Source organism: Lysinimonas soli (assembly GCF_042655435.1).
In the GTDB taxonomy this organism is placed as follows: Bacteria; Actinomycetota; Actinomycetes; order Actinomycetales; family Microbacteriaceae; genus Lysinimonas; species Lysinimonas soli.
Map to the genome: position 1 here is coordinate 1069092 of NZ_JBHSMG010000001.1, position 449971 is coordinate 1519062.

A 449971-nucleotide genomic window follows, 5' to 3' on the forward strand; every position below is an offset into this window, starting at 1 on the left:
CGTTCGCCGTCGGACCGACGGCTCAACCGGATCGCCGGACCGAGCGGTCTCGTCATCTTCGGCGTCACCGGCGACCTGTCGCGCAAGAAGCTGATGCCGGCGGTCTACGACCTCGCCAACCGCGGTCTGCTGCCCCCCGGCTTCGCCCTCGTCGGGTTCGCCCGGCGCGACTGGGTCGACCAGGACTTCGAGAAGGTCGTCTACGAGGCGGTCAAGACCTATGCCCGCACCCCCTTCGATGAGGACGTCTGGGCCCAGCTGAAGCAGGGCATCCGTTTCGTCCAGGGCGAGTTCGACGACGACGCGGCCTTCGATCGGCTCACGACCACCATCCGGGAGCTCGACGAGAACCGCGGAACGATGGGCAACCACGCGTTCTACCTCTCGATCCCGCCGAAGTCGTTCCCGCAGGTGACCGAGCAGCTGCGGCGCTCCGGCCTGGCGGAACCGGCCGACGGGCAGTGGCGTCGCGTGGTCATCGAGAAGCCGTTCGGCTCCGACCTGACGACCGCGCGCGAGCTCAATGACGTCGTGGAGTCGGTTTTCCCGCCCGACGCGGTGTTCCGCATCGACCACTACCTGGGCAAGGAGACGGTTCAGAACATCCTCGCCCTGCGGTTCGCGAACCAGCTCTACGAACCGATCTGGAACGCCAACTACGTCGACCACGTGCAGATCACGATGGCCGAGGACATCGGGGTCGGCGGCCGGGCCGGGTACTACGACGGCATCGGCGCGGCACGCGACGTCATCCAGAACCACCTCCTGCAGCTGCTCGCCCTGACCGCGATGGAGGAGCCGGTGTCGTTCGACGCCGCCGACCTGCGTGCCGAGAAGGAGAAGGTGCTCTCGGCCGTGCACCTTCCGGATGACCTGAGCACCGCGACCGCGCGCGGCCAGTACTCGGCGGGGTGGCAGGGTGGCGAGAAGGTGCTCGGCTTCCTCGACGAGGACGGCATGAGCCCGGTCTCGACGACCGAGACCTATGCCGCGCTCAAGCTCGGTATCAACACGCGGCGCTGGGCGGGTGTGCCGTTCTACCTGCGCGCCGGCAAGCGCCTCGGCCGACGGGTGACCGAGATCGCCGTCGTCTTCAAGCGCGCCCCGCAGTACCTGTTCGCCGAGAGCCAGACCTCGGCCCTCGGCCAGAACGCGCTCGTCATCCGGGTGCAGCCCGATGAGGGCGTGACGATCCGCTTCGGGTCGAAGGTTCCGGGTGCCGGCATGCAGGTGCGCGACGTCACGATGGACTTCGGGTACGGGCACGCCTTCACCGAAGCCAGCCCGGAGGCCTACGAGCGGTTGATCCTCGACGTGCTGCTCGGGGATCCGCCGCTGTTCCCCCGCCACCAGGAGGTGGAGCTGAGCTGGAAGATCCTCGACCCGATCGAGGAGTACTGGACGACCCTCGGGCAGCCCGAGCAGTACAAGCCGGGCACCTGGGGACCCTCGTCGGCCGATGAGCTCCTGGCGCGCGATGGACGCGTCTGGAGACGGCCGTGAACTGGAGGACGCTGTGATCGTCGATCTGCCCGACACCACCACGAGTGCCGTGTCGAAGGCTCTCGTCAAGATCCGCGAGGAGGGTGGCGCCGTCGCACTCGGCCGCGTGCTCACTCTCGTGATCGCGACGCCGCTCGGCGAGGAAGAGGAGGCCATCGAGGCCGCCAACGACGCCTCTCGCGAGCATCCGATGCGCGTCATCGTGCTGTCGAAGAGCATCGACGGCACCGCGAAGGACGACTCCCGCCTCGACGCCCAGATCCGCGTCGGCGGTGATGCGGGCGCCAGCGAGGTCATCGTGCTGCGCGCCTACGGCGACACCGCATCCGACGAGGAGGGGCTCGTCACGAGCCTCCTGCTGCCGGACGCGCCGGTCGTGGTCTGGTGGCCGAGCCACGCCCCCGCCCGCCCCAGCGCGTCGCCGCTCGGCAAGATCGCTCAGCGCCGGATCACGGATGCGGCCGAAGCCGCCAACCCCGTCCAGGCTCTCAAGGACCTGGGCTCGCACTACGCCCCCGGCGATACCGACTTCGCCTGGACCCGCCTCACCCTGTGGCGCGCGCAGCTCGCAGCGGTGCTCGACCAGCCGCCGTTCGAGCCCGTGACCGCTGTGACGGTGAGCGGTTCGTCCGACTCCCCCTCGACCGAGCTGCTGGCCGCATGGCTGCAGCTGGCACTCGAGGTGAAGGTCTCGATGGAGATCACGAGTCCCGGCCACGGCTCCAGCGGCATCCACGGGGTGCGCCTCGAGCGGGCATCGGGACCGATCGACCTGGAGCGTATCCTTCCCAACGTGGCCACCCTCATCCAGCCCAACCAGCCGACGCACGACATCTCGCTGCCGCGGCGCAATCTGCGCGACTGCCTCGCGGAGGAGCTGCGGCGTCTCGACCCGGACGATCTTTTCGGTGACGTGGTGCAGCGCGGCGTCTCGGAGCTGGGAGCGCCGGCCCGTCACCCGGCGAAGCCTCGTGAGACGGCCACGCCGCTCGGCGACGCCTCCGCCGGGAGGGCGAAGTGAGCAACGAACGGCGGGTGCTGGTCCACCCCGACAAGGAGGCCCTGGCGGGGAGCGTCGCCGCACGGTTCATCACGAAGATCATCGACGTGCTCGACGACCTCGGTGAGGCGAATGTCTGTCTGACCGGCGGGACCATGGGCTCGGCCGTGCTCGCGGCGATCAACAGTTCGCCCGCGCGGGACAGCGTCGACTGGAGCCGCATCACCTTCTGGTGGGGCGATGAGCGCTACCTGCCGCTCGGCGACCCCGACCGCAACGACACCCAGTCGCGCGCGGCCCTTCTCGACCACTTACAGCTGGATGCCGCCCAGATCAAGTCGTTCCCGGCGCCCGGCGACCAGCCGGACATCGAACAGGCGGCCCGCTACTTCGAGCAGGTGCTCGCGGATGCCGCGATCGACGGCGCCCGCTACCCGCGCTTCGACGTGACCTTCCTCGGTGTCGGGCCGGACGGTCACATCGCCTCCCTGTTCCCCGACCACCCCGCCGTGCGTGAGACCGAACGGGTCGTGGTCGCCGAGACGGCCTCTCCCAAGCCTCCCGCGGAGCGTCTGAGCCTGACGCTGCCGGTGATCAACTCCTCCGACCGGGTCTGGCTCGTGCTGGCGGGTGCGGACAAGGCGTCGGCGCTCGGTCTCGCCCTCGCCGGCGCGAACGTCAACGACGTGCCGGCGGCCGGCGCCGAGGGGCGCAAGCGCACGGTCTTCTTCGTCGACAAGGAAGCCGCCGCCGAGGTGCCCGAGAACCTGATCGCGCCGTCGTACTACTGGACGTCGGCGGACGACAACTCGGAGCGCTAGTCCGGGAGCACTTCGCGACCGCCGAAGAGATCGGCGATCGCGCGCGGCTACTTGGCGGCCGTGCCCCGACGGGCGCGCAACTGCTCGAGCGCCTCGTCGAGAAGCTGCTCCGCTTCCTTCTCGGAACGGCGCTCCTTGACGTAGGCCAGGTGGGTCTTGTACGGCTCCATCTTGGCCAACTGAGGCGGATTGTCCTTGTCGCGACCGGCCGGCAGGCCCGAGTTGGGGCTGTCGATGGTCTCGGGGATCTCTTCGTCGGGCAGGTTCGCGGCGAAGTACCGGACCGTCTCGTTGCCGAGCGCATCCCAGTACGAGATCGCCACGCGGTCCGCGTGGTACCCGCGGTCCTGCTCACCCATCGGACCGGATCCGACGCGCGATCCTCGGATCGCGCTGCCACCTGATGCCACGTTGCTCCCTAGCCTGCGAATTCGATGATGGTCGCCGATCGAATCGGCGAAGCGGAACGCCGCCGGGTCAACCGGCGAAGCGGACGATCAGACCGAGAACCACGATGCTGGAAAGCCAGACGAGACCGAGGATGACCGTGATGCGGTTGAGGTTGCGCTCCGCGACGCCCGACGCGCCCAGGTTGGAGGTCACCCCGCCGCCGAACATGTCCGAGAGGCCGCCACCACGACCGCGGTGCAGCAGGATCAGCAGCGTCAGCAGCAAGCTGGTGATGCCGAGGATCACCTGCACGATGACCTGGAGAATTTCCACGGGAAGCCTTTCGATCCAGTCTGACGACCGGCGTTCAGTATACGTCAGGGGGCGTGACGCCTCAGGTACCGACGTGCTGCCGGAAGCGGACGATGCTCGAGAACTCGTCCAGCAGCAGGCTCGCACCGCCGACGAGGGCTCCGTCGACGTCGGCCTCGCGCATGAAACCGGCGATGTTGGAGGCCTTGACCGAGCCGCCGTAGAGGATGCGGGTGGCGGCTGCCGCCTCGTCGCCGAGCACCTCGGCGACGACGGCGCGCAGGGCCGCGGCCACCTGCTGGGCCTGCTCGCTCGTGGCGGCCTGACCGGAGCCGATCGCCCAGACCGGCTCGTAGGCCACGACGACCTCCTGGCCCTTGCTCGCGCCGCCCAGGGCGATGCGCAGCTGCGCGACCGGAACGGCACTGGGACCGTGGGTCTCGAGGTCCTCAGCCGTCTCCCCCACGCACACGATCGGCACGAGACCGTGCCGATGGGCGGCGGTGAGCTTCGCCGCGATCTGCTCATCGGTCTCGCCGTGGTACTGACGGCGCTCCGAGTGTCCGATGATGACGTACCGCGCGTCGAGCGCCTTCAGGAAGGCGCCCGAGATCTCGCCCGTGTACGCGCCGCTGTCGTGCTCCGACAGGTCCTGGCCGCCGAAGGCGATGGGGAGGTCGTCGGAGTTCACCAGGGTCTGCACCGAGCGCAGGTCGGTGAACGGCGGGAAGACCGCGACCTCGACGTCGCCCGTGTCGTGACGCGCGTCCTTGAGGGTCCACGCGAGCTTCTGCACGAAGGCGATCGACTGCAGATGGTCGAGGTTCATCTTCCAGTTGCCCGCAATCAGCGGGGTTCTGCCGTTCACTGCCATCCGAGTACCTCCAGGCCGGGGAGTTCTTTGCCCTCGAGGAATTCGAGGCTGGCGCCGCCGCCGGTCGAGACGTGACCGAACTGGTCGTCGTGGAATCCGAGCTGCCGCACGGCGGCCGCGGAATCGCCGCCGCCGACCACACCGAGACCCGTCACCTTGGTGAGCGCCTCGGCGACCGCCTTCGTGCCCGCCGCGAACGGCTCGAGTTCGAAGACGCCCATCGGTCCGTTCCAGAACACCGTCGCCGAGCTCTCGATGAGCTCCGCGAAGTGAGTCGCGGTCTCGGGGCCGATGTCGAGGCCGAGTCCATCGGCGCCGAACGGCGTGCTCTCGATGGCGTCGGCGGCGGCGACCACATGGTCGGCGTCGGCAGCGAAGCGCGACGCCACGACGACGTCGGTCGGCAGCACGAGCTCGACGCCGCGTTCGGCGGCCTCGCTCAGGTACCCGCGCACCGTGTCGAGTTGTTCGGCATCGAGAAGGCTCTTGCCGATCGCGTGCCCCTGCGCGGCGAGGAAGGTGAACAGCATCCCCCCGCCGATCAGCAGCTGGTCGACCTTGGGAAGCAGGGCGTCGATGACACCGAGCTTGTCGCTGACCTTCGAGCCGCCGAGCACCACGGTGTAGGGCTTCGCCGGATCGCGCGTGAGTCGCTCGAGCACACCCAGTTCGGTCTGCACGAGGCGGCCCGCCGCCGAGGGCAGCAGCTGCGCGAGCTCGTAGACGCTGGCCTGCTTGCGATGCACGACCCCGAATCCGTCGGAGACGAAGGCGTCGCCGAATGCCGCGAGGGCCTTGGCGAAGGCCTCGCGGCGCTCGGGGTCTTTCGAGGTCTCGTCGGCGTTGAAGCGCAGGTTCTCGAGAAGGGCCACCTGGCCCGGCTCGAGCCCCTGCGCGACGTCGCGCGCCACGTCACCGATGGTGTCCCCCGCGAAGGCCACCTGCGCGCCGAGCAGTTCGCCCAGTCGGCTCGCGACCGGGGCGAGGCTGTACTTCGGGTCGGGCGTGCCGTCGGGTCGCCCCAGGTGCGAGATCGCGATGACCTTCGCGCCGGCGCGAGTCAGCTCCTGGATCGTGCCGACCGACGCACGGATACGTCCGTCATCGGTGATCGTGCCCGCCTCGAGCGGAACGTTCAGGTCGCATCGGACGATGACCCGTTTGCCGGACAGATCGCCCAGCGACTCGATGGTGCGCAGAGCCATTGCGGCGGCTACAGCTTGGCGGCGACGAGTTCGGCCAACTCCACGAGGCGGTTCGAGAAGCCCCACTCGTTGTCGTACCAGGCCGAGATCTTGACCTGGTCTCCCAGCACCCGCACGAGACCCGCGTCGAAGATCGACGAGTGCGGGTTGCCGACGATGTCGTGCGAGACGATCTCGTCCTCGGTGTACTCGAGGATGCCCTTGAGGGGGCCCTCCGCAGCCTCCTTGTAGGCGGCCTTGATCTCGTCGACGGTCACGGCCGACTTGGTCGTGAGCGTGAGGTCCGTGATCGAGCCGGTGGGCACCGGCACGCGCAGGGCGTAGCCGTCGAGCTTGCCGTTGAGCTCGGGCAGCACGAGGCCGATGGCCTTGGCGGCACCACTCGAGGTGGGGATGATGCTGAGCGCGGCGGCGCGGGCACGACGCAGGTCGCTGTGCGGACCGTCCTGCAGGTTCTGGTCGGCGGTGTAAGCGTGAACCGTGGTCATGAGGCCGCGCTCGATACCGAACTTGTCGTTGAACACCTTGGCGAGCGGCGCGAGGCTGTTCGTCGTGCAGGACGCGTTCGAGATGATGTGGTGCGTCGCGGGGTCGTAGTTCTTCTCGTTGACGCCGATGACGAAGGTCGCGTCCTCGTTCGTGGCGGGAGCCGAGATCAGCACCTTCTTGGCGCCGGCGGTGATGTGGGCGCGCGCCTTGTCGGCGTTGGTGAAGAAGCCGGTCGACTCGATGACGATGTCGACGCCGAGCTCTCCCCACGGGAGGTTGGCGGGGTCGCGGTCGGCCAGCACCTTGATGCGCTTGCCGTTGACGACGATGCTGTCGCCGTCGACCGACACCTCGGCGTCGAGCTTGCCGGCGATCGAGTCGTACTTCAGGAGGTGAGCAAGGGTCTTGGGGTCGGTGAGGTCGTTGACCGCGACCAGTTCGAGCTCGCTGCCCTGAGCCAGGGCGGCGCGGAAGTAGTTGCGACCGATCCGGCCGAAGCCGTTGATCCCGATCTTGACAGACACAGTGACTCCTTGCTGTGGCGCGGTGGCAGCGCCGGAAATTGTTGTGGTGGGAGAGGCGGCGGCCGGGGTCGACCCCGGCCGCAATGCCCCTACGACAGTAGCAGCAGGCCCTCGGTCTTCTCGCGCGCGGTGGTGAAGCGGAGTCCCGCATTCTCCCAGTTCGCGATGTTCCAGAACGCCTTCACGTAGTCGGCCTTGACGTTGAGGTAGTCGAGGTAGAACGCGTGCTCCCACATGTCCAGCTGGAGCACCGGGACCGTCGCCTGCGCGGTGTTGGCCTGCTGGTCGAAGAGCTGCTGGATGATGAGCTGCTTGCCCAGCGGGTCCCACGACAGCACGGCCCAGCCGGAGCCCTGCAGACCCATCGCCGCGGCCGTGAAGTGCGCCATGAACTTGTCGAACGAGCCGAAGCCGTCGTCGATCGCCGCGGCGAGTTCGCCGACCGGCTTGTCGCCGCCGTCGGGCGAGAGGTTGGTCCAGAAGATCGAGTGATTGACGTGGCCGCCGAGGTGGAAGGCGAGGTCCTTCTCGAGCTTGTTGATGTTGCCCAGGTTGCCGGAGTCTCGGGCCTCGGCCATCTGCTGCAGCGCGGTGTTCGCACCCGCGACGTAGGCCGCATGGTGCTTGTCGTGGTGGAGCTCCATGATCTTCGCGCTGATGTGCGGCTCGAGGGCGGCGTAGTCGTACGGAAGTTCGGGAAGCGTGTAGTCAGCCATCGATTTTCTCCTAGCGGTTGGTCCCCGGAGGCGGAATCATGTGGCCACGCGGGGTGACTGAATCAGTCTATTGACCGCAACCGAGCGGATGTCCCGCTCCTTCCCGCGAGCTGCGGATCGACGCTGCGGCGGCGTGGACGTCGCGCGGAGCGGGTGCGCCGCAGGAGCGGCGGCGCACAGGTTGGCTCAGTCCAGATCGTCGGGAAGACCGTGGTCGGTGCCCGGAAGGCCGTGGTCGGCGGCGTGCTTGTCGGCCATGGCCAGCAGGCGGCGGATGCGGCCGGCCACCGCATCCTTCGTCATCGGCGGGTCGGCGTGGTGGCCGAGTTCGTCCAGGCTCGAGTCGCGGAACCGCAGCCGCAGCTCGCCCGCGTAGCGCAGATGTTCGGGCACGTCGTCCCCGAGCAGTTCGAGGGCGCGCTCGACGCGGGCGCAGGCGGCGACGGCGGCTTGGGCCGAGCGGCGCAGGTTGGCGTCGTCGAAGTTGACCAGGCGGTTCGCGGTGGCGCGCACTTCGCGGCGCTGGCGCATCTCCTCCCACGCGCCGAGGCTGCGTTCGGCGCCCATGAGCTTGAGCATCGCGCCGATCGCCTCGCCGTCGCGGATCACGACCCGGTGCACCCCGCGCACCTCACGTGCCTTGGCGGAGATCTTCAGCCGTCCGGCTGCACCGACGAGGGCCATCGCCGACTCGTTGCCGGGGCAGGTGACCTCGAGAGCCGCGGAGCGACCGGGATCGGTCAGGGAGCCGTGGGCCAGGAACGCGCCACGCCAGACGGCGGCGAGCTCTTCACGCGATCCGGTGGTCAGTCGATTGGGCAGGCCGCGCACGGGCCGCCGTCGCGCATCGAGCAGACCGGTCTGCCGGGCGAGCGTCTCTCCCCCGTCCATCACCCGCACGAGGTAGGTGCTGGTGCGCCGAAGATTGCTGCCGGAGATGACGGAGACCTCGCTGCGCACGCCGTACAGCTCCGCCAGGTCTTTGCGAACCCGACGTGCGATCTGGGGCGAGTCGAGTTCGGATTCGACGGCGATCCTGCCCGAGATGATGTGGAGTCCGCCCGAGAAACGCAGCAGTGCCGCGAGCTCCGCGGCGCGCACCGTCGTCTTGCCGACCTCGACACCGGCGAGCTCTTCTTTGACGTCGGCGGTCAATGCCACGCGGTCTTCCTTCTTCTCATGCCGGCCGCGTCATTCGCGTCCGAGGTCCCGGTGGCGCACGTTCACGGTGACGCCCGGCAGCTCGCGCAGACGGCGAGCCAGTTCTTCTACGACGGCGACCGAACGGTGCTTGCCGCCGGTGCACCCCACAGCGATCGTAGCGTGCCGCTTGTTCTCTCGACGGTACCCGTCGAGCACCGGCGCGAGGGCCGCCGCGTAGGCGTCGATGAACTCGAGAGCACCCTTCTGTTCCAGAACGAACTCCCGTACCTCTTCGTCGAGGCCGGTCTGAGGCCGCAGTTCGGGAATCCAGAACGGATTGGGCAGGAACCGGGCGTCGGCGACCAGATCGGCGTCGGAGGGGAGCCCGTACTTGAATCCGAAGCTCAGCACGGTGACCCTGGTCGCGTTGCCCGCGTCATCGGAGAACTGCTCGCCGATGGCCGTCGCCAGTTGATGGATGTTGAGATCCGAGGTGTCGAGCACGAGGTCGCTCTGCGATCGCAGCTCGCCCATGCGAGCGCGCTCCTCGGTGATCCCGTCGAGCAGCGTGCCGTCGCCCTGAAGCGGATGCGGGCGCCGCACCTGCTCGAAGCGCCGCACCAGCGCGGCATCCGTCGCATCGAGGAAGAGGACGCGCACGCTCCCGTTGTGGCGCAGGGACTCCAGCGCCTCCTGCACGTCGGCGAACAGCTTGCCGCCGCGCACGTCGACGATCGCGGCGACCTTCGGAATCGCGTCGCCGCTGTGCTCCGAGAGCTCGACCATCGGCCGCAGCATCTGCGGCGGGAGGTTGTCGACCACGTACCAGCCGAGGTCTTCGAGGGCGTTGCCCACGGTCGACCGTCCGGCCCCGGACATGCCCGTGACGACCAGCATCTCGCGTCTCACGCTGTCGCTCATCTGCGGGGTCACTCGTCCGTCTGCTGCTCCTCGACCGGATCGCCAGAGGATGGCTTCAGCCTAGCGACGATGACGGAGGCGAGGGCCGGCCCGATGCCGCGCACCTCGCCGATCTCGAGTGCCGTCGCCGCCTTGAGCCGCTTGACCGAGCCGAAGTGACGCAGCAGCTCCTTGACCCGGGCCGGGCCGAGCCCGGGGATGTCGGCGAGCACCGACCCGATGTCGTTCTTGCGCTTCGCCCGCTGGAAGGTGATCGCGAAGCGGTGCGCCTCATCACGGATCCGCTGGAGCATGAAGAGCGCCTCGCTGTTGCGGGGCAGGATGACAGGGAAGTCGTTGCCCGGCAGCCAGATCTCCTCCAGACGCTTCGCGATCCCGCAGATCGGCACGTCGTCGATGCCCAGTTCGGCGAGCGTGCGCGCCGCCGCCTCGACCTGCGGCTGCCCGCCGTCGACGATGATCAGGCCGGGGCGGTAGGCAAACCGGCGGCGTCGGCGGGCGGCCGCCGTGCCGGCTTCTTCGCCGAGTTCCACGTCGGTCGCGGCGTCGGCCGCCGCGTGCTCGAGATCCTCTTCGACGCCCGAGATCTCGTCGTCTTCGAGGTGGGCCAGCCGACGGGTGAGCACCTGTCGGATCGCCTCGAGGTCGTCGGCGTAACCCGGCACCGCGAACTTGCGGTACGCGCTCTTCTTGGGCAGTCCATCTTCGAAGACCACCATCGAGGCGACGATGTTGGTCCCCCCGAGGTGCGAGACGTCGTAGCACTCCATCCGCAGCGGCGCCTCGGGCAGGCCCAGGGCATCCTGGATGTCGTTGAGGGCCTGGGTGCGCGACACGTAGTCGGCCGATCGCCGGGTCTTGTAGAGCATGAGGGACTGTTTGGCGTTGAGGGTCGCGGTCTGCAGCACCGCCGCCTTGTCGCCGCGCTGCGCGGTCCGCAGCGACACCGCTCCCCCGCGGGGCCGCATCGCCGCGAGCCAGGTCTCGAGCGCGCTCGCGTCGTCGGGAAGGGCGGGAACGATGATCTCGCGCGGCGGCGGCTCGGACTCATATGCGCTCTCGAGCATCTGTTCGACCAGCTCGCCGGTCGTCACGTCGAGTTCTTTGTCGACGATCCAGCTGCGCACGCCGCGCACCCGGCCCCCGCGCACGACGAACTGCTGGACCGCCGCTGCCAGCTCGTCCTCCTCGATGCCGAACACGTCGGTGTCGACGCTGTCCGGCAGCACGACCGCGCTCTTCTCGAGCACGTTCTCGAGGGCCTGGATGCGATCGCGCAGGATCGCGGCCTGCTCGTAGTCGAAGGCCGTCGCGGCATCCTTCATCTCGCGTTGCAGCCGGGTGATGATCCGGCGATCGTGACTGGCCATGAAGGTCGCGAACTGCTCGACGATCTCGCGGTGCTGCTCGATCGTGACCTTCTGCGAGCATGGGCCGCCGCATCGTCCGATCTGCCCGGGGAAGCAGGGCCGGCCGGTCGCCATCGCCCGCGCGTAGCTCGAGTCGGAGCAGGTGCGGATCGGAAAGGCCTTCACCATCAGTTCGATGGTCTCGCGCACGGCCCAGATCTTCGGATAGGGGCCGAAGTAGCGGGCCCCCGGAATGCGGTGGTTGCGGGTCACCATGACCCGCGGGGCCTCGTCGGCCATGGTCAGGGCCAGATAGGGGTAGGTCTTGTCATCGCGGAACTTGACGTTGTACGGCGGGTCGAACTCCTTGATCCAGGTGTACTCGAGTTGCAGCGCCTCGAAGTCGCTGCCGACGACCGTCCACTCCACCTGGTTGGCGCTCAGCACCATGTGCCGGGTGCGCTGATGCAGGCTGCGGAGGGGCTGGAAGTAGTTGCTCAGGCGCTGGCGCAGGTTGATCGCCTTGCCGACGTAGATGACGCGTCCCGTCGCGTCGCGGAAGCGGTACACGCCCGGCTGCGTGGGGATCTCTCCGGACTTCGGCTTCCAATCGCTGGGATCGGACGCTCGGCTGGGGCGCCCTACCCGTCCGGTCAGGCCGCTGGAGGCACGGCCGCCCGGTCCGGTGCCGCCCGCCGTGCGGCCCTCGACGACTCCGGCCACCTCAGCCGGCCTTCCGGCGGCCCTGTCCCGCGGATTCCGCCTCGAGCAGTTCGGCGAGGAAGCGCCCGGTGTGGCTCTCGGGCACCTTCGCCAGCTGCTCGGGCGAGCCGGTGGCGAGCACCTCTCCTCCCCCGGATCCGCCCTCCGGGCCGAGGTCGATCACCCAGTCGGCCGACTTGATCACGTCGAGGTTGTGCTCGATCACGATCACCGTGTTGCCCTTGTCGACCAGGCCGTTGAGCACGAGCAGCAGCTTGCGCACGTCTTCGAAGTGCAGACCGGTAGTCGGCTCGTCGAGCACGTACACGGTGCGCCCGGTGGAGCGCTTCTGCAGCTCGGTCGCGAGCTTGACCCGCTGCGCCTCACCGCCGGAGAGCGTCGTCGCGCTCTGCCCGAGTCGCACGTAGCCGAGACCGACGTCGACGAGGGTCTTCAGGTAACGGTGGATGGCCTGGATCGGCTCGAAGAACTCCGCCGCTTCGCTGATCGACATCTCGAGCACCTCGGCGATGTTCTTGCCCTTGTAGTGCACCTGGAGCGTGTCGCGGTTGTAGCGCTTGCCGCCGCAGACCTCGCACGCCACGTACACGTCGGGCAGGAAGTTCATCTCGATCTTGATCGTGCCGTCGCCCGCGCAGTTCTCGCAGCGCCCGCCCTTGACGTTGAAGCTGAAGCGACCGGGCTGATAGCCCCGCGACTTGGCTTCGATGGTCTCGGAGAACAGGGTGCGCATCCGGTCGAAGACGCCCGTGTAGGTCGCCGGGTTCGACCGCGGGGTGCGTCCGATCGGTGCCTGATCGACGTGCACGACCTTGTCGAGCTGCTCGAGCCCCGTGACGCGCTTGTGCTTGCCGGGGACCTGTTTGGCGCCGTTGAGCTGGTTGGCGAGAACCTTGTACAGGATGTCGTTGACCAGGCTGGACTTGCCCGATCCGCTCACCCCCGTGACCGCCACGAACGTGCCGAGAGGGAAGCTCACGGTGACGTCCTGGAGGTTGTTGGCCCGCGCGCCTTCGACCGTGATCTGGCGCTTCTTGTCGATCTTGCGGCGGGTGCTCGGCAGTTCGATCGAGCGGCGACCCGAGATGTAGTCGCCCGTGATCGAGCGATGATTGTCGAGCAGTGACGCGTAGTCGCCGGAGTGCACGACGACCCCGCCGTGCTCGCCCGCGCCGGGCCCGATGTCGACGATCCAGTCGGCCGTGCGGATGGTGTCTTCGTCGTGCTCGACCACGATGAGCGTGTTGCCGAGGTTCTTCAGCTTCACGAGGGTGTCGATGAGGCGCCGGTTGTCGCGTTGGTGCAGGCCGATGCTCGGCTCGTCGAGCACGTAGAGGACACCGGTGAGACCCGACCCGATCTGCGTGGCGAGCCGGATGCGCTGGGCCTCCCCGCCCGACAGCGTCGCCGCGGCGCGCGCCATGGTCAAGTAGTTCAGCCCCACCTCGAGCAGGAACTCCAGCCGCAGTCGGATCTCGCGCAGCACCTGCGCCGCGATCTTCGCCTCCCGCGGGGTCAGCTCGAGCCGGTTCATGAACTCGTGAGCCTCGAGCAGGCTCAGTTCGGAGACCGCCGAGATGCTGTGGCCCGCCACCTGCACGGCGAGCACCTCGGGCTTGAGCCGCTGCCCGTCGCAGACCGGGCACGGGATCTCGCGCAGGTACTCGCTATAGCGCTGCTGAGTCCACTCGCTGTCGGCCTCGAGGTACTTGCGCTCGATGTAGGGCATGACGCCCTCGAACCCCGTCGAGTACTTCATGGTGCGGCCGTAGCGGTTCTTCCACTGCACCTGCACCTCGAAGTCGTTGCCCTTGAGGATCGCCTCGTGCACGTCGGCGCTGAGTTTCGACCAGGGCGTGTCGAGATCGAATCCGAGGTCACGGCCCAGCCCCTCGAGCAGGCGTTGGAAGTAGCTGTACATGCCCTTGCCGCCCTGGTTCCAGGGAAGCACCACGCCCTCGTTGAGCGTCAGGCTCGGATCGCCGATGAGCAGTTCGCCGTCGACCGCCATCTTGGTGCCCAGACCGGAGCACTCGGGGCAGGCGCCGAACGGCGCGTTGAACGAGAAGGTGCGCGGCTCGACCTCGGTCAAGGCGATCGGGTGGCCGTTCGGGCAGCTCAGCTTCTCGCTGAAGGTGCGCCAGGCGGCATCCCCCTCGCGATCGATGAAGTTGATCATGACGAGGCCGGCGGTCAGCCCGAGGGCGGTCTCGATCGAGTCGGTCAGGCGGGTCAACAGCTCGTCGGATGCCACCAGCCGGTCGACCACGACGGAGATGTCGTGCTTCACCTGCTTCTTGAGCACGGGCGGGTCGGTGAGCTGGATCAGCTCACCGTCGACCAGCGCGCGCGAGTAACCCCCGGCTGCGAGCTCCTTGAACAGGTCGACGAACTCGCCCTTCTTCTGCGAGATCATCGGCGCGAGCACCTGGTACCGGGTGCCGGTCTCGAGCTCCATGAGCTGGTCGGCGATCTGCTGCACGGTCTGGCGCTGGATCGGCTCGCCGCAGACCGGGCAGTGCGGGATGCCGATGCGGGCCCAGAGCAGGCGCATGTAGTCGTAGATCTCGGTGATCGTGCCCACCGTCGACCGCGGGTTGCGGTTGGTCGACTTCTGGTCGATCGAGACCGCCGGGCTCAGCCCCTCGATGAAGTCGACATCGGGACGGTCGACCTGCCCCAGGAACTGCCGGGCGTAGGCCGACAGCGACTCGACGTAGCGGCGCTGCCCCTCGGCGAAGATCGTGTCGAAGGCGAGCGACGACTTGCCCGACCCGGAGAGACCGGTGAACACGATGAGCGAATCGCGCGGGATCTCGAGGTCGACGTTCTTGAGATTGTGGACTCGAGCACCCCGCACGCTCAGCTTCTGGGAGCCCGCGGGCACGGCTTGGATCGACACTGAACCCATTCTACGGAGGCCACCGACATCCGCGCCGGGGCGTCCGCTTCCGGCGGACGCGGTGGGGACGAGGATCACTTCCGGCGGCGGCCGAGGCTACCGGACGTGCCCGACCGACTCCATCTGGCGCAACTCGCGCTTCATCTCGGAGAGCTCATCCCGCAGGCGCGCGGCGAGCTCGAACTTGAGCTCTCCCGCGGCCTGGAGCATCTGCTCGTTGAGGTCGGCGATGATCGTCTCGAGCTCGGCCGCACCGGCTGCGCCCACTCCCTCGCGACGGAGGCTGGGGGTGGGGGCGCGTTTGCGCCCGTCGCGCCCGGACAGCAGCGCAGCGGTGTCGGCGCCCTCACGCGCGAGCACATCGGTGATGTCGGCGATCCTTTTGCGCAACGGCTGGGGGTCGATGCCGCGCTCGAGGTTGTACGCCACCTGCTTCTCGCGCCGGCGGTCGGTCTCGTCGATGGCCTGCTTCATCGAGTCGGTGAGATTGTCGGCGTACATGTGCACCTCGCCCGAGACGTTGCGTGCGGCGCGACCGATCGTCTGGATGAGGGAGGTCGAGCTGCGCAGGAAGCCCTCCTTGTCGGCGTCGAGGATCGCCACCAGCGACACCTCGGGCAGGTCGAGGCCCTCGCGCAGCAGGTTGATGCCCACGAGCACGTCGTAGACGCCCTGACGCAGTTCGGTCAGCAGCTCGACCCGACGCAGGGTGTCGACGTCGGAATGCAGATAGCGCACCCGCACCCCGTGCTCACCGAGGAAGTCGGTCAGCTCTTCGGCCATCTTCTTGGTCAGGGTGGTGACGAGCACGCGCTCGTCGCGCTCGGCACGGACCCGGATCTCTTCGAGCAGGTCGTCGATCTGACCCTTGCTGGGTTTGACCACGATCTGAGGGTCGACCAGTCCGGTCGGACGGATGATCTGCTCGACAACGCCGTCGGTGACGCCGAGCTCGTAGCGACCGGGTGTGGCAGACAGGTAGACCTTCTGCCCCACGCGATTCAGGAACTCCTCCCAGCGCAGCGGGCGGTTGTCGAGCGCGCTCGGCAGCCGGAATCCGTGCTCGACGAGGGTGCGCTTGCGGCTCGCGTCGCCCTCGTACATCGCGCCGATCTGCGGGACGGTGACGTGCGACTCGTCGATCACGACGAGGAAGTCGTCGGGGAAGTAGTCGAGCAGGGTGTTCGGCGGCTGACCGGGCTTGCGGCCGTCGATGTGGCGCGAGTAGTTCTCGATGCCGTTGCAGAAGCCGATCTGCTCCATCATCTCGAGGTCGAAGCCGGTGCGCATGCGCAGCCGCTGTGCCTCGAGCAGCTTGCCCTGGCGCTCGAACTCGGCCAGGCGCTCGGCCAGCTCGGCGCGGATCGTGACGAGGGCGCGCTGCAACGCCTCGGTGCTGGCGGCGTAGTGGGTGGCCGGGAAGACGGCGACCGCATCCATCTTCTTGATGACCTCGCCGGTCAGCGGGTGGAGCGTGTACAGGGCCTCGATCTCGTCACCGAACATCTCGATGCGGATCGCGTGCTCCTCGTAGACGGGGATGATCTCGATCGTGTCGCCGCGCACCCGGAACTTGCCGCGCGAGAAGTCGATGTCGTTGCGCTCGTACTGCATGTTGATGAAGCGCCGCACCAGCTTGTCGCGGGAGATGTGCTCCCCCACCTGCAGGGCGGTCATGGCGCCCAGGTACTCTTCGGCCGCGCCGAGCCCGTAGATGCAGGAGACGGTCGAGACCACGACGACATCGCGGCGGCTCAACAGCGAGTTGGTCGTCGAGTGCCGCAATCGCTCGACCTCGGCGTTGACCGAGGAGTCCTTCTCGATGAAGGTGTCGGTCTGCGGCACGTAGGCCTCGGGCTGGTAGTAGTCGTAGTAGCTGACGAAGTACTCGACCGCGTTGTTGGGCAGCAGCTCGCGGAACTCGTTGGCCAACTGCGCCGCAAGCGTCTTGTTGTGCGCGAGCACGAGCGTCGGCCGCTGCACCTGCTCGATCAGCCAGGCGGTCGTCGCCGATTTGCCCGTTCCGGTGGCGCCCAGCAGCACGATGTCGGTCTCACCGGCATTGACCCGGTGCGCGAGCTCTTTGATCGCCGCGGGCTGGTCACCGCTCGGCGTGTAGTCGCTGATGACCTCGAAAGGTCGCACCGAACGAGTGGGCTCCATGCTGCCTAGCCTAGGTCGCACCCCCGACAGGCCGCCGGGTGACGACGCGGTCGGTGAGGGGTGAAGCCGGTCAGTGCCTCGCGTGGGAACGAAGGTTCTCCCAGAGCACGTCCGCCTGCTGCAGCGTCTCCTCGAGGGTGCCGTTCGAATCGATCACGACGTCGGCGATCGCGAGCCTCTCGGTGTCGGTGGCCTGGGAGTTGATGCGGTGCAGCGCCTCGTCGTGCGTCATCCCGCGCAACTGCATCATCCGCGAGATCCGGGTCTCGGTGCTCGCGTTGACCACGACGACGAGATCGAACTCGTCGACGCGGCCGGCATCGACCAGCAGGGGCACGTCGTACACGACGATCGCGTCCGGATCCGCCGCCTGCGCCGCGGCGAAGAGCTCGTGCGAGCGAGCGGCGACCGCCGGATGGGTGATCGCGTTGAGTGCGGCGCGCTTCTCGGGCGAACTGAAGATGATGGCTCCGAGGGCCGCCCGATCGAGGCTCCCGTCGGAGGCGATGACGCCGCTCCCGAACTCCTCCGCGATGCGGGCGAGAGCCGGGCTGCCCGGTTCGACGACCTCGCGGGCCACCTGATCGGCATCCACGACGACGGCCCCGTGTTCCGCGAGCCGGGCGGCGACCACCGACTTGCCCGATGCGATCCCGCCCGTGAGGCCGATGAGCTGCATCGAACGATGCTATCGGCTTCGTCGCCCGGGCCGCCTCGGCCGGTCCTGGGCCTGCAGGGTGGTGGAACGACACGAGGGCCGGACGCGACTGCGCCCGGCCCTCGTGTGTGCTGATTCCTAGGAGTTGCTCGACAGCTTCTCGCGAAGCGCGGCCAGCGCCTCGTCGTCGGCAAGGGTGCCGACGCTCGCGCTCTCGCTCGAGAACGAGTTGCTGCTGCTCGGGCCGGCCGGACGCAGCTCGTCGCCGGCGGCTTCCGCGGCGAGGATCTGCTTCTTGTGGGCCTCCCAGCGCAGCTGGGCGGCGGCGTACTCCTGCTCCCATGCCTCGCGCTGGGTGTCGAAGCCCTCGAGCCACTCGCCGCTGGTCGCGTCGAAGCCCTCGGGGAACTTGTAGTTGCCCTGCTCGTCGTACTCGGTGACCATGCCGTACAGCGCGGCGAGACCGGAGTCGAACTCGGTGTTGTGGGGGTCGATGCCCTCGTTGGCCTGCTTGAGGCTCAGCGAGATGCGGCGACGCTCGAGATCGATGTCGATGACCTTGACGAAGACCTCGTCACCCACCGACACGACCTGCTCGGCGAGCTCGACGTGCTTGCCGCTGAGCTCCGAGATGTGCACGAGGCCCTCGATGCCCTCCGCCACGCGCACGAAGGCGCCGAACGGAACGAGCTTGGTGACCTTTCCGGGCGCGATCTGGCCGATCGCGTGGGTGCGGGCGAAGACCTGCCACGGGTCCTCCTGGGTCGCCTTGAGCGAGAGCGACACGCGCTCGCGCTCGAGATCGACCTCGAGGATCTCGACGGTGACCTCCTGGCCCACCTCGACGACCTCGCTCGCGTGCTCGATGTGCTTCCACGACAGCTCCGAGACGTGCACGAGGCCGTCCACGCCGCCGAGGTCGACGAACGCGCCGAAGTTGACGATCGAGGACACGACGCCCTTGCGGACCTGGCCCTTCTGGAGGTTGTTGAGGAAGGTGCTGCGCGACTCGCTCTGCGTCTGCTCGAGCAGCGCGCGGCGGCTCAGCACGACGTTGTTGCGGTTCTTGTCGAGCTCGAGGATCTTGGCCTCGATCTCCTGGCCGAGGTACGGCGTCAGGTCGCGCACCCGGCGCAGCTCGATGAGCGAGGCGGGCAGGAAGCCACGGAGGCCGATGTCGACGATGAGACCGCCCTTGACGACCTCGATGACCGAACCGGTGACGACGCCATCCGATTCCTTGATCTTCTCGACGTCGCCCCAGGCACGCTCGTACTGCGCGCGCTTCTTGGACAGGATGAGGCGACCCTCTTTGTCCTCCTTCTGGAGAACGAGGGCTTCGACCATGTCACCGACGTTGACGACCTCGGAGGGGTCGACGTCGTGCTTGATGGAGAGTTCGCGGGAGGGGATGACACCCTCGGTCTTGTAGCCGACGTCGAGGAGCACCTCGTCGCGGTCGATCTTGACGACGGTTCCTTCGATGAGGTCTCCGTCGTTGAAGAACTTCAGGGTCTTCTCGACTGCGGCGAGAAAATCCTCAGCAGATCCGATGTCATTGATCGCGACCTGCTTGGCGACCGTAGCGGTCGTTGTGGTTGTCATGTAGTAGTGGCTCCGAAGGGACATGGGTGAAGGCCGACGACGCAGGTGGTTCAGGTGATTTCACGCCGAAGGCAGGCGGATAGAACGTCGCGAAAGCGACATTCCAGCATACCGGGCCCGCATGGGACCCGGCAACACGATCGGGCGCCGGCGCCGAACGGCCGCGGCTACTTCTTGACCTGGCGCAGCTGGGTCTCGATGCGGAGCACGTTGACGGGCTTCTCGAGGCCTGCCTGGGACGCGATTCCCACGCTGACGGGCGTCATCGAGGCGTAGCCCATCTCGCCCCTGTCGTCTTGCGCCTTGCCCCCGAAGTTGTAGTACCAGCGGGCGGAGGTCGTCGGCGAGCCGGCGGCACTCGGCGACGCCGTGCCGTCGTCGTAGCGAAGACTCCACGGCGCGACCGACACCGTCTTGCGGAGCGCGGCGACCATCGAGGCGACCTGGGCGTCGCTGAGGCCGATGTAGAGCAGCGTGCGCTGTGTTGTCGTGTACTCGACCCCGTCCTGAGGGGCCGTGGTGCTTGATGAGTAGTAGCAGGTGGGCGCCGGAGTCGCCGACACCGCGAAGATCTTCGGGACATCACCGGCGTTGAAACTGACGACCTTCGTGGCCGAATCGTCGCTCAGCAGCACCTTGGAGATCTTGCCCGAACAGCTGTCCTGGGTGACGGGTGCGGCGCTCTGCGTGCACCCGGTCAGGGCGATCGTGATGAGCATCGCCGCCGCGAGGGCGCTGACGAGGGGACGGGGCACGGTGTCGACTCCTGGGTCTTCGGTGTTCGGACAGCCTACCTACCCGCCGCCTGGGCGACGGCTCAACGGGGGCGCGTTGCGGCCTCCGCGGGGCTCATGCGCCGAGCAGGCTCGCCCTCAGGGTGTCGAGCCCGACGCCGCCGAGATCGAGCGCGCGCTTGTGGAACGCCTTGATGTTCCAGGCGGCGCCCTCGCGCCTCTTGACCTCGTCGCGCAGCTGCTCCCAGATACGCTGACCGACCTTGTACGAGGGCGCCTGCCCCGGCCAGCCGAGGTAGCGGTTGACCTCGAAGCGGATGAAGGAGTCGTTCATATTGACGTTGGCGCGCATGAACGTGAGGGCGTCATCCGCGGTCCAGGCGCCGCTGCCGTCGAGGTTGGGCTTGCCGAGATGCACCCCGATGTCGAGCACGACGCGCGCGGCGCGCATGCGCTGACCGTCCAGCATCCCGAGGCGGTCGGCCGGCTTCTCGAGGTAGCCGAGTTCGTCCATGAGCCGCTCGGCGTAGAGGGCCCAGCCCTCGGCGTGCCCGCTCGTGCCGGCGAGCGAACGCCGCCAGGTGTTGAGCATGGCCCGGTTGTAGACCGCCTGGCCGAGTTGAAGGTGATGCCCCGGCACGCCCTCGTGGTACACGGTCGTGGTCTCACGCCAGGTGTCGAACTCGGTGACCCCCTCGGGCACGCTCCACCACATCCGACCGGGACGCGAGAAGTCGTCGTTGGGCGAGGTGTAGTAGATCCCACCCTCCTGAGTCGGCGCGATCATGCACTCGAGCTTCTTCACGGGATCGGGGATGTCGAAGTGCGTCGCCGACAGCTCCGCGACGGCTCGATCGCTGAGCTCCTGCATCCAGCGCTGGAGCGCCTCGGTTCCGTGGAGCTTGTTCGACTCATCGGCCTCGAGGAATGCAACCGCTTCCTCCACCGAGGCGCCCGGCACGATCTCGCCGGCGATCCGGGTCTGCTCCTCGACCATGCGGGCGAGCTCGTCGATGCCCCATTCGTAGGTCTCGTCGAAGTCGATCTGCGCCCCGAGGAAGCGCCGCGACTGCAGCGCATAGATGTCGCGACCCACGCCGTCCTGTTCGCCCGCCTTCGGTGCCAGCTCGAGCTCGAAGAACTCGGCCAGCTGCGCGTAGGCATCCGCGGAGGCCTCTGCCCCCTTCTTCAGCTCGGCCTTGAGACTGCCGGGCAGCTCTCCGCCGCCCTCGAGCGCGGCCGACGAGGTGAAGTCGAAGAAGAAGCCGAGCGGATCGGCGTGCCGCCTCACCCCGGTTGCCGTCTCGATGACCTGCCGCCGGGCGGGGACGACCCCGTCGGCGATCCCCTGCCGGAGGGTCTCGATGTAGCCCGCGACCGCTCCCGGCACGTTGCCGAGCTTCTCGGCGATGGTGGCCCAGTCGCCCTCGGTCGCGGTCGGCATGAGATCGAAGACCTCGCGGATGCCCTGCGCCGGAGAGGCGATGACGTTCACGTCGCGCTCGTGCAGCTTTGCCGCGTGCGCCTCGGCCGAGAGCCGGAGCTCGGCCAGCAGGTCGGTCTTGGTGGCAACGTCGACCTCGTCGACGGGTGCGGCCGCCTCGAGTTCCGCGATCACCGCGTTGCCCGCGGCGAGCTGGGCCTCGTGCCCCGCTGGGGAGTAGTCGGCGTACTCGCCGAGCCGGCCCGGGATGCCCACCCAGTTGGCGACATCCGGATCGAGATCGGCCAGGGTGACGACCCATTTCTCGGCGATCGCATCGATCGGTGTGGACGGTCGGGAGGACGGCGTCGTCGAATCGCTCATGTTCCCAGCCTAACCAGCGTGCCTGTCGGCGCCAGTGGGGACCGGCCCGGAGCGGCTACTCCCGATCGAGATCGGTCGACAGCACGATCACGAGTGCGTCGAGCGCGGTCTCGGCTCCCTCGGCATCCGAGGACAGGGTGACCTCCTCGCCGTGACCGATCCCCAGGGACAGCACGCCGAGGATACTGGCCGCGTTGACGCTCCTCCCGGTCGCCGACGTCAGCGTGATCGAGATGCCGGTCTTGGCGGCGGCCTGGCTGAACAACGACGCGGGGCGCGCGTGCAGTCCGACGCTCGACGCGACGACGACAGTTCGTTCGGACATGGGTTCTCCTTTGGCAGGTGAGGGGCGGGACCGCGTCAGGCAGCGCCGGCTGTGAGCGAGTCAGTGAGCGGCGGCGTCCCAGTTCGGGCCGGATCCCAGCTGCACCTCGAGCGGCACGCTCAGCGTGGCCGCTCCGGCCATCCGGGTGCGCACGATCTCGGTGAGCTCGGGGAGCTCGCCGGGTGCCACCTCGAACACGAGCTCGTCGTGCACCTGCAGGAGCATGCGCGAGCCGAGCATCCGCTCCCGGATGTCGGCGTCGATCGTGAGCATGGCGCGCTTGATGATGTCGGCGGCGGAGCCCTGGATCGGCGAGTTGAGGGCCTGGCGCTCCGCGTTCTCGCGCAGCACGCGATTCGTCGAGGTGAGATCGGAGAACGGCCGACGACGCCCGAAGATCGTGGTCGTGTACCCGTCGGCACGGGCCTGCTCCACGACACCGCGCAGGTAGTCGCGCACGGCGCCGAAGCGCGCGAAGTAGTCGGCCATGAGCTCGCGCGCCTCGGATGTCTCGATGCGCAGCTGCTTCGAGAGGCCGAACGCCGACAGGCCGTAGGCGAGGCCGTACGACATCGCCTTCACCTTGGTGCGCATGACCGGGGTCACCTCGGACGGGTCGACCCGGAAGATGCGCGCCCCGACGAAGCGGTGCAGGTCCTCCCCCGAGTTGAAGGCCTCGATCAGCCCCTCGTCCTCGGAGAGGTGCGCCATGATCCGCATCTCGATCTGCGAGTAGTCGGCGGTCAGGAGGGTCTCGAAGCCCTCTCCCGGCTGGAAGGCCGATCGGACCTCGCGGCCCACCTCGGTCTTGATCGGGATGTTCTGCAGATTGGGATCGTTCGACGAGATGCGGCCCGTGGCGGAGCCGGTCTGCTCGTACGTCGTGTGCACGCGTCCGTCGGCGCCGATGCCCTTCTCGAGCGTCTCGACGATCTGCCGGATCTTGGTCGCGTCGCGGTGCTGCAGCAGCAGCTCCAGGAATGGATGCGGGTGCTGGTCCTGCAGGTCGGCGAGCGAGGCCGCATCCGTGGAGAACCCGGTCTTGTTCTGCCGGGTCTTGGGCATGCCGAGCTGATCGAAGAGCACCTCTTGCAGCTGCTTGGGCGAGCCCAGGTTCACCTCGCGTCCGATCTCGGCGTAGGCCTGCCGCGCGATCTCGGCCGCCTGCGTCCCGAGCCTCGAGTTGAGCTCGGCGAGAACCGGCGCCGAGACGGCGACCCCCTGCGTCTCCATGCGGGCCAGCACGGGGACCAACGGCACCTCGATCTCGCGCGACACGCTCAACGACCCGGGGTCGAGTCGGCTCGCGAGCTCGCCCGCGAGTCGGAAGACGTACCACGCCTCGGTCGCCGGACTCACGGCCTCCGTCTCGGGAACCAGCTGGCTCGGGTCGGGCTCGGGCAGGGTCTCACCGAGGTAGTAGTACGTCAGCCCGCCCAGGGTGTCGGCCTTGGTGCTCGGTCGGAGCAGCCAGGCGCCGAGCGTGGTGTCGAAGGCGATGCCGTTCAACTCGAGGCCGGTACCGGCGAGCGTCTTGAGCTGCCGTTTGGCCTCGTGCAGGTATTTCGGCGAGTCCGAGGCGAGCCAGCTCGCCAGGGCCTCGTAGTCGGGGCGGCCCGGCGCCCACGGCACCCAGGCGCTCTCGCTTGCGCTCGCGATCCCGAAGCCCTCGACCTGTCCGTTGATGGTCACGATCCGGAGCCCGAGCGGCGCCGTGCCGTGCTCGGATGCCGTGTCGAGCCACTTCGCGAGTTCTTCGTCGACCATCGTGCGCACCGCGGGGATGGCCGCGACCGGCAGACGCTCGTCGTCGCCGACGAGCTGATCGTCGGCCGTGCCTTCGAGCTTGATCACCCGGTCGAGCAGGGTGCGGAACTGCAAGCGCTCGAACACCTCGCGCACCGCGGTGGCGTCGATCGGATTGCGCACGAGGTCGTGGGGTGACACGGGCAGCTCGACGTCGCGGACGAGCCGGTTGAGCTTGCGGTTGCGCACCACCCGGTCGCGCTGCTCGCGCAGGTTGTTGCCGACGACGCCCGAGATCTCGTCGGCGTGCTCGAGCAGCTCGGCCGCGGTGCCGTACTGCTGGATCCACTTGACGGCGGTCTTCTCGCCGACCTTGTCGACCCCCGGCAGGTTGTCGCTGGTCTCGCCCACGAGGGCGGCGATCTCGGGGTACTGGGCCGGGTCGATGCCGTAGCGCTCGCGCACCGCATCCTCGTCGTAGCGCTTGAGCTCGGAGACGCCGCGCGCGTTCGGATACAGCAGCGTGACGTCGTCGTCGACCAGCTGGATCGTGTCGCGGTCGCCGGAGACGACGAGTACCCGGTAGCCCTGCTGCTTGCCCTGCAGGGACAGGGTCGCGAGGATGTCGTCGGCCTCGAAGTCCTCTTTGCTGATCGTCGTGATGTTCATGGCGTGCAGCGCCTCTTCGAGGAGCGGCACCTGGCCCTTGAACTCGGGCGGGGTCTCGCCCCGGGTGCCCTTGTACTCCGGGTACTCGCGGTTGCGGAACGAGAAGCGCGAGATGTCGAACGCCACCCCGAGGTGGGTCGGCTTCTCTTTCTGCAGCAGCAGGATGAGCATCGACAGGAAGCCGTGGATCGCGTTGGTGTGCTGACCGTCGCGCGTCACGAAGCTGTCGATGGGCAGCGCGTAGAACGCCCGGAAGGCGAGCGAATGGCCGTCGACGAGCAGAAGGGTAGGCTTTTCGGAGTCCGGCACGGGCCCAGCCTATCCGCCGGTTCCGACACCCTCGCGGAGAGTCAGCGTGACGATACTTCCCCCGGATCTCGACCCCGCACTCGTGGCGCGACTCGTCGAGTCGGGCGGCGGCGGTCTCGCGAAGCGGATGGGGATCGAGCTTCTCGAGCTCTCGGCGCACTACTCGGTGGCCCGCATGCCGGTGGCCGGCAACACGCAGGTGGTCGGTCTGCTGCACGGCGGCGCCCATGTCGTGCTCGGCGAGTCGCTCGGCTCCATCTCGTCGGCCATCCACGCCGGGCCGACGCGCTACGCGGTCGGCATCGAGATCAACGCGACGCACAGCCGCTCGATCACGGAGGGCTGGGTCACCGGGACCTGCACCGCGCTCGTGCTCGGTCGAACCCTGTGCACCCACGAGATCGTCATGACCGACGAATCGGGTCGCCGCCTCTCGACGGTCCGGATGACCAACATGCTGCGCGACCTCTAGACTGCGCGGCAGTCGGATCGCGTTCCCCTCGGAGCGCGATCGGCGGAGGGGGGCGGCATGGATCCCGACCGAGCGACGGGCGACAACGGCGCGAAACGCTTCTGGAACAGCGCGGCGAGAGAGAACGCGGCCTGGTACATCGCGACCGCCTTCACCTCGGAGAGCGCGGAGTTCTTCGCGTCGGGCGCGCGCGAGGTCGAGCAGTACCTCGCCCTCGCCGGCGTGACGATCGAGCCCGGGGCGATCCTCGTCGAGGTGGGGTGCGGAACGGGCCGGATGACGCGGCACCTCGCGACGCTGGCGGGCCGGGTGAAGGCCGTCGACATCAGCAGCGCGATGCTCGCCGGGGCGCGGAAGAATCTCGCCGGCGCGACGAACGTCGACTTCGTCGAGGTCTCGGGCAACGGTGAACTCCCCTTCGACGACGACAGCGTCGACGCCGTGTTTTCGTACATCACGATGCAGCACATCCCCACCGCGGCCCCGCAGCTGCGCTATTTCGCCGAGGCGCTGCGGATCACCGCCCCCGGAGGCTGGGTGCTCATCCAGTTCCGCCGGAGGGGTCTCGTTCCGCGCCTGCTGGACTGGGCGGGGCACCTTCGTCATCTGCTGTCGGGGCGCCGCACCTTGAACCGGGCGTGGCGGGGCGCACGTGTGAGCGAGCAGGTCCTGAGGTCGTTCGCCGGGGACCGCATCCGGATCGACATCCTGCGGCCCGGGCGACGTCACATCTGGGTGCTCGCGCGGGTCAGCTGAGAGGGCGGCGCCGGGTGCGGTCGGGCTCCTCGAGGGGAGCGCCGGACGCTACTTCTTGGCGGCCAACTGGTCGATGATCGCCTGGGCGACATCGTGCATGGTGAGCCGGCGATCCATCGATGCCTTCTGGATCCAGCGGAAGGCCTCGGGCTCGCTGAGCCCCATCTTCTCGTTGAGCAGCCCCTTGGCGCGGTCGACGAGCTTGCGGGTCTCGAAGCGCTCGACCATGTCGGCCACCTCGGCTTCGAGGGTCACGATCTGCTGGTACCGGCTGAGCGCGATCTCGATCGCGGGAAGCAGGTCGTTGGGGGTGAAGGGCTTCACCACGTAGGCGAGAGCACCGGCCTCGCTCGCTCGCTCGACCAGCTCCTTCTGGCTGAATGCGGTGAGCAGCACGACCGGGGCGATGTGGTTCTTGGCGAGCTTCTCGGCGGCCGAGATGCCGTCGAGCTGGGGCATCTTGACGTCCATGACCACGAGGTCGGGGCGCAGTTCGGTCGCCAGCGCGACCGCGGTCTCGCCGTCGCCGGCTTCGCCGACCACGTCGAATCCGTTGTCTCGCAGGATCTCGACGATGTCGAGCCGGATGAGGGACTCGTCCTCCGCGACGACGACGCGCCGCGGCGCTACCGGGGACTCCTGCTGATCACTCACGGAACGAGCCTACGGTATCGTTCCAGAGTGCTGCGCCCATGGGCGTGTGCGCCGGATTGGCGGAATGGTAGACGCGGGGCACTCAAAATGCTCTGTCCGTGAGGGCGTGTGGGTTCGAATCCCACATCCGGCACCGTGAACTCGAGGGGTGACCTCACCCCGCGGCGGGGATCCAGCTCAGCGTGCCGCTGTCATCGGTGACGGTGACATTGACCGCCTTGGTCGACCCGTCGGCCATGGTCTCGGTGCAGCTGAAGGTGCTGCCCTTGGTCGGCAGGACGTCACTGGGGCACTGGGCCGCACTCGCCGCCTGCCCGAAGTCCTTCTGCGCCCCCGCGACCAGCGCGTGCTCCGCCGTCGTGTGGAAGGTGATGGCCTGCGTGATGCCGCTCGTCGTGGCTTTGATGTCGGTCGCCGACGGGATTCCGAGCAGCAACGGAAGAAGAGGCAGTACCGACAGCACCGTCGCGGCCCCGGAGAGCAGCACGCCGAGCAGGGAGATCGCCAGGCCCTCGCCCGTGATCCGTGCGCGACGGAAGGCGGGCACCGCGGCGATCAGACCGAGAAGGCCCGGGATCAAGGGGATGACGGTCGAATAGGCCAGCGCCAGGGAGCCCAGGTAGGCCGCGATCGCGGCGACTCCCACGATGACAACGACGGTTCCCGAGTGGTTCGTGGTGCGGATCGGCTCGATCTCGCCCCAGGCGTCGTCGAAGCGGGAGCTGAAGGGCGTTGGCGCGGCGTCGCTGAGAGCGAAGGCGTCCGCTCCGACCCGAACCGGCTGGCCGGCGTCGCTGCCGCCCGCCCACACCGATTCTGCGCTCGGCGCCGCGGTGAGGTGATCGGTCCACGCCCCGCCGCTCCACCAGCGGTACGCCCGCGAATCGGTCGGATCCGGGTACCAGCCGGCCTGCGGCGTGATGATGTCGGTCAAGATCCGTCCCCCTGGTACGTCAGCGCAAAGCGCATACGTCGATCCTGGCGGGGATCCGGGGTGCCCGCGACCCCGCATGCGGGGCTCCCCCGGATGGGGGAACCCCGCAGGTCCGAGGCCGCAGGCGCCGACCTGGGAACTCCGGGGATGCCGGAGCGGGTGGACCGTGACCGAGGTCAGTCGGCGTGCGCGCCGCTCTCCCACACCGGCGCGGCCGCGTTCACGGCGTCGCCGATGACGTGCACCCGGAGGTCGTTGGTCGAGCCGGGGATTCCGGGAGGCGATCCTGAGATCACGACCACGCGGTCGCCGACCTCGGCGAGCCCCTGACCGATCAGCACCTCGTCGACCTGCTTGAACATCGCGTCGGTGTGGTTGACACGGTCGACGAGGAACGATTCGATGCCCCAGGTGAGCGCCATCCGTCGCCGGGTGGACTCCTCGGTGGCGAACGCCTTCATCGGGATCCGGAACCGCAGCCGCGACATGCGGCGGGCCGAATCGCCCGACTCCGTGAAGACGCAGACGTACTTGGCATCCACGAAGTCGGCCACCTCCGCGGCGGCGAGCGTGATCGCGCCGCCCTGCGTGCGCGGCTTGGTGCCAAGCGGAGGGATCCGCTCGAGGCCGTGGTCCTCGGTCGAGCTGACGATGCGCGCCATGGTCGACACGGTTACGACGGGGTACTCCCCCACGCTCGTCTCACCGGAGAGCATCACGGCGTCGGCCCCGTCGAGCACGGCGTTCGCGACATCCGAGGTCTCGGCGCGGGTCGGCACCGGGCTCGAGATCATCGACTCGAGCATCTGGGTCGCCACGATGACCGGCTTGGCCATGCGGCGAGCGAGCTCGACCGCGTGCTTCTGCACGATCGGCACCGCCTCGAGCGGCAGCTCGACGCCCAGATCGCCGCGGGCAACCATGATGCCGTCGAAGGCGTTGATGATCTCTTCGAGGTGGTCGACGGCCTGCGGCTTCTCGATCTTGGCGATGACGGGCGTCTTGCGGCCCTCCTCGGCCATGATCTCGTGCACCCGCGTGATGTCGGAGGCGTCGCGCACGAACGACAAGGCGATGTAGTCGGCGCCGAGTTGGAGACCCCAACGCAGGTCGGCCTCGTCCTTCTCGGACAGGGCCGGCACGTTGACGGCGACCCCCGGGAGGTTGATCCCCTTGCTGTTCGACACCGGTCCGGCCACGACGACCTCCGTGCGCACGCGCACCCCGTCGGTGTCGAGCACCTTGACCTTGACCTTGCCGTCGTCGATCAGCAGGAAGTCACCGGGAGCGACATCCTGCGGAAGCCCCTTGAAGGTGGTGCCGACCAGGTCCTTCGTGCCGAGGACCTCTTCGGTCGTGATCGTGAAGATGTCGCCGACCTCGAGCTCGTAGGGGCCGGCCTCGAACTTGCCGAGCCTGATCTTGGGGCCCTGCAGGTCGACGAGCACCGCCACCGGGATCCCCGTGTCGGCGGCCGCCTTGCGCACGTTCGCGTAGACCTCCTCGTGCACGGCGTAACTGCCGTGGCTGAGGTTCATCCGCGCGACGTTGACGCCCGCTTCGATGATCGCGCGGATGTTCTCGTAGCTCGAGGTGGCGGGCCCGAGTGTTGCGACGATCTTGGCTCGTCTCATGACTTCCTTCAGTTGGTGTGGTGGTGGGAGGCGTCGGTGGCAGACGCGTGGGAAGCCTAGACCGCGAGCGGGCGGTCGGTGGGGCGCACGGGGAACGGCAGCTGCGTCTCGCCCTCGAGGAAGCGGTCGACGGCGGATGCCGCGGCGCGTCCCTCGGCGATGGCCCAGACGATCAGCGACTGCCCACGGCCCGCGTCTCCGGCGACGAACACGCCGGATTCGCTGGTCTGGTAGTCCTCGTCGCGGCTGACGTTGCCCCGATCGTCGAACGGAAGGTGCAGCTGTTCGTCGAGCCGCTCGGACTCGGCGCCCGTGAAGCCCAGGGCGAGCAGGACGAGGTCGGCGGGGATCTCGCGCTCCGTGCCCGACTTCGGCACCCGGCGTCCGTCGATGTACTCCGTCTCGGCGACCCGCAGGGCCCGCACCTCACCGGCCTCGTTGGAGAGGAACTCGACGGTCGACGCGAGATAGACGCGTTCGCCGCCCTCTTCGTGGGCGCTCGAGACCTCGAAGAGGTTCGGCACCGTCGGCCAGGGCTGGTGCATCGGGCGTTCGCTGGGCGGCTGAATCCCGATCGCGAGGTTGGTGACGCTCAGGGCGCCCTGCCGGTGAGCGGTGCCGATGCAGTCGGCTCCCGTGTCGCCGCCGCCCAGCACGATCACGTGCTTGCCCTCGGCCGTGAGCTGGTTGACGACCGTGTCGCCGGCGCCGGCCTTGTTCTGTTGCACCAGGTAGTCCATGGCGAAGTGCACGCCCATCAGGTCGCGCCCCGGGATCGGCAGGTCGCGCGGGACCACGGCGCCGGTCGCCACGACGACCGCGTCGTAGCGCGAGCGGAGGTCATCCCAGGCGATGTCGACGCCGATCTCGACGCCGGCACGGAAGCGGGTGCCCTCGGCCTGCATCTGCGCGAGGCGCGCCTCGAGCTGCTTCTTCTCCATCTTGAAATCCGGGATGCCGTAACGCAGCAGACCGCCGATCCGGTCGTCGCGCTCATACACCGCGACGGTGTGGCCGGCTCGGGTCAGCTGCTGGGCCGCGGCCAGCCCGGCAGGTCCGGAGCCCACGATCGCGACGGTCTTGCCCGTGAGCCGCTCCGGCGGATGCGGTTGCACCCAGCCGTTCTGGAAGGCCTGATCGATGATCGAGACCTCGACCTGCTTGATCGTCACCGCCGGCTGGTTGATGCCCAGCACGCAACTCGACTCGCACGGCGCGGGGCACAGCCGCCCGGTGAACTCGGGGAAGTTGTTGGTCGCGTGCAGTCGCTCGATCGCCTGACGGCCCTCATTGCGCCAGGTGAGGTCGTTCCACTCCGGGATCAGGTTGCCGAGGGGGCAGCCGTGGTGGCAGAACGGGATGCCGCAATCCATGCACCGGCCCGCCTGCCGGCGGAGCTGCTCGGGATCCTGCGCCTCGTAGACCTCTTTCCAGTCCATGATGCGCACCGGAACCGGCCGACGCTTGGGCAGTTCGCGTTCCTGGGTCTTCAGAAAGCCCTTGGGGTCAGCCACCGGCGACCACTCCTTGCCTGGCGCCCATGACGCCCTGGGAATCGGGTTCGCTCATCCGCCCGTGACCTCCATGATCCGGTTCCAGACGATGTCGCCGTCGGGGTCGAGACCCTCGTCGACGGCCGTCTGACGGGTCTTGAGCACGGCGGCGTAGTCGCGGGGCAGAACCTTGACGAAGTTCGTGAAGACCTCGGGGTCGGCGAGCATGCGGGCCGCGAGCGGCGAATCGGTCTCGGCGACGTGCTGCGTGAGCAGGTCGGTGAGGATCTCGATGTCGGCGCTCTCCAGCGGCAGCAGCGACAGCTCCCCCGTCGCCAGGGAGTCACGGTTGACGCGTTCCGGCCGGAGCTCGTAGACGTAAGCCGTACCGCCCGACATGCCGGCCCCGAGGTTGCGGCCGGTCGTGCCGAGGATGACCGCGAGGCCGCCGGTCATGTACTCGAGTGCGTGATCGCCCACGCCCTCGACGACCGCGCTCGCGCCGGAGTTGCGCACCAGGAATCGTTCGCCCACGACCCCGCGGATGAACATGCTCCCCTGCGTCGCACCGTAGCCGATCACGTTGCCGGCGATCACGTTGCGTTCGGCCGGGAAGATCGCCCCCCGCGGAGGACGCACGACGATCCGGCCGCCCGAGAGGCCCTTGCCGACGTAGTCGTTGCTGTCGCCCTCGAGCCGCAGCGTGATGCCCGCGGGCATGAAGGCTCCGAGCGACTGCCCGGCAGACCCGGTCAGCACGACCTCGATCGTGCCGGCCGGCAGGCCGTGCTCGCCGTGCCGCTTGGTGACCTCATGGCCGAGCATCGTGCCGACGGCACGCTCGGTGTTGCGGATCGGCAGCTCGATACGCACCGGCTCGGCGTGGTCGAGTGCGGCGGAGGAACGGCGGATCAACTCGACGTCGAAGTGCTTGTCGAGCTCGTGCTTCTGCCCGCGGTGGTTGCGGCGCGGCTCGGTCGCCGAGAACGCGGGCCCGACGAGGATCGGCGTGAGGTCGAGACCGTCCGCCTTCCAGTGGTCGATGGCGCGGTCGACGTCGAGCAGCTCGGCGTGACCGATCGCCTCGTCGAGCGAGCGGAAGCCGAGCTCGGCGAGGTACTCGCGCACCTCCTGGGCGAGGAACTCGAAGAAGGTCTCGACGAACTCCGGCTTTCCCGAGAAGCGCGCGCGCAGCTCGGGGTTCTGCGTCGCGACGCCGACCGGGCAGGTGTCGAGGTGGCACACGCGCATCATGATGCAGCCGCTCACCACGAGCGGTGCGGTCGCGAAGCCGTACTCCTCGGCCCCGAGCAGGGCCGCGACGATGACGTCGCGTCCCGTCTTCATCTGGCCGTCCACCTGCACGACGACGCGGTCGCGCATCCCGTTGAGCATCAGGGTCTGCTGGGTCTCGGCCAGGCCGATCTCCCAGGGTGTTCCGGCGTGCTTGAGCGAGTTGAGCGGCGAGGCGCCGGTCCCCCCGTCGTGACCGGACACCAGCACGACATCGGCGAGGGCCTTGGTGACGCCGGCGGCGACCGCGCCGATGCCCGACTGCGAGACGAGCTTGACGTGCACCCGGGCCTCGGGGTTGGCGCGCTTGAGATCGAAGATCAACTGCTTGAGGTCTTCGATCGAGTAGATGTCGTGGTGCGGAGGCGGCGAGATCAGGCCGACGCCGGCGGTGGCGTGGCGCGTGCGCGCGATCCAGGGGTACACCTTGCCGGGCGGCAGCTGACCGCCCTCGCCGGGCTTGGCCCCCTGCGCCATCTTGATCTGGATGTCGGTCGCATGGGTCAGGTACATGCTGGTGACGCCGAAGCGGCCGCTCGCGACCTGCTTGATGCGGCTGCGACGCTCCGGGTCGATGAGCCGGTCGACGTCTTCGCCGCCCTCGCCGGTGTTGCTGCGCCCACCGATCCGATTCATCGCGATCGCCAGGGTCTCGTGGGCTTCCTTGCTGATCGAGCCGTAGCTCATCGCGCCGGTGTTGAAGCGGCGGATGATCGACTCGACCGGCTCGACCTCGTCGAGCGGGACCGGGGCGCGTCCGTGCGTCTTCAGCTCGAACAGCCCGCGCAGGGTCTGCAGGTGCTCGGCCTGGTCGTCGACGAGCTTGGTGTACTCGCGGAAGATGTCGTACCGCTTCGCGCGCGTCGAGTGCTGAAGCCGGAACACGGTATCCGGGTTGAACAGGTGGGGAGGACCCTCGCGGCGCCACTGGTATTCGCCGCCGACCTGCAGCCGCTCGTGGACGACGGTCGCGCCGTCCTCCGGGTAGGCGGCGGCGTGCCGTGCCGCGTTCTCGGCCGCGATGACCTCGATGCCGACCCCGCCGAGCAGGCTCGTGGTGCCGGTGAAGTAGTGATCGACGAAGGCCTGGCTGAGGCCGACCGCCTCGAAGGCCTGCGCACCGGCGTAGGAGCCCACGACCGAGATGCCCATCTTGGACATGATCTTGAGCACGCCCTTGCCGAGGGCCTTGATCAGGTTCTTGACCGCCTTCTCGGGGGTGATCCCCGAGATCATGCCGCTCAGCACGAGCTGCTCGGCGGTCTCCATGGCGAGGTAGGGGTTGATCGCCGATGCGCCGTAGCCGATCAGGAGCGCGACGTGGTGGACCTCGCGTACGTCGCCGGCCTCCACGATCAGGCCGACCTTCATCCGGTTCTCCTGCCGGATGAGGTGGTGGTGCACCGCGGCGAGCATCAGAAGCGACGGGATCGGGGCGAACTCGGCGTTCGAGTCGCGGTCGCTCAGCACGAGGAACTGAGCACCCTGCTCGATCGCCTCGTCGGCCTCTTGGCACATCGCCGTGAGGCGCTCGGTGAGGCCCTCGGTGCCGTCCGCGACGCGGTAGAGCCCCTTGATGACGCGGCTGAGCTTGACCCCGTGCTCGAGCTGACCGGTCGCAGGCGCCTGGATGTGCTGGATCTTGGCGAGCTCGTCGTTGTCGATGACCGGGAATTCGAGCACGACCTGCCGTGCATGCTCGGGCGTCGCCGTGAGCAGGTTGCGCTCCGGGCCGAGGCCGAGCTTCATCGAGGTGACGACCTCCTCGCGGATCGAGTCGAGCGGCGGGTTGGTCACCTGCGCGAAAGCCTGGGTGAAGTAGTCGAACAGCAGCCGGGGACGGTCGCTGAGCACGGCGATCGGCGTGTCGGATCCCATCGCGCCGAGCGGTTCCGCTCCGTTCTGCGCCATCGGCGTGACGAGGATGCGCACCTCCTCCTCGGTATAGCCGAAGGTGCGCTGCCGACGGACGACCGAGGCCGGGGTGTGCGTGATGTGCTCGCGCTCGGGGAGGTCGGCGAGGTGGATGCGGCCGGCGTCGAGCCAGTCCTGCCACGGTTCGGCCGAGGACAGCTCGGCCTTGATCTCGTCGTCCTCGACGATGCGGCCCGCGACGGTGTCGACGAGGAACATCTTGCCCGGGCGCAGGCGGCCCTTGCGCACGATGCGGTCGGCCGGGAAGTCGAGCACGCCGATCTCGCTGGCGAGCACGACGAGCCCGTCGTCGGTCACGAGGAAGCGACCGGGGCGCAGACCGTTGCGGTCGAGCGTCGCGCCGACCAGCGAACCGTCGGTGAAGACCAGCGCGGCCGGGCCGTCCCACGGCTCCATGAGCATCGAGTGGAACTCGTAGAAGCTGCGCCGACGCGGGTCGATGTCGACCTGGTTCTCCCAGGCCTCCGGCACCATCATCATGATCGAGTGCGGCAGGGAGCGGCCGGAGAGCAGCAGCAGTTCGGCGACCTCGTCGAAGGAGGCCGAATCGCTCGCCCCCTCGCTGACGATCGGGAACAGCGGCCGCAGCTCGCCCAGGACCTCGGACTCGAGCTGGCTCTGCCGGGCCCGCATCCAGTTGCGGTTGCCCTGGACCGTGTTGATCTCGCCGTTGTGCGCGATCACCCGGAACGGCTGGGCGAGCGGCCACGACGGGAAGGTGTTCGTGGAGTACCGCGAGTGCACGAGGGCGAGCTTGGACGCGAAGCGCTCGTCGCTCAGATCGGGGTAGAACGGCTCGAGCTGGAGCGTGGTGACCATGCCCTTGTAGACGAGGGTTCGGGCCGACAGCGACGGGAAGTAGGCCCCCAGTTCGCGCTCCGCCCGCTTGCGCAGGCGGAAGGTCTGCCGGTCGAGCTGGATGTCGCCGAGCGGGGCGCCCGCGGTATCCGTGCGCGTGGACTCGAGGAACAGCTGCTCGAACGCGGGTGCGGCGTCGCGAGCCAGCTGGCCCAGGTGCTCGGAGTCGGTGGGCACCTCGCGCCAGCCGAGGACGCGCAGACCCTCCTGCTCGGCGATCGCGCCGACGCCGCTCTTGAGCTCCTCGCGCTCGTCGGGGTCGAGGGGAAGGAACGACATGCCGACGGCGTAGCGGCCGACGGGCGGCAGCGCGAAGTCGACGACGGCGCGCAGGAACGCGTCGGGGATCTGGGTGACGATGCCGGCGCCGTCGCCGGTGCCCGCATCCGACCCGACGGCCCCGCGGTGTTCGAGATGGCGGAGCGCGTCGAGCGCCTGGGCGATGATGTCGTGCCCCGCCGTGCCGCGCAGGGTCGCGACCATGGCCAGACCACAGGCGTCCTTCTCACGGCGTGGGTCGTAGAGACCCTGTGCCGAGGGAACAGAACTGAACCGTTCGAATGGGGTGGAGTGCGCCATGAGTACCGTCCTCACGATGGAGCTGGTGTCGGGACGTCGATGGCCCAGCAGATTGGAGGGGTGCCGTGGACCGCGGGGGCTGCGGATCCGGCGTGTCGGCGTGGTGTCGCTGGACGTTAGGAGGGGTGGGCGGCCCCGCTTGTGGCGGGAGCGCCCGTCTCTCGCGAGCCCGCCTCTGCATCATCGCCAGATTCGTCGGTATCGGAGTAGAACTCCTCCGAGTCTACCGCAGCCGGGGGCGTCCACTGTCGTCCGGGCAGGTAGAAGCTCGGCTCGGCCCCCGGATGACGCCGGGTCTGCACCGCGATGATCACGATTCCGAGCACGACGGCGGCCAGGGCGCCCCAGACGTTGTCGCGGATTCCGAGGAAGCTCTGGCTGGGATCGACGCGGATCGACTCGAACCAGCTGCGCCCCGCGCCGTACCAGATCAGATACAGCCCGAGGACCTTGCCCCACTGCCAGCTCGCCTTGCGCGTGAGGTGCGGAACGCGCGCGCCGCCAGCGCGGGAGGCGACCCAGGTGACCTTGTTCTCGATCAGCAGGATCAGCACGAAGCCGCTGAGGTTCCAGATGATCTCGTAGAGGAAGGTCGGGTGGAAGTAGACGCCCGAGGTCGGAAGCCCGGACGGGTACGCCGCGTTCGTCGACTCGATCTCGAGCCCCCACGGCAGGTTGGTGGGCAGTCCATACAGCTCGTGGTTGAAGTAGTTGCCGAGGCGGCCGAGGGACTGCGCGACCAGCAGCGTCGGCGCGAGGGCATCGGCGACGCTCCAGAACCGGACGCCGGCGAAGCGGCTTCCGATGTAGATGCCGAGGGCGCCGAAGATGAGCGCGCCGAAGATCGCGTTGCCGCCGTCCCAGATGTTCCATACGGCACCGGCCTGCAACGGGTTCCAGGTGTTCTTGCCCGGGCCGAAGTAGTCGTCGATGTGGGTGACCACGTGGTAGAACCGCGCGCCGGCGATCCCCAGCACGATCGCCCAGAGCGAGATGTCGATGATGATCCACGGCTCGGCGCCGCGACGCACCATGCGCCGGTTCGTGATGAGCAGCGCCGCGATGATGCCGGCCAGGATGCACAGCGCGTAGGTGTGCACCGGAAGGGTCCAGTTCTCGGGCCAGGCCGGAATCCAGGAGTGCAGCCAGGAGCCGACGTAGAACACCTGCCAGTCGATCGGAGGACTCGGGATGGTGAACGGGACCACTGACGACCTTTCGGCGGGAAGACGAGGGGAAAACCGGATCGAGTCTAGTGACTGCGACCCTGTGCGAGAGCCGCGGCGGTGCGGGCCAGCCCGGCGACACCGTGCTCGGCGAGAGCCGTGACGAGCGCTGAGCCCACGATCGCCCCGTCGGCGTAGGCGAGCACCTCGGCCACCTGATCTCCGGTGGAGATGCCGATTCCGACGCAGACCTGGTCGGCCTCGGCGGCGCGCAGCCGCGCGACGAGCGTGCGGGCAGCGGCGTCGACATCCTGCCGAGCCCCCGTGATGCCCATGGTCGAGACCGCGTAGACGAAGCCCCTGGTGGCGGCGACGGTGTCGGCGATCCGCGCGTCGGTCGACGAGGGCGCGGCCAGGAACACCCGGTCGAGCCCCGTGCGATCGCTCGTCGCGAGCCAGTCCGCCGCGGAGTCGGGGGTGATGTCCGGGGTGATGAGCCCGGCTCCCCCGGCATCGACCAACGCGTCGGCGAACCGGTCGACGCCGTACTGGAGCACGGGGTTCCAGTACGTCATGACCAGCACGGGCGCCGCGACGCGGGAGCGGATCGCCTCGACCGCCGTGAACACGTCGCGCACGCGGAAACCGCCGGCCAGGGCGGCCTGAGTGGCCTTCTGGATGGCCAGGCCGTCCATGACGGGGTCGGAGTACGGCAGCCCGAGCTCGAGCACGTCGACGCCGTGCTCGACCAGGGCCACGGCGGCATCGATGCTGGTCGCCAGGTCGGGGAACCCGACCGGCAGGTAGCCGACGAGCGTTCCCCCCGTCGCGCGGTTCGCCTCGATCGTCGCGGCGACCGATGTGGGGCGCGCGCTCACGACTGCACCGCCCCCTCGTCGAACAGGCCGAACCACTCGCCTGCGGTCTGCACGTCCTTGTCGCCGCGGCCGCTCAGATTGACCAGGATGACGGCGTCGGGCCCCAGCTCCCGGCCGAGCTTCAGCGCCCCGGCCAGGGCATGCGCCGACTCGATCGCCGGGATGATGCCCTCGGTGCGGCTCAGCAGGCGCAGGGCCTCCATGGCCTCGGCGTCGTTCGCAGGAAGGTAGACGGCCCGACCGATGTCGGCGAGGTAGGCGTGCTCCGGTCCGACGCCCGGGTAGTCGAGTCCGGCCGAGATCGAGTGCGACTCCACCGTCTGGCCGTCCTCGTCCTGCAGCAGGTAGCTGCGGGCGCCGTGCAGGATGCCGGGACGGCCCCGCTCGATCGCCGCCGCGTGCCGCTCGGTGTCGATCCCGTCGCCGGCGGCCTCGTAGCCGTACAGCTTGACGCTCGGATCGTCGAGGAAGGCGTCGAAGATGCCGATCGCGTTCGATCCGCCCCCGACGCAGGCCGCCACGGCATCCGGGAGCCGGCCGGTGAGTTCGAGCACCTGGCGTCGCGCCTCTTCGCCGATGACCTTCTGGAAGTCGCGCACCATCGCGGGGAACGGATGCGGCCCCGCCGCTGTGCCGAATACGTAGTTGGTGGTCTCGACGCTCGTGACCCATTCCCGATAGGCCTCGTTGATCGCGTCTTTGAGGGTGCGCGAGCCGGTCGTCACCGACACGACCTCGGCGCCGAGCAGCCGCATGCGCGCGACGTTGAGCGCCTGCCGCTGGGTGTCGACCTCGCCCATGAAGATCGTGCACTCGAAACCGAACAAGGCTGCGGCCGTGGCCGTGGCGACCCCGTGCTGGCCGGCGCCGGTCTCGGCGATGACCCGGGTCTTGCCGATGCGCCGCGTCAGCAGCGCCTGGCCGAGCACGTTGTTGATCTTGTGCGAACCGGTGTGGTTGAGGTCTTCGCGCTTGAGGATGATCCGCGCGCCGCCGGCATGCTCCGCGAAGCGCGGCACCTCGGTGATGATCGACGGGCGGCCCGTGTAGCTGCGGTGCAATTCGGCCAGCTCGGCGTGGAATCCGGGGTCGGCCTTCGCCAGCTCGTAGGCGGCCGCGAGCTCGTCGATCGCGGCGATCAGCGACTCCGGCATGAAGCGACCGCCGTATGGGCCGAAGAACGGCCCGGGCAGCCCGCGCAGGCTGCTCACGCGTTCACCGTGCCCGCGTTGAGGAAGCTCTCGAGGGTCGCAACCGGGTCCGACCCCGTGACCAGGGCCTCCCCCACGAGCACGACGTCGGCGCCGGCGGCTCGGTAGTGCGCGACGTCTGCAGGCTCCTTCACGGCCGACTCGGCGATCCGGATGACGCCGGAGGGAATGCGGTCGGCGAGCGTTCCGAACAGCTCCCGATCGAGTTCGAAGGTGCTCAGGTCACGGGCGTTGACGCCGACGACCGACGCCCCCACATCCAGCGCGCGTTCGACCTCTTCCGCCGAGTGGGTCTCGACCAGTGCGGTCATGCCGAGCTGGACGATCAGCGCGTGCAACTCGGCGAGCTGCTGCTGATCGAGCGCCGCCACGATCAGCAGCACGAGGTCGGCGCCGGCCGCTCGGGACTCGTACACCTGATACGGATCGGCGATGAAGTCCTTGCGCAGCACCGGTATGTCGACGGCGGCGCGAACCGCCTCGAGATCGGCAAGCGAACCGAGGAACCGGCGCTGCTCGGTGAGCACGCTGATGGCGCTGGCTCCGCCGGTCTGGTACGACACCGCGAGCGAGGCGGGATCGGCGATCTCGGCCAGCGGCCCTCGGGAGGGGCTCGCCCGCTTGACCTCGGCGATGATCTTGACCCGCTCGCCGGGCGCGAGCGCGCTCAGGACGTCGAGGGCCGGAGTCGCAGCCCGGGCGTCGGCTTCGACCGCCTCGAGGCTTCGCACAGCGCGGCGCTCCGCGGCGTCGGCGACGGCCCCGGCGACGAGATCGGAGAGCACTCTAGGAGTGCGCCTTCGGCACGTAGCGCGGACCCTTGACGCCGTAGCCGAGCTTCGAGAGCACCGCTCCCGTGATCGCACCGACGGCCACGAGGCCTGCGCAGGTCCAGACCAGCCAGGGCAGGTCGAACCAGAACGCGAACGTTCCACCCGCGATGGCGGCGAGCATGATGATCACAGCGACCCATGCTGCGGGCGAGTTGCCCTCGCCGGGCTCGGTCTCGTCGCTCACTACTGCTCCTTCTGATCGAGTCGAGCCAAGTCTAGTGGCGCGTCGGGTCGTCGCCTTCGCTCATCGCGTCCCACTCGCGGACCGGGTCGAGCGCGCCGGTGTCATCGCCGGGCCCCTCGGCTGCGACGACGCGTGAGCGCGAGTACTTGCGCCCTGATGTCGGCCACGACCGGGCCGTCACCGCGATCGCGAGGCCGAGCAGGACGATGACCACGCCGAGCACGGCGGCGGCGATCGGCCACGCCGTCATCGAGCTCCCGGTGACGAGCCGGGCTACCGAACGAGGGCCGGCAACGCCCGTCGCCTTGGTGATGGCGGAGGTGGCGGCCACGACCGGGTTGGCCATCGCGAACGCCGACACGACGATCACGCAGGCGCCCAGAAGCGCCTCGAGCACCCCGAGCACCACGCGGAAGAACGGGCCGGCGATCGCCAGCGCCGCCACCAGGGCGAGTGAGGCCAGCGCGAGCGCCGACAGGGCGCCACCGGCGACCCCGCCCCCGACCACGAAGGGCTTGCCCTGCACGGTGAGGGTGAACCAGGTCTGCGACCAGGCGGTGAAGAGCAGCACCGCGAGAAGCGTGATCGCGAGCAGCGACAACAGCTTGAGACGCCCACCGCGGGAGCGCCGGGCATCGCCGGCAGGAGTCGCGTCGTCGCTCACGCCAGCCTCTGCATCGCGTTCGCGACGGCGATGGCTCGCAGCGGCGCCGCCGCCTTGTTCTGGGCCTCGAGGTGCTCGCTCAGCGGATCGGAGTCGGCCACGAGCCCGGCACCCGCCTGCACCCGGGCGAGACCGCCCACGATCGTGGCGGTGCGGATCGCGATGGCCAGGTCGGCGTCACCTGCGAGGTCGAAGTACCCCACCACACCGCCGTAGACCCCGCGCTGCGCCACCTCGAGCTCGTCGATGATCTCCATGGCACGGGGTTTGGGCGCGCCCGAGAGGGTTCCGGCCGGGAAGGCCGCACGGAAGACGTCGATCGCGGTGGCATCCGGCTTCAGGTCGCCCTCGACACTCGAGACCAGGTGCATGATGTGGCTGAACCGCTCGACCTGCATGAACTCCGTCACCTCGACGCTTCCCGCGACGCAGACCTTCGACAGGTCGTTGCGGGCCAGGTCGACCAGCATGAGGTGCTCCGCCTGCTCCTTCGGATCGGCCAGCAATTCGTCGGCCAGCTCGAGATCGCGCTCCGGCGTCTCGCCGCGCGGGCGCGATCCGGCGATCGGGTGCGTGAACACACGACCGCCCTGCACCTTCACGAGCGCCTCGGGCGAGGAACCCACGATCGAGTACGAGTCGCCGGCTGGGGCATCCAGCGTCAGCAGGTACATGTACGGACTCGGATTGAGTGCGCGCAGCACGCGGTACACATCGATCGGCTCCGCGGTGATCTCGTGATCGAAACGCTCCGAGATGACGACCTGGAAGACGTCGCCGTCTCGGATGAACTGCTTCGACCGCTCCACCGCCGACCGGTACTCGTCCGCGCTGACCCGCGGAATCGGGGTCGGGGCGGTCGTCAGGTCGACGTCGGCGATCCAGGCTTCGGAGGGCTGCGCCAGTCCGGACTGCAGCACGTCGAGTTCCCGCTGCGCGCGGTCCCAGAGCGCATCGGCGGCGTCGGCGCCATCATTGAGGGCCGAGGCGATGAGAGTCGCCGTGCCCTGCCGGTGGTCGAGGACGACGAGTTGCGAGACGAAGCTCAGCGCCTGCCCTGGCACCGCGAAGTCGGCGGGCGGGGCATCCGGAAGGCGTTCGAGCTGGCGGACGGCCTCCCAGCCGATGAAGCCGACCAGGCCGCCGGTGAGGGGCGGATGCCCGCTCACCCGGGGCGTGCTCCACCGGGCGTACAGATGCGCGAGCGCCTCGAGGGGCGCGGTCGGAGCATCGGGGCCGAGCGCCCGCTCCGCGCTCAGCCCGTAGTCGAGCCAGACCGCGCGGGCGTCACCGCCCTCGGAGAGCTCCTGGGTCAGTACGCCGCGCGACCCCACGCCGACGAAGGAGTACCGCGACCAGATGCCGCCCTGCTCCGCCGACTCGAGCAGGAAGGTGCCGGGTCTGCCGATCGCGAGCTTGCGGTACACGCCGATGGGCGTCTCACCGTCGGCGAACAGTTCTCGCAGTACGGGCACGACCCGGTGCCCGGCCGCCACGGCGGCATCGAACTCGGCGCGCGAGGTGGTGATCATGGTGCTCCGAGCAGGGGGTGAAGCGGGTCGACGTCGAAGCAGGCGTGCGCGCCCGTGTGGCAGGCGGGACCGTGCTGCTCGACCTGGACCAACAGCGTATCCCCGTCGCAATCCAGGGCGGCGCCGCGCACGTACTGCACGTTGCCGCTCGTGTCGCCCTTGCGCCAGTACTCCTGGCGGCTGCGCGACCAGAACGTCACCCGGCCCTCGGTGAGGGTGCGGCGCAGCGCCTCGGCGTCCATGTAGCCCAGCATGAGCACCTCGTGGGTGTCGTGCTGCTGGATGATCGCCGGCAGCAGCCCATCGGCCGAGAAGCTCGCGCGCTCGATGACCGCACCGACCGTCTCGGCGTTCAACTCGTTCTGATCTGCACTCATCGCACCGCGATCCCGTCTGCTCTCAGCGCCGCCTTCACATCGCCCACGGTCAGTTCCCCGCTGTGGAACACGGATGCCGCCAGCACGGCGTCCGCCCCGGCCGCGACCGCCGGCGCGAAGTCGCCGAGCGCGCCCGCACCGCCGCTCGCGATGACCGGCACCGAGCTGAGCTCGCGCACGGCGGCCACCAGCTCGAGGTCGTAGCCGTTCTTGGTGCCGTCGGCGTCGATCGAGTTCACGAGCAGCTCGCCCGCGCCGCGCCGGATGACCTCGTGCGCCCATTCGAGCGCGTCGAGCTCGGTCTCGGTGCGCCCGCCGTGCGTCGTCACCACGAAGCCGCTCGGAACGCGCGCGCTGCGCTTGATATCCAGGGACAGCACGAGCACCTGTGCCCCGAAGCGGTCGGCGATCTCGCCGATGAGCTCGGGCCGCGCGATCGCGGCGCTGTTGACGCCGACCTTGTCGGCGCCGACCGCGAGCAGCCGCGACACGTCCTCGGTCGAGCGCACTCCCCCACCGACCGTCAACGGGATGAACACCTGCTCGGCCGTGGCGGTGACCGTCTCGTACATCGTCGCGCGGTCTTCGACCGTCGCGGTGACGTCGAGGAAGGTCACCTCGTCCGCACCCTGCTCGTAGTAGCGCCGGGCCAGCTCGACGGGATCGCCGGCATCGCGGAGGTCGAGGAAGTTGACTCCCTTGACCACCCGGCCGGCGGCGACATCCAGGCACGGGATGACGCGGGTGACGACCGTCATCGCGCCCCCTGTTCGGTGTCCATCGTCAGATCCGGGCGGCGTGGATCGAGCTGACCAGGATCGCCCGCGCCCCGAGGGCGTAGAGCTCGTCCATGATGTGATTCGTGTCGTGGCGCGGCACCATGACCCGCACGGCCACCCAGTCGGAGTCACGCAGCGGCGAGACCGTCGGCGACTCGAAACCCGGGGTGATCCGGGACGCGGCCTCGACCAGTCCCGAGGGCAGGTCGTAGTCCATCAGCACGTACTGGTGAGCCACCATCACACCCTGCAGCCGCCGGCGCAGGGTCGCGAGGCCCTCGACCTCGGGAGTCGCGGCGATGAGCACCGCGGTGGACTCCAGGATGACGGGGCCGAAGATCTCAAGACCCTGCTTCTTGAGGGTCGAGCCGGTCTCGACGACGTCGGCCACGGCATCCGCGACCCCGAGTCGGACCGCCGACTCGACCGCCCCGTCGAGGCGCACGACCTCGGCGACGACGCCCTCACGGGCCAGGAAGTCGCCGACCAGCGCCGCGTAGCTCGTGGCGACGCGGACCCCGTTCAACTGCTCGAGCGAGGTGAACCGGCCGATCGGCCCGGCGAAGCGGAAGGTCGACGCGCCGAAGTCGAGCACGTCGATCTCGACCGCGGCGGAGTGCGAGTCGAGCAGCAGGTCACGGCCGGTCACGCCGACGTCGAGCGCGCCCGACCCGACGTAGGTCGCGATGTCGCGCGGACGCAGGTAGAAGAACTCGACATCGTTACGCAGGTCGCTCACGATGAGCTCTTTGGGGTCGCGACGAGTCGCGTATCCGGCCTCCTGCAGCATCTGCACGGCCGTCTCGGAGAGGGTGCCCTTGTTGGGCACCGCGATTCGCAACATGGAGGAAGTCTTTCAGGTCGAAGGGGTGGTGAGCTGACACGAGAGCGCCCGGCAGGCGGCCGGGAGGCGACTAGAGATGTCGCTGCACGTCGTCGAGCGTCAGACCCTTCGCCAGCATGAGCACCTGCAGGTGGTACAGCAGCTGCGAGATCTCGGCGGCGGTCTCGTCATCGCTCTGGAACTCGGCGGCCATCCAGACCTCGGCGGCCTCTTCGACGATCTTCTTGCCGATCGTGTGCACACCCGCGTCGAGCTCGGCGACCGTGCGCGAGCCCGCGGGCCGGGAGGCGGCCTTCTCGCTCAGCTCGTCGAAGAGGGCGTCGAAGGTCTTCACCCTCTCAGGGTAGCGGTGCCGGCGCCCGTGCCGATGCCCGCACCGATCCCGTCGGGATGGGCGGTTCCCGGCCGCGGGGCGGGCCGTAGGGTGAATCCATGACGTTCGACGCGGTGGTGCTCTCGGGGGGACGCGCGTCACGTCTTGGCGGCACGACCAAGGCGACGCTGCTCGCGAGGGGGATGCCCCTTCTACTCGGAACCGTCGCGGCGACGACGGGCGCCCGCAGAACCGTCGTGGTCGGCGACGGCGCTCCCGGTCTCCCCGCCGACGTCCTTCTCGCCCGCGAGACACCCGCATTCGCCGGCCCGGCTGCGGGAATCGGCGCCGGGCTCGACGCCCTGCGGCGCCGGGGCCCGCTCGCGGAGCTGCTGCTCGTGCTCGCCTGTGACATGCCCGGCATCGCGACCGCGGTGGGCGTTCTGCTTGCTGCCGCCGCAGCGGCGCCCGCATCGGACGGGATCCTGGCCGTCGATGACGGCGGACGTCGCCAGTACCTCGCGGGGGTCTACCGCTCGGGCGCTCTCTCGGCGGCCGTGTCGGCTGCCCTGTTGCGGCACGGTTCGCTCGAGGGGCTCTCGATGCGGGCGCTGCTCGACTCGCTTCGGCTCGACGGGGTCGAGGTGCCCCCCGGGGCCACCTCGGATGTCGACACCTGGGCCGATGCCGCTCGTCACGGTGTCACGGATCCGGCCGATGCCGGCCGCTCGTCGGTGCCGACGTTGCGATCATGAGAAGGGTGTGAGCCGATGACCGAGGACGAGACCCTGGCCGAGGTGCGCGTCTGGGCGGAGCTGCTCGACGACGCGCTGCAGCTCGAGGGGGCCGCGCTCGATCTCGACGCCGTGCTCGGCGTGGCTGGTGTGGCGGCGCGCGCGGTCGTGAGGCCCGCCGCCCCGGTCACGACCTATCTCGTGGGCTACGCGGTGGGTCGTGCCGCGGCCGGCGGTACTCCGGTCGAGGCGGCCTTCGCGGATGCCGTCGCGACGGTGCGCGCCCTCGCCGAGCGGCGGCGGGGCGACGGCGACGGCGACGGCGCGCACGACGGCATCCCCAAGGGCACGGAGTGACGTCGGGCTCATCGGACGTCATCGACTGGAGCGCCGCGCGGCGACTGGCCTTCGACGCCGCCGCGCCACTCGGCGCCGAGCAGGTGGGCCTTGCGGGCGCGATCGGCCGCGTGCTGTTCCGGGATGTCGCGGCGGCCCAGGACATCCCGCACTTCGCGTCGTCGGCGATGGACGGCTGGGCCGTGGCCGGTCCTCCGCCCTGGTCGCTCGACGTCGAAGCGGGCGCCGTGCTGCTCCCCCGCACCGCGTGCCCCGTCGTGACCGGCGGCACGATTCCGCTCGGCGCCGATGCCGTGGTCCGCGCCGAGCACGGGCGTCTCGTGGGGCGGACGCTGACGCTCGCCGACGATGGGCGGCTGCCGATCCCGGGGGCCGACATCCGCTCGGCCGGAGAGGAGGCGCGTGCGGGCGACACGCTCATCGCGGCGGGCACCCTGCTCAATCCGGCGCACATCGCGGTCGCCGCGTCATGCGCGCGGGACCTCCTCGACGTCGCGACTCGTCCCCGGGTCGCCCTGCTGCTGACCGGGGACGAGGTCGATGAGAGCGGCCTTCCGCCCTCCGGCCGGGTGCGCGACAGCTTCGGCCCCCAGCTGCCGGCCGTGATCTCGATGATGGGCGGCACCGTCGTGGCCCACCGGCGGGTGCCCGACCGCCTCGCGGAGACGATCCGGGCGATCGAGGCGCCGGGCGCGGAGGCCGAGCTGATTCTCACCACCGGCGGCACCGGCTTCTCGTCGGCCGACCAGGTGCGTCCCGCGCTCGCCTCCTTGGGAGCCGAGATGCTCGTCGCCCGCCTCGGGGTGCGTCCCGGCGGGCCGAGTCTGCTCGCGCGGCTCCCGGACGGACGCGTCGTGGTCGGTCTGGCCGGCAACCCGCTCGCCGCGGTCATCGGGGCGCTGCTGCTGGCCGCTCCCCTGATCTCGGGCTGGACGGGGCGGCCCCTCGGCGGACTCTCGACGGTCCGTCCCGCTCACGCGATTCCCGGGCACGCGCGAGCGACGCTGTTCGTGCCCTATCGGACGGTTGGCGGCGTCGCAGTCCTGGCGGAGCGCGTCGGATCGGGGATGATGCGGGGCCTCGCCGAGTCGAACGGCATCCTCGTCATCCCGCCCACGGGACTCGAGCCGGGTGAGAGCGCCACCGCACTGACCCTGCCCTGGAGCGAGCCGAGCGGCTCGACGCGCTAGCGGACCGCGAGCAGGTCGATGACGAAGACGAGCGTGCGGCCCGAGAGCCGGTGTCCGCCGCCGACGGGTCCGTAGGCGTAGGCGGGCGGGGTCACGAGCTGGCGGCGGCCGCCGACCTTCATGCCCGGGATACCCTCCTGCCAGCCGCGGATCAGTCCGTTGAGCGGGAACTGGATCGACTCGCCGCGCCCCCAGCTGGAGTCGAACTCCTCGCCGGTCTCGAAGTCGACGCCGACGTAGTGCACGTCGACGGTCGCCCCGGGGGTCGCCTCGGCGCCCTCGCCGATCTCGAGGTCGGTGATCACCAGATCGGCCGGCGCCTCGCCCTCGATGAAGTCGATCTCGGGCTTGGTCTTGTCAGTCGCCACGCGTAAACCACCGTTCGTTCGAAAAAGGCTGCCGAACCACGTTAGCCGGTCGGCGGGGTCAGCTGCTCTTGCGGCGGAACTCGCGACGGTTGCCGGCCTTGCCGTGCACCCCGTGAACGGAGGACTCGCCGCCGGGGGCCGCCATGCGGGTCTCGCCCTGCTGCTTCTTGCGCTCGAGGGCCTCGCGGAACTTGCGCTTCGTCTCGTCGGACGGGCTCTGCTGGCTGTTCTCGTCGGTCATGTGACCAGTCAACCAGACTCGGGCGGGCGGGTCAGGACCGCCGGATCACGTGCTCAGTGCGCGTGGGTGGCTGCGGCGGCGCGCAGCCCCGCGATGGCGAGACCGGGGTCGGCGGCGCCGAACACGCTCGAGCCGGCGACGAAGGTGTCGGCACCCGCCTCGGCGGCCTGAGCGATCGTGTCGATGGCGACACCGCCGTCGACCTGCACCCAGATGTCGAGCCCCGCCGTGTCGGCCACCGAGCGCACCGCCGACACCTTGGGCAGCACCTCGGTCATGAAGCTCTGGCCGCCGAACCCCGGTTCGACCGTCATCACGAGCAGCTGGTCGAATTCGGGAAGCAACTCGAGATAAGGCTCGATGGGGGTGCCGGGCTTGACCGCGAGCCCGGCACGCGATCCGATCGACCGCAGCAGGCGGGCGAGGCCCACCGGGTCGTCGGTGGCCTCGGCGTGGAACGTCACCGAGAACGCACCCAGCTCGGCGTAGCCCGGGGCCCAGCGGTCGACATCCGTGATCATCAGGTGCACGTCGAGCGGTACCGGCGAGACGGCCTGCACCCGCCGGACCATCTCGGGGCCGAAGGTCAGGTTGGGCACGAAGTGGTTGTCCATGACGTCGACGTGCACCGCGTCGGCGGTGGCGATCGCCTCGACCGCGGTCTGCATGTTCACGAAATCGGCGCTCAGGATGCTCGGGTTGATGCGCACGGTCACGAAGTCACCCTAGCGAGCAGCTGGATGAACATGGCGTCGGTGCCATGGCGGTGCGGCCAGAGCTGTGCGTGCGCGACCGGCGGCAGCCCGAGTTCGCGGGTCGCGATCCGGGACAGCACCGCCGGGGTGTCGACCCGCTCGAGACCCGGATGCCGCGCCAGCGCTCCCGAGATCACCTCGACCGTCTCGCTCAGGTGCGGCGAGCACGTCACGTAGGCGATGAGTCCGCCCGGTGCGAGCGCAGCGACGGCCGAGTCCAGCAGCTCGCCCTGCAGCACGCGTAGTTGCGCGACATCGCCGGGCGCCTTGCGCCAGCGCGCCTCCGGACGCCGGCGCAGCGCGCCGAGACCGGTGCACGGCGCGTCGAGCAGGATGCGATCGAACCGCTCGGCGCCGGCCGAGAATCGCCGCCCATCGCCTTCGACGACCGGTGGTGGCGGGTCGAAGACCGCCAGCGCATTGCGCACCAGGCGCGCGCGGGTGGGCACGAGTTCGTTGGCAAGCAGACTCGCTCCCCCGAGCCGCGCTTCCGCGGCCAGGACCGCGGCCTTGCCGCCGGGACCCGAGCACAGGTCGAGCCAGCGTTCGCCGGCACGGACGGGCCGCGCCCGGGTCAGGGCGAGCGCGGCCAGCTGCGAGCCCTCGTCCTGCACGCGGGCACGACCGGAGGCGACGATGGGATTGCCGGCCGGGTCGCCCCCCGCGCTGCGTGCCGCGATCGGCGAGACGCCGCCCGGCTCGCCGACGTCGTGCGGCACGGCGAGCCCGGGAAGGGCGACCAGGCTGACCTGCGGTGCCCGGTTGTCGGCCTCGAGCAGCTGTTCCAGCTCGTCGGCCCGGCCCTCCTCCGCCAGTGCCGCGCGGAAGGCCTCGACGACCCAGAGCGGATGCGCGTGCTCGACCGCGAGCCGCTCATCGCCGACGAGCCCGTCGAGCAGGCGCTCGCGCCAGCCCTCGGGAGGCGTGCGGGAGATCGTACGGAGCACCCCGTTGGCGAACCCGGTCGCCGAGCGCTTGCCGGAGGCGGCGACGAGCGCCACCGATTCGTCGACCGCCGCGTGCGCGGCGACCCGCATGCCGATCAGCTGATGCACCCCCAGCCGCAGCGCGTCGAGAACTTCGGGGTCGAGCCGGTCGAGGGGGCGACCGCTTGCCAAGGCGATGATGCGGTCGTAGTAGCCCTGCCGGCGCAGGGTGCCGTAGCTCAACTCGGTGGCCAGGCCGGCATCCGCCTCGCTCAGGCGCGCGATCGCGAGCTTCAGCGGAAGCAGGAGGTTGGCGTAGGCATCGCTGTCGTGCACGGCGCGGATCACCTCGTACGCGATCCGGCGAGCCGGCTGGATGCGCGGGCCGCTCACGAGGCGACGACCGCGGCGCCGGCGGGACGCCCTCGCCACCAGTCCGCGGCCGGCATGGCACGCCGGCCCGCGGGTTGCACCGTCACGAGCTGCACCGGGTCGCTCGCCGTGCCCACGAGCAGCCGGCCGGCGCGCAGCTCGACCCGACCCGGATCGAGCTGCGGCGCGTCGTGCGCGATCAGCGCGTCGAGCACCTTGATTCGCTCGTCGCCGAGCTCGGTGAAGGCGCCCGGCTCGGGTGTCGTACCCCGAATCCGGGCATCCACCGCCACCGCCGACGCTGCCCAGTCGATCCGCCCGTCGGCCTGGGTCAGCTTCGGGGCCAGGGTCACCTCGCCCTGCTGAACCGTCGCGACGGCGGCGCCCCCGGCCAGATCGTCGACCACCCCGGCCAGCAGCTGCGCCCCCGACTCGGCCAGGGACTGCAGCAGATGTCCCGCGGTCTCGTGCGCGCCGATCGGACGGCGGACAGTGGCGTAGACCTCGCCGGCATCGAGCTCGGGCACGAGTCGGAAGACGGCGGCGCCGGTCTCGACATCGCCGGCCATGATCGCCCGCTGCACCGGCGCAGCCCCGCGCCATCGGGGCAGCAACGAGAAGTGCAGGTTGATCCAGCCCAGACGCGGGGCGCCCAGCAGCGGCTCGCGAATGATGCCGCCGTACGCCACGATCACGCCGAGATCGGGATCGAGGGCGCGCAGCTGCTCGGTCACCGGGGCGAGCCGATTCGCGCGGATCACCGGAACGCCGGCGGCCTCCGCCTCGAGAGCCACCGGCGTCGAGGTCATGACCCGTTTGCGCCCCTGCGGCGAGTCCTCGCGGGTGACCACCGCGACCACCTCGTGCGGGCCATCGAGCAGTCGTCGCAGGCTGGGCACGGCGGCGGCGGGGCTTCCCGCGAAGACGATCCGGAGTGGGGGCACCCGTCGATTCTGTCAAGCTCGCCGGGGCGGGCGCCGCCGCCCTGCCGCCGAGCGCGCGGCCGCCCAGCCGCCGGCTCACTCGGCGAAGGGCTCGGGATCGTCGAATCGCGCCCGCAGCGGCAGCGGCTGACGGCCACGTCGCACCTGACCCGGCACGGGTTTGCGGCGCATCGTGGCCTGCCGGATGATCTCGGAGCGGACGACGGCCGCGACCTCGGCGCCGTGCGCGTAGTCGAAGCGGACGATGGCCCGCGCTCGCCCGTCGACCTCGGTCGTGCCGACCGGATCCACCTCCGCGGGAAGGGCGCTGAGGGCGGCGGCGACCGCCTCCGGCGTCCCCTGCAGCGTCGCGACCCGAGCGGCCGGTGGAAAGCGCAGCAGGCGTCGATCCGCCAGTTCGGCGCGCGCGTACTCGGCCTGACGCCCTGTCACCATGGCGGAGGCGAGCGCGCCTCCGACCCCCACGAGCACGACGGGGGCGTCGTCGGCCGCGAGGGACGCGGCATCCGACCACCAGCGCAGGCAGTCCTCGCCGACGCGCAGGGTCTCGCGCGCCACCATCCGTTCGCCGTCCAGCAGAAGGACCGCGCGATAGCCGCCCGCGGCGATCGGCTCGGCCCCTCGGGTCGCGACCACGATCGCCGGCTTCGCGTCGACGGCCTGGATCGCGCGCTCGCCGTCGGCGACGATCACGCGCACCCCGGGGAACGCCCGCCCGAGCTCGTCGGCCGTGCGGCTGGCGCCCGCTCCCGCCGGCCGCAGACGCGTCGACTGGCAGTTGGTGCACCGCCACGAGGCTTCCGGGGCGCCGCACCAGGAGCAGCTGGGGATTCCGCCGCGCCGGCTCTGATGCAGCGGACCGTCGCACACCCGGCAACGGGCGGACGCGCCGCAGTCCCCGCATCGCAGACCCGGCGCATAGCCGGGGCGGGCCACCTGCACGAGTACGGGACCGGTCTGGGAGCCCGCGCGCGCTTCGCGCCAGGCGATCGACGGGATGCGCGCCTGCGCCGCCAGGCGGTCCTGTGCCGGGATGTTGGCGGTGGGGATGACCCGCGAGCGACGGGGGCGCGTCGGGCCGAGTTCCCGCAGGTAGCCGAGCTCGACGAGGCGTTCGGCCTCGGTCGTGCGGGTGTGGCCCGCGATCACCAACGCGCCGCCCTGCTGCTCCTGCCGGATGAGGGCGGCGTCCCGGGCGTGAACGTAGGGTGCAAGCGGCTCGCCCAGCAGCGGGTCGCCGTCGTTCCAGATCGCGATCAGGCCGAGTCGAGCCGCGGGGGCGTAGACGACCGAGCGGTTGCCCAGCAGCACGACGGGGTTCTGTCCCAGCGCCCGCAGGATGCCTCGGTAGCGGTCGGGATTCGATTGGCGGGCATCCAGGCGCACCACGGCATCCGCGGGCAGCAGCGGCGCGAGAGCGGCGGCGAGCTGCTCCTGATCGCGGTAGTCGGGTGCCACGACGATCGCCGAACGCCCGGCCGCGACGACCCGCGCCGCCACCCGGGCCAGCGTGACCGCCCAGCGGCCGACCCAGACACCGTCGCCGAGCTCGGTGACTCCGGGATCCACCCCGAGCACCAGGCGCTCATCGGCCTCGAGCGCCTCCGTCACCGCATCCGGATAGCCCTCCAGCGCGGGAGCCGCGATCGGCGCGCGTTCCGGCTCGCGGCCGCGCGCGAGCCACGCCTTCTCGACCCGCACCTGGCGCGGCGGGATCGCAAGACGCAGCACGTCACCGGCCGAACCGGCCGCGCGGTCGGCCACGGCGCGCGCCAGGGCCCACACCTCGGGCCGCAGGATCGGCACCGCCGAGGCGAGCGCGGCGATGTCGCTGAGCGGGCCGGGGAAGTCCTGCTGCGAGCTCAGCTCGACGACGAAACCCTCGGCCACACGGCCGGCGGAGCGAAGCGGTACCGTCACCCGCACCCCCGGCACGATCCCGTCCATCCCCTCGGGGATGCGGTAATCGAGCAGTCGGTCCAACTGCGGCAGCGGCGAGTCCACCAGGATCCGTGCGATCCGCGCGGCCGGCACGTCAGAACCCGGCGGCGGCACGCACTGCGTCGACGCGGTCGGTCTTCTCCCAGCTGAAGTCGGGGAGTTCTCGGCCGAAGTGTCCGTAGCTCGCGGTCTGCGCGTAGATCGGCCGCAGCAGATCGAGGTCGCGGACGATGGCTGCCGGACGCAGGTCGAAGACCTCGCGGATCGCCTCGATGATGCGCTCCTCGGGCAGGTGCGCCGTGCCGAAGCTCTCGACGTAGAGCCCGACCGGGGAGGCCGTGCCGATCGCGTAGGCCACCTGCACCTCGAGGCGGTCGGCGAGGCCCGCCGCGACGACGTTCTTGGCGACCCAGCGCAGGGCGTAGGCGGCCGAGCGGTCGACCTTGGACGGGTCCTTGCCGCTGAAGGCCCCTCCCCCGTGCCGGGCGGCGCCGCCGTAGGTGTCGACGATGATCTTGCGGCCCGTGAGGCCGGCGTCGCCCTGCGGGCCGCCGATCTCGAAGCGGCCGGTCGGGTTGATCAGCACGCGTGCATCGGCGGACGGCAGGTCGATCCGGTTGAGAACCGGGCGGATGACGAGCTCCTCGACCTCGGACCGCAGCTGCTCGGTGCTCACCTTCGGCGAGTGCTGGGTCGACACCACGACCGTCTCGACCGTCCGCGGGACGGCGCCGTCGTAGCCGACGGTGACCTGCGTCTTCCCGTCGGGGCGCAGGTAGTCGACGAGGTCCGCGTGCCGCACCTCGGCCAGGCGCTCGGACATGCGGTGCGCGAGCCAGATCGGCAACGGCATCAGGGTCGCGGTCTCATTCGTCGCGTACCCGAACATGATGCCCTGGTCGCCGGCACCCTGCTTGTCGAGTTCGTCGAAGCTGCTGCCCTCACGGGTCTCGAAGGCGTCGTCGACGCCCTGCGCGATGTCGGGCGACTGACCGCCGATCGAGATCGAGACGCCGCAGGAACGGCCGTCGAACCACACGTCGGACGAGTCGTAGCCGATGTCGGTGATCCGCTTGCGCACGATCGAGGGGATGTCGACGTAGCCGTTCGTCGTCACCTCGCCCGCGACGTGCACGAGCCCCGTGGTCACGAGCGTCTCGACGGCGACCCGCGCGCGGGGGTCGACCGAGAGCAGGGCGTCGAGGATCGAGTCGCTGATCTGGTCGCAGATCTTGTCGGGATGCCCCTCGGTGACGGATTCCGAGGTGAAGAGCCGCAGTGCAGAGCTCACGGTTGCCTGTTCGGTCGGTGGGCGGAGCGCGAGTCAGCGCACCACGTCGAGGATACGGTCGGCGACCGATGACTTGCTGCCCTCGGCCTCCGTTACATTACGTCCCGTGGCATCGAGCACGATGACGACGTTCTCGTCCTTGCCGAACGTCTCGGTCCAGCCGACCCTGTTGACGACGAGATAGTCGACGCCTTTGCGCGCCGCCTTGGCCGCCCCGAGTGCCAGCAGGGCATCCCGATCCGGTTCGGTCTCGGCGGCGAAGCCGACGATCACCTGGCCGTCGTGGCGCGCGCCGGTCAGCTCGTGGAGGATGTCGGGATTCTTGACGAGCTTCAGCTCGAGCGTGTCGCCCTGGGTCTCCTTCTTGATCTTGCCGGCGGCGACCGTCTGCGGTCGGTAGTCGGCCACGGCCGCGGCCATGATGATCAGATCGGCCGTTCCCGCTGCGAGCAGAGTCGCCTCCTGCAGTTCGAGGGTGGTCGACACGTGCTGGACGGCGATACCGGGGCTGAGCGGTTCGAGCACGCCGTCGTCGAGATTCGCCACGATCAAGGTCACCTCGCCGCCACGGTCGGCTGCGGCACGTGCCAGGGCGACGCCCTGCTTTCCGCTGGAGCGGTTACCGATGAAGCGCACTGGATCGAGCGGCTCGCGCGTGCCCCCGGCGGTCACGAGGATGCGGCGCCCGGCCAGATCCTGCGGCGCCGTGGAGGCGAGCGCCTCGGCCACGATCACCTCGGGCTCGGCCATGCGCCCCGGCCCGGAGTCGGACCCGGTGAGCTGACCGCTGGCCGGCCCCACGATCCGCACGCCGCGCCCTCGCAACAGGGCGACGTTGGCCACGGTGGCCGGATTCAGCCACATCTCGGTGTGCATCGCGGGCGCGAGCACGAGCGGCGCCTTGGAGGCGAGGATCGTGTTGCCGAGAAGGTCGTCGGCCAGGCCCGCCGCGATCTTCGCGATCGTGTTCGCGGTCGCCGGGGCGACCACGATCAACTCGGCCGCCTGTCCAATGGCCACGTGCCGCACCTCGGCGACGCCCTCGTAGAGCTCCGAATGCACCGGATTGCGGCTGATCGCCTCGAGGGTCGGCCGGCCGATGAAGCGCAATGCGGCGTTCGTCGCGACGACGTGCACGTCGTGACCGGCGAGCACGAATGCGCGCACGACGTTGACTGCCTTGTAGGCCGCGATGCCGCCGGTGATGCCGACGACGACGTTCATGCGCGCGCTCCGGGTGGGGTTACTCCGCGACGGGCTCGAGCGGCGTCAGGACGAGCTTGTCCTCGTTGATCTCGCGCAGGGCCACCGACAGCGGCTTGTCGTCGATCGTCGAGTCGACCAGGGGGCCGACGTTGTCGAACAACGAGCCCTCGTGCAGATCGGCGTAGTAGTCGTTGATCTGGCGGGCGCGCTTGGAGGCGAAGATCACCAGCTGGTACTTCGAGTCGACACGCGAGAGCAGCTCGTCGATGGGCGGGTCGATGATTCCGCTGAACTTGTCGGCCATGGGGTCCTCCTGGACTGTTCGCGAGGCACCGCGGTATGCGGCACGGGGAAGATGGCGGTCGAACGACCGCAAAGCGTGAACGCCCGATCCGCTCGGATCAGGGCACTGCGAGCAATTCTACGACCTCGGCGGCCGCTTGGCCGACTTCGCGGTTGACGATCTTGACATCGAACTCGTCCTGGGCACGTAATTCGACCTTCGCGGTCTCGAGTCTGCGGGCCTGTTCCTCGGGCGATTCGGTACCCCGACCGACCAGGCGGCGCACCAATTCCTCCCAGCTGGGCGGCAGCAGGAACACCAGGAGCGCCTCCGGCATGGCTCCACGGACGGCCCGTGCCCCCTGCAGATCGATCTCGAGCAGCACGCTCCTGCCGTCGGCCAGGGCGGCATCGATCGGCGGACGGGGCGTGCCGTAGCGCCAGGCGTTGTGCACGGTCGCCCACTCCAGGAACTCGCCGCGCGCGATCATGTCGTCGAACTCGGCGTCGCTGACGAAGTAGTAGTGCTCGCCGTCGACCTCGCCGGCCCGAGGCGGTCGCGTGGTGGCAGAGATGCTCAACAGCACGTTCGGGTAGTGCTCGCGGATGTAGCGCGACACAGTTCCCTTGCCGACCGCGGTGGGGCCGGCGAGCACCACGAGCCTGCTGGTCGGCAGCTGGCCCCGGCCCTCGCGGCCGAGCAGGTAGTCCCGCAGTTTCGTGCGCTGGCGCACTCCCAGGCCGCCCACGCGCTTCGAACCGGCGATTCCGAGCAGCGCCATCACGCGGTCGGCGCGTGTGGGGCCGAGGCTCGGAATGCTCATGAGCAGCTCGCGCACCCGCAGCGTCGCCTCGGGGGCCGTCGGCTCGCCCGCCCAGGCCGACTCGGCCACGTCGAGGGCCCGTCGTTCCCGCGCGGCCACCGACTGCTTCACCGCGGCGCGAGCTCGCCGCGCGGCGACCGCGGCGCGGGCGGCGGCGGCCCGGTCGACATCGGGAGGCGTCACGCGCGGCATGCGGCCACCTCGGCGACGTGGGCATCGATCGCCCCGGCCAGCCCGGCGGGGCCTGCCGACAGGATGCTGCGCGATGCACTCACCAGGACATTCTGCGCCTCGCTCCCGAACAGCTCCGGCAGCTGCGCGATCCGCGCTCCCTGGTGCCCGAAGCCGGGAGCGAGCACCGGCATGCCGCTCAGGGCTTCCGTGCCGATCCCGAACTCCGACAGCGCGATCGTCGCGCCGACGACCACGCCGACCGACCCGAGGGCCGCGGTCGACAGGCCGGCATTGCGGGCGGCGACATCGGCGACGACACCGGCCGCGACCGAGAGGCCGTCGGCGCGTCGTGCGGTCTGCGTGAGCTTCGCCTCGGGATTCGAGGTGGCGGCGAGCACGAAGAGCCCCTTGCCGAAGCGCTCGGCTCGGTCGATGACCCCGTCGAGCGAACCGAGGCCCTGGTAGGCGACCACCGTCATGGCGTCCGCCTCGAGCGGCGACCCGGGCATGAGCCACGCGTCTGCATAGGCGTCGACGCTCGTGCCGAGGTCTCCGCGCTTGACGTCGGCGATCACCAGCAGACCCGCGGCCCGCGCCGCGGCGAGCACCTCCTCGAGCGCGGCGTATCCGGCGGCTCCGTGACGTTCGTAGAAGGCGATCTGGGGCTTCACGATTCCGGCTCGGTCGACCGAGGCCTCCACGACGCGCAGCCCGAACTCACGCGCCCCCGCCGCCGAATCCGGCAGACCCCAGGCTTCGAGCAGCGCGGCGTGCGGATCGATTCCCACGCAGAGCTGTCCCCATGCGGTGAACACGGCCGAGAGCCGGTCGCCGAATCCTGGTCGAGGATCGTGCCGCACGGCCGCCGTCACGAGGCCGCCAGGCGCGCGGCTCGGTCGGCGGCGTAGTCCTGCAGGCTGCGCACCCGCATCTCGCCGCGGTGCACCTCGAAGGAGGCGACCGCCGCGCCGACCTGCGCGATCGTCGTGAACAGCGGTTTGTCGGCCGCGACCGTGGCCGTGCGGATCTCGAAGCCGTCGGCCCGGGCGCTGCGGCCGCTCGGCGTGTTGATCACGATGTCGATCTTGCCCGCATTGATCAGGTCGACGATGGTCGGCTCCCCCTCGGCGGCCTGTCCCATGAAGTACTTGCGTACCGTCCTGGCCGGGATGCCGTTGCGCGCGAGCACCTCGGCGGTTCCCTCGGTCGCCACGATGTCGAAGCCGAGCTGCGACATCCGCAGCATCGGCAGCACGATCGCCCGCTTGTCGCGGTCGGCGACCGAGACGAAGACCGTGCCGGAGTCGGGCAGCCCGCCGTAGGCGGCATCCTGACTCTTCGCGAACGCGCGGGGGAAGTCGGCGTCGATGCCCATGACCTCGCCGGTCGAGCGCATCTCGGGACCGAGCACCGAGTCGACCACCTGGCCCTCGCGGGTGCGGAAGCGCTTGAACGGCAGCACCGCTTCCTTGACCGAGACCGGCGAGTCGAGCGGCACATGTGCCCCGTCGGCGGCCGGCAGCATGCCGTCGGCGACGAGCTCGCGGATGCTGCGGCCCACCATGATGAGCGAGGCCGCCTTGGCGAGCGGGATGCCGAGCGCCTTCGACACGAACGGCACGGTGCGCGAGGCGCGCGGATTGGCCTCGAGCACGTAGAGGATGCCCGCGCCGATCGCGAACTGCACGTTGAGCAGCCCGCGCACGCCGATGCCCTCGGCGATCTTGCGGGTCGCGACGACCACCTGGTCGATGACGTCCCGCCCCAGCGTCACGGGCGGCAGGGTGCAAGCCGAGTCTCCGGAGTGAACGCCCGCCTCCTCGATGTGCTCCATGATGCCGCCGACGTAGAGCTCGTTGCCGTCGTAGAGGGCGTCGATGTCGATCTCGAGCGCATCGTCGAGGAAGCGGTCGACCAGCAGGGGCGAGCCGGGGCCGATGATGGCCTGCTCGCGCACCCGGTCGAAGTAGTCCTCGAGCCCCGGGGTGTCGTAGACGATCTCCATGCCGCGGCCACCCAGCACGTAGCTGGGGCGCACGAGCACGGGGTAGCCGATCGACTCCGCGACCGCGACCGCCGAGGGGGCGTCGGTCGCGGTGCCGTTCTTGGGTGCGAGCAGCTGCGCCGCGTCGAGGATCCTCGAGAACAGGCCGCGTTCCTCGGCCAGGTCGATCGCGCTCGGCGAGGTGCCCAGGATCGGCACGCCGGCCGCCTCGAGCCCCTTGGCGAGCCCGAGCGCGGTCTGGCCGCCGAGCTGCACGATGACGCCGACGAGCTCGCCCGACTGCGACTCGGCGTGGATGACCTCGAGCACGTCCTCGAGGGTGAGCGGCTCGAAGTACAGGCGGTCGCTCGTGTCGTAGTCGGTCGAGACCGTCTCGGGGTTGCAGTTGATCATGATCGTCTCGAAGCCCGCGTCGTGCAGTGCGAAGCTCGCGTGCACGCAGGAGTAGTCGAACTCGACCCCCTGCCCGATGCGGTTCGGGCCGGACCCGAGGATGACGACCTTGCGAGCGTCGCTCGGACGCACCTCCGTCTCGAGGTCGTAGCTCGAATAGTGGTACGGGGTGAGGGCGGGGAACTCGCCGGCGCAGGTGTCGACGGTCTTGAAGACCGGGCGAACGCCAAGCTGCCAACGGGCGTTGCGCACCTCCTGCTCGGTGAGGCCGCGCAGTTCGGCGATCTGGGCATCCGAGAAGCCGTGGTCCTTGGCCAGCAGGAACAGCGAGCGATCGAAGGGGCGCAGGCCCGAGATCTCGGCCGCGACCTCGTTGATCAGCACGATCTGGTCGAGGAACCACGGGTCGATCTTGGTCGCCTCGAACAGCTCCTCGACCGTCGCGCCCTTGCGCAACGCCTGCTGCACCGTCACGATGCGGCCGTCGGTGGGAACGCGGGAGGTCTCGATGAGTTGCGCCTTCGTGCGGCGCTCCTCGCCCCAGTGGAAGCTGCTCCCCCGCTTCTCGAGCGAGCGCAGCGCCTTCTGCAGCGCTGTCGAGTAGTTTCGGCCGATGGCCATGGCCTCGCCGACGCTCTTCATCGTGGTGGTGAGGGTGGCATCCGCCGAGGGGAACTTCTCGAAAGCGAAGCGCGGCACCTTCACGACGATATAGTCGAGGGTGGGCTCGAAGCTCGCCGGCGTCACCTTGGTGATGTCGTTCGGGATCTCGTCGAGCCGGTAGCCGAGCGCGAGCTTGGCCGCGATCTTGGCGATCGGGAATCCGGTCGCCTTCGAGGCGAGCGCGCTCGAGCGCGACACGCGCGGGTTCATCTCGATCACGATGATCCGGCCGTTGGCGGGATCGACCGCGAACTGGATGTTGCAGCCGCCCGTGTCGACCCCGACCGCCCGGATGATGTCGATGCCGATGTCGCGCAGCCGCTGGAACTCGCGGTCGGTCAGCGTGAGCGCCGGGGCGACCGTGATCGAGTCGCCGGTGTGCACGCCGACCGGGTCGACGTTCTCGATCGAGCACACCACGACCGTGTTGTCGGCCGTGTCGCGCATCAGCTCGAGCTCGTACTCCTTCCAACCCAGGATCGACTCCTCGAGCAGCACCTCGTGGGTCGGCGACTGGTGCAGGCCGTCGGTGACCATCCGCTCGAGCTCGCCACGGTCGTAGGCGAAGCCCGAACCGAGGCCGCCCATCGTGAAGCTCGGCCGGATGACCAGCGGGTAGCCGAGATCCTCGGCGAAGTCGACGGCCTCGCCGACGCTGTGCGCGATGTGGCTGCGCGCCACCTCGGCACCCGCGGCGATGACCAGCTCCTTGAAGATCTGCCGGTCTTCGCCCTTCTTGATCGCCTCGACCTTGGCCCCGATCAGCTCGACGCCGTACTTGGCCAGGATGCCGGCCTCGTCGAGCGCGATCGCGGCGTTGAGAGCGGTCTGGCCGCCGAGCGTGGGGAGCACGGCATCCGGACGCTCGAGGGCGATGATCGCCTCGAGCGCCTCGTTGGTGATCGGCTCGATGTAGGTGGCATCCGCGAAATCGGGGTCGGTCATGATCGTCGCCGGGTTCGGGTTGACCAGGATCACGCGCACGCCCTCGTCGCGGAGCACACGACAGGCCTGGGTGCCGGAGTAGTCGAACTCGGCCGCCTGGCCGATCACGATCGGACCGGATCCGATCACGAGAACGCTGTGGATGTCTGCACGCTTGGGCACTAGTTCGTGGCGTCCTTCTGCTGGGCCTGCTGGGCGACGACCATGTCACGGAACCGGTCGAAGAGGTAGTTGGCGTCGTGCGGCCCTGCGGCCGCCTCGGGGTGGTACTGCACCGAGAACGCCGGGATGTCGAGGGCCTTGAGCCCCTCGACCACGCGGTCGTTGAGTCCGATGTGGCTCACCTCGAGCCGCCCGTAGCCGTTGGGGCTCTCGATGATGCCCTCGAGAGGCGCGTCGACCGCGAAGCCGTGGTTGTGGGCGGTGATCTCGACCCGGCCGGTCTCCTTGTCGAGCACCGGCTGGTTGATGCCGCGGTGCCCGAACGGCAGCTTGTAGGTGCCAAGGCCGAGGGCGCGGCCGAGCAGCTGGTTGCCGAAGCAGATGCCGAAGAAGGGAAGGCCGGCATCCAGGATGCCGCGCAGCAGCGCCACGTGCGAGTCCGATGCCTCGGGGTCACCGGGCCCGTTCGAGTAGAAGGCGGCGACCGGATGGATGGCGAGCAGCTGCTCGAGCGTGACGTCCTGCGGCAGCACGTGCACCTCGAAGCCGCGGCGCGCCAGGTTGTCGACCGTGGACTGCTTGACGCCGAGGTCGAGCACCGCGAGGTTGCCAAGACGCTCGCCGACCGCCGGCGTCACCGTCTCGGCGGGCACCGAGACCTCGGCCGAGAGGTTGAGGCCGGCCATCTCGGGCGCACTGCGCACCAGGGCGAGCTGCTCGTCGGGGCTGAGTCCTGCATCCGGTCCCGAGAACACCCCGGCGCGCATGGCGCCCGCGTCGCGCAGCCGCCGGGTCACGGCACGCGTGTCGATGCCGCTCATGCCGACGATGCCGTTGGCCTCGAGCTCGCTGTCGAGGCTGCGCTTGGCCCGGAAGCTGCTCACCACGCGCGAGGGGTCGCGCACGACATAGCCCGACACCCAGATGCGGCGCGATTCGGGGTCCTCGTCGTTCATACCGGTGTTGCCGATGTGCGGCGCCGTCATGACGACGATCTGGCCCGCGTAGCTCGGGTCGGTCAGGGTCTCTTGATAGCCCGTCATGCCGGTCGCGAAGACCGCCTCGCCGAGGGTGCGGCCGCGGGCGCCGTAGGCGTGGCCGTGGTAGCGGGTGCCGTCTTCCAGGACGAGCACCGCGGGGTCGGATGTGGTCATGCCTCGGCTCCCGCCGTCGTGGGGATGAGCTCCGTGATCGCGGCGACGAGTGCCGCGGGGTCGGCGGAGCGGAAGTAGCTGTCGAGAGAGGTGCGGGCACCGGGTGCTTCGGGGCTCCCGGTGGCTTCTGCCGGTGCGCTCCAGCGCACGAACACCAGCCCGTCGTTGCCGACGACCCGGTCGATCGTCCAGGTGGCCCGGCCGACGCCCTCGAGCGCGGTCACCGGGATGAACCCAGGCTGCTGCGCCGCGAGTCGCAGTTCGATTCCCGCGGCCGTCACCGTCAGCACGGCGCGCGAACGGAAGCCCAGGCCCGCCACCGCGATGCGGTCGAGCGGGGAATCGGCGCGCGTCGTGGCGACGTAGAGCAGGTCCTCGGTGAGCAGCGCAGTCGCGCTTCCGGGTGGGACGGGCGCGAGCCCGACGACATCGGCCTGGCGGCGACGGCGGGTGCGCCATCCGATCGCCATCAATCCGAAGACCAGCACGAGGAACGCCGCGACGATCAGGCCGGGAACGACCCTATCCATGGCCCACCACCTCCTCAGGGGCTCGCAGTTCGCCGTCGAGCACGGTGGGCACCCCGCGGTGCACCGTCGCGACGACGCGGCCGGGCAGCCGTCGGCCGAGGTACGGGGAGTTGACGCCCTTGCCGCGCAGCAGCTCGACGCCGAACGCGCGCCGCACGCTCGGGTCGTAGAGGGTCAGGTTGGCGGGCGCGCCGACCGTCAGAGGCGCGTCGTAGCCCGCCAGCCGGCCGATCGCCGCCGGCGCGATCGACAGCACCCGCGCGACATCGGCCCAGCTCAGCTGTCCGCTGTCGACCACGGCCGCCTGCACGACGCTGAGGGCGCTCTCGAGCCCCACCATGCCGAAGCTGGCCTCCTGCCACGCGCATTCCTTGGTCTCGACCGGATGCGGGGCGTGATCGGTCGCGACGATGTCGATGACGCCCTCGGCGAGAGCCGCGCGCAGCGCGAGCACGTCCTCCGCCCGTCGGAGCGGCGGATTCACCTTGAACCGGGCGTCGTAGCCGCTGGCCAGCTGCTCGTCCAGCAGCAGATGGTGCGGGGTCACCTCGGCGGTCACGGCGATCCCCCGTGCCTTGGCCCAGCGCACCACCTCGACGCTGCCGGCCGTCGAGAGGTGGCAGACGTGCAGCCGGGCGCCGACATGCTGCGCGAGCAGCACGTCGCGGGCGATGATCGCCTCCTCGGCGACGGCGGGCCAGCCCGGGAGCCCGAGCTCCGAACTCAGCACGCCCTCGTTCATCTGCGCACCCTCGGTGAGGCGCGGCTCCTGCGCGTGCTGGGCGATGACGCCGCCGAAGGTCTTCACGTACTCCAGGGCGCGGCGCATCAGAAGGGCATCCGAGACGCACCGGCCGTCGTCGCTGAACACGCGAACGGCGGCCCGCGACTGCGCCATGGCGCCGATCTCGCTGAGTCGCTCCCCTGCCAGCCCGACGGTGACGGCCCCGATCGGTCGCACCGTGACGTAGCCGTGCTGCTCGCCGAGCGACGCGACCTGCTCGACCACCCCCGCCGTGTCGGCCACCGGCGAGGTGTTGGCCATGGCGTGCACGGCGGTGAACCCGCCCGCTGCGGCCGCGCGCGAACCGGTGAGCACCGTCTCGCTCTGCTCGAAGCCCGGCTCGCGTAGATGCGTGTGAAGGTCGACGAGACCCGGAAGCGCCTGAAGCCCGGAGGCGTCGATGACGGTCGCTCCCGCCTTCGTGAGCCCGGTGCCACGGCCGGTGATGACGCCGTGCTCCACCAGCAGGTCGCTCGTCGTGCCGTCGGGCAGGGTCGCGCCGGTGATCAGGATGTTCACGATGCGCCTCCCGCGGATGCGATGCCGGCCTCGGGACCGCTTCCGCTGAGAACCAAGTACAAGACCGCCATCCGGATCGACACCCCGTTGCTGACCTGATCGAGCACGACCGAGCGTGCCGAGTCGGCGGCGGCCGACGAGATCTCGAGCCCGCGGTTCATCGGGCCGGGGTGCATGATCATCGTATCGGGGGCGAGCCGGGCCAGCCGTGCATCGTCGAGCCCCCACTGGCGGGCGTACTCGCGCTCGTGCGGGAAGTAGGCGGCGTGCATCCGCTCGCTCTGCACGCGCAGCATCATGACGACATCCGGCTTCTCGGCCAGAGCGGCGTCGAGATCCGTCCCGCTTGTCACCGGCCAGGCGCCGACGCCGAGAGGCAGCAGCGTCTCGGGACCGACCAGGTGCACGCTCGCCCCGAGCGTCTGCAGCAGCCACACGTTCGAGCGCGCGACCCGGGAGTGCAGGATGTCACCCACGATCGTCACCCGCAGGCCGTCGAGGTCCCGGCCGCGCGCCGCTGAGCCGTGCAGCGTCTTGCGGATCGTGTACGCGTCGAGCAGGCCCTGGGTGGGATGCTCGTGCGTGCCGTCGCCCGCGTTGACCACGGCGGCATCGATCCAGCCGCTGTCGGCCAGCACCCGGGCCGCCCCCGAGGCGCTGTGCCGCAGGACGACCGCATCGATCCCCATGGCGGCGATCGTCTGCGCGGTGTCCTTCAGCGACTCGCCCTTCGAGACGCTCGAGCCCTTGGCGCTGAACGTGATCACGTCGGCGCTGAGCCGTTTGGCGGCGGCTTCGAAGCTCAGCCGGGTGCGCGTCGAGTCCTCGAAGAACAGATTGGCGACGGTGCGGCCGCGCAGGGTCGGCAGCTTCGGGACCGCCCGGGTCGCGACCTCCGCCATGTCCTCGGCGAGATCGAGGATGCCGATCGCGGCCGTCCGGTCGAGGTCGCGCACCGAGAGCAGGTGCCTCATGCGTCCTCCCCCGAGATCGCCACGAGATCCTGACCGTCGGTCTCGCGCAGCTTCACGTAGATGCGCTCGCCCCGTGCCGTCGGCAGGTTCTTGCCCACGAAGTCGGCGCGGATCGGCAACTCCCGATGGCCGCGGTCGACCAACACCGCCAGGCGCACCGCACGCGGCCGGCCGAGATCGCTGATCGCGTCGAGGGCGGCCCGGATCGTGCGCCCCGAGTAGAGCACGTCATCCACCAGCACGACGGTCTTGCCGTCGATGCCCTGCGACGGCACGCGGGTGGGACTCGGCGTGCGCGTGGGCTGACGGCCGAGATCGTCGCGGTACATCGTGACGTCGAGGGCGCCGACGCGGGCCTCGCCATCGGGCGCGCCCGGTTCGAGCTCGTCGAGCACGGCGCCGATGCGTTCGGCGAGCAGCACCCCGCGGGTCGGGATGCCGAGGAGGACCAGATCCGAGGAACCATGGTTCGACTCGAGGATCTCGTGAGCGATGCGGGTGAGAGCCCGCGTGATGTCAGCCTGCTGCAGCACGGTTCGTGCAGCCATCCTGACCTCCTTCCCCGCCTCTCCGGACGGACTTAAAGGATGTCTATTTGCTTCAGCTTAGCAGCCGCCGGCGGGGCGGAGGCGGACGCCCGTGCGCGCCGCGGCGCGGTCCACGGCTCCCCTGGGCTCGGGCACGCGCCCGACACCTCCGAGCCGGCGCGCACGGTGTCGGGTGACGACGCGGGTGGCGGCACGGTGTCGGGCGACGACGCGGGTGGCGGCCGCAGGGCGTGCACCGCGGCCGTGGGCCCGACGTCGTGTCGGCGCCACGGCCGCACCGCGGGCGGGGTGGGCCGTGACGTTATCCTCGGAGCATGTCCGCCCCCGACGATGCCGCTCTCGCCGAACTGGCGCGGGGGCTCTCGTTCGCGATCGGGCGTACGAATCGCCGGATGCTCGCCGCGACCCAGGGGCTCGGCCAGGGCCACCTGAACGCCCTCGCGACCATCTACCGCTCCGGCCCCATCCGCCCGGGCACGCTGGCTCAGCTGGAGTTCGTCAGCGCCCCGACCATGACGCGCACCCTGCGAGATCTCGAACGACGCGGCCTGGTGCGCCGCGAACCGGATACCCGCGACGGCCGGTCGATCCTGATCAGCGTCACGGAGGCGGGCGAGCACCAGGTGCTGCGCGCCCGCTCCTACCGGGCCGAACTGCTCGCGGACCTCCTGGCACGCCTCGACCCGCACGAAGTGGCGACGTTGCGCGACGCCCTCGGCGCGCTCGAGCGGCTCGCGACGATCGAGGGCGACCCCGGGGACCGCCCAGGCGGTCGACGCGACAGCTAGGCGGGCTCGTCCGAGTCCGGTGCGTTCCCGTCCGACGGCACACCGGGCAACACGCTCGGCGACGCGGCCGCATCCCGCGCGATCGCCCCGAGCAGCCCGTTCAGGAACCCCGCGGAGTCCTCGGTGCTGAGCAGCGACGCGAGTTCGACCGCCTCGGAGATCGCCACGCCATCGGGGACCTCGTCGTTGTACAGGATCTCCCACGCGCCGATGCGGGCGAGCGCCCGATCCAGCACGGGCATCCGCTCGAGGGGCCAGCCCTGCGCGTGCGCGCGGATCACGGCATCCAGATCGCCCAGGTGCGAGTCGACCCCCTCGACAATGTCGCGCGCGTAGGCCCACGACGACTCGCGCTGGGGCGTCGCCTCGGCGCGCCCGGCCTCCTCATCGAGCAGGCCGGCGATCGGCAGCTCGCGCAGATCGGCCCCGAACAGGATGTCGAGGGCGCGTTTGCGCGACTTGGTGCGTGCGCTCATGAAGGGGTGGCCGCCTAGTCGGTGACGCGGCCGAGGTAGTCACCCGTGCGGGTGTCGACCTTCACGCGGGTGCCGGTCTCGAGGAAGAGCGGCACCTGCATTTCATACCCGGTCTCGAGCGTCGCCGGCTTGGTGCCCGCGCTCGAGCGGTCGCCCTGCAGCCCGGGCTCGGTGTAGGTCACCTCGAGAACGACCGAGGCGGGCAGCTCGACATAGAGCGGCTCCCCCTCGTTCGTGGCGATCGTCACCGTCTGGTTCTCGAGCATGAAGTTGGCGGCGTCGCCCACGATCTTCGCCGGAACCGTGGTCTGGTCGTAGTCGGTGGTGTCCATGAACACGAATCCGTCGCCGTCGCGGTACAGATAGGTGAAGTCGCGGCGATCGACCGTGGCGAAGTCGATCTTGGTGCCGGCGTTGAAGGTGCGGTCGACGACCTTGCCGCTCATGATGTTCTTCATCTTGGTGCGCACGAAGGCGCCGCCCTTGCCCGGCTTGACGTGCTGGAACTCGACGATCGTCCAGAGCTGTCCGTCGATGTTGAGGACGCTGCCGTTCTTGATGTCGTTCGTCGTTGCCATGGTTTCGGGGTGTCCGTTCGTCTGCAGGGGCGGGAAGCGCCCGTACGAGTGTAGACGAGGGCTATGCGCTGGGGGCGACCACGCGCAGCGCCAACAGGTACGAGTCGAAGCCGAATCCCGCGATCACCCCGGTCGCCACGGCCGAGATCACGCTGTTGTGACGGAACTCCTCGCGCGCGTGCGGGTTGCTGATGTGCACCTCGACGAGCGGGATCCCCGCCTTGGTCACCAGCGCGGCGGCGTCGCGCAGCGCGTAGCTGTAGTGCGTGAACGCCGCCGGATTCAGGATGACGGGGGTGGTGGCATCCACCGCCTCATGCAGCCAGTGGATGAGCTCGGCCTCGTCGTCGGTCTGTCGCAGATCGATCTCGATCGAGGCGCCGGCCTGCGCCGCGAGAAGGGTGCGCAGCGCGCTCAGGTCCTGGTTGCCGTAGACGTCGGGCTCGCGACTGCCGAGCCGGCCGAGGTTGGGACCGTTGAGCACCAGCACGCGCGACATGCCTCGAGCCTACGATGTCTGCCGGCTCCCGTGAGGCCGAGAGCTCGAAAGCGGCTACTCGGCGATCTCCTGATACGCCGCGAACAGCAGCTGCTCCTCCGGTCCGGTCAGGGTCGTGGGCCGGCCGATATCGTCCAGCACGATGAAGCGCAGCAGGTCGCCGCGGGCCTTCTTGTCGCGCTTCATCGCGGCCAGCAGCATGGGCCAGCGGCCGGCCGGGTAGGTGGTCGGCAGATCGAGCAGATCCAGGATGCGGCGGTGCCGATCGACGGCCGCGTCGCTCAGCGAGCGGGTCAGCCGCGACAGTTCGGCGGCGAACACCATGCCGATCGCGATCGCGGCGCCGTGGCGCCACTGGTAGCGCTCGGCGTGCTCGATCGCGTGGCCGAGGGTGTGGCCGTAGTTCAGCACCTCGCGCAGCCCCTGCTCGGTGAAGTCCTCGCCGACCACGCGGGCCTTCATGGCGATCGCGAGCTCGAGGTTGCGGCGGAACTGCGGCGTGGTCGGATCGACCGCGGCGTCGACATCCGCCTCGATCGTGTCGAGGATCTCCGGCTCGGCGATGAATCCCGCCTTCGCGATCTCGGCGTAGCCGGCCAGGATCTCGTTGCGGCTGAGCGTGTCGAGGGTGTCGAGGTCGCACAGCACCGCGCGGGGCGCCCAGAAGGCCCCGACCAGGTTCTTGCCCTCCGCCGTGTTGATGCCGGTCTTGCCGCCGACGGCTGCGTCGACCATGCCGAGCACCGTGGTCGGCAGCTGGATGAGGTCCACCCCGCGAAGCCAGGTCGCGGCGACGAAACCGGCCAGGTCGGTCGTCGCGCCACCTCCGAGCCCGACGACCGCGTCGGAGCGGGTGAAGTCGGTCTGCCCCATGACCTGCCAGCAGAACGCGGCGACCTCGACCCGCTTGGCGGCTTCGGCATCCGGGACTTCGGCGAGCACCACCTCGTAGCGATCGCTCAGCTGCTGCCGCAGGATCTCGGCACGCGCGCCGAGGGTCGGGGCGTGCACGATCAGCACCTTCTTCACGCGCGGCGCGAGGAACTCCGCGAGCCGGGCGTGCAGCCCTCGCCCGACGAACACGCTGTACCCGGGCACGCCGGCGACCGGGATCTCGGTCGTGCCGTCGGACGCGATCACGCTGCCGTCTTGGACCATTCGGCCACCTCCTGGGCGACGGCGTCGATCGGACGGTGCGAGGTGTCGACCGTCAGACGCGCCAGCTGTTCGTAGATCGGGCGGCGCTCGGCGTAGATGCGCTCCCAGTCGGCGAGCCCGTTGCGCACCAGGGGGCGACGGCCGTCGCGAAGCCGCGGGGCGACGGCCTCGGGGGCGACCGTGACGAGCACGACCCGCTCCCCGGCCAGCGCCGCGCGGGTGTCGGCATCGAGCACCGCTCCCCCGCCGAGCGCGACGACGTCGCTGCCCCGCAGCGCGCGCGCGACGGCATCGCGTTCGAGAGCTCGGAAGTGCGGTTCGCCCAGGGTGTCGAAGATGTCGGCGATCGGTCCGTGTTCTGCCACGATCATGCGATCGGTGTCGACGAAGCCGGTGCCGAGGATGCGCGCGACGCGTTTGCCGATGCGCGTCTTGCCCGCACCCATCGGGCCGATCAGCACGACGGGAGGCCGTTCGCTCATTCCGAGGCCGGCCGATCGGCGACCGATTCGGATGCCGTGCGCAGCGACGCCGGGATCGCCGCCAGGTACGCATCCAGGTTGCGACGCGTCTCGCCGACCGAGTCGCCGCCGAACTTCTCGAGCATCGCGTTGGCGAGCACGAGGGCGACCATCGCCTCGGCCACGACGCCGGCGGCGGGCACGGCGCAGACGTCCGAGCGCTGATGGTGGGCGGCGGCCGCCTCGCCCGTGGCCACGTCGACGGTGCGCAGCGCGTGCGGGACCGTCGCGATCGGCTTCATCCCGGCGCGCACCCGCAGCAGCGTTCCGGTGCTCATGCCGCCTTCGATGCCGCCCGCCTTGTCGCTGAGCCGGGCGATGAGTCCTTCGTCGGCCACCAGTTCGTCGTGCGCGTGCGAACCGCGGCGCTTCGTGGTCGCGAAGCCGTCGCCGACCTCCACACCCTTGATCGCCTGGATGCCCATGAGGGCCGCCGCGAGCTGGGCGTCGAGCTTGCGGTCCCACTGCGCGTAGCTGCCGAGACCCGGAGGCAGCCCGTAGGCGAGCACCTCGACGACTCCCCCGAGGGTGTCGCCCGTGTCGTGTGCGTCGTCGACCTCGGCCACCATCAGGGCGGATGTCACGGGGTCGAAGCAGCGCAGCGGATCCGCGTCGAGCGCCGCGACGTCGGCGGGCGTCGGCAGGGGCGACTGATCGGGTACCCGCACCGGACCGATCGACAGCGTGTGGCTCACCAGAGTGACGCCGAGTTCCCCGAGGAAGGCCCGGGCGACGGCGCCGAGCGCCACGCGGGCGGCGGTCTCGCGGGCGCTGGCCCGCTCCAGCACGGGGCGTGCCTCGTCGAAGTCGTACTTCTGCATGCCGACCAGGTCGGCGTGGCCGGGTCGCGGACGGGTGAGGGCGGCCCCGCGGGCGCCGGCGAGACGAGACGGGTCCACCGGCTCGGCGCTCATCACGTCGACCCACTTGGGCCACTCGGTGTTTCCGATGCGCAGGGCGATCGGGCTGCCCATCGACAGGCCGTGCCGCACGCCGCCTGAGAAGTCCAGCTGATCCTGCTCGAACTTCATCCGGGCGCCGCGTCCGTAGCCGAGCTTGCGGCGCTCCAGATCGGCTTGGATGCCCGCGCGCGTGATGGGAACGCCCGCCGGGAGTCCCTCGAGGACGGCGACGAGCTCAGGGCCGTGGGATTCCCCGGCGGTCAACCAACGCAGCATCTGCCCAGTCTTCCAGACCGGCGCACCCCCGGCGCACGGGCGACGGCTCCGTCGCTCAGAGCCCGACCGACGCTCGCATCGCGGCGACGACCTCTCCCTCGCGCGGGAGCACCCCGTCCTGCTCGCCGGTCACGAAGATCCGCACCTGGGCGATCGCCTGGTGCAGCAGCATCTCGAGGCCGCTGACCACGGTGCCGTCGGCCTCCGCCCACGAACGGGCGAGCTCGCTCGGCCACGGCTCGTAGGCGACATCCAGCAGCACGGACCTGGCGCGCACGGCCTCCGGGAACACCACGCCGTGCTCGCTCGCCCCGGGAAGCGTCGAGATCACGGCGCTCGGGACCGTGAGCGAGCGATCGGTCAGCCCCAGCCGGCGGATGGTCAGTTCGAGGCCCAGCCGGGTCGCGAGCCCTTCGAGGGAGGCCGCGCGTTCGGGGTCGCGGGCAGACACCAGCGCGTGCCGGGCGCCGAGCTGTGCGGCCGCCGCCAGCACGGATGCCGCGGTGGCGCCCCCGCCCAGGATCTGCACGGTCTCGAGGGCCCTCACACCGTGATCCGCGAATGCCGCGACGATGCCCTCGACGTCCGTGTTGAAGCCCTTCAGACCGCCGTCCTCGTCGAACAACACCGTGTTCGCGGCGCCCACCGTGTCGACGAGCGCCGTCCGCGAACTCAGCATCGGCAGGACCTCGCGTTTGAGCGGCATCGTCAGCGAGAGGCCGCGCCACGAACGGTCGCAGGTGTTGAGGAAGGCCCCGAGGCTGCCCTCGATCACCTCGATCGCCGTGTAACTCCAGGGCAGGCCGAGCACCGCATACGCGGCCGAATGCAGCAGGGGCGACTTCGAATGCCCGATCGGCGAGCCGAGCACCGCCAGGCGGCGCGGCGTCGGGCTCATCGCGGCGTCATTTGCAGTACACGGCATTCTCGGCGCTCGCCCGGCACCAGGCCTGCCACTGCTTCACGGCGGCCGCGTGTTCGGCGGCCGTCGTCGAGAACACCGTCTCGCCGGTCTTGAGGTTCACCGCGACGAAGAACAGCCACGGTCCGGGCGTCGGATGCAGCGCGGAATCGATCGCGTCATCCCCGGGAAGGCCGATCGGACCGATCGGCAGCCCGTTGTTCGCGTAGGTGTTGTACTTGTTGCTCGCGTCGGCGCGCTCCGCGCTCGTCGTCGTCACGCGATCGGTGTGCCCGGTGCCGTAGGCGACCGTCGCGTCGGACTGCAGCCGCATCCCCTGATCGAGGCGGTTCTGGAAGACGCGCGCGATCTTGTGCATGTCGGCGACGCTCGGTCCCGACTCGCGCTGGACGATCGACGCGAGCGTCACGACCTTGAGCCGGTCGGCGGGCGCGACCCCGGCTTTGTCGAGGTGCGAGATCATCGTCGACACCAGCTGCTGCAGGGCTTGTTTCGCCGTCACGCCGGGATCGAAGGTGTACGTGGCCGGGAACAGGAAGCCCTCGATGCTCGGCGCCGCAGCGGGAACGCCGAGCGCGACGTAGTCCTTCGCCGCAGCTTGGAAGTCGGCCACCGGCAGTCCTGTCGCCGAGGCGAGCTGCACGAAGGCACTCTGGGCCGAAACGCCCTCTTTCAACACCGCCACACGCACGATCTTGTTCTTCGGATCCCGCAGGGCGGCGAGTGCGGAGGCGGCGCTCATCTGCTTCTGCAGCTGGTAGCTGCCGGGCTCGAACGTCACGCTCGGCTTCTTCAGCAGCAGCTGGTAGAAGGCGTCGAAGGTCTTCGTGACGCCGGCCTGCTGCAGCGTCTTGGCCACGTCCGAGCCGATGTCACCGGACTGGATGACGATCGTCACCTTGGTTCCGTCCCCGCTCGTCGCGTAGTCGGTGCTCTCCCAACCGAGTACGTGACGGATCTTGTCCTCGAACAGGAACCATCCCGTCGTGCCGGTACCGACCAGCAGCACGAAGACCGTGATCAGCGCCAGGGTCCAGCCGCGCCGTCGCTTCCGCGGCGGGCGTCGGGTCGTACCGACCCGCGCGGTCGTGCCGCTCGCACCACCGCGCTGCGCCCGCTCCTGGGCCTCCCGGGCTTCGCGGCGGGACATCGGCTGGGTCGCGGGGGGCGCCGACTGGGCGGCTCGTGCTTCGGCGGCGGCCACCGCGTAAGGGTCGGAGAGCCGCGCCTGCGGGAACTGCTCCGAGACGGGCTCCACCGGCCCTGGGGGGTTCGGCGAGCTCGGTCGGGTCGGCTCGCCGCCCGGCGGACGGAAGATGTCGTCCCAGCTCGGTTCCTCAGCCACGGCCGGCGATCTTCATGAGCTGGGGCGTCCTTTGTGCGGTTCGACCAGGGTGCCCGGCGGACGGCCCGCCGTGCGCTCGAAGTCGAGAGCGTTCTGCAGGATGATAACAGCGGCCACCTGATCGATCACGGCGCGCGAGCTCTTCACCGAACGGCCGGACTGGTGCAGCGCCCGCTGAGCAGTGACCGTCGAAAGGCGCTCGTCGACGAGTCGGACCGGCACGGATGCCGCTGCCGCGAGTTCGTCGGCCAGAGCGCGAGCGTCGGCCGTCGAGGCGGTGTCGCCGCCCCCGAGCGACAGCGGAAGCCCCACCACCAGCTCGACGGCACCGTGCTCCTCGGCGAGGGCGCACAGCTCGGCGACGGTGCCGTCGCCTCGCCGGAGCGTCGCCACCGGCGTCGCGAGCAGACCCTCGCGGTCGCAGAGGGCGACGCCCACGCGCGCCCGCCCCGCGTCGACCCCCAGCCGGATGCCCGGCCTCATCGCGCGCCCGGCTTCATGCTGACGCCTAGCCGGCCAACGTCGCCGAGATGCCGCTGAGGGCCGCCCCGATCGCCGCAGTGTCGCTTCCGCCGCCCTGGGCGAGGTCGTCCTTGCCGCCTCCGCCTCCGCCGAGTACCGTCGCCGCCTGCTTGGCGAGGGCTCCGGCCTTCGCTCCGCGCTCTCGAGCCGCCGGCGAGGTCGCGACGATGACCGCGGGCTTGTCGCCGACCCGGGCCGCGAGGGCCACGACCGACGGCTCGCTGCCGAGTCGCTCGCGCACGCTCGTGGCGAGCGAGCGCAGCTCGTCGGCCGACGAGAGCGTTCCGAGGTCTTCGACGACCGCGAGATAGCCGCCGACGCGCGCGGCCTTCTCGACCAGCGCGGGCACCCGGCCGGAGAGCTGGGACGCCTCGAAGGCCGCGATCTTCTTCTCGGCCGCCTTCAGCTCGGCCACGAGCGACTCGATCCGCTGCGGAAGCTGCTCGCGCGGGGTCTTCAGCGAGGACGTCAGCGTCGACACGATCGCGCGTTCGGCGGCGAGGTCACGGAAGGCCTCGAGACCGACGAGGGCCTCGACGCGGCGATTCGCCGATCCGACCGACGACTCGCTGACCAGGTTGACCAGTCCGACCTCGGCCGAGGTGCGCACGTGGATTCCGGCACACAGCTCGCGCGACCACGGGCCGCCGATGTCGACCATCCGCACGGTGTCGCCGTACTTCTCGCCGAACAGCGCCATCGCGCCGGCCGCCTTCGCCTCGGCGATCGGCAGGATGCGGGTGGTCACCTCGAGGTTGTCGCGCACCGCGTTGTTGGCGATCTCTTCGAGCTCGCTGCGGGTCTCGGCGCTCAGCGCCTGGTTCCACGCGAAGTCCAGCCGCAGGTAGCCGGCCTTGTTGAACGAGCCGGACTGGTGCGCCTCGGAGCCGAGCGTCTGACGCAGGGCGGCATGCACCAGGTGCGTCGCCGAATGCGCCTGTGCGGCCGAGTGACGGTACACGGGATCGACCACGCTCGTCGCGGGCACTCCTACCGCGACCTCGCCGGACCGCACCTCGACGGTGTGGCTGATGAGTCCCTTCACGGGGCGCTGCACGTCGAGCACCTCGAGCTCGAAGCCGTCGCCGACGATCGCTCCCGCATCCGCGGCCTGTCCACCCGACTCGGGATACAGGGCCGTCTCGGCCAGGATGACCTCGACGATCTCTCCCGCCGCGGCACGATCCACCGGCAGTCCGTCGAGCAGGATCCCGAGCACACGCGAGTCGGTCTGCAGGTAGTCGTAGCCGGTGAACACCGTCTCGCCCGCCGCGCGCATCTCGGAGTAGACCGAGAGGTCGGCCAGCGCCCGCTTCTTGGCCTTGGCATCGGCCTTCGCGCGGGTGCGCTGCTCGAGCATCAGCCGGTCGAAGGCCGCGCGGTCGACCGTGAGCCCGGCCTCCTCGGCGATCTCGAGCGTCAGGTCGATGGGGAAGCCGAAGGTGTCGTGCAGCAGGAACGCGGTGTCGCCCGGCAGCGCGGCGGCGCCCTTCTTCTGCGTGTCCTCCACCGCGAGGTCGAGGATCGTCGTGCCGCTCGCGAGGGTGGTGCGGAAGGTCTCCTCCTCGGCCACCGCGAGACGGGAGGTGCGCTCCCACTGCTCCTCGACATCCGGATAGGCGTCGCGCATCGCCAGTCGCGATGCCTGGAACAGCTCGGGGAAGCTCGGCGAATCCACCCCGAGCAGGCGCATCGCGCGCACCACGCGGCGCAGCAGGCGGCGCAGGATGTAGCCGCGCCCCTCGTTGCCGGGGCTCACGCCATCCGTCATCAGCATGAGGCTCGAACGCACGTGGTCGGCGATGACGCGCATGCGCACGTCGTCGTCGTGGTCGGAGCCGTAGACCCGGCGCGACAGTGCCGAGGCCGCGTCCAGCACGGGACGCACCTGGTCGATCTCGTACATGTTGTCGACGCCCTGCTTGAGGAACGCGACGCGCTCCATTCCCATGCCGGTGTCGATGTTCTTGCGCGGCAGCTCGCTCACGATGCGGAACTCGGTCTTCGACTGCACGTCGGCGATCAGGTACTGCATGAAGACGAGATTCCAGATCTCGATGTAGCGGGTGTCGTCGGCCGCCGGGCCGCCCTCGGGGCCGTACTCGGGACCACGGTCGAAGTAGATCTCCGAGCACGGGCCGGCGGGACCGGGCTGGCCGGTCGACCAGTAGTTGTCCTCCTTGCCCATGCGCTGGATGCGCTCATCGGGCAGGCCGGCGATCTTCTTCCAGAACCCGATCGCCTCGTCGTCGTCCTCGTAGACGGTGACCCAGAGGTCCTTCTCGGCGAAGCCCAGGCCGCCGTCGGCCTCGGATGAGGTGAGCAGCTCCCAGGCGTAGGCGATCGCCTGCTCCTTGAAGTAGTCGCCGAAGCTGAAGTTGCCGTTCATCTGGAAGAAGGTGCCGTGCCGCGTGGTCTTGCCGACCTCCTCGATGTCGAGGGTGCGGATGCACTTCTGCACGCTCGTGGCCCGCGGGAACGGCGCGGGCACGACACCCGTGAAGTACGGGATGAAGGGCACCATCCCGGCGACCGTGAACAGCAGGGCCGGGTCGTCGCTCACGAGGGAGGCGGAGGGGACGACGGTGTGTCCGCGCTCCCCGAAGTAGGTGAGCCAGCGGCGTTGGATTTCAGCGGTCTGCACGGTGATCTGTTCTCTGATGGGCGCTCGCCCCGATGGGCGCGACGGTACCTGGATGGAGGGGTGACGACGTCCGGTCCGCCGGCCGTGAACAGCCGGCGCCGGACTACCGGGCTCGCGCGGTGAAGTCGGAGACGATTCCGTCGGCGGCGGCGCGGAGCTCGGCCTCGCGCACCTTGTAGCCGTCGACGACGGCCTCGCCGAAGTCGCGAGCCTTGGCGTCGACGTCGTCGAAGAACTGCTTGCCCTGAGGGGTCTTCGCGAGCTGGTGGGCCGCCACGAAGCCGACGGCGACTCCTACTGCCAGAAGCAGTACACCCTTCATCGTGTTCTCCTCTTCGAAGTGAACGGAACCGGCGCGTGCCGATCGTGTCGGCTCTAGCTTAGGCCGCGCCTCTCGGTGTGCGCTTTCAGGAGTCGGCGAGCAACGCGCCGCACGCGGCTCCTGATCCGCCGGCACGCCGCGGCGCGGCATCCTGAATTGCGGAAGGCCCCGGGGCGACCCGGGGCCTTCGATTCGCGACGGAATCAGCGTGCGGCGTAGTACTCCACCACGAGCTGCACCTCGGCCGTGACCGGCACCTCGGCGCGCTTGGGGCGACGCACCAGGCGCGCGTGCAGCTTGTCGAGCTCGACCTCGAGGTACGCCGGCACCTTGGGCAGCACGTCGACGTGCCCACCCGCGGCCGCGACCTGGAAGGGCTCCATGCTCTCGGAGCGCTCCTTGACGTGGATCAGCTGTCCCGGCTTGACCCGGAACGAGGGGCGGTCGACGAGCTTGCCGTCGACGAGGATGTGACGGTGCACGACCATCTGGCGCGCCTGCGCCGTGGTGCGGGCGAAGCCCGCGCGCAGCACGAGCGCGTCGAGACGCATCTCGAGCAGCTCGACCAGGTTCTCACCGGTCAGGCCGGCGGCACGACGCGCCTCGGCGAAGACGATCTTGAGCTGGGCCTCGCGGATGCCGTACTGGGCGCGCAGGCGCTGCTTCTCGCGCAGACGGACCGCGTAGTCGCTGTCGGCCTTGCGCTTGGTGCGACCGTGCTCGCCCGGGGCGTACGGACGCTTCTCGAGGTACTTGGCCGCCTTCGGCGTGAGCGGGATGCCCAGCGCACGGGAGAGGCGGGTCTTGCTACGGGTGCGTGACTTGGTCGACACGGATGTCCTTCTGCTGGTCTCTGGATGATGGATGCCGCAAGCGTCTGCCCGCCCGCGAACGGGCACGACGATGTCTCTTGCGAAAGTAGAGGGATGAACCACGGCGATCGATCGGCTACAGATCTGACCACCTCGACCGGGATCTCGACGCAGCCGCACGCGAGAAGCCGGTTTCAGGCCTCGTAAACCTTAGCAGATGGCGTGGTTTCGGGCGATCCCCGGCCACGCGAGCGGCGTCAGCGCTTCATTCCGCCGCGCGGCGTGGCCTGCGGGCCGCTCACCGGGCCGCAGCGGGTCCCCGTGACGACGCAGGCCTTGACGTCGGCAGTCAGCACCGCCTGGTTCCATCCGTTCATGAAGTCGGCGTGGGCCGTGTCGACCGAGCCCTGGGTGCTCGGCCCGACCGAGAGGGTTAGGCCGCTCGCCGACGAGGTCGGGTAGACGACGTGCAGCACGATCTGAGGGATCTGGACCGGATGCGACGCGGGGCAGCTGCGGCCGGTCATCGCGACGACGTTGGTCTGCTTCGCGCCGTCGAGACCGTGCCCGTCCCAGCAGTCCGGGAAGGCGATCACGAGCCGCAGCTTGGCCGCGGCGGCGCAGTCGTGCGGCGAATCGGTGAGACGCACCTGATCCGCGCCCGTGCAGCTCCAGCCGATCACCGCCTTGCCCTGCGGCGCGCTGGCGTTCTCGTTTCCCGCGATGATCGTCAGACCCGCCGGAATCGTCTGCACCTGCCGTTGAGCGCCGATGGGAGCCCGCCAGTAGATCAGCGTCGACTTCGGCGCGAGCGCGGCTCCGTTCTGGAACAGCACCGGGGTCCAATAGGCGGAGGCGTCGGCCGAGGTCGTGCACCCGGTCGTGCCTCCCACCAGCTGCTTCGTGGTGGTGTCGGCAACCGTGGCGGTGTTGCCGAAGAAGTCGTGCTGCATCGACGCGCCCGCCATGCCGGGCATCAGGATCGGGTCGTCGGCGGCGGTCTTGGTGCGCCGACAGGTGTCGGTGAAGATGCCGGGGCCCCCCGTCGGGAACCCGGCGGTGTCGACGGACGGCCCGGAAGCGGGGACCGGAGTCGGCGCGCTGGTTGCCGCCATCCCCGGCATCGTCGACGAGCCCGGCGAAGTGAGCGCGACCGCGGTCACCGCGGCCGACCCGAGCGCGATGACCAGGGCACCTCCGATCGCCGCCGCGATGAGCCGCACCCGGCGGCTCTGCGGCGCCCGGGCGTCCTCCGGCACCGCCATCGGAACGCCGAGGTGCCCCCGCGCCGGGACGGGCTCGCCCGGCAGAGGCGCGGCGGTGGATCCGGAGCTGTCGTTCTTCTTGGCCATGCGGCAAGGCAACCCCCGCAATGTTCGAGGAGTGTCAGGGCGCGGTCACGCCCGCGTCATGCGCCCGATCGGCCCTCGCCCGATCAGGCGTCGCCGCGCAGGATCGCCCGGATCTTCTCGAGCCGCGCCGCCACGTCCCGCTCGTTGCCGTAGCCGGTCGGTTCGTAGTAACGGGTGCCCACGAGCTCGTCGGGAAGGTACTGCTGGGTGGCCACGCCGAACTCCGCGTCGTGCGAGTAGCGATAGCCCTTGCCGTGACCGAGGCGCTTCGCTCCCGGGTAGTGCGCGTCGCGCAGCGGCTTCGGCACGCGCCCGATCTTGCCGGCCCGCACGTCGGCGATCGCGGCATCCAGAGCCAGATACGCCGCGTTCGACTTGGGCGCAGTGGCCAGGTAGACGACCGCCTCGGCGAGCAGGATGCGGCCCTCCGGCATGCCGATGAGCTGCACCCCCTGGGCCGCGGCGACCGCGATCGGCAGCGCCTGCGGGTCGGCCATGCCGATGTCCTCCGCGGCGCTGATCATGATGCGGCGCGCGATGAACCGCGGATCCTCCCCCGCCTCGATCATGCGTGCGAGGTAGTGCAGCGCCGCGTCGACGTCCGAGCCGCGCACCGACTTGATGAAGGCGCTGATCACGTCGTAGTGCTCGTCGCCCTGCCGGTCGTAGCGCAGCAGGGCCCGATCGACGGTCGTCGCGACGATGTCGGCGGTGACCACGGGCGGCGCCACCACGTCGTCGGGCGCGTCGGCGTCGGCCGCCACCGCCGCCGCCTCCAAGGCGGTCAGGGCACGCCGCGCGTCGCCCGAGGCGAGCCGCACGATCATGGCGCGCGCCTCGGGATCGAGCGTGACCGCCCCCTGCAGCCCGCGCGGATCGGTGACGGCCCGGTCGATCAGCAGCCCGAGGTCGTCGTCGCCGAGTGCCTCGAGCGTCAGCAGGAGCGAGCGCGACAGCAGGGGCGCGATGACCGAGAACGAGGGGTTCTCGGTCGTGGCGGCCACGAGGATGACCCAGCCGTTCTCGACCCCCGGCAGCAGGGCGTCCTGTTGGGCCTTCGTGAAGCGGTGGATCTCGTCGAGGAATAGCACCGTCGACACTCCGTAGAGGTCGCTGGCGGCGCGCGCCTGCTCCATGACCTCCCGCACGTCCTTGACACCCGCGGTGACCGCCGAGAGCTCGACGAACTTGCGGCCCGAGCTGTGCGCGATCGCTTGGGCGAGCGTCGTCTTGCCGGTTCCGGGCGGCCCCCACAGGATCACCGACACCGAGCCGGATGCCCCGCTCGCGTCGTTGGCCAGGTTCACCAACGGCGATCCGGGCTTCAGCAGGTGCGCCTGCCCGGCGACCTCGTCGAGGGAGGTGGGACGCATCCGCACCGCCAGCGGGGTGGACCCGGTGCGGAGTCCCGGCTGGCGCGTCATCTGCCCAGAGTATCCGGGGCGTGCGACGCGCGGCCGGTTGCGCGTTCTCCCGCGCTTTTGGCGCCCTCAGGTGGACTCACTAATGTTCTCGTGGCGGCACCGACCAGCCGACCGCAACGGGAGTACGGCCTTGGCATCCAAGAACCAGCAGCGCGAAGCACGCGAAGCGCGGGAACGACTGAAGGCATACCAGGCACGGCAACAGGTTCACGAGCACGCCACCAAGCGGCGTCTGCGCGACAACATCGTCGCGGTCATCGGCATCATCGTGGTCGCCGGACTCGCGGCCGCGACTCAGATCTTCTACTTCACCGCGGGGCCGGGCAGCCCTAGCGCCTCCCCGTCGGCCTCGGCATCCCCCTCGGCCTCCGCCGCGGGCAAGAACGTGGGAGCGCCGAATCCGAGCCTCGCCGAGGGCCGCACGTGGACCGGCACGCTCACCCTCAACAAGGTCGAACTGGGCGTGTCGCTCGACGGTGCCAAGGCACCCCAGGCGGTCTCGGGCATCATCCAGGACATCAACAAGAAGTACTACCCGGGCAAGACCTGCCACCGCCTTGCCGAGAGCACCGGGTTCGGCATCATCCAATGCGGTTCGCTCGATGGCACGGGCGCGGCCGACCCCAGCTTCTCCTACGGGCCGGTCGAGAACGCCCCCGCCGACCACGTGTACAAGGCCGGCACCATCGCGATGGCGCGGGCGAGCGGCAACGGCTACAGCAACGGCCACCAGTTCTTCATCTGTTTCGAAGACACCACCTTGCAGCCGGATGCGGCGGGCGGTTACACGGTCGTCGGCCAGGTCACGAGCGGACTCGACCAGCTGAAGAGCCAGATCGTCGCCGGAGGAATCACGGCGGGCACCGGCGGATCCACCGACGGCTCCCCCACCATTCCCACGACGATCACCGCGTTCACGCTGAAGTAGCCCCGTTCCGCGTGCCGTAGGTCGCGGGCAAGGGGCCGACAGGGGCGTGCCGCCGCGCCGGCGGAGCCGTGCAATAGGCTGGTGGCCGTTCGGCGAGAGGCCGTCGGACTCGATGACGAGGTTGGCAGAAGTGGCGACAGACGATCTGACCCCCTGGGGTCGCGTCGACGACGAGGGCACCGTGTACGTGCGCGAGGCCGAAGGCGAGCGCGCGGTCGGTCAGTATCCCGACGCGACTCCCGAAGAGGCTCTCGCCTATTTCGAGCGCAAGTACACCGAGCTCGCCGGTCAGGTCGGGCTGCTCGAGCAGCGCGTCCGGGGCGGCGCACCCGCGCGTGACGTGGCCAAGGCCATCGCGAAGCTCAAGGAAGCGGTGGCCGGGGCGAACGCCGTCGGTGATCTGGCATCCCTCCTGACGCGTCTCGAGAAGCTCGGCGGCAGCGTTGGCGAGCTCACCGAGAAGCAGACCGCCGAGGCCAAGGCCGCGATCGCCGACGCGGTCGCCGAGCGGGAGAAGCTCGTGGCCGAGGTCGAAGCGCTCGCCGCGCAGGATCCGGCCAAGGCGCAGTGGAAGCAGGTCTCCGCTCAGCTCGACGCGCTGTTCGCGCGGTGGCAGGCCCACCAGCAGGAGGGGCCGCGGCTGCCCAAGGCCGACGGTGACGAGCTCTGGAAGCGATTCCGCGCCGCCCGCACGACGATCGAGACCCACCGCAAGTCCTTCTTCGCCGAACTCGACGGCACCCACCGCGAGGCGCGCGCCCAGAAGCAGCAGCTGGTCGAGAAGGCCGAGGCGCTCGCCGTCAAGGGCACGGCCGCGATTCCGGAGTACCGCAAGCTGCTCGACGACTGGAAGAGCGCGGGTCGTGCGGGCAAGAAGGTCGACGACGCCCTCTGGGCGCGGTTCAAGGCCGCCGGCGACGTGCTCTATGCCGCGAAGGCGGAGGTCGACGCCAAGGAGAACGAGGAGTTCGCCGGCAACCTCGAGCTGAAGCTTGCGCTGCTCACGGACGCCGAGAAGCTGCTGATCGAGACCGATCGCGCGGTCGCCAAAGAGACCCTGCTGGGCATCCAGCGCAAGTGGGATGCCATCGGCAAGGTTCCGCGTGACTCGCTCAAGTCGATCGAAGACCGCCTGCGCAAGGTCGAGACGGCCGTGCGCAAACTCGACGAGGAGCACTGGAACCGGTCGAACCCCGAGAAGCAGGCCCGCTCGGAAGGGCTGGCTTCTCAGCTGACCGCGGCGATCGAGAAGCTCGAGAAGGAGCTCGACGCGGCGAAGGCCGCCGGAGATGCTCGCAAGATCAAGGATGCCGAGGAGGCGCTCGCCGCCCGGCGCGTCTGGCTGGACGCGCTCGGCTCGTAACGCGCGTCGCTTCTCGCGCCGAAGCTGGTTGTCCACAGGCCACGGCATCCACCGATCGGCACCGGATGCCGCCCGGCGCCCCTGGCGTGGGTCACGATCGCCGTATGCCTCCGCTCCCCGCAGTTCTGACCGACCGCGACATCCCGGCTCCGGAACTGGGCGGAATGCGACTCGATGGCGAGGTCTACCCGCTGGCCGACGGCTGGTGCGCGATCGACGAGCTCGAGAGCCCTGCTCACCGCGCGCGAGCCGTGCTCGGTCACCGCTCCCCGCGGCTCATCGCCGAACTGGGAACGGCGGCCTGGGTCTGGGGCGTGACCGCCACCCTGCCCCGGGTGACCGAGTTCTGCGTCGAGCTGGGGGCGCGAGCCCGACTGGGGATCAACCCGACCGTGCGTGTGCGCGAGCTCGTGCTGGATCCGGGCGACCGGGTCGAGCTCGGCGGGGTCGGCGTCACCTCCCCGCTGCGCACGGTCGTCGACCTCGCCCGGTTCCGCGACCCGCTGCCCGAGCAGGAGCGCGAGGCGATCCGCGAACTGGCGCTGCTGGGCGGCGTCGGGCTCCCCGACTGCTACGAACTGATCAATCGCCGGCGCAACCTGCCCGAGAAGCGGCGGGCCCTGCGCCGCTTGGACGAAGTGCTGGGCTGAGACGGTGCTGGGGTTCCTAGCCCGAGCTCACCCGGTACACGTCGTAGACCGCGTCGATGCGCCGCACCGCGTTGAGCAACCGGTCCAGGTGCACGGTATCGCCCATCTCGAAGACGAAGCGGCTGAGCGCCAGCCGATCGCTCGAGGTCGACACGGTCGCCGAGAGGATGTTGACGTGGTTCTCGCTGAGCACGCGCGTGACGTCCGACAGCAGCCCCGAGCGGTCGAGCGCCTCGACCTGGATCTGCACCAGGAACAGGCTCGACGAGGTGGGCGCCCACTCGACCTCGATGATCCGATCGGGTTCGGCCAGCAGCGACTTCACGTTGTTGCAGTCGCTGCGGTGCACCGAGACGCCGGTGCCCCGGGTCACGAAGCCGACGATCTCGTCGCCGGGAACCGGGGTGCAGCACTTGGCCAGCTTGACGAGGATGTCGGGCGCCCCGCGCACCAGTACTCCGGAGTCGCTCGGGCGCAGCTGACGCGCCCGGCCCTTGGGCGTGAACGGCAGCTCGGCCTCGTCGGCGTCGGCGTCGGTCTGCAGCGAGGCGAGCACCTTCTCGATCACCGACTGGGTGGAGACGTGCCCCTCGCCGACGGCCGCATAGAGCGCCTCGACGCCGTCGTAGCGCATCTGCGCCGCGACCTCGCTCAGAACGTCCTGGTTCATGAGCTTCTGCAATGGCAGGTTCTGCTTGCGCATGGCGCGCGCGATCGCGTCCTTGCCCTGCTCGACCGCTTCCTCGCGGCGTTCCTTGGTGAACCAGCCGCGGATCTTGTTGCGGGCCCGCGGGCTCTTGACGAAGTTCAGCCAGTCCTGGCTGGGGGCGGCATCCGGGTTCTTCGAGGTGAACACCTCGACCACGTCGCCCGAGTTGAGCGCGCTCTCGAGCGGGACCAGCCGGCCGTTGACCTTCGCTCCCATCGTGCGATGGCCCACCTCGGTGTGCACCGCGTAGGCGAAGTCGACCGGGGTGCCGCCGGCGGGCAGGCCGATCACCTTGCCCTGCGGGGTGAAGACGTAGACCTCCTTCGCCCCGATCTCGAAGCGCAGGTTGTCGAGGAACTCCCCCGGGTCTGCGGTCTCGGACTGCCAGTCGCTGATGTGGGCGAGCCAGGCCATCTCGTTGTCGGACTGCGGCGCCTTGGTGTCGGTCGAGCGCCCGCCGTTGACGCGCTCCTTGTACTTCCAGTGCGCGGCGACGCCGAACTCGGCGCGCTGATGCATCTCGTGTGTGCGGATCTGGATCTCGACAGCGCGGCCGTTCGGGCCGATGACCGTCGTGTGCAGCGACTGGTACAGGTTGAACTTCGGTGTGGCGATGTAGTCCTTGAAGCGCCCGGGAATCGGGTTCCAGCGTGCGTGGATCGCCCCGAGCACCGCGTAGCAGTCGCGGATGTTGTTGACCAGCACCCGGATTCCCACGAGGTCGTAGATCTCGTCGAACTCGCGGCCGCGCAGCACCATCTTCTGGTAGATCGAGTAGTACTGCTTGGGCCGGCCGACCACCTGCCCCTTGATCTTGTCGGCGCGCAGGTCGTCGTTGATCGCGTCGATCACCTGCTGCACGAACTCCTCGCGCTGCGGGGTGCGATTGCGCACGAGACTCTCGATCTCGACGTAGAGCTTGGGGTAGAGCACGGCGAAGCTCAGGTCTTCGAGCTCCCATTTGATGGCCTGGATGCCGAGTCGGTGCGCCAAAGGAGCGTAGATCTCGAGGGTCTCGCGTGCCTTGCGCTCGGCCGACTCCGCGGGCACGAAGCCCCAGGTGCGCGCGTTGTGCAGCCGGTCGGCGAGCTTGATGATCAGCACCCGGATGTCTTTCGACATCGCGACGACCATCTTGCGCACGGTCTCGGCCTGGGCGCTGTCGCCGTACTTGAGCTTGTCGAGCTTGGTCACGCCGTCGACGAGCATCGCGATCTCATCGCCGAACTCGGCGCGCAGCATGTCGAGCGTGTAGTCGGTGTCTTCCACCGTGTCGTGCAGCAGGGCCGCCGCGAGCGTCTTCGAGCCGATGCCGAGGTCGGCGAGGATCTGGGCGACGGCGACGGGGTGCGTGATGTACGGCTCGCCGCTCTTGCGCTTCTGGCCGGCGTGGGCCTTCTCGGCGGCGGCGTAGGCGCGTTCGATGAGCGCGACATCCGCCTTCGGATGATGCGTCTTGACGGTCTTGAGCAGCCGGTCGACGGCGCCCACCGGCTGCGCGCGCGAGAACAGCCGGGGCAGGATCGCCCGCAGCGATGAGGTGCCGACCTGCGTCTCCGTCACGCCATCACCTCCCGCATTCCGCTGAAGCGAAGTCTACGGTCGCCATGCCGAAGCTGCCGGTCGGTCCGCTGAGGGCGATCGGGCTACGCCGCGACGCTCTTGGAGCGCAGCGAGAGCACGCGCTTGTCGCGCTTCTTGATGGCGGCTTCGCCCTGCCGGAACGTCGCGTAGAGCGGCGAGGCGACGAACGGCGTCGAGTAGGTGCCGATCAGCGTGCCGACCAGCAGGGCGAGCGAGATGTCGCGCAGCGTGTCGGCGCCGAGGATGAACGAGCCGATGAACAGGATCGCGGCGACCGGAAGCGCGGCCACGACACCCGTGTTGATCGAGCGCACGAGGGTCTGGTTGACGGCCAGGTTCACGGCTTCGCCGAAGGTCCTGGTCGACTCGTCGCCCAGTTCCGCGGTGTTCTCACGGATCTTGTCGAAGACGACGACCGTGTCATACAGCGAGTAGCCGAGGATCGTCAGGAAGCCGATCACGGTGGCCGGCGTGACCTCGAACCCGGTTGCGGCATAGACCCCGGCCGTGATGATCAGGTCGTGGGCCAGCGAGATGATCGCCGCGACCGACATCTTCCAGGTGCGGAAATAGATGGCCATGAACAAGGCGGCGAGGACGAGGAACACGATCAGGCCGATCACGGCCTGTTGCGTGATGTCTCCGCCCCAGGTCGCCCCGATGAACGAGGAGGTGACGTCGCTCGTCTTCACGCCGTAGGTCTTCGCGAGTGCGGCTGACACGTCGATCGTCTGCGGGTTGGTCAACTGGTTGGTCTGCACCTGGACGCCGTCTTTGCCGACCGTGGTGATGTCGACGATGGCAGACGGAACGACCGAGTGGACGGCCCTCTCGCCGATGATCGTGTTGAGCGACTGCGCGCCCGAGATCTGGAACTGCGAGCCCCCTCGGAACTCGATTCCGAACTTGAAGCCCGCGCCGATGTTGCCGCCGCCCTTGATCAGCGGAACTGCGAGGGCCCCGATGACGAGCAGGATGGCGATGATGAACCAGATCCGCCGTTTGCCGACGAAGTCGATCGATCGCTTGCCGGTGTAGAGGTCGTTGCCGAAATCCGAGAAACTGGCCATCAGGACTTCTTCCCCCCTGCGCGGCCTGACTTACTGCTGCGCTTGGGCTGGGTACGCGCCGCGGATGTCGCGGGCTTGGTGGTCGGGGACGTCGTCGATGCCGCGGCGCCCGCGTCGAGCGTGTCACGGGCATCCGGCGCCTCGACAGCGGACGCTTCCACGACTGTTGCCGTGCCTCCGGCGGCGGCGAGCTCGGCGGCCTTGCGTTCTGCGATGGTCTGGCGACGGGCCGCTTCGCGACCGGCACCCGCCTTGCGTGCCTCGGGCGAGATCCGGAACTCGGCGCGCCCACGATAGATCGCGCCGAGCGCGGTCGGATCGAGGCCGCTGAGCGGATGACCGCTCGAGAAGAACCGGGTCTGCGCGATGAGCTGCAGGATGGGGTGGGTGAACAGGATCACGATGAGCACGTCGATCACCGTCGTGATGCCCAAGGTGAGCGCGAAACCCTTGACGTTGCCCACTGCGACGACGAACAAGACGATGGCCGAGAGCAGGTTGACCGACTTCGCCGCGTAGATCGTGCGGAGGGCGCGCTTCCAGCCCGCCTCCACGGCTCCGGGCAGAGCCCTCCCGTCTCGCAATTCGTCTCGGATTCGTTCGAAGTAGACGATGAACGAGTCCGCCGTGAATCCGATGGCGACGATCAGACCGGCCACGCCTGCCAGAGACAGACGGTAGCCGTTCTGCCAGGACATGAAGTTGATGACCTCATAGGTGAGCGCCGCGGCGACCACCAGGGAGGCGATGGTCACCAGACCGAGCAGCCGGTACTGGAACAGCGAGTAGATGATGACCAGCAGGAGGCCGATGCCGCCCGCGATCAGGCCGTTCTGCAACTGGCTCGCGCCGAGGGTCGCTGCGATGGTGTCACGGCTCTCGACCTTGAACCCGATCGGCAGTGCACCGTACTTGAGCTGGTCGGCGAGCGTCGTCGCGCTGCTCTGCGTGAAGTTGCCGCTGATCTGCGCCTTCCCGTTGGGAATGGCTTCGTTGATGGTCGGGGAGGTGATCACGCGCCCGTCCAGCACGACGGCAAAGCGGTTCCGCGGTTGGCTCAGAGCGAGAAGGCGAGTGGACACGTTGCCGAACTGGGTCGTGCCCGTTCCGTCGAACGAGAGATTGACGACCCACTGGCCCGTCGACACCCCTTGACTCGTGGTGGCGGTCCCAGCGCTTGCGTCAGAGATCCTCTCACCGGCGACCTCGACAGGACCCAAGACGTAGATCACATTGTGGTCATCGCACGTGACAAGGGGCTTCGTGGCCGAGACGACATTGGTGTCGACGGTGGTAAGTGACGAGCACTTGAAGTTGCTGTAGGTGTTGAGCACCTTCGGTGTGACCCACGCCTCGTCGCTTCCGCTCGTCGGCTTGGTGGCTGGCGTGTCGGACAGCTGTGGGGTCGCACCGGCGGTTGCGCCCGGTGTGGGCGTCGCGGTGGGGGCCGTGGGCGTACAGGCCGCGGAGGGAGCGGACTCGCTGCTCGCGCAGATCACCGCACGGAAGTCGAGCTTGGCCGAGGCCTGGATGCGCTGCAGGGTGGCTTCGTCCGGGGTGCCCGGGAGCGAGACCACGATGTTGTTGTTGCCCTGGGTGCTGATCTCGGCTTCGGAGACGCCGGCGGCGTCCACACGCTGCCGGATGATCGAGACGGCCTGGTTGAGCTGATCGGGCGTGGGCGACTTCCCCGCGGCGAGCTGCGGGGTCAGGATGATCTCGGTACCACCCTGCAGGTCGAGCCCGAGTTGCGGGGCCATCTTCCAGCCCCAGAACAACGTGCCCGCGCCCAACAGCGCCCCCAAGGCGACCACGAGGGCGAGGAGCCAGGCCAGCGATCTCCAGGCCTTGCGGACCGGGGACGATCTCGTTGCCAAGTGCGACTCTGCTTTCTGTCGGACGTCGCTGCAGCGACACGCGCGGACGCTCGGAACCGACCCGGGGTACCCGGGTCAGCATCCAAGGGTATCGGCTACTCGGCGGCCTTCTTGCGCGGGGCGCGCTTCGGCTTGTCCTCGTCGAGGCGTTCGCCGTACTGCGGCTCCCCGGCCTGAACGGCGTGGTCTTCGTTCACTTCGGGAGCCGCCGGCTCCTCGATGACGTCCTGCTCGGCCTCGACCGGGTCGATCACGCGCGAGATGGTCTGACGGTGCACGCGGAGCTTGGTGCCCGGGGTGGTCTCGATGACCGCCTCGTTCTTCTCCTCATCGATCGAGATGAGCGTGCCGTAGATGCCGTGCTGCGTCATCACCTCGGCGCCGGGAACGAACTTGCTCTTCAACTCCTCGGCCTCGCGCTTGCGCTTACGGGAGTTGCGGAACATGAAGATGACCATGACCGCGAGCACGACGACGAGCCCGATGGTCAGATAGTCGGGGCCGCTCGAGGAGGCGGCCGCGGCGTGCACGAGGATCGGTGCGAAAGACATGAGGGAGGGAGACCTTCCGGATTCGGGGAGAAACTCGCTGCAGCTTAGGGATCCCGGCTGTGCGGCTCCCCAGAATCATACGTCGTCGAACAGTGAGCCCGAGTCAGGGCGGCGCACGCCCAGGTGGTCCCAGGCCCGCCGGGTCGCCACGCGCCCGCGCGGCGTCCGGGTGAGCATCCCGATCCGCACCAGGAAGGGTTCGACCACCGACTCGATCGTCTCAGCCTCCTCGCCGACCGAGACGGCGAGGGTGTTGAGACCCACGGGGCCCCCATCGAAGCGGGTGACGATCATCTCGAGCACCGCACGGTCGAGACGGTCGAGGCCGATCGGATCGACGTCGTACAGCTCGAGCGCGGCATGCACCGCCTCCATCCCGGCTCCTCCGCCGCGCACGATCGCGTAGTCGCGAACCCGGCGCAGCAGTCGGTTGGCGATGCGGGGCGTGCCGCGCGACCGCGAGGCGATCTCGAGCCGAGCATCGGCCGGCACGTCGAGGGCGAGCAGCCGGGCGGCCCGTGCCAGGACCTCTTCGAGCTCCACGTCGTCGTAGAACTCGAGGTTGGCGGTGAAGCCGAAACGGTCGCGCAGCGGATTCGGCAGCAGGCCCGACCGCGTCGTCGCCCCGACCAGCGTGAACGGGGCGAGGTCGAGGGGGATGCTCGTCGCCCCCGCGCCCTTGCCGACCATGATGTCGATACGGAAGTCCTCCATCGCGAGATAGAGCATCTCCTCGGCGCTGCGGGCCATGCGGTGGATCTCGTCGATGAACAGCACCTCGCCCGGCACGAGGCTCGAGAGCAGCGCGGCCAGGTCGCCGGCGTGCTGGATCGCGGGGCCGCTCGACATGCGCAACGGCCGGTTGCTCTCGTGCGCCACGATCATGGCGAGCGTCGTCTTGCCGAGGCCGGGCGGTCCGGCCAGCAGGATGTGGTCGGGGGTGCGCGACTGCATCGCCGCGGCGTCCAGCAGCAGCTGGAGCTGCCCGCGCACCTTCGATTGGCCGACGAACTCGGCGAGGGTGCGCGGACGCAGGGCTCCCTCGAAGGCCAACTCGGCATCCGACTCGGGGGTCGGGCGGATGACGAGGTCGGCCGGGTCGTCGCGCGTCGGGTCGGTCACGGCCGAACCCCCCGCGCCGAGACACCGGTCTGCTGCGGACCCAGTCGCGACAGCGCCAGCCTCAGCAGCGCCTGCACCGTCGATCGTTCGCCCTCGCTCGCCTCGGCGGCCGCCTCGTCGACCGCCTGGGCCGCCACCCGCTCGTTCCAGCCCAGACCCACCAGGGCGCCGATGACGCTGGCCGTGACGGTCGTCGGCGATGAGACAGCACCGCTCGAAGGAGGTCCGGTCGGCGCGACCAGCTTGCCGGCGAGCGAGACGGCGATGAGCTTCGCGGTCTTCGGCCCGATGCCACTCACCTTGCGGAACGGGGCATCGTCCTCGGCAGCCACGGCCTGAGCGACCTGCACCGGCGTGAGCGTCGAGAGCACGCCCAGCGCCGACTTGGGGCCGACTCCCGAGACGCCGCGCAGCAGGTCGAACACCACGAGCTCCTCGGGAGTCGCGAAGCCGAACAGGCTCAGGTCGTCTTCGCGCACGATGAGCGCCGTGTGCAGCAGGGCCTCCTGACCGACGCGCAGCGTGAGCCCGTGCTGCGGCGTCACCTGCACGCCGAGACCGACCCCGCCGACCTCGATGACGGCGACGGTACCCGCGACCGTCAGCACGGTTCCGCGCACCGACGAGATCACCGGTTCACCGCCTTGCGCTCCGCGGCACGCCAGGCGCGCTGCGCCGAGGTCATGCCGTCGCCGGTGAGGCCGACTCCGCCGCGACGTGATGCGTCGCTCCAGACTCCCGCGCGCCAGGCGTGGCAGATGGCAAGCGCCAGGGCGTCCGCGGCGTCCGCCGGTCGCGGAGCGGACTCGAGGCCGAGCACGCGGGCGACCATCGCCCCGACCTGCGCCTTGTCGGCGGCGCCGTATCCGGTGATCGCGGCCTTGACCTCGCTCGGGGTGTGCAGCCCGACCGAGAGGCCGTGCTCCGCGCCGAGCGCGAGGGCGATGCCGCTCGCCTGGGCCGTCCCCATCACCGTCCGCAGGTTGTGCTGCGCGAAGACCCGCTCGACGGCCATCGCCGTCGGCGCGTACTCGACCAGCACGGCCCGGATGCCGCGCGACACCGCGAGCAGCCGCTCCGCGAGCGGATCCCCCGACGGCGTGAGCACGACGCCGACGTAGACCAGCGTCGCTCGGCGATCCGCCCCGATGTCGACGACGCCGATCCCGCACCGGGTCAGGCCTGGGTCGACTCCGAGTACGCGCATGCCGTCGAATCTACGGGGAACATTCGCACATGTGTTCGAGACGCGCCGCGCGTCGGAGCGATGCGCGCTACTCCTCGGCGTCGAGCTCCGCCTGGACCTCGGCGGGGATGTCGAAGTTGCTGAAGATGTTCTGCACGTCGTCGCTCTCTTCGAGCGCGTCGATCAGCTTGAACACCTTGCGCGCGGTCTCGGCGTCGACCTCGACCTGGATGTTGGGCACGAACTCGGCCTCGGCCGAGTCGTAGTCGATGCCCGCCTCGACGAGGGCGGTGCGCGCCTGCACGAGGTGCGAGGGCTCGGTGATGACCTCGAAGCCGCCGCCTTGGTCGGCGACCTCCTCGGCGCCGGCGTCCAGGACGGCCAGCAGGATGTCGTCCTCGGTCACACCCTCGCTCTTGGTGATCGAGATGACGCCCTTGCGACTGAAGTTGTAGGCCACGCTGCCGGGGTCGGCCATCGTGCCGCCGTTGCGGGTCATGAGGGTGCGCACCTCGGCCGCCGCGCGGTTCTTGTTGTCGGTGAGGCACTCGATCAGCAGGGCTACGCCGTTGGGGCCGTAGCCCTCGTACATGATCGTCTGGTAGTCGACCGACTCGCCGCTGAGGCCGGCCCCGCGCTTGATCGCGCGGTCGATGTTGTCATTGGGAACCGAGGTCTTCTTGGCCTTCTGCACGGCATCCACGAGGGTCGGGTTGCCGGAGAGATCGGCGCCGCCCATCTTGGCCGCGACCTCGATGTTCTTGATGAGCTTGGCGAACGACTTGGCACGACGCGAGTCGATGATCGCCTTCTTGTGCTTGGTCGTCGCCCACTTGGAATGCCCGCTCACGGTGCTCCTCTACTTGCCACAGATCCTTGCCATTCTAGCCAGCACCCCGAGGCCCGGCCCCGCGGCTAGGCTCAGCGAGTGGTCGCGCGCTGGTTTCGGATCTCGTACGCCGAGAACGCCTTGCGACGGTTCGCGACCGACGGCGGCCATTCGCTCGAGACCTTGCGGGCGACGGAGGCGGTCGCCCTCGCGCTGGCGTTCTACCGCGAGCGACGCGCCCAGCACACCCGCATCACCGACGAGGGCGACGGGCTGCTCTGGCAGTGGGGTCCGGATGCCGATGCCGAACGCTTCACGATCGACCTGACCCGTCAGCTCGTGCGCGAGGATCAGGATGCCATCACCCAGCTCTGCCTGACACTGGCCTACCGCTGGACGCCGGGCAGACGCGCTCTCGGACGCGGGCACGCCTGGTGCTTCACCCCCACCCAGATCGACGACTTCGGCCGCGAGATCCGCGCATCAGCGGCCTACCGGGCGATCGCGACGGCGAGCCCCGTCGCAGTGACCCTGCGCACCGAGGTGCTCTGAGCCTCGGCCCGTCTTGCCTCGACCGGCTGCTACCCGACCAATCCGTGCTGCCAGGCGAAGGCGACGACCTGAACCCGGCTGCGCAAGCCCAGCTTGCTGAGGATCTTGCCGAGGTGGGTCTTCACCGTGGTCTCCTCGACGAAAGCGCTCTCGGCCACCTCCGCGTTCGACAGGCCCTTGGCCACCAGCAGGAAGATCTCCTTCTCTCGCGGCGACAACTCGTCGATGACCGAGGCGTCGGGGCCCGGGCGGGAGTTGCCGAACTGCCGGAGCAGGTCGAAGGTGGCCGCCGGCGCGATCACGGAGTTCCCGGCCGCCACCGTGCGGATCGCGGCCAGCAGGAACTCCGGGTCCGCGTCCTTGGTGACGAAGCCGCTCGCGCCGGCGCGGATGGCGCGAACGACGGCCTCGTCGCGCCGGAAGGTCGTGACCACGAGCACCCGGGGCAGCGGGTCCCGACCGGACGCCAGGATCAGTTCGGTCGCGGCGAGCCCGTCGAGCCCCGGCATCCGGATGTCCATCAGCACGACGTCGGGCCGCATCGTCTCGACCCGCTCGACCGCGTCGCGGCCGGTCCCGACGCTGCCGACGAGCTCGAGGTCGGACTGGGATTCGATCAGCATGCCGACGCCGTCGCGAAAGAGCTCCTGGTCGTCGGCGACGAGCACCTTCGTCTTCACGCGGCCACCACCGCCGGCGCCTCGCGATACGGCAGGAACGCGGTCACCCGGTGATCCCCCGTGTCGTCGACCCCGGCCGAGAGCCATCCGCCCGAGAGCCGCGCCCGCTCGATCATGCCCGGGATGCCGCGGCCGGGACGACCGGCCTCGCGCGGGACCGCGTCGCCGCTGCCCGAGCTGACCAGCTGAAGCGCCAGTCCGGGACCACGCCAGTCGAGGACCACCGCCACCCTGCTCCCGCGTCCGCGGTGGCGGAGAGCGTTCGTCAGCCCCTCCTGGACGATCCGGAACACCGTGACCTCCTGCGCCGGCGCGAGGGCTCCCGGGTGCCCCGCCTCCGTGACGGTCACCTCGACCCCCGCCGCCCTCACACTCGCGGCGAGTTCGGGGATGCCTGTCAGGCCGGGCTGAGGCGTCGTCGAGCCGTCGAGCACGCTGTCGATCATGCCGCCGACATCCGAGAGCGCGCCCCGGGCCGCCGCCGCGATCGAGACGAGAGCCGCGTCGACCGCGGCCGGGCGCTTCGACCGCAGATACCGGGCCCCATCGGCCTGGGCCACGATGACGGCCAGGGAGTGCGCGAGCACGTCGTGCATCTCCTGCGCGATCCGATCCCGCTCCTCGGCGATCGCCAGCCTGACCTCGGACTCGGCGAGCCGCGCCTGGGCGTTCTGCTCGCGGACCTCGGCGGCGTCCAGTCGGCTGACGACCCGGATGCCCCACCCCATGCCCCAGGTCATCCCGACCAGTACGGTGCCGAGTGCCAGTAGCAGCAGGAATGCCGGAGCCGAAGTCCGCGCGCTGCCGACCCACTGCACGAAGCCGTCCTGCTGGAACACCATCATGGCGACGGCGATCGCGATCGCGGCCTCGCCAAGCACGAGAGGGATCCAGACGCGGGCGACTCGGCCCTGGGCCGTCGCGAATCCCACCACGAGGACGATCCCGAAGTTCGCGGGCCAGTCGGTCGCGTGGAAGGCCCCGATCCCGAAGAGCTGCAGCAGCAGGGTTGCGCCGATCACTCCGAAGGCGATCCGGGGTGCACGGCGGCTCAGAGCGATGGCCGCGCCCAGGCCGATGAAACCCACCAGACCCGCGTCACGGCGCCCCGACTCGGCGACGACCCAGAGGGTGACGAAGACGAGGGCGACGAGAGGCTCGATGGCCCAGCTGGCTGCTCGCAGGTATCTCATGCCGCCACTGTAAGAGGCGGTGGCGGCGTACTAGCCGGATGCCGTCGCGAAATCGTCCTTTCGGACGACTCAGGCCGCCGCGGCCGTCCGGGACCGCACCGTGTCGAGGAAGCGGGCGTGGAACCGGTAGTCGTCGGTCATCTCAGGGTGGAACGAGGTGCCGAGCAGGTTGCCCTGCTCAACCGCCACCACGCGGCCGTCCGGAAGGGTCGACAGGGCATGCGCCTTCGGCCCGACGGTCTCGACCACGGGCGCACGGATGAACACGGCGTGCACCGGCGGCTCGCCGAGCTCGGGAATGGACAGATCGGTCTCGAAGGAGTCCAGCTGGTTGCCGAAGGCGTTGCGGCGCACGGTGATGTCGAGCCCGCCCAGGCTCTGCTGCCCGTTGATGGCGTCGAGCACGGTGTCGGCCAGCATGATGAGGCCCGCGCAGGTGCCGTAGACGGGCATCCCCTCGGCGATCCGTTTCTTGAGCGGCCCGGCGAGCCCGAAGGTACGGCTCAGCTTGTCCATGACGCTCGACTCGCCTCCCGGGATGACGAGGCCGTCGACCGCCGCCAGCTCGCTTTCCCGGCGCACCGGCACGGCATCCGCCCCGAGGCCGCGCAGCACCGCGAGGTGTTCGCGGAAGTCGCCCTGCAGGGCGAGCACGCCGACCTTCGGCCGGGCGGCCGGTGCCGAGGGCTCCGGGCTACCAGCCACGCTCGGAGAGCCGATGCGGGGCTGCCAGATCGGACACGTTGATGCCGACCATGGCCTCGCCCAGACCGCGCGAGGCCTCGGCCACGATCGTCGCGTCGTCGTAGAAGGTGGTCGCCTTGACGATCGCCGCGGCCCGCGCCGCCGGGTTGCCCGACTTGAAGATGCCCGAGCCGACGAAGACACCGTCGGCGCCGAGCTGCATCATCATCGCGGCGTCGGCCGGCGTCGCCACCCCGCCCGCCACGAACAGCACGACGGGCAGCTTGCCGGTCGAGGCGATCTCGGCGACGAGCTCGTACGGGGCCTGCAGTTCCTTCGCCGCCACGTACAGCTCGTCTTTCGTCATCGAGCGCAGCACGTTGATCTCGCCCGTGATCTTGCGGATGTGCTTGGTCGCCTCCGACACGTCGCCTGTGCCCGCCTCACCCTTCGAGCGGATCATCGCCGCCCCCTCGGTGATGCGACGCAGCGCCTCGCCCAGGTTGGTCGCCCCGCAGACGAAGGGAACCGTGTAGTCCCACTTGTCGATGTGGTTGACGTAGTCGGCCGGCGAGAGCACCTCGGACTCGTCGATGTAGTCGACGCCGAGCGACTGCAGCACTTGTGCCTCGACGAAGTGCCCGATGCGGGCCTTGGCCATGACGGGGATCGACACCTCGGCGATGATCGAGTCGATCAGGTCCGGGTCGCTCATGCGCGCGACGCCGCCCTGAGCACGGATGTCGGCCGGCACGCGCTCGAGCGCCATGACGGCGACCGCCCCCGCGTCTTCGGCGATACGCGCCTGCTCGGCGGTGACGACATCCATGATGACCCCGCCCTTCAACATCTCGGCGAGGCCTCGCTTGACGCGGCTCGTGCCCAGGTCTCCGGTGCTGCTGTTCTCGGTCATGCGTCGATTCTACTTTCCGTATTGGAGTACCGGCTCGGCCCGGGCAGGTCCACCCGGGGATTGCTGGCGTGGGTCACGCGGGCCAGGCGCCGGCGATCTCGTCGCGAACCTCGCCCAGCAGCCGCGGGAGGACCTTGGTCTGAGCGATGATCGGGAAGAAGTTGGCGTCGGTCGCCCACCTCGGCACGACATGCTGATGCAGGTGCGCCGCGATGCCCGCGCCCGCGATCGCGCCCTGATTCATACCGATGTTGTAGCCATCGGCATGCGAGGTCGCGGTCAGCACGCGCATGGCCGTCTGCGTCAGGCTACCGACCTCGGCCACCTCCTCCGGGGTCGCCGCGTCATACGTCGCAACATGCCGATACGGCACGACGAGCAGGTGCCCGCTGTTGTAGGGGAACAGGTTGAGCAGGACGTAGGCCGTGGTGCCCCGGTGCACGATGAGGGCCTGCTCGTCGCTCAGAGTCGGAGCGGTGCAGAACACGCACTCGTCGCCGGACGCAGCCGGACCCTTCTCGATATAGGCGATGCGGTGCGGCGTCCACAGCCGGGCGAAGCCATCGGGCACCGCGGCGAAGGTGCGGCTCGACTCGGCCTCCGGGTACTCCGAGCCGTCGTAGTCGCGCACCGTCAGACCTGGGCCTTGGCGGCGATCGCCTCACGGATGCGGCGCACGGCTTCGTCGATCGCGATGCCGTTGTCCTGCGTGCCGTCGCGGAACCGGAAGCTCACCGTGCCGGCCGCGCGGTCCTGCTCCCCCGCGATCAGCTGGAACGGCACCTTGGCCTGGGTGTGCGTACGGATCTTCTTCTGCATGCGGTCGTCGCTGCCGTCCAACTCCGCACGGATGCCGTCGGCCTTGAGGCGCGCGATGATCTCGCCGAGATACCCGGCGTACTCCTCGGCGACGGGGATGCCCACGACCTGCACCGGTGACAGCCAGACCGGGAACGCGCCGGCGTAGTGCTCGAGCAGGATCGCGAAGAAGCGCTCGATCGAGCCCAGCAGGGCGCGGTGGATCATCACCGGCTGCTGCAGCGAGCCGTCGCTCGCGGCATAGCGCAACTCGAAGAGCTCGGGCTGGTTGAAGTCGAGCTGCACCGTCGACAGCTGCCAGGTGCGGCCGATCGCATCGCGGGCCTGCACCGAGATCTTGGGGCCGTAGAAGGCGGCCCCGCCCGGGTCGTCGACCAGCTCGAGCCCCGAGTCGACGGCGACCTCGCGAAGCGTCTGGGTCGCCTCCTCCCAGACCGCGTCGTCGCCCACGTACTTCTGCGGGTCCTTCGTCGACAGCTCGAGGTAGAAATCGGTGAGTCCGTAGCCGCGCAGCGTCTCGAGCACGAACTCGAGCTGACTCGCGACTTCGGCGCGCACCTGATCGGGCGTGACGTACACGTGCGCGTCGTCCTGGGTCAGGCCGCGCACGCGGGTCAGGCCCGAGAGGGTTCCGCTCTTCTCGTAGCGGTACACCGTGCCGAACTCCGCCAGCCGCAGCGGCAGCTCGCGATAGCTGCGGCCGCGCGCCCGGAAGATCAGGTTGTGCATCGGGCAGTTCATGGGCTTGAGGTAGTAGTCCTGGCCCTGCTTCGTGACGTTGCCCTCGGCATCCAGCTCTTCGTCGAGGTGCATGGGGGGGAACATGCCGTCCTTGTACCAGGTGAGGTGCTGACTGATCTCGTACAGGTGTCCCTTGGTGATGTGCGGGGTGTTGACCAGCTCGTAGTCGTTCGCGATCAGCCGCTCGCGCATGAAGTTCTCGATCTCGGCGCGGATGATGCCGCCTTTGGGGTGGAAGACCGCGAGGCCCGAGCCGATCTCCTCGGGGAACGAGAACAGGTCGAGCTCCTGCCCGAGTTTGCGGTGGTCGCGCTTGGCGGCCTCCTCGAGGCGGGTCTGGTACGCGCGCAGCTCGTCCTTGCTCGGCCAGGCGGTGCCGTAGATGCGCTGCAGCTGCCGGTTCTTCTCCGAGCCGCGCCAGTAGGCCGCGGCGACGCGCATCAGGGCGTATCCGCCCCTGATCGGCTGCGTGCTCGGCAGGTGCGGGCCCCGGCAGAGGTCTTTCCACACGGTCTCACCAGTGGCGGGATCGACATTGTCGTAGATCGTCAGCTCCGAGCCGCCGACCTCGACGCTCTCGCCCGCCTCGAACTGCGCGGTGCCGGTCTCGTGGCCCTTGAGGCCGATCAGTTCGAGCTTGTACGGCTCGTCCGCGAGCTCGGTGCGAGCCTCGTCGTCGGTCACCACCCGTCGCACGAAGCGCTGACCCGACTTGATGATGCGCTCCATCTCCTTCTCGATGGCCTTCAGGTCGTCGAGGGTGAACGGGGTGTCGACATCGAAGTCGTAGTAGAAGCCGTCGGTCACGGGCGGTCCGATGCCGAGCTTGGCCCGCGGGTTGATGGACTGCACGGCTTGCGCCATGACGTGCGTCGCCGAATGCCGCAGGATGTTGAGCCCGTCGGGCGAGTCGATCGTCACGGCCTCGACGGTGTCGGCGTCGGTGACCGTCGTCGCCTTGTCCTTGAGCTGGCCGTTGACGCGGAGGGCGACCACGGCGCGGTCGGGGAACAGGTCGAAACCGGTCTGCGCGCTCATTCCCCCAACTGTACCGGCGCGTTCGGGGGCTCCGTGTCGGGCACGAACGCCGAAGCCGCTAGTGCGGAAAGGCGCTCAGCGCGGTCGAGAGCGCGTGCATCCAGTCGAGCACGACCGGCCGGTTGAACGCGATGGCCCAGGCGATCGCGATCTGCAGCACGGCGACCACGTCGACCAGCGCGATCGTGAACCGCTCGCGCGCCGTCGGGATCAGGGCGATCGCCATGAGCGTCATCAGGATGAAGGTGTTGCCGGCCGAGCCGGAGGGGACGAGTCCCAGCGTCGAGGCCCCGAGCACGGCGACGAACACAAGCGTCGACACCACGATCGACCCCGGTCGACGCACGATGAGCCCGATCACCCAGGCGCTCAGCACCGGCGCGGCCAGCAGCAGACCGTCGATGCTCGTGAACATCGCGGTGATCGTCTCGAAGCGCTCCGGCACCCCCGCCAGCAACCCGCGGCCGAGGCTGCCGAGGATGCGTCCGGTGAAGATGAGGTTGAGCGCGCCGATCGCGCCGATCGCGGCGGCCGTCGGGAACACGATCACCAGGACGTTGGCGCGGCGGGCGCCGACCTGGTCCGCGCGTCGGTGCCGCAGGAATGGTGCGGCGGCGGCCGCCGTCAAGACGTACAGCACGCCGCTCAGGTCGGACAGCGTGGCGAGCATCAGCAGGAGTCCGGCACGGAAGCCGGACTGGGTGTTGCCCCAGGCGACGAAGCGCACGACATCGGCGATACCCAGGCCGAAGAAGGCCAGCCCGAGGAAGGCGGGGAAGTTCTCGGTCACGTTGTAGGCGAACAGCGGGTTCGCGGCCAGCGCCAGCATCAGGATCACGGTGGTCGTCACCGCGAACCGGCGCTGCACCATCACCTCGAGGATCCTCTGCAGGAAGACCCCCGCGACCAGCGCTCCCGCGACGGCCAATCCGGCGCGGCCCCCGGGGATCGCGGCGGCCAGCAGCGTCGACAGCGGGGGGAAGATGTCGCTGATCCATGAGACGTCGGCGCGGTTCCAGTCGATCGTCGCGATCCGGTCGATCAGCTGCTGGTTGGGGGTGGTGAGCCGGAGGTTCGCGCCGGCAGATCCGACCCAGGCCACCAGCAGGTACGGCACGGCGAAGGCGAGCCGAAGCGCCCACCGCAGCAGCGGATCACGTGGGAACGCATCGAGGCGGGTGCGATCCGGGCGGCGATCGGTGCGATCGCGCTGTTCGACGCCGCCGAGGCTGACGACGTGGCTCATGACGCTGCTCCGCCCGAGGTCTGGGCCGTGAGCCCGTGCTCGGTCTTCTCCCAGTAGTGCGGCTTGGTGAGCAACTGCCACAGAGCCTTGTACGAGGCGATGGAGTGCAGGATCCAGTAGATCGGATTCAGCAGGGCCCACAGGATGAGGCTGAAGGTGCCGCGCTTGTACGGCCCCATCATCGACAGGTAGACCATCACCGAGTTGCCGATGATGAAGTTGATCAGGCAGATCCAGAGCAACCAGACCGGGAAGAACTGCCCGAGCACCGCCGCCGGGATGAAGGCGGTGAAGATGGTGACGATGTACAGCGGCAGCACTCCCAGGAAGGTCGCCGGGGTTCCGGCGATCAGCAGCGCGAAACTCAGGAAGCGGCGCACCCCGATCTCGCGGATGAGCTGCCCCGGACGTCGGGCGTGCACGAGGCTCGTCTGCATGTAGCCCTTGATCCAGCGGCTGCGCTGCCGCACGAAGTTCGGGATCGAGGTGTTCGCCTCCTCCATGGTCGTGGAGTTCACAACCCCGACCCGATAGCCCATCGCACTCGCCCGGATGCCCAGGTCGGCATCCTCGGTGACGTTGTACGGATCCCAGCCCCCGAGCTCGATGAGTGCCGAGGTGCGGAAGTGGTTCGAGGTGCCGCCGAGCGGGATCGGCAGGTCGGCGGCGTCGAGCCCGGCGAGCATGTAATCGAACCAGTAGCTGTACTCGAGCGTGAACATGCGCGTCAGCACGTTCTCGTCGGCGTTGAAGTAGTTGAGCGACGCCTGCACGCACACGGTCTTGTCACCGCCGCGCCGGAACGCGATGTACGCCTTCTTGAGCTGGTCGGGGTCCGGGGTGTCTTCGGCATCGTAGATCACCAGGAAGTCGCCGGTGGCGAAGAACAGGCCCACGTTGCAGGCGCGGGGCTTCGTCTGCGGCGCCCCCTTGCCGATCGTGATCACGTGGAAGTTGGGTGGCGGCGAGGCCTTCATCAGGGCATCGCGGGTGAGCGTGTCCTCCTCCTCGATCAGGATCAGCACCTCGAGCTTCTCGGCCGGCCAGTCGATGCTGCCGAGGTTCTCGACCAGCTGGCCGACGATGTTGGCCTCACGGAAGACCGGCACGAGCACGGTGTAGACCGGCAGCTCGCTGTCCGGCAGGGCGGCGACCTGCGCCGCGCTGACCCGCTCGACGACGTCGAACTTGGCGCCCCGCATCGCGACCAGGAACTTGAACAGGGTTCCCGCGAAGAACACGACGCTGATCACGGCGATGAGCGCGATCACGACGTAGGCGGGCCAGATCACCAGCGCGATCACCCCGACGAGCAGCAGCGCGATCAAACCGATCTTCTGGCCCCGCGAGAAGACGATGCGCGCCGAGAGCTCCGGGTTCTGCCGGAACAGCTCGTTGGCGGCCTCGTCGGCGATCTCGGCCCGGAACACGTGCAGGGCCAGATTGCGGATGTCCCAGGAGGTCGCGACTCCGAAGCGCGCTCGCGCCCCGATCATCCACTCGATGTGGGCACGTCGTTCCGCGTCGGGGATGCGAGCGGTGGCGACGACGACGGTGCCGTCCGGTTCACGGCGCAGCGGCATCCAGTTCTCGGCCACCATCATCTGACCCGACCAGCGGTGCATGAACTCGCTGTCGTGATGCTCCGTGTGCAGGTCGAGCACCGGCAGCGCCCAGGATCGGGCCATGACGCTGCGCAGGGCCTCCGGGGCGACCATGCCCTGGCTGACCAGGATCTCGTCGATATGTGAACCGGTGCGGGCCTTCGCGGCGCGCGCCAGCTCGAGTTGCTCCCCCGTGATCAACCCCGATTCCAGGAGCATCTCCGCAAAAGCGGTGCTCTGGACCGAGGGCACCCCCACCTGTGCCATGCGTTCATGCTCGCGCTCGGGGAGGCAGGTCGGCAAGGTCCCCAAGCTGGGGCCGACCGCCTGAGAGGAATGCTCCCCCTCGCTAAGATCGAGGCGTCCACGGGACAAGGTGCGCCGGGAAGACTGGTCGGCAGACTTCATCGACGACCCCGGAGGCAGCCGTGCCCGAATCGCCCTCGTATCACGCTCATGTCTGAGCTCGACGGATTCACGCTGGCCCTCGGGCTCGGCGCGCTCGCCCTCATCGCGGCGGTGCTGTCGAATCAGCTCAGCAGCTGGATCCGGATTCCCGCGCCGGCCCTCTTCCTGGTCGCTGCCGCGGCCCTCGCCACGGCCTTCCCGGCACTCGGTGGTGTTCCGCGCCTGCTCGACGAGGAGGTCGTGAGCGTCGCGCTGGTGTTCATCCTCTTCGACGGGGGCATGCACATCGGATGGCGGCGCTTCCGGGCATCAGCCCTTCCGATCACCTGGCTCGGCATCGCCGGCACGGCCGTGACCGCGGTCGGGATCGCCGCCGTCGCCCACTTCCTGCTCGGGTTCGACTGGCGTCTCGCCTTCCTGCTTGGCGCAGCACTATCGCCGACGGATCCTGCGGTGGTGTTCTCGGTGCTCGGCAAGCGCGAGATCGCGGGCCGATCGGGGACGATCCTCGAGGGCGAGTCGGGCGCCAACGACCCGGTGGGCATCGCGTTGATGGTCAGCCTGCTCGCGGCGACGGGAACGGGGCTGGATGCCGTGGCCGGTGGCGTCGCCGAGTTCGCCCTGCAGATGCTGGTCGGCGCCGTGGTCGGCGTCGGCGGCGGCTGGCTGCTCGCGCGCCTGATGCGGCGCATCTCGCTCAGCAACGAAGCACTGCACTCGATCTGGACGCTGGCCTGTGTTCTGCTGCTCTACGCGCTCGCGACTCTGCTGCACGGATCGGGGTTTCTCGCGGTGTTCCTCGCCGGCATCCTGAGCGGCGACAGCCGAGCCCCCTTCAAACGCGAGATCGAGCGGTTCAGCGCGGGCATCGCGAGCCTCGGCGAGATCGTCGTCTTCACCCTGCTCGGCCTCAGTATCAGCGTGTCGGACGTGCTGCGAGCCGACGTCCTCGTGCCCGGACTGGTGATCGCCGCCCTGCTGATCTTCGTCATCCGGCCCGTTCTGGTCGGTCTCATCAGTTGGCCGCTTCGACTCTCGCGCGGCGAACGCGGCTTCCTGTTGTGGGCGGGGCTGAAAGGGGCGGTGCCCATCCTGCTCGGCATCTTCATCCTCGAAGCCGACGTGCCCCAGGCCCAGCGGATGTACGGCATCATCTTCGTCGTCGTGCTCGTCTCGGTCGTGCTGCAGGGCGGTCTCGTGCCTCTCTTCGCCCGGCTGTTCGGGGTGCCGATGCGGATCATCGAACCCGAGCCGTGGGCCGTGGGTGTGCGCCTCAACGAGGAGCCGCAGGGCTTTCACCGGATCGTGCTCCAGCCGGACTCGCCGGTGATCGGCCGGCGGGTCGGCGAGCTCGACCTGGGCGACGACGCCTGGGTGAGCTTCGTGCGCCGCGATGGGCGGCTGGTCACGCTGCGCCCGTCGACCAAGCTCAGGGTCGGCGACGAGGTTCTGGCCCTCGCCGAGAGCGAGCGACGGCTGAACGAGCTCTTCGACCCGCGCTAGGGGCGACACCCGGGACCTTGGACTCTGCTGCGAACCGACCCGCCAGGGGATGCTCGGGTCAGTCATCAACCGGAGAGGTCACGCCCATGGAGCGCATTCTGATCGGAATCGACGCCGACGGCAGCAGCGAGGCTGCGGTGGCGTGGGCGGCTCACCGGGCGGCCTCGGGCTCGGCGCAGATCGAGCTGGTCACGGTGATGGACACCCTTCTCACCGACACGGCCGACACGGAGGCGTTGCTCGCCACCACGGCATCCCGGATCGAGCAGGAGGCGCCGGGTACGGCCGTCAACACCGAGATCCTCGAGCTCTCGATCGTCGGAGGACTTGCCATCGCGGCGAGAGCGGCGGATCTGCTCGTGATCGGCTCGCATCCGCATCATCGCCTGGCGAGCATGATCAGCGGGGCCCTGCCGGTGCGGATCAGCACGGACGTCTCGTGCCCGACCGTCGTCGTGCCGGTCGGGTGGAAGCCGGTCGACGGGCGCATCGTCGTCGGGATCGACATCGACGACTCCTCCGACAAGGCGCTCATCTTCGCCGCCCGCGAGGCCGCGGCGCGTGGACGCGAGCTGGACGTCGTGCACGCCTGGCGCCCGACCCCGTACTCCCCCGATCCCGCGACCGCGCTCGTCTTCGCCCCCGAGGCGATCCTCGCGGCACACCAGAAGATCCTCGACACGGCGGCGGCACGTGCGGCGGTGGAGCTGCCGGCCGACCGGATCCACACCCACCTGGATCGCGGGCGCCCCCTGGATGCCGTGGTCGCCCACGTCGAGGGGGCGGAACTCGTCGTGCTCGGAACGCACGAGTGGGGCCCGATCACCGGCGCCCTGTTCGGTTCGACCGTGCAACAGGTCATGGAGCAGATCCCGGTGCCGCTGGCGATCGTGCCGATGGGGCGGCAGGAGCAGTAGGCGCCATCTCGATCCACCGGCCGAAAGCGTTCGACGAGGCCGCTCACACATGCAAAACCCCCGCGTGAACGGGGGTTTTATTTGGTGGGCGATACTGGGATCGAACCAGTGACCTCTTCCGTGTCAGGGAAGCGCGCTACCGCTGCGCCAATCGCCCGTCGCCGGCCCGTCTCGAAAGACTTCTCGGCTGCGGTGAGTGAGGTGGCGACGGGATTCGAACCCGTGTGGACGGCTTTGCAGGCCGCTGCCTCGCCTCTCGGCCACGCCACCAGGTGTGCGGTTCGAGCCAATACTGCTACTGACACGTGAACCGTGAGACTTCACTCGAGCGGATGACGAGATTCGAACTCGCGACCCTCACCTTGGCAAGGTGATGCGCTACCACTGCGCCACATCCGCATTCGCTCCCGTTCCCGGGTGCGGAGTCGACTCTATCCGATCCCCCGGCGCTGTCCAAACCACGACGCTCCGTGACGTCAGCTGCCCCAGATCGCGTCCAGGATCCTCATCGTGACGATCCGGATCGCCGGAACCATCGCCGACACTGCCGCGACGCCGAGCAGAATCAGGATGGTCTCGACCGTGGTCGTGGCGTCGGTGACCAGCGACACGGGCCCGGTGGGGAACACGAAGGGATAGCGATCGACCAGCGGCACGAGGGCGAAACGGAAGACGAGCCCGCCGATCACCGTGCCGACGGCCGCCGTGGCCATCGACTTGAGCACGTAGCTGCCGACGATCGATCCGGAGCTGATCCCGATCGCGCGCTCGATGCCGATCTGGCGTCGGCGGTTGGTCAGATCGACATAGGTGATGATGAAGACCGTGATCGCAGCCACCAACAGCGAGATCACCCGCATGATCCGGTCGATGAGGTCGAAGGTCTCAACCTGATCCTGGATCGCCGCCGCCAGCTGCGCCGGGGTCTGGAACTGAACGCCGGATCGCAGCGGCCGCAGCCCCGCCGTCATGCGACTCGCACTGACCCCCGCCTTGGTGCGGACCACGATCCGAGTGACCGTGTCTTTTGCAGGGATCTCGGACGACTTTCGCAACAGCTCGACGAGCGCATCGCGATCCTTGGTGGCGATCTTCGGGATGCCGGCCGCGCCCTGCTGTAGTCCCTGGGCGAGCTGCTGAGAGGCCTGCGCGATCGTGCGGGCACTCGCCGCCACACCCCCGGTGGCCGTGCTCAGCTGCCGTGCGGCTGAATCGCTCGCCGTCGCCCCGGATACCAGCCCCCGCGCAGCATCGACCACGGTGCCGACTCCGGTGTGAAGTGCACCGATCCCGGAAGACAGCGCGGATGCCGATGCCGCAGCCGCGTGCACCGACGTCGCTACGGTGTCGACCGTCGACGCAGTCTCCTGGAACCTCGAGGCAGACACCGACGCGGCACTCGCATTCGCGCTCAACTCGGAGCAGAAGACGGGGTCGCTCGCTACCGGGCAACTGGTGACGAGGGCCGCCTCCTGCCCGGCGGCGGCGACCGCGGCATCGGCCCCGGCGTGCGCCGCCGGAGCGACCGTCGTCGTCAGCTGCGAGGCCAGCGTGGCGACACCGGAGGCGAGTTGACCGGCGCTCGTCGCGAGTTGGCCGGTGCTGTCATCCAGCTGCGCCGCCGCCGCGAGGAGCTGGGCTGCCGAGGAGTTCAACCGCGAGGCTCCGCTCTCGAGCGCCGACACGTTCGCGGCGAGACGATCGGCGCCGGCCGCCAGGGCCGACGAGCCGTCGGCGAGTCGTCCTGCCTGATCCGCGGCCGTCCCCAGTGCGGCGGTCAACTCGTCGATCGCGCCGAACATCTGGGTGACCGTCGCGGCGTAGTCCGTCGTCGGGATCAGCGCGTCGGCGCCCGCGATCGTGATGTAGGCGCCCTGGTCGCTGAGCGGGAAGTGGTTCTCGTAGATCCCCCGCACGACGAAGTCGTGTATGACGCCTCCGAGCAGGCTCACCTGCACGCGGTCGCCGGCGTGCACGGTCTGGAGTGAGGTCGAGTACGAACGCAGCCGCGTCTGGTCCGCGCCGGCGATATCGACCCCGAGCACGATCCCGTCGGTATCCCCCTCGCTCAGGAACGTCCCTTCGATGAGGTGCGTCGGCGTCGAGAACACCTGCGCGAAGCTCCGGGGGTCGATCGCGTCCACTCCCCAGGCGTTCGACCGGTCGCCGAAGGCCACCTGCGTGCCGACCCTGCGAACGCCGGTCGCCGCGGTCACCCCCGACACCGAGCGGATGCGCTGGAGATAGTCGCCGGCATCCGCGATCGTCGTGCTCTTGGCCGCGGTGATGCTCAGGTCGCCCGTCAGCGTCGAGGTGACCTGTTCGTTGATCGCGGCGACCGCTCCGTTGATCAGCGACGGCAGGAACGAGACGCTGATGAACACGACCGCCATCATCACGACCGACATCGCGGTGACCCCGACGTTGCCCCGGCGAAGGCTGCGGCCCGCGAGGAAGGCCGCGACGCGGAGTCGCGCGAATCGTCTCACCGCGACGACCCGGCCGTCGCCCCGGCCCCGACCGCGTCCGCGGCGACCAACCGCCCGTCGCTCAGCCGGAGCACGCGATCGGCGTAGCGGCTCTCGTCCAGATCGTGCGAGACGAAGACCACCGTGACGTCCAGCTCGCGGTTCAGGCGCGCCAGGGTCTCCATCACCGTGCGCCCCGACACCGTGTCGAGGTTCGCGGTCGGCTCGTCGGCGTAGACGATCGCGGGCGAGTTCACCAAGGCCCTGGCGATCGCGACCCTCTGCTGCTGGCCCCCCGAGAGCTGCTTGGGCCGGTGCCGCATCCGGTCACCCAGGTCGACCTGCTCGAGCAGCCCGGCGGCTCGATCGCGATAGTCGATCCCCCGCCTGCCGAGCATCATCGCCGGAAGGTAGACGTTCTCGGCCGCGGTCAGCTCGGGGATCAGGGCGTACTCCTGGAAGACGTATCCCAGCCGTGCCAAACGCAGCGCCGAGCGCTCCCGCTCCGAGAGCTCGCCGACCTCCTGACCGTCGATCACGATGCGCCCTGAGCTGGGGCGATCGATGAGACCCAACTGGCGCAGGAGGGTGCTCTTGCCCGACCCGCTCTTGCCCATGATGCAGACCATCTCGCCCGCGTCGATCGACAGCGAGACGTCGTCGAGCGCCGGCACCGTCACCGTGCCCAGAACATAGCTCTTGCGAAGGTGCTCGACCGAGATGATTGGATGCGAGGTCACGCGCGACGCTCCCATCCGTGGTCCGCCCTCATTGCGCCCCAGGCTAACGACGGGTTGCGTCGGGGTGTCAGGACCAACGACCCACCGCGCACGCTCGAGCCGTCACCCGCAAGAAGTCGCGTTCGGCTATGGCAAGATGGATGCCGCGGGCGATTGGCGCAGTTGGTAGCGCGCTTCCTTCACACGGAAGAGGTCATCGGTTCGAGTCCGGTATCGCCCACTTCACATTCCATCCAAGCCGGGATGCCGCGGTCAGGCCCCGATCATCACGAGCACGTGGTACACCACGTAGACCGGCCAGACGATCGCCTGGAGCAGCCCGAGCAGGACTCCGCCGAAGGAATGGTCCGACGCCGAGATGAAGTAGATCGCGGCGCCGATATAGGCCAGCAGGAAGATGAAACCCCACGGCCCATCACGCACCACGCGAATTCGGTTATCTGAAGACATGAAACCCTTCCCTTCCGGGGCGGCCGGCGCCTCCCGTTGCCACGACGCTATCGCTCCTCGGCATCCTTGGGTCGTGTCGAATTGACGACTCCGTCCGCGTCGTCGGAGGTATCCGACCTGATGGCGGCGGGCACCCGGTCCCGGCTCGCATGCCGCTGCAACAGCACCCAGGTCGGCGCCGACACGAGCAATGAGAACAGCCCGACGCCGAGGAACGAGAGCAGCGGCACCGAGAGAACGTCGAGATGCGCCGAGAACAGGATGCCGACCGTGTCACCCGCGATCGCCGGCGCCAGGTAGCCCACCGCGGTCGCGACCAGGATCACGAACCCCCAGCGCGCCGCCAGCCCAGCGGATCCCGTCGCACGCGACGAGTAGCTCACCGCCCCCACAGCACCTGCCAGCGCTCCCACGGCGAGCGACCACGGGAACGACACGGCGACCGCACCCGGGATCGTCGCGGCGATCCCGGCGACCAGCCCGAAGACGAGCGATCGGGCGATCGGCCGGCGCACGTCTCGCAGCCGATCGGCCAGCGCCCAGGTGACCGAGGCGCTCGCCGGCCCCACGAAGGCGGCCAGGGCGATCCGCGGGGTGAACTCGTCGATCGCGCCCTCGAGCGTCGCGAGCCAGATGACGAACGCCGTCCAGAAGAGCAGAAGCGCGAGCACGGCGCGACGATGCGATTGCGGGTCGGGTTCGGCACGCTCGATGACCCCCGCCGGCAGCCAGGCGAGCAGCACGAACGCACTCGACGAGACGAGCAGTGGCAGCGCTCCCCCGAAGTCCTCGAGCTCGCAATCCGTGCCGGCGCAGGATGCCGTGAGCCACAGAGGCACGAGCGCGCTGAGCGGGAAGATGATCACCCCCCAACTCAGCATGAGTACCCAGCGGCCGAAGGTGTCGGCACCGGACGCGATCGCGGCGGCCTCCATCAGCACGAGCACCGGCAGGGCGAAGGCCGAGATGCCGATCAGGTAGACGAGCGGCGCGATCCCGAACGCCGTTCCCAGCCCGATCGTGATCAGCGCGGTGGCCGCTGCGGCGCCCAGGGCCGGCCACAGCATCCGATCGTTCAGAAGGGTGCGCGTGAGCAGGACGATCGCCAGAGCAGCGACGAGGGCGGCGACGATGCCCACGGCGATCAGCGCTGCCATGCGCGCCCCTCTCGGTCGGAAACGGACGAGCACCACACTAGAGGCGTCGCGTGCGGCACAGGGAAACGGGGCGCCGCTCCCGAAGAAGCGACGCCCCGCGACGAACCGAAGAGGATCAGCCCTCCAGCACGTAGCTCTCTTCGCCGTGCACGACGGTGTCAACGCCGGCGACCTCGTCTTCGTTCTTGATACGGAAGCCGATGGTCTTCTCGATGACCCAACCGATCGCGAATGCCAGGACGAACGAGTAGATCGCGACGGCGAATGCACCGACGGCCTGCGCACCGAGCTGATAGAACGAACCCGAGTCGAGGAGGCCGATACCGGTTCCGAAGAAGCCGATGTACAGCGTTCCGACCAGACCGCCGACGAGGTGGATTCCGACAACGTCAAGCGAGTCGTCGAAGCCCAGCTTGAACTTAAGCTCGATCGCGAGAGCACAGATCGCACCGGTCACCAGTCCGAGCACGATGCCCCAACCGGGAGTCAGGATGTTACACGCGGGGGTGATCGCAACCAGACCGGCGACGGCACCTGACGCCGCACCGATCGACGTCGGCTTACCATCCTTGATCTTCTCAACGATGAGCCAGCCAAGCGTGGCAGCGGCAGGCGCAGCGAGGGTGTTAATCCAGGCCAGCGCCGAGATCCCATCAGGCGATCCCTCCGACCCGGCGTTGAAGCCGAACCAACCGAACCACAGCAGCGACGCACCCAACAGGGTCAACGGCACGTTGTGCGGCGCGTTCATACCCTTCTTGAAGCCGATGCGCTTGCCGAGCACAAGAGCGAGCGCGAGCCCAGCCGCACCAGCATTGATGTGGACCGCGGTTCCACCTGCAAAGTCGTTGACGCCGAGGCCCCAGACCGACCATCCACCGTCGGAATACCCGTGCTGTCCGAAACCGCCGGCGGTGTTCTTCGCGTCGACGGTGAAGTTGAACACCCAGCTGGCGACCGGGAAGTAGACCAGGGTGACCCACACACCGGCGAAGATCATCCACGACCCGAACTTGGCGCGATCGGCGATCGCCCCCGAGATGAGCGCAACAGTGATGATCGCGAAGGTCGCCTGGAAGCCCGCGAACGCGAAGTTGTGAGCTTGGTCGCCGCCCGTCGCGGCCAGTTCCTTCTGCAAGAAGGCATCGGCGAACGGGTTGGCGAGCACGTGAGGGATCAACCAGTCGCCGCCCGAGGAGAACGACATTGAGTAGCCGTAGATCACCCACAGTACGGAGACCAAGGCAATCGCGCCGAAACTCATCATCATCATCGAGATGACGGACTTCGCCTTCACCATGCCGCCGTAGAAGAAGGCGACGCCGGGGGTCATGATCAGGACGAGAGCCGCCGCGACCATCAACCAAAGGGAGTTGTCGTAGATCGAAGGACTATCTGCCAAATGGAGCATGTGCAAGTTCCTCTATTTCTCTTAGCCCAGGAGGGGAACCTTCCGCGGGTCTTCGCGGCAGCGCCTGACGCTGTGACCTCGGGTTCATCGCTCAGTGTGGCCGGGGCACGTTACCGCCCCGGTGTCTACGTGTTTCCGAGCCGTTACGCGAAGCCGCCGGATGTAAACATCGTGTTTCGGCGGGCAGCGGATCCGCCGCCAATCACCCGCGATTGTGCCGGTGCGGCGCACCAGAATGGAGGGGATGACCTTTCTGCGCTCCGAACGCGTCGCCGCGGTGCTGCTCGTGCTGGCGGCGGCCCTCGGGGTCGGCCTGGCCAACAGCCCCATCGGGCCCTCCCTCGCAACGGTGCGCGATGCGCACCTCGACCTCCCCTGGCTCGGTCTCGAACTCTCGGTCGGACATTGGATCACCGACGGCCTTCTCGCGGTCTTCTTCTTCCTCGCCGCGATCGAGTTGCGTCATGAGCTCACGCACGGCGAGCTCGACACGCCCCGCAAGGCCCTCGTGCCGGCGATCGCCGCGGTCGGTGGCGTTCTCGTGCCCGCGCTCGTCTATCTCGCCTTCGTGCGCGACCCGGCGCTGGTCGATGGATGGCCGATCCCGACCGCGACCGACATCGCCTTCGCGCTGGGCGTGCTCGCCCTCGTCGGCCGCGGCCTGCCCTCGCGCGTGCGCGCTCTGCTGCTCGCTCTCGCCGTCATCGACGACCTCATCGCCATCCTGCTCATCGCGGTGCTGTTCACGCGCGACCTCCAGCTCGTTCCGCTGATCGCCGCGGTTCCCGTCGTGCTGGCCTTCGGATTCCTGAGCTATCGGGTGCGCGGACGGGCCGCGCCCGTCGTCGTCGCAGCTCTCATCGCGCTGGGACTCGCCGCCTGGGTTCTGGTGCACCTCTCGGGCATCCACTCCACGATCGCGGGCGTCGCACTCGGCTTGGCGATGGCACCCGCCGTGGCGGGTCCGACGCGCCATGCGCTCGAGCCGTGGTCGAACGGCGTCATCCTGCCGGTCTTCGCGTTCACCGCCTCGCTCGTCGTGATCCCGGCGGTCGGCATCTCGGGTCTGAGCCCGGTCTTCTGGGGAATCGCGATCGCCCTCCCGGTCGGCAAGCTGATCGGTATCACCGGAGGCGCCCTGATCGCCGGCCGTCTGCAGCCGAAGAGCGAGCGGACCGCCGCGATCCCGATCGCCGACGTGCTGGTGGTCGCGACCCTCGGCGGGATCGGGTTCACCGTCTCGTTGCTCATGAACGATCTGGCGTTCTCGGCACCGCATCCGGTCAACGCCGAAGGCACGCTCGCGGTGCTCTGCGGCTCGATCTGCGCCGCCCTGATCGGCGCGGTCGTGACCGGGTTGCGCGCACGAGCACTGCGCCGCCGTACCCACACCCGCCCCGCGCTCTAGCCGAGCGGACGCGCAGGCGGCGCCCGTCGTCCATCGACGAGGTACCTCGTCAAGTCGCCCCGTTCCGCTGCTCCGACGCGGCATTTCGAGCGGATTAAGCCCCTGTCAGCGCCATCAGGCGCGACACGGCGCGCAGGTACTTCTTGCGATAGCCTCCGGCCAGCATGTCCTCGGGGAACACGGTGTCGATCGGGATGCCGGTCGCCAGCACCCGAACCTGGGCGTCGTAGAGGCGGTCGACGAGAGCGACGAAGCGCAGGGCATCCGACTGGTCGGTGAAGACGCGCACGTCGCGCAGGCCGATGGCGTCGAGCCCCTCGACCAGCTTCACGTAGCGCGAAGGGTGCACCGTGGCGAGATGCTTCAGCACCGCGGCGAAGTCATCCACCGTCACGCCGCCCAGCGACGACGCGGCCGCCAGCTCGGAAGCGAACTGCGCCTCGTCCAGCGCGACGGCGTGGCCCTCCAGCTCGCGATGGCGGTAGTCGAGACCGTCGATCCGGATGATCTCGAAGCGATCCGCGATGGCCTGGATCTCGCGCAGGAAGTCGGAGGCGGCGAAACGTCCCTCGCCCAGCGCGTTCGGCGGGGTGTTCGAGGTGGCGGCGATCCGGGTTCCGCTCTCGGTCAACTGCTTGAGCAGGCGGCTCATCATCATGGTGTCGCCGGGGTCGTCCAGTTCGAACTCGTCGATCGCCAACAGGCTCGCGCCGGTGAGCAACTTCAGTGTGGGCTCGTAGCCGAGCGCGCCCACCAGGGCGGTGTATTCGATGAAGGTTCCGAAGTACTTGCGGCCCGGCGCGAGCTTCCAAAGGGCGGCCAGCAGGTGGGTCTTGCCGACGCCGAAGCCGCCGTCGAGATACAGGCCGGGCTTCGTGGCAGGCGCCTTGCGCCGACCGAAGAGCCCGCCTCCCGATCCCGCACCCCACGACGCCACGAAGGCGCGCACCCGCGCGACGGCGTGCGCCTGGGAGGGATAGTCCGGATCGGGACGGTAGTTGTCGAGGGTCGCCGACTCGAACTGCCGAGGCGGCACCAACGACGCCGCGATCTCGGTGCCGCTCATCTGCGGAGCGCGCGCGACCAGCGAGGGAATGGACAGCTGCTGCATGGGACGGGCCTTTGGACTAGAGATCCGTGTCGAACTCTTACGGCACGTCAGCGGGCACGGCGGTCGACTGTCTACCCTGAAGGGGACGCCTCAGCCTACCGCTCCGGCCGCACCACCAGGAGATGCAGATGCCCATCGAGACCGATCCGTCGCCCGCCTTCGCGTCCTACGCGCACCCCGAACGGCTGGTCAGCACGCAATGGCTGGCCGACCACCTCGGGACTCCCGGGCTGGTGGTCGTGGAGTCCGATGAAGACGTGCTGCTCTACGAGACGGGTCACATCGACGGCGCCGTCAAGATCGACTGGCACACCGACCTGAACGACCCGGTGACCCGCGACTACCTCGACGGAGCCGGCTTCGCCAAGCTCGTCGGCGGCAAGGGCATCGCCCGCGACACGACCGTGGTCATCTACGGCGACAAGAACAACTGGTGGGCGGCCTACGCGCTCTGGGTCTTCACGCTGTTCGGCCACCCCGACGTCCGGCTGCTCGACGGCGGCCGTGCCAAGTGGGAGGCCGAGGACCGCCCCTACACGACGGTCGCGCCCACACCCGCCCCGGTCGACTATCCCGTCGTCGAGCGCGACGACGTGACCCAGCGCGCGTTCAAAGACGACGTGCTGGCCCACCTCGGCTCGCCCCTCATCGACGTTCGCTCACCCGAGGAGTACGTCGGCGACCGCACCACGGCGCCGGCCTATCCCGAAGAGGGTTCCCTGCGCGCCGGGCACATCCCCACCGCGCAGAACGTGCCGTGGGCGAAGGCGGTCGCCGACGACGGCACCTTCAAGCCCCGAGCCGAACTCGAGGCGGTCTACCTGGACGGCGCGGGCCTGAAGCCGGGTGATAGCGTCATCGCCTACTGCCGGATCGGCGAACGCTCGAGCCACACCTGGTTCGTGCTGACCCACCTTCTCGGCTTCGAGGGAGTACGCAACTATGACGGATCGTGGACGGAGTGGGGCAGCGCGGTGCGCGTCCCGATCGTCAAGGGTGCAGAGCCGGGCGCTCTGCCGCGCTGAGCTCGGCACCTCGCAGACGGTCGCCGGATGACGTCGGCGGCCCTTCCCGAGGAACTCGCAGCGATCCGTGACGACTTCCTGTCGCTCGAGAAGCCCGAGCGCCTTCAACTGCTGTTGGAGTTCTCGCAGCAGTTGCCCGAGCTCCCGGCGCGCTACGCCGACCATCCCGACCTGCTCGAGCGGGTCGTCGAATGCCAGTCGCCGGTCTTCCTGTTCGTCGAGGTCGATGAGAAGCGGATCGTCCACGTCTTCATGACGGCGCCGAAGGAGTCACCGACCACGCGCGGTTTCGCATCGATCCTTGCTCAGGGCCTGGCCGGCCTGACGGTCGAGCAGGTGCTCGCCGTGCCCTCCGACTTCCCCTTCGAGCTCGGCCTGACCGAGGCGGTGAGCCCCCTGCGTCTGCGCGGCATGGTCGGCATGCTCGGCCGCATCCAGCGACAGGTGAAAGACAAGGCCGCGTGATCGTCCGGCCGGTTCACCCCGTCTGTGGCGATCCGATCGAGACGACGGATGCCGACGCGCGTGATCGGCTCTCCGCGATCTACGAACCCCCAGCATCCGACTGGCTGCGCATCAACCTGATCACGAGCATCGACGGGAGCTCACGCGGCTCCGACGGCACCTCCGAGACGCTCAGCAATCCGGCCGACCGGGCGATCCTCGGCGTCATTCGGGCGCAGAGCGACATCGTGCTGGTCGGCGCGCAGACCCTGCGCGCCGAGGGAACACTGCTGCCCAAGACCGCGCGACTCGCGGTGCTGACGGCAGGTGGCGATCTCAGCGGGGCCCGCGTGCGCGACGACGTCGAACCGGGCCGGATCCTCGTCATGGGGCCCGCACGCGCCGAGGCGGCGGTGCGGCGCACCTTCTCGGCCCCTCATGAGTTCGTCGTACTCGACACGGCACCCGGCGCTCCGCCCGATGGTCCGGTGGACGTGCGCGTCGTCGTCGCCGCACTGCGCGAGCGGGGCCTGCGTCGTATCGTCAGCGAGGGCGGACCTCGGATCGCGGCCCAACTGCTGAGCGCGGGTCTCGTCGACGAGCTCTGCCTGAGCACCAGCCCGCAAATGATCGGCGGCGCGGGCGGACCGTTCGGTGATGCGGCCCTGCCCGCCCTGCCCGCGACACTGACCAGCCTGCTGATCGACGATTCCGGCGGGCTCTACGCGCGATGGCGGCTCAGCCGATCGGCGTGACCTCGTCGCCGGCGGGTGCCGCCCCGTCGGCGAGCGACATGATCCAGCGTCGGATCGCCCCCTCCCAGCGCTCCCGGTCGTAGTTCCAGAGCTTGGTGTGGCGGGCGACGTCGAAGGCCTCGTAGCTCACGATGTCGGGCCGCGCCAGGGCGAGGGCACGCGACGCGGTCGACGGGACGAACCCGTCGTCGTCGCTGTGCAGCACCAGGATCGGGCGGTCGAGTTCCCGGGCACGGGTCACGAAGTCGAGACGGTCGAGGTCGAGCGGCTCGGCGAGTCCGGTGAGGATCCCCGCCCAGCGGTTCTTGAGCAATGCCAGCACGCCGTATCGGATCGCGGACGGCAATTTGCGCAACTCGACCTGGAAGTCGAGGGTCGCGATCCAGTCCACGACCGGCGACTCGAGCACGACGCCGACCACCTGTTCGGCGAACACCGACCGGGTCAGTGCCTGCAGCACGGTCGCGCCGCCCATCGACCAACCCATCAGCACGATCTCCCGGGCACCGTGCGCGAGGGCGTAGCGCATGGCCGCCTCGACGTCGAGCCACTCTCGGTCGCCCAGGGCGTAGCGGTAGTCGGCGCTGCGGGGCGCTTCGCCGTCGTTGCGATAGCTCACGATCAGTGAGGTGAAGCCTTCGGCGCGGAACGGGATCACGCCGCGCAGCGCCTCGGGGCGTCGCACCGCACGACCGTGGACCCCGATCATCCACCGCGTCGTGTCGGGATCGGCCGCGGGGATCAGCCACGCCGGGGCGTCGCCGAGCGGGGTCCCGATCGAGATGTCCTGGAACGGGACACCCAGGTCATCCGGGGTCAGGTAGAACCAGCCGTTGAACCGCCCCCTCTTCGCCTCGCCCAGATCGCCGAAATCCGCCGGCTCGATGGAGCGGGTGACGCTCGAGACATCCATCGTGATGATGTCGCCGACGCGGGCGTGTCCGGTGTCCGCGGCGAACCAGAAGCTGTACTCCCCCGGCAACCGCGAGTCGGGAGTCGACGACAGCACGATCGTCGACGCCCCTGGGTCGAACGTGACGATCTCCACGTCGTCCTTGCGGCGGGACGGAGGGATGATGACCGTCCTCGCCACGATCACGCTCACGACTCCGGCGGCGGCCAGCGCGACCCCGCCGAGGGCCAGCACGCCGAGGGTCGATGCCGCGAGGATCCGTCCGGTCCGACTCACCACTCGACCCCTTCTCCGACAGCAATTCCCGCCGATTCCACAGGCGATGCGGGACTCGGGCGACCGCACCGGGGCGGCGTGGCACATCACGCCGCACGTCAAGAAACCCTAGTCTGCAGACGTGGCCGAATCCGCTTCAGGACCTCTGGTCCCGGCCGCCTTCGGTCGGGCCATTGAGTCGGTTCGGCGTGCGACGGCCCGACCTGAACTCGAACTCGCCGAGATCACGGCGCCGACCGGGCTGGCCCCGCACGCGATCGCGCTCGCCGGCGACGTGCGGCCGACCCGCCACGGCCTTGATTCCGTGCTCGGAACCGGACGGTTCGTGCTGCTGTACGACGCCGAGGAGCCTGAAGCCTGGGGCGGCGCGTTCCGGATCGTATGCTTCGCTCAGGCACCGCTCGAGACCGACATCGGCCTCGATCCCTTCGTGGCCGAGGTCGCCTGGTCGTGGCTCATCGACGCGCTCGAGCTGCGCGGAGCCGGGTACCGCGCGGCCTCCGGCACGGCGACCAAGGTGCTCTCCAGCGGCTTCGGCGAGCTCGCCGGGCAGAGCGACGGCGCGCAACTCGAGATCCGCGCGTCGTGGACGCCGAGCGACGAGCAGTTCGCGCACCATGTCGAGGGCTGGAGCGACCTGGTCTGCCAGCTCGCCGGTCTGCCGCCGACCGCCGATGCGGTGAGCCTCCTCCCCGAGCTGCGGGGGTCGCGTGACTGACGAAGTCGCGCCCGACAGCGGCGCGGAGCCCGAGGACGAGATCGAGGGCGCAGCGGACGGCGAGGTCGAGGGCACGATCGAGATCGAGATCGACGCGATCGCCCTCATCAGTGAGCCCGAACCACACGCACCCGTGACCGTCATCGACACCGTCGAGGGGTACCGTGCCGCGGTCGCCGCGCTCGCCGCCGGCAGCGGGCCGTTCGCGGTCGACGCGGAACGCGCATCGGGATTCCGCTATTCGCAGCGGGCCTACCTGATTCAGATCTTCCGCCGCGGTGCCGGCGCGTTCCTGCTCGATCCACCGGCGATCGGAGACTTCTCCGAGCTCGCCGCGGTGCTCGCGGGCGAGGAGTGGATCCTCCATGCCGCCAGCCAAGACCTGGCCTGCCTGCGCGAAGTCGGACTCGATCCGGAGCGCATCTTCGACACCGAACTCGGGGCACGGTTGGCGGGCCTGCCCCGCGTCGGACTCGGGCCGGTGGTCGAGCAGTTGCTCGGCATCCACCTGGCCAAGGAGCACTCCGCCGCGGACTGGTCGACGCGACCCCTTCCGCACAGCTGGCTCGTCTACGCCGCCCTGGACGTCGAGCTGCTGCCCGACCTCCGCGACAAGATCGGCGAGATCCTGGATGCCGCGGGCAAGACCGAGATCGCCGAACAGGAGTTCGCGGCCACGCTGAACCGCGAGGCGCCCGTACGCGAGGAGCCGTGGCGACGGCTGTCCGGCATCCACTCGCTTCGTCAGGCGCGCAACCTTGCGGTGGCGCGCGCACTGTGGACCGCCCGAGACGACTACGCCCGCGAGATCGACATCGCTCCCGGCCGCCTGGTTCCCGATGCCTCGCTCGTTGCGGCGGCACGGGTGCTGCCCGCCACCAAACGCGAGCTCGCCGCCATCAAGGAGTTCACGGGCCGCGCCAGCCGCAGCCAGCTCGATCGCTGGTTCGACGCGATCCAAGCCGGCATGACGACCACCGAGCTGCCTCAGGTGCGCCCTCCCGGCGACTCCCTCCCTCCCCCGCGGATCTGGTCCGATCGCAACCCGGAGGCCGACGGCCGGCTGAAGCGCGCCCGGGCTGCCCTGACCGAGGTCTCGACCGCGCTCGACATCCCGATGGAGAACCTCCTGACTCCCGATTTCCTGCGGCGCGTGGCGTGGGCTCCCCCGGTTCCCGCGACGGCCGACGCCATCGCGGAGGCCCTCGCCACCCTCGGGGCGCGGCCCTGGCAGCTTGACGCAACTGCACAGGCCATTGCCGATGCCTTTGTCGAACCCCTCCAAGCCCCCGAGGGCCCCTCCGAGCCCGATTCGTCGGAATGATCAAAGGATTCTGACCCCTTCCTGAGCCTGCCTAGGATCGCAAGCATCCCGGGTTTTCAGCGCGTAACGTGCTGCCCGGAACCGAATCAGAACTGAGCAAAGGTGGGCACCGTGGCCGAGAAAGCTGAAGTCGTCTTCGTCGATGGGGTTCGCACTCCCTTCGGACGGGCTGGCGAGAAGGGCCAGTACTGGAACACGCGTGCCGATGACCTCATCGTCAAGGCCATGATCGGCTTGCTCGAACGCAACCCCAACCTGCCCAAGGATCGCATCGACGACGTCGCGATCGCCGCGACGACTCAGCAGGGCGACCAGGGGCTGACCCTCGGACGCACCGCCGCGATCCTCGCCGGTCTGCCCCTCAGCGTCCCGGGCTACGCCCTCGACCGGATGTGCGCGGGGGGCATGACGACCGTCACGACCATCGCCGGGGCGATCGCCTTCGGCGCCTACGACGTCGGCATCGCCGGCGGCGTGGAGCACATGGGACGCCACCCGATGGGTTTCGGCGCCGACGTGAACCCGCGCTTCGTCGCCGAGAAGCTCGTCAACCCGGACGCGCTCGCGATGGGCGCCACCGCCGAGAACCTGCACGACCGCTTCCCCGCGCTCACCAAGGAGCGGTCCGACCGCTTCGGCATGCGCAGCCAGCAGAAGGTCGCCGCCGCCTACGAGGCGGGCAAGATCCAGCCCGACCTGATCCCCGTGGCCATCAAGAGCGAGGCCGGCTGGGGGCTCGCCACCCAGGACGAGGGCATGCGCCCCGAGACCACGATGGAGGGCCTCGCGGGCCTCAAGACCCCGTTCCGTTCGCACGGTCGGGTCACCGCCGGCAACTCCTCGCCCCTCACCGACGGAGCGACGGCGTCGTTGATCGCCAGCGCGGATGCCGCCAAGGACCTCGGTCTGAGCGTCAAGATGAAGATGATCAGCTTCGCCTTCGCCGGTGTCGAGCCCGAGGTGATGGGCCTCGGCCCCGTGCCCAGCACCGAGAAGGCGCTGCGCAAGGCCGGCATGTCCATCGGCGACATCGGGCTGTTCGAGCTCAACGAGGCGTTCTCGGTGCAGGTGCTGTCGTTCCTCGACCACTTCGGGATCGACGACGACGACCCTCGCGTCAACCCCTGGGGCGGCGCGCTTGCGATCGGGCATCCGCTCGCCTCCTCGGGCGTACGCCTGATGATCCAGTTGGCCCGCCAGTTCGAAGAGCACCCGGAGGTGCAGTACGGCCTCACCGCCATGTGCGTCGGCCTCGGCCAGGGCGGCTCGGTCATCTGGGAGAACCCGAACTTCAAGGGCGGCAAGTGATGGCGGGCACCGACTCGGCGATCGCGCAGTACGCGAACGTCGACTTCTCGAAACTCATCGCGCTCGACCCCGACGAGGTCGTGACCCACTCCTACGTGCGCGACATCACGCTGCCGAGCGGCAAGCGCCTCGCACTCATCACGCTCGACAACGGACGCGACCACACCCGGCCCAACACCCTGGGGCCCGCGACCCTGACCGAGTTGGCCGGCGTGCTCGATGCGCTGAAGGAGCGCGCCGCCCGGCACGAGATCGACGCGGTCGCCGTCACGGGCAAGCAGTTCATCCTCGCGGCCGGCGCCGATCTGACGCACGCCGGCGAGCTGCCCAGTCGCGAGATCGGGCTGCTGATGGCCCAGCTCGGGCACGCGACCCTCGGACGCCTGGGCGAACTGGGAGTCCCCTCCTTCGTGTACACCAACGGCCTCGCGCTCGGGGGCGGGGTCGAGATCGGCCTCAACGCCACCTACCGCACGATCGATGCCTCGGTGCCGGCCTTCGCCCTGCCCGAGGTCTTCCTGGGCATCATCCCCGGCTGGGGCGGCGCGTGGCTGCTGCCCAACCTGATCGGCATCGAGAACGCTCTCGAGGTCGTCATCTCGAACCCGCTCAAGACCAACACGATGCTCAAGGGGCCGCAGGCCTTCGAGCTGGGGATCGCCGACGCGATGTTCCCCCCGGTCAACTTCCTCGAGGATTCGCTGAAGTGGACCGACGGCGTCTTGACCGGCGCCATCAAGGTCAAGCGGCCGCACGAGCCGGGCAAGCTGGAACGCGCGGTGAAGTGGGATGTCGCCATCGGCATCGCCGAGAAGACGCTCGCCAGCCGCATCGGCCGGGTCGCGCTCAGCCCGTATCGCGCTCTCGCCCTGCTGAAGGCCGCCAAGAACACCGATAAGAAGACCGGGTTCGCCGCCGAGGATCAGGCTCTCGCCGACCTCATCTCGGGAGACCAGTTCCGCGCGAGCAACTACGCCTTCGACCTGGTGCAGAAGCGCGCCAAGCGCCCGGTCGGCGCCCCCGACAAGGCCCTGGCCAAGAAGATCACCAAGGTGGGGGTGATCGGCGCCGGCCTGATGGCCAGCCAGTTCGCGCTGCTCTTCGTCCGCCGGCTGCAGGTGCCCGTCGTGATCACCGACCTGGATCAGTCGCGCGTCGACAAGGGGCTCGACTACATCACGGGCGAGATCGACAAGCTGCTGGCCAAGGGCCGCATCGGCTCCGACGAGGCGAACCGGCTCAAGGCGCTCGTCAGCGGGACGACGGACAAGAAGGACTTCGCCGACTGCGACTGGGTGATCGAGGCCGTCTTCGAGGAGCTCGGCGTCAAACAGCAGGTCTTCGCCGACGTCGAGCAGTACATCGCCGACGATGCGATCCTCGCGACCAACACGTCCTCGCTCTCGGTGGAGCAGATCGGTGCCGAGCTGAAGCACCCGGAGCGCGTCGTCGGGTTCCACTTCTTCAACCCGGTGGCCGTCATGCCGCTCATCGAGGTGGTGAAGACCAGGAACACGACCGATGCGGCGCTCAGCACCGCCATGGTCACCGCGGCCGCGCTGCGGAAGAATGCCGTCATCACGGCCGACACCCCCGGTTTCGTCGTGAACCGCATCCTGGCGAAGCTGCTCGGAGAGGCCATGCACGCCGTCGAGAACGGGACCTCGTTCGACGCGGTCGTGGAGGCCGTGCGACCCTTCGGTCTACCGATGGATCCGTTCGCGCTGCTGGAACTCGTGGGGCTCAAGGTCGGTGCGCACGTGCTCGACACGCACCACGCCGCGTTCCCCGAGCGCTTCTTCGAGAGCGCCGCGCTGCACGAACTGGCCGACTACGGCCACCTGCTCGAGAAGGATGCGAAGGGCAAGACGAAGGGCTACGACCCGAAAGCGCTCGCCATCGTCACGACGCACCAGGCCGCCGATGCGACGCCGTACACGGCCGAGCAGTTGCGTGTCCGCATCGAGGACGGTCTCGCGGATGAGATCCACCGGATGCTCGATGGCCAGGTCGTCGCGGCCGCCGAGGACATCGACCTCTGCCTCATCCTCGGCGCCGGATGGCCGTTCCAGATGGGCGGGGTGACCCCCTACCTCGATCGGGTCGGCGCGAGCGAGCGCGCATTCGGCGACACCTTCCACCACCCCAAGATCGTCGGGGTCAACTAACGGCTGTCACAGAGAGAAGGGCCCGGGATCGCTCCCGGGCCCTTCTCTCTGTATGCCCCGCTCAGTGCGAGGGAGCAGCCTGTGGGTCGTCCTGGTCGACCGCTTCCAGCTCGGCGTCGGTGACCTCGGGCTCGAGCGGCTTGTGCACGAAGAACGCGACGACCACGGCGGCGAGCGACACGATCGCCCCCGCCAGGAACGCCATCCGCACGCCGCTCGCGATGGCAGCCCCGTCGCTGAGACCCGCCGCCTCGCCGCTCGTCGTTCCCAGCGTCAGGAACGCGATGAAGATCGCCGTACCGGCTGCGCCGGCAACCTGCTGGATCGTGGCCAAGGTCGCGCTGCCGTGCGAGTAGAGATGCGGCGGCAGTGCCCCGAGGCCGGCCGTGAAGAGCGGGGTGAACAGGAATGCCAGCCCGAGACTCAAGGTGACATGAGCGATCAGAATCAGGTACACCGGGGTGCTGTCGGTGAGCATGCTCAACGACCAGAACACCGCGCTCACCACGATGGCTCCCGGGATCACGAGCGGGCGCGGACCGTACTTGTCGTAGAGCCGACCGACCAGGGGCCCGAGCAGACCCATGGTGAGCCCGCCGGGTAGCAGCGTGAGGCCGATCACGACGGTGCTCTGATGCAGCACGTTCTGCATGTACAGCGGAAGCACGATGACCGTGCCGAACAGGGCGATCATGCTGATCGCGAGCATGAGCAGCGACATGGCATAGGTGCGGGCCTTGAAGGTTCGCAGGTCGAGGAGGGCCATGTCGCGCTTCTGCAGGCTCAGTTGGCGGAAGATGAACGCCACCAGAACGACGGCACCCACGACGAGCGGGATCCACGGTGGCAGGGCCGCATCGCCCTCGGCCGCTTGACCGAAACTGCTGAGGCCATAGACCAGGCCGCTGAACGCGACCGCCGAGAGGATGACCGAAAGAACGTCGAGTGGCGCCGTGCGGGTCTCGGTGACGTTGGGGACGCGGATGACTCCCAGGATCAGCATCGCCGTCGCGATCGGGAGCATGACCCAGAACAGCCCGCGCCAGTGCACCAGCGGAAGAAGGAACCCTGAGATCGTCGGTCCGACCGCGGGCGCCACCGACATGACGATCGAGATGCGGCCCATCATGCGCCCGAGCGACTGCGGCGGCACGAGGGTCATGATCGTGGTCATCATGAGCGGCATCATGATCGCCGTGCCACTCGCCTGCACGATCCGGCCGACGAGCAGCAACCCGAATCCGGGCGCTGTCGCGGCGATCAGGGTGCCCGCGGTGAACAGGCTCATGGCGGTGATGAAGACGGGCCGCGTGTTGAGACGCTGCAGGAGCCATCCGGTGATGGGGATGACCACCGCCATCGTCAGCGCGAAGCCCGTGGTGAGCCACTGCCCGAGGCTCGGCGTGATCTTCAGATCTTTGAGGATGTCGGGAAGGGCGACGCTCAGGAACGTCTCGTTGAGGAAGACGACGAACACCGCCGCGAGGAGCAGCACGATCGCGACCCGGGAGCGCGTGTCGAGCCTGCCTTCGGCATAGGCGGTGCTGTCGGACAGGGTGGATTGAGTCATGAATTCTCCGGTGGCTGGGATTCGTCGCACGCGACATCGGATGAGCACTGCGGGGACAAGACCTGCGGAACGGCGCCTGCATGAGGCAGTTGTTCACACTGTCCACATACTAGACCGCACCACCGACATCTCGGTGTCTCCTGTGTCCGCTCTGAGAGAAACTCCCGTGACGATCCGGAGTATTCCCGGATGTCGTGGCCAACCCGGCCGCGGCGCCTATCGGTTCAGCGGAGTCATGTCGGCGTAACGGTCCCCCGCCGCCGCGGGCAGCTGGTTCAGCGTCGCGAGCTGCTCGGCCGAGAGCACCAGGGCGTCGGCGCCGACGTTCTCCTCCAGGCGTGACACGCGCTTGGTCCCGGGGATCGGGGCGATGCCCTCGCCCTGCGCCAGGATCCACGCCAGGGCGACCTGCGCGGGCGTTGCCGCAGCATCGCGCGCCACCGACTCCACGGCATCCACGATCGCGAGATTGCGGGTCAGGTTCTCGCCCTCGAAACGCGGATTGCCGCGGCGGAAGTCGCTGGGCTCGAGCGACTCGAGCGACCGGATCGCGCCGGTCAGGAATCCGCGCCCTAGTGGGGAGTAGGGCACGAAGCCGATCCCGAGCTCGCGCAGCAGCGGGATGAGCTCGGCCTCCGGGTCGCGGCTCCACAGCGAGTACTCGGTCTGAACCGCCGAGACCGGATGCACGGCGTGCGCCCGCCGGATCGTCGCCGGCGCGGCCTCCGACAGCCCGTAGCCGCGGATCTTGCCCTCGGCGATCAGCTCGGCGAGCGCCCCCACCGTGTCTTCGATCGGGGTGCCGGGGTCCATCCGGTGCTGGTAGTAGAGGTCGATGTGATCGGTGCCGAGCCGGCTCAGCGAGCCCTCCACCGAGAATCGGACGTTGGCGGGCGAGCCGTCGAGTCTGCGCTCGTTGGTCTCGTGATCGATCGTGCCGAACTTCGTCGCCACGACCACCGACGCGCGGTCGGCGCCGAGCGCGCGTCCGAGCAGTTCCTCGTTGACGTACGGACCGTAGATCTCGGCCGTGTCGAAGAAGGCGATGCCGAGCTCGAGGGCGCGCCGGATCGTGCGGATCGACTCCGCCTCGTCGCTGCCGGCGCCCGAGTAGAACGCCGACATGCCCATGGTGCCCAGTCCGAGACGCGAGACGTCGAGGGTACCGAGGGTCGTGTGCTTCATTTCGTGGAGAACCTTTCGTAGCTGGAGATCTTGTAGTCGATGGCCGCGAGGCTGCGCTGCGCCTCGGCGAGCTGCTCGAGGACGCGTTCGCGATGGGCGACGAGCAGCTCGAGGCGGTCGGGAGTGGTGTGCTCGCCCTGCCGCACCAGCTCGGCGTAGCGGCGGATGTCGCGGATCGGCATCCCCGTCGAGCGCAGCCGGGTGATGAAGGTCAGCCAGCCGACCACCTCCGGTGCGTACCGGCGATGGCTGCTGCTGGCCCGCCCCACCTCATCGAGCAGGAGGCCCTCCTGCTCGTAGTACCGCAGAGTCGAGGTGCTCAGCCCGGTCTCGGCGGCCACGTCCGAGATCGAGAGCGCCGAGTCGGTGAGGGTCATGAGCCCACGCTATGACTTCGAGTGCACTCGAAGTCAAAAGAACGATCAGAGATGCTTCTGTTCGACCCGCAGACTCGGCTCCTCGGGGAGCGGTCGGGCGACCGGGATGCGGGTTCCCACCACTTGCGCGACGATGTCGCGGGCGATCTGCTGATCGGTGAGCCCCACCTCGGCGAGGATCTCGTCGCGCGTGGCGTGCGGGATGAACTCGTCCGGAAGGCCGAGCTCGTCGACCGCCGTGTCGACGCCGGCCGCACGAAGCTCCTGGCGGATGCGGGTGCCGATGCCGCCCACCCGGATGCCGTCCTCGATCGTCACGACCAGCCGATGCTGCGCCGCGAGCTCGATGACGCTTGCCGGGACCGGCACGACCCAGCGCGGGTCGATCACCGTCGCCCCGATGCCCTGGGCCGCGAGACGCTCGGCGACCTGCAGGCCGAGCGTCGCCATCGGCCCGACCGTGACGATCAGCACGTCGCGATGAGCGGCCTCCCGGAGCACGTCCACGCCGTCGGCCGTGCGACGCGTCGCCGCGAACTCGTTGCCCACGACCCCCTTGGAGAAGCGCAGCACCGTCGGCGCATCCTCGACCGCGACCGCCTCGGCGAGCTCCTCGCGCAGCCGGGAGGCGTCACGCGGGGCGGCGATACGGATGTTCGGGACGACCTGCAGGATGGCAAGATCCCACATGCCGTGATGACTCGGTCCGTCCGGCCCGGTGACTCCGGCCCGGTCCAGCACGAAGGTGACGCCGGCTTTGTGGAGCGCGACATCCATCAGGATCTGATCGAACGCGCGATTCACGAAGGTCGCATACAGAGCGACGACCGGGTGCAGTCCGCCGAAGGCCAGGCCCGCCGCGCTCGTGACGGCGTGCTGCTCGGCGATGCCGACATCGAACACGCGCGCCGGGTACTTCTCGGCGAAGCGATGCAGCCCGGTGGGCCGGAGCATCGCCGCCGTGATTCCGACGATCTTGGGATTGCGCGACGCCAGCTCGACGATCTCGTCGGCGAAGACCGAGGTCCACGACGGCCGGCTCGCCGTCTCGACGGCCTCGCCGGTCTCGGGATCGATCTGGCCGACCGCGTGGAACTGGTCGGCGACATCCGCCACCGCCGGCTCGAAGCCGTGGCCCTTCTCGGTGATCACGTGCACGATCACGGGCGCCTCGTAGTTCTTCGCCTGGGTGAGGGCCTCTTCGAGCGCGGGCAGGTCGTGACCGGGGATCGGGCCGATGTACTTGATGTCGAGGTTCGAGTAGAGCGCCTCGTTGTTGCTGAATCGCGCGAGGAACCCGTGCATCGCCCCGCGCGTGCCGCGGTAGATCGCCCGACCCGGCGCCCCGAACTTCGCGAACAGGCGCTCGCTCGAGCGGTAGAGGTTGCGGTAGCCGCGCCGCGTGCGCACCGTGTTGAGGAAGCGCGCCATCCCTCCGATCGTCGGGGCGTAGGAGCGGCCGTTGTCGTTGACCACGATCACCAGGCGCCGGTTGTTGTCGTCGCTGATGTTGTTCAGCGCCTCCCACGTCATGCCGCCGGTCAGCGCCCCGTCGCCCACGACCGCCACGACGTAGCGATCCCCCTGCCCGGTCATCGCGAAGGAGCGCGAGATGCCGTCGGCCCAGCTCAGCGAACTCGAGGCGTGCGAGCTCTCGACGATGTCGTGCACCGACTCGGAGCGCTGCGGGTAGCCGGCGAGGCCGCCCTTCATGCGCAGACGCGAGAAGTCGTGGCGACCGGTCAGCAGCTTGTGCACGTAGCTCTGGTGGCCCGTATCGAACACGATCGCGTCGTGCGGCGACTCGAACACCCGGTGGATCGCCATCGTGAGCTCGACGACTCCGAGGTTCGGCCCGAGGTGCCCGCCGGTCTTCGAGACGGCGGTGATCAGGAAGACCCGGATCTCCTCGGCGAGCTCGCTCAGCTGCTCGCGGCTGAGCCCGTCCAGATCGCGTGGCGATCGGATCCCTTCGAGCAACGACATGTCCTCAGCCTACGCGCGGGACTCGGGAAGAGGCTGGAGCGGCATCCGCCCCGCGAGTGGTGCGCAATGGCGCGGCGTCGCGCGACGAGCCGCCATTCCGCACCATTCGTCGAGACTTCGGCGTCGAAGCGCCGCCGCTAGACCAGGGAACGCAGCACGTACTGCAGGATGCCGCCGTTGCGGTAGTAGTCCGCCTCACCGGGCGTGTCGATCCGCACGATCGCGTCGAACTCGACCGGAGTCTTGCCCGCCGGCGAGTGCTCGCTCGGCACGGCCGTCACATGCACCGTCTTGGGGGTGCTGCCGTCGTTGAGCGCCGTGATGCCCGAGATCGAGACGACCTCGGTGCCGTCCAGGCCGAGACCCTCGGCCGTCTGGCCCGCCGGGAACTGCAACGGGATGACGCCCATGCCGATCAGGTTGGAGCGATGGATGCGCTCGAAGCTCTCGGCGATGACCGCGCGCACCCCGAGCAGCGAGGTTCCCTTCGCCGCCCAGTCACGGCTCGAACCCGAGCCGTACTCCTTGCCCGCGAAGATCACGAGGGGCGTTGCGGCCGCCTGGTAGTTCACACTCGCGTCGTAGATGAACGCCTGCGGTCCGTCGGCCTGGGTGAAGTCGCGGGTGAATCCGCCCTCAACACCGTCGAGCAGCTGGTTCTTCAGACGGATGTTGGCGAAGGTGCCGCGGATCATCACCTCGTGGTTGCCCCGGCGCGATCCGTAGGAGTTGAAGTCCTTGCGATCGACGCCGTGGCCCTGGAGGTACGCACCGGCCGGGCTGTCGGCCTTGATGTTGCCCGCCGGGCTGATGTGGTCGGTCGTCACCGAGTCGCCGAGCTTCGCGAGCACGCGGGCACCCGCGATGTCGACGACGGGGCTCGTCTCGAGGGTCATGCCGTCGAAGTACGGGGGCTTGCGCACGTAGGTCGAGGCGGCATCCCACTCGAAGACCTCGCTGTCGGGCGTCGGAAGCGAACGCCAGCGCTCGTCGCCGTCGAAGACCTCGCCGTACTCCTTGGTGAACATCTCGGTCGTGATCGACGAGTCGATCGTCTTCTGCACCTCGGCCGCATCCGGCCAGATGTCCTTGAGGAAGACGTCGTTGCCCTCGGTGTCGGTGCCGAGCGGGTCGGTGTCGAAGTCGAAGTTCATCGACCCGGCCAGTGCGTAGGCGATCACCAGGGGCGGTGACGCGAGGTAGTTCATCTTCACGTCGGGGCTGATGCGCCCCTCGAAGTTGCGGTTGCCCGAGAGCACCGCGGTCACCGCGAGGTCGTTCTGGTTGATGGCGGCCGTGACCTCGTCGATCAAGGGGCCGGTGTTACCGATGCAGACGGTGCAGCCGTAGCCCACGGTGTAGAAGCCCAGGGCCTCGAGCTCGGCGGTGAGGCCGGACTTGTCGTAGTAGTCGGTCACGACCTTGGACCCCGGCGCGAGCGTGGTCTTCACCCACGGCTTGGCCTTGAGTCCCTTGCGGTTCGCGTTGCGCGCGAGCAGGCCGGCGGCGAGCATGACGCTCGGGTTCGAGGTGTTGGTGCACGAGGTGATCGCGGCCACCGCGACCGCGCCGTGGTCGAGGGTGTACTCGGTGCCGTCCTTGAGTGCGACGTGGGTCGGCTTCGAGACCGAGGCCGGCGCCTTGCTCGCGTGGATATGGTGCACCTGGTGCGCGGTCTGCTCGTCCTCGGCCGTGAACCCGATCGGGTCGGATGCCGGGAAGGTGCCCTCGATGGCCTCGTCGACGTACGACAGGTTCGAGTCGGCGTAGTCGACGATGTCCTTCTCGAACTGCGCCTTGGCGTTGCTGAGCTCGACCCGGTCCTGCGGACGCTTCGGTCCGGCGATCGACGGAACGACCGTCGAGAGGTCGAGTTCGAGGTACTCGCTGTAGACCGGTTCGTGCTCGGGGTCGTGCCACAGCTTCTGCAGCTTGGAGTACTCCTCGACGAGCTTGACCTGCTCGGCGCTGCGACCGGTCATCGTCAGGTAGTCGAGCGTGACCTGGTCGATCGGGAACATCGCGGCGGTCGAGCCGAACTCGGGGCTCATGTTGCCGATCGTGGCGCGGTTCGCCAGCGGCACCTCGGCGACGCCTGCTCCGTAGAACTCGACGAACTTGCCGACGACGCCGTGCCTGCGCAGCATCTGCGTGATCGTGAGCACGACATCCGTCGCGGTCACGCCGGTCGGGATCGCGCCGCTCAGCTTGAAGCCGACGACCTTGGGGATCAGCATCGACACGGGCTGACCGAGCATCGCGGCCTCGGCCTCGATTCCGCCGACGCCCCAGCCGAGCACGCCAAGGCCGTTGACCATGGTCGTGTGCGAGTCCGTTCCCACGCAGGTGTCGGGGTAGGCGCGCAGCACGCCGCCGACGGTGCGCGTGAAGGTGACCCGGGCGAGGTACTCGATGTTGACCTGGTGCACGATGCCGGTTCCCGGGGGAACGACCTTGAAATCGTCGAAGGCGGTCTGGCCCCAGCGCAGGAACTGGTAGCGCTCGCCGTTGCGCTCGTACTCGATCTCGACGTTGCGCTCGAGGGCGTTCTCGGTGCCGAACAGGTCGGCGATCACGGAGTGATCGATGACCAGCTCCGCCGGCGCCAGGGGATTGATCTTGTTGGGATCGCCGCCGAGGGCGCCCACCGCCTCGCGCATCGTGGCGAGGTCGACGATGCAGGGCACACCCGTGAAGTCCTGCATGATCACGCGCGCCGGGGTGAACTGGATCTCGGTGTCGGGCTCCGCGGTCGGAACCCACGATCCGAGGGCCTCAATCTGCGATTTCGTGACGTTGGCGCCGTCTTCGGTGCGCAGCAGGTTCTCGAGCAGCACCTTGAGGCTGAACGGCAGCTTCTCGTGACCCGGAACGGAGTCGACCCGGAAGACCTCGTAGTCGGTCGCTCCGACCGTCAGGGTGCTCTTTGACCCGAAACTGTTGACTGCCGACATGGCGTCTCCCTTGCTCGTCTTCGACCATCCTGCTGGCCGCAACCGCCCCGTTCCAGCAAGGCAAGCCTAAGCCCGCGGGCTCGGCTCGCCGCCGTTGATCGGCGCGCGATTTATCTCGATATCAAGATATATTACACGCCGGGTCGGATAGGGCTCACGACGAGGTGCCGTCGTCCTCGACCCGCTCCGGAGCGGTCCAGGCGGTGCGCATGACGAGCCAGGTGAGCCACAGGATCACGGCGTAGAGCGGCACCCCGGTCAGCAGCCGTGCCGTCGCAAGGGCCGAGGTATCGCCGACGGCCCAGAGCGGCAACTCCACTCCGAGCCGGATGACCGCGAGAGCCACCCAGAACCAGGTCGCGATGACCGCGACCTTGAACTGCGCGCGGTCGGCGCGCCATTCCGGGTCGCTCAGCAGAAGCGACGCGAGCACTCCGATAAGTGGTCGTCGCACGAGGAGGCTGACGACGGTCAGCAGCAGGATGGCCCCGTTGATGAAGAAGCCCGGAACGAAGTTGTCCTCAGGCCGCCCGGTCAGCAAGGCGATCACCGCCGAGATCACGATGCCGAGCGCCCCGGCGATCGCCGACGTGATCGGCTCGCGCCGCACCAGCCGGATGACGATGAAGACGAGCGCGATGACGACCGGCGCGGCGACCGACAGCCAGAGGTTGCGAGTGATCGTGTACGTCACGAGGAAGAGCAGTCCCGGCAGGATCGACTCGACGATGCCACGCACTCCACCCATGGCGAGAAGGAGGGTCGCCGCCGAGGGTGCCTGGTCGGGTGCGACGCGGCCGAGGCCCGAGCGACGCACGGCGCGCGCCATCGCCTCGCGCAGATCCGGATCGCCGGAGCCGGCGGGCGGATCCTCGTGGGGCTCGCGCGCCATCAGACGCTCTGCGGAGCGCCGCCGGCCATCGACGGCGGCACCTGAAGCGGGATCAGATCGCGGGGCGGCATCGGCGTGTTGCCGCGCACGACCACGATGCTGCGGAAGAGCTCCTCGACCTTGGCCGCGGCCTCGGGATCGGCGAGCGCCTGCCCGCTGATCACGCCGCGGAGGAACCAGCGCGGCCCATCCACTCCGATGAACCGGGCGATCCGCGTGCCCGCCGGCTCCGATCCGGGCGGAGCGGGGATCTCGGCGCGGATCTCGGGTCCGAACTGTCCGTCGCTCGTGCTGGTCGTGCCGCCCTGGCGTGCGATCTGCTCCACGATCTGGCCGCGGATCTCATGCCACAGCCCGCTGTTGCGCGGCGCCGCGAAGGGCTGGACCTGCAGTGTCGATCCCGCGTAGTCGAGGGCGACCGCGACGACCCGCTTGCTGCCCTCCTCGACCTCGAGTCGCAGCGCGAGATCGGGGCGGGGAAGCACCTTGACCCCGCCGAGGTCGACGTACGGACGGACGTGATTCGCCTCGGACTCGTCGAACGGCCCGTTGATCTCGCGATCGGCGGGAGCCGACTTCGGCTGCTCGTCCTGGGCGGAATCTGCGAGGTGATCGCTCACGCGTGTGCTCCTGACATGGGGGTGGCGCCGGCCGTGCCGGCGGCCGCATCGCCGGATCCGTAGCCGGTCGAGCCGAAACCTCCGTGGCCGCGCTCCGTGCCGGGCAGGCGCTCGACGGGGATGAAGCGGGCCCGGGTCACCGGCATCAGCACGAGCTGCGCGATCCGGTCGCCGGCGCGCACGGTGTACGGCTCGCGGGCATCCGTGTTGAGCAGGATCACGCGGATCTCGCCGCGGTACCCCGCGTCGATCGTGCCGGGCGTGTTGACGATCGTGATCCCGTGCTTCGCGGCGAGGCCGCTCCGGGGAACGACGAACGCGACGAAGCCGTCGGGCAGCGCGATCGAGACCCCGGTGCCCACGGTCATGCGCTCTCCCGGGCCGAGGGTCACATCATCCGTCGACAGCAGATCGGCACCGGCATCGCCGGCATGGGCGTACTGCGGCGGCTCTGCGCCGTACAGCAGCACCTCGACGGACTCGGTCACGCAACGAGGCTAGCCCATGGTCGAATAGGAGAATGCCGATCTATCGGGAGCGCCTCTGGCCCGCTCCGTGGGTGTTCCTCGCCACCGCACTCGTGATCCCGGCGAGCCTTCTCGTCTTCCTCCCGATCTCGACCACGGTCGGGATCATCTGCGCGATCGCCCTGTACAGCGCGATCCTCGCGGCGCTGCTGCTGACCACCCCGGTGGTCGAGGTGACCGACGTGCTGTTCGCCGCCGGGCGCGCTCGGCTGCCGCTCGCCGTCGTGACCGTGGCGGAACCGTTCGATGGTGAGGCGGCGACGGCGCAGCGCGGCACTCAGCTGGATGCCCGCGCCTGGATGCTGCTCCGCGGCTGGATCCCCGGGGTCGTCCGCGTGCAGCTCGACGACCCCAGCGACCCGACCCCGTACTGGCTCGTGTCGACGCGACGGCCGAAGAAGCTCGCGGCCGTGCTCAACGCGAGCGCCGCGTCGCCGAAGTCGGCGAACTAGCGGCGGGCGATCAGGCCGCGCACTCCTGGCAGATCGGGCCGAGCTTCGTGTCGTGGTCGAACTGCGATTGCAGCTTGACCAGGAAGCAGTTCACGCAGGTGAACTCGTCGGCCTGCGGCGGAAGCACCACGACATCGAGGTCGAGGTCGGAGAGATCCTGCCCCGCGAGCTCGAAGCCCGGGTTGTCGGCGTCATCCACATCGACGACTCCCGACATCTTGTCGGGAACACGCTCCTGAAGGGCCTGGATCGAGTCAGTGTCCTCGTCCGTCTTCCTCGGTGCGTCGTAGTCGGTTGCCATGCCCATCCATCTCTTGAAGGTGCCGTAATGACTCAATCGGCGGCGACAGTCTGCAACATCGAACCTGGATAAGCAAACCGTTGAGGACATCTCCTCGCCGCGCCCACATCAACTGACGGCACGCCCGCGTTATTCCCAGGATTTCGGCCGGGAGCGTGTCATCCTGTGCAGGAATCGTGACGGCTGGAGGTCGTTCGGCATGGAAGAGCTGAAAGTCATCGGAGTGGAGAACGGGGCCCTCCTCGTCGCCTCCGACGAGGGGACGCGGTTCCGGCTTGCCATTGACGAGGTGCTGCAGTCGAGGCTGCGGCAGACCTCGCCCGAACCGGGGATGGCGCGCAAGCTCGCGCCACGGGACGTACAGGCGCACATCCGCTCGGGAATGTCCGCAGAGGACGTCGCCGCCGTGACCGGCGCGCCGCTGGAGTACATCCAGCGTTTCGAGGGCCCCGTGCTCGCCGAGCGCGAGTACGTGATCGAGTCGGCCCTGAACGTCACGGTGCACACCGCCGTCGAGACGGACCCGCTGGCCGAGGGCGCGACCTTCGGCGCGGTCATCCGCAGCCGGCTGGCCGAGATGGGCGCCATCAGCGAGCGCTGGGCCAGCTGGAAGGAACAGGGTGGCGGCTGGATCGTCAAGCTGACCTTCGTGGCCGAGCAGATCGAACGCGACGCCCGCTGGTCGTTCGAGCCCAAGAAGAGCGCTCTGTCGCCCCTGAACCCCGAAGCGGTATCTCTGTCGCAGCAGGGTGAGCTGCCCGCGAGCCTGCTCCCCCGGCTGCGCGCCGTGCCCCTCGACGAGGGCGGGGACTCCGGACGATTCGACAGCGGCGCCTTCCAGGTGGCCGAGAACGAAACCGGTCAGGCGCCGGGGCTCGAGGCCGTCTCGATGGTGGCCATCACCGAGTTCGAGACCGGCATCATCGCGAGCGGCGCGGTCCAGAAGGATGCCGCCCCCGCCTCGACGAACCAGACGGCCGACCTGCTCGAGGCGCTTCGGCGCCGGCGCGGCGAACGCGATCCGATGGACCTCGAGCACGAGGAGTCCATGGCCGCCCACCCGTCGACCGGTACGGTGCGGCTCATCGACATCCCGCTCGACACGGCCACCGACAATCCGGTGGTGTCGAAGGGCACCCCCTCGGCCGGGGCGACGCGCGACACCGCTCCCCTGGGCAAGACTCGCCGGGGGCGGACCGCCATGCCGAGCTGGGACGAGATCGTCTTCGGGGCGCGCACGGACGACGACCTGTAGCCGCGACGGATCAGGCGAAGGCGCCGAACCGGAGCAGCGGGATCGCGGTCTCGTCGGGTGACAGCGAGCCGTGCTGGCCGATCATCGCGCGGCCGCGGTCGTCGGGGTCCACGTAGTACGCCACGCGCTTGCGTGCCGCGATCAGCACCTCGCCGATCCGCGGGAGCACCTCGGACGCGACCTCGCCGAACCAGCCCGCCGCGACCGCCTCGCCCCGAGTGGCGACCCAGGCCCGCGGCCCCTCGACGGCCCGCCAGCGCTCGGCGTGCTGCTCGGCCGACTCGCCGGGTTCGAGGTGAAGCTGCAGACAGCGCGGCTCCCCCGCGACGTGGCGCACCCCGTCCAACAGCTCCGGCGCCACGAGACGCTGCGCCGCGTGCGGCACGTCGATCACGCCGTGGTCCGCGGTGACCAGCAGGCCGTGCGCGGGGCCGAGACCCGGCACGAAGCGGCCGACCGCCGCATCCAGCTCCTCGAGGGCGGCCAACCAGTTCGGCGACTCGAGGCCGTGTGCGTGGCTGGCGGAGTCGAGTTCGGGCACATAGACGTAGATGAGGGCCGGAGGGCCGGAGAAGGCCTCGTGGGCCCGGGCGAGGCGCTCTGGGATCGAACCCGCCGAGTGGTACTCGGCCCCGCGGAGCACCGCCCGCGTGAAACCCGATTCACGGTAGCGCGCGGGGCCGATCGCGAGCGAGGCGACGCCCGCGGCCTGCGCCCTCTCGAAGATCGTCGGACAGCGTTGCCAGTCGGGCGTCATCGACTCGTCCCAGCCGGTCAGCTGGTTGACGACCCGGTCGTTCGCCGCGTCGAGCACCGTGTAGCCGACGAGCCCGTGCTCGCCGGGCGGCCGCCCCGTCGTGAGGGTGGCCAGGGCCGCTGCCGTCGTCGTGGGAAAGACCGACGAGATCGTCGGGTCGACGCCGAGCCGGGAGGCGAAGGTACGGGCATGGCCGGCGCGGGGTGTCAACGCGGTCATGCCGAGCCCGTCGGCGAGCAGCACGACCGCGTGGGTCACGGGCGCCAGGCCCAGCGCTCCCCGGCGTCCGAGCACTGCATCGAGGCAATTCGGGAGCACGTCGGCAAGGCTGAAGCGGTGCGATTTCGCCGCCGGTAACATGGGCTCGATCTTATGACTCCGCCCGAATCCCCCTCCGCGCCCTCCAGTCCCGTTTCCGCGTCCGGGGAGCGCATCGAAGACATCGATGTCTCCGCCGAGATGCAGGGGTCGTACCTCGAGTACGCGTACTCCGTCATCTACTCCCGCGCCCTGCCGGACGCGCGCGACGGGCTCAAGCCGGTGCAGCGCCGCATCCTGTTCCAGATGAGCGAGATGGGCCTGCGCCCGGATCGCGGCCACATCAAGAGCGCCCGCGTCGTCGGCGACGTCATGGGCCGACTGCATCCGCACGGCGACACCGCGATCTACGACGCCCTGGTGCGGCTGGCTCAAGACTTCACGATGCGCGTCCCCCTCGTCGACGGTCACGGCAACTTCGGCTCGCTCGACGACGGCCCCGCCGCCTCCCGCTACACCGAGGCGCGGCTGCAGGCGGCCGCGCTCGCGATGACCGACGACCTCGACGAGGATGTCGTCGACTTCGTGCCCAACTACGACAATCAGCTCACCCAGCCCGAGGTGCTGCCGGCCGCCTTCCCCAACCTGCTCGTCAACGGCTCCAGCGGTATCGCCGTGGGGATGGCGACCAACATGGCGCCGCACAACCTCATCGAGGTCGTCTCGGCCGCGCGTCATCTGCTCGACAACCCCGAGGCCACCCTCGAGGAGCTGATGGCGTTCGTGCCGGGGCCCGACCTGCCGACCGGGGGCACGATCGTGGGCCTCGACGGCATCAAGGACGCCTACGCGACCGGGCGCGGATCGTTCAAGACCCGGGCCAAGGTCACGGTCGAGCAGCTCTCGGCCCGGCGCACCGGCCTGGTGGTCACGGAGCTGCCGTACCTCGTCGGGCCCGAGAAGGTCATCGAGAAGATCAAAGACGGCGTGAACGCCAAGAAGATCACCGGCATCGCGGATGTCATCGATCTGACCGATCGCAAGAACGGCCTGCGCCTCGTCATCGGCATCAAGACCGGCTTCAGCCCCGAGGGCGTGCTCGAACAGCTCTACCGGCTGACCCCGCTCGAGGACGGCTTCTCGATCAACAACGTCGCCCTCGTGAAGGGGAAGCCGCAGACGCTCGGCCTGCGCGAGATGCTGCGGGTCTACCTCGATCACCGCATCTCGGTGATCACACGGCGTTCGCGCTTCCGTCTCGCTCGACGTCAGGAGCGCCTGCACCTAGTCGACGGCCTGCTCGTCGCGATCCTCGACATCGACGAGGTCATCCAGGTCGTCCGTTCGAGCGACGACACGGCGCAGGCGCGGGCCCGGCTCATGGAGGTGTTCGACCTCAGCACCCTGCAGGCCGACTACATCCTCGAGCTGCAGCTGCGCCGGCTCACCCGGTTCAGCCGAATCGAGCTCGAAGCCGAGCGAGACAAGCTCCGGGCCGAGATCGCCGAGCTCGAAGCGCTCCTCGCCGATCCCGCGGCACTGCGCGCCCTGGTCGCTCAGGAGCTCGACGAGGTCGCCGACAAGTTCGGTACCCCGCGCCGCACCCTCCTCACCGAGGCACGCGGCGGGGTCGCCGTGACTCCCGCCCAGCGCAAGGCGGCCGCCGCCGGCGGCCCCGCCCTCGAGATCGCCGACCTGCCGACCCTGGTGGTGCTCTCGACGACCGGACGCGCGGTGCGTGTCGATCTGCCCGACGGGGCCGAGCCGCCCGTGCCGGGGACCCGGCGGAGCAAGCACGACGCCATCCTCTCGACCGTTGCCACGACCACGCGGGGCGAACTCGGCGCGATCACCTCGCGCGGACGCCTGGTGCGCTTCACGCCCGTCGATCTGCCCTCGGTTCCCGCGAACTCGGTGCAGCTGGCTGCTGGCGCTCGCATCAGCGACTATCTGGGCATCGCCGACAAGAAGGAGCGGGTACTCGGGCTGGTGGCGCTCGACTCCGAGTTCCCGATCGCGCTCGGGACGGCTCAGGGCGTGGTCAAGCGAGTCGCCCCCGGCGGGTACCCGGGTCGCCCCGACTTCGACGTCATCGCGCTGAAGTCGGGCGACGAGGTGGTCGGCGTGGCTCAAGGTCCGGATACCGAAGAACTCGTCTTCGTCGGCTCCGACGCGCAGCTGCTCCACTTCGGAGCCGCCCAGGTTCGCCCGCAGGGAGTCGCGGCGGGGGGCATGGCGGGAATCAACCTCGCCCCCGGAGCGACCGCCCTCTACTTCGGCTCGGTCGACCCGGGAGCGTCGAACTCGGTCGTCACGATCTCGACACCGACCGACACCCTGCCGGGCTCCGACCCGGGCCGCGGCAAGGTCTCGGCGCTGAGCGAGTTCCCGGGCAAGGGCCGTGCGACCGGCGGCGTCCGGGCGCACAGCTTCCTCAAGGGCGAGAGCGCGCTCGCCCTGGCCTGGGTGGGACCGGCTCCCGCCCTCGCCGTCGGATCGGACGGCGCGACGCGCTCCCTCCCGGAGTCAGGGGCCAAGCGGGATGCCTCGGGAACCCCACTCGACGGTGTCGTCGGGAGTGTCGGCCGCTCCCTCTAACCTGCTTGGCATGGACCTCACTGCCCTGCGGAGCGACGTCTCCGGCACCGTTCTGACCTCCGATGACGAAACCTTCGTCGCATCCCTGCTCGGTCTACCGGGCGGCTCTCCGGCCGCCGTCGTGAACGCGCGGTCCGAGGCCGATGTCGCGGCCGCGGTGCGGTTCGCCGCGGACGAGGGCCTCGGGGTCGCGGTCCGCAGCGGCGGGCACAGCGGAGGGGTGTTCTCCCCCGGGCCCGATCGCCTGCTGGTGGACCTGCGCGAGCTGAACTCGGTGACCGTCCATGACGACGGAACCGTCGATGTCGGGCCCGGCGCGGTGTGGGGGGATGTCGCCGCGCAGCTTCAGAAGCACGGCCTGGCGATCTCCTCGGGTGACCACGCGGCGGTCGGCGTCGGCGGACTCACGCTCGGCGGTGGCATCGGGTGGCTGGTGCGGCGCGATGGGCTCGCGCTCGACAGCCTGATCGGCGCGCGGGTCGTGCTGGCATCCGGCGACGTCGTCTCGGCCTCGGCCGACGAGGAGCCCGAGTTGTTCTGGGCGCTGACCGGTGGCGGCGGCAACTTCGGAGTCGTGACCTCGTTCCGGTTCCGAGCTCACGCGCTGGGCGCCGTCCTCGGCGTCACGCTTCAGCTCGATCCGGCCCACCTCGCCGAGACGCTGCGCGGCTGGCGCGAGGCGATGCGCGAGGCGCCCGACGAGCTCAGCGCCACCTTCGCCGTGATCCCGAACGGGCCGCCCGGGCCGGAGTTCGCCCTCCTGCGCCAGATCGTCGCCTGCTGGGCCGGCGACGATTCCGACGTCGCCCGCGATGCCATCGCGCCTCTGCTGGCCCTGCCCGGTGTGATCGAGTCCGAGGTGCGGCGCACCGACTACCGTGCCCTGCTCGCCGAGCTTCCCGAGGGAAATGGGGGCCCGATCCCCGCCATCGCCGCGCGCACCGCTCTGTTCCCTGATTTCGGCGATGCGGGCATCGACGCCATGCTCGACGTGCACAGCCGACTCGGGTTGTCGGTCTTCACGATCCGCTATCTCGGCGGGGCATTCGGCCGGGTGGATCCCACGGCCACCGCATTCGCCCATCGCGATGCCGAGGTCGTCGCGAGCATCGTCGAGTTCCTGCCGCCGGGAACCCCCGCGTCCGCCGCGGGGGTCACCGCGGCGTGGACCGCGGTCGCCCCGTTCTCGATGGGGGTCTACGGCAACTTCACCACCGAGACGGGGCCGGAGGTGATCGCCGCCATGTACCCGGCGCCGACTCTCGAGCGGCTGCGCTCGGCCAAGACCCGGTACGACCCGCGCAACCAGTTCTCCAACAATCTCAACGTCGCTCCGCGCTGATCGCGGGCCGCGCCCGCGGTTCGCCCCGCACCCGTCGTTCAGATGTGCGGTACGAACTCCCGCCAGGCGAGCCGGCGCTCGGCGTGCGGATCCCATTCGATGCGATCATCGGCGTCGATGATCAGAGTCGCCCGGTCATGCTCGGTGTACGCCGGCCAGCCGGCATCCACGCTTCCGTCTCGCGCGAACCGCAGCCAGTTGATGCGCATGCGGCGTCCCGTTCGCTCGAAGTCGCGGTACCCCCCGAGGGCGCCCATCGCGAGACCGAACGGCGTGCGGGCGCGGTCGAAGACCGCGAAGAGCTCGATCCCATGGGTGGCGTCGAGCCCGAGCATTCTCGCCAACCGCGGCGCGATGTCGAAGCGGTAGAAGTGCACGGGTGCGAAGCGCGAGTGCCCCTCGGCCACCTCGATCGAGGGATACCAGAAGGCGTAGTCTCCGGCGAAGTCGGCTCTGCCCCGGCGGGTCGGCAGGTGAGGGTACTGCGCGGCGAGGCCGCGGGCGAACGGGCGGTAGGTCTTGACGAAGATGCCCTGGATGCGGGTCGGCGTCGTCGCGAGGATGTCGAGTCGGCCGCGGAACAGCGAGCCCTCGCGCTCGTTGGTGCCGATGATGAGCGGAATCGGATGCGCTGTGCCTTCGGCGAAGGCGTGGATCGGGCGCGTCGGCAGGAAGTCGCCGTCGATCGTGGGACACAGGGCGATCGTGCCCGGCACCCGGTCGGGAGTCGCCCGCACCAGCCGGGCGGTCGCGGTGACCAGCTGCTCGACCGTCGCGGCCTGCAGCAGCTCCGCCGCCCCGGATGCGGTCGCGGGTCCGCCGACCACCTCGGCGAGCATCCGCACGAAGTCCTCGCCCCAGCGCGCCGTCACCTCGGCGTCGTAGACCGCCTCGGCGGGCGGACTCTCGGCGATCGCCCGCGCGAAGAGCCCGCGCGCGGCCGGAACGCACATGAGGGTCGTGACGGCATTGGCCCCGGCCGACTCCCCGAAGAGGGTCACGTTGCCCGGGTCGCCGCCGAAGGCCCGGATGTTGTCACGCACCCACTCGAGCGCCGCGACGATGTCGCGCAGCCCCAGATTGTTCTCGATCGGGCGATCCGAGGTCGAGAAGCCGGCGAAGTCGAGAAACCCGAGGGCGCCGAGCCGGTAGTTGAGGTTGACGAAGACCACGCCGCCCTCGCGTACGAGGCCCTCACCCTGTTGGGGCATCTCGCGCGAGGAGCCGACCGCGTAGGCGCCGCCGTGCACGTACACCATCACGGGCCGTAAGCCCTCGGACCGCTCCTGCGGCGCGATGACGTTGAGATTCAGGCAGTCTTCGGAACTGTCCACCAGTCCGCTCCGCCCGGGGAACAGGATGCGTCGGTCCTGCGGGGCGATCGGACCGAAGTCGGTCGCGTCCCGCGTTCCCTCCCATGGCTCCACCGGGCGTGGCGAGCGGAAGCGGTTCGGGCCGGAGGTCGGCGCCGCGTAGGGGATGCCTCTCCACATCCGCAGTCCGCGCCGGATCACGCCGCGCACGCGACCGCCGGTCACCGTCACCGTGAGTGAGCCGCGATCCATGCTGTGAATCGTAGGACGAGCGCCGCGAGCTTTGCTCGGCGAACGCTGTGACCGGCCGTCAGACATCGACGCGCGAGCGGTCGAGCCCCTGGCCGGCGATGATGAAGTCCTTGCGCGGGGCGACATCGTTGCCCATCAGCAGCTCGAAGACCGTCGCGGCCTGCTCCGCATCGGCCACTCGCACGCGCCGGAGGGTGCGGTGCGCCCGGCTCATCGTCGTCTCGGCGAGCTGATCGGCATCCATCTCGCCGAGTCCCTTGTAGCGCTGGATCGGGTCCTGGTAGCGGCGGCCGCTCTTCTTCAAAGCGGCGAGCACCCCATTGAGCTCGGCCTCGGAGTAGGTGTAGATCGTCTCATTGGGCTTCGACCCGGGGTTGATCGCGACCACCCGGTGCAGCGGCGGCACCGCCGAGTAGACCCGGCCATCGGCGATCATCTCGGGCATGTAGCGGAAGAACAGCGTGAGCAGCAGGGTGCGGATGTGCGCCCCGTCGACGTCGGCGTCGGCCATGATGATGACCTTGCCGTAGCGTGCCTGCTCGAGGTCGAAGCTGCGTCCCGATCCCGCTCCGATCACCTGGATGATCGACGCGCACTCCGCGTTGGAGAGCATGTCGCTCACCGAGGCCTTCTGCACGTTGAGGATCTTGCCCCGGATGGGCAGCAGGGCCTGGTATTCGCTGTCCCGCCCGAGCTTGGCGGTTCCGAGCGCCGAATCGCCCTCCACGATGAACAACTCGCTGTTCGCGACATCGTTGGAGCGGCAGTCGACGAGCTTCGCGGGCAGCGACGAGTTCTCGAGCGCGTTCTTGCGACGCTGTGTCTCCTTGTGAGCGCGAGCCGAGATGCGGCTCTTCATCTCGGCGACGATCTTGTCGAGCACGAGAGCCGACTGCGCCTTGTCATCGCGCTTGGTGCTCTCGAAGCGTTCGGCCAGTCCCTTGGCGACCGCGTTCGCGACGATGGTGCGCACGGCCGGGGTGCCGAGGATCTCCTTGGTCTGGCCCTCGAACTGCGGCTCGGGCAGGCGCACCGTCAGCACGGCGGTCAGGCCGGCGAGGATGTCCTCCTTCTCGAGCTTGTCCGTTCCGACCTTCAGGCGGCGGGCGTTCCTCTCGACCTCGGCGCGCAGGAACTTCATCAGGCCCTGCTCGAAACCGGCCTGGTGGGTTCCGCCCTTCGGCGTCGCGATGATGTTGACGAAGCTGCGGAACACCGTGTCGTAGCCCGCGCCCCAGCGGAGCGCGATGTCGACCTCGCAGTCGCGCGACAGCTCGGTGGCGACCATGTGCCCGTTCTCCTGCAGCACGGGGACCGTCTCGGTGTAGCCGCCCGTTCCCTGGATGCGCCAGGTGCTCGTGAGCGGGGCATCCGGAGACAGGAACTCGACGAACTCGCTGATTCCGCCGGCGAACCGGAAGGTCTCGCGTCGGGTCTCGCCTCCGTCGGTGGTGGGGCGGGCGTCGACGATGTCGATGCCCAGCCCGGGAACCAGGAAAGCGGTCTGGCGGGCCCGATCGACGAGCTCGTCGAGCTGGAACCCGGCGCCCTTGGTGAAGATCTGCGGGTCGGCCCAGTACCGGATGCGGGTCCCTGTGACCCCCTTGGCGACCTTGCCGACGACCCGCAGCTCGCTGTTGGAGACGTAGGGAGTGAAGGGCGAACCGGGGCTCGGCTCCCCCGAGTCGACGAAGACGCCCGGCTCGCCGCGGTGGAACGACATGGCCCAGGTCTTGCCGTCGCGGTCCACCTCGACGTCGAGCCGCTCGGAGAGGGCGTTGACGACCGAGGCGCCCACACCGTGCAGGCCGCCGGAGGCCGCATACGATCCGGAGCCGAACTTGCCCCCGGCGTGAAGCTTGGTGAAGACGACCTCGACCCCGCTGAGACCCGTCTTCGGCTCGATGTCGACCGGGATGCCGCGGGCCGTGTCGCGCACCTCCACACTGTCATCGGGATGCAGCAGCACCTCGATGTCCGCGCCGTGGCCGGCGAGGGCCTCGTCGACGGAGTTGTCGATGATCTCCCAGAGGCAGTGCATCAGGCCCCGCGAGTCGGTCGACCCGATGTACATGCCGGGGCGCTTGCGCACCGCCTCAAGTCCCTCGAGAACGCTCAGGTGTCGGGCGTTGTAGTCGGCGTTCGTCACGGACGACGCTCCTTCGGGGGCGCACTCGGATGGGAGGAGGGAATGATCGGCACCAGGGCCGTCGTTAAGACTAAGGCGATCAGCAGACGGCGCCTCGACGCGACACCCACAGGGTTCGCTCGGTACGCGGTCAGCGAAATGCAACGTCAATGACACACCTCCGACACCCACCGGTGGTTGGATTGAGCCAGATGGATCGCACCACGAGCCCGAGGGAGCACACCATGACCCAGATCACCGACACCATCGACATCGACGAACTCGACGTGCCCTCCCTGACCGCGCTCGATCGCTGCGACAGCTGCGGGGCGCAGGCGTACATCCGCGTGACGCTCGCCTCGGGCGAGTTGCTGTTCTGCGCGCACCACGGCGCGAAGTTCAAGGAGAAGCTCGCTCCGACCGCGATCAACTGGCACGACGAGAGCGACCGGCTCAACGAGTCGCGCGGCGACTGACTGCCGCTCACCAGTCTTCACGAGACGCCCGGGGCTTCGGCTCCGGGCGTTTCGCTGTCCGGAGCCACCCTCACATCCGGGGTTCCTGGGAATGATCGACTGACGGAGGGTTCTCCCATGCCGTCTTCCTAGTGTGAAACAGGTGACTCAACTCGCCGAACGCCAAGACCGCATCGCGGTCAGCTCCGAGCTGACCGTCTCGCCGACCACCTCCCCGACCTCCCCGAGCCCCCGATTGACCTCGCTCGACGGGCTGCGTGGGGTCGCCGCCCTGGCTGTCGTGCTGCATCACCTCTACCTCATCGCGACCCCCGTGCTCATCCAGCAGGACGGATCGGGGATCGGCAGCCCGGATTGGTGGCTCTCCGACACTCCCCTCAAGCTCGCGACCGCCGGCGCGGAAGCGGTGCTGGTGTTCTTCGTGCTGAGCGGGCTCGTCGTGGCCCTGCCCGCCATCCAGCAGAAGGGGTTCAGCTGGGCCGGCTTCCTCGGGGGCCGGATGATCCGGCTCTACCTGCCCGTCTGGGCGTCCTTGGCGCTCGGCACGGCGTTGCTCTGGCTGGTGCCCCGCGATCCGAGCACCGTCACCGACGGCTCCTGGCTCGCCGACTCCAATGCGAGGTCGACGACGGTCGGCTCCCTTCTGCACCAGGCCGGGCTGACCCAGGCCTCCTACGAAGTCAACAACGTGCTCTGGTCGCTGCGCTGGGAGCTCGCCTTCTCGGTGCTGCTGCCGCTCTTCGTCGCCATCGCCGTTCTGGTCCGCCGCCTCTGGTGGCTCGCGGCCGCGGTCGCGGTCGTGCTGGGCGCCGTCGGGACGCAGACCGACACCCCCGCGCTTCAGTACCTGCCGGTCTTCTTCCTCGGCACCCTGCTCGCGGTCCGTCTCGAGGTGATCCGGGAATGGACCCGGCGACGGATGCGGCGTCCCCGCGCCCGGCTCTGGAGCGTCGGCATCGTGGCGGGCTCCCTGCTCATGCTCGTGTCCGGCTGGCTGATCCGGCCCCTTCTCCCGTCGGGGACCCTCGGCAACGACCTCGTCACCGACGGCGAGGTGATCGGTGCGCTCGGCCTCGTGGTCGCCGCGATCGGTGCGCCGTTCCTGCGCCGCCGCCTGGAGTCGCGGGGTTGCCAGTGGCTGGGCCGTATTTCGTTCAGCCTGTATCTGGTGCACGTGCCGATCCTCGCGACGCTGGCCTTCGCGCTCGGAGACCGGAGGTGGTGGCTCATCGCCGTGATCGGGATCCCGCTCAGCCTGCTGGGGGGCTGGCTCTTCCACCGGGCGATCGAGCGCCCGTCGCATCGCCTCGCCCAGTGGACCGCGGGCCGGATCGCGACGCGAATCGGTCACGTGCGCAATCTTCCGCGTCGGGTCGAGCCCCTGGAGGCCTAGCGCCGGGGCTCGGAGGCGAGTCTCGTCAGAATCACCTGGCGGGCCGCCGCAGCGTAGCCGTCGGCGGTGATCGTCTGCGCCGAATCGTTGCGGTAGGCGTCGCCGAACGCGGCGACGAGCAGCGCGTCCGCCAGTGCCGGGTTCTTGGCGAGGACAGGGCCGTGCAAATGCGTTCCGATGGCCGAGCCGATGCGGGCGCCCTCCGAGCGGTCGCCGTTGCCGACGCCGTGCACGATCGAGCCGAGCGGGTCCGGCGCCGTGCCGGCCGCGGCCCCCGCGGCGACCTCCCCGACGACGTAACCCCGGGCATGGTTCTCGAAGCCGACGAGTCGTCCCGCGGGGGCGTCGACGACCAGATCTCCGGTCGCACGCGCCGCGAGCGGCTCGACGTGACCCGGGAAGATCCCGAGCCCGGCCAGGGGCTCTCCGCCATGCTCGAGCCGGATGCCCTCGCTCAGCAACTCGAAGCCGGTTCCGACCGCGAGCAGCGGCACGCCCGCCGCGACCCAGTCGCGCAGTGCGGCCGCGAAGGGCGCCAAGTCTGCTCGCAGCTGCCCCAGCGCCGAGTCGACCGAGGAACCCAGCACGACCGCGGCGGGCCGATCCGGCACCGAGTCCCCCCTCGATACAGCGCGGAGCTCGACCGCCAGACCCGCCCAACGCGCGCGCTGCGTCAGTACGAGGGCGTTCTGGGCATCGCCGTTGACGTCGAGGCGCTCCGGAAAGAACTGCAGGATCTCGCTCACGAGCTCAACCCCAGGTGCGCCCGGGTGCGACGCATGGGGTCGGCGGTGAAGATGATGGTCTTGATCCCGTGCACGGGAGCAGGCAGGGCGAGAAAGGCGTCGAGAGCAGTCGGGATATCGGGCTCCACCTCGTCCACCGGGACCCCCTGATAGACGAGTTGCAGGGCCATCTCGGCGGCCTTCGACCCCGTGACGATCCGGGCGTGCCCGATGCGGCGGGCATCCACCGGCCAGAAGTACCCCGGGTCGCGCACGTCCGACCCCATCGCGACCAGCACCTGGTCGAGTCCCTCGTCGAGAGCATCGACGTTGAGCTGGAAACTCGCCGGGTTCTGCACGAGCACGAACTCGACCTCGACGCCGCGCACCGTGGTGATCTCTCCGCGCGCGAACACGGGGTCGAGGCGGGCGATCGTCTCCGCGGCACGCTCGGGATCGAAGTCGGCACGGAGCAGGGCGCGTGCCGCAGCGAGAGCGGCAGCGGCATCCACCGCGTAGTGGACCCCCTTCGACGGCACGGTCAACTCCAGCGTGGCGTCCCCCAGCGCGACGGTCGCGCGGCGCCCGCTCGCGGCGGTCACGACGACGCCTTCGGTGATCCGGGATGCCGCGGTGCGCGTCGATCCGAGGCCGCGCGGCTGCTCGGCGAGCACCGCAGCGCTCACCCCGAACCGCTCGATGCGTAGTCGGCCCAGCCCCGCCACGAGCTCTTCGAGCATGGCGTCGTCGCCGTTGCTGACCACGCACTCGGTGGCTCGCCCGGCGATCGTCGCCAGAAACGCGAGCACCTTCTCGGAGTCGAAGAAGCGGTCGATCTGATCGGTCATGACGTTCGTGAGCAGCACGAGCCGTGGGGTGAGTCGGGGCGCGAGCAGGGCGCCATGCCCCTCGTCCATCTCGAGTACCGCGATGTCGGCGTCGATCGCGCCGGTCAGGCTCACCCGTTCCAGCAGAGCCGAACTGAGGCCCTGGGAGATGTTGGCGGTCGACGGATTCGTGAACACGCGCCGGCCGTGCGCCTCGAGCACGGCCACCAGCATCTTCGTCGTCGTGGACTTGCCGCTGGATCCGCTCACGATCACGAGCCCGTCGCGGAAGCCGCCGAGCACCCGCGACAGGAATCCGGGAGCGACCGCGTTGACGACCAAGCCGGGGACGGCCGACCCGCCTCCGGGCTTGCGCAGGCGCGCCGCGACCCGCGCGGCCCTGCCGAGCAGGATCGCCGGGACGTAGCGCAGCGTCACCGCGCCGACCTCACGCCGAGCGCCGGTTTACTCGAGGTAGTCGCGCAGCGACTGCGAGCGGGACGGGTGACGGAGCTTCGCCATCGTCTTCGACTCGATCTGCCGGATGCGCTCGCGCGTCACGCCGAAGGTGTCGCCGATCTGGTCGAGGGTCTTCGGCATGCCGTCACCGAGCCCGAAGCGCATGCGGATCACGCCGGCCTCGCGCTCGCTCAGCGAGTCGAGCAGGCTCTCGAGCTGCTTCTGCAACATCGTGAAGCCCACGGCGTCCGCCGGCACGACGGCCTCGGTGTCCTCGATCAGGTCGCCGAACTCGCTGTCGCCGTCCTCGCCGAGCGGGGTGTGCAGCGAGATCGGCTCGCGGCCGTACTTCTGCACCTCGATGACCTTCTCGGGGGTCATGTCGAGTTCGCGGCTCAGCTCCTCGGGCGTGGGCTCTCGGCCCAGGTCCTGCAGCATCTGGCGCTGCACACGGGCGAGCTTGTTGATGACCTCGACCATGTGCACCGGAATGCGGATGGTGCGGGCCTGGTCGGCCATCGCGCGGGTGATCGCCTGGCGGATCCACCAGGTCGCGTAGGTGGAGAACTTGAAGCCCTTCGTGTAGTCGAACTTCTCGACCGCACGGATCAGGCCCAGGTTGCCCTCCTGGATCAGGTCGAGGAACTGCATTCCGCGACCGGTGTAGCGCTTGGCGAGGCTGACCACGAGGCGCAGGTTCGCGCCGAGCAGGTGGCTCTTCGCACGCTGGCCGTCGCGGGCGACCCACGACAGCTCGCGCCCGAGCTGGGAGCGCTTCTCGGCGTCGGTCATGTGCGAGAGCTTCTCTTCGGCGAACAGGCCGGCCTCGATGCGCATCGCGAGCTCGACCTCTTCGGCCGCGTTGAGCAGGGCGACCTTTCCGATCTGCTTCAGGTAGTCCTTGACCGGGTCGGCCGTCGCACCGGTGATCGCGGCCGAGTAGACCGGGACCTCGTCGTCGTCATCCGTCATGGACAGGCGCAGGGCGCCGGTCGGAAGCGGCTCGTCGCTGCCCTTCGAGACAGTGTCGTCGTCGTCCTCATCGGAATCGTCGGCGACCTCATCGGTGTCGGCGACCTCGACGGCCCCCTCTTTCTCGATCACGTCGACGGCGACGACCTCGTCGTCGACATCGGCCACGTCGACGTCATCGAGCTCGACGATGTCCTCGTCGAGCTCGTCGTCGTCGGCCTTACTCGCGGCGCCCTTGGCCGCGGGCTTCGCGGCGCCCTTGACTGCGGCGCCCTTGCTCGCGGGCTTGGCGCCGGTCTTGGCTGCACCGGCCTTCGCCGGAGTCTTCGGGGCGCCGGTCTTGCTCGCCGCGGCCTTCGGAGCGGCGGCAGCGGCCGCCTTCGCCGGCGCGGCAGTGGTCGTCGACGCGGTCTTCGCGGCGATCGCGGGCGCGGTCAGGTCGTCGTTGACCTGGTCGGTCGCCTTGGTGGTACGGGTGGCCATGCTGACCCCTTCCTTACGGATTCGGGTGCTGCAGCGCGCGGGCGGTTCGCCCGTTCGGCGCTTTTCGGGCAGTACTAAGACCCATGTCAAGTCCCTCGCGATTCCGCGCCGAACGCGGAACCGACTCCGGGGACAAGACCGGGTCCTTATACCGATTATCGCACATCTTTGCCAGGGCCCCCGCCGCCTGGCGTGCGGCGACCGGCCCTGATTGTCGGGGTGCGTGTGGTCATCGATCTCGTCGTGACCTGAAGAGTGCAACCCACAACGGGGCCACCTCTATTCCCTCTTCCTCGTACAGCCGACGACGGGTGCGACGACGCGCGTTCAGCAGACCGATGACGCCGATCGCGACGATGACCACAGGGACGAGGAACGCGATCCGGAACGAGTCGAACGAGTACAACTGCGACGAGCCGCCGCCGGCGACCCGCACCGCGTCGATGACGTCGAGTGCGACCCCGATCCCGAACATGCAGACGAAGCCCCCCAGGAATCCCCCCACGTTGACGATCCCCGACGCGGAGCCGAGGGCGTGGCCCGGGTTGAAGCTCCGGGCCAGATCGAAGCCGATGAGCGATCCCGGTCCCCCCATCCCGATCGCGACGAAGAGTGCGACGACGAGGCCGAGCGGCGGATGCCCCGGCCACAGCAGCACGGCGAACCACAGAGCGAACATGATCCCGACGAGCGTCAGGACCAGGTTGCTGCGGCGCAGCGGATACCGCGCGACCAGCAGGCCCACGACCGGGCCCGCGACGACACTCCCCACCACCAGCATCGAGAACACGGTCGCGGCGGTCGCGACGTCATAACCGAGCCCCGCGGTCAGGAACGGGTAGCCCCACATGATCGACATGAGCGTGGGTACGGTTCCGCCGACCAGATGCGCCCAGAACCCGAGCTGGGTTCCCGGCCGTCTCGCGCTCGCTCGCAGCTGGGCCCACGGTCCGTGCGTCGGCAGGGGCCCGGTCGCGGCCGGCGGTTCGCCGCGTCGCACCAGGGCGAGCGCCACGGCGGCCGCGACGATCGAGGCGCCGCTGGCCCACAGCAGTCCGCTCTGCCATCCGACGAGGTGCAGCAGCAGCGCGAACGGCACGGCCGAGACGATCTGCCCCAGCTGGCCGATCACGCCGACCCACTGGCTGAGTTGCGGCAGCAGACGCCCGCCGAACCAGTTCGGCAGCAGGCGGATGACCGAGACGAAGGTCATCGCGTCGCCGACGCCCACGAGCACCCGGGCTGCGATCGCGAGCGTCAGGGTCGGCGAGACGGCGAGCACGGCCTGTCCGGCCGCCATGATCAGCGCGCCGCCGACGATGAAGGTGCGCGGGCCGACGCGGTCGACCAGGATCCCCACCGGGATCTGCAGGGCGGCGTAGACGATGATCTGCACGACGGCCACCGACGAGACGGCCGCCGCCGTCACGTGGAAACGTTCCGTCGCGTCGACCGTCGCCACACCGAACGAGGTGCGCTGCGTGACGCCGATCAGATAGGCGAACACCGCTCCCGCGAAGACGATCCAGGAGCGGGCGGAGTTCACCTGTTCAGGCTAGAGCCTGGACGCGGACTCGCCGCCGCCGACTCAGTCGTCGTCGCGGCGATTGGCGAGGAACTTCTCGAGTTCGGCCGCGATCGTGTCGGCGCTCGGCAACTCGCCGTCTTCGTCGACGAGCGGCGAACGCAGCGGGTTGTCTTCCATGTACGAGTCGTGGCGGGCCTCGAGAGTGCTCACCAGGCGCTGCAACTCCTGGTTGCCCTCGACCTGGTCTTCGACCTTGGCCAGGAACGCGCGGTTGTCTTCTCGAAGGCGATCGGTCGGGAAGATCAGCCCGGTGGCGGCACTGATGCTCTCCAGCGCGGTCACGGCGGCGAGCGGGTACTCCGTGTCGGAGAGGTAATGGGGCACGAGCAGCACGAATCCCGCCGTCGGGTGGCCCAGCTCGGACAGCCGGAACTCGAGCAGATGCAGCGCGTTGCCCGGCACCTGCGTGCGCGGCCGCCAGACCGACATCGCATCGATCAGGTCGAGGCGGTTGCCACTGACCGTGACACCGATCGGCCGGGTGTGCGGCGTCGGCATCGGGATCGCGTGCACCCAGGTGGTGTCCTTGACCTCGTAGCGGTCCACGAGCTGCAGCACGGCCTCGGTGAAGCGCTCCCATTGGAAGTCGGGCTCGAATCCGGTGAGCAGCAGGAAGGGCTCGCCCAGCTCGTCCTTCGCAAGGTAGAGCGACAACTTGAGAGGCTTGTAGTCGGTCAGGTGGTCCTGGTCGAAGTACACGGTGGGGCGCCGCGCGCGATAGTCGAGCAGGGCATCCGTGTCGAAGCTCACGATCTCACGGACCTCGAGGGTCTCGAGCAGGTACTCGCTGAACTGTGACACCGCCGAGCCGGCATCGGCGAACCCGGTCAGCCCCGCGACGAGGTGCAGGCCGTGCGGAACCTGGGCGACCTCGAAGGAGAGGTCGTAGAGTCCACCGGGATCGCGCATGATTCGATTGTAAATCGCCGCCTCACGCCCCCGCCGGAGCGCGCGGCGGCGGCGTCAAGCTGACAGCGAACATCCGCCCGCTACCGTTGAGCCATGCCCGCGCCCTCGCTCGCCCTCTCTGCCCTTCCCGCCCTCTCCACCGATGCCGAACTGCTCGTGCTGGGCGTGATGAAGTCCGATGACGGTCCGGTTCTGCTCAGCACCGACCCGGCGTTCGCGTCGATCGCGGCGGCCCTCCCGCAGATCGGAGCGACGGGATCGACCGACGAGTTGCGGCGCCTTCCGGCCGTCGAGGGCTCGGCCGCGCCGATCGCCCTCATCGGTCTGGGCAGCGACGTCACGCCCGACACGCTCCGGGGCGCCGCGGGCGCCGCGGCCCGGCAGCTCACCGGGATCGCCCGGCTCGCGATCGCCCTGCCCGTCACGAGCACGGCCGACGCGTCCGCCGTGCTCGAAGGAGCCGGGATCGGCGCCTACCTCTACAGCGAATACCGTTCGGCGACCCTCGGAGCGAGCAAGAGCCCCGCGACCGCTGTCACGGTGCACGTTCCGGCCGAGTTCGCCGACGACGCGGCCGTCGTGCGCGCTTCGGCCGTCGTCGCGGCGGTCCACTCGGTGCGCGACCTGGTGAACACGCCACCATCGGATCTCTACCCCGAGTCGCTCGCCGAGGCGGCGGTCGAACTCGCCGCGGGCCTACCCGTGGAGGTCGAGGTGCTCGACGTCGCCGCGCTGCAGGCGGGCGGTTTCGGCGGCATCCTGGGCGTCGGACAGGGATCGAGCCGCGGGCCTCGCCTCGTCGTGGTGCGCTACTCCCCCACCGGAGCCTCGACGCACCTCGCACTCGTCGGCAAGGGCATCACCTTCGACTCGGGCGGCCTGTCGCTCAAGCCCCCCGCCTCGATGGTCGGCATGAAGTACGACATGACCGGATCGGCGACCGTGTTGGCCGCGACACTGGCGGCCGCGCGACTGGGGCTTCCCGTGCGGATCACGGCCTGGATGTGCCTCGCCGAGAACCTGCCATCGGGCACCGCCCTTCGACCGAACGACGTATTGCGCATCCGCGGCGGCAAGACCGTCGAGGTGCTCAACACCGACGCCGAGGGCCGGCTCGTGCTCGCCGACGGGCTGGTCGCCGCGAGCGAGGAGCGCCCGGACGCCATCGTCGACGTGGCGACCCTGACCGGCGGTGCCCGGGTGGCCATGGGCGAACGGTTCGTGCCGATCATGGGCGACGACGCACTGGTCGGCCGCACGCTCGCCGCCGGCACCGCCGCCGGTGAGCCGATGTGGCACATGCCGCTGCCTCCCGAGCTGCGTTCCGTCCTCGACAGCGACATCGCCGACATCGCCAACGCGCGGGTGGGCAATCCCGCCGGGGGAATGCTGGTCGCCGCGCACTTCCTCAAATACTTCGTCGGCAATGTCAGCGACGAGAAGAACGCCGCACAGATCCCCTGGGTGCACCTCGACATCGCCGGCGCGGCGAACAACCCCGGTGGTCCGCACGGTGAGATCGGCAAGGGTCCGACGGGCGTCGCCGTGCGCACGCTGATCGCGTTGGCAGAAGATTTTTCGCGCCCATAGTAGGGTCTTCGTGGCAGGGAATCCCTTGCCGTGGCATGTGGCGCGAGAGCCGCTTGACAGCGACCCCGCACACTGATTCGAGTGCTGTCGCACGAGGGAGTTGCCGGTTGTCCGAGCAGAACTTTGACCTTGTCGTGCTGGGCGCGGGCAGCGGCGGATACGCCGCCGCGCTGCGCGCCTCCGAACTGGGCATGACCGTCGGCCTGATCGAGAAGGACAAGGTCGGCGGCACCTGCCTGCACGTCGGCTGCATCCCGACCAAGACCCTGCTGCACTCGGCCGAGGTCGCCGACTTCGCCCGCGAATCGGCCAAGTTCGGCGTCAACGCCGACTACCACGGCATCGACATCGCCGCCGTGACGAGCTACCGCGAGGGCATCGTCGCCAGCAAGTACAAGGGCCTGCAGGGCCTCATCAAGTCCCGCGGCATCACGACCATCGAGGGTGCCGGCCGGCTCACCTCGCCGACGACCGTTCAGGTGGGCGACGACACCATCACCGGCAAGCACGTCATCCTGGCCACCGGCTCGTACTCCCGCACCCTCCCGGGGCTCGAGATCGGCGGTCGCGTCATCACCTCCGAGCAGGCCCTCGCACTCGACTTCGTTCCGAAGAAGGTCATCGTGCTCGGCGGCGGCGTCATCGGAGTGGAGTTCTCGAGCGTCTGGAAGAGCTGGGGCGCCGAGGTGCAGATCGTCGAGGCGCTGCCCCACCTCGTGCCCAACGAAGACGTGAGCGTCAGCAAGCAGTTCGAGCGGGCGTTCCGCAAGCGCGGCATCAACTTCAGTCTCGGGGTGCGCTTCCAGAGCGTCACCCAGGACGAGAACGGCGTGGTCGTCACCCTCGAAGACGGCCAGACCTTCGACGGCGAGTTGCTGCTCGTCGCGGTCGGTCGCGGCCCGGCGACGGCCGGACTCGGCTTCGAAGAGGTCGGCGTGCAGACGGATCGCGGATTCGTCATCACCGATGAGCGCCTGCAGACGAACATCCCCGGCCTGTACGCCGTCGGCGACATCGTCCCCGGCCTCCAGCTCGCGCACCGCGGATTCTCGCAGGGCATCTTCGTCGCCGAAGAGATCGCCGGACTGAATCCCGTGGTCGTCGAAGACGTCAACATCCCCAAGGTGACCTACTCCGACCCCGAGGTCGCCTCGGTGGGCCTCAGCGAGGCCAAGGCCATCGAGAAGTACGGTGCGGATGCCGTCAGCAGCTACGACTACAACCTCGCGGGCAATGGCAAGAGCCACATCCTCGAGACCTCCGGATCGGTGAAGGTCGTCCGCGTCAAGGACGGCCCCGTCGTCGGCGTTCACATGATCGGCGCCCGCGTCGGCGAGCTCATCGGCGAGGCCCAGTTGGCCGTGAACTGGGAGGCGTACCCCGAAGACGTCGCTCCGTTCATCCACGCACACCCCACCCAGAACGAGGCGCTCGGCGAAGCGTTCCTCGCCCTCGCGGGAAAACCCCTTCACGCGATCTGACCTCGGTCTGCGGACCGCTCGCAACTAAGCTACAAACACGCTGTGCATTAAGGAGCATCACCGATGAGCGAATCCGTCAGCCTTCCCGCACTCGGAGAGAGTGTGACCGAGGGCACGGTGACCCGCTGGCTCAAGAAGGTCGGCGACCGCGTCGAGGTCGACGAGCCGCTGCTCGAGGTCTCGACCGACAAGGTCGACACCGAGATCCCGTCGCCTGTCGCGGGTGTCATCGAGGCGATCCTCGTCCAGGAGGACGAGACCGTCGAGGTCGGCACCGCGCTCGTGACCATCGGGGACGGATCGGGAGCAGCCGCTCCCGCCGAGGCACCGGCCTCGCCGGTTGCCGCTCCCGAGCCCGTCGCCGCTCCCGAAGCTGTCGCCGCGCCTGAGCCGGTTGCGGCACCTGAGCCCGTTGCGGCACCCGAGCCCGTCGCGGCACCTGAGCCCGTCGCGGCACCTGAGCCCGTCGCGGCGCCTGAGCCCGTCGCGGCGCCCGAGCCCGTCGCGGCGCCCGAGCCCGTCGCTGCGCCCGAGCCCGTCGCCGCGCCCGAGCCCGTCGCCGCGCCCGAGCCCGTCGCGGCACCGGCCGCCGTTGCTCCCCCGACCGGCGTGAATGCGGGATACGTCACGCCGATCGTGCGCAAGCTCGCCCACGAGCAGGGCGTCGACCTGTCCGGTCTGTCCGGAACCGGAGTCGGGGGCCGCATCCGCAAGCAGGATGTGCTCGCCGCCGTCGCCCCCGCTGCGGTCGCACCGACCGCGGCGCCGACGGCTCCCGCCACACCGGCTCCCGCACCCGCCGTGTCGCCGCTGCGCGGAACGACCGTTCCGATGTCGCGCCTGCGCAAGGTCGTCGCGGAGCGCGCCGTGGTCTCGATGCAGACCATGGCCCAGCTCACGACGGTCGTGGAGATCGACGTGACCAAGGTGGCGGCGTACCGCGACCAGGTCAAGGCCGCGTTCCAGGCCAAGACCGGCACGAAGCTGAACTTCCTGCCGTTCTTCACGCTCGCCGCGGCCGAGGCTCTGCGCGCGTACCCGATCATCAACGCGACGATCGACGGCGACAGCATCGTCTACCCCGACCACGAGAACATCAGCATCGCGGTCGACACCGAGCGCGGACTCCTCACCCCGGTACTGCGCAACGCGGGCGATCTGAATCTTGCCGAGATCGCGCATCAGATCGCCGACCTCGCCGAGCGCACCCGCGAGAACAAGCTGAAGCCCGACGAGCTCGCCGGGGGAACCTTCACGCTGACCAACACGGGATCGCGCGGTGCGCTGTTCGACACGCCCGTCGTGTTCCTGCCGCAGGTCGCCATTCTCGGAACGGGCATCGTCGCCAAGAAGGCGGTCGTGGTCAGCGATGAGGGTCTCGACGCGATCGCGATCCGCTCGACCGTCTACTTCGCCCTCTCGTACGACCACCGCATCGTCGACGGAGCGGACGCCGCACGGTTCCTCACGGCGGTCAAGAACCGGCTCGAAGGCGGCGACTTCGCCGGTCAGCTCGGGATCTAGTCCGGACCCGTCGCGGGCTGCGGACCGGTAGCCCGCGCGGCCGCGATCACATCACGGATCCGCCATCCGGCCTCGGCCTTCACCAGAAGGATCGAGGCCGGTTCGGTGCCCGGGATCGGCGCCGCCCTCTGTTCCGCGCGGGCCGCCTCCGTCAGCCGAACCAAGGCCGAATCCCCCAGCCGCTCGATCAGCACGGGCGCGAGCCGGGCGAGGTCGCGCACGAGCGGATCAGCGGGCTCGCCGCCTCGTTGCGCCGCGCGGATCGCCGCACGGTCGTCGCGGATCGCTCCGGAGTCGGCCTGGTCCACACCGTCGAGACACCCGAGCGAGAGCGAGGTCAGGCAGCGCTCCCGCGCCCGGACCAGGGCGAGCGTCGCGGCGATCGGATCGTCGCCGTGGATGACAGCCTCGGTCTCCCCGCCGGGGAACGCCGATCCCTGCGTCGTTCCTGACGCGTGCGACGTCTCCGACGCGGGCCGCACGATGACGGCGTCGGAACTCGGCAGAACCGCCGCGACGACCGCGATCGTCATCGCTCCCGCCGCCACCGCCAGGATCGCCCGGCGCCGACGGCCGCTCCAGCCGTGCCACCGGCGGAGCGCGGCAGCCGCGGCCGGTCTGATCACGGTCGCCAGGAGGCTCGCCTCGACCGCGTCGACGGCCCGTCGCGCCCATGACTCGGGAACCAGTCGTGCCAGCACCCTGCCGAGGGCAGCGGACCAGGATGCCGACCCCGGAGCCTCGCGAACCGGATCACCGAGCGGCACCACGCGGTCGGAGCGCGCATCCGGCTTCGGCTGCTCGTCGACGCTGAACCGCACCGGAACCGCGGCCGCCAGCTCGAAGATCCGCGAGGTGACGAGCGGAAGGAGCGCTTCATCCGGACAGCCCTCGATCGCGGCGAGCAGTTCACGGGCGGCCCGCGCGCGCGGGCCCCTCACCCGCCCCAGCACGGCGGCGATCAGTACACGTACCGCTGCCCGGTCCGCGACAACCGCTTCGACCCTCTCGAGCACGACCTCAGGAGCGGACGGCGCGAAGCAATCGGCCCGACCGAACCCGATCAGGGTCGGAGCGCCATCGGCGCGGAACAACACGGTGCGCACCCCGAGCGCTCCGTGGGCGACACCCGCGCTGTGCATCCTCGCGATCGTGGTCGCGATCGGAGCCAGGAGGGTGACCGCCTCTCCCCCGTCGAGCTGCTCGCGAACCCTGAGCAGCTCGGCGAGGCTGCCCCGGGGCAGTCGCTCGAAGATCAGGGTGATCCCCGCATCGTCCGCATCGACATCGCGCAGTTCGACCACGTGGGGCCCGCGTGCGCGCTCCAGCGCCTCCAGCTCGGCGATCACGCGCCGCCAGACCTCGGCCGTGGCCGGGAACGCCTTGAGGGCGACCGCGGTCGACTCGCGACCCTCCTCGCCGGGGAGGAAGCCGAGCAGCACCTCGGCGTGCTCGTCACGCGACAGGGAACGCAGCACCCGGTAGCCCGCGCGCTGGTGGGGGGCGAGGGCGACATCCGACACGATCATCGATCCAGGCTGCCTCGAGAACCGGGGCCCCGGCGCCCATCGACAAGCCCCGTGGAGGACGCGTCGCTGCGCGGCGCCGGAAGGACCAGCCGGACGTGCCTAGACTGAGGACATGGTCGACTACGTCGACACGGGGCTAAGCGCCAACTCCGTGCCGTACTTGACGGCCCTCGAGCAGCAGCGTGCCACGCACGCCGCCGTGTCGAGTGGCCGGGCGTCAGATACTGTCATCCTCCTCGAGCACCCCTCGGTGTACACCGCGGGCAAACGCACGGAGCCCCACGAACGGCCGATCGACGGCACGCCCGTCATCGACGTGGATCGCGGGGGCAAGATCACCTGGCACGGTCCCGGACAGCTGGTCGGCTATCCGATCGTCCGGCTTGCGGATCCGATCGACGTCGTCGCCTACGTGCGACGCCTGGAGGGCATGCTCATCGCCGTGCTCGCCGAGTTCGGCATCCCCGGTGTGCGGGTGAAAGGACGCAGCGGAGTCTGGCTGGTCGATTCCTCCAGACCGAACGGCGACAAGATCGCGGCCATCGGCATCCGTGTCGCCGAAGGCGTCACGATGCACGGTTTCGCCCTCAACTGCAGCAACGGCTTCGAGGCCTACGTCCCGATCGTCGCGTGCGGCATCTCGGATGCCGGCGTCACCAGCATCACGCGCGAGCTCGCGCGCCGCGAGCCGGGCCGCGTGGTCACCCCGGCCGAGGTGGCGCCGATCGTCGAGCGGCTCTTCGCGGAGCATCTCGCCCCGAGCCTGGCCACCGATCCCACCCGAGAGACCCCGGTTCCCGCATGAGCACGATCACCAACGGCCAGGCGCACGAGCCGGCCGAACGCAAGCTGCTGCGCCTCGAGGTCCGCAACGCCGAGACCCCGATCGAGCGCAAGCCGGAGTGGATCAAGACCCGCGCCAAGATGGGCCCGGAGTACACGGCACTGCAGCACCTCGTGAAGGAGGAGAACCTCCACACGGTGTGCCAGGAGGCCGGCTGCCCGAACATCTACGAGTGCTGGGAGGACAAGGAGGCCACCTTCCTCATCGGCGGCAGCCAGTGCACCCGGCGGTGCGACTTCTGCCAGATCGACACCGGCAAGCCCGCCGACTACGACACGGACGAGCCGCGCCGAGTCGCCGAGTCGGTGACCGCGATGGGGTTGCGCTACGCGACCGTCACGGGAGTCGCCCGCGACGACCTGCCCGACGAGGGCGCCTGGTTGCACGCCGAGACCGTGCGGCAGATCCACGCCCAGAACCCGGGTACCGGGGTCGAGATCCTCGCCACCGACTTCTCGGGCAATCCGGATCTGCTCGCCGAGGTGTTCTCGTCGCGCCCCGAGGTGTTCGCGCACAATGTCGAGACGGTCCCCCGGATCTTCAAGCGCATCCGCCCGGCGTTCCGCTACGAACGCTCGCTCGACGTGCTGACCCAGGGCCGCGCGGCCGGACTCATCACCAAGTCGAACCTGATCCTCGGCATGGGCGAGGAGCGCGCCGAGATCAGCCAGGCGCTGCGCGACCTGCACGACGCCGGCACCGACATCATCACCGTGACGCAGTACCTGCGCCCGAGCGCGCGGCATCTACCGGTAGCGCGCTGGGTGCGGCCGGAGGAATTCGTCGAGATCAAGGCCGAGGCCGAGGAGATCGGATTCCTCGGTGTGCTGGCGGGACCGCTCGTCCGCTCGAGCTACCGTGCCGGCCGGCTGTGGGCCCGCTCGATGATGGCGAAGGGGCGCGACATCCCCGCGCACCTGCAGCACCTCGCGGATGCCGAGCTGGGCTTCGCGCAGGCGGTGTCCTGAGCCCGTCGCGGGCCCGTATCCTGAATCCATGGCACGTCCCACCACCAAGCCCGAGAAGGAACCCGGCCGCCTGAAGCAGATGTGGCAGGTGTTCCAGATGACCCGGCGATACGACTCGTCGATCGTCTGGCTGTTGATCCTCTGCCTCGCGGCCCCGATCGGCGCCGGCATCATCCTCGGCGTGGTGCTCTCCCGCACGAACGTGCTCGGTCTCGTGCTCTACATCATCACCGGTGTGCTCGCGGGTGTCCTGATCGGACTCATCGTGCTCGGTCGCCGTGCCGAGAAGGCGGCGTATGGTCAGATCGCCGGAGAACCCGGTGCCGTGGGCGCCGTGCTCAAGAGCGGTCTGCGACGCAGCTGGACCGGCAGCGAGATGCCCGTCAACGTCAGCCCGCGCACCCAGGATGCGATCTACCGCGCGGTCGGGCGCGGCGGGGTCGTGCTCATCGGCGAGGGGCCCCGGTCGCGCACGCAGCCGATGCTCGACAAGGAACGCGCCAACGTGCACCGCATCCTGCCGAACGTGCCGGTCAACTTCCTCTACGTCGGGCCGGACCCGGACGCGACTCCCCTGCACCGCATCGTGCCCAAGATGGCGCGCTACAAGAACGTGCTCACGAAGGCGGAGGTGCTGGCGGTGTCGAACCGCCTGACCTCACTCGGCAAGAACGGGCTGCCGATCCCCAAGGGCATCGACCCGACGCGCGTACGGGCGCCGCGGCCCCGCTGAGCCTTCCCGCGTTCGGTGCCGTCGTCCGTCGTGCACGATGTCGGATGAGACGGCGCAATGTCGACGGCACGTCGGTGTGAGGCCACGACATCCGACATCGTGCTCGTCGGCGCCCGGCGCCGGTGTCGGCGCCCGGCGCCCCGCGTCGCAGCTACACCCGCACGAGCACGGTCCCCGCGAGCCGATCGTGCAGACCACGCTGATCGCGATCCCAGATCAGGGCGGGAATCGCCAGGCACAGCAGCAGCGTGCGCACGACGGGGCGCCAGGGAGCGAGCGCCCCTCCCCGCACCGGCACCACGCGCATCCGCAGCACCAGATGCCCGATGCCGCCGTTGAAGAACAGCAGGAAGATCACCTGGAGCGCCGCGAACACGCCCAAGGTGACCCACGGGTTCGTCGAGCCGTCGGGCTGACGCACCAGGAGCCACGACACCGCGGACGCGATGGCCCAGTCGATCGCGATCGCCCCGATCCGACGGCCGAGGCGGGCCACCGAACGCGGTCCGTCGTCGGGCAGCCCCAGCCGCGCGCCGGGCCAGCTGTCGGACTTCGGAACGGTCATCCCTTCAGCCTAGGTCGCGCACTCCGGCGGCCCGCATCGGCATCCCCATAGGGACCCGTAACATGCCGGAAACAATTGCGTCACGGTCGGGAAACCCCGTACCCCTAGCCTCATGAGAGGCTGCGGTCCGCAGTCTCACTCGTTCCACGGCCCTTGGAGTAACTCTCTATGTCCACCCCTCTGTTCAGCGACTCATCCGAGGTCCTGAAGTTCATCAAGGACACGGATGTCAAGTTCCTCGACATCCGATTCACCGATCTTCCCGGCATCCAGCAGCACTTCAACATCCCCGCCTCGACGGTGGATGAGGACTTCTTCTCGGTCGGCCAGCTCTTCGACGGTTCGTCGATCCGCGGTTTCCAGTCGATCCACGAGTCCGACCTGCAGCTCATCCCGGACATCTCAACGGCCTACGTCGACCCGTTCCGCACGGAGCGCACCCTCGTCATCGTCTTCGACATCTACAACCCGCGCAACGGCGAGGTCTACGGCCGTGACCCGCGCCAGGTCGCCAAGAAGGCCGAGAAGTACTTGGCCTCCACCGGCATCGCCGACACCGCCTTCTTCGCCCCCGAGGCCGAGTTCTACATCTTCGACGACGTCAAGTACGAGGTGAAGCAGAACAAGAGCTACTACGAGGTGGACTCGAGCGAGGCCGCCTGGAACACCGGTCGCGACGAGGAGGGCGGCAACCTCGCCAACAAGACCCCGTACAAGGGCGGCTACTTCCCCGTCACGCCGGTCGACCAGCACGCCGACCTGCGCGACGACATCGTGCTCAAGCTCATCGAGGTCGGTCTCGAGGTCGAGCGCAGCCACCACGAGGTCGGCACCGCCGGCCAGGGCGAGATCAACTACAAGTTCGACACGATGGTCCACGCGGCCGACGACATCCTGAAGTTCAAGTACATCGTCAAGAACACCGCCCTCGAGTGGGGCAAGGTCGCGACCTTCATGCCGAAGCCGCTCATGGGCGACAACGGATCGGGCATGCACACGCACCAGTCGCTGTGGAACGACGGCAAGCCGCTGTTCTACGACGAGAAGGGCTACGGCGGTCTCAGCGACATCGCGCGCTGGTACATCGGCGGCATCCTGAAGCACGCCGCGGCGATCTCGGCGTTCACCAACCCGACGGTCAACTCGTACCACCGGCTGATCCCCGGCTTCGAGGCCCCGGTCAACCTGGTCTACTCGGCGGGCAACCGCTCGGCGTCGATCCGCATCCCGATCACGGGCACCAACCCGAAGGCCAAGCGCATCGAGTTCCGCGCGCCCGACGCCTCCGGCAACCCGTACCTCGCCTTCGCCGTGCAGCTCATGGCCGGCCTCGACGGCATCAAGAACAAGATCGAGCCGCACGAGCCCGTCGACAAGGACCTCTACGAGCTTCCCCCCGAGGAGGCCAAGACCATCCCGCAGCTGCCGGGGTCGCTCGACGAGGCGCTCAAGGCGCTCGAGGCCGACCACGACTTCCTGCTCGAGGGAGGCGTCTTCACCGAGGACCTGATCGAGACCTGGATCAGCTACAAGCGCGAGAAGGAGCTGCTGCCCTTCGCCCAGCGCCCGCACCCCTTCGAGTACGAGCTGTACTTCGGGGTCTGATTCCCAGCCGCATCACGACGGGCCGTCTCCTTCCGGAGGCGGCCCGTTCGCGTTGCGCGACGTCTTGCTCAGGATGCGGGATGCCCCCTCAGCGACCAGCCACGTGCAGCAGCAGGAAGTCGTGGCGACGCAGCAGACGCAGGATCCATGATCGGGGCGCTCCATACGCGCGCAGACCGGCATCTGCGTCCAGACGATCGATCGCGTCGACGCGGAATGCGCTCCCGCGGTAGCGCAGGACGCAGCCGCCCGCCGCCCCCGAGTTGAGGTACCACGCGACCTTCGGTCCGTAAGTCAGTTCGGCCACGAACCCCTTGGCCACCGGCGCAACGATGATGGGCGTCCTATATCGCCTCCCGCTGACCCGACCGATGTGTTCGATGATCGAGAACGGTCCTCTGCCGCGCAGCGCGGAGCGGACCGCCAGCGGATTGACCGTTCGCTTGATGAAGGCGAGCCACAGCGAGCGCGCGCTCACTTGCGCTCTCCGTAGAACCGCCGCTCGAACACGTGGCGCGCGAGACGCGTCGTGCGCAGGTAGTCCTCTTCGAGGCCTGCAGCACCCCCCGGTGGGTACTCCAGCAGGCGCGCGACGCCCTCGAGCTGCTGGCGATCGGTGGGCAGCACGTCGGCTGTCTTCGCCGTCCACAGGGTCATGGCCGACCTGGCGCGGGACGCGATGATCCAAGCCGCGCGCAGCTTGGCGGCGTCCGCCGCCGGAACGAGCTCGGCCGCGACCGCAGCGTCGAGGGCGCGGAGGGTCGAGGTCGTGCGCAGCGTCGGCACCGCCGCCGCATGCTGCAGTTGCAGCAGCTGGACGAACCACTCCACGTCGCTCAGCGAGCCGCGTCCGAGCTTGAGGTGCCGTGCCGGATCGGCCGCCTGCGGAAGCCGCTCGGCCTCGACGCGCGCCTTGATCCGCTTGACCTCGCGCACGTCGGCGACCGAGATGGATGCCGGATACCGTACCTCGTCGGCCAGTTCCTCGAAGACGCCCAGGAGGTCCGGGTCACCGACCGCGGCGCGGGCCCGGAGCAGGGCCTGCGCCTCCCAGGTCAGCGACCAGCGCCGGTAGTACGCCCGGTACGACTCGAGCGATCTCACGACGGCGCCGTTCTTGCCTTCGGGACGCAATCCCAGGTCGAGGTCGAGCGGGAGCCGCATGTCTTCGGTGAGGCGCTTCAACTCTTTCACGATCGTCTCCGCGCGCTGCTGCGCCTCCTCGTCGGAGGCCCCGGCCGGCCGGTACACGTAGACGATGTCGGCGTCGCTGCCGAATCCGAGCTCCTCGCCGCCGTACCGCCCCATCGCGACGATGCCGAACTCGATGCCGTCGCCCCAGCGGTGCACGAGCCCGAGCGCGCCCGTCAGGATCGCCGTCGTGATGTCGCTCAGGGCGACGCCCAGCTCTTCGATCGTGACCATGCCGATGATCGCCCCGAGCGCCAACCTCAGCACCTCACGGCGGCGGGCGGTGCGCAACGCGAGCGCCGCGGCATCCACATCTCCGGAATGGCGGGCCACCGTCGCCGCCGTCTCGGCCAGCAGCTCGCTCAGCGGTCTCGGCCGCAGCTCGCCATCGGACTCGAGCCACGCGGCGGCTTCCGGGATGCGCTCGAACAGCACCCCGACGAAGCGCGAGCCCGAGAGCACGCTCGTCAGCCGACGGGCCGCGCCCGAGGAATCGCGCAACATCCGCAGGAACCAGTAGGTCTCCCCCAGATCGTCGCTCAGCCTGCGGAAGGCCAGCAGCCCCAGATCCGGGTCGGCGCCCTCGGCGAACCAGGCGAGCATGACCGGCAACAGGTTGCGCTGGATCTGGGCCCGCCGCGACACCCCCTGCGTGAGCGCCGCGATGTGGTGCAGGGCGCCCCGCGGGTCACGGAATCCGATCGCCGCCAGCCGCGCCTCGGCCTGGGCGCTGGTGAGGGCGAACCCGTCGCCGGGAAGACCGGCCACGGCCGACAGGAGAGGGCGGTAGAACAGCCGCTCGTGCAGGCTGCGCACCGCGTGCTTGGTGCGCTGCCACGCCTCGACGAGCGCGTCGGAGGTGGTCGCGAGGCCGGATCCCCTCGCGAGCGCCCGCAGCGCATCCGGGTCGCGCGGCATGAGATGGGTGCGCCGCAGGCGCGAGAGCTGGATGCGGTGCTCGAGCAGCCGCAGGAAGCGGTAGTCCTTGCCGAACTCGGCGGCCTCGACCCGGCCGATGTAGCCGCGCTCGGCCAGGGCGATCAGCGCGTCGAGCGTGGCCCGCTGACGCACCTCGGGGTCGGTCTGACCGTGTACGAGCTGCAGCAGCTGGATCGTGAACTCGACATCGCGCAGACCGCCGGGCCCGAGCTTGAGCTGCACGTCGACCTCGTCAGGAGGGATGTGGGCCGTGACCCGCTCGCGCATCTGCTGCACCGACTCCACGAAGTTCTCGCGCGAGGCGCTCGACCACACCATGGGGGCGACCCTGTCGACGTAGCGCTCACCTAGTTCGAGGTCACCCGCCATCGCGCGCGCCTTGAGCAACGCCTGGAACTCCCAGCTCTTGGCCCAGCGCTCGTAATACGCCAGGTGCGAGTCGAGGCTGCGCACGAGGGCACCGTCCTTGCCCTCGGGGCGCAGATTGGCGTCGACCTCCCACAGGGGCGGCTCGACGGCGAGTTCGTGGATGGCGCGCATCGTATCCATGGCGAGCCGCGTGCCGATCTCGACCGCCCGCTCGTCACTGACCACGGGGTGATCGCCATCGGGGTCGGATCCGCCCGCGACGAAGATCACGTCCACGTCGCTGAGGTAGTTGAGCTCGCGCGCCCCTGCCTTGCCCATACCGATGATCGCCAGCCGGGTCGCCGCGACCTGATCGGGCGGAAACCGGCTCGCGGCGCGGGCGAGCGCCAGCGCGGCATCGAGCGCGGCCGCGGCCAGGTCGGCGAGCCCCGCGGCGACCCGATCCACGACCTGCAGCCCTTCCGGCTGCTCGAGGTCCCAGGCGGCGAGACGGGTCAGCTCGCGCCGATACGCCACCCGCATGGCGTTCCAGCCCGCCTCCCCCTGGGCGTCGCCGACGGCCGCCATCAGGGTCGCGCGTATCTCGCCCGCGTCGGGAAGGGCTGTCATCCGCTCCCGGAGCACCGTGAGCTGTTCGGGATGGTGGATGAGGAAGTCCCCCAGCCCGGAGGACGCACCCAGCACGCGCAGCAGGCGCAGAGTGGCGGCGTCGTCGGCCAGGAGAGGAGCCACGGCATCCGGCGCCGAGTCGAGCAGACCGCGCAGCAGCCGGAGCGCCTGATCGGGATCGGCCACGTGCGCGAAGTTGCCGATCCGCTCGGCGGGCACCTCGGCCACGCCCTCGCCGGCTGCGCCCAGGTCGGCGAAACCCAGCCGCGCCAACTCGGTGAGCGTCATCGTCGATCTCATCGGGCCGCCACCGTCGTCCCCTCTTGGCGCCGTCGCGACGACGGACGCTACAGGATCTCCAGGTTGCTCTCGAGCTCGAAGGGCGTGACCTGCGAGCGGTACCCCGCCCATTCCCGGCGCTTGTTGAGCAGCACGTACTCGTAGACCTGCTCGCCGAGGGTCTCGGCGACGAGCTCGCTCTCTTCCATCAGGGCGAGGGCGGCATCCAGGCTTGCGGGCAGGCCGTCGAAGCCCAGGGCGCGGCGTTCGCCGTCGGTGAGGCTCCAGACGTCGCCTTCGGCCTCGGGCGGCAGCTCGTAACCCTCTTCGATGCCCTTGAGCCCCGCCGCCAGCAGCAGCGAGAACGCGAGGTAGGGGTTGGCCGCCGAGTCGATGGCACGGTATTCGACGCGGGCGCTATTGCCCTTGCCGGGCTTGTACAGCGGAACCCGCACGAGCGCCGAGCGGTTGTTGTGCCCCCAGGTGAGGTAGCTCGGAGCCTCGTCGCCGCCCCACAGCCGCTTGTAGGAGTTCACATACTGGTTGGTCACCGCGGTGATCTCGGGGGCGTGCCGCAGCAGGCCGGCGACGAACTGACGGCCGATCTTCGACAGCTGGTACTGACCCGCGGCATCGAAGAAGGCGTTCGTGTCGCCCTCGAAAAGCGACATGTGGGTGTGCATGCCCGACCCCGGATGATCGGTCAACGGCTTGGGCATGAACGTCGCGTAGACGCCCTGCTCGATCGCCACCTCTTTGATCACGGTGCGGAAGGTCATGATGTTGTCGGCCATCGTCAACGCGTCGGCGTAGCGCAGGTCGATCTCGTTCTGGCCCGGGCCCGCCTCGTGGTGGCTGAACTCCACCGAGATGCCGAGGTCTTCGAGCATGCGCACCGAGCGCCGACGGAAGTCGTGCGCCGTGCCTCCGGGCACGTTGTCGAAGTAGCCGGCCGAGTCGACGGGCTGGGCGACGCCGTTCTTGAGCTTGCTCGACTTGAGCAGGTAGAACTCGATCTCGGGGTGGGTGTAGAAGGTGAAGCCGCGATCGGCCGCGCTCGCGAGCGTGCGCTTCAGCACGTTGCGCGGGTCCGCCGCCGCCGGCTGGCCGTCGGGCGTCATGATGTCGCAGAACATGCGCGCCGTCGGGTCGATCTCGCCGCGCCACGGCAGGATCTGGAACGTCGCCGGATCCGGATGCGCGAGCACGTCGGCCTCGTACGAGCGCGTCAGCCCCTCGATCGCCGAGCCGTCGAATCCGACGCCCTCGCTGAACGCGCCCTCCACCTCGGCCGGCGCCAGAGCGACCGACTTCAGGGTGCCCACGACATCCGTGAACCACAGGCGCACGAACTTGACGCCGCGCTCCTCGATCGTGCGAAGAACGAAGTCACGTTGCTTGTCCATGCAAGCCCCTTCTGGTCGCCCGCCACGGATGCACCGTGTGCCTCCCGTCTAGGCTACCGTCATGCCCCGACTGCGATTGGCACTGGCACAGTCCAACCCCATCGTCGGTGACTTCGAGGGCAACTCGGAGCAGATCATCGCCGCGGCGCGACGGGCATGGGAGGCCGGCGCCGACATCCTGCTGACGGGCGAGATGGCCATCAGCGGCTACCCGATCGAAGACCTCGCATCGCAGCCCGGATTTCTGCGCGCGTCGCACGTCGCCGTCGACGCACTCGCCGTCCGCCTCGCCGCGCAAGGCCTAGGCGAGCTCGTCGTGATCGTCGGGCATCCGGACGGCCCCTTCGAACCGCGCACGCTCGGCAGCTCCAACGCGCCGACGGCGATCGCGCAGAATTGCGCGAGCGTGCTGCAGGGGGGCGAGGTGCGAGCCCGCTACGCCAAGCACCACCTGCCGAACTATTCGGTGTTCGACGAATACCGCGTCTTCATCCCGGGCGACGAGCTGCTCGTGCTCCGGGTCGCACAACCGGGGCGGCCGGCGGCGGACGTCGCGCTCATCATCTGCGAGGACCTCTGGCGCGACGGCGGCCCGATCGCCCGGGTTCTCCGCGCGGACGCCGGGCTGCTGCTGGTCATCAACGCCTCGCCCTTCGAACGGGACAAGGATGAGACGCGGCTTCCCCTCGTGACCCGGCGAGCGAGGGAGACCGGCACGATCGTGGCGTACGTCAACATCGTCGGCGGTCAGGACGAGCTCGTGTTCGACGGCGACAGCGTCGTCGTCGACGGCGCGGGCACGATCCTGGCGCGCGCGCCGCAGTTCCGCGAGCACCTGTTGATCGTCGATGTCGACCCGGCCGACGCGATTGATCACCCGCGGGCCGACGACGTCGTGCTCGTCGAGGTGGCCGCCCGCAACGACACCCCCGCCCGGGCAGCCGCACCGGATGTGGCCGTACTCCCCGACGATCGCGAACAGCTGTGGAACGCCCTCGTGCTCGGCTTGCGCGATTACGTGCGGAAGAACCGTTTCGCGAGCGTCGTGCTCGGGCTCTCGGGCGGCATCGACTCGAGCGTGTGCGCCGCCCTGGCCGCGGACGCGATCGGAGCGGACCGGGTGCACGGGGTGAGCATGCCCAGCCGCTACAGCTCCCCCGGCTCGCGATCCGATGCCGACGACCTCGCCGAGCGGATCGGGCTCCACTACTCGACCCAGCCGATCGCCGAGCTCGTCCACCCGATCGAGACCCAATTGGGCCTGCGCGGAACGGCCGCCGAGAACGTGCAGGCGCGCATCCGGGGCGTCATCCTCATGGCGGAGTCGAACATGCGCGGCCATCTCGTGCTGACCACGGGCAACAAGACCGAGCTCGCGGTCGGCTATTCGACGATCTACGGTGACTCGGCCGGCGGCTTCGCCCCGATCAAGGATGTGCCCAAGACCCAGGTCTGGGAGCTCGCCCGCTGGCGCAACGAGGCCGCCCTCGCGCGCGGGGAACGCCCCCCGATTCCCGAGAACTCGATCAGCAAGCCGCCGAGCGCCGAACTGCGTCCCGATCAGACCGACCAGGACACGCTGCCGCCGTACGAGGTGCTCGACGCCGTGCTCGACGGGTACGTGAACCGGCGCCTGGGTGTCGCCGACATCGTCGCCCAGGGCTTCGACCGCGAGGTGGTGGAGTTCGTGGCCGGCCTGGTCGACCGCGCCGAGTGGAAGCGCCGCCAAGGGGCGATCGGACCCAAGATCTCGGGTATGGCGTTCGGTCGTGACCGGCGCGTGCCGATCACGTCCCGGTGGGCGGGCCGATGACGACGACCACCGATCTCGGCTGGCGACTCGGCTACCGCCTGGCCGCATTCGTGCCGTACGTCGCCGTGACGGTCGTGCAGCTCGTCACGAAGTTCACCAACGACAGCGCGCTCGACCACGTCACGAAGGCGCTCGAGATGCCGACTCTCGCGGCAGGAGCCGCGGTCGTGCTGCTGGGTTCGACGCCTCGGCCCCGCCCACCGGTGACGGCGCTGCTGTTCGCAGGTCTCGCTCTCTCGTGGCTGGGCGACGTCTTCCTGGACCGGCTCACGCTGGGTCTCGGACTGTTCTTCGCGGCCCACCTGGCCTACATCTCGATGTTCGAGCTCTCCTTCCGACCGCGGCGACCCTCACCGTTCGGCCTGCTCGCGATCCCGTGGTTCGCGGCCCTCCTGGCCCTTCTGGCCCCGCACCTGGGCGGGATGCTGCCGCTCGTCGCGCTCTACGGGGCGGCGCTGGGGTTCATGGCCGTCGCCTCGACGCGAGGCACCGCGCTCACGAGCGTGGGCGGCATCCTGTTCCTCGCCTCGGACTCGTTCCTCGCCTTCCGGCTGTTCACGCCCCTGTTCCAGGACGACGTCTCGGAGTTCCTGATCATGCTCGCCTACCTGGCGGCGCAGGCCTGCATCGTCCTCGGGATGCTGCTTTCCCGCCCCCGCACCAACCCGCCCTCGACGGTCGCCGAAGCCTAGACTGACGCCATGGCAGACGCAGTGATCAAGCGAGTCCGCACCCGGCACTTTCAGAACGCCAAGGAGCAGGGCATCAAGATCACCGGCCTCACGAGCTACGACATGCTCACCGCCGCGATCTTCGACCAGGCAGGCATCGACTTCCTGCTGGTCGGCGACTCGGCCGGCAACAACGTCTTCGGCTACGACACGACGCTGCCCGTCACGCTCGATCAGCTGATCCCGCTCACGCGCGCGGTCGCCGGAGCGGTCAAGCGCGCCTTCGTCGTCGGGGACATGCCGTTCGGTTCATATGAGACCGGCCCCGACGAGGCGCTGCACTCCGCGTTCCGCTTCATGAAGGAGACCGGCGCCCACGCCGTCAAGCTCGAGGGCGGCGTGCGCAGCGCCGAGCAGATCCGCCGGATCGTCTCGGCCGGCATCCCCGTCATGGCGCACATCGGCTTCACCCCGCAGAGCGAGCACCAGCTCGGCGGCCACGTGATCCAGGGACGCGGCGAGGGCGTCGAGCAGCTGCTCGCCGACGCGCACGCCGTCGAAGACGCCGGGGCGTTCGCGGTCGTGCTCGAGATGGTCCCCGCCGAGGCCGCCAAACGTGTCACCGATGAGCTGAAGATCCCCACGATCAGCGTGGGCGCCGGGCCGCACACCACCGGGCAGCTGCTCGTCTGGACCGACTGGGCCGGGCTCACGCAGGGCCGCATTCCGAGCTTCGTCAAGCAGTACGCCAACCTGTCGCAGGTGCTGACGGATGCCGCGAAGGCCTGGACCGCCGACGTCGTCTCGGGCGCGTACCCCGGCCCGGAGAACAGCTACCAGGGCTGAGCGGGAGTCGCGCGATGGCTCGGTACCACGTCGGGATGTCCGGCTGGGTGTACGAGCCCTGGCGCGGTGAGTTCTACCCCAGGGGGCTTCGGCAGTCCGACGAGCTCGCCTACGCGGCCTCGCGGGTCAACTCGATCGAGCTCAACGGCTCGTTCTACTCGCTGCAGAAGCCGGCCAGCTGGCAGAAGTGGCGCGAGGCCACCCCCGACGACTTCGTGTTCTCGGTCAAGGCGCCCCGTTTCATCACGCACATCCGCCGTCTCGACGACGTGGCGGAGCCGGTCGCCAATTTCTTCGCCTCGGGGGTACTCGCCCTGGGCGCGAAGCTGGGCCCCATCCTGTGGCAGCTGCCGCCGAACCTCGACTTCGACCCCGAGCAGCTCGAGACGTTCCTGACTCTGCTGCCGCACACCACGAGCGAGGCGGTCGCGGTGGCGAAGGGGCGCAGCGAACGGATGACGGGCAAGGAGTACCTCGAGACCGACGCAGAGAGACCCGTGCGGCACGCCATCGAGCCGCGCAACTTCAGCTTCGACGACCAGCAATTCGCGTCGCTTCTCGAAGCGCACGGCGTCGCCGCGGTGCTCGGCGACAGCGCCGGACGCTGGCCCAAGCTCGACTGGGTCACCGCCGACTTCGCCTACGCGCGACTGCACGGTGACAAGGAGCTCTACACGAGCGGCTACGACGCCGCGGGGCTCGACGAATGGGAGGAGTGGACCCGCGACCACCTCGATCACGACCGCGACGTCTACGTGTACTTCGACAACGACCAGAAGGTGCGGGCGCCCTTCGACGCCATGGAACTGCTGAAGCGGCTGACGGGCTAGCCCTCAGTCGTCATCCCCCTCGGCGGCGTCCTCCTTCGCCCAGGCCCGCGCGCGTTCCTGCGCGATCTCGGGGGCGCGCGCCGCGTCTTCCCGCGTCGCATACGGCCCGTCACGATCCGATCCCAGCGACTTGGGGCCCTCTTCGACCTCGCCGGTCTTGTGGTTGTACCACCACTGCGTCATGCCGCCAGCCTAACCGCGTCGACGTCCGGCCCGGCAGTCCCGCGGCTCGTAGAATCGGGGCATGTCCCGGGACGAGCACGGCCGCCTCCTCCCCGGACGGATCTCGGCGCCGCGCCCCGTGCCCACCACGATCCCCCGCCCCGAGTACGTCGGCAAGGCGGGCCCCCGCGACTACGACGGCGACGACCGCTACGACCCCGCCGAGATCGAGCGCATCCGCACCAGCGGCCGGATCGCGGCACAGGCTCTGGAGGCGGTGGCCGCCGCCATCCGGCCCGGCGTCACGACCGACGCCCTCGACGCGATCGGTCACGAGTTCCTGATCACCCACGACGCCTATCCCTCGACGCTCGGATATCGCGGCTACCGCAAGTCGATCTGCACCTCGATCAACGAGGTGATCTGCCATGGAATCCCCGACGACACCGTCCTGCTGGAGGGTGACATCGTCAACATCGACATCACGGCGTTCCACGACGGCATGCATGGCGACCTCAACGCGACCTTCGCCGTCGGTGAGATCTCGCCAGAGACCACGGATCTCGTCAGCCACACCCGCGAGGCCCTCGCCCGGGGAATCAGGGCCGTGGCTCCCGGCCGCTCGATCAACGTGATCGGCCGCGCGATCGAGAGCTACGCCAAGCGGTTCGGGTACGGGGTCGTCAAGGACTACACCGGGCACGGGGTCGGTTCGGCCTTCCACTCCGGGCTCGTCATCCCGCACTACGACGCCTCCCCCGGCTTCGCCACGGTCATGGAGCCCGGCATGGTCTTCACGATCGAACCGATGCTGACGATGGGTACTCCCGCCCACCCCGGCACGACCGAGTGGGACGAGTGGGCCGACGGCTGGACGGTCGTCACCCGCGACCGCAGCCTGACCGCCCAGTTCGAACACACCCTGGTCGTCACCGAGCGCGGCGCCGATATCCTGACCCTGCCCTGACCGCCTCGAGAGGACCCACGTGAGCACCCTGGCCATCGGAATCGATATCGGCGGAACCGGCATCAAGGGAGCTCTCGTCGACGTCGACGCCGGCGAGCTGGTCAGCGAGCGCTTCAAGGTGCCCACGCCCGAGGGCGGCGAACCGGACGCGATCATCGCCGAGGTCGTGAAGATGCTCGAGGGCATGGGGCCGAAGGCCGACGGCGTTCCGGTCGGGGTCTGCTTTCCCGCGATCATCCTGAACGGGCGCACCATGTCGGCGGCCAACGTGTCGAAGAAGTGGGTCGGGCTCGACGCGGAGGCGGCGTTCGAGAGGGCCCTGCACCGCGATATCACCTTCATCAACGACGCGGATGCCGCGGCCGTCGCCGAAGCCCGCTACGGCGCGGCGAAGGGCAAGTCGGGCCTCGTGATCCTCACGACCCTCGGCACCGGCATCGGCAGCGGCCTGCTCTACAACGGCGTTCTGATCCCGAATGCCGAACTCGGGCACCTCGTGGTGAGCGGCAAGGACGCCGAGAAGCGCGCCTCCTACTCGGCGAAGGAACGCGAGGGGCTGGACTGGAAGCAGTGGGCCCGGCGGCTGCAGAAGTACTACGAGACGCTCGACTTCCTGTTCTCGCCCGACCTCATCATCGTCGGCGGAGGCGTCTCGAAGAGTTACGAGGAATTCCTGCCGCTGCTGAAGCTGCGTCCTCCCATCGTGCCCGCCGCGCTGCGCAACAACGCGGGCATCCTCGGCGCCGCGGCGATGGCGGTGCACGCCCGTTAGGGATACGCGCGCGGCCGTTAGGGAGTCGTTAGTCCCTGACCCGGGTCGTGCCGCAGGGTATTGACTCCATCCGTGGCATTCGCCGCAGCGCACTTGCACGTGCTTTGACCGGATGGAGAAGACTCCGTGCTCGACGTCATCTATGTCGTTGCGATCCTGGCCCTCACCGCTCTCGTCGTCCTCGTGGCGAAGGGGGTCGAGAAGCTGTGATCGTGTTCTCGATCATCGCCGGCGTACTCGCCGTCGCCGCAATCGGCTACGTCATCGTCGCCCTGGTACGTCCGGAGCGGTTCTGATGACGCCCGTCGGCACCGAGTGGGTGCTCTTCGCCGCCCAGCTGATCACCCTGATCGTCCTGTTGGGCCTCGGGCACGTGCTGCTCGGCGATTACATGGCCCGGGTCTACACCGATCCCAAGCACCTCAAGCTCGAGCGCGGCTTCTATCGCGTCATCGGAGCGAGCGGCGACGCCGAGCAGAGCTGGGGGGCGTACCTGCGCTCGGTCCTGGCCTTCTCGGCGGTCGGGGTGCTCGTCGTCTACCTGTTCCAGCGCATCCAGACCTGGCTGCCGATGTCGCTCGGCCTCTCCCAGCCGAGCGAACCCCTGTCGTTCAACACGGCGATCTCGTTCGTGACCAACACGAACTGGCAGTCGTACTCGCCCGAGACCACCCTCGGCTACACGGTGCAGATGCTCGCCCTCGCCGTGCAGAACTTCGTATCGGCCGCCGTCGGCATCGCGGTCGCCATCGCCCTCGTGCGCGGGTTCATGTACCGCCGCAGCGGCACGATCGGCAACTTCTGGGTCGACCTCACTCGCGGGATCCTGCGCATCCTGCTGCCGATCTCGGTCGTCGCGGCCGTCATCCTGATCGCCGGAGGCGTCATCCAGAACTTCGCGGGCTTCCAGCACGTGACGACGATCACCGGATCGACCGCCACCATTCCGGGCGGCCCGGTCGCCTCGCAGGAGGCGATCAAGGAGCTCGGGACCAACGGTGGCGGGTTCTTCAACGCGAACTCCGCCCACCCGTTCGAGAACCCGACCGCCTGGACGAACCTGTTCGAGATCTTCCTGTTCCTGCTCATCCCGTTCGCGCTCCCGCGCACCTTCGGCCGGATGCTCGGCGACCGTCGCCAAGGCGTCGCGATCGTCGCGACCATGGCCATCTTCTGGGTGACCTCGAACCTCCTGCTGGCCTGGGCGGAACTCAGCGCCCACGGCACGGCGCCGCAGCTCGCCGGCGGGGCCATGGAGGGCAAGGAGGATCGCTTCGGCATCGTCGCCTCCACGATCTTCGGCTCGTCCACGACGCTCACCTCCACAGGCGCCGTGAACTCGATGCACGACAGCTACACGGCGCTCGGCGGCGCGGTGACCCTGACCGACATGATGCTCGGCGAGGTCGCGCCCGGCGGCGTCGGGGCGGGGCTCTACGGCATCCTGATGCTCGCCGTGATCGCGGTCTTCGTGGCCGGCCTCATGGTCGGGCGCACGCCCGAGTACCTGGGCAAGAAGATCGGCCCGCGCGAGATGAAGCTCGCGAGCCTCTACATCCTCGCCACCCCGACCCTCGTGCTGCTCGGCACGGGCCTCAGCTTCGCGATCCCCGCGGTGCGGGCCGAGCTCGAGAAGACCTCGATCTGGAACCCGGGCCTGCACGGCTTCAGCGAGGTGCTCTACGCGTTCACCTCGGCCGCCAACAACAACGGTTCGGCGTTCGCCGGGCTCACCGCCAACACCGTCTGGCTCAACACGGCGCTCGGCGTCGTCATGTTCCTCGGGCGGTTCCTCCCCATCGTGTTCGTACTGGCCCTCGCCGGCTCGCTCGCTCAACAGGACAAGGTGCCCGTGACCGCGGGGACCCTGCCGACGCATCGGCCCCTTTTCGTCGGGCTGCTGATCGGGACGACGCTCCTGGTCTCCGCTCTCACCTATTTCCCCGTTCTCGCGCTGGGTCCCCTGGCGGAAGGGCTGAAGTAACCGACATGACCACCCTCACTCCCACCCAGGCACCGGCACCGGTGCGCACGCCGCGCGCGGGCGCGGCGCTCTCGCCCCGCCTGTTCCTCGAGGCTCTTCCCGGCACGTTCCGCAAGCTCGACCCGCGACTGATGTGGCGCAATCCGGTCATGTTCGTCGTCGAGGTCGGTGCCCTGTTCACGACCGCGCTCGCGATCGCCGAGCCGTTCCTGGGCGCGCAGATCACCAGCGCCGGCCCGCTCGCCCCGAGTTTCAGCGCGGGGATCGCGGTCTGGCTGTGGCTCACGGTGCTGTTCGCGAACCTCGCCGAAGCCGTCGCCGAGGGGCGCGGCAAGGCCCAGGCGCAATCGCTGCGCGCCACCCGCACCACCACGCTGGCCCACCGGGTCGCCGGTTACGACGCGAAGGGCGACCCGGATGCCCTGCAGGCGACGGTCGTCGAGGTCGCGTCGGCCGAGCTGCGGCTGGGCGACGTCGTGATCGTGTCGGCTGGCGAGGTCATCCCGGGCGACGGCGACATCATCGCCGGCATCGCGAGCGTCGACGAGTCGGCGATCACCGGTGAGTCGGCCCCGGTCGTGCGCGAGCACGGCGGCGACCGCAGCGCCGTGACCGGCGGCACCCGCGTGCTCAGCGACCGCATCGTGGTGCAGATCACCTCGAAGCCGGGCGAGACCTTCGTCGACCGGATGATCCGGCTCGTCGAAGGGGCGTCGCGTCAGAAGACGCCCAACGAGATCGCCCTCAACATCCTGCTGTCGAGCCTCACCGTGATCTTCCTGGTGGTGGTTCTCACGCTGAACCCGATGGCGGCCTACGCGGGCGGGGCGACCACGCTCGTGATCCTCGTCGCCCTGCTGGTGTGCCTGATCCCGACCACGATCGGCGCTCTGCTGAGCGCCATCGGCATCGCGGGGATGGATCGCCTGGTGCAGCACAACGTGCTCGCCATGTCGGGCCGCGCGGTCGAGGCCGCGGGCGACGTGACGACCCTCCTGCTCGACAAGACGGGCACGATCACGTACGGAAACCGGCAGGCGTCCGAGTTCGTCGCCCTCGGCGACACCACCGACGCGGAGCTGAGCGATGTCGCCCGCCTCTCCTCGCTCGCCGACCCGACGCCCGAGGGCACCTCGGTAGTGACCCTGGCGGGCGGGCCGGTCGCGATCCCGACGGGATCCGAGTTCGTGCCGTTCACCGCCCAGACCCGCATGAGCGGCCTCGATCTGAGCGATGGGTCGCAGATCCGCAAGGGGGCGGCTTCCATGATCGCGCAGTGGGTCGGCAAGGTCCCCGCCTCGGTGCAGACCGATCTCGACGCCGTCGTGACCCGGATCTCGCAGTCGGGCGGCACGCCGCTCGTCGTCGCGTCGAAGGACGCGGCCGGTGTCGGAACCGTGCGCGGCGTCATCCACCTCAAGGACGTCGTCAAGGACGGCCTGAAGGAGCGCTTCGCCGAGCTGCGGGCGATGGGCATCCGGACGATCATGATCACCGGCGACAACCCGCTGACCGCCAAGGCGATCGCCGCCGAGGCCGGCGTCGACGACTTCCTCGCCGAGGCGACCCCCGAAGACAAGATGGCCCTCATCAAGAAGGAGCAGGAGGGCGGCAACCTGGTCGCGATGACCGGCGACGGCACCAACGACGCACCCGCGCTCGCCCAGGCGGATGTCGGGGTCGCGATGAACACCGGTACGAGCGCGGCCAAAGAGGCGGGCAACATGGTCGACCTCGACTCGGACCCGACCAAGCTGATCGACATCGTGCGCATCGGCAAGCAGTTGCTCATCACGCGCGGCTCGCTGACCACCTTCTCGATCGCCAATGACGTCGCGAAGTACTTCGCGATCATCCCCGCGATGTTCGCCGGCGTCTTCCCGGGCCTCGCGACGCTCAACCTGATGCACCTGCATTCGCCGGCGTCGGCGATCCTGTCGGCGATCATCTTCAACGCGCTCGTGATCGTCGCCCTGATCCCCCTGGCGCTGCGCGGGGTCGGCTACACCCCGCGCTCTGCCTCGAGCATCCTCAGCCGGAACCTGCTGATCTACGGGCTCGGCGGCATCATCGCCCCGTTCATCGGCATCAAGATCATCGACCTCATCGTCACCCTCATCCCGGGCTTCTGAGCCCCCGAGAACGACACGAAGGACAACTGCCATGAAGCTCTCCCGCCAGGCGTGGGTCTCGATCCGCGCGATGCTCGTCATCACGGTCGTGTGCGGCATCCTCTACCCGCTCGCCGTCTGGGGCCTCGGGTCGGCGATGCCGTCGCAGGCCGACGGCTCGCTCGTCACCAGGAACGGCACGGTCGTCGGCTCCTCGCTGATCGGCCAGTCGTTCACCGACAAGAAGGGCAACGCTCTTCCCCAGTGGTTCCAGTCGCGCCCCTCGGCCGCCGGCAACGGGTACGACGGGGGTGCCTCGAGCGGCTCGAACTACGGGCCCGAGAACAAGGACCTGATCTCGGCGATCAAGAGCCGGCAGGCCGCGATCGAGAAGCTCGACGGCGTCAGCGCGGAGCAGATCCCCGCGGACGCCTTGACCGCGTCGGCCTCCGGCCTCGACCCGCACATCAGCGAGGCCTACGCGCTGCTGCAGGTACCCCGGATCGCTCACGCACGGGGGCTGGCCGAGGCCGACGTGCGCTCGCTCGTCGAGAAGCACGTCCAGGGCCGCGACCTCGGCTACCTCGGCGAGCCGACGGTCAACGTGCTCGAACTCAACCTCGCCCTCACCGCGCTGAAGTGATCATCCGGATGCGTCAGACTGTGGCCCATGGGTAGAGGTCGCCTGCGGGTGATGCTCGGCGCCGCCCCGGGCGTGGGCAAGACCTTCGCGATGCTCGAAGAGGGCCGTCGGCTGCTCGACGGAGGCAAGGACGTGGCGGTCGCGATCGTCGAGACCCATGGCCGCGCGGCCACCTCCGCCCTCGTGGACGGGCTGGAGGTGATCCCGCGACGGCAGATCGAACACCGCGGGGTGAAGCTCGACGAGATGGACCTCGACGCCGTGCTCGCGCGGCATCCGGACATCGCCCTCGTCGACGAACTGGCCCACACCAACGCGCCGGGCTCGCTGCATGCGAAGCGCTGGGAGGACGTGCAGGCGATCCTCGATGCCGGAATCGACGTGATCTCGACCGTCAACATCCAGCACATCGAGTCGCTCAACGACGTCGTGCAGCAGATCACCGGGGTGCCGCAGCGCGAGACGATCCCGGATTCGGTGCTGCGCTCGGCCGACCAGGTCGAGCTGGTCGACCTCACCCCGCAATCGCTGCGCGACCGGCTGGCACAGGGGCTCGTCTACCCCGCCGGCCGGGTGGATGCCGCCCTCAGCAACTACTTCCGTCTCGGCAACCTCACCGCCCTGCGCGAGCTGGCGCTGCTCTGGCTCGCCGACGAGGTCGACACCGCCCTGCAGGCCTACCGGGCGGAGCAGGGCATCAAGCAGTCCTGGGAGGCGCGCGAGCGCATCGTCGTCGCCCTGACCGGAGGCCCCGAGGGCGACACCCTGCTGCGCCGCGGGGCGCGGATCGCCCAGCGCTCGGGCGGCGGCCAGCTGTTCGCCGTGCACGTCACGAGCCCCGACGGACTCGTGGGGCCGGATGCCGGCGTGCTCGCGGGCCAGCGCGCCCTGGTCGAGACCCTCGGCGGCAGCTTTCATCAGCTGGTGGCCGAGCAGGTCCCGTCCGCTCTCGTGGACTTCGCCCGCAGCGTCAACGCCACCCAGCTCGTGATCGGGGTCTCGCGCCGCAGCCGGCTGCAGACCTTCTTCGGCGGCGCCGGAACCTCCTCGACGGTCATCCGGCTTTCGGGCGACATCGACGTGCACATCGTCTCGCACTCCGAGGCCGGCAAGCGGAGCCTTCCGCACGTCGGCGGGGCCCTGTCAGTGCGTCGCCGCCTCATCGGGCTCGGGCTGGCCGTGCTCGGACTCCCCCTGCTCACCCTGTCGCTGACCCTGTTCCGAAGCGCTCAGTCGCTTCCGAGCGACGTGCTGATGTTCCAGCTCTTCATCGTGATCGTCGCCCTGGTCGGCGGCATCTGGCCCGCTCTGCTCTCGGCCGTCATCGCCGGATTCCTGCTCGACTACTTCTTCGTCCCGCCGCTGTACCTGATCCGGATCGCCGACCCGCTGCACTTCCTCGCGCTGATCATCTTCGTCGTCGTGGCGGCGCTCGTGAGCCTCGTGGTGGATCAGGCCGCCCGCCGTGCGCGGGTCGCCGCGCGGGCATCGGCGGAGGCCGAGGTGCTGGTCGCGGTCGCCGGCGGGGTCCTGCAGGGGGCGGACGCCCTGCAGGCGCTCGTGTCGCGTCTTCGGGACAGCTTCGGCATGACCAGCGTGCTGCTGCGACAGGGCGACGAGACCGTGGCGGTGTCGTCGGACCCCGAAATCGCCTCCGGCGCCGACCAACGCACGACGCTCCCGCTCGGCGAGGGCGCGCAGATCGAGGTCGTCGGACATCCGCTCGAGCCCTCGGACCGCCGCATCCTGGGTGCGTTCGTCTCGCAGCTCGAGTCGGCCCTCGTGCAGCGACGGCTGACGACCGAGGCCGAGGGCGCGAAACCGCTCGCCGAGGCCGACCGCCTGCGCAGCGCCCTGCTGGCCGCCGTCAGTCACGACCTGCGACGCCCGCTCGCCGCGGCCACAGCCGCCGTGAGCTCATTGCGCTCGCCGGACATCAAGCTGAGTCCCGCCGACCGCGCCGAGCTGCTCGCCACCGCCGACGAGAGCCTCGTGGCCCTCGGGACCCTCGTCACGGATCTGCTCGATGTGACCCGCCTGCAGGCGGGCGTGATCGGCGTCGCCCTGCGTCCGGTCGCGCTCGACGACGTGGTCGGGGGCGCCCTCGACGAGCTCCGGCTGTCGCCCGGCGAGGTCACCCTCGAACTCACCGCGGTGCCCATGGTCGACGCCGACGCCGCCCTGCTGCAGCGCGCGGTCGTGAATCTGCTGAGCAACGCGATCCGGTTCTCTCCCCCCGGATCACCGCCCGTGCTGTCGACCAGCCAGTTCGGTGATCACGTCCAGTTGCGCGTCGTCGATCGTGGCCCCGGCATCCCGGCGGAGCAGCGCGACGACGTCTTCCTGCCCTTCCAGCGGCTCGGCGACGTCGACAACTCGGTCGGCGTCGGGCTGGGCCTGTCCCTCTCGAAGGGCTTCGTCGAGGCGATGGGCGGCACGCTCGAGGCCGAAGACACCCCGGGAGGCGGGCTCACCATGGTGATCGAGCTGCCGGTCGTCCGCGCCTCGCGCAGTCTGCCCGTCGTCGAACCGAGCATCTCGACGTCTGCCGGCACCGTCGAAGGCGGCGAGTCGTGAAGATCCTGATCGCCGACGACGATCCGCAGATCCTGAGGGCTCTGCGGATCACCCTCACCGCCCGTGGCTACGAGGTGGTGACTGCCCACGACGGCAAGGCCGCTCTGGATGCCGCGACCGCAACGCATCCGGACATCGTCGTGCTCGACCTCGGCATGCCGGGTCTCACCGGGGTGCAGGTCATCGAGGCGATCCGGGGATGGAGCCGCGTGCCGATTCTCGTGGTCTCGGGCCGCAGCGGATCCTGGGACAAGGTGGAGGCGCTCGACGCGGGCGCGGACGACTACGTGACCAAGCCGTTCGCCGCCGACGAACTGCTCGCCCGCATCCGGGCCATGGGCCGGCGCACGCCGTCGGCAACCGAGGAGCCCGTCGTGCGCTTCGGGGATGTCGTCGTCGATCTCTCGGCGCGACTCGTGACCCGCGCCGGGGTCCCCGTGCGCCTCACCCCGACCGAATGGCGGCTGCTCGAGGTGCTGGTGCGGAATCCGGGACGGCTGGTCACTCGCGAGACACTGCTCACCGAGGTCTGGGGCCCGCAATACACGACCGACACCGGATATCTGCGGCTCTACCTCTCGCAGCTGCGCAAGAAGCTCGAGGCCGAGCCGTCCGCCCCACGCCACCTCGTGACCGAGGCCGGCATGGGCTACCGGTTCGTCGCCGAACCGAGTTAGACGCGGCGGTACTGACCCACCATCGGGCAGTCGAAGGTCGCGAATCCGGAGTAGCTGCCGACCTGCTTGAGATAGCTCAGCACGATCACATAGGCCCGGCGCAGCGTGGTCTCGGTGTACGGGATCCCCTCGCGGGCGCAGGTCTCGCGCACCAGACGGCGGGTGCGGGACAGGTGAGGGCGCGACATGCTCGGAAAGAGGTGGTGCTCGATCTGGTAGTTGAGGCCGCCCATGAGCACGCTCATCCAGAATCCGCCCGAGACGTTGCGCGAGGTGAGCACCTGCTTGTTCAGGAAGTCAAGCTTGGCGCCAGCCGGAACGACCTCCATGCCGATGTGGTTCGGGGCGAAGGAGGCGCCCATATAGACGCCGAAGACCGCGAGCTGCACACCCAGGAACGCGAACGCCATGCCCAGGGGAAGCACCGCGAAGATCGCCACGACCAGGATGCTCATGCGCACCGCGATGAGGGCGATCTCGATTCCGCGGCCGTCGACCTTGCCACGACCGAAGAGGTGACCGAACGACTTGACGTGCAGGTTGATGCCTTCGAACAGGAGGAAGGGGAAGAACAGCGCCGCCTGATGGCGGGTGATGAGCGCGCGCAGGCCGGTGGCCGACGCCGCGTCCTCTTCGACGAACGAGATCGTGTCGACCGCGATATCGGGGTCCTTGCCGATCATGTTGGGGTTCGCGTGGTGGCGGGTGTGCTTGTTCATCCACCAGGAGTAGCTGATGCCGACGACTCCGACGGCGAGCGCGCGACCCGCGCGGTCGTTCGCCTTGCCCGAGGCGAAGACCGCCCGGTGCGAGGCCTCGTGACCGAGGAACGCGAACTGCGTGAAGATGATGCCGAGGGCCCCGGCAATGAGCAGCTGGAACCACGAGTCACCCAGCAGCACGAACCCGGTGACGGCTCCGCCCAAGGCGACGACGAGGGTCGCGAACACGCTGGCATAGAAGACCTTGCTGCGCTCGAGCAGGCCCGCACCGCGCACGGTCGACAGCAACTGGGAGTAGCTGCTGATCGGGGAGGACGCGCCGGCGACTCGGGGGACGGTCGAGCGCACGGCTCCAAGAGATGAAATAGGAGACATCTGGCCTTCAATAGTCGGGTTGCGACTTCTCAGCCGGATGATCGAGCAACTGCTCTAGATGCCTGAGAGTACCGCGCCAGGCTGTGCAGAAGCCCCCAAACGACGGTCCGCCACACCCGAACAGCAGATATCGCTTCTATTTCGGTTGGGTGAAATCTTCCCGGCACATCCTCAGAATCACAGCTTCGTGCAGTACCGTTATCGATTAGTTGTTGTGTTACGCAGGTAAGTGACATGGGCGTCCGCCGCCGGCGGGGTCGATGTCATGTATGAGCGGATCAAGACACCGCGACGATCCGCTCCGAACGACGGAGCTGAGCAGTAGAGAAAGCAGTACAAGAATGCCCACTGGAACCGTGAAGTGGTTCAACGCCGAAAAAGGTTTCGGCTTCATCACCCCCGACGACGGATCTCAGGATCTGTTCGCCCACTACTCCGCCATCGAGGCGTCGGGTTACCGCAGCCTCGAAGAGGGACAGCGGGTCGAGTTCGAGGTCACCCAGGGCCAGAAGGGCCCTCAGGCCGCCGCGATCAAGCTCGCGTAGTCCAGAACCTTCGCAAGGAACGCGCCGTCCGGTTCGCCGGGCGGCGCGTTCGCGCGTCCGGGGCTGCCGCGGTCGGGCAGTAGGTGAGCCTCACCTGTATGGCGAGCCGTGCCGCGCAGTGGTTGGCTTGCTTCATGACCTCCGACACCGCATCCGGGCTGGACGCGCACGCCGATGAACCGCACAACGCCGGCGTCGCCAGCAAACTGAACTGGCTCCGAGCCGGAGTGCTCGGCGCCAACGATGGAATCGTCTCGGTCGCCGCGATCGTCGTCGGCGTCGCCGGCGCCACCTCGGCCATCGCTCCCCTCATCACCGCGGGCTCCGCGGCCCTCATCGGTGGCGCGATCTCGATGGCGCTCGGCGAGTACGTCTCGGTGAGCAGCTCGCGCGACACGACGCGCGCGCTGATCGCCAAGGAGAAGGCCGAGCTTCGGGACTTCCCCGAGGAGGAGCTGGCCGAGCTGGCCGGCCTCTATCGGGATCGCGGCCTCTCTGCCGAGACCGCTCAGACGGTCGCCGAAGAGCTCACGGCCCGCGATGCCCTGAAGGCGCACCTCGAGACCGAGCTCAACATCGACGAGAACGACGTGGCGAGCCCCTGGCACGCGGCGGGTGCCTCGGCCCTGGCCTTCTTCATCGGCGGCATCCTGCCCCTGCTGGCGATCCTGTTGCCGCCCGACGGAGCGCGCGTCCCCGTGACGTTCGCCGTGGTGCTCGTGGCCCTCGCACTCACCGGATGGACGAGCGCGAAGATCGGCGGCACGCCCAAGCTGCGTGCGATCCTGCGAGTGGTGGTCGGGGGCGCGGCCGCGCTGGTGGCGACGTTCGTGATCGGGACGCTGCTGGGGACGTCGGGGGTCGTGTAGGGGGTCGGGGATCGCCCTCTCGTCGGGGGCTCGACTGGGATGTCGGCGCGTTGTCGGCGCTCACTTGGGGCCGGGACTGCGTTGTGCTCACGCCATTTCGTTCGCGCAGAAGGCGCCGTAGCGCCTTCTGCCATAGCGAAACGAAATGCAAACGGGCCGGCCGATACGCCGGGTTCTGTCCGGTGCCGAAGCACCGGGACGGCCATCTCTCTCGGGACTACGTTGCCGCAGCCCTCTAGCGGTCTACCCGGGAACTCGGCGAGCAGCCTCGGCGTTCCCTGTCTGACCTTGCTCCGGACGAGGTTTACCCAGCGAGCCCGATCACTCGGGCCCCTGGTGGTCTCTTACACCACCGTTTCACCCTTACCGCCGGTCCGACGCCCGAAGGCGCGGCCCGGAGGCGGTCTGCTCTCTGTTGCACTTTCTCGCGGATTGCTCCGGGTGGGTGTTACCCACCGCCCTGCTCTGTGGAGCCCGGACGTTCCTCGGCACCCGGCCGAAGCCGGATGACGCGACCGTCTGGCCGACCCGTTTGCGAGTTACAGCGTAGCGCCGTGCGCCTCGTGGCCGCGTTCGAACGACCGCATCTTGTCCATCGCCTCGTTGGCCAGGCGATCGGCGCGCGAGTTCTGCTCGCGTGGGATCCACTCGAACTTGACCGGCGTCCCCGACAGGATCTCGCGAGCCTCCGCCGCGAGATCGGCCATGTCGGGGTGCTTGATCTTCCACCGGCCCGACATCTGCTCGACGACGAGCTTCGAATCCATCCGCACGTGCAGCACGGCGTGAGGGTCGATCTCGATCGCCTTCGTCACTCCCGCGATCAGCGCGCGGTACTCGGCGACGTTGTTGCTGGCGATGCCGACGTAGATGCCGATCTCGACGAGGACCTCTCCCGTGACCGGATCGATCACGACGGTCCCGGATCCGGCGCGGCCGGGGTTGCCGCGGGACCCGCCATCCGCCTCGACGAGCAACTCGCGCGCCGCGCCGGGCGCGGGCGGGTCCGCTCGGAAGGAGACGTTCACAGGCCGGACTCCGCCGTACGCACCAGGATCGCGCTCGAGTCGGGGCAGAGCAGAACGTCATCCGGTGCCGCCGCGCGCACGACCGTCATGTCCGAGGAGTTGAGCGCAACGCCGCTCGCGCTCGACACGCCGCCGCGCAGCAGGGAGGCGCCGATACCGTAACGGGCACGCTGCTTCTCGTAGAGCGCGAGCAGATCGGCGGGAACCTTGGCCGCGATCGCCTCGCGGTCGGACACGGCGCGCTGACGCTCGTCGTCCAGCTCGGCGAGGGCCGCATCCCGGGCCCCGGCCGCCTCGACGATCTTGGCCTCGACGGCCGCCAACAGCGCCCGGCTCCCCGCGAGCACCGACGCCCGCTCCTCGACGGTCTCCATGACGGCGAGCTGGATGTCTTCGAGGTCGCTCTGGCGCCGTGCGAGAGCTGCCAGCTCCTGCTCGAGCGCCGCCACATCCTTCACGGAGGCGCTGCCCTGCAGGCGCTCGCGATCGCGGGCCACCCGCGCTTCGACGACCGCGACATCCGCCTCGGTGCGCTTCAGCTCGGTCTGCGCGTCTTCGGAGGCGCCGCTCTGCTCCCCCACGGTGACCCGCAGCGCATCGCGCTCGCCGGCCAGGGTGGCGATCACGGCCAGTTCCGGCAGGTTGGCGGCGCGGTGGCCGAGCTGCTGCAGCTTGGTGTCGAGCGCCTGCAGCTCGAGCAGCAGGGCCTGGTCTTCTGGGGCGGCCTTCAGGGCCATCGGATCTCCGTTCGGTGGGGCAGAGTCGGGGTGGTCGGCGGCGACATCACACGATGGCGAAATCCCACGGGTCGGTGCGCAGTTCGCTGACCGTGACGGTCACGCCGGGTAGCGCTCCACGCAGCTGCTCGGCAGCGACATCGAGCCACAGCCATTCGCTCGCCCAGTGCGAGACGTCGAGCAGGGCGGGCCCGCGACCGAGTCGGGCTCGTTCGCGAGCCTCGGAGGCGGGATGGTGGCGAAGGTCGCTGGTCACGTAGACGTCGGCGCCGACCACGGCAGGATGCGCGAGCAGCGAATCCCCTGCGCCCGCGCAGAGCGCGACCGAGACGACCTCGCGGTCGTACTCCCCCGCGGCCCGCACGCCCTGCGCCGTCGCGGGGAGCAGATCGGCGAGCCTCCGGGCCAGCGCGCCGAGGGTCGTCGGTTCGGCGAGACGCCCGACCCGGCCGAGCCCGAGGGCGGGATCCGATCCCGGCTCGATCGGGCGGGTCTCACGCAGTCCCAGCCGTTCGGCAAGCACCGCCGACGTTCCCCTCGCGACGACGTCGGCGTTCGTGTGCGCCGCGATCAGAGCCGCTCCGCCGCGGATCAGCCGGGCGAGCACGAGGCCCTTGTAGCGATCCTCGGCGACGCTCGTGACGCCGCGCAGCAGCAGCGGGTGGTGCGTGAGCAGAAGCTGCGCCCCGAGTTCCAGGGCCTCGTCGACGGTCTCGGGCACGGCATCCACCGCGAGATGGACGGCCGTCACCTCGGCGCCCGGGTCGCCTGCGATCAACCCGACGGCATCCCACGACTCGGCCCCGCTCGGCGGCCAGAGCGCCGAGATGGCGGCATCGGCGTCGGCGAGGGTGGTCGGCATGCGTCCCAGTCTAGGAGCGCGTCCCGCGACGGCCCGCGTCACGCGACCGCCGTGCGCTCCTGCCGACGGATCGCGGGCACGCCGGCCGCCAGAGGCACCGCGAGGCCGAGCAGCAGGGCAACGAAGACCCCGATGTCGCTCGTCGCGAACGGCGAGCCGGAACCGGCACCGAGTGGGCCGAACAGGAATCCCTCCCAGCTGAGCCCCGCGGCGGTCGACGAGATCAACCCGAGCCCGATCAGGCTGACGACGATCAGGCCGAGGAAGTTCACCCAGCGGATCTGGGGGTAGATGCCCCCGGGAGCCAGCAGCGAGGGCGTGTGGAAGCGGCGGGTGCGGATCATCATCTCGGACGCGAAGATGCCGGCCCAGGCCGCGACCGGAACCGCGATCGTCGTCAGCAGATCGCGGGCGAGCGCGCCGAAGTCGGCGACCAGGAACAGCAGAGCCGCCGCCGCGACGAGCACCAGGAGCGCCGATACCAGGGTCCCGATGCTGCGTCGGATCCGCAGCCCGACCGCCTGGACCGCGAATCCGCCGGAGTAGATCGTCAGGATGGCCGCGGACAGCAGGCCGAGCGCGGCCGCCGCGAGCAGCGGCGCCGGATACCACGCGGGAAGGAGCGTGGCGATCGCGGTCAGGGGGTTGCGGGCCAGGCTCGTCGCGAGGGCATGGTCGGATGCCGCGAGCATCGCGCCCCACGCGATCAGCAGGAATGGAGGCAGGGTGGCGCCGAACGTCGCCCACAGCATCGAGGATCCGCCGAAGCCGGCGGGCCGCTGGTAGCGCGCCAGGTCGGAGCTCGAGTGCACCCAGGCGAGGCCGACGACGCTGAAGACGAGCACGGCGCCCGGGACCACGAGCAGCCACGACCCATCGGGCACGGTGAGCGCGGTCCCGAAGTCGAGGTGCTGGGCGGTGAGGGCGACGGTGCCGACGATCAGCAGTCCGCTCACGATGCTCAGCACGAGCTGCACCTTGGCGACGAAGCCGTAGCCGAAGACGGCCACGACCGTGACGATCACGAACCCGACCACGAGGCCGACCAGCTGCAAGATCGTCGTTCCGAGGCCGGCGTCGAGCCCGGCTCCGACGAGGACCTGTGCGACGGCGGTGGCCAGCAGCCACAGCAGCGCGCCGCCCCAGAGGACGCGCGTCACGACAGCCAGCAGCGCGGGCAGGATGTTGCCGGCGTGGCCAAAGGAAGCGCGCGAGACGATCATGGTCGGCTGACCACTCCGCTTTCCGGCGAGCGTGCCGAGGCCCAGCGGAAGGAACGAAATCGCCACTCCGGCGAGGGTTGCCACGATGGCCTGGCGGAGGCTCATCCCCGTGCCCAGGAGCACGGCACCGAGGCCCACGCTGATCACCGAGGAGTTCGCGGCGAACCACAACCAGAACAGACGGGAGGCGCGGCCGGCGCGCAGGTCGAGGGCGGTCGGTTCGACTCCCGCGGTCTCGATCTCGAACGCCGGCGGCTGCTGGACCTTCGCGCCGACGAGGGCGGCCTCGCCTTCGGGCAGGCGTGCGCTCGCCACGGGCTCGGACAGCGGGGCGGCCGGCTCGGCCGCGTCCGCATCCGACGCCGACACCGGTGCCGCACCGGACACGAGGGCATCGACTCCGGTCTCGGCGCCGCCGACCCGATCGACCGCATCGATCACGTCGTCGTCATCGTGATCGAACGAGGAGGGCTGCTCCACCGGGGACGCCGCGGGTGAGGCGACGAGGCTCTCGAACGGATCTCTCGTGGCGGCTCCGACCGGCGCGGCCGCGGCATCGCCGGACAGGATCGGGATGTTCTCGTACCCGGGGGGCGGAGGCAGTTCGGCGCGATCGGCGATGTTCGGCTGATCGGTCGGCAACGGCATCGGCAGGGCCGACATCGTGCTCGCCGTGATCGGCGGCACGGATTCCACCGCCGAAGCGGGAGGAGTGTCGACGAACGGCGGCGGCTCGACCAGCTCGGGCGGGCTGTACACCGGCGGCGGCGCGTCGAGCCAGTCCGGCGGCTCAGGCTCCGTCGGCGGCGTCGTCGAGATCGGCACGGCGACCGGAAGGTCGGCAGCGGGGCCCTCGGACTGCGCGGGGGCGACCGGGACGACGGGTGGGGCGGGAGTCGCCGTCGCCGCTGGCTCCTCGGCGGGCTCGGGGGCCGTCCAGGGCCGCGACTCGGGCTCCGGCGGGGCCTCGTCCAGCGGCGGAAGCGTCGCGGCGAGGGCGGGCTCGATGAGGCTGGCATCCACCGGAGGAAGGCCCGGAATCGGTGCGGCATCGGCCACAGCGGGGGCAGCCGGTGGAGTGAACCAGGCAAGAGCTTCGGGAACCGCCGGCTGCACGGTGTCCGGCGCCGTCACCTCGGACATCACGGGCGGCTCGGGCATCACGAGAGGCTCCGGAGCGATCGCGGGTTCCGGTGTGAGAACAGATTCCGCGATAGCGGCCTCCGGCGCGAAGGTCGGTTCGGGTGCGGCGGCCTCGGGTGCGGCGTTCCACCCCAGCGCGTCGGTCCCGGGCAGGGGCCCCGGCGGCACCTCTCCGAACGTCGGCGTCGACGTCGCCTGAGGCGCCCCGAAGGGTACTTCGGAGCCGGCAACGTCCGCGATCGGCGGTGCCGGCGCCTCGGCGGGCGGCGGCGGCACGATGGGGTCGTAGCCGCGAGGGAAGAAGTGGCTGGCGGCCGGGTAGTCCGGGATGGCATTCGTCGGGGGTGCCGTCGTCGTCGTCGGCAGATCCACCGGATCGGCCGGGGTCACCGGGAGCGGAGCCGCGAGCAGGTCTTCCGCCGGCGTGCTCGGGGTCGGTGGAGCCAACCAGGGCAGCACGCCCGGGCCGCCCGGTTCGCTCCCGGTAGGGCTCGGACCAGGTTCAGGCGCGGATGCTGCCGGAGCCTCGTGTTGCGTCGCCGGTGTCTCGGCCGGCTGCGCTGCCGGAGCCTCGGGCTGCACGAGCGGCGTCGAGGCGGTTCCCGTCGTCGAGAGCATCCGCAACTCGCGCTCGAGTCGCTCGATCGCCTCGAGAGTGGATGCCCCTTCGAGGTCGACGGCGGGCTCCACCTCCAGGCCGGCTTCGGCTGCGGAAGGCGGGCGCGACGCCTGACCCGGCGCTGACGGAACGGTGGCAGGCGTGACGGGCGGCGGCGGCCCGGCGACCTCGGAGCCGACGGGAGGCGACATCATCGGCAGCCGGATCGGCTCGGTGTAGGGCCGCACCTCTGCGGCCATCGCCTCCGCGAGGGCGTCGTCATCGAAAGTCGGAGGTTCGGTGTCCGGCGGGGGCGGCGTGAAGCTGCTCCTCCGGATCATCGGAGGTTCGGAGGTTGCGTCCGATGCGGCGTCCGGTGCGCCTTCGTCCGGATATCCCTCGGTCATTCTCCGGATTCTAGAGTCGCTCAGCGATTTGGGACCCGCGACGAGCCGTAATCAGCACGACGAGACCGGCGAAGACCAGTGCCAGCCCGGTCCATCCGACCGCCGTCAGACGCTCCCCGACCACGACGACGGCCAGAATGGTGGCCACGACCGGCTCGAGAAGGGTCACGGTCGTCGCCGCCGAACTCCGCACGGTGCGCAGTCCGACTCCGAACAGCAGATAGGCCAGGAACATCGGACCGAGCGCCAGATACGCCGCGATGCCGAGGGACGCCGACGACTGCAGCAGCGGTGCACCGGTGACGAACAGGACGGGCAGCAGCAGCACCGCCCCGATCCCGAACATCGCGCCCATGACGCCGCGACTCGGCTGAGGCGATCGGATCGCCCGCGACGACGCGTAGGTGTACCAGGCGTAGGCCGCCCCGGCCAGCAGCCCGAGCGCGACGCCCGGCAGGGTCCCCGTCGTCGGCGTCGATGGACCGGCCGCGCGCCCGAATGCGAGGCCGACGATGCCGAGCACGGCGAGCCCCGTCGCCACCGTCCAGCGACGCGAGAGCGGATGCCGCTCCCCCAGCCACTCGAAGAGCGCCGCGAACACAGGGCCAGACCCCAAGGCCACGACGTTGCCGACCGCGACACCCGCGAGACTCATCGCCGAATAGAACGCGAGTGGATACACGACCACCCCGATCGCGCCCAGCGCCGCCCAGCGCCGCCCGACCCCATCTCTCAGCACGCGAGTCGACATCCGCGGCGAGGTCGCGAGCAGCAGCAGACCGCCGACGCCCATCGTGCACGCACCCACGGCCAGAGAGCTCACATCGTGAGGCAGGAAGGCCGCGGCCGTGCCGGTGGTGCCCCAGAGCAGCGAGGCCAGGAGGAGGGCGAGGATCCCGCCGGTGCTCCTGTCGTCCACATTCCGACGATAGCGGGAGGCCGGGCATGCGGCGCGAGCGGTGAGTGGGCCCTGAGGGATTCGAACCCCGAGACGCATCGCGTCTCGCGTCAGTCCTACTCCGGCGTGCGGCGCGAGCGGTGAGTGGGCCCTGAGGGATTCGAACCCCCGACATCCACGGTGTAAACGTGGCGCTCTAACCGACTGAGCTAAGAGCCCGCGTGCCCGATCGTAGCCGGACTCGCACCTACACTCGCAGCATGGCGACGCGAACACCGAGGGCGATCCCCGAACAACCGGAGCAGCGCTGGCCGGCCATCGTCGCCGTCACCGTCGCCGTCGTCGTGTACGTGCTGCTGCCCTCGACCTTCCTCGGGATTCCGCGATACATCCTCCCGATCGTGGCGACGCTCCTGCTCATCCCCCTGATCGTGCTCAACCCGCGTCACTTCACGCGGGAGACCGCCTGGTCGCGCTGGCTGTCGATCACCCTCGGCGGTGTGCTGACGATCGCCAACCAGATCGAGGTCGTCGGGGTCGTGCAGGAGCTGCTCTCGAGCAGTGCCCACGGGCCTCAGGTGCTCCTGACCGCCCTGCAGGTCTGGGTGACCGACATCATCGCCTTCGGCCTGGTCTATTGGGAGGTGGACGGCCGCGGCCCGGTCTCGCGTCGCCTGCCGAACGATCCCGAGGCCCGCGACTTCCGCTTCCCGCAGGAGGACACCGGCAAGCCGACGTCCTGGCGCCCGGCTTTCTTCGACTACCTGTACTTCTCGCTGACCAACATGATGGCCTTCAGCCCCACCGACGTGATGCCGCTGACCCACCGGGCCAAAGCCCTCATGGCGGTGCAGTCGATCACCGGTTTCGGGCTGCTCGCGCTGGTCATCGCCCGCGCGGTGAACATCCTGACCTAGCGGAGCCTCCTGACGGCGCCCGCGAGCGCGCTACACGTGCGCGGGAAGCACCTCGTCGAGCGCCGCACGATACTCGTCGATCGAGCGCGGCTCCCCCGGAGCGGTGATGAAGGAGGCGCGGATGACGCCCTTGACGTCGATGACGAAGGTCGCGCGGTTCGCGAACCCCTTCTCCTCGAGGAACACGCCGTACTCCTTGGCGACGGCCCCATGCGGCCAGAAGTCCGCGAGCAGCGTGAAGTCGTAGCCCTCCTGCTCGGCCCATGCCCGCAGGCTCGCCTTCGAGTCGACGGAGATCCCGATGAGTTCGACCCCGTTGGCCTTGAACAGCGAGAGGTTGTCGCGCAGGGCGCACAGCTCACCCGTGCAGGTGCTCGAGAACGCCAGCGGGAAGAAGACCAGAACGACCGGCCGCTTGCCACGGAAGTCGCTCAGCCGGATGTGTTCACCGAACTGATTCGCCAGATCGAAGTCGGGAGCCTGAGTGTCGTTCTCGAGAGCCATCGTCGCTCGTGTCCTTTCGAGCCGGGCGGCGTAGGAGGCCTCGCCCGGTAGTCCAGCGCACGATCATACGCCGCGGCCTGGCGTTTCGCCGTGGACGCGCCTCGGCTCCCCTGCGACGCTCACCACGTCGTCGCCGCCGAACTAGAGTGGACTGCGCACGAAACGGCTTCCGCCCGCAACCCGGTGCGGGAGTCGACGACCGCTCTCATGGCCCCACCCGGCTATGTCGCCACCCAGAGAAAGAGGTCAACGGTGACGGTGAACGACCAGGACCCGTATTCGGTCAACTACACGGACTCCGATCCCGACGAGACCGCCGAGTGGCAGGAATCCCTCGACCAGCTGGTGGCCGAGAAGGGTCACGGCCGCGCCCGAGACATCATGCTGAGCCTGCTCAAGCGGTCGAAGGACCTGCAACTCGGTGTGCCGATGGTCCCCACGACGGACTACATCAACACGATCGCTCCCGAGAACGAGCCGGCCTTCCCGGGTGACGAGGAGCTCGAACGCCGCTATCGCGCCTGGATCCGCTGGAACGCCGCCATCACGGTGCACCGCGCCCAGCGCCCCGGGATCGGCGTCGGCGGTCACATCTCGACGTACGCCTCCTCCGCCGCGCTCTACGAGGTCGGCCACAACTGGTTCTTCCGCGGGAAGGACCACCCGGGCGGCGGCGACCAGATCTTCTACCAGGGCCACGCCTCCCCCGGCATGTACGCGCGCGCCTTCCTCGAGGGCCGCCTGAGCGAGCAGGACCTCGACGGCTTCCGCCAGGAGAAGAGCAAGGCCCCTCATGGCCTCAGCTCCTACCCGCACCCGCGGCTGATGCCGCACTTCTGGGAGTTCCCGACCGTGTCGATGGGTCTCGGCCCGATCAACGCGATCCACCAGGCGCAGTCCAACAAGTACCTGACCAACCGCGGCATCAAGGACGCGAGCGACCAGCACGTCTGGGCCTTCCTCGGCGACGGCGAGATGGACGAGGTCGAGAGCCGGGGCGCCCTGCAGTGGGCCGCCAATGACAAGCTCGACAACCTGACCTTCGTGATCAACTGCAACCTGCAGCGGCTGGACGGCCCGGTTCGCGGCAACGGCAAGATCATCCAGGAGCTCGAGAGCTTCTTCCGCGGTGCGGGCTGGAACGTCATCAAGGTGGTCTGGGGCCGCGAGTGGGACGCCCTGCTCGCCGCCGACACCACCGGCGCGCTCGTCAACCTGATGAACGTCACGCCCGACGGCGACTACCAGACCTACAAGGCCGAGAACGGCGCCTACGTGCGCGAGAACTTCTTCGGCCGCGACCCGGTCACGGCGAAGCTCGTCGAGGGATACTCCGACGAGCAGCTGTGGAACCTCAAGCGCGGTGGCCACGACTACCGCAAGGTGTACGCGGCGTTCAAAGCCGCCGTCGAGCACAAGGGGCAGCCGACCGTCATCCTGGCCAAGACGGTCAAGGGCTACGGCCTCGGCCCGAGCTTCGAGGGCCGCAACGCGACCCATCAGATGAAGAAGCTCACGCTCGACAACCTCAAGCAGTTCCGCGATGTCATGCGCATTCCGATCACGGATGCCGCGCTCGAGGAGAACCCGTACCAGCCGCCGTTCTACAACCCCGGCCCCGACGACCCGGCGATCCAGTACCTGCAGGAGCGTCGCCGCGAGCTCGGCGGCTACGTGCCGGAGCGACGCACCAAATACACCCAGATCGCCATCCCCGACGACTCCGTCTACGAGATCTCGCGCAAGGGCTCGGGCAAGCAGGAGGTCGCCACCACGATGGCGTTCGCCCGCCTGCTCAAAGACCTGCTGAAGTCGCCCGATTTCGGCCACCGGATCGTGCCGATCATCCCGGATGAGGCGCGCACCTTCGGCATGGACGCCTACTTCCCGACCGCGAAGATCTACAACCCGAACGGCCAGCACTACACCTCGGTCGACCGGGAGCTGCTGCTCGCCTACAAGGAGAGCCCGCAGGGCCAGATCATCCACACCGGCATCAACGAGGCCGGCGCGTTCTCGGCGTTCACGGCCGCGGGCACCGCCTACGCGACGCAGGGCGAGCCGCTCATCCCGGTCTACGTCTTCTACTCGATGTTCGGGTTCCAGCGCACCGGCGACGCCATGTGGGCCGCCGGCGACCAGATGGCCCGCGGCTTCATCATCGGGGCGACGGCCGGTCGCACGACGCTGACCGGCGAGGGCCTGCAGCACGCCGACGGCCACTCGCACCTGCTGGCCTCGACGAATCCGGCGGTGGTCAGCTACGACCCCGCGTACGGCTACGAGATCGGCCGTCTCGTGCAGGCGGGCATCGAGCGCATGTACGGCGGGCAGCATCCGAACCCGAACGTCATGTACTACATCACGGTCTACAACGAGCCGCACCAGCAGCCCGTCGAGCCCGAGAACCTCGACGTCGACGGCCTGCTCAAGGGCATCTACAAGCTCAAGGCCGCCGACAACCTCGGCCCGAAGGCCCAGCTGCTCGCCTCGGGCGTCGCCCTGCCGTGGGCACTCGAGGCGCAGGAGCTGCTCGCGCGCGACTGGAACGTCGCCGCCGACGTGTGGAGCGTCACCTCGTGGACCGAGTTGCGCCGCGACGGCCTGGCCGCCGACGAGCACAACTTCCTCCACCCGGAAGAGCCGCCGCAGGTGCCCTACCTCTGGGCGAAGCTGGCCGGGTCCGATGGCCCGTTCGTCGCGGTCTCGGACTACATGCACGCGGTGCCCGACCAGATCAGGCCCTTCGTGCCGGGCGAGTACGTCACCCTCGGCGCCGACGACTTCGGCTTCAGCGACACGAGGCCCGCTGCGCGTCGGTTCTTCAAGATCGACGGCCCGTCGATCGTCGTGCGCACGCTGCAGTCGCTGGCGCGTCGCGGCGAGGTCGACCCCGCTGCGGTGACCCAGGCGATCGAGAAGTACCAGCTGCACGACGTGACAGCCGGCACCTCCGGGTCGGCGGGCGGGGAGAGTTGACGCGCGCCGCCGGATCACCGTTCGGCGCGGCATGAGCGCGCGGCGCGATGGCTGAGCGCACCCGCCCGCAGACTCTCGCCTGGCTGCGCACGCTCTCGGGCGAGCTGTCGACGGCGACTCTCAAGCGTCTCGACGACACCCTGCCGTGGTACCGCGACATGCCCCCTGGTCGACGGAGCGCGGTCGGCCTGGTCGCTCAAGCCGGCATCACCTCGTTCATCTCGTGGTTCGAAGATCCGACCTCGACCCCGTGGATCGCGGCCGACGTCTTCGGAGCGGCCCCGCGCGAACTGCTGCGCTCGGTCAGCCTGCAGCAGACGCTGCAACTCATCCGGGTCACGGTCGAGGTCGTCGAGCAGCGGGTCAAGGATGCCGACGAGTCGCTGCGCGAGGCGATCCTGCTCTACTCGCGCGAGATCGCCTTCGCGGCCGCCGACGTCTACGCGAGGGCCGCGGAGGCCCGCGGCCTGTGGGACGCCCGCCTCGAAGCCCTCGTGGTCGACTCCATCCTCACGGGGGAATACGACAGCGAGCTGCCGAGCCGCATCGCCGCACTCGGTTGGAACGGGCACGGCGCGGTCAGCGTGCTCGTGGGCACCGCCCCGCGCATCCTCGACGTCGACATGCTCCGGCGCACCGCTCGTCATCTCGACTCGGATGTGCTGATCGGCGTGCAGGGCAGCCGGCTCGTCATCGTGATCGGCCGGGTCGACCCGGCCGAGGAGTCGGAGTCGAAGGACCCGCTGCCCTTCCTCGAGATCGCGGCCCGGCTCGAACCGGGCTTCGGGCCCGGGCACCTCGTGCTGGGTCACGAGGTGCCGTCGCTCGTCGACGCGGCACGCAGCGCCCGGGCGGCCCTGGCCGGGTTCGCGGTGGCCAAGGCCTGGCGCAACGCACCCCGGCCCACCCTCGCCGACGATCTGCTGCCCGAGCGCGCCCTGGCCGGCGATCCGCTCGCCCGTTCGACCCTCATCGCCCGCATCTACAAGCCGCTGCAGAACCACTCGACCGAGCTGCTGACCACGCTGTGGTGCTACCTCGACAACGGTCGCTCGCTTGAGGCCACCGCCCGTGAGCTGTTCGTGCATCCGAACACCGTGCGCTATCGGCTCAAGCGCATCAGCGAGGTGATCGGCTGGGACGCCACGGGCGCCCGCGAGGCGCTGATCCTGCAATCCGCCCTCATCATCGGCTCGATCGCCGATCCCGACGGTCGACCGCAGAAGTAGCCGCCGTCCGGACCTCGGAGGTGGCGTTCGCCGCCGGGCCTGTAGCTTTCCGCCAAGGTCACGCCGGATTCTTAGTACCCCGAGTTCGACGCGGGCGCCTCCGAGTTGACAGACTGGGCTGGTGAGTGTCGTCATCGTCGCCCCCGGTCAGGGATCGCAGACCCCCGGATTCCTGGAACCCTGGCTCGCCGAGCCCCGCTTCGCGGAGCATCTCGCGGCTCTGTCGGAGGCCGCCGGCCTCGATCTGGCGGCGCACGGAACGGTGTCGGACGCCGACACGATCCGAGACACGGCCGTCGCCCAGCCGCTCATCGTGGCCGCATCGCTCGTGGCCCTCGCCGCGGTTCTGGATGAGGGCTCCGGCTCGGGCTGGAAGGGCAAGACCGCGGGCATCGCCGGCCATTCCGTGGGCGAGGTCGCCGCGGCCGCCGGCGCGGGCATCCTCAGCGAGCAGGACGCGATGAAGCTCGTCGCCGCCCGGGGTACGGCCATGGCCGCCGCGGCGGCCCAAGTCGCAACCGGCATGAGCGCCGTGATCGGTGGCGACGAAGACGAGCTGCTCGCCAAGCTCGAAGCGCTCGGGCTGCAGCCGGCCAACTTCAACGGCGGCGGTCAGATCGTCGTCGCCGGCGAGCTTCCCGCTCTGGCCGCGTTGCAGTCGGACCCGCCGGCCGGTGCTCGGATCATTCCGTTGCAGGTGGCCGGTGCATTCCACACCCGGTATATGCAGCCGGCGGTGGAGACCCTGCGCGGGGTCGCCGCCACCCTGGATGTGAGTGATCCGGACTGGACCATCTGGACCAACAAGGACGGGTCGATCGTGAGGTCCGGCCGCGAGTTCATCGACCTCCTGGTGGGCCAGGTGGCGTCGCCGGTGCGGTGGGACCTCGACATGGCGGCGTTCGCAACGGCCGGGGTCACGGGGCTCATCGAGCTCGCGCCGGCCGGCGCCCTCGTCGGCCTCGCCAAGCGGGGCCTGAAGGGGATCCCGACCGTGGCCGTCAAGACCCCCGACGACATCCCCCTCGCCCACCAACTCCTCGACGACATCGCCGACGCCGACGCAGACAACGGAGCATCATGACCGCCACCGCATCCTCTTCGACGTCGCACCCGCGTCTGCACCAGTCCGTCGGGCACCCCTACACGCGCATCCTCGCCCTGGGCGCCGCCCGCGGCGACATCGTCGTGCCGAACTCCGAGCTCGTCGAGGCGATCGACTCGAGCGACGAGTGGATCCGTCAGCGCACCGGCATCATCACCCGCAAGCGGGCGCGCAAGGGCCTGAACGCGATCGACCTGGCCGAGACCGCGGGGCGGGAGGCGATCGCCAAGTCGGGCATCCGTCCCGATCAGATCGGAGCCGTGCTGGTCTCGACGATCAGCAATGTCGCCGTGACCCCGTCGATGTCGTCGCTGCTGGCCGAGCGCCTCGGGGTCAGCCCGGCCCCGGCCTACGACATCAGTGCCGCGTGCGCCGGCTACACCTACGGGATCGCCCAGGCCGACGCGCTCATCCGGTCCGGCGCCGCCGACTACGTGCTCGTGGTGGGCGCCGAGAAGCTCTCGCAGTATGTGCACCCCAATGACCGCTCGATCTCGTTCCTGCTCGGCGACGGCGCCGGCGCCGCGGTGGTGGGTCCCGCCGACGAGCCGGGAATCTCGACCACGATCTGGGGCTCGGACGGCTCGAAGTGGGATGCCGTCGGCATGAACGCGACCTTCGAGGAGTACCTCGACAAGGTGAAGCCGTGGCCGACCATGCGGCAGGACGGTCAGGCGGTCTTCCGTTGGGCGGTGTGGGAGATGGCGAAGGTCGCGAAGCAGGCGCTGGCGGCCGCCGGCGTCACCCCGGCCGACCTCGCGGCGTTCATCCCCCACCAGGCGAACATGCGGATCATCGACGAGCTGGCCAAGCAGATCGGCCTTCCCGAGACCGTGCAGATCGCCCGCGACATCGAGACGACCGGCAACACCTCGGCCGCCTCGATCCCCCTCGCGACCCACCGTCTGCTCGAGGAGCACCCGGAGCTCAGCGGCGGTCTCGCCCTGCAGATCGGCTTCGGCGCCGGCCTGGTCTACGGGGCCCAGGTCGTGCGGCTCCCCTAGGATTGTCCACGGTCACTCGACACCACCCCTCGCACCACCCCCTTCAAGGAGATACGAAATGGCACTGTCCCAGGACGAGGTTCTCGCCGGTCTGGCTGAACTGATCAATGACGAGACCGGCATCGCGACGGACACTGTGGAGATGGGCAAGTCGTTCACCGACGACCTCGACATCGACTCGATCTCGATGATGACGATCGTCGTGAACGCCGAAGAGAAGTTCGACGTCAAGATCCCCGACGACGAGGTCAAGAACCTCGTGACCGTCGGCGACGCCGTCACCTACATCGTCAACGCGCAGGCCTGAGCCCCGCCGCAGCGGCATGGGGCGGGGACACGACTCGTCTCCCCGCCCGTTGCCCGGCTCGCGCCGGGTTCTTCCACGGGAGAAAGTTCGAATGACCAAAAAGATCGTCGTCACCGGAATCGGCGCGTCGTCGCCAGTGGGCGGCACCGCCCCCGACAGCTGGGCCGGACTGCTCGCCGGTGAATCCGGCGCCCACTCGCTCACCCACGACTGGGTGGCCGAACTCGATCTGCCCGTCACCTTCGCCGCCGAGGCCAAGGTGCGGCCCGACGAGGTGCTGGAGCGCATCGAGATCAAGCGACTCGATCCGGTCAGCCAGTTCGCCCTGATCTCGGCTCGGGAGGCGTGGGCCGACGCGGGATCCCCCGAGGTCGAGCCCGACCGTCTCGGGGTCGAGTGGGCCACCGGAATCGGCGGCCTCTGGACCCTCCTCGACGCCTGGGACACCCTCAAGGAGAAGGGTCCGCGCCGGGTGCTGCCCATGACGGTGCCGATGCTGATGCCCAACGCGGCCGCCGCGGCCGTGAGCATGAACCTCAACGCGCGGGCGTTCGCCCGCACCGACGTCTCCGCGTGCGCCTCGAGCACCGAGTCGATCGCGAACGCCTTCGACCACCTGCAGTCGGGCTACGCCGACGTGATCGTCGCGGGCGGCTCCGAGTCGAGCATCCACGGCATCACCCTCGCCTCTTTCGCCTCGATGCAGGCGCTCTCGAAGCGCAACGACGACCCGGCCACCGCCTCGCGCCCCTACGACATCTCGCGTGACGGCTTCGTCATGGGCGAGGGCGCTGCCGCTCTCGTGCTCGAGACCGAGGAGCACGCGAAGGCCCGCGGAGCGCGCATCTACGCCGAGATCGCCGGCGGCGGGGTCACGAGCGACTCGTACCACATCACGGCGCCCGACCCCGAGGGCTGGGGCGCGGCCCGCGCCGTGCGCGCGGCGCTGGCACAGGCCGGCGCGACGGTCGACGAGGTGACGCACATCAACGCCCATGCCACGAGCACGCCGGTCGGCGACATCGCCGAGTACCGGGCTCTGCTCGCCGTGTTCGGCGATCGCGTGCACGACATCCCGGTGTCGGCCACCAAGGCCTCCACCGGTCACCTGCTCGGCGGCACCGGCGCGCTGGAGGCGATCTTCACGATCCTCGCGGTCGCGAACCGGCTGGCGCCGCCGACGATCAACATCACCGAGAAGGACCCCGAGATCCCGCTGTCGGTCGGCGGGGATGCTCAGTCGCTCGGAGACGGTCCGCAGCTCGCGATCTCGAACTCGTTCGGATTCGGCGGCCACAACTCGGTCATCGCGGTCCGCAGCTACGACGCCTGACCCGGGCTGCCCGGGCTACGCCAGGATCGTGATGGACTCGGCGAGTGAACGCCGGGCGTCCTGTCGTGGGCGTGCCCGCTCGAGACGTTCGAGCATGGCCATCAACAGCGTGATATCCGCGCCCTGAGCGAGCTGCCGCCCCCGCGGCTCAACGAGAGCGTCGGCCCTCGGTCCGCTCCCGCTGCGCGGGTGCATCCCCGCTGCTCGACCTGCCCGGTGCTTGCCCACGTGCAGTCCTACCCGACCTTGTGCAGCCAGACGACGGCGCTGTCTTCGCTCGCGTGCCGGAACGACTCGAGTTCGTCGTCCCAGGCCTGACCGAGCGCGAGCCGCAGCTCGCGGTGCAGCTCGAAGGCGTCCGATCCGGCCGACTCCATGGCGAAACGGACCCGGTCCTCGGGGATCACGACGTTGCCCGCCGTATCGGTCTGGGAGAAGAAGATCCCCAGATCGGGCGTGTGCATCCAGCGGCCGCCATCGGTGCCGAGCCCGGCATCCTCGGTGACCTCGTAGCGCAGGTGCTCCCAGCCACGCAACGCAGACGCCAGTGCGGCTCCGGTGCCCCGCGGGCCTTCCCAGAAATACTCGGTGCGGTGCGCGCCGGGCAGCACAGGCTGATCGCGCCAGTCGAAGTTGACGGCGCGACCGAGTGCACGGCCCGCGGCCCATTCGACATGCGGGCACAGCGCACGAGGAGCAGAGTGGATGAACACCACGCCGCGTGCCAGAGCGCGCTGAGTTGTCACAGCAGTCATTTCTCTCTCCGTTCGTCGGTGCGACTTCCCCATCGACTGGCGAAACGGACAGCTGAGCTGCTGGTTGAATTATGCCGGAATCGGAGCGGAAATCACAAGACTGTGATTCCGGGGTTCTTCGTGTCGCGCCGGGAGGCGCAGCCCCTACTTGGCCTGGTCGTAGCTGTCGACGATCGCGACCGTGACGGCGAACTCCACCGGAGCCGCCCCGAACAGCAGGCGCCCGGCCTCCGCTGCCGATTCGCGCAGCTCCGCAGCCACCTGTTCGGCCAGGGCGCGCGGCGTGTGCACGATGAGCTCATCGTGCAAGAAGAAGACCAGATGCGGCCGGTCGGTGAGCGGGGCATCCGCGGCGTCACCGCCTCCGAGCTGCCACAGCCGCCGGCGCAGCGACCCCATCCAGCACAGGGCCCACTCCGCGGCGGTGCCCTGCACCACGAAGTTGCGGGTGAAGCGCCCCCAGCCCCGGGCGTCGTTGCGCAGCTTGCGCAGTTCGGCATCCGACGCGGTCTCGTCGTAGCTGTCGGCAGCCCCCGGCGGCGAGCTGCGCCCGAGCCAGGTGCTGACGACCTCGCCCTTCTCGCCGGCGCGGGCGGCCGACTCGACGTACGCCATCGCTGTCGGGAAGGCGCGCGCGATGCGGGGGCGCATCCGCCCGCTCTCACCGGTGGTGCCGCCGTAGATCGCCCCGAGCATGCCGTATTTGGCCTGCGGCCGCGTCTCGACGGCGCCCGCGTCGACCATGCCCTGGTACATGTCCTGGGCCTGGCCTGCGCGGGCCATCGCCGCGTCGCCCGACATCGCGGCGAGCACGCGCGGCTCGAGCTGCGAGGCATCGGCCACGACGAAGGTCCAGCCCTCGTCGGCGACGACCGCCGCGCGCAGTTGTCGCGGCAGCTGCAGCGCTCCGCCGCCGTCGGACGCCCACCGGCCCGTCACGACGCCGCCGGGCACGTAGACGGGTCGGAACCGCCCGTCGTGCACCCACTCCTCGAGCCAGTGCCAGCCGTTGGCCGAATACAGGCGGGCGAGCTTCTTGTACTCCAGCAGAGGCGCGATGGCCGGATGCTCGATCCGCTTCAGCTCCCACGACCGGGTCGAGGTGGCTCGCAAGCCGGCGCGCTGCAACCCCTTGACGAGCTCGACCGGGGAGTCGGGGTTCAGGTCGGGCTCGTCGAGCGCCTCGCGCACCCGTGCCAGGGCCGCCTCCATCAGCGCCGGCCGCCCGAGAGCGGGGCGCGGGCCGAGCAACTCCGTGAGCAGTTCGTCGTGTCGCGCGGGGCTCCAGGGCAGGCCGGCGAAGCGCATCTCGACGGCGACGAGGGCGCCGACGCTCTCCCCCGCGAGCAGCAGAGCCAGCCGGCCGGGTTGCGAGCTACCCTCGACGGCCGACCGCTGCCGCAGCCACTCGACGACCGGATCGTCGTCGACCGGTGGCGGCTCGAGGTCGAAGAGCGCGTCGGGGGCCGCCGACGGCGCCGGGGGCGGCGAGTCCCAACCGTCACGCCCGCCGGTCGCGAGCTCCGAACCCGCGGCCGACACGGCGTGCCGCAGAATGCGGTGGCACAACCGCAGGTCGACGCAGCGCTCGACCCGCACCCCGGCCCGCAGCAGCGGCGGGTACCACCGTGCCGTGTCGCTCCAGACCCAGCGCGGATGCCCCGCCTCCCGCTCGCGGACCCACTGCGTCAGCGCGCCCTCGTCGAGGTCGTGCCGACCGAGCTCTGCGCCGGCGTCGTCGAGCTCGACCGCCTCGACCCGCGCGGCGGCAGACTGACGGAGCGCGATGTGCACCCCGCCAGTCTGCCGCCTGCGGCCGACTGCGGCCCGGGCCGCCTCGCTGTCAGTGCGTGACGAGCCCCGACGACGGATCCAGGTGGAGGGCTCGCGCGTCGCCGTCTCGGTGCGACGAGAAGTCGAACATCCCCGTGATCGAGCCGGCGAGGGAATCGTAGGAGCCGTTGCCGATCCGTCCCGTCTTCCAGTTGTCTTCGATGAACCGCAGGACCGAGGTCTGGTCGGTGACCGTGTGGTCGACGAAGTTGGTGCGCGCGTACGGCGAGATCACCAGCAGCGGCAGGCGCGGTCCGTAGCCGCAGCGGTCGGCGTAGCCGCCGAGCACGTGGCTGGCGTTGGTGCCGCAGGAGGTGCCGCTGAGCGCGTCGACCGCGGGATCGGCGCTCTGGTTCACGATCGGGCCGATCTGGTGGTCGTACCAGCCATCGCTGTCGTCGTAGGCGACCACCACAGCCGTCGAGCGCCAGTCCGGCGTCTTCTGCAGGTGATTGATCGTGTCGACCAGGAACTTCTGCTCATCGAGCGGAGTCGAGTAGCCGGCGTGGCCGTCCTGATACCCCGGCGCCTTCACGAAGCTCACGGCGGGCATCGAGCGGGCATTGACTGACGACCAGAAGTCGCTCAGGTCGTACTGGTGGTTGGCGGGACCGGCGTGACCGATCTCGGCGACCGAAGCAGGGCGGGTGTGGGTCAGGTTCGCGGTGCTCGCGAAGTACTGGAACGGCTCGTGATGCGGGATGTAGTCCTTGCTGGTCACCCCGGCGGCGTTGGCGTGGCTCGCGGTGCAGTCGGCGAACCCGCCCTGGAACCAGCCCCAGCTGACGTTCTTGGCATTCAGCAGGTCGCCGATGTTCTTGTTGGCGGAGTCGACCGAGGTCGTCGCGTCGCGGCTGTCGCAGACGTCACCAGCCGGTTGCGGGTCTCCGATGACCGTGCCGGATGCGGTGACGGCCTTCGAGGTGGTCGCGAAGCCGTGCGTCTGCCCCGACACGAGGTTCAGCGCGCCCGGCGACGAGGGGCCGAAAGTCGTGCCGTACGAGTTGTCGCTCATCGCGTAGTGCTGCGCGTAGTTCCACATCGCCGTCACGGTGTTGCCGTCGTAGTAGCCCATGACCAGTCCGGGGCCCTTGCCGTAGTCGGTGCACGCCGCGGTGCCCCGTCCGACGGTCTCGACGAACTTGTCCATCAGACCGCTGTCGAACGCCTTCTGCTCGTCGGTGTAGCTGTGATCCTGGTCGCAGGTCTCGGCCTGAGTGCGGTCGAGTCGGAACGGCTGAACCGCATTCGGGTTCGAGGTGAGCAGCGCCGAACCCAAGCCGTTGACCGTCGGCGTGTTCTTCGCCGCCCAGAACTTCGGCTCGCCCGCCGGATTGGCGGCGACGGGGTAGGTGGCGAAGTAGTGGTCGAACGAGACGTTCTCTTGGAAGATCACCACGAGGTGCGTGATCGGGGTCGACGTCGACCCTGCCGGCGGGTGATCCGTCGCCAGTCCTGACGCCATGGCAGGCATCGTCGCACCGATCGCCAGAACGCCGACGGCGGCAGCCACGATCGCGGTGCGTGCCATAGTGCTTCTGATCTTCACCAGGTCTCCTCACTTCGTCGACCCGGGAGGAGTCCCCGGGTGCGGTGTGATTCTCCTCCGTCACCCCCGACAGGGGGTGGAACGATCGGGCATCCGATGGGTGAACCCGCGGTGAACGAGGCTCAGGCGAACGGCGCCTCGATCTCCATCAGCCGCGAGCGGATGAGAAAGCGCACGCCCTCCGGCGCCTCCACCGAGAAGCCACTGCCGCGCCCGGGGACGACGTCGACCGTGAGATGGGTGTGGCTCCAGTACTCGAACTGCTCGGCCGACATCCAGAACGCGATCGGCTGCGAGCCATCGCCCGCCGGCGAGATGTCGAAGACCCCGAGCAGCACGTCGGCGGCCGAGGTGAGGAAGTCGCCCGCAGGAAAGCACATCGGTGAACTGCCGTCGCAGCATCCGCCCGACTGATGGAACATCAGCGGTCCGTGGCGGCTCCACAGCCGGCGCAGCAACTCGAGCGCGTCGGGATTCAGCGCGACGCGCGAGAGCCTTTCGCCGGGAATCACGACCGTGGCGTCGAGTGACATCGGGGCCTTTCCTGCTGGTCATGGATGGGAAATGGTGGTCGGCGGAGCCCAGGCGGAACCGCCGACCACCCGTTCGGGCCGGAACGACGCGGCTCAGAAGAATCCGAGCGCGTTCTCCGAGTACGAGACGAGCAGGTTCTTCGTCTGCTGGTAGTGGTCGAGCGCCAGGGCGTTGTTCTCGCGGCCGATGCCCGAGCTCTTGTAGCCGCCGAAGGCCGCACCCGCCGGGTAGGCGTGGTAGTTGTTCACCCAGACCCGTCCGGCCTGGATGTCACGCCCCGCGCGATACGCCAGGTTGCCGTTGCGGGTCCACACGCCGGCGCCGAGCCCGTAGAGGGTGTCGTTGGCGATCAGCATGGCCTCGGCGTAGTCCTCGAAGGAGGTGACCGCGACAACCGGCCCGAAGATCTCCTCCTGGAACAGCCGCATCGAGTTGTTGCCCTCGAAGATCGTCGGCTCGACGTAGTAGCCGCCCGAGAGATCGCCACCGAGATCGGCACGCCCGCCGCCCACCGAGAGCTTCGCGCCCTCCTTCACGCCGATGTCGATGTAGCTGAGGATCTTCTCCAGCTGGTCGTTCGACGCCTGAGCGCCGACCTGCGTGTCGGTGTCGAGCGGGTTGCCTTGGATCGCCTTCTTGGTGCGCGTGATCCCCAGATCGACGAACTCGTCGTAGATCGACTTCTGGATGACCGCGCGGCTGGGGCAGGTGCACACCTCGCCCGAGTTGAAGGCGAACAGGGTGAAGCCCTCCAGCGCCTTGTCGCGGTAGGCGTCATCCTTGTCCATCACGTCCTCGAAGAAGATGTTCGGGCTCTTGCCGCCGAGCTCCAGGGTGGCCGGGATGATGTTCGCTGCGGCGTACTGCAGGATCAAGCGCCCCGTGGTGGTCTCACCCGTGAACGCGATCTTGCGGATCCGCTTGCTCGACGCGAGGGGCTTGCCCGCCTCGACACCGAAGCCGTTGACGATGTTGACGACCCCGGGCGGGAGGATGCCGCCGATCAGTTCGATCAGCACGAGGATCGACACCGGCGTCTGCTCGGCCGGCTTGAGTACGATCGCGTTGCCGGCGGCCAGGGCGGGAGCGAGCTTCCACACCGCCATCAGGATCGGGAAGTTCCACGGGATGATCTGCCCGACCACGCCGAGCGGCTCGCGGAAGTGGTAGGCGACCGTGTCGGCGTCGAGCTGGGTGAAGGAGTCCTCCTGCGCCCGGATCAGGCTCGCGAAGTAGCGGAAGTGGTCGGCCGCGAGCGGCAGGTCGGCGTTGAGCGGCTCGCGGATCGGCTTGCCGTTGTCCCAGGTCTCGGCGACCGCGAGCAACTCGAGGTTCGCCTCGATGACGTCGGCGATCTTGTTCAGGATCGCGGCGCGCTCCGTCGGCGAGGTCCGCCCCCATGCCGGGGCGGCCTTCTCTGCCGCGTCGAGCGCTGCCTCGATATCGTCGGCGGTGCCGCGGGCGACCTCGGTGAACGGCTTGCCGTTCACGGGCGAGATGTCGTCGAAATACTCCCCGCGCTTCGGCTTCACCCAGTCACCGCCGATCCAGTGCTCGTAGCGGGGTTTGAAGGCGACCTTGGCCCCCGGGGTTCCGGGGTTCGCGTAGACGGTCATGTCTGCTCCTCGACGTCGTTGTCAGTGACGGAGCGGTGGCATCCGTCCCTGGTGACCGTAGAGCCGGGCAGGTTGCGTCAGGGTTGCAAGGCGTTGCGCGCGAAGTCCCGTTCGATGCGCTCGATACGGGAGACGACCGATGCCCGCTTGGGCGAACGGGCGGGCAGAAGCCGCAGGCACGCCGTCCAGACCTCGAGATCATCGGCGGCATCGTCGCTGCGGGCGTAGTCGAGCAGGGTGTCGGCCGAGGCATCCGTCAACATCGCGTCGCGGAGTGCGCCGCGCAGCTCCTCGCGGATCGCGATGACGCCCGGCGCATCCGACCGCGGCAGCACCGGCCCGGAATACGCCCCGAGAGCCACCTTGTGCGCCCCGCGCTCGAGGAAGGCGAGCACGCGTTGCGCGTCGAGCTCGAGGGGCTGGTTGACGCGGTACGGACGGGACTCGAGCGCGAGGGATGCCGGCAGGCTCTTGCGCAGGCGCACCATCTCGGCCCGGAGGGTGACAACGGCATCCGGTCGCCCGTAGACCAGCTCGGTCAACCGCTCCGCGCTCAGGCCGCCGCGATGCCAGGCCAGCAGGGTCAGGATCTCGCTGTGCCGCAGTCCGAGGCTCTCGTGGTCGCGGCCGTGTTCGAGCTCCGCCTCGTCGCGCCCGAGCACGCTCAGCATCGGACGTACCACGGCCGCCCGCGGACGCGGCGCCGAGGCGACCACCTCGTCGAAGTGTTGAAGGCGCAACTCGGCCTCCACCGCGGCCACAGTGGCCTCGAGCAGCGGCAGGGTCACGGGCGAGACCGCGTCGTCGCCCCCCGTGATGTCGATGACGCCGAGGATCCCGCCGTCGAGATCGTGGACGGGCACGGCGGTGCAGCTCCAGGGGTGCGCGATCCGGCCGAAGTGCTCGGCCTGCGTGATCTGGACGCCCTGGTCGAGGGCCAGCGCGGTGCCGGGCGCGCTCGTGCCCGCCGAGCGTTCGGACCAGTCCGCTCCCTCGACGAAGAGCATGTCCTCGGCGCGCCGGCGCAGCTCGCGGTCGCCGTCGATCCAGAGCAGCCGCCCGGCGCGGTCTCCGACGGCCACGATGAGACCGGCGTCGAAGGTGTGCCGGATCAGCAGGCGATGGATGGTGGGCAGCGCGAGGCTGAGCGGATGCGCGCGCCGGTACTCGCGCAGCTCCTCCTCGCCGAGGTCGGTCGCCGCCACCACGCGATCCGGATCGAGCCGGAACTCCATCGAGCGCCGCCACGACTCGAGCACCAGGTGCCGCACCCCGTCGGTGGGCCCTCCCCCGTCGCCGACGACGAGGTCATGTGCGCGCCGCACGGCCGTGCGATCGACGGCGGGCGCGGTCCTCCGGGGACTGCTGCTCATCGCCACCTCCGATCGCCCTCGCTCGCGGTGGGCTACATCGTACGCCGCGTCAGCTATGCAGCAACGAGCCGTCCTTGGCGAGCACGTTCTTCTCGCCGGCCTCGATCGGCACACCGAACCGGTTCTGCTTCGGCGGGAGCGGGCAGTTGAAGGCGTAGCTGAACGCGCAGGGAGGCAGGATCGCCCGGTTGAAGTCGAGGGTGATCGTGCCGTCGGCGTTCGGAGCCACGAAGAGGAAGCGGCCGACCGAGTACGTGGAGTCGCCGCTCGTCGCGTCGGCGAACACGAGCTGAAGGGCGCGCCCCGACTTGAAGGCGGCGAGGTCGTAGTCCACGCCGTCGCGCGTGAAGGTGATGCGCCCGGGCACCACCTCCTCGCGGGTCTGCCCGTCGTCTTTGAGGTGCTCGAATCCCATGGTCGTGCCGGCCGGGTTCTCGGACCAGTCGGCCGTGACCACCCAGTCGGGGTCGTAGTCGAAGGCGTCGATTCCGCCGAAGTTCTCGATGGCCTCCGACTTCGCGTCCCAGACCCGCAGCGCGTAGCTGCCCCCGTCGAGCCGGATGACGAAGCCGGTCACCGTGTCGCTGAACACGATCGCGCTCGGGTTCGGGTCGTCCTTGCCGCGCACGACCGCTTCGCCGTCGACCAGCACGCCGTCGACCCGGATGCCGTCGGCCGCCTGCGCGATCACCTTCAGCCCCGACTCCCCCGCCGGCAACGGCGCCCACCGACCAGGAACGCCCCAGATCGTCTGCTCCGAGTCGATCGCCTGCGTGTTGGTCAGGGCGAGGCTGCCCTGCGGCTGGACGACGGCCAGTTCGCGGCGTTCGTGGAAGTAGGCGTACTGCTCGGCGGGGGTCTGCTGCGCGATCGCGGTCTCGGTCATGGGGTCCATCCTCTTCCAGTCACCGGCCTCAACCGAGTCCGACACGAGGGCATTCCTTGGCCGGTGCGCAGCGACCGCACAGACACGGCATCCGGCTTTTGCCTAGACTGCAACGCAATGCCTACGACCTCGAAGCCTGCGCCCGCCGAGCAGACCCCCGCGCCGGTGCTCAGCAACAAGCAGCGCCGCAAGCTCTCCAAGCGCGAACAGGCCGCGTACTCCCTCGAGATGGTCGAGGTGCGTCGCAGGGAGGCCCGCCGCAAGCAGATCCGCCGCCGGGTGACCGTCGTGATCAGCTCGGTGCTGGCCGTCGCCGTCGTCGGCACGGGTGCCGGCCTTCTGATCTGGAAGGACATCCGCGACAGCTACATCGGGCCGGCGAACATGCTGAGCGATGGGCTGCTGCTCACCGGATCCACCGACTCGAGCACGAACAAGGCGACGATCTCGCCGGTGACCACCGACGCCATCCAGACGGATGCCAAGCCGGTCGCCACCAACCTCGCGAACCACAAGTCCACGGCCAACGTTGCGCTGTACCTCGACTACGCCGATCCGAAGAGCGCCACCTTCATGGCGGCCAACGGGGCGACGCTCGAGAACTGGCTCGGCGCGGGGTACATCACCCTCGAGATGCACCCGATCGCGACCACGAGTTCGGCCAAGAACGACTACTCGCGCCGCGCCGCCAATGCCCTCGCCTGCGTCGCGGCCAACGATCCGAGCCAGTTCCTCACGGTCAGCGATGCGCTGATCAAGGCGGCGTCGACCAAGAAGCAGACGTCGAAGTCGACGACCGCTCTGACCGCCCTCGTCACCAAGGCGGGCGTCACCGACACCAAGGTCACGGACTGCATCGGCGGCACGAGCTACGGCAACTGGGTGGATGCCGCCACCCACCGCGCGACCCACGGCGGCCTGCTCAACGCCGACAAGAAGTCGCTCACAGCCGCACCCCTCGTCGAGATCAACAAGAAGTCGTACACCGGCAAGCTCGACGACTCATCGGCCCTGACCTCGTTCATCGCCTCGCTGTACTCGTCGAGTTCGTCGAGTTCGTCGACCGGGGGCTGATCAGGCTTCGCGTCCCACCGCTCAGGCCGACGGCGTCTTGTCGTCCTCGGGCGCGCCGTCCGAACCCGGAGCCTTGATCGCGGTCTGCCCGGGCGGCAGGTTCGACAGATCGGGCGCGATGACGAGCGCCTCCACCCCGGAGTCGGGCAGACCGAGCAGCGGGGTCCTGCCCTCCACTCCGGCCAGCACCAGGTCGGCCGAGCGGCGGGTCAGGGTCTTGCCCCGGAAGAAGTCCGGCTTGCGGACCCACCAGATGGCCATCAACACCACCCCGAGCAGCAGCCCGCCGACGCCCACGACCGCCTCCGCGCCGATCCCGAAGATCGTCACGTTCTTGCCCTTGTCGTCGGTCAGCCAGTCGGGGGCCGAGAACTGCACGAGGCCGTACACGAACACCGCGAGCAGCATGCCTCCCCCGAGGAATGGGAACAGGCCCCGCAGCACGAAGCTCTTGACGCTCGACACCAGCGTCTTGCGATAGAACCACACACAGGCGAAGCCGGTCAGCCCGTAGTAGAAGGCGATCATCAGGCCGATGGAGCCGATCAGGGCGCTCAACAGGTTCGGGCTGATCAGGGTGAAGACCAGGTAGAAGGCCGCCGAGATGATCCCCATGCCGATCGTGGACCACGTCGGGGTCAGGTACTTCGGGTGGATCCGGGCGAAGCGCTCGGGGATCGCCTTGTAGACCGCCATCGACAGCGCGGTGCGTGCCGTCGGCAGGATCGTGGTCTGGGTCGACGCGGAGGCCGAGGTGAGGATCGAGGCGGCCAGCAGCAGCATCAGGATGTGCCCGAGCACGCTGTTGCCGAACAACGCCGGCCCGATGGCTGAGAAGACGTCAGACGAGTTGTTCGCGTTGCCGAGCCCGACCCCCTTGGTCCCCACGCCGGCGAAGGCGACCGATGCCGTACTGACCACGGCGTAGGTCGCCAGCAGCAGCAGCGTCGAGATGACCGCGGCGCGTCCGGGGGTCTTCTCGGGGTTGCTCGTCTCCTCGTTGACCGAGACCGCCGAATCCCATCCCCAGTAGATGAAGATGCCGGTGAGCAGGGCCGGCGCGAGCACCCCGCCGAAGTCGAGCGTGAACGGGTTGAACCAATCCCATTGCGGGATCAGAGAGTAGCTCTCGCCGGTGCCGGTGTAGACCCGCACGAGGGCGAACACGGCGAAGACCAACAGGATGATGACCTCGATGCTCAGCAGCACGTACTGGATCCGAGCCGAGATCTCGATGCCGCGATAGCAGATGTAGGTCATGATCGCGATCCAGGCGAGGCCTGCGAGAGTCGACCAGATCGGAAATCCGCCGATCGTGACGCTGCCGAGATCGGCCGCTCCGGGGACGCCCAAGTCGCCGATGAAGGTGAACGAGTACGACCCGGCGATCTGCGCCAGGTTCGACATGACGATGATGTCGGCGACGATGATGCCCCAGCCGCCCATCCAGCCGGTGATCGACCCGAATGCGCGAGTGGCCCAGGTGAAGGTCGTGCCGCAGTCCGGTTCGGCGCGGTTCAACTCCTGGTATGCCAGGGCGATGAAGAACATCGGCACGAACGCCAGGAGGACCACGCCGGGGGCCTTCGTCCCGGCGAGGAGTGCGCCGCCGCTGGCCACGATGAACCCGAGGCTCGCGGCGAGGCTGTACGCAGGCGCGGTCGACGCGACGCCGACCACGATGCTCGAAACCAGACCGAGCGCCCCGGTTTTCAGACCCTTCTGATCGGGACTGTTCGTCTGAACGGGAACGGGTGCGGTCATCTTCGGGTCCTCCTCGACAGTGGCGCTGGCGCCGACAATGGGCGACAGTACACCCGGGTGGACCGCCCGGATAGTGTCGCCGCATGGCGATCTTCCACGTGACCGAAGGTGAGACCTGGGCGGCGGCCGCGCGCGCGGGCAGCTATCGCATGTCGACCAGGGGCGCGACCCTCGACGAAGTGGGGTTCATCCACGCGTCCACCCAGGAGCAACTGCCCGCGGTCGCCGGATTCCTCTATTCGGATGCTTCGGAATCGCTCGTGGTGCTCGAACTCGACGATGAGGCGATCACGACGGCCGGTGTCCCCCTGCGCTGGGAGGACGGCGGCGACGGCGAGCTCTTCCCGCACATCTACGGGGCCATCGATCCGGCCTGGGTCGTCGCGGTGTCGCCCGCCGGATTCGATGAACGCGGCCGGTTCGGCTGGTCGGGCTGAGCCGAGGAGAGTCGAGACCCCGTCGGTACGGGGCCCCCGCTGACCGACGACGGATTCCGTGGTGGAGACCCCAGTAGGGCGGGCGGGACTTGAACCCGCGACCCAGGGATTATGAGTCCCTTGCTCTAACCAGCTGAGCTACCGCCCCGTGCCCCTGTCGAGAACGCGACGACCTATTCGGGTGCCGTGATCGTCTCGGGGCCGGATACCGGGTCTGCGACGATCCCGGCGACCGGTTCCCCACGATACAGCGCCTCGAACACGTCGAGCGTGTGCGCCATGGAGTGGTGCGCGACGACCTCGAGCGAGGCCCGCTTCATCCGGTCGAGCTTCTCGGGGCCCGCGGTGAGAACGTCGGTGAGCGCGGCGGCCAGACCGTCGATGTCGCCCGGTTCGTAGAGGTGGCCGTTCTCGCCCTCGTGCACGAGGTGCGGCAGCGCCATCGCGTTGGCGGCGACCACCGGCAGTGCCGTGGCCATGGCCTCCATCGCCGCGATGCATTGCAGCTCGGCACGCGACGGCATGGCGAAGACGGTGCCGCGGGTGAGCGTGGCGCGCAGCTCTTCGTCGCTGACCTTGCCGAGGATGTGCACCCGATCCGACACTCCGAGGCTCGCCGCGAGGTCGCGCAGCTTCTGCTTCACCTCCCCGCCGCCGACGATGTCGACCTGCACGTCGAGAGCGGGATCCATCCGCGCCGCCGCCCTGATCAACTCGTCGACGTGCTTCTCTTCGTCGAGACGGCCGACGTAGACGACGCGGTTGTCGGGTTGGCGCGTGAACTCGGGCGTGTACGCCGTCGTGTCGATCCCGTTCGAGATCGCGACGACCTGCGTCAGTCCCGTCATCTTCTCGAAGTAGCTGGCCGAACTCTGCGTCGGACTCGTGATCACGTCGGCCATGCGGAAGATGCGCGCCGCCGCCTTCCACTGCACCCGGGCCAGCCAGTCGAGCATCGGCTGCGGGAAGATCGTGACGTGCTGCAGCACGTTCTCGGGCATCGTGTGGTTGGTGCCGACGATGCGGATGCCGCGGCTCTTGGCGACAGGAGCCAGCCCGCTGCCGACGACGATGTGCGACTGGAAGTGGACGACATCCGGATGCATGGCGTCGATCACCTTGCGCGAGTTGGCCTTCATGCGCCACGGCAGCATGAATCGCAGCCACGGATGCGGCAGCCAGCGCCAGCTGTAGACGCGGTGCACCGTGAGCGTCTGACCGTCGAACACCTCGGCGAAGGTGCCGACCCGGTGCGCCTGCGCCGGGGCGATCACATGCACGTCGTGGCCGCGCGCGGCGAGACCTGCCCCGAGCCGCTTGGCGAAGCTCGCAGCACCGTTGATGTCGGGGGCGAAGGTGTCGCAGCCGATGAGTATGCGCATCGGCGGCCGCGCTGATGGCGCGTCGGTCACTCGGTGTCCTTCGGTCTGGGGGCAGACGATCTGATCCCCCACGGTACCTCAGGCATGGTCGATCTTCCCCTCCTCGGCACGGGTGGCGGCGAGTTGCGCCGCCCGGGTTCTGGCGAGTCGGAACACCCCGAACACGGCCATGCCGGCCGCGACGATCCAGACGAACAGGGTCCAGATCGGCGCGTTCGCTGCCTCGTTGAGCACGACGACGCCGATCGAGACGGCCACGAGGGGGTCGACCACGGTGAGGCCGGCGATCACCAGGTCGGGAGAGCCCACCGAGTACGCCGTCTGCACGAAGTAGGCGCCGAGGGCCGTTCCGAGCAGCAGCGCGAGGACGCACACCAGGGTCAGCCACTCGAAGTTGCCGTTGACGACGCGGTTGATGACCACCTTGGCGAGCGTCGCCACGAAGCCGTACAACACCCCGGCCGACAGGATGTAGAAGATCGCCCCGAACCGCTTGCGGAACACGGCGAACGCCACGCCGAGCAGCACCAGCACGACGGCCAGCACGATCAGGATCGTCAGCAGCTGCTGCTCGCCGATCAGGGTCTCCTGAGCGACGAAGGCGGCCACCGTGACGAAGATCGCGATGCCCACGACGCAGAAGGTGATGGCCCGCACCGCCGAGCGGTTGAGCCGGGTGTGCGACACCCGGGCGTTGACGAGCGCGGTGATCACGAGGGCCACCACCCCGAGCGGCTGCACCACGATGATCGGCGCGAAGGCGAGGCTCGTGAGCTGGCAGAGGATGGCCAGGCCGAGCAGCAGCGAGCCGAGGGCCCACCAGGGACTCCGCAACAGCCGCAGCAGCTGCCCGATGCTCAAGCCCGCCTTGTGACCGCTGCCGTGACGTTCTTCGACGACGACGACCCCACGGTGCTGGAACTGCGCCCCCAGCGCCAGGAACAGACCGCCCACGAGGGCGATCACAATCCCGACGACCGGGATGCCGTGGAAGTACTGAGCCGTCGTAAGATCGCTCAGTTCGGGAGGCACCCGTCGAATCTATCTGCTGAGGCCCCGATATCCTTGGCAAATGGCCGTGCTCCCGATCCGCATCACGGGCGATCCGGTTCTGCACACGGCGGCACGCAGAGTGGTCGATTTCGACGAGTCGCTCAGCACCCTCGTGCGCGACATGGAGGACACCATGGCCGCGGCACCGGGGGTCGGCCTGGCCGCGCCGCAGGTCGGCGTCCCCCTGCGTCTGTTCGTCTACAACTGGCGCGACGAGGAGGGTCGACTGCACCGGGGCACGGCGATCAACCCCGAGCTGTGGATCAGCCCGCCCGCCGTCGGAGAGCTCGACGAGGAGAGCGAATCCGAGGGCTGCCTATCGATCCCCGGCGAACGATTCCCGCTGCGCAGGGCGGCACGCGCGATCCTGCGCGCCACCGAGTTGGACGGCAGCGACTACGAGATCACGGCCGAGGGCTGGTTGGCGCGCATCTTCCAGCACGAGTACGACCACCTCGACGGGCTGCTCTACGCCGACCGGCTCGCCTACCCGGCCGACCGGCTCATGGCCAAGGTGATCCGCAAGCGCAGCTGGGGCTCCCCCGGTCTGGCCTGGACTCCGGGCATCGATCATCTCGAGGACTGAGCGAGGGGTCCGTTCAGGCCATCCAACCGAGTAGGCGGAGAACAGCCGCGACGACGGCCGCGGCCAGCACGACGACGATGAAGGGCGCGCGGATCGCGAGGAGCACGGCCGCCACGCCGAGTGCGGGGAGGCGAGCATCCAACACGATGTGAGCGCCGCTTTGAACCGTCTGAGTCACGACGAGCGCCGAGAGCAGTGCGACGGTCAGCAGCGTGGCCACGCGCGACGGGGTCGGCCGCTCGATGAACGACGGCGGCACGAGATAGCCCACGAGCTTGAGAGCGAGCACCGCGGCCGAGGCAAGCAGCACGAGATTCCAGGTGGTCACGACGACCTGCCCAGCCAGTTGGTGACGCCGACGACGACGGCGACGGCGGCGGCGATCAGGACGGGAAGCCCGGAGGGGAGCCACGGGATCAACACGGCGGCCACCACGGCCGCGGCGACGGCGACCGCGATCGGCTGACGGCTGCGCAGTCGCGGCCACAGCAGCCCCAGGAACGCGGCGGCCGCCGCGGCATCCAAACCGAACATCCGCACGTCGCCGATCAGGTTGCCCAGCAGCGCCCCGATCAAGGTCGTCAGGTTCCATCCCAGGTAGATCACGACGCCGGTGACCCAGAACCCGATCCGCTGCCCACGCAGTGTCGGCTGCACCGTCGACACGGCCGTGGTCTCGTCGATCGTCCACTGCGCCGCGAGGATCCTGCGCCACCACGGGCCGCCGACGATCGGCGCCATCCGCATCGAATAGAGCGCGTTGCGCACGCCGAGCAGCGACGCCCCGGCGATCGCGGCCGGCGCGGCCGCAAGCCCGCCCGAGGCGAGCACCCCGATGACGGCGAACTGCGATCCGCCCGAGAACATGAACAGGCTCAGCACGCAGCTCTGCCAGACATCCAGTCCGGATGCCACGGCCAGCGCTCCGAACGACACGCCGTAGGCCGACACCGCCAGTCCGACCGCGAGACTCGCCCGCACTGCTGCCGCCCGCTCGGGATCGCGCACCGTGCGGCGTGCGGCCGCGCTATCCGTCACGCCGCCCGTCGGAGCCGGCGCCCGACGGCTCGCGCGATGCCTCCCCGAGTCCCTCGTCCGGCCGGTACGGGTCGGCGCGGAAGGCGGCGGCCTCCCGGATCGTCTGGAACAGCCCCTCCGGGTCGACGTCCTTGTAGAGCACGGCATAGGCTCCCGCGACCGCTGCTCCCGGAACATGGCCGTCAAGATCGAGCGCGGTCACCAGCACGATGCGCGGCACCTGGCCGAGGGCGCGCACCCGCTCGTCGGAGCGGATCCGCTCGGCCGCGATCAGGCCGTTGACGCGGGGCATCTGGATGTCCATCAGCACGACGTCGATCGGCTCGCGCCGGGCGAGGGCGAGCGCCTGCGCCCCGTCGCCGGCCTGGCCGACGACCTCGAGATCCGGTTGGGACGCGATCAGCTGGACCCACCCCTCGCGTTGGCTGCGGGAGTCGTCGACGATCGCGATCCGCACCCGCGCGTCGGGCGCGCCGTCGACCGGGCTCACGACGGATCCAGCTTCACCCCGTGCACCCCGTTGTGATACTTCAAGGCCGGGAAGATCGCCGAGACCGAGAAGCCGACGCCGGGCACCGTGGTCGCCGAGAACATGCCGCCGAACAACTCGGTGCGCTCGCGCATCTCGGTGATTCCCCGGCCGACCGGCGACTGCGTCAGCGCCGCCAGGTCGTCATCCTGCGAGTAGCTGCGATTCTGCGCCTCGACATTGGGGTCGAGTCCGTTGCGGATCGCTTCGGCGCGGATGCCGTCGTCATCGACGAGCACCTCGAGCCCCTGCTCGGTCCACTTGAAGGTCACCCGGGCGTTCGTTCCCTCGCCGCCGTGCGTCAGGGCGTTGCTCAAGGCCTCCTGCAGAATCCGGTAGACCGCCAGCTCGGCGCCGTGCTTGAGGTCGAGGCGCGTTCCGCTCTCGACGAAGTCGACCTCGAGGCCGGCGTCGCGCATGACCTTGAACAGCTCGCGAGCCGAGGAGAGGCTGGGCTGCGGGGCGGCATCCGCCTCGCCACCGCGCACGACCGTCATGACGCGCCGCAGATCGGCGAGCGTCGAACGCGCGGCCTCGGCGATCGCCGAGGCGCTGCGGGTCGCGACATCCGGATCCGTGGTGGCCGCGTAACGCGCGCCGTCGGCCTGGCTGATGATGACCGAGACCGAATGGACGGCCAGCTCGTGCAGTTCGCGGATGATCCGCAGCCGGCTGGTCTGCTCGGCCAGCGACAGCTCCAGCTCGATGCGCTCGCGCTCCCAGTTCACCCGTCCGGCGAGGGCGGCGCGTTCGGCACGGCGGGCCCGGCGCCAGAGCACGAGGAGCACGAGCGCGACGATCAGCAGCACGACCGCGGCGATGCCGAGCGCGAGACCGATGACGATCGAATTGTCCTGGAACCAGGCGTTCACGCGAAAAGTCTCTCCTCCGGGCCATGATTCGGCCCGAAGGAGAGACTACCGGTCGCTCTGGACCGGGATTTCGGCTACTTCTGGGGTCCGACCGGCCCCATCGGCGGTTGGGGCGCGTTCGCGCGAAGGACCTCGAGCCGGGCCCGATACTCCTTCTCGTCGATGTCGCCCTGCGCGAAGCGCTCGGCGAGCGTCGTCTCAGCGGCCCGGGAGGCCGAGTCGGAGAAGGCGCCATGGCCCCAGGGACCGTGGCCCCACGGGCCGAAGCCGGCGGCGGCCCAGTGGCGACGGCGACGGGTCACCGCGATGATGACCGCGACGATCACGAGCAGCCAGAACAGGTGTCCGAGGATGAAGAGCAATCCGAAGCCGAAGCCCAGCGCAGGGTGCGCGAACGGGACTGCGGCTGCGAGAGCGGTGGAGGTGAGCACGGTGATCCTTCGATTCGAGGGTTCCGGCGGAACCCGATGACCTCACTCTCGTCGCTCGGTGCCCATCGCGAATCTGCCCGGCAGATGCTCTCGACTACTCCCCCGGATGCACACCGGCGAGCCGGTGTACTCCCCGGCGGGGGCCAGGGCTATTCGCTCGCGCCGGGCGTGACCAGCCCGGTCTCGTAAGCGATCACGACGAGCTGCACGCGGTCGCGCGCCAGCAGCTTCGACATGATGCGCGAGACGTGGGTCTTGGCCGTGAGCGGGCTGAGGTACAACTCGCGCCCGATCTCGTCGTTGGTCAGGCCCTGGCCGACCAGCGCGAGCACCTCGCGCTCGCGCTCGGTGAGCACCGCGAGCCGGGCAGTATCGGGGGGCCGGTGGAACGTTCCGGCCACCCGTTCGAGCAGCCGCTTGGTCACGCGCGGGCTCAGCAGAGCCTCGCCCCCTGCGACGACGTGGACGGCGCGGATCAGTTCGACCGGCTCGGTGTCTTTCACGAGGAAGCCGCTCGCGCCCGCGCGGATCGCCTGCGCGACGTACTCGTCGAGTTCGAAGGTCGTCACGACGACGACCCGCGTTCCGGCCAGCTCGGGGTTCGCCACGATCTGCTCGGTGGCCCACAGACCGTCGCCATCGGGCATCCGGATGTCCATCAGCACGACATCCGGGCGTTCGCGCGTCACCAGTGCGACCGCCTCGCGCCCCGTGGCGGCCTCCCCGACGACCTCGAGATCGGGCTCGGCCTCGAGCAGGCTGCGGAACCCCGCGCGGATCAGCTGCTGATCATCGGCCAAGGCGACGCGGATGACCGATCGAGGCTCGGTCATGCGAGGGTCTCCCGCAGTTCCGCGGCGTGGGCAGGCAGCGTCGCGACGACGGCGAAGCCGCCCCCTTCGGCGGGACCCGCGCTGAGGTTCCCGCCCAGCAACTCGGCGCGTTCGCGCATGCCCAGCAGCCCTCGTCCTCCCGACTCGGAGGCCGTCGGCGGCGAACTCCCCGTGCCGTCGTCGCGGATCTCGATGCGGTATCCGTCGGAATCCCGATCGAGCATGACGGTCGCGTGCGTCGCCCCCTCGGCGTGCCGGGTGACATTGGTGAGCGACTCCTGCGCGATGCGGTACAGCGCCAATTGCACGGGCTTGGGCACCTTCTCGGCGACGAGCCGGTCATCCAGCGTCACGGTCAGCGACCCGGTGGCGACCGAGGCGACCAACCCGGGCAGCCGCGAGAGATCGGGTTCCGGCAGCAGCGGCGCGCTCGGATCCGCGCCCCCCTCGGCGCGGAGCACGCCCAGCACCGTGCGGACCTCGTCGAGGGCGGTCTTGCTCGTCTCCTTGATGCTCGCGAGGGCCTCCTTGGCCTTCTCGGGCTGCTTGTCCATCAGGTGCAGACCGACGCCCGCCTGCACGTTGATCTGACTCAGCGAGTGCGCGAGCACGTCGTGCAGTTCGCGCGCGATGCGCACGCGTTCGGCCTGCACCTCGGTCTGCCGCCGCTGCGAGAGGATGCGACGGAACTCGTCTCCGCGTTCGCGGCGGGTGCGGATTCCCTCGCCGATGCCCACGACGATCAGGATGCCGAGGGTCGTTGCCGCGATGCGCGGCCCGGTGATGCGATCGGCGCCCATCGCGACCGCGACCGACAGGGTCGCGGTCCAGGCCACGGCGATCGAGACCCAGGCCCACACCCGCGCGTTCCGCACGATGGCGCTCACGATCCCGAAGGCGAGCGCGAGGTACGGCGGGCCGTAGTGGCTGTTCACGAACAGGTCGAGGGCCGCACCGACGGCGGTCACCGCGACCACCGGACCGGGAAAGCGCCGCGCCCCGATCAGGGCGAGCGGGCCGATCAGGGCGATCCCGATCGAGACCGCCGCCTCGGTCGGGGCGAGATGGAACCACCGAGCGAGAGCGACCGCGACGGGCACCTGCACGAAGAAGGACAGCAGGACGGGGACCCACAGGCTCGCCCAGCGCGGAAAGCGCGCGTGCTCGGCTGCCCCGGCATGCCATCCGTTCCAGGAGTCGTGCCGCTGCATCCAGAGGGCGTACGCCGCGGCGCGCCGCTCCTCGCGCGAGGGGGCGGACGGCGCAGGCATGGCTCGATGCTACGCGCGGGCCGAGCGCAGCACGTCCGCTGACGGGGTGGCGCCGGCTACTCCCTCGGGAGTACCCACGCTGACGGCTACGCCTTCGGGATCGTCTTCTCGAGCGCCGCGATCTTGTCGAGCAGCGCCCCGATCGAGGCGTCCTGCGCCGCCAGATGCAGCTGGATCTGCTTGGCCTCCTCGAGAATCGCGCCGGCATCCTTGTAGGTCGCCGCCGCGCGGTCGTCGGATGCCGCGGCCTGGATGTTCTGCCCCACGATGATCACCGGCAACAGCACCAGCTGCAGGAAGGTCTGGGCGATCCAGCCGACGATGATGATCGCGCTCCCGCTCGCCAGCGCGGCGGGAAGGCTCACCAGGGAGAGCGCCGCGAAGGCGTAGGCCGCCCACATGGTTCCGACCGACTTGGTGATGCCCAGCCCGATGCGGCCGTTGAACTTGGCCACCGAGCTGGTGCGGCGCCGGCTCGCCGACTTGTGAACCGTCGGCGGTCCCTCGGCCACGCGCTCGGTAACGCGCGGGTGGGGCTGGTAGTGGTAATCGGTGGTCATGGAGCGGCTCCTTCGCGGCGACGTGCAGGTGATGACGTGGACTCCATGATCGTGCACCTAGCATCGAGAAACCGAGATTCCGAGGAGTCGCATGACCGAGGCGAAGCCACCGACACACACCGCACTGGACCGCGTCTTCCGGGTGAGCCTCGCGCTGAAGGGCGCCGACGGCATCCTGGAGCTGATCGGCGGGGTCCTCCTGCTGCTGGTGTCGCCGCGTCAGCTCAACGACCTGGTGCGGGTGCTCACGCAGCACGAGCTCTCCGAGGATCCGCACGACCTGATCGCGACCACGCTGGTGCATGCGGTCAGCGGGCTCTCGACGTCGGCATCCCTGTTCGGCGCGATCTACCTGCTGCTGCACGGCCTGGTGAAGGTCGTGCTCGTCATCGCGGTGCTGCTCGACCGGCTGTGGGCCTACCTGTGGATCATGGCGTTCCTGGCGATCTTCATCGTCTACCAGTGCTATCAGCTCGTCGTCGGTTTCGGCTGGGGTCTCGCCCTGCTCACCGCCTTCGACGTGTTCGTCGTCTGGCTGACCTGGCGGGAGTACCGCATCCATCGCGATCGTCGTCGACAGACGACGGCGGCCGCGTCGCCGTGAGAACCGCCTTTCAGATGCCGGCCTTGTCGATGGCCGACTGCACGGAGCGCAGGTAGGCGTCGCTCGTGTAGGTCGCACCGCTGACGTTCGAGACCTTGGCCGACTGCGAGGCGAGCACCTCGGAGCGAAGGATCGGCGCCGCCGCCTTGCTGAGCTGCACGGACCGGCCGCCCTGATCGGTCAGATGCAGCGCGACGACATCGGTGATCTTGCCCGAGACGACGACGATCTTCACCTGCACGCTGCCGTACTGCGTGTTCTCGGAGGTTCCCGTGAACGAGCCCGAGACGGTGGTGCCGCTCGACGACGGGCCGGGACTCGTCGAGCCGGACGAGCCGGGACTCGGCGGCGGGTTGACCGTGCGGGAGTCGAAGACGACCCCGAGCTGCCAGGCCGCGGTCAGCACGATCGCCGATCCGACCGCGCCGAGCACCATCGCCCGGGCCCTCACCAGTCGAACCTCTCCGCGTGGATCTGGTGGTCGGGCAGTCCGGCGGCGCGGGCATCCGCCTCGATCTCGTCGAGCCACGCGGTGGGACCGCAGAGATACAGGTCGCTCTGCAGCAGATCGGGGAAGAGCCGCAGCAGGGTGAGACCCGAGTCGGCGGCGGCCTGCGTCATCCACGCCGGGCCGTCGGCGCTGCGACGCCCGATCATCGTGGTCACCGCGATGCCCCTCTCGCGGGCGAGCGCGTCGATCTCGCCCCACAGGAAGGTGTCATCCGGCCGCGACGCCCGCAGCAGTACCGTCGCCTCGCCCGGGGCCAGCTGCGCGTCCTGCAGCATCGCCCGCACCGGTGTGATGCCGATTCCCGCCGCCACGACCGCGAGCTTCGGCGCCGTGCGCCCCGCGTCGGTGAACACGCCGTAGGGACCTTCGAACCACACGCGGGTGCCGGGACGCACGGCGCTGATGCTGCGGGTTCCCTCACCGAGGTCGCGCACCGTGATGCGCAGCTCGGTGTCGGTGGGGGCGGCCGAGAGCGAGATCGGATGCGAGTGCCACCAGGTGCCCGGCGTCCAGAACCGCCAGACGAAGAACTGACCGCCCGCCGACTGCAGTGCCCGCAGTCGCCGTCCGGCGAGGTGGATCGACACGACGCCGGGGGCCTCCTCGGTCATCCGGTCGACCCGCAGGCCGTGCTGGATGCTGGCGATCAGCGGCTCGAGGAAGCGGTGGAGGAAGATCGCGCCGAAGGCGATCACGTAGAGCAGCAGCCAGTAGACGCGCTCGATGCTCGTCGGAGAGAAGACCTTGCCGATGCTGAGCTGGTGCGGGATCGACGCCACAACGGCGGCGTAGCTCAGCAGGTGGATGAGATGCCAGGTCTCGTAGCTGACGCGCCGTCGCACGGCCACGAACGAGCTCACGATCACGACCGCCAGCAGCCCGAGGGCCGCGACCGCGAGCGGCATGTCGGGAATCGAGAGCAGGGGGGCGAGCTCGGCGATCGGGTCGATCCCGGTGCCCAGTCCGTATCCGATCAGCAGCAGGAGCCCGTGGGCGACGAGCAGGTAGAAGGCGGGCTTGCCGAGAGCCCGGTGCACCGCGATCGCGCGGTCGTGTCCGATCGCCCGGTCGATGAACGGCACCCGGGCCGCGAGCAGCAGCATGGCGAGCACGAAGTCGGTGCCGACCAGACCGGTGACGATGCCGGCGCTCGTGACCGCGTCGGGGACCGTGGCGAAGCGCGAGACCCCTCCCGTCAGCAGGAAGAGCGCGACCGCGATCGAGGCGCTCAGCCAGAGCGAGACGACCAGGATGTCGCCGACCCGGGCGCGGCGTCGGTACATGGCCGCGTGGTCGGGAGTCGGGCGGGACAGGCGCGACTGCGATCGCGTGTCGATCGTCATGGAGCGCTCTCCGGCATCCTGCGAGTCTGGCGCTCGGGCCGCTCCCGATGGAAGGGCCTTTCGACCCGGCCTCGCGCCGAGTCGCGGAGCCTTGTCAGGACCGTCGGCCGGGAGTAGCTTGCCGTGCAGGTGCTCGGCGTCGACGCCGGGCAGGACTAGGAGCAGACCATGTCCGATCTCAATGCCCCCACGCCCGCAGGAAGTTCGTTCGCCGATCCCGGGGCTCTCGGCCTCGGCGGCTTCGCCTTGACGACCTTCGTGCTCAGCATGGCGAACTCCGGTTTCGTCGCCGGCGCAGGCGTCGCCGTGCTGGGGCTCGCGCTGTTCTACGGCGGGATCGCGCAGTTCGCCGCCGGCATCTGGGAGTTCGCCCGCGGCAACACCTTCGCCGCGACCGCGTTCTGCTCGTTCGGCGCGTTCTGGCTCGCGTTCTGGTTCCTCGTCGTGTCGAAGGGCGACGCGGGCGCCGGTGGCGCGGGTGTCGGGGTGTTCCTGCTGGCGTGGACCATCTTCACCGCCTACATGACGATCGCCGCGATCAAGACCAACATGGTCGTCCTGCTGGTCTTCATCGCGTTGACCGTGACGTTCCTCTTTCTCACCCTGGGCGCTTTCACCAGCCAGGCGGTCATGACGCACATCGGCGGGTACCTCGGGCTGCTCACGGCGGCCTTCGCCTGGTACGGATCGTTCGCGACAGTGCTGAACTCGACCTTCAAGCGGACCGTTCTGCCGGTCGGCCCCGCCAGCTAGGCCACTCCGACACCAGCGCGATGTCGACAACGGAAGCAGCACTCTCGAACCTCTCCCACGAGGAGCGTCGGTTCTTTCCGAGCCCCGAGTTCGCGGCGCAGGCCAACGTCACGGCAGCGGCATACGCCGAGGCGGCGGCCGACCGTCCCGCGTATTGGGCCAGGCAGGCCGAGCGGCTGAGCTGGGACCGCAGATGGGATCAGGTGCTCGACTGGAGCAGAGCTCCCTTCGCCCGATGGTTCGTCGGCGGCCAGCTCAATGTCGCCTACAACTGCCTCGACCGGCACGTCGAAGCCGGTCTGGGCGACCGCGTCGCCTACTACTTCGAGGGCGAGCCGGGCGACACCCGGATCATCACCTATCTCGAACTGACCGACATGGTCTGCCAAGCGGCGAACACGCTGGAGAGTCTCGGCGTGAAGGCCGGCGACCGGGTGGCGATCTACATGCCGATGATCCCCGAGACGATCGTGGCGATGCTCGCCTGCGCCCGGATCGGTGCGCCGCACACTGTCGTCTTCGGCGGCTTCAGCGCCGAGGCGCTCGGGGCGCGCATCGACGACTGCGAGGCCCGGATCGTGATCACCGCCGACGGAGGCTACCGTCGCGGCGCCCCGGCGGCCCTCAAACCCGCGGTCGACCAGGCGCTGTCGACGCGCCCCGAGGTCAGGACCGTGCTTGTCGTGAAGCGCACCGGTCAGGATGTCGACTGGACCGAGGGCCGCGACCGCTGGTGGCACGACACCGTGGACCATGCCAGCACCACGCACCAGCCGCAACCCTTCGACGCCGAGCACCCGCTCTATGTCATGTACACCTCGGGCACCACGGGCAAGCCGAAGGGGATCCTGCACACCTCGGCCGGTTACCTCCTGGGGTGCTCCCTGACGCAATGGGAGGTATTCGACCTCAAGGCCGACACCGACGTCTACTGGACGGCCGCCGATATCGGCTGGGTCACGGGGCACAGCTACATCGTCTACGGCCCGCTCTCGAACGGGACCACCTCCGTGCTCTACGAGGGCACCCCCGACTCTCCCCATCGGGGGCGTTGGTGGGAGATCATCGACAAGTACCAGGTGACGACCCTGTACTGCGCGCCCACGACCATCCGCACCTTCATGAAGTGGGGCAAGGAGATTCCCGCCGACTACGACCTCTCGAGTCTCAAGATCATCGGATCGGTCGGGGAACCTATCAACCCCGAGGCGTACATCTGGTACCGCACGAACATCGGGCACGATCGGGTGCCTGTGGTGGACACCTGGTGGCAGACCGAGACCGGATCCCAGATGATCAGCCCGCTGCCCGGGGTCACGGCGGGCAAGCCGGGAGCGGCGATGACCGCTCTGCCGGGCATCGCCGTCGATATCGTCGACAACGCAGGCAAGTCCGTGCCCAACGGGAGCGGCGGGTACCTGGTCATCACCGAGCCGTGGCCGTCGATGCTGCGAACGATCTGGGGCGATGACGACCGCTACCGCGAGACGTACTGGAGTCGCTTCCCCGGTCGTTACTTCGCGGGTGACGGAGCCAAGCGGGACGATGACGGCGACATCTGGCTGCTCGGCCGCGTCGATGACGTGATGAACATCTCGGGGCACCGGCTCTCGACCACCGAGATCGAGTCGGCCCTGGTGTCGAACCCCAAGGTGGCCGAGGCCGCCGTGGTCGGTGCGGCGGACGAGACCACGGGACATGCGATCGTCGCGTTCGTCATCCTGCGCAGCGAGGCCGGTGACGGGGGCGAGCACATCGTCAGGGAACTGCGCGAGCACGTCGCCGCCGAGATCGGCCCGATCGCGAAACCACGCCAGATCATGATCGTGGCGGAACTGCCCAAGACACGGTCCGGCAAGATCATGCGGCGCCTGCTCAAGGATGTCGCCGAGGACCGCCCCGTCGGCGACGTTACGACGCTGGCCGACTCCGGCGTGATGGATGCCATCCGAGCGGGTATCGCATCGTCGGCTCACGACGAGGACTGACGCCTACGACCTTGCTTCGTTCGAGACGGTCAACTGCAGCACCGCCTCTTCGAGCGCAGCTCGGAATTCGTGAGCGAACCCTGGCCAGAGGAGCGTGAGGCGGCCGCTGCGCGGATCGACGTACCAGCTGTCGCAACCGCCGGTGGTCCACACCGTGGACTCGGCCCGAGCATCCAGGGTCTCGGTCCATGCCTGTTCCGCGGTCGAGGAGACCTCGAGGGTCCCCCCGCCTGCGAGCGCCTGCAGCACGAACTCGATCTGCGACTCGATCATGTGGATCGCCGAGTTGTGACCGAGTCCGGCGTTCGGTCCGTCGAGCACGAAGAGCTGCGGGAATCCCGCCACCATCGTCGAGCCGTAGGCGCGCATGCCGCCCGCCCAGTGCTCCGCGAGGGTTTCGCTGCGGCCGTGGACATGCGCGGCATACGGCTGCTCGGCGGCGAGGAATCCGGTGGCGAAGACGATCACGTCGACCTCGTGCGCGGTCCCGTCGGCGCCGATCGCCGTGCCGCCGTCGATCGCCGCGATCGGTGAGTTCACGAGCGTGACGCCGTAGCGCTCGAACGCCGGGTAGTACTCGTTCGAGATCAGCACGCGCTTGCAGCCGATCTCGTAGTCGGGCGTCAGCAGCTTCCGCAGCTGCGGATCGCCGATGCCCTTCGCCAGGTGCGCGAGAGCGCGGGCGCGGGCCGCCTCGGTGCGGCGCGGGTCTCCCGCACGCTCGGCGAAACCCTCCTCGGCCGCCCAGAAGAGCTCGGAGCGCAGCCGGGGGATCTCGTCCGGGTCCTTCGCGAACAGGGCGCGCTCGGCATCCGTGTAGGCGCGATCGACGCGGGGCACCACGTAGGGCGCGCTCCGCTGGAACAACGTGACATGGTCGGCCAGCTCGGCGATCCGCGGCATCAGCTGCACGGCGGATGCGCCCGAACCGACCACGGCGACACGCTTGCCGGCGAGGTCGACATCGTGATCCCAGCGGGCGGAATGGAACATCTCTCCCGTGAACTCCTCGAGCGCCTCGATGCGCGGGATGTAGGGGTCCGCGAGCCGGCCGCAGGCGAGCACGAGCAGCCGTGCGGTGTGGACGCCTCCCGGGGTGCCGAGCATCCAGAGTTCGCGGGTCTCGTCCCACGCCATGTCGAGCACGGGGGTGTTCAGCCGGATGCGCGACCGCACCTCGTCGGCCGTCCGCTCCAGGTAGTCGCGGATCTCGTGACCCTGCGCGAAGACGTTCGACCAGCCCGGGTTGGTCGCGAAGGAGAGCGAGTACAGGTGGGCCGGGATGTCGCAGGCCACTCCGGGGTAGGTGTTGTCCCGCCAGGTTCCGCCGACGGCCGCGGCGCGCTCGAAGACCGTGAAGTCGGTCTGCCCCGAGCGCTGGAGCCGGATCGCGAGCCCGATTCCGGCGAAGCCGGCGCCGACGATGGCGATGTCGCTGTGTGCGACCGGCGTCTCGTCGGTCACCCGGTCACCGCACGGACGACGGAGGGATGCGCGGCGAACTCCGACACCAGGCTCAGCACCTCGGCGGGGCGCTCGACCAGGGCGGCGTGCCCGGTCGCGAGCTCGACGTAGCGGGAGTCGGCGATGCCGCCGTGCAGCAGACGGGACTGGTGCGCGGTGGCGACGAGATCGAACGTCGCGCCGATCACCAGGGTCGGGCTTCCGATCTCGCCGAGCCGAGCGAGCTGCAGCGTCTGAGCCAGCGGGAGCAGCTCGACGTCGAGGATCGGGGCGCGATCCGAGTCGGGGCCGACCATCGTGTGACGGGCGAACGCCGCATCGCCGGCATGCTCCGCCCAGTCGACCAGTCGGGCGGTCGGCTGTGCCCATCCGCAGATGAGCACGAGGGCGGCGACCGGATGCTCGGCGGCGTGGGCTGCCGCGACCACCGCGCCGAGGCTGTAGCCGACCAGAACGGTCTCGGGCCCGGCATGGATCGGGGCCGTCGCCTCGACGATCGACACCTCGTTGGCCCGCGCGAGCATCGGCGCGACGAAGTCGAAGTCGGCAGCCCCGCCGAAGCCCGGGACCAGCACGAACGCGCTCATGCGAGAGCCCCCGAGCGCCGCGCGGGCTCGCCGTACATCGTGGTGCGCCGCCGCAGCGTGCGGCTGAGGCGCCGCGTGATCGCTTTCGCCTCGGCCCAGGGAAGCTGCGCTCCGGGGTTGCTGCCGGCATCCGGGCGCACGGTGCCGGTCAGCAGCGTGCCGCCGAGGTCGTCGGCGCCGGACTGCAGCAGCAGCGCGGCGGTCTCGAGCCCGACGCGCGGCCACGGCGCCTGCACATGCGGGATCGACCCGTGCAGCATCAGGCGGCTCGTGGCGAACACGGCGCGATGCGTGTCGAGATCCACCTCCGAGAACGGCATCGGCACGAACTCGGTGAAGCCGCCGGTCTGGCTCTGGATCTCCCGCAGGGTGCGCAGATGCGCGACGCGGTCTGCCGCGGACTCCCCCGCACCGTAGTACATGATCGACGTGGACCGCAGCCCGGCCCCGTGCGCGGCGACGACGGTGCGGATCCAGGCGTTCACCGGAAGATCGGTGGGCGCGATCCGCATCCGGATGCCGTCGTCCAGCAGCTTGACGCCGGTGCCCGGGATCGAGTCGACGCCGGCCTCCACGAGCAAGCGGAGGAACTCGTCGATGTCGAGGTGGTGCCGCGCCGCGCCGGCCACGAGGTCGGCCGGTCGGAAGGCGTGGAGGTGGATCGACGGAGCACCGGCACGGACCGCGCGCGCGATCTCGAGCGGGTCGAGGGTGGTGCTCCCCTGCAGGCACAGCTCGGTCGCTCCGAGCTCGGCGGTCTCGATTGCGATGTCGGCGATCTCGTCGAGTGTGAGTGCGGCGGCGTCGAGCGCGACGGCTCGGTTCTCCACGATGCTGACCGACTCGCCGACGGTGTACCGGCGCAGGTCGTCCGCGGCCTGGGTCAGCGCGTCGAGCTCCTCGCCGCGCGCCTCGAACAGGGCAGCGTAGTCGGCGTCGCTGAGCGCGGCCGGCTCGTTCTGCGCCAGCTCCAGGATCGATCGGATGTCGGTGCGCCCGCCGTCGGAACTCGACAGCGGAGCGGTCGCCGCCCGCCCGCGCGGGAGCGCCATCTCGAGCGTCGCCGCCTCGCCGAAGGCCTCGACGGCCGGCAGCAGGGTCTCATCGATCCACTCCGGCACATACCGATCGTGCACGGTCAGCCGCTCCCGCAGCGTGTAGCCGGCGTCGGCCGTCAGGCGCGCGAGCTCATCGATCTGTGGCCACGGACGCTCGGGGTTGACGTGGTCGGCGGTCAGCGGACTCACCCCGCCCCAGTCGCTCACGCCGGCCCGCACGAGGATCTCGAGCTCGGCGGCATCCGCCAGATTCGGCGGGGCCTGGATGACGGCGACCGGTCCCATGACCAGCCTCGCGACCGCGATCGCGGCTGCATACTCGGCGGTGCCCAGATCGTCGACGCCCTGCATGGCGGTCGCATCCTTCGCGCGGAAGTTCTGCACGATCGTCTCCTGCACCTGCCCCCAGCGCTCGTGGGACGCGCGGATGGCGAACAGCGACTCGGCGCGATCCCGGAGCGTCTCGCCGATCCCGACCAGGATGCCCGTCGTCAGCGGAACGCGGGCGCGGCCCGCGTTCTCGAGCACCTCGAGCCTCACGGCGGGGTCCTTGTCGGGCGAACCGAAATGCACCTGCCCGGGCTCCGACCACAGCCGCCCCGAGGTCGTCTCGAGCATCATCCCCATGCTCGGCGCGACCGGCCGCAGGAGCTCGAACTCCTCGAGGCTCAGCACGCCGGGATTCATGTGGGGCAGCAGCCCCGTCTCGTCGAGCACGAGCCGAGCCATGTCGCGCAGGTAGTGGACGGTCGAGGAGTAGCCGTGCGCGTCGAGCCACTCGCGGGCGACCGGCCAGCGCTGCTCGGGACGATCGCCGAGGGTGAACAGCGCCTCCTTGCAGCCGAGCGCAGCGCCCTGACGGGCCACCGTCAGAATCTGCTCGGGTGACATGTACGCCGGCTTGTGCTTCGTCGCGAGCTTCGCGGGAGTGTCGACGAAGATGCAGTAGTGGCAGCGGTCCTGACACAGCGTCGTGATCGGCAGGAACACCTTGCGCGAATACGTGATGACCCGAGCCGGATCGCCGGCGTCGCGTACCGAGCTGGCGACGTCGAGCAGGCGCTCCAGCTCGGGACCCCGCGCGCCGAGCAGAACCTCGGCGTCGTCCACGGTCAGCGCACCGCGGGCGCCCCGCGCGAGGGCATCCGCGAAGGCGAGGTCTGCGGGGGAAGTGATCACGGTTCCGTCCATGCGCCGCGGGATGCGGATGACCATTCTCGCACCAGATTCGCCGCGGCCGCCGGGCCGAGACCGGTGGTGAGGTGGAGATCTGCCAGGGTGCGAATCAGAACAACCCCCGCGACAGCCGACGATCGCGGGGGTTTCGGCTCCCCCACTTGGACTCGAACCAAGAACCTATCGGTTAACAGCCGATTGCTCTGCCAATTGAGCTATGGAGGATCACTGCGAACAGCCCCGCTAGCTTAGCAAACCCGGGGAGCCGCTCCGCGCCGTCACGGCACCGCGACGAGCACGGTCGGCGAGGGAACCGGCGCCGGTTCCCCGAGGCTCGTGAGGGAGCCGTCGAGCCCGATCTGAAAGCTCGTCACCGTGCTCGAGAGCTGATTCGCGACGTGCAGGGTGTCGGCGTCCACCACGAGATGGCGCGGCCAATGCCCGCCGGACGGCGCCCAGCCGACCGGCCTGAGTTCGTCGGCGTCGAGGCCGAGGATCGCGATGCGGTCCGCTCCGCGAAGCCCCGCGTAGAGGAATCGTCCGTCGTGCGAGAGCCCGAGGGCGGATGCCTGGCTCGCGTCGGTCGCGCCCGGCAGCGCCTCGATCTGGACGATCTCGAACGTCGACCCGGACGGCTCGGCGATGACGAGCTCGCGGCTCCACTCGCCGAGGATCGCCAAGCGGCCGTCCGGGAGGCGGAGCAGGTCGCGCGGCCCCGTACCCGGTGGCATCGGGAGCGAGTCGACGCGCACGAGCTCCGCAGCATCCGGACCGTCTTCCCAGCGGTGCACGTGCAGCAGGTCGGTGCCGAGATCGACGGTCAGCACGTGCCGCTCGTCCCAGACCAGCACGTGGTGGGCGTGCGGCCCGTCCTGGGCGGGCAGCGGGCCGGTGCCCTCCGCCGTCAGCAGCTCGGTGGGGCCGTCGACGGCGGGGCTCTCCCCCGTGCCGTGACCGCGCCGGTGCACCGCGATCGCCCCGTCGCCGTAGCAGGCGGTGATCACGGAGTCGGTCGTGACGGCGAGGTGACAGGGCAGCCTGCCGCCGATCGGCACCCGGTCGATGAGCCGTAGCGCGCCGACGGTGCCGAGGACCGCCAGTTCGGCGGTGCCCTCGAGCGCCGCGAACACGGCGCCGTCGGCGGCGATCGAGATCCACGACGGCGACGGCACCTCGACGGCGACGCCCAGGTACTCCAGCCGTCCGTCCGCCGCGGTACGGGCACGGCCGACGCCGAGCGCTTCGCCGCCCAGGTCTGCCGAGTAGCCCCCGACCAGGAAGTCGGTCATCGCGCTCCGAGCTGCAAGGCGGCCAGCCGCTCGACGTAGGGATGCAGCGGATTTCGCAGCACCTCATCCACCTGTCCGTAGCCCACCAGAAGGCCCGCGTGCATGACCGCGATCTGCTCGGTCATGGTGCGCAGCTCGCGCAGGTCGTGCCCGATCACGAGCGCCGAGAACGCGCGCTCGCGCTGCAGGTCGGCGATGACCGTGAGGATGCGCCCGCGCACTAGGACGTCGACGCCCATCGTCGGATCATCGGCGACCAGCAGCGTCGGCTCGAGGATGAGGGCCCGCGCCAGGGCGATGCGCTGCCGCTGCCCCCGGCTGAGCTCGTGCGGGAACTTGTTCATCACCGACAGCGGCAACCGCACGGCGTCGATCAGGCTCGCGACGGCGGCGCCGGCCTCGAGCCGGTCGAAGCGCCGGTCACGACGGTAGATCGGATCGGCGACGTTCTCGCCCACGGTCAGATGAGGTTCGAGAGTGGACCCACCGTCCTGCGGCAGATAGCCGACCCGCAGCGAGAGCGCATCGAGATGGCGGGAGGAGGTGCTGCGCAGTTCGACGCCGAGCACCTCGAGGAGTCCCCCGGTGATGTGCGGGGCCTCCCGCTCGCCCGGGAGGGTCTGGGCCGCAACGGCACGTGCCAGGGTGCTCTTGCCGGATCCGGCTTCGCCGATGACCCCGAGGATGCCCCCGACCGGGATCTCGAGGCTCACGCCGCTGACGGCCGCGCGGCCATCGGCGTAGGCGAGGGAGAGGTCGGCGGCCCGGACCGCGATCCCGGTGTGCGTCACGCGATCGACCCTACCGCGCGGGCGACGACGGACTCGACGAGATGTCGCCTTCTGCCTCGAGGTTCATCGCCGCTCGCCGTGCGGTGCGGCGTAGCTCCTGCTCGATCGGATCGGGAACCGGCAGCGACGCGAGCAGGCGACGGGTGTACGCGTCCTTCGGGGAGCCCAGTACCTGCGCGGTCGGCCCCTGCTCGGCGACGGCGCCCTGATGCAGCACGACGACGCGATGCGCGAGCTGATCGACGACGGCCAGATCGTGGGTGATGAACAGCGTCGCGAATCCGAATTGCCCCTGCAGCTCGGCGAACAGTTCGAGCACGCGCGCCTGCACCGAGACGTCGAGCGCGCTCGTCGGCTCGTCGGCGATCAGCAATCTCGGGTTGAGAGCGAGCGCCCTCGCCAGCGACGCCCGCTGGCGCTGACCGCCGCTGAGTTCGTGCGGATAGCGGTCGCCGAACGCCTTGGGCAGCTGCACCGCCTCGAGCAGCTCGTCGACGCGATCGCGGGCCGCGGCGGGGCTCTCGGCGATGCCGTGAACGACGAGCGGCTCGGCGACGCACTGCGCGATCGTGAGCAGGGGGTTGAAGCTCGTGCCGGGATCCTGGAACACGAAACCGAGCTCGCGGCGCAGCGGCCGGAAGCTGCGCTCGCGCATGCCGCGCATCTCGGCGCCGAGCACCCGGAGCGAGCCGTCGGACACCCTGGTGAGCCCCGCGATCGCCCGTCCGATGGTCGTCTTGCCCGATCCGCTCTCCCCCACGAGCCCGAGCACTTCGCCCGCCGAGATCGTGAAGTCGACCCCCGCCACCGCCCGGAAGCCGGGCCGGCCGAATCGGCCCGGATACTCGATCACGAGGCCCTCGGCACTGACCACCGGCGGTTCGTCCGTCGCAGCGACCTGGGCCCGGTCGACGATCTCGAGCCGCGGCACCGCCGCCAGCAGCCGCCGCGTGTACTCGTGCTTCGGCGCCGCGAACAGCTCGCGCGACGGCGCCGTCTCGACGATCCGCCCGGCGAGCACGACGGCGACCCGGTCCGAGAGGTCGGCGACGACCCCCATGTTGTGGGTGATGAGCACGATCGCGGTGCCGGTCTCGTCGCGCAGCTGACGCAGCAGGTCGAGGATCTCGGCCTGCACCGTCACGTCGAGCGCGGTCGTCGGCTCGTCGGCCACGATGACCGACGGCGACAGGGCGAGCGCCATCGCGATGATGATGCGCTGCTTCTGCCCGCCCGAGAACTGATGCGGGTAGTCGTCGACCCGCCGCGAGGGATTCGGGATGCCGACGCGCGCCAGCATCTCGATCGCCCGGGCGCGGGCGGCCCGCCGCGTGTACTTGCCGTGGGCCCGGAGCCCCTCGGCCAGCTGCCAGCCGACCGTGTAGACCGGGTTCAGGGCCGACGACGGCTCCTGGAAGATCATCGCGACCTCGGTGCCGCGCAGCTCGCGCAGCCGTGCCTCGTCGACGGTCACGATGTCGTGGTCGCCGAGCAGCACGACGCCGTCGACCCGCGCCGTCTCGGGCAGCAGGCCCAGGATCGACCGGGCCGTCACCGTCTTGCCGCTGCCGGACTCGCCCACGATCGCCAGCACCTCGCCGGCGCGCACGTCGAGGCTCACGTTCTTGACCGCCGCGACATCCCCGCCGTCGGTCGCGAAGGTCACGTCGAGGTTCTGGATGCGCACGGCCAGATCGCCGTCCGCCGCGTGCCGAGTGGGCCGAGTCGTCATGGCAGCTCCACCGCGGCTTCCGAGACGGGCTCGCTCGCCGCCATGGCGTCGGCCGGGGTCTGTGCCGCGGCACGCCGCCGGGTGCGCAGGCGCGGGTCCGCCAGGTCGTTGAGGCTCTCGCCGACCAGGGTCACGCCGAGCACGACGAGCACGATCGCGAGGCCCGGGAAGACGGACGTCCACCAGATGCCGCTCGTGACATCCGACACCGCCTTGTTGAGGTCGTAGCCCCATTCGGCTGCCGAGGTCGGCTCGATGCCGAAGCCGAGGAAGCCCAGGCCCGCCAGTGTCAGGATCGCCTCGGAGCTGTTGAGCGTGAGGATCAGCGGCAGGGTGCGGGTCGAGTTGCGCAGCACGTGGCGGAACATGATGCGCGGCGTGCTCGCGCCGATCACCTTGGCCGACTCCACGAAGGCCTCGGACTTGATGCGGATGGTCTCGGATCGGATCACGCGGAAGTACTGCGGGATGAACACGGCCGTGATCGAGATCGCCGCCGCGAGCACGCCGCCCCACAGACTCGATTGCCCCCCGCTGATCACGATGGCAGCCACGATCGCCAGCAGCAGGCTCGGGAAGGCGTAGACGGCATCCGCGATCACGACGAGCACCCGATCGAGCCAGCCGCCGAGGTATCCGGAGAGCAGCCCGAGGAAGACCCCGACGAAGAACGACAGCAGGATCGCGACGACGATCACCAGGAACGCCGTCTGGGTGCCCCAGATCACGCGCGACAGCACGTCGTACCCGCCCGAGGTCGTGCCGAGCAGGTGGGCGGCGCTCGGCGGATTCTGCGCGCCGAACAGACCGTGAACGTCGCGCAGCTGGTTGAACCGGTACGGCGAGATGACGGGGGCCAGCGCGGCGACCAGCAGGAAGAAGCCCGTGATGACGAGACCCGTGACGAGCATCCCGCGCTGCAGGCCGATGGACTGACGGAACTGGTGGACGACCGGGATCCGGTACCAGAGGGTGCGCAGCCGGCGCGGAGACGACTCGGACATCAGTACCTCACCCGCGGGTCGATGAGCGCGGCGACGATGTCGACGATGAAGTTGGTCAGGGCGACGATGACGGCGAGCAGGGCGACGATGCCCTGCACGGCGACGAAGTCGCGCTTCGACAGGTAGTACGCGAGCTCGAAGCCGAGCCCCTTCCACTCGAAGGTGGTCTCGGTGAGCACGGCGCCGCCGAGCAGCATGGCGATCTGCAGGCCGATGACGGTCACGATCGGGATGAGCGCGGGTTTGAGAGCGTGCTTGCTCACGAGCCGGATTTCGCGCACCCCGCGCGAGCGGGCGGCGTCGACGTAGTCGCGCGACAGGGTGCCGATGACGTTGGTCCGCACCAGCCGGAGGAAGATGCCTGCGGTCAGCAGGCCGAGCGCGATGCCGGGCAGCACGGCGTGGCTCAGCACGTCGCCGATGATCTGCGGGTCGCCGCTGCGCAGCGCATCGATCAGGTAGATGCCGGTGCGGCCCGGCATCGACGAGAAGAAGATCTCCGAGCGGGTGGATGCCCGGCCGGCGACCGGCAGGATGTCCAGTTGTACCGCGAAGACCAGCTTGAGCAGCAGGCCGGCGAAGAAGACGGGGGTCGCGTAGGCGAGGATCGCGAAGATGCGCAGCACGGCATCCGGCCAGCGATCACGGTAGTAGGCCGCGACCTGACCGAGCGGGATTCCGATCAGGAACGCCACGATCAGGGCGTAGAACGCGAGCTCGAGGGTCGCCCCGCCGTGGGTGAGCAGGATCTGCGAGATCGGCTGACCGTCGGTGATCGAGGTGCCGAAGTTGCCCGTGAAGATCTGGCCCAGGTACTCGAAGTACTGCACGATGATCGGCCGGTCGAAGCCCGCGTGATGGATGCGCTCGGCCAGCTGGTCGGGCGGGAGCTTGCCGCCCAGCGCGATCGTGATCGGGTCGCCCGTGAGGCGCATCAGCACGAAGACCATGCTCACGAGGATGAAGATGGTCGGGAAGATCAGCAGGAATCGGATGAGCAGGTAGCGCCACAGGGTGCTGCCGCCTCGCCCACCTCGTCGGCTGCCGGTCCCGGGCGCGCCCGCGACGGGCGGCTCGACCATGGGAGCGGCGACGGTGCTCATGGATTCCTTGCGATGACGGGGCGGTGGCGAGTGAACGGGGCGGCCGACGACGGCCGACCACCCCGTTCACTGTAATTCAGGCTCGGATCAGCCCTTGACGAGCGTGCCGAAGCGGAACTTGAACGCCCCGTCGAGCGTGGTGCCCGAGATGTCCGTTCCGGTGACCGCCACCTGCGACCCCTGAAGCAGGGGAAGGGTCGGCAGGTCCGCCGCCACCTTGGCCTGGATGTCCTCGATCAGCGCCTTGCGAGCGGCCGGGTCCGACTCGGTCGCCTGCTTCTTGATCTGGTCGATGACCGCCTGGTTGCTGTAGTGGTTGACCAGGAAGCTGTCCGCCCCGAAGAACGGCGTCAGGTAGTCATCCGCGTCGGCGTAGTCCGGGAACCAGCCGAGCTGGTACTCGGGGTACACATCGGCCGTACGGTCCTTGGAGTACTGGGTGTACTCGGTGGACTGCAGGGTCACCGTGAACAGGCCGCCGGCCTCGAGCTGGCTCTTCACGAGCGCGTACTCGTCGGTCGACGACTCGCCGTAGTGGTCGGTGTTGTACTGCAACTTCAGGGCGACCGGAGTCGTGATCCCCGCATCGGTCAGCGCCTTCTTGGCCTTCGCCGCGTCGGGGCCGCCCTTGCCGTTGCCGTACATGCTCTTGAGCACCGTGGTGGCGCCGGTCAGGCCGTCCGGGACGAAGGAGTACAGCGGGGTGTAGGTGTTCTTGTACACCTGGCTCGCGATCTCGGAGCGGTCGATCAGATCGGCCGCCGCCTGGCGCACCGCGAGGGCCTTCTTGGCATCCGCACCCGGCTGGGTGGCGCCGTAGGGCATCGTGTTGAAGTTGAACACGATGTAGCGCATCTCGCCGCCCGGACCGTGCACGACCTTGACCTTCTTGTCGCTGCTCAGCGACTGCACGTCGGTGGCCGACAGGCTGCGGTACGCCACGTCGATGTTGCCCTCCTGCACGTCGAGCTTCAGGTTCGACGCGTCCGTGTAGTACTTCTGCGTGATGCTGCTGGTCTTGGCCGCGCCGAGCAGACCTGCGTAGTTCGGGTTCGCCTTGAAGGTGATCAGGTTGTTGAAGTCGTAGCTGTCGATCTTGTACTGACCGTCGAACGCCTCACCCTTGACGATGTCCTTGTCGGGGGTGACCTTGTCGGCAGAGAAGACCTGCTCGTCGACGATGGCGCCGGCACTCGTGCTGAGCACCTGCGGGAAGACCTGGTCGTTGCCCGCCTTCAGGTGGAAGACCACGGTGGTGTCGTTCGGCGCGTCGGTGCTGGCGAGGTTCGCGAGCAGGTACGAAGGGCCGTTGGGGTCGTTGATCTTGAGCTGACGGTCGAAGCTGAACTTCACGTCGGACGCGGTCAGCTTGTCACCGTTGGCGAACTTGAGTCCGGACTTGAGGGTGACCGTGTACTCGGTCGGGCTCGTGAACTCGGCCTTGGAGGCCAGGTCCGGCTGCACCTCGGAGGTGCCGGGCTTCGAGTTCATGAGGTTCGCGAAGACCTGCGTCTGCACGGTCAGCGAGCCGTTGTCGAACGAGCCGGCAGGGTCGAGGAAGGTCACCTTGTCGGTCGTTCCGACGACGATGCTGTTGCTCGAGCCCCCGCTGCTGGTGCCGCCGCCGCTCGCGCAGCCGGCGAGCACGAGGGCTGCTGCTGCGGTGCCGGCGACGGCGACGACGCGCCATCCCTTGTTGGACACGGATGTCATCCGTCCACCTCTTCCTGTTGTCAAGCACTGTGTTGTGCCTGGTGGGCGCGAAAAAAGAACGCCCACCCGTTCCCCGTCAGTCCTAACACAGGCCATGGGAGCGTTCCACCCGAGGGCGCCCGTCATGACGCATGTTTACGTCATCGAAATGTTCGGCGCGTGATTCCTGCGCGGATCGCCACTCGGCGCAACGGAATGCGCACTTCACGAGGATCTGGTGCGTCGGGCGTTTCAGGACCGAGCGGCGGCACGGGGGTAGCGCGGGCGGGCGCGTCGTATGCGCGAGGCGGGGTACGCGGGGCGGCGTGTACGCGCGGAGCCGCGTGCACAGATCAGGTGTGACGGAGCGGCGCGCCGGGCGCCGGTCCTGATCCGGGGACGGGGCTCGGCGTGTCTCCTGATCCCGGCGCCGGGGTGGGCCGGGGCGGCCGGGCCGGGCCGGGCACGAGGGTGGGGCTGCGGAGGGGCGGGGCCGGGCGGGTGGGGCTGCGGAGGGGCGGGAGCTACTCGTTGCGGATGCGGCGGCGCTCGATCTCGAGAGCGGCCTCCTCACGGCGGAGCAGCTCCCACCGGTCGAGGTCGCCCGAGGCCTTGGCGCGCTGCATCGCGCCCAGTACCTCGGCCTTGCGCCGCAGCAGGTCGCGGTCGATCAGATCGGCGACGACCCGCTCGCAGTAGACGCCGACGCGATCCGGGCGCTCCGGGATCGGCGCCACGCCGAGCTGGGTCACGAGCGTTCCGAAGCCGCCGGGCACCTGATCCGCGACCCGCTGCAGCCAGTCCGCCGAGCTCGCCTGGTCGATGCTCGCGGCCACGCCGTCCCGGATCACGGCGAGCGTCGGATTCGAGAAGTTCACCTGCATGGCGCGCGACATCAGTTCGTGCCCGACGGAATCCGGATGCTGCAGCATCGCCATCAGCGCGTCGCGTTCCCCGCGCGTGGCCGGGTCGGTGGGCAGGTCCGTGATCCTCGCCTCCCGGCTCGCCGCGCTCGAAGAGGCGTCGTCGGAGGGGCCGCCCGAGCCGCCGGAGGCGCTCGAGGCTCCCGCGCCACGGGCCGCGCCCGGAGCACGGCCCCACGTGTCGCGCGGCGCCGCGCGCACATCAGCCCCGCGCCCGTCGGCTGCACGCCCCTCCCCCGCCCGCGGAGGATCAGCCCGGGTGCCCTCGGAACGCGCGGGCGTCCGAGCCGCCGCCGACCGCGCCGACGCCACGGCGCGGGCCACCTCGTCGGGCTCGAGCCCCAGCCACCCCGCGAGGCTGCGCACGTAGCCGACGTTCATCGCGCGGTCGCGGATGCCGGCCACGATCGGCGCCGACGCCCGCAGCGCAGCGACCCGGCCCTCGACCGTCTCGAGATCGCGCCCGGCGAGCTGGCGGCGGATCATGAACTCGAACATCGGCTTGCGCGAGGCGATGAGGCGTCGCACGGCGTCGTCGCCCCGCAGCTTGCGCAGGTCGCAGGGGTCGAGGTTGTCGGGGCCGACGGCCACGAAGGTCTGGGCGGCGAAGCGCTGCTCCTCGGCGAAGGCCTTGCTCGCGGCATTCTGCCCGGCCTCGTCGGGGTCGAAGGTGAAGATGACCTCGCCGGTTCCAGTCGAGTCGCTGTTGGCGACATCCCCGAGCACCCGGCGGATCACCTTGATGTGCTCGACCCCGAAGGCCGTGCCGCAGGTGGCGACCGCGGTCGTGACGCCCGCGAGGTGGCAGGCCATGACATCCGTGTAGCCCTCGACCACGACGACCTGCTTGCCCTTCGCGATGTCGCGGCGGGCGAGGTCGAGCCCGTAGAGCACCTGGCTCTTGTGGTAGATCGGGGTGTCGGGCGTGTTGAGGTATTTGGGGCCCTTGTCCTGGTCGTCGGGCAGCAGCTTGCGGGCCCCGAATCCGACGGTCTGGCCCGTGATGTCGCGGATCGGCCAGATCAGCCGACCGCGGAACCGGTCGTAGCTGTTGCCGCGATCACCCGTGCTGAGCAGGCCGGCCGTCACGAGTTCGGCTTCGGTGAAGCCCTGGCCGGTGAGCGCGGTGCGCAGCGCGTCGAACGATTTCGGGGCGAAGCCAACACCGAAGTGCGCAGCCGCCGCGGCGTCGAATCCGCGCTCACCGAGGAAGTCGCGGCCCAGCTGCGCCTCGGGCGTGGCGAGCTGCGCCTGGAAGAACGACTCGGCGGCGGCATTGGCCGCGAGAAGGCGCGCCCGGTTTCCGTGCTCGGTCGCCTGCCCCCCGTCTTCGTAGTGCAGTTCGTAGCCCAGCCGGGCCGCCATGCGCTCGACGGCCTCCGAGAAGCTGACGTGATCCATGCGCTGCAGGAAGCTGAACACGTCGCCGCCCTCGCCGCAGCCGAAGCAGTGGTACGCGCCGACCTGCGGCCGCACGTGGAAGCTGGGGCTGCGCTCCTCGTGGAATGGGCAGAGCCCCTTCAGCGACCCCGAGCCGGCGCTCTTGAGGGTCACGTAGTCGCCGATCACGTCGGCGATGTTGATGCGCGCCTTGACCTCGTCGATATCGCTCTTGCGAATGAGGCCGGGCATGCCTTGATTGTAGGAGCGGCCGGCGATGCCGGCTGGCCGTCCCCACGCGCCCGCTAGCTGAGGTACCGCTCGTGCCAGGCGATGGCCGACACGTCGGTGAGCGAGGCGACCTGATCGACGACGACCCGACGCCGTGCCGCATCGTCGGATGCCGCCGCCCAGTCCGCCTGGAACCCCAGGTCGAGATGGGCAGGGCCGGTCGCCCAGAGATGGTCGGCGAGCTCGGTCAGGATGCCGCGCTGGCGCGCGTAGATCGGCTTGCGCGCGTTCGTCGACATCACGTTCGCCGCGACGATGCCCTTGAGCACGGCGATCTCGGCCTGGGTCTCGGCGGGCACCACCACATCGGCGGCGAAACGGGTGAGCGAGCCGTGCGGATGCCCCGCCCGCGTCGCGCGCACGGCGTCGCCCGCGAATCGGCCGATCAGCTGGCTGGTCAGGTTCTTGAGGCGGGCCAGGTCGCGGCGGCTGCCGTCCCAGCTGTCGAGCCAGACGTCCAGCCGATCGAGCCGGTCGAAGGCCGCGACCAGTTCGTCGTGCGGGATCTCGCCGCCGATCCAGACGAACATGCTCTCGACGAGGGCCTCATGGTCGACCCGCGCGCTCAACGCCGGCACGTCGAGGTAGCCGTTGACGATCGCATCCTCGAAGTCGTGCACCGAGTAGGCGATGTCGTCGCTCAGATCCATCACCTGGGCCTCGACACAACGGACCCGGGCCGGCGCATCCGCGCGCAGCCACTCGAAGGCGGCGGTGTCATCCGCGTAGAAGCCGAATTTGCTGCGCCCGCTGGGGTCGGGGATGCCGTCGGACTCGGGCCAGGGGTACTTGCAGCTGGCATCGAGGCTCGCACGCGTGAGGTTGAGCCCGTAGCTGCGACCGGGGATGCCGCCGACATCGGGCCCGAACACTTTCGGCTCGAGGCGGGTGAGCAGCCGCAGGGTCTGCGCGTTGCCCTCGAATCCGCCGATCTCGCGCGCCCAGTCGTTGAGGGCCCGCTCGCCGTTGTGCCCGAACGGCGGGTGGCCGAGGTCGTGCGCGAGGCAGGCCGTGTCGACGACATCCGGATCGAGCCCCAGGTTCACGGCCAGCTCGCGGCCGATCTGCGCGACCTCGAGCGAGTGGGTGAGCCGGTTGCGGGCGAAGTCGAGCCCCGCGGACGGGCTCAGCACCTGGGTCTTGACCGCGAGGCGGCGCAGCGCGCTCGAGTGCAGCACACGGCCGCGATCGCGGGCGAAGTCGCTGCGGCGGGAGGAGTGCTCCTCGGGGAGCCAGCGCTCGGCATCCGTCTCGGAGTACCCGGGCGAGTCAGCCACCGCTGTGGTGCAATTCGGCTTCGGCGACCTCGGCGCGGTGCGTCTCGTTCAACTCGCGGCTGTCGAGCCAGCCGTAGGGCAGCGTCGGCTGCTTGGGCGTGCCCGCCCGGCCGCGCTGACCCTCGGCGTCGGCGCCCGGATAGGGCTGCGCACCGTCGAGTTGGCCCAGCAGCTCGTCGATCTCGGCCAGGCTGCTGCTCGTCGCGAGCGCGGCGCGGATCTCGCCGCCGACCGCGTAGCCCTTGAAGTACCAGGCGACGTGCTTGCGGATGTCGCGGCAGGCCCGTCCCTCGTCGTCGAAGAACTCGATCAGCAGCTCGGCATGCCGCCGGAACGCCGCCGCGACCTCGCCCAGGCTGGGCTCGGCCTTGAGCGTCTCGCCGCGGAACGCCGCCGCCAGGTCTCCGAAGAGCCACGGACGCCCCAGACAGCCGCGGCCCACCACGACGCCGTCGCAGCCGGTCTCGTCGACCATGCGCAGGGCATCCGCGGCGCTCCAGATGTCGCCGTTGCCGAGCACGGGCACGCTCGTGATCGTGTTCTTGAGCTTCTCGATCGCCGACCAGTCGGCGGTGCCGGAGTAGAACTCGGCCGCCGTGCGCGCGTGCAGGGCGATGCTCGAGACCCCGGCTCCCTCGGCGATCCGGCCCGCCTCGAGGTAGGTGAGGTGGTCGGAGTCGATGCCCTTGCGCATCTTGATCGTGAGCGGCAGCGGCCCGGCCGCCTGCACGGCGCCCTCGACGATGTCGCGGAACAGATCGAGCTTCCACGGCAGGGCCGCTCCCCCACCCTTGCGGGTGACCTTCGGCACCGGGCAGCCGAAGTTCAGATCGATGTGGTCGGCACGGTCTTCGGCGACCAGCATCGTGACGGCCTCCGCCACGGTCTTCGGGTCGACGCCGTAGAGCTGGATGCTGCGCGTCGTCTCGGACTCGTGATGCGTGATCAGGCGCAGGCTCTCGGGGGTGCGCTCGACGAGGGCCCGGCTGGTGATCATCTCGCTGACGTAGAGCCCGGCGCCGTATTCGCGGCACAGCCGGCGGAACGCGGTGTTGGTGATGCCCGCCATCGGCGCCAGCACGACCGGCACGTCGAGCGCGAGCGGCCCGATCATGAGGGGCGCGGCGGGCGCGGTTAGGGTGGACATCTCTCGATTCTCCCAGAAAGGCGGGCGGCCATGCCGACGGGACGCGAACGGGTGGCCGCGGACGCCGCGGCACGCGGCATCGACCTCGAGTTCGTGGAGCGCACCGCCGCCCGGTCTCTGGAGGAGGCGGCCGAGATCCTCGGCATCCGGCCTGCGGACATCGTGAAGTCCCTCGTGGTGAAACGTCACGACGGCAGCTTCCTGTTCGCCGAGGTCCCGGGCGACCGGCAGATCTCCTGGGCGAAGCTGCGCGCGGTCGTCGGGGTCAACAAGCTGCAGCTGCCCGAGGCGTCCCTCGCCCTGGAGGCGACCGGATACGAGCGCGGCACGATCACCCCGCTCGGCTCGACGACCGCCTGGCCGGTCTACGTCGACGAGCGGATCGCGGGTCGACGCGTCTCGATGGGAGCCGGCGAGCACGGACTGAGTGCCTTCGTGGACGCCGATCGCCTGATCGCCGGGCTCGGCGCCACGGTCGCCGACATCAGCGACGAGCTGCCGCCGCGTTAGACCCGGTCGTCGTCGACGCGGCGGTTCATGACCGCCTGCTCGTGGTGGGCCGGGATCGCGCAGAAGTCTCCGTCGCAGGCCGCCGCTGTCGGATCTCCGATCAGCTGCAGGGCGGGAGCCGCCGGCACCGCCTCGACCACCGGGATCGACGCCGTCATCGCCTCGCTCATGCCACGGACTCCCTCTCGTCGCGCACCTGTGCGAGCACGCTAGCGAAGGTCGCGGCGTCCTGAGCCCCCGACACCCCGTACTTGCCGTCGATCACGAAGAACGGGACGCCCTGGATGCCGTACTCGACGGCCAGCGCCTGATCGGCGCGCACCGCGGCCAGGTGCTCCTGCGCGGTCAACGAGCGCACGACATCGTCGCGGTCGAAGCCCAGCTCGGCCGCGAGATCCGCCAGCTGGTCGATACGGCCGAGGTGCCGGCCCTCCTCGAAGTACGCGGCCAACAGCCGCTCCTTCATCTCGAGCTGGCGCCCGTGCGCCTTGGCGTAGTGGATCAGCTGGTGGCCGAGCACGGTGTTGGTGTGCTGCAGGGCGTCGTAGTCGTAGTGCAGACCGACCGTCTCGGCGATGCCGGTGACCCGCTCCAGCATCCCGTCGACCTGATCGGCCGGAAAGCCCCGTCCGACGAGGTAGTCCTGCTCGCTGCCGTCGAAGTCGACGGGGGTGTCGGGCGAGAGTTCGTAGGAGTGGTACTCCACCTCGACCTCGCCGCCGAACTCGGCGGCCCCCGCTTCGAACTTGCGCTTGCCGATGAAGCACCAGGGGCAGGCGATGTCGCTCCAGACGTCCACCTTGATGGGAGTACTCATGACAGAGACAACAGGGTGACGCGTCAGCTATTCCCGGCCAGCGGCTCGAGCACGATCCGGATGCCGCGGCGCCGTGCCATCCACTCGACGAGCAGCACGTAGATCGCCATCGTGACGATCGTGACCAGGAGCGACAGGAGGTCGCCCGCGCCGCCCGTGTTGCGCGTGGTGCCGGTAATGCTCGACGCCAGGGTGAGGAAGGCGATCGTGTTGTTGGCCGCGTGCAGCGCGATGCCGGCCTCGATGCCGCCCGTGCGCCAGGTGAGGTAGCCCGCCACCAGGGCGAAGACGAAGACATCGACGGTCGCCCAGCCGATGTACTGGGTGTGCGCGGCGGCGAACAGCACCGCGGCGAGCGGGATCGTGATCAGGACCGGACGGATCCACGAGCCGAACATCTGCAGCACGAGGCCGCGAAACGCGAACTCCTCGGCCGCCGCCTGGATCGGGGTCAGCACGACCACGATCAGAGCGCAGAGCAGGAAGGAGCCGAGGGGAACGGTCGGGGCCACGAGGACTCCCCCGCCCTCCAGCAGCGGGAGGAGGAAGAGTCCGACGCCATTGGCGATCAGCGTGATCAGGAGCGCCGGAACCAGGCACAGCGCCATCCAGCCCCAGCGCAAACGGAAGGCCACCGAGCGCAGCACCGACAGCGGCCTCAGACCGACGATCCGGTAGGCAAGCAGTACGGCCGGGAGCAACGTCGCCACCCCGCCAAGCCCGACGATGAGCGAGAGCGGGTTGCCCGCATCGATCAACAGGAAGCGCGTGACATCCGCGATCAGGTGCTGCGGCGTGTCGGTGCGCAGTCCGCCGCGCAGCAGTTCGAGGATGACGCCCGCCCCGGCGAACACCACTTGGAACGCGATCCACAGGAACGCGGCCGCGACGAAAGCGACCAGCGGCTTCCACCACCGGTACCCCGGCAGGGCATGCAGCAGCCGCGGATAGCGGAGCGGGGGCAGGGCCCCGGCCGCCGTCACGATCCGAGCAGCCGCTCGGCCAGGTACCCGGTGAGCCGGTCGAGCGACACCCGCTCCTGCGACATGGTGTCGCGTTCGCGCACGGTGACCGCCCGGTCGTCGAGGGTGTCGAAGTCGACGGTCACCGCGAACGGCGTGCCGATCTCGTCCTGACGGCGGTAGCGACGGCCGATCGCGCCGGCGTCGTCGAACTCGATCATCCAGTGCTTGCGCAGCTCGGCGGCCAGCTCCTTCGCGACGGGCGACAGCTGTTCGTTGCGCGACAGCGGCAGCACGGCGACCTTGATCGGAGCGAGCCTGCGGTCGAGACGCAGCACGGTGCGCTTGTCGACGCCGCCCTTGGTGTTGGGTGCCTCGTCCTCGGCGTAGGCGTCGACCAGGAAGGCCATCAGCGCGCGGGTCAAACCGAACGCCGGCTCGATCACGTAGGGGATCCAGCGCTCGTTCTTGGTCTGATCGAAGTACGACAGGTCGACACCGGACTTCTCGGAGTGGGTCCTGAGGTCGAAATCGGTGCGGTTCGCGACGCCCATCAGCTCGCCCCACTCGCTTCCCGCGAAGCGGAAGCGGTATTCGAGGTCGATCGTGCGCTTCGAATAGTGCGAGAGCTTCTCTTTCGGGTGCTCGTAGCGGCGGATGTTCTGCGGGTCGATGCCGTGACCGACGTAGAACTCCTCGCTGGCGTCGATCCAGTAGTCGAACCAGGTCTCGTCGGTTCCGGGCTCGACGAAGAACTCCATCTCCATCTGCTCGAACTCGCGGGTGCGGAAGATGAAGTTGCCGGGCGTGATCTCGTTGCGGAAGCTCTTGCCGATCTGGGCGATGCCGAACGGCGGCTTCATGCGGGCACTCGAGAGCACGTTGGCGAAGTTGACGAAGATGCCCTGCGCGGTCTCGGGGCGCAGGTAGGCGAGGCCGTCCTCGTCGTCCACCGCACCGAGGAAGGTCTTGAGCAGGCCGGAGAAGTTGCGCGGCTCCGTCCAGGCGCCGGGCTGGCCGGTATCGGGGTCGCGGATGTCGGCGAGGCCGTTCACCGGCGGATGCCCGTGCTTCTCCTCGTAGGCCTCCAGCAGATGGTCGGCCCGGTAGCGCTTGTGGGTGTGCAGCGACTCGATCAGAGGGTCCGAGAACACCTCGACGTGACCGGATGCCTCCCAGACCTGGCGGGGAAGGATGATCGAGGAGTCGATGCCGACGATGTCGTCGCGCCCCTGCACCATGAACTTCCACCACTCGCGCTTGATGTTCTCTTTCAGCGCGGCGCCGAGCGGGCCGTAGTCCCAGGCCGAGCGGGATCCCCCGTAGATCTCCCCCGACTGGTAGACGAAGCCACGGCGCTTCGCGAGGGAGATGATCGAATCGAGCGGATTGGGCGTGGCCACGAGGTGAACTCCAGGGGTCAGCCGCGCTGGCTGCGCGGTCGCGATGTGCGTGATCAGCCTATCGACGATCTGCGACCGGCCCCGCCGCGCTCAGGAGCGCAGCGCCTGCACCACCCGGACGACGTCGCTGGGGTCGTTCCAGAGGTGGAACGACGCGCGCAGACGCCCCGCGCGGCCGGAGACGCGGACGCCGGCGTCGATCAGCTTCCTGAGGTCGTGACCCGAGGCATCCGGCCAGGTGACGATCGCCTGATGCTGCAACGGAATGCCGAGCGCCTCGCACAACTGGTCGCCCAGTCCCGAGGTGAGATCCCAGACCTCCGCCAGGTCGAGACCGGCGAACAGGCCGATGGACTGCTCGGCGCCGATCCAGGCCTGCCAGGCCGGCGAGACGTCGAACCGCCGCGCGTCGCGGGCGAGCGCCATCGCCGGGCCGTAGACGCTCGACCACACGTCGTCACCCGCGTACCAGCCCGCCTGCAGCGGGGTCAGCAGCGGATCGATCCGCTCGCTCACCGTCAGGAAGGCGACCCCGCGCGGCGCGCACAGCCACTTGTAGCTGTGGCACACCGTGATGTCGAAGAGCGCCGCATCGACCGGATGCACCCCCGCCGCCTGGGTGAAGTCGCAGAAGGTCATCGTGCCGGTGCGGGCCGCGGCCGCGCGGATCCCCTCGACATCGGCGATCACCCCGGTCGCGGACTGCACGAACGAGAAGACGACCAGCCAGGTGTCGTCGGCGATCGAGTCGGCCAGCGCCTCGAGGGGAACCGAGCGCACCCGGATGCCGGGCCGCTGCAGGAACGGGAACTCGATCGACGAGAAGTCGCCGTCCGCCACGAGCACCTCGGCCCCGTCGGGAACGGCCGCCGCGACCAGGGAGGTGAGCACGGAGGTCTGCGACCCCTGCGCGACGCGCGACTCGGGAACCCCGACCAGCCGGGCGTAGTGCCCGCGGGTGCGGGCGATCACGGGGTCGTAGCCCTGCGGGTCGCGCTGGGCGGCGGCCCAGGCGTCCAGGTCGGCGCGGAGAGCATCGACGGCATCCCGGGGCGGGATGCCGATCGAAGCGACCGCGAGGTAGCCGCGCGGATCGCCGAACTGGGTGATCGCGGCGGCGAGGGAGTCGGACGTCATCCCCCGATGATGGTCGGCGGCGGCAGCGGCCACAAGAGACCACCCGGCGGTTCGTGGCCGTCGCCTCAGTGGGCCAGCAACGCGTCGATGGCCTCGCGCACGCCTCGCACCGCCTGATCGGCATCCGCCCGCGTGCTGTCGTAGCCGAGCGTGAACCGCACGGCGGTCTGAGCGAGTTCGGCGGAAACACCGGTCGCGAGCAGCACGTGCGAAGGCTCGTCGCTGCCCGCCGCGCAGGCCGAGCCGCTCGAGCAGACGATCCCGTGCGCCTCGAGACGCAGCAGCACCGCCTCGCCGCTGGTGCCGGGAAACACGAACGAGGCCGAGTTGGGCAGTCGTCGCGCGCGCGGTCCGGTCAGGCGGGCGGTCGGCACGTCCGCGAGGATGCCGTCGATGAGGGCGTCGCGCACCGCCTCGACGGCGGCCGCCTCTGGCCGGGACGCCGCCGCGAGCCGCATCGCCACCGCCAGGCCGACGATCGCCGCGACGTTCTCGGTGCCCGACCGGCGTCCGCGCTCCTGCCCGCCACCGTGCAGCAGGGGCTCGAGCGGGGTGCCGGACCGGAGCGCGAGCACGCCGATCCCCTTCGGCGCCCCCAGCTTGTGTCCCGCGACCGAGAGCGCGTCGACCCCGAGCCGGCGAAGACCCACCTCGAGCCAGCCCGCGGACTGCACCGCGTCGGTGTGGAACGGGACGCCCTGCGCCCGCGCGAGGGCGGCCAGCTCGGCGACCGGCTGGATCGTGCCGATCTCGTTGTTGGCGTGCGCGATGCTCACCAGGGTCGTGTCGGGGGTCAGCAGCCGCGCGAGGGCGGCCGCATCGACGAGTCCCTCGCGGTCGACCGGGACCTCGACGATCGTGAACCCGTGCAGGCGGCGCAGATAGTCGCAGCTCTCGAGCACCGCCTCGTGCTCGATCGCCGTCGTGAGGATGCGGCGCCCGCGCGGCTGTGCCAGAGCGATGCCCTTGACGGCGAGGTTGTCGGCCTCCGTTCCGCCCGAGGTGAAGATCAGCTCCGAGGCGCGGCAGTCGAGCTGCGCCGCGATCGTCTCGCGGGCCGCCGCCAGCGCCCGGGCCGCCTGCTCCCCCAGCTCGTGGTGGCTGCTCGGGTTGCCGAACTCGCCGGTGAGGTACGGCCACATCGCCTCGAGCACCTCGCGGCGAACCGGGCCGGTCGCAGCATGGTCGAGGTAGATCACGCAACGACCTCGACATCCAGACCCAGGTCGAGTGCGCGGACCCCGTGGGTGAGCGCGCCGACCGAGATCAGGTCGACGCCGGTGCGGGCGATCGCGGCGACCGTGTCGAGTGAGACGCCGCCACTGGCCTCGATCAGGGCTCGGCCGGCGACGATCGCGACCCCCTCGCGCAGCTCGTCGACGGTGAAGTTGTCGAGCATGATCGTGTCGACGCCCGCGGCGACCACCGTCTCGATCTGGTCCAGGCGATCGACCTCGACCTCGAGGTGCGTGGTGTGCCCGATGCGGGTGCGCGCCTCGCGGATCGCGTCGCCGAGCTCGCGACCCGAGGCGGCGAGCACCGCCAGGTGGTTGTCCTTGGCGAGCACGGCATCCGAGAGCGAGAAGCGGTGGTTGTGTCCGCCGCCGTCGCGCACCGCCTGGCGTTCGAGCGCACGCAGCCCCGGGGTGGTCTTGCGGGTGTCGACGATGCGCGCCCCGGTGCCGGCCGCCTCGGCGACGAAGCGGGCGGTCAGGGTGGCGATTCCCGACATCCGCTGGATGAGGTTGAGACCGATCCGCTCGGCCCGCAACACAGAGCGGGCCGACCCGTCGACGCGGGCGAGCGCGTCGCCGGGCTCGAACCGCTCGCCGTCGTACGCGAGCAGCTCGACGCTCGTGCCGGGGTCGACGAGTTCGAACACCCGCGCGAAGACCCGGATGCCGCTGAGCACTCCCGCTTCGCGCGCGGCGAGACCGGCCACGGCCCTGGCCGACTCGGGAAGGAAGACCTCCGAGGTCACGTCGCCCCACGGCGCGTCTTCGGCGAGCGCGCGGAGGATCACCTCATCGACGGGGTTCATCGGACCACCTCCAGGGTGTCGGCCGCGAACGCGGCGCTGGTCTCGGGGAAGTCGGACCGGTGATGCGCGCCGCGCGACTCCTCACGCACGAGGGCCGCGGCGGTCATGAGCCGGGCGAGGTCGAGCAGATTGCGGTTCTCGAGCTCGCGCACCGTGCGCGGTTCCTGGTCGCGGGCGGTGTCGCCCCGGCTCCACTCGTCCAGGCGCGATGCCGCCGCCTCGAGACCGGCCGCATCCCGCTCGAGTCCGACCTGGCGCCACATCAGCTCCTGCAGCTGCGAGCGGCTCAGGCGAAGGCTCGACGGCAGTTCTCCTGCCGGCCGCTGCGGCTCGGCGCGGGGCACCGGCGAACCGTCCGCGTCGAGCGCCTCCGCCGCGCGCCAGGCGAAGACGAGCGACTCGAGCAACGAGTTCGACGCCAGCCGATTCGCGCCGTGCACACCCGTGTGGGCTGCCTCGCCGACCGCGTACAGGCCCGGGATCGAGCTGCGCCCGTCGATGTCGGTGTGGATGCCGCCCATCCAGTAGTGGGCGGCGGGCGTCACCGGAACGGGCTCGCTCGCCCAGTCGATCCCGTGCTCGCGGCACACCGCCGTGATGCCGGGGAAGCGCTCCTCCAGCCGGGTGCGGCCGAGCATCCGGGCGTCGAGGAGGGCGGGGCGGCCGCCCTGGGCGGCCATCGTGGCCGCGATCGCCCGCGCGACGATGTCGCGGGGGGCGAGTTCGGCATCCGGATGCACCTCGAGCATGAAGCGGCGCCCGCTCTCGTCGAGCAGCACGGCGCCCTCGCCGCGCACGGCCTCCGAGACCAGCGGGTCGCCGGGAACCGCGAGCGAGGTCGGGTGGAACTGGTAGAACTCGAGGTCGGCCAGCACGGCGCCGGCGCGCGCGGCCGCGGCGATGCCGTCGCCGGTGGTCACCCCGGGGTTGGTGGTGTGCCGGTAGAGCTGACCGGCTCCGCCCGTGGCCAGCACGACCGCGTCCCCGAGCAGGCGCAGCGGCCGTCCGTCGGGCGCGATCGCGTCGATCCCGATGACCCGCTGCCCGGCATCGAGCACGAGATCGCGCAGGAAGGTGTGCTCGTGTACCTCGATGGCGAGCCCGGCGACCGCGCGCAGCAGGGCGAGCTCGATGGCGAGGCCCGTCGCATCGCCGCCCGCGTGCAGCACGCGACGTCGCGAGTGCGCCGCCTCGTGACCGCGGGCGAGTTCGCCGTCGATCCGGTCGAACTCGACGCCGAGCGCGATCAGCTCGCGGATGCGGCGCGGACCCTCGCTGCACAGCACCTCGACCGCGACCGGATCGCACAGCCCGGCCCCGGCGCGGAGCGTGTCGGCGACATGCGCGGCGACGCTGTCGTCGGGGAACATCGCCGCGGCGATCCCGCCCTGCGCGTAGCGGGTGTTGCTCTCGGCGAGCTCGGCCTTGGTGACCAGCATGACCTCGTGGCCGCCGCGCGTCATCGCGCGGTAGGCGGTGACGAGGCCCGCGATGCCGGTACCGACGACGACGATGCGCGCCATCTCAGGCTCCGTGCGGCGCTGCGGGTGCCGGCACCGACCCGGCGGGTCGCGAGGCGAGCATGCGCTCGAGGGCGACGCGCGCGTCGGCGGCCACCGCATCCGGAACCTCGATCACGTTGTGCGTCTCGCCGTTCACCAGGCCCTCGAGCACCCAGGCCAGGTACCCGGGGTGGATGCGGTACATCGTCGAGCACGGGCAGACCACCGGATCGAGGCAGAAGATCTCGTGCTGCGGGAACTCGGCCGCGAGCCGGTTGACCATGTTGACCTCGGTGCCGATCGCGAAGGTCGTCGGCTCGGTCGCGGCGGCGACCGCCCGGCGGATGTAGTCGGTCGAGCCGGCCTCGTCGGCCGCGTCGACGACCGCCATCGGGCACTCCGGATGCACGATCACCCGCACACCCGGGTGCTCGGCGCGCGCCCGCTCGACCTGCTCGACCGTGAAGCGCTTGTGCACCGAGCAGAAGCCGTGCCACAGCACGACCCTCGCGTCGAGCAGCTGCTCGGCGGTGTTGCCGCCGAGCGGGCCGCGTGGGTTCCACATCGGCATGCGCTCCAGCGGCACGCCCATCTTCTTGGCGGTGTTGCGGCCGAGGTGCTGATCCGGGAAGAACAGCACCCGCTGCCCGCGCTCGAAGGCCCACTCGAGCACCGTCTCGGCGTTCGAGCTGGTGCAGACGATTCCGCCGTGCCGGCCGCAGAACGCCTTGAGAGCGGCCGAGCTGTTCATGTAGGTGACGGGGATGATCGGGGCGCGGCCCTCGGCATCCGGCTCGGTGCCGTAGAGGGCTTCGAGCTGCTCCCAGCACTCCTCGACCGAGTCGCTGTCGGCCATGTCGGCCATCGAGCAGCCCGCGGCCAGGTTGGGCAGGATCACCCGCTGGTGCTGCTGCGCCAGGATGTCGGCCGTCTCGGCCATGAAGTGCACCCCGCAGAACACGATGGTCTCGGCGTTCGGCACGGTCTGGGCCGCGTTCGCGAGTTGGAACGAGTCGCCGAGGAAGTCGGCATGCTGCACGATCTCGTCGCGCTGGTAGAAGTGGCCGAGGATCACGACGCGGTCGCCGAGGGCGGCCTTCGCGGCGCGGATCCGCTCGTGCAGCTCCTCGGTGGTGGCCCGCTGGTACTCGGCGGGCAGGCCGCCCTGGCGAGGCGCACCCGCCGGGATGACGTCGCCCATCGACGAGCCGGGGCCGTAGCCCGGGACGGTGTCGAAGCTCCACGGCTGCTTCGCGAGCTCGGGGGTGCACGCGGCGGCGGGGGCCGCCTGGATGGTCAGGGCGATCGAGGGCATGTCAGCCTCCCAGGGGGCCGTTGTCGGCCAGTCGGATGGTGGTGTCGTAGCGGTACAGACGGGGTGGGCGGTGGCGTCCGCCCGAGACGACCTCGTCGGTCGCGACGACGGTCGCGGAAGACTCGATCTGCCGGCGGAAGTTGGCCGGATCCAGGGTGCGCTGGAGCACGATCTCGTGCACCCGGCGCAGCTCGGCGAGCGTGAACGTCTCGCCGAGGAAGGCGTGGGCGATGCGCGAGTACTCCATCTTGTTGCGCAGGCGCCAGAGCGCGTACTCGACGATCCGGTTGTGGTCGAAGGCGAGGTCGGGCAGCTCGTCGGCCGCGAACCAGCGCACGTTCTCGCCCTCAGCGGCCTGATCGGCGAGCTCGGATCGCACGAGGGCCCAGTAGACGACGCTCACCACGCGACCGCTCCAGGCCCGATCGACGTCGCCGAAGGCGTAGAGCTGCTCGAGGTAGGCCGGGGCGAGCTGGGTGGTCTCGTAGAGCTTGCGCGCCGCGGTGTCGGCGAGGCTCTCGTCGTCGTCGGCGACGCCACCGGGCAACGACCATCTCCCCGCGAAGGGATCGCGCGTGCGGCGCACGAGCGGGATCGACAGGATGCTGGGCTCATCCGGCCGCGACGAATCGGGCCGCAGCGCGAAGATCACGGTCGAGACCGCGAGGCCGATCGGCATCCGAATCCACATCCTCAGTAAAGGTCATTGTGACCAGAACAGAGTCTATCACTTCGGGTCGTGGCGACTCAAACCCGGGTGGGACCGTGTCTCGCCCGTCGCGCCGGGTCGCGGCTCGCGAGCCGCGCACCGGCCGGTGGCTCCCTGCGCCGGCCGTTCAGGAAGAACCCCGAAATCCGGGCCCACACCCCCCACCGCCCATGGATGTCCCTGAACCGCCTGCACCCGCGCGCCCCGAGTTAAGAATCAGTCGATCCGGGCCCCAGCGGCGCCTGCCCGCGACCGCGGGTCGCCCGTCAGACGGACGGGGCGTCGACCGCGCCGCCGAACCGCCGCGTCCGTGACGCGTACAGCTCGATCGCATGCCAGAGTTCCTGCCGCGAGAAGTCCGGCCAGAGGGTGTCGAGGAACACCATCTCGGCATACGCGCTCTGCCAGAGCTGGAAGTTGCTCGTGCGCTGCTCGCCCGAACTGCGCACGAACAGGTCGACATCGGGCACGTCCGGGATGTACAGGTGCTTCTGGATGGTGCGCTCGCTGATGCCGGACGGCTTCAGCCTCCCCGACCGCACCTCCTCGGCGATCGCGCGCACGGCATCCGTGATCTCGTTGCGGCCCCCGTAGTTGACGCACATCGTGAGCGTGAGGGTCGAGTTGTGCGCGGTGAGCCGCTCCGCGAACTGCAGCTCGTCGATGACCGAACGCCACAGCCGCGGTCGGCGTCCCGCCCAGCGCACCCGCACCCCCCAGTCGTTGAGCTGGTCGCGGCGGCGGTGCAGCACATCGCGGTTGAAGCCCATCAGGAACCGCACCTCGTCGGGGCTGCGCGACCAGTTCTCGGTCGAGAAGGCGTAGACGCTGAGGTGCTTGACGCCGATCTGGATCGCGCCGGCCACGACATCCAGCAAGGCCGCCTCCCCGGCGCGGTGGCCTTCGATGCGCGTGAGGCCCTGGCGGTTGGCCCAGCGGCCGTTGCCATCCATGACGATCGCCACGTGGCCGGGAACCGCCGCGGCGGGCAGCTTCGGCGGATAGAGCCCGGTCCAGTCGACGGGCTTGAAGTCGACGGCGTCCTTGTGGGTCTTCGGAACCGGCGTCACGCGATGGTCCGATCCTGGTGTTCCAGCGAGCGCAGCCCCCGCTCGAGGTGGAACTGGGTATACGCGGCGACGACCCCGCTGGCCTGCGCCTTCGCGCGCTCGTCGGCGGCCTCGGCGGCGGACCACTCCCCCGCCAGCAGCGCGGCGAGCAGGCCCAGGGTCTCGGCATCCAGTCGAGGTGCTCCGTGCGGCGCGACCTCGTCGCTGACGACACCGCCGAGCTGCACGACGAACGCGGTGTGCGGCCCCGGCGCCCCCGTCACGGCGCAGTCGACGAAGCTCGGCGCCCATCCGGCGATGGACAGCGCCCGCAGCAGGTAGGAATCGAGCGTCAGCCCGGGCGAATGCTCCGCCTTGGCCAGGGAGCGCAGCGCCCCCACGAGCAGCAGGTAGTGCTGCGGGGTCACCTCGTGGTCGCTGAGCCGGTCGGCGGTCTCGACCATCGCGTTGGCCGCGGTGAAGCTCGGGTAGTCGGCCACGATGTCCGCCCCGTAGGAGCCCAGGGACTCGGCCTGCTGCACGATGTCGAGCGAACGCCCGATGTAGAACTGCGCGTCGACCACCATGAACGGCTCGAGCCGGGCGCCGAAGCGCGAGCCGGTGCGCCGCACGCCCTTGGCGACCGCGCGGATCTTGCCGTGCTGCTTGCTCAGCATCGTGACGATGCGGTCGGCTTCGCCCAGCTTGTGGGTGCGCAGCACGACGGCTTCGTCGCGGTAGGTGGGCATGCGCCCATTCTCCCAGGCGCTCGTCCTCCGCAGCTGGAAGGCGTGCCAGACTCACACCGTGGCGGACTTCGTGTGGCGTGGAATCGAGATCGACTCGCTCGAGCGATTGCATGTGGAGGAAGGGCCGACCGTGCGGGCGCAGTCCGTGATCGACTCGGCCCGGGGCCGATTCAGCTACGAGCTGGTGTGCGACCGCGACTGGACCTTCCGCCGGCTGCGTCTCGAGGCGGCGACCGGCGAGCGCGCGCTCGAGGTGGAGTCCGACGGCAAAGGCGAGTGGACGGTCGACGGCGAGTGGCGATCCGATCTCGACGAGTGCATCGACGTCGACCTCTCGGGCACACCGTTCACCAACTCGCTGCCGATCCGCCGGCTCGATCTCGCGATCGGCGAGGAGGCCGACCTCGTCATGGCGTACATCGACTTCGAGGACCTGACGGTGCTGCCCGACGCGCAGCGCTACACCCGGCTCGACGAGGACCTGTACCGCTACGAGTCGCTCGACTCCGACTTCAGCCGCGACATCACGGTCGACCTCGCGGGCTTCGTCGTCGAGTACCCGGGGCTGTTCGAGCGGCTGTGAGCGATCGCTCATGACACCGAGGAGGTCCATCGGATGACGGTGCTCGTCACAGGAGGGACCGGCGGCCTCGGCCGACCGACCACAACCCTGCTGCGCTCCGCCGGGCACGAAGTGCGCGTGCTCAGCCGACGCCCCGGAGAAGGGCGCGCGACCGGCGACCTGTCGACCGGATCCGGGCTCGCCGATGCGCTGACCGGCGTCGACACGGTGCTCCATCTCGCGACGACCGGCAGGTCCGATGCGGCGCAGACCACACATCTCCTCGACGCCGCGAAGCCGGCCGGTGTCGCTCACCTCATCTACATCTCGATCGTCGGCGTCGACGAGGTGCCGCTCGGCTACTACCGCGACAAGCTCGCCTGCGAGCGACTGATCGAAGCATCGGGCATCCCGTTCACGATCCTGCGAGCGACGCAGTTCCACGACTTCGTCGCCGCCGTGTTCCGTCCGCAGCGACACCTCCCCGTGCTGATCTCGCTCGACGTGCTCGATCAGCCGATCGCCGTCGACGAGGTCGCCGAGCGCCTCACCGAACTCGCGGCGAGTCGCCCGGCCGGCCGGGTCGCCGACATCGGCGGGCCGGAGACGCGTCCCGTGCGCGAGTTCGCCGAGATCTGGCAGCGCGCCCACGGCACCCACCGACCGATCTGGAACCTCCCCGTACCCGGCGGGATGGGCAGGGCGATGCGCCGCGGCGACCACACGACCGCGCTCCCCGGATTCGGTCGGCAGACGTTCGCCCAGTACGCTGCGGCCGACGCCGCGCGCCTCGATGTCGCGGATGCTCGCCGCGGCTCTCCCGGTGGTACGGACGAGCCATGAGCGCCATCGTCAGCATCCCCCTCTGGGCCAACCTGCTCGCCGTCGGGATCGGGAGCCTGCAGGGCGCCCTGTTCGCCGCCCAGTTCCGCGACAGGCGGCTCGACCTGCTCGGCGTCGCGATCATCGGGGTCGCGACCGGTTTCGGGGGCGGCATCCTGCGCGACATCCTGTTGAGTGAGATCCCGCAGGCCCTGCTGAGCAACTGGTACCTGCCGGTCGCGACCGCGTCCGCCCTGATCGGGATGCTGCTGCAGCGGATCCTCACCCGCATCCACGCGCTCATCACCGCACTCGACGCCCTCACGATCGGGCTGTTCGGCGCGATCGGGACGACCACCGCGCTGGCCCTCGGGCTCCCGGCGATCCCCGCCGTCTTCGTGGGCGCCGTCTCGGCGGTCGGGGGCTCGATCCTGCGCGACCTGCTGCTCAACGTGCCGATCGCGCTCATGCAGGTCGGATCGCTCTACGCCGTCGCTGCGCTCGTGGGCGCCGCGAGCCTGGTCGCCCTCGTGGCGGCCGGTGCGGCGCCGTGGGTCGGCGCCGTCGTCTGCGTCGTGCTGACCTTCACGGTGCGGGTGCTCGCGGTGCTGTTCCACTGGACGCTGCCCGAGCAGCGGCCCCTGCGGCGCGGGGTGCGAGGCGCGACTCGGGATGGCGCGGCCGGTCGCGGCGCGGCCGGCGACATGGACAGTGGCGCGACCGGCGGCGACAACCGGGACGCCTAGGACCCGTACGAGCGGCGCGCGGCAGGCCGCGCCGCGGCGCGAGACACAGGTCTCGGCGCCGCAGCGCGACCGCGAAGTCGACGCCGTCCGGGCGGTTACGCCCCGACGAGCTGCCGGTCGCCCGCCTCGGTGCGCACGGCGCGGTTCACCGCCGAGACGACCGCCTTGAGCGATGCCGTCGAGATGTCGCCGTCGATGCCGACGCCCCAGAGCCGCTTGTCGCCCACCTGCAGCTCGACGTACGCGGCGGCCAGGGCATCCCCGCCCTCCGAGAGGGTGTGCTCGACGTAGTCGTAGAGCTTCAGATCGTGCCCCTGCTCGGCCATGATCTCGAGGAAGGCGGCGATCGGACCGTTGCCGACGCCGCGTGCCTCCTCGACCTCGTCGCCGACCCGCAGCCGCACATCCAACTGGACGGATCCGGACATGTCGCTCGCCGTCCGGGTCGACAGCAGCTCGTAGCGTCCCCACTTGTCGTCGGGACGATGCGCCGGCGCCGGCAGGTACTCGTCCTGGAAGATCTCCCAGATCTCCTCGCTCGTCACCTCGCCGCCCTCGGCATCGGTCTTGGCCTGCACGACTCCGCTGAACTCGATCTGCAGGCGGCGCGGCAGATCGAGGGCGTGGTCCGCCTTGAGCAGGTAGGCGACGCCGCCCTTGCCCGACTGGGAGTTCACGCGCACCACGGCTTCATAGCCGCGCCCCAGGTCCTTGGGATCGACGGGCAGATACGGAACCGCCCATTCGAGCTCGGAGACCGGCACGCCACGACGGGCCGCCTCCGCATCCATCGCCTCGAAGCCCTTCTTGATGGCGTCCTGGTGGCTGCCGCTGAAGGCCGTGTAGACCAGGTCGCCCGCCCACGGCGAGCGCTCGTGCACCCGCAGCTGGTTGCAGTACTCGGCGGTGCGGCGCACCTCGTCGAGGTCGCTGAAGTCGATCTCAGGATCGATCCCCTGAGTGAACAGGTTGATGCCCAGCGCGACGAGGTCGACGTTGCCGGTGCGCTCGCCGTTGCCGAACAGGCAGCCCTCGATGCGGTCGGCCCCGGCCTGGTAGCCCAGCTCGGCCGCAGCCACCGCGGTGCCGCGGTCGTTGTGCGGATGCAGGCTGACGATCACGTTCTCGCGGTGGTCCAGGTGCCGCGACATCCACTCGATCGAGTCGGCGTACACATTGGGGGTCGCCATCTCGACCGTGGACGGCAGGTTGATGATGACCTTGCGTTCGGGGGTCGGCTGCAGCACCTCGAGCACGCGGTTGCAGACCTCGACGGCGAACTCGAGCTCGGTGCCCGTGTAGCTCTCGGGCGAGTACTCGTAGTACACGACCGTTCCGGGAACCGTGGCCTCGTACTGCTTGCACCAGCGCGCGCCCTGCAGGGCGATGTCGATGACGCCCGCCTTGTCGGTGCGGAACACGACGTCCCGCTGCAGGATGCTCGTCGAGTTGTACAGGTGCACGATGGCCTGCTTGGCGCCCTTGATGCTCTCGAAGGTGCGCGCGATGAGCTCCTCACGGGCCTGGGTGAGCACCTGGATGACCACGTCATCCGGGATGAGGCCCTCCTCGATGAGCATCCGGACGAAGTCGAAGTCGGTCTGACTCGCCGACGGGAACCCGACCTCGATCTGCTTGTAGCCCATCTTGACGAGCAACTCGAACATGATGCGCTTGCGCTCCGGGCTCATCGGGTCGATGAGGGCCTGGTTGCCGTCGCGCAGGTCGACGGCGCACCACATCGGCGCCTTCGTGATGACCTTCGACGGCCAGGTGCGATCGGGCAGTTCCGTGGCGAACTGCTCCGAATACGAACGGTAACGGTGGATCGGCATGCCCGAGGGCTGCTGGGTGTTCTTCATGGTCTTCGGCTTCTCTGGCTTCTCTTCGTGAGTCTGGAGGTGTCAGGCAACGACGAAACTCCGCGACGAGAGGGCCTGGCCGAACTAGACCTCGTCGCGGCAGCTAAGAAGAAGCAAGCCGAAGCGCACATCACAAGGGTAGCACCGCCGTCCACGGTCGTGACCGCAGACCTCAGCCGCGGCCCCCGAAGGCGCGGGTCGCCTGGCGGAGCGTCATGGTCGGCAGGTAGCAGCGTGCGATCGCCATGCCGATTCCGGGCAGCTGAACCGGATCGCGGTACGACAGGTACATGGAGTGCAGGGTGGGCGCGAACTTGCGCTTGAACCGCAGGAGTGAGCTGAAGCCGTAGACCGGTTCCAGCATCCGGCCGACCAGCCGCAGCACGCGGGCGAGCGCGCCCGTCGCCTGCGGGCCGTCGGCCGAAGCGGCCAGCGGCGAGCCCGACAGGCTGGCGAGCTCGAGTCCCTGCTCGCCGAGCAGCCGCAGGCCGTCGGCGATCAGGAACTCCATGACGCCGTTCGCCCCCTGCGGGTTGCGCCGCATGAAGTCGAGCGTGCGCCCGACGATGACGCCGTCACGACGCACCGGAAGCCAGCTGGTCACGGCCTGCACGACATCCGCCTCGTCGAGGGCGACGCCGACCAGCACCTCGTCGTCGCTCAACTCATCGAGGCCGCCGAGCGTGAAGCCCAGCTCGGGGAGGTCCTTCTCCGACATCCACTCCTCGGAGAGGGCCGAGATCTGCCGTGCGACCCGGTGCGGCAGCTCGTCCCACCGCGCCCAGACGGCACGGATGCCCTCACGCGCCGCGCGGTTGACCGAGTAGCGCACATCGTGCATGACCTTGCCTTCGAGGGTGAAGGCGCGCGGATCGATGGTGGTCTCTTGTGCAACCGGGATCGAGCTCCAGCCGCGGGCCGCAAGGCGGTCCCGCCACTCCTCGTGAACGCTGTAGAAGACCGGGGTCCAGGCGGCCGAGTCGCAGAACGCGAGGAACTCGGTGAGCGCGGCATCCGGATCCGCGGCGCGACCGATCGGGTCGGATGTCGTCACGGCATAGCCGTTGACCACGCGGTAGGCGATACCGAAGGTCCCGCTGTGGTCGAGCCAGAGCCGGTTGCCCTCCCAGGTGCTCATGAAGCCGAGGGTTCCGGAACCGACGGCCAGCAGTTCGCGCAGCTTGGTGTGCTCCGCGGAGTCGGCGACCGCCTCGCTGCGGGCACGGAGGAAAAGCACGGTCGCGACCACGACGGCGATCCAGAACAGGGGTCCGACGCTCTGGGTCACCAGGTGAGCCAGGGGCGAAACCGGTCGGAAGTCACGTCGTTCCTCGCTCAGGAACTCGATCGGGATGAATCGCTGCGGCAGGTTGGACAGCAGTTCGCCGAAGCTCGGCACCGGGCTGAAGCCCGCCCGCAGCATCCAGCCGAAACCGAGGTAGAGCGCACTGGGCACGATCACCGCACCGGCGATCGCCGCGAGGTAGCGCCGGATGCTCGACGGCGAGGTGCGAACGGGGAAGGCACGGCGCTGGGTGATGAGAACCACCGCGAAGGCGAGGGGCACGAGCGCACTGACAACCAGCCAGAGAGCGAGTTCGGCTTGGCGTTGCGGAGCGAAGGGCAACGCGTAGGCCGAGCCAAAGGCGGGCACGACGCCGAGGTACCAGGCCGCGAGCAGGCTCTCGGCGACGAGCATGACGACCAGCAGCCCCAGAGCCGCACGGCGCCCGGCGAGCAGGCCGCGAGCGAGCACGACCATGAGCGCGAGCGGCAGGAGCGAGACGAGGGTGGCACCGACGCTGTGCAGCGGCAGGTGCGTGAGCTGGCTGACGCACCCCGGCGCGATGCGCCCGGCGATGCAGCCGATGGCGTGGTCGACGCCCGACGGCGACGCGTTCGAGATCGCCACCCCGAGAGGCGACAGGACGCCGTACCGGGTGGCCGAGAGCACGGTCAGCAGGGGGCCGATCGCCAGGATGACGGTCGTCACCGCGAGCAGCGTGCGCGTCTCGTGCCGGGACCCGCGCCACAGCACCGGACCGCGTTCCCGGTGGGTGAGTGCGCCGAGGCCGATACCCAGGCCGATCGCGACCAGCAGGTACAGGTCGGCCGGCTGCCCGGAATACAACAGCAGAGCGGACGCGGACGCGATCAGGATGGTGCGGAACCGCCGGCGCCACAGGGTTGTCGCCCAGGCGCTCGCCCAGGCCAGCGTCCCCGCGATCGGGGTGAGCGGATCGAGGGTCACGACGCCGTGAACCGAGGTCGACCAGAACTCGTGGAACTGCATCCCGAGGGTGACGAGGCCGACGCCGGCCGCCGTCGCGATCAGCCCCGTCACCACGAAGGCGATCGCCGTCCTGAGCGAGCCCATGAGGCGCTCCGCGGTGCCGACCGCGAGCAGCGTCGCGATCACGGCGATGATCAGCTGGACGATCGTGCCGGCATCGACGAGGGAGGTGAACAGCCCCCACCAGTGGCGCTGCTGCAGCAGATGCGGGCCGATACCGGCCAGCGCCGGCGCGAAGGGGCCTTGCCGTCCCGTTCCCAGAGCGATGATCCAGACGACGATCAGCACGACGGCGATGCCGATCGTGACGGGCCGATTGCGCAGCTGGCTGAGCCAGAATCCCACCCGACGGCGCGCCCGGGCCGGCGCGTCCCGCGCCGTCACCGCAGCCGCGCTCATGAGGCGCTCACCAGCCCGAGCTGCTGATAGACGGCCGTCATCGCGTGGGTGAGCACCCACTGCACGGTGTGCCAGTCGTGACCGGTTCCGGGCGACACCGCCTCGGTCGCGACCATTCCGGCGGCCTGCGCCGCGGCCGTCATGCGCGCGGCCACCGGTCCGTACCGGCTGTCGAGCTCGCCGACACCGAACACCGCAACGGTGTGGCGGTACGGCGCGTGGCGGGTCATCACGGCTTCCGGGAGCGCGGCGCGGTACGCCGCCGAGTTCCCGCCGAAGCCGATCGCCGTGGTCTGGGCGACTCCGCCGTTCTTCGGCGCCAGCTGACCCGAGATGTCGACGATCGCCGAGAACAGTTCCGGATGCGCCGCCCCGAGCTGGATCGAGCAGGTCCCACCCTGCGAGAAACCGCCGATCGCCCACGCGCCCGGGGCCGCCTGCACCGTCAGGTGCGTACGGATCCAGTTCGGCACATCGACGGTCAGATAGCTCTCGGATGCGCCGAGCAAGCCGTTGACGCACATCGGGTTGCGGCTGGGGGCGCCGAGCTGGTCGGGGGCGACCACGATCGGGGCGATCCCGCCGTGCGAGCGTGCGAAGGCGTCGAACACCGCGGCGATCTGACCCGACGAGATCACATTCGCCGGCGAACCGGGCTGACCCGACATCATGATGAACACGGGCAACGCGACGGGATGCGGCACGAGCGCCGCCGGAGGCAGGTACACGTACGCGCCGCGCGCGGGGAAGTGCGACACGGTGGCCGGGATGCTGACCGAACCGACGATCCCGTGACTCGGTGCCGCGGGGTCGGCTGCGGTGCGCCAGAGCGCGGCCGAATGGTGTGAACTCGTCCGGACCGCCCCGGGAGCGCCGGACAGTTGGTCGGCGAGCACGCGCGTGGGCAATGGCGGGGCGATCGCGGTGTCGACGAGCGATCCGACCGTCGTGTACTGACCGAAGTCGGCATTGACGCCCAGGGCCCCCGCCAGCACGGCGGTGACGGCGGCGAGCGAGGCCACCGTCCGGCGGAGGGCGGGGCGGTCGATCCTCCGGCCCGCGGTGCGGCCGGAGCCGCGCCGGACCAGCGCCACGACGGCGATCCCGACGGCCGCGAAGGCCGCAACCACCCAGGCGCGCGAGGTGGGTGTGAGCGAGACCTCGAAGAGATTGAGCTGATCCGAGAGCAGCCAGCAGAGCAGCCAGCCGAGGGCCGCACCGGCGGCCGCACCGACCGCTGCTGACACCGCCCCGCGACGGCGCAGCCCCGGCTTCACGGGTACGGCAAGCCAGATCACGACGGCGATCAGCAGCCCGGCCGCGGCGAGATTCACCACGATCGGCAACCAGCCGCCGATCAGGTGGATGCCGGCAAGCGCGCCGTTCATCTGGTTTCCTCCAACACGTCCTCGACCTTCGAGGGCATCTCAGTATCGGGGATCGAAGCTCGAATCCGCTGCATGACGCGGGCCTTGTGCCTGAGCCTTCTCACATGCATCGCTGTGAGGTTTCTTGGACTCTCCCGGGAGCCGGGAGACATCAGGTCGCGACGCGTCACTCCACGGCGAGCGCTGTGATCGGCGACACCCGCGTCGCCCGACGGGTGGGCGCCCACGATGCGATCGCGGTGAGAGCAGCCCCCGCCCCGACCACGATCGCGACGATCAGCCACGGGATCGCCGGGAACACCAGCCCCGGGCTCCCGTTGATCGAGCCGAGCATCGACTGCGCTCCCACCCAGCCGTAGAAGGCGCCCAGCACGAGGCCGAGCAGCACCGCCGAGAAGGTGAGCTGCGCGCTCTCGGTGAGGATCATCCGACGGATCTGCGCCACCGAGAATCCGAGCGCCCGCAGCAACCCCAGCTCGCGGATGCGCTGCAGCACGCTCAACGACAGGTTGTTGACGAGCCCCACGGCGGCGATGAGGCCGCTGAAACCGATCAGCACCGAGAACACCGTGACGATGCCCGTGAGCAGTTGCTCGGTTCCCTGGTAGACCTCGGGCTGCGCCTTCTGCGCGTCGTGGATGATCTGCTCGAAGCTGGCGACCGCGACACCGAACATCGTGATGAGGGTGACCCCGATCACGAGCCCGATCGTCGCCCGCGAGCTGCGCTGCGGATGACGCAGAGCGTTCTCGGCGGCCAGTCGTGCCGGCGCCGAGCGGCCGAAGAGCCGACCGACGAGACGGAGCGCAGGGGGCATGACGACATCCGCACCGAGCACGAGCCCGGTGAACGAGAGCACCCCGCCGACCACTCCGATCAGCACCGCCGCCGGCGTGATGAGCCCCACCCCGACGCTCAGCAGCAGCGCAGCGAGACCGAGAGCGCCGAGGGTGATCGCCACTCCGTTGCGCCGCGGTCGGTGCGCCGCCTCCTCGCGACTGAGCTCCTCCGATCCGCCGAGCGCCTGGAGGGGCGTGACGCTGAGCACGCGACGCGAGCCGATCCACGACGCCAACCAGGTCGTGAGCACGACCGCGGCGATCGGCAGCAGCAGCCCCGGAGCGATGAAGGAGTAGCTGAAGTCGGGCACGATCCCCGCCGCGACGGCGCCGCGCGCCAGCGCGAACGCCATCCCGGTTCCCACCAGGGCGCCGCCCACGCCACCGAACAGGCCGGCCTTCAGCCCCTGACGGGCGACCGCTCGCCGCTGCGCACGTGCGCTCGATCCCAGCAGGCGCAGCAGGGCGATGCTGCGTGCCCGCCCCGCCACGATCGTCGCGAAGGTGTTCGCCGTGACGATCGCGCCGACGTAGATCGCGATGACGATGAAGACCCAGCCGACGATGGGCAGGATGAGGGCAAGCGATGAGCTGCCGGCTGTCTGCGGATCCGCCTCGATCACGGCCGTCAGCGCGCCGATCACCTGCAGAAGGCCGACCCCGAACGCCGAGCTGAGCCCGGCCACCAACACACTCGCCCTCATGAGGAGGCCTCCATGTCGAGCATGAAGCGCGAGATCTCGGCAGCATCGCTGCGTCCCCGGTCTTCGACGATGCGCCCGTCGGCGAGGAAGACGACCCGGTCGGCGTAGCTCGCCGCGATCGGATCGTGGGTGACCATGGCGATGCTCTGTCCGTACCGCGTGGATGCCGTGCGCAGCAGCTCGAGCACCTCGCGTCCCGTACGCGAGTCGAGGTTGCCCGTCGGCTCATCGGCGAACACGAGTTCCGGACGGGTCGCCAGCGCTCGCGCGATCGCGACCCGCTGCTGCTGTCCGCCCGAGAGCTCGTGCGGCCGGTGCGCCAGCCGCCCCTCGAGCCCGAGGGCCTGCTCGAGCTCGTCGATCCAGTCGCGCTCGCGCGTCGTGGGGCGGCGGCCGTCGAGCTCGAAGGGAAGCAGCAGATTGCCCTCCACGTCGAGGGTCGGCACCAGGTTGAACGACTGGAAGACGAAGCCGATGCGGCGGCGACGCAGCAGGGTCAGGTTCGCGTCGTCCATCCCGCCGATCTCGGCGTCCCCGAGCCAGACTCGACCCGAGGTGGGCGAGTCCAGGCCGGCCATGATGTGCATGAGGGTCGACTTGCCCGAGCCGCTCGGCCCCATGATGGCGGTGAACTCGGCCCGGCGGATGCCGAGGTCGACGTCGCGCAGCGCGTCGACCCTCGTGCGGTCGGTGCCGTAGCTCTTGCTGAGGTTCTGAACCCGGGCGACGAGTCCCAGATCGGTGGTCGTGATATCCATGTCAGCGACGCTACGGAGAGCGACGCCGAGCCGAATCGGGCTCAAGTCTCGACCAGGGTCATCCGGGGGGATGACCTGATCACACCAGCCGGTGCTCGAAGGCGTACACGACGAGCTGAACGCGATCCCGCAGGCCGAGCTTGGACAGGATCCGGCTGATGTGCGTCTTGACGGTCGCCTCGCTCAAGAACTCTCCGCCCGCGATCTCGGCGTTGCTCAGGCCGCGCGCCGCGAGCAGGAAGACGTCGCGCTCGCGCGCGGTGAGGGTCGCGAAGGCGGCCGGCTGGGGCGGTACCACCGGGCGCGAGTCGAAGTGCTGGAACAGTTCCCGCATGGCACCCGGGGCGAGCACGGCGGTACCGGCATGCACGGTTCGGATCGCGGCGAGCAGGAACTCGGGGTCGGCATCCTTGAGCAGGAAGCCGCTCGCTCCCCCGCGGATCGCGCGCGTCGCCGCCTCGTCGAGGTCGAAGGTGGTCAGCACGATGATCCGCGGCCGCGCAGCGCCCCGGGCGTCGGCGGCCGCGAGGATGCGCTCGGTGGCGTCGATCCCGTCCATGACCGGCATCCGGATGTCCATGAGGACCACATCCGGGGCGGTGGATGCCGCGACCGCGACCGCCTCGGAGCCATCGCCCGCCTCGCCCACCACCTCGAGGTCGGGCTGCGATGCGACGAGCATCCGGATCCCGGTGCGGAACAGGGCCTGATCATCGACGAGCAGCACCCGGATGGCGCGGCTCACGCTCGCACACCCGTGCGGTCGAGGGCGGGCTGCTCCGGCAGCCAGGCGTGCACGAGGAAGCGGTCGCCGTCGACCCCGGCCGTCAGATGGCCGCCGACCAGGGCCGCTCGCTCGGTCATCCCGGCGATGCCGTGGCCCGGCATCGCCGGCGCGTCGGATGCGCCGATGGTTCGAATCGGGCGTGTCGCCCTGCTCGCTCGCTGCTGCGCCACGAGGGCACTCGAGATGGTCAGATCAAGTCCATGCATAGTCCATGCGAAGTGCACGACGACCTCCTGGGCCGGGTCGGCGTGCCGGAGCGCGTTCGTCAGCGACTCCTGCACGATGCGGTAGATCGCCAGTTGCTGGCCCGTCCCGAGGGCGAGGGGCGTGCCGGTGACCTCCTGGACCACGATCAGCCCCGAGCCGCGGAGCTGCTCGAGCAGGCGACCGAGGTCGACCAGGGTCGGTTGCGGGCCGTCGCCCTGCGAGTGCCGCAGCTGCGCGAGCAGCACCCGGACATCCGAGAGGGCCTCGCGAGCGGTCGACGCGATCGCGGCGAGCGCGGCGTCGGTCGCGGCGGGATCCGTCGCGCCGAGGTAACGCGCCCCGTCGGCCTGGGCGACGACGACGGCGAGCGAGTGGGCGACGACGTCGTGCATGTCCCGCGCGATCCGGGTGCGCTCCTGCTCGGCGACGACCTCCTGCTCGGAGACGACCGCCGCGCGACGGCTCTCGCGGGCCTGGCGCCAGGTGCGCACGAGGAGGCCGCCGGTCCACGACAGCAGGAAGGCGGCGGTGGATCCGACGAAGATGATGATCCCGTTGCCCAGCCAGCTGCGGGTCGACCACAGGCCCGGGAGTCCCAGCCCGTTGTCGGCGAGCAGGGCGGCCACCTGGGGCCCCACCTCCGCCACCGTGATGACGGCCGCACCGAGGAAGGTGGAGGCGAACGCGACCCAGCGCACCGTCTTGGAGCCGTAGGCCGCCGTGGCGTACAGCATGGCCAGGATGGCCAGGTTCGAGACCTGTGGCGGCACCAGCGCGAACACCTGGACCAGCGATGCCAGCCACGCGATCCCGAGAGCTACGGGTGGAGACAGCCGCCGGAAGGCGAGCGCGGCGCCCATTCCGAGGGCGACGCCGGCGCGGGCGGCGTCGATCCCCCCGGCGAATCCCGTGAGCAGGGTCCAGATTCCCGCGACCACCAGATCGGCGGCGAGCTGGCTCTGACTCAGCTTGCGGAACATGCCCACCACGCTACGGGCACGCTGCCCCCTCCGCACCGCCCGCGGGCCGCGCCCCCCTCATCCTCCCGATGTATTTCCCCCGCCTCTGCTGCTCGCGCTCCTGCTCGCGAAGTGCCACTTGGTGCGGGAATTCGGCGAAATCCTCGCACCAAGTGGCATTTCGCGAGCTGGGAGCGGGGTCTAGGGGCGCCAGCCGTTGGCGATCAGGGCGCGGCGGATGCGGTCGACGACCAGGAAAGGATAGGCGAGGTGGTCGGCGAGCACGCGCACGATGGTCCAGCCGGCTGCGGTCAGCTCCTCGAGCCGGAGGACGTCCTGTGCGAACTGCTGCCGATCGGTGCGGTGATGGTCTCCGTCGTACTCGACGATGACGCGCCAGTCCGGATACACGAGATCCCCGTAACGGAGCCGCGTCGCGCCCGCCTCCGAAACGATCGCGTTGACGCGCGGTTCGGGAAGGCCGCCCGCGACCATCAGCATCCGGAGCTCGGTCTCCCGCGCCGAATCCGTGCCCGGTCGCACCTGCGCGTAAGCGGCCCGAAGGGCCACGACGCCGCGCCGCCCGCCGTGCCGCGCCAGCGCGCGACCCAGCTGATTCGAGCTGAGCAGGGGATCCTTCCGGCACACAAGACCGTCCCCCACGACGACCAGTTCGTCGACGCTCAACACCGTCGACAGCTGCCGCCAGGTGTCGACGGGCGACGACACGGGAACCCCATGCAGCGGCTGAACCTCGATCCGCCCCGTGCCGCAATGGTGGCCACGCACTCCGCGCATCCGCGGGGCCCGCAGCGGAAGGGGTGCCGTCACGTCGAGCAACCGACTGCCGCGAAGCCGCCAGGGCAGTCGCATGCCCCACAACCGCGCGGCCGTGACGTGACTGAAGAAGTGGTCCGGCGGCATCCGCTCGAGGTAGACGCGACATCGGTCCAGATCGGAGAGCTCGAGCTGCGCGGGCGCTCGAACCCCGCGATACGGCGCGACGACCTCACGCGACCGCAGCGCCGAACGCGAGATGCCGACGGCCTCCGCGTCGCGGATGTGGAAGAAGGAGCCGGCCAGTGGTTCCGGGAGGGATCTGGATGCCATCCCCCGAGATTCCCCCGCCCCGCCCCGCTCCCGTCCCCCGGCATCCGCCCCCGGGGATTCCACCGCCGAAATGCCACCTGGGGCGGAAAGGACGCGGATTCGTCGCCCCAAGTGGCATTTCGGCAGCCGAGGAGGGGGCCGAGGAGGGGGCGGTCAGAAGCCGAGGCGACCGAGCTGCTTCGGGTCGCGCTGCCACTCCTTGGCGACCTTCACCCGCATCGAGAGGAAGACCTGCTTGCCGACGAGCGGCTCGATCGCGGCGCGGGCCCGGGCTCCGACCTCCTGCAGTCGCTCGCCTCCTCGCCCGATCACGATCCCCTTCTGGCTGTCGCGTTCGACCCAGAGGTTCGCGTAGATCTCGAGCAGCTCCTTGTCGTCGCGCTCGACCATGTCGTCGATCGTGACGGCGAGCGAGTGCGGCAGCTCGTCGCTGACCCCCTCGAGGGCCGCCTCGCGGATGAGCTCGGCGATCCGATGCTCAAGTGTCTCGTCGGTCACGGCGTCGTCCCCGTACAGCGCGGGGCCGACCGGCAGCAAGGAAAGCAGCTGGGTGAGCAGCACGTCCAGCTGGATGCGGCTGGTCGACGACACGGGAACGATCGCCTCCCAGTCGCGAAGCTCGCTGATCGCGAGCAGCTGTTCGGCGACCGCCGTGCGCGAGGTCGCGTCGATCTTCGTCACGATCGCGACCTTCTTCGCACGCGGGAAGGCGTCGAGCTGCTCATTGATGAAACGGTCGCCCGGCCCGATCTTCTCGTTCGCCGGGAGGCAGAATCCGATGACGTCGACGTCACCGAGGGTCGCCTGCACCACGCTGTTCAGCCGCTCGCCGAGCAGGGTCCGCGGCCGATGCATCCCGGGGGTGTCGACGATGATGAGCTGGCCGGCGGTCGTGTGCACGACTCCCCGGATCGCGTTGCGCGTGGTCTGCGGCTTCGACGAGGTGATCGCGACCTTTTCGCCGACGAGCGCGTTGGTCAGCGTCGATTTGCCCACATTGGGGCGGCCGACGAACGAGACGAACCCAGAGCGGAACGGTTCTTTCACGGGGTCTTTCACGGGGTCCTCCCCTGATCGGTCTGACGTTCGACGGGTTCGGGGCCCGTCGCAGGCTCCGCACCGAAGGCCACCTCGGCATCGAACAGCGCGCGGTCCCGCTCGACGAGCACCCCGGTGAGGCGCTTGCGACGCCCCTCGGTACGCTCGGCAGTCAGCACGAGTCCCGACACGACCGCCGACGAGCCCATGACCGGCAGGCGACCGAGCGCCTTCGTCAGCAGGCCGCCGACCGAGTCGACGTCGTCGTCGTCCAGCTCGATGCCGAACAGATCGCCCAGCTCGTCGGTGGGCAGCCGCGCGCTGACCCGGTACACCCCTTCGGCGAGGCGGACCACCTCGGCCACGTCCCGGTCGTACTCGTCCGAGATGTCGCCGACCAGCTCTTCGATGAGGTCCTCGAGCGTGACGAGCCCGGCGATCCCGCCGTACTCGTCGACGACCATCGCGAGGTGGTTCGACTCCTGCTGCATCAGGCGCAGCGTCTCGTCCGCCTTCTTCGACTCCGGGACGAAGAGCGCGGGGCGTGCGAGTTCGCGCACCCGTCCGTTCGCCGCGTCGAGCGGCTCCTCATGGGTCAGCCGGGCCACATCGCGCAGATAGAGGATGCCGAAGACCTCGTCGGCATCCTTGCCGATCACGGGCATCCGCGACACCCCCGTGGAGAGGAACTGCGTCATCGCCGACCTGACCGTGGCGTCGTCGTCGATCGTGATCATGTCGGTGCGCGGGATCATCACCTCGCGCACGACCGTGTCGCCCCACTCGAAGATGGAGTGGATGAGCTCGCGGTCGTCCTCCTCCAGCACGTCCAGCTCGGTCGCCTCGTCGACCATGCTGAGCAGCTGTTCCTCACTCGAGAACGACACCGCGGTGGGGCGCCCCGGGGTCACCCGATTGCCCAGCGCGACGAGCCCGTCGGCGATCGGTCCCAGCAGGGCCCGGACGAATCGCAGGATCGGCGCCGAGAACACCATGATCCCCTTGGCGTGCGCCCGCCCGACCGAGCGGGGGCTCGACCCGACCAGCACGAAGGAGGTCGCGGTCATCACCAGGGCGCTCAGCAGCAGCACGAGCCACCACTCGCCGATCGCCGCGGCGAAGGCGAGGGTCACCAGGACCGCCGCCGTCGTCTCGGACACGACGCGCATGAAGTTGAGCGCGTTGACGTAGCGGCCGAGATCCGACGAGATCGCGAGCAGTGACCGCTTCGGGCGGTGGTGGGCGGCCAGGTCGACCAGGTCGGTGCGGCTCAGCACCGAGAGCGCCGCATCCGCCGCCGCCAGCAGTCCCCCGAAGGCGACGAGCAGAACCGCCACCGCGACGAAGACGGCGATCACCCCGCACCTACCGTCGTCGCTCGGCGAGCGTGAATCCGACCAGGATGTCGCGCTGAAGCGCGAACATCTCCTTCTCGTCCTCCGGCTCGGTGTGGTCGAAGCCGAGCAGATGCAGCAGGCCGTGGGCGGTGAGCAGCAGCAGCTCGTCGAGCACGGAATGGCCCGCGCTCTTCGCCTGCTCGATCGCGACCTGCGGGCAGAGCACGATGTCGCCCAGCAGCCCGGGCGGGGTGATCTCGTCCTCGTTGCCAGGACGCAACTCATCCATCGGGAAGCTCAGCACATCGGTGGGACCGGGCTCATCCATCCACTGGACGTGCAACTGCTCCATCGCGGCCTCGTCGACGAGCAGGATCGCCAGCTCGGCATCCGGATGCACGCGCAAGAAGTCGAGCTCGTAGGCCGCGAGCCGCTGCAGCGCGCTCTCGTCGACCTCGATGCCCGATTCGTTGTTGATCTCAATGGACACGTCGTTGCACTCCTACCCGCGCCACCCGCGCTTGGGCCGCTCGGCACTCGGGGGACGGTGGTCTTGCGGATTGTGGCCGCGGCGTTCGGCCCGGTTCTGGCCGTCGAACTCGGCCTGCGTGCGTTCGTACTGGCGCAGTTGCCGCTCCGCGTCGTACTGCGTGTAGGCGTCGACGATGCGGCCGACGAGCGAATGGCGCACCACGTCCTCGCTGGTCAGGCGCGCGAAGTGGATGTCGCCGATCCCGTCGAGCACCCGCGTCACGAGCTGCAGGCCGCTCGCCCCACCCGGCAGGTCGATCTGCGTGATGTCGCCCGTCACCACCATCCGGGTGCCGAAGCCGAGGCGGGTCAGGAACATCTTCATCTGCTCGGGCGTCGTGTTCTGCGCCTCATCGAGCACGACGAACGCGTTGTTGAGCGTGCGACCGCGCATGTAGGCGAGCGGGGCGACCTCGACGGTGCCCGCTGCGAGCAGCTTGGGCACCAGCTCGGGGTCCATCATCTCGTTGAGGGCGTCGTAGAGCGGGCGCAGGTAGGGGTCGATCTTGTCGGTCAGCGTGCCGGGCAGGAAGCCAAGCCGCTCCCCCGCTTCGACGGCGGGGCGGGTCAGGATGATCCGCTCGACCTCTTTGCGTTGCAGGGCCTGCACGGCCTTCGCCATCGCGAGATAGGTCTTGCCGGTGCCCGCGGGGCCGATGCCGAAGGTGATCGTGTTGAGGTCGATCGCGTCGACATAGGCCTTCTGGCCGAGCGTCTTGGGCCGGATGCTCTTGCCGCGCCCGGTCAGGATCGCCTGGCTGAGCACCTCGGCCGGGCTGCCATCGCCGCGTTCCAGCATCCGTGCCGAACTGGTCACGTCGAGGGGCCCGAGATCGGCCCCGTTGCGCACGAGCTGGATGAGCTCCTGCACGAGACGCTCGGCGGCGCGCACCTGCTCGTCGGGGCCCTCGAGGGTCACTCGATTGCCTCGCACGTGGACGGTCACGTCGGGGTACTGGTGCTCGATCGTGGTGAGCAGACGGTCCTGGGGACCGAGCAGACGCACCATCGCCACGCCGTCGACCGAGAACTCGGCGCGGGCGGTCTGGTTGCCGACCGGCTCGCTCGCCGCCGAACCGCTCGGGCCGCCCGGGAACTCGCTAGAAGCCAAGGGTGCCTTCTGACTGGTCGCCCCCGAGAACATGGGCGTGCACGTGGAACACGGTCTGCCCGACCCTGTGTCCCGTGTTGAAGATGAGCCGGTACTGACCGCCCGCGTACCGATCGGCCAGCTTCTGGGCGACGGCCACCACATCCGCGAGCAGCTGCGGGTCGCCGGCGGCGAGTTCGGTCACGTTCGCGTACTGCGCCGTCTTGGGCACGACGAGCAGGTGAACCGGTGCCTTCGGCGCGATGTCTTCGAAGGCGATGATGCGGTCGTCCTCGTACACCACCGTCGCCGGAATCTCGCGCGCGACGATGCGCTCGAAGATCGTGGGCTCGGCGGTCGGCATGTCATCCATCTTAAGGTGCCCGGTCGTCGAGCGCCCGGTCGTGGGCCGGCTCGTCACCAGCGCCCGAGCCGCGCATTGAGCACCGCGAGCGCGGCGGGCCCGGCGGTGGACGTGCGCAGCACCTCGGGGCCAAGCCGCACCCGCACGCCGCCCTCTGCCTCGAACGCCGCGAACTCGCGCGGCGAGATGCCGCCCTCCGGCCCGACGACGAGCGTGATGCGCTCCTCCCCGAGTGGCACCTCGCTGAGGCGCACCGTCGCCAGCGGGTCGAGCACGAACAGCACGCCGGGCAGGAGGGCCAGCTCCCCGCTCGTCGCGAGGCCTGCGACCTCCGGAACGCGCGATCGGATCGCCTGCTTGCTCGCCTCGCGCACGATCGTGCGCCAGCGGTCCTGCCCCTTCGCGACCTTCGCGCCCTCCCACCGCGACACCGAGCGTTCGGCGACCCACGGGATGATCCCGGAAACCCCCAGCTCGGTCGCCGCCTGCACCGCCAGTTCGTCGCGGTCACCCTTGGCCAGCGCCTGGGCCAGCCAGAGGGGAGGTTCCGGCTCGGGATCGTGCCGCACCTCGTCGACCTCGATGGCGAGTTCGCCGGGTTCGGCGGTCACCACGGCACCCCAGGCCACGAAGCCGGATCCATCGCCGATCGCGATCCGTTCGCCGAGCCGCACGCGGGCTACCTGCACCGCGTGCCGCGCCTCATCACCGGTGACGCTCACGCGCGCGCCGAGTTCGGCATCCGCCGGTTCGAGTTCGGGATTCAGGTACAGGGACGCCATGGGTCCAGCGTGCCACGTCCGGCGCAGGGCGGGCCTCCCGTCCTGCCCATCCCGCGCCGCGCCGTCCCGCCCCGTCCCCTCCTGTGCGGGATTCAGGATGCCGCGGGCAACACGCCGGAGCCGCATCCTGATCCACGGCGCAACACGGCGTGTCGGCCTGAATCGCGTCGGCACGCAACCGCGGGTGTCGGCGCAAGCCAGCCGGCCAGCTCCCCGCCCGCGGGCCCACCCAACGGCAGGGAGTGCTAGATCCCGAGGAAGCGGTCGCGCAGCTTGGCGAACAGGCCCTGCTGGAAGGTGGCGAACTCGGGTGGCACGGGCCGGCGGCTCTCGGAGAACTGCTTGATCAGCTGCTGCTCCTTGCTGTTGAGCCGCACCGGCGTCACCACCTGGATGCCCACCTTGAGATCACCGCGTCCGCCGCCGCGCAGGTGGGTGATCCCGCGATCCTTGACGGTCACGATGTCGGCGCTCTGCACCCCGGGCTTGATCTCGATCGCGACGTCGCCGTCGAGGGCCGCCAGGGTCGCGGTCGTGCCGAGGATGGCATCCGTCATCTGCACCTCGAGGGTGGCGAGCAGGTCGTCGCCGTTGCGGCTGAAGACGTCGTGGTGCTTGACCTTGACTTCGAGGTAGAGATCGCCGTTCGGTCCACCGGCCGGGCCGGCCTCGCCCTCGCCGGGAAGGTGCAGGCGCATGCCGGTGTCGACGCCCGAGGGCACGTCGACGGTGACCGTGCGCTTGGCGCGCACCCGGCCCTGGCCGGCGCAGGTGGGGCAGGGGTTCGGGATGACCGTTCCGTACCCGCGGCAGGTCCCGCAGGGCGAGGAGGTCATGACGTTGCCGAGCAGCGAGCGCACGGAACGCTGGATCGACCCGGTTCCGCGGCAGATATCGCAGGTGACCGGTGAGGTGCCCGGCGCGCAGCACGATCCGGCGCAGGTCTCGCACAGGATCGCGGTGTCGACGTCGACCTCGCGCTTGGTGCCGAAGATGACCTCGTCGAGGTCGATCTCGATGCGCAGCAGGGCGTCCTGGCCGCGCTCTCGACGGGACCGCGGGCCGCTCGTACGCCCCTGTGCCGCACCGAAGAACGTCTCGAAGATGTCGCCGAATCCGAACCCGCCGGCCCCGCCGCCGAAGCCGGCCTGCGGGCCAAGGTCGTAGCGCTCGCGCTGATCCGGATCGCTCAGCACGTCGTAGGCGTGCGTCACCAGCTTGAAGCGCTCGGCCGCGTCGTCGCTCGGATTGACATCCGGATGCAGCTCGCGGGCCAGTCTGCGGTACGCCTTCTTGATCTCTTCTGGTGTCGCGGCGCGGTCGACCCCCAGAACCTCGTAGTGGTCAGCCACTCTTACCGTTCCTCACGCGCTTTCTTCACCCAGCAGCCGCGTCAGATAGCGAGCGACGGCTCGCACGGCTGCCATGTTGTTCGAATAGTCCATGCGGGTCGGACCGAGCACGCCGAGACGTGCCACGCTCCCCCCGGATGCCGAGTACCCCGAGGCGAGCACGCTCGTCTCGCTCAGCTGGCCGGCATCGGCCCCGAAGCCCTGGTTCTCGCGACCGATGCTGACCGACACTCCGTCGGCGTCGATCTCCATCTCGCTGAACAGCCTGATCAGGATCACCTGTTCTTCGATCGCTTCGAGGACAGGATAGATGCTCCCGCTGAAGTCTCCCTCGGTGCGAGCGAGGTTCGCGGCGCCCGACATGACGAGGCGATCCTGCCGGTTGGCGGCGACCTGTTCCGAGAGGCACGCGGCGACCGCCTCGACGATCGCCGAGTGCACAGGGGCGAACGACCCGGCGAATGCGCGCAACAGCTGCCCGGCCTCCGCCAGTGACTTGCCACCGAGTTCGGCGTTGAGCTTGCCGCGCAGCTCGCCGAGCAACTCCTCGCCGAGCACGACGTCGCCGAGCCCCGACAGTTCGAGAAGGCGCTGATCGACCCGTCCGGTGTCGGTGATGAGCACCGTCATGAGCCGGGCCGGCCCGAGCGCCACGACCTCGATGTGGCGCACCCGTGCCATGCCGAACGACGGATACTGCGCGAGCGCGACCTGATTGGTGAGCTGGGACAGCAACCGCGTCGTCCTCGAGAGCACGTCGTCGAGGTCGACCGCCTGCCCGAGAAACGCCTCGATCGCGGTGCGCTGGGCCGCACTGAGCGGCCGGACCTCGGTGAGCTGGTCGACGAAGACCCGGTACCCCTTGTCGGTCGGGACCCGCCCCGAGGAGGTGTGCGGTGCCGCGATCAGCTCCTCTTCCTCCAGCTGCGCCATGTCGTTGCGGATCGTCGCGGCCGAGACGCCGAAGGAATGCCGTTCGACGATCGTCTTCGATCCGACGGGTTCGCGTGAGGCGACGTAGTCCTGCACGATGACGCGCAGCACCTCGAGACCGCGTTCCGAGACCATCGTGCACCGCCTTCCGTCATCCATCGCCCCTGCGGCAGGGGCTTAGCACTCGCCCCACCTGACTGCTAATAATAGCGCGACACACCGTTACCAAGTCGTTGCACCCGCCATTTGCGAGGCGCTACCTTGTGTCTGTGCTTGCGCCACTCCTCTTCGGAGGCCAGCGAAGGCGCCAGCCCGTGCTCTTTCTCAGAACCCCGGGTCCACCCCGCACATCGAAAGGCGACATACCATGACCGAACCCGCCCCCGCCGCCCCGCAGCCGGCAGCGCCGCTGACCGAGGCAGAGGACAAGCAGTGGGCCTCGTTCGCTCACTTCGGAAATATCATCCTGCTCCTGCCGGCTCTCATCATCTACCTGGTCTTCAAGGACCGCGGCCCCAAGGTTGCCGTCGAGGGCAAGGAGGCCCTCAACTGGACCATCAACGTGACGGGCATCATCATCGCCGGCAACATCGTCAACCTGATCCTGGGCTTCATCCCGGTCGTCGGCTGGATCCTCGCCCTGCTGATCACGCTCGTCATCTGGGCCGTGATCATCGTGAACATCATCTTCGCGATCCTCGGCGGCGTGAAGGTCAACGGCGGCGGCTCGTACCGCTACCCGGTCAATATCCGCTGGATCAAGTAGTCGCACACTGATTCTCCACGAGAGCCGGGCCTTCGGGTCCGGCTCTCGTGCTGTCTGCCTTCGATGCGCCAGACTGACGGGATGACGCAGCTGCCGCCCGCCGACCCCACCGCCGCACAGCCCACCATGAGTCCCGCCGACGAGAAGATGTGGGCGACACTGGTGCACATCGGGGGAATCTTCTTCCACTGGCTCGCGCCGCTCATCGGCTACCTCGTGCTCAAGGACCGCGGCCCGTTCGTCCGCTGGCACACCCGGCAGGCGCTCAACTTCCAGCTGACGGTGCTGATCGGCTACCTCGTCGGCGTCGTGCTCGCCTTCGTGGTCATCGGCTTCTTCGTGCTCGCCGCGGTCGCCGTCCTCAACATCGTGTTCGGCATCATCGCCGCGATGGCCGCCAACCGCGGGGAGTTCTACCGCTATCCGGTCGCGATCGAGTTCGTGAAGTAGCCCCCTGCCCCCTGCCGAGGGTGGCTAGGAGCCGAGGAGGCGTCGCACCACGGCGTCGGCGAGCAGACGTCCCGGCAGAGTCAGCACGATTCGGCCGGCGAGGGCCGCCCGTCCATCGATCAGACCGTCGGCGATCAGGCTCGCGACCTCGCGCCGACCCGACGCGTCGAGCATGGTGGTCGGCAGGCCCTCGACGATCCGGCTGCCGAGCAGCACCGTCTCAGTGCGACGCGTCTCGGCGTCGAGGGTCTCCCGCCCCGCGGCGGGCGAGACACCCGCCGCGATCCGTTCGGCGTAGGCGGCGGGGTGCTTGACGTTCCACCAGCGCACTCCGCCGACGTGCGAGTGGGCCCCGGGGCCCACGCCCCACCAGTCCTGACCGGTCCAGTAGGCGAGGTTGTGACGCGAGCGATGGGCGGCATCCCGCGACCAGTTGCTCAGCTCGTACCACTGGTAGCCCGCCGCCGAGAGGGTCGCGTCGGCGAGCTCGTACATGTCCGCCTGCAGATCGTCGTCGGGCTCGGGCACCTGGCCGCGCGCGATCTGGCGTGCCAGCTTGGTGCCGCTCTCGACGATCAGCGCGTAGGCGCTCAGATGATCCGGATGCTGCGCCACCGCCAGGTCGAGAGACGCGCGCCAATCATCCAGGGTCTCCCCCGGCGTTCCGTAGATCAGGTCGAGACTCACCTGCAGCCCCGCCGCGCGCGCCCATTCGACCACGAGCGGGATCCGGGCAGGATCGTGGGTCCGTTCGAGGGTCGCCAGCACGCGAGGCACCGCCGACTGCATCCCGAAGCTGACCCGCGTGAAGCCTGCCTCCGCGAGCTCGGCGAGCGACTCCGGCCCGACCGAATCGGGGTTCGCCTCGGTCGTGACCTCGGCGCTGGGCGCGAGACCCCAGGCCTGACGGACCCCGTCGAGCAGCTGCGCGAGCTGGCTCACCGGCAGGAGAGTCGGGGTGCCGCCGCCGAAGAAGACGGTCGAGACCGGACGGGACACCGCGCCGGTCGCCGCGAGCACCTCCCGCCCGCGGGCGATCTCGACCAGGGCCTGCCCCGCGTAGTCGCTCTGCTTGACGCCGCGGACCTCATCGGCCGTGTACGTGTTGAAGTCGCAGTAGCCGCATCGCACGCGGCAGAACGGCACGTGCACGTAGACGCCGAAGTCGCGCTGATTCCAGCCGTCGACCACTGAGGCGGGCAGCAGCCCGTCGGCGGGTGCGGGGTCGGCGAGCGGCAGGGCGGAGGGCATGGTGTCCCCATTGTCCCCCGTCATTCGCCACGGCATCGCCTGCGACGGCCCACGCGACTGCGCCGGCGCCCGGACCGGGACGGATCGGCAGGACGTCGCCGCTAGCGACTCACGAGGTCGGCGAACTGGCCCGCGTCGAGCGCGAACAGGTCGGTGGCTCCGGCGGTGGCCGCCGCCGCGAACCCGCTCGCGGCCGGCAACTGCTGCTCGGCGAAGAACCGCGCGAGCACGAGCCGGGTCTCGGCCACGCTCGGGTCCAGCGGGGCGGCGGCAAGCGCACCCTTCGCCAGCAGCCAGGCGAGCACCACGAGACCGAACTGGCGCAGGTACGGGCTCGAGCCCGAGAGCGCCGCCGCCGGATCGCCGGCACCGGTGCGCAGCATCCAGTTCGTGGTCTGCTGCAGCTTGTCGAGCTGCTCGATGAAGTTCGACCGGATGCTGGCGAACTCCTCGCCCGCGCCCGCCAACTCGCCATCGAGCTCACGCAGCTGCGCGAGGAACTCGATCACCGAAGCGCCGCCGCGCACCCCGAGCTTGCGCCCGATCAGATCAGCGGCCTGGATGCCGTTGGTGCCCTCGTAGATCGCGGCGATGCGGACGTCGCGGTAGTGCTGTGCGGCCCCGGTCTCTTCGATGAAGCCCATGCCGCCGTGGATCTGCAGCGCGAGAGAGGTGAGCTCGTTGCCGAGGTCGGTGCCCATCGACTTGCAGATCGGGGTCAGCAGCGCGACGACCTCGGTGGCGCGGGCGCGCACGTCCGGGTCAGGGTGGTGGACACTGCGATCGGTCTCGCCGGCGTTGTAGAGCATCAGGCTCCGAAGGGCCGTGATGAAGCTCTTCTGCGTCATCAGCATCCGCCGCACGTCGGGATGATCGATGATCGGCGCGTCGGGGACGATCCCGCCCGGCACGACGGCCGCTCCCTGGTGGCGCTCTTGGGCGTACGCGAGCGACTGCTGGTACGCGCGTTCGCTCAACGCGACTCCCTGGTTGCCGACCGAGAGGCGCGCGCTGTTCATCATGACGAACATGATCCGCATGCCCTTGTTCAGATCCCCGATGAGGTAGCCGGTGGCGTCGTCGTACTCCATGACGCAGGTCGGCGATCCGTGGATCCCCATCTTGTGCTCGATGGAGAGCACCTTCACGCCGTTGCGCTCGCCCAGCGACTCGTCCTCGTTGAGCAGGAACTTCGGCACGATGAAGCACGAGATGCCCGCGGTTCCCTCCGGTGCGCCCGGGGTGCGCGCCAGCACGAGGTGCACGATCTGCTCGGCCATGTCGTGCTCGCCGTAGGTGATGAAGATCTTCTGACCGGTGATGCCGAAGGTGCCGTCATCGCGCGGGACGGCCTTCGTCACGAGGGCGCCCACGTCCGAGCCCGCCTGAGGTTCGGTCAGGTTCATCGTGCCAGACCACTCTCCGGAGACCATGTGCGGCAGGTAGAGCGCCTTCTGCTCGGCACTGCCGTAGTGCAGCAGCGCGTCGATGGCGCCCTGCGTCAGGAGCGGAGCGAGCGAGAACGCCATGTTGGCGCCGAGCAGCATCTCCTGGATGGCCAGCCCGACGACCGCCGGGAACCCGCCGCCGTCGAACTCCTCCGGGAACGGGAGCGACGCCCACCCGGCCTCGACGAGCTTGGCGTAGGCCTCCTTGAAGCCCGGGGATGTGGTGACCGTCGCATCCGGATTCCGCACAGCACCGTGCGTGTCCCCCGCGCGGTTCGTCGGGGCGATGACCTCCGCGGCGAAATCCCCCGCCTCGCTGAGCAGTCCCGTGACGGTGTCGAGGTCGGCGTGCTCGAAGCCCGGGAACTGCGAGATCTCGTCGTAGCCGACGATGTGCTCGAGGATGAAGGCCAGATCGGATACGGGGGGTCGGTAGTCGCTCACGGAATGTGAGCTTACGCTCGCCTTCTGCCGATCAGGTGAGTCTTTGGTCCTTGTCCACTACTCGTCGATCGGTCCTGCCAGGGCGCGTTTGTAGCGATCGGTGAAAACGGCCTGCAGCAGCCGCAGCGCCGGGTACGCCGCCCAGAAGAACGCGTTCGCCGGGCGCGAGAACGCGCGGATGACGAGCCACACCGAATCGTCGGCCCGCCGTTCGACGACGAACGCCTCTTCGCCGCGCTCCGGATGCCCCGGCAGCGTTCCGTAGGCGAAGCCCTTGCGGTCGGGTTCGTCGATCACGTAGACCACGCGCGCCGGGATCTTCGCCGGCCAGAGCCGCCACTTCAGCAGCGCGGTGTCACCCGGGCGCACGAGGGCGGAGCCGTCGGGAGCGAACACGAGCTCCCCGTCGCCCGCCGTCGTCGCCGGCTGCACGGGAGTGCCCTCCCCGTCGAACGCGACCGGCAGGTAGGTGCCCTCGCTGACCTCGATGGGGCTGTCGAGCACCTCGACGCGGAACCCCGCCTGGCGCTGGATGCCCCAGCTCAGGGTCTGAACCCAGGCGTACTCCCACCGGATGGGCCCGTGCCCGATCCGCACGCGCTGCTCGATCGGGCGGAATCCCTTGGGCGGGTACCTGAGCAGATCGTCGGCCTGGGTGGCGCCGACGGCGGCGTAGGTGACCGGGATCTGCCACAGCGGAGGGTGCTCGGTCACGGCCATGCCGCCGATTTTACGGGCGCGCCGTCGGCTACTTCTTGTCCTTCTTCTCGACGTCGCCCGACAGCGCGGCGATGAACGCCTCCTGGGGGACCTCGACGCGGCCGACCATCTTCATCCGCTTCTTGCCCTCCTTCTGCTTCTCGAGCAGCTTGCGCTTGCGGGTGATGTCGCCGCCGTAGCACTTGGCCAGCACGTCCTTGCGCATCGCCGAGATGGATTCGCGGGCGATGATCCGGGCGCCGATCGCAGCCTGGATCGGCACCTCGAACTGCTGGCGCGGGATGAGCTTCTTCAGCCGTTCGGTCATCAGCAGCCCGTAAGCATAGGCCTTGTCACGGTGCACGATCGCGCTGAACGCGTCGACCGCCTCGCCCTGCAACAGGATGTCGACCTTCACCAGATCGGCATCCTGCTCGCCGCTGGGCTCGTAGTCGAGACTGGCGTAGCCCGCCGTCTTGCTCTTGAGCTGGTCGAAGAAGTCGAACACGATCTCGCCGAGCGGCATGGAATAGCGGATCTCGACCCGGTCTTCGCCGAGGTATTCCATGCCGAGCAAGCTGCCGCGCTTGCTCTGGCAGAGCTCCATGATGGTGCCCACGTAGTCCTTCGGCGCCAGGATCGCGGCCTTCACCATCGGTTCGCTGACGCTCGCGATCTTGGTGCCCGTCGGGAACTCGCTCGGGTTGGTGACCGTGAAGTGCTTCTTGTCCTCGGTGGTGACCTCGTACGGCACCGACGGCGCGGTGGCGATCAGGTCGAGTCCGAACTCGCGCTCGAGACGCTCGGTGACGATCTCGAGGTGCAGCAGCCCGAGGAATCCGCAGCGGAACCCGAAGCCCAGCGCGACCGAGGTCTCGGGCTCGTAGTTGAGCGAGGCATCCGAGAGCTTCAGCTTGTCGAGCGCCTCGCGCAGGATCGGGTAGTCGCTGCCGTCGATCGGGTACAGCCCCGAGAACACCATGGGCTTCGGGTCGGTGTAGCCGGGGAGCGCCTGGGTGGAGGGCTTCGCCGCGTTCGTGACGGTGTCGCCGACCTTGGACTGGCGCACGTCCTTCACGCCGGTGATCAGGTACCCCACCTCGCCGACGCCGAGGCCCTTGGTGGGGGTCGGCTCCGGGGAGCTGACGCCGATCTCGAGCAGTTCGTGCACGGCCTTGGTCGACATCATCTGGACCCGCTCGCGGGGGCTCAGCTTGCCATCGATCATGCGCACGTAGGTGATGACGCCGCGGTAGGTGTCGTACACCGAGTCGAAGATCATCGCGCGGGCCGGGGCGCCGGCGTCGCCCCTCGGCGCCGGGATCAGCTCCACGACGCGGTCGAGCAGCTCGGTCACGCCCACGCCGGTCTTGCCGCTGACCCGCAGCACGTCCTCGGGCCGGCCGCCGATGAGGCTCGCGAGCTCCTTCGCGTACTTGTCGGGGTCCGCGGCGGGCAGGTCGATCTTGTTGAGCACGGGGATGATCGTGAGGTCGTTCTCGAGGGCGAGATAGAGGTTCGCGAGGGTCTGCGCCTCGATTCCCTGGGCCGCATCCACCAGCAGGATGGCTCCCTCGCAGGCCGCGAGCGAGCGCGAGACCTCGTAGGTGAAGTCGACGTGACCCGGGGTGTCGATCATGTTGAGGGCGTAGGTGTCGCCGTCCAAGGCCCAGGGCATGCGAACGGCCTGGCTCTTGATCGTGATGCCGCGCTCGCGCTCGATGTCCATGCGGTCGAGATACTGGGCGCGCATGTCGCGGTCGCTCACGACGCCGGTGATGCCCAGCATCCGGTCGGCGAGGGTCGACTTGCCGTGGTCGATGTGCGCGATGATGCAGAAGTTGCGGATGCGCGACGGGTCGGTCGACGCCGGTTCGAGTGACGTGAGGGCGCGCGGTGACATGACGCTCGATTGTCCCATGCGCGCACGGGAGTCGCCGACGCCGTCGGACTCGGCGCCTCAGGCCGCGACGCGCGAGGCCGCGGTGCCGGCCGGCTTGTGCAGGATGTCGCGCAGGGCGCCCTCGAGCTCGGGGAAGCGGAACTCGAACCCCGCGTCGAGCAGGCGCTTCGGGAGCACCCAGCGGCTCTTGAGGATGAGTTCCGTCTCGGTCTGGATGACGCGGGCGCCGAGTTCGAGCATCCACTCCTGCAGCGGCAGGCCGAACGGCACCCCCAGCACACGGCGGATCGTCGCCATCACCTCGCGGTTGGTCGAGGGGTTCGGCGAGGTGACGTTCACGGGGCCCTCGAGCGGATGCGTCTCGAGGAACTCCATCGCCCGGAACACGTCGTCGAGGTGCACCCAGCTGAAGTGCTGGCGGCCTCCGCCCGATCGGCCACCCAGTTGCGGTCCGCCGAGCCCGAGTCTCGCGAGCCGGACGAGGGGCGTCAGAGCGGAGCCGTCGCCGAGCGTGATCGCGGTGCGCAACGCCACCTGCCGCACCCCGTCGCGCGGGGCGTCGAAGAACGCGCGCTCCCAGCTCGTCGCGACGTCGACCGAGAAGCCGGAGCCGATCTCGCCCTCGTCCTCGGTCATCGGCCGATCGTCGGCGTGCCGGTAGATCGTCGCGGTGCTGGCGTTGAGCCACAGCGGCGGCGGGGTGTCGATGATGCCGACGACCCGGCCGAGTTCGGTCGTCGTCTCGAGGCGCGAGCGGAAGATCTCGGCCTTGTTGGCCGGGGTGTAGCGGCAGTCCACGCTCTTGCCCGCCAGGTTGACGAGCACATCGGCGCCGTCGAGCAGGGCGCCGATGCGCGCCTGGTCGCCCCAGGACGCATCCGAGAACCCGTCGCCGGCGCGGCGGCCGATCGTCGCGACGTGGTCGCCGCGCTCGCGGTAGAGCTCGGCGAAGCGGGTGCCCATGAACCCGCTGGCCCCGGCGATGACGATGCGGCGAGTCATGACGCCTCCCCTGCGACGACCTCGGGCGCGGGGAGCCGGGCGATCCCGGCGAGCAGATCGTCGCGGCTTGCGGCGAGGCACAGCCGGATCCAGCCCTCGCCCGAGCGCCCGAATGCGCTGCCGGGCGCGACCGCGACCCTCTCGCGCAGCAGCAGGCGCTCGGCCCAGGCCGCGACGTCGCCGTCCGTGGCGTGCGCGACATCGGTCCAGAGGTAGAAGGCGCCGGTCGGCTCGAGATAGCGGATGCCACGCTCGCGGAGGGCGGCCGACGCCGCTTCGAAGTTCGTGCGGTAGTGGGCCGCCGCTTCGGTGACGTGGGCCTGATCCCCCTGCAGGGCGGCGAGCGCCGCGAACTGATCGGGCATCCCGACACAGCTGATCGAGGCCTCCTGCATCGTGCGCATCGTCGCCGCGAGGCCGGAGGGGGTCACGAGATACCCGATGCGGATGCCCGTCATGGCGTAGGTCTTGGAGAACGAGAACACGCTGAAGACCCGCTCGGTGCCGTCACTCGACTGCGCCTCGAGGGCCGCCAGGCTGACATGCGGCCCGCCCCAGGTGAACCGCTCGTAGACCTCGTCGCTGAGGATCCAGAGGTCGTGGCGCCGGGCGAACTCGAGCAGCTGCTGCAGAACGTGCCGGGGGAACACGGCGCCGAGCGGATTCGACGGCGAGTTGACGATGATCATGCGGGTGCGCGGCGTGACGAGGGCGTCGAGCTCCTCGATGCTCGGCAGGAAACCGCGCTCCTCGGTGAGCGGGTAGGGCACCGGGCGCGCGTCGAGCATCCGCGCGTTCATCGTGAAGGTCGTGTAGCCGGGGTCGGGGACGAGCACCTCGTCGCCCGCGGTCAACGTGAGCTGCATCGCCAGGTGCAGCGCCTGGGTGCCGCCGATGGTCACCCACACCTGTTCGACATCCGCCTCGATCCCGTTCTCGGCGGCCAGCTTGTCGACGATCGCGCGGCGCAGCGGCAGGATCCCGCCGTTCGCCGAGTAGTTCGTGTCGTCGCGGTCCCACGCGGCTTTGGCGGCCTCGGCGATGTGCGGCGCGACGGGCACGTCGGGCTCCCCCACCCCGAGCGAGATCACTCCCTCGAGTTCGGCCGCGATCTCGTAGATGCGTCGGATGCCCGACCCCGGAACGGCGGGGATGTGGGCGGCGAGGGAGGGCACGCCTTCAGGCTATCGGGGGCCGGCCGCCGAGCGGTCGTGCGATTGCCGGGCCTGCTGCGACCTGGTAACGTTGCACGTTGGTTTGCGTGTGGTTTCCACCACGCGATTGGCCGGAGACGCCCACGGCGTTCATTCGCCGAAAGACTGGCCGCTCATCCCGGCGACACTCCACACCCACGTAACGAAAGACAGATACCTTCATGGCGAACATCAAGTCGCAGATCAAGCGCATCGGCACCAACAAGAAGGCCCAGGAGCGCAACAAGGCCGTTAAGAGCGAGCTCAAGACCGCCATCCGCTCGACCCGTGAGGCGATCGTCGCCGGCGACAAGAAGAAGGCGGATGCCGCCCTCAAGCTGGCCACGAAGAAGCTCGACAAGGCCACCAGCAAGGGCGTGATCCACGCCAACCAGGCCGCGAACAAGAAGAGCGCGATCGCGAAGCAGGTCGCTGCGCTCTAGTCGTCGCCCTCGTCGTCACGGGCCGTGCTCTGGGAGCGCGGCCCGTTCGTCGTCTCTCGGGACCTTCGGCTCTGTCTGCTCCGGCGGCCGCGGTCGATGATCGGAGGCGACGCACAAGGAGACGAGATGACTGCACTGCGACCCCTGTCCGCCCACGAGCTGGAGGGGATCATCGACCGTCGCGGCGTCTGCGTGACGGTCTACACCGAGACGGGGCCGCGAGCCGACCTCGATGACGCGATCCACGCCGCCAGCCTGCTGCTGCGCGACGAGCAGGACGACGCCACGCGCACCGCCGTGCTCGACGGCTTGCGGGATGTGTCCGGCGACATCCGGGCCCACGTTCCGGGCGGTGCGGCGATCTTCGCGACGCCCACCGAGGTGCGGACCGTTCCGCTCCAGGGCCTTCCGACCGCCCCCGATGCCGGCGCCCGGGTCCAGACCGCGGACCGCTTCTTCGTCGCTCCGCTGCTCGCCGATCTCGACTCCCGGATCCCGGTGATGGTGCTCGCCCTCTCGCAGAACGCCGTGCGCCTCGTGGATGCCGACGTCGAGCCGCCACGGATCGTTCCGGTGCCGGGGCTGCCTCAGGATCTGCGGAGCTTCGATGCCCTCGACCTGACGAACGATCGGGAGACCCTCTCCCACCTGCGCACCTCCGAAGAGCCGACCATCCGCCAGCGCCAGTACATTCACGCGATCGATGAGGCCCTCGCCGAGGTCGTCGACGCCGAGACCCTGCTGGTCGTGGCCGCGGCGGAGCCCCTCGCCGGCCTCTTCGGTGAGCTGTCGCGGCACCCGCGGCTCGCCCACCCCGGGCTCGTCGGCAACGCCGATGAGCAGACCCCCGACGAGCTCGCCGTCGCGGCGGTCGCCGCCGTGGCCCGTGAACGCGCCGCCGTGCGCGACCGCGAGCTCGCGCGACTCGCCGAGTTCCCCGACCGGGACCTCGTGGCCGACGAGCCGGCCGTCGTGCTGGCCGCCGGGCGTCTGGGCGCCATCGACACCCTGTTCGTCGATCTCGACCGCTCGGACGAGGTCGACGCCGTCGAAGACGTGGCGCGTGCGGCGCACGAGGGCGGTGCCCGCATCGTCATCGCCGCGCCCACGGCCGCCCTTCCGGGGCACCGGCCGGCCGCCGCCATCCTGCGTTATCCGGTGGACGCGGACCAGGTCGAAGTCGGCTGAGCCATGCAGCCCTACCGGGATCGGCGCGATGCGGGACGACGTCTCGCGGAGTCGCTCGCGCCCCTGGAGCTGCACGACCCCGTGGTCATCGGCCTGCCCCGAGGCGGGGTGCCGGTCGCCGCGGAGATCGCGGAACGGCTGAACGCGCCGCTCGACGTCATCGTGGTGCGCAAGCTCGGCGTCCCCTGGCAGCCGGAGGTCGCCATGGGGGCGATCGGCGAAGACGGGGTGCGCGTGATCGACGAGACGCTGATCGCGCGCGCCCAGGTGACCTCGCATCAGCTCGATGAGGTGGAGCGTCGCGAGCGCGCCGTGATGGATGCCCGGGTCGCGACCGTGCGCCGCGTGCGGCCCCCGGTCGAGCTGCGCGGTCGCACCGTCGTGATCGTGGATGACGGGATCGCCACCGGGGCGACCTCGACCGCAGCCTGCCGCGTCGCCCGGCACCGCGGAGCCGCGAGCGTCGTGCTGGCCACGCCGGTGGCCTCCTCGGACGCGATCGCCCAGTTCCACGACGCGGATCGGATCGTGTGCCCGTGGGTCTCGCAGTCGTTCGGCGCCGTCGGGGCCTACTACCTCGACTTCTCGGCCACCGAGGACGCCGAGGTGCTCGAGTTGCTGACGGCCGCCGCCCGGAACGCGCGAAAGGACGAGCCATGATCGACAGCAGGGCAACCGGAACGGTGTCGTCGGAGGAGTCGCTGCTGCGCGACATCCGCGACCTCGCGCGACCGCTGGTGAGCGAGACCGACCTTGAGCCGCTCGTCGAGCGCGCTCGTTCGGCGCGGTTCATCGCGATCGGCGAGGCGTCGCACGGCACCCACGAGTACTACAGCTGGCGTGCCGCACTCAGCCGACGCCTCATCGAAGACGGCCGCATCGACTGGATCGGGGTCGAAGGGGACTGGCCGGACTGCTGGCGCATCGACCGGTGGGTGCGCGGACTGGATCCGAGCGCGCGGGACGCCCGCGCGGTGCTGGCCTCGTTCTCGCGCTGGCCCACCTGGATGTGGGCGAACTCCGACGTCGCCGACTTCCTCGACTGGCTGCGGGAGTGGAACGACCAGCGCCCCCCGGCATCCCGGGTCGGGTTCTACGGGCTGGACATCTACTCGCTCTGGGACTCCCTCGACCGCATCATCGGCTGGGTGCAGCAGAACGCGCCGGATGCCCTGCCCGAGGCCATGCACGCCTGGCAGTGCTTCGTGCCGTACGGCGAGGACCCGCAGCGCTACGCCTGGAGCACGCGGATGGTGCCCGAGTCGTGCGAGAACGACGTCGTCGAGCTGCTGGCCCGCGTGCGACGCGAGGCGGCGCACGACGGGGACGACGCCTTCGACGCCGAGCAGAACGCCGAGGTCGCGACGGGGGCCGAGCGCTACTACCGCGCCATGGTGCGGGCCGATCGCCTGTCGTGGAACGTCCGCGACATCCACATGGTCGACACGATCGACCGGCTCGCGAAGCACTTCGGTGAGAAGTCCCGCGGAATCGTCTGGGAGCACAACACCCACGTCGGCGATGCGCGCGCGACCGACATGCGCGGCGCCGGGATGGTCAACGTCGGCCAGCTGCTGCGCGAACGGCACGCCTCGGACGGGGTGCTGCTCATCGGTTTCGCCGGACAACGGGGCAGCGTGATCGCGGCCCCGGCGTGGGGCGAACGCGAGCGCGTCCTCCCCGTGCCGGAGTCACGGCCGGGCAGCCACGAGGACCTGCTGTACCGGGCCCTCGACGGCCCGTCGGTGCTGGTCTTCCCCACCGAGCGCCGCCGTCCCTGGCTCGCGGCCACGCTCGACCACCGCGCGATCGGTGTGGTCTACGACCCGGCGCGCGAACGCGGCAACTACGTGCCGACCGTCATGGGCGCCCGCTACGACGCGCTGATCTGGTTCGATCAGACGGAAGCGCTCGTGCCGCTGAGCCATGAGCCCTCGACACCGGGCCCGGAGTACGAGACCGAGCCGACCGGCTTCTAGCCGGGTCCGCAGCGGGTCCGGCCGGTCGACGTGGGTCAGCGCACCCCGCGGGTCTCGCCGCGCGACGAGATGTGCTCGACCATGCGCTCCAGGGCGTAGACCGGATCGCGCCCGCCGCCCTTGACCTGCGCGTCGGTCGCCGCGAGGGCCTCGATCGCGCGGCCGAGCCCCTCGTCGCTCCAACCCTGCAGGTCGCGCCTGGCCCGATCGACCTGCCAGGGGGCGAGACCGAAGCGCTGGGCGAGCTCACCGGAACTACCGCGCGCACCCGAGAGCTTGGCCATGGTGCGCACCTTGCTGGCGAAGGCTGCGACCATCGGGACGGGATCCGCCCCCGAGGCGAGCGCGTGCCGCAGCAGGCCGAGCGCCTCACCGTGACGACCGGCGATCGCGGCATCCGCGACGGCGAACGCCGTGGTCTCGACGCGCCCCGCGTAGTAGCGGTCGACGATCGACTCGGTGATCTCGTCGCTCGCGTCGGCGAGCAGCTGCTGGCAGGCGGCGGCGAGCTCGGCCAGGTCGTCGCTGAAGGCGTTCACGAGGGCGCGCTGCGCTCCCCCGGTGATGCGCCGGCGGGCCGCCGTGAACTCGGCCGCGACGAAGTCGAATTTGTCGGAGTCGCGCTTGAGCTCGGCGCAGACGATCTCGATGCCGCCGCCGAGGCCGCCGCGGATCGCGTCGAGCAGCTTCTTGCCGCGAACCCCTCCGGCGTGCCGCAGCACGAGCGAGGTGTCGTCGGCGGGAGCCGCCAGGTAGGCGAGCGCCTCCTCGAGAAAGGCGTCGCTGCTCTTCTCGACGTTCTCGACCCGGATGAGGCGCGGCTCGCCGAACAGCGACGGGCTCGCCAGGGTGATGAGCTCGCCGGGCGCGTAGGAGCCCGCGTCGAGGTCCGAGACCTCGAGCGACGGGTCTTCGGCCTTCAGGATGTCGCGCAGCTGCCGGATCGACCGATCGGCCAGCACGGTCTCGGTGCCGCTGACCAGCACGACCGCGGCGGGGCGCACCGCGTCCCAGGCGAGCTGCGGGATCACCGCCTTCGAGGTGCCCGACGACCGGCTCGCCGGTGCTTTGCCGCCCGGTGCTCTGCCGCTCGGTCGCGCCATCCGCCGTCCTCTCGTCGAACTCAGACTATCCGCCGCTCCCGGCATCGGCCGTCGAGCCCTTCTGGGTCCAGAGGCGCAGCTCGCCGTCGGCCGCACCCGGGGCGATCAGGATGAGCCCGTCGAGATCGGTGCGCTCCGCCCTCGTGCCGACCGCGGCGAGGATACCGAGCAGAGCCGAAGTCGGATGCCCGTAGTCGTTGTCCGCGCCCACCCCGATCAGTCCGACCGTTGCGCGCAACCGCTCGTACAATCGCGCGGACTGATCGGCAGAGCCGTGGTGCGCGACCTTGACGACGTCGACCGGCTCCAGGGCAGTGCTGCCGAGCAGCCGGGCCTGGGAGAGCTCGCCCAGGTCGCCCAGGAGGATGCCGCTGAGGCATCCCTGCACGCAGTCGCCCGCTGGCGTCAGCCGCAACGTCACACTCGCGGGATTGCCCGGCTCCACACCGCGGGACGGGGGCCAGAGCACGTCCCAGCGCAGCTCGCCGAGAGCGCCGGCTGCGCCGCGCGACACCTGGTCGACCTCGGCCCCGTTCGCGCGCAGCTCGTTCGCGATGCGGGTGTCGCCGGCGTCGCTCGGCGGCCCGATGAGTGCCCGCGCCACCTTGCCGTACACGGCGGAGACGCCGCCGATGTGGTCGAGGTCGTAGTGCGTCAGCACGAGCAGGTCGATGCGGCTGACCCCGAGCTCGTCGAGGCAGGCCTTCAGCAGTTTCGGATCCCGCCCGGTGTCGTCGAGGGCGACCATCCCCTGGCTGCGGATCACCGTCGCATCGCCCTGCCCCACGTCGCACATCGCGAACTGCCAGTCGCTCGGACGCGTCACCGAGTCGACAAGACGCGTGCCCGCGAGAGTGGCCAGGTAGCCCACCAGCGCAATCGCCGTCGCCGCACGCGCGATCCGCCGCAGCGGAGGAGGAACGCCTCGGAGCGCGGCGCCGAGGGCGGCCATCGTGAGCGCGATGACGAGCGCGACCCCGACGGCACCGGTCGGCCATGCCGCCCGCGCCCCCGGGAGGCCGGCGAAGAAGGCGGCGACGGCCGCGATCCAGCTGGCCGGCACCCAGGCGATCGCCGCCAGCACGGTCGCGAGGGGCGGGAAGACCGGGGCGACGACGCAGGCGGCCAGGCCGAGAACCGTCACGGGCGCCGCTGCCGGTTCGGCGAGCAGATTCGCGACGACCCCGTAGAGCGGAAGCGACGGGGTGAGTAGCAGCAGCACCGGCTGGCAGGCGAGCTGGGCGGCGATCGGCACGGCGAGCACGAGGGCGAGGCCGCGGGGAAGCACACGGGCGATGACCTCGGCGATCGGGCGGGCCAGCAGGAGCAACCCGGCCGTCGCGAGCACCGAGAGGGCGAACCCGTAGCTGCGCGCGAGCCAGGGGTCGAGCGCGAGCAGCACGACGACCGCGACGCACAGCAGGGGCAGGCCTCGCGCGGGGCGACCCGCTGCGAGCGCGAGGAGCGCCACGGCCGCCATGACGGCGGCGCGGAGGACGCTCGGCTCGGGCGTGACGAGCACGACGAAACCGGCGAGGGTGACGGCGGCGACCGCGACCCGGCCCAGGCGTGGCAGACCGATCGCTGCGCCAAGGGCGAGCGCGAGCCCGACGACGATCGCGCAGTTCGCGCCGGACACGGCGGTCAGGTGGCTCAGCGAGGAGACCTTCATCGCGTCGTCGAGGCTCGCTCCGACCGAGCTGGTGTCGCCGATCGCGAGACCGGGAAGCAGTTCGGCGCCGTCGCCGGGCAGTCCGGATGCCGCGTCCCGGAAGTCCGCGCGCACCCGATCCGCCGCGGCGAGCAGCGGGGGTGGCGCGCCGGCCGCCACCGCGTGCCCCCGCAGGAACAGAAGGAACGAGACGTCGTCCCCCGGCTCGGTCGCGGAGAGCGTTCCGCTGAGCCGCAGCCGCTCGCCGATCCGCGCCTCTCGGATCACGTCATCCCCACGATCGCCGAAGACGAGCACCGGGGTCGACAGGTCTGCCGCCGTCCCGCCCACTCGGGCGGTCCGCACGGCGACCGGGATCCGACCGTCGGCCGCCCGGCCCGTCACCTCCACGACGAACTCGACCATGCGGCCCGCGTGAGCCGCCTCGCGGAGGAGCTCGGGCGACCGCTCGGTCGCGTGCGCCGCCACCGAGCTCGTCACGAGAGCCCCGCCAGCGAGGGTGATCGCGACGATCCCGCGCCAGGCCCCGGGGAGGTGGAGCACAACCGCCGACAGGGCCGCGATCCAGAGCGCGATCGCGATCGCGACGGTCGCCGCCGAGGCCGGTGCCGCAACCGCGACGGCCGCTCCCGTCCATGCCGCGACGGCTGCGGGGAGCAGCCGCAGATCCGAGACCGCCGGGCGAGCCACCGCCGCGCGCGCCGCGACCGAGATGCTCACACCGTCACGAGGTCCTTGAGCCCATCGAAGGTCTTCTCGCCGATGCCCGAGACGCTCATCAGGTCTTCGATCGCCGTGAAGCGGCCGTTCGCCGCGCGCCAGGCCAGGATGCGGGCCGCCATCGCCGGCCCGACCCGCGGCAGGGTCTCGAGGGTGGCCTCGTCGGCGGTGTTGAGATTGACCTTGCCGCCGACCGTGCCGGCACCGGGCCCCGCCGCGCCGGACCCCGCCACGACCGCCTCGCCGACCGCGGGCACGACGATCTGCTCCCCGTCGCTCAGGAAGCGCGCGAGATTGAGGCCGCCGGGATCGGCCGCCGAGGTGAATCCGCCGGCCGCGGCGACGACATCCACCCCCCGGTCGCCGTCGTGCAGGGCGTAGAGACCCGGCTCGTTCACCTGGCCGAGGATGTGCACGTAGATGACGGCCGCTCCGCCCGTGCCTGATCCGGAGCCCGCGGCCGAGCTCTGTCGCGGACCCGGCGCGGTGCTCGGGGCCGGAGACGACGGCGCCACGACCGAGCTCGCCCCGCGCGGCGTCACGGCCGTCACGACCACGGCGCACCCGAGCCCGAGCAGGACGAGGACGAGCGCGGCCCCCGCCCCGACGCGCACGCGGGCGCGACGGGCATCGGGGGCGGGAACCGCGCTCATGCCGGAAGGCTAGGCGCGCTCCCCCGCGCTCCGAGGCCTCGACCGGCGCGGGTGTGAGCCGATCAGCCCTTGGTGGCGATGTTGACGACGCGCGGGGCGCGCACGATCACGTTGACGATCTCGCGGTCGCCGATCGAGCGGGCCACCGCCTCCGAGGCGCGTGCCAGCCTCTCGAGCTCATCGGCGTGGATCGTCGGCGAGACCTCGAGGCGATCGCGCACCTTGCCGTCGACCTGCACGATCGCGGTGATCGACTCCTCGACCAGCAGGGTCGGGTCGGGCTTACGCAGTCCGGCGAACGCGACGCTCCCCTCGTAGCCGAGACGCTCCCACATGTCCTCGGCCGTGTAGGGCGAGAACAGGCTCAGCAGCACCGTGACGGCCTCGATCGACTCGCGCACCGCCGGATCGCCCGCCCCGGGTCCGGCGTCGATGGTCTTGCGGATGGCGTTGACCAGCTCCATCAGGCGCGCGACCACGACGTTGAACTTGAAGGCCTCGAGCAGCCCCGGGGCGTCGGCCAGCAGCCGGTGGGTCTGGCGGCGCAAGGCGAGGTCGCCGCCCTTCCACTCGACCTCGGGCGAGGAGGTGACCTCTCCCGAGATGCGCCAGGCGCGGGCCAGGAACTTGGCCGAGCCGGTGGGCGAGACATCCGCCCAGTCGATGTCGTCCTCGGGCGGGCCAGCGAAGGCCATCGTCAGGCGCAGGGCGTCGGCGCCGTGGGCGCTCAGCTCGCTGGCGAATTCGACCAGGTTGCCCTTCGACTTCGACATCTTCGACCCGTCCATGAGCACCATGCCCTGGTTCAGCACAGCGCTGAACGGCTCCGTGAAGTTCAGGTAGCCCAGATCGAACAGCACCTTGGTGATGAAGCGCGCGTACAGCAGGTGCAGGATCGCGTGCTCCACGCCGCCCACGTACTGGTCGACGGGGGCCCACTTGTCCGCGTTCTTGGGATCGAAGGCACGGGTGTCGTCATTCGGATCGAGGAAGCGCAGGAAGTACCAGGAGCTGTCGACGAAGGTGTCCATCGTGTCGGGGTCCCGGGTGGCCGACCGGCCGTCCGGCAGCGTGACGTTCACCCAGTCGGATGCCGCCCCCAGGGGCGACTTGCCCTTCGGCTTGAGGTCGAGCCCGGCCGAGGCCGGCAGGCGCACCGGCAGCTCGCTCTCGGGCACCGGATGCAGCGAGCCGTCTTCGGCGTGCAGGATCGGGATCGGGGTGCCCCAGTAGCGCTGACGCGAGATCAGCCAGTCGCGCAGCCGGTAGGTCTTGGCGGCACGACCGGTCCCCGCCGACTCGAGCAGCTCGATGACGCGCTGGATGGCGTTCTGCTTGCTGAGCCCGTCGAGCGGACCCGAGTTGATCATCCGCCCCGCGCCGCTCAGGGCGACCCCGGTCTCGAACGGGTTCTGCGCGGGCAGGTCGCCGGCCTCGAGCATCTCGGGCGTGATGACCGGGATGGCCCCGGTGACCGGGGCGTTGGTGTCGACGACGACCCTGACCGGCAGACCGAACCGGATGGCGAAGTCCAGGTCGCGCTGGTCGTGCGCGGGAACCGCCATGACGGCGCCGTGGCCGTAGTCGGCGAGCACGTAGTCGGCCGTCCAGACCGGCATCCGCTCCCCGTTCACGGGGTTGATCGCCCAGCGGCCCAGCGGAACGCCGGTCTTCTCGCGGCCGGCATCCTGCCGTTCCACCTCGGTGGACTTCTGCACCTGCTCCAGGTAGGCCGCGAACGCCTCCTGCACCTCGGGTGTCGAGCCCGCGGCCAGCTCGGCGGCCAACTCGGAGTCGGGAGCGACGACCATGAAGGTCGCGCCGAACAGGGTGTCGGGGCGCGTCGTGAAGACCGTGACGGGGGTCGGATGCCCCTCGATCACGAAGTCGACGTCGGCGCCGATCGAACGGCCGATCCAGTTGCGCTGCATCGCGATGACCTTGGCGGGCCACGAGCCCTCGAGTTGGTTCAGGTCGTCGAGCAGCCGGTCGGCGTAGTCGGTGATCTTGAAGTACCACTGGGTCAGCTTCTTCTTGACCACGACCGCGCCGGAGCGCTCACTCGTGCCATCGGCGAGCACCTGCTCGTTGGCGAGCACCGTCTGGTCCACCGGATCCCAGTTGACCCAGCTGTCCTTGCGGTACGCGAGGCCCTTCTCGTACAGCTTGAGGAACAGCCACTGGTTCCACTTGTAGTACTCGGGGTCGCTTGTGTGCAGTTCGCGGCTCCAGTCGAAGCTGTTGCCGTAGAGCTTGAAGCTCGCCTTCTGCTGCGCGATGTTGGCGTAGGTCCACTCGCGCGGGTCGGTTCCCCGCTTGATCGCCGCGTTCTCGGCGGGCAGACCGAACGAGTCCCAGCCGATCGGATGCAGCACGTTGAAACCCTGCTGACGCCAGTAGCGCGCCACGATGTCGCCGTAGGCGAACGCCTCGGCGTGCCCCATGTGCAGGTCGCCCGAGGGGTACGGGAACATGTCGAGGATGTACTTGCGCGGCTTGGCGTTGCCGTCGTCGTCGACCTGGAAGGGCTTCGTCTGCTCCCAGCGTGCCAGCCACTTCTGCTGGATGCGGTCGAAGTCGTACTCCAGCGCATCGTCGGCGCGGGCGCTGTCGCCCCGGGCGGGGGCCGTGCGGTCGGGCGCGGTGCTGTCCTGCAAGGTCACGGAGCTCTCATTCGTTGCGAGGGGGATCGGATGCGACCGGGCCGAGCGGGCAGGCGCTGCGATCAAGCATCCACAGTACCCAACCGGCGACCGGCCGCCGCTGTTCCCGGCCCGCTGACGCCCAGGGCCGCGAGCAGCGCCGCCGCCTTGAGCTTGGCTTCGGCCAGCTCCTCCTCGGGCACCGACAGCGCCGTGATGCCCCCTCCCGTGCCCACGGTGGCACCGCGCGGGTCGAGCACGATGCTCCGGATGCTCATCGCCAGATCGACGCGCCCGTCGAGACCGACGTAACCGAAGGCGCCCGCGTACAGCCCCCGGGCCCGGCCCTCGAGTTCGTCGAGAAGCTGGGTCGCACGGATCTTGGGCGCACCGGTCATCGATCCCGCCGGGAAGCACGCCTCGATCGCGTCGATCGGCCGGCGGCCGGCGGCCAGCTGCCCGCGCACGGTGCTGACCAGCTGGTGCACGTGCGGGTAGCTTTCCACCTCGAGCAATTCGGTGACCGCGACCGACCCGAGCTCGCAGACCCGCGCGAGGTCGTTGCGCATGAGGTCGACGATCATCAGGTTCTCGGCGCGCTCCTTCTCGCTCGCGCGCAGTTCGGCCGCGAGCGCCGCGTCGGCGGCGGCGGCGCTGCCGCGCGGACGGGTTCCCTTGATCGGGCGCGTCGTCACGACACCGCTCGGATCGATGTCGAGGAAGCGCTCGGGCGAGGCGCTCAGCAGGCTGACGCCGCCGATCCTGATCAGCGCACCGTGATGCGTCACGCTCGACGCTCGCAGCGCCAGATAGACCCCGAGCGGATCGAAGGCGCCCTCCACCTCGGCTTCGGTCGTGAGGCAGAGCTGGTAGGCCTCGCCGTCGTGGATCGCACGCTGGCAGGCCGCCACATTGGCGAGGTAACGCGCGTCCGAGTCGTGCCAGTGCACGGTCGGCGGCGCCTGGCTGCTCCGCCCCGGAGCCGGGGGCGCGGTCCCCTGCAGGGCCAGCACCTCCTCGCGCCACCGCCCCACGGCCGCGGCGTCGTCATCGTCCCGCACGAGCAGTTCGGCGGCGCCGGTCGCGGCGTCGATCGCGATCGCCCTGTCCACGCGGAGGAACGCGGCATCGGGATACCGCGACGGCCTCGAGACGGCCACCCCGGTCGTGCCCCCGCGCAGTTCGTAGCCGAGCCACCCGACCGCGCCGAGCCGGAAGGCAGGGGCGTCATCCGCGGCGACCACGCCCTGCGGCACGGCGCGCAGCATCTCCCAGACCGTGGCGTCGTCGACCTCGACCGGCGTGCCGGCGCCGAGATAGCTCATTCCGGCGGGCCCGCTGTCGAGCCAGAACACGTCGTCGCGCCCGCCGTAGAGCGCGGCGAAGACGGTCGCCGCGTCGAACCCCGTGCCGAGGGGCGACCGGAGCAGCGTCGGATGCATAGCCTTAGAGTATGAGCGCGACGGCGACGACGTTTCGGTGGCAGGCCGGAGGGTTGAGTGCGCGCGACGACTGCGATGTCGCCCCCGCGACCATTCTCGCCGCCGATTCCTGGCTCGTCACCGAGGGCACCGTGCTCGCGATCGGGCTGCACCGGGCCCGATTCTTCGACGCCGTGACGCGCATGGCCGCGGAGCGCGGGGTGCGCGCCGACGTGGAGTCCCTCGATCTCGAGGCGTACTGGGACACGGCGATCGCCGCCGTGCCGCGCAGCGGGGACTGGTTTCCGCGGGTCGAGTTGCGCGTGCAGCATGACGCCCCCGAACTGCTGTTCCGGCTGCGCCCGGCCCCCGAGCGCCGCCGTTCGATCGTGCTCGCCACCCACCGCGGGCGCGACCCGCGCACCGAGCCGTGGATCAAGGGTCCCGACCTGGAGGCGATGACCCGGTTGCGCACCGACGCTCAAGCACGCGGCGCCGACGAGGCGGTCCTGTTGAGCGCGGCGAACGGCTCCGGATCCGTCTGCGATGGGTCGACCACGAGCATCGCCTGGTGGCTCGGCGATGCGATCTGCGTCCCCTCGCTCGACCTGCCCCGCGTCGACGGGGTGACGGTGCGCAGCGTACTGGCGCTGGCGGCGGCGACCGGTGTGGACGTGCTGCACGACGCGGTCGCGCCGGAGCAGTTGGACGGGCTCGAGGTGTGGGCGCTGAACGCGCTGCACGGCATCCGGATCGTCACCGGCTGGGTCGATGGATCCGCCACCGCCGAACAGCCCGGACGGCTGGACGCCTGGCGGACGCGGCTCGACGCCCTGCGCAAGCCGTTGCCGGCCGCTGCGGAAGAGGTGGCATGATCGATCCGCTCGGCTGGATCCTCGCGATCGTCCACGACGTCGACCCGATCACGCGCACGCTGCTCGCGGCCGCCGGGATGTTCTGCGAGACGACGATCCTGATCGGGCTGCTCATTCCCGGCGACACGATCGTGCTCGTCGCGAGCACCGGGGTCTCGAACCCGGCCGAGTACCTCGGGATGCTGGTCGCCGTCATCGTCGGATCGCTGGCCGGCGAGAGCGTCGGCTACGCGCTCGGCTGGTGGTTCGGTCATCGCATCCGCGCCTCCCGGCTGGGCCGCCGGCTGGGCGAGGCGAACTGGGTGCGCGCCGAACAGTACGTCGACCGTCGGGGCGGGATCGCGATCTTCGTGTCGCGGTTCCTCCCGGTCCTGCATTCGCTCGTGCCGCTCACCGTCGGAATGAGCGAGCTGAGGTACCGCCGCTTCATCGCCTGGACCGCCCCCGCCTGTGTCATCTGGGCGACCGCTTACGTCACCGTCGGCACGCTCGCCGCCGGAGGCTACCGTCAGCTCTCGAGCCAGCTGCACTGGGCGGGCTACCTCTTCGGAGGAGTCGTCCTGGCGTTCTTCGCGGCCGTTCTGCTGATCCGCCGTGCCATCGAACGCCGCGAGGCGCGCCACTGGAACCCGGCGGCCACGCCCGAGACGCCGCCGCCGACCGCGCCACCGGCCATCGGCAAGCCGCGAGAATAAGGAGGGTAAGGAGGGGTGGATGCCAGGGCACCCACCCCTCCTCCTGATCAGTCCCTGGCTACTTGGTGAAGCCGTTCGCTTTCAGCCAGTCCAGGGCGACCGTCTTGGGATCGGCCTTCTCGTCGCCGCCGGTGCGCTTGTTGAACGCGAGCAGGTCCTTCGTGGTCAGCTTCGCCGACACCTTGTCGAGCAGGGCGCTGATCTTGCTCGCCTTGCTCGCGGTGACGATCGGAACGACCTGTTGCGACGCGAAGAGGTTCTTCGGGTCGGTCAGCGTGACGAACTTGTCATCGACGATCGACGGGGTCGTCGAGTAGATGTCGGCCACCTGCACCGTGTTGTCCTGCAGAGCCTTCGCCGTCGCCGGTCCGCCGCCGTCGTTGATCGCCTGGAAGGTGATGTTGCTCAGGCCGTACACGCTCTTCAGGCCGGGAAGGCCGTCGGGGCGCGTCTCGAACTCGGGGTTGGCCGCCAGGATCACCTTGCCCGACACCTTCGCCAGGTCGGCGATCGAGGTCAGGTTGTTGGTCTTGGCGTAGTCGGCCGTCACGTTGAGCGAGTCGGAGTCGGCCGCCTCGCTGAACTCGAGAGCGGTCAGGGTCTTCGGCAGGGCGGCGTCGAGCGCCGTCTTGACGTCGGCACCCGACTTCGCGTTGGCGGTCTTGTCGAGGTACGACAGGATGCTGCCCGCGTACTCCGGGACCAGATCGATCTCACCCTTCTGCAGGGCCGAGAAGTAGGCGGCCCGCGCTCCGATGTTGACCTTGTAGCTCACCGTGACGCCGTCGGCCGCGAGGGCCTCGCCGTACACGTAGGCGAGCGTGACGTTCTCGGGGAAATTGGCAGAGCCGACGACGACCGAGGTCTTGCTCGTCGTGCTTCCGCCGCCGCTGAGCGTGCCTGAGTTGGCGCATCCGGTCAGGGCGAGCGCTGCGGCTGCCGCAACTGCGATGCCCGCAATGATGCCTCTGTATTGCCTCTTCATGACTGCATACCTTCCTGGAGGGCACGCGGACGAGGTGCCCGCGCACGTTTCTGGGGGCCGTCCGCCGTGGAACGGCCGATCACGACCCCGCGAGGGATCACGAAGCGTTGGACGAGCGCGAGTACGCCGTCGACCACGAGGGCGAGAGCGGTGATCAGGATCGCGCCGCCGAGCAACTGGGTGTAGTCGGCCGTGGCGAGGCCGTTGATCAGATAGATGCCGAGACCTCCGAAGGCGAACGCGGACGCGATTCCCAACGTCGCGATCACCTGGAGAGCCGTCGCACGCAGACCCCCGATGAGCAGGGGAAGTGCCAGGGGGATCTCGACTCGGACGATGATCTGCCACTCGGTCATGCCGAGCGCGCGTGCCGCGTCGATGGTCTGTCGGTCGACGGACTCGATGCCCGCGTAGGCGCCGGCCAGCATCGGTGGGATCGCCAGGATCACCAGTACCACGGTGATCGGCAGCAGACCGATCCCGAGCAGCAGGATCAGGATCGACAGCAGGCCGAGCGTCGGCAGCGCACGGGCGACGTTGCTGATCAGGATGGCGGCTCCCCGGCCGCGACCGGTGTGGCCGATCGCGACGCCGATCGGCAACGCGATCGCCACCGCGATCAGCACGCACAGCCCGCTCACGGCGAGATGCTCGAGCAGGTGCCCCGAGATGTCGGGACCTGCGGTCCAGTGAGCCGGATCTACGATCCAGGCGAAGGCTGCGACGAAGAGGTTCACAGCGAACCCCCGAGCGGCTGGGCATAGACGTTCGGCGACGCCATGGTCGCCTTCCGCGTCCGGTTCCACGGGGTGATCGCTCGCCCGATCTGCGACAGGATCACGTCGTAGACGGCCGCCAGCGCCAGGATGCAGACCAGGCCCACGATCGCCTCGGTCGGGAAGGAGCGCTGGAAGGCATCAGTGAAGAACGAGCCGAGCTGGTCGATGCCGGTCAGTGCACCCACGCTCGCCAGGCTGACCGTGCTCACCGAGACCACCCGGATGCCGGCCAGCAGCACCGGGACCGCGAGCGGCAGTTCGACCGCGAAGAACCGTTGGCGGCGTGAGAATCCGATGGCGGTCGCCGATGCCTGCACGTCCTGTGACACGGAGGCGAACGCGTCGGCCGCCGAGCGCACCATGATCGCGACCGCGTAGATGGTGAGGGCGAAGACCAGGTTCAGGGGGTTGAGGATCGCCAGCCCGAGCACGACCGGCACGAGCACCAGCAGCGCGATCGACGGGATCGTGTAGAGGATGCCGCCGAGCGACAGCAGGATCGACCGCGCCACCTTCGAGCGGTTGGCCGCGTAGCCGAGGGGTATGGAGAGCACCAGCCCGACCACGATCGGTGGGGCGGTGAGAGCGAGATGCTCCACGATCCGCCCCCCGATCAGGCCGAGGTTGCTGCCGATCCACACCCAGTTCATCAGGCGTCGCCCGCCTGGTCCGTCTTGTTCGAGACGCTGCGCGACTTCGGGCTCGCGTTGCCGATCGCGAGCTTGCCGCCCGGCGCCGCGATGACGCCGACCGGATACCCGCCGGCATCTACCAGCAGACGATCGTCGCCCTGCGCCACCGTGTCGCTGACGGTCAGCCGCCGCTTGCCGCGATCCGCGCCGATGAAGGAGGCCACGAAGTCGTTGGCCGGGTTGGCCAGGATCTGCTCGGGCGCGCCCTGCTGCACGATCCGGCCGCCCTGCTCGAGCACGACCACCTGGTCGCCGAGCAGGAACGCCTCATCGATGTCGTGCGAGACGAAGACGATGGTCTTGGCCAGCTCGGCCTGCAGGCGCAGCACCTCCTGCTGGAGCTCGTCGCGCACGATCGGGTCGACGGCGCTGAACGGCTCGTCCATCAGCAGGATGTTGGGGTCGACCGCGAGGCCGCGGGCGACCCCGACGCGCTGCTGCTGACCGCCGGAGAGCTGGTGCGGGTAGCGGTCGGCCAGCGAGCGTTGCAGGCCCACGACATCCATCAGTTCGAGGGCCCGGGCACGCGCCGCCGCCTTCGAGACCCCGGTCAGCCGCGGCACCGTGGCGATGTTGTCGGCCACGGTGCGGTGCGGCAGCAGCCCCGAGTTCTGCATGACATACCCGATCGAGCGGCGCAGCTTGACCGGCTCGATCCCCGACACGTCCTGGCCGTCGATCTCGATCGACCCGCTGCTCGGGTCGACCATGCGGTTGATCATGCGCATGAGCGTGGTCTTGCCCGACCCGCTCGACCCGACGAGCACGGTGATCTGACGCGCCGGGATCACCAGGCTGAAGTCGGCGACGGCGAGCGTGCCATCGGGATAGGTCTTCGAGACGCCGCGGAACTCGATCATCGACGCTCGCTCCCTCGGTCCGGCGGCGCACGTGGAGCACGGTGCCCACGTCGGCTTCGACGCACAGGGCGCAGAAGCTCACCTCACCTGAACACTATTCGCCACCGCCGTCATCGCGAACGGCTCGTCGCGCGTGCCCGGTGTTCCGGGGTGTCAGCGCGCGGAGCGGGGAAAGTATTCCGCGAGCAGGGCCCGCGCCGCGATCCCCGCATGCGCGAGCACCTGCTGGTCGCCGCTCGGATCGCGCTGGAAGGCATCCGCCGCGATCGCGTCGGTCAGCGTCACCGCCGACTCGATCGCGAGCCTCGCCTCGGGGGTGTCGTTCATCCCGAAGCGCTCGACCAGCACGACGGCCATGCGATCCGCCAGGACGCGCAGCGCAGGCACGCCCACGAACGGACGCAGATCGAGCACGTCCCCGTAGCGCAGGGCAGCGAAACCCGGCTCGTCACGGAACGCGTCGACGAGAATCCGGTACGACGCCGTCAGAGCCTCGGACCACTCGTTGTGCGAGTGGCTGGACAACTCGGCGATGGCTCGCTCGCCGGTGCGCTCGACGTTGCGCGCCGCAAGGCTCTGCAGCACGGCGATCCGGTCGGGGAAGTAGCGGTAGACCGTTCCGATCGAGGCGCCGGCGCGCTCCGCGACCATCGCGGTCGTCAGGCGCTCGTAGCCGATCTCGTCGATCACGTGGGCGGCGGCGTCGAGAAGGGCGGCGAGGCGGGCGGTGCTTCGGGCCTGGACGGGCTCGTTGCGGATGGTCGCGATGGCGTCCGTCCGAGATGCGATGACGGCGGTGTCGGTCACGGGGGTCTCCTCAGCAATTCTTTGCCCGGAAAACCGGGGTGCCATCGGGCAGGTTGTGCTGATTGTATCTCGGGATCCTCGGCACGCAGCCGAGAACACGGGGTGCCACAATGAGAAAATGTCCATGAAGGCGAGCCCCGCCGATGCCCGTCGGCATTGGCTTGCACGGCTCGAGGACGGGTGGCAGGCCTGGCGTCAGCGGAGAGGGCTGCGGCGCGGCCTGGTGCCGACCGTCATCCCGTTCGCCGGGTACGGAACCGAGGACTGGGTCCGCGTGCTCGGACGGGTGGTGCTGAGACGCCCCGGCGCCGCCCCCGTGGACCGGTTCACCAACATCCGCGGCTGGCGCAGCTTCATCAGCATTCCGCTGGGCGACATCGAGGTGGAGGTGGTCGCCGGCGGCGAGCAGCGCACGATCCGCTCGGACCGGGGCGGCGTGTTGGACGCCACGATCCAGGTCAGGATGCCGCGCGGCTGGGTCGCGATCACCTTGCGGGCCGCCGGGGATGAGGCCGAGGCCCCGGTCTTCGTCGTCGAGGACGGCGTCGGATTCGGCGTCGTCTCCGACGTCGACGACACCGTCATGGTCACGGCGCTTCCTCGTCCGCTGCTCGCCGCATGGAACACCTTCGTGCTCGACGAGCACGCGCGGCGTCCGGTCCCGGGCATGGCGGTGCTGTACACCCGGCTCCAGCAGGCGCACCCGGGCGCGCCGTTCATCTATCTGTCGACCGGCGCCTGGAACGTCGTGCCGACGCTCACCCGGTTCCTCGAACGCAATCTCTACCCGCGGGGGTCGCTGCTGCTGACCGACTGGGGCCCGACTCACGACCGCTGGTTCCGCAGCGGGTCGGCGCACAAGGCCGAGAGCCTTGAGCGTCTCGCCACCGAATTCCCCCGGATGCGCTGGCTGCTGATCGGCGACGACGGTCAGCACGACGAGCAGATCTACGGGGACTTCGCCACCGCCCACCCCGGCAACGTGGCCGCGGTCGCGATCCGACGACTCACGCCCGGCGAGGCCGTTCTCGCCGGCGGCCGCAGCGATGCCGAGACGCACGATCTCGGCCGAACGCGCTGGGTGTACGGCGACGACGGCGCGGCTCTGATGGTCAAGCTGGAGAACCTCGGCCTGCTGCCGACCGGTCCGGCGTAGCGCGAGGAGCGACGGCTAGCGTGGACACATGTCACGCTACGATGACGGCTCGGCGGGCGACGCGGACTACGGTCGCATCGGGCAGGGTTACGCCGCGATCCGCCGACCCGATCCCCGCATCGAGGATCGGGTGCTGCTCGCCCTGGGCGACGCCGAGACGGTGCTGAACGTCGGCGCGGGCGCCGGCTCGTACGAACCCCGTGATCGCAGGGTGACAGCCGTCGAACCGTCGGCGTCGATGCGGGCGGAGCGTCCCGCCGACCGCGTGCCGGCGATCGACGCGACCGCCGAAGCTCTCCCCTTTCCGGACGACAGCTTCGACGCCGCGATGGCGAGCGTCACGATCCACCAGTGGCCCGATCCCGAGCGCGGCCTGCACGAGATGCGCCGGGTCGCGCGCGACGCGGTCGTGATCCTGACCTTCGATCCGGTCGTGCCGGAACCCTGGTGGATGCCGGCCTACGTCCCGGAGCTCTTCGAGGTCGAAGCGCATCGGATGCCGGCTCTGGACCGCATCGCCGCCGCCCTGGGTGGCGCGGTCGAGATCCAGATCGTTCCGGTGCCCGCCGACTGCACCGACGGATTCGGCCAGGCCTTCTTCGCGCGGCCCGAACGCACTCTGGACCCCACCGTCCGCCGGGCGATGTCGGCCTGGAGCTTCGTCGCCGACGATGTCGTCCAGCGCTACGTGCGCGAACTCGGCGACGACCTCGCCTCGGGGGAATGGGACCGCCGATGGGGATCCTTCCGCGAGCTGTCGGAGTTCGACGTGGGCCTTCGGCTGATCATCGCCCGCCCCTGACCCTCGCCCCCTGGCCCCCGATCGGGGGGGTGATCGCGGCGCCCGTGTCCCCATTATGGTGGACTGAGCACGACTCCCCGCGTGCCCCACCCGAATGCCCCCGTTCCACCCGCGTCCCGCGGTCCCCCACCCGAAAAGGCATCCCCCATGTCTGCACCCGATTCCGGTCTGCTCGCTGCGCTGATTCTCGCCGGCGGTGTCACGGCCGTCGTGGCCATCGTGCTCATGCTGGTCGGTCAGTACCGCTCGGCACGACTGACCGCCTCGCGCAGCGCCCTGAGCGTCTCGCTGGGCATCGGGGTCATGGCCCTCGCCGGTCTGGGGATCGTCGCCCTCTCCCCCGTGTCGGCCCAGGCCGCGAGCACGCCGCCGGCGCACACCGTCGTCGACGTTCAGCTCCCGACCCTCTCGCTGGATCACTGAGCGCCCCGAGGTGACCCGGCCGCCGTCGGCGGCTCGCGCAATACTGCCGACGTGGGTGATCGCGACTTCTCCGCCGCGCGACGGCGCCTGACCGCGCTGCGCCTCAGCGCGCAGGGGATCGCGCGACCCATCGGCGACGACCCCGTCGAGGTCGTGCGCGGCATGGTCGCCATGCAGGCCCAGGACTACTCCGGTGCGCTCTGGTCGATCGGCGTGCGAACGCGCTCCTCGACTCGCACCGAGATCGAGTCGGTTCACGAGACCGGAGCGTTCGTGCGCTCCTGGCCGATCCGGGGAACCCTGCACTTCGTCGCCGCGGACGACCTGCCCTGGATGCTCTCCCTCACCGGCGAGCGGATGGTTCGCGCGTCCGAGGGTCGCCGTCGTCAGCTCGAGCTGGATGCCGGGCAGTTCGACCGGGCCGAGCGGATCGCGCGCGAACGGATGGCGAGCGGCGCGACCGTCTCCCGGCCCGAGCTGCTCGCCGCCTTCGAGGCGGGCGGGCTTTCCGTCACCGGGCAGCGCGGCGTGCACATCCTGGCGCAGCTCGCCCAGACAGCGGTCATCGTGCTCGTCGGCCAGAACGAGTGGGCTCTGCTCGAGCACCGGATTGCCTCCCCGCGTCTGCCCGACCGCGCCGACGCGCTGCGGGAGCTCGCCCTGCGCTACTTCCGCTCCCATGGACCGGCCACCATCCAGGATCTCGCCTGGTGGTCGTCGCTCACCCTCACCGAGGCGCGGGCCGGGCTGGCCGCCGCACGCGAGCAGCTCGACGAGCTCCGCGTCGGCGGGGTCGAGTACTACCTCCGCCCCGGCCTCGAACCCGCCTCGAGCACGGTACGACTGCTGCCCGGTTTCGACGAGTACCTGCTCGGCTACTCCGACCGCAGCGCGCCGCTCGCCGGGGCGCACAGCTCGGTGATCGTGCCCGGCGGCAACGGCATGTTCCTGCCGACCGTCGTCGCGAGGGGCGAGGTGGTCGGCACCTGGCGCCGCACCCGGCGAGCCGGCCGGGTCGAGATCCGACCGCAGCCCTTTGACGCCTTCGACGCCACGACCTCGGCGGGGATCGCCACGGCGGCACGCCGGTACGCGCGCTTCCTGGGTGTTCCGGTCACGATCGTGTGATCGGCGGAGCAGCTGGGCGCTGCGTCACATCGCCGGAACGTGATCCAGCCAGGTGAGGCTCGCGAACTGTTCGAGGCTCAGCCCGAACCGCTGCAGGTCAGTCGCGATGAGCCGGCGGAGCTCCGGGTGCCGAGAGCCCTCGCGGATCGCGACCTCGGTTCCCGCGGGAGTCAGCCGTGACCGCTCGAAGTGGCTCACGAGCACGTCGTCGTCCAGCGCCGCGATCGACCATCGCGCCCGATTCAGACGGAGCCGTCCCGCACCGCGCCAGACGAACCCCTCCCCGGCCCAGCGATCGGTGCCCTCGATCGTGTGCGAGGCGCCCTTGGCATCCGTGAAGCGCAGGCGATCCGTGATCGCCAGGGGCTGCTGGCTGAGCAGTTCGTACTCCCGCTCGGGGCTGCGGCGCGAGCCGTCCAGCCACATCGGGAGGTTCGTCGCGCTGAGGTGCCACGTGCCCGGGAGGGCATTCGCGATGACCTCGGCGTCGACTGGTTGCCCCATCCATCCAGGCTAACCGCCCCGGCTGTGAGCGCCGTGCAGCTCGACCGGTCACGGCGCGTTGCGCCCTACGCTGTCCCCATGCTCCGCCGCCGCGCTCTCGCGCTCGCCCGCACGACGCATCCCGGCCCGACCCTCACCGTCACGGCCGTCGCGGTGCTTCTCGGGATCGCGGTGGGGCTCGAGCCGTGGAGGGTCGCGGTGCTCGGCGCCGCACTGATCTTCGACCACATGTCGGTCGGATTCTCGAACGACGCGATCGATGCCGAGCGCGATCGCGCGGTCGGGCGCACCGACAAGCCCGTGGCGATGGGCGAGATCTCGGCCCGGACGGTGTGGTGGTTCGCGATCGGCTCCCTCGTCACGGCCTTGGCGCTCACGCTCGCGCTGGGCCTTCCCGCCACGCTCGCGCACGCGGTCGCCCTGGCCGCGGCCTGGGGGTACAACGCGGGTCTGAAGAATTCGGTCGCATCGGCGCTCACGTACGCCGTCGGCTTCGGGCTGCTGCCCGTCATCGCCACGCTCGCGCTGCCGGCGCCGGCCCTTCCCGTCTGGTGGGCGGTCGCGGCTGCGGCTCTGCTCGGCATCGCCGCCCACTTCGCGAACGTGCTGCCGGATCTCGACGACGACCGACGCACCAGCATCCGCGGTCTTCCGCATCGCCTGGGGCTGACCGCCTCGATCGTCATCGCCTGGGGGGCGCTGGTGCTGGCGGCGTCGGTCATCACGGTCGGGGCCGGCCCCACGCCGGTCGTCCTGGCCGGGCTGACCGTGTCGCTGGCCGTCGGCTCCCTCGGACTGGTACTCGCCCTTCGCCACGGCGTCGGGCGCTGGCTCTTTCTGCTCGTGCTGCTGCTGGCGCTTGTGGACGTCACGATGCTCCTGCTCGCCGGATTCCGTCTGGTGGCGTGACGGTGAACCATCTTCGCGTCGGCGACGTTGTCTGTAGTGACGAGAGGTGCAGGTCGTGAGCAAAGGCGAGGCCGCCGCCACCGAGGCCGAGGCGCTGCGCGCGCTCGCCGACGCGCACTCCGCCGCGGTGTGGCGTTACGTCGTGCACCTCACCGGCGACCGCGTGGGGGCCGATGATGTCGTGCAGGAGACGCTGGTGCGCGCCTGGCGCAGCCCCGCCATCCTGGCGCAGCCGCCCGAGACCACGAGGGCCTGGATGTTCACGGTCGCGCGCCACCTCGTGATCGACGAGGTGCGCAGCGCCCGCAAGCGCCACGAGATCACCACCGACGAGCTGCCGGAGCGCGCCGTGCGTGACCGCACGGATGCCCTCTTCGAGACGCTGCTGATCGAAGAGGCGCTCGCCGGCATCGGCATCGAGCACCGGGCCGTCATCGTGCACGCGTACTACGGGGGTCGCAGCATCGCGGAGGTCGCCCGCGAACTCGGAATCCCCGAGGGGACCGTGAAGTCGCGGCTGCACTACGGATTGCGCGCCCTGCGGCTCGCGCTGCAGGAGAAGGGAGTGACCCGATGACCGAGACTCACTCGCGGTACGCCGACTGGGACGCCGCCTATGTGCTCGGAGCACTGTCGCCCGCACAGCGTCGGGAGTTCGAGACGCACATGGAGAGCTGCGAGCGATGCCGCGCCGCGGTCGCCGAGCTCAGTGGCCTGCCCGGGCTGCTCGGCCGGCTCGACGCGGCGCGCGCCTTCGAGCTGCTCGACGACGAGACGGTTCCGGATGCCGCCCCCGCCGTTGCGATCCCGCCCCTGCCCGGCGAGTTGGTCGCCCGCATCGAGCGGCGCGAGGCGATGCGCCGATCCCGCCGGATCCGCGCGCTCGTCGGCCTCGCGGCCGCCGCCGCCATCGTGGGGGCGGTCGCGATACCGCTGACGATCGCGACAGCGCCGCATCCGAACTTCAGCACCGCTCTGTCACAGGTCGTCGAGAGCCCCCTGACGGCCGAAGTGAAGCTCACGACGGTCGGCTGGGGCACGAAGCTCGAGATGAGCTGCCACTATCGCGCGGCCGGCGGATCCCCCGAGACCCGCTGGGACTACGCCCTCTGGGTCGTGCCGAAGCACGGCACCGCCAGCCAGGTGTCGAGCTGGTCGGCCACGAGCGGGAGCACCGTCGAGCTCACGGCCGGAACGGCGGTGCCGGTCGACGAGATCGCACAGGTGCAGGTGAGGTCGGTCGACGACGGGCGCGTGCTGCTGTCGTCGACCCTGGGGTGAACCCCGGGTGCCGCTACCTCGTTCCTCCCATGTCCGCATCCGCGGGCGACATCGGAAGGACTGCGCATGAACATCCGTTCCCGTTTCGGCTCCCCCGCTCGACTGATCGTCGTGCTCTCGACGTCCTCTCTGTGCCTGCTCGGGCTCGCCGCGTGCAGCATGACCTCGGGCGGCACCGGCTACGCGCCTGCCACCACCGGAAGCGCCGCATCCGCGACACCCGCGCCCGCAGCGTCGTCTGCCGCCCTGGCGACCGCCTCGACCTCGCTCGGAACCGTCGTGGTCGACGGCAATGGGATGACCGTCTACCAGTACGGCAAGGACGCCGCGGGCGCGACGTCCAGCGCGTGCACGGGCGGCTGCGCCACCAACTGGCCCGCGGTCGAGAGCGCCTCGGCGTCGCCGACGGTCACCGGCATCACGGGAAAGGTCGGCACCATCACCGGCACGGACGGCAAGCTCCAGGTGACCCTGAACGGCCTGCCCCTGTACCGCTATGCCGGCGACTCCGCGGCGGGTGACGTGAACGGTCAGGGCATCGGACACCTCTGGTACGCCGTCGCCCCCGACGGGAACAAGATCTCGGGCTATTCCAAGTAGTTCAGGCCTGCCGTTCGGGAGAACCCGTCGGCATCGCGGATGCCTGGTCGGCGGCATCCACCTCGTGCACCGGATTGCGGATGCCGAGGAAGGAGACGATTCCGCCCAGGATGAGCAGCACGGCGACGGCGATCATCGCGCGGTGCACCCCGGCGAGGTCGAGACTGCCGCCCACGATGACGCCGAGCATCGCGATCACGATGAGACCCGCCACGCGCGACACGGCGTTGTTCACGGCCGAGGCGATGCCCGAGCGTGACGGGTCGATCGACCCGAGGATGGCCGAGGTGAGCGGCGACACCGTCGCGGTGAGACCCAGGCCGAACAGCAGGATGCCCGGCAGCACCTGCCACCAGTACACGAACGGCACCGAAATCGACAGCATGAGGAGCGAACCGATGCCCGCCGTGATCGGCCCGATCGTCATGAACAGCCGCGGACCGTACCTGCCCGACAGCACGCCGACCCGCGAGCTGAAGAGGATCATGATGACGGTCACCGGGATCGAGGCGAGCCCGGCGAGCGTCGCCGGGAGCAGGGCCCCCTGCTGCAGGTAGACGCCGAGGGCGAAGCTGCTGAGCGACAGCGCGCCGTAGATCAGCGCGGTGGCGATGTTGCCGGCCCAGAAGTTGCGCACCCGGAAGAGACCGAGCGGCATCACCGGATTCTTCGCGAGGCGTTGCCGCACCAGGAAGCCGGCGAAGGCGACGATGCCGCCCACGAGAGGGAGGTAGATCGCGGGGCTCGCCCACCCGAGGGTGCTCTGCTCGATGAGGGCGAAGACCGCGCCCCCGAGCCCGAGCGTGCACAGCACGGCGCCGAGGTAGTCGATCGAGACCCCGGGCTCGCGCTGGTCCTTCTGACCGAGCCGCGCCAACAGCACGAGGGTCACCGCGATCGGCAGGACGTTGATGAGGAACGCGAATCGCCACGAGGCGAAGTCGACGAACAGCCCCCCGACCAGCGGCCCGGCGATCATGGCGATGCCGGTCATGCCGGTCCAGGTTCCGATCGCCTTGGCCTGAGCCGGCCCGCGGAAGTTGGAGGTGATGAGCGCGAGCGAACTCGGCACGAGCAGTGCCCCCGCGATGCCCTGCACGCCGCGCGCGATGATGAGGAACTCCGCGGTGGGTGCCAGCCCGACAGCGAGCGAGGCGGCCCCGAAGGCGGCCAGGCCGACGCGCAGCACCGTGATCCGGCCGTAGACGTCGCTGACCGACCCGGCGACCAGGATCAGGGATCCGAGCGTGATCAGGTAGGCGTCGACGATCCACTGCTGCGCGGTCAGCCCTCCGCCGAGTTCGCGCATGATCGCCGGCAAGGCCACGTTGACGATCGTGCCGTCGAGGAACGAGACGAAGGTCGAGAGGATCGCGATGATGAGCACGAGACGTTGCGAACGGGTCACGAGAGCTCCAGAGTCACGATCTCACGCTAGACCCGACGGCCGTCGGCGTGCTGCCGATCAGCGCTCGACGGCACGGACGACCGCGTCGGCCAGGGCGGGGTGGCGCAGAATCCGGAAGTGACCGACGACCGGGAGCTCGATGTTCTCGGCCCCCTCGAGGGTGCAGCCGTCGGGGATGTGCGGGTCGAAGCGCGGGTAGATCGAGGTGATCCGGGCGTTCACGGTGCGCTCCGCCGCGAGCGCGGTGATGACGGGGTCCTCCGGAAGAAAGGCGCGCAGCCCCGGCGTCGGGGCGATCCTCGCCATGGACGATCCCGCGAACGGTGTCGCGATGGCCACCAGCCGGTCGATCACCCCATCGCGATCATCGAGCGCCAGAAGGTGCTTGCCGACGATGCCGCCCTTGCTGTGCGTCACAAGGGCCACGCCGTGCAGTCCGCGTTCGACCAGTTCGTCCAGCACGCGCGAGGCGGTGGCCCCGATCGGCGCGCGGTTGAGGCCGAGCCCGGGGATGACCAGCACCGGATGTCCGCGCGCGTTCACCTGCTCGGCCACCGGCCGCAGATAGTGCCAGGTCTCGTAGATGCCGGGCAGGATCACCACGGTCCGCCGATCCCCGCGCCGGAACGCGTCCGGGACCGGCCAGTGCCGCAGCGATTGCACCCGGAATCGCATGGCGTTGGGGTAGTCGCCGATCAACTGCGCGAGGCTGCGCGCCGTCGGGCGCGTCTCGCCGATCCGGAACAGCTCAGGCCGAGCGCGCATGCTGGGATTCTAGGAGTCGGCCGCGTCGGCATCCTGTGCGAGCAACTCGCGCACCCGCGGCACGACCTCGCGCCCGTACAGCTCGATCGAGGTCATGAGGTGCTCGTGCGGGATGGTTCCGCTCGAGTACTTGAGGTCGAAGCGCTGGATGCCGAGCGATCGCACGGTGTCGGCGATCTTCCGGGCCACCGTCTCGGGCGAACCGACGTGCAGCGCTCCCCCGGCGATCTCGGCGTCGAAGCTCTCGCGGGTCGCGGGCGGCCAGCCCCGCTCCTTGCCGATCCGGTTCACCATGGCCTCCTGATGCGGCCACAGGATGTCGGCCGCCTCCTGATCGCTCGCCGCGACGAACCCCGGGGAGTGCACGGCGACCGGCAGATCGGGCTGACCGAGTTGCGCGAGGGCGCGGTGGAACAGCTCGACGTACGGGGCGAACCGGGCCGGAGCCCCGCCGATGATCGCGAGCACGAGCGGCAGTCCATGGCGGGCGGCACGCACCACCGACTCGGGGCTGCCGCCCACGCCGACCCAGGCCTTCAGGCGGCCCGACTCGGTCTTCGGATAGACCTGCTGCTCGCTCAGCGGAGGCCGGATGGTGCCCGACCAGGTCACCGGACCCTCGTCGAGGAGCTTGACGAGCAGGTCGAGCTTCTCTTCGAAGAGCACCTCGTAGTCGTGCAGGTCGAAGCCGAACAGCGGGAAGGACTCGGTGAACGACCCTCGCCCGAGGATGATCTCGGCGCGGCCGTTCGACACCGCGTCGAGGGTCGCGAACTTCTCGAACACCCGCACCGGGTCGTCCGAGCTGAGCACCGTCACCGCCGTCCCCAGATGGATGCGGCTGGTGCGGCTCGCGATCGCCGCGAGCACGACCTCGGGGGCCGAGACCGCGAAGTCGTCGCGGTGGTGCTCGCCGATGCCGAAGAAGTCGACCCCGAGCGAGTCGGCCAGCACCGCCTGATCGACGACGTTGCGGATCACCTGCGCGTACGGCAGGCGGTTGCCCTGCGCATCGACGCTCACGTCGCCGAAGGTGTCGAGTCCCAGCTCCACCTGGTGGGCGTCATCCGGCTGCGACATCGTGCACTCCTTGTTGTGTATGCGTTTGTATCGGCCAGAACCGCAGCCCCGGTTCGAGTATTCCGGGGATACTGTGACGATGGCAGCGCACAGCGCGGGAATCCTGCTCTATCGGATCACGGCATCCGGCCCCGAGGTCTGGCTCGGCCACATGGGCGGTCCGTTCTGGTCGCGCAAACAGGAGCGGGCCTGGTCGATCCCGAAGGGCGAGGCCGAGCCCGGCGAGGGCGACCTCGAGGTCGCCCGGCGCGAGTTCGAAGAGGAGCTCGGCGTGCCGGCACCCGATCTCGGCTACGACGAGCTCGGCACCTACCGCTACTCGAGCGGCAAGACCGTCACGGTCTTCGTGGCCGAGGCGCCCGCCTTCGAGCTCCCGGAGCTCCGCAGCGGAACCTTCGATCTCGAGTGGCCGCCGCGTTCCGGTCGGACGCAGGCGTTTCCCGAACTCGACGAGGCCCGATGGGCGCCCCTCGACGCGGCCCGCGGGCTGCTCGTCGCCGGCCAGCTGCCGGTCCTCGATGCGCTCGAGGCCCGGCTCGCCGCCCGGCGTTGAACGGCGACGCTACTGGCCGACCGAGCGGCGCTTGTTGTAGACGTCGAAGGCGACGGCGGCCAGCAGCACGAGACCCTTGATGAGCAGCTGGTAGTCGCTGTCCACGCCGAGGATCGACATGCCATTGTTGAGCACGCCGATGATCAGGCCACCGATGATCGCGCCCGGGACCGTGCCGATGCCGCCGGTGACCGCCGCGCCGCCGATGAAGACGGCCGAGATCGCATCCAGCTCGAAGCCGTTGCCCGCGCTCGGGCTGGCCAGGTTGAGCCCCGCCGTGAACACGATGCCGGCGACCGCCGAGATGACGCCCATGTTGACGAACAGCAGGAAGGTCACCCGCTTGGTCTTGACGCCCGAGAGTTGCGCGGCGCTGAGGTTGCCGCCGATCGCGTAGATGTGCCGCCCGAACACCGAGCGCTGCATGATCGCGGTGTACCCGACCACGAGGGCGCCGAGGATGATCAGCACGATCGGCGTGCCGTTGTAGCTGGCCAGCAGCACCGTCACGATGAGCACGAGGGCGACCAGGAAGACCAGCTTCACGACGAACCACCACACAGGCTCGCTCTCGAGGTTGTACTTGCGCCGGATCATCCGCTGGCGCAGGGAGGTGGCCAGGATCGCCAGGCTGGCCAGCACGCCGAGCACGAGCGTCAGCGGCTCGTACCCGGTGGTGCCGAACGCCGGGAGGAACCCGGAGCCGATCGCGCGGAACTCCTTCGGGAAGAACGAGATCTGCTGGTTGCCGAGCGCGATCTGCGCGGCGCCGCGGAAGACCAGCATGCCCGCCAAGGTCACGATGAAGGCGGGGATGCCGAAGTACGCGATCCAGAACCCCTGCCAGGCCCCCACCGCGGCCCCGAGCACGAGGCAGAGGAACACCGCCAGCGGCCACGAGAGGTGCCACTCCGAGATCATCACCCCGGCCATCGCGCCGATGAAGGCGACGACACTGCCGACCGACAGGTCGATGTGCCCGGCGATGATGACCATGACCATGCCGACCGCGAGGATCAGGATGTAGCTGTTCTGCACGACCAGGTTCGTCACGTTGATCGGGGCCAGCGTGATCCCCGCCGTGGTGATCTGGAAGAACACCACGATCACGATCAGCGCGATGAACAGGCCGATCTGGCGCAGCTGGCTTGCCAGGTAGTTGACGGCGTTGCTGAGCGGTTTCATGCTGTGGTCTTCTCGCGTTCCTGGGTCATGAATTGCATGAGGTATTCGGCGGTTGCCTTCTCGCGGGGGACGTCCGCGGTGATGCGGCCCTCGCTGAGGGTGTAGATGCGGTCGCAGATGCCCAACAGCTCGGGCAGCTCCGACGAGATGACGATGACGCCCTTGCCCGCGTCCGCGAGCCGGTCGATGATCGTGTAGATCTCGTACTTCGCCCCGACATCGATGCCGCGGGTGGGCTCGTCGAGGATCAGCACATCGGGATCGGCGTACATCCACTTGGACAGCACGACCTTCTGCTGGTTGCCGCCCGAGAGCTTGCCCGTGAGCGCGAACACGTTCGGGGTCTTGATGTTCATGGATGCCCGGAAGTCATTGGCGACCGCGGTCTCGCGGTGGTCGTTGACGAACTTGAACCAGTTGACGAGCTTGTCGAGCGCGGCGATCGAGATGTTGCGCTGGATGTTGTCGATCAGGTTCAGGCCGTAGCGCTTGCGGTCCTCGGTCGAGTACGCGATGCCGTGGGCGATCGCCTTCGAGACGGTGTTGACCGAGATCGGCTCGCCGCGCTTGTAGACCTGCCCCGAGATCCCGACGCCGTAGCTGCGCCCGAAGATGCTCATCGCGAGCTCGGTGCGCCCCGCGCCCATGAGGCCGGCGATTCCGACGATCTCGCCCGCACGTACCGTGAGGTTGACGTCGTCGACCACCTTGCGCGAACGATCGAGCGGGTGATGAACGGTCCAGTTCTCGACGCGCAGGAGCTCTTCGCCGATGTGCGGCACGTGGTCGGGGAAGCGGCTCGCGACGTCGCGGCCCACCATGCCCTTGATGATCCTGTCCTCGCTCGCGCCCTCGCCGTGCATGTCGATCGTCTCGATCGTCTTGCCGTCGCGGATGATCGTGACCCGGTCGGCGATCGCCTTGATCTCGTTGAGCTTGTGGCTGATGATGATCGAGGTGATCCCCTGTTGCTTGAGCTGACGGATCAGGTCGAGCAGGTGGGCCGAGTCGTCGTCGTTGAGGGCCGCGGTCGGCTCGTCGAGGATCAGCACCCGCACCTCTTTCGAGAGCGCCTTGGCGATCTCGACGAGCTGCTGCTTGCCGACCCCGATGTCTTTGATCTTGGTGATCGGGTTGTCGCGCAGGCCGACCTTCTGCAGCAGCTTGCCCGCCTCGAGGTTGGTCTCGTTCCAGTCGATGAACCCGCCGCGCTGCTTCTCGTTGCCGAGGTAGATGTTCTCGGCGATCGAGAGGTACGGCGACAACGCGAGCTCCTGGTGGATGATCACGATGCCCGCGGCCTCGGAGTCGTTGATCGACTTGAACTCCACCGGTTCCCCGCGCATGAGGATCTGGCCCTCGAAGGTGCCGTGCGGATACACGCCCGAGAGCACCTTCATGAGGGTCGACTTGCCGGCTCCGTTCTCACCGCAGATGGCGTGGACCGAGCCCTCCTCGATCGAGATGGAGACGTCCTGCAGCGCCTTGACACCGGGAAAGGATTTCGAGATGTCGCGCATCTCGAGAATCGTGTTGGCCATGGGTTTTCCTTGCGTCGTTGCGAACCGGGTGGTGCGACCATCGTCGCACCACCCGGTTCGCGGGGGTCAGAGCCGATCAGCCGAGATCGGATTCCTTGTAGTAGCCGCTGTCGATCAGGACCTTCTTGTAGTTGTCCTTCGTGACCACGACGGGCTGGAACAGGTAGCTCGGCACGACCTTCACCTTGTTGTCGTAGCTCTTGGTGTCGTTGACCTGGGGGGTCTTGCCGGTGAGCAGGTCATTCGCCATCTCGGCGGCCTTGTTGGCCAGCTGACGCGTGTCCTTGTAGATCGTCGAGTACTGGGTGCCCGCGATGATCTGCTTGACACTCGCGACCTCGGCGTCCTGACCGGTGATGATCGGGAGCTGCTTGCCACCCGATCCGTAGCCGGCGCCCTCGAGAGCGCTCAGGATTCCGTCCGAGAGGCCGTCATAGGGAGACAGCACGCCCTGCACGTCGGCACCGCCCGAGTACGACTTGGCGATGAGGTCCTGCATACGGGCCTTCGCGGTCGCCGGGTCCCAGCGCTGGATGGCGACCTGGTTGAACGCGGTCTGCCCGCTCTTCACGACCAGGGTGCCGTCGGTGAAGTACGGCTTCAGGGTGTCCATCGCTCCGTTGTAGAAGAACGTCGCGTTGTTGTCGTCGGGGCTTCCGGCGAACACCTCCACGTTGAACGGGCCCTTCTTGCCGGTGGCCTTGCCGTTCGCGTCGAGCACGCCGAGACCGGTGAGCAGCGAGTTGGCCTGGTAGACGCCGACCTTGTAGTTGTCGAACGAGACGTAGTAGTCGACGTTCTTGTCACCGGTCAGCAGACGGTCGTACGAGATGACCTTGATGCCGGCCTTGGCCGCCGCGTCGAGCTGGTCGGTCAGCGAGCCGCCGTCGATCGAGGCGATGATGAGCACCTTGGCGCCCTTGGTGATCATGGTGTTGATCTGCTGCACCTGCGTGGGGATGTCGTTGTTCGCGTACTCGAGGTCGACCTTGTAGCCGTTCTTCTCGAGGTCGCTCTTGACGGCGTTGCCGTCGGCGATCCAGCGCGACGACACCTTGGTGGGCATCGCGACGCCGACCAGGGCGCCCTTGTTGTCGGTGGAGCTCGACGAGCTCGTGCCGCCACGGCCGCCGGAGCAGGCCGCGAGTGTGACGGCGACCCCGATGGCGAGCACCCCGAGGGCGATTCGCTTGAACTTCACTGTGATTCCTTTCGAGCGTTGAGGAGGTCCGGACGCCGAGTGCGCACGAATCCGACCGAGCTCGGAGCGACCATCCGAAGCGCCGAAGGAGCTGACGCGACCCGAAGCGCGTCGCGGCTGTGCGAGCTGACTCCTGTCATGTGCGACCCCTTCGTCGTCGGCTGGGTGGATCCTCCGAAATTGTGACCGGTCCCAGAACGGATCAGACGCTATGCCTCCGGGGGCGCCCTCGTCAAGTCGACGACCCGGCCGAGGCTGGAATCAGGTGTCGCGCGGAGGTGCCGTGCTGGCGCGGACGATCAGTTCCGGCACCGAGACGACGGTCGGCTCCGGCGCCTCCGTGCCTTCGATGTCGGCGATCAGCATGTCGATCGCCCTCGTGCCCAGCTGCGCGAAATCCTGTCGCACCGTCGTCAGAGGCGGCGTGAAGTGCTTCGCCTCGGGGATGTCGTCGAACCCGACGACGCTCAGATCGCCCGGCACGCTCAGTCCGAGGTCGTGGGCGGCGTGAATGATGCCCAGCGCCATCTGATCGTTCGACGCGAAGACGGCCGTGAACTCCCGGTGGCCGAGCAGCTTGAGACCGACCTCGTAGCCGAGATCGACGGTCCAGTCGCCAAGCACCGGCGCCGAGGTCGGCATGTCCCACGCCGACATCTCGGCCAGGAAGCCGCGCATGCGCTCTTCCGCCTCGTTCCAGTCCTGCGGGCCGGCCACGTGCAGGATCCGCGAGTGCCCGAGCTCGATCAGGTGGCGCGTCGCGGCTCGTGCCCCCTCCAGCTGATCGAAGGCCACCACGCGATCGTTCGGGCCATCGCGCCATTGCAGACTCATGAAGGGCACGTTGATCGCGACCCGCTTGAGGGCCTCGTGCGCTCGCTGCTGGGGCGCGATGACGATGACCCCCTCGACACCCTGGGCCACGAAGGAGTCGAGGGCGGCCGCCATGCTGGCGTCGTCCTCACGCGCCAGGGTCGCCGAGGTGATCGTGTAACCGCGCGCACGTGCGGCTTCGTCCACCGCCCCCGCGGCGCTGAAGGGACCGTACTGCGAGCGCGACGAGACCAGCAGGCCGATCGCCTTCGACCGCGAGGTGGCGAGCGCGCGGGCGGCGCTGTTGGGACGCCAGGCGAGGTCCTCGATGACCTTGCGCACATGCGCCTCGGTGGAGGGCTTGATGTACGGCTGGCTGTTGAGCACGCGCGAGACCGTCTGCCGGGACACCCCGGCCAGCCGCGCGATGTCCCGGATCGAGAGGGCGCGTTCTCCGTCGACCTCGCGCTTGTCCGTCATGCCCGCTCCGTGGTCCGCGAGCACGACGGCGTTTCCGGCGTTGCTCGTGATTGGTGATCCTATTGTGACCACGGGCGTCCGCCGGACGCGTCCCGGCAGTGTCTCAGCGCGACGGGGCGAGCGCCGCGATGAATCCGCCGACGAAGGTGTCGCCGAGGCCGATCGTGGTCGGCTTCGGCGGGTGGAGGGTGAAGGCGGCGACGGCGGCCACCTCCGGCATCCGTTCGGCGAGTTCGACCGCCATGCGCTCCCCCTCGGCGTTCCTGGGCTCGAGTCCGGTCTCGAGGTAGTCCTGGGCGGTGAAGCCGTCGCCGAGGCGGTAGCGGGTGCTGGCCATCGTGATCCCGCCGGACAGAGCCGACCGGTAGCGCCCGGCATCGGCCCCGAACGCGAGCGACCAGTACCGGGTGTGCACCACGAGCACGCGGGCGGGGATCAGCGCGTGCAGTTCGTGCAGAGCGGCCTGCACGGCATCCGCGTCGAGCAGATCGACCCGGTGCCCCAGGTGCGCCTCCCATTCGTCCTCGTTCATGCTGTACACGTCGAGCAGCTCGAGCAGGGACTCGCGCACGCGGGCGCCGAGCGCCGGCTGGTGGAAGCCGGCGTCCTCGTAGAACACCAGCGCGTCGGCGGGGAGCGACCGCATGTGCGCCCGCAACTGCCGGAGGCGCTCGTCAAGAGCGGACGCATCCTGCATCGAGTTGAACCCCGACACCAGGAATATCTTGGCGTCGCGCAGCGCGGAGCCGAGGTCGGAGCTCAGCAGCAGTTCGCGGTTGGGCGGGTCGTTCGAGTAGATCAGCCGATTCGGATGCGGCGCCCGCAGCACCTGATCGCCGACCCTGACCTCGGCACCCGCCGGGAACTGCACGATGAGATGCGGATCGAGCGAGTCGTGCTCGGCGCTGCACAGGTACCCGGTGTCCCCCGGAAGCAGACGCCGCACGGTGTCGTCGATGCTCACCAGATGCACGGTGCTCGGGATCCCCAGCGCGTGCATCGCGAGTGCGGCACGCACCGGGGTACCGCCCAGCGTGACTCTCGAGACGAAGCGCGCGGCGAACTGCTCGACGATGCCGGAGGAGGCGACATAGCGCTCTCCCCCGGCACCGGTCTCGAGAAACGCCAGCACCGAGATCGCGAGATCCCGCTCGCTGGCGATCGGTTGAGTCGTGGTGAGCTCGTCGCCGCGGATCCGGTAGCGGTCCACGAGGGACTCCAGCACGGAGGAGTCCCATTCGATCTCGTAGTCGACGGTGCCGCCGAGGCCGAGTACCAGCTCAGAGTCCACCATGCGACTCAGTAGAGCGCAGCCTTGCCGGCGGCGTCGAAGAGGTCGATCTTCTGGGCCGCGACCAGCTTCATGGCCGCGATCGCGGGCGGCTGGATCGTGTTGGGCTCCCGCAGGCTGGGATCGGCCAGTTCCTTCCGCATCGCGTCATGATAGGCGACCTTGATATCGCTCGAGATGTTGATCTTGTTGACGCCGTGCTTGACCGCCTGGGCGATCTCGGTGTCGGGGTTGTTCGATCCGCCGTGCAGCACGAGCGGGATCGACACGAGCTCCCTGATCTCCTGCAGCAGGTCGATCCGCAGCTTCGGGTCCATGTTCTTCGGGTAGAGGCCGTGACTGGTGCCGATGGCGATCGCCAGGCTGTCCACCCCCGTCTTCTGGACGAAGTCGACGGCCTCCGAGGGAACCGTGTAGATGATCTCGCCGCCTTCTTCGGCCTCCTCGTCGAGCTTGCCGATGGTGCCCAGCTCGCCCTCGACCGACAGGCCGACGGCGTGCGCCGCGTCGACGACGCGCTTGGTGATCGCGACGTTCTCGTCGAAGGGGAGCATCGATCCGTCGATCATCACCGAGGTGAATCCCGCCTGGATCGCGACGAGGATCTGCTCGTAGCTGCCGCCGTGGTCCCAGTGGATCGCGACGGGCACCGAGGAGCGGTGCGCGCGTTCCCGGATCGCCAGAATCGACTCGACCCCGAGGTGACGCACCTCATCGGGATGGATCGCCACGATGAACGGAGCGGCCTTCTCTTCGCTGACCTCGAACAGGCCCTTCATCATGGCGTAGTCGCTGACGTTGAACGCCGGAATGGCGAAGTCATTGGCGTGGGCCACGGCGAGCAGGTCTCGCCCAGAAATCAACATTGCAGGTTCTCTCCTTTGTGGTGATCGCGGTGAGGTACCGCGAACTCAGTTCTTCACCGAGCCGCTTGTGAGGCCGCCGATGAAGTAGCGCTGGAAGATGAGGAAGAGAGCCAGGACAGGGATGCTGCCGAGGATGCTCACCGCCATCATCTGGTTCCAGTGGTAGGTGTTCTGCCCCATGAGCAGTTGGATCCCCACCGGCACCGTGCGCATGTCGTTCGTGCGCGTGAGGGTGAGCGCGAAGAGGTACTCGTTCCAGGCGATCATGAACGTGTACACGCCGACCGAGACGATGCCGGGCACCGAGATCGGGACCAGGATGCGCCACAGGGTCGTCCACGATCCGGCGCCGTCGACCTTCACGGCTTCGTCGAGTTCGCGGGGCAGGGTGTTGAAGTACCCGGTCATCATGATGATCGCGTACGGCAGCGTGAAGACGATGTAGGTGAGGATCAGGCCGGCGTAGCTGTTGTACAGATGCAGGGTCACCATGAGGCCGAAGAACGGGATCAGCAGCGTGATGGGCGGCACCGCCTGCACGCCGATGATGATCATGTTCAAGACCTTCTTGAACCGGAACTCGTGGCGACTGAAGGCGTACGCGGCGAGCAGCGACACGAGCACCGTCAGAGCCGTCACCGAGAGCGCCACGACGTAGCTGTTGATGAAGAACCGGATCTCCTCCGGATCGCTCAGCACCGCGACGTAGGCGTCGAACGAGAACCCCTTGGTGATGAGCTGAGGCGGGAAGGCGAAGATCTCGGTGTTCGTCTTGAACGAGCTGACGAGCATCCAGAACACCGGGAACCCGGCGAACACGGCCCCGATCGTCAGCCCGATGAGCAGGAACGTCTTGGCGGTGAGGCGGCGGCGCTGCTTGAGGGTCATGGTCATGATCAGTCCTGCGCTCTCTGCTGGCGAACGTAGAAGAACGCGACGACGAGCGAGCCCAGCAGGATGATCACGGCGCTCGCCGAGGCCTGCGAGAACTCGTAGTTGCTGAAGGCGAGCTTGTAGGTGAAGGTGCTGAGCATCTCGGTGAGGTTCACCGGTCCACCTCCCGTAGTGAGCCAGATCAGCGCGAACTGCTGCGTCGTCCAGAGCAGGTCGAGCGTTGCCATGCTCAGGATGATCGGCCGCAGCTGAGGAAGGGTGACGTTGCGGAACTGGTCGAACCAGCTCGCTCCGTCGACGGTCGCCGCCTCGTAGAGATCGCGTGGGATTCCCTGCAGTCCGGCGAGCAGGCTGATCATGAAGAACGGATAGCCGCCCCAGATGTTCATCACCGTGACCGCGAGCAGTGCGGTCGACGGGGTCGCGAACCAGGCGATCCCCTCGTGGATGACACCCGTCTGCTGGAGCAGGAAGTTGATGACGCCGTTGGGGTCGAGGATCAGCCGCCACAGGATCGCGATGATCGCCGCGGTGAACAGCCACGGCAGGATGAAGATCACGCGGAACGTGGCCCGCGACAGGCGCCCGAGCAGCGGGCTGTTGAGCATCAGGGCGAAGCCGAGACCGATCACCAGGTGGGCGATCACGCTCGACAGCGTGAAGACGAGGGTGTTCTTGACGGCGTTGAGGAAGTTCGGGTCGGTGAAGACCGCGATGTAGTTGGCCAGCCCGACGAACTTCGACTCGGGCTGGGCGATGACGTTGTCGAGCAGCGAGTACCCGATGACCATGACGATCGGGATGACCATCAGGACGATGATGAGCACCGCGGTCGGCGAGATGAATCCGTAGGGCGCGAGGGTGCGCGCCAGCCTGGATGAGGGGAAGCGACGGGCCTCGTTGCCGCGCACGCGTAGGGACGTCATGCGACGGACCTCCTTGGGCATCGGCCGCGCCACGGTGTTCGCACCGTGGCGCGGCCTGGTTCAGTGGATGGACGCGGAGTCTAGAACTTCGCCTTCCACTGCGTTTGCGTGTTCTTCAACATCGCGCTCACCGATTCGTCGCCTGCGAGCACCTTCTGGAACTCGACGTCGAAGTCGCGCATCAGCTGGTCGGCCACGGGGAGCCCCACGAACTCGTTCGCCGGGTAGCCCGCCTGGTAGATCTTGAAGGCCTGGGCGTAGAGCGGGTCGCTGCCGGAGAAGTCCGGCGTCGAGGTGGTGTTGCCGGGGAACCCGTGGGCCAGCGTCGAGACGGTCGAGTTGGTCTTCTTGCTCATCAGGAACTCGACGAGCTTCCACGCCTCGGCCTTGTGCTCCGACTTGTTGGACACGCCGATGCCCCACGAGGCGTACGGGATGCCGCGCTTGCCCGAGTAGCCGTCTGCGGCCGGAATGGCCGAGATGCTGAACTTCAGGTTGGGGTTGGCCTTCTTGATCGTGTCGATGTGCGCGAGCGAGTCGATCATCATGCCGACCTGACCATTGGTGAACTGCGTGACCTTGTCGGTCTCCTGAAGGGTCGCGGCACCGGCGGCGATCGCTTTGGCATCCGAGAGCGACTTGACGAAGTTGACCGTGTCGGCGACCTTCGAGTTGGTCAGGTCGGGTTGGCCGTTCTTCAGCATGCTGCCGCCCGAGGCCCACAGCCACGACATGATGTCGTTCTGCACGCCGTTGGGGTTCGTGGTGCCCAGCGGGAGGATCCAGCCCTTGACCGGGCCGCCGAGTGCGCTGACCGCCTTCGCGTCACTGAGGAACTCGCTCTGCGTCGTGGGCGGCGAGCTGACGCCCGCCTTCGCCAGCAGGTCGTCGTTGGTGAACATCGGGTAGACGAAGTTCACGACCGGGATCATGTAGGTCGACCCGCTGATCTTGACCTGGCTCGACAACTGGCTCGCGTCGTACTTCGAGCTGGTGATCTCTTTCGAGAGGTTGTCGAGACCGCCCTGCTTGACCAGGTCGGCGACCCAGGCGCCGTCGAGGCCGACGACATCCGCCATGGTGCCCGAGGCGACCGCGGTCGTGGTCTGGTCCTGAATGGAGGTGTAGGGGCCGCTGATGAGCTTCACTGTGATGTTGGGGTTCGCCGTCTCGAACTCACCGACGAGCTTCTTGAGGGCGCCGGCCGGCAGTTCGGGCTCCCACCACTGCGAGAACTCGATCGTGACCTTGCCACCGGCGGACGAACCGGACGAACCGGTTCCGCTGCAGGCGGCGGTCAGGAGTACAGCTGTCGTCGCTATCGCGATTCCGAAGAGCTTGCGCCGGTTACGAGCGTCCTTGCTCATGATTCTCCGATCATATTCTGCTGTTTTGTGCTGTTGAATGCGCTTTTCTGCGCGAGTCTGATGCTAGCGCTCCGGTATTGCCCCGTCAACTGCGCAGAGATACGCAATTATTTGCGCAAAACTCGGTCCTTTTCCCGCAAGTCGTCCCCGTTTCTGCTAGAAGTGACTACGTGGACACCCTCACCGACGACAGCGACGCCCAGCCGGCACGCCTTCCGGCGGGACGCAAGGCGCAGTTGGCGGCCTACGTCGCCGAAGCGGAGCAGGTCACAGTGGCCGCTCTCGCCACGCGATTCGGAGTCTCGGCCGACACGATCCGACGCGATCTCGACCAACTCGACTCCGACGGCCTCGTGGTACGCACGCACGGAGGTGCGGTGAGCCTCGACGCGATGTCGGCCACCGAGAAGAAGCTCGACGTGCGCCTGCAACTGCACACGACGGCCAAGGAGCAGATCGGCGCCCTTGCGGCCACCCTGGTCGAGAACAGCTCGGTGGTCATGATCAACGCGGGAACGACGACGCTCGCGGTCGCGCGACACCTCCGCCACCACCGGGAGCTGACGATCGCGACCAACAACCTGCGGATCCCCGCCGAGATCTCGCCCAAGGCGGTCCGCGACCTCTACGTGTTCGGTGGGGCTGTGCGATTCGCCGGGCAATCGACGATCGGACCGGTCGGCTTTCAGTTCGGGGGCGGCGCGGGCGAGCTCGAACTGCGCTGCGACCTCGCCCTGATCTCGGTCGGGGCGGTCTCGGCCGAGGGCGGGTATTCGACGAGCAACCTCGCCGAGGCGGTCATGATGGGCGAGATGATCGCACGTGCCGCACGAGTCGCCATCCTCGCCGACTCCTCGAAGTTCGGGCGCCAGCTGTTCGCACAGATCGCCGAGCTCGGTCGCGCCGACTACCTCGTCACCGATCAGGCGCCTCCGGCCGATCTCGCCGCCGCCCTCCAGCGCAATGGGGTCACCGTGCTGCTGCCCGACGAATCCGCGCCGACGCGCGCGGTTCCGCGCATCCCGTGACCGCCGAGCCGATCCGGCTTCCGGCCAATCAGCCCGCCGATCGCTTCTACGCGGGCGGCGAGCACATCGCGCGGTTCCGCCACTCGGCCACGCCGGCCGACCCCTTCACCCCCGAGGACTGGATCGCGTCCACCACGAGCGTGCGCGGGCACGCCCCGACCGGCCTGACCCGTCTTCCGGACGGACGGATGCTGTCCGAGGCCATCGCACAGGACCCCGTCGCCTGGCTCGGCCCCGAGCACGTGGCACGTTTCGGCCCCGACGCGATGCTGCTCGTGAAGCTGCTCGACGCCGGACAGCGGCTTCCCGTGCACGCGCACCCCCACCGCGACTTCGCCGCCCGCCACCTCGGTACCGCTCACGGCAAGGCCGAAGCCTGGTACATCCTCTCCCCCGGCGTCGTGTACCTGGGGCTGCGCGAGGGCATCGACCCCGCCCGGCTGCGCGCCCTGGTCGACGCACAGGACACATCCGCCTTGCTCGCGCTGATGAACCGTGTCGAGGTCGACGCCCACGACACCGTGTACGTGCCGCCGGGTACCCTGCACGCGATCGGGGGCGGAGTGCTGTTGGCCGAAGTGCAGGAGCCGGAGGACCTCTCGATCCTGCTCGAATGGAACGGCTTCGCGATCGACGGCGCCACGGAGGGCCACCTGGGGCTCGGCTTCGACCTGGCCCTCGCTGCCGTGACTACCGAACCTCTCGCCGACGGCGCGCTGTCATCGGTCATCTGCCGCGGCGCACAAGACGGACCGGCCCTGCCGCCCGCCTCGATCGGCTACTTCCGCCTCGACCGGATCGCGTCGCCGCGCGTCCTCCCGGCCGGCTTTGCGATCGTCATCGGATTGACCGACGGCCTCACCCTTTCGACCCGAGCCGGCGCGACGACCATCGACGCGGGCGCGACGATCCTCGTGCCGGCCGCCGCGGGCGACCTCAGCTTCGACGGGCAGGGCAGCGCGCTCGTCGCGCGGCCGCCGCAGGCCTGACCCGTGCGGCCGAGGCCGGTGGCGGCCGTCGAAGATGGACTCTCTTGGTGGATCTGAGGGGATTCGAACCCCTGACCCCCTGCATGCCATGCAGGTGCGCTACCAGCTGCGCCACAGACCCGTGACCCCTCGCGGGGCAACTGGACTAGGTTACTACATCCCTCGGCACCCGCTCACCGACCAGGATGGAGCCATGAGCGGCGAACCGATCACGATCTCGATCACGCGCACCGTCGACCCCGTCCGGGCGAAGGAGGTCGCCGCCTGGGCGCGCGCCGGTCAGGACCTGTTGAGCGCCAGCCCCGGGTACCTGGGGTCCGGCTGGATCCGCCCCGACCCCGAGAGCCCCGAGTGGCACATGCTGTTCCGGTTCGCGGATGCCGAGAGCCTGGCCGCCTGGGAACGTTCGCCCGAGCGAGCCTGGTGGGTGGCCTCCGCGCAGGGTCTCGTCGAAGACGCCCACATGGAACGTCGCACCGGCATCGAGGGCTGGTTCGACGAGCCGTCGAGCATCGAGGTGATCGAGTCGGGGCCGGTCGTTCCACCCCGCTGGAAGCAGATGGTGGCGATCTTCCTGGTGTTCTACCCCTTGAGCCTGGGCGCGAACGCGCTCTTCGGCACGCTGCTGGCCGGCTGGCCCCTGTGGCTGCGGGTTCTGGTCTCGGTCCTGGCCGTGACGCCGATCATGACCTACCTCGCCCTGCCGTTGGTCACCCGGGCGCTGCGGCCATGGCTCCACCGGACCCGGCCGACGGTTCTCCGCGTCGGCTAGCTGTCGGCCGGGGCGGGCTGCGGCAGCTCGAGCGGCACGACCGGGCAGTCTTTCCAGAGGCGCTCGAGCGAGTAGTACATGCGGTCCTCCTCGTGGAAGACGTGCACGACGAGGTCACCGAAGTCGAGCAGCACCCACCGGCCCTCGGCGCGCCCCTCGCGGCGGAGGGTCTTGACGCCCGCCTCGTTGAGCTTGTCCTCGACCTCGGCCGCGATGGCGAGCACATTGCGCTCGTTGCGACCGCTGGCCAGCAGGAAGATGTCGGTCAGCGGAAGGGGACCCGAGACGTCGAGCGCGACGAGGTCTTCCGCCTGCTTGGAGTCGGCCGCCGCCGCCGCGATGCGCGCGAGTCCACGCGCGTGATCAGATGCCGTCACAGTGTCCTTCGATGGTTTCGGCCACGCGCTCAGAGCGTGCCGGAAACGAGGCCGGCGACCAGCAGTCCGACGACGACCAGGGCCATGACGGAAGCGGCGACGATGAGAATGGTGAACCCGCGGGTTCCCTTGGGCTTGCTGGGCGCGATGATGCCGCCCGTCGCCGTGTGAGTGCTGACCGCCCGAATGGCGCGCACCGGCGTCGAATCGGTCGATGCCACCTGGTGGTCGCCAGGGTCGAGTACGTGGTCGATGTCGGTCTGGTCGAGCTGCGACGGATGCGCACCGGTCACCGACAGACTCTGCGGGAGCGAGATGGAGCCGGTGAGCAGGATCTCACCGCTGACGCCCATCGGACCGCTGAGGTGGCTCTCGGGCCCCGTCGGGAGCACGAGGGCGCTTGTCGTGATCGCGCCGCTGCCCGCGCCGACGCTGCGGGTGATCGTCGACTCGTTCACCTGCTCCGCGTCGTCGATGTCGGACTGCGTCGACCAGTGGCCGACGGTCGGACCGGTCGAGGGGTGCGCGTCGGAGGGCTCGGGGATGGGAGAGCTCGCGATCGCTGCCGGCAGCTCGGTTCGCGTCGGCGAGTTCGACGCCGGCGGCACGAGGAACGGAGACGCCAATCCGAATGCGGGGGGCGTGACGAGTGCGGGAGGCTCGACCTGGGCCGGGGGCTCGACGTGCGCGCTCGGTTCAACGGATGCCGGCGGCTCCACGAAGGCGGGTGCGCCCTGAGGCGCAGGGGCCGAGAGAAGCGGGTCGACCGCCTGGTCGACGGGTGCACCGGCGCTCTGCGAGGGAGCTGTGAAGAGGGAGTCGAACGCCGAAAGCCCCTGGTAGGTCTCCGTCTCGGCGGGAGCGGGAGCCTCGACGAAGATGTCCGAGGGCGGCTCAGGGGGCTGTACCTGGGCGGGCGCGGCGTCCTCGAGCGCGGGCTCGGGCAGAAGCGGCGCGGCGGCACGACGACCGGGAACGGGAGCCGGGACATCCGAATCGGGCGCGAACAGGCCGCGGCCGGCGGCGAGGGCATCGAACTCGGCGAGCGCGGAGTCGAGCCGGCTGGACGGCTGGGGCGCGGGCGCCACGAGGGGCGGAGGGACAAGCGCGGCGGGCGCGACGAGATCAAGGGGCTCGACGTTCTCGGGCGCGGGATCGTTCGTCTCGGCGTTCGTGGGTTCGGCGACGACCGACTCGACGTCGACCGCTGCTTCCTCGACCGGAGCCGATTCGACCGCGTGGATCGGCGCGAAGGACCCGGCGCCGATCGGCGTCTCATCGGTGGCCGCCGAGGTGAGGCCTTGAGCCTCCCGCAGAGCCCGCAGCTCGCGGCGGGTCATGGTGTGCTCGGTGACGAACGGAAGGGCGGTCGGTGACGCGAGAGGCGGCACGACGGTGGACGCAGCGACCGGTTCTGCGACAGGCGGGACGCTCGGTGCCGAACTCATGGGCGCGGGAACGGGCGGCAGCTGGCCCCGACCCTGGGTCTGGAAGTCGACGGTGCCGTCGTCTCCGACTCCGCCGTACTGCGGGGCCCAGCTCGGCGTCGCCGCACGACGTCCCTCGGGACTGAAGTCACGTGGTCGGTAGTTGGGCGCATCCTGGCGGGGCATGGCCTCGGTCGCCGGCGGCTCGTTCGATCCCGACGGTTCCGCGGTGCGCCGGGGGCGAAGGCTCTGCCCGTCGTACTGCGGAAGCGGCGGACGACTCTGCGTCACGTAGTTCAGGGGTTCTGCATTGTTCATAAGGTCGGCATTGCGGGTCTCGGCATTCACGGATTCGGCTTTCGGAGGCGCCACGTCGACCCGCGCCTGCTCTGTCGCGGGTGCGGACGACGATGCGGGGGGCTGCGTTGCGGTCTCGGCATTCGGGTCCGAGAGCGAGGCGGGCGGGGCGTCAGCCCGGTCGCTCTGTCGCGCGGCGCGACGCGACTGCAAGGGTGGGTCCTGGTATGTCGTCATGTCCTACTCCGGTAGAGGTGATGCTTGGAGATGTACTGAACAACACCGTCGGGGACCAAGTACCACACCGGGAATCCCCGGTCGACTCGCCGACGGCAATCCGTTGACGAGATCGCAAGGGCGGGTACCTCAAGGGAGCTTACGCCTTGCTCCGGCAATCCGCGAATACTCAGCGGATGTCCAGGTCGCGAAACCGCCACGAAATGCGCCAGCTCCCACAGCTCCTCGACGTCTTTCCACTCGACGATCTGCGCCACCGCGTCGGCCCCGGTGATGAAGAAGAGATCGGCATTCGGATGCAGTCTGCGCAGATCGCGCAGCGTGTCGATCGTGTAGGTGGGGCCCCCTCGCTCGATGTCGACGCGGCTCGTGGTGAAGCGCGGATTCGAGGCGGTGGCGATCACGGTCATGAGGTACCGGTGTTCGGCGGCGCTCACGCCCTCCTTCATCCACGGTTGCCCGGTGGGAACGAAGACGACCTCGTCGAGCTCGAAGCTCTGCTGCACCTCGCTCGCCGCAACGAGGTGGCCGTGGTGGATCGGATCGAACGTTCCGCCCATGACCCCGACTCGGCGCCGTCGACCCGCATTCGGGCTGACGGGGTCGCTCACGGGCAGGGTGACCTCGACGACCTAGTGGTGGCCGTGGCCGGCGTCGGCGTGATCCGCGGCCTCACCGGTCTTGTCGCTGTGGCGGTTCGCCACGTCGCGGTAGCTCCACGACACGAGGGCCAGAACGAGGAAGGCACCGGCCGCGATCGCGGGGAACGCCCACGACGGCATGATCAGGGGCGCGGGCGCCTGCTCGGCGTGGACACCGACCTGCAGGAGCGTGCTCAACAGCGACATGCGGTCCTCTCCGACGAAATCAGGATCAACACTACTGCCGGTCGCGGGGTCAGGCCCGCACCTGGCCCGTGCCGCGCACGATCCACTTGGTGCTCGTGAGCTCGGGCAGACCCATCGGGCCGCGGGCGTGGAGCTTCTGGGTCGAGATGCCGACCTCGGCACCGAAGCCGAACTCGCCTCCGTCGGTGAATCGGGTCGAGGCGTTGACCATGACCACGGCCGAATCCACCTCGGCCAGGAAGCGCTCGGCGCGACCCAGATCGTTGGTGATGATCGACTCGGTGTGATGGGTCGAGTAGCGGCGGATGTGCTCGAGGGCGGCGTCCAGATCGTCGACGATCGCCACGGAGAGGTCGAGGCTCATGTGCTCGGTCGCCCAGTCCTCGTCGACCGCGGGAACGGAGTCGGGGAAGATCGCCCGGGCGCGCTCGTCGGCATGCACCGTCACGCCCTGCTCGCGCATGGCGGTGAGCACGGGAGGCAGCAGGCGTTCGGCCACCCGCGCATCCACCAGCAGGGTCTCGAGGGCGTTGCACACGCTGGGGCGATGCACCTTGGCGTTGACCGCGACGTCCACCGCCATGCGCTCGTCGGCGCTCTCATCGAGGAACATGTGCACGACGCCCGCACCGGTCTCGATCACGGGGACCTTCGACTCCCGCACGACGGTGTCGATCAGCTGGGCGCTTCCGCGTGGGATGAGCACGTCCACCTTGCCGCGGGCCTGCATGAGGGCGGTCGCACCGTCGCGGCCGAAGTCGTCGACCGTCTGCACCGCGTCGCCGGGCAGACCCACGCTCTCGAGCGCCTCCTGCAGCAGCTCGACCAGGACGCGGTTGGTGTTCTCGGCCGCGCTGCCCCCTCGCAGCACCACGGCGTTGCCGCTCTTGAGCGCGAGAGCGGCGATGTCGATCGTCACGTTGGGCCGCGCCTCGTAGATCGCCGCGATCACGCCGAACGGCACGCGTACCTGGCTCAGCAGCAGGCCGTTGGGCAGCGTCGAGCCGCGCACGACCCCACCGACCGGGTCGGGGAGGGCGATCACCTCACGCACGGCCGAGGCGAGCCCGGCGAGGCGGGACTCGTCGAGGCGCAGGCGGTCTTGCAGCCCGATGCTCAGACCGTTGTCGCGGGCGTTGGCGAGATCGAGTTCGTTGGCCGGGAGGATGCGGTGCGCGTTGCGCGCGACGGCCTCGGCGATCGCGGCAAGGCCGGCGTCTTTGCGGCCGGATGCCGTGGTCGCCAGCACGATCGACGCGCGGCGCGCGGCGTCGAGGCGGTCGTCGACGGAACGGGGCGCGATGAGGGTCTCCGACATGGCAGGAGTCTACCCGCGGGCGACCGAGGCCCGCCCGTCGTGCGTCCCGACGACCCGCAGACCCCGTGCACGATCCCCGGCGAGGGCGTCGAGCAGGTGGTCGCGCACGCCCCGTCCGTGCTCGCGCGCTCGACGCGTGGCCGTCTCGACGTCGCGTTCGCGAAGGGCCCGGGCGATGGCCCGGTGCTCGTCACGGTGCTGGTCTCGTCGCTCGGGTGTGCTCGCCTCGAGCCAGCGCGCGCGGGCGAGGCGCACCAGGGCACCGCGCACGGCCTCGCTCAGCAGGGGGTTGTCGGTCAGCGCGGCGAGAGCGACGTGGAACTCCTCGCCGCGGCGGACCCCGTCATCGGCGCCGTCGGCCTCTCGCTCGGCGATCGAGAGCAGCTCGTCGAGCCGACGATCGTCGGCGCGGGAGACCGCGGCCGCGATGGCCGCCGTCTCGAGGGCCTCCCTGAGCTCGACGGCGTGGACGACCTCGGCGAGATCCAGCGGCGAGACGACCCAGCCGCGCCCGCTGCGGCGCACCAGCCCCTCGCCTTCGAGCCGCGAGAGCGCGGCGCGCACCGGCGTGCGGGATGCCGCGAAGGCGGTCTCGAGTCCGCGTTCGCTGATCGCCTCCCCCGGCGACAGCTCGAGGCCGAGGACCGCGGCGCGCAGTCGCGTGTGGACGGCATCCGACTGATTCATGCCCGGCTCCCTCGTCGCTGACGACCGGATGGCCGATCGAATTGGTGTACCAGATTGGTATACCACTAGCCTGGACCGGTGTCGACGACCACAGCCCGGGTCACCGGAACCCGCACTCCCCGCCCGTGGGCCATGCTCGCCGTGAGCGTGATCGCCCAGGCATCGACCACCGTCGTCGTCTCGACGCCGGCCTTCCTGATCCCGCTACTGCATTCCGAGCGGGGCATGACCCTCGCTCAGGCCGGTCTGCTCGCCGCGGCCCCCAATCTCGGCATGGTGCTCGCCCTCGTGGCCTGGGGAGCGGCAACCGACCGCTGGGGCGAGCGGCGGATGCTGGTGGCGGGACTCGTCCTCACAACCGTCGCCGTGCTCGTGGCGAGTGTCGTGAGCGGTGACACAGCGCTCGGTCTCGTGCTGGTCGTGGCCGGGGTCGGGGCCGCATCGACGAATGCGGCGAGCGGTCGTGTCGTGGTCGGGTGGTTCCCGCGCGAACGACGCGGACTCGCCATGGGGATCCGCCAGAGCTGCCAGCCGATCGGCGTCGCGGTCGCCGCCCTGGTCGTCCCCGCGCTTGTCGCGGCGGGGACGATCTCTCCGGCGCTGCTGTTCGGCGCTGCCCTCGTCGGCGCGAGCGCGGTGGCCTGCGCCGTGATCATCGTGGATCCTGCCCGACCCGAGCGGAGTCAGCGGGCGGACGGACGCAGCGACAACCCGTACCGGCGCGATGGGACGCTGCTGCGCATCCATCTGGTGTCGATCCTGCTGGTCGTGCCCCAGTTCACCCTCTCCACCTTCGGGTTGGTCTGGTTCGTGGCCGGGCTGCACTGGTCGACCCTCGCCGCCGGGCTCGTGGTCGCCGCGGCACAGCTGCTCGGCGCAGCGGGGCGGATCGGCACGGGGATCCTGAGCGACCGCGTCGGGAGCCGACTGCGGCCCCTGCGCTGGGTCGCCGTGGCCGGCATCGCCGCGCTGCTTCTCACATCGGCGTTCGGCGCACTCGACCTCGGCGTCGCGGCGGGCATCTGCTACGTCATCGCCAGTTGCATCAGCGTCGCCGACAACGGCCTCGCCTTCACGGCCGTGGCCGAGTTCGCCGGCCCGCACTGGTCGGGCCGCGCCCTCGGAGCGCAGAACACCGGGCAGTTCCTGGGTGCCGCAGTCGTGGCGCCGACCGTGGGCGCCCTGATCGGGGTGCTCGGCTACCCGGCCGCCTTCGCGATCGTGGCGCTGGCCCCGGCGCTCGCGACGCCGCTGATCCCCTCGGCGCGGCGTGAGCACGAACGGGACGTCGCCGCCTGATCCTGCCGTCGCCGGCGAGCGCCGGCGCTCGCGCTCAGCGGGCGGGGCGCGGAGCCGCGTCGAACCAGGTGCCGGTGACCTCGCCCGCGAGTGCGGCCGCGACGTTGCCGGTCGACGCCAGCAGCACGGGAGTGCCGCCGGCCGCCGCGAGCTTCGCCGCCGCGATCTTGGTGCCCGCTCCCCCGGTTCCGACCCCCGCCGAGCCGATGTCGCCGAGCTCCACGCCCGACAGGTCATCGTCGAAGGCGACGCGCGCGATCGGCCGCGCACCGGGCTCCTGCGGCGGGCGAGTGTAGAGCGCGTCCACATCGCTCAGCAGCACGAGCAGGTCGGCCCCGATCAGCTCGCTGACCAGGGCTGCCAGGCGATCGTTGTCACCGAAACGGATCTCGTGGGTCGCGACGGTGTCGTTCTCGTTGACGATCGGCAGGATGCGCAGCCCGAGCAGGCGCTCCATGGCACGCTGCGCGTTGCTGCGGTGGGTGGGGTTCTCGAGGTCGCCCGCCGTCAGCAGCACCTGGCCGGCCACGATCTTGTAGCGGTCCAGGCTGTGCTGGTAGCGGAAGATCAGCACGTTCTGCCCCACGGCAGCCGCCGCCTGCTGCGTGGCGAGGTCGGAGGGGCGCGCATCCAACTGCAGGTACGGCATGCCGGTCGCGATCGCGCCCGACGAGACCAGGACGACCTGGGCGCCGCGCGCGTGGGTGGCGGCGAGCGCATCCACCAGGGGCTCGATCTGCGCGGCGTTGTCACCGCTGATCGACGACGATCCCACCTTGACCACGATGCGTTTCGCGTCGACGACCTCGGATCGTCGCGGCGCGGCCTGCACTTCGGTCATTCCTCGTCGTCTCCTTCTGGGGTCGCGTCGTTCGCCCAGGTTCCCGCGTCTTCGCCCCAGATTCCGGCCTCGCGTTCGGCGGCGAGTTCGGCGCGGGCGGCGGCCTTGGCATCCATCCGCTCGAAGTATTCTTCCCGACGCTGGCCGCGGGTCGCGCGCCGGCTCTCGTCGAGTCGCGCATCGGTGCCGCGGGGGCTCGTGATGAGCTCGGCCGCCGAGGTGAGGGTGGGCTCCCAGTCGAAGACGACCCCGGCGCCGCGACCGATCATGACGGTGGAGCCGGGCACCGCACCCGCCTTGAACAGCTCGTCCTCGACGCCCAGCTTGGCCAGGCGGTCGGCGAGGAAGCCGACGGCCTCGTCGTTGGTGAAGTCGGTCTGCTGCACCCAGCGCTCCGGCTTGGCCCCGATGATCCGGTAGATCGGCTCGGTGCCGCCCTCGACCTTCACGACGAAGTCGACCGCGTTGACCGCCCGCGGGCGGATGACGATCCGCTGCTTCACGGCGATCGCGGCCTTGGCGGCGCGGTCGGCCTCCACGAGCTCGGCGAGCGCGAACGACAACTCGCGCAGCCCCTCGCGGCTGACCGCCGAGATCTCGAACACGCGATAGCCGCGCTCCTCGAGGGCGGGCCGCACGAAGTCGGCGAGCTCGCGGCCGTCCGGCAGGTCGATCTTGTTGAGCGCGATCAGCTGTGGACGCTCGAGCAGAGGCGTCTGCCCCTCGGGCACCGGATACGCGGCGAGCTCGGCGAGGATCACGTCGAGGTCGCTGATCGGGTCGCGACCGGGGTCGAGCGTTCCGCAGTCGAGCACGTGCAGGAGGGCGCTGCACCGTTCGACGTGGCGCAGGAACTCCAGGCCGAGCCCCTTGCCCTCGCTGGCGCCCTCGATGAGCCCGGGCACGTCGGCGATCGTGTAGCGGGTCTGCCCCGACTCCACGACCCCGAGGTTGGGGTGCAGGGTCGTGAACGGGTAGTCGGCGATCTTCGGCTTCGCGGCGCTGAGGGCCGCCACCAGGCTCGACTTGCCGGCGCTCGGGTAGCCGACGAGGGCGACATCGGCGACGACTTTGAGCTCGAGGAGCACGTCGCCTTCCCAGCCCTCGGTGCCGAGCAGCGCGAAGCCGGGCGCCTTGCGCTTGGTGCTGGCGAGGGCGGCATTGCCGAGCCCGCCCTGGCCTCCGGCGGCGACGACGAGCTCGAGGCCGGGCTGATCGAGGTCGATGAGCTGCTCGCCGTCGGCCGACGAGACGACGGTGCCCACCGGCACCGGAAGGACGAGGGTCTCGCCCTGGTAGCCGCTGCGGTGATCGCCCATCCCGGGCCCGCCGTTGCCGCTCGAGCGGTGCGGGGCGCGGTGATAGGCCAGCAGGGTGGTGACCTGCGGGTCCGCCACCAGGATGATGTCGCCGCCGTGGCCGCCGTTGCCGCCGTCGGGACCGGCGAGCGGCTTGAACTTCTCGCGTTTCACCGAGACGCAGCCGTTGCCGCCGTGTCCGGCGCGCAGGTGGAGGGTCACCTGGTCGACGAATGTCGCCATGTCATCCCTCCTTCGGATGCCGCGTGCGCGAGATGCTGCTTAAATGCGTCGAGCGAGCCGAAGCTCGCTCGCGCGGGTCGCTCATGACGAGCGGTCAGGTTACAGACCCGAAGGCGCTGCACCCTCGACGATGTTGACGACCTTGCGGCCGCCCTTGGTGCCGAACTGCACGGCTCCCGCGGCCAGCGCGAACAGGGTGTCGTCGCCGCCACGGCCGACGTTGACCCCGGGGTGGAAGTGCGTGCCGCGCTGGCGGACGATGATCTCGCCGGCCTTGACGACCTGACCACCGAAACGCTTGACGCCGAGGTACTGCGCGTTCGAGTCACGCCCGTTGCGGGTGGACGATGCGCCCTTTTTGTGTGCCATGTCTGTCAGCCCCTACTTGATGCCGGTGATCTTGACACGGGTGAGGTCGGCGCGGAAACCCTGACGCTTCTTGTACCCGGTCTTGTTCTTGAACTTCTGGATGACGATCTTCGGACCGCGCAGGTCGGCGATCACCTCGGCCGTCACGGTGACCTTGGCCAGGGCCTTGGGGTCGTGCGTGATGGTGTCGCCGTCCACGAGGAGCACCGGCGAGAGCTGGATGTTGCCGTCTTTGTCGGCCTGGATGCGGTCGAGAACGACGATCGAGCCGACCTCGACCTTCTCCTGCCGCCCACCGGCGCGCACGACTGCGTAAACCACGAATGTTCCTAACCTGAAAGATGGAAGTCTTGGTGTTTCATCGCGGACATCGCCCTGCGGACACCAAGGGTCCACAATACCGGTAAAAACAGAAGACGGTCAAACCTCGTCGAGCGCGCCGCGCACGGGAGTGGTCGGGGGATGCCGTTGCAGCCATCCCCAGAGCAGGATTCCGGCCAGAACGGCCACCGGCAGGTAGCTCACAGCCGACTGCATCGCCGAGATCAGCGAGTACAGCACGTTCTGTCCGAGACGCCCGAAAATGGCGCCGGGGTCGTAGCTGAAGGGCCGGCTCGCGATGTCGGCGACGAACTGCACGACGACGTCGACGACCCACAGCAGCACGGCGGCCACCACGACGGCCAGCAGGGACCTGGTCACGACGTGGGCGAGGCGCAGCTGCGGCGCGATGGGGGCGATCTGCCAGAAGCACAGCAGGATGCCGATCGCGAAGGGCAGCGGGCCCGAGATCGACGACAGCAGCTGGGCGAGCCAGAGCTGCCCGACATCGTTGCCACTCGCGCTCAGGCTGACCGCCTGGAGGGCGCTGAGCAGCGAGTGGACGAACCCGAGCGCCAGGAGTGCCACGAACACCCCCAGGGCCGCGAGGAACGCCGGATACGCTCCCGGTCGCGTGATCGCCCTCGTGATGGTGTCCGGCATCCGCACTCCTCATGCCCGTGATCCGCGCCTATGATCGGCCAATGACCGTGCTGATCGACGAGCCTATCTGGCCCGCACACGGCACCGTCTGGGCTCATCTGGTGAGCGACGTCTCGCTCGCCGAGCTGCACGCCTTCGCCCGCCGCGCCGGCATCCCCGAGCGCGGATTCGACCACGACCACTACGACGTGCCGCTCGCGCGGTGCGCCGAGATGGTCGCGCTCGGCGCTCAGCCGGTCACCGGTCGAGAGCTGCTGCGCCGGCTGCAGCTCTCGGGCCTTCGCGTCACGCAGGCCGAGAAGAAGCGACTCCGCGGGCAGCGGACCCCCTAGCCCTACTCGGCCGCCTTACTCAGCCGAGGCGCTTTCTGTCGGTGTGACGACAGCACCCGCGCTCGAGGCACGACGCGAGCCGCGCGAACGGCCCTGCCCCGGCTGCTTCGGTTCGGGAAGGGCACCGAGCACGGAACCGAGGATCTGCTCGGCGTCCTGGGTCGTGATCCGGGCGCGGTTGCGCGGCGTCTTGGCGATCGGGATGTCGAGGATCTCGACGACGGCCTCCGCCGCTGCGCTCGCGGCCCCCTGATCGGTCGTCAGGGTTGCCGTGCTCGCGCCTGCGTCGGCCTCGGTGTGCTCGTTCTCGGCGTGCTCGCTGGCGTGCGGCACCGTGCTCTTGGCGATCTGAGCCAGGGCGTTGCGCACGTCTTCGGTGATCGCGTGCGTGCCGTTCGAGCCGTGCCCGTTCTTCGGCGCCGTGCTGCTGGGCTGCCCGCCGCTGGCACCGCCGCGTCCGCGACGCCCCCGTGACGAGGTCGAGCCGTTCTGCTGGCCGCCGCCGATCGGCTCCGGCGCGCGGTGCTTGAACACGGGCTCGTGATGGATGACGATCCCCCGGCCCGCGCACACCTCGCAGTTCTCGCTGAACGACTCCACGAGCCCGAGGCCGAGCTTCTTGCGGGTCATCTGCACGAGGCCGAGGCTCGTGACCTCGGCGACCTGATGTTTGGTGCGGTCGCGGCTGAGGCACTCGACGACGCGTCGCAGCACCAGGTCGCGGTTGGACTCCAGCACCATGTCGATGAAGTCGACGACGATGATCCCGCCGATGTCGCGCAGCCGCAGCTGACGCACGATCTCTTCCGCCGCCTCCAGGTTGTTCTTGGTGACGGTCTCTTCGAGGTTGCCGCCGGATCCCACGAACTTGCCCGTGTTGACGTCGATGACCGTCATGGCCTCGGTGCGGTCGATGATCAGCGAGCCGCCGGACGGCAGCCAGACCTTGCGCTCAAGGGCCTTCTCGATCTGCTCCGAGATTCGGTACTCGTCGAAGGAGTCGCGCTGGTTCTCGTAGCGCTCGATGCGCTCCACGAGGTCGGGGGCCACAGCCCCTACGTAGGACGAGATGGTGTCGAGCGCGTCGTCGCCCTCGATGACGAGCTTCTGGAAGTCCTCGTTGAACACGTCGCGCACGATCTTGATGAGCAGATCGGGCTCGCTGTGCAGCAGCGCGGGCGCCTGCTGGGTCTCGACCGCGTGGGCGATCTCGGCCCACTGGCTGGTGAGCCGCTGCACGTCGAGGGTGAGCTGCTCCTCGGTCGCCCCCTCGGCGGCCGTGCGCACGATCACGCCGGCGTCGTCCGGGAGCACCTCTTTGAGGATCTTCTTCAGGCGTGCCCGCTCGGTGTCGGGCAGTTTGCGGCTGATGCCATTCATCGAGCCGTTCGGCACGTACACCAAGTACCGGCCGGGCAGGCTGACCTGGCTGGTGAGACGGGCTCCCTTGTGGCCGACCGGATCCTTGGTGACCTGCACCAGCACGCGGTCGCCCGGCTTGAGGGCGAGCTCGATGCGGCGCGGTTGGTTCTTGCCGTCGCGCCCGTCGCTGTCGGCGGCTGCGGCAGCGGCTTCCCAGTCGACCTCGCCGGAGTACAGCACGGCGTTGCGGCCACGGCCGATGTCGACGAAGGCGGCCTCCATGCTCGGCAGCACGTTCTGCACGCGACCGAGGTAGACGTTGCCGATCAGGCTGGCATCCGCAGCCCGGGCGACGTAGTGCTCGACGAGCACGCCGTCTTCGAGCACGCCGATCTGGATGCGCCCGTACTTGCTGCGCACCACCATCACGCGGTCGACGCTCTCGCGCCGCGCGAGGAACTCGGCTTCGGTGACGACCGGACGGCGACGACCCGCGTCGCGCCCGTCACGACGGCGCTGCTTCTTGGCCTCGAGCCGCGTCGAGCCCTTGATGCGCTGCGGCTCGGTGATGAGCTTGGGCTCCTGCTGCTGGCGGGGCTGGCGCACGCGGACCACGGCGTTGGGCGTCTCTTCGCCGTCGCGCGGGGCCTCACCGGAACGCCGCCTGGTGCGCCGCCGGCTCGTGGCCGACTCGGACTCCGATTCGACCGGCGCGCCCCCGCCGCGCGGCTGCTCGGCGCGGGCCATCAGCTCGGGCGACGGGGTCGGCAGGTCGGGGGCCTGGAAGAGCAGGGGCGCGATCGCGCCGCGGGCGGCGGGCCTCGTGGCGGCAGGGGTCTCCACGGCCGCAACGGGGGTGGCCGGAGCCGGCTCGGTGGTGACGGGAGCGGATGTCGCGGTGTCCGCGTCGGTCGCCTTCTTGCGTCCGCCGCCGCGCTTGGGCTTGACGGGCGCCTCGCTCGGCGTGTCGGCCTCAGCCGCGGCCGCCGCGTTGACGTGGGCGGCAGCGCTCTTCGGAGCAGCGACAGCGCGGCGCAGCAGCGATCGTCGGGGTTTCACCACCGCAGCCTCGGCAGCGGCATCGCTGCCCGAGTCGGTGGTCTGGCCGTCTGAACTCGTGTCTTTCACCATCGCTGGTGCACTCCTCATCCGGACCATGGCCGCGCCATGCCGGGTACTCTCGTGCGGACGCCTGCGGCCCCCGCGAATCCTGTGGTTTGCGCCCTGTCACTGCGCGGCGCGGCGACTGCGGTTCGCAATCCTGCGCTTCGGAACTGGCTGTCCGTCGTGTGCTGCACTCGAACGATCCGTTCGGTGCGCTCACGGCCCGGTGTGCTCCTGAGAACGTGCCCGGTCAAGCTGTCTGTGGTGTCGTCGCGAGCGCGGCCCGCGTCGACTTCTGGGCAATTATCGCATGCCGCGCCGATTGTCGGCGTTTGTGCACCGGCGGTTGCCATAATCGGCGGGTGACCGACGCCACCCTCACGCCCCGCCGCCCCTGGATCCTCGGGATCTTCCTCACCATCGCGGGCGCCGCCGGCTGGTGGGCGGCCTTCCAGCTGACGATCGACAAGTTCCTGGTGCTCGAGCACCCGAAAGCCGATCTCAACTGCAACATCAGCGTTCTGGTGCAGTGCGGAAAGAACCTGGGGTCCTGGCAGGGTTCGGTGTTCGGCTTCCCGAACCCGATCCTCGGCCTCGGCGGGTTCGCCGCTGTGATCGCCGTCGGCGTCTCCTTGCTCGCGGGCGCGCAGTTCGCCAAGTGGTTCTGGATCGCGTTCAACGTCGGGATCGCCGGTGCCCTGGTCTTCGTGGCCTGGCTGATCCACGAGAGCATCTTCGACCTGGGAACCCTGTGCCCGTGGTGCATGCTGGTCTGGTCGGTCACCATCCCGCTGTTCTGGGTCGTGACCGCGCGCAACCTCGCGCAGGGGGTGTACGGCGGACTGCTCACACGGTTCGGCCGCGGACTGCTGAGCTGGGTCATCCCGATCACGGTGATCTGCTACGCGATCGTCGCCCTCATCGCACAGCTCGTGCTCGACGTCATCCACCGGCTCTGACCCTGCGTTCGAGCCTCCGGCCCGCGGCGATCCGCTCCCAGTAGACTTCCAGCGTTTTCCGACCACCGACCCTTAGGTTCAGCCACGTGCCCGAAGAGCGACTCACCAAGAACGACCGACGCGACGCCGCCCGCGAGCAGGCCCGCCTGGCCCGCGAGAAGCAGAAGCGGCAGGAGAACCTCCGCCGCTGGCTGATCCCGACCGGGGTGACCGTGGTGGTAGTGGCGATCGTGGCGGTCGTCGTGCTGGTGGTCTCGACGAGCGCGCCCGCGCCGCAGACCGCCGCGGGACCGAAGAACATGATCAGCGACGGCATCCTGTTCACGGGAAGCGGCGGGACGATCACTCCCACGGCCACTGCGGCGATCAAGGCCAAGGGCACGCCGACACCGACCGTGCAGAAGAGCGACGGCTTGGCGCACTTCGTGACCTACGTCGATTTCGCGTGCCCCGTCTGCCGGACCTTTGAGGCGACGAACTCGGCACAGATCCAGCAGATGGTCGCTCAGGGCAAGGCGACCCTGGAGGTGCACCCGATCGCGATCCTCGACCGTAGTTCGCTCGGCGCGCGTTATTCGAGCCGCGCCAACAACGCGGCGGGTTGTGTGGCGAACTTCGCTCCCGACAGCTTCCTGGCGGTCATGGGCGAGATGTACAAGGAGCAGCCGGCCGAGCAGACGACCGGCCTGACGAACAGTCAGATCGTCAAGGTCGTGCACACCGCGGGCCTGAACAACTCCGATGTCGACAAGTGCATCAACGGCGAGACCTACAAGTCATGGATGGCTGCCGCGACTCAGCGGGCTCTGAGCGGCCCCCTGCCCAACACGAGTGTCGCCTCGGTGCAGGGAACGCCGACGGTTCTGGTCAACGGCCAGCAATACAGCGGAAGCTTCAGCGACGCCTCGGCGTTCCAGAGCTTCGTGAAGCAGGTGCTCGCGAGCTGAGCCCGCTCGGCGGCACCGGTCAGGCGAACCAGAGCGCGAGCTCGCGGGCGGCGCTCTCGGGGGCGTCGCTGCCGTGCACGAGGTTCTGCTGCACCGGCAGGCCCCAGTCCCGGCCGAGGTCCCCCCGGATCGTGCCGGGGGCGGCGCTCGTCGGGTCGGTCGTGCCGGCCAGCGAACGGAAGCCCTCGATGACGCGGTTCCCGGTCACGCGGATCGCGACCACCGGTCCGCTCTGCATGAACTCCACGAGGGGCTCGTAGAACGGCTTGCCCTCGTGCTCGGCGTAGTGGGCGGCGAGCAGTTCGCGATCGGCCTGCAGCATCCGGATGTCGACCAGCTGATAGCCCTTCGCCTCGATGCGACGCAGGATCTCGCCGGTCAGGTTGCGGGCCACGCCATCCGGCTTGACGATGACGAGGGTCTCTTCGGTCTGTTCGATCGGGGTGGTCACGGGGTGTCTCCTTCGGATGGCGTGGATGCAGCGGCCAGGTACTCGCGCCGCCGGCGGTCGATCTGCCGGGCGCGCACGAAGCACCAGATCCAGAACGCGGCGAAGCCGGCCCCGACGACGTAGATGACGGGGTTCAGCAGGCCGAGCGAGATGAGGGCGGCCTGAACGATCCAGCCGAGGGCCATGCCGACGGGCCAGCGCAGCAGCGCGATCGTCACCAGGATCATGACCACGAACGCCGCTCCCCCGCCGAAGGCGGCGGCGGGAGACAGGGTCTTGAGTCCGAACAGCACGAGAACCACGAAGAACAGCAGGATCGCCTCGAGCACGAGCACGATCGAGAGCAGTGTCTCGGTCGTGCTGCGAACGCGACGGGGCCGCGAGCGCGACGACGGGGCGGCCGACCCGCTCATTTCCAGCCCTCGGCGGCAGCGCGGGCCATGGCCTCGCCCACCAGGGTGATGGATCCGGTCACCAGCACCGCGCGGCGGGGCGCCTCGAGAGCCCAGGCGCGAGCCGCGGCGAGGGCGTCGCTCGCGTGCGGCGCGGGGAACGCGGCATCCGGTCCGGCGGTCTCGACGACCAGTTCGGCCAACTCGTCGTGCGGAATCGCGCGATCGGAACTCGAGTTGGTCACGACGAATCGGGTGACGACCGGGGCGAGCTCGCGGATGATGCCGCGCGCGTCCTTGTCGGACAGCACCGAGATCACGGCGGTCCACTCGTCGAAGTCGAAGTACTCGTCGAGAGCCGCCGCGAGGGCGCGCGCGCCGTGCGGGTTGTGAGCGGCATCCACCAGCACGGTCGGCTCGATGCCGATCAGCTGCAGCCGACCCGGCGAAGTGACCGAGCCGAGCCCCTCGGTGACGACATCGGCGGCGAGCGCCACCGATCCGTCGCCGAGGAACGTCTCCACCGCCGCGAGCGCGACGGCGGCGTTCTGCGCCTGGTGATCGCCGTAGAGCGGCAGGTACACGCCCTCGTAGCTGCCCGCCCGACCGCGCACGTCGATCAGCTGCCCGCCGACCGCGACGGTCGTCGACTCGAGCGCGAAGTCGACGGCCTCGATGGAGATGGTCGCCTCGTCGAGTCTCGCGGCCTCGCGAAGCTCGTCGAGCGCCTCGATGGTCTGCATGGCGGTCACGACGGATGCCGCGGGCTTGATGATCCCCGCCTTGGTGCGGGCGATCTCGGCGATCGTGTTGCCGAGGCGCGCGGTGTGGTCGAGCGCGATCGGCGTGAAGACCGCGACCTGCCCGTCGGCGACGTTCGTGGAGTCCCACTCGCCGCCCATGCCCACCTCGAGCACGATGACGTCGACGGGGGCGTCGGCGAAGATCGCGAAGGCGAGAACGGTGAGCGCCTCGAAGAAGGTCAGCGGCTCCTCGTCGTTGGCGATGAGCTCGGCGTCGGTCATGAGCAGGTACGGGGTGATGTCGTCCCAGTTGCGGGCGAACGCCTCGTTGCTGACCGGAAGCCCGTCGATCATGATGCGCTCGTTGACCCGCACCAGGTGGGGGCTGGTGAGCAGCCCCGTCTTGAGGCCGGTGGCGCGCAGCAGCGACTCGATCATGCGACTCGTCGAGGTCTTGCCGTTGGTGCCCGTGATGTGCACGACCGGGGCGCTGCGCTGCGGATCGCCGAGCAGCTCGGCGGCCCGGCGGGTCGGCTCCAGACGCGGTTGCGGGGCGCCCTCGCCGATCCGTTCGAGCAGTTCGCGGTAGGCCTCGTCGGCCGCATCCTGGTACTCGGCCTCGAAGGCCGCCGCCTCATCGAAGCCGTCGTCGGGGATCTCGTCACCGGGGATGTCGTCGCCCACGGCTACATCCTCTCAAGCTCGACGGCCACGCGGTGACCCTCGCTGAGATCGACCACCGCGACGGCCGGCGTCACGCCCTCGAGAAGCTGCAGATCGAACCGCGTCGTGAGGGTCTCGTCCATGATCAGCTGCTGGTGCGCCGCGACCGCGTCGAATGCGGATCCGTCCACCGTCAAGGTGAGGCCGATGCGGTCGCCGACCTCGAGGCCGGCGTCTTTGCGTGCCTGCTGCACCGCGCGGACCACGTCGCGCGCGATGCCCTCTGCCTCCAGCTCGGGCGTCAGCGCGGTGTCGAGCACGACGAAACCGCCGCCGGGCAGGAACGCGATCGCGCTGTCGGCATCCGCAGCCTGCAGCTCGAGTTCGTACTCCCCCGGTTCGAGCGGCGTGCCCGCCACGGTGACCCCGCCGTCGACCGGCTCCCAGTCGCCGGCCTTGGCGGCCTGGATGATGCGCTGCACGTCCTTGCCGACCCGCGGTCCCAGCGCGCGGGCGTTCACCGTGAGCCGTCGGGTGATCCCGAACTCGCCGAGGCTGGACTCGCCGAGTTCTGCGACCGAGACGGACTTCACGTTCAGCTCGTCGCGCAGGATGTCGGCGAACTCGACGAGCGTGGCCGGATCGGCGGCGACGACGGTCAGGCCGGCCAACGGGAGCCGCACGCGCATCCCTCGCGCCTTGCGTAGGGCGAGCCCCGATGACGCGATCTCGCGCACGCGATCCATCGCGGCCACCAGGCCGGGGTCGTGCGGGAACGCGGCCGCGTCCGGCCAATCGCTCAGGTGCACGCTGCGACCGCCGGTCAGACCGCGCCAGATCTCCTCGGTGACCAGGGGCAGCAACGGGGCCGCGATCCGCGTCAGCGTCTCGAGCACGGTGTAGAGCGTGTCGAAGGCGTCACGCCAGTCGTCGGAGCCGGCATCGCCCGCCCAGAACCGATCGCGGCTGCGGCGCACGTACCAGTTGGTCAGCACGTCGCCGAAGTCGCGCAGGGCGTTCGCCGCGAACGGGCTGTCGAAGGTGTCGAAGTGCTCCGTCACCTGCTCGAGCACCTCGCGGGTCTTCGCGAGCAGGTAACGGTCGAGCACGTGGCTCGAGTCGCTGCGCCACCGGGCCTGGTATCCGCCGGGCGTCGCGGTGTTCGCGTACAGGGTGAAGAAGTAGTACGTGCTCCACAGCGGTAGCAGCAGCTCGCGCACCCCGGCGCGGATGCCCTCCTCGGTGACCACGATGTTGCCCCCGCGGATCACCGAGCTCGACATCAGGAACCAGCGCATGGCATCCGAGCCGTCGCGGTCGAAGACCTCGTTGACGTCGGGGTAGTTGCGCAGGCTCTTCGACATCTTCTGGCCGTCGCTGCCGAGCACGATGCCGTGGCTGAGCACGTTGGTGAAGGCCGGCCGGTCGAACAGGGCGGTCGAGAGCACGTGCAGCAGGTAGAACCAGCCGCGGGTCTGGCCGATGTACTCGACGATGAAGTCGGCCGGGCTGTGCGTGTCGAACCATTCCTGGTTCTCGAAGGGATAGTGCACCTGGGCGAACGGCATCGAGCCGGAGTCGAACCAGACATCCATCACATCGGGGATGCGGCGCATCGTGCTCGCGCCCGTCGGGTCGTCGGGGTTGGGCCGGGTCAGCTCGTCGATGACCGGCCGGTGCAGATCGTCGAGACGCACCCCGAAGTCGCGTTCCAGCTCGTCCAGCGAGCCGTATACGTCGATCCGCGGGTGGTTCGGGTCGTCGCTCTTCCAGACCGGGATCGGACTGCCCCAGTAGCGGTTGCGACTGATCGACCAGTCGCGGGCGTTGCTGAGCCACTTGCCGAACTGACCGTCTTTGACGTTCTCGGGAACCCAGTTGATCTGCTGGTTCAGCTCGCTCATCCGATCGCGGAACTCGGGCACGCGGATGAACCAACTCGACACCGCCTTGTAGATGAGCGGGTTGCGGCAGCGCCAGCAGTGCGGGTAGCTGTGCTCATAGCTCTTCTGCTGCACCAGGCGCCCCTGGGCCTTGAGCGCCTGCGTCAGCGGCTTGTTGGCCTCGAACCAGAGCTGCCCGGCCACCTCGGGCACCGAGCTCAGGAAGCGGCCTCCGTCGTCGAGCGACAGGATGACCGGGATGCCGGCCGCGGCGCAGACCACCTGGTCGTCCTCGCCGTAGGCGGGCGCCTGGTGCACGATCCCGGTGCCCTCGCCGGTGGCGACGTAGTCGGCCACGAGGATCTGCCAGGCGTGCGCGGTGCCCCAGACGGCGGCATCCGCGTAGTAGTCCCACAGCCGGTCGTAGTGCACGCCGTCGAGTTCGGCGCCGCGCACCGTGCGGCTGACCGCGGCGCGAGCCTCATCGAGGGACTCGTAGCCGAGCTCCTTGACGTAGCCGCCGATCGTGTCGGCGGCGAGCAGGTACCGGTGCACGCCGTCCGCCGAGGGGATGACCGCGTAGTCGATCTCGGGCCCGACCGCGAGCGCGAGATTGGTCGGCAGGGTCCACGGGGTGGTCGTCCAGGCGAGGGCCTCGACGCCGGTCAGGTCGAGGGCCTCGGCTCTCTCCCCGACGAGCGGGAAGGTCACCGTGACCGACTGGTCCTGGCGCAGCTGGTAGACGTCGTCATCCATGCGCAGCTCGTGGTTGCTGAGCGGGGTCTCGTCGTTCCAGCAGTACGGCAGCACGCGGAAGCCCTCGTAGGCGAGGCCCTTCTCGTAGAGCTGCTTGAACGCCCAGATCACGCTCTCCATGTACTCCACGTTGAGCGTCTTGTAGTCGTGCTCGAAGTCGACCCAGCGCGCCTGGCGCGTGACGTACTCCTCCCACTCCTTCGTGTAGCGCAGCACCGACTCGCGGGCCTTGGCGTTGAAGGCGCCGATGCCCATCTGCTCGATCTCGTGCTTCTGCGTGATGCCGAGCTGGCGCATCGCCTCGAGCTCGGCCGGCAGGCCGTGGGTGTCCCAGCCGAAGCGGCGCTGCACCTGCTTGCCGCGCATGGTCTGGTAGCGCGGGAAGAGGTCCTTGGCGTATCCCGTCAGCAGGTGCCCGTAGTGCGGCAGGCCATTGGCGAACGGCGGCCCGTCGTAGAACACCCACTCCGGGCACCCCTCGCGCTGGTCGATGGAGGCCTGGAAGGTGTCGTCGCCCTTCCAGAACGCCAGGATGCCGCGCTCGATCTGCGGGAAGTCCGGCGATGCCGGCACTCCGGGCTCGTCCGATCCAAGAGGGTACATGTCGCTCCGTGCTGCTCGTGGTGTGCTCTGCCACGAGGACGACGGATGCCGCGGTACCACCTCGCTTGCCATCCGGGCGGCGCGGGCGCCTCTCGAATGACCGCTCTTGTCGCTGTGACGGGCTGGCCCGCTCGGTTCTACTGAGCCCGCGGGAACCTTCTCCCGTGCGCCGTTCTTCCGAGGACTCCCCGGTGATGGCCGGATCGATGTCGTTGCCCTCGACTTTACGGCACTATTCTGACCTCCAGCCCCCTTCCATCGCACGGGCCGCCCACCTGCCGACTCCGCCTCGAGGACGACTTTGACCGACACCGACGATCTGGACGAGTTCGCGAAACTCTTCGGTGCCGAGCCGAAGACCCCCGCCACCGGAGTGCCGCTCATCCCCACCGCCCCGCCGCGTGCTTCGTCGACGCCGACTGCGCCGCCGGCACCGACGTCGGCACCCGCGCCGGCATCCGGTCAACCCGACCCGCTGGCCTGGCTGCTTCCATCCACTCCGGCGGCGTCCGGGACCGCACCGACCGCTCCTGCGACACCGGCCGTGCTTCTTCCGCCGGCCCCGGTCCCGCCGGAGGCGCTCCCGACCGTTCGGTTCCCGCCCGTCCCGCCAGCGGCGTCGGAGGAACCGCGCAGCTGGTCCCTCACCGACCAGACGACGCAGCCGTTCGACGCCGCGACGGCGGCCGCCGTTCCCTTCGCCGAGGCGCCCGCCGAGACCTTCCCGGTGGTCCCGGCCGGCGCCGCCGCTGCCCCGCCGGCGGCCGAGCCGACCGCGGTGTTCCCCTTCGACGCGGCGTCGGTGTTTCCGCCGGCTCCCCCCACCGAGCTCTCCCCCGCCCTCGCGTCCGAGCCGAAGGAGACGGCCGCGGAGAGGACCGTCCCGGATCGGCGCACGCTGATCATCCTGGCGAGCGCGGGAGCCGTGCTGCTGATCGCGATCGTGGTGCTCGCCGTCGTTCTCGTGGCGCGCCTCAGCGGAAGCGCCGCGCCGGCTCCCGTGAGCACGACGCAGTCGGTTCCCCCGCCGAGTTCGTCCCCGACGGCGAGCCTGACGCCGACGCCCACCCCGACGCCGACGCCGACGCCGACCCCCACTCCGACACCGACACCGACCCCCACTCCGGCGCCAAGCAAGACGACAACGCCTTCGTCATCATCGCCGCAGCCGCCGACGACGCCGACGCCGCAGCCGCCGACGACGCCGTCGACGCCGACCTCCCCGGCAGCGGCCCCCACGCCGTAGGCCGTCGCGACCTCGTCTCCGGTTCAATCCGTGATCCATTGAGCAACGCTCGGACTCCCCCTATGCTGTGAGCCGTCCGGATCGGTCCGGTCAGATCGAAGGTCCCGATGAGCGACGACGCGCCCACGCAACGACTCGACGCATCCGATCCCGACCGTCCGGTTCAGCCGGGCGCACCGAACTCCGAGCAGAGGAAGTCGCGCGGCCTGCTGATCGCCCTCATCGTGGTCGGGGCGGCCCTGCTGATCGCGATCGTCGTGCTGCTGATCGTGCTCCTGGGCGGGACACCCAAACCCACCGCCGCGGCCACGCCGATTCCCGGCACGAGCAGCGCGACACCCGGCACATCGGCCGGCGCAACTCCCACGTCGACCTCCTCGCCCAGGACGGTCGTCAAGCCGACGAGCGCGCCGCCTCCGCCATCGACCAAGGTCGCGATCTCGGGCTACTCGATCTCGCCCTCCCAGATCAGCTGCGCCACGGGGACTCCGGATCTGTCGATCCACTGGTCGAGCGTCAACGGCAAGACCGCCTACTTCGGGGTCAACACCGCCGACGCGCAGACCGCCGGGATGGGCTGGGAGCTGCCACCGACCGGTTCGGATGCCGACTTCCCCAGCGGATATCACCCCTACCCGGCGATCTGCGGTCAAGACACCGAGTACACGATCACGATCGTCGGCACCGACGGGTCGAAGGTCAGCAGGATGTTCACGGTCAAGTTCAAGGAGAACTGACCCCTCCCGTAAGCTGGTTCGACCACAACCAGGCACCTCCCCATCGACACGGTGCCGCGCATATCGAACCGGAGTACACGCGATGACGTCTGCCAATCCCGCCGCCGGCGGATCGATCCCGCCCCAGCCAGCGCTCGAGGGCCTCGAGGCCAAGTGGAGCGAGGTCTGGGAGCGCGAAGGCACCCACCGGTTCGATCGCGCCGCCGCCCTCGCCGCGGGTCGCGCCGCCGTGTTCAGTGTCGACACCCCTCCGCCGACCGCGTCGGGAAGCCTGCACATCGGCCATGTCTTCAGCTACACGCACATGGACCTCGCCGCCCGGTTCCAGCGGATGCGCGGCAAGCAGCTCTTCTACCCGATGGGCTGGGACGACAACGGCCTGCCGACCGAGCGCCGCGTGCAGAACTACTACGGTGTGCGCTGCGACCCCACGCTCCCCTACGACCCGTCGTTCGTTCCGCCCCTCGAGGGCGGCGACAACGCCAGCTCGAAGGCCGCCGACCAGCTGCCGATCTCGCGCCGCAACTTCATCGAGCTGTGCGAGAAGCTCACCGCCGAAGACGAGAAGCAGTTCGAGTCGCTCTGGCGCGAACTCGGCCTCAGCGTCGACTGGTCGCTCAGCTACCGCACGATCGGGCACGAGGCCCAGCTCGCCGCCCAGCGCGCGTTCCTGCGCAACCTCGCCCGCGGCGAGGCGTACCAGGCCGACGCCCCGACCCTGTGGGACGTGACGTTCCGCACCGCCGTGGCGCAGGCCGAGCTCGAAGACAAGGACCAGCCGGCGGCCTACCACCGCGTCGCCTTCCGCCGCACCGGCGCACCGGATGCCGGCACCATCGAGATCGAGACGACCCGCCCGGAACTGCTCCCGGCCTGCGTCGCCCTCGTGGCGCATCCGGACGACGAGCGCTACCAGGCACTGTTCGGCACGACGGTCACGACTCCGCTGTTCGGCGTCGAGGTGCCCGTGCTGGCCCACCACCTCGCCCAGAAGGACAAGGGATCGGGCATCGCCATGATCTGCACCTTCGGCGACGTGACCGACGTGGTGTGGTGGCGCGAACTCGACCTGCCGACGCGCGCGATCATCGGCAAGGACGGCCGGATCCTCGACGAGGCGCCCGCTGCCGGGCTCTTCACCCCCGAGGGCCGCGAGCGCTACGCCGAACTCAGCGGCAAGAGCGTGTTCGGCGCCAAGGCGCGCGTCGTCGAGATGCTGCGGGAGAGCGGCGAGCTGATCGGCGAACCGAAGCCGATCACGCATCCGGTCAAGTTCTTCGAGAAGGGCGACCGGCCGCTCGAGATCGTCACGACGCGTCAGTGGTACATCGCCAACGGTGCGCGCGACGAGGCCCTGCGCGATCGCCTGATCGAGGCCGGCAAGCAGATCGACTTCCACCCCGACTTCATGCGCGTGCGCTACGACAACTGGGTCGGCGGCCTCACCGGAGACTGGCTGATCTCGCGTCAGCGCTTCTTCGGGGTTCCCCTGCCGATCTGGTACCCGATCGACGCCGACGGCGAGGTGCTGCGCGAGCAGCCGATCGTGCCCGGCGAGCATCTGCTGCCGGTGGATCCCTCCTCGGACGCCGCCCCCGGCTACGACGAGAACCAGCGCGGCCTGCCCAACGGCTTCGTCGGCGAACTCGACATCATGGACACCTGGGCCACCTCGTCGCTGACCCCGCAGATCGCGGGCGGCTGGGAGACCGATCCCGAGCTGTTCGAGCTGGTGTTCCCGTACTCGCTGCGCTCGCAGGGGCAGGACATCATCCGCACCTGGCTGTTCTCGACCGTGCTGCGCGCCGAGCTCGAGCACCACAGCGTCCCGTGGACTGACGCGGGCATCTCGGGCTTCATCGTCGACCCCGACCGCAAGAAGATGTCGAAGTCGAAGGGCAACGTCGTGACACCGGCCGCCATGCTCGAGGAGCACGGCTCGGATGCGGTGCGCTACTGGGCCGCGAGCAGCCGGCTCGGAACCGACGCGGCCTTCGACCCGCAGAACCCGAAGCAGATGAAGATCGGCCGTCGCCTGGCGATCAAGGTGCTCAACGCGGCGAAGTTCGTCTACTCGTTCCCCGAGCCGGCGGCGAACAGCCTGATCGACAACCCGCTCGACGTCGACATGCTCGCCGAGCTGAGCCGGGTCGTGCGAACGGCGACGACCGCCTACGAGGAGTACGACCACGCACGCGCCCTCGAGGCGACCGAGCCGTTCTTCTGGATGTTCTGCGACGACTACCTCGAGCTCGTCAAGGAGCGCGCCTACGCGGGTGACCCCAGCGCGACCTCGGCCCTGCGGCAGGCCATCGACGTACTGCTGCGCCTGCTCGCGCCGGTGCTGCCGTTCGCCACCGAGGAGGTCTGGCGCTGGACGCACGACACCTCGATCCACCGGGCGTCCTGGCCGGAGGCGCTGGTCGGCGAGGCGCCGCGCGGTCTGCTGCCGGCGGTCAGCGCGGCCCTGATCGGCATCCGACGCGCGAAGACCGAGGCGAAGGTGTCGCAGAAGACCGAGGTCGTGCTGGCCCGCCTGGCCGGCCCCGCGATCCTCGCCGAGGCCGCCGACGATCTGCGCGCGGTCGGCCGCATCGCCGAACTCGAGCTGGTGGCGGGCGACGAGATCGCCGTGACCGGGATCGTTCTCGCCGAGCCCCCGGCCGCATGACCCGCGGGCGGTAGCGCAGGATGACCGGGGCGACGAGGCGCCGGGCGGTCCGCCGCCTGTCGCTCGGGCTCGCCTTCGCCTCGGTGATCATCGCGCTCGCCGCCTGCTTCCCGCTCGAACCCGCGCCGTCGCCGTCCCCGACCCGCAGCGGCGCGGCGTCTCCCGCAGCGGTGGCTCCGCTCGCCCCGCTCGTCGTGCCGGCGGTACTGAACTACTGCCCGCTCGTCGACGCCGTGCACTATTCGGGCTATCCGCTGCCCATCGACGAGGTCTACATCTGCCGGGCCGACGGTACGCACGACACCGACGGCACCACGAGCTACGGGCCGTGGGAATCGGCGTGGCGCGTCGATCATCCGGAAGGGCTCCTACTCGCCTATCGGCGCCCCGACGCCATGAAGAGCCGCACCGTGTGCAGCTCCCACCCCCGCGCCGACCCACTGATCGTCTGGGTGCACCGCAACGGCGTCACCACGGCCTATTACGCGCCCGTCGACGGCTGCGGCGCCCCGAGCTCCGCCGCAGCCGCGGCGTATGCTCACGCCCAGCGCACCCTGCTCGTCGAAGTCGATCGCGGCGCGCCCGACCCGTCCAAGACCGGCGCGGTTCCCCGCCCCTCCTCGACCCCCTCGACCCCCTCGACCAAGGACTCATCCGGATGACCCAGCCCGATGCCCCGGCCACCCCGCCCCCCGCGGGTCGGGTGACCAGCGCCCCTGCGACCAACGCCGCCGTGATCCGGCCCGTCGCGCCCCCCGACCGCGACGCGTGGCGGCGCCTGTTCGCGGCCTACGGCGAGTTCTACGAGACCGCGTTCGACGAGTCGGTGCTCGACGGCGTGTGGGCTTGGCTGCTGGATGCCGAGCACCCGGTGACCGCGCTCGTCGCCGAGCTCGACGCCCAGGTGGTCGGATTCGCGCATCTGCGGCGTCAGCACGACACCTTCACGGCGGGCCCCGGCTGGTTTCTCGACGACCTGTACGTGCTCCCCGCGCAGCGCGGCGCGGGTGTCGCCCGTGCTCTCATCGAGGGGTGTGCGGCGACCGCCCAGGCCGGCGGCGGGGGCACCCTGCGCTGGATCACGGCATCCGACAACCACACGGCGCAGCGACTCTATGATCGGCTGGCGACCCGCACCAGCTGGGTCACCTACGGGAGGGAGACCTGATGCAGCTCGGAACCCGCTGGACGTTCGGCGACCCGCCTCCGCCGCGGCTGCCTGCCGTCATGGTGGACGCGGTCGCCCGGGTCGAAACCGAGCGGGCCGGCCACGCGGGATCGGATGATCCGCGCACCTGGCGGTGGACCCTCACCTGGCTGGAGGGCCGCGCCGTGGCCGAACTCGACGACGGGACGGTTCTGCGCCACGATCCCGCCACCGACACCGTGCTGCGCGAGCACCTGGACTAGCGCTCGGGCCGGTCGCGCGCCGGGGTTACCGCAGCCGTGCCGAGTCGGCCGAGCGCGCGATCGCCCGCTCGTTGTCGCGCAGCAGCACCATGCGCGCATGGCTCAACTGCAAGGCCCGGGTGCGCCGGCTCGACCAGTGCAGCATGCTCACTGCGAGCCGTGACACGAGCCGCTCGAGCCCCCGCTGACGAGGGGCGCAGGCCGAAAGAGCAGTGGTGGTCATGATCGTCCTCACCTCGTTCGTGATGGTCAGATTACGGCCGGCCACCGACATCGACGGCTCGACCAGATGGCGGATTCTGGGGCTTCTCATGAGGCATCTCCTGGGGTCTGCACGGCCGCGTCGACGACCGCGAACGCGTCGAATTCGATGTGGACGGGGCGCGCGCCGGGCGCGTCCTGATCGCGGTACGCGACCACGTAATGCTCGATCAGCTCGTTGACCGACGCGACGAACTCGCGCATCTGATCGATGGTCAGGCGGGCGTTGGCGGCGCGCACTTCGCTGATATCAGCCCAGTCGGGGGGCAGCTCGTCGTCACCACGCTCGATGAAGTCGTTGAGCAGGCGCTGCTGACTGGCCCGGAACTCCCGGTAGATCAGCTGCGAGGCGGCCCGGCCGGCCGGCGTGCGCTCGAGGTGCGAGGACCCGATGTTGATCGACCCCGGCACGCGCTCCCACCAGCGCTCGCGCCCGGTGCCACGGCCCTCCTGCTCCCGCACGAATCCGTGGCGTTCGAGCTGCCGCAGGTGATAGCTGGTGGCGCCGCTCGACTCCCCCAGACGCTCGCCGAGCCCGCTCGCGGTGGCCGGCCCGTAGACCGACAGCGCGTCGAGCAACTGCACGCGCAGGGGATGCGAGAGGGCCTTGAGGCTCTCCATGTCGAGGTCGCGCGACGGGAGGGCGCTCGAGCCGTGGCGCTGAGCTTCATCCATGTCCCTCAGGCTAACAGTGCAAAGGATTCTTTGCAAGCAATTGTTTGCAGCACTTTCTTTGCAGTTCGAGCCGGCACGCTTAGGCTGAGGAGATGGTCGATCAGAACCCCTTCTCCGAGCCCAGCACCCTCGAATACGGACTCCCGCCGTTCGGCGAGATCCGCGACGAGCACTACGAACCCGCCTTCCTGAAGGGCATGAGCGACCAGCTCGCCGAGGTCGAGGCGATCCTCGACGACCTCGAGCCGCCGAGCTTCGAGAACACCCTCAAACCGCTCGAACGCAGTGGCCAGCTGCTCGAGCGGGTGGCCAACGTCTTCTTCAACAAGAGCTCCGCCGACTCGAACGACTTCACGAACGAACTCGAGGAGCGGATGGCGCCGCAACTGGCCGCGCACAGCGACGCGATCCTGCTCGACGCGCGGCTCTATGCGCGGGTGAAGACCGTGCACGAGCAGCACGACCCCGCCCTCTCCCCCGAGCAGCACTACCTGGTGCACCGTTGGTACACCGAGATGACGCTCGCGGGCGCCGGACTCGACGAAGCCCAGAAGAGCACGCTCAAGGAGTTCAACCAGCGGCTCTCGACCCTGACCACCAAGTTCGAAAAGAACCTGCTCTCCGACACCAACGAGCTCGCGGTCGTGGTCGACGACGTCGCCGACCTCGACGGTCTGGAGCCCGGCGAGATCTCGGCTGCCGCCGAGGCGGCATCCGCGCGGGGTCTCGAGGGCAAGCACCTGCTGACTCTCGTGCTGCCGACCGGCCACCCCTTCCTCGCCTCGCTCACCGATCGCGGCATCCGCCAGCAGCTCATGGATGCCTCCCAGGCCCGGGGCGGGCACGGCGGCGAGTTCGACAACCGGGCCCTGGTACTCGAGATCGCGAAGCTGCGGGCCGAACGCGCGGCGCTGCTGGGCTTTCCCAGTCACGCGGCGTTCGTGCTCGCCGACTCGACCGCCAAGACGCCCGACGCGGTCGCCGCCATGCTCGGAAAGCTCGCCCCGGCCGCCGCGCGCAACGCGAAGGCCGAGCAGGGCGAACTCGAGGTGATCGTCGAAGACGACCTCGACGACGGCGCCCGCGTGCGGTCGTGGGACTGGGCGTTCTGGACCGAGAAGGTGCGGCAGCAGAAGTACGACGTCGACACGGCCGCGCTGCGACCCTGGTTCGAGGCCGAGCGCGTGCTGCACGACGGGGTGTTCTTCGCCGCGAATCAGCTCTACGGCGTCACCTTCTCCGAGCGCAAGGACCTCGTGGGCTACCACCCGGAGGTGCGCGTCTTCGAGGTGCGCAATGCCGACGGGTCGCCGCTCGGGCTCTACCTGCTCGACCTCTACACCCGAGACTCGAAGCGCGGCGGAGCCTGGATGAACCCCCTGCTGTCGCAGGCCGGGCTGCTCGGGCACGAGACCTCGATCGTGGTGAACAACCTCAACGTGCCCAAGCCCGCCGAGGGCTCGCCGACCCTGCTGACCTTCGACGAGACCTCGACCTTCTTCCACGAGTTCGGGCACGCCCTGCACGGGCTGTTCGCGCAGGTCACCTACCCGAAGCTGGCCGGCACGAACGTGTTCCGCGATTTCGTGGAGTTCCCCAGCCAGGTCAACGAGATGTGGATGCTCTGGCCCGAGGTGCTCGCGAACTACGCCAAGCACTACCAGACCGGCGAACCGCTCGACCAAGGCATCGTCGACCGGCTGCACGCCTCCGAGCAGTTCAACGAGGGGTTCGCGACCAGCGAGTACCTCGGAGCGGCGCTGCTCGATCAGGCGTGGCACGGGCTCTCCGCGGATGCCGCGGCCGCCGTCACCGACGTCATCGCATTCGAGGCCGAGGCCCTGGCGGCAGTCGGACTGGACAATCCCGCGGTGCCGCCGCGCTACCGCAGCACCTACTTCGCGCACGTCTTCGCCGGTGGCTACGACGCCGGGTACTACTCGTACATCTGGAGCGAGGTGCTCGACGCCGACACGGTCGAGTGGTTCAAGGAGAACGGCGGCCTCACGCGCGCCAACGGCGACCGGTTCCGGTCACGCCTGCTCGGGGTCGGCGGCTCGAAGGATCCGCTGGAGGCCTATGTCGACTTCCGTGGCCGGCCGGCCGAGATCGGACCGCTGCTCACGCGCCGCGGCCTGGAGTGAGCCGCGCTGGGGGCGTCAGCGCGCCAGTTCGCGCACGGTCCTCAGCCGCTCGTCGACGCCGGGCCCCTGCGGCACGACGATGACCTCGTCGGCGAGCGTGGAGGCGACGAGGGCCTCGATGCGACGGCGCACGTGCTCGAGGGTGCCGATCGCCTGGTGGGCCAGGCGCTGATCGACGAAGGCGTTCTCGGCATCCGTCCACGGATGCGCGAGCGCGTCGGCGAGCGACGGCACCCGGGCCGGGCGCCCGCTGCGCAGCCGGATCATCTGCAACGCCTGAGGCAGGGCCAGCCGGCGCGCCTCGTCGGCGGAATCGGCGACGAGCGCCGTCACCGCGACCATCGAGTGCGGACGGTCGAGCACGACCGACGGCCTGAACGCGTCCCGATAGATCTCGAACGCGAGCGGAGTGGCGTCTCCCCCGGCGAAATGGTGCGCAAAGGCGAAGGGCAGGCCCATCATCCCGGCCAGTCGCGCACTGAAGTCGCTCGAGCCGAGCAGCCACAGCTCGGGCGAATCGCCCATGCCCGGAATCGCCATGATCCGGGAACCCTGACCGCCCTCGAGCGGCGGGATGGTGCCGAAGTAGGCCAGCACCTCGATCACCTGCTGCGGAAAGTCGTCGACCGTCTCGATGCCGACGTTGCGGCGGATCGCCGAGCTCACGAGCGGGTCGGTACCCGCCGCCCGGCCGAGCCCCAGATCGATGCGATCGCCGTAGAGAGCCACGAGCGTGCCGAACTGCTCGGCGACGACGAGGGAGGAATGGTTGGGCAGCATGACCCCGCCTGAACCGACGCGGATCCGCTCGGTCGCCGCCGCGATCGCCCCGATCAGCACGGGCGGCGACGAACTCGCGACGCCGGGCATGCCGTGGTGCTCCGCGACCCAGAACCGGCGGTAGCCGAGCCGGTCCGCCTCACGCGCGACCGTCAGCGTGTCGGCGACCGCCTCGGCGTGGGAGCTCCCGTCGCGGACGGAGGCGAGGTCGAGCACGGAGAGGGGAACGGTCACCCCGGGGTCAACCGGTCGAGGCTCCCGCTGATTCCCGGCGCCGCCCGATCGTGAGCACCACCATGACGATCCCGCCGACGACGAGCCCCCAGAAGGCCGAGCCGATGTTGAGCAACTGGATGCCCGAGGCCACCACGAGGAAGGTCGCGATCGCGACCACGCGGTGCGCCGGATCCTCGAGGGCCGCCGTGACCGCGCCGATGAGGGCTCCCAGCAGCGCGAGCCCGGCGACCGCCTCGATCAGGATCGGTGGGCTCGCCGAGACGAGCGCGGTGGCCGCTCCGGCCCCCAGGCCGATCAGCAGGTAGGCGATGCCCGAGGTGACGGTCGCGATCCAGCGCCGGTCACGATCGGGGTGGGCATCCGGTCCGGCCATCATGGCGGCGGTGATGGCCGAGAGGTTGAGCGCGTACGCCCCGAACACCGAGCCGACCGTCGTGGCGACGCCCGCGCTCGTCAACATCGCCCGGGCGGGCGGATGCTCGTAGCCGAAGGTGCGCAGCACGGCGAAGCCCGGCACGTTCTGCCCCGCCATCGTGACGACGTAGAGCGGGATGCCGAGCCCGACCAGCACGAGCGGATCGAACGCCGGCACGACGAAGCGGAGCGTCGGCAGAAGGTGCGGCGCGGAGATGTGCGGACCGGACACGATCACGACGACCGCCGTCACGACGACCGCTGCGGCCACCGCCCAGCGCGGGGCGAGCCGGGTCAGCACGAGCCAGACGAGGATCGGCGGCAGCGCCAGCAACGGCAGCTGAACGGCCGCCTGCACCGGGGCGAGACAGATCGGGAAGAGGATGCCAGCGAGCATCGCGCTCGCGATCGGCCGCGGGATGCGCGTCATCGTCCGGGCGAGCCACGGCCACAGGCCGGTCGCCAGCAGCAGGATGCCGCAGAGCAGGAACGCTCCCACCGCCGCGTGGAAGTCGCCGGTGGTCTTGTGCGCGGCGACGAGCAGGGCCGCCCCCGGGGTCGACCAGGCGAACGACAACGGCATCCGATACCGCAGGCTCAGCGCGATCGCGAGCACGCCCTGGAAGACGCACAGCACGAGCAGGCCGGATGCCGCCTCCGCCTCGCTCGCGCCCACCGCCCGCAGACCCGCGACCAGCAGCGCGAACGAGCTGGCGAACCCGGTGAGCGAGCCGACGATGCCCGCGATGATCGGATGGGCGATGGACGCGGGTTTCATGACCCGTCCAGGCTATCGGCGGCCGTTCACTGTGACGGCCGGCCACTCGCCGGGCGCTACGCCGACTTCTCGGCGCGCCGCGCCGCGCGGGGCACGATCGTCGGAGCCGCGTTGTCGAGCACCGCGTCGCGGGTCACGACGACCCGTGCGACCTCGTTGCTCGAGGGCACCTCGAACATGATCGGGCCGAGCACCTCTTCGAGGATCGCGCGCAGCCCGCGGGCACCGGTCTGGCGAAGCACCGCGAGATCGGCGATCGCCTCGAGCGCGTCGCTCTCGAAGTCGAGCTCGACCCCGTCGAGCTGGAACATGCGCTGGTACTGCCGCACGAGCGCGTTCTTCGGCACGGTCAGGATCTCCATGAGCGCGTGCTGGTCCAGCGGCGACACCGTGGTGACGACGGGCAGACGACCGATGAACTCGGGGATCAGGCCGAACTTGTGCAGGTCTTCGGGCAGGACCTCGCTGAACAGGGTCGCCTCGTCGCGCTTGGAGTGCAGCGGGGCGCCGAAGCCGATGCCGCGCCGGCCGACGCGCGCGGAGATGATGTCTTCGAGCCCCGAGAAGGCGCCCGCCACGATGAACAGCACGTTCGTCGTGTCGATCTGGATGAACTCCTGGTGCGGATGCTTGCGACCGCCCTGCGGCGGAACGCTCGCGACCGTGCCCTCGAGGATCTTCAACAGGGCCTGCTGCACACCCTCACCCGACACGTCGCGCGTGATCGAGGGGTTCTCGGCCTTGCGGGCGATCTTGTCGACCTCGTCGATGTAGATGATGCCGGTCTCGGCGCGCTTGACGTCGTAGTCGGCGGCCTGGATGAGCTTCAGGAGGATGTTCTCGACGTCTTCGCCGACGTAGCCGGCCTCGGTGAGCGCCGTGGCATCCGCGACCGCGAACGGCACGTTGAGGCGCTTGGCCAGCGTCTGCGCCAGGTAGGTCTTGCCGCATCCGGTCGGGCCGATCAGCAGGATGTTGCTCTTGGCGATCTCGATGTCGTCGATGACGGCATCGGCGGCCGCGATCGTCGAGCGGGCCCGGATGCGCTTGTAGTGGTTGTAGACCGCCACCGACAGCGCGCGCTTGGCGGGCTCCTGGCCGATGACGTACTCCTCGAGGAACGAGAAGATCTCTTTGGGCTTCGGCAGGTCGAATTCGCTCGAGATCTCTTCGCCCGCCTCGGCGAGTCGCTCTTCGATGATCTCGTTGCAGAGCTCGACGCACTCGTCGCAGATGTAGACGCCGGGGCCGGCGATCAGCTGCTGGACCTGCTTCTGAGACTTGCCACAAAAGGAGCACTTGAGCAGGTCTGCGCTCTCCCCGATGCGTGCCATGCGTCCGAGCCTAACCCGAACGGCAGATGGCAACCGGCAGCATGTGGAATTGGGCGATCGGCGCGCCGTGCCTACGCTGGAGCTTGGTGCTTCGGGTTCCGGTTCCGGATCGGGAGCAGCGGAAAGGATGCCGATGCACGCGCGCGCGCAGCGACTCGCCCGCGGCTGGATCGTGGGCTTGGTCGCCACCTCCGTCGCCGCGGTGTCGCACTCGCTCGCCGGCGGGTATCGGCCGGGAGCGCTCAGCTTCGGCGTGGCCCTGGTGTTCGCCGGCCTCGTCGGCACGGCCGCGATCGGAACCCGGCCGTCGTTGCCCCGGATGATCGTCGCGGTCGGCCTGAGCCAGCTCGCCTTCCACCTGCTCTTCTCGCTTCTCGGCTCCGGTTCGGCGAACGGCGTGACCACGCCGAGCTCGGGCATGGAGGGCATGACCGGGATGGATGCACACCCGTCGGCGGCGGCATCCCCGCTGCTCTCGACGATCCCCTCGCACCTGCTCGACCCGTGGATGTGGGCGGCGCACGCCCTCGCCGGCCTTCTCACCGTGCTGTTCCTGCGCCACGCCGAGCTCGCCGTCTGGGCGATGCTCGGCCGCCTCGCACGGGTGATCGCGGCCCCCTCTCGCTGGGTGCTCGTGCCCGTGGCCGTTCCCCTCGACACCTGCCCCACGGCCCCCAGCGACCCGCCGCGCACCCTCGTCTCGCGCCTTCTCGTCGCCTCCGCCCGGCGGCGCGGCCCTCCTCTGCTCGCGTTCTGATCGCATCACCGCCGCTCGGCGGATCCAGAACGCGTCGCCCGCACGGGCGACGACACACCTCGCAGACAGGAACACATTTCTCATGACACGCATGTCCCCACACGCCGTCGCGGCATCCGCCGTCGCCCTCGGCGCCGCCGCACTGCTCGCGCTCGCGGCCCCGCTGAGCGCCAGCGCGCACGTCTCGCTCGAATCGAACACGGCGACCCCCGGCACCTTCGACACCCTCACCTTCCGGGTTCCGAACGAGTCGACCGACGGCGCCACCACGAACAAGCTCACGATCAACCTGCCGGCCGATGCCGGTCTGCTGGCGAGCGTGAAGTTCGAACCGGTCGCCGGATGGACCGCCGAGCTCGTGACGACCAAGCTCGCGACGCCGGTCGTCCACGGCGACCAGACCACCACGGAAGCCGTGACCCAGGTGGTCTGGACCGCGAACCCCGGATCGGAGCTCGGCGCGGGCGCGCTGGGCGTCTTCCGGCTGTACGTCGGTCCGATCCCGAAGGTGGGCTCGTTGAAGCTCCCGATCGATCAGGGCTACAGCGACGGAACCACCGCATCCTGGAACGGCGCACCCAACAGCGAGCATCCCGCTCCCGTGCTCTACGTCACCGACCCGCCCGTGGCCGACCACGACGCCGACAGCGCGCCGAACCCGGCGGTCACGGCACACCCGGCGACGGCGGCGACCGGCGGTGACGGGGCGGATGTCGTGGCGCGGGTGCTCGGCGGAGCGGGCCTCGTGCTCGGCGCGGTCGGCCTGGTGATCGCGCTCAGCGGCCGCCGCACGGGGGCGACCCGCCCGGCGAAGGCGGACTGACCGTGCGCCGCGGCCCTGCCCTCGCCGTCTCGTTCGGGATCGCCCTGCTGCTGTCGCTCCTCGTTGCGACGCCCGCGTCGGCGCACAACCAGATCGTGTCGACGACGCCGAGCTCGGGGCAGACCCTGACCGAGCTGCCTGCCGAGTTCAGCATCCAGACCAACGAGTCGCTGCTCGACATCGGCGGGCAGGGCCGCGGCTTCGCCCTGCAGATCCGCGACGACTCCGGTCGGTACTACGAGACCGGATGCGTGACGATCGCGGATGCCACCATGAGCACGCCGGCCCGGCTCGGCGCGCCCGGGGCGTACACGATGATCTTCCAGCTCGTGTCGCAGGACGGGCACACGGTGAGCGGGGAGATCCACTTCACCTGGGCGCCGAGCGGCACGGTCACCCCGTCGAAGGGCACGACGACGCCTGCGGTCTGCCCGGGCACGACGGCCGCACCCGCGACCGGATCGACGGCCGGGTCGACGGGCACCGGCAGCGAGGGGACCCGCAACGCGACGGTTCCGCTCGCCGACGTGCTGTGGATCGGCGGGGCGCTGCTGGCCGTCGCGATCGCGATCGTCGTCACCCTGCTCGTGGTCGGCCGGCGGCGGCGGGAGGACGAGGTGGGCGGGGACGCCTAGACGCGCGAGATCTCGATCAGCGGCAGCTCGCGCCCGGCGCGCAGCTGCTGCTCGAGGAACATCGGCAGCTCGGAGGTGAGCCGCTTCCATACGTTGTCGCGCTTCTCGCCGTCGAGCACGGTCGCGCGCGCGTCGTACTCCGCGTCGGGCGCCTCGACGTGCACCGCGGGGTTGGCGACCAGGTCGCGGAACCACCGGGGCACCCGCGGCGACCCGTTGTCGGACGCCACGACCAGGATGCCGTTCTCACTCGGCCGGAACATCACGGGCACGGTCCGCGGCTCGCCCGATCGCGCTCCCGTCGTGGTCAGCAGCACGATGCGCTCCCGGTGCACCCCGTCGACGGAGATCGGGCCGCCGGCCCGGAAATCGGCGATGACCTGCTGGTTGACGGCCTTCATGTCCATCTCGCCACGTTAGGGGCATCTGCCCACGACGAGAAGGCCTGCCGGGGAACACCCAGGCAGGCCTTCTCGATCGAACGAACTACTTGACGAGTGCCGGCAGGTTCTTGCGGCTCGTCAACACCTGGTCGATGAGGCCGTATTCGAGCGCCTCATCCGCCGACAGGATCGTGTCGCGCTCGAGGTCCTTGTTGACCCGCTCCATGTCGTGCACCGAGTGCTTGACGAGAGTCTCTTCGAGCCAGGTGCGCAGGCGCAGGATCTCTTTCGCCTGGATCTCGATGTCGGACGCCTGCCCCCGGCCGGCCTCGCCGACGGCGGGCTGGTGGATGAGGATGCGCGCGTTCGGCAGCGCGAGGCGCTTGCCCGGGGTGCCCGCGGCGGCGATCACGGCGGCGGCCGATGCCGCCTGCCCGAGCACGACCGTCTGGATCTGCGGACGGATGTACTGCATCGTGTCGTAGATTGCCGTCATCGCGGTGAACGAGCCACCGGGTGAGTTGATGTACATGACGATGTCGCGATCCGGGTCCTGGCTCTCGAGCACGAGCAGCTGGGCCATGATGTCGTCGGCCGACGCGTCGTCGACCTGCACCCCGAGGAAGATGATGCGGTCTTCGAAGAGCTTCGCGTAGGGGTCCTGGCGCTTGAAGCCGTACGCCGTGCGCTCCTCGAAGCTCGGGAGGATGTAGCGCGATTCCGGCATGGTGTTCAACGGGGCTGAGCCGCCGGCCCGGTAGGTGGGGAGTTCCATCTGAATGATGTCCTGTCTCTCTGTGCAGGTCGCTGTCGGCCGGGTTACTTGTCTTCGGTTCCGCCGCCGCCGATGACGTCGGAGGCCGATTCGCGGATGTGGTCGACGAAGCCGTAGTCCAGCGCCTCCTGGGCGTTGAACCAGCGGTCGCGGTCGCCGTCCTTGTTGATCTGCTCGACCGTCTTGCCGGTCTGGGCGGCCGTGATCTCGGCGAGGCGCTTCTTCATGTCGAGGATGAGCGCCGCCTGGGTCTGGATGTCGGACGAGGTGCCGCCGAATCCACCGTGCGGCTGGTGCAGCAGCACGCGCGCGTTGGGCGTGATGTACCGCTTGCCCTTGGTGCCCGCGGTGAGCAGCAGCTGCCCCATCGAGGCCGCCATGCCGATGCCGACCGTGACGATGTCGTTGGGCACGAACTGCATCGTGTCGTAGATCGCCATGCCCGCGGTGATCGAGCCGCCGGGCGAGTTGATGTAGAGGTAGATGTCGCGCTTCGGGTCTTCGGCGGCGAGCAGCAGGAGCTTGGCCGCGATCTCGTTCGAGTTGTCGTCTCGCACCTCCGAACCGAGCCAGATGATGCGGTCCTTCAGAAGGCGGTCAAAGACACTCGGCTGGAATGTCGGGTCGGCCATGGGTTGAGCTCCGTTTCGGTTTCGCCCCGTATCGGGAAACGATGTCGAGGTCGAATCTACCGGGGGGCTCAGACCCGCATGGCGCTGTTCGCCCTGGGCAGAGGCCGCGCCCCGCTCCCGTTGCACCGACCACCCCCGCCCGGACCCCGAGCCCCGCCCCCCGTGGCCGCGATCGACGCGCTCGCCGGAGAGCGTCCGCCGGGCGACGCGCTCGCGCTGCTCGAGGCAGCGGGAGCCCGCGACTCCACCGGACGGGAGGACGAAGCCGCCCCGCCCTACCGGGCCGCCCTCGCCGCGGGACTCGACGATGACCGGCGGGGGCAGGCCGTCATCCAGCTCGCCAGCACCCTGCGCAATCTGGGTCGCCCCGACGAGTCGCTCGCGCTGCTGAGTGCCGAGTTCGCCGGTCAGCCCGAGCACCCGCTCGCGGATGCCGCCATGGCCTTCGCCGCGCTCGCCTTGGCGAGCACCGGGCGCACGACCGAGGCGCTCGTCGCCGTGCTGCACGCGCTGTCGCCGCATCTGCCCCGTTACCAGCGCGCGGTCGATGCCTACGCCGACGAGCTGCTCGTCGATCGCGCCGAGAGCTGAGGATTCAGCGGGCGAGCTTCTCGAGGGTGTTGAGGTTGCGGGTGGTCACCCATGGCTTGTAGCGCGCTGCCGACTGGGCCTTGCCCATCGCCGAGTCGAGGGTGCTGCCCTTCGGCACGCTCCAGTAGATGACGCCGTCGCCGGCCTGCGCCTGCTCGACGGCAGGATCCAGCGGCACCGCGAGCAGTTGCTCGCGCACCTCGGGAGTGACGGCGAACACCACGTAGGCGTGCCGATCGGCCGCACGCTCGAAGGGGTAGCCGGCGACGATCTCGGCGATCGCCTCCACCGTGAGCACGTGCACCCAGGCCTCGTAGCCGAACCGCTCGCGCAGCGCCTGCTCGAGGGTCCGCTTGACGGCGGATGCGGCATCCGGGCTCGTGAACAGCACGTTGCCACTGGCCAGCACGGTCGCCACCTCGGAGTACCCGAGCCCGCGAACGAGCTCGGCGAGGTCAGCCATCTTGATGGTGACCCCGCCGACGTTGACCCCGCGCAGCAGGGCGACGTAGCGCGTCATCGTGCCCGTCACCCCGCGATCGCCCGGATGCGGCTAGTGGTTGTGACCTGCGTGCTCGTCGCCCGCGTTCGCCTGCTGCAGCAGCGCGGTCGCGTCGCCGGTGTCGAACTCGTCGCCCTGCTCGTCGGGCAGGCCCGCGGTGAACGCCGAGACGTCGACCGCCTTGCCCTTGGTGTCGACGACCTTCGCCTTGGCCAGCACGGCGCCGAGCGCCTTCGCGCGGGCGACCTCGCCGATCATGGCGGGCAGCTGCCCGTTCTGGTCGAGCACCTTGATGAACTCGCCCGGCTCCATGCCGTACTGGGCGGATGCCTGCACGAGATAGGTGGTGAGCTCGTTCTGGCTGACCTTCACCTCTTCCTTCTCGGCGATCGCGTCGAGCAGGATCTGCGAGCGGAAGGTCTTCTCGCTCGACTCGGCGACCTCGGCGCGGTGCACCTCGTCTTCGAGGCGACCCTCGTTCTCGAGGTGACGGTGCACCTCGTCATCGATGAGGCCCTGCGGAACGGGGATGTCGACCTTCTCGAGAAGCACGTCGACGATCTTGTCGCGAGCCTCGACGCCCTGGCCGAACTCCTTCGACTTGCCGAGCTGCTCGCGCAGGTCGGCGCGAAGCTCGCCGATGGTGTCGAACTGGCTGGCGATCTGGGCGAACTCGTCGTCGGCGGCGGGAAGCTCGCGCTCCTTGACGGCGAGCAGCGTGACGGCGATCTGGGCCTTCTCGCCCTCGTGGTCGCCGCCGAGCAGCGGGGCCTCGAACGTGGTCGACTCCCCCGCGGTCAGCGTGTCGAGCGCGTCGTCGATGCCCTCGATCAGCTCGCCCGATCCGAGCTCGTACGAGATGTTGCTCGCGGTGTCGACCTCTTCGTCGCCGATCGTGGCGACCAGGTCGAGCTGCACGAAGTCGCCGGTCTTGGCCGGACGGTCGACGGTGACGAGGGTGCCGAAGCGGCTGCGCAGGTTCTCGAGCTCGGCCTCGACGTCATCCGGGCTCACCGTGACGGGCTCGACCTCGAGCTTGAGGCCCTCGTAGTCGGGGATGGTGAACTCGGGACGCACGTCGACCTCGACCGACACCTCGAGGTTGCCGCTGAAGTCGTCGACGCTCGGCCACTTGGTGATGTCGGCGCTGGGGCGCCCGAGGGGACGCACCTTCTCTTCGTCGGCGGCCTCGCGGTAGAACTTGTCGAGCCCCTCGTTGACCGCGTGGTTGAGCACCTCGGAGCGGCCGACGCGCTGGTCGATGATGGGCGGCGGCACCTTGCCCTTGCGGAAGCCGGGGATGCTCACATCCGAGGCGATGTGCTGGTAGGCGTGGTCGATGCTCGGCTTGAGCTCCTCGGGCGTGACAGTGATGTTGAGCTTCACGCGAGTGGGGCTGAGCTTCTCGACGGTCGTCGTGACCATGGGTGTCTCCGTTGTTCTTTTCGTGGGATCTCGTAGAAATCTGGGGTGTGAGTCGGGGCGACAGGATTTGAACCTGCGGCCTCCCGCTCCCAAAGCGGGCGCTCTACCAAGCTGAGCTACGCCCCGGTTGATGCGCTTGCTGCCCGAAAAATGGCCTCCCGAAGTCTAACGGTTCGATCCTGTCCGCGTGCCTGCTCCCGGATGTCGGTGCGGCGGCTCACACTGGAGCCATGGCAGACATCGAGATCATGGAACTGCGCGCCTACGAGCCGCGCTGCCTCGACTGCGGCGAGACCGGTCCGATCGAGACCAGCGTGTTCTTCGCGATGGCGTGGGAAGAGGCGCACGTCTGCGCCGCGATCCGCATCGATTCGGAATCGGCAGAACTGACGCCGGCAGAATCGGCGGATGCCGCACGCCTGGCCGTTGCCTGAGCCGACGTTGCCCGAACGGGGCGCTTCGTTCCGGTAGACTGCCCGGCGAGATGCGGCTTCGGTCGCCCTCCGGGGATGTAGCTCAATGGTAGAGCCTCAGTCTTCCAAACTGATTACGCGGGTTCGATTCCCGTCATCCCCTCCACATCGTGACTCTGGGTTCGATCCCCTCGACCCATAGGACCAAGGCCCTTGCCCGCCGCGCGCAGCACGAACGACGCTGGACACATGGATGCAGTGATTGTGTACGAATCGATGTTCGGCGACACCCGGCGGGTTGCGGAAGCGCTCGCGAAGGGGATGGCGCCCTCCGCCACGGTGACCCTGATCAACGTGAACGACGCGGGCAAGGTCTTTCCGAAGGCTGACCTCGTGCTGGTCGGAGGCCCGACCCACGTGCATGGCCTGAGCCGCCCCGTGACGCGGGCGGAGGCCGTCGAGTGGACGAAGGATCCGGATCGGCACCTCACGCTTGAGAAGAGCGCGCCGGGGATCGGAATCCGCGAGTGGCTCGACGAGCTCACCGGCCCGGTAGGGCAGTTCTTCGCCTTCGACACCCGCGCCGAAGGGGCTCGTCTACTGACGGGCTCCGCCGCGGCGCACATCGACAAGGAACTGCGCAAGGCCGGCGGTCGTTCCGTCGCCGATCCGGAGAGCTTCCTGGTGCACGACAGCGCCCTCGACGCCGACGAGATCGCCCGGGCTGAGGCCGTCGGCGCGCAACTGGCGCAACGAGTGAGCGTGTCCGCGAACTGACGCGGATCAGGGCGCGACGAACACGACGCGGCTGCGGGCACTGGCCTTCTCGGCCCAGACCGCCTCGACATCCGCGAACTTCCGCGGGTCGATATCGAGCACGAAGCTGCCCTTGGACACCTCCGCCAGCAGCGGCCCGAGTTCGTCGAGAATCCCGCGCGTGGTCACCGAGCCCTGACCGCTGCCCATCAGCTGCAGGTTCGCCCCGCGCAGCATGGCCGAGGCGATGGTCAGGTCCGGCCCGGCGATCGCGCCCACCTGCACCCAGGCGAGTCGGTGGGAGCGATCGGGGCGGCGGGTCAGCAGGGCCGGGATGACGGCCTGCGCCGGCTCGCCCCAGAGGTAGTCCACGACCGCGTCGACCTCGGCGGCAGCCTCGCCGACCCGGGCGGCGGCCTCGCCGAGCGGTCCGGCGAGCGAGACCACGGCATCCGCCCCGAGCCCGGCCAGTGAATCGAGAGCCTCCGGGTCGCGGCCTGCAGCAACCACACCTGACGCGCCCAGGTGGCGGGCGATCTGCACGGCGAGCCGGCCGGCGCTCCCGGTCGCTCCGAGGATGAGCACGCTCTGCCCGGGCACGAGCCCGGCGCGACGGCGCAGCGCGATCCAGGACGACATCCCGGGGTTCATCGCGGCGGCGACGGCCGCGGCATCCGTTCCCGCAGGAAGCGGCACGGATCGGCGCAGATCGATCGTCGCGCGTTCAGCCAGGCTGCCGAGCCGGGTGTCGGGCAGCACGAAGTAGACCAGCGAGCCGTCGGGCAGGCGACCGACCCCATCGATGCCCGGGATCAGCGGCAGCTCGTCGGTGCTGGTGTAGTGCGAGCCGTCAGCCTGCGAGCGGACTCGCGGATGCAGCGCTGCTGCCACCACCTCGACGACCACCTCGTGCTCGCCCCCGGCCTGGGGCTCGTCGGCGACAGACCAGCGAGGCGGCTGATCGAACTCGGTCACAACGGCGGCGTGCATCGTCTCTCCTTTAGTTGGCATTACAAACCAATGTAGTTCGTGTTACCAACTAGATCAAGTAGGATGCTCGCATGGCCCGCGACCCCGACCTCGACTCGCTCGTGCAACTCAGTTGGCGCGTCTTCGATGTGCTGGACGACACCGCGCGCCGCCACGAGCTCTCGCCCACGCAACTGCGTCTGCTCGCGATCCTGCGCGACCGCGAGCCCGAGATGCTCGAACTGGCCGCCCACCTGGGGCTCGACAAGTCGAGCACGTCGGGGCTCGTCGCCCGGGCAGAGGGCCGCGGACTGGTGCAGCGCGTTCCCTCGGACTCGGATCGACGACGAGTGGCCGTGCGGTTGACGGATGCCGGCCGGGCCCAGGCGACGGTGCTCGAACAGGAGAGCTACGCCGCGCTGGGGGCGATCATGGATCGCCTGCCCACGGATCAGCGCAGCGCGTTCGCCGCGATCTGCCGCGAGCTGCTGAAGAGGGTCGGGTAGACCGACTCCGTCGTCACCCGGAGCGGGCGGCGTTGTCGGCACGCGGGTGCAGGATGTGGCCATGACCAGGTACGCGATCGACGCCCCCACCGCGATCCGGCTCGTTCGTGACGACGTCGCCGTTTCTGCCGAGCACCAGCTCGTCGCGCCGAAGCTGCTGCACTCCCACGCCCTGTCGCAGCTCTATCGGGACGTGCGCGCGGGATCCCTGAGCAGGGAGGACGCGCGCCGGATGCTGGACGGGATCACGACGATGCGCATCCGCCTGCTGGCCGATCGCGTCTCGCGGGCAACGGCCTGGCGGGTGGCGGAGCAACTCGGATGGGACGACACCGCGCTGGCCGAGTACATCGCCGTGGCGCAGTTGCAGGCCGACGCGTTCGTCACGCTCGACGGGCAACTCGCGAGTGAGGTGAACGGCATCGTGGCCGTCGAGCCCTTCGAGGTGCTGCTGCGAAACGCGCCGCCCGCAGGCTAGAGTTCGTCGCCGGCTTCGAGTTCCGCCAGGGCTTCGGCGGCGTCCCGGCTCCCCTCCGACGCGAGTCGACGCAGCTCGTCACGATTGTCGTCGTCGATCGCCAGCTGGACCAGCTCGTCCATGGCGTCGGCGCTGCCGGCATCCGCCAGTCGGCGCAGTTCGGCCACGTCGCCTTCTTCGCCCGCCAGCTCGACGAGTTCGTCGATCGCGTCCCGGTCTCCGGCCTCGGCCAGCCTGTGCAACTCGACGCGGCCGCTCGTATCGCTCATGATCCGAGGCTGGCACGAAGCCGGCCATCGCACCAGTGGTCGGCGACGTCGATCACCACCGAACCGTCCTGACTGCGACGACGACGGCCGCGATGAGCGCCGCGATCGAGAGCACGAGTCCCGCCACAGCAAGACCGCGGCCCGAGCGACCTGACGGCATCCGCTTGATCGCCGCCGCGGAGAAGATCCAGCCGACGATCCCGAGCGCGATCGAAACCGGGAACAGCAGTCCCGAGATCGAGAGGCCGATGAACCCGCAGACGAAGCCCGCGACGCTGCCGGACGCATCGACCTCGGAGCCGGCGGCCAAAGCGTCGGGCGACTCCTCATCCGTCATTCGACAGCTCCTCACTATTCGTCGCGAGCTTAGGGCACCCCCAGGACCTAAGCCCCTACAGGCCCGCGCTCCGTGGCGGGAAAGTGGATCATGGCTACCGCGACTATCATCCCCAGAACATTCAGCGCCGACCCCGGCGGCGACGTCGAACTCGTCACCGCCCCCGCCGACCCGATCGTCGACCTCGAGGCGACACAAGCGCTCGACATCTCGCAGATCCTCGAGCTGCTCGCCGACTGACCCGCACGACCGCCACCCGGCGGTGTGCCACAATCTGCGTATGGATGCAGATAAGCAGGTGTGCGGACGACTCCCCGACAGCCAGTACGTCGAGCTCGCCGTCGAGGTGTTCGGGATGCTCGCCGACGCCACCCGCGTGCGCATCGTGCTCGCCCTGCGCGAGGGCGAGTTGAGCGTCAACCAGCTGGCCGAACTCGTCGAGAAGTCGCCGGCCGCGGTGTCACAGCACCTCGCGAAGATGCGGCTCGGCCGCCTGGTCAGCACGCGACAGGATGGCACCCGCATCTTCTACCGGCTCGCCAACGAGCACGCGCGGCAGCTGGTCTCGGACGCGATCTTCCAGGCCGAGCACGCGCTCGATCAGACACCGCGGCATCACCACACGGATGCCGAGGTCTCGGCGTGAGCGCACACGGTCACGACCACGCGCATCCGCACGACGAGCACGAGCACGAGCACGAGCATTCTCACGACCATGACCACAGGCACGGCCACGACCATGACCATGACCATGACCACGGTCACGACCACGACCACCCCACCGGCCTGAAGGGCTTCCTCTACGGCCTCTTCGTGCCGCACACGCACGACGCCTCCGACTCGATCGACGACGCGCTCGAAGCCAGTGCGGCGGGCGTGCGGGCGCTCAAGATCAGCCTCTTCGTACTGCTGGGCACCACCATCCTGCAGCTCGCCGTCGTGCTCATCAGCGGCTCGGTCGCGCTGCTGGCCGACACCATCCACAACTTCTCGGACGCCCTCACGGCGGTGCCGCTCTGGATCGCCTTCATCCTGGGGCGCCGCGCGGCCTCTCGTCGCTACACCTACGGACTCGGCCGCGCCGAAGACCTCGCCGGACTGTTCATCGTGGTCGTCGTCGCACTCTCGGCGGTCGTCGCGGCCTGGCAGTCGATCCTGCGGTTGCTCTCGCCGCATCCGCTCGAGAACCTGTGGTGGGTGGTCGCGGCCGGGATCATCGGTTTCGCCGGCAACGAGCTGGTGGCGATCTACCGCATCCGGGTCGGTCGCCGCATCGGCTCGGCCGCGCTGGTCGCCGACGGCGTGCACGCGCGCACCGACGGCTTCACCTCCCTCGCGGTCGTGGTCGGAGCGGTCGGCGTCATGCTGGGGTTCCCGCTCGCCGACCCGATCGTCGGCATCCTGATCTCGATCGCGATCATCGTGCTGCTGATCGGCACCGTGCGCAGCATCGGACGGCGGCTGATGGACGGCGTCGAGCCCGAGCTGGTCGATCGGGCCGAGCACGCCATCCGGCACGTCGAGGGCGTGCGCGCCATCCAGGAACTGCGGCTGCGCTGGGTCGGACACCGCCTCCAGGGCGACACGGCGATCGTCGTCGCCGACATGCCCGTCTCGCAGGCGGAGCGGGTCGCCGACGAGGTGGCCGCGCAGCTCGCGGCGCACCTGCCCAACGCCGACGCGATCCGGGTGCGCACGGTCAGCGACTGAGGCAGCCGCCGGATCAAGCGGGCACGCGCTCCGCTGCCTCGAGCAGCACGTTCAGTGCGTCACGGGTGCGCTCCAGTTCGGCAACCCCGACGCCGAGGCGTTCCATGATCTGGCCGGGCACCGCGATGGCCCGCTCGCGCAACGCCACCCCCGCGGGCGTCAGCGAGACGGCCAGGGCGCGGTCGTCATCCGGGTCGCGCCGGCGGTCGAGCAGTCCAGCCGACTCGAGCCGTTTCAGCAGGGGGCTGAGCGTGGCCGGCTCGAGGTGCAGCGTGTCGGCGAGGTCGCGCACGCGCCGCGGGCTGCTCTGCCAGAGGGCCAGCATGACGAGGTACTGCGGATGCGTCAGCCCGAGGGGCTCGAGCACCGGCGTGTAGACGGCGACGATCTGCCGGGCGGTGGTGACGAGGGCGAAGCAGACCTGACGGTCGAGGGCGAGCGGATCGACGGCGGTGGTCGGCATCCACTCAGCATAGCGTCCCAATAGTTAGTACACTCATTATTCGTGAGCGAACGAATGAGCTGGTGGGATCGCCTGAACGAGAGGCTCTTCCCGTACCTCGGGCCGCCGCCTCTCGGCCCTGGCCCCGGCGGCGAGCGTCCCGTCGATGCCGCCCCGGCCGCCTCCCGCTGCCCCCTGTGCGGACAGCCGATGTCGGCTCACGAGATCGAACGCACCGCCGACTGGTCCACGCCGACACGGCTGCACTGCCCGCCATCGGCGGCCTGAGCCGCGCGACTCGACGCACGGCCCATGCCGGTGGACCTCGCTACTCGTCCTCGTCGTCGTCGAACTCGATCTCGTCGATCTCGGCGTCGTCGTTGACCGCGCGGAACTCCTCGATGTTCATCCAGGTGGCCGAGGTCAGGTCGAGGTCGGCGGCCAGCTCCTCCATCTGCTCCTCGGTGAGGCGGTCTTCGAAGACCGTGCGCACCGCGTCGAGACTGGAGTGTTCGGTCACGGCGACGGTGTCGTCGTCGTCGCTGTCCGGATCCGACAGCAGCTGATCATCGGGGCTCATGAACTGCTCGAAGAACTCGTTCTCGAGCACGTCGATGTCGAAGTCATCCACCTCAGGATCAAGCTCGGCCATGTTCCGACGATAGCCCGACCGGATGGCGTCGGGAACCCTCCTCAGCGCTGCAGGTACGCCAGTACCGCGAGCACCCGCCGATGGTCGATGCCCGAGTCTTCGAGACCGAGCTTGCCGAAGATGGAGGTCACGTTCTTCTCGACAGCGCCGACCCCGATGTACAGCGCCGAGCCGATCGCGGCGTTGCTTCGACCCTCGGCCATGAGCTGCAGAACCTCGCGCTCGCGCGGCGTCAAGCTGGCCAACGGGTCATGCCGGCGGCCGATCAGTTGCGCGACGACCTCGGGATCGAGCACGGTGCCGCCCTCGGCGATGCGGGCGAGCGCATCGTCGAGCTCGGCGAGCGAGGCGACTCGGTCTTTGAGGAGGTAACCCACTCCCCCGTCGCCCGCGCCCAAGAGCTCCTGGGCGTAGGCGACCTCGACATACTGGGAGAGCAACAGGATGCCGGTGCCCGGCAGCAGCGATCGCAGCCGCAGCGCGGCGCGCACGCCCTCGTCGCGGAAGGTCGGCGGCATCCGCACGTCGAGCACCGCCACGTCGGGCGCGAGCCGCTCCACCTCGGCGAGCAGGGCATCCGCATCGCCGTAGGCGCCGACCACCTCGTGCCCCGCCTCGACGAGCACCCGCACGAGGCCCTCGCGCAGCAGCACCGAGTCGTCGGCGACCACCACGCGAAGAGCTGACACGCCCACAGCCTAGGAGGCCGGCGTCGGGGCGACCGTCGGCGCCTGGGCCGAGGCGGGCAGCGCACTCGTCACCGGAAGCTGGGCGATCACCACCGTGGGCCCGCCGCGCGGGCTCGTGACCGTGAGGATGCCGCCCAGGCCGTGCACTCGCTCCTCGAGCCCCGCCAGGCCGTGGCCGGGCGTCGCGACCGCGCCGCCGACTCCGTCGTCCGACACGGTCAGCTCCAGCCACGTCTCATCGGAGTCGGCGATCCGGCGAAGCCACACCCTCAGGGTCGCCCCCGTCGCCCGCGAGTGCTTCTCGGCGTTGGTGACCGCCTCCGCGGCGATGAAGTAGGCGTTGCGCTCGAGCTCAGGCGGCAGTTCCATGCCCTCGGGCACGTCCGAGACGAACCTGACGGGGATCGTCGCGCGCGTCGCCAGCGCCCCGAGCGCGGCGACGAGTCCGCGATCGAGCAGAAGGGGCGGGGCGAAGCCGCGCGACAGGGCGCGCAGCTCTTCGAGGGCATCCTTGGACTGCTGCATCGCCTCGCCGATCAGGGCGCGCGCGGCATCCGGATCCTTGTCGAGCTGGCGCTCCGCCGACGCGAGGTCCATCTGCAGTCGCACCAGCCGCTGCTGCGGGCCGTCGTGGATGTCGCGCTCCAGCCGCCGCAGGGCGGTGCCCTCCGCCGCCACCGCGGCCGAGCGCGACGACGACAGGCCGGCCACCTGCTGCTTCAGCTGCTCTGCGGTGAACACGCCCAGCATCCCGCGGGCGATGCCCCAGTGCAGGGCGGTCAGGCCGCGCGTGACGAACGGGAGGGTGAGCAGGGCGATCAACCCGACGATGAAGTAGAGCACCCCGTTGCCGACCTCGCGCGGAAGTCCGGATGCCGACAGACCGAAGAAACGGAACACGGTGTCGAGCAGGTGCGGCGTCCGGGCGCCCGACGGGATGAACCGCCCAAAGATCCCGAACGTCGTGCCCGAGAGCGCGGTGACCACCCACGCGAACGCGATGCTCCATGTGATGAAGCCCAGGATGGGGCCGACGAACATCGCCCAGAGCAGGTACAGCCAGTAGTGCACGTCGATGAACGGGGCGAAGATCTTGGCCAGGACGCTGCTGCCGCGGGCCTTGCGATCCCAGGCCGGCGGCGTGATCTCGGGAAAGCCGGTGAACCGCAGCCGGATGATCTCGAACATCCCGAACCCGCGCCCCACGAACAGCGCCGCCAGCACGAGGAACAGCCCGACGAAGATGAAGGCCATTCCGACGCCGGTGAAGAACAGGCTGGTCAGCACGACGATGCTGACGATCCCGATCGGAAGGATCGGCAGCAGGTACCCGAGCTCGCGCGGCAGGCCCAGCCACAGTCGGGCGTAGAGCGTGTGCTGGTGCTTCTCGGTAGCCATGGCAGGCTCCATTGTCGTCGTCATGCCTCCAGCCTGGCGACGGCCGCTGCCGGTCGGCATCCGGCTGACGACCGGACCCGGGTGGGGCTAACCCCCCGGGCGCTGCGCTCGCTCGATACCGTGGAGGGATGCGCCCCACTCAAGCCCGCATCATCGCGGATCTCCACGTCCAGCCCACGATCGACCCGGCCGCCGAGATCGAACGCCGGGTCGGATTCCTCGTCGACTACCTCACGACGACCCGGGCATCCGGTCTCGTCCTCGGCATCAGCGGCGGGCAGGACTCCTCGCTCGCCGGGCGGCTGTGCCAGCTCGCGGTCGAGCGTGTCGCCGAGTCGGGGGCCGAGGCCGAGTTCATCGCGGTACGCCTGCCCTACTCGGTGCAGGCCGATGAAGACGATGCGCAGCTCGCTCTGGGCTTCATCCGCCCGAACCGCGCGATCACCTTCGACATCAAGCGGGCCGTCGACGGTGTCGCGGATGAGTACCGCGACGCCACCGGCGACGCGCTGAGCGACTTCACGAAGGGCAACACGAAGGCCCGAGCGCGGATGATCGCGCAGTACGCGATCGCCGGCGATCGGCGGATGCTCGTCGTCGGCACGGATCACGCCGCCGAGGCCGTAACGGGGTTCTTCACCAAGTTCGGCGACGGCGGGGCCGACGTGCTGCCGCTCTCGGGACTCAGCAAGCGCCAGGGCCGTGCTCTGCTGGAGCACCTCGGGGCGCCCGAGCGGCTGTACCTCAAGGCGCCGACCGCCGACCTCCTCGACGAGAACCCCGGGCAGACCGACGAAGCGAACCTCGGACTCAGCTACTCCGACATCGACGACTACCTCGAAGGCCGGGCGGTATCGGATGCCGTCGCCGACGCCCTCGAGGCCCGGTACCTCGCAACCGAGCACAAGCGCGCCGCACCGGTCACCCCGTTCGACGCCTGGTGGCGGACCGCGGCCGACCCCTGGGCTCGCTGATCCCTCCCGTTCCACGTCCCCCAGAAGGGGGACTCGCGTCCCCATGATGGGGGCCACTATCGTGAGCCCAGATCGCAACCCGAATCCCCCACCCGCGATCCGCCGCCTCTCAGCAGGAGTCCCCCTATGAGCAATGTCGTCACCCCGACCACGAACGCCGCGCCCGCCGGCTGGTACAACGACCCCCTCGGCATCCCCCAGCTGCGCTGGTGGAACGGTATCGGCTGGACCAACCACGTCCAGGAACACCGTGCCGAATTCCAGTCGTGGGGCGCCCAGCCCGCGTCGGTCGCGTAGTCCGCTGCCCAGTTTTCTTCGTCGCGTCCCCACCGGTGGCCGCGACGCCGCGCTTCGGCGCGCCTGCATCAGTGTCGATGCGGGCGCGCTGACTTCCGCGGGGGCGGCCCAACCCGCACGGCCGAGCGAGACGACTTCGCCTCAGCAGCCGTGGCCGACCTCCGCGGAACCACCTCTTCCCGCCGCCTGACCCGGTCGGCTGATCCGGTCGCCCCGGGGGGGGGTCGCCGCGTACGCGTATCAGCGGCCGTGGGTCCAGCGACCGGCGACCATCGTCGCCCAGACCGGCATCTCGCGCAGCTGCTCGCCGGATGCCGTGAGCGGGTCGAGTTCGCTGACCACGAGATCCGCGATGCCGCCCTCGGCGACGCCCGCGACGCCGCCCCACGACGCGCGCAGGGCATCCGGGATGGTCAGGGCCTGCTCCGGATGCCACGGCTCCCGCCCGTCCCGGCTGCGGGTCACGGCGGCCGCAAGCGTGACCCACGGGTCGAGCGGAGCCACCGGCGCGTCCGAGCCGAGGGCGAGTTCGGCTCCGGCATCGAGCAGGGCGCGGTACGCGAAGGCGCGATCGGTGCGTCCCGTCCAGTAGTGGTCGGCGACATCGCGATCGTCCATCGCGTGTTCGGGCTGCACGCTCGCGCGGACGCCGAGCTGGGCGAATCGGGGAAGGTCTGCCGCGGCGATCAGCTGCGCATGCTCGATGCTGCCGCCGGGGGCCGGGAGCGGCCCGAGCGCCGCGAAGGTGTCGAGCGCGAGGGTCGTCGCGCGGTCGCCGATGGCGTGGATCGCGGGGAGGAGTCCTCGCTCGAGAGCGGCGCGCGCGAGCTCGAGCAACTCGGCGGCCGAGTGGATCGCGAGGCCCGCGGCATCCGGACCGCCCAGTCCCGGGTAGTCGTCGTAGCACCACGCGGTGCGCGTGTTGAGCGAGCCGTCCGTGAACAGCTTGAACGGGCCGCCCACGAGCAGGCCATCGCTGTGCTCGACGACATCGCCGGTGCGGATGCCGGCCGCCGCAACCGCATCGAGGTCGCCCGGGTACACCCCGGCCCGCACCCGCAGGCCACGGAATCCCGCACCGAAGCGTCGCCGCCACGAGCCCAGCGCATCGCGCATCTCGAGGTCGACGATGCCGACCACGCCTCGCGCCGCCGCCGCGGCCGCCGCCTCGACGACCCAGGCATCCAACTGCTCGTCGGCGATCGAGCTGAGTCGCACGTTGAGGTCGAACGCCTCCTGCTCGCGCAGCAGCCAGGCGTCCTCGGGCAGGCCCAGCGCACGCAGGGCGGCCCGGTTGGTCCACATGCAGTGCACGTCGCCGCTCACCAGCGCAACCGCCACGTCACCGAACTCCAGCAGCTCGGGCGTTGGCTGGTCGGGCCACAGACCGTCACGGAAGCCCTGACCCAGCAGTACCGTCCCCGGCTCCGGGGGATGAGCGGCGAGACGCTCGCGCACGATCGACGCCGCCTCCGCCGCGGATCGCGCGCCCGACAGATCGACGCGCCGGCTCAGCTGCGCCCACTGCCCGAAATGCACGTGCGAGTCCCACAACCCCGGCATGACCCAGCGCCCCTCGACGTCGACCTCCTCCGGCCCCTCCCCCGGGCCCACGTCGCTCGAGAGGGTCGGCGGGGTGGAGGGGGTCGAGAGCGTGACGATGCGGCCGTGGTCGATGAACACGTCGACGATCCGGCCGTCGAGCAGGCGCGCGTTCCGCAGCAGCACGCTAGCTCCCGGCATCCGGGTGCGACGGGTGGATGCGCCGCATCTCGTCGGCGAGCCCCGGCTGCGCGTACGGCCCGTCGGCGGCGAGCGCGGTGATGATCGTGTCGCGCACCTCGGCGGGCTTGTTCTGGCTCAGCTTGAGCCGGGCATCCATCCGGGTCACCCGGATGCGCAACCCCACCGTTCCGCGGGCGATGCGCCGCGCATGCTGCTCGTCGTAGTCGAGCGAGACCGGATGCGGCATCCGGCTCTCGAAGTGATCGACGAGTCGCTGCAGCACCTCGAAGTTCTCGTCGTCGCCGAGGACCTCAGGGGTGCCGTAGAGGTGCGCGGTCACGTGATTCCAGGTCGGGATGACGTCGCCCTCGGCGTACCAGCCGGGCGAGATGTAGCCGTGCGGACCCTGCACGATCACGAGCATTTCGTGCTGCCCCAGTTCGTGCAGCTGCTCGTCGGGGCGGCCGAAGTGGCTGACGATCGAGATGCCCTCCGCGTCCTCCTCGAGCAGCGTCGCGTAGTGCGAAGCGACGAGCCCGCTCGCGGTGTTCGACACGTACGTCGCCCACGGGTTCTCACGGATCAGGCGCTTGACGACCTGCTCGTCGTTCGTGATGAAGTGCGGAGTCTGGCGCACCGCTACGCCTGGTCCTTCGGGCACCAGTAGAGCTTGCGACCGCCGAGTTCCTGCATCGCGATCGGGGTGCCGCAGATCCGGCAGGGTTCGCCGGTGCGGTGGTAGACCCAGTGCCGGTCGGCGCGCGAGGCGAGGGCCTTGCGGTGGTCCTCGGGCGAGAGGTCGTCCATCGTCAGCATCTGCCCGGTCTGCACGCCGAGCTCGAGCAGCTTGACCCAGTCGCGCCAGAGGCCGCGCACGGTCTGCTCCGGCACCTCCTTGCCCGGCGTGAACGGGTTCAGCCGAGCTCGGAACAGCAACTCGGCACGATAGACGTTGCCGATGCCCGAGACCACCGACTGATCCATCAGCAGCAGGGCGATCGGCGTCGACTTCTTGCGCACGACCGCGGTGAAGCGCTCCTCGCCGGCGGCGTGGTCGTCGACGAGCGGGTCGGGGCCGAGCTTGGCGATCGCGGCATCCACCTGCTCGATCGTCTGCACCTCGCAGGCGGTCGGACCGCGCAGATCGGCGACCGCGGTCGGCGTCAGCAGGCGCACGCGCACCGCTCCGATCGGCTCGGGCGGAAAGCTCGTGGCATCGGGCTCGAGCTTCTCCTGCTCGCTCATCCGCAGCCGCGTCAAACGCGGGGCGCCGATCGACGACAGCGAGTGCTCATGCGCCGCCAGGTCGGTTCCGCGCTGATTGGTCTGGCCCATGCGTCCGTTCGCGGATGCCGTGGTGGCGTCGACCGTGATGTCGCCCGCGAAGTCCCAGGCCCCGTACATGCCCAGGTGCACCCGCAGCCACAGCCCGTTGTCGAACTCGAGGAACATCTGCTTGCCGACGGCCTTGGCCTGCACGATCTCGTGGCCGTCGAGTTGCGCCGCGCCGGCAGCGAAGCGCCCCTGCGGCGAGCTCACGGCGACGGGCACGTGCTCGAAGTGGCGCTCGAACTGGCGCGCGATCCGATGGACGGAGTGGCCCTCGGGCATCCCTGCTCCTCCTGAGCCTAGGCGTCGATCTCGTGCCCGGCGATCCGCCCGGTGGCCTCGTACTCGGCCAGCTGCGCGATCCGTCGCGCGTGGCGCTCCTCGCCGCTGAACGGTTCGGCCAGGAAGGCGTCGATGAGCTCGACCGCGACCTCGAGGCTGTGCTGGCGGGCGCCGATCGCGATCACGTTGGCGTCGTTGTGCTGACGGGCGAGCACCGCGGTGTCGTGATTCCACACCAGCGCGGCGCGGATGCCCTCGACCTTGTTGGCTGCGATCTGCTCGCCGTTGCCCGAGCCGCCGAAGACGACGCCGAGGGTTTGGACGCCCGCGCCCTGGTCGCGCACAACCGCGAGCGCGGTGTTGATGCAGAAGCTCGGGTAGTCGTCGAGGGGGTCGTAGCTCGTGGGGCCGTGGTCGACGACCTCGTGCCCGGCCTCGCGGAGATGCTGTTGCAGGTGCTGGCTGAAATCGAGTCCGGCGTGGTCGGTTCCGATGTGGACGCGCATGGTCACCAGGCTAGGCGATCCGGGGCCGACACCCCTTGTCGACGCCGTCGCGCGGGAGGATGATGATGTCCACATCGTGAGGTAAGCGAGGTCGACATGAGAAACGTCACCGCGATTCCCGACCTGGTTCCGACTCTGTCGGCCGGACGGCACCGCTCCCCGCGCAAGGGCGCGTGCTTCATGGAGTTCGCCTCCTACCTGGCGGGCGAGCGCTGGAGCGACCACCCGAGCTGCACCGACCCCGTGCTGGCCACCCTGGCGCGGGCCGTCAACGACACGCTGCGCGACGATCGGCGCAGCGAGTTGATCACCGACGTCCCGCGGGTCATCGGGCTGCGCGGCGACGACCTGCGGCTCGGCCTCGTCGTCGCCCTGCGCGCCGCGACCATGGCCCTGCCGGTCGCGAGCATGGAACGCCAGCGCGCTCTCGCCGTCGCGATCATCGCCACGATCGACGCCCTCGCCGAGCTCGGCATCAATCGCCCGCGCGCTCGGGCCGACGCAGAGCTCGCCCTGAGCGAGAGCCCGGATGCCGCGGCCTGGGCCCACGCGCACCTCGCCGACTGGCGCGCGCGCCCGGTCGACCTGGCGCGCCACGGTTGCGCCGCCATCGTGCGGACGGCGGCCATCGGGGTCGCCCAGGCGTGCGTGAACGATCCGGACACGCGGCTCATCGCCTTGTTGCGCGCGGCGATCACCGACGCGGAGGTGTTCCTCGGCCGTCCGCAGCGGGCGCCGATCGCGCTGCCCGGCTCGCGCAACGTCCCGCTGGCTGCACGTCTCGAGCGCGTTTCGGCGTAGGCGCGTCGCTGCCGCGACGCGCGCGTCTAGGCTGATCGACGGACACAATCCGTCGTTCCACCCCTGACGCCGAAGGAGCATCAGCGTGCCCGGAGAGAACCTCACCCGCCTCGAAGCCCAGGAGCGCTCGAGCCTGATCGCCGTGCAGTCCTATGTCGTGGCGCTCGACCTGACCACCGGTCCCGAGACCTTCCGGTCGACGACGACCATCGAGTTCACGGCCCGCGGCGGCACGGAGACCTTCCTCGACGCGATCACGACCGCGGTTCACTCCGTCACGGTCAACGGCACGACGCTCGCCCCCGACGCCGTGAGCGACAACACGCGCATCCGGCTCGAGGGGCTCGTCGAGCACAACGTCGTCACGGTCGACGCCGACTTCGCCTACACGAACACCGGCGAGGGCCTGCACCGTTTCGTCGACCCGGTCGACGGCGAGGTCTACCTCTACTCGCAGTTCGAGGTGCCCGACAGCCGGCGCGTGTTCGCCGTCTTCGAGCAGCCCGACCTCAAGGCGACGTTCCAGTTCACCGTCACGGCTCCCGCCGACTGGGCCCTCGTGAGCAACTCCCCCACCCCGGTGCCGACTCCGGCGGGCGACGGCGCCGCCACCTGGGCCTTCGACCCGACCCCGCGCATCTCGAGCTACATCACGGCGCTCATCGCGGGGCCGTACCAGTCCGTGCACTCCGAACTCACGAGCTCGAGCGGACGCGTCATCCCGCTCGGCATCTACGCCCGCAAGTCGCTGTTCGGCTACCTCGACGCCGACTACATCTTCGAGAAGACCCGTCAGGGCTTCGCCTACTACGAGCAGAAGTTCGGCTACCCCTACCCCTTCGCCAAGTACGACCAGCTGTTCGTGCCCGAGTTCAACGCCGGGGCCATGGAGAACGCCGGCGCCGTCACCTTCACCGAGACCTACGTGTTCCGCTCGAAGGTCACCGACGCGATCAAGGAGCGCCGGGTCGTCACGATCCTGCACGAGCTCGCGCACATGTGGTTCGGCGACCTCGTGACCATGAAGTGGTGGAACGACCTGTGGCTCAACGAGTCGTTCGCCGAGTGGGCCTCGACGATCGCGACGGCCGAGGCCACCGAGTGGACCGAGGCGTGGGCGACGTTCCAGGCCATGGAGAAGAGCTGGGCCTACCGACAGGACCAGCTGCCCAGCACGCACCCGGTCGTCGCGACCATCAACGACCTCGAGGACGTGCAGGTCAACTTCGACGGGATCACCTACGCCAAGGGCGGATCCGTGCTCAAGCAGCTTGCCGCATGGGTCGGCATCGACGAGTTCTTCGCCGGGGTCGGCAACTACTTCTCGAAGTACGAGTACGGCAACACCGAGCTGACCGACCTGCTGGCCGAGCTCGAGCTCACCAGCGGTCGCGACCTCACCGGCTGGGCCGAGAAGTGGCTCGAGACGGCGGGCGTCAACACGCTCAAACCCGAGATCGAGACGGATGCGGCGGGCACGATCACGGCGTTCCGCATCATCCAGACCGCAGCGCCCGAGCAGCCAACGCTGCGCCCGCACCGGCTCGCGATCGGCTTCTACGGCAGCGACGGCGCGACGCTCGTGCGCACCCACCGGGTCGAGCTCGACCTCGACGCGGAGGCCTCGACCGAGGTCGCCGAGCTCGTGGGGCTCGCCCGCCCCGAGCTCGTGCTGCTCAACGACGACGACCTGGCATACGCCAAGATCCGCATGGATCCCGCGAGCCTCGCGGTCGCGATCGCCCGGCTCTCACAGATCGAGGACCCGCTGGCGCGTGCCCTCGTGTGGGGCTCAGCCTGGGACTCGACGCGCGACGCCGAGGTGGCCGCGAGCGACTACCTCGACCTCGTGCTGGGCAACATCGCGAGCGAGACCGAGTCCACGACCATGCGGCTCACGCTCACCCAGCTGGTGCAGGCGGCGCACGTCTACGTCGCGCCCGAGAAGCGCGAGGCCGCGATCCGTCGGGTCGGCGACGCGCTGTGGTCGCTCGCCCAGAGTGCCGCCGCGGGGTCTGACGCTCAGTTCCAGTTCGTGAAGTTCTTCGCGACCACGCCGTCGACGCCCGAGCACGCCGCCGCCCTGCGCGGTCTGCTCGACGGCTCGGTCGCCCTGCCCGGTCTCGAGATCGACACCGACCTCTCGTGGGAGCTGCTCGATGGACTCGTGCTGCTCGGCGAGGCGGACGAGCCCGAGATCGCGGCGGCGCTCGAGAAGGACAACACGGCGAACGGCCAGCAGGCTGCGGCCCGCGCCCGCGCGACGGTCCCCACCGCCGAGGCCAAGAAGTCCGCCCTCGATGCCGCCCTGAACGACGAGACGATCCCCAACGCCCTGCTGCGCAACATGGGCATCGGCTTCGGCCACGTCAACGACCCGGCCGTGCTCGAACCGCTCGTGGGCCCCTACTTCGACGCCCTGACCACCGTCTGGACCCGGCGCAGCTACAAGATCGCGGAGTACACGATCCTGGGCTTCTACCCCGGTTCGCTCGCCTCGCAGGCCCTGGCGGACGCGACGAACGCCTGGCTGGATGCCCACCCCGGCATCCCGGCGCTGCGGCGTCTCGTCATCGAGTGCCTCGCCGGGGTCGAGCGCGCCCTCGCCGCGCAGGAGCGCGACCGGAGGGGCTGATCGTGACGTGGAACGACTTCGGGAACGGCGTTCTCGCCTTCCTGACGGGCGCCTGGGGCAAGCCGGTGAGCGTGCTGCTCATCATCGTCGTGTCGATCCTGGTGCGGATCATCCTGCAGTTCGTGATCCGGCGCGTGGTCGACCGCATCGTCAACGGCGTCAAGAAGAAGCAGAACGTCGAAGACACCATGGCCCTGCAGGCGTCGCCGATGGCGGCCGTGCGGATCGTGCAGCGCACCCGCGCGCTCGGCGGGGTGTTCAGCAGCGTCGTCACCACGGTCATCGTGATCATCGCCGTCGTCCTGATCATCTCGACCGTCTCGCCCCAGGCGAGCGGGGCGTTCTCGCTCATCACGGCGGCTCTCGGCGCGGGGCTCGGCTTCGGGGCGCAGAACCTGGTCAAGGATGTGCTGAACGGCCTCGCGATGGTCGGCGAAGACCAACTCGGCGTTGGCGATGTCGTCGATCTCGGGCCGGCCACGGGCGTCGTGGAAGAGGTCGGCATCCGGATCACCAAGATCCGCGACGTCAACGGAACGCTGTGGTACGTGCGCAACGGCGAGATCCTGCGGGTCGGCAACCTCTCCCAGGGCTGGGCACGGGTCATCATCGACCTCGCGGTGCCGTACGAAGCCGACATCGACGAGGTCGAGGCCCGGATGCTGGCGACCGCCCTCGAACTGCAGCAGGCCGCCCGGTGGAAGCGCCTCATCCTCGAACGGCCCGAGGTCTGGGGCATCGAGTCGATCTCGGCGGAGGCGATCGTCATCCGCCTCGTCGTCAAGACCAGGTCGGGCAGCAAGGACGACGTGGCCCGCGAACTGCGCGCGCGGCTGAAGAAGGCCCTCGACGAACTGGGCGTCAAGCTGCCCTCGCTCAACTCCATCGTGCTCAGCGGCTACGAGGGGGCCGCCTCGGTCAAGGGGGCGAGGCCGCCGAAGACCGCACAGGTGTCGGTGCCGGCGGCCCTGCGCAACCGCCGGGCGGGCACCACGCCGGCCGACGCGGGCAAGACCGAGACGGCGAAGGCGGACGAATGAGCGATCTCACCCTGCGCATGGGCCCCGGCGGCGAGCCGGTCGGCGGCAGCTTCTGGGCGGCGGTCGGCGGTCGGCCCACCTTCGAGAAGCTGGTGCGCGAGTTCTACGTCGGCGTCGCCGACGACCCCGTGCTGCGGCCGATGTATCCCGAAGAGGATCTCGAGGGGGCCATCCAGCGCCTCACGGGCTTTCTGGAGCAGTACTGGGGCGGACCTGGCACCTACAGCGAGCAGCGCGGCCACCCCAGACTCCGGATGCGCCACCAGCCGTTCGCCGTGACCCCCGATGCCCGCGACCGCTGGCTCGCCCACATGCGCGCGGCGGTCGACACGCTCGAGCTCTCGCCCCTGCACGAGTCCATGCTCTGGGACTACCTCGAGCGTGCCGCCCACGCGATGGTGAACCGGGCCTGATCCCCCGGCCGGTTCGGTCCGGCTCAGACCGTGGCGAGGGCCTCGCGCAAGCCGGTCAGCAGCGGCGTCGTCGGTCGCCCGATGAGCCGGGCGAGGTCGCCGGAGGTCTCTGCCAGCAGGCCTGCCTTGATGTTCTGGTCGAGGGCGACCACGAACCCGACGGTGCCCTCGTCGAGACCGAACCCGCTCAGGATCGCGGCGTGCTCCTCGGGAGAGACGTCGCGGTAGACGACCTCCCGCCCTGCGATCTCGGCGGCCGCGGCGGCGAGATCCTCGAAGTTCCACGCGACGTCGCCCGACAGCTCGTAGACCCTGCCCCGCAACGACGGATCGATCAGAACAGCCGCAGCGGCCTCCGCGTAGTCCTTGCGGCTCGCGCTCGCGACCCGTCCGTCGCCGACGCTCGCGACGATCTCGCCGGTCTGCATGCCCTGCTGGACCGCCTGCAGATAGTTCTCGGTGTACCAGCTGTTGCGCAGGATCGTGGCCTGGATGCCGGACGCCGCGATGGCCTCCTCGGTCGCCTTGTGCTCGGGCGCGAGGATCAACGGCGAGGTCGTCGCCTTCGGTGCGCTCGTGTAGACGAGGTGCGAGACGCCCGCGCGCACGGCGGCATCGATCGCGGCCGCGTGCTGGGCGGCGCGCTGACCCACCTCGCTGCTCGAGATCAACAGCACCTGCTCGGCGCCGGCGAACGCCGCGTCGAGGGTCTCGGGCACCGTGAAGTCGATCGGCACGACCCGAACGCCTCGATCGGCGAAGTCGGCGAGCTTCTCGACCTTGCGCCCGCCCGCCACGAGTTGCTCGGGAGCGACTCCTCGCGCGAGCAGGGCCTCGAGGGCGAGACGGCCGAGGTGTCCGGTTGCGCCGGTGACGACGATGGTCATGGGGGGTCCTTTCGTTGACGTGGTCAGGGGATGCAAGGCGCGCGACCGTCCGATACTTCCCAGCCGCAGGTACCCACTTTTCAGTAAGGTACCCACATGAAGGTGAGTTTCGAGGTTTCGCGGGTGACGCCGGGCAAGACGGGTGAGATCTACCCCGCGGCATGCTCCACCCGCACCGTGCTCGACCACGTGACGAGCAAGTGGGGCGTGCTCGTGCTGCTCGCTCTGACGGAGGGCACGCTGCGCTGGGGCGAACTGCGCCGCGTCATCGAGGGGATCAGCGAGAAGATGCTCGCGTCGACCCTGCGCACGCTGGAACGCGACGGCTTCGTCGCCCGCGAATCGTTCCCCGAGGTGCCGCCCCGGGTCGAGTACCGGCTCACCGAACGCGGGCGCCAGCTTTCCGAGCGACTGCTGCCGCTGATGGACTGGATCGCCGACAACGCCGACGACATCGTGGCGCCGTCGCGCTGACCCGCCTCAGTGGGCGGCCGGAAGGCGTCCCGCCATCCACCGCGCCATCCTGCCATTCGCAGACGGGTACCCTGGGACTCTTGAGGATCGTTCGGAGGGGACGTCATGGCGGAACAGGCTGATGCGATCGTCATCGGTGCCGGCCTCGCCGGCCTGGTCGCCACGGCTGAACTGGTCGCGGCCGGCAAGCGGGTCATCGTGCTGGAGCAGGAGCCCGAGGCCAGCTTCGGCGGACAGGCCTGGTGGTCGTTCGGCGGACTGTTCCTGATCGACTCCCCCGAGCAGCGCCGCATGGGGGTGCACGACAGTCACGAGCTGGCACGCCAGGACTGGTTCGCGAGCGCGGAGTTCGACCGCGAGGAGGACGTCTGGGGTCGGCAGTGGGCCGAGGCCTACCTCGCCTTCGCCGCCGGCGAGAAGCGCGCGTGGCTGCACCGCAAGGGCGTCCGCTTCTTCCCTGTTGTCGGCTGGGCCGAACGCGGGGGCTACACCGCCACCGGGCACGGCAACTCGGTTCCACGTTTCCACATCACCTGGGGTACCGGACCGGGGATTCTCGAACCCTTCGTCAAGGCGGTGCGCGCCGGCGTCGAGGCGGGGCTGGTCGAGCTGAAGTTCCGCCATCGAGTCGACGAGTTGACCGTCACGAACTCGGCGGTCACGGGAGTCTCGGGCAGCATCCTGGCCGACGACGACGCCGAGCGGGGTGCCGCGAGCAACCGGGACGTGACGGGCGACTTCGCACTGCAGGCCGGGGCCGTCATCGTGGCGAGCGGCGGCATCGGCGGCAATCACGAGCTGGTGCGGGCGGCCTGGCCCGAATGGCTCGGCACGGCCCCCACGACGATGCTGAGCGGAGTGCCCGCGCACGTGGACGGGCGCATGCTCGCCATCTCGGAGCGCGCCGGCGCCAACTCGATCAACGGCGACCGGATGTGGCATTACGTGGAGGGCATCACCAACTACGCGCCGGTGTGGGAGAAGCACGGCATCCGCATCCTGCCGGGACCATCGAGCCTCTGGTTCGACGCGACCGGCACGCGCCTGCCGATCCCGCTGTTCCCCGGGTTCGACACGCTGGGCACGCTCGAGTACCTGCGCTCGACCGGGTACGACCACAGCTGGTTCGTGCTCACCCAGTCGATCATCGAGAAGGAGTTCGCGCTCAGCGGCAGCGAGCAGAATCCCGATCTCACGGGCAAGAGCATTCCGCTGATGCTCAAGCAGCGTCTGGGCAAGGGTGCCACCCCGCCCGTCGAGGCGTTCAAGGAGCGCGGCGAGGACTTCGTGGTCGCCGAGTCCCTCGACGAGCTGTTCGCCGGCATGAAGCGCCTCTCGCCCGAGGTCGAACTCGACACCGTCACCATGCGGCACGAGATCGAGGCGCGCGACCGCGAGCTCGACAACCGTTTCAGCAAGGACGCCCAGGTCACCGCCCTGCGCGGCGCCCGGGCCTACCGCGGCGACAGGCTCATCCGGGTCGCGAAGCCCCACAAGATCCTCGACCCCGACCACCATCCGCTGATCGCGGTCAAGCTGCACGTGCTCACCCGCAAGAGCCTGGGCGGCTTGCAGACCGACCTGCAGGGCCGTGTGCTGGATGCCGGGGGCACGCCCATCGCGGGCCTCTACGCCGCCGGAGAGGTGTCGGGGTTCGGCGGGGGCGGCATGCACGGCTACCGCGCCCTGGAGGGCACCTTCGTGGGCGGCTGCCTGTTCACCGGACGAGTCGCCGGGCGCAGCGTGGCGGGCGGCCTGTAGAACCGGCCGCTCCCCGTGCGACTCAGCGGGAGAGGGTCCAGGCTTTGCGCTTGACCAGCACGTGGCCGCGGCGCGTGGTCAGGCGGGTCCAGGGACCGGTCTCGAAGATCCGCACCTCGTCGTCGCCGAGGAACCCGAGACCGAACGCGGCGAACGCGGCACCGGCGGGCACGTGCTCAAGCCCGTCGATGCCGCGGCTCCAGACCTCCGAGCGCACACGGCGCACGATCTGCTCCCCCGCGGTCTCGGGGACGGCACCCGCGACCTCGTCGATGCCGGCGCGCGCCGCGCGATCGAGCACGGTCGTCGTCGTGCCCGCGATGGCACGCCAGCCACCGCGCGGGGGCGAGATCGCCGACCAGGTGACGGTGTTGACCTCCATCGGCAGCGAGATCGTGATCGGGCCGTCGGCGTCGGGGCCTGGCGCAGCCGAGGCCGCAGCGCGCGCCGCCTGGGCGTTCTCGAGCCGCTGCAGCAGCGAACGGATGGGGACGACGACGTCGAACTCCGCTTGCCCGTCGCCCGGGTCGCCCAGGGCGACCGTGCGCAGACCCAGGACTGTCGGGCTCTCGTCGAGCAGACCGATGGGGTAGAACACCGCGGCGTACACCGCGAGAACCCCGCTGCCCGCGATCAACCGAACGGAGCCTTCTTCGATCCGCGCGGCGCGGGCGAGGAAGACCTGGAGGTCATCGAGGGTGGGGGTGTCTGCGAGAGTGAAGGAGCTGCCCATCTGCTCCTAAACTACAACCCATGACCGACCCCTTGGCGGGCCTTCTCGCGGCGCTGGATCTGAGCGACACCGGAGCACGCACCAACGAAGACATCTTCACCGGTCCGAGCCAGTGGACACCGCAGGGTCGGGTGTTCGGCGGCCAGGTGCTCGCGCAGTCCTTGATCGCCGCCATCCGCACGGTCGACGAGCAGCGCGCGGTGCATTCCATGCACGGGTACTTCCTGCGGCCCGGCGACGCCGAGCGGTCGATCACCTTCTCCGTGGATCGCATTCACGACGGCCGCTCCTTCACCACCCGGCGCACGCAGGCCTACCAGGGCGGCCAGCCGATTCTGTCGATGATCGCGTCGTTCCAGACTCAGGACGACGGCCTCGACCACCAGATCGACATGCCGCCGGGCCTGCCCGATCCCGAATCCCTGCCGAGCACGGCCGAGGTGCTCGCCGGCGTCGACCACCCGGTCGCGCAGTTCTGGGCGACCCGCCGCGCGTTCGACATCCGCCACATCGAGGCGCCGATCTACCTCGACGCTGTCGAGGGTGGCGCCGCACATCAGGCGGTCTGGATGCGCGCCGTCGGCACCCTGCCCGATGACCCGAATGTGCATCGGGCGGCGCTCGCTTACGCGAGCGACTACTCGATCCTCGAGCCGATCCTGCGACCGCACGGCGTCGCCTGGAGCCGTCCGGGGCTCAAGGTCGCGAGCCTCGATCACGCCATGTGGTGGCACCGCTTCGGCCGCGTCGACGAGTGGATGCTCTACGTGCAGGAGTCGCCGAACGCGATCGGCGGCCGCGGGCTCTCGCTGGGGCGGATCTACTCGCGCGACGGCCTGCTGCTGGCCAGCGTCGCGCAGGAGGGGACGATCCGGGTGCCCGGGTCGGCGGAGTGACACCGGTCGAGGCGCAGGTATAGCGTCTTCTGCAGGAGGCACGCAATGAAGTCGCCAACTCTCTCGCTGGCCGTGGTCGCGAGCGCGGCGCTCGCCCTGCTCTCGGGATGCACTCCGACGCCGCCGTCGCCGACACCCAGCAGCGCCTCCCCCACCGCATCCCCTTCGCCGTCCGCCTCGACGGCTTCCCTCATCGCCATCGACAAGCCCGCCGCGTCAGCCACCGTGCACACCCCGGTCGAACTGAGCGGGACCGCCAACACCTTCGAGGGCGCCCTCACGGTCGAGGCGGTCGCCGCGAACGGGTCGAGGCTGTGCGTGCGCGACGTGATGGCGACGTCCGGAACGGGCACGCCCGGAGCCTGGTCGGCCGTGCTCGCATTTCCTCCTCGCGATACGGCGACCGCGGTCACCTTGCGCGCCTACTCCTCAAGCCCCAAGGACGGATCGATCATCAACCTGGTCGAGCGCTCGGTCACCGTGTCGGCAGAACGACCCGCGATCATCATCACCTCGCCGGCCTGCGGCGCCACCGTCGCGGCGGGCAGCGCGCTCGCCGTCAGCGGCTCGGCGTTCGTCTTCGAGGCGGCGTTCACCATCGAGTTGCGCGACTCCTCCGGCCGGCCCGTCGTGACGCAGAGCGTCATGGCCGCGCGAGGCGACAAGGAGTCGCCGTGGTCGGCCACTCTGACCATCCCCCCGGGGTTGGCCGCCAACGCCTACGATCTCGTCGCCTTCGACAACAGCGCAAAAGACGGCAGCGTCGTGGACGAGTTCCCCGTCCAGGTGCACGTCCGGTAGTTGTGCGTCTGGCGGGCGGCAACGTCGCTCAGCGACGCGTGAAGACCAACGGCGTCTCGAGGTACGGAGCCCAGAGCTCGCGCAGCTGTGGCGGGATGCGGGTGGGGCGACCGGAGGCGGCATCCACCGTCACGATCGTGGTCGCCGAGCGGGCGTACAGCACGCGCGATTCGACCCCGACGGGCGAGTACAGCTCGAAGTAGATCTCGATGCTGGCGCCCCCGAGTCGGCCCAGCCACACCTCGACGTCGATCGGCGCGCGGGTGTACGGGATCGGAACGAGGTACTCGATCTCGCTGCGGGCCACGAGCGACCACACCCCGGCGTCGCTGGTGAGGTCGAGCACGGCGGTCGGCTGCGGGTCGGGGTCGTCGTCGGCGCTGCGCCAGAAGGCGCGCACACGCGCCTCCTCGATCAGGCGCAGGGTCTCGACGTTGTTGATGTGCCCGTACGCGTCCAGATCGCCCCAGCGCAGCGGGATCGGGATGTGGAGGCGCATGAAGGCTCCTTAGCGGAATTTTCCCGAGCGCGAGACGCACTCGGGGATTGAACGCGCGATGGCCAGAAATGGCCATCGCTTCGAGCAGCTCAATCCCTCGTCAGCTTGCGGTAGACCGAGGCGTGCGGCTTCGCCGCCTCCGGGCCGAGTCGCTCGATCTTGTTCTGCTCGTACGACTCGAAGTTGCCCTCGAACCAGTACCAGTTGGCCGGGTTCTCGGCGGTGCCCTCGTAGGCGAGGATGTGGGTCGCGATCCGGTCGAGGAACCACCGGTCGTGGGTGATGACCACCGCGCAGCCCGGGAACTCGAGCAGGGCGTTCTCGAGGCTCTGCAGGGTCTCGACGTCGAGGTCGTTGGTCGGCTCGTCGAGCAGCAGCAGGTTGCCGCCCTGCTTGAGCGTCAGCGCGAGGTTGAGACGGTTGCGCTCGCCACCGGAGAGCACCCCCGCCTTCTTCTGCTGGTCCGGACCCTTGAAGCCGAACTTGCTGACGTAGGCACGGGAGGGGATCTCGACCTTGCCCACCGTGATGATGTCGAGCCCGTCGGACACGACCTCCCACAGGGTCTTGTTGGGGTCGATTCCGCCGCGGTTCTGGTCGACGTAGCTGATCTGCACGGTCTCGCCGACCTTGAGCTCGCCGCCGTCGATCTGCTCGAGCCCGACGATGGTCTTGATCAGCGTGGTCTTGCCCACGCCGTTCGGGCCGATGACGCCCACGATGCCGTTCGGCGGCAGGGTGAAGCTGAGCCCCTCGATGAGCTCACGACCGTCGAAGCCCTTCTCGAGCTTCTTCGCCTCGACCACGATGTTGCCCAGCCGCGGACCCGGCGGGATCTGGATCTCTTCGAAGTCGAGCTTGCGCGTGCGATCGGCCTCGGTCGCCATCTCTTCGTAGCGTGCGAGACGCGCCTTCGACTTGGCCTGCCGGCCCTTGGCGTTGGAGCGCACCCAGTCGAGCTCGTCGGCGAGGCGCTTGGCCAGCTTCTGGTCCTTCTTGCCCTGAACCTCCAGGCGCTGAGCCTTCTTCTCGAGGTAGGTCGAGTAGTTGCCCTCGTAGGGGTAGAGGTGCCCGCGGTCGACCTCGGCGATCCATTCGGCGACGTTGTCGAGGAAGTACCGGTCGTGGGTCACCGCGATGACCGCGCCGGCGTACTGCTTGAGGTGCTGCTCGAGCCAGAGCACGCTCTCGGCGTCGAGGTGGTTGGTGGGCTCGTCGAGCAGCAGCAGGTCGGGCTTCTGCAGCAGGAGCTTCGTCAGCGCGACGCGGCGCTTCTCACCGCCGGAGAGGTTGGCGACGGCGGCGTCACCGGGCGGGGTGCGCAGCGCATCCATCGCCTGGTCGAGCTGGGAGTCGAGATCCCAGGCATCGGCGGCGTCGATCTCTTCCTGCAGGGAGCCCATCTCGGCCAGCAGGGTGTCGAAGTCGGCATCGGGGTCGGCCATCGCTGCCGAGATCTCGTTGAAGCGGTCGAGCTTGGCCTTGATCGGCCCGACGCCCTCCTGCACGTTCTCGAGCACGGTCTTGCTCTCGTCGAGCACGGGCTCCTGCATCAGGATGCCGACCGTGTACCCCGCACTGAGGCGGGCCTCGCCGTTGCTGGGCTGGTCGAGCCCGGCCATGATCTTCAGGATCGTCGACTTGCCGGCGCCGTTCGGGCCGACCATCCCGATCTTCGCGCCCGGCAGGAACGACATGGTCACATCGTCGAGGATGAGCTTGTCGCCGACCGCTTTGCGGGCGCGCACCATCGAGTAAATGAATTCGGCCATGCTCCGAGTCTAGGGAAGGTCGTCGGCCTCAAGCTGACAGCCGCCGAAGCCCGGCCTCGCGGCGACGAGAGACGACGCGTTCGGCCTGAGCGCGCGGTCGGTCACCAGTCGATCGTGCGGGTGGTTCCGACGAGGCAACGGCCCGTGGCCAGCACCTTCGTGACGGTGCTCGCGTAGCCGATGTTGCCGTACTGCCCGATCAGGCAGGTGGTGCCGAAGCGGACCGAGAACTGGATGTTGTCGGCCGCCAGGTTGGCCGCGGTGCGGTCGGGCGTGACCTCCATGTCGACCTTCGGGTAGCCGGCCTTGATCAGGTTGTCGATGAACGGTCGCCCGCTCAGATCACCGCCCGCCGCGATCAGCTTCTGGTTGACCATGTCGAAGTACGCCTTGTTCTGGTTCGCGGTGCCGTTGAGGTCGATCGCCGGGGTCGCCGGTGCGGCGGATCCGCTCGCCGCCGAGGTCGCGCTTGCCGTCGGTTTCGGCGCGGACGCGACGCAGCCCGCGAGAGCCGTCACGGCCAGCAGGCCCACCGCCGCGGCAATGACCGAGCGCCGTGCCGGAATCCGCCGCAGGGTTCGCTGCCGCCGACCGGTGCCGCTCATGATCCTCCTCGGCCGGTCGCACCCTGCGACGTCGGTCGCGACGATTCTAGGGTGGCCGGCTGGACTAGAACGGAAGGGCCGCCTCGGCCGGTCGCTTCGAGGGCGCCGCCGACAGCTCGTCGTCGGAGCCGGAGCCCGAGCCCGAGCCCGAGCCCGAGCCCGAATGCGTCACTACAACCGCGCCGGAACCGCCCGCATCGGACTCGTCGACATCGCCGAAGGCCGCACGATCGCTCGGCAGCTCGTCGTCGTGCGCGAGGCTCGACGACACCGAGCGGGTGAAGACGGCGGTGCCCCACGCGAGGTCGTGACCGAGGGCATCCGCGTCGACCTCAACGGTCATGCCGGCGCGCTCTCCGTTGTTCCAGTCGCGCAGTCGCAGCCGACCCGTGACGACGACGCGCTGGCCCTTGGCGACCGAGCCGACCACGTTGACAGCCAGGTGGCGGAACGCGGTGATCGTGTACCAGTTGGTCTCCCCGTCGATCCATTTCTGCGCTGCGCGGTCGTAGCGACGCTGCGTGCTGGCGAGGCGGAACGACGTGATCGGGAGGCCCTCGCTGGTGACGAGGTGTCGCGGGGTGGTGGCGACGAGTCCGGTGAGGGTGATGGTGTCGGTCATGGGCTGGCTCCTTGTCGATGGACCCGCGGCGACGCCAGCGGGCCGGATGCCGGAGCGGCGCTCGTGCCGGGAGAACCGCCCCGGCATCCGATCGCCCCATCGTGACGAGCCCGCACACACCTCGGGCGCCGCCTGCCTTCCGGTGTGGAAGGGGCGACGCCCGAGAGGCTGCGGAGGAGACGACTCCGCGTGCGGTCAGTGCTCGCGGAACTCCGGCCATTCCGAGCCGCGAGCCATGCTCGCGTGCATCGCGCTCTTGGCGACCTCGAGCGTGGGATACACGCCACGCGGCTCCGCGTCGTCGAGCATCCGCACCGCGTAGCCGGCATCGGTGTGCAGGATGGTTCCCGCCGCTCCCGCCTCGCCGAAGGCGATCCAGCGCTGGCCGGTTGTCATTCCCATCGTGGGGATCGGGCTCATCGTCGAGCTCCTTTCGTTGCTGCCACGACGCTACGCCGCTCGCGCCGCGGATGCACTCATTTCGAAGGCACCGGTCAGTTTCGGGCCAGCTGCGCGATTCCGGCGACCAGCACGTCGAGCAGGGCCTCGAAGCTGCGGTCGACGTCGTCGGGCATCCCGAAGCCGCCGTGCGCCTCCAACTCCACGAAACCGTGGATCGCTGCGCGGGTCGCGCGCACCGCATCGACCGTGCGCTGTTCGGGCAACCCGAACCCGAGCAGCACCGAGGACACGACGTCGACCGTGTCGGTCGCGGCCTGCGCGAGGGCGAGCCAGACCGGGTCGCCGACGTCGCCGTCACCGGGCTCGAACCGCGGCGCGATCTGGGTCGCCGCGTACAGTCCCGGATGCTCGGCCGCGAACCTGCGGATCGCCCGACCCAGCGCCCGCAGCGCGTCCTCGCGCACACGCCCCTCGGTGGACGCCGTGCTGCGGCGGAGCAGCTCGGCCATCCCGACCAGGGCGACCGAGCGGCGCAGGTCGGCGAGCGAGCCCACGTGCTTGTACAGGCTCGGCACCGCCACCCCGGCGCGCCCGGCCACAGCCGCGAGGGTCAGGCCGTCGAAGCCGTCCGGCGTCGAGTCGACGAGCTCGACCGCCAACTCGGTGACCGCCTCGCGGCTGAGGCCCGCCCTAGGCACGCGGCGCCCGCCATCCGGACCCGCCGCGCAGCTCCTCGACGAAGGCGAGGATGCGCGGCACCACGAGGTCGGCACGCTGCGCGTGCGGGTAGTGCGCGGCGCGCTCGACCAGCAGGGTCTGCGCGCCGAGCGATTCGCCCATGGCGACGAGTTCGGCGGCCGGGTCCTTGTAGTCGGGGTCGGAGTCGCCCACGACGACGAGAGCCGGGGCGTGCACCGCGGCGACCAGGGGCTCCACCGCTGAGTGATCGAGCTGCAGCGTCAGCTCGCGGAACGACCGCAGACGCCCCGGTTCGCGCATCGACGAGCGGATCGCCGCGACGTGCTCGGGCAGCCAGGATGCGGCGGTCCCGCGGTTGAGGGTCTTCCCGTAGTAGTTGGCCCACATGGTCGCCCCCCAGGGGCGCGCGAACAGAACGCGGTACATGAGCCGGGTGGTCGCCATCGCGCCGCGCGAGAAGAACTCGCGCAGGAACGGGCTGAGCAGCACCAGGCCGGCGACGGCATCCGGACGCTTCGCCGCCGCGATCACCGCCGCGCTGCCCGCCATCGAGTTGCCGACGATGACGGCCGGGCCGCCGAGCTCGTCGATGAGGGCGAGCATGTCGTCGGCGGTCACGACGTCGCCGTGCTCGCGGAACGTGGTGTCGGAGTCGCCGTGCCCCCGCAGATCCATCACCGCGACCCGGAACCCGGCGCCCAGCAGGGGACCGACGAGTTCACGGTAACTGTCGCGCAGGTCGCCCATGCCGGGCACCGCGACGACGAGCGGACCGACGCCGTCGACCGTGTAGGCGAGACGGCCCGCAGGCCGCGACAGGAAGTGCAGTTGGGAGGTGATGTTCTGGCTCATGACATTAAAGCTAATACCATTAGCCAAACTTCGCAACCGCCGACTCCGATCAGCTGTCGACGTGTCCCAGCTCGGGCGCCGCGCAGAATGCCAGGCGATTCGCCAGGGCGTGCAGCTCGAAGACCGTCACCTCGTTCTCGCCCGCGCGCAGCACGGGCGAGGGAACGAAGAGCGTGCGCTGCGGCCCGCGCGACCAGTAGCGGCCGAGGCAGAATCCGTTGACCCAGACCACGCCCTTGCCCCATCCGGCCGTGTCGAGGAAGAGGTCGGCGGGCTCATCGAGGCGGAAGCCCGCGCGCGCGAGCACGGGGCCCGCGATCATCGCGGATGTCGGGGTCGCTCCCCCGGACGCCATCGCTCGCAGCGCCTCGAGGTCGAGACCGAGCAGTTCCCAGTGCCCCAGAGGTTCGCCACCCACGAGAGCCGGGCCGATCAAGCCCTTGGGCTCGCCGATCCGCGGGCCGTAGTCGACGCGGCCTTGATCCTCGACGAGCAATTCGAGCACGCCCTGCGCGTTCGAGGGAAGGGTGATCGCCCGCTCCCCCAGCTCGCGCGACAGCACTCCGACGGGGTCGCCGTCGATCGAGACCAGGGCGCGATCGCGCACCTCGGCGAACTCGAGCACCGCGTCGCCATCGACCGAGATCGGCGTGCGATAGAGCGAGAACCCGGACAGGATGTCTCGCTCGTCGTGACTCGGGAGCCCGTCGCTGAGTTCGCCGATCGCCGGGAGCGCGTCGCGCAACGGCCGCACCGACTCGAACCTCGTCTCGAAGACGGGCGCGGGAGCGGCCGCGGCCGGGAGCTCATCGGGAACCTCGGCGAACTCGGCGATCACCTCGCGGAAGGCCCAGAACTTCTCGGTCGGAGCGCCCGCCTCGTCCAGCGGGGCGTCGTAGTCGTAGCTCGTGACGATCGGCTCGTAGATGCCCTTGTCGTTCGCGCCGTTGCTCAGGCCGAAGTTGGTGCCGCCGTGGAACATGTAGAAGTTCACCGAGGCGCCGTGCGCGAGCAGGACGCGCAGGTCCTGTGCCGCGTCGCCGGCCGAGGTGCGGTGATGGGCGGCGCCCCAGTTGTCGAACCAGCCGTTCCAGTACTCCGAGCACATCAGGGGCCCGGTCGGTTGATGGCGCCGGAGCGTCTGCAGCCGCTCGGCGGATCGCGAACCGAACGACGCCGTGAGGTGCAGTCCGGGCCGGCTGCCGTTGGCGAGCATCTCGTCGGTGGGCTGATCGACGGTCGTGAGTGGGACCTGGATGCCGCCCTCGCGCAGCAGTGCGGTGATCGCGTCGAGGTAGTCGGCATCCGCCCCGTACGCGCCGTACTCGTTCTCGACCTGCACCAGGATGACGGGGCCGCCGTGCTGCACCTGCAGCGGCTCGATCATCGGAAGCACGTGCCCGAAATACCCCTCGACCGCGGCGAGGAAGCGCGGGTCGGAACTCCGGATGCGCATCGGCCCGTCCCGGAAGAGCCAGGCCGGCAGTCCCCCGCCGTCCCACTCGGCGCAGATGTACGGACCGGGGCGGACGATCGCCCGCATCCCCTCCTCGGCGACGAGCTGCAGGAAGCGCACGAGATCGAGGCGCCCCGTGGCATCCCAGGAGCCCTCCTTCGGCGCGTGCGCGTTCCACGGCACGTAGGTCTCGATGGTGTTGAGACCCATCAGGCGGGCCTTGTGGATGCGGTCGGCCCACTGCTCGGGATGCACCCGGAAGTAGTGGATCGCACCCGACAGCACCCGGAAGGGCTGACCGTCGAGCAGGAAGTCGGTGTCGCCGATGGCGAAGGTGCTCGGGGCGAAAGGCATGATGCTCCAATTCGAGGCGTGGGACTGCACGGCCGGCCGGAGGGATCTCCGGCCGGCCGTGGACAGAACGGGGTCGGCTAGCCTGCCTTGACCGTGAACCCCTGCTGCTTTCCGTAGCTCAGCAGCTGGGACTGCCAGGTGCTGAGTCCTGCGTTCAGATCGGACGAGCTGGAGTACGCCTGCCCGACCGTGTCGCCGAAGATGCTGTTCGCGTACACCTGGTACGGCAGGTACGACCAGCCGGTCGCCACGGTCGACGCCGCGTCGCCCAGCACCTGGTTGATCTTCTGGCCGCCGAAGTACGCGACGGACTGGTCGGCGAACGAGCTCGCCTTGAGCTCGGCGACGGTCGAGGGGAACCCGCCGCTGGCGAGGAAGGTCTTGATGCTCGTCGGGTCGCTGTTCAGCCAGCGCAGGAAGGCCGCTGCGAGTGCGGGGTTCTTGCTCTGCTTCAGCACGGACTGACCGCCACCGCCGTTCTCGGCCGTGACCGCCTTACCGTCGTAGGTCGGGATCGGGGCAACCCGCCAGTCGCCGGAGGCGGCCGTGACGCTGGACTCCAGCACGCCGGGCATCCAGGCGCCCGTGATGAGGGTCGCGATGGTTCCGTTGCCGAGACCCTTGTACCACTCGTCGCCCCAGGCCGGGATGGTCGAGAGCAGGTGCCCCTGGAGCAGCTGGTTCCAGGTGTTCGTCCACTTCTTGGTGCCCGAGTCGGCCAGGTTGAGCGTGACGTCGCTGCCGCTCACGGTGAACGGCCGGCCGCCGGCCTGCCAGATCATGCTAGTGGTGAATCCGGCGTCACCGGTGTCGGCGGTGATGAACTTCGTCGGGTCGGCCGCCGTCAGCTTCTTGGCGTCGGCGATGTACTCGTCCCAGGTCGTCGGCACGGCGAGGCCGTACTGGTCGAAGACCTTCTTGTTGTAGAACATCGCCATGGGGCCCGAGTCCTGCGGCAGGCCGTACAGCTTTCCGCCGATGCTGACCGAGTTCCACGTGGAGGCCGTGTAGTGGCTCTGCAGCGAGTCGAGCCCGTAGCTCTTCAGGTCGGCGAGCGCACCCGAGAGCGCGAACTGCGGGAGGGCGTAGTACTCGATCTGCGCGACGTCGGGCGCGCCGGATCCGGCCTTCACCGTGTTCTGCAGCTTGGTGTACTCGTCGTTACCCGTGCCGGCGTTGACGAGCTTGACCGTGACCTTCGGGTACGCCTTCTCGAAGGCGGCGACCTGTGCCTTGGCCGACGGAGTCCAGCTCCAGTAGGTGATCGTTCCGCCGGCCTTGAGGGCGGCGTCGAGGTCGCTGCTGCTGCCGCTGCCTCCGGATGTTCCCGTCGAGCAGGCGGCGAGCCCCCCGCCGATGAGCGCCGCCGCGGCGACCACGGTGGCGATCCGGCGGATGCCGGAACCTCTGCGCATGAGAGTCATGCTGTTCCCTTCACTTCGTTGTCGAGGAATCCGGTGCAGGACGCGCCGGCGAGAGTGTGGTGTTCCGCAAGACAGTGCCTCTCGCTCACTGCTTGACGCTTCCGGCGCTCAGGCCCGATTGCCAGTAGCGCTGCAAGATCAGGAATGCGACCACGATCGGGATGATCGTGAGCAACGACCCGGTGATCACGAGGTTGTAGATCGGGTCGGCGGCGGCCCCGGTGGCCTGCGCGTTCCACTGGTTCAGGCCCACCGTCAGGGGGTACCAGCTCGGATCGCTCAGCATGATGAGGGGCAGGAAGTAGTTGTTCCAGGTCGCGACCACGGCGAACAGCGCCACGGTGACGATCCCGGGCGCCAGCAGCTTGATCGAGATCGTGAAGAAGGTGCGCAGCTCGCCGGCGCCGTCCATGCGTGCGGCCTCGAGCAGTTCGGTCGGGATCGCGTCGACGGCGTAGACCCAGATCAGGTAGAGCCCGAACGGACTCACCAGCGACGGGATGATGATCGCCCAGGGGGTATTGGTGAGGCCCAGCTGGCTGAACAGCAGGAAGGTCGGCACCGCGAGCGCGGTTCCGGGCACCGCGATGGCCCCGAGCACCAGCGCGAAGACCGCACCGCGACCGCGGAAGCGGAACTTGGCGAGCCCGTACCCTGCGAGCGTGGCGAGCAGCGTGGCCCCGCCCGCTCCGACCACGACGTAGAGCAAGGTGTTCGCGAACCAGCGGAGGAAGATGCCGTCGTTGTAGCTGAGCGTCTCGCCGATGTTCCTGAAGAACGAGAAGTCTCCGCTGAACCAGAGCCCGAAACTGTTGAAGAGCGACGACTGCGACTTCGTCGAGTTGACGACCAGCCAGAACAGCGGCACGAGCGAGTACAGCAGGAAGACCGACATGACGATCGTCAGCACCACCGATCGGCGCTGCCGCCGGTGGCTGACCCGTCCCGCGCGTTCCGCGCTCATCGCTCGTCCTTCCGCGATCCGCGCAGTTGCACCGCGTAGGCGATCACCCCGGTGATCACACCCATCACGATCGCCACCGTGGCCGAGTAGTTGTACTGCTGGGCCGCGAACGACAGGTTGTAGGCGTACATGTTCGGGGTGAAGAAGGTCGTGATGACGTTCGGAGCCAGCGGCTTGAGGATGTTCGGCTCGTTGAACAGCTGGAAGCTTCCGATGATCGAGAAGATCGTGGCGATCACGATCGCCCCGCGCAGAGCAGGCAGCTTGATGCTGAGGACCGTGCGGAACGCGCCGGCTCCGTCGAGTTCCGCCGCCTCGTAGAGGTCGGTCGGGATCACGCGCAGTGCCGAGTAGAAGATCAGCATGTTGTAGCCGAGGTACTCCCACGTCGTGATGTTGCCGATCGAGGCGAGGATCCACTGCGAGCTGAACGGCGCGAGCACCGTGGAACCCAGCCATCGGTTGATGTCGGCGGTCAGGCCGAAGTTCTGCCCGTAGAGGAAGCCCCACATCAGGGCCGCGACGACACCCGGCACGGCGTACGGCAGGAAGACGACGATCCGGAAGAAGCCGCTGGCGTGCAGCCTCGCGCTGTCGATGGCCAGGGCGGCGAACAGGGCGAGCCCGAGCATGATCGGCACCTGCACCAGCAGGAAGACGACGACGTGGAGGAACGATTGCCAGAACCGCCCGTCCGACAGCACCTGCGCGTAGTTGGCCAGCCCCACGAACGCATTGCCGCCGACCAGCTGGTCGCGGAACAGGCTCAGGTAGATCGCGTAGAGCACGGGGGCGATGAACGCCACCGCGAAGACGATCAGAAAGGGCAGGACGAAGGCCCAGCCGCGGCGACCGACGGCATTGCGCCGGCGGCGCGGGGTGGTCTCGCGTGCAACGGTCAGCGACAGCGATGTCATCGAGGTCCTTCAGATCGGCATGTTCACGTCAACATGGCGAGGTCGACGATAGCATGTTCACGTCAACATGCATGACCTCCCCGGATCGATCGGACCAGACATGACTCAGCCCGCCACGCGAGGGCCGTCGATGGCCGACGTCGCCCGCCACGCGGGGGTCTCGTCGCAGACCGTCTCGCGCGTCGCGAACGGGCACAGCAACGTCGAGGAGCCCACGCGCCAACGGGTGATCGCCTCGATGGAGGCGCTGGGTTACCGGCCCAACCGCGCGGCGCGCGCGCTGCGGAGCGGGCGGTTCCACTCGATCGGCGTCATCATGTTCACGCTCTCCACCTTCGGCAACATGCGCACCCTCGAGGCGATCGCCGACCAGGCCGCCGAGGCCGGGTACTCCATCACGCTGATCCCCGCGGGCCCGACTGCCAGCCAGGTGAGCGGGGCCTACAGCCGCCTGAACGAGCAGGCGGTCGACGGCATCATCCTGATCTTCGAGGCGCACCTGATCGGAAAGACCGACATCACGCTCCCCCCTGGCGTGCCGGTCGTCGTCATCGACTCGAACCCGGACTCGCAGCTGCCGGTCGTCGACACCGATCAGGCCCTCGGGGCCCGACAGGCCACCCAGCACCTGCTCGACCTCGGGCACCGCACCGTCTGGCACATCTCCGGACCGCTCACCTCCTTCTCGGCCACCCATCGCCGGGAGGCATGGGCCGCCACGCTCGCGGAGGGCGGAATCGAGGCGCCCCCGCCGCTCGCGGGCGACTGGTCGACCGAGTCCGGCTACCGGCTCGGCCTCGAGCTCGGCCGGCGCGACGACGTGACCGCGATCTTCGCGGCCAACGACCAGATGGCCCTCGGCGCCATCCGGGCTCTGCATGAACTGGGGCGTGAGGTGCCGGGCGACGTCAGCGTGGTCGGATTCGACGACCTGGAGGAGTCGTCCTCGTTCTGGCCGCCCCTGACCACGGTGCGTCAGGACTTCCGCGAGGTGGGGCGGCTCAGCATCCAGACCCTGCTGCGCTCGATCGAATCCCCGACCGCCGCGCCCGATCGAAGCGTCCTGGTTCCGACCGAGCTCATCGTTCGCAAGAGCACGGCGCCACCGCGCGCCTAGGCTGGTTGCATGCCCTATCTCGCCGCCGCCGACCGCTACGACTCGAAGATGCCCTACCCGCGGGTCGGTCGCAGCGGGCTGAGGATCCCCGAGATCTCGCTCGGCCTCTGGAACAACTTCGGGTCTGACCGCCCCCTCGACACGCAACGCGCGATCCTGCGCCGGGCCTTCGACCTCGGGGTGACCCACTTCGACCTTGCCAACAACTACGGGCCGACTCCCGGGGCCGCGGAGCGCAACTTCGGGCTGATCCTGCGCGACGACTTCCTGCCCTACCGCGACGAACTGGTGATCTCGACGAAGGCCGGCTACGAGATGTGGGACGGCCCCTACGGCGAGTGGGGCTCGCGCAAGTACCTGTTGAGCTCGCTCGACCAGTCGCTCGCCCGGATGGGTCTGGACTACGTCGACATCTTCTACTCGCACCGACCCGATCCCGAGACGCCGATCGAAGAGACCATGGGGGCGCTTGCGACGGCAGTGAGGTCGGGACGGGCGCTCTATGCCGGCATCTCGAACTACGACCCGCAGCAGACCAAGGCGGCGTACGTCGCCCTGCAGGCCGAGGGGATCCCCCTGCTGATCCACCAGCCGCGGTACAACATGTTCGATCGGAAGATCGAGCACGGCCTGTTCCCGGTGCTCGACGAGATCGGCGCCGGCAGCATCGTGTTCTCACCGCTCGCCCAGGGCATGTTGACCGACCGCTACCTGCACGGCATCCCCGACGACTCGCGGGCCGCGACCGGCCGCTGGATCGACGAGTCCCACATCAGCGCGAGCTATCTCGAGCGGGTGAGGGCGCTCGACGCGATCGCGAAGGGCCGCGGCCAGACGCTCGCCCAGCTCGCGCTGACCTGGGTGCTGCGGCATCCGCAGGTCACCAGCGCGCTGATCGGGGCCTCGAGCGTCGCGCAGTTGGAGAGCAGCCTGGGCGCCGTCGGCGCCGCGCCGCTGAGCGACGAGGAGCTCGCCGCGATCGAGCCCTTCGCGATCGACGGCACCGAGCGCCGCTGAACACGACGCCGAACCCCGTGGGCTACCTCTACGCACTGCTCGGTGCGCTGCTGTTCGGCGCGAACGGCAGCATGACCAAGCTGCTCGTCGAGGGCGGCCTCAGCGCGACCCAGCTCACGCTGTTCCGCACCATGGGCACCGCCGTCCTGGCGGGAATCGTGCTGCTGCTGACCGATCGGAGCGGATTCCGGATGCGGCCTCGGCAACTGCTCGTGATGGCCGTGCTCGGCGTGGCCGGCGTCGCCCTGCTGCAGGCGAGCTACGCCTCGGCCCTCGCGCTTCTGCCGGTCGGCATCGCCCTCCTGTTGGAGTACACGGCGGTGCTGCTCGTCGCTCTTGTGGCGTTCTTCGTGTTCCGCGAGAAGGTCAAGGCCCGACTCTGGGTTGCGATCGCCTGCGTTCTGGTGGGTCTCGCGATCGTCGCCCGCATCTGGGCGAGCGACCTGAACCCGCTCGGCGTCGTGCTCGCCCTGGTCGCGGCGATCACGCTCACGCTCTACTTCGTCGTCGGCGAGCGTCAGGTCAGCGCGACCTCGCCGCTCGCCGTCGCCTTCTGGACCGGGCTGTTCGCGGGGGCGTTCTGGGCGGTGTTCAGCGGATGGTGGCAGCTGGATCCCTCCGTACTCGGCAAGCCGGTTCCGCTCGGCGGATCGCACGGGGCCTTCGAGCTGCCGCTGGTGCTCCCGCTCGCCGCGACCGTCGTCTTCGGCTCGTTCCTGCCCTTCCTGCTCTCGTTCTCGGCGCTCAAGCACCTCTCGGCGACGGCGGCAGGCATCGTGGCGTCGTCGGAGGTGCTCTTCGCCTTCCTGGTCGCCTGGCTGTGGCTCGGCGAAGGGCTCGACCCGGTGCAGATCGTCGGCGCCGCGATCGTACTGGTCGGGATCGTGCTCGCCCAGACCGCCCGTGCCGGCAAGGTCGTCGACGCCGACCTCGCGCTGCCCGGGGTCGGAGCCGAGGCTCGACGCTGACCCCGATGTCGGGGGTCGAACGTATGTTCGAGTCATGGACCTCCTCGAACGCGCGACTCCGCTGCCGCTCGCGGCGCCGCATCCGGCCATCTCGGTTCTCGCCCTGCATGGCCGGCTGTCCCGCATCACCCGTCGCGACGGCACCGTGCTCGGCTACGTCGAGCCGATCGACTCGGCCGAGGGAGAGCGCTACCGCGCCAAGCGGCTGCGGGCCCGAGCGCAAGGCTTTCTGGTGGTCGGCGACTTCTGGACGGCCGATGAGGCGGTCGATGCGCTGCGGTAGCGACGTCCCGGCTCACTAAGTCTCGGGCTGAACCGAAGACTGAGAGTTTCGACGACGCGCGACGATTGCTCGGCGATCCGCCGGGGTCGGCGTATCGTGCGGCTCATGCAACCGTGGAACGATCTTCTCGACTGGATCCGGTCCGACAGTGGATGGCGCATCATCTCGACCGCGATCATCCCCTTCGTCGCGATCGTCGTCGCCGGCTTCGTCGCCGCCGGCATCGGACGCGGCACGACCAAGCGGGTGATCGCTCAGCGCGATCACGAGACCCGCTCGGCCGCGGTCGCGGCACTCATCGCAGCCGGCCATGGCGCGGCGAGCTGGCACAGTCAGTCGCCGGCCTCCCGCGAGCACGCCGAGCGGCTCGCGAGCCAGGCCGACGTGACCGTGCGGCTGCTGCCGATCGCCGGGGCCTCGCTCGCCGCCGACTGGGCGACGCACCAGCTCGCCGAGATGCGCACCAACTCGGTGAGCTACAGCTACCAGGCCGAGCAGACGCTCGAGGAGTACCGCGACCGGCTCGTCGAATGGCTGCATAGGCCGAGCCGAGCCAAGAAGCTCTTCGCTGCCGACGTCGAGCGCTGGCAGTACGCCGAGAGCGCCGTCGACCCGGTCGTGCTCGAACAGCAGCGCTGGGCCGAAGAGCAGTACTCCGCCGTGAACCACGAGTCGGCCGAGCGCGCCCCCGAACTGCCGCTCAACACACCGACGGCCGTGCTGGGGTCGGTCGCCCGCGAGTAGACGTTCCTTGGTGCCCTCGGCAGGAATCGAACCTGCGACCAAGAGATGAGAAGCACCGTGAGTAGACGTTCCTTGGTGCCCTCGGCAGGAATCGAACCTGCGACCAAGAGATGAGAAGCACCGCGAGTAGACGTTCCTTGGTGCCCTCGGCAGGAATCGAACCTGCGACCAAGAGATGAGAAGCACCGCGAGTAGACGTTCCTTGGTGCCCTCGGCAGGAATCGAACCTGCGACCAAGAGATTAGAAGGCTCCTGCTCTATCCGCTGAGCTACGAGGGCGCGGCTTCAGGGTAGCGCAGCGACCCGGAGCAACCGCGGTCAGACCGCCCGTGCCAGGGCGACGAGCACCTGGTCGAGGGTCGGAACACCCTCGGCGCGGAAGACCTCGGCTCCGTCGCGATCGCGAACGATCGCGGTCGGCGTCGCGCGGATGCCCGCCGCTTCGGCGTCATCCGGGAACGAGGCGACATTGCGCTCGACGAGCTCCATCGCGGGCACGAGTTCTGCGGCGCGTTCCAGCACGGCCCGCGTGGCCGTGCAGGCGGCGCAGAAGCTCGAGCTGTACAGGTCGACGATCACCTCGTCGCAACCTCGGCCGGGGCGGCGGCATTCCCGGCCGTCGCGAGGACGGTCGCCTGCCTTCGCTAGGCTGACCGCGTGGCTGCACATCCCGATGTCCTGGTCTGGATCGACTGCGAGATGACCGGACTCGATCTCACGATCGACGAACTGGTCGAGGTCGCGGTCGTGATCACCGACTACGAACTGAAGCTGCTCGACCCGGGTTTCAACATCGTGATCAAGGCCGATCAGTCCGCCCTCGACAACATGGGCGACTTCGTCACGGCCATGCACACCGAGAGCGGCCTGATCAACGAGATCCCCCACGGAGTGACCCTGGCCGAGGCCGAGTACGAGGTGCTCGAGTACATCCTGAAGTTCGTGCCGGATGCGCAGACCGCACCCCTGGCCGGCAATACGATCGGCACCGATCGGTCGTTCCTGGCGAAGTACATGCCGCGCGTCGACGGTCACCTGCACTACCGCAGCGTCGACGTCTCGTCGATCAAGGAGCTGGCACGGCACTGGTACCCCCGCGCGTACTTCCAGGCTCCGACCAAGAACGGCGGGCACCGGGCTCTCGCCGACATCCTCGAGTCGATCCGGGAGCTCGCCTACTACCGCAAGGTGGTCTTCGTGGCGGACCCCGGACCGAGCAGCGAGCAGGCTCAGACGGCTGCCGCCGAGACGGTGGAGTCATGGGCCCCTCTCGTGCCCTAGAATCGTTGAGTTGCCCGCGCTCCACCAGGAGTGCGTGGCGCGCATGGTGGGTGTAGCTCAGTTGGTAGAGCACTGGCTTGTGGTGCCGGTTGTCGCGGGTTCGAGCCCCGTCATCCACCCCATGTACTTTTCCGTCGAGACGGCGGTCGCGAGCGGGACGTCGACCGGCACCTCGCATGAGACCCGCACCGGCAGCCGCATCGCCCCCGATCTGCCGTGGCAGACCATCGTCTGGAACGACCCGGTCAACCTGATGTCGTACGTCACCCACGTCTTCCGCAGCTACTTCGGCTACTCGAAGGCCGAAGCCGAGCGCCTCATGCTGCAGGTGCACCACGACGGTCGTGCCATCGTTGCCACCGGACCGCGCGAAGAGATGGAGCGGCACACCGAGGCGATGCACGAGTTCGGACTCTGGGCGACCGTGGATCGGGCGAGCTGATGCGCATCGAACCGGCGATCACGGGAGTGCTGATCGAGTTCACTGCGCTCGAACGCCAACTGCTCACCACCCTGCTCGCCCAGTACGACGAGCTCGTGCACGAGCAGCTCGACGATGCCGACCTCGCAGAGGATCCGGCGCTCGCCCGGCTGTTCCCGAACGCCTACCCGGATGACGATGAGGCTGCCGCGGAATTCCGCACGTACACCCGCGAGGGGCTCGTCGAGCGCAAGTCCGCCAACTCCGGGCTGATCTCGGCTGCGCTGGTCGCCTCACCCGAGCAGCGGCTGTCGGTGGAGCGCGATGACGCCGAGCGCTGGCTTCCGGCACTGACCGACCTGCGCCTCGTGCTGGCGGAGCGCCTCGGCATCCGTCACGACGACGACCCGCTGCCCGATGACGAGCTCGCAGATGTGTACGCCTGGCTCGGCGAGCTGCAATGGTCGCTCATCGCGGCCCTCGATCCGGAGTCGGCCGAGGCGCCCGAGGGATTCTGATGACCCTGGAGCTCGACAACGAGGCGTTCGAGAGGCTCGTCATCGACGAGCTCGATCTGCTACCCGACGAGATGGTCGAGGGCATCGAGAACGTCGTCTTCGTCACCGAGGATCGCCCCGACGACGGCTCGCTCGAACTGCTCGGCCTCTACCAGGGGGTGGCCATCACGCATCGCGAGCGCTACGGGTTCGGCGAACTGCCGGACCGCATCGTGTTGTACCGCGAGCCGCTGCTCTCGGTGAGCGACGACCTGCAGCAGCTGCGCGATCAGGTGCATGTGACCCTCGTACACGAGATCGGGCACTACTACGGGCTCGACGACGAGCAATTGCACGAGCTCGGCTGGGCCTGACCGCGGCAGGACCCGACCGCGACGGCGCTCAGGCGGCGATCACGAGGTCGGCGAGGCGACGCGGGTGCTCGCGAGCGTCGAAGGCGTCCTCCTGGGCCGCCCAGCGATCCCAGTAGGGGTCGAAGCGACCGAGGTCGCGGGCCGAGGCGCGGCGACGGCGCTCGGCGGCATCCAGTTCGAGCCAGATCCCGAAGCCGGCCATCGCCCGATTCGTCCGGCTCAGCGCCCCGCAGCCTTCGACGATCAGGGGGCGCTCCGGGTCGATCGGATGCCATTCCGCCGGTCCGTCCGTCGCCCAGTCCCAGCGCCGCCACCCCGGGTCGCGCGAACGCAGCATCGTCTCGTGGACCGCTGTGGAGCCGGCCTCGAGCCCGTCCCATCCCGGGTACACGTCGTCGAGGCTGACCAACTGGGCGCCCAGCCGGGGCGCCAGGCCCTGCGCGAGCACGGTCTTGCCCGAGCCGGAGCGGCCGTCGATCAGCACGACGACGCGACCGGAGGGGTTCGAGCGGGTGATGGCCGATGCGAGCCGCTCGAGGCCCGACGGGTCGAGCGGCTCGCCCGGCGTGCCCGCGTCTGTGAGATCAGTGTCCAAGAAACACCCACTGCCCGGTCGCGACTGCAGCGGTGACGGCGGCGGCGGCGATCGCCGTCGCGACCGCGATCAGCAGCACCTCCCGGCGCCCGAAGTACGAGGCACGGGCCCAGCTGCGCGGTGTCGGGCCGCCGAATCCACGGGCCTCCATCGCGGTCGCGAGCGCGCTTCCCCGGCGGATCGACAGCACGAACAGGGCGAAGGCCGAGCCGGCGAAGCGCCGGAGGCGTCCGCGGTCGGCCACGCCGCGCGCCCGGCGGGCGAGCTCGAGGGCGCGCCAGTCGTCGCGCATCAGCCCGAACAGGCGGAAGGCGGCAAGGGCGCCGAGCACGAACCGGGCGGGAAGGCGCAACAGCTGAGCGAGGGCGTCGGCGAACTCCGTGGCATCCACGGTCGCGAACAGCACGACCGCCGGGAGCGCGATCGCGAGCACGCGAAGGACGGTCACGAGAGCCAGGTGCAGCGATCCGTCGGTCACGTGCACGAGCAGCGCATCGACGTAGACACGACCGGATGCCTTGCCGTAGAGGGCGACCGTGACGCCGGCGAGCGGCGCCGTGATCCAGAGCGCCGAGGTGCGATGCCAGAACGGCGCCCAGCCGAGCCCCGCGAGCGGCAGCGCAGCGAGTTCGAGAGCCAGGGCGACGCCGGCCGAGACGGCATCCACCGAGAGGGCGAGCGCGACGGCCAGCACCAGGGTCGCGGCGAGCTTGGCGACCGGGTTGACCGCCGCTGCGCCCCGCCGCAGTTCGAGGGAGACCACGGCTGCGCTCACGCCGCGACCCCCTGCAGCACGAGTTCGCCCGCGTCGAGCTCGGCGATCAGGCGGCGGTCGTGGGTCGCCGCCACCACCGCCGCGCCCTCGGCCCGCAGCTCGTCCAGAAGAGCGACGAGGGCAGCCCAGGTGCGGGCATCCTGCCCGAAGGTGGGTTCGTCGAGCACGAGCATGCGCGGTCGCGCGGCCAGTACCGCGGCGACCGAGAGGCGTCGCTTCTGCCCGCCCGACAGCGTGAAGGGGTTGGCCGCCGCCAGCCAGGCGAGATCGAGGCGCTCGAGCAGGGCGCCGACGCGCGCGTCGACCTCGGCCGGGGGCACCCCGAGCGCTCGAGGGCCGAGTGCCAGCTCGTCGCGCACGGTGGCGGTGAGGAACTGGTGCTCGGGAGTCTGGAACACCGAGCCGATGCGGCTCAGCAGCTCGCGCGAGCGCCAACGGATCGGCCGAGGATCGACTCCCCCGGCGAAGCCGTCGCTCGCCCGCAACTCACCGCCCGCCGGGGCGAGAAGCCCGCCCAAGGTGAGGGCGAGGGTCGTCTTGCCCGTGCCGTTGGCGCCCGTGAGCGCGAGCACCGTTCCGGACTCGACGGTTGCATCGATCCGGCTCGGAAGCGTGGCACCCGCGACGCGGGCGATGCGCAGCTCCTGCGCCCCGAGCAGCGGGGTGCGTTCCCCCGCTGCGGCGCGGCGCGTGATCCGCGGCTCACGCCCGGGCACCCAGACGCCGGCCGCCGCGAGAGCGTCGCCCTGGCGGGCCAGCACCGACCGCGGCGCTCCGTCGGCCAACAGCTTCCCGTCCGAGCCGAGCACCACGATGCGGTCCACGACATCGAGCCAGGCCTCGACGCGATGCTCGACGATGATCGCGGTCGAGCCGGTGCGCTGCAGCACGGCCGCGACGGCATCCCGCACCCGGATCACGCCCTCCGGATCGACGTTGGCGGTCGGCTCGTCGAGCAGCAGCAGCCCCGGGCGCATCGCGAGCGCCCCCGCAAGGGCGAGCCGCTGCTTCTGACCGCCCGAGAGGGCCTCGGTCGGATGACCGAGCGGCACCGCGAGCCCGACCAGCTCGAGCGCCTCCCGCACGCGGCTCCACGTCTCGTCGCGAGGCACGCCGAGGTTCTCGCAGCCGAACGCGACATCGTCGCCGACGCGCGACATGATCACCTGCGAGTCCGGGTCTTGAAGCACGAGTCCGGCGGCCCCGCGCGCCGAAGCCGGGTCGCGACCGGCAACGCGCAGAGTACCCGCGCTCTCGCCCTCCTCGTCGCCGCCGAGAACGCCCGCGAGCCCCGCCAGCAGAGTCGACTTGCCCGATCCGGAGGGGCCGAGCAGCAGAATGCGCTCTCCCGGCTCGATCCGGAGTTCGAGCTCGCGAAGGGCCCAGGCGCGGCGCCCGGCGTGACGCCAGCCCCAGCCGCGCGCCTCGACCGCGGCCGGGGTCGGCGACTCGGAGCGGTTCGTCAGACCTCCGCCGTTCGCTGCCGCCCCGAGGCGAAGCGGTTGAGCGCGCCCGTCGGCGCCAGCGCCCGCACGATCAGCCAGCCGACCACGCCGGCCAGCACCGCACCGGAGACCGCGAACGAGATGACGTAGACCAGCGAGAACACCGGGGTCGACCCGGGGTAGTACAGCACCAGATCGAGGATCGCCCCGCCGATCCCGGCGAGGATGCCCGACAGGATCGCGACGAACAACCGCCAGTTGGCGTAGAGGAATGCCGCGAACACCAGCTCGGCGCCGAGTCCCTCGACGACGCCGTAGAGCACCGTGACCGCGCCGCCCCACTGGTTGCCGACGAGCGCCTCGACGATCGCCGCGACGAGCTCGGCGAACAGAGCGGCCCCCGGCTTGCGGATCACGAGAGCCGCGAGGACGCCGGCAAGCAGCCAGAGGCCGTACCCGAGGCTCTGCACCCCGGGGAGGGCCGCGGCGATCCCGGCGGCCGGGAACTGCCAGGCCCAGTAGATCAGGCCCGTGGCGACGCCGATGACGGCGGCCACGACGATGTCGACGACGCGCCAACGCCAGACGATCCGCGAGTGATTGCCGGTGGATGTCGTTGCCATGTTCGTGCCTCTCTGAGGTGAGTGAGGGCACGGGTTCCGAGAATCTGCCTCCCTGCGCCGGCATGATCCGGATCAGGTTCGACGGTCGAAGCTTCGATCAGCTTCCTCTCAGCCCGGCACACCGGACTCCCGTGTTCAGCGACGAGTCTAGCCCCGCGGCACCTAGGCTGTGCCCCGTGGCAGCCATGGACCGCCGACGCTTCCTTACCCGGGTCGGACTCACCGTGCTCGGGTTCGGGCTCGGCGCGGGTGCCGTCGTGGCCGGCGAGGCCGTCGCGGGCGGGTTCCGCGCATCGGCCCCGACACCGACGACCCCGCGACCCGGTCCGTCGGTCGCGAGCGGGTCTCCCCGCGCCCACCCCGATCCGATCCCCTCGGCGACGCCTCTGCCGCCGCACTTCGGCGCTCCGCAACTGACCAGAGTGAAGCTCCCCGGCGCCACCCTGTACGGCCTCCCCGGCAGCGGCAGCCTGCTGGCCCTGACCGTCGACGACGGCGCCAGCAGCGAGGTCGTCGCCGCCTACACCGAGCTCTGCCGTCGCACGGGAATGCGCCTGACCTTCTTCGTGACCAAGAAGTACTCCTCGTGGACCGACAACGCCGCGGCCATGCGACCGCTGGTCGAGAACGGCCAGATCCAGCTCGGTAATCACACGATGTCGCATCCGGACCTGACGAAGCTCAGTGCGGGCGCCATTCAGAACGAACTGACCGGCTGCGGCACGTTCATCAAAGACACCTTCGGGGTGGATGCCGCCCCCTACTATCGACCGCCCTTCGGCTATCTCGACGCCCGGGTGCGCGCGGCGGCGCACGCCGTCGGCTACACGCAGCCCGTGCTGTGGTTCGGCACGCTCTCGGACTCCGGCCGGATCACCGAGGCGCAGGTCGTGCAGTTCGCGCAGAAATGGTTCCTCCCGCAGCACATCGTGATCGGGCATGCGAACTTCGACCCCGTCACGCACGTGTTCGACCAGCTGTTGCAGCTCATCCGCGACCGTGCGTTGCAGCCCGTGACCCTGGACGACGTCTTCGCGCGGTGACCACGGGCGCCGCGGGCGCCTCGGGCCTCAGCCCGCCGGATCCTCCCCGGGCAGCAGCACCTCGACGGGGCTGTCGTCGACGTAGCCGATCGCCGCGAACTCGATCTTGCCGAAGTCGAGCGCGGCGTCGAGGGTCACCGTGTTGTCGATCACGTACGCGATGTTGATCGGCAGCCCCGTCATGCCGGCCGAGAAGCTGTCGCCGACCATTCGGGTGCAGACCACGAGCCCCTGCACGAGGATGACCTCGCCGTCCTCGTCGCGGGTGCGGAATCCGGGCTGGGTTCGATCGAGGTCGAAGCCCGCGGGCGGCCGGAACGGGATCGGCCGCTCAGCGAAGCACAGCACGTAGTCGGCACGATCCGGGCCGGGCACGACCCGCAGCACCCGCGCGCGCAGCGGCAGGACCGCCTCGAACTCGGCGGGACCGCTGTCGAGGGCCGTGATGACGAAGGAGGGCATCCCCTCAGCGTGCCAGAGGCGCCCGGTGGAGCGGCCTACCGCGCCGATCCGGCGCGGCGCATCTGGTTGATGCGCACCCCCTTGAGCACGGGGTAGATCGCCGAGAAGACCACCATCGGCGCGCGCAGGGCCGGGTCGGTGATGCCGTGGTTGTCGTAGCTGCGCTCCCAGCGGCGCACGTAGTGGAAGTAGTCGCGCGGGTTGTCGTCGAGGCGGCGGGCCGACATCCCGGCGACCATCTTCGAGGCGTAGACGACCCGATGACCGCGCTGGGAGAGATGGATGCTGAGGTCGATGTCCTCGTGCATCTCGTCGGCCTCGTCACGGCAGACGTGCTCCCGGATGTCGCGCCATGCCGACGCGCGCAGCGCCATGTTGCTGCCGAACAGGAAGTGGTAGTCGCGGGCGAGCTTGAGGATCGCCCGCCGCAACCCGTCGTCGGCGCGCAGCCCGAAACGCCGCAGCGGCATGTCGTAGTAGATCATCGGCCCGGTCGCGCCGTCGACGGTGTCATCGAGGAAGATCTGCTTGACCTCCTCGACCCACCCCGGTTCGAGCACGGAGTCGGCGTCGATGCGGCCGATCACCTCCCCGATGGCGTGGTCGAGCCCCAGGTTACGGGTGGGAACCAGGCCCTGCTCGCGGTTCTGCTCCAGGATCAGCAGGGGGGCATCCGGGTATTCGATGCGCAGGGAGTCGAACACCGCGCGGGTGCCGTCGGTCGAGCGGTTGTCGACCACGATGATCTCGTCGGCCGGCACCGTCTGCTCGATCGCCGCCACCACGCAGGCGCGGATGGTGCGTTCCTCGTTGTAGGCCGGGATGACGATCGATACCGTCGGAGCGGTCACCATGGCTTGACTCTAACGGCTCCCTCCCCCGTTACCGGGCCCAGAGCACTCGACGCATCACGGCGCGTTCGACCAGGGTCCAGCTCGTCGACACGGCGAGGTACACGGTGGCGGCCAAGGGCACGATCGCGGCGAAGATCACGGTCAGGAACGGGGTCCAGCTGAGCAGATCGGCGATCCCCTGCTGGGCGGGATCGAGCGGCACCGCGATGCGTCGGGCAGCCCGTCGCGAGAGCCCGGCCACGATCGCGATGACGACCAGGAGCGCGATCGCGACACCGTCCGTCGCCAGGAATCCGCTCGTGGCCGCGATCAGGTGCCGGCCGAGCGGAGCACCCAGGAAGGTGGCGCTCAGCAGGGCGTTGGCGTGGCCGTCGATCGTCGGCGAGGTGAACAGGGCATACACCAGAGTCAGCACGGGGGCCTGCGCAAGACCCGGAAGCAGGCCGGCGATCGGCGAGACCTTCTCGGCGGCGTAGAGGGCGAGAGTCTCGCGCTGGAGACGATCGGGCTGCCGGGCGAAGCGGGAGCGCAGCTGGGCGATGCGGGGTGCAAGCCGGCGCCGATGGCCCTCGGCGCGGACGGTCGCGAGAGCGAGCGGGATCAGGGCCGTGCGGATCGCGATCGTGACGAGCACGATCGCCACGCCTGGCGTCACGACCCCGCCGAGGGCGGCGAGAGCGGTGGACGCCCCATCGAGAAGGGCGGCGATCGGGGGGAAGTCGAAGATGTCCATGGGTGTCTCCTGACAGGTCGAACGGAAGGATGAGTTCGTTCGGCCATCGCCCCCACCGGAGGTGGGCACGGCAGGAGTCAGACGGCCGGCAGCAGACGGCCCGGTGCTCGCGGTCGGCGGTGACCCCGCGCGGCGGGGTCGGTCTGGGCGGTGCGCGGCACCATGCGATCGAGGGCGGCGCGGGCCCCGACACCGAGCGGGATGCCGCCCCAGCGCGGCGGCAGAGCACGCGCGATGAGGACGGCGACGATGGCCAGCACGGCCACGACGAACGCCGCGGACACGGTCGAACTCGTCGGCGTGCTCGTCAGTGTGGTGGTCAGCGCGAGCAGCAGCTCGACCGCGGCGACCACGCGACTCAGCCTGCTCGCGATGCTGCTCGCCATCATGCGGTCAGATTACCGCCGACCGGCGCCGCGAGGAGAGCCACGATGTTGGCGCCGCCCTTCGTGGACTGCCGGCCCACCTCGACGAACCCGAGCCGGCTGTGGAAGGCGAGCGAGCCCGGGTTCGGGGGCTCGAGGTTCACCTCGCACAGCACCTCCGAGGCGCCGACGCGCCGCGCCTCGGCGAAGGCCGCCTCGTAGAGGCGTGGACCGATCCCCCGGCCTTGGAGGTGCGGGCTCAGCACGATGCGATCCACGTAGACGAAGTCGTCGGAGCGCGCGCTGAAGAACAGGTAGTTCTCGCTCCGGTAGTCGAGCCCTGGCGGCATCCCGAGCAGGAAGCCGGCGGGCCGCCCGTCGTCGACGACGAGTCGCACCGAGCTCATCGCGACCAGCTCGGCGAACTCGACGGCGGGGGTGATCGGCACCGCAGGGTACGCGGCGTCGTTCACCGCGACGAGGGCATCGAGGTCATCGTCGCGGTAGGGGCGCAGGATCGGGTCGCTCACCGGATCAGGCTAGCTGGCGGGGTGCCAGGCCTCGTTCGCGTGGGTGCGCATCCAGTCGACGGGGTTGATCGGGGTGCCCGCCGCGTCCAGGATGCCGAAGTGCAGGTGCGGTCCTGTGCTCTCGCCGGTGTCGCCGACCAGCCCCACGATCGTGCCGCGCGCGACCGTCTGACCGACGCTCAGTCGCAGGGAGCCGGAGGCCATGTGGCCGTAGACGCTGCTCACGATCACCCCGTCGATGTCGTGCTGGATGATCGCGTAGACGCCGAGCTCACCCGAGGGATTGCCTACCTCGGTGACGACCCCGTCGGCGATGGCTGCGATCGGCGTGCCCGCACCGGGAGTGAAATCGACCCCGCGGTGGAAGGTCGAGCAGCCGGCGCACGGTGCCGCGCGCGGTCCGAAGGGGCTGCTGACCGGGCTCGAGGGATCGATCGGCCACTGCACCATCGAGAAGGTCGTCACGGTGAACCCGTCGCGCTCGACGCGCACGCCGGACGATGCGGATGCCGCCACCTTCAGTCCCTGCGCCTCCGAGGCCGCGAACGGCAGCTGCTGCGTCGCCGCCTGTGCCGGCAACTCGTGGATGCCGACCGCGGCGACGACGACTGCAGTGGCCACGATGGCGAGAACGGAGCGATTGACCCGGAGGAAGCCGGCGAGCGGGGCGCGGTCGTGCGGGTGGTGGCGGGAGTTCGGGTGGCCGTCGGGGCGATGGTCGCGGGGGTGGTGGTCGCGGGGGTGGTGGTCACGGGGGCGATCGGGGCGCGCGGACGCGCTCTTCTGAAGGAACAAGGACGAGCACTTTCGAGTCGAGCGCGGCACCGTGCACGCGCGGGACGCCCAGTGTGCGTCCTCTGATGGAGCGGACCCACGTCGCCGTTCTGCACGGTGGATAACGTCACACCGGAACAAGCGGGGTCGGATCCATGCTTCTTCATGAACCTGGGCGGCACCTGGCAGCTGGACGTCAGGAGCCATGGTCGGGGCTCCCACGGGCGTGCGGCGGGCCTTCTTTCGCAGCCGCGCGTGTGCCCTGCGTGCCTTTCCCGTACGTCTCCCGTGCGCTCGGCCGATGCTCCCGCGCCCCTCCTCCACAGGATCTATCTTCGATAGTTGTCCACCAACAGGTGAGCATATCTAGAATTCTTGTTCCCTTTGTAGGAGGATCGTTCCATGCCCCTGATCGCGACCACGCATCTGGAGGTCCCCGACCTCACAGCGATCGCGCACGCCAGCGATGAGGAGCTGATCGAGGCGATGCGGCAGTGGGCTCAGACCCGTCGAGTCGTCGATGCCGGGCTCGCCACCCTTGCCGGAGTGGTCGCGGCTCGGTCCTCGCTCGAGCTCGGCTACGACGGCCTCGCACAGCGAGCCGGCGCGCGCACGGCCGACGCCCTGGTCTCGCAGCTCACGGGTACCTCGGGCCCCGAAGCGCGAGCGATCACCTCGGTCGGTGCCATGCTGGGCGATCCGGCGCCGTGGCTCAGCGAGGTGGCAACGCGCGTCACGGAAGGTGCGCTGTCGATCGGGGCCGCTGCGGCCATCCAGACCGGACTGGGCTCGCCCTCAGCCGATGTCGCCGCCGACGATCTCGCAGATGCGGCGCGCGCTCTGCTGAGCACCGCGCGCGAGTTGCCGCCCGAGAAGGTGGCACGACGGGCGCGCGAGCTGCGCGACGACCTCGACGAGGCCGGCATCGCCGATCGGGAAGCGGCCCTGCGCGACAAGAGGTTTCTGCGGCTGACGCCGCAATCCGACGGCACGACCCGACTCAGTGGTCTGCTCGACCCCGAGTCCGCCGCTCTGCTGACCGACGCGATCGACGCCGTCACCGCGCCACGCCGCGGCGGACCCCGGTTCGTCGACCCGAGCGCACGAGCTCGTGCCGACGCCGTCATTCAGGATCGGCGCACGACCGAGCAACTCGCTCTCGACGCTCTGATCGAGATGGTCCGCATCGCAGCGGCAGCCGACGAGGGTCGCGTGTTCGGCACGCGCACCCCCGCAGTACGCGTGCATGTCGCCTTGGCCGACCTCGCGCGGGGAGCGGGAGGAGCTCACCTCGAGGGTCAGACCTCGGCGATCTCGACGGGAACGGCCGAACGGATCGCGTGCGCTGAGGGCAGCGTGGCGATCCAGTTCGACGACAACGGAACGCCGCTGCGACTCGGGCGCAGCCGACGGCGGTTCACCCAGGCTCAGCGGACCGTGCTCGCCGCGATCTGGGGCGGATGCGCGATCCCCGAGTGCGAGCGACCGCCCTCCTGGACCGAAGCCCATCACATCAACGAATGGCACCGCGACCACGGATCCACCGATGTCGACGACGGCATCCTCCTCTGCCGCCATCATCATCTGCTGACGCACAACAACGGATGGAAGATCAGGCGAGACGGCACCCGCTATGACCTCATTCCTCCGCCCGGTGATCGACTCCATCGACGGTCGATCCCGCTCATCCCGAGGAATCCGACGCATCGACGCCTGCTGCGCGCGAGTGGGGTCGGTGCGGAGCGGGGCGGCGACGGCGACGGCGACGGCGACGGCGAGCGTGCCCCACGGGTGATCCCGACGTCGAGCCAGTAGCGTCGACGGCATGCAGCTCTGGCCGGGAACGGCGTACCCATTGGGAGCCACCTTCGACGGAAACGGAACCAACTTCGCTCTCTTCAGCGAGGTGGCAGAGAGCGTCACGCTGTGCCTCTTCGACGCCGAGCTGAGCGAGACGCAGATCCCCCTCACCGAGGTCGACGGCTACGTCTGGCACGGCTACCTGCCCGGAGTGCAACCCGGGCAGCGCTACGGCTACCGAGTGGCGGGACCGTGGGATCCCACGAAGGGCCAGCGCTGCAACCCCGCCAAGCTCCTGCTCGACCCGTACGCCAAGGCGACGACCGGCGACATCCGCTGGGGGCAGTCGCTGTTCTCATACCGGTTCGACAACCCCGAGCAGCGCAACGACGACGACTCCGCCAAAGACACCCTGCACGGCGTCGTCGTCAACCCCTTCTTCGACTGGAGCGGCGATCGCGCCCCGCGCACGCCCCTCGCCGAATCGGTGATCTACGAAGCCCACGTGAAGGGCTTGACCGAGCTGCATCCGGATGTCCCGGACGACCAGCGCGGAACCTACGGCGCCCTCGCCCACCCCGCGGTCATCGGTCACCTCCAGAAGATCGGCGCGACCGCGATCGAGCTCATGCCGGTGCACCAGTTCGTCGACGACAGCACCTTGCAGCAGAAGGGCCTCAGCAACTACTGGGGCTACGACACGATCGGCTACTTCGCTCCGCATGCGGCGTATTCCTCGGCAGGAGCCCTCGGGCAGCAGGTGCAGGAGTTCAAGGGCATGGTGCGCGCCCTGCACGCGGCGGGCATCGAGGTCATCCTGGATGTCGTCTACAACCACACGGCCGAGGGCAACCAGCTCGGTCCCACCCTGTCGATGCGCGGGATCGACAACGCGGCGTACTACCGGCTCGTCGACGGGCAACCCGAGTTCTACATGGACTACACGGGCACCGGCAACTCGCTCAACGCAGGGAACCCGCACACCCTGCAGCTCATCATGGACAGCCTGCGGTACTGGGTGACCGAGATGCACGTCGACGGCTTCCGCTTCGACCTGGCGGCGACTCTCGCACGCGAGTTCTACGAGGTCGACCGGCTGTCGGCGTTCTTCGAGCTCGTGCAGCAGGATCCGATCGTGTCGCAGGTCAAGCTCATCGCCGAACCGTGGGACATCGGCCCCGGCGGCTACCAGGTGGGCAACTTCCCTCCGCAGTGGACCGAGTGGAACGGCAAGTACCGCGACACGGTGCGCGACTTCTGGCGGGGCGAGCCGTCGACGCTCGGCGAGCTGGCCTCGCGGCTGACCGGGTCATCCGACCTCTACGAGAACACCGGACGTCGCCCCGTCGCCTCGATCAACTTCGTCACGGCCCACGACGGCTTCACGCTGCTGGACCTGGTCTCGTACGACTCGAAGCACAACCTGGCCAACGGCGAGGACGGCAAGGACGGCACCGACGACAACCGCTCCTGGAACTGCGGGGTCGAGGGTCCCAGCGACGACCCGGCGATCATCGCGCTGCGCTCGCGCCAGCAGCGCAACTTCCTGGCCACGCTGCTGCTGTCGCAGGGCGTGCCGATGATCCTGCACGGTGACGAACTCGGGCGCACGCAATCCGGCAACAACAACGGCTACGCCCAGGACTCCGAACTCACCTGGGTGCACTGGGACCGGGCCGACCAGGGCCTCATCGACTTCACGGCGGCGATCGCACGGCTGCGGCGCGAGCATCCGACGTTCCGGCGCAGCCGATTCTTCGACGGCCGGCCGATCGTACGCGCCCAGGGTGAGCCGCTGCCCGATGTCGAGTGGCTGACCCCCGACGGCTCGGCGATGACGCCGGAGGACTGGGAGTCGGGATTCGGCCGCACGCTCGGCATGTACCTCAACGGCCAGGGCATCCACGGCGTCGATGCGCGCGGGCAGCGGGTCACCGACGTGGCGTTCATCGTGTACTACTCGGCGCACGATCAACCGGTGCCCCTCGTGCTTCCGGATGCCGACCACGCCGTGGGGTGGGACATCATCGTCGACACCTCAGGCGCGCATGTCGACGGCGAGGTGCTCACGGCGGGGTCGGCGTGCAGGGTCGGCGCCCACTCGATCCTCGTGCTGCGGGAGCACACCGCCGCCGCCTCGGGAGACCCGGCCGTGAGCGCGAGCCTCGCGCCGCCGACGACCGTCTCGCCGGATGTCGAGTGACGACGCCCCGGGACGTCCGAGAATGCCCGAGGAGGCCGTCCCGATGACGCCCACCCCCGGCATCGACGTCACGAAGCGCGACCCGACCCTCGACCTCGCGCGGGTGTTCTGCGTGCTGCTGGTGGTCGCCATCCATCTGCTCGAGGTCGGAGTCGGCACCGGACCTCGGGGACTCGTGGTCAGCCGGCCGCTCGAGCACCAGCCCTGGTTCGACGCCGCCACCTGGGTGCTGCAGATCATGCCGTTGTTCTTCGTCGTGGGCGGATTCGCCGGCAGCACCGCCTGGCGCCGCATGCAGACCCGCGGCGAGCCGGGAGCCGCGATGACCGAGCGGGAGGGCGGCCTCGCGGCGAGCTACGCGGCGAGTCGGGTGCTGCGTCTGGCGGAACCCGCGCTGCCCTTGTTCGTCTTCTTCGCGGTCGTCGTCGGAGCGGCGACGCTCATCGGCGTCGACCCCGCCCTGCTCGACACGGTCACGCTCGGAGCCGGCTCGCCGCTGTGGTTCCTGGCGGCATACGGCCTCAGCCAGGTGCTCGTGCCCGTCGCCTCGGGGTGGCACGCCCGGGCACCGCGGCTCACGGTCCTGCTGCTGCTCGCCGGCGCGATCGTCGTCGACCTGCTGCGCTACCGCACCGGGATCGTCGAGATCGGCCTCGTCAATCTGTTCTTCGTCTGGATGCTCATCCAGCAGTTCGGATTCTGGTACGCCGACGGCCGGTTCGCCGCCCGACGGTGGTGGCAGTTGGCGATCCTGGGGATCGTGAGCTGGGCGACGCTGATCCCGCTCACGCTCTGGGGTCCGTACTCGCCCGACATGCTCAACAAACCTGAACCCGCCCACGCTGCCTCTCGTGGCGCTCGGGCTCTCGCAGGCGTGCGTGCTGCAGCTGCTGCGGCCCGCCCTGGCCGCGCTCATACGCACGAGGGTGGCATCCGTCACGGTCCGATTGGTGGGATCCCGGCTCATGACGATCTACCTCTGGCACCTGCCGATCATCATCGTGCTCTCGGGCCTGGCCCTGCTGATGCCGGGTGCGAGCCCCGAGCCCGGGACTGCGAACTGGTGGTGGCTGCGGATCCCGTTCTACCTCCTCGTGATCGCCCTGCTTTTGGCGCTGTCGAGGCTCATCGGGCGCTGGGAGACCCGGCGCGCTCCGAGCCGGACTCCCCCGGTTCGGGTCGTCATCGTCGCGGCCGCCCTGACCATCGCGCCCCCTCTGCTCGAGATCGAGTTCCCCTTCGACCTGACGCTCGCGATCCTCGGGGTGGGGTGCTTCTCGATCGCCCTGCTGCTGCTGGGTCGACGCCCGGTGCGCCTGCCTGCGGCCCGTGCGGCTCCTGCACACGAGGAAATGAGCACCTAGGCTGGCGAGCATGAAGGCGACGATCCTGCACGGTGTCCGCGAAATCCGCGTCGAGGAGCGGCCCGATCCGGTCATCCTCGCCCCGACGGACGCCATCGTCAGGGTCACGGCGGCGTGCGTGTGCGGCTCCGATCTGTGGCCGTACCGCGGAGTGCGCCCCATCGACGCGCCGCAGGCGATGGGACACGAGCTCGTGGGCGTCGTGGAACAGGTCGGCGCCGAGGTGCGCTCGGTGAAGCCGGGCGACTTCGTGATCTCGGCGTTCTCGTTCAGCGACAACACCTGCCAGAGCTGTCGGGCCGGATTCACCTCGGCCTGCGACCACAGCAGCTTCTTCGGCAGCAAGGATGCCGCGGGACTCGACACCCCCGGTGCGCAGGGCGAGATCGCCCGCATCCCCCTCGCCGACGGCTCACTCGTCGTCGTCCCCGCGCCCGTGGACGACGCCCTCGTGCCGAGCCTGCTGGCGCTCGCCGACGTGATGTCGACCGGACACCACGCCGCGGTGTCGGCCGGCGTCGGGCCCGAGAGCACCGTCGTCGTGGTCGGCGACGGCGCCGTCGGCCTGAGCGGCGTGCTCGCCGCCGCCCGGCTCGGCGCTCCGCGCGTGATCGCGATGAGCCGGCACGCCGACCGCGCCGAGCTCGCCCGTCGCTTCGGAGCGACGGATGTCGTGGCCGAGCGCGGTGAGGACGGCGTCGCCGCGATCCGCGACCTGCTCGGCGGCGAACTCGCCGACTCCGCGCTGGAATGCGTGGGCACCGAGGAGTCGATGAACCAGGCGATCGGCGCCGTACGCGGCGGCGGTCGGGTCGGCTACGTTGGCGTTCCGGCCGGGGGGTCGCGTCTTCCGATCGGGGTGCTGTTCTCGCGCAACATCATGGTCGGCGGCGGCATGGCGCCGGCGCGGCACTACATCCCCGAACTGCTACCCGACGTGCTCGACGGCACCATCGAGCCCGGACTCGTCTTCGACCTCGAGCTGCCCCTCGAGGAGGCCGCCGAGGCCTACGCGGCGATGGACGAGCGCCGCGCCATCAAGAGCCTGTTGCGCCCCTGAGGCCCCCACAACAGTTCCCGCACTGTTCAACGTCCTGACAACCGGGATGTCGCTGCGCCGTCCCCTGGCGCCGGTACCGTCCGAACAGGACGAAGAGGTCGGCGATCATCTCGGCAGCGACACCGCCGAGGAGGCGTCACGGCCGTCGACGATCACGGGAAGGGAACGCCCATGCGCATCACCGTCATCGGCTGCGGATACCTCGGAGCCGTCCACGCCGCGAGCATGGCCGAACTCGGTCACGACGTCGTCGGCATCGATATCGACGAGGCGAAGATCGCGATGCTCGCCTCCGGTCGGGCGCCGTTCTACGAACCGGGCCTGCCCGAACTGCTCGAGCGATCGCTCGCCGGCGGTCGCCTGCGGTTCACGACCGACATGTCGGCGGCCCGGGGCAACCGCATCCACTTCGTCGCCGTGGGCACCCCGCAGAAGCCACGCGAGAACGCCGCGGATCTGCGCTTCGTCGACGCGGCGATCGACGCGCTCGTTCCCTGGCTCGAGGCGGGCGACCTCGTGGTCGGCAAGTCGACGGTGCCGGTCGGCACGGCGCGCGGCATCGCCGATCGCCTGGCCGAGTCGGAGACCGGCGCGTCCCTGGCCTGGAACCCCGAGTTCCTTCGTGAGGGCCTGGCCGTGAAAGACACGCTGCACCCCGATCGGCTGGTCTACGGGGTTCCCGACGGAGACCCCGCGGGTGCTCGGCAGCTGCTCGACGAGGTCTACGCCGCGACCCTGTCCGAGGGCACGCCGCTCGTCGTCACCGACTACGAGACGGCCGAGCTCGTGAAGGTCTCGGCGAACGCCTTCCTCGCGACCAAGATCTCGTTCATCAACGCGATGGCGGAGGTGTGCGAGGTCGTCGGCGCGGACGTCACCCAGCTCGCCGACGCGATCGGGTACGACGCGCGCATCGGACGCCGCTTTCTCAACGCCGGGCTCGGCTTCGGCGGCGGATGCCTGCCCAAAGACATCCGCGCGTTCATGGCGCGTGCCGGCGAGCTCGGTGCCGATCAGGCGCTGACCTTCCTGCGGGAGGTCGACCGGATCAACATGCGCCGACGGGAGCGCGCCGTCGATCTGGTGCGCGAGGTGCTCGACGGTTCGCTGCTGGGGCGGCGGATCGCGGTGCTCGGCCTCGCCTTCAAGCCGGATTCCGACGATGTGCGCGACTCTCCCGCCCTGAACGTCGCCGCGATGCTCTCGCTGCAGGGCGCGGCCGTCATCTGCCACGATCCGAAGGCCGTGCCGAACTCGCGCAAGCGGTTCCCCGAGCTCAGCTACACCGAGTCGCTGGACGAGGCGGTCGCCGACGCCGACGTCGTGCTCGTGCTGACCGAATGGGGCGACTACCTCGAGATCGACCCCGAGGTCCTCGCCCGCAAGGTCGCGAATCCGATCGTCGTCGACGGCCGCAACTGTCTCGACGCCGAGGCCTGGCGGGCGGCCGGATGGCGCTACCGTGCGCTGGGACGGCGGCGCATGGACGCGCGAGTGGGCGCCCTGGTCTGAGGCTCAGCCGTTCCAGGGCAGGAAGGCGCTCACGAGCGGCGACCCCACCACGTGGTCGACGACCGGGACCACGAGCGAGCCGCCGAATCCGCCGCGTTCGTCGGCGCTGCGGAGGGTTCGTTCGAGCGAGCCGGGCACTCGACGTTCGGCCCGGGTCGCGGAGCGCGCGAGGGTGGCCGGCTCGCTCGAGAGCGGACGCTCCCCCGTGCCGGCTCCCCGGCTGAGTTCTTCGTAGATCGCCTCGCGCTGCGGCTCGCGGAGGTCGAGGAAGGCCTCGGTGTGCGCCTGCTCGAGGGACTCGATGGGAGCGGTTCCGAGCACGTGGCGGTAACGGCGAAGGACGCGGTCATGGGCGATATCGCCATGCTCGGTGCCGAACAGCCGGCTCAGTACACCCATCTCGTCCACCTCCTCCCATCACGGTAGGCGGGCGATCTGGACGCCTGCTGGACTGCGCCTCGGGATTGCCTGGCCGGGGAGCGGTGCCCGGTCAGACGGTGCTGGAGCCCGTCACCACCGGAGACGGCAGCGGCTCGTTGGGGATGACCGCCCAGCAGATCGCGTAGATCAGCAGCTGCGACCCGGGGAGCACGAACGACAGGATCGCGATCAGCCGGACCACCGTGACGTCCCAGCCGAACCGGCGGGCGAGGCCCGCGCAGACCCCGGCGACGATGCGGCCCTCGCGCGGGCGGACGAGAGAGGAGGTTGTCATGGCTCAAGCCTCCCCCGGATCGACAGCACGGGCCAGCGGGTTAACCCCCGGCATCCGGGTGTCCACGGCCACCGCGCCCGCGCCCGCGCCGCCACGACGCTCTCACGACCCCGGCAGCAGCATCCCGTCGATCAGCAACTCGCGCACCTCGGCGACCGTCGAGCGTTCCAGCTCCGCGACGTCGAGATCGAGCAGCTGCGCGACGGCGGTCACGATCACGCCGAGGCCGAGTTCGCCGTCGCAGGCACCCACGATCGCGGCGAGCTCCGTGCCGACGCGCACCTCGCGGCGGAATCCGCCGCCCTGACGCAGCACCAGCACGCTGGGGTCCGCCTCGCCGGGCCAATGGCTGCGCTCCTCCGTGACGTCGCCCGCGACCTGCAATCGGGCGGCGAGCAGCTCTGCGTCGGAGCGCACGGCCTGCCAGTCCGCGGCCGCGAGCGCGGTCGACAGATGCGTTCCGAGGCCCGCCGTGCCGCGACCGAGTGGAGCATCGAGGCGTTCCACCCGCCGCATTCGGCCCCTCATCGACGGCGCCGCGGGGTCCGGATGCCGCAGCAGCAGATACCCGAACCCCACCCCCGTCACTCCCCGGGCGTCGAAGTCGTCGAGCCACGCGCCGCAGAGCCGCTCGAAGTCGGCCGACCCGGGCCGCGTGCCGCCGTCGCGGATCCAGGTCTCGGCGTACTGCGACGGGTCCTGCCGTTCCCGTTCGATGATCCAGGCGTCCAGCCCCGCCTCGTCGGCCCAGCCCGCCGCTCGCTGCAGACCGTCGACGTCGGCGCGGTACTCCCAGTTGCCCAGCAGCTGCGCGATCCCGCCGGGAACGAGGTGCTCTGCCGCGCCGGCGACCACCTGCTCGATGAGCGCATCGCCGACCAACCCGCCGTCGCGGTACTCGTACTCCGGCACCCCGGGCGCGCGCGGCGTGATGACGAAGGGCGGGTTCGAGACGATCCGATCGAAGCGCTCCCCCGCGACCGGCTCGTAGAGGCTGCCGAGCCGGAAGTCGATGCCCTCGATGCCGTTGAGCACCGCGTTGAACCGGGCCAGCTCGAGTGCGCGGGACGAGATGTCGGTGGCGACCACGCGATCGGCCCACCGGGACGCGTGCATGGCCTGGATGCCGCATCCGGTCCCCAGGTCGAGCACCGTCGCGACGGGGTCGGGCAGCAGCAGCCCGCTCAGCGTCAGCGAGGCCCCGCCGACCCCGAGCACATGGTCGGGGCGCAGCTCGCGACCGGTGGCGAGCTCGCCCAGGTCGCTCGCGATCCACCAGGAGCCGGCGCCCTGGGCGTCGAGGAAGTCGTAGGGCCGCAGATCGACGAGCGCCGTGACCCGATCGCCGTGCTCCTCGACGAGGCCCAGACGGCGCGCGCCCTCGAGCGTGAGCGACGCGAGGGCCGCCTCGGCGGCGTCCCGGGCGACCGGAGATCCGAGCACGAAGAGCGAGGCGAGGGTGCCGAGCGGCGTCGTGCGGCGGCTCAGGGCACGCTCGGCGGGCACCCGGTTGCCGCGTTCGAGGGCCGCGTCGGCCTCGGCGCCCCAGAGAGCTCCGAGCGCGGGAACCGTGAACCGCGCCGCGATCAGGTCGGAGCGCAGCAGCTCGATCAGCGGGGCGGACTCGAGGGGCTGCGCGGGGGCGGTGGGCACCGCTCTATTCTGGCCGCCCGGTTGGAAGCCGCCCGATGAGGCTGGTGGACCGCTCGGCCACGGGGGCCGGTCAGCCCTGCAGCACCGACAGGATGTTACCGGCGGGGTCGAGGAACCAGGCGATGTCGGGGCCCCTGTTCGCCGCACGTCCGCGGGCGATCCCGCGCTCGTCCTGGTTCGTGCCGGGGTAGATCTCGAGCTTCACCCCGGCCGCGCTGAGTTCGTCCACCGCGACGTCGATGTCGGGCACCTCGAGGTTCAGCACCGTGAAGGTCGCGGGCACGTGATTCGGCTTCTCGTAGACGAAGACGGGCGCGCCACCCGTGACATTGAGGCGCAGGCCCATCGAGTCGCTCATCACCTTGAGCCCGAGGGTATCGCGGTAGAACGCGGTGGCCCTCTCGAGATCGTCGACCGAGAATCCACTGAAACCGCCGGTTGTCGTCAACATCGCGCTCTCCTTTGTGTACGCTGTTCACAATCTACACACGGCCTTCCCACGGGGCCAGAGGTCACCGAGCCAGACGGGCAGGAGTCGTCATGCCGACGGTCGCGCGCGCCAGCTACCGCCATGGCGACCTGCGGCAGGCCCTGCTCGACGCCGGGCTCGAGATGGCCCGCGAAGGCGGCCCCGACGCCGTCGTGCTCCGCGAGGCCACCCGGCGTGCCGGGGTCTCGCCGAACGCCGCCTACCGGCATTTCGCCGATCGTTCCGAGTTGGTCGAGGCGGTCAGCGACGCGGCGCAATCGCTGGTCGCGGGCGCGATCGAGGCCGAGTGGGATGCCGTGCCCGCGACGCTCAGCGCCGAGGAGGCGGCACACGCGCACCTGCGCGCGGTCGGCCGCGGCTACCTCGGCTTCGCACGGGACGAACCGGGGCTCTTCCGGGCCGCGTTCACCGTGCCGGGCGACCTCGACCAGGCACTGAGCCCCGAGAAGGCGGGCCCGGGCGGACGCACCTCGTTCCAGCTGCTCGGCATCGCGCTCGACGAACTGGTCGCGGTCGGCGCGCTGCCCCCCGAACGGCGCCCGGGCGCCGAGTTCTCGGCATGGTCGGCCGTGCACGGGCTCGCGATGCTCGTGCTCGAGGGTCCGCTACGCGGACTCGACCCCGAGGTGGCCCGCGCGGCCGCGGTGCGCCTCATCGACATGGTCGACCGCGGGTTGTAGCCGCAGGCCGGTTTAGGCTGAACGCAGCATGAAGCCGCTGACCGATGCCGACATCCGGGACTCGCTCGTGAACGCGAGTCAGGACGAGGCCATGCGGATGCCCCTGCCGGGCCTCCATGAGGTCGTCTGGGACGATCGCGAATACCTCGGTTGGCGCGACCCCGGCTCGCCGCAGCGCGGGTATCTCGCCTACTGGCGCGACGGACGCCCGGTCGGACTGGTGCTACGCGCCGCCGAGACGCGGCTGCGTGGCGGGTCGGCGATCTGCTCGCTCTGCAACACCCCGCAGCCCTCCTCCCAGGTCACGATGTTCACGGCACCGCGGGCGGGTCGCGCCGGCGAGCGCGGCGACTCGGTCGGCACCTACATCTGCGCGGACCTGGCCTGCTCGCTGCTGATCCGGATCGCCCCGCCGCAGTACGAGATGCAACCCTCACCCGACGAGGTCGTCGCCGGGCGGGCGATTCGCCTCGCCTCGCGGCTCGACGCCTTCGTGTCGCGCGTGCTCGAGCACGCCTGACGCGCCCGGGTCAGACGCAGACGCTCGCCAGCGCCTCCTCTGCTCCGGCATAGCGACCGAGCACCGCGCCGCGCTCGTCGCGCACGACGTACTTCCCGTGTTCCCGGGTCACGACCGCCCGCACCAGGTCGGAGTTCTCGCCGAGGATCGTCCAGCTGCCGAACGCTCCGCCTCCGGAGGTCACGGCCGGTGCTGCACGCCGCGCGGCGTCCGAGGCGACGACAGCGCCCACGACGACAGCGCTCACCAGGACTCCCCCGAGCCCTGGTGACGGCGCACGTCGTCGACGGCCGCCGCGAGCGTCGCGCGTTGCGCGACCTCGACAGCGAACTGCGGGCAGTCGCCGACGAGCGCGACGTAGACGGGATCGACGTAGTCGACGTAACCGAGGATCTCGCCGCGATCCGAGAGCTCGAGAAGACCGTCGGGTCTCAGCCGCACCGCCACGCGGGTCGCCTGTGCGAGCACCGAGGCGAGACCGGCGAGCCAGCCCGGACCATCCTCTGCTCGCGAGTGAGTACGTGTGTCTGCGGTTCTCGTCTCGACCATAGCCGGCCCCCTCGTGCGGCGAGCATATCCCCCGAACGGGGGCGATGCCTACGGCCGGGAGCTGAAAACTCGGCGAGAGTTGCCGGTGGTGCCGCCGTCATCCGGCTCAGCCGGAGACGACGCGGCGGACCTCCGCCACGAGGCCGGCCATGACCCGCCGCATGTAGCCGGCCCAGGCGAAACGCACGATCAGCGCGACGATGCCGCCGCATCCACGTCGAGCCTCGAAGCTGTAGGTCCAGGTGATCAGGGTGCCGCCGTCGGCGGCGTCGAAGCGCCACTCGGCCCGGGCGTGATCCACCAGCAGACCGAAGAGGCCCGTGAAGCCGGTGAGCTCGTAGGCGAAGAATCCGGGACGGTCGACGAGCTGGACGGTCTCGACCACGGTGCCGCCGTTGGACAGCTGGAGGGTGCGCGTCTGGCCCGCGGCATCCCACGCACCGGTCTGATCGCGTACCGCGACCACGGCGGGGAGGATGCCCGACCGGGGATAGAAGCGGCTCGGATCGCTGGGCGTCAGAAGATCGAAGGTGCGCGCCGGCGGTGCGGGCGCGATGCCCCGCGTGGTCGAGGCAGCAGGCGTGGTCTCAGTCCGTGCGCTCGAGGAGGTGGAACGGAATGGCGAGCGCGACGACCACCGAGAGGATCCCCGAGAAGAACATCAGGCCCGCCCACTGCTCGGGCGCTTCGATGGCGTAGCCGAAGAGGAAGAACGCACCGATGAAGAACGCGAGAGCCACCAGGAAGACGAAGACCTTCATGGTGTCAGCCTATCGGTCGCGGATGCGGCGACCGAGCCCCCTACCGCCACGACTTCGGGCCGGTCGAGCCCGCCGGATAGCTGTCGAGCGGCACCGCGTTCTTCCGCCAGGCGGCGAGCACCGGGGTCACGATGCGCCAGCATTCCTCGGCGACGTCGCCGCGCACCGAGAGGGTCGGATCGCCGGCGCAGAGTTCGGCGAGCACCTCGCCGTAGGCGCTGAGCTCGCTGGCGCCGAACTGGGCCTGCAGGGTGTCCCACTCCAGGTCGAAGGGGTCGTCGCGACCGTTGGTGACGAGGTCGATCTCCATCGTGGCCGGGTTCACCCCGACGCGAAGCCTCGCCTGACGCGACGGCGCGCTGAACCCGGTCGGCAGGTGCGGCACGTCACGGAAGGTGAAGACGATCTCTTGGCGCGGGTCGCCCAGCGCCTTGCCCGAACGCAGCACGAACGGCACGCCGTCCCACCGCCAGGTGTCGACCGCGACCGTCATCTCGGCCAGCGTCTCGGTCTTGCGCGCCGGATCGACGCCCGGCTCGCCCGCATAGGCGGGCATCGTGCGCCGACCGACCTTGCCGGCGGTGTAGCGCGCCCGGCGGCTCTCCGTCCCGTTCTTGAGCCACGGCCTCGTGGCCCGCAGCACCTGCGCCATCGCGCCGCGCAGGTCCTCCGACCCGACCGACGACGGCGGTTCCATCGCCGCCAGGGCCAGCACCTGCAGCAGGTGGCTCTGGATCATGTCGATCAGGGCACCGGCCTTGTCGTAGTAGCCGGCGCGGCCCTCGAGTCCGAGCGCCTCCTCGATCACGATCTCGACGTGCGCGACGTTCTGTGCGCTGAGCAGCGGTTCGAAGATCCGGTTCGCGAAGCGCAGCCCGAGCAGGTTGAGCACCGTCGACTTGCCGAGAAAGTGGTCGACCCGGAACACCTGCTCCTCGGGCACGACGGTCTGCAGCAGTCGGTTGAGCGCGCGCGCCGAGGCGAGATCGGTACCGAACGGCTTCTCGAGGGCGAGCACGATGCCGGCGGGCAGCTTCTGCCCCGCGAGCGCGGCCACGGCGAGGGCGGCGACGGCAGGCGGCAGGGCGAAGTAGAGGGCGACCCGACCGGTCGCGGCATCGATCGCCCGCATCAGGTCGGTCGCGTCGGTCGCGTCGCCCCGGAGGTAGGTCGAGGCCTGAGCGACCCGCGTGCCGAGGGCGGAGGGGCTCGCCGCGAAGGCCTTGGCGACACGGGAGCGCCAACGGGCATTCGTCACCTCTTCGCGGTCGACGCCGATGAGCTGCAGCTCGGCCCCGCGCGAGGAGGCCAGCAGCGAGGCGAGTCCGGGAAGCAGCAGGCGAGAGGTGAGATCTCCCCCGGCGCCGAGGACGATCAGGGTGTCGATGCGCGATGACGCCATGCTGCGAGGCTATCGCGCAGCATCCTGGCATTCGCCGATCCGCCGATCGAACAGCCGGCGCTCGGCTTCGCTCGGAGCCAGCGTGCGTGCCAGGCGGTAGGCCACCACCGCCTCGTCGACGCGACCGAGGCGGCGCAGTGCGTCGGCCCGGGCCGCGGCCAGCAGGTGATTGCCGGCGAGCTGCCGGTTCGCCTCGAGAGCCTCGAGGGCCGCGAGTCCGGCCGCCGGCCCGTCGCGGAAGCCCAGCGCCACGGCGCGGTTGAGGTCGAGCACGGGAGAGGGATGCCGCCGCCGCAGCCCGTCGTAGAGCGCGACGATGGCATCCCAGTCCGTGTCGTCCGGATGCCCCGCTCGGGCGTGCACCGCGGCGATCGCCGCCTGCACGCCGTAGCCGCCCAGCCCGGCGTCGGACGCGGGAGCCGCACCGAAGGCCTCGACGAGCTCGAGCCCCTCGGCGATCGCGACGACGTTCCAGCGCGATCGATCCTGCTGTTCCAGCGTCACCAGTTCGCCCGCGTCATCCAGACGCGCCGCGCGTCGGGCGTGGGTGAGCAGCAGCAGCGCGAGCAGTTCGCGTGGTTCCGGTTCGGCCGGCAACAGCCGCACGACGAGACGCGCGAGCCGGATCGCCTCCTCGGCGAGCGCATCGCGCACGGTGCTCCCGTCGCTCGGCGCGTGCCCCTCGGTGAAGATCAGGTAGATCACGGCGAGCACGCCGCTCACCCGTTCGGGCAGCAGCTCGGGCCCGGGCACCCGGTACGGGATGCCGGCGTGCACGATCTTGTTCTTGGTGCGCAGCAGCCGCTGCGACATCGTCGCCTCCGAGACGAGGAAGGCGTGTGCGATCTCGGCCGTCGTGAGCCCGCCGACCACGCGCAGCGTGAGGGCGACCCGCGACTCGAGCGCGAGCGCCGGGTGACAGCAGGTGAAGAGCAGGCGAAGACGCTCATCGGCGACGTCGATGTCGTCCGCGCCGAGGGAGTCGGGGTCGTGTCCGTCGATCGCATCGGCACTCTCGACGGCCTCGGGTGTCTCGGCGGCCACGAGCCGCAGCTTGCCGCGCTCGCGGTGCGCCCGGCGGAGCACGTCGAGCGCCCGATGCCGGGCTGTCGTCAGCAGCCAGGCGCCGGGAACGCGCGGGATCCCGTCGCGGGTCCAGGCGAGCAGCGCCCGCTCGAAGGCGTCCTGGGCGCAGTCCTCCGCGAGCGTCCAATCGCCGGTCAGGCGCATCACGCCGCCGAAGACCGACGCCCATTCCTCGCGGTGCGCGGTCGCGAGCGCCGCGCGCACCGCCTCGACGCTCGCCCCCGTCACCTCGTCTCCTGCCGAGTCATTCGACAGTGTCGAATCGGGTCAGCCCTCGAAGGGCCAGACCGGGCGCACCTCGATGCGACCGAATCGTGCCATCGGGTGCTTCGCCGCGATCGCGATCGCCTCGTCGAGGTCCGCGCATTCGAGCACGTCGTAGCCGGCGATCCACTCCTTGGTCTCGGCGAAGGGGCCGTCGGTGACGAGCAGTTCGCCGTTGCGGACCCGCACCGTCGTGGCATCGGCGGGCGGGCGCAGCCGGTCGCCGTGCTTGCGCGCGCCGGATGCCTCCAGCTCGGTCACCCACTCCTCGATGTTGTCCTGGGCCGGGTCGTACGTCTCGGCCTCGGAATCGGTGGCGATGAACAGCAGGTATTCCATGAATCCTCCTTCTGGGAACGGTACGTGAGCACGACGATCGAGGGGGCGTCGATCCGACACGTTCCGACAATCGGCCGGAAGTCGGTCGCGGAGTCGGCCGCAGGATCGCGCCAAGCTTCGCATCCGCTGAAGGGGGTGGACGAGGCCGACCCGCGCGAGTACGGTTCTGTTCATCAGACCGCCGGAGCCACGTTCCGGGTTCCGGTTGGTCGCGTCGCCGGCGAGCACGACGCCGGGGTCCGCGGCTCCGGCGGTCTCCTGGACGAGGTCGCCTGGACGATGGATTCCTTCATCCGCAGATCGCCGCTGCGATCGAGCGTGATCGCCGCGGTCGGGTACGACCCCGACACGGCCGAACTCGAGGTGGAGTTCCGCAGCGGCGACGTCTACCGCTACTACGCGGTGCCCGCCTCGGTGCATCGCGCCCTCGTCGAGGCCGACAGCCCCGGCGCCTACTTCAATCGTCGCATCAGCGATCACTACCCGACCCGGCAGCAGTACTGACGTACGCACCCCGTCCAGGTGGCACCCGAAGACGCGATACCCGCGCGCGAGGGCGATCGGCACACTGAGGGGAGGTGTCGAACGGCCGGGGGGCGCGACATCCAGCGTCGGGGAGAGGGACACAGTGGCAGCGGGGGATTCCGCCGCAAGCGAGGCGGAGCGTCAGCGTCGGCTCGCGGACGAGCACGCCCGCCTGGCCTCCGTCGCCGGGCAGATGGCGCGCAACTTCGCCGCTGCCGCGGCCAGTGAGGACCGTCTCGCCCGCACGCTCATCGAGCTCGAGCCCCTCGGGTACAGCATGCTCGCCGACCGGCGTTGGCCGGGATCGGCGCGCGCCAACGTCGACCTGATCCTGGTCGGGCCCGGGGGTGTCATCATCGTCGACGCCAAGGCGTGGCGTGAGGTCACCGTCGCAGCCGGGCGGGTGTTCCGCGACCAGGACGACGTCACGGGCGAGATCGAGAAGCTCGCCGACCTGGTCGTCACGGCGCAGATCGGTCTCGCCGAGATCGGACTCGCCGCCGGCGAGGTGCGCGCCCTCGCGGTGTTCACCCACCGGGCTCTTCCCCGCACCGATCTGTTCGGCGTGACGATGCTCGGCGAGGCGGCCGCTGTCACCGAGATCGCGCGACGCGGAACCCGTCTGAACGCCGAGCAGATCGCCCGTGTGCGCACCGAGCTCGACCGCCTGTTCCCGCCCATGACGACCGGTCCCATCCAACTGATCGACACGGCGGTGCGCGAGCCCGTGCTGCCCGCGTCGATCACGGCCGCTCGGGCGACGGCGGCGCACCCCGAGCTCGCGACCATCGACACCCTGACTTCGCAGCAGATCCAGGATGCCCTGTTCGAAGGCGTGCGCACGGCGCCGATCGAGGAATGGATGGCCTTCCTCGACCCGACGCAGGCCCGGCTCGTGCGCCGCAACTTCAACGGGCCCTCGCGCATCCGGGGCGCCGCCGGCACGGGCAAGACCGTCGTCGCGCTGCATCGTGCGGCGCATCTGGCACGCACGATGCAGGGCCGGGTGCTCGTCACGACATTCGTGCGCACGCTGCCCAAGGTCATGTCGGCCCTCACCGAGCGCCTCGCACCCGACGTCGCCGATCGGATCGACTTCCGCAGCGTGCACAGCTTCGCGCGCGACGTGCTCATCCAACGCGGGCGCCCCGTCGTGATCGACGCGACCGCCGCCGACCGCATCTTCAAGGACCTCTGGGAACGCGACGGTAAGAGCGGCCCGCTCGGCAAGGTCGATTCCGCGCCCGGGTACTGGCAGGAGGAGATCGCCCACGTGCTCAAGGGCCGCGGGCTGAACCGCTTCGAGGACTACGCGGGACTCCCCCGCACCGGGCGGCGTCGAGCCCTCAGCCGCGAACTGCGCGCCGAGGTGTGGCGGCTGTACGTGGCCTACGAGCAGGCGCTCGCGACGCGCGGCATCCTCGATTGGGAGGATGTCATCCTCGAGGCCGAGAGCTCGCTCGCCGAGACACCACTCACCGGCTACGGCGCCGTGATCGTCGACGAGGCGCAGGATCTGTCGTGCGCGATGATCCGGATGCTGCACTCCGTGGTCGGCGACGCGCCCGACGGCCTCAACCTCGTCGGTGACGGACAGCAGACGATCTATCCGGGCGGCTACACCCTCGCCGAAGCGGGAGTCGCGATCAACGGGCGCGGCGTCGTGCTCACGCGCAACTACCGCAACACGATCGAGATCGCCGACTTCGCCGCCGCACTCGTCGCCGACGACGCGATCATCGACATCGAGGGCGGGCCGGCCTCCACCGAACGGGCCGAGGTCGTACGGCACGGTCCCCGGCCGGTCTACACCGTGTTCCCCTCGCGCTCAGTGCACGATCGCTCGCTCGTCGAGCGGGTCCTGCGCATCGTGGCCGACTCCGGGGGCACGACCGGGTACGGCGACATCGGCGTGCTCGCCCTCTACAGCTGGCATGCTCGCGAGGCGGCCCAGGCGCTCGAGGCCGCCGGCATCCCGACGGTGCAGCTCGAGATGTACGACGGCCGGCCGGTGGGCGCCGTCAAGGTGGGCACGGTCAAGCGCGCCAAGGGCCTCGAGTTCAAGGACGTGCTGGTCGTGCGCACTCCCCCGCACCTCGTGCAGGCCGGGCTGGTTCCCGACACGGATGACGCGGCTCTCGAACGCCGCGAGCTGCAGCGCCGCGAACTCTACGTCGCGATGACGCGGGCGCGCGACGGCCTCTGGGTGGGCGTCGCCTGACCCGACGGCCGCGTCAGGCCTTCTTGCGCGGAGCTGCGAGCTTGAGCGCCGTCTCCTCCGCGTCGATCGCCGCGAGCACCGACAGCACGGCGGGCTCCTGGTAGCGACCCTCCCGCCGTGCCTGCAGCACGGCCTGGCGCTGCGCCGCGATCATCGTCTTGCGCAGGCGGGTGTAGGCCACCAACCTCGGCTCACGGCCGTCCTCGGGCGGATTCGCGATCGCCTCCTCGAGAAAGGCGGAGTTCATCCGCAGACGCTCCACGACCTCCTCCTCGTCGCTGTCCGTGAGGTGGTTCGCCAACTCGTCGACGCCCGCCTGCTCCGCCTCGGCCATCAAGGCGAACCGCTCCTGATGCTCTTGGTCGTAGTTCGGTGCGGGCAGCTTGAGAGCCCGGATGATCGTCGGCAGCAGGAGGCCCTCGAGCAGAGTGCCGACCACGACGACGAAAGCCAGGAACTGCAGGAACGAGCGCTGCGGGGTCTCGGGGGGAAGCAGGAACACGGCGATCAGGGTCACGACCCCGCGGATTCCGGCCGAGCTCACGGCCGCGGCGTTGCGCCAGCTCCATCCGCGCGAGCGCAGGAACCGCGGCCCGCGCCGATAGAGCAGGGTGATCGCGAACACCCAGATGAAACGCACCACGACGAGGGCGAGAAGGATGCCGAGACAGATCCCGACGGTCGGCCAGACGCCAGGGCCGTTCTTGAGGGCCCCCTCGACGATCGCCGACAGGTTCAGGCCGATGAACAGGAACACCGCGTTCTGCAGCAGGTAGTCGATGGTGCGCCAGTTGAGCCGCTCCGCCACCCGGGCCTCGGCCGACTGGATGCTCGGCGAGCGGTAGCCCAGGAACAGCCCCGCGATCACGACGGCCAGCACCCCCGAGCCGCCGAAGGACTGCGCGGCGATGAAGGCGAGGTACGGCGTGATGAGGGAAAGGCTCGTGTCGAGCACGGGGGCGTGGAGCCGTTTGCGGATCGCAGCCAGAACCCAGCCGACCGCGAGCCCCACCGCGACGCCGCCGACCACCGCGATCACGAAGTCCCCGGCCACGACCCAGGGGTTGACGACGGCGACGATGGCCGCGATCGAGGCGTTGAGCGCCACCAGGGCGGTGGCGTCGTTGAGCAGGCTCTCGCCCTCGAGGATCGTGACGACGCGCCGGGGCAGGTTGATGCGTCCGGCGATCGCGGTCACGGCGACGGCGTCGGTGGGCGCGACCACGGCACCGAACGCGAAGGCGGCGGCCAATCCGATGGCGGGCATCAGGATCCAGGCGGCGAAGCCGATCGCGACGACCGTGAACGCGACGAGTCCGATCGAGAGCATCAGGATGCTGTCGTTGCGGGCCCGCACGTCGCGGAACGAGGTGCGGATCGCGGCCGCGAACAGCAACGGCGGGATGACCCCGTAGAGCACGAGTTCGGGATCGATGCCGATGCGCGGCACGGCCGAGATGAACGAGACGACGGCCCCGACCGCGACGAGCACGATCGGCGCCGACCACCCCACCCGCCCCGAGATGCCCGTGATCGTCACGGTCACGAGCACGAAGGCGACCACCCAGATCACGGCGAGCCGGGTGTCCAGCGGCGCGGAGGCCGTCGACGCGGTGATCGATGCCAGGGTCGTCGGGCCCGGGGCGGCGAGGCTGAGCATACGGTCAGAGTAGTCAGGGAATCGCTCGCCGTGCGGCCGCGGGACGGGCGGCGGCGCAGGCTAGCCTGGTCACGTGGCCCTGCTCCCCGATGCGCCGTCGCCCCGACTCGTGATGGCGCCCGACGGCGTCGCGCTGGCCACCTACGAATGGGGCGACCCGGATGCCCCGGTCGTCGTGGCCGTGCACGGTTTCGCCTCGTCGGCGCTCACCAACTGGCATCTGACGGGGTGGACCCGCGAGCTCACCCGATCCGGATTCCGGGTGCTCGCTCTCGATCAGCGCGGACACGGCGCGAGCGGCAAACCGCACGACCCCGCCGCCTACACGATGGCGACCCTCGTCACGGATGTGCTGACCGTCGTCGACACCCACCTCGTCGACGAGTTCGCCCTCGTGGGGTACTCGCTCGGCGCCCGCGTGGGCTGGCACGCCGCCCTGGAACTGCCCGAGCGCATCTCGCGGGTCGTGCTCGGCGGCATCCCCGGCGGCGACCCGCTCACCCGGTTCCGCGTCGACGAGGCTCGCGCCTATCTCGGTGGCGGCCCGGCCCTCGACGACCCGTTGACGATGACCTACGTGCAGATGGCCGCCGGCATCCCGGGCAATGACCTGCATGCGCTGCTGAGCCTGGTCGAGGGGATGCGCGGAGGCGACCAGCCGGATCCGGCGAACCCGCCACGACAACCGGCCCTGTTCGCGACCGGCAGCGAGGATCCGATCGTCGAGGCCTCCCGCACGCTGGCCGCCGCCGCACCGCACGGCGAGTTCTTCGAGATCCCGGGCCGCAACCACTTCAACGCTCCGACCTCGAAGGCGTTCCGGGAGGCGGCGAGCGCCTTCCTCGTGCGGCGCTGAGCCGACGACCCCCGTCGCCTCGGCGTGCGCGCGGCGCGGCGCGGGACGGGATCGCGGGCATGGCAAGATCGTGGGAACGCTCAACTCTGCGTACCTTCCCCCTTCTCGAAAAGACACCCCGCCCCATCCCCGACCGAGCGGAGCCCACGTGACGAATGCCGTCGCGAACGGGGTCGGATCCCGGCTGCTGAGCCTGCGCTTTCGCGGTCGGGCCGTCCCGGTCACGGTCGTGCTGCTGCTCGGCTATCTCGTGGCCCGGCTGCTCACGACCGGGTTCCTCGCCGTATTCTGGGCGGCCGCCTCGACCGGGCACTGGTCGACCGCCCACTACGACGGCGGCCCCGGGTTCCTCGGCTTTCTGAGCTCGTGGGACTCCCGCTGGTACGAGCGGATCGCTCTGCACGGCTACCCGAGCACCCTGCCGGTCGACGAGGTCGGCGACGTCAAGCAGAGCACCTGGGCGTTCTTCCCGGTCTTCCCGGTCATCGTGAGGGGCCTCACCCTGCTGACCGGGCTCGATTTCAAGCTCGCCAGCATCGCGGTGGCGGTGCTGTTCGGCGCGGGCGCGACGGTCGCGCTGCACCGGGTGCTGCTCATCCGGTTCCGGCGCACGCAGGCGCTCTGGGGCGCCCTGTTCTTCGCCTTCAGCCCGTTCTCCTTCCTCCTGCAGGTGGGCTACGCCGAGAGCACCTTCCTGTGCTTCCTCTTCATCGCGATCTGGTTCATGATGCATCGCCGGTACCTCGCGATGCTTCCGTTCGCGCTCGTCGCCTCGTTCACGCATCCGGGTGCCCTCGCACTGGCGGCGGCGATCGGGTTCCAGGGCCTGCATCGGCTGTGGCGCCGGCATCCGATCGCGAACCGGGAATGGATCACCGGATGCGTCGCGATCGCCGTCATCGTCGCCGCGGCACTGGCCTGGCCGGTCATCGTGTCGACCACGACGGGCGACCCGAGCGGCTACTTCGACACCGAGCTGTCGTGGTGGCGGCAGTACCTGGGCCGCGTGGTCTTCGTGCCGTTCACCCCGTTCTTCCTGTTCTACGGGGCTCTCTGGGGCCCGATCGGCTACGTCGTGGTCGCCGTGGTGCTCGCCGCCATCGGGTTCTGGATGACGCGGCGCTCGACCCGCGTCTACGGAGCCGACCTCTGGACGTTCGCCGCGAGCTACATGGCGTACCTGGTGGCGGTGTTCCTGCCGACGCAGAGCCTGCTGCGTCAGCTGTTACCGCTCTCGCCGCTGCTGGGGCATCCCGGCCTGTCGCGCACGCGGCGACGCCGGCTGATCACCCTCGCCGCGTTCATCGCGTCGCAGCCGATCGCGATCTACGTGCTCTGGGTGGTCTACCCGCCCTAGCGATCCGGGCCCGCCGGACGCCCGCCTCTTGATCCGCGCCCCGCCACGGCAGAAGGTTGAGCCATGGGCATTCTCATCTGCACAGGGGTCACCTCGCTGGACGGCTACGTCAACGACGAGCACGGCGAGTTCGGCTGGGCCGCGCCGAGCGACGAGGAGCACGCCTTCGTCAACGACCTCGAGCGCTCGATCGGCACCTACCTGTACGGGCGACGGCTCTACGACACGATGCTGTACTGGGAGACTCCCGGACCCGAGGCGGCCGAGTCGGCGGTCATGAGCGACTACGCCGAGCTCTGGCAGGCCGCCGAGAAGATCGTCTACTCGACGACGCTCGATGCCGTTGCGACCGAGCACACCCGCATCGAGCGGGTCTTCGACCCCGCCGTCGTGCGCGATCTGGTGAGCCGGTCCGACCGTGACGTCAGCATCGGGGGGTCGCACCTGGCGGCCCACGCTTTCGCGGCCGGACTCGTCGATGAGGTGCGCATGCTCCTGCATCCGGTCGTCGTCGGCGGCGGCACCCGGCTGCTGCCCGAGCACCAGAGGCTCGACCTCGAACTCGTGCAGCAGCACGTGTTCGAAAACGGGGTCGTCTTCCTGCGCTACCGGGTCGTGCACTGACGACGCGCATTAGGCTCGCCCCATGCCTGAGCCCACAGATTCCCGCGTCGGCGTCTACATCGACTTCGACAACGTGGTGATCTCGCGCTACGACCAGCTGTTCGGTCGCGGTGACTTCATGCGCGACCGCTCCCGCGCCACCGACCCGGATGCCATGAAGGAGCGCCTCGAGCAGGCGAAGGTCGACATCGGCGCCATCCTCGACTACGCCAGCTCATTCGGCACGATCGCCGTCAGCCGTGCCTACGCCGACTGGTCGGCGCCCGCCAACTCGAGCTACCAGCGCCAGCTGATCAACCGGGCGGTGGATCTGGCCCAGTTGTTCCAGGTGACCTCCGGGGGCAAGAACGGGGCCGACATCCGGCTGGCGGTCGATGTGATCGAAGAGCTGTACCGCCTGCCCGACCTGACGCACGTCGTGCTGGTCGCCGGCGACTCGGACTACATCGCCCTCGCCCAGGCCAGCAAGCGACTCGGCCGCACCGTGATCGGCATCGGCGTCGCCGGCGCGACGAGCCGCGCGCTCATGGCGGCGTGCGACGAGTTCACCGACTACGACGAGTTGCCCGGGGTGACGCCGGCGCCGAAGCGCGAGCCCGGTCCGGCCACGACGCCGCCCAAGCGGCGCAGCTCGCGGGCGAGCGCGGCGCAGACGGCGAGCGCCGCATCCGCTCCCGAGGCCGCCCCGGCCGAGCCCGAGGCCGAGAACGAGCGCGAGAACGAGCCGGATGCCCACCTCAGCCAGCAGGCCGCAACCGATCTGCTGGTGCGGGCCTTGCGCATCGTCGAGAGCCGCGGCGACGAGGACTGGGCAGGCAACTCGCAGGTGAAGAACCAGATGCTGCGCATGGACTCCTCGTTCAAGGAGAAGTCGCTCGGCTACAAGTCGTTCACGGCCTTCGTCGACTCGCGCTCCGACGTCGTCGAGGTCAAGGAGGACGCCCCCACGAACCAGCCGCGGCTGCGGCTGCGCGGCGACGGGTCGGAGCAGGGCTGAGCCGAGGCGCTCAGGCCAGCGCGGCCGCCTGCACCTCGAGCGCGTCCCAGAGCTTCGCGCACTCGGCCGGGTCGAGCGCCTGGGCGGCGAGGCCGGTATCGCGGCGCTCGTCGACGAAGTAGGTGCCGGATGGCGCCTCCAGCGTTCCGTCGAGCAGGCCGATCAGCGTGGCCGCCCCGCGCTCGGGCGTGCGGATGACCCGCCGGATCAGCGGTGCGAGCGGGCTCCGATCGAGCCCGGCGAAACCGGTCGCGACCGCACCGGGGTGGAAGGCGAAGCTCGAGATCGCCGGCTCGCGGCGGGCGAGTTCCCGCGCGAGCATGATGTCGGCGCGCTTCGCCGCCCCGTAGGCCGGCATGCCGCGCAGCCAGAGCTTGCCGTCGCGGCCGGGGTTGGTGACATCCACCGCTCCCCAGCGGTTGGCCTCGCTCCCCGTGAACACGACGCGCGCCCGGCTCTCGACGAGCCGCGGCATGAGCGAGGTGGTGAGCACGAAGGGAGCGAGCACGTTGTGCTGCCAGGTGCGCTCCACCCCATCCGCGCTGAGGGCGCGATGAGCCAGGATGCCGCCCGCGTTGTTGCCGAGGGCGTCGATGCGCGGGTAGGTGGCGAGCAGTTCGCGGGCGAGCTGGCGCACGTCGGCGAGCTTGTCGAAGTCGGCCAGGAACGCCGTGCCGCCGGTCTCGCGCGCCACCTCGTGGGTGCGGAACGGGTTGCGGCCCACGATCGCCAGTTCGTGGCCCTGTTCGGCGAGGGCGAGGGCGGCCGCCCGTCCGATTCCGGAACTGGCGCCGGTCAGCACGATGATCACCCGTCGAGCCTAAGCGGCGGGGCCGGCAGGCGGGCAGGGGCGGGGCCGAAGACCTTCACGACCGGGCGACGATCGCCGCGACATCCGTTCCGCGCGGCAGTTCACCGTAGAGCTGGCCGCGCGCGGCACCGAGACGCGACGCGACGAAGGCGTGCGAGACGGCGGCCGGCGCCGTTCGCAGCAGCAGCGAGGCCTGCAGGCTGAGGGCGAGGTTCGCGACCAGGGAGCGGGCGGATGCCGCGGCCTCCGCTTCGCCCATCGCCGCGACCTCGGCGAGCCGGCGCCGGGTCGCGGCGAGGTGCGCGTCGAACTCCGGATGCTCCCCCACCGCGAGCGCGACCTCGGCGTCGAACGCCTCGACGCTCTGCGGCTCGCGCGCGAGCGCCCGCAGCACGTCGAGCGCGATGACGTTGCCCGAGCCCTCCCAGACCGCGAGCACCGGCTGCTCGCGGTAGCGCCGCGCGAGCGGGAACGCCTCGGTGTAGCCGTTGCCGCCGAGGCATTCGAGGGCCTCGTAGGCGTGGTTCGGGCCGCGCTTGCAGATCCAGTACTTCGCGACCGCGGTAGCCAGCCGGCGGAAGGCGAGCTCGGTATCGGAGGCGTCGGCGTCGTGCGCGCGGGCGAGCCGCAGCGCGGTGGCGGTGGCCGCCTCCGTCTCGAGGGCGAGATCGGCCACGACCGCGGTCATCGCCGGCTGGTCGATCAGCAGGGCGCCGAAGGCAGCGCGGTGGCGCACGTGCCAGAGCGCCTCCGCGGTCGCCTGACGCATGCCCGCGGCGGTGCCGTAGATGCAGTCGAGACGGGTGCGCGCGACCATCTCGATGATCGTGCGCACGCCTCTGCCCTCCTCTCCGATCAGATGGCCGGCCGTGTCGTCGAGTTCGATCTCGCTCGAGGCGTTGGCGCGATTGCCGAGCTTGTCTTTGAGCCGCTCGATGCGGAAGGGGTTGCGCGCGTCGTCGCCACGACCCTCGAGCATCCGCGGCACGAGGAAGCAGCTGAGCCCGGCCGCGGTCTGCGCCAGCACGAGGAATCCGTCGCTCATCGGCGCGCTGCAGAACCACTTGTGGCCGGTCAGCCGGTAGCTGCCGTCGCCCTCACCGGATGCCACGGCACGCGTCGTGTTGGCCCGCACGTCGGATCCACCCTGCTTCTCGGTCATCGCCATGCCGAACAGCGCGCTCGACTTGCCGGGGTGCAGGGTCGGGTCGTACTCGCGGCTCAGCAGCCGCGGCATCCACTCGGCGGCGAGCGTCGAGTTCTGCGCCACGACCGGCACGGCGGCGTGCGTCATCGACACCGGACAGGCGTGACCGGGCTCGATCTGCGCGAAGAGCATGAAGGTCGCGGCGCGGGCGACGTTGGCCCCGGGTCTCGGATCGGCCCAGGCGCTCGTGTGCGCCCCCTCGGCCACGGCGGCACGGATGACGCGGTGATACGACTCGTCGTACTCGACCTCGTCGACCCGGTGGCCGTGCCGGTCGTGGCTGACGAGCCGCGGCTCGCGCACGTTGGCGCGCTCGGCGTCGTGCTGGAACTCCGCGGTGCCCACGTACCGCCCGACCCGCTCGAGCGCCGGCAGCGCCCAGGCCGCCTCGTAGCGCTCGACCCCCTCGCGCAGCGCGGTGTTGCTGCCGAACTCGTCGACGTCGACGCGCGGCGGAGCCTGGTTGAACACGTCGTGCGTGGCCATCCTCCGAGGGTAGTTGTTAGCGTCGGGGCATGACGATCGAGACCGGCTTCGCGAGCAGCGGCGAGCTCCGCATGTACTACGAACTGCACGGCGAGCCCGTACCCGGCACCCGTCCGCTGCTGCTCATCCACGGCGGCGGCGCGACGATCCAGACCAACTGGGAGCACCTCATCCCGCTGGTCACGCCGAGTCGTCAGGTGATCGCCGTCGAGGAGCAGGGGCACGGCCGCACCCAGCCGATCGACCGGGAACTCACCCCCGAGCTGAGCGCCGACGACGTGGCGGCGACGCTGACGCAGCTGGGCCTCGGCCCGGTCGACGTGCTGGGCTTCAGCTCGGGCGGCCGGGTGGCGCTGGCGCTGGCGGTGCGGCATCCGCAACTGGTGGGCCGCCTGATCGTGGCATCCGGCTTCGCCCGCCGTGACGACATGATCGACGGGTTCTGGCAGATGCTCGGCGAGGCCACTCTGGCCGGCATGCCGCAGGTGTATCGGGATGCCGACCTCGCGCTCAACGACGGCGACCCCGCGCACCTGCAGCGCCTCTTCGACATCGACAGCCGGCGGATGCTGACCTCGCCCGACCTCTCCGAGGAGGCCCTCGCGGCGATTTCGGCCCCGACCCTCGTCGTGATCGCCGACCGCGACGTGGTCACCGTGGAGGGGGCGCTGCGTCTGAGCCGCTCGATCCCCGACGCCCGGCTGATGGTCGTGCCCGGCAATCACGGCGACTACCTCGGCGAGCGCGGCTCGTTCGGCGGCGACACCGCGGCGGTCAGGCGCACGGTTCCCTGGCTGCTCGCCTTCCTCGACGAGTAGGCGCTGTCCTGGCTCGCCCGAGTGGGCCAGGAGTCGAGTGGTTCAGGAGTCTTGACTTAATACGCAACCATATGGTTGCCTAATCTCGATGGCAACGGATGAGGCGTTCAAGGCCCTGGCAGACGCGAGCCGGCGGGAGCTGCTCGACCGGCTCAACGCGCGCAACGGTCAGACCCTGGCCGAGCTGTGCGAGGGGCTGGACATGAGCCGCCAGGCGGTCAGCAAGCACCTGGCGGTGCTCGAGACGGCCGGGCTGGTGACGACCCTTCGGCGCGGTCGCGAGAAGCTGCACTACCTCGATGCCGCACCCATCAACGCCATCGCCGACCGATGGATCAGCAGGTACGACCGACCGCGCGCACAGGCGCTCGCCGATCTCAAGACAGCATTGGAGCACCCCATGACCGAACCGACCTTCGTCTACACGAGCTACATCACGGCCCCGCCCGAGAAGGTGTGGCAGGCGATCACCGACCCCGCCTTCACCCGGCGCTACTGGAATCTCACCTTCGACACCGACTGGACGCCCGGCTCGCACATGATCTGGGACAACGACGGCGTCATCATCGACGACCCCGAGCAGAAGGTGCTCGAGTACGAGCCGTACACCCGCCTGTCGTACACCTGGCACCAGTTCACGCCCGAACTCGTCGAGGCGATCGGGATGGATGCCGACAAGGGCGGCCGCATGCGCACCGAACCGCGCTCGCACGCCACCTTCACCCTCGAGCCGACCGCCGACGGAACCAAGCTCACCGTGCTGCACGAGGGCTTCCCCGAGGGCAGCGAGGTCATCCACAGCATCAGCGGCGGCTGGCCGATCGTCATCTCGCGGCTCAAGACCATGCTCGAGACCGGCGACGTGACGGCGGTGTCGTTCCGCGCCCGGGCGCGGGTCTGACGACCCGGCGGGTTACGCCTTCGACACCGTCGCCGAGACCGGCGTCGGGTTGGCGAACAGGTCGAGCACGGGGCAGTGCGCGTCGACGACGGCGCGCAGCTCCTCGTAGCGCTCCGCGGTCTCGGGTCCGCTGATGCGGATGTCGAGGCGCACGTCGGTGAAGCCGGCGCGCACGGTCTCGTCGATGCCGAACAGGCGCTGCGCGTCGAGGTCGCCCTCGGCGTTGATCGTGATGTCATCGACCTGGATGCCGAGCGCGTTCGCGTACAGACGGTAGACGACGATCTGGCACGAGATGAGCGCTCCGAGCGCGACCTCGACCGGGCTCGCGGCGATGTCATCGCCGGCCAGGGCTCCGGGCTCGTCGACGAAGAAGCGGTGCTTGCCGGCACGGATCTCGGATGCCACGGCACCCTGCCCCTCGCCCGAGACCTTGTAGGTGAGGCGGGCGTTCTTCACATCGGCGGCGATGCGGGTGTTCCACGCGGTGCCGGCCTCGAGCAGACGCGCGGCGCGTTCCTCGGCGGTGACGGGCGGGACGGTGGGAGCGGCGACGGTGTCGAGAAAAGTCATGCCCCTGACGGTATTTGCCGATGCAACCGGGTGTCGAACCGAGGCGTCACGGGGCGAGATATGGCGTCATAGAACGCAACATCGCCGTTCAGTCCCGCGGCACGACCAGACCCGACTCATAGGCGGCGACGACCGCCTGGGCGCGATCGCGCACGCCGAGCTTGCCGAAGATTCGGCTGACGTGGCTCTTCACGGTCTGCTCGGCGACGACGAGCTCGTCGGCGATCTCGCGATTCGAGAGGCCGCGTGCGACGAGGGCGAGCACGTCCCGCTCGCGTGGGGTGAGAGCCTCGAGCGAGAAGGATTCCGCTCGCGGCATGGTCGCGCGCACGAAGTGCTCGATGACCCGTCTCGTCACCTGCGGGTCGAGCAGTGCGTCGCCGCGCGCCACCACCCGCACGGCGTCGGCGAGGTCGGCGGGCAGCGCGTCCTTGAGCAGGAAGCCGCTGGCGCCGGCGCGGATCGCCTCGTAGACGTACTCGTCGATGTCGAAGGTCGTCAGCATCAGGATGCGCGGTCGCGCTCCGACGTCGGCCGCCTGCGGCTCACGCGGCTCGGCGAGCAGGCGCCGGGTCGCCTCGATGCCGTCGAGCCGCGGCATCCGGACGTCCATCAGCACCACGTCGGGCCGCACCGCGCGCGCGAGTTCGACCGCCTGCTGGCCGTCGGCGGCCTCGCCCACGACCTCGATGTCGTCGGTCGCGTTGAGCAGCGCGACGAAGCCGGCCCGCACCATGGCCTGGTCGTCGGCGACGATCACCCGGATGCTCATGCGTCCTCCAGCGGCACCTGCGGCGGGTGCAGGGGCAACATCGCGCGCACCTCGTAGCCGCCGTCGGCGGTCGGGCCGAAGGCGAGGGTGCCCCCGACGCTCGCCGCGCGCTCGCGCATGCCGAGCAGCCCGCTGCCCGCGGAGGCGTCGACGACGCCGTTCGTCGCCCGGTCGGCGTCGGGCGCTCCATTGCGCACGAGCACGTCGAGCTCGTCGTTGCGGTGCACCCGCACCTCGACCGGCGCGCCGTGGGCGTGCCGGATCACGTTGCTCAGCGCCTCCTGCACGATGCGATAGGCGCTCAGACCGACCGCCTCGTCCACTCCCTCGTCGCGCAGGTCCTCGGTGCCGATCAGGGTGACCGCCAGCCCCGAACGCTGCGACTGGGTCACCAGCTCGGCGATGCCCGAGAGGCGCGGCAGGGGGGTGCGAGCCCCGGGAGCGTCGGGATCGCGCAGCACGCCCAGCAGCGACCGCATCTCGGTCAGCGCGCTGCGGCTGAGGGTGGCGATCTCGTCGAACTCCTGACGCAACCCGGCGTCGACCCCCGGATGCCGGAACGGCGCGCTCGTCGCCTGCACCGCGATGATCGACATGCTGTGCGCGATCACGTCGTGCAACTCGCGCGCGATGCGGGTCTTCTCCTCCGCCAGCAACCGACGGGCCCGCTCCTCCTCGGTCAGGCGCCGCTCGCGCGCCAGTTGCCGCCGCACCGCCTGCCACTCCCGCGCCGCGATCCCGGCCGCCAGCGCGGTGAGGCCGATCGAGGCGAAGACCACCAGATCCGTGGCGACCGCCTGCTGATCGCGGCTCCGGTCGACGATCGGGGCCAGCACCCCGGAGAGGAGCACGACGACGACGAGGGTGCCGCCGCCGAGCGGCCAGCGCGCACGATAGCCGAGCACGGCGAGCACGAACGCCTGGGTGATCATCGTCGTGACCGCCCACGGCCACGGCCCGCCGCCGGCGTGCGCCGACGCCATGACGAGCAGAGCACCCACGACCGAGAGGGGCGCCGCCACCCAGGGACGGATCAGCGCGAGCGGCAGGGCCGATACCTGGGCGAGCACCCCGACGAACAGGACGAGCAGGGTTCCGCCGTAGAGGGTCGCCCCCAGGGTCATCGAGACCACCAGCAGCACGATCGCCGCGGACCCGGCTGCGATGCGCAGCCAGGCCTCGCGGCGACGGGGAAGCCTCGTGGCGACCATGCTCGAAATGGTACGCGCGGGCTTCTAGCGGAACTGCACCGCCAGGGGGCAGTCGAAGGGATCGGCGTACTTCAGGCCGACCTTCTGCAGGTAGCGCAGCACGATCCGATACGAGTCGACCAGGGTGGTCTCGGTGTAGCGGACCCCGCGTTCTTCGCAGAACGCCTTCACGACGGGCCGGGCCCGGCTCAGGTTGACGCTCGGCATGCTCGGAAAGAGGTGGTGCTCGATCTGGAAGTTCAGCCCGCCCATGCCGGTCCAGACCAGGGGTCCGCCGCTGATGTTGCGCGAGGTGAGGGTCTGCCTGCGCAGGAAGTCGATCGACATGTCCTTCGGGATGATCGCCATCCCCTTGTGGTTGGGCGCGAAGCTGCCGCCCATGTAGACGCCGAAGAGCGCGAGCTGGACGCCCATGAATGCCAGACCCATGAGCGGGCCCGCGGCGAGCATCACCAGCAGGGGGAATCCGACCAGGCGGATGACGAGCAGGGTCGCCTCGACCCAGCGGGCCTTCAGCGCCTCCCCGCCGCCGACGGCCTTGACCGCGTTGATGTGCAGGTCGATCCCGGCGAGGGTGAGGATGGGGAGGAAGAACCAGTGCTGCTTCGCCATCAGAGCGGCCTTCCAGCCGTGGCGGGCCGCCGCATCCTCGGGGGTGAAGACGAGGGCGCCGGCCTTGATGTCGCCGTCCTTGTCGACCTTGTTCGGGTTGGCGTGGTGCCGGGAGTGCTTGTTCATCCACCAGCCGTAGCTCAAACCGACCAGCAGGTTGCCGGTGATGCGCGAGAACCACTCGTTGCGGGTACCCGAGACGAAGATCTGCTTGTGGGCGCCGTCATGGGCCAGGAAGGCGGTCTGGGTGAAGAGGACCGCGAAGTAGGCGGCGACCAGCAGCTGCCACGGCGACGAGCCGAGCGAGAAGAGGGCCACGAAGCCAGCCGCGTATCCGGCGAGCAGGATCAGAGAGCGCGCCACGTACCAGCCGGGGCGGCGGTCCATGAGACCCATCCCCTTGATCTTGCTGACGAGTTCGCCGTAGTCGCTGGCGTTGCGCTGCTGCGCGTCGCCGGCGGGCACGCGGCGCGGACGCGTCGTGCGCACGCCGCTCGAGCCCGAACCGTTCGGATTCGCGCGTTCCAGAGTTCCGTTGGTGACCATATTCGAACGGTACGGATCACGGCCTCCCGGCGCGTCCCGCCGTGGAGCGCACTTCGCCCCCTACTGCGGTACGGGGTCGGGGCGTGCCGGCGTAGCCGGGGTAGCGTCGAGGCATGATCCCCGAGACCGATCTCTTCGCCACCGCGTTCTTCCTCGCCGACCACGCGAGCGTCGAGAACGGCAAGGTGTACGTCAACGGCGGTTTCTTCAACCAGATGCAGTTCGCGACCTTCCCGGCGGCGGCGAACTTCTCGGTGGTCGGGGTGATCAACGTGCCGTGGTCGGCGCAGAACCAGCTGCACAAGTTTCAGGTGCTGTTCACGGATGCCGATGGTCACCAGCTGCCCGGAGAGTTCAGCGGCGAGTTCCAGATCACCCCCAACCCCGACGCCGGAGTCGGCGACCCCTTCCTCATGCCCATCGCGGCCGCCGCGAACGCCTTCGTGCTCGCCAAGCCCGGCCACTACTCGGCCGTGCTCATGATCGACGGCGAGGAGCTGTCGCGCTGGGGGTTCCGGGTCAACGCCACCGCGGCGCCGGGCGAGGTGCCCGGAGTGCCGGGCGGCGGCAGCGGGCCGGCCGACATCCCCTGGCTCTGAGCGGGCTCGCGCTCAGCCGACCCGGCTCGACGGCTCCCACAGGTTGATGCCACGCTCGGTCGCGTGCACGTCGATCGCGTCGAGCTCCTCCTGGCTGAAGTCGAGCCTCTGCACCGCGGCCAGGTTGGCCTCCAGCTGCCCCACCGACGACGCCCCCACGAGCGCCGAGGTCACGCCCGCCGAGGCGCCGCGGTCGCGCAGCGTCCACGAGATCGCCAGCTGCGCAAGACTCTGCCCGCGCGACTGCGCGATCTCGGTGAGGGCGCGGATGGCGGCGAGCGTCCCGTCGTTGACCATCCGCCGCGACATCGAGCCCTCGCGAGCGGCACGCGCGTCGGCCGGGATGCCGTGCAGATACCGGTCGGTGAGCAGCCCCTGCGCGAGCGGCGAGAAGGCGATGCAGCCCACGCCCAACTCGTCGAGGGTGTCGAGCAGACCGCCCTCGATCCAGCGGTTGAACATCGAGTACGACGGCTGGTGGATCAGCAGCGGCGTGCCCAGCTCGGCCAGGATCTCGGCCGCCCGCCGGGTGCGCTCCGGCGAGTACGACGAGATGCCGGCGTAGAGCGCCTTGCCCGAGGTCACCGCCGTGTGCAGCGCGCCCATCGTCTCTTCGAGGGGCGTGTCGGGGTCGGCCCGGTGCGAGTAGAAGATGTCGACGTAGTCGAGTCCCATCCGCTGCAGCGACTGGTCGAGGCTGGCCAGCAGGTACTTGCGCGAGCCGTGATCGCCGTAGGGTCCCGGCCACATGTCGTAGCCGGCCTTGGTCGAGATGACCAGTTCGTCGCGGTACGGACGGAAGTCGCGGCGCAGGTGGTCGCCGAAGTTCGACTCCGCCGACCCGTACGGGGGCCCGTAGTTGTTGGCGAGGTCGAAGTGCGTCACGCCGAGGTCGAAGGCCCGCCGCAGGATCTGCTGCTGGCGCTCCATCGGAACGTCGTGGCCGAAGTTCTGCCACAGCCCCAGCGACACCGCCGGCAGCTGCAGGCCGCTGCGCCCCACCCGCCGGTACGGCATCGAGCCGTAGCGGGCGTCGTCCGCGTCGTATCCCATGTCCGTCCCTGTCCCCGCCTCAGGCCGAGGTGCCGGACAGCTCGGCGATCTCCTGCGCCGAGAGCGTCAGCTCGCCGGCGAGCACGGAGTCCTGGATGCTCTCGGGACGCGATGCTCCGGGGATCGGGATGACGCGGGGCGACAGGGCCAGCTCCCAGGCCAGGGTGACCTGCTGCGGGCTGACGGCGTGGGCATCCGCGATCCGCTGGAAGGCGTCGAAGCGGGTGCCGACCTCGCCGGCCCGGCCGATGCCGCCGAGCGGGCTCCACGGCAGGAAGGCGAGACCGAGCTCGGTGCACAGCTCGAGCTCGGGCAGGCTGGAGCGGAAGGCCGGCGAGAACTGGTTCTGCACCGAGACCAGCCGGCCGCCGAGCACCTCCTGGGCCAGGCGGATCTGCTCCGGGTTCGCGTTCGAGATGCCCGCCATCTCGATGATGCCCTCGTCGAGCAGCTCGACCAGGGCGCCGACCGAGTCGGCGTAGGGCACCTCGGGGTCGGGCCGGTGGAACTGGTAGAGGCCGATCGCGTCGCCACCGAGGCGGCGCAGCGACTCCCTGGCGGCGCGCTTCAGGTAGTCGGGATGCCCGTCGAGCGTCCACGATCCGTCGCCGGGCCGCAGGTGGCCGCCCTTGGTCGCCACGAGCACGTGGGAGGTGTCGCCGCCGTACGTGGCGAGCGCCTTGGCGATGAGGGTCTCGTTGTGGCCGACCTCGTTCGCGTCGCGGTGGTAGGCGTCGGCGGTGTCGATCAGGGTGACCCCGGCGTCGAGCGCGGCGTGGATGGTGGCGATCGAGCGGGCTTCATCGGGCCGGCCCTCGATGGACATCGGCATGCCGCCGAGTCCGATTTCGCTGACGGTGCGGGTGCCGATCGTTCTGGTCTTCATTCGGTGCTCATCCTCGGATTCGTGCGCCCGTCTGGGGCGCCGTCGATTGACTTTAAGCGCGCCCTTTGCAACAGTCAAACAGTAAAAACTCATGGCATTCAGAAGGAGCGGCGATCAATGGATCTGCGCCAATTGGAGTACTTCCTGGCGGTCGCCGAGGAGCAGCAATTCACTCGGGCGGCCGCGCTGCGACGCGTGTCGCAGTCCGGGCTGTCGGCCAGCATCCGCACGCTCGAGGACGAGCTGCAGGCTCCCCTGTTCATCCGCACGACCCGCAGCGTCGAGCTGACCGACGCCGGGCGCGCCCTGCTGCCGCACGCGCGTTCGCTGATCGCGCAGGCCGCGGCGGGCCGGGATGCCGTGGTCGCGACCCGCGGCGACGTCACCGGCGAGCTGCGCATCGGCGCCGAGCAGTGCATCGGCGTCGTCGACGTGCCCGAGTTGCTCGGCCGATTCCACGCGCGCTACCCGAAGGTGCGCGTGGGCTTCCAACAGGCGGGGGCGCTCGAGCTGATGGACCAGTTGCGCGCCGGGGCGGCCGACGTCGTGTTCGTCGCGGATGCGGCATCCGGCCCGCGCAGCGCGGCGAGCTCGCTCGTCACCCGGCGCGAACTGGCGACCGAACCGATGATCGCCCTGTGCTCGCCACAGTCACCGCTCGCCAAGCGGTCCCGCGTGACGCTGCCCGAGCTGGCCGGCGAGGTGTTCGTCGACTTCGAGCCCTCGTGGGCGATCCGCGCGATCAACGACGCTGCCTTCGGCGAGCGCGGGCTGACCCGCGAGGTGCGCTTCACGGTGAACGACGTGCACACCCTGCTCGACCTGGTGCACCGCCGGCTCGGCGTCGCCCTCGTGCCCCGCCCGATCGCGTCGAAGCCGCAGGCCGAGGGGCTGGTCTCGGTTCCGCTCGAGCGTGCCTTCGAGGGCGAACGCCTTCCCGAGTGGACCCTCAGCGTGGCGACGATAGCGGGCGACCGCGACGCGGGAGTGGCATCCCGGCTGATCGAGCTGCTGCCCGAGTCCTCGGGTTAGGGCGCCGGGTTCTCGGGTTAGGGCGCCGGGCGTCTCACGGCAGCGCATCCCCCGGGAAGCTCCGGCACGGGTGCACCTCGTAGCTGAAGATGCCCGCCAGCACGGCCGGGTCGTCATCCATGATCCGACGCGTCTCGTCGACATCGGTCGTGAAGATGCCGAGGCCGCTCGTGTCGCTGCCGTCGTCGATCGGGCAGACGATCGCGAGACGCCCGTCGGCGCGCAGGCTGAAGTTGCGTCGCCCGTGCTCCCAGAGGATCGCCCCCTGCTTCTCGCGGTCGTAGAGCGCGGTGCGCTTCAGGATCACGATCGTGTAGCCGGCCGTGGTGGGCAGCATGCTGCGCATGAACTCATCGGTGATGATCG

General features: G+C 69.7%; 435 protein-coding genes, 13 tRNA genes, 1 other RNA gene, 1 pseudogene and 1 riboswitch (2 of these 451 only partly in view). Of the genes and pseudogenes, 151 read left to right on the plus strand and 299 right to left on the minus strand.

Going from position 1 to position 449971, the window contains the following annotated elements; all coding sequences use genetic code 11:
- The 3 genes in view from zwf to pgl are tightly spaced (at most 13 nt apart) and all read left to right on the plus strand, a layout consistent with a single transcriptional unit that may run on beyond the window.
- Positions 1-1503, plus strand: the 3' portion of a protein-coding gene (gene zwf / locus ACFPJ4_RS05135; RefSeq protein WP_386739207.1) for a glucose-6-phosphate dehydrogenase. 36 nt of this gene lie to the left of the window's left edge; the window shows 1503 of its 1539 coding nt (coding positions 37-1539); its start codon lies off the left edge, out of view; the stop codon is at positions 1501-1503.
- A 13-nt stretch (positions 1504-1516) separates the two neighbouring features.
- The gene (locus tag ACFPJ4_RS05140) at positions 1517-2524 is read left to right on the plus strand and encodes a glucose-6-phosphate dehydrogenase assembly protein OpcA (RefSeq protein WP_386739208.1); all 1008 of its coding nucleotides are present in this window, start codon (positions 1517-1519) and stop codon (positions 2522-2524) included.
- Positions 2521-3324, plus strand: coding sequence for a 6-phosphogluconolactonase (pgl, locus tag ACFPJ4_RS05145; RefSeq protein WP_386739209.1), 804 nt, complete (start codon positions 2521-2523; stop codon positions 3322-3324). The genes ACFPJ4_RS05140 and pgl overlap by 4 nt, the downstream gene beginning before the upstream one ends.
- 47 nt (positions 3325-3371) lie before the next feature.
- Here the strand turns inward: pgl and ACFPJ4_RS05150 are convergent, their stop codons facing one another.
- The 17 genes from ACFPJ4_RS05150 to polA form a co-directional block, all read right to left on the minus strand.
- Positions 3372-3734 (minus strand): RNA polymerase-binding protein RbpA, encoded by a 363-nt coding sequence (locus tag ACFPJ4_RS05150; RefSeq protein ID WP_386739210.1) that lies wholly within the window; start codon positions 3732-3734, stop codon positions 3372-3374.
- Positions 3735-3801: 67 nt separating this feature from the next.
- The gene (gene secG / locus ACFPJ4_RS05155; RefSeq protein WP_386739211.1) at positions 3802-4047 is read right to left on the minus strand and encodes a preprotein translocase subunit SecG; all 246 of its coding nucleotides are present in this window, start codon (positions 4045-4047) and stop codon (positions 3802-3804) included.
- Between the two features lie 61 nt (positions 4048-4108).
- Positions 4109-4900, minus strand: coding sequence for a triose-phosphate isomerase (gene tpiA / locus ACFPJ4_RS05160; RefSeq protein ID WP_386739212.1), 792 nt, complete (start codon positions 4898-4900; stop codon positions 4109-4111).
- Positions 4891-6105 carry a phosphoglycerate kinase gene (locus tag ACFPJ4_RS05165; protein ID WP_386739213.1) on the minus strand — a complete coding sequence of 405 codons (1215 nt, stop codon included), beginning with the start codon at positions 6103-6105 and terminating at the stop codon, positions 4891-4893. Before ACFPJ4_RS05165 ends, tpiA begins: the two co-directional genes overlap by 10 nt.
- Positions 6106-6113: 8 nt before the next feature.
- On the minus strand, positions 6114-7118 hold the full coding sequence (gap, locus tag ACFPJ4_RS05170) for a type I glyceraldehyde-3-phosphate dehydrogenase (RefSeq protein WP_386739214.1): 1005 nt from the start codon (positions 7116-7118) through the stop codon (positions 6114-6116).
- A gap of 89 nt (positions 7119-7207) precedes the next feature.
- Positions 7208-7834: a superoxide dismutase gene (locus tag ACFPJ4_RS05175; RefSeq protein ID WP_386739215.1), complete on the minus strand. Its 627-nt coding sequence runs from the start codon at positions 7832-7834 to the stop codon at positions 7208-7210.
- 186 nt (positions 7835-8020) lie between these two features.
- Positions 8021-8995 (minus strand): DNA-binding protein WhiA, encoded by a 975-nt coding sequence (whiA, locus tag ACFPJ4_RS05180; protein WP_386739216.1) that lies wholly within the window; start codon positions 8993-8995, stop codon positions 8021-8023.
- Between the two features lie 30 nt (positions 8996-9025).
- Positions 9026-9898, minus strand: a complete 873-nt coding sequence (rapZ, locus tag ACFPJ4_RS05185; RefSeq protein ID WP_386739217.1) for an RNase adapter RapZ — start codon at positions 9896-9898, stop codon at positions 9026-9028.
- 8 nt (positions 9899-9906) lie between these two features.
- Positions 9907-11904: an excinuclease ABC subunit UvrC gene (gene uvrC, locus ACFPJ4_RS05190; RefSeq protein WP_386739779.1), complete on the minus strand. Its 1998-nt coding sequence runs from the start codon at positions 11902-11904 to the stop codon at positions 9907-9909.
- Positions 11905-11971: 67 nt separating this feature from the next.
- On the minus strand, positions 11972-14881 hold the full coding sequence (uvrA, locus tag ACFPJ4_RS05195; RefSeq protein WP_386739218.1) for an excinuclease ABC subunit UvrA: 2910 nt from the start codon (positions 14879-14881) through the stop codon (positions 11972-11974).
- A gap of 87 nt (positions 14882-14968) precedes the next feature.
- Entirely contained in the window at positions 14969-17035 is a 2067-nt protein-coding gene (gene uvrB / locus ACFPJ4_RS05200; protein WP_386739219.1) for an excinuclease ABC subunit UvrB, read from the minus strand.
- Positions 17036-17105: 70 nt separating this feature from the next.
- Positions 17106-17714 (minus strand): dephospho-CoA kinase, encoded by a 609-nt coding sequence (gene coaE / locus ACFPJ4_RS05205; RefSeq protein ID WP_386739220.1) that lies wholly within the window; start codon positions 17712-17714, stop codon positions 17106-17108.
- Between the two features lie 117 nt (positions 17715-17831).
- On the minus strand, positions 17832-19298 hold the full coding sequence (gene rpsA / locus ACFPJ4_RS05210) for a 30S ribosomal protein S1 (protein WP_386739221.1): 1467 nt from the start codon (positions 19296-19298) through the stop codon (positions 17832-17834).
- Between the two features lie 167 nt (positions 19299-19465).
- Positions 19466-20053, minus strand: a complete 588-nt coding sequence (locus tag ACFPJ4_RS05215; RefSeq protein ID WP_386739222.1) for a hypothetical protein — start codon at positions 20051-20053, stop codon at positions 19466-19468.
- Positions 20054-20147: 94 nt separating this feature from the next.
- On the minus strand, positions 20148-21839 hold the full coding sequence (locus ACFPJ4_RS05220; RefSeq protein WP_386739223.1) for a DUF885 domain-containing protein: 1692 nt from the start codon (positions 21837-21839) through the stop codon (positions 20148-20150).
- 55 nt (positions 21840-21894) lie between these two features.
- Entirely contained in the window at positions 21895-22164 is a 270-nt protein-coding gene (locus ACFPJ4_RS05225; RefSeq protein ID WP_386739224.1) for an HPr family phosphocarrier protein, read from the minus strand.
- A gap of 60 nt (positions 22165-22224) precedes the next feature.
- Entirely contained in the window at positions 22225-24888 is a 2664-nt protein-coding gene (polA, locus tag ACFPJ4_RS05230) for a DNA polymerase I (RefSeq protein WP_386739225.1), read from the minus strand.
- Between the two features lie 46 nt (positions 24889-24934).
- Here polA and ACFPJ4_RS05235 point away from each other — a divergent pair, with 46 nt between their 5' ends.
- Positions 24935-25360 carry a PaaI family thioesterase gene (locus tag ACFPJ4_RS05235; protein ID WP_386739226.1) on the plus strand — a complete coding sequence of 142 codons (426 nt, stop codon included), beginning with the start codon at positions 24935-24937 and terminating at the stop codon, positions 25358-25360.
- Positions 25361-25417: 57 nt separating this feature from the next.
- Entirely contained in the window at positions 25418-26116 is a 699-nt protein-coding gene (locus ACFPJ4_RS05240; protein ID WP_386739227.1) for a class I SAM-dependent methyltransferase, read from the plus strand.
- A 48-nt stretch (positions 26117-26164) separates the two neighbouring features.
- Here ACFPJ4_RS05240 and ACFPJ4_RS05245 read toward each other — a convergent pair whose 3' ends face one another.
- Entirely contained in the window at positions 26165-26770 is a 606-nt protein-coding gene (locus tag ACFPJ4_RS05245; protein WP_386739228.1) for an ANTAR domain-containing response regulator, read from the minus strand.
- A 50-nt stretch (positions 26771-26820) separates the two neighbouring features.
- Between ACFPJ4_RS05245 and ACFPJ4_RS05250 the strand changes: the two genes are divergently transcribed.
- Positions 26821-26903, plus strand: a tRNA-Leu gene (locus ACFPJ4_RS05250).
- A 21-nt stretch (positions 26904-26924) separates the two neighbouring features.
- Here ACFPJ4_RS05250 and ACFPJ4_RS05255 read toward each other — a convergent pair.
- The 15 genes from ACFPJ4_RS05255 to ACFPJ4_RS05325 form a co-directional block, all read right to left on the minus strand.
- Entirely contained in the window at positions 26925-27704 is a 780-nt protein-coding gene (locus ACFPJ4_RS05255; RefSeq protein WP_386739229.1) for a DUF2510 domain-containing protein, read from the minus strand.
- 176 nt (positions 27705-27880) lie between these two features.
- Complete coding sequence (gene pyk / locus ACFPJ4_RS05260) at positions 27881-29338, minus strand: pyruvate kinase (protein WP_386739230.1); 1458 nt, start codon at positions 29336-29338, stop codon at positions 27881-27883.
- Positions 29339-29394: 56 nt separating this feature from the next.
- Positions 29395-30852: a glutamate synthase subunit beta gene (locus tag ACFPJ4_RS05265; protein WP_386739231.1), complete on the minus strand. Its 1458-nt coding sequence runs from the start codon at positions 30850-30852 to the stop codon at positions 29395-29397.
- Positions 30853-30903: 51 nt separating this feature from the next.
- Positions 30904-35496, minus strand: coding sequence for a glutamate synthase large subunit (gene gltB / locus ACFPJ4_RS05270; protein WP_386739232.1), 4593 nt, complete (start codon positions 35494-35496; stop codon positions 30904-30906).
- A gap of 116 nt (positions 35497-35612) precedes the next feature.
- The gene (locus ACFPJ4_RS05275) at positions 35613-36704 is read right to left on the minus strand and encodes a prolipoprotein diacylglyceryl transferase (RefSeq protein ID WP_386739233.1); all 1092 of its coding nucleotides are present in this window, start codon (positions 36702-36704) and stop codon (positions 35613-35615) included.
- Positions 36705-36748: 44 nt separating this feature from the next.
- Complete coding sequence (gene trpA, locus ACFPJ4_RS05280) at positions 36749-37540, minus strand: tryptophan synthase subunit alpha (protein WP_386739234.1); 792 nt, start codon at positions 37538-37540, stop codon at positions 36749-36751.
- A complete protein-coding gene (gene trpB, locus ACFPJ4_RS05285) occupies positions 37537-38751 on the minus strand; it encodes a tryptophan synthase subunit beta (RefSeq protein ID WP_386739235.1) in 1215 nt (404 codons plus the stop codon). The genes trpA and trpB overlap by 4 nt, the downstream gene beginning before the upstream one ends.
- Positions 38748-39536: an indole-3-glycerol phosphate synthase TrpC gene (trpC, locus tag ACFPJ4_RS05290; protein ID WP_386739236.1), complete on the minus strand. Its 789-nt coding sequence runs from the start codon at positions 39534-39536 to the stop codon at positions 38748-38750. The genes trpB and trpC overlap by 4 nt, the downstream gene beginning before the upstream one ends.
- Before the next feature lies 1 nt (position 39537).
- Entirely contained in the window at positions 39538-39768 is a 231-nt protein-coding gene (locus ACFPJ4_RS05295) for a DUF6704 family protein (RefSeq protein ID WP_386739237.1), read from the minus strand.
- 31 nt (positions 39769-39799) lie between these two features.
- Entirely contained in the window at positions 39800-40432 is a 633-nt protein-coding gene (locus ACFPJ4_RS05300) for a Trp biosynthesis-associated membrane protein (protein WP_386739238.1), read from the minus strand.
- Complete coding sequence (locus tag ACFPJ4_RS05305) at positions 40429-41964, minus strand: anthranilate synthase component I (protein WP_386739239.1); 1536 nt, start codon at positions 41962-41964, stop codon at positions 40429-40431. The genes ACFPJ4_RS05300 and ACFPJ4_RS05305 overlap by 4 nt, the downstream gene beginning before the upstream one ends.
- The gene (gene hisI / locus ACFPJ4_RS05310; protein WP_386739240.1) at positions 41961-42341 is read right to left on the minus strand and encodes a phosphoribosyl-AMP cyclohydrolase; all 381 of its coding nucleotides are present in this window, start codon (positions 42339-42341) and stop codon (positions 41961-41963) included. Before hisI ends, ACFPJ4_RS05305 begins: the two co-directional genes overlap by 4 nt.
- Positions 42338-43099, minus strand: coding sequence for an imidazole glycerol phosphate synthase subunit HisF (hisF, locus tag ACFPJ4_RS05315; RefSeq protein WP_386739241.1), 762 nt, complete (start codon positions 43097-43099; stop codon positions 42338-42340). Before hisF ends, hisI begins: the two co-directional genes overlap by 4 nt.
- A 25-nt stretch (positions 43100-43124) precedes the next feature.
- Positions 43125-43964, minus strand: coding sequence for an ATP phosphoribosyltransferase (gene hisG, locus ACFPJ4_RS05320; RefSeq protein ID WP_386739242.1), 840 nt, complete (start codon positions 43962-43964; stop codon positions 43125-43127).
- Between the two features lie 70 nt (positions 43965-44034).
- Complete coding sequence (locus ACFPJ4_RS05325) at positions 44035-44298, minus strand: phosphoribosyl-ATP diphosphatase (protein WP_386739243.1); 264 nt, start codon at positions 44296-44298, stop codon at positions 44035-44037.
- Between the two features lie 98 nt (positions 44299-44396).
- Between ACFPJ4_RS05325 and mobA the strand changes: the two genes are divergently transcribed.
- From mobA to ACFPJ4_RS05340, 3 genes are read left to right on the plus strand one after another with little or no spacing between them, the layout of a single operon-like run.
- A complete protein-coding gene (mobA, locus tag ACFPJ4_RS05330; protein WP_386739244.1) occupies positions 44397-45032 on the plus strand; it encodes a molybdenum cofactor guanylyltransferase in 636 nt (211 codons plus the stop codon).
- A gap of 15 nt (positions 45033-45047) precedes the next feature.
- A complete protein-coding gene (locus ACFPJ4_RS05335; RefSeq protein WP_386739245.1) occupies positions 45048-45368 on the plus strand; it encodes a DUF6457 domain-containing protein in 321 nt (106 codons plus the stop codon).
- Positions 45365-46558, plus strand: coding sequence for a molybdopterin molybdotransferase MoeA (locus ACFPJ4_RS05340; RefSeq protein WP_386739246.1), 1194 nt, complete (start codon positions 45365-45367; stop codon positions 46556-46558). Before ACFPJ4_RS05335 ends, ACFPJ4_RS05340 begins: the two co-directional genes overlap by 4 nt.
- Here ACFPJ4_RS05340 and ACFPJ4_RS05345 read toward each other — a convergent pair.
- From ACFPJ4_RS05345 to pyrR, 17 genes are all read right to left on the minus strand, one after another.
- The gene (locus ACFPJ4_RS05345) at positions 46555-46926 is read right to left on the minus strand and encodes an FKBP-type peptidyl-prolyl cis-trans isomerase (RefSeq protein WP_386739247.1); all 372 of its coding nucleotides are present in this window, start codon (positions 46924-46926) and stop codon (positions 46555-46557) included. The two genes, ACFPJ4_RS05340 and ACFPJ4_RS05345, sit on opposite strands and share 4 nt — an antisense overlap.
- 58 nt (positions 46927-46984) lie before the next feature.
- A complete protein-coding gene (locus ACFPJ4_RS05350) occupies positions 46985-47167 on the minus strand; it encodes a DUF5302 domain-containing protein (protein ID WP_386739248.1) in 183 nt (60 codons plus the stop codon).
- A gap of 53 nt (positions 47168-47220) precedes the next feature.
- Entirely contained in the window at positions 47221-47883 is a 663-nt protein-coding gene (gene rpe / locus ACFPJ4_RS05355) for a ribulose-phosphate 3-epimerase (RefSeq protein ID WP_386739249.1), read from the minus strand.
- The gene (locus ACFPJ4_RS05360) at positions 47880-49241 is read right to left on the minus strand and encodes an RsmB/NOP family class I SAM-dependent RNA methyltransferase (protein WP_386739250.1); all 1362 of its coding nucleotides are present in this window, start codon (positions 49239-49241) and stop codon (positions 47880-47882) included. Before ACFPJ4_RS05360 ends, rpe begins: the two co-directional genes overlap by 4 nt.
- Positions 49238-50164, minus strand: a complete 927-nt coding sequence (gene fmt, locus ACFPJ4_RS05365) for a methionyl-tRNA formyltransferase (protein ID WP_386739251.1) — start codon at positions 50162-50164, stop codon at positions 49238-49240. Before fmt ends, ACFPJ4_RS05360 begins: the two co-directional genes overlap by 4 nt.
- Before the next feature lie 75 nt (positions 50165-50239).
- Positions 50240-52198: a primosomal protein N' family DNA-binding protein gene (locus ACFPJ4_RS05370; RefSeq protein WP_386739252.1), complete on the minus strand. Its 1959-nt coding sequence runs from the start codon at positions 52196-52198 to the stop codon at positions 50240-50242.
- Position 52199: 1 nt separating this feature from the next.
- The gene (metK, locus tag ACFPJ4_RS05375; RefSeq protein WP_386739253.1) at positions 52200-53396 is read right to left on the minus strand and encodes a methionine adenosyltransferase; all 1197 of its coding nucleotides are present in this window, start codon (positions 53394-53396) and stop codon (positions 52200-52202) included.
- A 33-nt stretch (positions 53397-53429) separates the two neighbouring features.
- The gene (coaBC, locus tag ACFPJ4_RS05380; protein ID WP_386739254.1) at positions 53430-54620 is read right to left on the minus strand and encodes a bifunctional phosphopantothenoylcysteine decarboxylase/phosphopantothenate--cysteine ligase CoaBC; all 1191 of its coding nucleotides are present in this window, start codon (positions 54618-54620) and stop codon (positions 53430-53432) included.
- Positions 54621-54639: 19 nt separating this feature from the next.
- Positions 54640-54906 (minus strand): DNA-directed RNA polymerase subunit omega, encoded by a 267-nt coding sequence (gene rpoZ / locus ACFPJ4_RS05385; RefSeq protein ID WP_386739255.1) that lies wholly within the window; start codon positions 54904-54906, stop codon positions 54640-54642.
- A gap of 97 nt (positions 54907-55003) precedes the next feature.
- Entirely contained in the window at positions 55004-55900 is an 897-nt protein-coding gene (gmk, locus tag ACFPJ4_RS05390; RefSeq protein ID WP_386739256.1) for a guanylate kinase, read from the minus strand.
- A complete protein-coding gene (gene pyrF / locus ACFPJ4_RS05395; RefSeq protein ID WP_386739257.1) occupies positions 55888-56742 on the minus strand; it encodes an orotidine-5'-phosphate decarboxylase in 855 nt (284 codons plus the stop codon). The genes gmk and pyrF overlap by 13 nt, the downstream gene beginning before the upstream one ends.
- A gap of 8 nt (positions 56743-56750) precedes the next feature.
- Positions 56751-60050 (minus strand): carbamoyl-phosphate synthase large subunit, encoded by a 3300-nt coding sequence (gene carB / locus ACFPJ4_RS05400; RefSeq protein WP_386739258.1) that lies wholly within the window; start codon positions 60048-60050, stop codon positions 56751-56753.
- Entirely contained in the window at positions 60050-61204 is a 1155-nt protein-coding gene (carA, locus tag ACFPJ4_RS05405) for a glutamine-hydrolyzing carbamoyl-phosphate synthase small subunit (protein WP_386739259.1), read from the minus strand. Before carA ends, carB begins: the two co-directional genes overlap by 1 nt.
- Positions 61201-61734: a PH-like domain-containing protein gene (locus tag ACFPJ4_RS05410; protein WP_386739260.1), complete on the minus strand. Its 534-nt coding sequence runs from the start codon at positions 61732-61734 to the stop codon at positions 61201-61203. The genes carA and ACFPJ4_RS05410 overlap by 4 nt, the downstream gene beginning before the upstream one ends.
- Positions 61727-63037, minus strand: a complete 1311-nt coding sequence (locus ACFPJ4_RS05415; RefSeq protein WP_386739261.1) for a dihydroorotase — start codon at positions 63035-63037, stop codon at positions 61727-61729. Before ACFPJ4_RS05415 ends, ACFPJ4_RS05410 begins: the two co-directional genes overlap by 8 nt.
- Positions 63034-64011: an aspartate carbamoyltransferase catalytic subunit gene (locus ACFPJ4_RS05420; RefSeq protein WP_386739262.1), complete on the minus strand. Its 978-nt coding sequence runs from the start codon at positions 64009-64011 to the stop codon at positions 63034-63036. Before ACFPJ4_RS05420 ends, ACFPJ4_RS05415 begins: the two co-directional genes overlap by 4 nt.
- Positions 64008-64559: a bifunctional pyr operon transcriptional regulator/uracil phosphoribosyltransferase PyrR gene (pyrR, locus tag ACFPJ4_RS05425; RefSeq protein ID WP_386739263.1), complete on the minus strand. Its 552-nt coding sequence runs from the start codon at positions 64557-64559 to the stop codon at positions 64008-64010. The genes ACFPJ4_RS05420 and pyrR overlap by 4 nt, the downstream gene beginning before the upstream one ends.
- A 314-nt stretch (positions 64560-64873) precedes the next feature.
- On the opposite strand from pyrR, the gene ACFPJ4_RS05430 reads away from it, so the two are divergent.
- Positions 64874-65347 (plus strand): MarR family winged helix-turn-helix transcriptional regulator, encoded by a 474-nt coding sequence (locus tag ACFPJ4_RS05430; RefSeq protein WP_386739264.1) that lies wholly within the window; start codon positions 64874-64876, stop codon positions 65345-65347.
- Here the strand turns inward: ACFPJ4_RS05430 and nusB are convergent.
- The 14 genes from nusB to ACFPJ4_RS05500 all read right to left on the minus strand — a co-directional run bounded on the left by nusB (position 65344) and on the right by ACFPJ4_RS05500 (position 79100).
- Positions 65344-65823, minus strand: a complete 480-nt coding sequence (nusB, locus tag ACFPJ4_RS05435; protein WP_386739265.1) for a transcription antitermination factor NusB — start codon at positions 65821-65823, stop codon at positions 65344-65346. The two genes, ACFPJ4_RS05430 and nusB, sit on opposite strands and share 4 nt — an antisense overlap.
- Before the next feature lie 14 nt (positions 65824-65837).
- Positions 65838-66401, minus strand: coding sequence for an elongation factor P (efp, locus tag ACFPJ4_RS05440; protein ID WP_386739266.1), 564 nt, complete (start codon positions 66399-66401; stop codon positions 65838-65840).
- Positions 66402-66462: 61 nt separating this feature from the next.
- Positions 66463-66900: a type II 3-dehydroquinate dehydratase gene (aroQ, locus tag ACFPJ4_RS05445; RefSeq protein WP_386739267.1), complete on the minus strand. Its 438-nt coding sequence runs from the start codon at positions 66898-66900 to the stop codon at positions 66463-66465.
- Between the two features lie 54 nt (positions 66901-66954).
- Positions 66955-68058 carry a 3-dehydroquinate synthase gene (aroB, locus tag ACFPJ4_RS05450; protein ID WP_386739268.1) on the minus strand — a complete coding sequence of 368 codons (1104 nt, stop codon included), beginning with the start codon at positions 68056-68058 and terminating at the stop codon, positions 66955-66957.
- Positions 68037-68540 (minus strand): shikimate kinase, encoded by a 504-nt coding sequence (locus ACFPJ4_RS05455; RefSeq protein WP_386739269.1) that lies wholly within the window; start codon positions 68538-68540, stop codon positions 68037-68039. Before ACFPJ4_RS05455 ends, aroB begins: the two co-directional genes overlap by 22 nt.
- Positions 68537-69757 (minus strand): chorismate synthase, encoded by a 1221-nt coding sequence (gene aroC / locus ACFPJ4_RS05460; protein WP_386739270.1) that lies wholly within the window; start codon positions 69755-69757, stop codon positions 68537-68539. The genes ACFPJ4_RS05455 and aroC overlap by 4 nt, the downstream gene beginning before the upstream one ends.
- 55 nt (positions 69758-69812) lie before the next feature.
- Positions 69813-70655, minus strand: coding sequence for a shikimate dehydrogenase family protein (locus tag ACFPJ4_RS05465; RefSeq protein WP_386739271.1), 843 nt, complete (start codon positions 70653-70655; stop codon positions 69813-69815).
- A gap of 7 nt (positions 70656-70662) precedes the next feature.
- Positions 70663-72024 (minus strand): endolytic transglycosylase MltG, encoded by a 1362-nt coding sequence (mltG, locus tag ACFPJ4_RS05470; RefSeq protein WP_386739272.1) that lies wholly within the window; start codon positions 72022-72024, stop codon positions 70663-70665.
- 12 nt (positions 72025-72036) lie between these two features.
- A complete protein-coding gene (gene ruvX, locus ACFPJ4_RS05475; protein WP_386739273.1) occupies positions 72037-72507 on the minus strand; it encodes a Holliday junction resolvase RuvX in 471 nt (156 codons plus the stop codon).
- A gap of 25 nt (positions 72508-72532) precedes the next feature.
- On the minus strand, positions 72533-75190 hold the full coding sequence (gene alaS, locus ACFPJ4_RS05480; protein WP_386739274.1) for an alanine--tRNA ligase: 2658 nt from the start codon (positions 75188-75190) through the stop codon (positions 72533-72535).
- 103 nt (positions 75191-75293) lie between these two features.
- A complete protein-coding gene (locus ACFPJ4_RS05485; protein ID WP_386739276.1) occupies positions 75294-75512 on the minus strand; it encodes a hypothetical protein in 219 nt (72 codons plus the stop codon).
- Between the two features lie 203 nt (positions 75513-75715).
- A complete protein-coding gene (gene rpsD, locus ACFPJ4_RS05490) occupies positions 75716-76345 on the minus strand; it encodes a 30S ribosomal protein S4 (RefSeq protein ID WP_386739277.1) in 630 nt (209 codons plus the stop codon).
- 236 nt (positions 76346-76581) lie between these two features.
- Positions 76582-77676, minus strand: a complete 1095-nt coding sequence (locus tag ACFPJ4_RS05495) for a DUF1996 domain-containing protein (RefSeq protein WP_386739278.1) — start codon at positions 77674-77676, stop codon at positions 76582-76584.
- An 83-nt stretch (positions 77677-77759) separates the two neighbouring features.
- Entirely contained in the window at positions 77760-79100 is a 1341-nt protein-coding gene (locus tag ACFPJ4_RS05500; protein ID WP_386739279.1) for a replication-associated recombination protein A, read from the minus strand.
- Between the two features lie 130 nt (positions 79101-79230).
- Between ACFPJ4_RS05500 and ACFPJ4_RS05505 the strand changes: the two genes are divergently transcribed.
- From ACFPJ4_RS05505 to ACFPJ4_RS05515, 3 genes are all read left to right on the plus strand, one after another.
- Positions 79231-80028 (plus strand): peptidylprolyl isomerase, encoded by a 798-nt coding sequence (locus tag ACFPJ4_RS05505; protein ID WP_386739281.1) that lies wholly within the window; start codon positions 79231-79233, stop codon positions 80026-80028.
- 130 nt (positions 80029-80158) lie between these two features.
- Entirely contained in the window at positions 80159-81391 is a 1233-nt protein-coding gene (locus ACFPJ4_RS05510; RefSeq protein ID WP_386739282.1) for a DUF349 domain-containing protein, read from the plus strand.
- Positions 81392-81495: 104 nt separating this feature from the next.
- Complete coding sequence (locus ACFPJ4_RS05515) at positions 81496-82041, plus strand: hypothetical protein (protein ID WP_386739283.1); 546 nt, start codon at positions 81496-81498, stop codon at positions 82039-82041.
- Between the two features lie 16 nt (positions 82042-82057).
- On the opposite strand, the gene ACFPJ4_RS05520 is transcribed toward ACFPJ4_RS05515, so the two are convergent.
- The 8 genes from ACFPJ4_RS05520 to ACFPJ4_RS05555 all read right to left on the minus strand — a co-directional run bounded on the left by ACFPJ4_RS05520 (position 82058) and on the right by ACFPJ4_RS05555 (position 90990).
- A complete protein-coding gene (locus tag ACFPJ4_RS05520; RefSeq protein WP_386739285.1) occupies positions 82058-84313 on the minus strand; it encodes a RelA/SpoT family protein in 2256 nt (751 codons plus the stop codon).
- A gap of 83 nt (positions 84314-84396) precedes the next feature.
- Positions 84397-85404 (minus strand): protein translocase subunit SecF, encoded by a 1008-nt coding sequence (gene secF, locus ACFPJ4_RS05525; RefSeq protein ID WP_386739286.1) that lies wholly within the window; start codon positions 85402-85404, stop codon positions 84397-84399.
- Positions 85404-87281: a protein translocase subunit SecD gene (gene secD, locus ACFPJ4_RS05530; protein WP_386739287.1), complete on the minus strand. Its 1878-nt coding sequence runs from the start codon at positions 87279-87281 to the stop codon at positions 85404-85406. The genes secF and secD overlap by 1 nt, the downstream gene beginning before the upstream one ends.
- A gap of 95 nt (positions 87282-87376) precedes the next feature.
- The gene (gene yajC / locus ACFPJ4_RS05535; RefSeq protein ID WP_386739289.1) at positions 87377-87832 is read right to left on the minus strand and encodes a preprotein translocase subunit YajC; all 456 of its coding nucleotides are present in this window, start codon (positions 87830-87832) and stop codon (positions 87377-87379) included.
- A 75-nt stretch (positions 87833-87907) separates the two neighbouring features.
- Entirely contained in the window at positions 87908-88954 is a 1047-nt protein-coding gene (gene ruvB, locus ACFPJ4_RS05540; RefSeq protein WP_386739290.1) for a Holliday junction branch migration DNA helicase RuvB, read from the minus strand.
- Positions 88951-89586, minus strand: a complete 636-nt coding sequence (ruvA, locus tag ACFPJ4_RS05545; protein WP_386739291.1) for a Holliday junction branch migration protein RuvA — start codon at positions 89584-89586, stop codon at positions 88951-88953. Before ruvA ends, ruvB begins: the two co-directional genes overlap by 4 nt.
- A complete protein-coding gene (gene ruvC, locus ACFPJ4_RS05550; RefSeq protein WP_386739292.1) occupies positions 89583-90161 on the minus strand; it encodes a crossover junction endodeoxyribonuclease RuvC in 579 nt (192 codons plus the stop codon). Before ruvC ends, ruvA begins: the two co-directional genes overlap by 4 nt.
- A 67-nt stretch (positions 90162-90228) precedes the next feature.
- Positions 90229-90990 (minus strand): YebC/PmpR family DNA-binding transcriptional regulator, encoded by a 762-nt coding sequence (locus tag ACFPJ4_RS05555; RefSeq protein ID WP_386739293.1) that lies wholly within the window; start codon positions 90988-90990, stop codon positions 90229-90231.
- A 78-nt stretch (positions 90991-91068) separates the two neighbouring features.
- Here ACFPJ4_RS05555 and ACFPJ4_RS05560 point away from each other — a divergent pair, with 78 nt between their 5' ends.
- Positions 91069-91521, plus strand: a complete 453-nt coding sequence (locus ACFPJ4_RS05560; RefSeq protein ID WP_386739295.1) for a hypothetical protein — start codon at positions 91069-91071, stop codon at positions 91519-91521.
- A 29-nt stretch (positions 91522-91550) separates the two neighbouring features.
- On the opposite strand, the gene ACFPJ4_RS05565 is transcribed toward ACFPJ4_RS05560, so the two are convergent.
- The 8 genes from ACFPJ4_RS05565 to ACFPJ4_RS05600 form a co-directional block, all read right to left on the minus strand.
- Complete coding sequence (locus tag ACFPJ4_RS05565; protein WP_386739296.1) at positions 91551-92201, minus strand: response regulator; 651 nt, start codon at positions 92199-92201, stop codon at positions 91551-91553.
- Entirely contained in the window at positions 92198-93394 is a 1197-nt protein-coding gene (locus tag ACFPJ4_RS05570) for a sensor histidine kinase (RefSeq protein WP_386739298.1), read from the minus strand. The genes ACFPJ4_RS05565 and ACFPJ4_RS05570 overlap by 4 nt, the downstream gene beginning before the upstream one ends.
- Before the next feature lie 69 nt (positions 93395-93463).
- Positions 93464-94099, minus strand: a complete 636-nt coding sequence (gene pdxT, locus ACFPJ4_RS05575; RefSeq protein WP_386739299.1) for a pyridoxal 5'-phosphate synthase glutaminase subunit PdxT — start codon at positions 94097-94099, stop codon at positions 93464-93466.
- Positions 94089-94991 carry a pyridoxal 5'-phosphate synthase lyase subunit PdxS gene (gene pdxS / locus ACFPJ4_RS05580; RefSeq protein WP_386739300.1) on the minus strand — a complete coding sequence of 301 codons (903 nt, stop codon included), beginning with the start codon at positions 94989-94991 and terminating at the stop codon, positions 94089-94091. Before pdxS ends, pdxT begins: the two co-directional genes overlap by 11 nt.
- Before the next feature lie 73 nt (positions 94992-95064).
- Positions 95065-95622 carry an HIT family protein gene (locus ACFPJ4_RS05585; RefSeq protein WP_386739301.1) on the minus strand — a complete coding sequence of 186 codons (558 nt, stop codon included), beginning with the start codon at positions 95620-95622 and terminating at the stop codon, positions 95065-95067.
- A 2-nt stretch (positions 95623-95624) separates the two neighbouring features.
- Entirely contained in the window at positions 95625-97589 is a 1965-nt protein-coding gene (gene thrS / locus ACFPJ4_RS05590) for a threonine--tRNA ligase (protein ID WP_386739302.1), read from the minus strand.
- 58 nt (positions 97590-97647) lie between these two features.
- Positions 97648-98835, minus strand: a complete 1188-nt coding sequence (locus ACFPJ4_RS05595) for a hypothetical protein (RefSeq protein ID WP_386739303.1) — start codon at positions 98833-98835, stop codon at positions 97648-97650.
- Positions 98832-100706: a glycosyltransferase family 2 protein gene (locus ACFPJ4_RS05600; RefSeq protein WP_386739304.1), complete on the minus strand. Its 1875-nt coding sequence runs from the start codon at positions 100704-100706 to the stop codon at positions 98832-98834. The genes ACFPJ4_RS05595 and ACFPJ4_RS05600 overlap by 4 nt, the downstream gene beginning before the upstream one ends.
- 189 nt (positions 100707-100895) lie before the next feature.
- On the opposite strand from ACFPJ4_RS05600, the gene ACFPJ4_RS05605 reads away from it, so the two are divergent.
- A complete protein-coding gene (locus tag ACFPJ4_RS05605) occupies positions 100896-102350 on the plus strand; it encodes a cation:proton antiporter domain-containing protein (RefSeq protein WP_386739305.1) in 1455 nt (484 codons plus the stop codon).
- A gap of 86 nt (positions 102351-102436) precedes the next feature.
- The gene (locus ACFPJ4_RS05610; protein ID WP_386739306.1) at positions 102437-103267 is read left to right on the plus strand and encodes a universal stress protein; all 831 of its coding nucleotides are present in this window, start codon (positions 102437-102439) and stop codon (positions 103265-103267) included.
- 82 nt (positions 103268-103349) lie between these two features.
- Here the strand turns inward: ACFPJ4_RS05610 and ACFPJ4_RS05615 are convergent.
- The 5 genes from ACFPJ4_RS05615 to ACFPJ4_RS05635 form a co-directional block, all read right to left on the minus strand.
- Positions 103350-103424, minus strand: a tRNA-Val gene (locus tag ACFPJ4_RS05615).
- Positions 103425-103466: 42 nt separating this feature from the next.
- Positions 103467-103537, minus strand: a tRNA-Cys gene (locus ACFPJ4_RS05620).
- A 57-nt stretch (positions 103538-103594) separates the two neighbouring features.
- Positions 103595-103666: transfer RNA gene (locus tag ACFPJ4_RS05625), tRNA-Gly, on the minus strand.
- A 77-nt stretch (positions 103667-103743) separates the two neighbouring features.
- Positions 103744-105756 carry an ABC transporter permease gene (locus ACFPJ4_RS05630; RefSeq protein ID WP_386739307.1) on the minus strand — a complete coding sequence of 671 codons (2013 nt, stop codon included), beginning with the start codon at positions 105754-105756 and terminating at the stop codon, positions 103744-103746.
- The gene (locus tag ACFPJ4_RS05635; protein WP_386739309.1) at positions 105753-106475 is read right to left on the minus strand and encodes an ABC transporter ATP-binding protein; all 723 of its coding nucleotides are present in this window, start codon (positions 106473-106475) and stop codon (positions 105753-105755) included. The genes ACFPJ4_RS05630 and ACFPJ4_RS05635 overlap by 4 nt, the downstream gene beginning before the upstream one ends.
- Positions 106476-106622: 147 nt before the next feature.
- Here ACFPJ4_RS05635 and ACFPJ4_RS05640 point away from each other — a divergent pair.
- Positions 106623-106695, plus strand: a tRNA-Val gene (locus ACFPJ4_RS05640).
- A 32-nt stretch (positions 106696-106727) separates the two neighbouring features.
- On the opposite strand, the gene ACFPJ4_RS05645 is transcribed toward ACFPJ4_RS05640, so the two are convergent.
- From ACFPJ4_RS05645 to ACFPJ4_RS05655, 3 genes are all read right to left on the minus strand, one after another.
- Positions 106728-106901 (minus strand): hypothetical protein, encoded by a 174-nt coding sequence (locus ACFPJ4_RS05645; RefSeq protein WP_386739310.1) that lies wholly within the window; start codon positions 106899-106901, stop codon positions 106728-106730.
- 71 nt (positions 106902-106972) lie between these two features.
- Entirely contained in the window at positions 106973-108082 is a 1110-nt protein-coding gene (locus ACFPJ4_RS05650) for a hypothetical protein (protein ID WP_386739312.1), read from the minus strand.
- Positions 108083-108197: 115 nt separating this feature from the next.
- A complete protein-coding gene (locus ACFPJ4_RS05655) occupies positions 108198-109493 on the minus strand; it encodes an ammonium transporter (protein ID WP_386739313.1) in 1296 nt (431 codons plus the stop codon).
- Positions 109494-109737: 244 nt separating this feature from the next.
- Here ACFPJ4_RS05655 and ACFPJ4_RS05660 point away from each other — a divergent pair, with 244 nt between their 5' ends.
- Positions 109738-110901 (plus strand): Na+/H+ antiporter NhaA, encoded by a 1164-nt coding sequence (locus ACFPJ4_RS05660; RefSeq protein WP_386739314.1) that lies wholly within the window; start codon positions 109738-109740, stop codon positions 110899-110901.
- Positions 110902-110995: 94 nt separating this feature from the next.
- On the opposite strand, the gene zapE is transcribed toward ACFPJ4_RS05660, so the two are convergent.
- Positions 110996-112012, minus strand: coding sequence for a cell division protein ZapE (gene zapE / locus ACFPJ4_RS05665; RefSeq protein WP_386739315.1), 1017 nt, complete (start codon positions 112010-112012; stop codon positions 110996-110998).
- Positions 112013-112140: 128 nt separating this feature from the next.
- On the opposite strand from zapE, the gene ACFPJ4_RS05670 reads away from it, so the two are divergent.
- Genes ACFPJ4_RS05670 through ACFPJ4_RS05680 form a run of 3 tightly spaced genes read left to right on the plus strand, consistent with a single transcriptional unit; the run spans position 112141 to position 114236 of the window.
- A complete protein-coding gene (locus ACFPJ4_RS05670; protein WP_386739316.1) occupies positions 112141-113037 on the plus strand; it encodes a sulfurtransferase in 897 nt (298 codons plus the stop codon).
- 27 nt (positions 113038-113064) lie between these two features.
- Entirely contained in the window at positions 113065-113502 is a 438-nt protein-coding gene (locus ACFPJ4_RS05675; RefSeq protein ID WP_386739317.1) for a SufE family protein, read from the plus strand.
- Positions 113499-114236, plus strand: a complete 738-nt coding sequence (locus ACFPJ4_RS05680) for a dihydrofolate reductase family protein (RefSeq protein WP_386739318.1) — start codon at positions 113499-113501, stop codon at positions 114234-114236. The genes ACFPJ4_RS05675 and ACFPJ4_RS05680 overlap by 4 nt, the downstream gene beginning before the upstream one ends.
- On the opposite strand, the gene ACFPJ4_RS05685 is transcribed toward ACFPJ4_RS05680, so the two are convergent.
- A complete protein-coding gene (locus ACFPJ4_RS05685) occupies positions 114220-115425 on the minus strand; it encodes an alpha/beta hydrolase family protein (protein WP_386739319.1) in 1206 nt (401 codons plus the stop codon). The two genes, ACFPJ4_RS05680 and ACFPJ4_RS05685, sit on opposite strands and share 17 nt — an antisense overlap.
- 121 nt (positions 115426-115546) lie before the next feature.
- On the opposite strand from ACFPJ4_RS05685, the gene ACFPJ4_RS05690 reads away from it, so the two are divergent.
- The 4 genes from ACFPJ4_RS05690 to ACFPJ4_RS05705 all read left to right on the plus strand — a co-directional run bounded on the left by ACFPJ4_RS05690 (position 115547) and on the right by ACFPJ4_RS05705 (position 120943).
- Complete coding sequence (locus ACFPJ4_RS05690) at positions 115547-116143, plus strand: DUF3000 domain-containing protein (protein ID WP_386739321.1); 597 nt, start codon at positions 115547-115549, stop codon at positions 116141-116143.
- Positions 116144-116225: 82 nt separating this feature from the next.
- Positions 116226-117467: an HRDC domain-containing protein gene (locus ACFPJ4_RS05695; protein ID WP_386739780.1), complete on the plus strand. Its 1242-nt coding sequence runs from the start codon at positions 116226-116228 to the stop codon at positions 117465-117467.
- Positions 117468-117578: 111 nt separating this feature from the next.
- Entirely contained in the window at positions 117579-118775 is a 1197-nt protein-coding gene (locus tag ACFPJ4_RS05700) for a thiolase family protein (RefSeq protein WP_386739322.1), read from the plus strand.
- On the plus strand, positions 118775-120943 hold the full coding sequence (locus ACFPJ4_RS05705) for a 3-hydroxyacyl-CoA dehydrogenase NAD-binding domain-containing protein (protein ID WP_386739323.1): 2169 nt from the start codon (positions 118775-118777) through the stop codon (positions 120941-120943). Before ACFPJ4_RS05700 ends, ACFPJ4_RS05705 begins: the two co-directional genes overlap by 1 nt.
- A gap of 61 nt (positions 120944-121004) precedes the next feature.
- On the opposite strand, the gene ACFPJ4_RS05710 is transcribed toward ACFPJ4_RS05705, so the two are convergent.
- The 8 genes from ACFPJ4_RS05710 to dut form a co-directional block, all read right to left on the minus strand.
- Complete coding sequence (locus ACFPJ4_RS05710; protein WP_386739324.1) at positions 121005-122513, minus strand: MDR family MFS transporter; 1509 nt, start codon at positions 122511-122513, stop codon at positions 121005-121007.
- A gap of 216 nt (positions 122514-122729) precedes the next feature.
- Positions 122730-123698 (minus strand): aldo/keto reductase, encoded by a 969-nt coding sequence (locus tag ACFPJ4_RS05715; protein ID WP_386739325.1) that lies wholly within the window; start codon positions 123696-123698, stop codon positions 122730-122732.
- Positions 123695-124075 (minus strand): MerR family transcriptional regulator, encoded by a 381-nt coding sequence (locus ACFPJ4_RS05720; protein WP_386739327.1) that lies wholly within the window; start codon positions 124073-124075, stop codon positions 123695-123697. The genes ACFPJ4_RS05715 and ACFPJ4_RS05720 overlap by 4 nt, the downstream gene beginning before the upstream one ends.
- A 45-nt stretch (positions 124076-124120) precedes the next feature.
- The gene (dxs, locus tag ACFPJ4_RS05725) at positions 124121-126061 is read right to left on the minus strand and encodes a 1-deoxy-D-xylulose-5-phosphate synthase (protein WP_386739328.1); all 1941 of its coding nucleotides are present in this window, start codon (positions 126059-126061) and stop codon (positions 124121-124123) included.
- A gap of 137 nt (positions 126062-126198) precedes the next feature.
- A complete protein-coding gene (locus ACFPJ4_RS05730; RefSeq protein WP_386739329.1) occupies positions 126199-129015 on the minus strand; it encodes an aconitate hydratase in 2817 nt (938 codons plus the stop codon).
- A 154-nt stretch (positions 129016-129169) separates the two neighbouring features.
- Positions 129170-129907, minus strand: coding sequence for a DUF3159 domain-containing protein (locus ACFPJ4_RS05735; RefSeq protein WP_386739331.1), 738 nt, complete (start codon positions 129905-129907; stop codon positions 129170-129172).
- Positions 129907-130527 (minus strand): DUF3710 domain-containing protein, encoded by a 621-nt coding sequence (locus ACFPJ4_RS05740; RefSeq protein ID WP_386739332.1) that lies wholly within the window; start codon positions 130525-130527, stop codon positions 129907-129909. Before ACFPJ4_RS05740 ends, ACFPJ4_RS05735 begins: the two co-directional genes overlap by 1 nt.
- Complete coding sequence (dut, locus tag ACFPJ4_RS05745) at positions 130524-131015, minus strand: dUTP diphosphatase (RefSeq protein WP_386739334.1); 492 nt, start codon at positions 131013-131015, stop codon at positions 130524-130526. The genes ACFPJ4_RS05740 and dut overlap by 4 nt, the downstream gene beginning before the upstream one ends.
- Positions 131016-131047: 32 nt before the next feature.
- On the opposite strand from dut, the gene ACFPJ4_RS05750 reads away from it, so the two are divergent.
- Positions 131048-131506, plus strand: a complete 459-nt coding sequence (locus ACFPJ4_RS05750) for a DUF3093 domain-containing protein (protein ID WP_386739335.1) — start codon at positions 131048-131050, stop codon at positions 131504-131506.
- Between the two features lie 10 nt (positions 131507-131516).
- On the opposite strand, the gene ACFPJ4_RS05755 is transcribed toward ACFPJ4_RS05750, so the two are convergent.
- Entirely contained in the window at positions 131517-131807 is a 291-nt protein-coding gene (locus ACFPJ4_RS05755; protein WP_386739336.1) for a DUF4193 domain-containing protein, read from the minus strand.
- 199 nt (positions 131808-132006) lie between these two features.
- Between ACFPJ4_RS05755 and sepH the strand changes: the two genes are divergently transcribed.
- Positions 132007-133062: a septation protein SepH gene (gene sepH, locus ACFPJ4_RS05760; RefSeq protein ID WP_386739338.1), complete on the plus strand. Its 1056-nt coding sequence runs from the start codon at positions 132007-132009 to the stop codon at positions 133060-133062.
- A 10-nt stretch (positions 133063-133072) separates the two neighbouring features.
- Here the strand turns inward: sepH and ACFPJ4_RS05765 are convergent, their stop codons facing one another.
- Positions 133073-134179 carry an alkaline phosphatase family protein gene (locus tag ACFPJ4_RS05765; RefSeq protein ID WP_386739339.1) on the minus strand — a complete coding sequence of 369 codons (1107 nt, stop codon included), beginning with the start codon at positions 134177-134179 and terminating at the stop codon, positions 133073-133075.
- Between the two features lie 12 nt (positions 134180-134191).
- On the opposite strand from ACFPJ4_RS05765, the gene ACFPJ4_RS05770 reads away from it, so the two are divergent.
- Positions 134192-136675 (plus strand): DNA gyrase/topoisomerase IV subunit A, encoded by a 2484-nt coding sequence (locus ACFPJ4_RS05770; RefSeq protein WP_386739340.1) that lies wholly within the window; start codon positions 134192-134194, stop codon positions 136673-136675.
- Between the two features lie 10 nt (positions 136676-136685).
- On the plus strand, positions 136686-138017 hold the full coding sequence (locus ACFPJ4_RS05775; RefSeq protein WP_386739341.1) for an FAD-binding oxidoreductase: 1332 nt from the start codon (positions 136686-136688) through the stop codon (positions 138015-138017).
- A gap of 38 nt (positions 138018-138055) precedes the next feature.
- On the opposite strand, the gene ACFPJ4_RS05780 is transcribed toward ACFPJ4_RS05775, so the two are convergent.
- Together ACFPJ4_RS05780 and ACFPJ4_RS05785 are read right to left on the minus strand one after the other, a co-directional pair.
- On the minus strand, positions 138056-139582 hold the full coding sequence (locus tag ACFPJ4_RS05780; RefSeq protein ID WP_386739342.1) for a carboxylesterase/lipase family protein: 1527 nt from the start codon (positions 139580-139582) through the stop codon (positions 138056-138058).
- Between the two features lie 58 nt (positions 139583-139640).
- Positions 139641-141731, minus strand: a complete 2091-nt coding sequence (locus ACFPJ4_RS05785) for a DNA gyrase/topoisomerase IV subunit B (protein ID WP_386739344.1) — start codon at positions 141729-141731, stop codon at positions 139641-139643.
- Between the two features lie 224 nt (positions 141732-141955).
- On the opposite strand from ACFPJ4_RS05785, the gene ACFPJ4_RS05790 reads away from it, so the two are divergent.
- Both ACFPJ4_RS05790 and ACFPJ4_RS05795 read left to right on the plus strand, forming a co-directional pair.
- On the plus strand, positions 141956-142186 hold the full coding sequence (locus tag ACFPJ4_RS05790; RefSeq protein WP_386739346.1) for a DUF7455 domain-containing protein: 231 nt from the start codon (positions 141956-141958) through the stop codon (positions 142184-142186).
- 142 nt (positions 142187-142328) lie between these two features.
- A complete protein-coding gene (locus tag ACFPJ4_RS05795) occupies positions 142329-143579 on the plus strand; it encodes an acyltransferase family protein (RefSeq protein ID WP_386739347.1) in 1251 nt (416 codons plus the stop codon).
- Here ACFPJ4_RS05795 and ACFPJ4_RS05800 read toward each other — a convergent pair.
- The 5 genes from ACFPJ4_RS05800 to ACFPJ4_RS05820 all read right to left on the minus strand — a co-directional run bounded on the left by ACFPJ4_RS05800 (position 143576) and on the right by ACFPJ4_RS05820 (position 149542).
- On the minus strand, positions 143576-144325 hold the full coding sequence (locus tag ACFPJ4_RS05800; protein ID WP_386739348.1) for a type 1 glutamine amidotransferase: 750 nt from the start codon (positions 144323-144325) through the stop codon (positions 143576-143578). The two genes, ACFPJ4_RS05795 and ACFPJ4_RS05800, sit on opposite strands and share 4 nt — an antisense overlap.
- Complete coding sequence (locus ACFPJ4_RS05805; RefSeq protein WP_386739349.1) at positions 144322-145569, minus strand: Mur ligase family protein; 1248 nt, start codon at positions 145567-145569, stop codon at positions 144322-144324. Before ACFPJ4_RS05805 ends, ACFPJ4_RS05800 begins: the two co-directional genes overlap by 4 nt.
- Positions 145570-145596: 27 nt before the next feature.
- Positions 145597-147066 (minus strand): RNA polymerase sigma factor, encoded by a 1470-nt coding sequence (locus tag ACFPJ4_RS05810; RefSeq protein WP_417498507.1) that lies wholly within the window; start codon positions 147064-147066, stop codon positions 145597-145599.
- Between the two features lie 208 nt (positions 147067-147274).
- Positions 147275-148591 carry an MFS transporter gene (locus ACFPJ4_RS05815; RefSeq protein WP_386739352.1) on the minus strand — a complete coding sequence of 439 codons (1317 nt, stop codon included), beginning with the start codon at positions 148589-148591 and terminating at the stop codon, positions 147275-147277.
- Between the two features lie 42 nt (positions 148592-148633).
- On the minus strand, positions 148634-149542 hold the full coding sequence (locus ACFPJ4_RS05820; protein WP_386739353.1) for a proteasome assembly chaperone family protein: 909 nt from the start codon (positions 149540-149542) through the stop codon (positions 148634-148636).
- Between the two features lie 93 nt (positions 149543-149635).
- Here ACFPJ4_RS05820 and ACFPJ4_RS05825 point away from each other — a divergent pair, with 93 nt between their 5' ends.
- The 3 genes from ACFPJ4_RS05825 to sucB all read left to right on the plus strand — a co-directional run bounded on the left by ACFPJ4_RS05825 (position 149636) and on the right by sucB (position 154137).
- A complete protein-coding gene (locus ACFPJ4_RS05825; protein WP_386739354.1) occupies positions 149636-151132 on the plus strand; it encodes a leucyl aminopeptidase in 1497 nt (498 codons plus the stop codon).
- Positions 151133-151239: 107 nt separating this feature from the next.
- Complete coding sequence (gene lpdA, locus ACFPJ4_RS05830; RefSeq protein WP_386739355.1) at positions 151240-152613, plus strand: dihydrolipoyl dehydrogenase; 1374 nt, start codon at positions 151240-151242, stop codon at positions 152611-152613.
- A gap of 63 nt (positions 152614-152676) precedes the next feature.
- Positions 152677-154137 carry a 2-oxoglutarate dehydrogenase, E2 component, dihydrolipoamide succinyltransferase gene (gene sucB / locus ACFPJ4_RS05835; protein WP_386739356.1) on the plus strand — a complete coding sequence of 487 codons (1461 nt, stop codon included), beginning with the start codon at positions 152677-152679 and terminating at the stop codon, positions 154135-154137.
- Here sucB and ACFPJ4_RS05840 read toward each other — a convergent pair.
- On the minus strand, positions 154134-155666 hold the full coding sequence (locus tag ACFPJ4_RS05840) for a protein kinase domain-containing protein (protein WP_386739357.1): 1533 nt from the start codon (positions 155664-155666) through the stop codon (positions 154134-154136). The two genes, sucB and ACFPJ4_RS05840, sit on opposite strands and share 4 nt — an antisense overlap.
- 112 nt (positions 155667-155778) lie before the next feature.
- Between ACFPJ4_RS05840 and lipB the strand changes: the two genes are divergently transcribed.
- From lipB to ACFPJ4_RS05855, 3 genes are read left to right on the plus strand one after another with little or no spacing between them, the layout of a single operon-like run.
- Complete coding sequence (lipB, locus tag ACFPJ4_RS05845) at positions 155779-156471, plus strand: lipoyl(octanoyl) transferase LipB (protein WP_386739358.1); 693 nt, start codon at positions 155779-155781, stop codon at positions 156469-156471.
- Entirely contained in the window at positions 156468-157478 is a 1011-nt protein-coding gene (gene lipA, locus ACFPJ4_RS05850) for a lipoyl synthase (RefSeq protein WP_386739359.1), read from the plus strand. The genes lipB and lipA overlap by 4 nt, the downstream gene beginning before the upstream one ends.
- A 28-nt stretch (positions 157479-157506) precedes the next feature.
- Complete coding sequence (locus ACFPJ4_RS05855; protein WP_386739360.1) at positions 157507-158211, plus strand: DUF4191 domain-containing protein; 705 nt, start codon at positions 157507-157509, stop codon at positions 158209-158211.
- Positions 158212-158362: 151 nt separating this feature from the next.
- On the opposite strand, the gene ACFPJ4_RS05860 is transcribed toward ACFPJ4_RS05855, so the two are convergent.
- Positions 158363-158776 carry an RDD family protein gene (locus tag ACFPJ4_RS05860; RefSeq protein WP_386739361.1) on the minus strand — a complete coding sequence of 138 codons (414 nt, stop codon included), beginning with the start codon at positions 158774-158776 and terminating at the stop codon, positions 158363-158365.
- 180 nt (positions 158777-158956) lie between these two features.
- Here ACFPJ4_RS05860 and glnA point away from each other — a divergent pair, with 180 nt between their 5' ends.
- Positions 158957-160381 (plus strand): type I glutamate--ammonia ligase, encoded by a 1425-nt coding sequence (gene glnA / locus ACFPJ4_RS05865; RefSeq protein ID WP_386739781.1) that lies wholly within the window; start codon positions 158957-158959, stop codon positions 160379-160381.
- Between the two features lie 88 nt (positions 160382-160469).
- Here the strand turns inward: glnA and ACFPJ4_RS05870 are convergent, their stop codons facing one another.
- The 3 genes from ACFPJ4_RS05870 to ACFPJ4_RS05880 are packed head-to-tail and all read right to left on the minus strand — an operon-like array spanning position 160470 to position 165174.
- Positions 160470-160859, minus strand: a complete 390-nt coding sequence (locus tag ACFPJ4_RS05870; protein WP_386739362.1) for a PNPOx family protein — start codon at positions 160857-160859, stop codon at positions 160470-160472.
- Positions 160856-163777: a bifunctional [glutamine synthetase] adenylyltransferase/[glutamine synthetase]-adenylyl-L-tyrosine phosphorylase gene (locus ACFPJ4_RS05875; RefSeq protein WP_386739363.1), complete on the minus strand. Its 2922-nt coding sequence runs from the start codon at positions 163775-163777 to the stop codon at positions 160856-160858. The genes ACFPJ4_RS05870 and ACFPJ4_RS05875 overlap by 4 nt, the downstream gene beginning before the upstream one ends.
- 59 nt (positions 163778-163836) lie before the next feature.
- Positions 163837-165174, minus strand: a complete 1338-nt coding sequence (locus ACFPJ4_RS05880) for a glutamine synthetase family protein (protein WP_386739364.1) — start codon at positions 165172-165174, stop codon at positions 163837-163839.
- Between the two features lie 61 nt (positions 165175-165235).
- Between ACFPJ4_RS05880 and ACFPJ4_RS05885 the strand changes: the two genes are divergently transcribed.
- From ACFPJ4_RS05885 to ACFPJ4_RS05900, 4 genes are read left to right on the plus strand one after another with little or no spacing between them, the layout of a single operon-like run.
- Positions 165236-166987 (plus strand): NAD+ synthase, encoded by a 1752-nt coding sequence (locus ACFPJ4_RS05885; protein ID WP_386739365.1) that lies wholly within the window; start codon positions 165236-165238, stop codon positions 166985-166987.
- Complete coding sequence (locus ACFPJ4_RS05890; RefSeq protein WP_386739367.1) at positions 166984-167679, plus strand: lysoplasmalogenase; 696 nt, start codon at positions 166984-166986, stop codon at positions 167677-167679. Before ACFPJ4_RS05885 ends, ACFPJ4_RS05890 begins: the two co-directional genes overlap by 4 nt.
- A 9-nt stretch (positions 167680-167688) precedes the next feature.
- The gene (gene panB / locus ACFPJ4_RS05895) at positions 167689-168504 is read left to right on the plus strand and encodes a 3-methyl-2-oxobutanoate hydroxymethyltransferase (protein ID WP_386739368.1); all 816 of its coding nucleotides are present in this window, start codon (positions 167689-167691) and stop codon (positions 168502-168504) included.
- Between the two features lie 35 nt (positions 168505-168539).
- Positions 168540-169334 carry a DUF72 domain-containing protein gene (locus tag ACFPJ4_RS05900; protein WP_386739369.1) on the plus strand — a complete coding sequence of 265 codons (795 nt, stop codon included), beginning with the start codon at positions 168540-168542 and terminating at the stop codon, positions 169332-169334.
- A gap of 3 nt (positions 169335-169337) precedes the next feature.
- Here the strand turns inward: ACFPJ4_RS05900 and ACFPJ4_RS05905 are convergent, their stop codons facing one another.
- Positions 169338-169517 carry a methionine aminopeptidase gene (locus ACFPJ4_RS05905; protein ID WP_386739371.1) on the minus strand — a complete coding sequence of 60 codons (180 nt, stop codon included), beginning with the start codon at positions 169515-169517 and terminating at the stop codon, positions 169338-169340.
- 61 nt (positions 169518-169578) lie between these two features.
- On the opposite strand from ACFPJ4_RS05905, the gene map reads away from it, so the two are divergent.
- From map to ACFPJ4_RS05945, 8 genes are all read left to right on the plus strand, one after another.
- Positions 169579-170463 (plus strand): type I methionyl aminopeptidase, encoded by an 885-nt coding sequence (gene map / locus ACFPJ4_RS05910; protein WP_386739373.1) that lies wholly within the window; start codon positions 169579-169581, stop codon positions 170461-170463.
- Between the two features lie 19 nt (positions 170464-170482).
- Positions 170483-171235 (plus strand): polyphosphate--glucose phosphotransferase, encoded by a 753-nt coding sequence (ppgK, locus tag ACFPJ4_RS05915; RefSeq protein ID WP_386739374.1) that lies wholly within the window; start codon positions 170483-170485, stop codon positions 171233-171235.
- 206 nt (positions 171236-171441) lie between these two features.
- Positions 171442-171531, plus strand: coding sequence for a potassium-transporting ATPase subunit F (locus ACFPJ4_RS05920; RefSeq protein ID WP_386739376.1), 90 nt, complete (start codon positions 171442-171444; stop codon positions 171529-171531).
- The gene (gene kdpA, locus ACFPJ4_RS05925; protein ID WP_386739377.1) at positions 171531-173219 is read left to right on the plus strand and encodes a potassium-transporting ATPase subunit KdpA; all 1689 of its coding nucleotides are present in this window, start codon (positions 171531-171533) and stop codon (positions 173217-173219) included. Before ACFPJ4_RS05920 ends, kdpA begins: the two co-directional genes overlap by 1 nt.
- A gap of 5 nt (positions 173220-173224) precedes the next feature.
- Positions 173225-175351 carry a potassium-transporting ATPase subunit KdpB gene (kdpB, locus tag ACFPJ4_RS05930; RefSeq protein WP_386739378.1) on the plus strand — a complete coding sequence of 709 codons (2127 nt, stop codon included), beginning with the start codon at positions 173225-173227 and terminating at the stop codon, positions 175349-175351.
- Positions 175352-175382: 31 nt separating this feature from the next.
- Positions 175383-175973: a potassium-transporting ATPase subunit KdpC gene (gene kdpC / locus ACFPJ4_RS05935; protein ID WP_386739380.1), complete on the plus strand. Its 591-nt coding sequence runs from the start codon at positions 175383-175385 to the stop codon at positions 175971-175973.
- Between the two features lie 27 nt (positions 175974-176000).
- Positions 176001-178550: a DUF4118 domain-containing protein gene (locus ACFPJ4_RS05940; RefSeq protein ID WP_386739381.1), complete on the plus strand. Its 2550-nt coding sequence runs from the start codon at positions 176001-176003 to the stop codon at positions 178548-178550.
- Positions 178547-179227 carry a response regulator gene (locus ACFPJ4_RS05945; RefSeq protein ID WP_386739382.1) on the plus strand — a complete coding sequence of 227 codons (681 nt, stop codon included), beginning with the start codon at positions 178547-178549 and terminating at the stop codon, positions 179225-179227. Before ACFPJ4_RS05940 ends, ACFPJ4_RS05945 begins: the two co-directional genes overlap by 4 nt.
- Here ACFPJ4_RS05945 and ACFPJ4_RS05950 read toward each other — a convergent pair.
- Positions 179224-180324: a fatty acid desaturase family protein gene (locus tag ACFPJ4_RS05950; protein ID WP_386739383.1), complete on the minus strand. Its 1101-nt coding sequence runs from the start codon at positions 180322-180324 to the stop codon at positions 179224-179226. The genes ACFPJ4_RS05945 and ACFPJ4_RS05950 overlap by 4 nt on opposite strands.
- 341 nt (positions 180325-180665) lie before the next feature.
- On the opposite strand from ACFPJ4_RS05950, the gene cspE reads away from it, so the two are divergent.
- Together cspE and ACFPJ4_RS05960 are read left to right on the plus strand one after the other, a co-directional pair.
- On the plus strand, positions 180666-180869 hold the full coding sequence (gene cspE / locus ACFPJ4_RS05955; RefSeq protein ID WP_386739384.1) for a transcription antiterminator/RNA stability regulator CspE: 204 nt from the start codon (positions 180666-180668) through the stop codon (positions 180867-180869).
- Between the two features lie 134 nt (positions 180870-181003).
- Positions 181004-181738 (plus strand): VIT1/CCC1 transporter family protein, encoded by a 735-nt coding sequence (locus tag ACFPJ4_RS05960; RefSeq protein WP_386739386.1) that lies wholly within the window; start codon positions 181004-181006, stop codon positions 181736-181738.
- A gap of 148 nt (positions 181739-181886) precedes the next feature.
- Here the strand turns inward: ACFPJ4_RS05960 and rnpB are convergent.
- From rnpB to ACFPJ4_RS05995, 7 genes are all read right to left on the minus strand, one after another.
- Positions 181887-182269, minus strand: an RNA gene (rnpB, locus tag ACFPJ4_RS05965) — RNase P RNA component class A.
- Between the two features lie 8 nt (positions 182270-182277).
- Positions 182278-182766: a reverse transcriptase-like protein gene (locus ACFPJ4_RS05970; RefSeq protein ID WP_386739388.1), complete on the minus strand. Its 489-nt coding sequence runs from the start codon at positions 182764-182766 to the stop codon at positions 182278-182280.
- Entirely contained in the window at positions 182763-183503 is a 741-nt protein-coding gene (locus ACFPJ4_RS05975; protein ID WP_386739390.1) for a zinc ribbon domain-containing protein, read from the minus strand. Before ACFPJ4_RS05975 ends, ACFPJ4_RS05970 begins: the two co-directional genes overlap by 4 nt.
- Positions 183504-183549: 46 nt before the next feature.
- Entirely contained in the window at positions 183550-184365 is an 816-nt protein-coding gene (locus tag ACFPJ4_RS05980) for a Nif3-like dinuclear metal center hexameric protein (protein WP_386739392.1), read from the minus strand.
- Between the two features lie 38 nt (positions 184366-184403).
- A complete protein-coding gene (locus ACFPJ4_RS05985) occupies positions 184404-187736 on the minus strand; it encodes a cytosine permease (protein WP_386739393.1) in 3333 nt (1110 codons plus the stop codon).
- A 10-nt stretch (positions 187737-187746) separates the two neighbouring features.
- On the minus strand, positions 187747-188655 hold the full coding sequence (locus ACFPJ4_RS05990) for a DMT family transporter (protein ID WP_386739395.1): 909 nt from the start codon (positions 188653-188655) through the stop codon (positions 187747-187749).
- A gap of 124 nt (positions 188656-188779) precedes the next feature.
- Positions 188780-188853, minus strand: a tRNA-Val gene (locus ACFPJ4_RS05995).
- A 41-nt stretch (positions 188854-188894) separates the two neighbouring features.
- On the opposite strand from ACFPJ4_RS05995, the gene ACFPJ4_RS06000 reads away from it, so the two are divergent.
- Positions 188895-189551 carry a DUF1345 domain-containing protein gene (locus ACFPJ4_RS06000; protein WP_386739397.1) on the plus strand — a complete coding sequence of 219 codons (657 nt, stop codon included), beginning with the start codon at positions 188895-188897 and terminating at the stop codon, positions 189549-189551.
- Positions 189552-189581: 30 nt separating this feature from the next.
- Here ACFPJ4_RS06000 and ACFPJ4_RS06005 read toward each other — a convergent pair whose 3' ends face one another.
- Complete coding sequence (locus tag ACFPJ4_RS06005) at positions 189582-190055, minus strand: peroxiredoxin (RefSeq protein ID WP_386739398.1); 474 nt, start codon at positions 190053-190055, stop codon at positions 189582-189584.
- Positions 190056-190307: 252 nt separating this feature from the next.
- Here ACFPJ4_RS06005 and aceE point away from each other — a divergent pair, with 252 nt between their 5' ends.
- The 6 genes from aceE to ACFPJ4_RS06035 all read left to right on the plus strand — a co-directional run bounded on the left by aceE (position 190308) and on the right by ACFPJ4_RS06035 (position 198012).
- Positions 190308-193034: a pyruvate dehydrogenase (acetyl-transferring), homodimeric type gene (gene aceE, locus ACFPJ4_RS06010; protein ID WP_386739400.1), complete on the plus strand. Its 2727-nt coding sequence runs from the start codon at positions 190308-190310 to the stop codon at positions 193032-193034.
- A 47-nt stretch (positions 193035-193081) separates the two neighbouring features.
- The gene (locus tag ACFPJ4_RS06015) at positions 193082-194263 is read left to right on the plus strand and encodes a PucR family transcriptional regulator (RefSeq protein ID WP_386739402.1); all 1182 of its coding nucleotides are present in this window, start codon (positions 193082-193084) and stop codon (positions 194261-194263) included.
- Positions 194264-194384: 121 nt separating this feature from the next.
- Positions 194385-195347 carry an ACP S-malonyltransferase gene (locus tag ACFPJ4_RS06020; protein WP_386739404.1) on the plus strand — a complete coding sequence of 321 codons (963 nt, stop codon included), beginning with the start codon at positions 194385-194387 and terminating at the stop codon, positions 195345-195347.
- Complete coding sequence (locus ACFPJ4_RS06025) at positions 195344-196372, plus strand: beta-ketoacyl-ACP synthase III (protein ID WP_386739406.1); 1029 nt, start codon at positions 195344-195346, stop codon at positions 196370-196372. The genes ACFPJ4_RS06020 and ACFPJ4_RS06025 overlap by 4 nt, the downstream gene beginning before the upstream one ends.
- A gap of 58 nt (positions 196373-196430) precedes the next feature.
- Positions 196431-196679 (plus strand): acyl carrier protein, encoded by a 249-nt coding sequence (locus ACFPJ4_RS06030; RefSeq protein ID WP_386739408.1) that lies wholly within the window; start codon positions 196431-196433, stop codon positions 196677-196679.
- Between the two features lie 91 nt (positions 196680-196770).
- A complete protein-coding gene (locus ACFPJ4_RS06035) occupies positions 196771-198012 on the plus strand; it encodes a beta-ketoacyl-[acyl-carrier-protein] synthase family protein (protein WP_386739410.1) in 1242 nt (413 codons plus the stop codon).
- Positions 198013-198248: 236 nt separating this feature from the next.
- Here ACFPJ4_RS06035 and ACFPJ4_RS06040 read toward each other — a convergent pair whose 3' ends face one another.
- The 7 genes from ACFPJ4_RS06040 to ACFPJ4_RS06070 form a co-directional block, all read right to left on the minus strand.
- On the minus strand, positions 198249-198767 hold the full coding sequence (locus ACFPJ4_RS06040) for a DUF3145 domain-containing protein (RefSeq protein WP_386739412.1): 519 nt from the start codon (positions 198765-198767) through the stop codon (positions 198249-198251).
- Between the two features lie 144 nt (positions 198768-198911).
- A complete protein-coding gene (locus ACFPJ4_RS06045) occupies positions 198912-200561 on the minus strand; it encodes a bifunctional 3'-5' exonuclease/DNA polymerase (protein WP_386739414.1) in 1650 nt (549 codons plus the stop codon).
- Positions 200562-200610: 49 nt separating this feature from the next.
- Complete coding sequence (locus ACFPJ4_RS06050) at positions 200611-202149, minus strand: phospholipase C (protein ID WP_386739416.1); 1539 nt, start codon at positions 202147-202149, stop codon at positions 200611-200613.
- Between the two features lie 122 nt (positions 202150-202271).
- On the minus strand, positions 202272-202682 hold the full coding sequence (locus ACFPJ4_RS06055; RefSeq protein ID WP_386739418.1) for a DUF779 domain-containing protein: 411 nt from the start codon (positions 202680-202682) through the stop codon (positions 202272-202274).
- A gap of 93 nt (positions 202683-202775) precedes the next feature.
- Positions 202776-204299 carry an acetaldehyde dehydrogenase ExaC gene (exaC, locus tag ACFPJ4_RS06060; RefSeq protein ID WP_386739420.1) on the minus strand — a complete coding sequence of 508 codons (1524 nt, stop codon included), beginning with the start codon at positions 204297-204299 and terminating at the stop codon, positions 202776-202778.
- Positions 204300-204376: 77 nt separating this feature from the next.
- Positions 204377-205672, minus strand: a complete 1296-nt coding sequence (locus tag ACFPJ4_RS06065) for a GAF domain-containing protein (RefSeq protein WP_386739422.1) — start codon at positions 205670-205672, stop codon at positions 204377-204379.
- Positions 205673-205721: 49 nt separating this feature from the next.
- Positions 205722-206558 carry a DUF1684 domain-containing protein gene (locus ACFPJ4_RS06070; RefSeq protein WP_386739425.1) on the minus strand — a complete coding sequence of 279 codons (837 nt, stop codon included), beginning with the start codon at positions 206556-206558 and terminating at the stop codon, positions 205722-205724.
- Positions 206559-206675: 117 nt separating this feature from the next.
- Between ACFPJ4_RS06070 and ACFPJ4_RS06075 the strand changes: the two genes are divergently transcribed.
- Positions 206676-207632, plus strand: coding sequence for a thioredoxin domain-containing protein (locus ACFPJ4_RS06075; protein WP_386739426.1), 957 nt, complete (start codon positions 206676-206678; stop codon positions 207630-207632).
- 21 nt (positions 207633-207653) lie between these two features.
- Here ACFPJ4_RS06075 and ACFPJ4_RS06080 read toward each other — a convergent pair whose 3' ends face one another.
- Entirely contained in the window at positions 207654-209396 is a 1743-nt protein-coding gene (locus ACFPJ4_RS06080; RefSeq protein WP_386739428.1) for an APC family permease, read from the minus strand.
- A gap of 83 nt (positions 209397-209479) precedes the next feature.
- On the opposite strand from ACFPJ4_RS06080, the gene ACFPJ4_RS06085 reads away from it, so the two are divergent.
- Positions 209480-209833, plus strand: a complete 354-nt coding sequence (locus ACFPJ4_RS06085; protein ID WP_386739430.1) for a DUF952 domain-containing protein — start codon at positions 209480-209482, stop codon at positions 209831-209833.
- A 74-nt stretch (positions 209834-209907) separates the two neighbouring features.
- Here the strand turns inward: ACFPJ4_RS06085 and ACFPJ4_RS06090 are convergent.
- From ACFPJ4_RS06090 to ACFPJ4_RS06100, 3 genes are all read right to left on the minus strand, one after another.
- A tRNA-Ile gene (locus ACFPJ4_RS06090) sits at positions 209908-209981 on the minus strand.
- Between the two features lie 25 nt (positions 209982-210006).
- Positions 210007-211215 carry a glycosyltransferase gene (locus ACFPJ4_RS06095; protein WP_386739432.1) on the minus strand — a complete coding sequence of 403 codons (1209 nt, stop codon included), beginning with the start codon at positions 211213-211215 and terminating at the stop codon, positions 210007-210009.
- 78 nt (positions 211216-211293) lie between these two features.
- Complete coding sequence (locus ACFPJ4_RS06100; protein WP_386739434.1) at positions 211294-212247, minus strand: DMT family transporter; 954 nt, start codon at positions 212245-212247, stop codon at positions 211294-211296.
- A 40-nt stretch (positions 212248-212287) separates the two neighbouring features.
- On the opposite strand from ACFPJ4_RS06100, the gene def reads away from it, so the two are divergent.
- Positions 212288-212854, plus strand: coding sequence for a peptide deformylase (gene def / locus ACFPJ4_RS06105; RefSeq protein ID WP_386739436.1), 567 nt, complete (start codon positions 212288-212290; stop codon positions 212852-212854).
- A gap of 13 nt (positions 212855-212867) precedes the next feature.
- On the opposite strand, the gene ACFPJ4_RS06110 is transcribed toward def, so the two are convergent.
- From ACFPJ4_RS06110 to ACFPJ4_RS06145, 8 genes are all read right to left on the minus strand, one after another.
- The gene (locus ACFPJ4_RS06110; RefSeq protein ID WP_386739438.1) at positions 212868-213182 is read right to left on the minus strand and encodes an AzlD domain-containing protein; all 315 of its coding nucleotides are present in this window, start codon (positions 213180-213182) and stop codon (positions 212868-212870) included.
- Complete coding sequence (locus tag ACFPJ4_RS06115; protein ID WP_386739440.1) at positions 213179-213892, minus strand: AzlC family ABC transporter permease; 714 nt, start codon at positions 213890-213892, stop codon at positions 213179-213181. The genes ACFPJ4_RS06110 and ACFPJ4_RS06115 overlap by 4 nt, the downstream gene beginning before the upstream one ends.
- Entirely contained in the window at positions 213882-214382 is a 501-nt protein-coding gene (locus ACFPJ4_RS06120; RefSeq protein WP_386739442.1) for a response regulator, read from the minus strand. The genes ACFPJ4_RS06115 and ACFPJ4_RS06120 overlap by 11 nt, the downstream gene beginning before the upstream one ends.
- A complete protein-coding gene (locus tag ACFPJ4_RS06125; RefSeq protein WP_386739444.1) occupies positions 214379-215293 on the minus strand; it encodes a sensor histidine kinase in 915 nt (304 codons plus the stop codon). Before ACFPJ4_RS06125 ends, ACFPJ4_RS06120 begins: the two co-directional genes overlap by 4 nt.
- Positions 215294-215367: 74 nt before the next feature.
- Positions 215368-215724 (minus strand): SHOCT domain-containing protein, encoded by a 357-nt coding sequence (locus ACFPJ4_RS06130; protein WP_386739447.1) that lies wholly within the window; start codon positions 215722-215724, stop codon positions 215368-215370.
- A gap of 149 nt (positions 215725-215873) precedes the next feature.
- Positions 215874-216557 (minus strand): response regulator, encoded by a 684-nt coding sequence (locus ACFPJ4_RS06135; protein ID WP_386739449.1) that lies wholly within the window; start codon positions 216555-216557, stop codon positions 215874-215876.
- Positions 216554-217828 (minus strand): sensor histidine kinase, encoded by a 1275-nt coding sequence (locus ACFPJ4_RS06140; protein ID WP_386739451.1) that lies wholly within the window; start codon positions 217826-217828, stop codon positions 216554-216556. Before ACFPJ4_RS06140 ends, ACFPJ4_RS06135 begins: the two co-directional genes overlap by 4 nt.
- An 86-nt stretch (positions 217829-217914) precedes the next feature.
- Positions 217915-218388 carry a hypothetical protein gene (locus tag ACFPJ4_RS06145; protein ID WP_386739453.1) on the minus strand — a complete coding sequence of 158 codons (474 nt, stop codon included), beginning with the start codon at positions 218386-218388 and terminating at the stop codon, positions 217915-217917.
- 91 nt (positions 218389-218479) lie between these two features.
- On the opposite strand from ACFPJ4_RS06145, the gene ACFPJ4_RS06150 reads away from it, so the two are divergent.
- Complete coding sequence (locus ACFPJ4_RS06150; protein WP_386739455.1) at positions 218480-218992, plus strand: DUF2127 domain-containing protein; 513 nt, start codon at positions 218480-218482, stop codon at positions 218990-218992.
- A gap of 10 nt (positions 218993-219002) precedes the next feature.
- Here ACFPJ4_RS06150 and ACFPJ4_RS06155 read toward each other — a convergent pair whose 3' ends face one another.
- Positions 219003-219443 carry an FMN-binding protein gene (locus ACFPJ4_RS06155; protein WP_386739457.1) on the minus strand — a complete coding sequence of 147 codons (441 nt, stop codon included), beginning with the start codon at positions 219441-219443 and terminating at the stop codon, positions 219003-219005.
- A complete protein-coding gene (locus ACFPJ4_RS06160) occupies positions 219440-220846 on the minus strand; it encodes a ferredoxin reductase family protein (protein WP_386739459.1) in 1407 nt (468 codons plus the stop codon). The genes ACFPJ4_RS06155 and ACFPJ4_RS06160 overlap by 4 nt, the downstream gene beginning before the upstream one ends.
- A 168-nt stretch (positions 220847-221014) precedes the next feature.
- Between ACFPJ4_RS06160 and ACFPJ4_RS06165 the strand changes: the two genes are divergently transcribed.
- The gene (locus tag ACFPJ4_RS06165) at positions 221015-221599 is read left to right on the plus strand and encodes an acetate uptake transporter (RefSeq protein ID WP_386739461.1); all 585 of its coding nucleotides are present in this window, start codon (positions 221015-221017) and stop codon (positions 221597-221599) included.
- Between the two features lie 20 nt (positions 221600-221619).
- Positions 221620-223587 (plus strand): acetate--CoA ligase, encoded by a 1968-nt coding sequence (gene acs / locus ACFPJ4_RS06170; protein WP_386739463.1) that lies wholly within the window; start codon positions 221620-221622, stop codon positions 223585-223587.
- A 3-nt stretch (positions 223588-223590) separates the two neighbouring features.
- Here acs and ACFPJ4_RS06175 read toward each other — a convergent pair whose 3' ends face one another.
- The 13 genes from ACFPJ4_RS06175 to dusB all read right to left on the minus strand — a co-directional run bounded on the left by ACFPJ4_RS06175 (position 223591) and on the right by dusB (position 240501).
- A complete protein-coding gene (locus tag ACFPJ4_RS06175; RefSeq protein WP_386739465.1) occupies positions 223591-225051 on the minus strand; it encodes a flavin-containing monooxygenase in 1461 nt (486 codons plus the stop codon).
- Positions 225048-225638, minus strand: a complete 591-nt coding sequence (locus ACFPJ4_RS06180; protein ID WP_386739467.1) for an alpha/beta fold hydrolase — start codon at positions 225636-225638, stop codon at positions 225048-225050. The genes ACFPJ4_RS06175 and ACFPJ4_RS06180 overlap by 4 nt, the downstream gene beginning before the upstream one ends.
- A complete protein-coding gene (cofG, locus tag ACFPJ4_RS06185) occupies positions 225635-227911 on the minus strand; it encodes a 7,8-didemethyl-8-hydroxy-5-deazariboflavin synthase CofG (protein ID WP_386739469.1) in 2277 nt (758 codons plus the stop codon). Before cofG ends, ACFPJ4_RS06180 begins: the two co-directional genes overlap by 4 nt.
- 113 nt (positions 227912-228024) lie before the next feature.
- A tRNA-Asn gene (locus ACFPJ4_RS06190) sits at positions 228025-228097 on the minus strand.
- A 53-nt stretch (positions 228098-228150) separates the two neighbouring features.
- On the minus strand, positions 228151-229161 hold the full coding sequence (locus ACFPJ4_RS06195; RefSeq protein WP_386739471.1) for a lactonase family protein: 1011 nt from the start codon (positions 229159-229161) through the stop codon (positions 228151-228153).
- The gene (locus ACFPJ4_RS06200; RefSeq protein ID WP_386739473.1) at positions 229158-229952 is read right to left on the minus strand and encodes an ATP-binding cassette domain-containing protein; all 795 of its coding nucleotides are present in this window, start codon (positions 229950-229952) and stop codon (positions 229158-229160) included. The genes ACFPJ4_RS06195 and ACFPJ4_RS06200 overlap by 4 nt, the downstream gene beginning before the upstream one ends.
- Before the next feature lie 10 nt (positions 229953-229962).
- Positions 229963-231684 carry an ABC transporter ATP-binding protein gene (locus tag ACFPJ4_RS06205; RefSeq protein WP_386739475.1) on the minus strand — a complete coding sequence of 574 codons (1722 nt, stop codon included), beginning with the start codon at positions 231682-231684 and terminating at the stop codon, positions 229963-229965.
- Positions 231681-232688, minus strand: coding sequence for an ABC transporter permease (locus ACFPJ4_RS06210; protein WP_386739477.1), 1008 nt, complete (start codon positions 232686-232688; stop codon positions 231681-231683). Before ACFPJ4_RS06210 ends, ACFPJ4_RS06205 begins: the two co-directional genes overlap by 4 nt.
- Entirely contained in the window at positions 232688-233791 is a 1104-nt protein-coding gene (locus ACFPJ4_RS06215) for an ABC transporter permease (protein ID WP_386739479.1), read from the minus strand. Before ACFPJ4_RS06215 ends, ACFPJ4_RS06210 begins: the two co-directional genes overlap by 1 nt.
- Before the next feature lie 87 nt (positions 233792-233878).
- Positions 233879-235504: an ABC transporter substrate-binding protein gene (locus tag ACFPJ4_RS06220; RefSeq protein WP_386739481.1), complete on the minus strand. Its 1626-nt coding sequence runs from the start codon at positions 235502-235504 to the stop codon at positions 233879-233881.
- 503 nt (positions 235505-236007) lie between these two features.
- Positions 236008-238038, minus strand: a complete 2031-nt coding sequence (dnaG, locus tag ACFPJ4_RS06225) for a DNA primase (RefSeq protein ID WP_386739483.1) — start codon at positions 238036-238038, stop codon at positions 236008-236010.
- Positions 238039-238091: 53 nt separating this feature from the next.
- Positions 238092-239354: a deoxyguanosinetriphosphate triphosphohydrolase gene (locus ACFPJ4_RS06230; RefSeq protein ID WP_386739485.1), complete on the minus strand. Its 1263-nt coding sequence runs from the start codon at positions 239352-239354 to the stop codon at positions 238092-238094.
- Positions 239347-240501, minus strand: coding sequence for a tRNA dihydrouridine synthase DusB (gene dusB, locus ACFPJ4_RS06235; RefSeq protein ID WP_386739487.1), 1155 nt, complete (start codon positions 240499-240501; stop codon positions 239347-239349). Before dusB ends, ACFPJ4_RS06230 begins: the two co-directional genes overlap by 8 nt.
- Before the next feature lie 30 nt (positions 240502-240531).
- On the opposite strand from dusB, the gene ACFPJ4_RS06240 reads away from it, so the two are divergent.
- The gene (locus tag ACFPJ4_RS06240; protein ID WP_386739489.1) at positions 240532-241011 is read left to right on the plus strand and encodes an aminoacyl-tRNA deacylase; all 480 of its coding nucleotides are present in this window, start codon (positions 240532-240534) and stop codon (positions 241009-241011) included.
- Here the strand turns inward: ACFPJ4_RS06240 and ACFPJ4_RS06245 are convergent.
- From ACFPJ4_RS06245 to recO, 12 genes are all read right to left on the minus strand, one after another.
- Positions 241008-241181, minus strand: coding sequence for a hypothetical protein (locus tag ACFPJ4_RS06245; protein ID WP_386739491.1), 174 nt, complete (start codon positions 241179-241181; stop codon positions 241008-241010). The genes ACFPJ4_RS06240 and ACFPJ4_RS06245 overlap by 4 nt on opposite strands.
- Positions 241178-241828: a DsbA family oxidoreductase gene (locus ACFPJ4_RS06250; RefSeq protein WP_386739493.1), complete on the minus strand. Its 651-nt coding sequence runs from the start codon at positions 241826-241828 to the stop codon at positions 241178-241180. Before ACFPJ4_RS06250 ends, ACFPJ4_RS06245 begins: the two co-directional genes overlap by 4 nt.
- A 23-nt stretch (positions 241829-241851) precedes the next feature.
- Entirely contained in the window at positions 241852-242811 is a 960-nt protein-coding gene (locus tag ACFPJ4_RS06255; protein WP_386739495.1) for a CPBP family intramembrane glutamic endopeptidase, read from the minus strand.
- The gene (locus tag ACFPJ4_RS06260; protein ID WP_386739497.1) at positions 242808-244193 is read right to left on the minus strand and encodes a glycine--tRNA ligase; all 1386 of its coding nucleotides are present in this window, start codon (positions 244191-244193) and stop codon (positions 242808-242810) included. Before ACFPJ4_RS06260 ends, ACFPJ4_RS06255 begins: the two co-directional genes overlap by 4 nt.
- A gap of 90 nt (positions 244194-244283) precedes the next feature.
- On the minus strand, positions 244284-245330 hold the full coding sequence (locus ACFPJ4_RS06265) for an aminotransferase class V-fold PLP-dependent enzyme (protein ID WP_386739499.1): 1047 nt from the start codon (positions 245328-245330) through the stop codon (positions 244284-244286).
- Between the two features lie 65 nt (positions 245331-245395).
- Positions 245396-246529, minus strand: coding sequence for a cysteine desulfurase family protein (locus ACFPJ4_RS06270; protein WP_386739501.1), 1134 nt, complete (start codon positions 246527-246529; stop codon positions 245396-245398).
- Positions 246526-247371 carry a carboxylating nicotinate-nucleotide diphosphorylase gene (gene nadC / locus ACFPJ4_RS06275; RefSeq protein ID WP_386739503.1) on the minus strand — a complete coding sequence of 282 codons (846 nt, stop codon included), beginning with the start codon at positions 247369-247371 and terminating at the stop codon, positions 246526-246528. The genes ACFPJ4_RS06270 and nadC overlap by 4 nt, the downstream gene beginning before the upstream one ends.
- Complete coding sequence (nadB, locus tag ACFPJ4_RS06280; protein ID WP_386739505.1) at positions 247368-248894, minus strand: L-aspartate oxidase; 1527 nt, start codon at positions 248892-248894, stop codon at positions 247368-247370. Before nadB ends, nadC begins: the two co-directional genes overlap by 4 nt.
- Before the next feature lies 1 nt (position 248895).
- Positions 248896-250188 (minus strand): quinolinate synthase NadA, encoded by a 1293-nt coding sequence (nadA, locus tag ACFPJ4_RS06285; protein ID WP_386739507.1) that lies wholly within the window; start codon positions 250186-250188, stop codon positions 248896-248898.
- A 1-nt stretch (position 250189) separates the two neighbouring features.
- Positions 250190-250867, minus strand: coding sequence for an NUDIX hydrolase (locus ACFPJ4_RS06290; RefSeq protein ID WP_386739509.1), 678 nt, complete (start codon positions 250865-250867; stop codon positions 250190-250192).
- A gap of 296 nt (positions 250868-251163) precedes the next feature.
- Positions 251164-251967: an isoprenyl transferase gene (locus ACFPJ4_RS06295; RefSeq protein WP_386739511.1), complete on the minus strand. Its 804-nt coding sequence runs from the start codon at positions 251965-251967 to the stop codon at positions 251164-251166.
- Positions 251964-252695 (minus strand): DNA repair protein RecO, encoded by a 732-nt coding sequence (gene recO, locus ACFPJ4_RS06300; protein ID WP_386739513.1) that lies wholly within the window; start codon positions 252693-252695, stop codon positions 251964-251966. The genes ACFPJ4_RS06295 and recO overlap by 4 nt, the downstream gene beginning before the upstream one ends.
- 58 nt (positions 252696-252753) lie before the next feature.
- On the opposite strand from recO, the gene ACFPJ4_RS06305 reads away from it, so the two are divergent.
- Genes ACFPJ4_RS06305 through ACFPJ4_RS06315 form a run of 3 tightly spaced genes read left to right on the plus strand, consistent with a single transcriptional unit; the run spans position 252754 to position 254825 of the window.
- The gene (locus tag ACFPJ4_RS06305) at positions 252754-253278 is read left to right on the plus strand and encodes a putative glycolipid-binding domain-containing protein (RefSeq protein WP_386739515.1); all 525 of its coding nucleotides are present in this window, start codon (positions 252754-252756) and stop codon (positions 253276-253278) included.
- Between the two features lie 33 nt (positions 253279-253311).
- On the plus strand, positions 253312-254100 hold the full coding sequence (locus ACFPJ4_RS06310; protein WP_386739517.1) for an SDR family oxidoreductase: 789 nt from the start codon (positions 253312-253314) through the stop codon (positions 254098-254100).
- Positions 254097-254825 (plus strand): trimeric intracellular cation channel family protein, encoded by a 729-nt coding sequence (locus tag ACFPJ4_RS06315; protein WP_386739518.1) that lies wholly within the window; start codon positions 254097-254099, stop codon positions 254823-254825. Before ACFPJ4_RS06310 ends, ACFPJ4_RS06315 begins: the two co-directional genes overlap by 4 nt.
- Positions 254826-254920: 95 nt before the next feature.
- Here ACFPJ4_RS06315 and leuA read toward each other — a convergent pair whose 3' ends face one another.
- The 16 genes from leuA to hrcA all read right to left on the minus strand — a co-directional run bounded on the left by leuA (position 254921) and on the right by hrcA (position 273693).
- The gene (gene leuA, locus ACFPJ4_RS06320; protein WP_386739519.1) at positions 254921-256687 is read right to left on the minus strand and encodes a 2-isopropylmalate synthase; all 1767 of its coding nucleotides are present in this window, start codon (positions 256685-256687) and stop codon (positions 254921-254923) included.
- 172 nt (positions 256688-256859) lie between these two features.
- Positions 256860-259379 carry a bifunctional lysylphosphatidylglycerol flippase/synthetase MprF gene (locus tag ACFPJ4_RS06325; protein WP_386739520.1) on the minus strand — a complete coding sequence of 840 codons (2520 nt, stop codon included), beginning with the start codon at positions 259377-259379 and terminating at the stop codon, positions 256860-256862.
- Positions 259376-260767 (minus strand): alpha/beta hydrolase, encoded by a 1392-nt coding sequence (locus ACFPJ4_RS06330; protein WP_386739521.1) that lies wholly within the window; start codon positions 260765-260767, stop codon positions 259376-259378. The genes ACFPJ4_RS06325 and ACFPJ4_RS06330 overlap by 4 nt, the downstream gene beginning before the upstream one ends.
- Before the next feature lie 166 nt (positions 260768-260933).
- Positions 260934-262310 carry an ABC transporter permease gene (locus ACFPJ4_RS06335; protein WP_386739522.1) on the minus strand — a complete coding sequence of 459 codons (1377 nt, stop codon included), beginning with the start codon at positions 262308-262310 and terminating at the stop codon, positions 260934-260936.
- Positions 262307-263068 (minus strand): ABC transporter ATP-binding protein, encoded by a 762-nt coding sequence (locus tag ACFPJ4_RS06340; RefSeq protein ID WP_386739523.1) that lies wholly within the window; start codon positions 263066-263068, stop codon positions 262307-262309. Before ACFPJ4_RS06340 ends, ACFPJ4_RS06335 begins: the two co-directional genes overlap by 4 nt.
- A gap of 79 nt (positions 263069-263147) precedes the next feature.
- Entirely contained in the window at positions 263148-263813 is a 666-nt protein-coding gene (locus ACFPJ4_RS06345) for a response regulator (protein WP_386739524.1), read from the minus strand.
- Positions 263810-265042, minus strand: a complete 1233-nt coding sequence (locus ACFPJ4_RS06350; RefSeq protein WP_386739525.1) for a sensor histidine kinase — start codon at positions 265040-265042, stop codon at positions 263810-263812. The genes ACFPJ4_RS06345 and ACFPJ4_RS06350 overlap by 4 nt, the downstream gene beginning before the upstream one ends.
- Before the next feature lie 180 nt (positions 265043-265222).
- Entirely contained in the window at positions 265223-266131 is a 909-nt protein-coding gene (locus ACFPJ4_RS06355) for a DUF559 domain-containing protein (protein WP_386739526.1), read from the minus strand.
- A 153-nt stretch (positions 266132-266284) separates the two neighbouring features.
- Positions 266285-267190, minus strand: a complete 906-nt coding sequence (era, locus tag ACFPJ4_RS06360) for a GTPase Era (RefSeq protein ID WP_386739527.1) — start codon at positions 267188-267190, stop codon at positions 266285-266287.
- Complete coding sequence (locus tag ACFPJ4_RS06365) at positions 267187-268524, minus strand: hemolysin family protein (protein ID WP_386739782.1); 1338 nt, start codon at positions 268522-268524, stop codon at positions 267187-267189. The genes era and ACFPJ4_RS06365 overlap by 4 nt, the downstream gene beginning before the upstream one ends.
- Positions 268525-268534: 10 nt before the next feature.
- Entirely contained in the window at positions 268535-268996 is a 462-nt protein-coding gene (ybeY, locus tag ACFPJ4_RS06370; protein ID WP_386739528.1) for an rRNA maturation RNase YbeY, read from the minus strand.
- Between the two features lie 12 nt (positions 268997-269008).
- The gene (locus ACFPJ4_RS06375) at positions 269009-270046 is read right to left on the minus strand and encodes a PhoH family protein (RefSeq protein WP_386739783.1); all 1038 of its coding nucleotides are present in this window, start codon (positions 270044-270046) and stop codon (positions 269009-269011) included.
- A 91-nt stretch (positions 270047-270137) separates the two neighbouring features.
- Positions 270138-270491, minus strand: coding sequence for a histidine triad nucleotide-binding protein (locus tag ACFPJ4_RS06380; protein ID WP_386739529.1), 354 nt, complete (start codon positions 270489-270491; stop codon positions 270138-270140).
- 53 nt (positions 270492-270544) lie between these two features.
- Complete coding sequence (locus ACFPJ4_RS06385) at positions 270545-271273, minus strand: 16S rRNA (uracil(1498)-N(3))-methyltransferase (protein ID WP_386739530.1); 729 nt, start codon at positions 271271-271273, stop codon at positions 270545-270547.
- Between the two features lie 245 nt (positions 271274-271518).
- Positions 271519-272625, minus strand: coding sequence for a molecular chaperone DnaJ (dnaJ, locus tag ACFPJ4_RS06390; RefSeq protein ID WP_386739531.1), 1107 nt, complete (start codon positions 272623-272625; stop codon positions 271519-271521).
- 12 nt (positions 272626-272637) lie between these two features.
- Positions 272638-273693: a heat-inducible transcriptional repressor HrcA gene (gene hrcA, locus ACFPJ4_RS06395; protein WP_386739532.1), complete on the minus strand. Its 1056-nt coding sequence runs from the start codon at positions 273691-273693 to the stop codon at positions 272638-272640.
- A gap of 232 nt (positions 273694-273925) precedes the next feature.
- Here hrcA and ACFPJ4_RS06400 point away from each other — a divergent pair, with 232 nt between their 5' ends.
- Positions 273926-274324 (plus strand): DUF4870 domain-containing protein, encoded by a 399-nt coding sequence (locus tag ACFPJ4_RS06400; RefSeq protein ID WP_386739533.1) that lies wholly within the window; start codon positions 273926-273928, stop codon positions 274322-274324.
- A gap of 81 nt (positions 274325-274405) precedes the next feature.
- Positions 274406-274774, plus strand: coding sequence for a DUF4870 domain-containing protein (locus tag ACFPJ4_RS06405; protein WP_386739534.1), 369 nt, complete (start codon positions 274406-274408; stop codon positions 274772-274774).
- Positions 274775-274798: 24 nt separating this feature from the next.
- On the opposite strand, the gene hemW is transcribed toward ACFPJ4_RS06405, so the two are convergent.
- The 6 genes from hemW to ACFPJ4_RS06435 form a co-directional block, all read right to left on the minus strand.
- Positions 274799-276025, minus strand: a complete 1227-nt coding sequence (gene hemW, locus ACFPJ4_RS06410) for a radical SAM family heme chaperone HemW (RefSeq protein WP_386739535.1) — start codon at positions 276023-276025, stop codon at positions 274799-274801.
- 101 nt (positions 276026-276126) lie between these two features.
- Positions 276127-277917: an acyl-CoA dehydrogenase gene (locus tag ACFPJ4_RS06415; protein WP_386739536.1), complete on the minus strand. Its 1791-nt coding sequence runs from the start codon at positions 277915-277917 to the stop codon at positions 276127-276129.
- Between the two features lie 57 nt (positions 277918-277974).
- Positions 277975-278637 carry a DUF1990 family protein gene (locus ACFPJ4_RS06420; protein WP_386739537.1) on the minus strand — a complete coding sequence of 221 codons (663 nt, stop codon included), beginning with the start codon at positions 278635-278637 and terminating at the stop codon, positions 277975-277977.
- Positions 278638-278665: 28 nt separating this feature from the next.
- The gene (gene lepA, locus ACFPJ4_RS06425; protein WP_386739784.1) at positions 278666-280519 is read right to left on the minus strand and encodes a translation elongation factor 4; all 1854 of its coding nucleotides are present in this window, start codon (positions 280517-280519) and stop codon (positions 278666-278668) included.
- Between the two features lie 57 nt (positions 280520-280576).
- On the minus strand, positions 280577-281521 hold the full coding sequence (locus ACFPJ4_RS06430) for a TIGR01777 family oxidoreductase (protein ID WP_386739538.1): 945 nt from the start codon (positions 281519-281521) through the stop codon (positions 280577-280579).
- The gene (locus tag ACFPJ4_RS06435; RefSeq protein WP_386739539.1) at positions 281518-282696 is read right to left on the minus strand and encodes a pyridoxal phosphate-dependent aminotransferase; all 1179 of its coding nucleotides are present in this window, start codon (positions 282694-282696) and stop codon (positions 281518-281520) included. The genes ACFPJ4_RS06430 and ACFPJ4_RS06435 overlap by 4 nt, the downstream gene beginning before the upstream one ends.
- A gap of 200 nt (positions 282697-282896) precedes the next feature.
- On the opposite strand from ACFPJ4_RS06435, the gene rpsT reads away from it, so the two are divergent.
- From rpsT to ACFPJ4_RS06455, 4 genes are all read left to right on the plus strand, one after another.
- A complete protein-coding gene (gene rpsT, locus ACFPJ4_RS06440) occupies positions 282897-283157 on the plus strand; it encodes a 30S ribosomal protein S20 (protein WP_386739540.1) in 261 nt (86 codons plus the stop codon).
- Between the two features lie 126 nt (positions 283158-283283).
- Positions 283284-284345, plus strand: a complete 1062-nt coding sequence (locus ACFPJ4_RS06445; RefSeq protein ID WP_386739541.1) for a baeRF11 domain-containing protein — start codon at positions 283284-283286, stop codon at positions 284343-284345.
- 3 nt (positions 284346-284348) lie between these two features.
- Positions 284349-285005 carry a phosphoribosyltransferase gene (locus tag ACFPJ4_RS06450; RefSeq protein WP_386739542.1) on the plus strand — a complete coding sequence of 219 codons (657 nt, stop codon included), beginning with the start codon at positions 284349-284351 and terminating at the stop codon, positions 285003-285005.
- Positions 285002-286324: an erythromycin esterase family protein gene (locus tag ACFPJ4_RS06455; protein ID WP_386739543.1), complete on the plus strand. Its 1323-nt coding sequence runs from the start codon at positions 285002-285004 to the stop codon at positions 286322-286324. Before ACFPJ4_RS06450 ends, ACFPJ4_RS06455 begins: the two co-directional genes overlap by 4 nt.
- A 35-nt stretch (positions 286325-286359) precedes the next feature.
- Here the strand turns inward: ACFPJ4_RS06455 and holA are convergent, their stop codons facing one another.
- The 5 genes from holA to ACFPJ4_RS06480 form a co-directional block, all read right to left on the minus strand.
- A complete protein-coding gene (gene holA / locus ACFPJ4_RS06460; RefSeq protein WP_386739544.1) occupies positions 286360-287427 on the minus strand; it encodes a DNA polymerase III subunit delta in 1068 nt (355 codons plus the stop codon).
- Positions 287428-287452: 25 nt separating this feature from the next.
- Positions 287453-289819 (minus strand): ComEC/Rec2 family competence protein, encoded by a 2367-nt coding sequence (locus ACFPJ4_RS06465; protein ID WP_386739545.1) that lies wholly within the window; start codon positions 289817-289819, stop codon positions 287453-287455.
- Positions 289816-290472, minus strand: a complete 657-nt coding sequence (locus ACFPJ4_RS06470; RefSeq protein WP_386739546.1) for a helix-hairpin-helix domain-containing protein — start codon at positions 290470-290472, stop codon at positions 289816-289818. Before ACFPJ4_RS06470 ends, ACFPJ4_RS06465 begins: the two co-directional genes overlap by 4 nt.
- A 62-nt stretch (positions 290473-290534) precedes the next feature.
- On the minus strand, positions 290535-293060 hold the full coding sequence (gene leuS, locus ACFPJ4_RS06475; RefSeq protein WP_386739785.1) for a leucine--tRNA ligase: 2526 nt from the start codon (positions 293058-293060) through the stop codon (positions 290535-290537).
- A 137-nt stretch (positions 293061-293197) separates the two neighbouring features.
- Positions 293198-294556 (minus strand): anthranilate synthase component I family protein, encoded by a 1359-nt coding sequence (locus tag ACFPJ4_RS06480; RefSeq protein ID WP_386739547.1) that lies wholly within the window; start codon positions 294554-294556, stop codon positions 293198-293200.
- Between the two features lie 11 nt (positions 294557-294567).
- Here ACFPJ4_RS06480 and ACFPJ4_RS06485 point away from each other — a divergent pair, with 11 nt between their 5' ends.
- Positions 294568-295410, plus strand: a complete 843-nt coding sequence (locus ACFPJ4_RS06485; RefSeq protein ID WP_386739548.1) for an aminotransferase class IV — start codon at positions 294568-294570, stop codon at positions 295408-295410.
- Positions 295407-296105, plus strand: a complete 699-nt coding sequence (locus ACFPJ4_RS06490) for a DedA family protein (protein WP_386739549.1) — start codon at positions 295407-295409, stop codon at positions 296103-296105. Before ACFPJ4_RS06485 ends, ACFPJ4_RS06490 begins: the two co-directional genes overlap by 4 nt.
- A 58-nt stretch (positions 296106-296163) precedes the next feature.
- Here ACFPJ4_RS06490 and ACFPJ4_RS06495 read toward each other — a convergent pair whose 3' ends face one another.
- The 5 genes from ACFPJ4_RS06495 to ACFPJ4_RS06515 form a co-directional block, all read right to left on the minus strand.
- Positions 296164-297090, minus strand: coding sequence for an ABC transporter substrate-binding protein (locus ACFPJ4_RS06495; RefSeq protein WP_386739550.1), 927 nt, complete (start codon positions 297088-297090; stop codon positions 296164-296166).
- Positions 297087-297827, minus strand: a complete 741-nt coding sequence (locus tag ACFPJ4_RS06500) for an ABC transporter permease (protein WP_386739551.1) — start codon at positions 297825-297827, stop codon at positions 297087-297089. The genes ACFPJ4_RS06495 and ACFPJ4_RS06500 overlap by 4 nt, the downstream gene beginning before the upstream one ends.
- Positions 297824-298519, minus strand: a complete 696-nt coding sequence (locus tag ACFPJ4_RS06505; RefSeq protein WP_386739552.1) for an ABC transporter permease — start codon at positions 298517-298519, stop codon at positions 297824-297826. Before ACFPJ4_RS06505 ends, ACFPJ4_RS06500 begins: the two co-directional genes overlap by 4 nt.
- A complete protein-coding gene (locus ACFPJ4_RS06510) occupies positions 298519-299421 on the minus strand; it encodes an ABC transporter ATP-binding protein (protein WP_386739553.1) in 903 nt (300 codons plus the stop codon). The genes ACFPJ4_RS06505 and ACFPJ4_RS06510 overlap by 1 nt, the downstream gene beginning before the upstream one ends.
- 153 nt (positions 299422-299574) lie before the next feature.
- Positions 299575-300228, minus strand: coding sequence for a TetR/AcrR family transcriptional regulator (locus tag ACFPJ4_RS06515; protein WP_386739554.1), 654 nt, complete (start codon positions 300226-300228; stop codon positions 299575-299577).
- Positions 300229-300352: 124 nt separating this feature from the next.
- Between ACFPJ4_RS06515 and ACFPJ4_RS06520 the strand changes: the two genes are divergently transcribed.
- The 4 genes from ACFPJ4_RS06520 to ACFPJ4_RS06535 all read left to right on the plus strand — a co-directional run bounded on the left by ACFPJ4_RS06520 (position 300353) and on the right by ACFPJ4_RS06535 (position 303737).
- On the plus strand, positions 300353-301384 hold the full coding sequence (locus ACFPJ4_RS06520; RefSeq protein ID WP_386739786.1) for an App1 family protein: 1032 nt from the start codon (positions 300353-300355) through the stop codon (positions 301382-301384).
- 28 nt (positions 301385-301412) lie between these two features.
- Positions 301413-302186, plus strand: coding sequence for a class I SAM-dependent methyltransferase (locus ACFPJ4_RS06525; RefSeq protein ID WP_386739555.1), 774 nt, complete (start codon positions 301413-301415; stop codon positions 302184-302186).
- 147 nt (positions 302187-302333) lie between these two features.
- Positions 302334-302609, plus strand: coding sequence for a hypothetical protein (locus ACFPJ4_RS06530; RefSeq protein ID WP_386739556.1), 276 nt, complete (start codon positions 302334-302336; stop codon positions 302607-302609).
- A 51-nt stretch (positions 302610-302660) separates the two neighbouring features.
- Positions 302661-303737: a winged helix DNA-binding domain-containing protein gene (locus tag ACFPJ4_RS06535; RefSeq protein WP_386739557.1), complete on the plus strand. Its 1077-nt coding sequence runs from the start codon at positions 302661-302663 to the stop codon at positions 303735-303737.
- 24 nt (positions 303738-303761) lie between these two features.
- Here the strand turns inward: ACFPJ4_RS06535 and ACFPJ4_RS06540 are convergent, their stop codons facing one another.
- Positions 303762-304241 carry a hypothetical protein gene (locus ACFPJ4_RS06540; protein ID WP_386739558.1) on the minus strand — a complete coding sequence of 160 codons (480 nt, stop codon included), beginning with the start codon at positions 304239-304241 and terminating at the stop codon, positions 303762-303764.
- Between the two features lie 78 nt (positions 304242-304319).
- On the opposite strand from ACFPJ4_RS06540, the gene ACFPJ4_RS06545 reads away from it, so the two are divergent.
- The 4 genes from ACFPJ4_RS06545 (at position 304320) to ACFPJ4_RS06560 (ending at position 307031) form a co-directional block, all read left to right on the plus strand.
- On the plus strand, positions 304320-305150 hold the full coding sequence (locus tag ACFPJ4_RS06545) for a UbiA family prenyltransferase (protein ID WP_386739559.1): 831 nt from the start codon (positions 304320-304322) through the stop codon (positions 305148-305150).
- Between the two features lie 55 nt (positions 305151-305205).
- The gene (locus ACFPJ4_RS06550) at positions 305206-305727 is read left to right on the plus strand and encodes a sigma-70 family RNA polymerase sigma factor (RefSeq protein ID WP_386739560.1); all 522 of its coding nucleotides are present in this window, start codon (positions 305206-305208) and stop codon (positions 305725-305727) included.
- Positions 305724-306431, plus strand: a complete 708-nt coding sequence (locus ACFPJ4_RS06555; protein WP_386739561.1) for an anti-sigma factor family protein — start codon at positions 305724-305726, stop codon at positions 306429-306431. Before ACFPJ4_RS06550 ends, ACFPJ4_RS06555 begins: the two co-directional genes overlap by 4 nt.
- 66 nt (positions 306432-306497) lie before the next feature.
- The gene (locus ACFPJ4_RS06560) at positions 306498-307031 is read left to right on the plus strand and encodes a COG4315 family predicted lipoprotein (protein ID WP_386739562.1); all 534 of its coding nucleotides are present in this window, start codon (positions 306498-306500) and stop codon (positions 307029-307031) included.
- Position 307032: 1 nt separating this feature from the next.
- Here ACFPJ4_RS06560 and ACFPJ4_RS06565 read toward each other — a convergent pair whose 3' ends face one another.
- Genes ACFPJ4_RS06565 through ACFPJ4_RS06575 form a run of 3 tightly spaced genes read right to left on the minus strand, consistent with a single transcriptional unit; the run spans position 307033 to position 310284 of the window.
- A complete protein-coding gene (locus ACFPJ4_RS06565; RefSeq protein WP_386739563.1) occupies positions 307033-308439 on the minus strand; it encodes an MFS transporter in 1407 nt (468 codons plus the stop codon).
- A gap of 57 nt (positions 308440-308496) precedes the next feature.
- Entirely contained in the window at positions 308497-309204 is a 708-nt protein-coding gene (locus ACFPJ4_RS06570) for an esterase/lipase family protein (protein WP_386739564.1), read from the minus strand.
- 9 nt (positions 309205-309213) lie between these two features.
- The gene (locus tag ACFPJ4_RS06575; protein WP_386739565.1) at positions 309214-310284 is read right to left on the minus strand and encodes an LLM class flavin-dependent oxidoreductase; all 1071 of its coding nucleotides are present in this window, start codon (positions 310282-310284) and stop codon (positions 309214-309216) included.
- 79 nt (positions 310285-310363) lie between these two features.
- On the opposite strand from ACFPJ4_RS06575, the gene ACFPJ4_RS06580 reads away from it, so the two are divergent.
- Complete coding sequence (locus ACFPJ4_RS06580; protein ID WP_386739566.1) at positions 310364-310837, plus strand: NUDIX hydrolase; 474 nt, start codon at positions 310364-310366, stop codon at positions 310835-310837.
- A gap of 9 nt (positions 310838-310846) precedes the next feature.
- Here ACFPJ4_RS06580 and mmsB read toward each other — a convergent pair whose 3' ends face one another.
- The 9 genes from mmsB to ACFPJ4_RS06625 all read right to left on the minus strand — a co-directional run bounded on the left by mmsB (position 310847) and on the right by ACFPJ4_RS06625 (position 321401).
- Entirely contained in the window at positions 310847-312022 is a 1176-nt protein-coding gene (gene mmsB / locus ACFPJ4_RS06585; RefSeq protein ID WP_386739567.1) for a multiple monosaccharide ABC transporter permease, read from the minus strand.
- A complete protein-coding gene (gene mmsA, locus ACFPJ4_RS06590; protein WP_386739568.1) occupies positions 312019-313563 on the minus strand; it encodes a multiple monosaccharide ABC transporter ATP-binding protein in 1545 nt (514 codons plus the stop codon). Before mmsA ends, mmsB begins: the two co-directional genes overlap by 4 nt.
- A 76-nt stretch (positions 313564-313639) precedes the next feature.
- Positions 313640-314764, minus strand: a complete 1125-nt coding sequence (gene chvE, locus ACFPJ4_RS06595) for a multiple monosaccharide ABC transporter substrate-binding protein (RefSeq protein WP_386739569.1) — start codon at positions 314762-314764, stop codon at positions 313640-313642.
- 261 nt (positions 314765-315025) lie between these two features.
- Entirely contained in the window at positions 315026-316057 is a 1032-nt protein-coding gene (locus ACFPJ4_RS06600) for a LacI family DNA-binding transcriptional regulator (protein WP_386739570.1), read from the minus strand.
- 103 nt (positions 316058-316160) lie between these two features.
- Complete coding sequence (locus ACFPJ4_RS06605) at positions 316161-317351, minus strand: ADP-dependent glucokinase/phosphofructokinase (RefSeq protein WP_386739571.1); 1191 nt, start codon at positions 317349-317351, stop codon at positions 316161-316163.
- A gap of 5 nt (positions 317352-317356) precedes the next feature.
- Positions 317357-318214 (minus strand): ketose-bisphosphate aldolase, encoded by an 858-nt coding sequence (locus tag ACFPJ4_RS06610; protein WP_386739572.1) that lies wholly within the window; start codon positions 318212-318214, stop codon positions 317357-317359.
- Positions 318215-318259: 45 nt separating this feature from the next.
- Complete coding sequence (locus ACFPJ4_RS06615; protein ID WP_386739573.1) at positions 318260-319108, minus strand: carbohydrate ABC transporter permease; 849 nt, start codon at positions 319106-319108, stop codon at positions 318260-318262.
- A 2-nt stretch (positions 319109-319110) separates the two neighbouring features.
- Positions 319111-320034: a carbohydrate ABC transporter permease gene (locus ACFPJ4_RS06620; RefSeq protein WP_386739574.1), complete on the minus strand. Its 924-nt coding sequence runs from the start codon at positions 320032-320034 to the stop codon at positions 319111-319113.
- A gap of 80 nt (positions 320035-320114) precedes the next feature.
- Positions 320115-321401 (minus strand): ABC transporter substrate-binding protein, encoded by a 1287-nt coding sequence (locus ACFPJ4_RS06625; RefSeq protein WP_386739575.1) that lies wholly within the window; start codon positions 321399-321401, stop codon positions 320115-320117.
- A 170-nt stretch (positions 321402-321571) separates the two neighbouring features.
- On the opposite strand from ACFPJ4_RS06625, the gene ACFPJ4_RS06630 reads away from it, so the two are divergent.
- Both ACFPJ4_RS06630 and ACFPJ4_RS06635 read left to right on the plus strand, forming a co-directional pair.
- Entirely contained in the window at positions 321572-322429 is an 858-nt protein-coding gene (locus ACFPJ4_RS06630) for a DeoR/GlpR family DNA-binding transcription regulator (protein ID WP_386739576.1), read from the plus strand.
- Positions 322426-323418 (plus strand): class I mannose-6-phosphate isomerase, encoded by a 993-nt coding sequence (locus ACFPJ4_RS06635; RefSeq protein WP_386739577.1) that lies wholly within the window; start codon positions 322426-322428, stop codon positions 323416-323418. Before ACFPJ4_RS06630 ends, ACFPJ4_RS06635 begins: the two co-directional genes overlap by 4 nt.
- A gap of 45 nt (positions 323419-323463) precedes the next feature.
- Here ACFPJ4_RS06635 and ACFPJ4_RS06640 read toward each other — a convergent pair.
- Positions 323464-323539: transfer RNA gene (locus ACFPJ4_RS06640), tRNA-Ala, on the minus strand.
- Between the two features lie 72 nt (positions 323540-323611).
- On the opposite strand from ACFPJ4_RS06640, the gene ACFPJ4_RS06645 reads away from it, so the two are divergent.
- Positions 323612-324190, plus strand: coding sequence for an antibiotic biosynthesis monooxygenase (locus tag ACFPJ4_RS06645; RefSeq protein WP_386739578.1), 579 nt, complete (start codon positions 323612-323614; stop codon positions 324188-324190).
- On the opposite strand, the gene rsfS is transcribed toward ACFPJ4_RS06645, so the two are convergent.
- The 6 genes from rsfS to ACFPJ4_RS06675 form a co-directional block, all read right to left on the minus strand.
- Complete coding sequence (gene rsfS, locus ACFPJ4_RS06650; protein WP_386739579.1) at positions 324187-324567, minus strand: ribosome silencing factor; 381 nt, start codon at positions 324565-324567, stop codon at positions 324187-324189. The genes ACFPJ4_RS06645 and rsfS overlap by 4 nt on opposite strands.
- Positions 324568-324596: 29 nt before the next feature.
- The gene (locus ACFPJ4_RS06655) at positions 324597-326342 is read right to left on the minus strand and encodes a hypothetical protein (protein WP_386739580.1); all 1746 of its coding nucleotides are present in this window, start codon (positions 326340-326342) and stop codon (positions 324597-324599) included.
- Positions 326343-326524: 182 nt separating this feature from the next.
- A complete protein-coding gene (gene nadD, locus ACFPJ4_RS06660) occupies positions 326525-327139 on the minus strand; it encodes a nicotinate-nucleotide adenylyltransferase (protein ID WP_386739581.1) in 615 nt (204 codons plus the stop codon).
- Positions 327140-327160: 21 nt separating this feature from the next.
- Positions 327161-327376, minus strand: a complete 216-nt coding sequence (locus ACFPJ4_RS06665) for a hypothetical protein (protein ID WP_386739582.1) — start codon at positions 327374-327376, stop codon at positions 327161-327163.
- A gap of 49 nt (positions 327377-327425) precedes the next feature.
- Positions 327426-328694, minus strand: a complete 1269-nt coding sequence (locus ACFPJ4_RS06670; protein WP_386739583.1) for a glutamate-5-semialdehyde dehydrogenase — start codon at positions 328692-328694, stop codon at positions 327426-327428.
- Positions 328695-328703: 9 nt separating this feature from the next.
- Complete coding sequence (locus ACFPJ4_RS06675) at positions 328704-329381, minus strand: GntR family transcriptional regulator (protein ID WP_386739584.1); 678 nt, start codon at positions 329379-329381, stop codon at positions 328704-328706.
- A 78-nt stretch (positions 329382-329459) separates the two neighbouring features.
- On the opposite strand from ACFPJ4_RS06675, the gene ACFPJ4_RS06680 reads away from it, so the two are divergent.
- On the plus strand, positions 329460-330680 hold the full coding sequence (locus ACFPJ4_RS06680; protein ID WP_386739585.1) for an MFS transporter: 1221 nt from the start codon (positions 329460-329462) through the stop codon (positions 330678-330680).
- A gap of 34 nt (positions 330681-330714) precedes the next feature.
- Here the strand turns inward: ACFPJ4_RS06680 and proB are convergent, their stop codons facing one another.
- The 5 genes from proB to ACFPJ4_RS06705 form a co-directional block, all read right to left on the minus strand.
- Positions 330715-331521, minus strand: coding sequence for a glutamate 5-kinase (gene proB / locus ACFPJ4_RS06685; protein WP_386739586.1), 807 nt, complete (start codon positions 331519-331521; stop codon positions 330715-330717).
- Positions 331518-333062, minus strand: coding sequence for a GTPase ObgE (gene obgE / locus ACFPJ4_RS06690; RefSeq protein WP_386739587.1), 1545 nt, complete (start codon positions 333060-333062; stop codon positions 331518-331520). The genes proB and obgE overlap by 4 nt, the downstream gene beginning before the upstream one ends.
- Positions 333063-333161: 99 nt before the next feature.
- Positions 333162-333431 (minus strand): 50S ribosomal protein L27, encoded by a 270-nt coding sequence (rpmA, locus tag ACFPJ4_RS06695; RefSeq protein ID WP_386739588.1) that lies wholly within the window; start codon positions 333429-333431, stop codon positions 333162-333164.
- A gap of 12 nt (positions 333432-333443) precedes the next feature.
- Entirely contained in the window at positions 333444-333752 is a 309-nt protein-coding gene (gene rplU, locus ACFPJ4_RS06700; RefSeq protein WP_386739589.1) for a 50S ribosomal protein L21, read from the minus strand.
- A gap of 99 nt (positions 333753-333851) precedes the next feature.
- Positions 333852-334415: a hypothetical protein gene (locus tag ACFPJ4_RS06705; protein WP_386739590.1), complete on the minus strand. Its 564-nt coding sequence runs from the start codon at positions 334413-334415 to the stop codon at positions 333852-333854.
- Between the two features lie 41 nt (positions 334416-334456).
- Between ACFPJ4_RS06705 and ACFPJ4_RS06710 the strand changes: the two genes are divergently transcribed.
- Positions 334457-334747: a DUF4031 domain-containing protein gene (locus ACFPJ4_RS06710; protein WP_386739591.1), complete on the plus strand. Its 291-nt coding sequence runs from the start codon at positions 334457-334459 to the stop codon at positions 334745-334747.
- Positions 334748-334762: 15 nt separating this feature from the next.
- Here the strand turns inward: ACFPJ4_RS06710 and ACFPJ4_RS06715 are convergent, their stop codons facing one another.
- Positions 334763-337258 (minus strand): Rne/Rng family ribonuclease, encoded by a 2496-nt coding sequence (locus ACFPJ4_RS06715; protein ID WP_417498504.1) that lies wholly within the window; start codon positions 337256-337258, stop codon positions 334763-334765.
- A 317-nt stretch (positions 337259-337575) separates the two neighbouring features.
- Between ACFPJ4_RS06715 and ACFPJ4_RS06720 the strand changes: the two genes are divergently transcribed.
- A complete protein-coding gene (locus ACFPJ4_RS06720) occupies positions 337576-338172 on the plus strand; it encodes a vitamin K epoxide reductase family protein (RefSeq protein WP_386739593.1) in 597 nt (198 codons plus the stop codon).
- Positions 338173-338258: 86 nt separating this feature from the next.
- Positions 338259-339119, plus strand: a complete 861-nt coding sequence (locus ACFPJ4_RS06725) for a DsbA family protein (RefSeq protein ID WP_386739594.1) — start codon at positions 338259-338261, stop codon at positions 339117-339119.
- Positions 339120-339138: 19 nt separating this feature from the next.
- On the opposite strand, the gene ndk is transcribed toward ACFPJ4_RS06725, so the two are convergent.
- Genes ndk through ileS form a run of 4 tightly spaced genes read right to left on the minus strand, consistent with a single transcriptional unit; the run spans position 339139 to position 344610 of the window.
- Complete coding sequence (gene ndk, locus ACFPJ4_RS06730) at positions 339139-339570, minus strand: nucleoside-diphosphate kinase (RefSeq protein WP_386739595.1); 432 nt, start codon at positions 339568-339570, stop codon at positions 339139-339141.
- On the minus strand, positions 339567-339983 hold the full coding sequence (locus ACFPJ4_RS06735) for a DUF4233 domain-containing protein (RefSeq protein ID WP_386739596.1): 417 nt from the start codon (positions 339981-339983) through the stop codon (positions 339567-339569). Before ACFPJ4_RS06735 ends, ndk begins: the two co-directional genes overlap by 4 nt.
- On the minus strand, positions 339980-341362 hold the full coding sequence (locus tag ACFPJ4_RS06740; protein ID WP_386739787.1) for a bifunctional folylpolyglutamate synthase/dihydrofolate synthase: 1383 nt from the start codon (positions 341360-341362) through the stop codon (positions 339980-339982). The genes ACFPJ4_RS06735 and ACFPJ4_RS06740 overlap by 4 nt, the downstream gene beginning before the upstream one ends.
- A 29-nt stretch (positions 341363-341391) precedes the next feature.
- The gene (gene ileS / locus ACFPJ4_RS06745) at positions 341392-344610 is read right to left on the minus strand and encodes an isoleucine--tRNA ligase (RefSeq protein WP_386739597.1); all 3219 of its coding nucleotides are present in this window, start codon (positions 344608-344610) and stop codon (positions 341392-341394) included.
- A gap of 301 nt (positions 344611-344911) precedes the next feature.
- On the opposite strand from ileS, the gene ACFPJ4_RS06750 reads away from it, so the two are divergent.
- The 6 genes from ACFPJ4_RS06750 (at position 344912) to ACFPJ4_RS06775 (ending at position 350674) form a co-directional block, all read left to right on the plus strand.
- A complete protein-coding gene (locus ACFPJ4_RS06750; RefSeq protein WP_386739598.1) occupies positions 344912-345856 on the plus strand; it encodes a hypothetical protein in 945 nt (314 codons plus the stop codon).
- A gap of 107 nt (positions 345857-345963) precedes the next feature.
- Entirely contained in the window at positions 345964-346593 is a 630-nt protein-coding gene (locus tag ACFPJ4_RS06755; protein WP_386739599.1) for a hypothetical protein, read from the plus strand.
- An 82-nt stretch (positions 346594-346675) separates the two neighbouring features.
- Positions 346676-349264 (plus strand): valine--tRNA ligase, encoded by a 2589-nt coding sequence (valS, locus tag ACFPJ4_RS06760; protein ID WP_386739600.1) that lies wholly within the window; start codon positions 346676-346678, stop codon positions 349262-349264.
- Between the two features lie 20 nt (positions 349265-349284).
- Positions 349285-349926, plus strand: coding sequence for a hypothetical protein (locus ACFPJ4_RS06765; protein WP_386739601.1), 642 nt, complete (start codon positions 349285-349287; stop codon positions 349924-349926).
- Positions 349923-350432, plus strand: coding sequence for a GNAT family N-acetyltransferase (locus ACFPJ4_RS06770; protein WP_386739602.1), 510 nt, complete (start codon positions 349923-349925; stop codon positions 350430-350432). The genes ACFPJ4_RS06765 and ACFPJ4_RS06770 overlap by 4 nt, the downstream gene beginning before the upstream one ends.
- Positions 350432-350674, plus strand: a complete 243-nt coding sequence (locus tag ACFPJ4_RS06775; protein ID WP_386739603.1) for a hypothetical protein — start codon at positions 350432-350434, stop codon at positions 350672-350674. Before ACFPJ4_RS06770 ends, ACFPJ4_RS06775 begins: the two co-directional genes overlap by 1 nt.
- 25 nt (positions 350675-350699) lie before the next feature.
- Here ACFPJ4_RS06775 and ACFPJ4_RS06780 read toward each other — a convergent pair whose 3' ends face one another.
- Positions 350700-350987 (minus strand): hypothetical protein, encoded by a 288-nt coding sequence (locus ACFPJ4_RS06780; protein ID WP_386739604.1) that lies wholly within the window; start codon positions 350985-350987, stop codon positions 350700-350702.
- The gene (locus ACFPJ4_RS06785; RefSeq protein ID WP_386739605.1) at positions 350984-351610 is read right to left on the minus strand and encodes an ArsR/SmtB family transcription factor; all 627 of its coding nucleotides are present in this window, start codon (positions 351608-351610) and stop codon (positions 350984-350986) included. Before ACFPJ4_RS06785 ends, ACFPJ4_RS06780 begins: the two co-directional genes overlap by 4 nt.
- 92 nt (positions 351611-351702) lie before the next feature.
- Between ACFPJ4_RS06785 and ACFPJ4_RS06790 the strand changes: the two genes are divergently transcribed.
- Positions 351703-353754, plus strand: a complete 2052-nt coding sequence (locus ACFPJ4_RS06790) for a M3 family metallopeptidase (protein WP_386739606.1) — start codon at positions 351703-351705, stop codon at positions 353752-353754.
- Positions 353755-353769: 15 nt separating this feature from the next.
- On the opposite strand, the gene ACFPJ4_RS06795 is transcribed toward ACFPJ4_RS06790, so the two are convergent.
- Genes ACFPJ4_RS06795 through clpX form a run of 3 tightly spaced genes read right to left on the minus strand, consistent with a single transcriptional unit; the run spans position 353770 to position 357297 of the window.
- Complete coding sequence (locus tag ACFPJ4_RS06795; RefSeq protein ID WP_386739607.1) at positions 353770-354768, minus strand: LLM class flavin-dependent oxidoreductase; 999 nt, start codon at positions 354766-354768, stop codon at positions 353770-353772.
- Positions 354769-354775: 7 nt separating this feature from the next.
- Positions 354776-355963, minus strand: a complete 1188-nt coding sequence (locus ACFPJ4_RS06800; protein WP_386739608.1) for a benzoate/H(+) symporter BenE family transporter — start codon at positions 355961-355963, stop codon at positions 354776-354778.
- A gap of 56 nt (positions 355964-356019) precedes the next feature.
- Entirely contained in the window at positions 356020-357297 is a 1278-nt protein-coding gene (gene clpX, locus ACFPJ4_RS06805; protein WP_386739609.1) for an ATP-dependent Clp protease ATP-binding subunit ClpX, read from the minus strand.
- A gap of 133 nt (positions 357298-357430) precedes the next feature.
- Here clpX and ACFPJ4_RS06810 point away from each other — a divergent pair, with 133 nt between their 5' ends.
- The 3 genes from ACFPJ4_RS06810 (at position 357431) to ACFPJ4_RS06820 (ending at position 359512) form a co-directional block, all read left to right on the plus strand.
- Entirely contained in the window at positions 357431-358054 is a 624-nt protein-coding gene (locus ACFPJ4_RS06810; RefSeq protein WP_386739610.1) for a hypothetical protein, read from the plus strand.
- Between the two features lie 91 nt (positions 358055-358145).
- Positions 358146-358877: a YcnI family protein gene (locus tag ACFPJ4_RS06815; RefSeq protein ID WP_386739611.1), complete on the plus strand. Its 732-nt coding sequence runs from the start codon at positions 358146-358148 to the stop codon at positions 358875-358877.
- A gap of 2 nt (positions 358878-358879) precedes the next feature.
- Complete coding sequence (locus ACFPJ4_RS06820) at positions 358880-359512, plus strand: copper resistance CopC family protein (protein ID WP_386739612.1); 633 nt, start codon at positions 358880-358882, stop codon at positions 359510-359512.
- Here the strand turns inward: ACFPJ4_RS06820 and ACFPJ4_RS06825 are convergent.
- The 3 genes from ACFPJ4_RS06825 to ACFPJ4_RS06835 form a co-directional block, all read right to left on the minus strand.
- Positions 359509-359919 carry a nitroreductase/quinone reductase family protein gene (locus ACFPJ4_RS06825; protein ID WP_386739613.1) on the minus strand — a complete coding sequence of 137 codons (411 nt, stop codon included), beginning with the start codon at positions 359917-359919 and terminating at the stop codon, positions 359509-359511. The two genes, ACFPJ4_RS06820 and ACFPJ4_RS06825, sit on opposite strands and share 4 nt — an antisense overlap.
- Positions 359920-359998: 79 nt before the next feature.
- A complete protein-coding gene (locus ACFPJ4_RS06830) occupies positions 359999-360670 on the minus strand; it encodes an ATP-dependent Clp protease proteolytic subunit (RefSeq protein WP_386739614.1) in 672 nt (223 codons plus the stop codon).
- A gap of 44 nt (positions 360671-360714) precedes the next feature.
- A complete protein-coding gene (locus ACFPJ4_RS06835) occupies positions 360715-361302 on the minus strand; it encodes an ATP-dependent Clp protease proteolytic subunit (RefSeq protein WP_386739615.1) in 588 nt (195 codons plus the stop codon).
- A 162-nt stretch (positions 361303-361464) separates the two neighbouring features.
- On the opposite strand from ACFPJ4_RS06835, the gene ACFPJ4_RS06840 reads away from it, so the two are divergent.
- Positions 361465-361893, plus strand: coding sequence for a tetratricopeptide repeat protein (locus tag ACFPJ4_RS06840; RefSeq protein WP_386739616.1), 429 nt, complete (start codon positions 361465-361467; stop codon positions 361891-361893).
- 4 nt (positions 361894-361897) lie between these two features.
- Here ACFPJ4_RS06840 and ACFPJ4_RS06845 read toward each other — a convergent pair whose 3' ends face one another.
- The 3 genes from ACFPJ4_RS06845 to ACFPJ4_RS06855 form a co-directional block, all read right to left on the minus strand.
- Positions 361898-362425, minus strand: coding sequence for a DUF1697 domain-containing protein (locus ACFPJ4_RS06845; RefSeq protein ID WP_386739617.1), 528 nt, complete (start codon positions 362423-362425; stop codon positions 361898-361900).
- A gap of 21 nt (positions 362426-362446) precedes the next feature.
- On the minus strand, positions 362447-363820 hold the full coding sequence (gene tig / locus ACFPJ4_RS06850) for a trigger factor (RefSeq protein ID WP_386739618.1): 1374 nt from the start codon (positions 363818-363820) through the stop codon (positions 362447-362449).
- 52 nt (positions 363821-363872) lie between these two features.
- A tRNA-Pro gene (locus ACFPJ4_RS06855) sits at positions 363873-363946 on the minus strand.
- A 104-nt stretch (positions 363947-364050) separates the two neighbouring features.
- Between ACFPJ4_RS06855 and ACFPJ4_RS06860 the strand changes: the two genes are divergently transcribed.
- The 3 genes from ACFPJ4_RS06860 to ACFPJ4_RS06870 all read left to right on the plus strand — a co-directional run bounded on the left by ACFPJ4_RS06860 (position 364051) and on the right by ACFPJ4_RS06870 (position 365010).
- On the plus strand, positions 364051-364254 hold the full coding sequence (locus tag ACFPJ4_RS06860; protein ID WP_386739619.1) for a hypothetical protein: 204 nt from the start codon (positions 364051-364053) through the stop codon (positions 364252-364254).
- A gap of 71 nt (positions 364255-364325) precedes the next feature.
- A tRNA-Gly gene (locus ACFPJ4_RS06865) sits at positions 364326-364399 on the plus strand.
- Positions 364400-364482: 83 nt separating this feature from the next.
- On the plus strand, positions 364483-365010 hold the full coding sequence (locus ACFPJ4_RS06870; RefSeq protein WP_386739620.1) for a flavodoxin family protein: 528 nt from the start codon (positions 364483-364485) through the stop codon (positions 365008-365010).
- A 6-nt stretch (positions 365011-365016) separates the two neighbouring features.
- On the opposite strand, the gene ACFPJ4_RS06875 is transcribed toward ACFPJ4_RS06870, so the two are convergent.
- The gene (locus tag ACFPJ4_RS06875) at positions 365017-365979 is read right to left on the minus strand and encodes a zinc-binding alcohol dehydrogenase family protein (RefSeq protein ID WP_386739621.1); all 963 of its coding nucleotides are present in this window, start codon (positions 365977-365979) and stop codon (positions 365017-365019) included.
- Between the two features lie 71 nt (positions 365980-366050).
- Here ACFPJ4_RS06875 and ACFPJ4_RS06880 point away from each other — a divergent pair, with 71 nt between their 5' ends.
- Both ACFPJ4_RS06880 and ACFPJ4_RS06885 read left to right on the plus strand, forming a co-directional pair.
- Positions 366051-366464, plus strand: coding sequence for a MarR family winged helix-turn-helix transcriptional regulator (locus ACFPJ4_RS06880; protein WP_386739622.1), 414 nt, complete (start codon positions 366051-366053; stop codon positions 366462-366464).
- A gap of 61 nt (positions 366465-366525) precedes the next feature.
- On the plus strand, positions 366526-366942 hold the full coding sequence (locus ACFPJ4_RS06885; RefSeq protein WP_386739623.1) for a hypothetical protein: 417 nt from the start codon (positions 366526-366528) through the stop codon (positions 366940-366942).
- On the opposite strand, the gene ACFPJ4_RS06890 is transcribed toward ACFPJ4_RS06885, so the two are convergent.
- Together ACFPJ4_RS06890 and ACFPJ4_RS06895 are read right to left on the minus strand one after the other, a co-directional pair.
- Positions 366939-367211 carry a hypothetical protein gene (locus ACFPJ4_RS06890; RefSeq protein ID WP_386739624.1) on the minus strand — a complete coding sequence of 91 codons (273 nt, stop codon included), beginning with the start codon at positions 367209-367211 and terminating at the stop codon, positions 366939-366941. The two genes, ACFPJ4_RS06885 and ACFPJ4_RS06890, sit on opposite strands and share 4 nt — an antisense overlap.
- Before the next feature lie 52 nt (positions 367212-367263).
- Entirely contained in the window at positions 367264-367548 is a 285-nt protein-coding gene (locus tag ACFPJ4_RS06895; RefSeq protein ID WP_386739625.1) for a hypothetical protein, read from the minus strand.
- A gap of 90 nt (positions 367549-367638) precedes the next feature.
- On the opposite strand from ACFPJ4_RS06895, the gene ACFPJ4_RS06900 reads away from it, so the two are divergent.
- Together ACFPJ4_RS06900 and ACFPJ4_RS06905 are read left to right on the plus strand one after the other, a co-directional pair.
- Positions 367639-367788: a hypothetical protein gene (locus ACFPJ4_RS06900; protein ID WP_386739626.1), complete on the plus strand. Its 150-nt coding sequence runs from the start codon at positions 367639-367641 to the stop codon at positions 367786-367788.
- A gap of 40 nt (positions 367789-367828) precedes the next feature.
- On the plus strand, positions 367829-368194 hold the full coding sequence (locus ACFPJ4_RS06905) for an ArsR/SmtB family transcription factor (protein WP_386739627.1): 366 nt from the start codon (positions 367829-367831) through the stop codon (positions 368192-368194).
- Here the strand turns inward: ACFPJ4_RS06905 and ACFPJ4_RS06910 are convergent.
- Positions 368164-368370, minus strand: coding sequence for a hypothetical protein (locus ACFPJ4_RS06910; RefSeq protein WP_386739628.1), 207 nt, complete (start codon positions 368368-368370; stop codon positions 368164-368166). The genes ACFPJ4_RS06905 and ACFPJ4_RS06910 overlap by 31 nt on opposite strands.
- On the opposite strand from ACFPJ4_RS06910, the gene ACFPJ4_RS06915 reads away from it, so the two are divergent.
- Positions 368362-369258, plus strand: a complete 897-nt coding sequence (locus ACFPJ4_RS06915; RefSeq protein ID WP_386739629.1) for a cation diffusion facilitator family transporter — start codon at positions 368362-368364, stop codon at positions 369256-369258. The two genes, ACFPJ4_RS06910 and ACFPJ4_RS06915, sit on opposite strands and share 9 nt — an antisense overlap.
- Positions 369259-369271: 13 nt before the next feature.
- On the opposite strand, the gene ACFPJ4_RS06920 is transcribed toward ACFPJ4_RS06915, so the two are convergent.
- Positions 369272-369721 (minus strand): MarR family winged helix-turn-helix transcriptional regulator, encoded by a 450-nt coding sequence (locus tag ACFPJ4_RS06920; protein WP_386739630.1) that lies wholly within the window; start codon positions 369719-369721, stop codon positions 369272-369274.
- A 42-nt stretch (positions 369722-369763) separates the two neighbouring features.
- On the opposite strand from ACFPJ4_RS06920, the gene ACFPJ4_RS06925 reads away from it, so the two are divergent.
- Complete coding sequence (locus tag ACFPJ4_RS06925; protein WP_386739631.1) at positions 369764-369988, plus strand: hypothetical protein; 225 nt, start codon at positions 369764-369766, stop codon at positions 369986-369988.
- A 40-nt stretch (positions 369989-370028) separates the two neighbouring features.
- Here ACFPJ4_RS06925 and ACFPJ4_RS06930 read toward each other — a convergent pair whose 3' ends face one another.
- Genes ACFPJ4_RS06930 through ACFPJ4_RS06940 form a run of 3 tightly spaced genes read right to left on the minus strand, consistent with a single transcriptional unit; the run spans position 370029 to position 372439 of the window.
- The gene (locus ACFPJ4_RS06930) at positions 370029-370352 is read right to left on the minus strand and encodes a hypothetical protein (RefSeq protein ID WP_386739632.1); all 324 of its coding nucleotides are present in this window, start codon (positions 370350-370352) and stop codon (positions 370029-370031) included.
- A 41-nt stretch (positions 370353-370393) separates the two neighbouring features.
- Positions 370394-371041: a response regulator transcription factor gene (locus ACFPJ4_RS06935; protein WP_386739633.1), complete on the minus strand. Its 648-nt coding sequence runs from the start codon at positions 371039-371041 to the stop codon at positions 370394-370396.
- Positions 371042-371050: 9 nt separating this feature from the next.
- A complete protein-coding gene (locus ACFPJ4_RS06940; RefSeq protein WP_386739634.1) occupies positions 371051-372439 on the minus strand; it encodes a sensor histidine kinase in 1389 nt (462 codons plus the stop codon).
- 128 nt (positions 372440-372567) lie between these two features.
- On the opposite strand from ACFPJ4_RS06940, the gene nadE reads away from it, so the two are divergent.
- Positions 372568-373413 (plus strand): ammonia-dependent NAD(+) synthetase, encoded by an 846-nt coding sequence (gene nadE, locus ACFPJ4_RS06945; RefSeq protein WP_386739635.1) that lies wholly within the window; start codon positions 372568-372570, stop codon positions 373411-373413.
- A 126-nt stretch (positions 373414-373539) separates the two neighbouring features.
- Positions 373540-373710: a DUF2510 domain-containing protein gene (locus ACFPJ4_RS06950; protein ID WP_386739636.1), complete on the plus strand. Its 171-nt coding sequence runs from the start codon at positions 373540-373542 to the stop codon at positions 373708-373710.
- Between the two features lie 240 nt (positions 373711-373950).
- Here the strand turns inward: ACFPJ4_RS06950 and ACFPJ4_RS06955 are convergent, their stop codons facing one another.
- From ACFPJ4_RS06955 to ACFPJ4_RS06970, 4 genes are read right to left on the minus strand one after another with little or no spacing between them, the layout of a single operon-like run.
- A complete protein-coding gene (locus ACFPJ4_RS06955; RefSeq protein ID WP_386739637.1) occupies positions 373951-375438 on the minus strand; it encodes an amidohydrolase in 1488 nt (495 codons plus the stop codon).
- Between the two features lies 1 nt (position 375439).
- Positions 375440-376072, minus strand: coding sequence for an FMN-binding negative transcriptional regulator (locus tag ACFPJ4_RS06960; protein WP_386739638.1), 633 nt, complete (start codon positions 376070-376072; stop codon positions 375440-375442).
- 2 nt (positions 376073-376074) lie between these two features.
- Positions 376075-377046: an Fpg/Nei family DNA glycosylase gene (locus ACFPJ4_RS06965; RefSeq protein ID WP_386739639.1), complete on the minus strand. Its 972-nt coding sequence runs from the start codon at positions 377044-377046 to the stop codon at positions 376075-376077.
- A 17-nt stretch (positions 377047-377063) separates the two neighbouring features.
- A complete protein-coding gene (locus ACFPJ4_RS06970) occupies positions 377064-377552 on the minus strand; it encodes a ribose-5-phosphate isomerase (protein ID WP_386739640.1) in 489 nt (162 codons plus the stop codon).
- Positions 377553-377648: 96 nt separating this feature from the next.
- On the opposite strand from ACFPJ4_RS06970, the gene ACFPJ4_RS06975 reads away from it, so the two are divergent.
- From ACFPJ4_RS06975 to ACFPJ4_RS06990, 4 genes are all read left to right on the plus strand, one after another.
- Positions 377649-378353, plus strand: a complete 705-nt coding sequence (locus ACFPJ4_RS06975; RefSeq protein WP_386739641.1) for a hypothetical protein — start codon at positions 377649-377651, stop codon at positions 378351-378353.
- An 85-nt stretch (positions 378354-378438) separates the two neighbouring features.
- Entirely contained in the window at positions 378439-380988 is a 2550-nt protein-coding gene (gene pepN, locus ACFPJ4_RS06980) for an aminopeptidase N (protein ID WP_386739642.1), read from the plus strand.
- Positions 380989-380990: 2 nt separating this feature from the next.
- A complete protein-coding gene (locus ACFPJ4_RS06985; RefSeq protein WP_386739643.1) occupies positions 380991-382028 on the plus strand; it encodes a mechanosensitive ion channel family protein in 1038 nt (345 codons plus the stop codon).
- A complete protein-coding gene (locus ACFPJ4_RS06990) occupies positions 382025-382441 on the plus strand; it encodes a globin (RefSeq protein WP_386739644.1) in 417 nt (138 codons plus the stop codon). Before ACFPJ4_RS06985 ends, ACFPJ4_RS06990 begins: the two co-directional genes overlap by 4 nt.
- Before the next feature lie 23 nt (positions 382442-382464).
- Here the strand turns inward: ACFPJ4_RS06990 and ACFPJ4_RS06995 are convergent, their stop codons facing one another.
- A complete protein-coding gene (locus tag ACFPJ4_RS06995) occupies positions 382465-383328 on the minus strand; it encodes an SDR family oxidoreductase (protein ID WP_386739645.1) in 864 nt (287 codons plus the stop codon).
- 96 nt (positions 383329-383424) lie between these two features.
- On the opposite strand from ACFPJ4_RS06995, the gene ACFPJ4_RS07000 reads away from it, so the two are divergent.
- Together ACFPJ4_RS07000 and ACFPJ4_RS07005 are read left to right on the plus strand one after the other, a co-directional pair.
- Positions 383425-383802 carry a winged helix-turn-helix transcriptional regulator gene (locus ACFPJ4_RS07000; protein WP_386739646.1) on the plus strand — a complete coding sequence of 126 codons (378 nt, stop codon included), beginning with the start codon at positions 383425-383427 and terminating at the stop codon, positions 383800-383802.
- Positions 383803-383907: 105 nt separating this feature from the next.
- Complete coding sequence (locus tag ACFPJ4_RS07005; protein WP_386739647.1) at positions 383908-385563, plus strand: FAD-binding dehydrogenase; 1656 nt, start codon at positions 383908-383910, stop codon at positions 385561-385563.
- 22 nt (positions 385564-385585) lie between these two features.
- On the opposite strand, the gene ACFPJ4_RS07010 is transcribed toward ACFPJ4_RS07005, so the two are convergent.
- A complete protein-coding gene (locus ACFPJ4_RS07010) occupies positions 385586-386296 on the minus strand; it encodes a DUF8185 domain-containing protein (RefSeq protein ID WP_386739648.1) in 711 nt (236 codons plus the stop codon).
- Positions 386297-386316: 20 nt separating this feature from the next.
- On the opposite strand from ACFPJ4_RS07010, the gene ACFPJ4_RS07015 reads away from it, so the two are divergent.
- Together ACFPJ4_RS07015 and ACFPJ4_RS07020 are read left to right on the plus strand one after the other, a co-directional pair.
- Positions 386317-387192: an acyl-CoA thioesterase gene (locus ACFPJ4_RS07015; RefSeq protein ID WP_386739649.1), complete on the plus strand. Its 876-nt coding sequence runs from the start codon at positions 386317-386319 to the stop codon at positions 387190-387192.
- Positions 387193-387237: 45 nt separating this feature from the next.
- Entirely contained in the window at positions 387238-387993 is a 756-nt protein-coding gene (locus tag ACFPJ4_RS07020) for a Gmad2 immunoglobulin-like domain-containing protein (protein ID WP_386739650.1), read from the plus strand.
- 28 nt (positions 387994-388021) lie between these two features.
- Here the strand turns inward: ACFPJ4_RS07020 and ACFPJ4_RS07025 are convergent, their stop codons facing one another.
- The 11 genes from ACFPJ4_RS07025 to ACFPJ4_RS07075 all read right to left on the minus strand — a co-directional run bounded on the left by ACFPJ4_RS07025 (position 388022) and on the right by ACFPJ4_RS07075 (position 398559).
- The gene (locus ACFPJ4_RS07025; RefSeq protein ID WP_386739651.1) at positions 388022-388492 is read right to left on the minus strand and encodes an acyl-CoA thioesterase; all 471 of its coding nucleotides are present in this window, start codon (positions 388490-388492) and stop codon (positions 388022-388024) included.
- Positions 388493-388581: 89 nt separating this feature from the next.
- Positions 388582-390264: an energy-dependent translational throttle protein EttA gene (gene ettA, locus ACFPJ4_RS07030; protein ID WP_386739652.1), complete on the minus strand. Its 1683-nt coding sequence runs from the start codon at positions 390262-390264 to the stop codon at positions 388582-388584.
- A 101-nt stretch (positions 390265-390365) separates the two neighbouring features.
- Entirely contained in the window at positions 390366-390869 is a 504-nt protein-coding gene (locus tag ACFPJ4_RS07035) for a DUF6993 domain-containing protein (RefSeq protein WP_386739653.1), read from the minus strand.
- Between the two features lie 64 nt (positions 390870-390933).
- Positions 390934-391491, minus strand: coding sequence for a single-stranded DNA-binding protein (locus ACFPJ4_RS07040; protein WP_386739654.1), 558 nt, complete (start codon positions 391489-391491; stop codon positions 390934-390936).
- A 195-nt stretch (positions 391492-391686) separates the two neighbouring features.
- A complete protein-coding gene (locus ACFPJ4_RS07045; protein WP_386739655.1) occupies positions 391687-391911 on the minus strand; it encodes a methyltransferase in 225 nt (74 codons plus the stop codon).
- Positions 391912-391985: 74 nt separating this feature from the next.
- On the minus strand, positions 391986-392591 hold the full coding sequence (locus ACFPJ4_RS07050; RefSeq protein ID WP_386739656.1) for a TetR/AcrR family transcriptional regulator: 606 nt from the start codon (positions 392589-392591) through the stop codon (positions 391986-391988).
- On the minus strand, positions 392584-393444 hold the full coding sequence (locus ACFPJ4_RS07055) for an alpha/beta fold hydrolase (protein WP_386739657.1): 861 nt from the start codon (positions 393442-393444) through the stop codon (positions 392584-392586). Before ACFPJ4_RS07055 ends, ACFPJ4_RS07050 begins: the two co-directional genes overlap by 8 nt.
- Before the next feature lie 49 nt (positions 393445-393493).
- On the minus strand, positions 393494-395254 hold the full coding sequence (locus ACFPJ4_RS07060) for a glycoside hydrolase family 35 protein (protein WP_386739658.1): 1761 nt from the start codon (positions 395252-395254) through the stop codon (positions 393494-393496).
- A gap of 77 nt (positions 395255-395331) precedes the next feature.
- A complete protein-coding gene (locus ACFPJ4_RS07065; protein WP_386739659.1) occupies positions 395332-396678 on the minus strand; it encodes an ABC transporter substrate-binding protein in 1347 nt (448 codons plus the stop codon).
- An 85-nt stretch (positions 396679-396763) separates the two neighbouring features.
- Positions 396764-397642: a carbohydrate ABC transporter permease gene (locus tag ACFPJ4_RS07070; protein ID WP_386739660.1), complete on the minus strand. Its 879-nt coding sequence runs from the start codon at positions 397640-397642 to the stop codon at positions 396764-396766.
- Complete coding sequence (locus ACFPJ4_RS07075) at positions 397639-398559, minus strand: carbohydrate ABC transporter permease (RefSeq protein ID WP_386739661.1); 921 nt, start codon at positions 398557-398559, stop codon at positions 397639-397641. Before ACFPJ4_RS07075 ends, ACFPJ4_RS07070 begins: the two co-directional genes overlap by 4 nt.
- Before the next feature lie 67 nt (positions 398560-398626).
- Here ACFPJ4_RS07075 and ACFPJ4_RS07080 point away from each other — a divergent pair, with 67 nt between their 5' ends.
- The 5 genes from ACFPJ4_RS07080 to ACFPJ4_RS07100 all read left to right on the plus strand — a co-directional run bounded on the left by ACFPJ4_RS07080 (position 398627) and on the right by ACFPJ4_RS07100 (position 402688).
- Positions 398627-399676, plus strand: a complete 1050-nt coding sequence (locus ACFPJ4_RS07080) for a LacI family DNA-binding transcriptional regulator (protein ID WP_386739662.1) — start codon at positions 398627-398629, stop codon at positions 399674-399676.
- Between the two features lie 9 nt (positions 399677-399685).
- Positions 399686-400693 (plus strand): aldo/keto reductase, encoded by a 1008-nt coding sequence (locus ACFPJ4_RS07085; protein ID WP_386739663.1) that lies wholly within the window; start codon positions 399686-399688, stop codon positions 400691-400693.
- A gap of 17 nt (positions 400694-400710) precedes the next feature.
- Positions 400711-401661 carry a DMT family transporter gene (locus ACFPJ4_RS07090; protein ID WP_386739664.1) on the plus strand — a complete coding sequence of 317 codons (951 nt, stop codon included), beginning with the start codon at positions 400711-400713 and terminating at the stop codon, positions 401659-401661.
- 34 nt (positions 401662-401695) lie between these two features.
- On the plus strand, positions 401696-401944 hold the full coding sequence (locus ACFPJ4_RS07095) for a hypothetical protein (RefSeq protein WP_386739665.1): 249 nt from the start codon (positions 401696-401698) through the stop codon (positions 401942-401944).
- Positions 401945-402049: 105 nt separating this feature from the next.
- On the plus strand, positions 402050-402688 hold the full coding sequence (locus ACFPJ4_RS07100) for a hypothetical protein (protein WP_386739666.1): 639 nt from the start codon (positions 402050-402052) through the stop codon (positions 402686-402688).
- Between the two features lie 203 nt (positions 402689-402891).
- Here the strand turns inward: ACFPJ4_RS07100 and ACFPJ4_RS07105 are convergent.
- Both ACFPJ4_RS07105 and ACFPJ4_RS07110 read right to left on the minus strand, forming a co-directional pair.
- Positions 402892-402967: transfer RNA gene (locus tag ACFPJ4_RS07105), tRNA-Arg, on the minus strand.
- Between the two features lie 39 nt (positions 402968-403006).
- A complete protein-coding gene (locus tag ACFPJ4_RS07110) occupies positions 403007-403267 on the minus strand; it encodes a YbbN family protein (protein ID WP_386739667.1) in 261 nt (86 codons plus the stop codon).
- Positions 403268-403345: 78 nt separating this feature from the next.
- Here ACFPJ4_RS07110 and orn point away from each other — a divergent pair, with 78 nt between their 5' ends.
- The 5 genes from orn (at position 403346) to ACFPJ4_RS07135 (ending at position 405261) form a co-directional block, all read left to right on the plus strand.
- Positions 403346-403969, plus strand: coding sequence for an oligoribonuclease (gene orn / locus ACFPJ4_RS07115; protein ID WP_386739668.1), 624 nt, complete (start codon positions 403346-403348; stop codon positions 403967-403969).
- 46 nt (positions 403970-404015) lie between these two features.
- Positions 404016-404091, plus strand: a tRNA-His gene (locus ACFPJ4_RS07120).
- A complete protein-coding gene (gene clpS / locus ACFPJ4_RS07125) occupies positions 404091-404411 on the plus strand; it encodes an ATP-dependent Clp protease adapter ClpS (protein ID WP_386739669.1) in 321 nt (106 codons plus the stop codon). Before ACFPJ4_RS07120 ends, clpS begins: the two co-directional genes overlap by 1 nt.
- The gene (locus ACFPJ4_RS07130) at positions 404411-404908 is read left to right on the plus strand and encodes a DUF2017 family protein (protein ID WP_386739670.1); all 498 of its coding nucleotides are present in this window, start codon (positions 404411-404413) and stop codon (positions 404906-404908) included. Before clpS ends, ACFPJ4_RS07130 begins: the two co-directional genes overlap by 1 nt.
- A complete protein-coding gene (locus ACFPJ4_RS07135) occupies positions 404908-405261 on the plus strand; it encodes a metallopeptidase family protein (RefSeq protein WP_386739671.1) in 354 nt (117 codons plus the stop codon). The genes ACFPJ4_RS07130 and ACFPJ4_RS07135 overlap by 1 nt, the downstream gene beginning before the upstream one ends.
- 28 nt (positions 405262-405289) lie before the next feature.
- On the opposite strand, the gene ACFPJ4_RS07140 is transcribed toward ACFPJ4_RS07135, so the two are convergent.
- The 4 genes from ACFPJ4_RS07140 to ACFPJ4_RS07155 are packed head-to-tail and all read right to left on the minus strand — an operon-like array spanning position 405290 to position 408699.
- Positions 405290-405856 carry a nucleoside/nucleotide kinase family protein gene (locus ACFPJ4_RS07140; RefSeq protein ID WP_386739672.1) on the minus strand — a complete coding sequence of 189 codons (567 nt, stop codon included), beginning with the start codon at positions 405854-405856 and terminating at the stop codon, positions 405290-405292.
- A complete protein-coding gene (locus tag ACFPJ4_RS07145) occupies positions 405846-406631 on the minus strand; it encodes an energy-coupling factor transporter transmembrane component T family protein (protein ID WP_386739673.1) in 786 nt (261 codons plus the stop codon). Before ACFPJ4_RS07145 ends, ACFPJ4_RS07140 begins: the two co-directional genes overlap by 11 nt.
- Positions 406628-408097, minus strand: coding sequence for an ABC transporter ATP-binding protein (locus ACFPJ4_RS07150; protein ID WP_386739788.1), 1470 nt, complete (start codon positions 408095-408097; stop codon positions 406628-406630). Before ACFPJ4_RS07150 ends, ACFPJ4_RS07145 begins: the two co-directional genes overlap by 4 nt.
- A complete protein-coding gene (locus tag ACFPJ4_RS07155; protein ID WP_386739674.1) occupies positions 408094-408699 on the minus strand; it encodes an ECF transporter S component in 606 nt (201 codons plus the stop codon). The genes ACFPJ4_RS07150 and ACFPJ4_RS07155 overlap by 4 nt, the downstream gene beginning before the upstream one ends.
- A 32-nt stretch (positions 408700-408731) precedes the next feature.
- A riboswitch (TPP riboswitch) is annotated at positions 408732-408843 on the minus strand.
- Positions 408844-408884: 41 nt separating this feature from the next.
- Between ACFPJ4_RS07155 and ACFPJ4_RS07160 the strand changes: the two genes are divergently transcribed.
- Positions 408885-409742 (plus strand): polysaccharide deacetylase family protein, encoded by an 858-nt coding sequence (locus ACFPJ4_RS07160; RefSeq protein ID WP_386739789.1) that lies wholly within the window; start codon positions 408885-408887, stop codon positions 409740-409742.
- Positions 409743-409769: 27 nt separating this feature from the next.
- Here ACFPJ4_RS07160 and ACFPJ4_RS07165 read toward each other — a convergent pair whose 3' ends face one another.
- From ACFPJ4_RS07165 to ACFPJ4_RS07190, 6 genes are all read right to left on the minus strand, one after another.
- A complete protein-coding gene (locus ACFPJ4_RS07165) occupies positions 409770-410204 on the minus strand; it encodes a hypothetical protein (RefSeq protein ID WP_386739675.1) in 435 nt (144 codons plus the stop codon).
- Between the two features lie 35 nt (positions 410205-410239).
- The gene (locus ACFPJ4_RS07170; protein WP_386739676.1) at positions 410240-411058 is read right to left on the minus strand and encodes a glycosyltransferase family 2 protein; all 819 of its coding nucleotides are present in this window, start codon (positions 411056-411058) and stop codon (positions 410240-410242) included.
- Between the two features lie 28 nt (positions 411059-411086).
- Positions 411087-411791: a YidC/Oxa1 family membrane protein insertase gene (locus ACFPJ4_RS07175; RefSeq protein WP_386739677.1), complete on the minus strand. Its 705-nt coding sequence runs from the start codon at positions 411789-411791 to the stop codon at positions 411087-411089.
- 77 nt (positions 411792-411868) lie between these two features.
- Complete coding sequence (locus ACFPJ4_RS07180) at positions 411869-412180, minus strand: hypothetical protein (RefSeq protein ID WP_386739678.1); 312 nt, start codon at positions 412178-412180, stop codon at positions 411869-411871.
- Positions 412177-412686 carry a GNAT family N-acetyltransferase gene (locus ACFPJ4_RS07185; RefSeq protein ID WP_386739679.1) on the minus strand — a complete coding sequence of 170 codons (510 nt, stop codon included), beginning with the start codon at positions 412684-412686 and terminating at the stop codon, positions 412177-412179. The genes ACFPJ4_RS07180 and ACFPJ4_RS07185 overlap by 4 nt, the downstream gene beginning before the upstream one ends.
- Before the next feature lie 9 nt (positions 412687-412695).
- Positions 412696-413307 carry a M23 family metallopeptidase gene (locus tag ACFPJ4_RS07190; RefSeq protein ID WP_386739680.1) on the minus strand — a complete coding sequence of 204 codons (612 nt, stop codon included), beginning with the start codon at positions 413305-413307 and terminating at the stop codon, positions 412696-412698.
- Positions 413308-413862: 555 nt separating this feature from the next.
- On the opposite strand from ACFPJ4_RS07190, the gene ACFPJ4_RS07195 reads away from it, so the two are divergent.
- The 5 genes from ACFPJ4_RS07195 to ACFPJ4_RS07215 all read left to right on the plus strand — a co-directional run bounded on the left by ACFPJ4_RS07195 (position 413863) and on the right by ACFPJ4_RS07215 (position 421399).
- Positions 413863-415275 (plus strand): HNH endonuclease signature motif containing protein, encoded by a 1413-nt coding sequence (locus tag ACFPJ4_RS07195; protein WP_386739681.1) that lies wholly within the window; start codon positions 413863-413865, stop codon positions 415273-415275.
- A gap of 10 nt (positions 415276-415285) precedes the next feature.
- The gene (glgX, locus tag ACFPJ4_RS07200; RefSeq protein WP_386739682.1) at positions 415286-417463 is read left to right on the plus strand and encodes a glycogen debranching protein GlgX; all 2178 of its coding nucleotides are present in this window, start codon (positions 415286-415288) and stop codon (positions 417461-417463) included.
- 43 nt (positions 417464-417506) lie between these two features.
- Positions 417507-418841 carry an acyltransferase family protein gene (locus tag ACFPJ4_RS07205; RefSeq protein ID WP_386739683.1) on the plus strand — a complete coding sequence of 445 codons (1335 nt, stop codon included), beginning with the start codon at positions 417507-417509 and terminating at the stop codon, positions 418839-418841.
- Positions 418838-419887 (plus strand): zinc-binding dehydrogenase, encoded by a 1050-nt coding sequence (locus tag ACFPJ4_RS07210; RefSeq protein WP_386739684.1) that lies wholly within the window; start codon positions 418838-418840, stop codon positions 419885-419887. The genes ACFPJ4_RS07205 and ACFPJ4_RS07210 overlap by 4 nt, the downstream gene beginning before the upstream one ends.
- Before the next feature lie 171 nt (positions 419888-420058).
- The gene (locus ACFPJ4_RS07215; RefSeq protein ID WP_386739685.1) at positions 420059-421399 is read left to right on the plus strand and encodes a UDP-glucose dehydrogenase family protein; all 1341 of its coding nucleotides are present in this window, start codon (positions 420059-420061) and stop codon (positions 421397-421399) included.
- A gap of 3 nt (positions 421400-421402) precedes the next feature.
- On the opposite strand, the gene ACFPJ4_RS07220 is transcribed toward ACFPJ4_RS07215, so the two are convergent.
- The 4 genes from ACFPJ4_RS07220 to ACFPJ4_RS07235 all read right to left on the minus strand — a co-directional run bounded on the left by ACFPJ4_RS07220 (position 421403) and on the right by ACFPJ4_RS07235 (position 424218).
- On the minus strand, positions 421403-421798 hold the full coding sequence (locus ACFPJ4_RS07220; RefSeq protein WP_386739686.1) for a hypothetical protein: 396 nt from the start codon (positions 421796-421798) through the stop codon (positions 421403-421405).
- Between the two features lie 91 nt (positions 421799-421889).
- Positions 421890-422114, minus strand: a complete 225-nt coding sequence (locus tag ACFPJ4_RS07225) for a PspC domain-containing protein (RefSeq protein WP_386739687.1) — start codon at positions 422112-422114, stop codon at positions 421890-421892.
- A 102-nt stretch (positions 422115-422216) separates the two neighbouring features.
- Entirely contained in the window at positions 422217-423767 is a 1551-nt protein-coding gene (locus ACFPJ4_RS07230) for a DUF7059 domain-containing protein (protein ID WP_386739688.1), read from the minus strand.
- 70 nt (positions 423768-423837) lie between these two features.
- Positions 423838-424218 (minus strand): VOC family protein, encoded by a 381-nt coding sequence (locus tag ACFPJ4_RS07235; RefSeq protein WP_386739689.1) that lies wholly within the window; start codon positions 424216-424218, stop codon positions 423838-423840.
- An 89-nt stretch (positions 424219-424307) separates the two neighbouring features.
- On the opposite strand from ACFPJ4_RS07235, the gene ACFPJ4_RS07240 reads away from it, so the two are divergent.
- A complete protein-coding gene (locus ACFPJ4_RS07240; protein WP_386739690.1) occupies positions 424308-424937 on the plus strand; it encodes a TetR/AcrR family transcriptional regulator in 630 nt (209 codons plus the stop codon).
- 28 nt (positions 424938-424965) lie between these two features.
- A complete protein-coding gene (locus tag ACFPJ4_RS07245) occupies positions 424966-425457 on the plus strand; it encodes an FBP domain-containing protein (protein ID WP_386739691.1) in 492 nt (163 codons plus the stop codon).
- A 10-nt stretch (positions 425458-425467) separates the two neighbouring features.
- On the opposite strand, the gene ACFPJ4_RS07250 is transcribed toward ACFPJ4_RS07245, so the two are convergent.
- From ACFPJ4_RS07250 to ACFPJ4_RS07280, 7 genes and pseudogenes are all read right to left on the minus strand, one after another.
- On the minus strand, positions 425468-425704 hold the full coding sequence (locus ACFPJ4_RS07250) for a hypothetical protein (protein ID WP_386739692.1): 237 nt from the start codon (positions 425702-425704) through the stop codon (positions 425468-425470).
- Positions 425701-426006, minus strand: a complete 306-nt coding sequence (locus ACFPJ4_RS07255) for a hypothetical protein (RefSeq protein WP_386739693.1) — start codon at positions 426004-426006, stop codon at positions 425701-425703. The genes ACFPJ4_RS07250 and ACFPJ4_RS07255 overlap by 4 nt, the downstream gene beginning before the upstream one ends.
- Before the next feature lie 106 nt (positions 426007-426112).
- Positions 426113-426565, minus strand: a pseudogene (locus ACFPJ4_RS07260) (SRPBCC family protein); the annotation flags it as partial.
- 28 nt (positions 426566-426593) lie between these two features.
- Complete coding sequence (locus ACFPJ4_RS07265) at positions 426594-426767, minus strand: hypothetical protein (RefSeq protein ID WP_386739694.1); 174 nt, start codon at positions 426765-426767, stop codon at positions 426594-426596.
- A gap of 40 nt (positions 426768-426807) precedes the next feature.
- Positions 426808-428169, minus strand: a complete 1362-nt coding sequence (locus ACFPJ4_RS07270) for a glucose-6-phosphate dehydrogenase (protein WP_386739695.1) — start codon at positions 428167-428169, stop codon at positions 426808-426810.
- Positions 428170-428178: 9 nt separating this feature from the next.
- The gene (locus tag ACFPJ4_RS07275; RefSeq protein ID WP_386739696.1) at positions 428179-429483 is read right to left on the minus strand and encodes an RNA polymerase sigma factor; all 1305 of its coding nucleotides are present in this window, start codon (positions 429481-429483) and stop codon (positions 428179-428181) included.
- 39 nt (positions 429484-429522) lie between these two features.
- Positions 429523-429858 carry a YciI family protein gene (locus tag ACFPJ4_RS07280; RefSeq protein ID WP_386739697.1) on the minus strand — a complete coding sequence of 112 codons (336 nt, stop codon included), beginning with the start codon at positions 429856-429858 and terminating at the stop codon, positions 429523-429525.
- Between the two features lie 24 nt (positions 429859-429882).
- On the opposite strand from ACFPJ4_RS07280, the gene ACFPJ4_RS07285 reads away from it, so the two are divergent.
- Both ACFPJ4_RS07285 and ACFPJ4_RS07290 read left to right on the plus strand, forming a co-directional pair.
- The gene (locus tag ACFPJ4_RS07285) at positions 429883-430362 is read left to right on the plus strand and encodes a KTSC domain-containing protein (protein ID WP_386739698.1); all 480 of its coding nucleotides are present in this window, start codon (positions 429883-429885) and stop codon (positions 430360-430362) included.
- Between the two features lie 124 nt (positions 430363-430486).
- Entirely contained in the window at positions 430487-432604 is a 2118-nt protein-coding gene (locus ACFPJ4_RS07290) for a nuclease-related domain-containing DEAD/DEAH box helicase (protein ID WP_386739699.1), read from the plus strand.
- 13 nt (positions 432605-432617) lie between these two features.
- On the opposite strand, the gene ACFPJ4_RS07295 is transcribed toward ACFPJ4_RS07290, so the two are convergent.
- A complete protein-coding gene (locus ACFPJ4_RS07295; protein ID WP_386739700.1) occupies positions 432618-434264 on the minus strand; it encodes a Na+/H+ antiporter in 1647 nt (548 codons plus the stop codon).
- A gap of 73 nt (positions 434265-434337) precedes the next feature.
- On the opposite strand from ACFPJ4_RS07295, the gene ACFPJ4_RS07300 reads away from it, so the two are divergent.
- From ACFPJ4_RS07300 to ACFPJ4_RS07315, 4 genes are all read left to right on the plus strand, one after another.
- Positions 434338-435120, plus strand: coding sequence for an alpha/beta fold hydrolase (locus ACFPJ4_RS07300; protein WP_386739701.1), 783 nt, complete (start codon positions 434338-434340; stop codon positions 435118-435120).
- A gap of 148 nt (positions 435121-435268) precedes the next feature.
- Positions 435269-436477 carry a mannosyltransferase family protein gene (locus ACFPJ4_RS07305; protein WP_386739702.1) on the plus strand — a complete coding sequence of 403 codons (1209 nt, stop codon included), beginning with the start codon at positions 435269-435271 and terminating at the stop codon, positions 436475-436477.
- Between the two features lie 63 nt (positions 436478-436540).
- On the plus strand, positions 436541-437101 hold the full coding sequence (locus tag ACFPJ4_RS07310; RefSeq protein ID WP_386739703.1) for a dihydrofolate reductase family protein: 561 nt from the start codon (positions 436541-436543) through the stop codon (positions 437099-437101).
- A gap of 22 nt (positions 437102-437123) precedes the next feature.
- On the plus strand, positions 437124-438098 hold the full coding sequence (locus tag ACFPJ4_RS07315) for an NYN domain-containing protein (RefSeq protein ID WP_386739704.1): 975 nt from the start codon (positions 437124-437126) through the stop codon (positions 438096-438098).
- Between the two features lie 10 nt (positions 438099-438108).
- On the opposite strand, the gene ACFPJ4_RS07320 is transcribed toward ACFPJ4_RS07315, so the two are convergent.
- Both ACFPJ4_RS07320 and ACFPJ4_RS07325 read right to left on the minus strand, forming a co-directional pair.
- A complete protein-coding gene (locus tag ACFPJ4_RS07320; protein WP_386739705.1) occupies positions 438109-438909 on the minus strand; it encodes an SDR family NAD(P)-dependent oxidoreductase in 801 nt (266 codons plus the stop codon).
- A 55-nt stretch (positions 438910-438964) separates the two neighbouring features.
- Complete coding sequence (locus ACFPJ4_RS07325; protein WP_386739706.1) at positions 438965-440602, minus strand: acyl-CoA dehydrogenase family protein; 1638 nt, start codon at positions 440600-440602, stop codon at positions 438965-438967.
- A 29-nt stretch (positions 440603-440631) separates the two neighbouring features.
- Here ACFPJ4_RS07325 and ACFPJ4_RS07330 point away from each other — a divergent pair, with 29 nt between their 5' ends.
- Together ACFPJ4_RS07330 and ACFPJ4_RS07335 are read left to right on the plus strand one after the other, a co-directional pair.
- On the plus strand, positions 440632-441420 hold the full coding sequence (locus ACFPJ4_RS07330; protein WP_386739707.1) for an alpha/beta fold hydrolase: 789 nt from the start codon (positions 440632-440634) through the stop codon (positions 441418-441420).
- A gap of 88 nt (positions 441421-441508) precedes the next feature.
- On the plus strand, positions 441509-442321 hold the full coding sequence (locus tag ACFPJ4_RS07335; protein WP_386739708.1) for an ArsR/SmtB family transcription factor: 813 nt from the start codon (positions 441509-441511) through the stop codon (positions 442319-442321).
- Between the two features lie 12 nt (positions 442322-442333).
- Here ACFPJ4_RS07335 and ACFPJ4_RS07340 read toward each other — a convergent pair whose 3' ends face one another.
- The 4 genes from ACFPJ4_RS07340 to ACFPJ4_RS07355 form a co-directional block, all read right to left on the minus strand.
- Positions 442334-442894, minus strand: coding sequence for an OsmC family protein (locus ACFPJ4_RS07340; RefSeq protein WP_386739709.1), 561 nt, complete (start codon positions 442892-442894; stop codon positions 442334-442336).
- Positions 442895-442982: 88 nt separating this feature from the next.
- Positions 442983-443666 carry a response regulator gene (locus tag ACFPJ4_RS07345; RefSeq protein ID WP_386739710.1) on the minus strand — a complete coding sequence of 228 codons (684 nt, stop codon included), beginning with the start codon at positions 443664-443666 and terminating at the stop codon, positions 442983-442985.
- Positions 443663-444877, minus strand: a complete 1215-nt coding sequence (locus tag ACFPJ4_RS07350; protein ID WP_386739711.1) for a sensor histidine kinase — start codon at positions 444875-444877, stop codon at positions 443663-443665. The genes ACFPJ4_RS07345 and ACFPJ4_RS07350 overlap by 4 nt, the downstream gene beginning before the upstream one ends.
- Positions 444878-444901: 24 nt before the next feature.
- Positions 444902-446035, minus strand: a complete 1134-nt coding sequence (locus tag ACFPJ4_RS07355) for a fatty acid desaturase family protein (protein ID WP_386739712.1) — start codon at positions 446033-446035, stop codon at positions 444902-444904.
- A gap of 113 nt (positions 446036-446148) precedes the next feature.
- Here ACFPJ4_RS07355 and ACFPJ4_RS07360 point away from each other — a divergent pair, with 113 nt between their 5' ends.
- Positions 446149-446634, plus strand: coding sequence for a DUF6941 family protein (locus ACFPJ4_RS07360; protein WP_386739713.1), 486 nt, complete (start codon positions 446149-446151; stop codon positions 446632-446634).
- A 12-nt stretch (positions 446635-446646) separates the two neighbouring features.
- Here ACFPJ4_RS07360 and mgrA read toward each other — a convergent pair whose 3' ends face one another.
- Both mgrA and ACFPJ4_RS07370 read right to left on the minus strand, forming a co-directional pair.
- Positions 446647-447687 (minus strand): L-glyceraldehyde 3-phosphate reductase, encoded by a 1041-nt coding sequence (mgrA, locus tag ACFPJ4_RS07365; RefSeq protein ID WP_386739714.1) that lies wholly within the window; start codon positions 447685-447687, stop codon positions 446647-446649.
- A gap of 19 nt (positions 447688-447706) precedes the next feature.
- Complete coding sequence (locus ACFPJ4_RS07370) at positions 447707-448573, minus strand: aldo/keto reductase (protein WP_386739715.1); 867 nt, start codon at positions 448571-448573, stop codon at positions 447707-447709.
- 117 nt (positions 448574-448690) lie between these two features.
- Here ACFPJ4_RS07370 and ACFPJ4_RS07375 point away from each other — a divergent pair, with 117 nt between their 5' ends.
- A complete protein-coding gene (locus ACFPJ4_RS07375) occupies positions 448691-449605 on the plus strand; it encodes a LysR family transcriptional regulator (RefSeq protein WP_386739716.1) in 915 nt (304 codons plus the stop codon).
- 34 nt (positions 449606-449639) lie between these two features.
- Here ACFPJ4_RS07375 and ACFPJ4_RS07380 read toward each other — a convergent pair whose 3' ends face one another.
- On the minus strand, positions 449640-449971 hold the 3' portion of the coding sequence (locus ACFPJ4_RS07380; protein ID WP_386739717.1) for a YciI family protein. 4 nt of this gene lie beyond the right edge of the window; 332 of the gene's 336 nt are visible here — the last part of the coding sequence; the start codon falls outside the window, past its right edge; it ends in the stop codon at positions 449640-449642.

Bases quoted from the DNA above. Each gene is read 5' to 3' on its own strand.
- tpiA (WP_386739212.1), bottom strand. From the start codon at position 4,900: ATGGCAGTGAACGGCAGAACCCCGCTGATTGCGGGCAACTGGAAGATG.
- ACFPJ4_RS05165 (WP_386739213.1), bottom strand. From the start codon at position 6,105: ATGGCTCTGCGCACCATCGAGTCGCTGGGCGATCTGTCCGGCAAACGG.
- ACFPJ4_RS05175 (WP_386739215.1), bottom strand. From the start codon at position 7,834: ATGGCTGACTACACGCTTCCCGAACTTCCGTACGACTACGCCGCCCTC.
- rapZ (WP_386739217.1), bottom strand. From the start codon at position 9,898: ATGAGCGACAGCGTGAGACGCGAGATGCTGGTCGTCACGGGCATGTCC.
- uvrA (WP_386739218.1), bottom strand. From the start codon at position 14,881: ATGGGTTCAGTGTCGATCCAAGCCGTGCCCGCGGGCTCCCAGAAGCTG.
- uvrB (WP_386739219.1), bottom strand. From the start codon at position 17,035: ATGGAGCCCACTCGTTCGGTGCGACCTTTCGAGGTCATCAGCGACTAC.
- coaE (WP_386739220.1), bottom strand. From the start codon at position 17,714: ATGCAGCTCATCGGCCTCACGGGCGGGATCGCATCGGGCAAGTCGGTG.
- rpsA (WP_386739221.1), bottom strand. From the start codon at position 19,298: ATGACAACCACAACGACCGCTACGGTCGCCAAGCAGGTCGCGATCAAT.
- ACFPJ4_RS05220 (WP_386739223.1), bottom strand. From the start codon at position 21,839: ATGAGCGATTCGACGACGCCGTCCTCCCGACCGTCCACACCGATCGAT.
- ACFPJ4_RS05225 (WP_386739224.1), bottom strand. From the start codon at position 22,164: ATGTCCGAACGAACTGTCGTCGTCGCGTCGAGCGTCGGACTGCACGCG.
- ACFPJ4_RS05240 (WP_386739227.1), top strand. From the start codon at position 25,418: ATGGATCCCGACCGAGCGACGGGCGACAACGGCGCGAAACGCTTCTGG.
- pyk (WP_386739230.1), bottom strand. From the start codon at position 29,338: ATGAGACGAGCCAAGATCGTCGCAACACTCGGGCCCGCCACCTCGAGC.
- gltB (WP_386739232.1), bottom strand. From the start codon at position 35,496: ATGGCGCACTCCACCCCATTCGAACGGTTCAGTTCTGTTCCCTCGGCA.
- ACFPJ4_RS05305 (WP_386739239.1), bottom strand. From the start codon at position 41,964: ATGATCACCACCTCGCGCGCCGAGTTCGATGCCGCCGTGGCGGCCGGG.
- hisI (WP_386739240.1), bottom strand. From the start codon at position 42,341: ATGAGTGCAGATCAGAACGAGTTGAACGCCGAGACGGTCGGTGCGGTC.
- hisF (WP_386739241.1), bottom strand. From the start codon at position 43,099: ATGACGGTCGTCACCCGCGTCATCCCGTGCCTGGATGTCGCCGCCGGC.
- hisG (WP_386739242.1), bottom strand. From the start codon at position 43,964: ATGTTGCGAATCGCGGTGCCCAACAAGGGCACCCTCTCCGAGACGGCC.
- mobA (WP_386739244.1), top strand. From the start codon at position 44,397: ATGACGTTCGACGCGGTGGTGCTCTCGGGGGGACGCGCGTCACGTCTT.
- ACFPJ4_RS05335 (WP_386739245.1), top strand. From the start codon at position 45,048: ATGACCGAGGACGAGACCCTGGCCGAGGTGCGCGTCTGGGCGGAGCTG.
- ACFPJ4_RS05350 (WP_386739248.1), bottom strand. From the start codon at position 47,167: ATGACCGACGAGAACAGCCAGCAGAGCCCGTCCGACGAGACGAAGCGC.
- coaBC (WP_386739254.1), bottom strand. From the start codon at position 54,620: ATGAACGTCGTCGTCGGCATCACCGGCGGCATCGCGGCCTACAAGGCA.
- rpoZ (WP_386739255.1), bottom strand. From the start codon at position 54,906: ATGGCCGACAAGTTCAGCGGAATCATCGACCCGCCCATCGACGAGCTG.
- gmk (WP_386739256.1), bottom strand. From the start codon at position 55,900: ATGCCGCGCGTGACGCCTCCCGATGTCGACCGGGCCGCCGCCGCCCGC.
- carA (WP_386739259.1), bottom strand. From the start codon at position 61,204: ATGACCACATCCGACCCCGCGGTGCTCGTCCTGGAAGACGGCACCCGC.
- ACFPJ4_RS05410 (WP_386739260.1), bottom strand. From the start codon at position 61,734: ATGGATAGGGTCGTTCCCGGCCTGATCGTCGCGGCGTTCCTCGTGCTG.
- ACFPJ4_RS05420 (WP_386739262.1), bottom strand. From the start codon at position 64,011: ATGAGGCACCTGCTCTCGGTGCGCGACCTCGACCGGACGGCCGCGATC.
- pyrR (WP_386739263.1), bottom strand. From the start codon at position 64,559: ATGGCTGCACGAACCGTGCTGCAGCAGGCTGACATCACGCGGGCTCTC.
- ACFPJ4_RS05430 (WP_386739264.1), top strand. From the start codon at position 64,874: ATGTCCGCCCCCGACGATGCCGCTCTCGCCGAACTGGCGCGGGGGCTC.
- nusB (WP_386739265.1), bottom strand. From the start codon at position 65,823: ATGAGCGCACGCACCAAGTCGCGCAAACGCGCCCTCGACATCCTGTTC.
- efp (WP_386739266.1), bottom strand. From the start codon at position 66,401: ATGGCAACGACGAACGACATCAAGAACGGCAGCGTCCTCAACATCGAC.
- aroQ (WP_386739267.1), bottom strand. From the start codon at position 66,900: ATGTCGCGCGTGCTGGTGCTCAACGGTCCCAACCTCGGCCGGCTCGGC.
- aroB (WP_386739268.1), bottom strand. From the start codon at position 68,058: ATGGTCCAAGACGGCAGCGTGATCGCGTCCGACGGCACGACCGAGATC.
- ACFPJ4_RS05455 (WP_386739269.1), bottom strand. From the start codon at position 68,540: ATGAGCGAACGGCCTCCCGTCGTGCTGATCGGCCCGATGGGTGCGGGC.
- aroC (WP_386739270.1), bottom strand. From the start codon at position 69,757: ATGCTGCGTTGGTTGACCGCCGGGGAATCCCACGGCCCTGAGCTCGTC.
- ACFPJ4_RS05465 (WP_386739271.1), bottom strand. From the start codon at position 70,655: ATGAGCCCGACGCCGCGCCGCCTGGCGGTGCTCGGCTCGCCGATCGGG.
- ruvX (WP_386739273.1), bottom strand. From the start codon at position 72,507: ATGAGGCCGGGCATCCGGCTGGGGGTCGACGCGGGGCGGGCGCGCGTG.
- ACFPJ4_RS05485 (WP_386739276.1), bottom strand. From the start codon at position 75,512: ATGAAGGGTGTACTGCTTCTGGCAGTAGGAGTCGCCGTCGGCTTCGTG.
- ACFPJ4_RS05495 (WP_386739278.1), bottom strand. From the start codon at position 77,676: ATGGCCAAGAAGAACGACAGCTCCGGATCCACCGCCGCGCCTCTGCCG.
- ACFPJ4_RS05500 (WP_386739279.1), bottom strand. From the start codon at position 79,100: ATGACGCGCCAGCCGGGACTCCGCACCGGGTCCACCCCGCTGGCGGTG.
- ACFPJ4_RS05515 (WP_386739283.1), top strand. From the start codon at position 81,496: ATGCCTCCGCTCCCCGCAGTTCTGACCGACCGCGACATCCCGGCTCCG.
- secF (WP_386739286.1), bottom strand. From the start codon at position 85,404: ATGGCCAGTTTCTCGGATTTCGGCAACGACCTCTACACCGGCAAGCGA.
- yajC (WP_386739289.1), bottom strand. From the start codon at position 87,832: ATGTCTTTCGCACCGATCCTCGTGCACGCCGCGGCCGCCTCCTCGAGC.
- ruvC (WP_386739292.1), bottom strand. From the start codon at position 90,161: ATGCGCGTACTCGGAGTCGACCCAGGCCTGACCCGGTGCGGGATCGGC.
- ACFPJ4_RS05570 (WP_386739298.1), bottom strand. From the start codon at position 93,394: ATGAGATACCTGCGAGCAGCCAGCTGGGCCATCGAGCCTCTCGTCGCC.
- pdxS (WP_386739300.1), bottom strand. From the start codon at position 94,991: ATGACCGAGAACAGCAGCACCGGAGACCTGGGCACGAGCCGCGTCAAG.
- thrS (WP_386739302.1), bottom strand. From the start codon at position 97,589: ATGAGCGCGCAGACCGGTTTCGACCTGTTCCCCGACCGCGCCGTGGTC.
- ACFPJ4_RS05595 (WP_386739303.1), bottom strand. From the start codon at position 98,835: ATGAGCCACGTCGTCAGCCTCGGCGGCGTCGAACAGCGCGATCGCACC.
- ACFPJ4_RS05600 (WP_386739304.1), bottom strand. From the start codon at position 100,706: ATGGCACAGGTGGGGGTGCCCTCGGTCCAGAGCACCGCTTTTGCGGAG.
- ACFPJ4_RS05605 (WP_386739305.1), top strand. From the start codon at position 100,896: ATGTCTGAGCTCGACGGATTCACGCTGGCCCTCGGGCTCGGCGCGCTC.
- ACFPJ4_RS05610 (WP_386739306.1), top strand. From the start codon at position 102,437: ATGGAGCGCATTCTGATCGGAATCGACGCCGACGGCAGCAGCGAGGCT.
- ACFPJ4_RS05650 (WP_386739312.1), bottom strand. From the start codon at position 108,082: ATGGCAGCGCTGATCGCCGTGGGCATCGTCGCCGCCCTCGTCGCTGCT.
- ACFPJ4_RS05655 (WP_386739313.1), bottom strand. From the start codon at position 109,493: ATGCTCCATTTGGCAGATAGTCCTTCGATCTACGACAACTCCCTTTGG.
- ACFPJ4_RS05660 (WP_386739314.1), top strand. From the start codon at position 109,738: ATGACCTTTCTGCGCTCCGAACGCGTCGCCGCGGTGCTGCTCGTGCTG.
- zapE (WP_386739315.1), bottom strand. From the start codon at position 112,012: ATGCAGCAGCTGTCCATTCCCTCGCTGGTCGCGCGCGCTCCGCAGATG.
- ACFPJ4_RS05670 (WP_386739316.1), top strand. From the start codon at position 112,141: ATGCCCATCGAGACCGATCCGTCGCCCGCCTTCGCGTCCTACGCGCAC.
- ACFPJ4_RS05675 (WP_386739317.1), top strand. From the start codon at position 113,065: ATGACGTCGGCGGCCCTTCCCGAGGAACTCGCAGCGATCCGTGACGAC.
- ACFPJ4_RS05705 (WP_386739323.1), top strand. From the start codon at position 118,775: ATGGCGGGCACCGACTCGGCGATCGCGCAGTACGCGAACGTCGACTTC.
- ACFPJ4_RS05710 (WP_386739324.1), bottom strand. From the start codon at position 122,513: ATGACTCAATCCACCCTGTCCGACAGCACCGCCTATGCCGAAGGCAGG.
- ACFPJ4_RS05715 (WP_386739325.1), bottom strand. From the start codon at position 123,698: ATGAAGCACACGACCCTCGGTACCCTCGACGTCTCGCGTCTCGGACTG.
- ACFPJ4_RS05720 (WP_386739327.1), bottom strand. From the start codon at position 124,075: ATGACCCTCACCGACTCGGCGCTCTCGATCTCGGACGTGGCCGCCGAG.
- dxs (WP_386739328.1), bottom strand. From the start codon at position 126,061: ATGTCGTTGCTCGAAGGGATCCGATCGCCACGCGATCTGGACGGGCTC.
- ACFPJ4_RS05730 (WP_386739329.1), bottom strand. From the start codon at position 129,015: ATGTCGGCAGTCAACAGTTTCGGGTCAAAGAGCACCCTGACGGTCGGA.
- ACFPJ4_RS05735 (WP_386739331.1), bottom strand. From the start codon at position 129,907: ATGGCGCGCGAGCCCCACGAGGATCCGCCCGCCGGCTCCGGCGATCCG.
- ACFPJ4_RS05750 (WP_386739335.1), top strand. From the start codon at position 131,048: ATGCCGATCTATCGGGAGCGCCTCTGGCCCGCTCCGTGGGTGTTCCTC.
- ACFPJ4_RS05755 (WP_386739336.1), bottom strand. From the start codon at position 131,807: ATGGCAACCGACTACGACGCACCGAGGAAGACGGACGAGGACACTGAC.
- sepH (WP_386739338.1), top strand. From the start codon at position 132,007: ATGGAAGAGCTGAAAGTCATCGGAGTGGAGAACGGGGCCCTCCTCGTC.
- ACFPJ4_RS05765 (WP_386739339.1), bottom strand. From the start codon at position 134,179: ATGTTACCGGCGGCGAAATCGCACCGCTTCAGCCTTGCCGACGTGCTC.
- ACFPJ4_RS05770 (WP_386739340.1), top strand. From the start codon at position 134,192: ATGACTCCGCCCGAATCCCCCTCCGCGCCCTCCAGTCCCGTTTCCGCG.
- ACFPJ4_RS05775 (WP_386739341.1), top strand. From the start codon at position 136,686: ATGGACCTCACTGCCCTGCGGAGCGACGTCTCCGGCACCGTTCTGACC.
- ACFPJ4_RS05780 (WP_386739342.1), bottom strand. From the start codon at position 139,582: ATGGATCGCGGCTCACTCACGGTGACGGTGACCGGCGGTCGCGTGCGC.
- ACFPJ4_RS05790 (WP_386739346.1), top strand. From the start codon at position 141,956: ATGACCCAGATCACCGACACCATCGACATCGACGAACTCGACGTGCCC.
- ACFPJ4_RS05820 (WP_386739353.1), bottom strand. From the start codon at position 149,542: ATGCGCGATCCCGGTGGACTCTACGACCTCTCCTTCGAGGTCGCCCAG.
- ACFPJ4_RS05825 (WP_386739354.1), top strand. From the start codon at position 149,636: ATGCCCGCGCCCTCGCTCGCCCTCTCTGCCCTTCCCGCCCTCTCCACC.
- sucB (WP_386739356.1), top strand. From the start codon at position 152,677: ATGAGCGAATCCGTCAGCCTTCCCGCACTCGGAGAGAGTGTGACCGAG.
- ACFPJ4_RS05840 (WP_386739357.1), bottom strand. From the start codon at position 155,666: ATGATCGTGTCGGATGTCGCCCTCGCCCCCCACCAGCGCGCGGGCTAC.
- lipB (WP_386739358.1), top strand. From the start codon at position 155,779: ATGGTCGACTACGTCGACACGGGGCTAAGCGCCAACTCCGTGCCGTAC.
- lipA (WP_386739359.1), top strand. From the start codon at position 156,468: ATGAGCACGATCACCAACGGCCAGGCGCACGAGCCGGCCGAACGCAAG.
- ACFPJ4_RS05855 (WP_386739360.1), top strand. From the start codon at position 157,507: ATGGCACGTCCCACCACCAAGCCCGAGAAGGAACCCGGCCGCCTGAAG.
- ACFPJ4_RS05860 (WP_386739361.1), bottom strand. From the start codon at position 158,776: ATGACCGTTCCGAAGTCCGACAGCTGGCCCGGCGCGCGGCTGGGGCTG.
- ACFPJ4_RS05875 (WP_386739363.1), bottom strand. From the start codon at position 163,777: ATGACGCTCACCGAGTTGGCGCGGCTGGGTTTCGCCGACCTGGGCGCA.
- ACFPJ4_RS05880 (WP_386739364.1), bottom strand. From the start codon at position 165,174: ATGGACAAGCAACGTGACTTCGTTCTTCGCACGATCGAGGAGCGCGGC.
- ACFPJ4_RS05885 (WP_386739365.1), top strand. From the start codon at position 165,236: ATGCCCCGACTGCGATTGGCACTGGCACAGTCCAACCCCATCGTCGGT.
- ACFPJ4_RS05890 (WP_386739367.1), top strand. From the start codon at position 166,984: ATGACGACGACCACCGATCTCGGCTGGCGACTCGGCTACCGCCTGGCC.
- panB (WP_386739368.1), top strand. From the start codon at position 167,689: ATGGCAGACGCAGTGATCAAGCGAGTCCGCACCCGGCACTTTCAGAAC.
- ACFPJ4_RS05900 (WP_386739369.1), top strand. From the start codon at position 168,540: ATGTCCGGCTGGGTGTACGAGCCCTGGCGCGGTGAGTTCTACCCCAGG.
- ACFPJ4_RS05905 (WP_386739371.1), bottom strand. From the start codon at position 169,517: ATGACGCAGTGGTGGTACAACCACAAGACCGGCGAGGTCGAAGAGGGC.
- map (WP_386739373.1), top strand. From the start codon at position 169,579: ATGTCCCGGGACGAGCACGGCCGCCTCCTCCCCGGACGGATCTCGGCG.
- kdpA (WP_386739377.1), top strand. From the start codon at position 171,531: ATGACGCCCGTCGGCACCGAGTGGGTGCTCTTCGCCGCCCAGCTGATC.
- kdpB (WP_386739378.1), top strand. From the start codon at position 173,225: ATGACCACCCTCACTCCCACCCAGGCACCGGCACCGGTGCGCACGCCG.
- kdpC (WP_386739380.1), top strand. From the start codon at position 175,383: ATGAAGCTCTCCCGCCAGGCGTGGGTCTCGATCCGCGCGATGCTCGTC.
- ACFPJ4_RS05940 (WP_386739381.1), top strand. From the start codon at position 176,001: ATGGGTAGAGGTCGCCTGCGGGTGATGCTCGGCGCCGCCCCGGGCGTG.
- ACFPJ4_RS05950 (WP_386739383.1), bottom strand. From the start codon at position 180,324: ATGTCTCCTATTTCATCTCTTGGAGCCGTGCGCTCGACCGTCCCCCGA.
- cspE (WP_386739384.1), top strand. From the start codon at position 180,666: ATGCCCACTGGAACCGTGAAGTGGTTCAACGCCGAAAAAGGTTTCGGC.
- ACFPJ4_RS05960 (WP_386739386.1), top strand. From the start codon at position 181,004: ATGACCTCCGACACCGCATCCGGGCTGGACGCGCACGCCGATGAACCG.
- ACFPJ4_RS05975 (WP_386739390.1), bottom strand. From the start codon at position 183,503: ATGGCCCTGAAGGCCGCCCCAGAAGACCAGGCCCTGCTGCTCGAGCTG.
- ACFPJ4_RS05980 (WP_386739392.1), bottom strand. From the start codon at position 184,365: ATGCCGACCACCCTCGCCGACGCCGATGCCGCCATCTCGGCGCTCTGG.
- ACFPJ4_RS05985 (WP_386739393.1), bottom strand. From the start codon at position 187,736: ATGACCGAGGGATATCCGGACGAAGGCGCACCGGACGCCGCATCGGAC.
- ACFPJ4_RS06000 (WP_386739397.1), top strand. From the start codon at position 188,895: ATGGCGACGCGAACACCGAGGGCGATCCCCGAACAACCGGAGCAGCGC.
- ACFPJ4_RS06005 (WP_386739398.1), bottom strand. From the start codon at position 190,055: ATGGCTCTCGAGAACGACACTCAGGCTCCCGACTTCGATCTGGCGAAT.
- ACFPJ4_RS06015 (WP_386739402.1), top strand. From the start codon at position 193,082: ATGGCTGAGCGCACCCGCCCGCAGACTCTCGCCTGGCTGCGCACGCTC.
- ACFPJ4_RS06025 (WP_386739406.1), top strand. From the start codon at position 195,344: ATGACCGCCACCGCATCCTCTTCGACGTCGCACCCGCGTCTGCACCAG.
- ACFPJ4_RS06030 (WP_386739408.1), top strand. From the start codon at position 196,431: ATGGCACTGTCCCAGGACGAGGTTCTCGCCGGTCTGGCTGAACTGATC.
- ACFPJ4_RS06035 (WP_386739410.1), top strand. From the start codon at position 196,771: ATGACCAAAAAGATCGTCGTCACCGGAATCGGCGCGTCGTCGCCAGTG.
- ACFPJ4_RS06040 (WP_386739412.1), bottom strand. From the start codon at position 198,767: ATGACTGCTGTGACAACTCAGCGCGCTCTGGCACGCGGCGTGGTGTTC.
- ACFPJ4_RS06055 (WP_386739418.1), bottom strand. From the start codon at position 202,682: ATGTCACTCGACGCCACGGTCGTGATTCCCGGCGAAAGGCTCTCGCGC.
- exaC (WP_386739420.1), bottom strand. From the start codon at position 204,299: ATGACCGTCTACGCGAACCCCGGAACCCCGGGGGCCAAGGTCGCCTTC.
- ACFPJ4_RS06065 (WP_386739422.1), bottom strand. From the start codon at position 205,672: ATGAGCAGCAGTCCCCGGAGGACCGCGCCCGCCGTCGATCGCACGGCC.
- ACFPJ4_RS06070 (WP_386739425.1), bottom strand. From the start codon at position 206,558: ATGACCGAGACCGCGATCGCGCAGCAGACCCCCGCCGAGCAGTACGCC.
- ACFPJ4_RS06075 (WP_386739426.1), top strand. From the start codon at position 206,676: ATGCCTACGACCTCGAAGCCTGCGCCCGCCGAGCAGACCCCCGCGCCG.
- ACFPJ4_RS06080 (WP_386739428.1), bottom strand. From the start codon at position 209,396: ATGACCGCACCCGTTCCCGTTCAGACGAACAGTCCCGATCAGAAGGGT.
- ACFPJ4_RS06085 (WP_386739430.1), top strand. From the start codon at position 209,480: ATGGCGATCTTCCACGTGACCGAAGGTGAGACCTGGGCGGCGGCCGCG.
- ACFPJ4_RS06095 (WP_386739432.1), bottom strand. From the start codon at position 211,215: ATGCGCATACTCATCGGCTGCGACACCTTCGCCCCCGACATCAACGGT.
- def (WP_386739436.1), top strand. From the start codon at position 212,288: ATGGCCGTGCTCCCGATCCGCATCACGGGCGATCCGGTTCTGCACACG.
- ACFPJ4_RS06135 (WP_386739449.1), bottom strand. From the start codon at position 216,557: ATGACCGAGCCTCGATCGGTCATCCGCGTCGCCTTGGCCGATGATCAG.
- ACFPJ4_RS06140 (WP_386739451.1), bottom strand. From the start codon at position 217,828: ATGCCTGCGCCGTCCGCCCCCTCGCGCGAGGAGCGGCGCGCCGCGGCG.
- ACFPJ4_RS06145 (WP_386739453.1), bottom strand. From the start codon at position 218,388: ATGACCACCGATTACCACTACCAGCCCCACCCGCGCGTTACCGAGCGC.
- ACFPJ4_RS06150 (WP_386739455.1), top strand. From the start codon at position 218,480: ATGACCGAGGCGAAGCCACCGACACACACCGCACTGGACCGCGTCTTC.
- ACFPJ4_RS06160 (WP_386739459.1), bottom strand. From the start codon at position 220,846: ATGACGATCGACACGCGATCGCAGTCGCGCCTGTCCCGCCCGACTCCC.
- ACFPJ4_RS06165 (WP_386739461.1), top strand. From the start codon at position 221,015: ATGTCCGATCTCAATGCCCCCACGCCCGCAGGAAGTTCGTTCGCCGAT.
- acs (WP_386739463.1), top strand. From the start codon at position 221,620: ATGTCGACAACGGAAGCAGCACTCTCGAACCTCTCCCACGAGGAGCGT.
- ACFPJ4_RS06180 (WP_386739467.1), bottom strand. From the start codon at position 225,638: ATGAGCGCGTTCGTGCTGGTCCCGGGCTTCGGCGGGGCTGCCGACTTC.
- cofG (WP_386739469.1), bottom strand. From the start codon at position 227,911: ATGGTCATCCGCATCCCGCGGCGCATGGACGGAACCGTGATCACTTCC.
- ACFPJ4_RS06195 (WP_386739471.1), bottom strand. From the start codon at position 229,161: ATGACCGACTTCCTGGTCGGGGGCTACTCGGCAGACCTGGGCGGCGAA.
- ACFPJ4_RS06205 (WP_386739475.1), bottom strand. From the start codon at position 231,684: ATGACGACTCGGCCCACTCGGCACGCGGCGGACGGCGATCTGGCCGTG.
- ACFPJ4_RS06210 (WP_386739477.1), bottom strand. From the start codon at position 232,688: ATGTCCGAGTCGTCTCCGCGCCGGCTGCGCACCCTCTGGTACCGGATC.
- ACFPJ4_RS06215 (WP_386739479.1), bottom strand. From the start codon at position 233,791: ATGAGCACCGTCGCCGCTCCCATGGTCGAGCCGCCCGTCGCGGGCGCG.
- ACFPJ4_RS06220 (WP_386739481.1), bottom strand. From the start codon at position 235,504: ATGACATCCGTGTCCAACAAGGGATGGCGCGTCGTCGCCGTCGCCGGC.
- dnaG (WP_386739483.1), bottom strand. From the start codon at position 238,038: ATGCCCGGCCTCATTCGCAAGAGCGATATCGACGAGGTCAAGGCGCGC.
- dusB (WP_386739487.1), bottom strand. From the start codon at position 240,501: ATGTCCACCCTAACCGCGCCCGCCGCGCCCCTCATGATCGGGCCGCTC.
- ACFPJ4_RS06240 (WP_386739489.1), top strand. From the start codon at position 240,532: ATGCCGACGGGACGCGAACGGGTGGCCGCGGACGCCGCGGCACGCGGC.
- ACFPJ4_RS06245 (WP_386739491.1), bottom strand. From the start codon at position 241,181: ATGAGCGAGGCGATGACGGCGTCGATCCCGGTGGTCGAGGCGGTGCCG.
- ACFPJ4_RS06250 (WP_386739493.1), bottom strand. From the start codon at position 241,828: ATGAGTACTCCCATCAAGGTGGACGTCTGGAGCGACATCGCCTGCCCC.
- ACFPJ4_RS06265 (WP_386739499.1), bottom strand. From the start codon at position 245,330: ATGACGTCCGACTCCCTCGCCGCCGCGATCACCCAGTTCGGCGATCCG.
- nadC (WP_386739503.1), bottom strand. From the start codon at position 247,371: ATGAACCCCGTCGATGAGGTGATCCTCCGCGCGCTCGCCGAAGACGCG.
- nadB (WP_386739505.1), bottom strand. From the start codon at position 248,894: ATGGCGCGCATCGTCGTCGTCGGTACCGGCATCGCGGGCCTCGTCACC.
- nadA (WP_386739507.1), bottom strand. From the start codon at position 250,188: ATGCCCTCGATCGCCCTGACCATCCAGGCGGCCCCCGCCGCCGCGTGC.
- ACFPJ4_RS06290 (WP_386739509.1), bottom strand. From the start codon at position 250,867: ATGCCGATCGGCCTCGCGGTCTCGACCGTGATCTTCGCGCTGCGGCCC.
- recO (WP_386739513.1), bottom strand. From the start codon at position 252,695: ATGCCCACCTACCGCGACGAAGCCGTCGTGCTGCGCACCCACAAGCTG.
- ACFPJ4_RS06310 (WP_386739517.1), top strand. From the start codon at position 253,312: ATGACGGTGCTCGTCACAGGAGGGACCGGCGGCCTCGGCCGACCGACC.
- ACFPJ4_RS06315 (WP_386739518.1), top strand. From the start codon at position 254,097: ATGAGCGCCATCGTCAGCATCCCCCTCTGGGCCAACCTGCTCGCCGTC.
- leuA (WP_386739519.1), bottom strand. From the start codon at position 256,687: ATGAAGAACACCCAGCAGCCCTCGGGCATGCCGATCCACCGTTACCGT.
- ACFPJ4_RS06325 (WP_386739520.1), bottom strand. From the start codon at position 259,379: ATGAGCGCGGCTGCGGTGACGGCGCGGGACGCGCCGGCCCGGGCGCGC.
- ACFPJ4_RS06330 (WP_386739521.1), bottom strand. From the start codon at position 260,767: ATGAACGGCGCGCTTGCCGGCATCCACCTGATCGGCGGCTGGTTGCCG.
- ACFPJ4_RS06335 (WP_386739522.1), bottom strand. From the start codon at position 262,310: ATGAGGGCGAGTGTGTTGGTGGCCGGGCTCAGCTCGGCGTTCGGGGTC.
- ACFPJ4_RS06340 (WP_386739523.1), bottom strand. From the start codon at position 263,068: ATGGATATCACGACCACCGATCTGGGACTCGTCGCCCGGGTTCAGAAC.
- ACFPJ4_RS06350 (WP_386739525.1), bottom strand. From the start codon at position 265,042: ATGTTCCGCAAGCTGAGTCAGAGCCAGCTCGCCGCCGATCTGGTGGTC.
- ACFPJ4_RS06355 (WP_386739526.1), bottom strand. From the start codon at position 266,131: ATGGCATCCAGATCCCTCCCGGAACCACTGGCCGGCTCCTTCTTCCAC.
- ACFPJ4_RS06375 (WP_386739783.1), bottom strand. From the start codon at position 270,046: ATGGTGCGTCTGCTCGGTCCCCAGGACCGTCTGCTCACCACGATCGAG.
- ACFPJ4_RS06380 (WP_386739529.1), bottom strand. From the start codon at position 270,491: ATGCCGACCGCCGAGCCCACGATCTTCGAGCGCATCGTCGCGCGCGAG.
- ACFPJ4_RS06385 (WP_386739530.1), bottom strand. From the start codon at position 271,273: ATGGCGTCCCTGTACCTGAATCCCGAACTCGAACCGGCGGATGCCGAA.
- hrcA (WP_386739532.1), bottom strand. From the start codon at position 273,693: ATGGTCTCGGAACGCGGTCTCGAGGTGCTGCGCGTCATCGTGCAGGAC.
- ACFPJ4_RS06400 (WP_386739533.1), top strand. From the start codon at position 273,926: ATGACCGAACCCGCCCCCGCCGCCCCGCAGCCGGCAGCGCCGCTGACC.
- ACFPJ4_RS06405 (WP_386739534.1), top strand. From the start codon at position 274,406: ATGACGCAGCTGCCGCCCGCCGACCCCACCGCCGCACAGCCCACCATG.
- hemW (WP_386739535.1), bottom strand. From the start codon at position 276,025: ATGCCCTCCGCCCTGCCGCTCGCCGACCCCGCACCCGCCGACGGGCTG.
- ACFPJ4_RS06420 (WP_386739537.1), bottom strand. From the start codon at position 278,637: ATGGCCGTGACCGAGCACCCTCCGCTGTGGCAGATCCCGGTCACCTAC.
- lepA (WP_386739784.1), bottom strand. From the start codon at position 280,519: ATGTCACCGCGCGCCCTCACGTCACTCGAACCGGCGTCGACCGACCCG.
- ACFPJ4_RS06430 (WP_386739538.1), bottom strand. From the start codon at position 281,521: ATGACTCGCCGCATCGTCATCGCCGGGGCCAGCGGGTTCATGGGCACC.
- rpsT (WP_386739540.1), top strand. From the start codon at position 282,897: ATGGCGAACATCAAGTCGCAGATCAAGCGCATCGGCACCAACAAGAAG.
- ACFPJ4_RS06445 (WP_386739541.1), top strand. From the start codon at position 283,284: ATGACTGCACTGCGACCCCTGTCCGCCCACGAGCTGGAGGGGATCATC.
- ACFPJ4_RS06450 (WP_386739542.1), top strand. From the start codon at position 284,349: ATGCAGCCCTACCGGGATCGGCGCGATGCGGGACGACGTCTCGCGGAG.
- ACFPJ4_RS06455 (WP_386739543.1), top strand. From the start codon at position 285,002: ATGATCGACAGCAGGGCAACCGGAACGGTGTCGTCGGAGGAGTCGCTG.
- holA (WP_386739544.1), bottom strand. From the start codon at position 287,427: ATGGCGCGACCGAGCGGCAGAGCACCGGGCGGCAAAGCACCGGCGAGC.
- ACFPJ4_RS06470 (WP_386739546.1), bottom strand. From the start codon at position 290,472: ATGAGCGCGGTTCCCGCCCCCGATGCCCGTCGCGCCCGCGTGCGCGTC.
- ACFPJ4_RS06480 (WP_386739547.1), bottom strand. From the start codon at position 294,556: ATGCATCCGACGCTGCTCCGGTCGCCCCTCGGCACGGGGTTCGACGCG.
- ACFPJ4_RS06485 (WP_386739548.1), top strand. From the start codon at position 294,568: ATGAGCGCGACGGCGACGACGTTTCGGTGGCAGGCCGGAGGGTTGAGT.
- ACFPJ4_RS06490 (WP_386739549.1), top strand. From the start codon at position 295,407: ATGATCGATCCGCTCGGCTGGATCCTCGCGATCGTCCACGACGTCGAC.
- ACFPJ4_RS06495 (WP_386739550.1), bottom strand. From the start codon at position 297,090: ATGAAGAGGCAATACAGAGGCATCATTGCGGGCATCGCAGTTGCGGCA.
- ACFPJ4_RS06505 (WP_386739552.1), bottom strand. From the start codon at position 298,519: ATGAACTGGGTGTGGATCGGCAGCAACCTCGGCCTGATCGGGGGGCGG.
- ACFPJ4_RS06510 (WP_386739553.1), bottom strand. From the start codon at position 299,421: ATGATCGAGTTCCGCGGCGTCTCGAAGACCTATCCCGATGGCACGCTC.
- ACFPJ4_RS06520 (WP_386739786.1), top strand. From the start codon at position 300,353: ATGAAGGCGAGCCCCGCCGATGCCCGTCGGCATTGGCTTGCACGGCTC.
- ACFPJ4_RS06525 (WP_386739555.1), top strand. From the start codon at position 301,413: ATGTCACGCTACGATGACGGCTCGGCGGGCGACGCGGACTACGGTCGC.
- ACFPJ4_RS06530 (WP_386739556.1), top strand. From the start codon at position 302,334: ATGTCTGCACCCGATTCCGGTCTGCTCGCTGCGCTGATTCTCGCCGGC.
- ACFPJ4_RS06540 (WP_386739558.1), bottom strand. From the start codon at position 304,241: ATGGGGCAACCAGTCGACGCCGAGGTCATCGCGAATGCCCTCCCGGGC.
- ACFPJ4_RS06545 (WP_386739559.1), top strand. From the start codon at position 304,320: ATGCTCCGCCGCCGCGCTCTCGCGCTCGCCCGCACGACGCATCCCGGC.
- ACFPJ4_RS06555 (WP_386739561.1), top strand. From the start codon at position 305,724: ATGACCGAGACTCACTCGCGGTACGCCGACTGGGACGCCGCCTATGTG.
- ACFPJ4_RS06560 (WP_386739562.1), top strand. From the start codon at position 306,498: ATGAACATCCGTTCCCGTTTCGGCTCCCCCGCTCGACTGATCGTCGTG.
- ACFPJ4_RS06570 (WP_386739564.1), bottom strand. From the start codon at position 309,204: ATGCGCGCTCGGCCTGAGCTGTTCCGGATCGGCGAGACGCGCCCGACG.
- ACFPJ4_RS06575 (WP_386739565.1), bottom strand. From the start codon at position 310,284: ATGTCGCAGCCGGATGACGCCCACCAGGTGGAGCTGGGACTCGACACC.
- ACFPJ4_RS06580 (WP_386739566.1), top strand. From the start codon at position 310,364: ATGGCAGCGCACAGCGCGGGAATCCTGCTCTATCGGATCACGGCATCC.
- mmsB (WP_386739567.1), bottom strand. From the start codon at position 312,022: ATGAAACCGCTCAGCAACGCCGTCAACTACCTGGCAAGCCAGCTGCGC.
- mmsA (WP_386739568.1), bottom strand. From the start codon at position 313,563: ATGGCCAACACGATTCTCGAGATGCGCGACATCTCGAAATCCTTTCCC.
- ACFPJ4_RS06600 (WP_386739570.1), bottom strand. From the start codon at position 316,057: ATGACGGACAAGCGCGAGGTCGACGGAGAACGCGCCCTCTCGATCCGG.
- ACFPJ4_RS06605 (WP_386739571.1), bottom strand. From the start codon at position 317,351: ATGGTGGACTCTGAGCTGGTACTCGGCCTCGGCGGCACCGTCGACTAC.
- ACFPJ4_RS06610 (WP_386739572.1), bottom strand. From the start codon at position 318,214: ATGTTGATTTCTGGGCGAGACCTGCTCGCCGTGGCCCACGCCAATGAC.
- ACFPJ4_RS06615 (WP_386739573.1), bottom strand. From the start codon at position 319,108: ATGACCATGACCCTCAAGCAGCGCCGCCGCCTCACCGCCAAGACGTTC.
- ACFPJ4_RS06620 (WP_386739574.1), bottom strand. From the start codon at position 320,034: ATGACGTCCCTACGCGTGCGCGGCAACGAGGCCCGTCGCTTCCCCTCA.
- ACFPJ4_RS06625 (WP_386739575.1), bottom strand. From the start codon at position 321,401: ATGAGCAAGGACGCTCGTAACCGGCGCAAGCTCTTCGGAATCGCGATA.
- ACFPJ4_RS06645 (WP_386739578.1), top strand. From the start codon at position 323,612: ATGAGCGGCGAACCGATCACGATCTCGATCACGCGCACCGTCGACCCC.
- ACFPJ4_RS06665 (WP_386739582.1), bottom strand. From the start codon at position 327,376: ATGTCGCTGTTGAGCACGCTCCTGCAGGTCGGTGTCCACGCCGAGCAG.
- ACFPJ4_RS06670 (WP_386739583.1), bottom strand. From the start codon at position 328,694: ATGTCGGAGACCCTCATCGCGCCCCGTTCCGTCGACGACCGCCTCGAC.
- ACFPJ4_RS06675 (WP_386739584.1), bottom strand. From the start codon at position 329,381: ATGAATCAGTCGGATGCCGTCCACACGCGACTGCGCGCCGCGGTCCTC.
- proB (WP_386739586.1), bottom strand. From the start codon at position 331,521: ATGACCGAAGTGCAGGCCGCGCCGCGACGATCCGAGGTCGTCGACGCG.
- obgE (WP_386739587.1), bottom strand. From the start codon at position 333,062: ATGGCGACATTCGTCGACCAGGTGACCCTCCACCTGCGCGCCGGACAC.
- rpmA (WP_386739588.1), bottom strand. From the start codon at position 333,431: ATGGCACACAAAAAGGGCGCATCGTCCACCCGCAACGGGCGTGACTCG.
- ACFPJ4_RS06705 (WP_386739590.1), bottom strand. From the start codon at position 334,415: ATGCCGGACACCATCACGAGGGCGATCACGCGACCGGGAGCGTATCCG.
- ACFPJ4_RS06710 (WP_386739591.1), top strand. From the start codon at position 334,457: ATGACCGTGCTGATCGACGAGCCTATCTGGCCCGCACACGGCACCGTC.
- ACFPJ4_RS06715 (WP_417498504.1), bottom strand. From the start codon at position 337,258: ATGAGGAGTGCACCAGCGATGGTGAAAGACACGAGTTCAGACGGCCAG.
- ACFPJ4_RS06735 (WP_386739596.1), bottom strand. From the start codon at position 339,983: ATGAGCGGGTCGGCCGCCCCGTCGTCGCGCTCGCGGCCCCGTCGCGTT.
- ileS (WP_386739597.1), bottom strand. From the start codon at position 344,610: ATGTACCCTCTTGGATCGGACGAGCCCGGAGTGCCGGCATCGCCGGAC.
- ACFPJ4_RS06755 (WP_386739599.1), top strand. From the start codon at position 345,964: ATGAGCGACGACGCGCCCACGCAACGACTCGACGCATCCGATCCCGAC.
- valS (WP_386739600.1), top strand. From the start codon at position 346,676: ATGACGTCTGCCAATCCCGCCGCCGGCGGATCGATCCCGCCCCAGCCA.
- ACFPJ4_RS06765 (WP_386739601.1), top strand. From the start codon at position 349,285: ATGACCGGGGCGACGAGGCGCCGGGCGGTCCGCCGCCTGTCGCTCGGG.
- ACFPJ4_RS06770 (WP_386739602.1), top strand. From the start codon at position 349,923: ATGACCCAGCCCGATGCCCCGGCCACCCCGCCCCCCGCGGGTCGGGTG.
- ACFPJ4_RS06775 (WP_386739603.1), top strand. From the start codon at position 350,432: ATGCAGCTCGGAACCCGCTGGACGTTCGGCGACCCGCCTCCGCCGCGG.
- ACFPJ4_RS06780 (WP_386739604.1), bottom strand. From the start codon at position 350,987: ATGAGAAGCCCCAGAATCCGCCATCTGGTCGAGCCGTCGATGTCGGTG.
- ACFPJ4_RS06785 (WP_386739605.1), bottom strand. From the start codon at position 351,610: ATGGATGAAGCTCAGCGCCACGGCTCGAGCGCCCTCCCGTCGCGCGAC.
- ACFPJ4_RS06790 (WP_386739606.1), top strand. From the start codon at position 351,703: ATGGTCGATCAGAACCCCTTCTCCGAGCCCAGCACCCTCGAATACGGA.
- ACFPJ4_RS06800 (WP_386739608.1), bottom strand. From the start codon at position 355,963: ATGAAACCCGCGTCCATCGCCCATCCGATCATCGCGGGCATCGTCGGC.
- clpX (WP_386739609.1), bottom strand. From the start codon at position 357,297: ATGGCACGCATCGGGGAGAGCGCAGACCTGCTCAAGTGCTCCTTTTGT.
- ACFPJ4_RS06810 (WP_386739610.1), top strand. From the start codon at position 357,431: ATGCACGCGCGCGCGCAGCGACTCGCCCGCGGCTGGATCGTGGGCTTG.
- ACFPJ4_RS06815 (WP_386739611.1), top strand. From the start codon at position 358,146: ATGTCCCCACACGCCGTCGCGGCATCCGCCGTCGCCCTCGGCGCCGCC.
- ACFPJ4_RS06825 (WP_386739613.1), bottom strand. From the start codon at position 359,919: ATGGACATGAAGGCCGTCAACCAGCAGGTCATCGCCGATTTCCGGGCC.
- ACFPJ4_RS06830 (WP_386739614.1), bottom strand. From the start codon at position 360,670: ATGGAACTCCCCACCTACCGGGCCGGCGGCTCAGCCCCGTTGAACACC.
- ACFPJ4_RS06835 (WP_386739615.1), bottom strand. From the start codon at position 361,302: ATGGCCGACCCGACATTCCAGCCGAGTGTCTTTGACCGCCTTCTGAAG.
- tig (WP_386739618.1), bottom strand. From the start codon at position 363,820: ATGGTCACGACGACCGTCGAGAAGCTCAGCCCCACTCGCGTGAAGCTC.
- ACFPJ4_RS06860 (WP_386739619.1), top strand. From the start codon at position 364,051: ATGGCAGACATCGAGATCATGGAACTGCGCGCCTACGAGCCGCGCTGC.
- ACFPJ4_RS06870 (WP_386739620.1), top strand. From the start codon at position 364,483: ATGGATGCAGTGATTGTGTACGAATCGATGTTCGGCGACACCCGGCGG.
- ACFPJ4_RS06875 (WP_386739621.1), bottom strand. From the start codon at position 365,979: ATGCACGCCGCCGTTGTGACCGAGTTCGATCAGCCGCCTCGCTGGTCT.
- ACFPJ4_RS06880 (WP_386739622.1), top strand. From the start codon at position 366,051: ATGGCCCGCGACCCCGACCTCGACTCGCTCGTGCAACTCAGTTGGCGC.
- ACFPJ4_RS06885 (WP_386739623.1), top strand. From the start codon at position 366,526: ATGACCAGGTACGCGATCGACGCCCCCACCGCGATCCGGCTCGTTCGT.
- ACFPJ4_RS06890 (WP_386739624.1), bottom strand. From the start codon at position 367,211: ATGAGCGATACGAGCGGCCGCGTCGAGTTGCACAGGCTGGCCGAGGCC.
- ACFPJ4_RS06895 (WP_386739625.1), bottom strand. From the start codon at position 367,548: ATGACGGATGAGGAGTCGCCCGACGCTTTGGCCGCCGGCTCCGAGGTC.
- ACFPJ4_RS06900 (WP_386739626.1), top strand. From the start codon at position 367,639: ATGGCTACCGCGACTATCATCCCCAGAACATTCAGCGCCGACCCCGGC.
- ACFPJ4_RS06905 (WP_386739627.1), top strand. From the start codon at position 367,829: ATGGATGCAGATAAGCAGGTGTGCGGACGACTCCCCGACAGCCAGTAC.
- ACFPJ4_RS06920 (WP_386739630.1), bottom strand. From the start codon at position 369,721: ATGCCGACCACCGCCGTCGATCCGCTCGCCCTCGACCGTCAGGTCTGC.
- ACFPJ4_RS06930 (WP_386739632.1), bottom strand. From the start codon at position 370,352: ATGGCCGAGCTTGATCCTGAGGTGGATGACTTCGACATCGACGTGCTC.
- ACFPJ4_RS06940 (WP_386739634.1), bottom strand. From the start codon at position 372,439: ATGGCTACCGAGAAGCACCAGCACACGCTCTACGCCCGACTGTGGCTG.
- nadE (WP_386739635.1), top strand. From the start codon at position 372,568: ATGCGCCCCACTCAAGCCCGCATCATCGCGGATCTCCACGTCCAGCCC.
- ACFPJ4_RS06950 (WP_386739636.1), top strand. From the start codon at position 373,540: ATGAGCAATGTCGTCACCCCGACCACGAACGCCGCGCCCGCCGGCTGG.
- ACFPJ4_RS06965 (WP_386739639.1), bottom strand. From the start codon at position 377,046: ATGCCCGAGGGCCACTCCGTCCATCGGATCGCGCGCCAGTTCGAGCGC.
- ACFPJ4_RS06970 (WP_386739640.1), bottom strand. From the start codon at position 377,552: ATGCGCGTCCACATCGGAACCGACCACGCCGGACTCGATTTCAGCCAG.
- ACFPJ4_RS06975 (WP_386739641.1), top strand. From the start codon at position 377,649: ATGAGAAACGTCACCGCGATTCCCGACCTGGTTCCGACTCTGTCGGCC.
- ACFPJ4_RS06990 (WP_386739644.1), top strand. From the start codon at position 382,025: ATGAGCGATCTCACCCTGCGCATGGGCCCCGGCGGCGAGCCGGTCGGC.
- ACFPJ4_RS06995 (WP_386739645.1), bottom strand. From the start codon at position 383,328: ATGACCATCGTCGTCACCGGCGCAACCGGACACCTCGGCCGTCTCGCC.
- ACFPJ4_RS07000 (WP_386739646.1), top strand. From the start codon at position 383,425: ATGAAGGTGAGTTTCGAGGTTTCGCGGGTGACGCCGGGCAAGACGGGT.
- ACFPJ4_RS07005 (WP_386739647.1), top strand. From the start codon at position 383,908: ATGGCGGAACAGGCTGATGCGATCGTCATCGGTGCCGGCCTCGCCGGC.
- ACFPJ4_RS07010 (WP_386739648.1), bottom strand. From the start codon at position 386,296: ATGGGCAGCTCCTTCACTCTCGCAGACACCCCCACCCTCGATGACCTC.
- ACFPJ4_RS07015 (WP_386739649.1), top strand. From the start codon at position 386,317: ATGACCGACCCCTTGGCGGGCCTTCTCGCGGCGCTGGATCTGAGCGAC.
- ACFPJ4_RS07020 (WP_386739650.1), top strand. From the start codon at position 387,238: ATGAAGTCGCCAACTCTCTCGCTGGCCGTGGTCGCGAGCGCGGCGCTC.
- ACFPJ4_RS07025 (WP_386739651.1), bottom strand. From the start codon at position 388,492: ATGCGCCTCCACATCCCGATCCCGCTGCGCTGGGGCGATCTGGACGCG.
- ettA (WP_386739652.1), bottom strand. From the start codon at position 390,264: ATGGCCGAATTCATTTACTCGATGGTGCGCGCCCGCAAAGCGGTCGGC.
- ACFPJ4_RS07035 (WP_386739653.1), bottom strand. From the start codon at position 390,869: ATGAGCGGCACCGGTCGGCGGCAGCGAACCCTGCGGCGGATTCCGGCA.
- ACFPJ4_RS07040 (WP_386739654.1), bottom strand. From the start codon at position 391,491: ATGACCGACACCATCACCCTCACCGGACTCGTCGCCACCACCCCGCGA.
- ACFPJ4_RS07045 (WP_386739655.1), bottom strand. From the start codon at position 391,911: ATGAGCCCGATCCCCACGATGGGAATGACAACCGGCCAGCGCTGGATC.
- ACFPJ4_RS07055 (WP_386739657.1), bottom strand. From the start codon at position 393,444: ATGAGCCAGAACATCACCTCCCAACTGCACTTCCTGTCGCGGCCTGCG.
- ACFPJ4_RS07060 (WP_386739658.1), bottom strand. From the start codon at position 395,254: ATGCCTTTCGCCCCGAGCACCTTCGCCATCGGCGACACCGACTTCCTG.
- ACFPJ4_RS07065 (WP_386739659.1), bottom strand. From the start codon at position 396,678: ATGACTCTCATGCGCAGAGGTTCCGGCATCCGCCGGATCGCCACCGTG.
- ACFPJ4_RS07070 (WP_386739660.1), bottom strand. From the start codon at position 397,642: ATGAGCGCGGAACGCGCGGGACGGGTCAGCCACCGGCGGCAGCGCCGA.
- ACFPJ4_RS07075 (WP_386739661.1), bottom strand. From the start codon at position 398,559: ATGACATCGCTGTCGCTGACCGTTGCACGCGAGACCACCCCGCGCCGC.
- ACFPJ4_RS07080 (WP_386739662.1), top strand. From the start codon at position 398,627: ATGCATGACCTCCCCGGATCGATCGGACCAGACATGACTCAGCCCGCC.
- ACFPJ4_RS07085 (WP_386739663.1), top strand. From the start codon at position 399,686: ATGCCCTATCTCGCCGCCGCCGACCGCTACGACTCGAAGATGCCCTAC.
- ACFPJ4_RS07095 (WP_386739665.1), top strand. From the start codon at position 401,696: ATGGACCTCCTCGAACGCGCGACTCCGCTGCCGCTCGCGGCGCCGCAT.
- ACFPJ4_RS07100 (WP_386739666.1), top strand. From the start codon at position 402,050: ATGCAACCGTGGAACGATCTTCTCGACTGGATCCGGTCCGACAGTGGA.
- clpS (WP_386739669.1), top strand. From the start codon at position 404,091: ATGTACTTTTCCGTCGAGACGGCGGTCGCGAGCGGGACGTCGACCGGC.
- ACFPJ4_RS07130 (WP_386739670.1), top strand. From the start codon at position 404,411: ATGCGCATCGAACCGGCGATCACGGGAGTGCTGATCGAGTTCACTGCG.
- ACFPJ4_RS07135 (WP_386739671.1), top strand. From the start codon at position 404,908: ATGACCCTGGAGCTCGACAACGAGGCGTTCGAGAGGCTCGTCATCGAC.
- ACFPJ4_RS07155 (WP_386739674.1), bottom strand. From the start codon at position 408,699: ATGGCAACGACATCCACCGGCAATCACTCGCGGATCGTCTGGCGTTGG.
- ACFPJ4_RS07160 (WP_386739789.1), top strand. From the start codon at position 408,885: ATGGACCGCCGACGCTTCCTTACCCGGGTCGGACTCACCGTGCTCGGG.
- ACFPJ4_RS07165 (WP_386739675.1), bottom strand. From the start codon at position 410,204: ATGCCCTCCTTCGTCATCACGGCCCTCGACAGCGGTCCCGCCGAGTTC.
- ACFPJ4_RS07170 (WP_386739676.1), bottom strand. From the start codon at position 411,058: ATGGTGACCGCTCCGACGGTATCGATCGTCATCCCGGCCTACAACGAG.
- ACFPJ4_RS07175 (WP_386739677.1), bottom strand. From the start codon at position 411,791: ATGGACATCTTCGACTTCCCCCCGATCGCCGCCCTTCTCGATGGGGCG.
- ACFPJ4_RS07180 (WP_386739678.1), bottom strand. From the start codon at position 412,180: ATGATGGCGAGCAGCATCGCGAGCAGGCTGAGTCGCGTGGTCGCCGCG.
- ACFPJ4_RS07195 (WP_386739681.1), top strand. From the start codon at position 413,863: ATGCCCCTGATCGCGACCACGCATCTGGAGGTCCCCGACCTCACAGCG.
- glgX (WP_386739682.1), top strand. From the start codon at position 415,286: ATGCAGCTCTGGCCGGGAACGGCGTACCCATTGGGAGCCACCTTCGAC.
- ACFPJ4_RS07205 (WP_386739683.1), top strand. From the start codon at position 417,507: ATGACGCCCACCCCCGGCATCGACGTCACGAAGCGCGACCCGACCCTC.
- ACFPJ4_RS07210 (WP_386739684.1), top strand. From the start codon at position 418,838: ATGAAGGCGACGATCCTGCACGGTGTCCGCGAAATCCGCGTCGAGGAG.
- ACFPJ4_RS07215 (WP_386739685.1), top strand. From the start codon at position 420,059: ATGCGCATCACCGTCATCGGCTGCGGATACCTCGGAGCCGTCCACGCC.
- ACFPJ4_RS07220 (WP_386739686.1), bottom strand. From the start codon at position 421,798: ATGGGTGTACTGAGCCGGCTGTTCGGCACCGAGCATGGCGATATCGCC.
- ACFPJ4_RS07225 (WP_386739687.1), bottom strand. From the start codon at position 422,114: ATGACAACCTCCTCTCTCGTCCGCCCGCGCGAGGGCCGCATCGTCGCC.
- ACFPJ4_RS07235 (WP_386739689.1), bottom strand. From the start codon at position 424,218: ATGTTGACGACAACCGGCGGTTTCAGTGGATTCTCGGTCGACGATCTC.
- ACFPJ4_RS07240 (WP_386739690.1), top strand. From the start codon at position 424,308: ATGCCGACGGTCGCGCGCGCCAGCTACCGCCATGGCGACCTGCGGCAG.
- ACFPJ4_RS07245 (WP_386739691.1), top strand. From the start codon at position 424,966: ATGAAGCCGCTGACCGATGCCGACATCCGGGACTCGCTCGTGAACGCG.
- ACFPJ4_RS07255 (WP_386739693.1), bottom strand. From the start codon at position 426,006: ATGGTCGAGACGAGAACCGCAGACACACGTACTCACTCGCGAGCAGAG.
- ACFPJ4_RS07265 (WP_386739694.1), bottom strand. From the start codon at position 426,767: ATGAAGGTCTTCGTCTTCCTGGTGGCTCTCGCGTTCTTCATCGGTGCG.
- ACFPJ4_RS07270 (WP_386739695.1), bottom strand. From the start codon at position 428,169: ATGGCGTCATCGCGCATCGACACCCTGATCGTCCTCGGCGCCGGGGGA.
- ACFPJ4_RS07280 (WP_386739697.1), bottom strand. From the start codon at position 429,858: ATGGAATACCTGCTGTTCATCGCCACCGATTCCGAGGCCGAGACGTAC.
- ACFPJ4_RS07295 (WP_386739700.1), bottom strand. From the start codon at position 434,264: ATGCTCAGCCTCGCCGCCCCGGGCCCGACGACCCTGGCATCGATCACC.
- ACFPJ4_RS07310 (WP_386739703.1), top strand. From the start codon at position 436,541: ATGGGCATTCTCATCTGCACAGGGGTCACCTCGCTGGACGGCTACGTC.
- ACFPJ4_RS07315 (WP_386739704.1), top strand. From the start codon at position 437,124: ATGCCTGAGCCCACAGATTCCCGCGTCGGCGTCTACATCGACTTCGAC.
- ACFPJ4_RS07325 (WP_386739706.1), bottom strand. From the start codon at position 440,602: ATGGCCACGCACGACGTGTTCAACCAGGCTCCGCCGCGCGTCGACGTC.
- ACFPJ4_RS07330 (WP_386739707.1), top strand. From the start codon at position 440,632: ATGACGATCGAGACCGGCTTCGCGAGCAGCGGCGAGCTCCGCATGTAC.
- ACFPJ4_RS07335 (WP_386739708.1), top strand. From the start codon at position 441,509: ATGGCAACGGATGAGGCGTTCAAGGCCCTGGCAGACGCGAGCCGGCGG.
- ACFPJ4_RS07340 (WP_386739709.1), bottom strand. From the start codon at position 442,894: ATGACTTTTCTCGACACCGTCGCCGCTCCCACCGTCCCGCCCGTCACC.
- ACFPJ4_RS07345 (WP_386739710.1), bottom strand. From the start codon at position 443,666: ATGAGCATCCGGGTGATCGTCGCCGACGACCAGGCCATGGTGCGGGCC.
- ACFPJ4_RS07350 (WP_386739711.1), bottom strand. From the start codon at position 444,877: ATGGTCGCCACGAGGCTTCCCCGTCGCCGCGAGGCCTGGCTGCGCATC.
- ACFPJ4_RS07355 (WP_386739712.1), bottom strand. From the start codon at position 446,035: ATGGTCACCAACGGAACTCTGGAACGCGCGAATCCGAACGGTTCGGGC.
- ACFPJ4_RS07360 (WP_386739713.1), top strand. From the start codon at position 446,149: ATGATCCCCGAGACCGATCTCTTCGCCACCGCGTTCTTCCTCGCCGAC.
- mgrA (WP_386739714.1), bottom strand. From the start codon at position 447,687: ATGGGATACGACGCGGACGACGCCCGCTACGGCTCGATGCCGTACCGG.
- ACFPJ4_RS07370 (WP_386739715.1), bottom strand. From the start codon at position 448,573: ATGAAGACCAGAACGATCGGCACCCGCACCGTCAGCGAAATCGGACTC.
- ACFPJ4_RS07375 (WP_386739716.1), top strand. From the start codon at position 448,691: ATGGATCTGCGCCAATTGGAGTACTTCCTGGCGGTCGCCGAGGAGCAG.